Consider the following 451451-nt stretch of genomic DNA (forward strand, 5'->3'; position numbering starts at 1 on the left):
TGGCTCCGGCGGTAGGGATCGAACCTACGACCAATTGATTAACAGTCAACTGCTCTACCGCTGAGCTACGCCGGAACTGAGGGGCGTATAACAACCCGTTTTTTGCCCGTCCAGAGGGGAACTGCATCAAACGGAAAAAAAGTTCTGCCTGTTCATGCTGACCTTGAAAACATGGCATCGACTGAAAGTGCGTCGGAGGTGTAAACTTGAGATTTTCCATAAAGATCAACTAGATGTGCGAACACGTTGCGTTCAGCCGCGGGCAAAAGTGCGGATGGCGTGTCGGTATAGACGCGTTCGGCAAGTTGGCGGGCATTTCCGGGCTGCTCCTCCAGTGCCGCCAGTATCTGCGCCTCGCGGGACAGCCGGTGAGTGATCAGCCAATCCAACCGATCAGAAGGGTTGGTGATCTCTGCACCGTGACCCGCGTGAAACACGGCCCAATCTCGCGCACGCAACCTGTGGCACGCCTGCATAAAGTCTGTCAGGTCCCCATCCGGTGGAGAAACCAGCGAGCTGGCCCATCCCATGACATGATCGGCAGTAAAGCAAACATCACCCCAGCCCAGCGCGATATGATTGCCCAAGTGACCAGGCGTATGGATGACCTCAAGCTGCCAGTCATCGCCCGCAATAATCTCACCATCTGCCACCTCGATATCCGGGCGGAACGCGGTGTCGATTCCTTCGCCACCTCCGGCCAGACCCTGCCGCGCCAGTTGCGCCATCACTTCGCTGCGTCCGGCCTGCGGTCCGCCAAAGGCCAGAATCGGCGCGCCGGTGCGTGCTGCCAATGGTGCCGCAAGCGGCGAGTGGTCCAGATGGCTGTGCGTGACAATAATATGGCTGATCCGCTGTCCGGGGCGCACCGCATCCAGAATCGCTTCAAGATGAGCATCGCTCAAAGGACCGGGATCAATGACCGCCAAATTACGTTCTCCCAAAAGGTACGTGTTCGTACCGCGATAGGTCATCGCGGACGGATTCGAGGCTAGTATCCGCCGCAGCCCGGGTTGTAAGTCGATCGCCAGACCGGGGGGCGGGTTGAAATCGTCAGGCGCCTGCATTCTGAGCTCTTTCTCTTGGCGGATCAGCCCGTTAGGTTTAGCGCATGTTCAGTCAATGGCTCAAACAATATATGCCACGCAGCCTGTATGCCCGGGCCGCACTAATTCTGGTTCTTCCAGTTGTCGTGCTGCTGTTGGTGGTGGGGATTGCCTTTTTGCAAAAGCATCTCGAAGACGTCACCGCGCAGATGACCAAGACCGCCACGCGCGAAGTGACGTTGGTGCTGGAAACCATGAAAAAGGCCGAGACCCAGCAGCAGGCGCTGGCAGCGATACGCCTGGATTTGTCGGTGCTTGATATGAAAGCCCGTTTTGTTGACGGCGACGAAAACCTGATGACGGACAGGCGTCGATGGTACGATTTTATCGCACCACAGGTCGAATATCATTTGCGAGCGGGGCTGCCCGATCTGGTCGCCGTCGCTTTGCCTTCGGGTGATGAAGCTCGGTTGTATCTTGAAACCGATCTGGGGCTGCTTCAGCTGACGATAGATCGCCGCCGCCTGTCGCCCACGGCGCCGCATCAGTTGATTGTGACCATGATGTTCTTTGCCGTTGTGATGACGACGATCTCATTCCTCTATATGCGCAATCAGCTGCGGCCTATTACCCGCCTTTCTGACGCTGCACAGGCCTTTGGTCGGGGCAGGGTAGTGCCATATACGCCGGGGGGCGCAATAGAAGTGCGCGCTGCTGGCAGTGCATTTCTGGAAATGAGGGCTAGAATCGAGCGACAGATGGAACAGCGTACTATGATGCTGTCGGGTGTAAGCCACGACCTGAGAACACCGCTGACGCGCCTGAAGCTGGGACTTTCCATGTTGCCCGAGGATGAGGCGGCACCGCTGAAACAGGACGTGGACGAAATGCAATTGCTGCTGGATGCGTTCCTTGATTTCTCACGTGGTGTCGCCGAGGGGCCAGCCGAGGCGATCGAACCCGCAGTGTTGTTGCGTCAGATCGTCGAAGACGCGCGACGGGCAGGTCATCAGGCTGAATTGGTCTCAGTCGAAGGTGACGGCACGGCGATGCTGCGCCCCATGGCCATGCGCCGCGCGGTCGAGAACCTGATTGGCAATGCGGTGCGATACGGCAACCGCGCCGAGGTCAGCTTGTCCCTGACGCCCAAAACCACGCGCATCCGGGTCGAAGATGACGGACCAGGCATTCCGGTAGAGCAGCGCACTGAGGCTGTAAAACCGTTCTCGCGTCTTGACCCTGCACGCAACCAGAATCAGGGCAGTGGCGTTGGTCTTGGGTTGGCGATTGTTGCGGATATTGCCCGCGCACATGGCGGTGTTCTGCGGCTTGGTAAAAGTGAAAGGCTGGGCGGTCTTTGCGCAGATATCATTGTTGGGCGATGATTTTGGTAGGACCGGAATTCATGATTTATGTCGCAGCCACAAGCCGCGCGCATAATTTTTCTTTGGTCTAAAGCACCGATCACCCCGTACAACCTTTAGAATGGGAGGAAGTCATGACCAATAGTTTCGACGTGAAATCATCGTGGGTATCGGTAATGGATGAAACGAAAAACCCACTAAAAAAATACTCTCTATCCACAGCACACATGCTGATGCAGATGTTGGCATGGATGTGGAGCGCAATCTTCTCGCTGATGGTTGGTAGCTATTTTGTTTTCGGTGTAACCGCATTGGGCCATTTGCTGCTGATCGGAGGGTTGTTTGTCACCTTGGCAGTTTTCCAAAAGGCTGAAGCGACAGATCCTGAAGCGTAAAGTTACCTCCTCATATTAGACCGAACGGCTTTACCCGGGGTTTTTTGGTCCAATTCTTGACCCGCTCCGTATCGCCTTCACTACCCCAACTGCCTCCCGCGTTGTTTGTAACGGTTTCCCTCCGAACAACGCGGGTTTTTTGGAGCGGGAACGAGTGGCTACCCTGGTGTTTAATGGGGTGTAACTCCCCCATTAGACTTGAGGCGCATTTCTATCGTAACGTTACAGAACGTCTTTTGCGGCATAGGTTTAGGTATGGACAACACTGTATTGTATTTCTTGGTTGGTATATTTGTCGTCGGGCTCGTGACGCTTGGATATTACTCAAAAAGCAGTGGCGCATTGATCTCGATTGTCATCGTAGTTGGCGTATTGGGTGCGATGGTCGGATACTTTGGTGGATACTTCGGAGAACCTCCAAAGTAGGTAGGGACTTCAATTGGAGGTTTGCCGGTGCGCTTTGTCTTTGAAAGCTCTTTACAATCAAAAAACGGCACAAAAAAACCAGCTTCGCGGTCCGAGTGAGCGGAGGGGTCGCGAAGCCGGTCAATTTCCTCCTACTGGGTGCTGGTCGGAGGCTGGGATGCACATGTATGGGACGTGCAAGATCATAAAAACATGAATTTACAAGTTTCACTGAATGGAAATGGGATAGCCAAAAACCCATTCGAATAGGTGATGTATCCAAAAGTATAGTATGCGGATGTGTCATTTCTCTTGAATGTACCAAATGGCACTTCCGCTTGAGCGGGGACTCCGAACTCTAGGGGTTTGAATAAGGTTCAGAGTTACTGGGCAATCCTGCAGATTTAGAAGAATGCATCTTATGTTTGAGCAGGACAGTAGAAACACCATGCATTGCTGGTCTGGCAAGCATCTGTAACTGATAACAATGAACAAGTAGACGGTGGTAGGCCCGGCAGGACTTGAACCCGCAACCAAAGCGTTATGAGCGCTCTGCTCTAACCAATTGAGCTACAGGCCCGCCTGAGCGCTTTGAGTACCATGGTGAACGGCCGCGTCAAGCCTGACCGTTGCAACAAGTCGCACAATCGAATAACCCGCGCGGGAACCATTCATAAGGGGCTGGCCATGACCACGGGCAAGAACGGAATCACCTATGCCGATGCAGGCGTTGATATTGATGCGGGGAATGCCCTAGTCGACCGGATCAAGCCGGCCGCAAAACGAACCAACCGCTCGGGTGTGATGAGCGGGCTGGGCGGCTTTGGCGCTCTGTTCGATCTAAAGGATGCCGGATATCAGGACCCGATTCTGGTTGGGGCCACCGATGGGGTGGGCACCAAGCTGCGCATTGCCATTGATACCGGTGTTGTCGACGGTGTGGGCATCGACCTTGTGGCCATGTGCGTCAATGACCTGATCTGTCAGGGTGCTGAGCCGCTGTTTTTCCTGGATTACTTTGCGACCGGCAAACTGGATACCGACACAGCCGCGCGGATCATCGAAGGCATTGCTGAAGGCTGTGTCCAATCCGGATGCGCTTTGATCGGCGGTGAAACTGCTGAAATGCCCGGCATGTACCCGGATGGTGATTTCGATTTGGCCGGGTTCTCGGTCGGCGCGATGGAGCGTGGTGCGCATCTGCCGGCCGGCGTTCAGGACGGCGACGTGCTTTTGGGGCTGGCGTCGAACGGTGTGCATTCCAACGGCTACTCGCTGGTTCGGAAACTTGTCGAAATTTCGGGCCTGGACTGGGATGCAGCATCCCCGTTCAGCGACGGTTCTCTGGGTGAGGCGCTGCTGACCCCAACGCGTCTGTATGTGAAACCTGCGTTGCAGGCGATCCGGGCAGGGGGCGTTCATGCACTGGCTCATATCACTGGCGGTGGCCTGACCGAAAACCTGCCGCGCGTGTTGCCCGAGGGGTTGGGCGCCGAGATTGACCTGAATGCATGGGACTTGCCGCCTGTATTTCGCTGGATGGCGGAAACCGGTGGAATCGTCGAGGCCGAGATGCTGAAAACCTTCAACTGCGGCATTGGCATGATCGTCGCATGTGACGCGGATCGCGCGGATGATCTGGCGGGGTTACTGGCCGACGCGGGCGAAACGGTTGCGCGGATCGGCACTGTGACCGGGACAGCGGGCATGGCCTATTCGGGCACCCTGTTGTGAGCCACAAGCGCGTCGCAATTCTGATCTCGGGGGGTGGCTCGAACATGGTGTCGCTGGTCGACAGCATGACCGGCGATCACCCTGCGCGACCTTGTCTGGTTCTGTCCAATGATGCGAACGCGGGTGGGCTGACAAAGGCGGCAGAGCGTGGCATTCCGACCGCGTCGGTGGATCACCGCCCCTTCAAGGGCGACCGCGCCGCGTTTGAGGCCGAGTTGCTGAAACCGCTGGAAGAGGCGCAACCCGATATCGTTTGCCTTGCAGGGTTCATGCGTGTTCTGACCGGTGATTTCGTTTCGCGTTTTCAGCGGCGGATGCTGAATATCCACCCTTCGCTTCTGCCGAAATACAAAGGTCTCAATACCCACGCGCGCGCTATTGAAGCCGGGGATGCCGAACATGGATGTTCGGTCCACGAAGTCACCGCAGCTTTGGATGACGGACCGATCCTTGGGCAGGCGCGGGTGAATATTGAACCGCGTGATACGCCCGAGGGATTGGCCGCCCGGGTGCTGGTATGGGAACACAAACTCTACCCTACAGTGTTGCGCCGTTACGCCAGTGGGGATCGGACTCCGGTGTTGCTGCCCTGAACGTCTCAGGATGATTTACACCCGCGTCAAATTCATCCTATGGTCCGCAATACGGCTGGGTACGGAATGAAACTGATAATCGGCCGCACAGAACAAGAGCAAGAACAGCACCGCGCATGAAAACCCTGACGACGACGCAAGAGCTGGCCGATTTCTGCAAGGCCGCGGCGGAATATGACTATGTCACCGTAGATACCGAGTTTCTGCGCGAACGGACTTACTATTCAAAACTCTGTTTGGTGCAGCTTGCGGTTCCATCTGATGATGAAGGCAGTGCCGTTCTGGTGGACCCATTGGCCGATGGCTTGTCTCTTGACCCGCTATATGAGCTGTTTCGCGATGAAAGCGTGGTCAAAGTGTTTCACGCCGCGCGGCAGGATCTTGAGATTTTCTGGGTCGAGGCGTCCGTGTTCCCGCAACCTCTGTTCGACACCCAGGTCGCCGCGATGGTCTGCGGCTTTGGCGAGCAGGTGGGCTACGAGACTTTGGTGCGTAAAATCTGCAAGGAAGGCGTCGACAAAACCTCGCGTTTTACCGATTGGTCACGTCGGCCGCTGACAGATGCGCAAAAGACCTATGCCTTGGCAGATGTCACGCATTTGCGGCAGATCTACGAATATCTGGCGGCCCAGTTGAACAAGTCGCAGCGCAGCCATTGGGTATCCGAAGAGTTGCGCACACTGACCCAGCCCGGAACCTACGATATCCGTCCCGAAGATGCATGGAAGCGGGTAAAAACCCGGACGAATTCGGCCAAGTTCCTGGCCGTCGTGCGCGAGTTGGCGCAGTTTCGCGAAGCTTATGCGCAAGAGAACAACGTTCCGCGCAGCCGTGTTTTCAAGGATGACGCCCTGATCGAGCTTGCCTCAACCAAGCCGAAAACGCCATCGGATCTTGGCGGTTCGCGTTTGCTGCTGCGCGAGGCACGCAAAGGCGCGATTGCCGATGGTATTCTGGCGGCGGTGAAACGCGGGGTAAACTGCCCTGCCAATCAATTGCCGCAGGTCGATAACAGCCGTGACAAGCTAAAGATCAACCCGGCGCTTGCCGATCTGTTGCGCGTGTTGCTCAAGTCCAAAACCGAAAGCTCGGGCGTGGCGGCCAAGCTGATCGCAACAAGTTCCGAACTGGACCAGTTGGCTGCGGGCGAGCGCAAGCTGCCTTCAATGTCAGGCTGGCGATTTGAGGTGTTTGGTGAGGATGCCCTGAAACTGTGTGACGGCAAGATCGCTCTGGCCGCCAAGGGGCAATCCGTACAAGTCGTGTCGCTTTAGCGACCGTTAACGCCGCCGGGATTCCAATGTATTCTGTTCGCCGCGAACGCGAACCAGACGGATGTTTCGCAGTTCGGCCCGGCCAACCGTAGTGGCATCATTGACCTCACGCGATCTTTCGGAGCCCAGATTGGTTGCGTAGCTTGGGTAGCTGACTTCGAACGTGTATTCCAGAATGCCGTTTTTTTCGTTCTCTTCGCTTTCCACGCGTACAAGGCGCGCATTGTAAGCCCCCTGTCTTGAGGCCGTACCTTTGACATAGATGATCGCCCCAGTTGGTGTGGGGTCGATGCGTAGCTCATCTACCTTGGTTATGGCAAAGCCGATCACTTCCTTTTCAGGTCGCGAAAACAGGCCCGGGCCGTCACGCCCTTCGGGCACCAGAGCATCGGCTTCGTTTACGGATACTTCAGTAGGGGCAGGTGTACTGGACCCGAACCAATTGGTCGGGTTCACGCGCGACTCGCTCCAGCCGCTGCAGGCGGCCAGTGCCAGAGTGCCGACCAATAGAAGAGGTGTTGATTTTTTCATGGTCCCAAAGCCCAGAGAAGTATTTTCAGCAATGGGTTATCGTAAATTCCAAAGATTGAAAACCCACACCGGGGCTGGACAGGTGCCCAACAGAGGCATAGGTCACAAATGTGATCGCAACAAAAAGGACCGCTGCGAAATGGCAACGCCCGCCTTTGAGGAAATCGTCGAGGATTTTGAGTTTCTGGATGACTGGGAAGACCGGTATCGCCACGTCATCGATCAGGGCAAGGCGATGGAGCCGCTGGATGACGCGCTCAAAGTGCCGGCCACCAAGGTGCATGGTTGTGCCAGTCAGGTGTGGCTGCACCCCATGATCGACGGCGGTGTTTTTCGGTTCGACGGCGATAGCGACGCGTTGATCGTGCGCGGGCTGATTGCGGTGCTTCGGTCTTTGTATAATGACCTGCCCGTGGGCGAAGTCCCCAAGGTCGACGCGGGCGGTGAGTTGGCGCGCCTTGGCCTGAATGATCACCTGTCCGCACAACGCTCTAACGGTTTGCGGTCAATGATTGAGCGTATCCGCGAGGTCGCGCAAGAGAACGCCTGACGTTCAGGCCGTCGGCTTGCGGGTGGCCCACTCGGTCAGAGTTGTTTCAAGATCGCCATAGCCGGTGAAGCGCCGTTCAAACGTCAAACCCATGCGCTCGGCGCATTCCTGTGCGCGGGCCGTCAGGTCCGGGTCGTCTGTTTGGGCTTGATAGACAAGCTTGGTATAGTTCCCGAAATACATGTCCCGCAACTGGGGGTGACGATCTAGGCCCAGCGGTTTCCACACAAAGGCGTCAAACTGACGGGCCAGAAAATCTGTCAGATAAAAGGCCGTCGTTTCATCATCGCCATGGTCTTCAAAGGCTTGATTTCCTTCGAAAAAGGAATAGCAGTGCGGGCCTTTGATCATCTCAATGCCCATCTCTTCGCAAGCCTTCTGCAACAACCCTCCGGTGCCACAGTCGGCATAGACGACGAAGATCTGGTCAAAGTTACCGCGGTGCTTGGCAACAGCTTCTTCGACGGCCTGCGTGATCCGTTCAGGGTGGACGTGCAGTATGGCGGGCAGGCAAGTCAGGGTCATATGATCCCAGCCGTTGCGCTTTTTCAGATGCAGGATTTCGCGCGCCAGCGCACCGCATGCCAATAGCAGTATGCCGCCTTGTCGAGTGTCTTCGGTATAGCCTTTTGTCGTCAGGCTTGCGTCATCCGGTGTGGTGTTCTGCTGCATCGTCAATTCCCTGAAGGATTGCAGCATCAAAGAATGAATGCCGGATCAAGGCAAGCCCGCTTCCGACATCCCGTGTCAGGCCACCGACGCACGCGTTTCAAAAGACTGAAGCGATGGGCGGGCAGGGGGGCCATAGGCGGTGATCCCGTGACTGGTGAGTTCCGGAAATAGCGACAGGATCTCTTGCCGTGTTTCATGCTCAAAACTGTTCCACGCCTGGATTCCGGGGTGAAAGCTCTCGCTCAGGCACCCTTCGCCCCAGATCAGTTCGTGCTGATCGAACATTAGGTGATAATAGGTCACAAGACCGCCGGGCTTCATCACGATATCGCGGCCATTCACCAAATGCTTGGCAGGCACCAGCGCCTCAGCGTGGCCCGTATGCAGCTCGACCCGCCAGTCGCTGATCAGCATCCTGTGCTGTTGCGAGACCAAGAGATCGCGATCATTGCCAAGCGCACCCGCCCTGATCAGCACAGGCGTGAACACGCCTGCGGCACGCGCGGTCTGAGAGCCAATCCAACGCAGTGTTTGCAGCCCATGATCCAGCGTCGGAATTTTGTCACCCACGCGCAAATTCTCGACCTCGACCAAACCACGTTCCGTTTTGATCAGAGTGCCGGTTGCGAAACATCTGGCGATGTCCCAGGATTCACGGTCAGCGTTCAAACCCGTAGTTGTGGCGGTGTTTATACTGTTGAGCGTTAGTGACCTGATGCCCGCAAATTCCAATGCGGCCTGATCGCTGTTGGCTGAGAATTCTGGAACCAGAAAAGTGTTCCCGAGCGTGTCTTGCGCGATGACTGCCGTTATGTCTGCCGTTGTGCCGTCGACATACGTAATTGTTGCATTGTAGGCGACAGCTGCATCGAAAGTGGTCGCAGCGCCATCAATTGCAAAAAAATCCACGTCAGAGTTGGCGTTGTTTTCGTAGGTTCCACCAGGGTTTCCTACCGGTGTCCAAACGACAGCGTCGTCAAGTAATGGATCACCCGGACCACCAAAAGTTTGTCCAACCAAAGCGCCCGCGTTTTCAGCGGTGTTATTACCCTCAGTCGGGTCGATGATTGCAAGATTACCAAGAAAAATAGCATTGAATGTCGTCGGCATTCCGTACCCCAAAAACTCTTTAACCAAACCCGCGTAACAAACTGGGCCTTAACTACAGGTTTAATTTGTCCAAATTTCCATGAGTAGCAAGCCCAAAAACCAAAAAAGCCGCCCTTTAAAGGGCGGCCTTGATCATTTCCCTGTGAGCAGGATCAGCCGGCAAGCTGGTTGTGCTTGCGCGAAACAAAGTCTTTGGCCGTTTCCACCGCCACAGCGGCGTCACGGCAATAGGCGTCTGCGCCGATGGCCTTGCCGAATTCCTCGTTCAGAGGGGCACCGCCAACCAGTACGATGTAATCTTCACGCCGTCCCTGTTCGATCAGCGTGTCGATGACCACTTTCATGTAGGGCATCGTTGTGGTCAGCAGGGCCGACATGCCCAGAATGTCTGGCTGTTCGGAATCCAGTGCTTCCAGATAGTTTTCGACCGGGTTGTTGATGCCAATATCCACGACCTCAAAACCGGCCCCTTCCATCATCATCGACACCAGATTTTTGCCGATATCATGGATGTCGCCTTTGACGGTCCCGATCACCATCTTGCCGACACGCGGCGCGCCGGTTTCGGCCAGCAGCGGCTTGAGGATCGTCATGCCACCTTTCATCGCGTTGGCCGCCAGCAAAACCTCGGGCACGAACAGGATGCCGTCGCGGAAATCGTGGCCCACGATGGTCATGCCACCGACCAATGCTTTGGTCAGGATGTCATATGGTGTCCATCCGCGTTCAAGCAGGATGTTCACACCTTCTTCGATCTCTTCTTTCAGGCCGTCATAAAGATCGTCGAACATCTGCTCGACAAGTTCGTCGTCGTTGAGTTCGGACAGGACGATGTCTTCTTCATCGGACATGGGGCATTTCCCTGTGCTGGGCGGGCCATCGGCCCGTGGTGGCATTTTTTCCGTTTTGGCCATTTCGTCGCAGTTAGACTGTTACGATTGCGACCTTGGCGGTTCCGGGACCGACCTATACGTCAAATTGTTTGCGATCACGATGGAATTATCTGCAACAACATCCTGCAATCTGTTCACAACCGGGGAAAAACCGGGCGCCGAGGATCGGGGCGAATAGGGCGGTTCGCGCAGTTTTCCTTGTCGCATGGCGATTCAGGGTTTATTGATTTTTGGATGAGAACGTAACGGGAACAAATATGCCTGCACTCAACATAAAGGCGCGCGGCGTCGCCAGTAATGAATCAGGCAGGTTCGAACGCTTTGCGACCGAGGCTTGTGACGATGGCTGGGAGATGGAAGAGGAACTTCCTCAGCTCAGAACCGAGGTCCGGGAAGAGGTTGCGCGCAGTGTGATCACTTACAACCGATCACCCGATTTGCCGTTCGACCGCTCGATCAACCCGTATCGGGGGTGTGAGCATGGGTGCGTGTACTGTTTTGCCCGCCCGACACATGCCTATCTGGGATTGTCACCGGGATTGGATTTTGAAACCCGGTTGATCGCGCGGCCTAACGCGGCGGAGGTTCTAAGGAAAGAACTGTCCTCGGCCCGGTACAAGGTGGCGACCATTGCGATGGGGACAAACACCGACCCGTATCAGCCGATTGAGAAACACCACCAGATCACACGAGCTTGCCTGCAGGTCTTGCAAGAGTTCCAGCACCCGGTCGCAATCGTGACCAAAGGTGCGATGATCGAGCGGGACTTGGATATCCTTACCCCTATGGCACAACTTGGATTGGTTCGGGTCGGTGTTTCCTTGACCACTTTGGATCCGGTCTTGTCCCGGCGGATGGAACCGCGCGCGCCATCCCCTGTGCGGCGGTTAGCAACGATCCGACGGTTGGTCGATGCGGGTGTGCCAGTACGCGTCATGACATCCCCCTTGATACCGGGTCTGACGGATCACGAATTAGAAACCATGCTGTACGCCGGGGCCGATGCCGGGGCGGATGCCGCAAGCTGGATCATGCTGCGTCTTCCGCGCGAAGTTTCTGAGCTGTGGCAATCCTGGTTGCAGCAGCATGAGCCGGCGCGGGCAGAAAAAGTCATGTCCAAACTGCGCGAAATGCACGGTGGTCGTGACTATGACCCGCGCTGGGGGCACCGCATGCGGGGTGAGGGGGAGTATGCCGGGTTGGTGGCCAAGCGGTTCAGCCTCGCGGTCAAACGTTTGGGGTTGGCCACAAAGACACCGCCACTACGATGTGATCTGTTTTCCAGGCCCGCGCAAGCCGGGGATCAACTGACGTTGTTCTGAAACGAAGAACGCCCCGGACAGGGGTCCGAGGCGTTTCGAAATTGTAACCGGCTATCAGCGGTTTTCGATGTCCACATAATCGCGGGTCGTTTCGCCCAGATACAGCTGACGCGGACGACCGATTTTGTTCTGTGGATCTGCGATCATCTCTTTCCATTGGCTGACCCAGCCAACGGTGCGCGACAGCGCGAAGATCGGCGTGAACATTGAGGTGGGGAAACCCATCGCCTCGAGGATGATGCCCGAGTAAAAGTCCACATTCGGGAACAGTTTCTTCTCGGCGAAATACGGATCTTCCAGTGCTTGCTTTTCTAGTGCCTTGGCAACCTGCAGCTTCGGATTGTTGTCGACGCCAAGCAGTTCCAGCACTTCGTCGGCTGATTGCTTCATTACAGTCGCGCGCGGGTCGAAGTTCTTGTAGACGCGGTGGCCAAAGCCCATCAGGCGGAACGGGTCGTTCTTGTCCTTGGCACGGTCGATGTATTCCGGAATACGATCGACGGAACCGATCTCCTCCAACATCTCCAAACAGGCCTGGTTTGCGCCACCATGGGCAGGGCCCCAAAGGCAAGCCACACCCGCCGCGATACACGCAAACGGGTTTGCGCCCGAGGATGACGCCAGACGCACGGTCGAGGTCGACGCATTCTGCTCGTGATCTGCGTGCAGCGTCAGAATCCGGTCCATCGCGCGGCTGAGGATCGGGTTCACCTCATATTCTTCAGCGGGAACGGCAAAGCACATGCGTAGGAAGTTGGACGCGTAGTCCAGATCGTTGCGCGGATAAACGAAGGGCTGGCCGATGTGATACTTATAGGCCCATGCGGCGATCGTCGGCATCTTGGCGATCAGACGGTGCGAAGCGACCTCGCGCTGATGCGGATCAGATACGTCGGTTGAGTCGTGATAGAACGCCGACATTGCGCCTACGACACCCACCATAATCGCCATCGGATGCGCATCCCGACGGAAGCCGCGATAGAAGTACTGCATCTGTTCGTGCAGCATGGTGTGGCGCGTGATGGTGGTTTCGAACTGCTCTAGATCTTTGGCTTGCGGCAGCTCTCCGTACAGCAGCAGATAGCAAACTTCTAGGAAATGCGATTTTCCGGCCAGCTGGTCGATCGGATAGCCACGGTGCAGCAGCTCGCCTTTTTCGCCGTCAATATAGGTAATGGTGCTGTCACAGCTTGCGGTCGACGTAAAACCGGGGTCGTAGGTGAACACTCCGGCATCGTTGTACAGTTTACGGATGTCGATGACGTCAGGTCCAGCGGTCGGAGAATGAACCGGCAACTCGTACGTTTCACCATGGACTGTCAGAGTGGCTGTTTTATTGCTGTCGGTCATAGTGTCCCTTCCTCATTCTTACGCATGTCGAATCGCTGTCCGACCTTGCGGGCAACGGCTGCGCGCGGGCGCGCAGTCCGGGTGTTAGCGGAGCAGCGTTACCCAAATATGAAGATTGGGTTTACGTCGCTGCGTCAGAAAGCCGGGCCAGGGTTTCTTCCTTCCCCAGCACAAGCATCATGTCAAAAACTGAAGGCGTCACTGCCCGACCTGCCAACACCGCCCGCAACGGGCCCGCCAGTTTGCCGAACTTAACCTCTTTCGCTTCTGCAAACGAATTTAGGGTTTGCTCCAGTTCGTTTCGCGTCCAGCTAGCATTTTGCACGTGCGGCGTCAATTCACTCAGTATACCATCGGATACTGAGGTCAGCGCTTTTGCAGCCTTTTCATCGGGGTCAATTGGCCGAGATGTCAACACAAAGTGAGCTTTTTCAAGAAGTTCCGGGAAGATCCGCGCGCGATCCTTGAGGCAATACATCGCACGTTCCAGATCACCGGATTGTGTTTCCGTGAGGTTAGGTAAATTTGCCGCTGCCAGATAGGCTTCGATCTCTTGCCGCAGCGCAGCATCATCCGCGATGGCGATATGCTGCCCGCACAGGTTTTCCAGTTTTTTCAGGTCGAAACGGGCAGGGCTTTTGCCGATTCCGTCAAGATCGAACCACTCTTTGGCCTGTGCGTCCGTAAAGAATTCATCATCACCGTGGCTCCAACCCAGACGCGCCAAATAGTTGCGCATACCTGCGGCTGGATAGCCCATGGCCTGATATTCCTGCGCGCCCAAAGCACCGTGGCGTTTGGACAGCTTTTTACCATCCGGCCCGTGGATCAGGGGGATATGCGCCCAGACAGGTACGTCCCAGCCCATAGCCTCATAAATCATCATCTGCCGCGCGGCGTTGTTCAGGTGGTCGTCGCCACGGATCACATGGGTCACACCCATGTCGTGGTCATCTACCACGACCGCCAGCATATAGACCGGCGTCCCATCAGACCGCAGCAGGATCATGTCGTCCAACTGATTGTTGCGAATGGCCACGTCACCCTGAACCTGATCGCGGATTACCGTCGTGCCGTCCTGAGGCGCCTTGATGCGGATCGCAAACGGAGCGTCTGGATGGGAGGACGCGTCTGCATCGCGCCAAGGGCTGCGGAACAGGGTCGATTTCCCCTCGGCCCGCGCTTGTTCGCGGAAGGCCGAGACCTCTTCCTGCGTTGAAAAGCACTTGTACGCCTTGCCTTCAGCCAGCAACTGATGCGCCACCTCGGCGTGACGTTCGGCACCCTCGAATTGACTAATTACATCGCCGTCGTGATCAAGACCCAGCCACTCCATCCCTTGCAGGATTGCAGCCGTTGCTTCGGGGGTCGAACGTTCACGGTCGGTGTCTTCGATCCGCAACAGGAACTTGCCGCCGCGGCCGCGGGCATAAAGCCAATTGAACAGCGCCGTACGGGCCCCGCCGATATGCAGGAAACCGGTTGGGGACGGGGCGAAACGAGTGACGACCTGATCGGACATTGTGTGGATTAACCTTTTGGTAACCGTGTCGGGCATAGATTGGCGCCTGTCTAACGAGCCGGAAGGACGGGGGCAACCATGCGTGTTCTGGCACGGGTCGAGGCCGCAATGCTGAACCAGACAGGGTATTTGTTTCAGTGGTCTCCGGTGTGTCTGGCAGTCGGTATTGGTCTGTATTTCAGCCTGCGGTTTGAACCGGGGTGGATGGTCTATGCAGGCCTCGTTGCCGTGATCGCGATTTGCTTAGGCTTGGTGCGCTGGCTTCCGTCTGGCTGGGCTGCGTTGACAACAGGGGGGGCGCTGATCGCTGCCGGGTTTATCCTGGCGGGCGCGCGCGCCCACACGGTGGCAGAGCCGGTCCTGTCCTGGCGTTATTACGGCCCGGTCGAGGGGCGGGTTGTAGCCATGGATCGCTCTGCGTCGGATGCGCTGCGGATTACGCTGGATCGGGTGCGTATAGGGGATGTGCCCGGTGACCGGCGGCCGCGGCGCGTGCGGCTCTCCCTGCACGGCGGCGCACGGTCACTAGCGCCCGGCCAAAGGATCATGACCACTGCCCATTTGTCGCCCCCACAAGGCCCGGTGGAACCGGGAGGGTTCGATTTTCGGCGACACGCGTGGTTTCAACGACTGGGGGCCGTGGGATACACCCGAGTTCCGGTGCTGATCGCTGCGCCCCCGCAGCCCGAAGGCATCCGCATTACAGCACGGCGAATGGCGATTTCCAACCATGTCCGCACGATCCTGCCGGGTGAGATTGGCGGGTTTGCGGCCGCCGTCACAACGGGTGATCGCAGCGGTATGGGGCAAGAAACGCTAAAGTCACTGCGCGCTTCCAACCTGGCGCATCTGTTGGCGATTTCGGGCCTCCACATGGGCCTGCTGACCGGGTTCGTCTACTTGATGTGCAGGCTTTTGTTTTCAACCATTCCTGCGCTGGCTCTCAGATTGCCTGTGCGCAAACTGGCGGCTGTCTGTGCGATGGTCTCGGCCACGATCTACTTGTTACTGTCTGGGGGAAACGTCGCCACGGAACGCGCCTTTGTCATGGCGAGTGTCATGTTGATGGCCATACTGATCGACAGACGCGCTATTTCCCTACGGGCCGTTGCGGTCGCCGCCCTTATTGTACTCATTCTGCGCCCCGAATCCTTGCTTAGCCCGGGGTTTCAAATGTCTTTTGCCGCAACGACAGCGCTTGTGGCGGTGTTCGGAGCGTTGCGTAAATTGGGACCGATGACGGGGCCAAAGTGGCTGAAACCTGTCGCGGGCCTTCTGATTTCCTCGGCTATCGCGGGGTTTGCAACCGCGCCAATTGGTGCGGCGCATTTCAACACATTGTCTCACTATGGCCTTCTGGCCAACATGCTTTCGGTGCCGGTCATGGGCATGATTGTCGTCCCCTCGGCCGTGGTGGCAGCACTGCTGTCGCCATTCGGCTTTGAGATGGTGCCTCTGGCAGTGATGGGGCTGGGTTTAGAGTGGATTCTTGCGGTTTCGCAATGGGTATCGGGATTTGACGGCGCGCAAGGATATGTTGTCAGCCCGCCGACCCCTGTCCTGCCGCTAATTGCGCTTGGCGGCCTGTGGCTTGCGCTGTGGCAAGGACGGGCCAAATGGGTTGGGGTGGCACCAATGGCCGTGGCGTTGATATTATGGGGGCAGGGAAATCGCCCTGAAATACTGGTTGCGGATAGTGGTGGTCTTGTTGGCGTGATGACCGAACAAGGACGCGCCTTGAGTAAGAAAAAGGGAAGCGGGTTTGTCGCAACCGTCTGGCTGGAAAATGATGGGGACGGGGCAGATCAGCTGCATGCGGCCAGCCGTTGGCCGCATGATTCCGGCACCATTCAACGGTATGACTGGCAGGGCAAAGAGGTGTTGCACGTTACAGGCAAACGCGCGGCGCGCGGGTTCAGTGCCTGCAATGCCGATCAGATCGTGATTTCTGCCGTGGCGCTGCAACTGTCCGGCGGCTGTGAAGTCTTCGATCCGAAACGGCTGCTGGCAACGGGAAGCCTGTCCCTGTCGGGCGGCAAGATCACAACGTCTAGAGAAGCGATGGGCGACAGGCTCTGGTCCCCGAACACATCCGGGAACCGGGATACCAAGCAGTTTTAGTAGCTGCGGATCAGTCCAACCAGACGACCCTGCACCTTGACCTTATCTTCTGGCAGAACGCGGGTTTCATAGGCGGGGTTCGCGGCCTCAAGCGCAATCGCCTGCCCGCGGCGGAAGAACCGCTTCAAGGTGGCTTCCTGATCTTCGACAAGGGCAACAACGATATCGCCGTTGTCGGCAACCGAGGTTTCCCGGATCACTACAACGTCACCATCGTTGATTCCGGCGTCGATCATCGAGTCGCCACGCACTTCCAGCGCGTAGTGCTCTCCTTTTCCGGAAACCATTGTTCCGGGTACCGCGACGCGGTGCGAGACGTGGCTGATCGCTTCGATTGGAACACCGGCGGCGATGCGGCCCATCACTGGCAATTCCATCGCATCCACGGTCACCGGCTCAAAGTTCGCGGGGCGGGGGCCGGAAGGCTTGTCGCCTTCGATCACACGCGGCTTGAAGGCCACTGTGGGTTCTCCACCCAGGCTTTCCGGCAGTTTGACGATTTCAATGGCCCGCGCACGGTGCGCCAGACGCCGAATGAACCCGCGTTCCTCTAGTGCCGTAATCAATCTGTGGATGCCGGATTTGGACCTGAGGTCCAACGCGGCCTTCATTTCATCGAAACTGGGCGGAACACCGTCCGCCTGAACGCGTTTGTGAATGAATTCCAACAAATCCAACTGCTTCTTGGTCAACATTGCTCACACCTCATCGGTCATGCGTTTTCTTTTGTTCTACGCATGTTCACGTTTTGTGTCAACGGATTTGAGCGACGCTTAGATCGGCAGGTACTGAACCTCATCTCCGGCAAGCCGGGCAGGATCATCCGGTGGACGAACTAAAAGAGCGTTTGCCTGCGCCAAAACGCTGAGCAGCGAACTGTCCTGATCGGAACATGCGCGAATGCCGGTTTCATCCAGCATAGCCCGCATGTAGTGTTCGCGCGGACCGTTTTCGCCGAGCGGTTCAGCAAGCCTTGCGGTTCGCAATGGGGGCAGAACCTGTTCGACACCCAACATCCGACGCACCATTGGCAACAGGAAGAGATAGCCGCAAACCATTGCACTAACAGGATTTCCGGGCAAGCCGACCATTGCCGTTTGTCCCATTCGGCCCGCCATCAGGGGTTTGCCGGGGCGCATTCGGATCTTGTAGAAAGATTGCTCCATTCCCAGCCCGGTTGAGACATTTGACACCAGATCGTAGTCTCCAACCGATGCGCCGCCGATGGTCACAACCAGATCTGCTCCTTCGGCCAGTCCGAAGGCTGTTTCAAGCGATGAGACCGTATCGCGCGCGACCGGAAGGATGCGGACGTGCGCGCCAACGTCCTCTAACAGTGCTTTCAAGCCAAACGTATTGGATGCGATGATCTGATCGGGGCCGGGGGTTTCACCCGGCATCACCAGCTCATCACCGGTGGAGATCAGAGCGACAACAGGCTTTCGAGTCACTGGAGCGGTCGCAACATTCATCGCCGCCATCAGCGCGATGTCCTCTGCGCGCAAACGACGGGGGGCCGGGATCTTTGTGCCTGCTTTGAAATCGACGCCCGCAGGTCTGATATTCGTTTTTGGGCTTGGCAGGTCCGAGATTGTGATCAGGTCGCCGCGACGTTCGGTATCTTCTTGTATGACAACGAAATCAGCACCTTCGGGGACTGGGGCGCCGGTGAAGATACGCACTGCCTGTCCAGGCCCGACGCGACCGGTATAGCGATTGCCAGCGGCCGACTCGCCGATGACCTTGAACATTGCGTGCAGCTCGACCTCAGTCGCTTTTAGCGCGTAACCATCCATTGAGGACGCCTCAAAAGGCGGCTGGTCGCGAGTGGCCTCGATATCCTGAGCCAGAACACGACTTGCGGCGTCGGACAAAGCAACTGTCTCGGCTGGAAGGGGCGAGACCAGATCAAACAACAGCGCGCGGGCCTCTTCGACGGTGATCATTTTGATTCGTAACGTCCTGATTTACCGCCATCTTTTAGCAATACGCGGATGCCGCCGATTTCCATGGCCTTATCCACGGCCTTGGTCATGTCATAGACCGTTAGCGCAGCCGTGGACACGGCGGTCAGCGCCTCCATCTCGACACCGGTCTGGCCCGATGTTTTGACAGTGGCTTCGACCTGCACACCGGGTAAGTCGGGATCCAGCGTCAGTTCGACAGCTACCTTGGTGACCGGGAGCGGGTGACATAAAGGGATCAGATCAGGTGTTTTCTTCGCGCCCATAATGCCTGCAAGGCGTGCCACGCCGAGAACATCACCTTTCTTGGCGCGGCCTTCGGAAATCAGATCAAAGGTGTCCTGCGCCATTTTGATGTATCCGGCCGCCACGGCGACGCGGTCGGTGACTTCCTTGTCCGAGACATCGACCATATGGGCCTGTCCCTGAGCATCAAAATGGGTCAGCGGCATCACATGACTCCGGGGATTAGAGGGCTTGCCAAAAGGTGGCGGGTGGCTGCTGCCACGTCGTCCTGACGCATCAGGCTTTCACCGATCAGGAAGCTGCGCGCGCCGTAGCGTGCGATATCGGCCAGATCTTCAGGCGTGCTCAGACCACTTTCGCAGACGATCGTCCGGCCCGCTGGCACCAGCTTGGACAGGTGTCGAGTGGTATCAAGAGATGTCTCGAAGGTCTTGAGATTGCGGTTGTTTATTCCAATCAGCGAGCTTTTCAGCTCTGCTGCACGTTCCAGTTCTTCCTGGTCGTGAACTTCGATCAGGACATCCATACCCCAGTCGAATGCAGTTTGTTCCAGTTCGGCGGCTTGGGCGTCTTCTACCGATGCCATAATGACCAGGATGCAATCTGCACCCAGAGCACGCGCTTCGACCACTTGATAGGGGTCGTACATAAAATCCTTGCGCAGCGCCGGAAGCTCGGTCGCAGACCGGGCTTCGGTTAGGTACTCTTTTGCACCCTGAAAACTCGGCGTGTCGGTCAGCACCGATAAACACGCAGCGCCGCCTTCCTCATAGGCTTTGGCCAGAGCGGGTGGATCGAAATCCGGGCGGATCAGACCCTTGGACGGGCTGGCTTTCTTGACCTCGGCAATCAGGCCGTAACCCCGACGCGCCGCTGTTCGAAGCGCATCGGCAAAACCGCGGACCTCTGGTGCGTTGCGGGCCTCGTTTTCCAGTGTTTCCAGCGACTTCTGCGCCTTGTCTGCCGCAACTTCCTCAAGTTTGTAGGCTTTGATCTTGTCCAGAACCGTCTCGGTCATGCGGCCTCCTGCGTAATTCGGGCCAGGGCCGCGATTTTGTCTTTAGCTTTTCCGCTGTCGATGCTTTCCCGCGCCTTGGCAGCGCCGTCTTTCAGGTCATCAGCAGAGCCAGCAACCACAAGGGCTGCGGCAGAGTTCAACAGAACAGCGTCGCGGTAGGCCGATGGCGCGCCGTCCAACAAGGCGCGGAAGGCCACGGCGTTTTCCTCGGGCGTTCCGCCGATGATATCCTCGAACGGGTGGACCGGCAGCCCTGCGTCTTCAGGATGCAGCTCGACCTCTTTCACAACGCCATCTTCCAGCGCGGCGACCCAGCTTACGCCGGTGATCGTCAACTCATCCGTGCCATCTGATCCGTGCACTAACCAGGCGTGATCAGCGCCCAGCAGTCCCAACGTTTCCGCCATTGGGCGGATCAGGTCGCGACTGAACGCACCGGTCAGTTGACGCCGAACACCAGCGGGGTTGGTCAACGGGCCAAGAATGTTGAATATCGTACGCGTCCCAAGCTCTTGCCGGCTGGGCATGACATGCGCAATCGCAGGATGGTGCATGGGTGCCATCATAAAGCCGATGCCGACCTCTTGCAGAGCCTTTTCAACGGTTTGCGGGCCAACCATAACGTTGATGCCCAGCTGTCCCAAGGCGTCCGCGGCACCTGATTTGGAACTCAGGTTTCGATTGCCGTGTTTGGCGACAGTGACACCAGCCCCAGCCACAACAAACGCCGTGGCGGTTGAAATGTTCAGAGTGCCTTTACCGTCGCCGCCCGTCCCAACGATATCCATCGCACCCGCCGGTGCTTTCACCGCATTGCACTTTGCGCGCATCACGGCGGCAGCAGCTGCATATTCGTCTACCGTTTCACCGCGTGTGCGCATCGCCATCAGCAGGCCGCCAATCTGGCTGGGCGTGGCTTCGCCATCAAACAGGATGCTAAAAGCTTGTTCAGCCTCGGCACGCGTTAAGGGACGATCGGCAGCGGCTCCGATCAGTGGCTTCAGAGCGTCGCTCATGCAGGAACTTTCATCTCGGACAGGAAATTCTTGAGCAGAGCGTGGCCATGCTCAGAGGCGATTGATTCCGGGTGGAACTGTACGCCGTGAATGGGCAATTCTTTGTGTTGCAGGCCCATGATGGTGCCGTCTTCCAGTTCTGCTGTGATCTCAAGGCTATCTGGCAACGTGTCCCGATCCACGATAAGCGAATGATAGCGGGTCGCCTCAAACGGGGTGGGCAGGCCAGCGAACACGCCTTTACCGGTGTGGTGCATCATACCCATCTTGCCGTGGACAATCTCGTGGCAGCGGACAACATTGCCGCCAAACACCTGCCCAATCGTCTGATGACCAAGACAGACCCCCAGAAGCGGTGTCTTTGTTTCGGCTGCTGCTTCTGTCAGCGCAAGGCAAATACCGGCCTGATCAGGATCGCACGGGCCAGGGCTGAGGAGAATTCCTGCAGGGTTCATCGCCATGGCTTCTTGTACATCCAGGGCGTCATTCCGCCGAATGACCATTTCGGCGCCAAGTTCGCCTAAATAGTGTACCAGATTGTAGGTAAACGAGTCGTAGTTGTCGATCAGCAGCAGCATTTGGGCACTTGTCTCGGCTTGGGCATTTCGGACTGGCGATACAGCCCTTGGCCACGGTATAATGTCGGGACATACATGCTCAGGCTTGCGGGGCAGCGTCAAGAGGACATCCTGTTCAGGGCGCAATCGCAGGCCAAAGGCGCGGTAAACGGCGTTGAGGCGATCGAAGCAGGATGAAGGCGAGAGGCAGTTAAGATGGGCGGATTTTTAGGCGGGATGATCGCAGGGGCGGTCGTTGTTGGTCTGCTTGGTGTGGTACTATCCCTGAATACCCCTTTGACCCGGAAACCGGTTGTAAACGCCGAGGCCCCCGAGCCGGCACCGGCTGCGACCCCTGAAGTCAGCACCGAAGCGGCTGAGACGGTGGCAGATGCCGATCTGGTAACCGCGGCGCCGGTGACATCCGATGCGTCCGGGGATCAAACGGACAATCTTGCCGGGCTGGCGGACGTGGAGACTGCGCCAGACTCTGAGCCGACGATCAGTGAGGCGGTCACACAGGTCGAAGGGGTCGAAATACCTGAAACGGTTGAGGTAACCACATCAAACGAGGCTCCGGTTGTGCCGCAGCCGCCTGCGCAATTGCAGCCATTGCCCAGCACCGAAGGTGAGCCGATCATTTCGGAAACCGCGCCGGAACCGCCGGTTGCACCCAAGCAAGAAGAGACCATTGCCGAGGTTGAGCCGCAGCCCGCGCCCGAAGTCCTGGAAATACTGCCCGAGCCGGAAGTGGAACAGGTGCAGCCCGAGGTGACAGAGACCCAGCCTGAAATCGCAGAGCCGTTGCCGGAAGTCATCGAAACGGAAATCGAACCAGAACCTCAGCCCGAGCCCGAGGTCGCAGCGGTTCAACCGGAACCCGAGCCGCAGCCTGAACACACGGCAATCGAACCCCTGGAGCCCGAGGTCGATCCGCTTGAGGAAAACCCGATTGCCGTAGAAGGGGAAGAAGACCCACAGCTTAAAAAGCTGCCCCGGATCGCAGCGGTCCCACAGATCGGCGGTGAAGAAACGGATGCCGACGGTCTGATCGTTGGCAAACGAGTCGTCCCGTTGACTGAACGCGATGACGCGCCGGTTTCAGCGGACGAGCAACCCGCGGTACTTCTGCCCGGTAAGCCAATTGATGCCTATGCCGCCAAGTTCGAAAACCCCGAGGCCAAACCGCTTATGTCGATCATTTTGATTGATGATGAAGGGGCCTTTGGAGCCGAGGCGTTGAAGGATTTCCCATACCCACTGAGCTTTGCCGTCAGCCCGTCTGATCCCGATGCGGCCGAAAAAATGGCCCGCCATCGCGCAGCGGGTTTCGAGGTTCTGGCCCTTGCCGACTTGCCCAAGGCGGCCAGCGCACAAGATGCTGAGGTTTCGATGGCTGTCTGGCTGGACACTCTGCCGGAAACCGTTGGTATTCTGGAAGGCGTGGGAACCGGCATTCAGGGCAATCGCAAATTGGCCGATCAGGTGGCCGCAATTGCCGGTGATACCGGGCGCGGGCTAATCACCCAGGATAATGGCCTGAACACTGTCCAGAAACTGGCCGCTCGCAATGGCATCCCTTCCGGGGTCATCTTTCGCGACATCGACGGTGCCCGTCAGGACCCCACGATCATGCGACGTTTCTTGGATCAAGCGGCGTTCCGGGCTGGCCAGCAGGGAACTGTCGTCATGTTGGGACGGCTGCGCCCGGACACTATCTCGGCCCTGTTGCTATGGGGGCTGGAAGATCGCGGTGGCCGCGTGGCCATGGCCCCGATTTCAGCGGTCATGACGCAAGAAGCTCAGTAAGGCTGAAGAGGAAAAACGGCTGACCATGAGGTCAGCCGCTATTCTTTAAGAGTTGCCAGAGCCGGTAAACCGGGCTGCGTCCGCAGCTGCGCGCCGTATGGCATTCGATTTGTGGACGGTTTCCATGAATTCGGCCTCGGGGTCGCTGTCATAGACCACGCCTCCGCCTGCCTGAATATAAAGATTCTGGTCTTTCACGATGGCCGTACGCAGGGCGATACACATATCCATGTCGCCGCCAGCACTGAAATACCCCACACCACCGCCGTAAACGCCGCGCTTTTCGGGCTCGAGCTCGTCGATGATCTCCATTGCACGAACCTTTGGCGCGCCTGAAACGGTGCCTGCAGGCATTCCGGCAAAGAAGGCATCCAGTGCGTCTTTGTCTTCGGCCAACTCACCAACAACGTTGGAGACGATGTGCATCACGTGGCTGTAGCGTTCGATGATGAACTCTTCGGTAGGGCGCACAGTGCCGATCTTTGCGACACGACCGGTGTCGTTGCGGCCCAGATCCAGCAGCATCAGATGTTCTGCCAACTCTTTCTTGTCGGCCAGCAGATCAACCTCGTTGGCCTTATCCTCTTCGGGGGTCGCGCCGCGCGGGCGAGTGCCGGCGATGGGGCGGATCGTGACCTCATCTCCGAAAACGCGGACCAGAATCTCGGGGCTTGCGCCCACGACCTGAAAGCCGCCGAAGTTGAAATAGAACATGAAGGGCGACGGGTTCGTGCGCCGAAGCGAACGATAGAGCGCGAAAGGAGGTTGCGGAAAGTCCTGAGTCCAGCGCTGTGCCGGAACAACCTGAAAGATGTCGCCCGCGCGGATGTATTCCTTGGCCTTTTCGACCGCTTCCAAATACCCGGATTTGGTGAAATTCGACACCGGTGCCGCGACCTCGGACGCATCGCCAAGATCGCGAGTTTCGGCGGGCATGGCGCGTTCCAGATCGCGTACTGCGTCCATAACACGTTCTGCGGCCTGTGCATAAGCAGCCTTGGCCGATTGCCCTTCGCTGACCCATGCGGGCGACACAACCGTGACCTCGCCCTTGACGCCGTCCAGCACAGCAATGACCGAGGGTCTGAGCATGATGGCATCAGGCAGGCCGAGCGGATCAGGGTTCACATCAGGCAGGTATTCCACCAGCCGCACCATGTCATAGCCGAGATAGCCAAACAGCCCGGCTGCGGCTTGGGGTAGGTCGTCCGGCAGGTCGATCTTACTTTCCGCCAGCAGCGCCCGCAGGTTATCCATCGGGTTGCCCGTTTCGGGCGAGAACGCGTCAGGGTCGAACCGGGCCGAACGGTTCAGCGCGGACGTCTCGCCTTGGCAGCGCCAGATCAGGTCCGGCTTCATCCCGATGATCGAATAGCGGCCACGAACCTCACCACCGGTAACCGATTCCAACATGAACGCGTCTTTCTGCGCGCCTGTCAGCTTGAGCATCAAGGAAACCGGCGTGTCCAGATCAGCGGCTAAGCGTGTGTAGACAACCTGATTCTCGCCTGCCTCATAGGCGCGGGCGAAGCGGTCAAAGTCGGGGGTCAGCGCCATATTCAGTCTCTTTTAATAGCTCGCCTGAACAGCATTCAGGGCCTGCTGATCTACGACGGGACGGGCACGGACCTGTGCATCGCGGACAAACGCATCAAAGATGTTCTGTGCCAAAGCCTGATCCAGCTGCGCGGTAAGGGCCGCTTGGACCTGACGCAGCTCATCTGTTTCGGCAGGTGGCAACAGTTCATCCAGACGCACGATAAACGCGGTTCCGGCACCGGGAATGACGCGCAGGTCACCTTGCTCCATTTCAAAGACCTGAGTCATGAAGTCTGCAGGTACATCTTCCAAAAAGGCCGTGCGGGTCAGGGCGTTTTCGACGCGGAACGGCAATCCGGTAGCCGTAAACTCACCATCGGTCTGCACCTGCTCCAGAACAGCATTTGCCTGTTCTTCCAGCGCCTTGTTGGTTTCGGCCTGGGTCCAGGCGGCAACAACGCGGTCACGCGCAGAATCAATCGGTTCCGGCCGGGGTTCGAGAACCTCGTTCAGACGCAGAGCAAAGATCGAGCCGTCCTCGAGGAACGCAACCTCGGGGAAGTCGCCGTCCTGTACGGCTTCGGCCGCGCTGCGGAACCCGTCATAGGCGGCCACGCCTTCACCGGTTTGCGCGCTCCAGTCGATTTGGCCCAACTCCATTTCGGTCTCGGAGGTCAGTTCTTCCAAAGTCGCGCCACCGGCCAGCAGGTCATTGATATCCTCGGCCTGCGCCTCAATCTGGCGGCGGGCGCGATCGGCTGCCAATTCCTCGCGCAGGGCAGGGGCGGCATCTTCAAACGACGTGTTGTTTTCGGCAAGCGAGCCATTGATGCGGAACAGCGCCGGTCCGAAGGTGGAAGGCAGCGGGCCGACAACAGCGTCCAGATCGGCAGCAAAGACACCATCGGCTGCTTCGCCCAGATCCTCGCGGGTGACGTCGCCAAGGTCGATATCGCTGAGCTCAAGTTGGCGATCCCGAACCAGTTGTTCGAAGGTTGCTCCGCCGACCTCTAGCTGAGCCATGGCAGTTTGTGCTGCTTCTTGATCCGGAAAGGTCAGGCGTTCAACTAGGCGACGCTCGGGCTGTTGGAATTCAGTTGCGCGCTGTTCGTACAAACGCTTTACCGAATCCTCGTCGACTTCCACGTCGTCGAGCAGCATTTCGGGTGACAGGATCGCATACGTCAGCTTTTTGGTGCGCGGCAGGGCGAACAGCTCGGTGTTCTCATCATAAAACGTTTGGACCTGCTCGTCGGTCGGGGCGGCAACAGGTGCGGGCAGGGCGTCAGGCGCCAAAGTTGCGACGGTAAAGCTGCGGCGGGCACCAACGTAGTCGGTCAACACCTGCGTGAGGGTTTCGGGCATCTTCACACCGCTAACCACGGCACTCTGCACGATTGTGCGGGATGTTTCCTTGCGCAGGTCCGATTCGAACTCGGTGTCTGACATGCCGACCTGTTCCAGTTGGAACTGATACGCGTCGCGGTCAAATGTGCCGTTGACGCCCTGAAAAGCCGGAATCGCAACAATTTCTTCCTGCAGGTTCTCATCACCGATCGAGATACCCAACAAACCGACCTCATTGTCCAGCGCTGCTAAAGCCGTCAGGCGCGACAAGGCAAGACGATCCAGACCAAATTCAATGGCCTGCGACATTTGCAAAGGCTGGCCTGTCTGTTGTTCAACCGCGCGAATTTCGCGCTGCAGCTCGCGGACATAGTCATCAACCGAGATATCCTCATTCCCGACTTGGGCCACCGAACGCACGGTGCCAGAGAGGCTGGTTGCGCCAAACCCTGCAAGTCCGAGCATCAAAAGGCCCATGAGAATCCAGACAAAGGTCTTTGATAACTTTTTTACGCCTGCGGCCATTGTGCCCTCTTCGTGCTTTTGTCGGCAGGTAACTGCCCTGTCGGTTGCGGCCCTGAATACGACGCGCACCGTCGGGGAGCAAGCTCAGAAGGACAGAGCAGCCAGCCGTTCGAACAATTGCCCCAATCCGGCGCGGTCCAGATTGGCAAATGCGATACGAACCTGACGTTTTCCGGCCGCATCATTTTCGGGCATGAACATTGTGCCGGGCAGCAGCAGGATACCGGCCTCGGGGACCAGTCGTTGGGCCAGTTCGTCCGATGGGATATCGAACGGGTGTTCGAAATAGGCGAAATAAGCGCCCAGACCCAGCAGCCGCCAACCCTTGTCCGTCAGGCTTGGCAACAGCTCGGCAATTGCGGCGCGGCGGTCGAGGATCTCATCCCGTTCTCCTGCCAGCCATTGCGACAGGTTCTGCATTCCCCAAAGGGCTGCGTGCTGGCCGATCTGGCTTGGGCAGATGGCGACTGTGTCCAAAAACTTTTCAATCTCGGATAGCAGGTCAGTGCCGGTCGCAATCGCGCCGACACGGTGGCCGGTCAGCCTGTATGCTTTGGAAAAGGAATAGAGGTGGATCAGGGTTTGATCCCAGTCAGGCTGGGCGAACAGGTCATGCGGTGGGCCGCTGCGGCTGTCGAAGTCCCGATATGTTTCGTCCACGATCAGCCGGATGCCGACCTCTTGCGCAAGATCAAAGAATGCGCGCACCAAAGGGGCAGGGTATTCCACTCCGCCGGGATTGTTCGGGGTCACCAGAACGATAGCGCGGGTTTTGTCAGTGATCAGAGCACGGGCTGCGTCCGGATCGGGCAGCAGAGCGTCATCGGTTGGCAGATCCACGGTTCGGACGCCTGCCATGTCCAGCCACATCTTGTGATTAAAGTACCAGGGCGTTGGAACAATCACCTCGTCATCCTGATCGGTGATCGCTGTGACCGCAGCCGCAAATGCCTGATTGCAGCCCGAGGTGATTGCCACCTGATCGCTGGACACCAGCGCGTCATAATGCGACCCGATCTGAAGGGCGAGTTCAGATCGCAGGGCAGGATTGCCCAGAACCGGCCCGTAAAGATGGGCGCTGTCTTCGGTCACGGCAAAGCTGGCAATCGCTTCGCGCAACGCCAGGGGCGGTGGATCGACCGGGGCCGCCTGGCTGACGTTGATCAGGGGACGGTCATCAGGAAACTCCACCCCCTCCAACCAGCGCCGCGCCTCCATGACCGGAGGGGCAAATGTCGCGGTGGTACGGGACTGGGTCATGACGGGCCTGTCCTTGGTAAGGCTTTGCCTCACTCTTTGTGGGTTGAGAGGGTTCTTTTAGTCGGTCCCGCGGTAGGGCTCGACATATTGCAGGGCCATATCCCAAGGGAAAAAGATCCAGGTGTCCTGGCTGACCTCGGTGATGAACGTGTCCACCATCGGACGACCCTTGGGCTTGGCGTAAACTGTCGCGAAATGCGCCTTGGGGTACATTGCGCGCACCAGCTCCAGCGTTTTGCCGCTGTCGACCAGATCGTCGATGATCAGAATACCTTCGCCGTCGCGCATCAGCTGGGCATCGGGGGCTTTCAACACCTCGGCTTCGCCTTGGTCCTGATGGTGGTACGAGCGCACGCTGACTGTGTCGACGGTGCGAATGTCCAGCTCGCGGCTGACGATCATCGCAGGCGCCATACCGCCACGGGTGATGGCCACAACAGCGCGCCATGCGCCGTCATCCGGGCCTTGCCCGTCCAGACGCCAGGCCAAGGCGCGGGAATCACGGTGGATCTGATCCCAGCTGATGTGAAACCCTTTTTCGTGGGGCAGGCGATCCTTGGCGCTCATGTCATTAACCCTTTTCGACGTCAGGTGCGTCGACGGCTTTCATGCCGACAATGTGATAACCCGAATCCACGTGCAGGTTTTCTCCTGTTACACCGCTGCTGAGGTCCGACAGCAGATACAGTGCCGATTTACCAACATCATCGATAGTCACGTTGCGGCGCAGGGGCGAGTTATACTCGTTCCATTTCATAATGTAGCGGAAGTCGCCAATCCCGCTGGCGGCCAATGTCTTGATCGGACCGGCCGAGATCGAGTTCACGCGGATACCGTCCTTGCCCAAATCCTCGGCCAGATATTTGACCGATGCCTCAAGTGCAGCTTTGGCGACACCCATCACGTTATAATGCGGCATCACCTGCTCAGCACCATAATAGGTCAGAGTAATTGCGCTGCCGCCCTCGGACATCATCTTCTCGGCCCGTTGCATCACGGCGGTGAAGGAATAGACCGACACGTCCATGGTCAGTTTGAAGTTCGCGCGCGACGTGTCGACGTAGCGGCCCCGAAGCTCGTTCTTGTCCGAAAACCCGATGGCGTGAACAACAAAGTCCAGCTTGCCCCATTTCTCTTCCAGAGATGTGAACAGCGTATCAATCGATTCTTCGTCACTGACGTCGCAGGGCAGAACAATTTCGCTGCCAAGCTGTGCGGCCAGTGGGTCAACGCGTTTCTTAAGTGCGTCGCCTTGATATGAAAAAGCCAGCTCTGCTCCGGATTCGGACAAGGCACGGGCTATTCCCCATGCGATTGATTTATCATTGGCCAGTCCCATGATGAGGCCGCGTTTGCCGGCCATCAACTGATTTGACATGTTTGGTTCTCCGCCTGTCTTCGCGTTATGTTGGGATGGTTTATGCCATTGGGTGCGCTGCATCAAGGCCGCGCGCTCTTGCCCGTGGCGGGTTCTCGCCCTAGGGTGGGCTTTATTAGTTTCCAGGGGATGGGAATGAGCGAACGTAGCGGCATATTTGCCGGCACCGATCCGTTTGAAATAGCGGGGCGGTGGCTGGCTGAGGCCAAAGAGAATGAACCGAACGATCCGGACGCTATTGCTTTGGCGACCGTCGATTCGGACGGTATGCCGAATGTGCGAATGGTTCTTCTGAAAGAGATCGAACCGGCAGCTTTTGTGTTCTACACCAACTACGAAAGTGCCAAGGCGGTCGAGTTGGACGGTGCTGGAAAAGCTGCTTTTGTGATGCATTGGAAATCTCTGCGGCGGCAAATCCGAGTTCGTGGTACAATTACCAGAGAAAGCGGGCCGCTGGCGGATGAATATTATGCGTCCCGCTCGCTAAAAAGTCGATTGGGGGCCTGGGCGTCCAAGCAGTCTCAGCCTCTCAGCAGTCGCTCGGTTCTGATGGCCGAGGTGGCCAAGGTGACGGCCAAGTTGGGCCCGAACCCGCCACGCCCGCCGTTTTGGGGCGGCTATCGGCTGGTGCCAACCGAAATCGAATTCTGGGCCGATGGGGCCTTTCGGTTGCACGACAGGTTCCGATGGCAGCGGGATCAAGTGGGTTCCGACTGGCAGATACAGAGGTTAAATCCATGACGTTCGCGTATCGTGAAATGCAAGAAGCCGAAAACAAAGGGTTTTTTCAGCTTGAATTTGCGAGCCATTCCCATACACATCGGACCCTTAACGAAATGACAATTTTCGCGATGGGAACGCCGTGCCAGAAGATCTGAACAACATGTACCGCGTCCGTGGACACGTGAAATGGTTTGACCCTGCAAAGGGCTTCGGATTTGTTGTGTCTGATGAGGGCGGTCCGGATATTTTGTTGCACGTCAATGTGTTGCGCAACTTCGGCCAAAGTTCGGTCGCAGATGGTGCGGGCATAGAAATCATGACCCATCGCACGGACCGTGGTGTTCAGGCGGTCGAGGTCATCAGTGTCGATCCGCCAGCGCGGACGGACACGATGATGCTGGCTGATTTTGCCGAGCTTGATCCGGTTGAGATCGCCGCTGCCCCGCTAGAGGCCGCGCGAGTCAAATGGTTCGACAAAGGCAAAGGTTTTGGGTTCGCCAATGTTTTTGGCCGTGGTGAAGATGTGTTCCTGCATATCGAAGTTCTGCGCCGCTCTGGTCTGTCGGATCTGCAGCCGGGCGAGGCCCTCGCGATGCGTGTCATCAGTGGCAAGCGTGGACGTATGGCGGCTCAGGTACTGGCCTGGGAAGCTGCTTTGGACGACTGAGTGTTTCATGCCTAAGTTTTTTTCGGGTCTTTTAGCGGTTTTGTTGCTTTGGTCCGGGATGACCTGGGCTGCGTGTAAGCCTGATCAGATCGACATCAAGAACGACTCGGCGCAGATCCGTTTCAATATCGAATTGGCGATTAGTCCGCAGGATCGGTCGCGTGGATTGATGTTCCGCGAGTCGCTGCCAAACCGTTCGGGCATGCTGTTCGTTTTTGACCCGCCGCAGCCCGTGGTGTTCTGGATGAAGAACACGCTGATTCCCCTGGACATCATTTTCCTCGATCGGGCCGGTACGGTAACGCATGTCCACCAAGGTGCGATTCCCGGTGATCTGACGCCAATCGAGGGTGGCGATTCCGTCTTTGCGGTTCTCGAAATCAACGCCGGACTGGCCGCGCGCTACTCGATTAAGCCCGGAACCGTCATGCGGCACGAAATTTTTTCGCAAGGTCCTGCAATTTGGTCCTGTTAGGGCTTTTCAAATCAGATTGGCATGGTTAGGAAGGCGCACGGTTCGGGGCGTGGCGCAGTCTGGTAGCGCACCTGTTTTGGGTACAGGGGGTCGTAGGTTCGAATCCTGCCGCCCCGACCACTTCTTTCACTTATGTTGGTGATCCACCCAACGCTTGGTAAAGCGCGCCAAGCGCCTTATCCAGCGTTTCGCTTTCCACTGGTACTTTGACCGACGGGCCGCTTTTGCGTGGGACGTTGAAATACAGCTCGGCATCGACACGGTAGCCCGAGTTGTTCTTGGTCGTTGTCAGCCGCATCACGCTTTTGGGCAGATCCTGAGGGTAACCGTCATAGTTGAGAATCAGAAAAGCGGTCATGTCCGGAGGTAGAAGCTCGGTGCATTCGAAAACCCGATTCCCGGTACTTTCAAAGCGTTCACCCGGGCCGTCGCAGCTTATCTCGAACGTGTCGAACAGCCTTTTGGGGAAATCATCGAACTGGGCGCTGCGTGCCGGAGGGCGCACATCTTGTGGTGTGCAGGCCACGATCAGGGCCAGAATCGGAAGTAAACGTAACAACGACATCTGTCCGCTCCCCTTTGTGTGATCGCGCCTGGCTGTTTACCCAGCGCCGCGGATCAGAATGACCGCTTCGTGATTCTCATCCAACCTAGACATCTTAACGTTAGATTATCAAATTCCGATAACTGTGCCGGGAAACACAGTTAATTTACCTGCGGGTTTTTGAAATCTCTGCGTGTACCCGGTGGATGAACCTGTGGAGGAATCAGAACAGGGTGTCCGGATGCAAGTTGTCAGAAATGGGTCAACACAAAAGATATCAAAAATGACTTAAAAATGGCGTTGACGATCTATGGGTCGATACGCCAAGTTGTATGGGCCGGAAGGGTTGCCACAAAATCTGGTATCAAAACCAGAATAGGGCACAGGGCGAGGGTCGGAAAGCACATCATAGTAACGTGCAACCGTTTGATCGGTTTTGCGCTGCAGAATGCAGCGGCTGGTCTATTGCGCCCAATTTTATACGGCATGGCGATCGGTCCGCGTCTTGAGGACCTGACGCTGAAAGACAAGTTGATTGAATCTAGGGCGTGCGGACATGAAGATTGACAGGAAATTTACGAAACCGGGGCAGGACGCTTATGCGGAACTGGACTTTGTCTCAGCGACGTCTGAGATCCGAAACCCCGATGGCACCATCGTTTTTCGCCTAGACAACATCGAAGTGCCCACGCGGTGGAGCCAAGTTGCCAGCGACGTCATCGCGCAGAAGTATTTCCGTAAGGCGGGCGTGCCGACTAAGCTGAAGAAAGTAAAAGAGAAAGACGTCCCTGAATTTCTGTGGCGCTCGGTCCCGGCCGATGACGCGGAGTTCGATGGTGAGACGTCTTCAAAGCAGGTTTTTGACCGCCTGGCGGGCGCCTGGGCCTATTGGGGCTGGAAGGGTGGTTACTTCTCGACGGAAGAGGATGCGCGCGCCTACTTTGATGAGATGCGCTATATGCTGGCGACCCAACGCGCCGCGCCGAACAGCCCACAGTGGTTCAACACCGGTCTGCACTGGGCATATGGAATCGACGGTCCCGCGCAAGGTCATCACTACGTCGACTACAAGACCGGTAAGCTGACCAAATCGAAATCCGCGTATGAACATCCGCAGCCGCACGCGTGCTTCATACAGTCTGTCGATGATGATCTGGTGAACGAAGGCGGCATCATGGATCTGTGGGTGCGCGAGGCGCGCCTGTTCAAATACGGCTCGGGTACCGGGACCAACTTCAGCCACTTGCGCGCAGAAGGCGAGGCGCTGTCGGGTGGCGGCAAGTCCTCGGGCCTTATGGGCTTTCTCAAGATCGGCGACCGCGCCGCTGGCGCGATCAAATCAGGCGGAACAACCCGTCGAGCAGCAAAGATGGTAATCGTCGATGCTGATCACCCTGACATCGAGAAATTCATCGAGTGGAAGGTGATCGAAGAGCAGAAGGTGGCCTCGATCGTAGCCGGATCGAAGATGCACGAGAAGATGCTGAACGGCATTTTCGAGGCCATCCGCACATGGGACGGCGCGCAAGACGACGCGTATGATCCCAAGAAGAATGACGCCCTGAAGGACGCGGTTCGCGAAGCCAAAAAGGTCGCGATCCCAGAAACTTACATCAAGCGCGTTCTGGACTATGCCAAGCAGGGTCACGACAGCATTGAATTCCCGACTTACGATACGGACTGGGATTCGGAAGCCTATAGCTCGGTCTCGGGTCAGAACTCGAACAACTCGATCCGCGTGACCAATGCATTTCTGACCGCAGTTGAGAAAGATGCCGATTGGGAACTGATCAACCGCACCGATGGCAAAGTTGCCAAGACAGTCAAGGCACGCGACCTTTGGGAAAAAGTCGGCCACGCCGCATGGGCCTGTGCCGATCCCGGCATTCAGTTCCACGACACCGTCAATGAATGGCACACATGCCCCAAAGATGGTGAGATTCGCGGTTCGAACCCGTGCTCGGAATACATGTTCCTTGATGACACGGCTTGTAACCTGGCGTCGATGAACCTGCTGACCTTCCTCAAGGATGGTGAGTTCCAGGCGGAAGACTACATGCACGCCTCGCGCCTGTGGACCCTGACGCTGGAAATCTCAGTCACGATGGCGCAGTTCCCATCCAAAGAAATCGCGCAACTGTCCTATGATTTCCGCACCTTGGGTCTGGGCTATGCCAACATCGGCGGTCTGCTGATGAACATGGGTTACAGCTACGACTCGGATGAGGGTCGGGCGATCTGTGGCGCGCTGACCGCGATCATGACCGGCGTGGCCTATGCGACCTCGGCCGAGATTGCCGGAGAGCTTGGACCCTTCAAGGGCTATGAGCGCAACGCAGACAACATGCTGCGCGTCATCCGTAACCACCGCCGTGCCTCGCAAGGTGTGACCGATGGGTATGAGAAACTGGCCGTCAAACCGGTGCCTCTGGACCATGGCAACTGCCCGGACAAGCGTCTGGTCGATTTAGCGATGTCGGCTTGGGACGAGGCGCTGAGCCTTGGCGAAAAGAACGGCTATCGTAACGCGCAAGCCACGGTGATCGCGCCCACCGGCACCATTGGTCTGGTGATGGATTGTGACACGACCGGGATCGAGCCCGACTTTGCCCTAGTGAAGTTCAAAAAGCTCGCGGGTGGCGGTTACTTCAAGATCATCAACCGCTCGGTGCCGTCGGCGCTGGAAAAGCAGGGCTATTCCTCGTCTCAGATTGAAGAGATCGTGGGTTACGCGGTTGGTCACGGCACCATCGGCAACGCGCCGGGGATCAACCACACCTCGCTGACCGGTCACGGGTTTGGCCCAAATGAGCTGGCCAAGGTGGATGCCGCGCTGGAAAGCGCCTTTGATATCCGGTTCGTCTTCAACCAGTGGACACTGGGCGAGGATTTCTGCACCGGCGTTCTGGGCATCCCGGCGACCAAGCTAAATGATCCGACGTTCGATCTGCTGCGCCATCTGGGCTTTACCAAGGCGGATATCGACGCAGCCAATGACCATGTCTGCGGAACCATGACGCTGGAAGGCGCGCCGCACCTGAAGGAAGAGCACTATTCGATCTTCGACTGCGCCAACCCGTGCGGCAAGAAAGGTAAGCGTTTCCTTGGGGTTGATAGCCACATCACCATGATGGCTGCGGCGCAAAGCTTCATCTCGGGTGCGATCAGCAAAACGATCAACATGCCGAATGACGCGACCATCGAGGATTGCCAGAAAGCCTATGAACTCAGCTGGTCGCTGGGTGTGAAGGCCAACGCGCTGTATCGTGATGGCTCGAAACTGTCGCAGCCGCTGGCGGCCGCATTGGTCGAGGACGATGACGAGGCAGCAGAGGTGCTGGAAAGCGGCACGGCCCATGAAAAAGCCGTCGTTCTCGCCGAAAAGGTCATCGAGAAGGTCGTCGTCAAGGAAATCATCCGCAGCCATCGTGAGAAACTGCCGCATCGCCGCAAGGGTTACACCCAGAAAGCGATCGTCGGTGGCCACAAGGTCTATCTGCGAACAGGTGAGTTCGAAGACGGTAAGCTGGGCGAGATCTTCATCGACATGCATAAGGAAGGCGCTGGCTTCCGGGCGATGATGAACAACTTTGCCATCGCAGTGTCGGTTGGCCTGCAATACGGTGTGCCGCTGGAAGAATTCGTCGACGCCTTTACCTTCACCAAGTTTGAACCGGCGGGAATGGTGCAGGGCAACGACTCGATCAAGAACGCGACCTCGATCCTGGATTACATCTTCCGCGAACTGGCCGTGTCTTATCTGGATCGCACCGATCTGGCCCATGTGAAACCCGAAGGCGCAACCTTCGACGATCTGGGCCGCGGCGAAGAAGACGGACTGTCCAACGTATCAGAAATCAGTGACAGCGCTGCGTCCAAATCCTTGGAAGTGTTGAAACAAATCAGCTCGACCGGATATCTGCGCAAACGTCTGCCGCAGGATCTGGTGGTGTTCAACGGCGGCCAACCGGAAGTGAACGGCATGGCAGAACCGGCTGCGCAATTCGAAGCTCCGGTTGCGGAAACTGCCGTTGCCACGGGCATGGACGCACGGACCAAGGCCAAGATGCAGGGGTACGAGGGCGATCCTTGCGGCGAATGCGGAAATTACACGCTGGTGCGCAATGGCACCTGCATGAAGTGCAACACCTGCGGAGCGACCAGCGGGTGTAGCTAAGGAAAACGCCCCGTCAGGCGGGGTGTAGGGATCAGGGTTTCCCCTCGGATGTCCGATCCCGACGAACACGGAACAAGGCGTTGAGACTTACCAAATACGCCTTGGTCCACTCGGTCGACATGCCCGTGTCGACCGGGAACAGGGTGGGGCGGAATATTTGCTCTTTCCCACTCTCTCACGGGACGGGTGCGCTCGTTCCATGCGACGTCCAGGCCGCAGGCAAACAAAACACCGGGCGGTCAACGAATGGAGCCTGGATGGCGAAACTGACAGGGGGCTTCGGCCCCCTTTCTTTTTGCCCCCCGAGTCGGTGATTTAGGCAGGGCCTTGCCGGAACGGCACAGGCGCATCGGGCAAGAACCGCCGAAACGAGGATTGTACGTTTCGCCCAGCGGTTGATTGCAGACGCGACTCGGACAAACACGCGGAGAATGGCGCGAAACAGCGCGTGTTGCCGGGTTGGGGTGACGACGTTCATCGGTTTGGTGTCTGTGGTGCCTGTCCGGACGAAAACACACACAAATACCACTTAGGAGGCATCACAATGAAACCGCAAAACCTGGCAATCATTTCCGCATTCGTATTGGGCCTGCCGGCGATGGCTGCTGCGCAGTCCTCGGCGGACACCAACGGCGATGGAGTTCTGACCATAGAAGAAGTTCAGGCCGTTCTGCCCGAGGTTGACGCCGATGGTTTCTCGGCGATGGACGCCAACGGCGACGGGTCGCTGGACGCAGATGAAATTGCCATCGCGCAGGAAGCAGGGTTGCTACCGCCCAGCAACGGTTAATCCCGCGAAGGCATCGGCGGCCCGTACCCCCACGGGCCGCCATATTTCAATGGGTTACGCCGGCAAATAAATGTTAAACCTGCCGCGCAGTTCGGCATCCAAAAGCGGATCGAATCTGGCCGGAGACGGCGTCGAGAGAATCTCTTCTTTCCGCTTCACCGCCTTTTCGATCAAATCGGGCTTGCCAATTTCAACCCATTCCTTCGGAGACGACCGGTCGCCAAAAGTCGGGTAGACATAGTCCGCCTGCATGCGGCTCAGCGTTGCAACGGTTCCCAGATAGTGACCGGGTCCTCCGATACAGACTTCGGCCATCTGATCCAGTGCCAGCGTTTCGTCCGTCACTTCGATGCCGCGAACACAGCGTTGCGCTTGCCCGATTAAATCATCGCTGAGGATCAGGCTTTCATGGCAGAATCCCAGCAGCGAGGCATGCATGCCTGCGGACTCATACACCATGTTCAAACCCGAAAGCCCGGCCATGACGTTCGAGCACATCTGCTCCCACCCGGCTTGCATGTCGGGCAGTTTCGCATCCGATGCACCGGCGGCCGCGCCGCCCGGCAGGTCGTAGAAGTGGTGCATTTGGGCGCAGCCCGCTGTCAGGAGTGCTTGTTCGCCAGACCCGATGGACATCGCACCTGTACGCAGATCAAGGCCAAAAGGCCAAGTGCCAAAAATCGCGGGAGCGCCTGGACTTACGGCGTTTACATAAACCAACCCGGCCAGGCATTCGGCGGTGGCCTGCGCAATAGCACCAGCGATTGTCGAAGGCGCGGTGGCGCCGGCCATTCCGGCCGATAGCAGCAGAACGGGCATGCCCGCTTTGATGCATTCCTCCATGACTTCGCAGCTTTCGGTTGCGAATTTCATCGGCGGAACAACAAAGCAGTTCGAGTTCGACATAAAGGGCCGTTCACGCCACTTATCCTCACCACCAGCGATCATGTGCAGCATCTCGATCGCGGGGGCAACATGGCTGGGTTCGGTGAAGGACGTGCCGATATGTTTGAACGTTCCTGACGTGGTGGCGTAGACCGTGTTCAAATCCATCTCGAGGTTGTCGGCGATGTCGCGGCACACCATCGGGCGCTGAACAAAGTGAATGTTTTCAAGTTGTTCACAGATTCGGGACGCGTCGTGCAGGTCTTGAAGTGTCGAATCCCGGTATTCCTGCCCGTGAACATCAACCATGCTGACAGCCGCGCCGGCAGTACCAAAGTGGACGCGGTTGCCCGACAGTTCCAGATCGGAATTGCCATCTCTTGAATGCAATGTGACCGAGCGATTGGCCTTGGCGATTGTGTCTTCGACCAAGGCGCGGGGGAAGCGGATACGCCCGTCGTCACCCAAGATACAGCCAGCGCTGACAAGATAGTCGATCCCGCTCTGTGGGGCGTCCGCCAGACCAATGGTTTCCAGCGCGGTCAGCGCGGCTTGGTGGATACGCTCGATCTGCGCCGGGGTTAGCACCTTCAGCATGCCGCCCTCCATGCCGGGGCGGATCGGGCGCAGATGTTCGGGCAGCGCTGTGGCACGGGCCGCACGGCGCGCGGCACGACCGCCGCTGCGCGATGAATTTCGGGTTTGTTCGTTCATAATTTAAGGTCCGGTCGAAAAAGTACGTTCAGGGTGAGTGTACTCAGACCACAACCGGCCGCCCACGCGCGGCACGCCCGCGATCCGCACCAATGGTACGGCTGATCAGGCGAATCTTCCAAACGTCACTTTGCATGCGGGTCCTCAATTGGTGATGCGAACTCTCTCAATACGAGGGCGCACAATCTGTCCTGTTTGCGACCTGAGGGGCCAAAAACGAAGCGTTGTGCCTTGTCGGCATCACGTTCTTGCCGTGGGGTAAAGTTTTTTCCCGAATATGGGAAAATCTGTTAAGGTTCTATCACTTATTTAAGAGTGGTCCGTGATCTCAATGGATTTTTAACGATTGCAGACCAAGTTTTATGTGATGAAGCCCATCGTTTGGTGGGCGCGCTGCAAGGAATTTTGGAGAGGTTGATGAAAGCCCTGATGGCCCTCATGACCACTTGCCTGACAATCGGCACTGCACCGGTGTATGCAGAGGATTGGACGGGGGCGTATGCGGGCTTCAGCTTTGGTTATGCGGATGTTGATGGCCCAAATAATTCTGGCGGAAACGACACGACTTTTGGCCCGCTTGTCGGTTATGACCATGACTTCGGTAATTTCGTTCTTGGCGGTGAGCTGGAATACAATCGACTTTCTCTGGATCTGGGGCAGGGTGAAGGCAGCGTGGACAGTCTGACCCGCCTTAAGTTGCGCGGGGGTTATGATTTCGGACCGGCCTTGGGTTATGTCGTCGTGGGCGCGGCCCGATTGGATGCGTCACCGGAAAATGACACCGCCGCAGTGTACGGCATCGGAATTGCCTATCCCATCGGCGACAGTTTCGTCATAAGCGGTGAGGCCTTGCGTCAGGATTTTAACGACGTCACACGAAGTCAGGGCGATATTGACGCCAACGTGTTCAACCTGCGTACAACCTTCCGATTTTGAGGCCGTCTATTCTGCCGCGTGACTTTCCGCCAGAACGGCGGCGAAATTGCAAATCGTTCTCAGTGCTGCAGCAAAGCGGTCGTCATCAATTGTCATCGCAACGCGCACGTGTCCTGCCGCCGCAGTGCCAAAACTTTCACCGGGCATGACGGCAATTGCGTGTGTATCCAGCAATGCGTTGGCAAATGCCTCACCGCTTAGCCCCGCTGCGCGGATGTCCAGCATCAGGTACATCGCACCCTGTGCCGGCACGAGGCCAATGGTGTTCTGGGTGGCAAGAATCTCGACCGCCAACGCGCGACGACGCCGGAACGGAGCTGCGATTTCCTCTTCAAGATCATGACCCGCGCTCAAAGCAAAACTGGCGGCATCCTGAATGAACCCGGGCACGCCGTAAGTTGTGTGCGTTGCCAGATTGATGAGATGGGCGATCACCTCCTCGGGGCCGACCACCCAACCGCATCGGGACCCGGTCATTGCGTGTGACTTGGACATCGAACCAACGACCAAAGTACGCTCGGCCATTCCGGGCAGCGTACGTGGTGAGATATGCTCACCTTCCCAGACCTGCGTGTCATAAACCTCATCCGAGATCAGCCACAGGTCGCGGTCACCGCAAACACCTGCGATACCGTTCAGCGTCTCGCGCGAGTACACGACGCCAGTGGGGTTGTTCGGGCTGTTGATCAACAGCGAAACCGCACCATCTGCCGCCGCATCGATCTGTTGCGCGCGCGGCTGGAATGCATCCGCGGCGGTTGTCTGGATCGCTCGGGCTGTCGCACCGGCGCCCCGGATCGTGCCGGGGTAAGTCGCGTAATAGGGATCGAGATACAGACCGACATCACCGGGATTGCACACCGCCACGTGGGCAGCGAAAAGGGCAGATTGGCCGCCCGGGGTGATCAGCACGTTGTTTCGGCTTGTCTTCTGACCAGTGCGGGCCTGAATGCGCGCCGCAACGGTATCGCGCAGCAAATCCGACCCGGGCACCACAGCGTAGCCGGTGTTTCCCTTACGTGCCGATAGATCCATGGCATCCAGAATGGTCGGATGCGTGCGAATGTCATGCTCACCAATGGTGAGTTCAGTAATGACGTGCCCTTCGCTGATCATCCGGCGCGCACGGTAAAATACATCCCACCCATCACTGCCACCTCCGGTCAGATGAGTGATACGCTGCGACAGTTTCATGGCACGCTCCGATCTTGTCTTCAGCGCAGAATGGGCCAGAGGCATTGGAAAATGTCAATCAGCTTCGTGGGGGCAAAGTGGACTGCACTTTTTTCGTCAGGGAAGACCGCACCAGATCGTAGGATGTGGCCAGCCGATGACGCATCTCATCCTCGTCACAGTCAAACGGCAGGCGGATCCAGCTGCGATGAAAATAGGGGGCTTTGGTACCGACGCCTGCTTCGATCAGCATCTGAGCTGTCTCGATATCAGGCGTTTTGACGGACACGCCATCGTTGGCGGTGCCGATGCAGGCAAACATCTTGCTGCCAACCTTCCAGGCATCATGGCCTCCGCCCCAAGGGTCGGAAAGGTCAGCGCCTGGAAACGTGCGGCAGATGGAATTGACAAATTCTCGGCTCATGGTCGAAAGGGTGCGTCACCTTGAGATTGAACTCAAGTCTTGGCTGAACGCGTTGTCCATGCTAGGGGAAGGACATGAACCGTATGACCTGCATCATTATCTGCTGCATTACCTGCTGATTTATCAAGCGGGCCGGTTTCTTTCGTTTTCATCCCTGAGACAAGTTGCTAAGCCCGCGCCAAGCGCAAGCATTTGCTGTCTTTAGGAGCCGACTGATGACGACAATCAAACTGCACAACACACGGACACGGGCGAAAGAAGATTTCGTTCCGATTAGTGCCGATAACGTGCGGATGTATGTCTGCGGACCCACGGTCTATGATCGCGCCCATCTGGGCAATGCGCGGCCCGTGGTGGTGTTTGACGTGCTCTATCGGTTGCTGCGCCATGTCTACGGGTCGGATCACGTGACCTATGTGCGCAATTTCACCGACGTGGATGATAAGATTAACGCAACCGCGCTGGCACGCCAGAAGGCGGGTGCTGAGGGCACGCTGGAGCAGTTGGTGCAGGAGCGGTCGGATGAAACCATCGGCTGGTATCTGCACGACATGGGCGCGTTGGGCGCGCTTGAGCCCGACGAAATGCCGCGTGCGACTCAGTACATCGCGCAAATGGTTGCGATGATTGAAGATTTGATCGCGAAGGGGCACGCCTACGCAGCCGAAGGGCACGTTCTGTTCGCAGTTGACAGCTGGAAGGAACACTACGGCGCTTTGTCTGGTCGATCGGTGGATGACATGATCGCCGGTGCCCGGGTTGAGGTTGCGCCATACAAGCGGAACCCGATGGATTTCGTGCTGTGGAAGCCCTCGACCGATGAATTGCCGGGGTGGGATAGCCCATGGGGTCGTGGTCGTCCGGGGTGGCACATCGAATGTTCGGCCATGAGCTATGAGCTGCTGGGCGAGAGCTTTGATATTCACGGTGGCGGAAACGACCTGATGTTCCCGCACCATGAAAACGAGATCGCCCAGAGCAAATGCGCCCATCCGCATGGTGAGTTCGCGCGCGTCTGGCTGCACAACGAGATGTTGCAGGTGGAAGGCAAGAAGATGTCCAAATCACTGGGCAACTTTTTCACGGTGCATGATCTTCTTGAGCAGGGCGTGCCGGGCGAGGTGATCCGGTTTGTCTTCCTGCAGACGCATTATCGCAAGCCGATGGACTGGACTGAGAAAAAGGCCCGTGAGGCTGAGGCGACGCTGCGCAAGTGGCGGGCGCTGACAGCGGGCATCGAGCCCGCCGCCAGCGCTGCACCCGCAGTCGTTGCTGCGCTAAGCGATGACTTGAACACGGCGGGTGCTTTGGCGGAGTTGCACCGTTTGGCGGCGGATGGTGATGCGGCCTCGTTGCTGGCGGGTGCTCAGCTACTTGGTCTGTTGTCGCAAGAAATGGGTGCTTGGGCTGATACGGCTTCGGTGGATCTTTCAGCTCATGCAGACAGATTGTCTGATGCGCGGGCGAGTGCAATGCAGAGCAAAGATTTCTCGGAAGTCGATCGCCTAAAGGCAGCTTACCTGGCCGCTGGTTTGGAAGTACGAATGAGCAAGAATGGCGTCGAACTGGTTCCGGGCACAGGGTTCGATGCGGCCAAGCTGGAGGGCGTATGATGACTAAAGAACGCCTCTACCTCTACGACACTACTCTGCGCGACGGGCAGCAGACACAGGGTGTGCAGTTCTCGACCGCTGAGAAAGTGCAGATCGCGCAGGCTCTGGATGAGTTGGGCGTAGATTATATCGAGGGCGGCTGGCCGGGTGCGAACCCGACGGATAGTGCGTTTTTCGATGCGGCTCCCAAGACGTCAGCCTGCTTGACAGCCTTTGGGATGACTAAGCGATCGGGCCGGTCGGCTGAGAATGACGATGTTCTAGCGGCGGTGATGAACGCGGGTACGCGGGCGGTCTGTCTGGTGGGTAAGTCGCACGATTACCACGTGACCCATGCGCTTGGCATCTCGCTTGAGGAGAATGTCGAGAACGTCCGTGCCTCTGTTGCACATATCGTAGCGCAGGGGCGCGAGGCGCTGTTTGATGCCGAGCATTTCTTTGATGGCTACAAGGACAATCCAACCTATGCGCTTGAGGTTTGCCGGGCCGCGATGGATGCCGGTGCGCGCTGGGTTGTTCTGTGCGACACCAATGGGGGCGCTTTGCCTGCGGAAGTGTCTCGGATCGTGTCCGAGATGGTCGCGGCGGGCCTGCCGGGGGACCGGCTGGGTATCCATACCCACAACGATACGGAAAACGCGTTGGCCTGTTCTTTGGCAGCTGTCGATGCGGGCGCGCGGCAGGTTCAGGGAACCTTGAACGGATTGGGAGAGCGTTGCGGAAATGCGAACCTGACCTCATTGATCCCGACGCTGCTGCTGAAAGAACCTTATGCATCGAACTTTGACATCGGCGTCAGTGTCGAGGCGCTGGCGGGTCTGACCCGCGTCAGCCGCATGCTGGACGAGATCCTGAACCGGGTGCCCAGCAAACAATCGGCCTATGTCGGGGCGTCCGCATTTGCGCACAAGGCTGGGCTGCATGCCAGCGCGATCCTTAAGGACCCGACGACCTATGAACATGTGGATCCGGCGTCGGTTGGGAACACACGGATCATTCCGATGTCGAACCAGGCGGGACAGTCGAACCTGCGCCAGCGCTTGATCGAGGCCGGTTTGTCGGTCGAATCCGGTGACCCGGCCTTGGGCCGTATCCTCGAGCGGATCAAGCTGCGCGAGGCAGAAGGTTATTCCTACGACACCGCGCAGGCCAGCTTTGAGCTTCTGGCGCGGGAAGAACTGGGTCAACTGCCTGAATTCTTTGAGGTAAAGCGGTACAAGGTCACCGTTGAGCGGCGCAAGAATAAGTACAACAAGATGGTCAGCTTGTCCGAGGCCGTTGTTGTGGTGAAGGTCGACGGCGAAAAGAAGCTGTCGGTCAGCGAGTCTCTGGATGGGTCCGGCGGTGACCGGGGTCCGGTGAATGCGCTGGCCAAGGCGCTGGCCAAGGATCTTGGACAGTATTCGCGGATTCTGGACGATATGCACCTGGTCGACTTTAAGGTGCGTATCACGCAGGGCGGCACCGAGGCTGTGACCCGCGTTATCATCGACAGTGAAGATGGGCAGGGTCGCCGGTGGTCCACCGTTGGCGTCAGCGCGAACATAGTCGATGCCTCGTTCGAGGCGCTGTTGGACGCGATCCAATGGAAACTGGTGCGTGATTGCGGCCCACAGTCGGCAGTCGCCGAGTGAGTGCGCCATTTGACGATGACGTCAAGGCCTGTGCCGCGCTGTTGCATCGGGCGGATCCCGACCGGTTCATGGCAGCCATGGCGGCCCCAGTTTCCGCACGGGCGGTGTTATTTCCGATCTATGCGCTGAACATCGAAGTCGCCCGGGCACCCTGGGTGACGCAAGAACCGATGATTGCCGAGATGCGCCTGCAATGGTGGCGTGATGCGTTGCAAGAAATTGCCGAAGGTCCAACCGTGCGTCGGCATGAGGTCGTCACACCGCTGTCGCGTGTCCTGTCCTCTCATCTTGCGTCGATGATGGACGAATATGTGGCCGTAAGGCGTTGGGATATTTATCGCGACCCGTTCGAGGACGAAGATCATTTCGACGCGTACATAAACCACAGCGCGGGCACGCTCACGGTGGTAGCGGCACAAGCGCTGGGGGCGGCGGATGAGGATGTCGTGCGGGACTTTGGCTATTCCGTTGGGGTAGCCAACTGGTTGCGCGCCATCCCGGACCTTGAAGCGCGCGGGCGAATTCCGCTGCTGGATGGCACGCCTGCGGGTGTTCAGCGTCTGGCCGAAAAAGCGTACGGGCGGTTGAAACGGGCCCGTACTCAGCGGCGCTCGGTTTCGGTAAAAGCCGCCGCTGCGCTGCATGCCGGTTGGCAAACCGAATTGGTTCTGAAGCAGGCCATAGCGCGCCCGGACAGGGTCGCTGCCGGTACACTCGGTCCGGGTGAAATCCGCCGCCGCCTGTCATTGATGGTGCAGGCGGCGACGGGGCGCTGGTAATTACTCCCAGCCGCCGGCGCGCATTTCGGCCGAGATTTTCAGTTGCACCAAGTCCGACGTTCCCGGGGCAAACATCCCGACGCCATACTCGCTGCGCAAAAGTTGGCCAGCGGCTTCGACAGCAACCCAGTCACCTTTGTAATAATCGAAAAATCCGGCCAGAGGGTGTTCGCCCATGAAGGTCAGGTCGATCTCAAGCGTTGCGGGCTTGGTCTGATCCTTGATTGTCAAATCTCCAATCATTTGCAGGGTGCTTGCACCGGTTTGCACCGCCGAGGTCGAGATGAATTTGATGTTTGGGTAAGCTTCGACATCGAAGAAGTCACCGCTTTTGAGGTGATCGTTGAGCGGCCCCCAACCGGTTTCGACACTTGAGGCGTCGATTGTGATATCCGCGCTGGTTGCGGTGACATTTTCGGGGTCAAACTCGACGGTGCCGGATACGGTGGTCCATTCGCCGGATTGTTCGGTCAGTCCCGCGTGGTTGTAGTAGAAACGGATTTCGGTGTGACTTTGATCAAAGTGATAAGTTTCGGCAAGGACTGGTGTGGCCAGTGCCAAGACGAGGGCAGATGCGGTAAACAGCTTCATGACATTTCTCTGATTTGCAGGGTTGATAATTAACATGTAAATGCATCTAAAATGATGAGCAAAGGAAAACCACAATCCTCGCGGAGGCGTGATGAGCGGATTTGAAGAACGAGAGGCGGCTTGGATCGCACTGAACCAGACACGCACCCGGATCTTTTCCCGGGCTGAGCGCGCGCTGGTGGCAGCCGGATATCCACGACTGCACTGGTATGATGTTCTTTGGGAGTTAGAGAGATCGCCGGACGGTCTGCGCCCCAAGCAACTAGAGCAGCAACTTCTGTTTGATCAGTCCAGCTTTTCTCGTCAGGTCGCACGGATGGCGGAAGACGGGTTGCTGACACGCCATGCTGCAGCTGGGGATGGGCGGGGGAAGGTTCTTCGCATTACAGACGAAGGCCGCACCCTGAGGCGGCTGATGTGGGATATCTACCGCAAGCACATTGATGAGGGGATCGCCGAGGCACAGAAATTAGGTGCCTTTGCACCGATACTGAACCTTAACGATTAGGCCGTTCGGGGCCGCATCGTCAGCCACAAAAGCGCGCCGCCCGCCAAAGTCAGAAGGGGGATCATCGCGACGTTCACCGCGGTCCAACCTTCGATTGGAGAACCGCCGGAACAGTTCATCAGCCCGCCGGAAGCCAGCGAGGCAAACGTGACGCCACCAAACACCAGCAGGTCGTTCAGCCCCTGCATGCGTCCGCGCTCGCTGACGTCATGCGATTCAGCCAACATGGTGGTTGCGCCGATAAAGCCAAAGTTCCAGCCGATGCCCAGCAGGATCAGCGCGACAAAGAAATTACCCAGTTCAACGCCCTGCAAAGCCACCACTCCGGCTGCGGCAAGAATGAGTAGGCCCAGTGCCACAATCCGTTCGACCCCAAAGCGTGCTATCAGCTGCCCGGTGAAAAAGCTGGGAATGTACATCGCCAACACGTGGCTGGTGACGACATCCGCCGCGTCATTGGCGCTGAACCCGCAGCCCACGACGGCCAGCGGTGTCGACGTCATCACAAGGTTCATCAGCGCGTAGGACACCATGGCGCAGATGATTGCAACCGCAATACGCGGCGTCTTCAGAAGCTCGATCCGGGACCGGCCTTTGGGGGCATCAGCCGCAGGTTTGGGCGGGGTCGGAATGTCGAGAAAGAAGAACAGGGCCGAGCCAATGACGTTCACCGCGATGACAGCGATATACGTACCGAGAAAAGGGATGACATACGCGGTCGAGGTCAGTTTGACGATCTGAGGCCCGATGATTGCCGCTGCCAGACCGCCCGCCATGACGTAGGAAATCGCTTTGGGACGGAAATCGTCCGATGCGGTGTCAGCGGCGGCAAAGCGGTAGAAACCGTGCGCGCTCATGTAGATGCCGGTCAGCAGGCTGCCAGCAAGAAACACTGGGAATGACCCCAGAAACAAGCCATATGCGCCGACAAGCCCGCCGCAAGCCCCTGCCGTTGCCCCCACCAGAAATCCAGCCCGGCGACCCCAGCGTTGCATAATGGCCGAGATCGGCGTCGCCGCCAGCATTGAGCCAAGGACGATCAATGATATGGGCAGAGTCGCCAGACAGGGATTGGTTGCCAATGACTGCCCGGCCAGCCCACCGACGATAAAGATCATCGGCATCTGTGCGCCAAGCAAGGCCTGCGCGGCCACCAGAACGGCGACATTCCGTTTGGCCTGACTGTTGTCGGAGGGGGTGGCGGTCATCGTCATGAGCACATGCGTAATGGCGAAAACGATTGTGCACAAGCGGGTTGCATCTGCGGCAAAGCAGCCTAACGTGCAGTCGATCATCGAGGCCGGAGAGCACATGTCCGTTGGACGGATCATAGAAACACCCGACTGTGTGGAAGAAGGCGCGACGTGGCTGGCCGAAAGCTGCCCGCGCATGGCCTATGCGATGGAACAGACCGGTCCGTTGCCCTTGCGCCGTCGCCCGGACGGGTTTGCGCAACTGCTTAGCGCCATAGTCAGTCAGCAGGTGAGTGTGGCCTCGGCCAATGCGATCTGGAACCGGTTGAAGGATGCGAAACTGACCGGCCCGCGCAAAATCATGTGGGCCACCGACGATGATCTGCGTGCAGTTGGGTTAAGCCGGCAAAAAATTCGCTACGCCCGCGCTTTGGCTGAGGCGCGCATTGACTACAAAGCCTTGCGGGACGTTTCAAACGATGACGTGGTGGCGATCCTGACCGAGGTGTCGGGTATTGGCGTCTGGACCGCCGAGATCTACGCCATGTTTTCGCTCGGCCGCGCTGACGTGATCGCGCCGGGCGATCTGGCGCTGCAAGAGGCTGCGCGCATCCTCTATGATTTGCCCGATCGACCGACCGACAAACAGCTGCGCCAGATGGCCGAGGCCTGGTCGCCCTGGCGGTCGGTTGCGGCGCGGGTTTTGTGGGCTTATTACCGGGTGGCAAAAGAACGAGAAGGGATCAGATGACACGGGTTTTGAATGCGCTCCGAAAAGAGCCGGTTTCGGGCGATACACGCTCGGTCGTGGTGTTCGTGCACGGCTATGGCGCCAACGGGGCCGATTTGCTGGGGTTGGCCGATCCGCTGGGGGAACATCTGCCCGACACGTTGTTTGTGTCACCCGATGCGCCGGAACAGATTCCCGGAATGCCCAACGGATATCAGTGGTTTCCGATCCCGTGGATTGACGGGTCGTCCGAAGAAGAAGCACGCCGTGGCATGGAAATGGCCGCCGACGATTTCAACGCCTTCCTGGATGCCCTGATGGTGGATGAAGATGTGCTGCCCGAACAGGTGGTTCTGTTTGGGTTCTCGCAAGGTACGATGATGAGCCTATACGTCGCGCCGCGCCGCGAAGACCCGGTGGCTGGGATTGTTGCGTTCTCTGGCCGGTTGTTGGAACCGGACCTGCTGCCCGACGAAACCGTCAGCCGAATGCCGATCCTTTTGGTGCATGGTGATGCCGACGATGTGGTTCCACCGCAATCTCTGCCCGAAGCTGCCGAAGCACTGCAGGCTGCAGATTTCAAAGAAGTATATGCGCATGTCATGAAAGGCACCGGCCACGGGATTGCCCCGGACGGTCTTAGCGTCGCGCTGGCCTTTATGCGCGACAAGCTGAGCCTGTAGCGATGATCGCGGTCCGTCCCATGATGCCTGAGGACGTGGCAGTTGCCTGCCAAATTCTCAACGAAATCATAGCCATCGGCGGGACGACCGCGTTTGAAACACCGTTTTCTGAGGCGCTGTTTGCCCAAGTCTACCTGAATGGTGCAGACAAAATCTGTTGCCACGTTGCCCTTGATGAACAGGGCGAGGTGGCCGGGTTTCAATGGCTTGGCACGAATGAGAACCTGCCGGAAGATTGCGCGGATATAGCGACTTTCACCCGGCGAGAGCCGGTGTTGAAAGGGGCAGGGCGGGCGTTGTTCTCTGAAACCGCGACCTATGCCGCGGCCCTTGGGTTCAGCGCGCTCAACGCGACGATCCGGGCCGACAACCGGCAGGGGCTTAGCTATTACGACAAGATGGGTTTCCGCGACTACTCGGTCACCTATGCTGTTTCACTGCAAGACGGAACGCCAGTCGACAGGATTTCGAAACGGTTTGAATTGAAGAAGGAAACGACATGCTGATTGTCACCGGAACGGTTGAAGTGTCGACAGATGGCGTCGGCCAAGCCATTGAGGCGGCACAGAAAATGGTCACCGAAACCGTGAAAGAGTCCGGCTGCTTGATCTATGAATTCAGCCAGATACTCGGGCAATCCAACAAGTTCCGCGTGTATGAAGAATGGCAGGATCAGGCCGCGCTCGAGGCGCATTTCGCTACCTCGCATATGGCCGAGTTTCAAGCTGTTCTGGGCGAAGTGGGCGTTGTTTCGAGCGACATCTACCGGATTGTCGGGGGAGAAAAGCAACCGCTGCGCTAGGGTCTCAGTTCCACAGGTGACCTTCAGCGAATTCTACCGAGTTGCCGGCGGGGTCCCGAACATACAGCGACCGTGCCCCGCTTGGCCAATCGAACTCGGCGTCTATGGGGATGTTCCACTCCAGCAGATGCTTGCGCATTTCGTCGATCTCTGTCCGCGATAAAGTCATGCAGACGTGACCGGGCCCGCGTGCGCCATGCGGCGGGACGGGAAGGTTCGGATTTTCCGGCGGCTTTGCCGTCTCATCTGCGTTGAACAGCAACAACACCGATCCGCCGACGCGGAAAAATGCATGCCGGTTCGCGACGCGTTGAATACACTCTAACGCCAGTATTTCACCATAGAATCGTTCGGCTGCGTCCAGGTCTCCGACGTAAAGCGCGGCCTCAAGGATCCCCTCTGGGGATGGTGTGCTTCGGGTGACTTTCATGCCTTAACCCTATCACAAAAGGACGTTTTTGTCACCTGCGCGGTCGGCGGTCCCGTTTACGTTGCGGCGCGGAATCCAATGTAGGGGCCGTCAAGCTGTCCCATTGACCGGGCTCCAACCCCTCTAGCGTATAGTCCCCGATCCGGGCGCGGATCAGGCGCAGGGTGGGATGACCGACCGTAGCCGTCATGCGTCGAACCTGCCGGTTGCGGCCTTCGCGCAGGGTCAGCTTAATCCAGTGATCTGGTATAGACTGGCGGACGCGGATAGGTGGGTTTCGTGGCCACAGGCCTTCGGGCTCATCCATCAACCGGGCCTTGGCCGGGCGCGTTTTTCCATCCTTCAGATCGACCCCGTCGCGCAGCGCTTTCAGGGCGGCAGCATCGGGCAAACCTTCCACCTGAACCCAATAGGTCTTGGGCATCTTGTGCTTGGGGTCCGATATTTGCGCCTGCAGCCGGCCGTTGTCAGTCAGCAGCATCAGGCCCTCGCTGTCGCGATCCAGCCGCCCAGCCGGATACACACCGGGCAGGTCGATGAAATCCGACAAAGTGCTGCGCGGCGTCTCTGCATTTGCGCGGTCGGTAAACTGCGGCAACACATCGAAGGGTTTGTTGAATCGTATGAACCAGCTCATGATCCCGCCATAGCCTGCCAGAGGCAGAGAACGCAACCTGTGGATAACTGTCACGTCTTTGTTACGGAGCAGGCATACTCAATACCCGAGATGTTGTGGAAACTCAGGGCTTGTCAGAGTTTTAACACGATATATAGTTGAGTTAAGGCCGGGGCGGGTGTTCCCCGCTCTGGTGTCAATAACGGGCAGAGCAGAGCGAGGAGCGATTCCGATATGGACGGAGAATTCAGGACCGAATTTGTCAGGGAACCGGGTGCCCTAAAGCACCATCCGGCATTGGTTTTGAACGCCGATTATCGCCCCTTATCCTATTACCCACTGTCCCTGTGGCCCTGGCAAGAAGCGATCAAGGCGGCCTGGCTGGACAGGGTGGATATCGTGGCCGAATACGACGAGGTCGTCCGAAGCCCCAGTACCGAGATCCGAATACCGTCGGTCGTTGTCCTCAAAGACTATGTAAAACCCAGAAAGCGCGTGGCCTTCACGCGCTTTAATTTATTTTTAAGGGACGAGTTCCGCTGCCAGTATTGTGGAAGCCGGGACAACCTGACCTTTGACCATGTTGTTCCGCGGGCTGCCGGGGGTGTGACCAGTTGGCAGAACGTTGTGGCGGCGTGCAGCCCCTGCAACCTGAGGAAGGGATCGAAGTCGCTGCGGCAGGCGGGCATGTCGCTGCGCAAACCGCCGCGTCAGCCAGATGCCGAGGCGCTGCGAAACATCGGGCGCAAGTTCCCCCCGAACCACCTGCATGACAGCTGGATCGACTTTCTGTATTGGGATGCCGAACTGGACGCGTAGTAAAGTTTATTTTGCGCGGAACGCGGCCAACCAGACTAAAACCAGACCAGCCGATAACACAGCGTTCCACCCGGCCATCGACAGGCCGAACATCTCCCACGGGATATCATCACAGCGCACAAGCGGCGCGGACATGATCTGATCCATAAGCTCCTCAGCGGACAATCCGCCAATATCGCCCGACGTGCAGCTGGTTGGACCTTCCCACCATTTCTGCTCGACGCCTGCGTGGTACATGCCAATCCCGGCAGTCACCATCGCGGCAACCGCACCCAAAAGCGGCAGGGGGCGAATGCCTGGAAAGGCAAAGGCCAACACGCCAATCAGAACAGCCGCGCCGTGGGGATAGCGTTGCCAGATGCACATTTTGCACGGGGTCATACCGCCCAGGTGTTGAAACGCCCACGCGCCCAGCAAGAGTGCAGCAGAACCGCCAGCCGCTATCAGGATCAACAGTTTTTTGCGTGTCATAAGAACTTCACCGCTAAGAACCCACCGAACAGCAGGATGACAAACAGAGTGAACATAAGCCCCAGACGCTTTTCGATGAAGTTGCGAATGGGTTCACCAAAGCCCCAAAGCAGCCCGGCAACAACAAAGAACCTGAGCGCGCGGGCCAGAATCGACGTGGCGATGAATGTGCCCAGCGGCATGCCCGTCCAACCGGACATGATGGTGATTACCTTATACGGGAATGGGGTAATCCCTGCGCCCAGCACGGCCCAGAATCCGAAGTCGTTGAACTTGGTGTTGAACTCTTCCATGGCATGCGCTTTGCCCATGGATTCGAGGATGGGTTGGCCGATGCTTTCATAGAAGAACGCGCCGATCGCATAACCCAGCATGCCTCCCAGCACCGACGCCACCAGGGCGACCGTCGCGATCAGCCAGGCGCGCGACGGGCGCGCAAGAATCATGGGAATCATCAGAACGTCCGGGGGAATCGGAAAGAACGAGCTTTCGACAAATGCCACAATGGCCAGAGCCCAAAGCGCGTGCGGGTGTTCGGCCAGACGAATGGTCCAGTCATAGAGCGATCGCAACATCAGATGCTAAAATCCCGTTCTCTTGTTGCGTCAGCCAAACCATGCGCCTGATGGGTCGTCAACCGTGCCTGAAGAAAACAAACTGAATATCGGTTGTTTTTTGCCTCTGGACCTTCCCGATTATGAGCGCTAATCCAGTGTTCGTGGCCCAAGTGGCGGAATGGTAGACGCAGGGGATTCAAAATCCCCCGTCCTAACGGACGTGCCGGTTCGAGTCCGGCCTTGGGTACCAAGGTAAAAACAGAGAGTTAGGGGAACCTGCTCTCTGTTTTTTCTTTTTTGGCATTTCGAATGCTCATGTTGCCACTTTTGGTCCGGTACCGAAAATGTCGGGGTTTTGACGGTCGTTGGAAAGCTTGGCGACAATCTAAGTTCCGGATTGCGCGCAGCTTTTTCGGGCAAGTTTTCCGGCAAACTCAGGAAAAAGCGAACAAACTAGGGTTGTTCATGCCGAATCCATTCCCAGTTTCTGCGCTCATTTACTGCGTCGCAGGATCAGCCACGCCAGAAACCCAACATAGGCGAAAACGCTTAGGTTCAGTGCGGTGTCGATCAGTTGGCCACTCATGATCGGTCCTCCTGCGCCAGACGTTTGAACAGACAGACAACAAGAATTGGCACGATAAACACGAAGGCGATGGCTGACAGCGCTATGATGGACCTGACCAGAGAGATATCGCCCACCAGAATCATCGCCATCCCTAACGCGCCAAGGATAATGCCCCAAATCGTACGAATTCGGGGGGAGGGGTTGTCGTCGCCTCCGGTCCCTATCATCGCAAGGGTGAACCCGGCGCTGACGACGCTGGTAACCACGAACAGGAACGCGGCCAGGATTGTTGCTATTCTTGTGATGCCATCTAGCGGGAAGCGCTCAAGCAACGCAAATGTTGTTGCGTCAAGGTTCTCTGCGTTGACGGCTGATAAGGCTCCGTCCTGACGCAAAGCATCGAAAAAACCCAAGCCGCCAAAAACGCCGAACCACAGGATAGAGAAAAGTGTAGGGGTGACGACGACTCCGATCAGAAACTCTCGGATCGTGCGTCCGCGGGAAATCCGGGCGATGAAAATGCCCACGAAGGGTGACCAAGCCAGCCACCAGATCATATAGTTCAGCGTCCATCCGTGGAACCAGTCGACCAACAGGTCGTCGAAGAACTCAGCCGTAGAGAAGCCTGCTGGTAGGACACCGAACAGATAGCGTCCGAATCCCGAAACGATGCCATCCATCAGATAAGATGTGGGACCCAGCACCAGAAGATAGACCATCATCCCGACGGCGATCAGCATTGCTGCGTTGGACAGCAGGGCCATTCCGTCTCCCAGATCGCGACGCAACGGTATGATGAATGCAATACAAAGCGCGGCAAAAACGGGCAGCGTCAGCACGCTTGGGGTTTCTATACCCAATAGGCCTGCCAATCCGGTTTGGATCTGAAATACCCCCATTGCCATTGAGCCCGCCAACCCGACGGCAATTGCGACGATCGAGAGCAAGTCGAAAACCCACCCCAGCGCTTTTGTCCATCCTGTTTCGCCAAGTGCGTCGGTGACTGGGGCACTCAGTAACAAAGTGCGATTTCGGCGATAGGCAAAATAGGCGATGACCAATCCGACGATTCCGTAAATCGCCCAGGCGTGGAACCCCCAGTTCAAGTAGGTCACGAACATCGCATAACTGGCCGCTTCTGCGTCGCTATTGTATTGACGCAGCACTTCGTAGTGGGTCAGCGGCTCGGCTGCGCCATAGAACAGTAGACCGACACCCATTCCTGCGGCGAATAACATCGCGATCCATGCGGTCGTTGAAAACTCTGGTTCGGCTGTGTCAGGGCCAAGGCGGATATCTCCAAATCTTGACAGGGCCAGAAAGAGGACCACAAACAAAAGCCCGCTGACCTCAAGCATGATGAACCAGCCGCGGCTGTTGAATTGCGTCTCAACCGCCGATGCAGCAATGCGACCCAGGCCTTGCGGGTCAACAATGCCCCAGATTGCGATGGCCGCACTAAGGGCTAGGGCGATCACAAGCATCGGACTGGGTGATTTGCCGTCCACTGTCCAGAACCCTTCCGCGTAAATTCATGAAACATCGGGTCGTTTGGCCAAGCCTAGGTTGCGGAATCCAAACTTTCAAAGTGTTTTTGGATATTTAGCTGGCGCGGTTTTTCATGATCCGACCCAGTGATGCCGATCTGTGCGAAACCGCCCCGTTAAAGGGGGAAACTTTCGGAAATCTCCTCACATCTGCGGATCGGGGCCTTCATACCCCGCGCAGGGGTTGACAAGCGGAGTGTCTGAATGAAACGTCAAAGGCGTTGGGAGACTTTTAAATTTCAGATGCTTGACCCGTTGCAAGACGGGTTCGCTTGCCGTACCGGCAAGGTCCCTGGATGGGGGCCGCTGAACTGTCTCTCATCCACAATAAGAGTTGGGAGTTCTCAAAAATGAAAAATAGCAGCAAGCTTAGCCTGGGCGCGGTCGTTACCGCAGCTCTTATGGCTCCGGCCGCTTATGCAGAAGAGTTTATCACCATTGGTACCGGCGGTGTGACCGGCGTGTACTATCCGACTGGTGGCGCGATCTGCCGTCTGGTGAACAAAGGCCGTAAAGAGCACGGCGTGCGTTGCTCGGTCGAGTCGACCGGTGGTTCCGTCTACAACATCAACACCATTCGCGAAGGCGAGTTGGAGTTTGGTGTCGCCCAGTCCGACTGGCAGTACCACGCCTATAACGGCAGCTCGAAATTCGAAGAGGCTGGCCCCTTCGAAAACCTGCGCGCCGTCTTCTCGGTACACCCCGAACCGTTCACCGTTGTTGCACGTGCCGATTCCGGCATCACCAACTTCGAGGACCTGAAGGGCAAGCGCGTCAACATCGGTAACCCCGGTTCCGGTCAGCGCGGCACGATGGAAGTCCTGCTGGGCGAAATGGGTTGGACCACCGACGATTTCGAGCTGGCGACCGAGCTGAAAGCGGCTGAACAGTCGGCGGCTCTGTGTGACAACCAGATCGACGCTATGGTTTACACCGTCGGTCACCCGTCGGGCTCGATCCAGGAAGCGACTACAGCCTGTGACTCGGTTCTGGTGAACGTCAGCGGCGACGCCGTCAGCAAGCTGGTAGACGACAACTCGTTCTACCGTACCGCAACAATCCCCGGTGGCATGTACCGTGGTTCGGATGGCGACACCTCGACCTTTGGTGTGGGCGCGACGTTCGTGACCTCGGCAGACGTGTCAGATGACGCGGTTTATGCGGTTGTCAGCTCGGTCTTCGAGAACTTCGACGATTTCAAAAAGCTGCACCCTGCATTTGCCAACCTCAAGCCCGAAGAGATGATTGCAGATGGCCTGTCGGCTCCACTGCATCCGGGTGCTGAGAAGTACTATAAAGAAAAAGGCTGGGTTCAGTAAGCCAGACCTAAAGCAGGGTGCCCAACGGGCACCCTGCGACCCAAACCCGAACAAATCGGGTGGATCAGAAGGCCAAAAATGGCCGCGACGGGGAGACATTTCATGAGTTCCGACACACAATCCAATCGTCCGCTATCCGAAGAAGAGCTACAGGACCTTGTAGCCTCATCCGATGCGGGTGGACGTAATCCGGTCGGTAATGTCGGGATATTCCTGGCCGTGGTAGCCGCGATCTGGTCGATCTTTCAGGTCGTCCTGGCCTCGCCTCTGGCAAACTATGTACTGCCCGGCAGCGTTGTGAACAACGCGCGGCAGTTTCACCTGGCCTTTGCGTTGTTTCTGGCCTTTGCAGCCTATCCGGCACTGAAATCAAGCCCGCGCAACTATATCCCGGTTCAGGATTGGATTATGGGGCTGCTGGGCGCGTTTGTCGCGCTGTATGGTTATTTCTTTTACAACAAGATCGTCGATGCAGGCGGTCTTGCGGATGACACCGACAAATGGGTCGCCCTGGTTGGTCTGCTGTTGTTGTTCGAGGCCGCGCGTCGTGCGCTTGGCCCCGCAATGGCGATCATTGCGACGATCTTTCTGGTATATGTGTTTTTCGGATCCTCTGATTGGGTTCCCGAGGTTATTCGCTGGAAAGGCGCAAGCCTGAAAAAGGCGATGAGCCATATGTGGATCACGTCCGAGGGCGTGTTTGGCATCGCGCTTGGGGTTTCGACCAAATTCGTTTTCCTGTTCGTTCTGTTCGGGGCCTTGCTGGATAAGGCCGGGGCAGGGAACTACTTTATCAAGATGGCTTTCGGTGCCTTGGGGCACCTGCGTGGTGGTCCTGCCAAGGCGGCCGTCGTGGGTTCGGCCGCGACCGGCCTGATCTCGGGTTCGTCCATCGCCAACGTTGTGACAACGGGTACATTCACCATACCGCTGATGAAGCGTGTTGGGTTCAGCAGCGAACAAGCCGGATCGGTCGAGGTTGCCTCATCCGTGAACGGGCAAATCATGCCCCCGGTGATGGGGGCCGCGGCCTTCCTGATGGTCGAATATGTGGGCATCTCATATGTCGAGGTGATCACCCACGCCTTCCTGCCTGCCGCGATTTCCTACATCGCGCTGGTCTACATCGTGCACCTTGAGGCTGTGAAGCGGAACATGCCCACGCTGGGCGACCGCGACGTAAAGCTGGCGCGCACAGTTGTCGGTATGTTGTCCTTCTTCCTTGTCTTTGCCGGGCTGTGCTACGGTTCTCAATTCCCGGTCGAAGCGGTGACAAACTGGGTGCCGTCATCGGCTGGGCTGGTCCTCAGCCTGATCATCTGTGCCATCTATGTGGCACTGCTGTATCTGGCCGCTCAGGTGCCGGATCTTGAGCCGGACGATCCAAACGCCAAAGAAGTGACCTTGCCGGTCATTGCCGACATCTACAAAGCTGGGCTGCACTACCTGTTGCCGATTATCGTGCTGGTCTACTTCTTGATGATCGAGCAGAAGTCACCGGGTCTGTCGGCTTTCTGGGCCACGACGCTTCTCTTCGTGATCCTGCTGACGCAGAAGCCGCTCAAGGCGATATTCCGCGGGCAAAGCAACGTCTACAACACGTTCATTGATGGTGTCGCTGACCTTTGGCAGGGCATGATCGACGGCGCGCGGAACATGATTGGAATCGCGCTGGCAACGGCAACAGCCGGCGTCATCGTGGGCACTGTGACGCTGACTGGTGTCGGACAAGTGATGGCCGACCTGGTTGAGTTCCTGTCAGGCGGCAACCTGATCCTGATGCTGATTATGGTCGGCCTGCTGAGCCTGATCCTGGGCATGGGCCTGCCGACCACCGCAAACTATATTGTGGTCAGTTCGCTGATGGCTGGTGTGGTTGTTGAGCTGGGTGCGCAAAGCGGACTTATCGTTCCGTTGATCGCAGTGCACCTGTTCGTCTTTTACTTTGGGATCATGGCTGACGTGACCCCGCCGGTTGGATTGGCGAGCTTTGCGGCCGCTGCAGTATCCGGTGGTGACGCAATCAAAACCGGTTTCATTGCGTTCTTTTACAGCCTGCGCACCGTGGCCTTGCCGTTCGTGTTCATCTTCAACACGGACCTGCTGCTGATCGATGTGACGTGGGTCGAAGGCATAACCGTGGCGATATTTGCGACAATCGCCATCCTCGTCTTCACAGCCGGCACAATGGGTTACTTCCTGACCCGCAGCCGCATCTATGAAAGCATCGCGCTGATCCTTGTGGCGTTCGCGCTGTTCAGGCCCGACTTCTTCATGAACCGCATCGCGCCGCCGTTTACCTCGGTCGAGCCTGCTGCGTTTGTGGAGACCATCGGCGAAACACCTCCGGGTACCGAGGTGCGCATGGTCATCAGCGGGCCAGACTTTGACACGCTTGAGATGACGGACACGACGGTTGTTGTTCCCGTTGGCAGCGAAGAGGGCGGGCAAGCGCGTGTCGACGCGATGGGCTTGCTGCTGCTTGAAGAAGACGGGTTGGTCAAACTCGAAGAGCCATTGTTCGGGACACCTGTCGCGGATGACTTGGATATCTTCGACTACTACGGGGATGAGGCAGTGCGCCTGACGTCGGTCAGCTTGCCGGCTAGCCAGCCACCGAAACAGTTGATCTACATTCCGGCAATGCTCTTGCTGGGACTGATCGCTTTCCTTCAGCGCGGCCGCGCCGCCAGACAAGAGGTGACCGCATGACAAACGCTGTTCTCTGTGCCGTCGATATCAGCAACGGCGATCTTGATACGCATGTCCTGAAGAAAGCTGCGAAGCTGGCCGATCAGGAAGGTGCTCAACTGGATGTGGTGACGGTCCTGCCGGATTTCGGAGAAAGTTGGGTGTCTGGCTTTTTCGAAAGTGATTTTCACGACAAGGCGCTGGAAGAGGCACATACCAAACTGGCCGAGATGTGTGTGTCCACACTGGGGGCGGATCGGAATGAAAAGATCCGCCACGTGGTCGCGACGGGTACTGCCTATCAGGAAATCCTGAAAACTGCGGACAGTGCTGGTAGCGATCTGATCGTGATCGGTGCGCACAAACCCGACCTGAAAGATTACCTGCTGGGTCCGAATGCTGCACGGGTCGTGCGGCATTCAGACGTCTCTGTCTACGTGGTGCGCTAAGAAAATTGGGCGGATCAGTATCCTGTCATCTCAAGATACCCCCGTCCGGAATGGCTGCCGCTGATCTGGACGGGACCTTCCCAGTATTCAAACCGGGTGGCCATCCACGCGTCGGGTGTCAGCGCTGATACCTCGACGTCCAGATCCCGGTCAGACAATGTGACGCGCCACCTGACAGGTACGTCGCGGCCAGCAACGGGCGCGGTCGTCAGCGGCTCGAACGCGACCGAACCATCGGGGATCGCAGTCGTCGTACCATCGGCGGCGATCCACGTTGCCGCGGTGAAATCACCTCGGTCGCCGCGTAACCGAAAAGCCATCATCTTGTCGCCTTTGTCAAAGCTGAGCGAGAACCAATCCCAGCCGCTTTGATCTGCGGCCAAAGGTTGTGATGACCATTCGCGGTCCAGCCAGCCTTGCCCGGTGACCGCCACGTCGCCATCTGGCAGCCGCAAAACGCCTTGTACCTCGTAAAACGGCTGGGAATAGTAATAGCTGGCTTGCCCGTCGCCGGATTTCACCGAATATCCGTCCTCGCCGTGAAAAACGAACGGCCCGTTGGCTTCGAGTTTTAGGTCATAGCCGAAATCCGCACCGTTCGCAGAGAGGCTGACCGCGTCTGGGTCTGACCCGCGCATGTGCCATTCGTCGATCCACGCCTCGAATGGCGCTGCCGTAACCCCTGCCTGACCGATGCCGCCGCGCGACAGACGCTCCGCGAAATAGTGTTTGTCGGGCGTGGTCACCGCAGCATGGCCCATCCAGATTTGCGGGCTTTGCCACCCCTCGACCTCATGCGGTTTCAGTGCCGACCGAAACAGGGTCCACTGGATACCATAATCGCGCCCATCCTCACCTTTGAGGTTTGCCGTCAGATACCACCACTCGATCCTGTAGTCCGGGTGGGGGCCATGATCCTGCGGGAATTGAAACGCATACCCCGGCTGGGGCACAGTGAACCCTTCAGCCGAACCGCCCAGGCCTGCGTATCCCTGCGCGCGGGCAATGCCCGGCACGGTCAGCAGCAAGACGATCAGCCAGATCCTAACGTTCATTGGCAAACACCTTCAGTAGATCCGCAGGCGGCAGGCGCAGCAAACGGGCGGCAGGCAGGGCCGCGGCAACGGTTGCCGCAAGCAGGGTCAGACCCAACAGATAGACCCAGTCGACAGGGAACAGGTACATCGGCAGCCTCCAGCCAAACGCTTCGACGTTGATGACCGTCAGCAAGGCCCAAGCCAAAGCTAACCCCAGCGGAAGAGCCAGCAAGGCGGTCAAAGCGGCCAGCAGCACGCTGCGCAAAAGCTCAAGCCGGGCCAGTTCCGCGCGCGTCAACCCAAGGGCCCAGATGGGCGCAATCTGGGGCAAGCGCTGCGTCCACAACGTCAGCAGGCTGGTCAGAATGGCGAACCCTGCAACCCCCAGCGTCAGGATGTTCAAGGCCGAGGTCACAACGAATGTCTTTTCGAACACCTGCATGGATTGCGCCTTCATTGCGGCTTGCTGGACGACTGCTCGGCGGGGCAGGTCGAATTGGTTGCGTAACGCTTGGGCCAGATCCGTGGCCCGATCAGGCGCGACACGAATACCAAACCGGCGCGCCTCAGCGCCGGGCGCGATCTGATCAAGTTGGGCCATGGAAACGATGGCCTGACCGGTTGGGTTGCCATAGTCCGAATAGACACCTGCGATGGTCATCGTGTCGGCGGGTGTGATGGCCAAAGAGTCGCCAGGCCAAAGGTTTTCCCGGCGGGCAAGTTGTTCGTTGATCAGCACAGCGGTTCCGTCGTGGATCCTGTCCCAAACACGTTCCGAAGAACTGATCAGCGGCCATTTCTCACGATAAGTTTGATCGTCGATGATGCCATAGAGAAACAAAGGCCCCGAAGAGTGCGCCAGTTCAACGCTTCGGATCGGCAGGATGGCATCTACCTGCGGATTCAGCCATTCAGCGATGTTCCGACCCTGCTGATCGGTGGTGGCCGTGACGTAGAGCTCGGATGTCAGGCGCTGGTCCAGCCAGCCGGTAAAGGTCAGCCGAAAGCTGGAAACCATCGTGCCTACGCCGATATTCGCGGCAAGCGCCAGCAACAGGGCCATCAGCGCCAAAGATAAGCCCGGCAGTTGGGCGCGCATGTCCGACCAGACCCATTGGGCTATTGGCCCTTTCGCTGAACGCTGAAACAGAATCAGGAGGCGCGACAAGGCATAGGGCAATACCAACGCGGACCCGACCAGCATCCCGGCGACCATGACGAAACCGGCCTCCAACCCTCCGAACAACAGCATGGCTAGAATGCCCCCGACAGTAGCGGCGACACCGGCAAGGGCGACGACCCAGCTACCCGAGGCCGCGCTGCGCCAGGCCTGCAAGCCTGCGCCGCTTAGAATCGGCATTCGCGACAGGCGATACAAGGCGTGTCCGCTGGCCAGAAAAGTGCCGCCCAAGGCCATCGCCAACCCGGACAGTGCCCATTGAGGTTGCAATGAGATCTGGCCGCTGACAGGTGCACCGTAAAGTCCGCGCAAACTTGCAGCCACATCCGGCAACAGCGCGCCTGCGAGGAAAAATCCAAGCACCAAACCGAGTATACCGCCGACAATCGCCAGTACGGAAAGCTCAGCCATGATCAGCCAAACCAGCCGCCGCATCGAAACGCCCAAAGCGCGCAGGGTTCGGATCATGCCGCGCCGCTGGGCAAAGGCCAGGCCCGCGGTTCCGTGCACGATGAACAGACCCACCGCAAAGGACAGCAGGCCAAAGGCGGACAGGTTCAGGTGAAAACTGTCGGTCAGTTGTGCGGTATCCAGTTGTTCCTGTGCCGGGACCCGCTCCAGTTCGGGGGCAATAGTCGACAGCGGTGGAATTGAACTGGGCTGATCCGGCAAAATGATCAGGTGCGAAATCTCTCCCGGCTTCTTCAGTAACGTCTCGGCCACACCGATGTCGGTCAGGATCAGATCGGGCGGTAAGGCATCGCTGATCAGGATCGGAGGCAAACCGGTCTGGCCGGCCAATAGCGGCTCCAAAACCGGGGTCGTCAGCAATCGCCCCGGCGCGGTCAACATATCGGCAGGGTCGGGTGGCGTGACGCTTTGTTCCATCTGCGTGACGGCGGGCAGGGCGGGATAGGCCACCATATCTACGCCAAGGACCCGAAATGTCTGACCCTGAACCCGCAATGGGCCTTCCAGTACCGCAGCGACCTGCCAGCCCGCGCGCCTCAGCTCGACGTATCGCGACAGGGGGATCGGACCGACGGGGTTGTGTAACTCGTCAAACCGACCCAGTGCTAGCTGATCGGCGGCGCGATCATAACTGGCACGAGCCTCGGCATTGATGGCCTGCACCGCTGACCAGAGCCCGGTTGCAAGGGCCAGGCCGATCAGCAGGGTCGCCAGTTGCAGCCGGTGTGCCCGCCAATGAGAGGCCAGCGCCTGAATGACGGTCAGCGTCATGCGATAAGCCCGCCAGACAGATGCACACGCCGATCCAAACGGGCCGCAATCTCGTGCGAATGGGTGACCAAAAGCAGCGCGGCCCCGGTATCCGCAACAAGAGCCAACATGAGGTCAAGAACGGTGGCGCTGGCTGTTTCGTCCAGGTTTCCCGTAGGTTCATCCGCCAGTAGCAATTTGGGCCGGGCGGCCATGGCACGACCGATGGCAACGCGCTGTTGTTGTCCGCCCGACAGGTTCTCGGGATATCGATCAAGCAGATCGGAAAGGCCCAGCCGCTGGGCCAGATGGGCGCACCAATCGGGGTCGTGGCATCCGGCCAACCGGGCATGAAACGACAGGTTTTGACCTGCTGTCAAAGATGGGATCAAGTTAAATTGCTGAAACACCAGCGATAAGGACGTGCGGCGCAGGGCGGCCCGGCCCGGATCATCCAGTTGCGACAGGGCTACGCCGTCCAGTGTGATTTTCCCTCTGTCCACAGTGTCCAATGCAGCAGCAAGGTTCAGCAGGGTGCTTTTACCGCTGCCGCTTTCGCCGGTCAGGGCTAGCGTTTGGCCGCGATCCAGCGACAATGACACGTCGCGCAGGACCGGCCGACCACCGGGATAGGATTTTTGAACCTTGTCAAATTTCACAAGCATGTTCGCCCTCATTTTTACAAGGATTTGCAACAGTTTCGCCAACTGTCCAGCGTTGACGCGCCATAGGTTCCTTTCGCCGCACTATGAACATGGGTGAGCGGGTTGTCTCAGCCGAAAGTGCAGGTCATTGTTAGGCGATCCGTCGTCGGTACAATTCAGGATGCGAAAACATGACCTTGTCACAGCAGATCCTTTGGGGCAGCACGTTTCTCGGGCTTTGCTTTCTGGTCGAAATCTTTCTTCTGACAATGTGCACGCTGGCCATCAACAGGCTGATCGAGCGTTGGGAAGCCAGAGGTGCAATTTTGGCAACGGCCGGTCCAATTGCAACCGCGCTTGCCTTTATTGTCGCGACCCACACCATTCAGGTCTGGATTTGGGCCATCGTCTGGGTTTTCGGCGATGTATTGCCCGACTGGAACACGGCGCTTTATTTCTCGTTGGTCTCATTCACAACACTTGGCTACGGCGACATCGTCTTGGGCGAAGATCTGCGGATTTTCGGTACTTTTGCTGCAGTTACAGGCCTGTTGGCCTTTGGGTTGTCCACGGCCTACATGGTCGCCCTTATGACCCGGGTGTTTCAGGAAAGGTTCATGGCTTAAAGGATGGGTGAGAATAATCGCGCCAGCGGAGCGCCGAGGCGTATGTGCACTGGTTGCTGTTCCAGATAGCGCGTCAGCTCATAGCTTTTGGCAAAGTCTTTTTGCAGCATCGCATCGACTGCGGCTGTGGTCTGGGGATCAAAGAACAGGGCCATTGCCTCGAAATTTAACCGAAATGATCGATTGTCCAGATTGGTCGTGCCTACTGCGGCCAGTGAGTCATCCACAACGAAGACCTTTTGATGCATGAAGCCGTCTGTGTAGCGCAGGACTTGTGCACCGCAGGCGCGAACTTCATCGAAATAGGCAAAAGCCGCCAGCCAGGGCAGGCGGTGATCAATGACATCAGGAACAAGAATGCGCACATCGACACCGCGCAAAGCTGCGTGTTTCAGGGCGGTCATGATATCGATGTCGGGTACGAAATAGGGGGACGCGATCCAGATCCGGTTCCGCGCCTCTGTGATGGCGGCGAAGAACATCATCGACCCGGTTTCGGTTTCATCGCCGGGGCCCGTCGCAACCAGCAGCGCATTGATGTCCTGGTCCGCCTCAGACCCGGCCCAATCCAACTGGTCGATCAGATCTTCTTCATGCGCCCAGTGCCAGTCTTCGATGAAGATCAACTGCAATTGCCGGACAATGTGGCCGGTCAACCTGACATGGGTGTCGCGCCAATGTCCGAAATGCGGGTCCTGGCCCAGATACTCGACCCCGATGTTGTGACCACCGATGAATCCCGTTTCGCCATCGATAACAACGGTTTTGCGGTGGTTGCGGTAGTTCAACTGGAAACGGAATTTTGGTCCGCGTTGTTCACGTGGATCCGAAACGGCGATACCGGCCTCGCGCATCTCTTCGATGTAGTCATTGGACAGGGCGTAACTACCGACGGCATCCATCATGAACCGGACGCTGACACCGCGTTTGGCTGCTTCGATCAGCTTGTCTTTCAGTTTCTGACCCAAGGCATCGGCGCGTACGATGTAGAACTGGATCAGAACGTAAGTTTTGGCAGCATCAATCGCCTCAAAAATCGCATCAAAGGTGGCCTGCCCATCCACCAATAGCTCTGCCCCGTTGCCGCGCGACACGGGCATATGCGCCAGCGCCTCGAACGGTTTGGGGTTGATAAGCAATTTGTCGGCATCGGGCGTTGAGTAGTCGGCGAAGGTCTTGATCCCCTGAACCACGCGCTGGCTTTCCTTGCGTGCGATACGGTAACCCCGAAATCTATGGTGTCCCAAAAACAGGTAAAGCGGCACGCCAAACATCGGGGCCGAGATCAGAAAGACCACCCAACCGACCGCGCCCTGAGGTGTCCGCGCGGTTTGGGCCGCGCGGACAGAAAAGAAAACTGCTGTTGTGTAAAGCGCAAAGACGAAGGCGGAAACAAGCAGTGTCCACATGGGGTTATCGGGCTCCGTGGTGGTTCAGTTCGCCCCAGTGTAGATGCGTGACCAGTCTTGCGCCATATCTACAATCACCCAACCCATGTCTGGCCCTTTGTCCAGTCCATCGACCAGTTTGCCGATTGGGCTTTCCCGGTCATAGGCCCATTCCCGTTCTGCATCGGTATGGTGAATCAAAACACCCAACCGTGGCCCATCGCCTGCGGTGGTCCATTCCAACATGGCAAAATCGCCATCCGAATTTCCCCCGGCCAGAATCGGGCGTCTACCGATCGTCCGCTCAATGTTGATCGGTTTGCCTTCTTTGTCGTCCACAAAAGCGATGCCATCGGCTTTGGTAATGACCGGTCCACCGTCCGCGCTGTCATAAATGGTGTCCATGTATGTACCCAGAATCTGTTCGGGTGGGATGCCATAGGCTTCCTCGGCGAAGACGCGCATAAAGTGCACTCCACCGCCGGAGACAATGTAGGTCTTGAACCCTTCGTCTCGCAAATACCGCAGTAACTCGACCATCGGCTGATAGGTCATCTGGTCATAGGGCAGTTCGGTTTCCGGGTGCCGGGCGGTTTCCAGCCAGTCGGCGACGGCGCTTTGGAACTCGTCGACCGTGACGCCGGAATGAGAGGCATTCAACACCTCGATCAAGGCATCATGACCACCTTCCGCGACCGTCTTCAGATCGCCTGTCGCAGCGGCCTGCAAAACGGGCGTAGTCAGGATCGAAGGGTCATCCTTAGCCATCTGAGCCAGCCGATCCATAGCAAAGATCAATTGAAAATACACAGGTTGTTCGGCCCAAAGCGTGCCGTCATTGTCGAAAACGGCGATCCTTTCTGCTGGCGTCACATATTCAGGGCGCTGCGGGTCGGTCACGGCGGCGACAAATTCGATAATGCGGTCCCGCGAATCCGATTCCGCCCAAGAGGGCAGCGGGTCCGCTGACGCGGTGAAATTTCCGAAACTGTTCAGAGCGACTGCCACAGCAAGAGCAGAGAGTGTTCGTGTCATGGTTCGTTACCTTTGACGCATCTTGCGGCAATAAAAATGCTGCAAACAAATCAAAAAAACCCGCAGTGCCAGATGGGTACTGCGGGTTCTGGTTTTTCGGTTTTACTTCGAGCCAACCTGACTGAAGATCTTGTCCTTGGCATCGCCAATCGTAAAGCTACCGGGCTTCTGCCGCGGTGGGAACTCTTCGAAAGTATCAAGGAACTGGCCTACATATTCAGCCGCTGGCAACAGCAGGTAGACTCGGTCAATGTACCAGTCCCAATAGGTGTTCGAGGTGATATTGGCCCGCTCGTAGGGATCGCGGCGCAGGTTGAACAGCAATGGAATGCGCAGTTCGGTCCAGGGTTCGGCCCAGGCGCGCAGAGTCTGCGGATAGCGGTGCTCGAGGAACACGGCCTTCCAATCGTCATAGCGCAGCGCAGTCAAATCACCATCATCCGAGAAGTAGAAAATCTCGTGCCGTGGGCCTTCTTCGGCCTCACCGGTCAGGTATGGCAGGAAATTGTATCCATCGAGATGCACTTTGTAGTCTCGTCCGCCGCCCACTTCGGCAACGGTGATCCCTTCCAGAAGTTGCTCCTTGATGTCCGGATTTCCGGCGACCGCCAGATAAGTTGGCAACCAATCCATGTGATGCATGATTTCATTGCTGACCGAACCGGCCTCAATGTTACCGGGCCAACGTACCATGGATGGCACGCGCCACCCACCTTCGTAGTTGGTGTTCTTTTCACCCCGGAACGGCGTCATGGCCGCATCTGGCCAAGTGTTCATATGAGGGCCATTGTCGGTGGAATAATGAACGATGGTATTGTCTGCGATTCCCAGTTCATCCAGCAGAGCAAGGAATTGACCGATGTGCATGTCATGCTCGATCATACCCGCTTGGTACTCGTCCATATGCTTGCCGGCAATTTCGTCAGCCTTTGTACGCATTTCGTCTTTGACATGCGTACGGAAATGCATCCGAGTGCCCGACCACCAGACAAACCACGGTACGCCTTCTTCGGTTTTGCGCGTGATGAAGTCGAGCGCGGCCGCAACTGTTTCGTCATCCACGGTTTCCATCCGCTTTTTGGTAAGCGGGCCGGTGTCTTCGATCATGCCATCGGAACTGGATTTGATGACCCCACGCGGACCGAACCGCTCGCGGAATTCAGCGTTTTGGGGATAGTCTTCGTTCTCGGGCTCTTCCTCTGCATTCAAGTGATAGAGATTGCCGAAAAACTCATCGAAACCATGATTGGTCGGAAGCATTTCGTCCCGATCGCCCAGGTGGTTTTTACCAAATTGACCTGTTGCATAGCCGTGAGCTTTCAGGAGACCGGCAATGGTCGGGTCCTCGACCTGCATACCTTCTTTTGCACCCGGCAGACCGACCTTTGACAGGCCCGTGCGGAATACCGATTGGCCCATGATATAAGATGATCGACCGGCGGTGCAGGATTGCTCACCATAATAGTCGGTGAATATCATGCCCTCATTCGCGACGCGGTCGATGTTCGGCGTTTGGTATCCCATCAGGCCCATCGTATAGGCCGAGATATTGGATTGTCCGATGTCGTCGCCCCAGATCACAAGAATATTGGGCTTTTGATCTTGGGCCCAGGCGGGCAGGGCCAGCGCAACCGCGACAGTAGCTACGGCGAATTTGCGCAATGTGCCGCGCCAACTATCTGTAATCAATAGGGGTGGTGACATGGTCTACTCCTGAATTGGCCGGATCTTAATGATCCGTTGATCTAAAAGTAATTGATGGCGGCGATTATCTTTTCCGCCAACAACGTATTGATTCCCGGTAGGAAAAATTCACATTACGTCGAGAATCGAATAGCCTTACCTTAGGCTATGACAATGCTCGGAAACCTATCATATGATGAGATTGATGAATACTAATGTTTGAAAATCCACGTGACCGACAGATGCTGCTTGCCTCAGGGTGGTTCGGGGCGCGAGGCGCAAGCTTTCAATCGGATTTGCTTGCATGTGGGGTCGCAAAATCTTTCGATGAGGGTGAGGCGCTGTATAACTACGGAGATCCCGCCAACGGGGTCTTTGCGGTTCTAGAGGGTTCCGTTCAAATCACTGCACCTGCGGATGATGGACAGGACTTCGTTGTCCACAGACAGGGTGGCGGGTTCTGGATCGGTGATCTTGCGTTGTTAGCTGAGTCCAACCGACTGGTAAGTGTTGTTGCGACACAGAAAACGCGAGCATTGTTTTTTCCGTCTCGGCGCCTGGACCGACTTGTTCGTGACAATCCCGAATATGTTCGAGATTTCTATGCTTTATCGCATGAGAACATGCAAACTGCGCTGCGCATCATGGCAAATCTGGCAGTGACCGGGGCGGAAAAACGGTTGGTTCTCCGCCTTTTGCACCTGGATGAAGGGGCCTCAAAATCCGATGGGTGGATCGTCGTGTCACAGGATGAACTGGCCGAAATGGTGGCAGTGTCGTTGCCTACGCTACACCGTAAATTGCACAACTTGGTAGAGCTGGGATTGATCGAGCTTGGGTATGGCCGCGTACGGCTTAAGGATAGGCGCAAGTTGATCGCCGCCTGCCAGTGCTGACCCTACGGGTTAAGCGGCGGTAGCGGGTTCCGAGCGCGGTGTTCCGCTTGTTTCATAACCTTGAGTTCGGACAATGCCGCAGCCCAAGCCTCCGGTATTGAGCCGGTGCGGGATGAGTATCTTGCGGCCCCGATCCTTGCCAGTTGTTCTTCCAGGCCAATTGCCTTTTCGGGGGTGTCGCTTCGCAGCTTCCACATCTCCAAGGCGGAATAAGACATTGAAATATCATTGGCTTGCAAAGCTGTCCTCAATGCATCCAACGCAAAGTCCGGAGATATTTGATATCTGTCGCGCCGCGCCTGTTTCCAACTTGTGACACGCGGACCAAGAAACCGTACAAATGCCCAAAGAGCTAGTGTCAAACCGGCCGCCAAGGCAAGCAACCTGAAAATCGTATCCGCATCCGGCGGCTGCCACTTCGGTGGAGCAAGCGTTAGATCAACCGCGTCGATATCAATTTTCTCAACCTGATTGGTGTCCAGATTGTACCACCGGATCGTGATAGGCTGCAGTTGGGTCTGGCCACCTTGTTGCGCAAGATAGACGATCTCATCAACGCGCTGGCCAGACAGAACACCCCGGTCTTCACTTTCGGTAATACGTGGCTCTTTCGGATAGGCGCTCAGAAGCGGGTCCTGCATGTCGGGGATCAATTCAGGCACCAGAAGGGGCGTCGTGCCGGCAATTTTGGCAGTCAGGCGTCGAGTGATGGCACCCCCGTTTTCCATTTCGGTTGATCCGTCGATCTGCTGGTCGACCGTGAACCCCGTGGCCAGGATCAGCGGGTCCAGATCGCGAGCGCCCTCTGGTACAACGGCGTTCAAGGCCATTTCGGGCAAGGGAACACTGACCGTCGTTGGAGCATTCGTTTCGGGATCGGCAAAGGTCACCACAACCTCTTGCTTGCCGAATTCAATCGGCCCAGCCTGAAGCGGATACAGACGGTAGCTGCGTTGAACACCGGACCAGGTCTCGCCATCCACAGTTTCGCTGATTGGGCCGGAAGCACGCTCAGGCAGGCGAACAAGCATGTTTTCTTGTTCGAGCGACGGAAAAACCGGCGGGGACGGCATGAAAGTGGGGACAAGTACTTTTATCCGTACGATGGCCGGTTGCCCGACAGTAACCGGATCGGTCGGTGCCTCGGCTGTGACCTGCGGTTGAACACCTGTCTGCGCGCCCAGTTGTAGCGGGAAAAACAGCATGAGGAATATGAGGTATCTCATTGCTGCTGCTCCTGATTTTCCAAGAGGAAGCGATTTCGCAGAAAGTCCTGCATATCTGTGTCGATCGTGCTGATCCACTGATCGGCAGACATAGCCTGCGCACCTTCGGTCGGGGCCTGAATGGTCGTGTCCTCGCCGCGCCCGGCTTCATTGTCAAAGACTGTGTCATCGGCCCCGATGCCCGCTTCTTCGCCTGTGTCCGACTGCTCCCGGGTTGTTTCAACGAAGTCGAGGATGGCTTTGGAAACTTCCAGGTTGTGCTGCGCTTCGGACCAGTCTGGTCGACGCTCCAAAGCTGTTTCAAACGCTGCTATGGCTGGCCTGTACTCGCGGTTTCGAATGCGCGCCATTCCCTCGGAAAAGGCGGCCTCAGGCGTGTCCAGTTCGGCAAAGACTGCCGCGGCTTCGGGGTACTGACCTGCCTTCAGCTGTGCATACCCCTTGTGATATGGGTCTCCAAACAGCTCTGCCGCCTGAACGTAGCGTTTCTGGTTCATCGCAATCTGTCCCTGTTGATCCGGGGTCAGGAACCAATCTCGCCAACCATCGGCTTTTGCGGGTCCTGATGGAGCCGCAAAAATTACTGCCAGCAACAACAAACGGATCACCCAACCGCGCCGGAACCAAAGCAACGACAAAAACGCGGCGGGCCAAGCCAATAACCACCCTCTGTCCTGCCAGTCCAATCGATCATCGTCGTCCAGCGCCGCAGTATAAGCTGATTGAATTTTACGCTCTAAGCGGTTGATATCACGTTCATCGTTAGAGAACGGAACAACCGTTGCGGTCCTCAGGTCGTTTAACTGAGCGATGTTTTGACCGTTCGGCAGCATTGTCAGAAAAAACACGGGCACGGTTGTGTTCTCAAAAGCAGCGAGTTGAGACGGGTCGAGGTCGTCCAGAACGAACAGGACTGCGCCGGGTGTATCACTGACGTTCAGGATCGTTTCGGCAAGGGCCAATGCATCTGCGGCTGAATCCCCTTGTTTTGGCATGACTGCAGGCGCGAGGCCCTCCAAAAGCGGGCGCAGGATGTTGGCATCCTCGGTCAGGGGCGCAACGCGGTGTGGGGTTCCGGCGTAGGCAATCAAAGCGGTCTGCGCTCCGACACGCGCATTGATCAGATCTGTCACTTTGAACTTGGCCCGGTCCAGCCGGGATGGTGGCAGGTCCGGTTCCTCCATACTGTCCGTGACCTTCAGTGCTATTACCAGCGGGGCCGTGTCCGCAACCAAAGGGTTCGGGGCCCGTGACCATGTCGGTCCGGCCGCGGCTAAGGTGACAAAGATTGCTGCGATCATCGCGACGTCTATCGGGTACACACGCTTCTTGTTTTCTGCCCCCAGGGTGAGGGCGGCGGCAAGGTGCGGCGCGATGCCGGTTATGGATTGGGAGTGCGAATTGGGTTTGGGCCGCATCACCCACCAGAGTATCGCAATAGGGATGAGGAACAGCAGCCAAGAGGCTCGCAAGAAATGGAAATCTGCCAACGTGCTGCTCATGCTGCACCTCGGCGCCGCTGGATGACAAGTTGGCCGGTCATGAAGATGAGCATGGTCAGCAATGCCAACGCAAGCGGGTAATGGGCAAGGCTTTCACGTGGTCTATAGCTTTGTGTTTCCACAACGCGGGGATTGAGTTCGTCAATTCGTGCGTATGTGTCAGCCAATGCCTCTTCGTCATCTGCAAAGAAGTATTCGCCGCCCGTACGGTCTGCGATGTCCTTCAAGGCATCCAGATCGACCCGGTCCTCGCCCGAGGCGTCAGGATCACCTACGCCGATCGTGTAGATGACGACGCCTTTCTCGGCCGCGATTGCTGCGGCGTTTACCGGCGTCATGCGGCTGGACGTATCCGCCCCGTCGCTTAGAACGATCATCAAGCGCTGGTCGACCTCGCTGGAGTCAAAGGTGCGTATGCCCAGACCAATTGCATCCCCCAGCGCAGTATTGGGACCGGCCATGCCAACTTGAGTTTGATCCAGGAACCCATTCAAACTGTTCAGATCTTCGGTGAAAGGGGCTTGAACAAAGGCCCGAGTACCAAAGATGATCAAAGCCATCCGGTCGCCTTGGCGTTCGGCAATAAATTGACGCAGCACATCCTTAACCGCGGCCAGCCGTTGTTTCGGAGCGCCATCCGTTGTTGTGAAGTCCCGCTGGTCCATTGATCCTGAAATGTCCAAGGCAAGCACCACGTCGCGCGCCGACTTTTCGATAGCCAATGGTTCACCAAGTTTTTCGGGGCGGGCCATGGCTGCTACCAAAAGAAGCCAGATTAATGCGATTGTGGCGACCTGAAACCGTGCTCGGCGGGGAATGACGGATCCTGTCTTGGGTTCAACTCCAGCGGCCTGTGCGACATGGCGAAAGAATGGGATGCGGATCGAGCTGCTTTTTTCGCGATACGGTGGGGCAAGCCGATACACTAAAAATGGCAACGGGAGCAGGAGGAAAACCCAAGGCGCGGCAAAGGAGAACATCACGCTGTCCTTTCCCGCTTATGGGACTTGATCCAAGTTCGCGCGAGGACTTCCAGATCATGATCGGCTTTTACATCTCTGTATGGTGCTTCTACAAGTTGGCGGCCGGCGCCATCAGTAATGGTAACATTATCAGAGGTTTGGTTTAGGAAGTTGGTCCATTCTTCTCCATGCAGTGCAGCGACTTTCCGACGTGGATACGCGATCAGAGCCGTGCGGCGGAGTATTTCGGCTATCTTTGCGGCGTCGTTGTCTGACGCGGCCAATTCGATCAACGCTTCACGTCGGTATGCATTAAACTGTCGGTGGCGAAGAAAGGCGTAAACGCCAAGGATGATAATCCCAGCAAGGATTAAGGCCAAAACGCCCCATCCCCAGGTCTGCGGCATCATGGAAATAGGCTCGGGCACCGGGGCAGGTTCCAGCATGTCCAGCAGGTCAACCAGTGATTTGCCTTCGACATCGACGCTCATCTTCGGCCTCCGGGATGACCAAATAGCTTGAGCAACTGGTCGAGCGTCGGCTCCGCCGTGGTCAACGGTACTACGGGAAATCCATAGCGGCGCGACCACGTCTGTAGCTGGGCAAGTCGATCTTCCAGCGCTGTTCTTATTCGGTGCGACAAATCGGGGTCCGAGCTGTCGAGTTCAATCTGGCGGTCGCCATCGGACACCGTAAGCCGAAGGTCCGGGGCAATTTCACGCGAACTGGGATCAGAAATATTGAACAATATCAAATCATTCGAGGCAGAAAGTCTGCAAAGTAGTTTCTCTGACACCTCATTCAGCCCATCGAAATCGGAAAAGACGCACACCAAAGTATTGGTATGCGCGATCCGCGCGGCCTGCTTCAGCACATCATTCAACGCCACGGTTGGCTCATCCCGCAACGTTGCGCGTAGGTTTGAATTCAGCGCGCCCACGGATGACAGGAACCGCGTCAGGGCAGCGGGTCGACGTTGGGGTCGGTGTTCGGCCACATCGGAATCGCCAAAGACGATCCCGCCGACCCGGTCGCCTTGCCCCAGCACCCGGTGTGCAGCGATCGCCGCGGCTTCAGCCGCGATGACCGATTTCATGTAGACTTGTGTGCCGAAAAACATCGAAACGCGCTGGTCCACAAGCAAAAGGGCGGGGCGGTCACGTTCCTCAGTATAGACCCTAACATGGGGTTCTCCGGTGCGCGCGGTCACTTTCCAGTCGATGGTACGGATGTCGTCCCCGGGCAGATAATTCCGCAGTTCTTCAAAGTTCAGACCGCGCCCGCGCAAGCGTGAGGCATGCCGGCCGTTTAGGATCGAACGGGCAGGTTGGCGGGGCAGCAGGCTGATCGCGCGGGACTTTGGACCCAGCTTTAAAAGGTGGTCCGCATCAACGTGTATGCGTGGGTCGTCGGGATATGCGGCGGTCTGGGACACGCGGCGTTCCTTTGGTTTCAGGGCAGCGCAACAAGCTGCAGGATTTCCGAAATCACATCATCCGCAGATTTGGCGCTGCCTTGTGCCTCGAAGCTCAGGGTGATGCGGTGGCGGAATACATCATGTGCGATGGCGCGAATATCTGCCGGGTCGACATAATCGCGCTGGTTCATCCAAGCATGCGCGCGACCGCATTTGTCCAAAGCCAACGAGGCGCGTGGGCTGGCACCGATGTCGATCCAGCTGGCCAGCTCATCGCTCAACGCGCCGGGCGTTCGCGTGGCCTGCACCAGATCGGCCATGTAGCGGTCCATTGCGTCGGATACGTGGATCTGGCCGATTTCGGCCCGTGCCGCAAATACAGCGTCCTGAGGGATTGCCGGCGGTGTTTCCTTGGATGCGCTTTTGCCCGCAGCGATTTCTTCGCCTCGGACCAAACGGATCACCTCAACCTCATCCTCGACCGGCGGGTAGGTGATCTGAACATGCATCAGGAACCGGTCCATTTGCGCTTCGGGCAATGGATAGGTGCCTTCCTGTTCAATCGGGTTCTGGGTCGCCATCACAATAAACAGCGGTTCCATTTTATGTGTGGTTCCTGAGACGGTTACCTGCCGTTCTTCCATCGCTTCAAGCAACGCAGCCTGAACTTTGGCGGGGGCGCGGTTGATCTCGTCCGCGAGAACGATATTGGCGAAGATGGGGCCTGGCTCGAACCGGAATGTGCCACCGTCATCGGTCTGCTGAAACACCTCGGTCCCGGTGACGTCCGATGGCAGCAGATCCGGAGTGAACTGAATCCGGCTGAAACGTGCATCCAGGTTGCGGGCCATTGCCTTGACCGCGCGGGTCTTGGCCAAACCGGGAAGCCCTTCGATCAGCAAGTTTCCGTTGGCCAACATCCCGATCAGAAGGCGGTCGATCACGTCAGTCTGTCCGATAATGGATTGTCCCATTCGGGCTTTGAGATCATTTATCTGATTAAGTGCATTCATTTGGTGGGTCCAATCGACGTCAATTTTCCAAACTGACTTTGTGATTTTGTGCGGAAATTAGAAAATGTGTCGTAACAGCGGTATGTTAGCAGCCTTTATTTCGCCGATCTACTGTGAAATCCGCGCGGTCAGTCGGCGCAAATCTTCCTTCAGTTCTGGTCGGATAGGTCCGTGATTTGGCGCGTCGCGCAGCGTTCGAAGCCAGTGAATCGGAGGATTTCGGCCAGCTGCCCGGTTCCAGGTCAATGCGTCGAGGATGGCTTGCGCGTCTGCCTCCAGCACTTCGGGGATGTCGAGGTCGTTCAAGGTGGCCCAAACACCAGTCCACAAGCGGCCAACTGACCACGGGTTATAACCGCCTCCGCCCAGGACCAGAACGCGGGGCGCAAGACCTTTCAGTGCGGCGACGGCTTTCCAGTGAGAATTGTTGGACAGCGCCAGGCGCGACAGCGGGTCCTCGGCAACCGCATCGGCGCCGCATTGCAGGACAAGGGCTTGCGGTTTGAAGGCCTCAGCCGCGGGCAGGATCAGCTGGTCGAGAATGGCGCCAAATTCATCATCGTTGAGGTTTCTGGACACCGGAAGGTTAAACGCCGCGCCGCCTGCATCATCATCAAGCTTGCCGGTGAACGGCCACCGTCGGGCTTCATGAATGGAAATCATCCGAACCGTTTCCAAACCCTGAAAGGCGGCCTCGACCCCGTCGCAGTGATGGGCGTCGATATCGACGTAGACAATCCGGTCCAGGCCCATTCGCAACAGTGTCAGGATCGCCAAAACCGGGTCGTTCAGATAACAAAACCCATTGGCACGGTCGGGCAGGCCGTGATGTGTTCCGCCCGCAGGGTTGTAAACGATGCCGCCATCGCGGATCAGTTCAGCGCCCAACATTGATCCTCCGGCCGCAGTGGCGGGGCGTCTGTACATCTCTGGGAATACCGGGTTGGACAGCGTGCCCAGCGCATAGGTCGAGCGTACATCATCCGAGACGCTTTGAGCTCTTTCCGCGGCCTGCAGCGCATCTATGTAGTCCGGCGTGTGAAAGCGGTGCAGCGCGCCGGGTTTTGCGCGGGGGCTGACACTGTAATTTTCCGAATTGATCCAGCCCAGCGCGCGGCACAGGTCCATGACGGTGGAGACGCGCGGGATAGCCAGCGGGTGTTTTGAACCATAGGTCGAATGGCGATAGATCTCGGACCCTATGAAGATCGGGTTTTGCACAGATTATTGGGTCCGTGCGGGTGCGTTGTCATCACCAAGGCGGCCATCAAGAGACATCAGAATAGCCACTGGCCTAAGGGCAGGAATATGGCTGAAGATGATCAGAATGCAGACAGTCAAAGGAACACTAAGGAATGCACCGATCAGCCCCCAAACGGTTGTCCAGAACGTCAGCGCGAGGATCACCAGAAACGTAGACATGTTCAGCGACCGGCCCAGCAAGGCGGGGTCCACAAAATTGCCGATCAGAAACTGGATGGTGCCGCAGCCAAACACGATGATCAGGAAAGGCCCGATCGTTTCATATTGGACGAGGGCAATCATGGCCGGAAAAATTACGGCAATGATCGAACCGATAGACGGGATGAAGTTCAACGCAAAAGTCAGCACGGCCCATGTTTCGGCGTATTCAAGCCCAAGCGCCTTGAAGACCGAGTAACTGATGCCCGCCGTGACCAGGCTGATGAAGGTTTTTACCCCGACATAGCGCTGCAAGCTGTCGGTGATCGCATCCAGAATTGTGGTGAATTCCGCCCCGGTTTCAGGATTGCCCGCCGCCAGTTGTATCTTTTTGCGAAACGCCAGACGCTCGGCCATCAGGAAGGCCACGTACAGGCTGATCAGGAAAAACTGGTTCAGCAACGATGTTGCACTGCTGAGCAACACACGCGCGACATAGGACATGTCGATACTGACCAGATTGTCACGGATAAACGTGGTGACGTCATTGCCAACCAGCCCCGTGACCCGGTTCACGGCGCCGTCGAACTGGGTTTCATACGTGCTGATGGATCGGGCGAACTGCGTCGCCTGGCTGCCGAGGATGTACATGATCACGAACAAACCAGCCAAAACAACTGTGACTGCGGCGATGTTGGCCAGCCAGACGGGCACCCGGGCCATCGAGATTACCCGGTCGCTCAGCGCGATAATCAAAACGTTGATCAACAAAGCCATGGTTAGCGGGATCAGGAATGCTGAACCCGCGTAAAGTCCCAATACAATCAGTGTGGCGACAATTGTCGCATCCCGAACAACCGACAGCTTCAGCCGCGGACCGCCCGTGTTCTGATCAGGTTCCAAAGTCATCGCTTAGCCCGCCTGTGATGCCGCGTAGCACGTTACAACGATTGGTGGTCGCTCTGGTAGATGATCCTGCACCGCTGGGCGAGATTCTGCAATGTGCCCAAACATTTGGGCGAGATAATTTATGTTCTGAAGGGATTTGCCATTTCAGAGCAAAGCCGAGGCGGGTTAGGCTGAGCGCATGAATGCACGTGTGATTCCCTCAATTGGCCGGCCAGTTCAGGCGCTGTGGCTGGCCGTGGTGCGGTTCAACAACAAAAACGGGTTCGTGATGAGCAGCCACGTCGCTATGTCCCTGATGCTGGCTTTGTTTCCATTTGTGTTGTTCACAGTGGCTTTGGCGGGGTCGTTGTCCCAGGGCTATGTCACCGATGAACTGATCGAGCTTGTGTTCGGGGCGTGGCCCAAAGACGTCGCGGGGCCAATCGTGGCTGAATTGCGGGCCGTCCTGCAGGAATCCGGCTCGGGCGTTATAACGCTGGGTGGTCTTTTGGCGATCTTCTTTGCCTCAAACGGTGTCCTGGCGGTTCGCGCGGCCATGAACCAAGCATATCACGACAGGGACGTCTGGCCGTTCTGGAAAACCCGATTGCTGTGCCTGGGGCTCGTGATCGTTGGTGGCGTTGCCATTCTGGCCATTGCCGCGGTCGAAGTTGTTTTGCCCGCATACACTCAATTGGTAAGCGAAAAGACTGATGTGAACGTTTCGGACTGGTTGTCGGTGGACAGGTTGCGCTGGACCTTCACGGTTGCGGTTCCGGCTGGCACTGTCCTGTTAGCACATCTGATCCTGCCGACGCGGCGGCACAAGCTGATGCAAATTCTGCCGGGCGTTGTTCTGACGTTGGCCTTGTGGGCGGCCGGCGGGTGGGGGTTCTCGATCTACATCGCGCAATTCGCCAGCTACAGCGCCACGTATGCAGGTTTGGCTGGCGTCATGGCGGCGCTGATCTTTTTGTACCTGTGCGCGGCAATTCTGATCCTTGGCGCCGAGTACAACGGCGCTTTGATGGATCTGGAAGACAATCAGGATCGGGGTTCTCAGTGAAATTTCTGGCGTTGTGTGTCGGGCTGTTTGTTCCTGTGGCCGCCTTTGGCCAGGCTCCGGCCTATGTCGGGTCGGATCAATGTGCCGATTGCCACAAGGACGAGGCGGCGGCATGGTCCAATTCCCACCACGCGCTGGCCTGGACCGAGGTTGAAGACGGGGCTGTTGTTGCCGATTTTGACGGAACGCGGTTCGAACATGACGGGATGTCCGTTGAATTCACCGACACCGAAGGCGCGCTGAGCGCAAAAGTCACGGAAAAAGACGGAGTGACCACCGAATACGGCGTACATTCCGTCGTCGGCATTGAGCCATTGCAGCAATACTTGTTCGCAACAGAACCCGGCCGGTTGCAGAGTTTCGATGTTGTTTGGGATACCGAGAACAAGCAGTGGTTTCACCTCTATCCCGATCAGGATTTACCCCCAGATGACGGGTTGCACTGGACCGGACCCTACAAGAACTGGAATGCACGGTGTGCGGAATGTCACGCGACCGGTTTTGAGAAACAGTACAACGCTGAAACCAGAACATACGACTCGGTACAGGCCGAGATCGGCGTAGGGTGCGAAAGCTGCCATGGCCCGGGTTCGGCACATATCGAGTGGGTCGGGGGGCAAAGCCTGCCGCAGGGTCTGGGCGACACCGGGTTCCTGATGGATTGGGGTAAAGGCCAGACCGAGGCCGAGATTCAGCAATGCGCCGGGTGTCATTCCCGTCGTGAGGCGCATGGAGATGGCAACCCGCTGCCCGGAACGCCCTATCATGACGCCTACAATCTGGCGGTCCTTCGTCCGGGGTTGTACCACTCGGACGGTCAGATTTTGGATGAAGTCTATGTGTACGGCTCGTTCCTGCAATCCAAGATGTATGACCGCGGCGTGGGCTGCATGGATTGTCACGAGCCGCACAGCGCGAGTCTGAGGGCGGATGGAAACGGGGTGTGTACGCAGTGTCATTCGCCCGCCGCAAATCCACGGTTTCCGACTCTGGCTGCCAAAGATTACGACGCGCCAGAACATCACAATCACCCAGAGGGCAGTGACGGCGCGCAATGCAAGTCCTGCCACATGATCGAGCGTGTCTATATGGGTGTCGACGGCAGGCGCGATCACAGTTTCCGTGTACCTCGTCCCGATTTGGGGCTTGGGCAGGATGCCTGTACGGATTGCCATTCGGATCAGGATCAGACATGGGCCGCCCAGCAGATCGAAGGCTGGTTTCCGGACAGCGCGCATCGAGAGCCGCATTTTGGACCGGCCTTTCAGGCAGCAACGCTTGGTCGTGCGGATGGGCCAGACGAGCTACTGGACATCGCAACCGACCCTAAGCAACCCGGCATCGTGCGCGCCACGGCTGCCTATCTGCTGCAATCTTTTGGGTCCGCAGATGTGGCGGCCAGAACTGCAGAGCTGTTGGTGGACGAAGACGCTTTGGTTCGGGCAAATGCGGCTCCGCTGCAGCGTCAGGCCAGTTTGCCCGATCAAGTTCAACGGCTTGAGCCGCTGCTGTCCGACCCGTTACGGAATGTCCGCATTTCGGCAGCAAAGGAGTTTCTGAACATTCCGCCGCAGGCCCTGACTGCGGAACAGCAGCAATTGTCGGGGCGGGGCATGTCCGAGTGGCAGTCGGCGATTTCCAACCGTCTGGATTTTCCTGAAACGCATCTCGTGCTTGGCGGGATGGCCCTGACGTTCCGCAACGCGCCAGCTGCCGAGCGGGCGTTTCAAGAGGTGGTTACCCTTGACCCGCAACGCGCCGAAGCCTGGCCAATGCTGGTGCAACTGGCGCAGATCAATCGTGGACCTCAGGCCGCACGCGATGTTCTGGCCCAGGGATTAGAGATCATCCCAGAGGACCCGAACCTATTGCAGTTGAAGCAGCAACTGGGCCGCTGAAACGGCACGGCTTGGCCCGGTTTCCGTCATTTTCCCGGCAAATTTCATAGTTACCGATCAAGCTGAGGCAAGAATTGCCCCAGCTTATAGGTGACACATGTTTCTCAAACCGGTCCACACGTCCAAGCTCAAAAAGCCACTGGCTTTGTCGCAACGGATCGAGGAATTGCGGGCCCGACCACCGGAATACATCAATCACGGCCAAGCGTTGTTGATACAAGGTATTGCCGCCGCTTCACTGCGCGAACAGGTGCTGACAGAGGATCGGATTTCGCTGGACTACTGATCTAGCCCCGGAACCCGGTTGCGACAACGAACTTCTCGGAACTGTCCGAACGCGACGCGGGTGGTTTCACATTCGCAACTTTGTCGAATTTCTGCTTCAGCAGCTTTTGCAGATCGCCTTCGGCGCCACCGGCCAGAACCTTGGCAACAAACGTGCCGCCTTCTTCCAGTACGTCAAAGGCGAAATAGGCCGCCGTTTCGCACAGAGCCATGATGCGCATGTGGTCGGTTTGCTTGTGCCCAGATGACGACGCGGCCATGTCCGACATCACCACGTCAGCCTTGCCGCCCAGCCACTCTTTGACCTTGTCGTCGGCATCGTCTTCCATGAAGTCCAGCACATGTGCCTCGGCACCTGCGACCGGTTCGACCTCTTGCAGGTCGACACCCAGAACTGTGCCTATCCGTTTGCCGGAACGCTCGCCCAGCGCATTCACTCGTTTGACCGCGACTTGCAACCATCCACCCGGCGCACAGCCCAGGTCGACGACACGTGCACCCGGCACGAGGAACCGGTACTTTTCGTCCAGCTCCAATATCTTAAACGCTGCGCGCCCACGGTACCCTTCGACCTGCGCACGTTTCACATAGGGGTCGTTCAGCTGCCGCTCGAGCCAACGGGTCGAGCTGAGCTTACGCCCGCGTGCAGTCTTTACCTTGACCTTCAGGTCACGCTGCCCGCGCCCCGAGTTGTTTTTGCCACTTGGTGTCTTCGCCATCAGAACGGTCCGTCTTCCAGTACGCCGTCCGCGCTCATTTGCGCATAGAGCAGGCCTTCGCGCAGCCCCCGGTCCGCCACGGAAAGGCGGTCGGTGGGCCAGCATCTTAACAGCGCCTGCAAAATGGCCGAGCCGGACATGATCAGGGCCTGCCGGTCATCGCCGATACGCGGATCCCGGCGCCGACCCTGAGGGCCGAGTTCTAGATACCCTCGTATGACTTTGTCAATCTGATCGCTGGTCATGCGCAAACCATCGACCTTGGTCCGGTCATAGCGCTTGAGCCCAAGGTGCGAGGCCGCAACGGTTGTAACCGTGCCACTGGTACCGACGATCTGGAACCCGAGGCGGGCTTGCTCGTCCTTGTAAGGCGCGAAATCGGCAAGGTTTTCTTCGAAAAACCAGCTCATCAGGGCAAAGCGAGCGGAGTCATCTTCGACGTCGTTGAACTGATCGCGCAGGGTTGCAACACCCAGGGGTACGCTGATCCAGTCGACGACTTTTGCCGCAGGGAAGGGGCTGTCAGTCGTGTGAAACCCATGGTGCAACCGCATGATCGCGGCGGGGCGGTCCCGGCGCGGTACGGATGAGATGTCGATCCACACCAGTTCGGTTGATCCGCCACCAATATCCACGACCAGCAATTGATCGGTCTTGGTGGACACCAACGGCGCGCAGGAGATCACGGCCAAGCGCGCCTCTTCCTCGGGCTGGATGATCTCAAGCGTCAGTCCGGTTTCGCGTTTTACCTGCCGGATAAATTCGCGTGAGTTTTTGGCACGCCTGCACGCCTCGGTTGCGACCAGACGCATGCGCCTGACCTTGTTGCGTTTCAGCTTTTGCTGACAGATGCGAAGCGCCTGTATGGTGCGCGCCATAGAAGACCGAGACAACCGTCCGGTCCGTTCCAAACCCGCGCCCAATTGCACGGATTTGGAAAAGCTGTCGACCACATGGAAGCCGCTGCCCTTGGGCTGGGCTATCAACATGCGGCAACTATTGGTTCCCAAATCCAGCGCCGCATACAACGCATCTGGATCGGGTCTTGCCGGCGCGGGGCTTTCGACCGCCTTCGGGAACGCGCCCGCACCTTTGGGACGCTTGGGCGCCATATTAAACGCCCTCCGATTTTCGAGTTACCCCGACCATAGGTCGGGCGATTGCGTCGTGCAAGACGCTCATTAAAGTGATGAGAATTTTGATATGCGCGTTTGGTTCAGTCTTCGTTACAACCGCGGTATCCCATCGCGGGCAAAAACGTCGCTGGAAATGCGCCGTGTGTCGAAAACCGACCGACTTGCCCCCACATAGACGTTTAGAACCGGTCCATCTGGTTAGGAGGAATCAAACGCAATGCCTGACGTCACCATTGTTTACTGGCGCGATATTCCCGCCCAAGTCATCGTCGGCAAAGGCCGTCGTGGCGCAAAGCGGCAATTAGAGGAACGGTTCGAACAAGCCATCGACCGCGCGGCCATGAAGGTGAACGCCAAGGACAGCGATGCCTATCTGGCCGAATGGCGCAAGGCGGCCCCCTTTGCAGTCGACGGCGACCCGTCCGACATTGCCGAGGCCGAAGCCACGCGTTTGGAAACGGAATACGATCAGGACCGCATCAAAGCCCTGATCGCCAATGACGGTTGGGCATGAGCCCGAGACATCTATGGGAGGCCGCAATGGCTTTGCTGAACTTCAAGAAACGTGATGCGGTCGAAAACGGCCCTGTAAACCCGACCGTCGAAGCCTTTTTGCAAGGCTATTCGATCGAGGTGATGCCGCGCACCGCCGAAAAGGTCGAAGATTTCCGCGCGTTGCTGCCCGAAGGCACGCGTGTGTACATTGCCCATATCGAAGGCACTCCGATCGAGGACATGGTCAAGACCGCCAAGCGGATCGCTGACGAAGGTTACCCGGTGATGCCGCACTTCCCTGCGCGGATCATCAAGGATGCGGCGACTTTGGAAAACTGGATCTCGATGTATCAGGGCGAGGCAGGCGTTGATCAGGCGCTGCTGCTAGCCGGTGGTGTCACGACTCCGCATGGTGATTTCGACAGCTCGATGCAGCTGCTGGAAACCGGTCTGTTCGACAAGGCGGGCTTTAAGCGTCTGCACGTCGCGGGCCATCCCGAGGGCAACAAAGACATTGACCCGGATGGCTCGACTAAAAATGTTGACGACGCGCTGCGTTGGAAGCAGAAATTCAACGAAACTACCGATGCCGAAATGGCGCTGGCAACCCAGTTTGCCTTTGACGCCAAGCCGATCATCGCATGGGCCGACAGCCTGAAAGAAGCGGGTATCGACTTGCCGATCCACATCGGTATCGCAGGTCCGGCAAAGCTGCAGACCCTGATCAAATTCGCTATTGCATGCGGCGTTGGCCCATCGCTGAAAGTTCTGCAGAAGCGCGCCATGGATGTCTCCAAGCTGTTGCTGCCTTATGAGCCGACCGATGTTGTGACTGAACTGGCCAACCACAAGGCGGCCAACCCGGATTTCAACATCACCAACGTACACTTCTTCCCTCTTGGCGGCATCAAGACCAACGCCAACTGGGCGATCAATAACGGCGGCGCTTCGGCAAAGCCTGTAAACGCTTAAGGAACGGACATGACCCGTACAGTCGTAGAATCAAAAACAAAAACAGCCGTCCTGGGATTTGACGAACCGTTCTGCGTGATCGGTGAGCGGATCAACCCGACCGGCCGCAAGAAACTGGCCGCGGAACTGGAGGCGGGCGATTTCTCGACCGTTGAGAAAGACGCCATCGCTCAGGTCGCAGCAGGTGCCACCGTTCTGGATATCAACGCGGGCGTTGTCTACAACTCGAACCCCAACCCGAACGAGACCGAACCACCACTGATGCGCAAGATCGTCGAGCTGGTGCAGGGTCTGGTTGACGTTCCGCTATGTGTCGACTCGTCTGTTCCTGGCGCTCTGGAAGCTGGTCTTGAAGCTGCCGAGGGCCGCCCGTTGCTGAACTCGGTCACCGGCGAAGAGGATCGTCTGGAACTTGTTCTGCCACTGGTCAAAAAATACAATGTGCCGGTTGTTGCGATCTCGAACGATGACACCGGTATTTCCGAAGATCCCGATGTGCGCTTCGAAGTGGCCAAGAAGATTGTTGAACGGGCCGCCGATTTCGGTATTCCGGCGCATGACATCGTCGTTGACCCGCTGGTGATGCCCATCGGCGCGATGGCAACCGCTGGTCAGCAGGTCTTTGCGCTGGTCCGTCGCCTGCGCGAAGAACTGGGCGTAAACACCACTTGTGGTGCTTCGAACGTGTCCTTTGGTCTGCCAAACCGCCACGGCATCAACAATGCGTTCCTGCCGATGGCAATGGGCGCAGGCATGACGTCGGCAATCATGAACCCGGTGGCGCTGCCTGTGGGTCCCAAAAAGTTGGCCGAGAAAAAGGCCGAGGTCGAAGCCAAGGGGATCATTCTGCCTGCAAACATGGATGACGAAACTTTCTGTCAGCTGTTCGGTCTGGGTTCGACCAAACCGCGCGCGGGTAAGGAAATGGAAGCCATCCGTGCCGCCAATCTGCTGACCAATAATGACCCGCATGGTGGCGAGTGGATTCGGTTCAACAAATCCCCGGAAGAGGCCGGCGCAGCGGGCGCTGTTGGTGGCCGTCGTGGTGGCGGGCGTCGTCGTCGCGCATGATCCAATCACTTCTAGAGAAAAAAGGCCGGACCATGTGTCCGGCCTTTTTTCGTATTGGTGCTGATCGCCGCCGGAACCTGACAAGATCGCTAGATTAGTGGCGATATCGCGATAGTCGTCACGTACGAAGATGAGCCAACATCATCGCCCAACACAGGCAGACGCTGACTTAAGCAAGCGTTCGGGAAAAAAGAGTATTTCGAGGAGCTGGTCGATCTGCAAGCGCAACTGGCGTTGAGGCAGAAGATATTTCTATTTCACGGAGCCAGGTGCTTTGACCTGTTCGAAGGTTGGGGTGTGTCAGGACGGAACAAGGCGGTGCCGCTTTTCCGATGATGGGTTCTTGAAGTCGATAAGCCTCTGGTGATATCGGTGAAAAACGCGGCGGGTATGATGTAATGGTAGCCTGTCAGCTTCCCAAGCTTAAAATTGAACAAATTAAGGGGGTGTTCGGGGGTGTGTTTCAGCCATATAAATAAGGGGTTTAACCCGGTTTGTCCCGGTTCGGCTTGTGTTTCGTATTAGTTCGTCCTAGATACGTTTTTGAACAAGAAAATGAACAAATCGAACAAATGAGGACGAACGCCGATGGCAAAGATTGACCTAACCGACGCGGCCAAACGCGATGCGCTGCCGGTCCGCACAAGCTATTATTCGCACCCGTTGGGCAGCAAGCGTTATGTGCTGTTGCGCGTGGGTAAGACGGGCACGACGTGGGGCGGTCGTGTTCCCGGTCGACCCGATAAGAAATTTGGCCCGCTGGAAAGCCTGACATTTGATCAGGTGGCGGCAATGGTCCGCGACATGGACGACAGGCCAGAGGCGGAAACACCGGACTCGCTGCGCACATTTGGCGACGCCTTGGACGCCTACGAATCCACCTGCGCGTTGACCAAGGATAAGCGCGGGATGGCCACCATCAAATCACACCTGAAACTGATGGACGCGATCCGCAGCAAGGCGATTGCATCCACGTCGGTGCGACTGCTGACCGATTGGCGCAACAAGCTGGTGACGGATGATCGCGGTGTTGCCACCGTCAACAAGATACGCGGCACCCTACACGCGGCGCTGAATGCCTACGCCATCGACGGCGAATGGCAGAAATTGGGCAAGCTGAAAGAGCCGAGGAAAGGCGCGGGTGATCGGGCCGCTATCCTGACCAAGCCACAGGTGGACGCGATCCTGAACCACCTGCACAACACAGACCCCGACTTTCATGATTTCGTCCGCTGCCTGTGGCTGACCGGTGCGCGTCCGGGTGAACTGCGCCGCTTGCGGTCTGAGGCGCTGACAGGCCGGGCGCTGACCCTGACCGGCAAGACGGGAACCCGCACCATCACGTTGACGCCGGGCGTGGCCAAGGTGCTTGAGGAACGGATCGCCAAGCGCGGCGCGAGCGTGTTCAACTATTCAGCCGATCAGTATTTGAAGCGGTGGGCCAACCTGCCGGACACTCTGGTGGCGGATGGTGTGACGGCCTATGCGCTGCGCCATGGATTTATCACGGTGGCGCTGTATGCCAATGTTCCCATCTTTGCCGTCGCGGCACACTGTGGCACCAGCCCCGAAATGATCCAAAAGACCTATGGTCATGTGATCGCGGATCTACAGGCCGAAGCGTTCACCGCTCTGGAAGGTCAGATACTTTGACCGACCCGAAGGCCGCATTGGCCCGCCTAGCAGAACTGGAAAGCACATTGCCCGCCGCCACGGGCGTTCCCGTGATCACCGACAGGCCGATAACTGAGGCTGATGTTGATACGGAAATGCTGCGGCGCGGTTGGGCCAGGGTCGTGGGCGGGTTTGAAGGTGCGCCGCCACAGGTGGGCAGTAGCGTGCCGGATTACTGGCAACGCCGCGACCAATGCCGCACCGCCCTAGAGAACGCGGCCAAGGCGGCACGGGCAGGGGCACGGCGCTGGACGGGTGAAGCCGAGGCCATAGAGGCCGCAATCCGACAGGCGGCGGCGGATCACGGGCTGCAATTGAAGTCGCGATTGCAAGCGGCGGACACCCTGGGCCAAGCTGTAAACGCCATTTTGCGGGCCAATGGCATCAAGGCACGGTCAAAAAGAACGCTTAGAAAACATATACCTAGCGACCTGCTGTAAAAATCGTTGGCCGTTAGCATTTGGCATCGGCCAATTTTTTGAGACAAATAGATAGGCATCCAAACGAATCAGAGGATGTCTGTAATGATCGACTTAGACGCACTAACCGAAAGTCTGAACGATGCCGTAAAGGTTGCCGTTCAGGCCGAGGCGCACAAGCTGACCGGCCACATGCGCCGTCATGAGGCTATCGCCACAATCCTGAAAAAACCAATCCTGAGTTTTCCCGACGATCTGCGCGTTGTTCTGGGAACCGGTCGGAATGTCACATACGACCTGCCGAAAGAACCGGGCTTTCCGCCCGTGATCCACATTGGCCGCAAACAATTCGTTGAAACCGATGCGTTCCTTGCTTGGATGAAAACCAAAACGCAGGTGGCCGCGTGATGGATAACGAAACCGGAAACGCTTACGACCGCCTTCAATATCACCTGTCCACACAGCCGAAACAGGCTGCGGACTTGGAAACGATGTTTCAGGCCATAGAGGACGCGGAAATCGAACTTTCCGTAGTTGAATCCAACCTGACCGAAGTGGAAAAACAAACCTTGGAAATTGTGCGGGCCTTTATCGCCCACGATGCCGGTTTGCTGGAAAGCATCTTGCGCGACCTGCCCGAACTAACGGTTTTGGAAGTCGACCGGGCCGTTTCGATTATCAAACCCATGGTGACGGCGTGACACTGACCGACCGCGATTGGTTCGCAGAGAACCCCCGCCGCCAATTCCGCATTCGTCCTGCCATCCTGTTGGATGAACCGCCCGGCTATATCGTCATTCGGCAGGTGGAACCCGGCGTCCGCATCCGGCGTCACGCTGCGGTCGGAATGGAAATCAATGTCGAGGCGCTGACCGATTTCGATTTGGTCAAATATTGGGCCGACTAAAAAACCCCCGGCCAGTGCGGGCCGGGGGCGGAACATGAGAAACCGAGAAAAGAAGGCTTCACAGGAATGCCAAATAGTAACACGGATTTTGCGTTGACGATACTAACCAGCGACAAAGGCCCATTGTCCAAATCCATTTTCATCAACGGCGGCGGCAAGCCAAAAAAAGACGGCGGGAAATACACGCTGATTGAAGGCACCGCCCGCACAATCCAAGTCGGATCAATGGACGGTTTGGCAACCATCATCACCAACATGCAACCGAATGAGGCGCTAGCGCTTGGCACCGTGACAAATGATCCGACCGGCCAACGGGTTTGGCCCGTCCGCACAAGCAAGGTGCTTGCGACGATGCCGCCGGGAACAAATTACATCGCGCGGACGCAGGAATATTTCAGCTTTGAACAGGGTGTTGCGGGGTTCATGCTGATCGACTTCGACCGGAACGGAATGAGCGACGCGGTACGTGAACGGATTGGAACACAGAACCCGGCGGATATTATCGTCGCGGCAATCCCCGGCCTGTTGCAAAGCGGATTTGTATTCCGCAACAGCACATCGTCGGGCCTGAGCAACAGCCAAACCGGCGAAACATACGCAGACAGTGGCGGGTTCCACATTTACGCGCCGGTCGCGGACATGCGCGACGTACCACGGGCCATTAAGGCACTACATGAGCGCATGACCCTTATGGGGTATGGATGGCACATGGTGGGGCGTCGTGGGGCGCTGCTGGAACGGTCAATAATCGACGCATCCGTTGGTAAGCCCGAACGGCTGATTTTCGAAGGCGCACCGACCGTGCAGCCGCCGCTTGTGCAGGACGTGGGCAGACGTGGCGCTGTGGTCTATCCAGGAACTGGCCAGCCGATTGACACACGCACCGCGATTCCGGACCTGACGGGCGCAGAACGGGCGCAATATGGCGCCTTGGTGTTGGCGTCGAAACAGGCCACACAGCCCGCCGCCGATGGTGTCAGGGATTTGTTCGCACATGCCGAAGCGGAACGGACGGGCCAATCAGCCGAAGCCATCAAAGAACAAATGGCCCGCGCGGACGGCGGCGAACTCACAACCGATTTCATCCTGCATTTTGACGACCCGGCGATTGGTCAGAAAACAGTGGGTGAAGTGGTCGACAATATCGAATTTTACAGCGGCAAGACATTGGCTGATCCGGTCGACCCGGACGATGGGCGCGGTAAAGCCAAGGTGTACGATAACGGGCCGGGCAAACCACCCATGATCAATTCCATGGCCCATGGTGGCGGCACATGGCGTCTGGCACCAACACAGGCCCGCGTTCAGGCCGTTTTTGAGGCCGCCGGGGGTCCGATGTTCGCAACGGCAGCGCAACCCATTACAGGCGAGCAAATTCAAGGTGCCTACATGCGGCCCGATATGTCGCACGACGGTTTGGCGGTCGAACTCGGAACGATGGGTTGGAACGACGGCGCTAGGTTCCTGACCAATTCAGGAAAGTTCCTATTCTGGAACGGCAGTTTTTGGGCTGTGGATGAACGTAAACAGGCTTTCACCTATGTGCGGCGTTTCCTGCGATCCAAGGCGGAACGGCTGGAAGAATGGGTACTAGATCAACAAGCCTCGATCACGGATCAACAGGGTAGGGACTCGCTGGAAAAGTGGTTGCGGCGGACCCAGAAAGATTTGAAATCATCCGGAATGGTGGCGTCGATTCATTTGCTGATGCAATCGAACGATGGTGTGGCGGTCACAGTGGACGATCTGAACACGGACCCCATGAAAATCGGAACGCCGACCGGCACCGTGGATTTGCGAACCGGGCAGCTATACCAATCAAACCCGGCGGACCTGATCACCAGAACAACCGCCGTTGGTCCAGCGGAACCCGGAACCAAGGCACCGATCTGGTTAGCCTTCCTTGATCGGGCGATGGCGGGCGACGGCGAAATGATCGCCTTTTTGCAACGGCTGTTTGGTTACGCTCTTACCGGCCTGACGATTGAACACAAGTTTGCGTTCCTGCATGGATCAGGCCGCAACGGGAAAGGCGTCTATCTGAACGCCATGATGGGCATTATGGGCGACTATGCGCAAAAGGCGCCAAGCAACACGTTTATCGAAGTCAAAGCCGTGCAGCATTCATCCAACCTGGCCGGGTTGCACGATGCGCGGTTTGTGATGGGTGGTGAGTTGCCGAAAAAGGCCGTCTGGAACGAAACACTGATTAAGGACGTTACCGGCGGCGACACGATCAGTGCGCAATTCATGCGGCAAGACTATTTCAATTTTACGCCCGAATTCCTGTTGGTGATTGCCGGGAACTCTAAACCAGCATTGCGCAGCGTTGATCAGGCGATACGGGATCGCCTGTTGCTGGTGCCGTTTACGGAATACATCGCACCGCATGAGCGCGACCCGTACCTTGGCGAAAAGCTAAAGGCCGAATGGCCCGCAATCTTACGGTGGGCAATCGACGGATGCGTTGCATGGCAACAGTACGGATTGGCCGCCCCGGCGAAAGTCACCGAAGCATCGGCGGAATACATGAACTCTGAGGACTTCTTAGGGCAGTATCTCAAGGACCGATGCACGGTTGATCTGACAGACCGGGCGCTGTTCGCACCGTTGAAAGAATTCGCGGCGGATTATAACCGCTGGCGTGTGGATGAGGGTTTGCGGGTGTTGCCGTCGATCACAATCAAGAAAGACATGCAGGAACGTTTTTTTGATGTTGACCGGTTGCGGATGCCGGATGGATCGCGTCCGCGCGGGTTCATCGGCGTAACGATAAATCCGATAATTTTGCCGGAATAATCGCGTGGACCGTTTGGACCGTTTCATATGTTTAACACGTTCGGGTGTGTGTGCGGACGGGTGCGCGATAAATACACACACACATACACACGAGAACGTCTATAATGTAAAAAACGGTCCAAACGGTCCAAGCCGATCAAATACTAATCATTGACATGTTCAAAAACTGATCGAACAATACCCCCATGCAACCAACCAGCATCAGATCAGGCACAGCTAGTGCAGCTAACCGCGCATCGCGTTCGTTCAATCAGATCGCGATGGACATTCAGAACATTGTCGATGCGCTGGACAGTGCGTCACATCTAAAGCAGATCGGACCGTTGCGTGACGATGCCGCAAAGCTAAGAACAACAGCTTGCGAACTGCGCGACCGTTCGTCCGCAATTGCACGTGGTCGGGTGTAGGGTGGCGGGCTGAGGTCCGGGGGGGACGGGTCGAACTTTTGAACGTTGGGGATTGGCACCGCACAGGGGAATCAACGAGGGATTTTGAAAATGAGTCAGGCTCTTTTACCTACCCCGACCGATCTAATTCCGCCCTATTCCGATCTATTCAACGATCTGGCCGAAATCGTCCAGCGCCAAAGCGGCCTACAGGTTGCGGACGGTTCCCTGATCGACGCAGCGGTGCGCAGCAAGATCCGGGGCGACCTATTCGACCGGATGGCATTAGAAGCCGGATCACGCGGCGATCTGAAAACATCCGCCAATCTATCCGCCGCCGCTGAACGGGCGTTCGCATCTTTCCGGTCGACGTTGACCCTGTTGCGAGCAACACCAACCGTTAGATCATCCAAGAAAATGAAACAGGCCGCCGCCGAACAGGCAAAGTTGATCGGCACCAATGATGGCGTTTGGGCGGAAGTTTTGAACTGATGACAGCGTGTTTGGATTGGCAGCAAAAATTACAGCGCCGCGAGATCCCGGCAAATCTGCCCGCCTTACCGATCAACACCGCCGCCGCTGACCTGATTTCCAAAGCATTTAAGAACCTGCGCCTGTCCGACATGATCGGCAAGCCCGCCTTGGGCCAACTTCCCAACATTGATTGGGTGGACGTTTGCGTTAGGGCCGTGTTCGGCGGAACGACCATTCGCGAAGGTTTTTTTATGGTGCCAAAAAAACAGGGCAAATCGGCGCTGTTCGGCTTGGCATTTTTCGCGGCCTTCCTGATCAACAAACGGCCCAAGGCGTCGTTCACCATCGTGTCGCCAAGCATCGGCATTTCAGATCTTGTTTATTCGCTGCTGACCGGCGCAATCGAGGCGGACCCGACCCTGACCGAAATTTGTCGGGTGCAGGATCATCTAAAAACCATCACCAATTTGCGCACCGGCGCGACCCTGACCGTGAAATCATTCAGCCTTGAAACGATCACCGGCTTGCGCGGCACCGTTTTGCTGGATGAGGTCCATTTGATGGGTGCGAGCAAGGCCGGAACCAAGATCAGGGCGCAGGTACGCGGCGCACTGGCGGTCGATCCGGATTGCAAGGTGATCTATGTCACGACGCAATCGGACGCGCCCCCACGCGGCATTTTCGCGGACATGCTGACCCACGCCCGCGCAATTCGCGACGGCACGGTTACGGACGAAACTTTCCTGCCGGTTATGTGGGAGCCTTGGCAGGACATGCCCGACCCGCTGGACCACCCGGAACTGTGGCCGATGTTGCTGCCGTCGTTCCCGCATGTAGGCGACCAACCATTCTATGAAAGCACCTGCGCCGAGGCGATCCGCCTAGGACCATCGCGGGCCGCTATCACCAGATCGCAGTTTTTCAACGTTGAGGTCGGTGTCGATACCACCGTTGAAAGCTGGTTCTTGGCGCAAGCCTTTACGGATCTGTCAAAGCCGGGCCTAACCATCGCCGAGGTTATCCGCCGATCTGAGCGCGTCGCCATAGGCGTGGATCTTGGCGGTTTGGGCGACTTAACCGGCGTCGGCATCTTGGGCGTAACCGCCGACGATCAATGGTTGGCGACGGCGACGGCGTACTGCACCCAAAAAGCAATTGACGAGAACGAAGAATATCAATCGGCGCTGTTGGATTTCGTGGACGATGGAACCCTTAAGATCGTCCGGCCAGGATCTGACCTGCCGGAAATCGTAAAGCTGTGCGAGCGTGTGCGCGACGCCGGTAAGCTGCATGCAATTGGCGTCGATCCGGCGGGCGCTTTGCAATTGGTGGAAGCCTTGGAAGCCGCCGGGTTCGTGTTGTCGGAAGCCGTGGACGATCAGAAAGAAATATTGGGCATCGGTCAAAGCGCTTTCCGCCTGAACCCTGCCGTGAAAACCCTTGAACGCCGGGCCGAGGAACGCCGCATTGTGATCGACGCAAACCGAATGTTGGCGTGGTCGTTCGGCAATTGCATCGCCATCGAACGCAACAACTGCACCGAAATCGACAAGGTGTCATCTATGGCCAAGATCGACCCGGTTGCCGGGCTGCTGGATGCCGCGTCGACGTTGATCCTGCGACGGCCAAAAACGTTTGACGTGGGTGGGCTGATTGGATGAACCGCCGCATACCGATAGCCAATGGCCGGGTTAAGGCGGCGGGGTTTGCTATCCCCCTTGCCACCGCCAAGGACTCGGATGGTCTGGTAAGTCCCGATGCCCGCGAGCGGCGCGAAATGTATAACACCAAGCGTTGGCGACAGATCCGCGCCCAACACCGGCGCGAACAACCCAATTGCGTGATCTGTCATGCGCCCGGCAATCAGGTCGACCACCTTTGCGGCCACAATGACGACCACGCCAAGTATGTGATCGCCGCTTTGGGATTGCAGACCGTGACGGCAAAGGATTGGCGAACTCGATTTTGGAACGGCCCGTTTGTGACCCTTTGCCACCATCACCACAGCGCCAAGACGCGGGCCGAGATGAAAGGGAAGTTATTCGAATGGATCAAAGCCAACCTGAAAAGCTGATGCCCGACATGATCGCGGATGCGGGCGAGGACTTCCGAATACTGTCCGACCGGCTGGAAAAACTCGGCGGAAAACACATCGCAGAACAGATGAAAGCGGTATTGAAATGGCCAACACCACAAAAAACGACCAAGCAGCCATCGTGAAAATGCGCAGGGAGTACGTAAAACGGGCGGCACAGGCCGCAAACACGTCCATGACGTACCACCCCCGCACAGAACAAGTTTACATCGCTGGTGGAGCGTTTCACGCACCGGCCTGGGTTCACTGGTCGACGTTTTTTGAATCGACCGAGGCAAGCAAGCGATGAATCCGAATGCGCCGCGCCCGACCGTCGACGGCTGGATTGCCCTAGTGAATGCCCGACCAACAGAGGTCGAGTTTATGGATGATCGGGTTTTGGCCGACGTTCTGTTCTGCATCGACGCCCGCAACCGGCCATTTGGGGCCGATCCGATCAACCTGATTGCCGCCGCCTGTTTCCAGATGCGCAAGCACGGCGATCAGGGTTGGGAACAGTGGTTAAAAGAGGTCTGTTGATTACTATTCGATTAGCAGCAATGATAACTCAACGATAGCGCGGCCACATTGGCCGTTTACTCGGAGGAAATCGTTATGCTCGCAACTCGGTCGATCAGACCACCCGTCGTGGAACTTTCCGGCGCAGAACTGGAAATGAACCCCCGCGCACCGCTTACCATCAGCCGGAACATTCTACGCGACGCCAAATCTGTGGTCCGTCATTTGGATAAATCCCCAGATCCTGTGGCGGATGTGGACGAACTGCACAAAGCGCTTGAGACAATCGGCACACTCAAAAAGGCGTGTGACGAACAGGCCGTTGCGTTTCTCAGTATGTCGGATGCGCTCAAAGGCATCCACGTTAACCACGACCGCAGCGATGCCCTAGAAACTTGTTTTGAAATCGAGGCACTGGCCAAGTCGGTGGGCGATATTGACCCGTCGTATGATCTGGGAAACCAACAGGCCGAATTGGCCGATGAACTGGCCGAGGTTGCCGACAGCTACGCCAAGGCGGCAAGTGCGCTTGGTGAACGGTATGTCAAGATGGATGCGTTTTGCATGGAAGCGACCGCCGATGCGATCCTGCATTGCGAAGATCCCGAACAGATTGAATATTTGTATGAGGCATACGAACTGCCCCCGGAAATGCGCGACGACGTTAAGCTGATCGACTACCGGCAGACCAAGGAAACCATCAGGTTTCAACGCGACGTGTCCGGCGAAATCACCAAGACGGTGGAGAAAAATCCGGATTACATAGATCCTGGCCAGGATCTGCAAAGCCAAATCCGCATCGCCAAAATGCGCAGTAAATCCACAGATCTTAAAATCAAGGCGCAAAAGCGCGGGCAGCGTACCGCCGCCATTCGCAAACGTATCTCTGACATTTGGGGGGCCGCACGATGAACGGTTTTGCACTGACCAAAGAACAGGTCACGGCGCAGGTTTGGAACTCTGACCGCAACAGCATCAACACCGCCGGGTTGGTCAATCTGCTGGTGAAACTGGCGGGCGCGGACGATGCGATTTTGAACGCTGCCGGGGAACTGCTACGCGAAGAACGCCAACAGACGCGCGAGGATGTAACCGCCGTTGATAGCCGCATTGATCAGGTATCCGGGGCAAAGATCATCGCCGGGTCGGCGGGCATGCTGCGCGGCGCCAAGATGAACGCCATTCAGACGTTGGTAGATCACCAGCGTTACAAAAAGGCGCGGACCGTAAAGGGGCGTTTGCCTGAGTGGGTGACGCTATGACCGGCCTTGCACAAAAGTTCAGTCGGCACGAGGCGCGGCATGCGCTTGGTGAAGCGGCGGCGGCGGTCGCGTTGGGCCTGACCAAACAGCAATATGAAAGTTCCACCCTGTACGTCTCGGCGGACGGTGAAGGCGGCGAATGTGCGCTGCAAACCCCGCCCGATGTTGAGAGCGATGTGCAGGTGAAAATTGCGCAATTGGCATCGCTGACACCGATTGTGAAAACCGACGGCGATTGGATTAAAGCCATCCGAAAGGGAGACACGGACACGTTGGTGGCGATGGGTGATCTAAGCCCGGCTGATGTGAAACTGTTCACCGCCTTTACCGGGCCGAGTGAAATGCAGATGAAAGTCTGTCTGGCCGCCAAACACCTAGAGGACAGATTGCGCCCTAGCGGGTTCGAAGCCTTTTCTAAGGCGATCCGCGACCACAGCAACGCCCATTGTGACCCGTTGAGCCTTTCCGATTATGTGCCACGCACAGCGGCACAGGCGGCGGTCCGGGTGGCCTCAAAACGTCTAAGCGATCTTATCGACCCGCCCGTTGACGGCAAGATCTTGGACAAAATGCCGGTTGCGGCCCGTATGGGGAAAAAACGCAAATGACTGATGATCTGTTGTTGCTTTTGCACGAACTCGGCCACGCTGTGGGTTATGCGAATGAGGGTGCAGCCCTAGTGCGCATCATGGCAATGCCCGGCGAAGAATGGGCGCAATGCGTGGGCCTGACAATTGAATCGCATGGGCCGGAACAAATGAAATCGGGCCAAGTGCCGATCACGGTTGCGGGCTGTGCCGTCTCATGGGTGTTTGAAATCGACCATAAAAGCGATGCCGAGTGTTTGCGTAACGCGCCGGGCCTGATGTTGGTGTTGGGAACCGGTGGACGGGTTGGCGAATATGATTGGAAGGCGCTAGGCGAAGAACTGACCGGCGACATTGTGCGCGAAAGTATTGTCTGGACCTGCTGGGCAATACGCCACCGCGACAAGCTGTTGGCCTACGCGAAATCCAAGCTGGACGCCTACCGGGACAAAGCGCAAGTGACCATCCAGGGCGGCGAACTGCGCGACCTGTTTTGCACCGATGGGATGGCACAGGACATGGCGCAACTGTTGCCCATGCTGATGAACGATCCGGACAGTTTGGCAAACATGGTCGACAGCCTGACAAATACACCGCTGATCGAGGCCGCGCCCGCCGAAGTGGTGCAGCTATCGGATGCCCGCGATGTGGGCGGATAAGGGCGCCTATCAACTCATGGTTCACGCCGCCGAAGTCGCGGCGCTAAGGGACGACGTTCTGCGACTTATGGCCAAACGCAACAGGGCACCATCGGCCCGGCTTGTGGCGCTGCTGGCGGACGTTGAGGCCGAAATAAACGGTAGCTGTGAATTGATCGGCATTGACCCGGACATGATCAAAGTTGGGGGGAAACCGCAATGAACCTAATCGAAAAACCGTGGTCCGATGCGGTCGCATGCGTGTTCGCTCTGAACGAAAAGCAACCCCCGCCTGGATACACGGTGCCGCCCGGAGATCCGGAACAGGTTTTAGAAAAATCCGTTAATCAGCTATCGGTCCTGACCGGGCAATCAGCGACGCAAGTCAGAACAAAACTGATGCGGACGATCAAACGCGGCCGGAAAATAGCCAATGCTTAAAAAGCTGATCAGCCGCAAGCAACCAACCCGCCACAGGTGGGCGTCTGAACTGGTGCGGTACATGACCGACAGCGACCCGTCCGCCCACGATCTGCACGAGGTTATCACCGCCACTCATGCGTTGATCCACACTTACGAAATGCACGGGCCGGAAGCGGCGAAAAAGGAACTGGAACGCATGCGGAGTGTGAAATGATCCGCGCGTTGGCCCATATCCTGCACCTGTCCCGGCTAGATCGGGTGGTGATCATTTGCCCCGGTGGCGATGCCAGCCGCATTAACGCGGTGCGTCGATCCTTACCGCCTTGGGTCGATTGTTCGGTGCGGTATGCGGACGGCATCCAGAACGACGAGGGCACGGTGACAAACCTAGGGCCAGGTTCTGCGGTCGTGTTCCGATACTACCGCCGCTTATGGCGCAAGCCGCGCATGACGCAGCAATTATTCCAAGGGAAGGAAACATAATGGCCATCACGGATCGCTACACCATTCGCGTCGGCGTCGTGGGCGACGCGGCGCTGCAAAAATTTCAAACATCGGTCGACAAACTGAACCGGAACGCGGAACGCTCGGCACGATCATTGCGGCAAATGAGCGGACAGATGCAGGGCTTGGCCCGCATTGCCCGCACCGCCATGTTCGCCCTAACCACCATTTTCAGCGTTCAACAGGTGAAACAGGCGTTGGACTTCGCCGACGGTATCGCCAAGTCCGCAACGGCGCTTGGTTTGGGAACCGATGCGTTCCAAGCCTACACCTACGGCGCGTCTCTGGCCGGTGTCGAACAAAAGAAATTGGAAACGTCAATCCAGCGGTTTCAACAGGGCGTCGTGCAAGCCGCGTCTGGAAATACCCGGTTCGGGCAAACCCTATCCCGCATGGGCATTTCCCTGAGAACCGCCGGGGGCGATATCCGATCAACAGAGGACTTGCTGGCCGACTTCGCCGACGGGCTGCAAACCATACCGGAAGGGGCGGAACGAACAGCCGCCGCCATGGACGCATTCGGACGATCAGGCGCCGGAATGTTGAATTTCCTAGGCGCCGGGTCCGACGGACTCGCGGAAATGACGAAAGAGGCCGAACGCCTTGGGCTGATCATCAGCCGCAACACGTTACAGGCCGCCGAGGACTTGAACGACAGGCTGACCCGGTTGCAGAACATCGCCCGCGCCCGCTTGCTGCCCGTGATGGTCCAGCTTGCCGACGTGTTCCTGAATTTGGCCGAACGGCTGCAACGCGGTGCCGACAATGTGCGCGACTTTATCGCCGATTTCCAAAAGCTGCCCACGCACGCACAGAACGCCGTCAAGGCGCTAATTCTGGTGCCGCCCGCATTGCTTGCCATCCGGACCGCTATCAGGGCTGTAACGGTCGCCATGGCCACCAATCCGTTTGGGCTGGTGCTGGTAGCCGCAGCGGCGGCGGCCACGGCCATAATTGTGAATTGGGATAAGGTGAAAATCTATTTCCAAACCGCCTTGCCCGCGATGTTGAGCGACGTGGTTGCCCGTTGGCATGCGTTACGTGGCAGCATCTTGGAAGCGTTGGCCCCACTCATTCAGGGCGTGGCCGCGATTTTCGACCAAGTAGCCAATGCGATTATCGACGTGCTGAATTATCTAAGGACCGAATTCGGCACCTTCGCCCGTGAAACCGCCAAGGTGCTTAGTAGTTCATTCCTGACCACCCGCTTGGGCATCGGTCGCGAAGCCTTGGGCGATCTGTTCACGTTTGGGGCAAATCTCAGAACGAACCTGATTGAACCCATGGACACGGCAAGCGGCGCGGCGGACAACATGGCCGACCGGATCAATGGGGCATTTGCCAGCCAATCCGCAGCGGCCATTCGTGCCGCTGATCTGTGGACCGCATACCGCACCGAAATGGAACGGCTACGGGCCGAAGGCGAAGAAACTTCCGAACTGCTAAAACAACTGACCAAAGATTTAGAGGACATGGACGGCGCGTTAGAAGGCAGCACCGGCGGTGGTGGTGGCATCGCCAAGACCATGGAAAAGAACAAAGAGGCCATCGAAGAAACCAAAACGGCGGTGGAGCGTTTCACCGAGGCCGCACACATCGGTTTCGACAACACCCTGCAAGGCGCCATGGATGCCGTGGTCGATAAGACCAAATCCACAAGTGCCGCCTTTAAGTCCATGGCGGCAAGCATCGTGTCCGAATTGGGCAAGGTGGCCGCAAAGCTGATTAGCCTGGCTATTCTGCAAAAGCTATCCCTGCCAACCGGCGGCATCACGTTCGGATCTGGTGGTGTGTTTGATGGCGGCAAGCTGCAAGCCTTCGCCCGTGGCGGTGTGGTCAACACGCCGACCGTGTTCCCATTTGCACAGGGCGCCGGCCTTATGGGTGAAGCCGGTCCGGAGGCCATTGTGCCCCTACGGCGCAACGGCTCGGGCGACTTGGGCATCCAGGCCGTCGCGCCGGTGATCAACATCATAAACAATTCAAGCGCTGTTGTGCGGGCCGAGGAAGGGCCGAACGGCGTCACGAATTTGACGATTGAGGACGTAAGAAACGCACTATCCAGCGACGTGGCCGCCGGGGGCACAAAATTCTCCGCTAGCCTCGAAAGAACCTATGGGATGAGCCGTGGCCGATAACATGCGAGTGCCGCCGACCATGCTTTACCTGACCGCCAGTAGTCAGACGATCAGCGGCCCGAAACTGATGCGCATGGTAGCGCAAGGGTGGCGCGACGACCTGTGCGACCCGGTAGAGGTAAACACCCGGCCTGACGGGCTGTATGCGGTCCGGGATGGCCATCACCGGGCACTGTTGGCCCGCATGCTGAACGTGGCGGATGTGCCGATAACGGGGGGTGAATGAATGGAATGGGACCGTGTACGGGATGAAACCGTTATTCTCAGGGCCAACTTGTCACATATCCAGGGCGGCAACCAATCTATGATCGCCGACGCCATGTGCGTTTTGACAGCAATGGAACGCGACACCGGCGACCCGACTTTCCGCAGCCTGTGCAGCCGCTTGCGCAACCACATCGGAACGCCGGAACGCATGCGTGTAACCCGTGTGATGGTGCTTTTGCAGCGGATGGATGCCCGCGCCGATATGCAAATCCGGTCGAATTCAGGGGGTGTCTAGGGTGACGCCACTATCTGAATGACCGCCGTCACTTACCCCCCCGACTTGATCAATTGATTGACCCGGCTTTGCGAGATGCCGAGGTGGTCGGCAATGTCGCGTTGCGACGGGGCGTCTTTTCCGGTGTCCTGTTTGATCCATTCCACCGCCTTGGCAACGTCCGCATATGTCATGCCCATGACGCGCCGCTTGGGTGTCTGTAGGTCCATGATCATTTGTGCCTGATAACCTACTAAGTTCTGCGAGGTTTCGCGTAGATCCTGCAAGAATTCACGCAAGAGTTCGGAGGGCACATCATCCATTTTTTCCATGATGGCGGTCTGTCCGATGGTCTGCATGTAGGCATCACGAGCGGCGGCAATCTTACGATCTAGGTCAATTCGTTTGTTCATTTTCACACTCTGGCTGTTTGTGATTGATCAACGCTAGATCACTAATCAACCACGTTCAATCCCTGTTCGTCCCTGTTCGTGACAGTTACTTTTGAACAAAAGTTTGAACAAATTTGCGACAGAGCCATAAAAACAAGGGAAATGATAAGCTTTCCGTACAGCTTCCCAAGCTGAACGCGCGGGTTCGATTCCCGCTACCCGCTCCAGAACTCAATTTGTCATCGGAAAAGCTTAGAAATCAGCGCTTTGGGCATGGGTGCGTCTGTGGTCATTTACTCCGGGCGACGCGCCTGAAATAGGTTGATATCAGCCGGGATGTGCACCGCACCATTTTTGGCAAAGGGGTGAAACGCTTCGGCGACGGCGTGTTGGATCGCAGTCACGTCATCGGATTTACCGTCGAAATGGGTAATAACACGGGCGGCGGGGCCAACGCGGGTACACAAGGCGGCGCAATCCAGCAAAGAGCCTTGAAAGTGCAACATCAGATTAAAAGAATCCGCGCGAACATTGCTTAGACCTGCCTTTTTCAGCAACCCGGTAACACGCTCACGATCATGAAACGCCAAGGGGCCCGGTGCATTCCGGTCGACCTTGGGCGGCGTGCCCAGCCGTTCCGAGGCCGCGATATGGGGCATTCTGAACCATGGGTTTCCGGGCAATGGCCCCCAGGCGGCAAAGGTCATCGTGCCGCCGGGCTTTAGCGCGCGGGTCATGTTGGTAAAGGCGGCAACCGTATCCTCAAAAAACATGACCCCAAATCGCGAGATCATGGTGTCTCGGTCCGCTGCTTCAAAGGCGTAGGTCTGGGCGTCGGCGAACTGGAAGGTGATGTTTTGCGATCCGGCATCGGATGCCCGTGCCGATGCGCGGTCCAGAAATGGCTGCGAGACATCTGCAGCCAGAACGTGGCCTTCTGGCCCCACGGAATGTGCGGCGGCGATCGCGCTTGCACCCGTACCACAGCCGATATCCAGAACACGCATGCCGGGTTTTAATCCGGCACGTTCTAGCACCAGATCAAGGACCGGGGCCATCAGTTGATCCAGCTGGTCCTCATAGGTCAGCCATTTTGCTCCAGACGGGGATTTCCCCCAATATTCCGCCTGTTCCTCGTTTGCGATCTGCATGTCGCCTCCCTTATGTCAGGGGTGACTATGACCGCCTGCGCCGTCTGCGACCAGAGCCTTCTTCTCCACCACCGGCATTGAAGGAGGGCGAGGGCAGAGTGACCACTTGCGACAATTCCGGGAACGGATCCGTCTTGTGCGGGATGGCATTGGCGGCAACGAAATGGTCCTGAAATTTCGGCTCAATGGCCGTTTCGACCTTGGTGATCTCACGCACGACACGCTCAATCTCGGACCGGGCACCAATGTTGCACAAGGCAATCCGCGCACCGGTGCCAGCCGCGTTGCCTGCACTTGAGACTTTGTTCAAGGGCGCATCGGGGATCATACCCAGAACCATCGCGTGCTTGGTCGAAATATGCGCGCCGAACGCCCCGGCCAGCACAACGCGATCCACCGTGTCGACGTTCATTTCATCCATCAACAGGCGTGCACCGGCATAGAGCGCGGATTTGGCCAGTTGGATGGCGCGGATATCGCCCTGCGTGACCGTGATGCGCGGACCGCCCTCGGCGCTGGCGTCGTGGATCAGATAGGCGTGGGTGCGACCTTCGGGTACACAACGAGGCGTGCCGGTCTGGTCTGCAGACCCGATCAAGCCGCTTTCGTCCAGCAATCCGGCGACGCGCATTTCGGCGACCGCTTCGATAATGCCCGAGCCGCAGATGCCGGTGATGCCGCTTGTGGCAATCTCCTGATCAAAGCCTTCCTCGTCGGACCATTTTTCGGACCCGATCACGCGAAAGCGCGGTTCCTTGGTGACAGGGTCGATTTCGATGCGCTCAATCGCCCCGGGCGCGGCACGCTGGCCGGAACTGATCTGCGCGCCTTCGAATGCCGGGCCGGTAGGTGAGGAACACGCCAAGACTCGGCTGGTATTGCCCAGCAGGATTTCAGCGTTGGTGCCCACGTCCACGATAAGCACAAGGTCTTCGGACTTTCCCGGTTCCTCCGACAGTGCCACCGCGGCGCAGTCGGCGCCGACGTGGCCCGCAATGCACGGCAAGATGTAGACCTGCGCGCGCGGGTTCATATTTGTCAGGTCCATCTCACGCGCAGGCAGGGACATGCTTTCCGAGGTTGCCAAGGCAAAGGGGGCCTGACCCAACTCAACCGGGTCCAGACCCAGCAGCAGATGGTGCATCACCGGGTTACAGACAAAAACGGTTTCCACGATCAGCTCGGAACTAATCCCGGCTTCCTCAGAAATTGAGGTGGTCAAATCGTTGATCGCCTCACGCACGGCTTTGGTCATCTCCTGATCACCGCCGGGGTTCATCATCGAGTATGAAACGCGGCTCATAAGGTCTTCGCCAAAGCGGATCTGCGGATTCATCAGGCCCGAGGACGCTTTGACCTCGCCGGTCTCCATATCGGTCAGGTGAGCTGCGATTGTGGTCGAGCCAAGGTCGATGGCCAGACCATAAAGCCCATGTTCATGCAATCCGGGCCAGATTTCGACCACGCGCGCCGCTTCATCCTTGTGGCCTTTGTGGAGGGCGACAGTGACCTCCCATTTGCCCTTGCGCAGGACGGGCTGCAGCTTGGACATCAGCGAAAGATCGGCGGTGATGGCGTCAATGTTCCACTGCTCGCGCAGCGCGCGTTCCAGCCGTTCCAGATCGCCTGTTGGCGAATGCATGTCGGGCTCTTCTACCACTACGAAATACAGCCGGGTTGCCGGGTCCATCGTAATGGCCCGCGCGGTGGCGGCCTTGCGAACAACTTGACGGTGAACCTGGCTTTCGGGTGGGACATCGATCACGATGTCGCCCTGAACTGTCGCCTGACAGCCCAGACGACGGCCCGATTTCAAGCCGCGTTTGTCATCGTAACGCTGTTCGACCGCGTTCCATTCGCTCAGCGCGTTCTCGGATGCGGTTACGCCGTGTTTAGGAAACTCGCCATAGCTGGGCGTGATCTGACATTTCGAACATATCCCACGGCCGCCGCAGACCGAATCCAGATCCACACCCAACTGCCGTGCAGCGGTCAGAACCGGGGTACCCACGGGGAAGTGCCCGCGTTTGCCTGACGGAGTAAAGACAACAAGGGGGTCGGTGGTCATTTTTGGCCTGCCTTTTGTATTCGCACGTATGCCCGGCAAGATATGGGTTTGTGCGCAAAGGGAAAGGCCATTCAGCGGCACGTTTTGAACGTCTTGCGTCGTTTTTTGCCGCGGTATCGGCCAGCGAAGGGAAACTAGTTTAGGTCAGGGGCTTTTCCTTAGGTTAAATCCATGTAATAGGGTCACCGCCAAACGGGCTTTTGCATGGGGTTAACAGATGCAGATTCGTGAGGCACTTACCTTTGACGATGTTTTATTGGTTCCGGCGTCCTCGTCGGTGCTGCCGGCGACGGCGGATACGGCCACGCGTGTGACGCGTGAAATCACGATGAACATCCCGCTGCTCAGCTCGGCCATGGACACGGTGACCGAGGCGCGCATGGCCATCGCAATGGCGCAGGCAGGCGGTATCGGTGTTGTTCACAAGAACCTGACGGTCGAAGAGCAAGCCCGAGAGATTCGGCGCGTAAAGCGATTTGAGTCGGGCATCGTGTACAACCCGGTCACGCTGAGCGTGAATCAAACGCTGGCGGACGCGAAGGCGCTGGTGCAGCGCTATAACTTTACCGGCTTCCCGGTCGTCGATGAAAGCGGGCGCGTCGTGGGTATCCTGACCAATCGCGACATGCGCTTTGCGACCTCGGACGAGACGCCAGTTCACGTGATGATGACTTCGGACAATCTGGCGATGCTGCAGGAACCTGCAGATCTGGAGGAGGCCAAGAGCCTTATGAAAGCCCGCCGGATCGAAAAACTGCTGGTGGTCGATGGTGAGGGCAAGCTGACAGGCCTGCTGACCCTGAAAGATACCGAGCAAGCCGTGCTGAACCCGACCGCCTGTAAGGACCGGCTGGGACGCCTGCGAGTCGCTGCGGCGACTTCTGTTGGTGATTCTGGTTTCGAACGGTCCGAGCAGTTGGTGGATTCGGGCGTTGATATCATCGTGGTCGACACTGCTCATGGGCATTCGCAGGGCGTTCTGGACGCGGTGCGGCGGGTCAAGACACTCTCGAACGAGGTCCAGATCATTGCGGGCAATGTAGCGACGAGCGAGGCCACCAAGGCGCTGATCGATGCTGGGGCGGATGCAATCAAGGTTGGCATCGGGCCGGGCTCCATCTGCACAACCCGGATGGTTGCAGGCGTCGGCGTACCCCAATTGACAGCGATCATGGACTGCGCGACGGCTGCCGGAGATGTTCCGGTCATCGCTGATGGTGGCATCAAATTCTCAGGCGATTTCGCCAAGGCCATTGCCGCAGGCGCGTCCTGTGCAATGGTTGGCTCGATGATCGCGGGAACGGATGAAAGCCCGGGTGAGGTGATCCTGTACCAGGGCCGTTCGTTCAAATCCTATCGTGGTATGGGCAGCCTTGGCGCCATGGCACGCGGGTCGGCGGATCGCTATTTCCAGAAAGACGCGGCCAGCGACAAGCTGGTTCCCGAAGGGATCGAAGGGCAGGTGCCCTACAAGGGATCGGCCAGTGCAGTAGTTCACCAGCTGGTCGGCGGCCTGCGCGCGGCGATGGGTTATACCGGCTGTGCAACGGTCGAAGAAATGCGCAAGAACTGTAACTTCGTCAAAATCACCGGCGCTGGCCTGAAAGAAAGCCATGTGCATGACGTTCAGATCACGCGTGAAAGCCCGAACTACCGGGTAATGTGACGCAACAGAGTTTGCAGCACGGCGCTCCAACGCGGGCGCCGTTTTGCGTTTTTTGGGTTTAGCAGAGAAATCGGAAATATCTTATGACCCCAGCAGCGCGTGTTCAGGCTTCGATTGAAATCCTTGATGATATCCTCGCAGGGGCACCGGTTGAAAAGGCTTTGACAGGATGGGCGCGCCGCAGCCGGTTTGCGGGCTCGAAAGACCGGGCCGCCGTGCGCGATCACGTTTTCGAAGCGCTTCGTTGCAAACGGTCCTTCTCGGCCTTGGGCGGGGCAGAAACCGGGCGCGGGTTGATGATCGGTTCGATCCGGTCAACCGGCGGTGATCCAGAGGCGCTGTTTACAGGCGAACGATATACGCCAGAGCCGTTAACCGCCGCCGATGCACCGCGCGCGTTCAGCTCGGATGCCGAGCGGTGCGACATCCCCGAATGGCTCTGGCCGCGCTTTCAAACGTCGCTCGGGGATCAGGCAGAGGCGGCGGCACAGGTATTGCAAACCCGTGCACCTGTTCATTTGCGTGCTAATCTTGCCAAAACCGATCGTGCTGGTGCGATTGCTGCTTTGACCGTTGATGGGATCAGCGCGCAGGACCATCCGGCGTGTGAAACCGCCCTAGAGGTCACTGAAGGGGCCCGGAAAATTGCCCAAAGCCGCGCTTATTCCGAAGGTCTGGTTGAATTGCAGGACGCAGCCAGCCAAGCCGTGGTCGCAGCGCTCGATCTCCAGCCAGGTCTGCGTGTTCTGGATTATTGCGCAGGCGGTGGCGGCAAGTCGCTGGCTCTGGCGGCCCATTCGGGTGTCGAGGTCTTTGCGCATGATGTGAACGCAGGGCGCATGCGCGATCTGCCGACGCGGGCAAAACGGGCTGGTGTGGGTGTAACCTGCCTGCAGCCGGAAGATGTGGCCCGTCAGGCTCCGTTCGATATTGTCCTGACGGATGCGCCATGCTCGGGCAGCGGTTCGTGGCGGCGTGCCCCGGCAGGCAAGTGGGCGCTGTCCGAAGAGGGGTTGAACGCGCTGAATGTACTTCAGTCCGACATCCTGAATTCCGCCGCTCAACTGGTTGGACCGGGTGAAATTCTGGCCTATGCGACCTGTTCCATGTTGGATGATGAAAACGGCGAAATTGTCGACGGATTTCTGAAACTGAATCCTGATTGGACCGAAACGCTGCGAAAGTCGTGGCTTGTGACACACGGTGCAGACGGGTTCTTTACGTCGCACTTGACGCGATAGCGCGTCATTGAATAACAACCTTAGGTAGAAGTTTCTGCTGTCCTTAAGGGGGCGTTAACCAAATTCGGGCTGAGTGTGACAAAGCCTTTTGACCTGAGTTGTTAATGTCCGACATTGCAGAGATCTTTTCTGAGCCGACCTCAAGAAAAACACCGGCCTTCTCGCGCCTTGTGCCACTCGTTGTTTTGGGCGCATTGCTAAGTTTAACACCGTTGACAGACCTTTTGCCGACCGCCTGGAATACGGGTCTTGTTGTTGCGGGTGTGTCGTTGTTGTCCGCCGGCCTTCTGGTTGTTTTTCGGGGGGTCACGGCCGACCGAGCGGCGCGTAATTTGGCAGAAGTGATGGCCGTCTTCACCGAACAGGACTTAAGTCCGACAGTGATCGCCAACGCAAATGGCGATATTCTGAGTGCGAACACACGTGCAAAGGCACAGTTAAACGCTTTTCCAGGTGCGCGATTGCAGCATTGCCTGAAATCCAGATTCGCTAATCCCGCAGCGATCCTGCTGCGCTTGCAATCCATCGCGGAAATCCACGAACGCGCCCGCGAAGATATCGTGACTGTTGGCTCGACAATCCCGATCTCGGTGTTCAGCGTGGGGCAGGATGTGTTCTGCTGGCGGTTCCTTCTGGATGAAGACGGGCAATGGGATGACGCCCCTGTTCCGGTGCTGACAGAGGGTCGGAACGGGACAATTCTGCGGGTGAATGGAATGGCAGAGGCCATTCTGGGTCACAGGCCCGACGATATGGGTAGGATATTTCCCAAAGACATCCCGCAACCGGGTGAAATCTCGCTTGCTGAAACCTTGGACGGGCAGGTGCCCGTGACCGTGTCCGAGCTATCCCGCTCGGGCACTGTGCGTGATCTGCTTTTGTTGCCGATGAAATCTGCGGGCCCATCCGGGGGCGATGCCCCATTCGCTGAACTGCCCGTGCCGGTGATGTGTTTGTCCCCCGAAGGCGAAATTTTGGATGCGAACCGGATGGCGATTAAGCTGATCGGAGAGATCCAGCCGGGAGAGTCGAACGTGGCCGAAATCATGCACGGGCTGGGCTATCCCATTTTGGATTGGTTGACCCGCATCGCGACCGAAGAGAATGCCGTTCCCCGGTCGGAATTTCTGCGCCTGTCACGACAGGATAAAGAGGTTTTCGTGCAGGTCACGCTGAACCGAGTGACGTGCAAGGGACAGATTTGTCTGATCGCTGTCGTGAATGATGCGACCGAGTTGAAGACACTGGAAGCTCAGTTCGTGCAGGGGCAAAAGATGCAGGCCGTCGGGCAATTGGCGGGCGGCGTGGCGCATGATTTTAACAATCTTCTGACTGCGATTTCTGGGCATTGCGATCTATTGCTGCTGCGGCATGATCAGAATGATCCGAACTATGGTGACCTGGTTCAGATCAACCAGAACGCAAACCGGGCCGCGGCGTTGGTCAGTCAACTTCTCGCATTCTCGCGAAAGCAGACCCTGCAGCCCGAGGTTTTGGACCTCCGGGATACGATCTCTGATCTGATCCATCTTTTGAACCGCTTGGTCGGCGAAAAGGTTCGTTTGACGTTAAGCCATGATCCCGTGCTTAAGCCTGTGCGCGCAGACAAAAGGCAGCTCGAACAGGTCTTTATGAACCTGGTCGTGAACGCACGGGACGCGATGCCTGAAGGTGGCGAGGTACGTATCGAGACCGAAGTTGTGTCTCTGACCGAACCGCTCCAGCGGGACCGGGCAACGGTACAACCCGGCGAATACGTCACCGTTAAAGTGATCGACAGTGGCACGGGCATCCCAACAGACAAGCTGCAAAAAGTTTTCGAGCCATTCTATACCACCAAGCGCACCGGTGAGGGGACTGGACTTGGATTGTCGACGGTCTACGGCATCGTCAAGCAGACCGGAGGGTTCATCTTTGTCGATAGCATTCAGGGCAAGGGAACCGAATTTACCGTGTATCTGCCGGTTTCAACCACACCGCAGAAAATCAAGCAGGATATCGCCAGCCTTCCGGAAAACCCGACGTCCCGGCAGGGTGAAGGCGTGGTTCTTCTGGTCGAGGATGAGGCCCCGGTCCGGGCCTTTGCCACGCGTGCATTGCGATTGAAGGGCTACACCGTGCTCGAATCCGGGTCCGCCGAAGAGGCGCTGCACCTGCTGGAGGATGGGTCGGTGCATGTCGATGCTTTCGTGACAGACGTAGTCATGCCCGGCATGGATGGGCCAACCTGGGTGCGCAAAGCGATGGAGACCCGCTCGGATGTGCGGGTGATCTTTATGTCTGGCTATACCGAAGGCGCCTTTGGCGATTCAGGCCCTGAGATTGCGAATTCCACCTTTTTGCCCAAGCCATTCTCTTTGACGCAGTTGACCGAGGCTGTGTTTAACCAACTGAACTGACTAACGCGCCGCGTCGTGGCAGGAAAACTCCTCGGCGTGGTGCTTGCGGAACTTCTTTTCCGTTTCCGGCGACAAGAATAGGTCGCGCTTTGGTGAGACATTCTCGCGCTGCAGGGTGATTTCCATGTTCAACCGGTCCTGAAGAAAGTTCAGTATCTTATCTTGATTTTCGTATTTAAAAACATGCGTCGCACCGAAACCGTTGTTTCGGGTGCGGAAAAACTGGCTCTGACTGCCGACATCTGCGAATTCCGGGCGGGGGTTTTGCATGTAACCCTGAACAAAATCATCAAAGCTCAGGTCGCGGGTTGAATGCGGGTGCCCAATGCGGTCGTCCCGGCTGCGGTATTTGTACCAACTGCCGAGCCAGTCGATAGGTTCGCGCACGACGGCCATGATTTCCGTTTCGGTGTCATACATTTTGCGAAAAATGTTTTGAAAAAACCTGTCATAACGGCGAACAGGCGCATGTTTCAATTCGGGCGGGCCGGTGACGACAAAGTCGGCCCGCGCGCTCAGGGCAGTGTGATAGGCTGTGCTGCCTGTTTTTGGAACTGCCAGAAACGCAAGGCGTTCCTTATAGAAAACAAGCATTTATTCGCCCTTCGCCGCCTAATTTAGTAGTCCAGATTGGCGTAAACGACTCTTTAACACAATTGCTGAACAGTAAGTATTGTAAGTTTTAGTTGAAATGTTCTCTTTTTGGTCCCATAAGGAACAAGAGGCGAACAAAGCAGTGATTGCCGCCCGATCATGGGTGTGACAAAAGAGAAGGCGACAGGACAATGGCGGATCTTCTGACAATGAGCGACAAGAAAAACGCAGACAAGCAAAAGGCGCTTGATAGCGCGCTGGCGCAAATCGAACGGCAGTTCGGCAAAGGCTCGATCATGAAGCTGGGCGAGGATGCCAAGCAGGACATCGATGCAAGCTCGACCGGGTCTTTGGGCCTGGATATCGCGCTGGGTATTGGTGGTCTGCCGATGGGTCGGATTGTTGAGATTTATGGCCCGGAAAGCTCGGGCAAGACCACGCTGACGCTGCATTGCATTGCAGAACAGCAAAAACGTGGCGGTGTGTGCGCATTCGTGGATGCCGAACACGCGCTGGACCCACAATATGCCCGTAAGCTGGGCGTCGATCTTGATGAACTGTTGATCTCGCAGCCTGACACCGGTGAACAAGCGCTTGAGATCACCGATACGCTGGTGCGTTCGGGCGCTGTGAATATGGTTGTCGTCGACTCAGTTGCGGCTTTGACGCCGAAATCGGAACTCGAAGGCGACATGGGCGACAGCAGTGTTGGCGTGCAGGCCCGATTGATGAGCCAGGCGATGCGTAAACTGACAGGCTCAATCAGCCGCTCGAATTGCATGGTGATCTTTATCAACCAGATCCGCATGAAAATCGGCGTTATGTTCGGCAGCCCCGAAACCACGACTGGTGGTAACGCGCTTAAATTCTACAGCTCGGTTCGTTTGGATATTCGCCGCATCGGCGCGATCAAAGATCGTGATGAGGTTGTCGGCAACCAGACGCGCGTCAAGGTGGTCAAGAACAAGGTGGCGCCGCCCTTCAAGCAAGTGGAATTCGACATCATGTATGGCGAAGGCATCAGCAAGATGGGTGAGTTGCTAGATCTCGGTGTCAAGGCTGGAGTGGTCGAGAAATCGGGCTCGTGGTTCAGCTATGGCGACGAACGGATCGGGCAGGGGCGTGAGAATGCCAAGCAATACCTGCGCGACAACAGCCGCATTGCGCTGGATATCGAAGACAAGATTCGGGCCGCGCACGGCTTGGAGTTCGACATGCCACCCGGTTCTGCCGAGGAAGATGACATCCTCGAGGCGTAACAGCCCAATTGGGGGCCGCAAAAATCCCCCGGTTTTGCAAGAATTGAGAATACTCGAAACTAGGCGGTCCGCGTGGCCGCCTTAACTCGTTCTGCATACGGTGATCTTGTACTATTGGTGTGTACGGATCTTGTTGACGGGTTTTCTAGCCCTTCAAATATAAGGCCGGTTTATCTTTGTGGACTATCCATTGGGACGGGGATAAACCATTTCAGAACACTGAGATTGCGCGCCGAGAGAGCCATATGCCCACGCTGAATGATATCCGCTCAACCTTTCTGAATTATTTTGCCAAACAGGGGCATGAAATTGTCGCGTCCAGCCCGCTGGTTCCGCGCAATGACCCGACATTGATGTTCGTGAACTCGGGCATGGTGCAGTTCAAGAACCTGTTTACCGGTGTTGAAACCCGTGATTATCAGCGCGCCACGACGGCACAGAAATGCGTGCGCGCCGGCGGTAAGCACAATGACCTCGATAACGTTGGTTATACCGCGCGGCACCACACCTTCTTTGAAATGCTGGGCAACTTTTCCTTCGGCAATTACTTCAAACACGAGGCGATTCCGTTTGCGTGGGAGTTGATCACCAAGGAATTCGGCATCGACAAGAACCGCCTGTTGGCAACGGTGTATCACACGGATGACGAGGCGTTCGAGATCTGGAAAAAGGTCGGCGTTCCCGAAGACCGGATTATCCGCATCGCCACTAGCGACAATTTCTGGCAGATGGGTCCGACTGGTCCGTGTGGACCGTGTACCGAGATTTTCTACGACCATGGCGATCACATCTGGGGTGGTCCTCCGGGATCGCCCGACGAAGACGGCGACCGGTTCATTGAAATCTGGAACATCGTTTTCATGCAGAACGAGCAATTCGAGGACGGCTCGATGGTCGAACTCGACATGCAGTCGATCGACACCGGCATGGGGCTGGAACGGATTGGCGCGCTGCTGCAGGGCAGCCATGACAACTATGACACCGACCTGTTCAAGACATTGATCGAAGCGTCTGCTCATGCCACCGGGGTTGACCCCTATGGCGACCAGAATGTGCACCACCGGGTAATTGCGGACCACCTGCGCGCGACATCCTTCCTGATCGCTGATGGCGTGATGCCGTCCAATGACGGGCGTGGCTATGTGCTGCGCCGGATCATGCGTCGTGCTATGCGTCATGCGCATCTTCTGGGGGCGAAAGATCCGGTTATGTATCAGCTGGTGCCAAGTCTGGTGCAGCTGATGGGAGCGCAATACACCGAGTTGGGACAGGCGCAGCCGTTGATCGAAGAGACGCTGCTGTTGGAGGAAACGCGGTTTAAGCAAACCCTCGATCGTGGTCTGAAACTCCTGGATGATGAAGTTGCAGGCTTGCCCGAGGGCGCGGCGCTTCCGGGTGATGCGGCATTCAAATTGTACGACACGTATGGATTCCCACTGGACCTGACGCAGGATGCCCTGCGCGAAAAGGGTCGCTCCGTGGACACGGACGGATTCGACGCGGCCATGGCCGAACAAAAAGCCAAGGCCCGTGCGGCATGGGCCGGTTCGGGTGAGGCTGCAGATCAGGCAGTGTGGTTTGATGTGCTGGATACTGCCGGAGCTTCGGATTTTCTGGGCTATGACACGGAAAAGGCCGAAGGGCAGATTGCCGCTTTGGTGGTCGATGGTGCATTGGTCGACACAATTGAAAAGGGCGGATCCGGTTGGGTGATTGTCAACCAGACGCCGTTTTATGGCGAAGCTGGCGGTCAGATCGGTGATACTGGCGAAATCCGTCGTCTTGAAGAACGCGATGACATGGCGCGGGTCGAAGACACCAGAAAATTCGCCGATGGCAAAATCTATGCCCACAAAGTGACCGTTGATCAGGGCGCTTTGTCCAAAGGTGACGCGGTCGAGCTTGAGGTCGACCACGCGCGGCGCACGGCAATTCGCGCAAACCACTCGGCCACGCATCTGCTACACGAGGCGTTGCGTGAAACGCTGGGCGATCATGTTGCACAGCGCGGCTCGCTGAACGCGGCCGACCGGTTGCGCTTTGACTTTAGCCATTCCAAGGCGCTGAGCGGGGATGAGATTCAAAAGGTCGAACGCGATGTGAATGACTTCATCCGTCAGAACTCGACTGTCGAAACGCGGATCATGACCCCCAATGATGCGCGCGAATTGGGCGCACAGGCGCTGTTTGGCGAGAAATACGGCGACGAAGTCCGGGTTGTGTCCATGGGCAAAGCTCCGACCGGCAAGGGTCAGGATGGCGAGACATGGTCGATTGAGCTGTGTGGCGGTACGCATGTTCGCCAGACTGGTGATATTGGGTCGTTTGTCATCTTGGGGGACGCGGCATCCTCTGCGGGGGTAAGACGAATTGAGGCGATTACGGGTGAATCTGCAACGTTATTGCTGCGAGACTACTATTCTAAACTTGCCGAATCTGCATCACTTCTTAAGGCGCAACCTACCGAGGTTCCAACACGATTGTCTTTGCTGTTGGACGAACGCAAATCGCTGCAAAACGAAGTGGCGCAGCTGCGCCGCGATCTGGCCATGGCCGGAGGGGCCGGGCAGGGTGGCAGCGAAGCGCGTAATGTGAACGGGGTCGCCTTCCTTGCGCAAGCGCTGAACGGCGTATCGGGCAAGGACTTGCCGGCGTTGATTGATGAGCACAAAAGCCGTCTGGGGTCTGGTGCCGTTCTGCTGATCGCGGATGCGGGCGGTAAGGCTGCTGTGGCCGCCGGTGTGACGGCCGATCTGATCGACAAAGTCTCGGCCGTTGATCTAGTTCGTGCGGCTGTCGCAGAACTGGGCGGTAAAGGCGGCGGTGGACGCCCCGACATGGCACAGGGCGGTGGCAAGGACGCGTCGAACGCAGATGCGGCGATCAAAGCCGCAGAACAGGTTTTGGGAGGATAAGATGGCTGCACTCTGGATTGCCCACGTCACCGTGACGGATGCGGACGCATATGCGAAATACGCGGAGCTCGCAGGGCCTGCGATTGCCAAGCACGGCGGGGCGTTTATTGCCCGCGCTGCACGTTACGTCCAACTGGAAGGGAAGGAGCGTCCGCGCAATGTGGTCGCCAAGTTTCCGTCCGTCGAGGCCGCGGTCGAGTGCTATAATTCACCGGAATACCAGCAGGCCCTGGACCACGCGCGCGGCGCAAGTGAGCGTGAACTGGTGGTTGTAGAAGTTACCGACTGAAAATGAGCCCGGTCTGGTCGGTGGATTTTCCGCCGATCAGATACATTCATGGGCGGAATTCAGCCGAACTGTTCACAAGTGAAGTGAACGGTATTGTGGCAATTTTGGACGCACACGAAATCTATGTGATTCCAGCATCTTACTTTATTTTGACACGAGTTGCCGGGTATCTTCCCGCCTAGATTGTGGCGCGTTGCCCTCAATTCCAGCGCGAAATGGTCTTAATGAGTGACGAATTTCCGCCTTTTTTCCCCTTCACGTTCGCCCCAGATTGTACAAGCGCTACCGTATACCGTTAGTTGGTTCTAATCGCACGCGGTCCCGTTTGTCGACAATCGTCGAGTGAACAGGGATCGAGGTACAGGCATGAAATCGGAAGATATCGGACTCCAAGCTGCTCTCGGGCGGTTAAAAACATATTCAGGTCGGGCAGTGGGGATTGCCGTATTGGTATGCGGGGCGACGCTTGCCGGGTCCCAAGTGGATGCGAGCGAGGGCAGCTTCATCCGAACCCTCGCGGCGTCCCCTCCGCCTTCGGGCGCGCAGCAATTGTGCCGTCAGTATGCTTGGGCATGTGCCAGTAAGGCGTCGGTGCGCATGACGTCACAGCAGGAAATGCAGATCATTGAGCGGATCAACCGTCAGGTCAACGCAACGACGCGCGCGGTTACGGATCAGACGCAATACCGTACCACCGAGCGGTGGGCTTTGCCGACAACGCGCGGCGGGGATTGCGAAGATTTTGCTCTTTTGAAGAAAAGAGATCTGATCAGGGCAGGTGTTGATCCTAACAAATTGCTGATCGCGACGGTGTTGGATACGCGCCGGAACGCACATGCAGTTCTTGTCTATCGCTCCGCTCGGGGGGATCTGGTGCTGGACAATTTGACCAATCGGATAAAACCATGGTCGGCCACGCGGTATTTGTTCCTTCGGATGCAGGATCCGACTAAGCCAAGCAATTGGGTCGGTGTTTACGGAAGAAGCTAAGGCTTTCAACTCATCTATCAGATTATGCATCGCAAAAGGGGCGACACGATAGTCGCCCCTTTGTTTTTCAGACCGAACGTCGAGACGTATTCGGCATTTTTCATGGCATAGCCTAAGTATTCAGGCTGCTTTGCATTTGGTCGCGTCAGAGGGTACCGCCGCTGCCATCGGCGCCGCCGCCACCGGCACCGCCGCCGCTGCCATCGCTGCCACCGCCGCCGTCACCACCGCCGCTGCCATCGTTGCCGCCGCCGCCGTCACCGCCGCCGCTGCCATCACTGCCACCGCCGTCATTGCCGTCGCCATTGCTGCCACCATTGCCGTCGCCATCATTGGAGTTTCCACCGCCATTGCTGCCGCCGTTGCCGTCGCCGCTGTCGGAGTTTCCACCACCATTGCTGCCGCCGTTGCCGTCACCGCTGCTGGAGTTTCCGCCGCCGTTGCTGCCGCCGTTGCCGTCACCGCTGCCGGAGTTACCGCCACCGTTGCTGCCGCCGCCGCCGCTACCGCTACCGGAGTCCGCGCCGCCATTGCTGCCGCCGCTGCCATTGCTGCCGCCGCCGTTGCTGCCGCCGCCGCCATCGTCGGAACCACCGCCGCCGCCGCCATCGTCGGAACCACCGCCGCCGCCACTGCGGCCGTCGCCGCCATTGTCGCCTTCGCCACCATTTGTCGACGAACCTGAACCGCCCGAGCCGCCACTGCCACCGGTGTTACCTGCGGATGCGCCGCTGCGGCTCACCGAGTTGTTGTCATTGTCATCATTTCGATCGGTTCGAACTGTCGCCGTTGGGATGTCGGTCAAAATGGCCGCGAACAGGGGGCACGTCTGGGACGTGCGGGCTAAGATGTCCTCAAAGTCGGCACGACGCTGAATGTAACGCAGCATCCGCTTGTCGACGACCTTGCAACTACAAAGCGTTTCGGTGGATACAGATTGCCGGGCTGTTTTGACATTACAAACCTCAGCCGCATAAGCCGTGCTTGTTGCCATTAATGGGAATGCCGCGGATAAAAATACAAACGAATATAAACGGGACCTTACGCGCATAGCGCTACTCCTTTAAACTCATTACCAACACCTTTGAATTAAGTAATTGTGCCACAGATTTGACAAAAATACAGCTGTATCTTGCCTCATTTTTTTGACGGGTGTCTGCAAAAAAAGCGGGGAAGTATGCAACCTATTGGTGAAACTATATGAAAAACAACAAAAAAGCCCGTCGCAGGGACGGACTTTTTTTGGGTAGATTTAGCCATCTAGGAAGCAAAAATGTCACAATTGAGGCATTGTAGCCCGCAAAGAAACAATGCTCTGGGTCGGATCAGGCCGATCTTGCCATCCGTTTCCGTTCGTGCGGGTCAAGGTAACGCTTGCGCAACCGAATGGCGTTTGGAGTGACCTCAACCAGTTCGTCATCATCGATATAGGCAATCGCTTCTTCCAGAGAATACTGGATATGAGGTGTCAGGCGAACGGCGTCATCGGAACCGCTGGCACGTACGTTGGTCAGTTTCTTGCCTTTGAGCGGGTTCACCTCAAGGTCGTTATCGCGTGAGTGTTCGCCGATGACCATGCCCTGATACACGTCGGTTTGCGGGGCAACAAACATCCGGCCGCGCTCTTCCAGGTTCCACAGTGCATAAGCCACGGCCTGTCCGTTTTCCATCGAGATCAAAACCCCCGCACGACGACCCGGGATCGGGCCTTTGTGGGCCGCCCAGCCGTGGAACACACGGTTCAGAACACCGGTGCCGCGCGTGTCGGTCAGGAATTCACCATGGTATCCAATCAACCCGCGCGACGGTACATGCGCGATAATACGGGTCTTGCCCGCGCCGGCCGGACGCATTTCGGCCAGTTCACCTTTACGCGCGCCGGTGATCTTTTCGATCACCGAGCCTGAATATTCATCGTCGACGTCAATAGTGACTTCTTCGATGGGCTCCATGCGCTGGCCGTCTTCCTCGCGGAACAGAACCTGCGGACGTGAGATGCTGAGCTCGAACCCTTCACGGCGCATGTTCTCGATCAGAACGCCCATCTGCAATTCGCCACGGCCAGCAACCTCAAAGGCATCGCCGCCAGGTGTGTCGCTGATGCGGATGGCAACGTTTGACTCGGCCTCTTTCATCAGGCGGTCGCGGATAACACGCGACTGAACTTTCTTGCCGTCGCGACCGGCCAGGGGCGAATCGTTGATGCCAAAAGTAACCGTGATGGTCGGCGGGTCGATGGGCTGGGCGGGCAGAGCCGCTTCGACCTGCGGCGAGACCAGTGAATCCGCCACGGTGGCTTTGCTCATGCCTGCGATGGTGACAATGTCACCGGCCTCGGCCACGTCGATGGGCTGTTGTGCCAGTCCACGGAAGGCCAGGATTTTCGACGCGCGGAAGTTTTCGATCAGCGTGCCATCGCGGCTCAGCGCCTTGAGGTTGTCGCCCGCTTTCAAAGTGCCGCTTTCCACACGACCGGTCAGGATGCGACCGATGAACGGATCGCTGCCCAGCGTCGTGGCCAGCATGCGGAAGGGTTCGTCTTTGTTTTCGACCTGCTTTGGGGCAGGGACGTGATCGACAATCAGATCGAACAAGGCGGTCAGGTCCTTGCGCGGCCCGTCCAGCTCCATATCTGCCCAGCCGGAACGGCCTGAGGCATACATGGCAGGAAAATCCAGCTGATCGTCGTCAGCGCCGAGGTTGGCGAACAAGTCAAAGCATTCATCAAGTGCGCGGTCGGGTTCAGCGTCGGGTTTGTCGACCTTGTTCAGCACTACGATGGGACGCAGGCCCAGCGCCAACGCCTTGGACGTCACGAATTTGGTCTGCGGCATCGGGCCTTCGGCGGCGTCCACCAACAGGACAACACCGTCGACCATGCTGAGGATCCGCTCAACCTCGCCACCGAAATCGGCGTGGCCGGGGGTGTCAACGATGTTGACGCGCGTGCCCTTCCATTCGACCGAGGTCGCTTTGGCAAGGATGGTGATGCCGCGTTCGCGCTCCAGATCGTTGCTGTCCATGGCGCGTTCGGCCACCGCCTGGTTTTCCCGGAACGCACCGGATTGTTTAAGCAGCTCATCCACCAGGGTCGTTTTACCGTGGTCCACGTGAGCGATGATTGCGATATTGCGCAGGTCCATGAGAGGTCAGCCTTTGAACGGGAAGTTGCCGCGCGCATAACGCGGATTGACTGAATAGGCCAGCCCTAACCGGTCGTCAGTGGCCCGCTGTGCTGGAAAACAGGTGAATGATCAGGATTCCGGCCAATATCATCGCCAAACCGACCACCGCAGGCCAGTCCAGGCGCTGACCAAAAACAATGAAGCCAATGATGGCGATCAGCACGATCCCCAAGCCGGACCAAATGGCATAGACGATGCCGACCGGCATATACTTTAGGGTGAGGCCCAATAGGTAAAAAGCAATTCCGTAACCCACGACAACCAAAACAGAGGGCCAAAACCGGCTGAACTGCTGGCTGGCCTGCAGCGCCGTTGTGCCAATTGTTTCGGCGAAAACCGCCAGCAAAAGTATAAGATAGGCTTTGGGCACGGCAGGTCTCGATTCAGTTGCAGTTGGGGAGGTTGACCACAAAATCCCGATTCACGACAAGGGGAATTTGGATGGATATCGGGAAAAGTTCGGTGTCGAAAGCACCGGGACTGCCCACCGAAGAGGTCAGGATAACCATACTATTTCAAAGAGAAAAACTCTGATATGAAATGGGTGGTTTTTAGTTTTCTTTTATGAGTTTTTAATGACGAAATTTGCGATATCCGTGATCGTTGCTTCGGCATTCATAGTGGCGCTTGGGTGGCTTGCGGGCGGGGGGTCCGTCGACATAAACGCAGCCAGTGGTGTTGAGCGGTTTCAAAGTTTTCAGGTTTAAGTGCCTGCCGGAACGATTGGAAAAGGGGCCTTTGTGCCCCTTTTTCTATTGGCTCAACCGACGGTGTTTTCTGAAAAATACGTGCTCAGTTTCGGTCGCAACCATGACCACAGCGCTGGTGCACCGCGATTGATCGGGATTCCCACACGGCGTTCGATCTGGGCAAACGTCACGTTGTAATCGACCCAGGACCCGCCACCTGTTTCAAGGTTCCCGATCGGGGTTTGAAACCGATCGATCGCCTTGGCAAATCGCGCGTCTGGCGACTCGGCGGCTTCGAACTCCTCCCATAGCGTCCGGAAGGCGTGCTGCGGTGCCTCGGGCAACAACCCGAACAACCTGTCGGCTGCTGCCTTTTCCTCGGCTTCTTGTGCGGCGTGGTCGACTTGTCCGTGGATGGGATGATCTCCGGCATCAATTTCGACGATGTCATGCAGTAGAAGCATTTTCAGGACTTGGTCCAGCGATACACCGGGCTGCGCGTATTCCGCCAAAACCCAAGCAAACAGCATGATGTGCCAGGAATGTTCGGCCGAGTTCTCAAACCGATCGTCAGACAACAGGCGCGAGGCGCGGTAAACGGACTTCAGGCGGTCTGCCTCAGTCAGAAAAGCCAGCCGTTCAGAAAACGCAGTTTCGGGCGTTGACTGCGCGTGCAGCATGGCGCTGGCCAGAGCGTGTGCTTGGGGGAATTCCCGTGCCAAATACGCGGCGCGACCACTGCAGAGGTTTTCCCGCGCTACTTCAACATGATCCGGGTTGGGGGTTGGCGAACACAAGACTTGAAACAGCGGTTGGCATCGGTCCAGATACTTGGCGAATTTCGCGTCCGGCGTCGTGTCGGCCTCGAACTCTTCCCACAGGGCTTGAAACGCAGACGTCTGATCGTCCGGCAAGAGACTAAACAACTCGTCCGCCGCCGCGTGCTCGGCGCGTTCCACGGCGTTCCAATCGGTTTCCAGGTGAATGGGGTGATCGCCGACGATGATCTCGACAAGATCGTGCAACAGCAGCATGCGTATGACGCGGTTAATGTTAACGTCGTCACCCGCCAACGGCTCCATCGTCAATGCCCATAAGGCCAGGTGCCAGCTGTGTTCTGCAGAGTTTTCAGGGCGGGACCGATCCAGGAGCGCATTGGCGCGATCGACCGACTTCAGCCTGTCCGCGCGTTTCAGGAATTCAAGTTGCGCGGACAGTCTTTCAGTCATTTCTTTTCAATCGCTTTCACCTGGGATCGATGTTTGGTCAGTGCGTCGATGACAAACTTGCGCGCTTTGCGTTCAGCGATGCGTACACGCATTTCGGTCAAAAAGGCCTCTTCCAAGGTCTGGGAGGAGGCGCCCAAAAGCTCTCCCACCTCGACAAAGAAACGATCATTGCCGGTTTCGTCCATCACCTTCATTGTGTCCTCGGCCAGTTTGGCCGCAAGCGTTGTGATGGTATTCGACATTAGCGCGTGTTCTCGGTCAGGCGACGCTTCACATAGTCACTGACATCGGTGATCAGCGTGTCCATGTGACGGTCCTGGAAGAAGTGATCAGCACCCTCAACCTCGTTATGGGTGATGGTGATGCCCTTTTGTTCGTGCAGTTTGTTGACCAGCGACGTAGTGTCGGCGGGTGGGGCCACACGGTCGGACGAGCCGTTGATGATCAGGCCGGACGAAGGGCAGGGGGCCAAGAACGAGAAGTCATACATGTTGGCTGGTGGCGACACGCTAATAAAGCCCGTAATTTCTGGGCGGCGCATCAGCAGCTGCATTCCGATCCAGGCACCGAACGAGAAGCCGGCAACCCAGCAGTGCTTGGAGTTGTTGTTCATCGACTGCAGATAATCCAGCGCTGACGCTGCATCGCTCAGCTCACCGATGCCCTGATCGTATTCGCCCTGGCTGCGGCCCACGCCGCGGAAGTTAAAGCGCAACACGGTGAAGCCCATGTTGTAAAACGCATAGTGCAGATTATAGACCACCTTGTTGTTCATGGTCCCGCCGAATTGTGGATGCGGGTGCAGCACGATGGCAATCGGTGCGTCTTTTTCCTTTTGCGGGTGGTAGCGGCCTTCCAGGCGGCCTTCGGGTCCGGGAAAAATCACCTCGGGCATGTGTGCTTTGGTCCTGTCTTTTTCTTCCTGATGCCATGATATACTTGACGGTAATCGTAAGGCACTTTAGAACGGTTCTAATTATGATGCTTTGCGCAAGGCGCTGCCTGTCGGAGATACGCACTGGCGGCGGCGGCGTCAATGTTTTCGCTTATAACCTGCCATGAGGGAAAGACAATGAAGCTTTCGACAAAGGGTCGTTACGCGATGGTTGCACTGGCTGATATTGCTCTACAGCCCTCGGACCGCTTGGTGACGCTTAGCGAAATCTCCGAACGTCAGGATGTCTCGCTTCCTTATCTTGAACAGCTTTTCGTCAAATTGCGCCGGGCCGAACTGGTTTCATCCGTACGTGGACCGGGCGGCGGGTATCGTCTGGCGCGGCCTGCTTCCGAGATTCGGGTGGTCGAAGTTCTGGCGGCGGTGGATGAAACCGTGGACGCGCTGCAAAAAGGTGCCGGGGCATCCGGGGCATCCTCGGGCAGCCGGGCGCAGTCTTTGACCAACCGTCTTTGGGAAGGTCTCAGTGCGCATGTCTACGTTTTTTTGCACCAGACGCGCCTGTCTGACGTGATCAAGAACGACTTGGCCCCGTGCCCGGCAGTTCCCAGTCTGTTTTCCATCGTTGATGAGTAATCTAATGCTGTTTGCCTCTTGGGTTTCTTCCCCGCTTTGCGACCAGGAAAAGATGTATCCATGAATCGTGTTTATCTGGATCATAACGCAACAACACCGCTGCGCCCCGAGGCCCGCCAGGCCATGGTGGCGGCGATGGAATTGTGCGGGAACCCTTCGTCCGTTCACGCCGAGGGCCGTGCGGCCAAGGCTCTGATCGAGCGGGCAAGGGCGCAGGTTGCAGCCGCATTTGGTGCGGATGGGGCAGACGTTGTGTTCACATCAGGTTCGACCGAAGGGGCAGCGCTGACATTGATCAATCGTGATTTGCACGGGTCCGCGATTGAGCATGACGCGATCAGATCATGGATCACCGAAGACTTGCCCGCGTCGCAATCTGGTCAGGTGGACGTGTCAAACCCCCAGCAGTCGACCCTGCAATTGGCGAATTCCGAGACGGGGATTGTCCAATCGTTGCCAAACGGATTGGCGGTGACAGACGCGACACAGGCCTTTGGCAAATTGCCGGTGGCTTTTAATTGGCTGGGCGTCCAGATGGCGTTGATTTCGGCTCATAAGCTGGGCGGCCCGAAAGGTATTGGCGCGGTGGTGATGAAACGTGGCACTGAACTGCCTGCAATGATCAAAGGCGGTGGGCAAGAGATGGGCCGACGGTCAGGCACCGAAAATGTCATTGGAATCGCGGGGTTCGGGGCGGCAGCTGAAGCTGCGGCGCGGGATCTTTCAAATGGTATCTGGGAACAGGTTCGTGAATTTAGAAATATTCTAGAAAATGCCCTTGAGGCTGGTTCTAAATCTACTATTTTTGTCGGGAAAGGTCAGGACCGCCTTCCGAATACCTCGTGTTTCGCAACCCCCGGCTGGAAGGGCGAAACGCAGGTCATGCAGATGGATCTGGCAGGTTTCGCTATCAGTGCAGGTTCTGCCTGTTCCAGCGGCAAGGTCCGGGCAAGCGCGGTGTTAACCGCGATGGGTTTTGATGAGGTCACAGCAGCAAGCGCGATCCGCGTGTCTCTGGGACCTTTGACCACTGAAGAAGATGTGCTGCGTTTCGCCGAAACGTGGCTTGAAAAAGAAAAGAAGCATCGCGCGCGCGCCGCGTGATCTGACGGAGGTGTCATATGGCCGCTTTGGACCAGACCCAGGTAAAAGAAGGTGTCGATCAGGAAACCGTGGACGCGGTACGCGAGGTCAGTACCTACAAATACGGTTGGGATACCGATATCGAGATGGAATATGCTCCCAAGGGCGTAAACCCGGATATCGTCCGGCTGATCTCGGAAAAGAACGAAGAGCCCGAATGGATGACGGAATGGCGTCTGGCGGCCTTCGAACGCTGGACAAAGATGGACGAGCCGAACTGGGCTATGGTCCACTATCCCAAGATCGACTTTCAGGACCAGTATTACTATGCCCGTCCCAAGTCGATGGAGGAAAAGCCCAAATCGCTGGATGAGGTCGATCCCAAGCTTCTGGCCACATACGAAAAGCTTGGTATCCCACTGAAAGAGCAGATGATTCTGGCCGGTGTCGAAGGCGCCGAGGACATGCCTGCCGAAGGTCGCAAGGTGGCCGTGGATGCGGTGTTCGACTCGGTTTCGGTTGGCACGACCTTTCAAGACGAACTGGCCAAACATGGCGTGATCTTCTGTTCGATCTCAGAGGCGATCAGGGAACACCCTGAGCTGGTCAAAAAATATCTTGGCACCGTTGTGCCTGTTTCTGACAACTTTTACGCCACGCTGAACTCGGCCGTGTTCTCGGATGGCTCGTTTGTCTACATCCCGCCAGGCGTGCGCTGCCCGATGGAGCTGAGCACCTATTTCCGCATCAATGCGGAAAACACGGGTCAGTTCGAACGCACACTGATTATCGCGGACAAGGGTTCTTACGTTTCGTATCTGGAAGGCTGCACCGCGCCGCAGCGCGACACGGCCCAGCTGCACGCGGCCGTTGTTGAGATCATCATCGAAGAAGATGCCGAGGTGAAATACTCGACCGTTCAGAACTGGTTCCCCGGGGATGAAAACGGCAAGGGCGGTATCTACAACTTTGTGACCAAGCGCGCCGATTGCCGGGGTGATCGGTCCAAGGTGATGTGGACCCAAGTGGAAACCGGATCCGCCGTGACCTGGAAGTACCCGTCCTGCATCCTGCGCGGTGATGAAAGCCAGGGTGAGTTTTACTCGATCGCCATTACCAACAACATGCAGCAAGCTGATACCGGCACCAAAATGGTGCATCTGGGCAAGAACACCAAGTCGCGCATCGTGTCCAAGGGGATCAGCGCGGGTAAAGCACAGAACACCTATCGCGGTCTGGTTTCGATGCACCCCAAGGCGAAGGACAGCCGCAACTATACACAGTGCGACAGCTTGCTGATCGGCGATAAATGCGGGGCTCATACGGTACCGTATATCGAGGTTCGCAACAATTCATCGCGCGTGGAGCATGAGGCGACGACCTCCAAAGTGGATGACGATCAACTGTTCTACTGCCGTCAGCGCGGCATGGACGAGGAAGAGGCCGTGGCGCTGGTCGTCAACGGGTTCTGCAAGGACGTCCTGCAGGCGTTGCCGATGGAGTTTGCCATGGAAGCGCAGCAGCTGGTGGCCATCAGCCTCGAAGGATCAGTGGGTTAACCCCGCATTCCTCTGAATTTAGAACATATCGGGGCCGGATGGCCCCTTGCGGTACGCAAAAGGACAAAAAATGCTGGAAATCAAAAACCTGCACGTGAAACTCGAGGAAGAAGAAAAGCAAATCCTCAAAGGTGTCGATCTGACGGTTGAGGCCGGAAAAGTACATGCGATCATGGGGCCAAACGGCTCGGGCAAGTCGACGCTCAGCTATGTGCTGTCGGGCCGCGATGGGTACGAAGTGACCGAAGGCTCTGCCACGCTGGAAGGTGAGGACCTTTTGGAGATGGAGCCGGAAGAGCGCGCGGCTGCGGGTGTCTTCCTGGCGTTCCAATACCCTGTTGAGATCCCGGGTGTTGGCAACATGACCTTCCTGCGCACGGCCGTGAACGCTCAGCGCAAGGCCCGCGGCGAAGACGAATTGTCAGCTGCTGATTTCCTGAAGGAAGTTCGGGCCAAGGCAAAATCGCTGAAAATCGACGCGGACATGCTCAAGCGTCCGGTAAACGTTGGCTTCTCAGGCGGTGAGAAGAAGCGGAACGAAATCCTGCAGATGGCGATGCTGGAACCCAAGATGTGCATCCTTGACGAAACGGATTCGGGTCTGGACGTCGATGCGATGAAACTGGTGGCCGAAGGCGTGAACGCGCTGCGTGATGAAGGCCGTGGCTTCCTGGTCATCACCCACTATCAGCGCCTGCTGGACCACATCAAACCTGATGTCGTTCACATCATGGCAGACGGTCGCATCGTTAAAACCGGTGGTCCCGAACTGGCGTTGGAAGTTGAAAACAACGGCTATGCCGACATCCTGGCCGAGGTGAACTGATGGCTTTGCCCGAAGTAAAACAAACTGCGACCGAGGCGCGGCTGGCCACGCTGACCATGCCCGATGCCGGGTGCACCCGCGCCGCGCGCGAAGACGCGCTGGCCCGCGTGCTGGAAATGGGTCTGCCGGGGCGGCGCGACGAATATTGGAAGTACACGCGCCCCGACACCCTTATCTCGGCCGAGCAGCCGCATGCCGCTTTGTTCCACTCAGACGAGCCGCTGCTGTTTGGCAATCTCGACCGATTGAAGATCGTTTTCATCGACGGTGTGTTCAGCGCCGAAGAGTCGGATGATCTGGAACTGGAAGGTGTCAATATCGACCGGATCGAGGATATCTGCTGCAAGGATATCCACTGGGCCAAAGAGTTGTACGGCGTTCTGGAATCGCGCGGGCAATCCCCGGTTCAGCGGCCGTTGGCTGCTTTGAATACGGCCTTTGCCGCAGACGGCGTTGCGATCCACGTCACCGGCAAACCGTCCAAGCCGATCAGCCTGATCTATCGCCATGCATCCGAGACCTCGGACGCCATGCTGCACCACATCATCCGTGTCGAAAGTGGCGCTGAGGTGACGGTTCTGGAAAACGGTCCTGCGGCATCGCGGTTCAACAAATGCATCGAGATCGACATCGCCGATGGCGGTACGCTGCATCACGTGCGTGCGCAGGGCAGGGACCATGAACGTCGCGCTGCGACTCACATGTTCACGCGGTTGGGACGGGAATCTGTCTTTAAGTCCTTCACGCTGACGGTGAATGGAGTTTTGACCCGCAACGAACAGGTGATCGAACTGACCGGCGACGACGCTATTGCTCATGTGGCAGGCGCCTGCGTAGGTGATGGTGATTTCCACCATGACGACACGGTTTTCGTCACCCATGACGCGGTGAACTGCGAAAGCCGTCAGGTCTTTAAGAAAGTTCTACGCAACGGCGCGACCGGCGTGTTCCAGGGCAAGATCCTGGTCAAGGAAGGCGCACAGAAGACAGACGGCTATCAGATCAGCCAGTCCTTGCTGCTGGATGATGACAGCCAGTTCCTCGCCAAGCCCGAACTTGAGATCTATGCCGACGATGTTGCGTGTTCGCACGGCTCGACCTCGGGTGCGATTGATGAGACGGCGCTGTTTTACCTGCGTTCGCGTGGGGTTTCGGTTAAGGACGCCACCAATATGCTGACTCTGGCATTTTTGGCCGAAGCCGTCGATGAGATCGAGGATGAGGTATTGGCTGAGGCCATCGTAAACCGCCTTGAAGGCTGGCTGTCGCGACACATCTGATGCCTTTGACCTCGGATATCGTGGCCACCTATCGGGGGCCGGGTCGTGTCGTGCGGCGGCTTCTTGATCTAGGCCCGCGCGAGGACCGGGCGCTGATGTTTGTCATGGCGTTTTGCATTGTGGCATTCATAGCGCAATTGCCCAGCCTTGCGCGACGCGCGCATATCGAAGGGCTTCAGCTGGATATGCTGATGGGCGGTGCCTTGATGGGCACTGTCATTATTCTGCCTCTGTTTTTCTACCTGCTGGCCTTTGTCTCATACGGTGCGGCCCGATTGGTTGGCGGTCAGGGGACGTCTTATGGCGCTAGATTGGCTCTGTTCTGGGCGCTATTGTCCTCAACACCTCTGGTTTTGTTGAATGGTTTGGTCGGCGGTTTCATAGGATCTGGCCCGACCCTGACACTCGTCGGGATCGTCTGGTTCGCAGTGTTCCTGTGGTTCTGGCTGGCAGGTCTCAGTCAAGCACAAAGGCGGCAAGAATGAATCCCACTGGCTTTGTTGATCTTGCGATTTTGACCCTGACACACCCCGCCCAAGCGGCCCGGCGCCTTTTGGACATGCGCCCGGGGCGAGAAATCTTATGGCTTTCTTTCTTTCTGGCCGTGGTGCTCAACGGCCTTGTGCAACTGGGTATTGATCATTTGCTTCCAGTCCCCGGTGATGAATCCGTACCCCCACCTACGCCAGTGTTCCTGGGGCTGGTCCGATCTGCCGGCGCCATGCTGCTAAGCGTCGGGGCATTCCTGTTCGTAGGGAGGTTTCTGGGTGGCCGTGCAACATTCGATGACATCCTGACGCTGACCATCTGGCTGCAGTACCTTCAGATCGCTGCGATGGTGATCACGCTGGTCATCACGATCGTGCTGCCGTTTTTGATGCTGATGTTTTTGCTGGCCACCGCGATTATCAGCCTTTACGTCACGCTCCATTTTCTGAATGAAGCGCACCAGTTCGGTTCGCTTGCTAAATCTTTCGGGGTCATCGTGTTATCTGCTTTGATTGCAGTGCCCTTTGTCCTCGCTTTAACGCCCGGCGGCCCCGTATAGGGAATAGAAGACCATGTATGACGTGCAGAAAATCCGCTCAAACTTTCCAATCCTGTCTCGGGAAGTGAACGGCAAGCCGTTGACCTATCTGGACAATGGCGCATCGGCGCAAAAACCGCAGGTCGTGATTGATGCGGTGACACGGGCATATTCCGAAGAATACGCGAATGTTCACCGCGGCCTGCATTACCTGTCCAATCTGGCGACCGAAAAATACGAATCCGTTCGCGGAACCATCGCCCGTTTTCTGGGCGCGGCGGACGAAGATGAGATTGTCTTGAACTCGGGCACGACCGAGGGGATCAACCTGGTCGCCTATGGCTGGGCCATGCCGCGCATGGAGGCCGGAGATGAGATCGTGCTGAGCGTGATGGAACACCACGCCAATATTGTCCCCTGGCATTTTCTGCGCGAACGTCAGGGCGTCGTCCTGAATTGGGTCGATGTGGACGCAGATGGTGGGCTTGACCCGCAGGCCGTGATCGACGCGATCGGTCCCAAGACCAAGCTGGTTGCAGTGACGCAGTGTTCGAACGTGTTGGGCACAGTGGTTGACGTCAAAGCGATCACAGAAGGCGCACACGCGAAAGGCGTTCCGGTGCTGGTCGATGGCAGCCAGGGCGCTGTGCACATGCCCGTCAATGTCGCCGATATCGGCTGCGATTTCTATGCAATTACTGGCCACAAGCTTTATGGCCCTTCGGGGTCGGGTGCGATTTACATCAAATCCGAACGCATGGCCGAGATGCGCCCCTTTATCGGTGGCGGCGACATGATCAAAGAGGTCAGCAAGGACCAGGTGATCTACAACGACCCGCCAATGAAGTTCGAGGCCGGAACGCCCGGTATTGTTCAAACCATCGGTTTGGGTGTTGCGCTGGATTACATGATGGATCTGGGGATGGAAAATATCGCCGCTCATGAGGCCGGGTTGCGCGAATATGCTATGCAGAGACTGACTGGTCTGAACTGGTTGCAGGTTCAGGGCACACGCCCGGACAAGGCCGCGATCTTCAGCTTTACCATGGACGGGGCAGGGCACGCGCATGATGTCTCGACCATTCTGGATAAGAAAGGCGTGGCTGTTCGTGCCGGGCACCACTGTGCCGGTCCGCTCATGGATTTCTACGGTGTCACGGCGACTTGCCGCGCTAGCTTTGGTCTGTACAACACCACGGAAGAGGTCGACATACTGATCGACGCGCTGGAATTGGCACACGATTTGTTTGCGTGAAACCTGGCCGATCAGGAAAGATTTGCAGTTGCACCCGGATCGGATCAGGGTTAGCTAACGGCCAAGGCACCTGTAGCTCAGCTGGATAGAGCGCTGCCCTCCGAAGGCAGAGGCCAGAGGTTCGAATCCTCTCAGGTGCGCCATTACTTTTATTGGCTGACGGCTAGTTGGGTTATGATTTTGCCCTCTTAAGCCCGCTTTCGCTTCGGCTTTCAATAGATTAGGCCGGGAAATGCACCGGCTCAGACCTTCTGCTATCGTGAAAGACCAAATGCCTTGCGATACTTTGGGATAAAGAGCTCTTTTCCTTTCATCTTGCGGGTGATCCAATCGCCAACAGTCGCAAAGAGCCAACTATTGCCGACATGAGGTCCCAGCGGAACGAGGATCGGTGCCTTCTTCCAAGGCGCATAGGGTTTTTGATCTTCGACCGCTTGTCCCTTCAACACCTGCTTCAATGTCTTGATCAACCATGGGTTTTGCCTAGTGATCGCGACAATCGTCATACCGTCTCCTATGTCGGCGATGTCGCCCGCAATGAAGACATTCGGAAAATTTGACGGGCGCATCCACTTGTCGGTTTTGATCCGGCTGGATGGTACAGCGTTCACCCCAGGCATAGTCTGGATCAAGGTCGTATTTGGTTTTGATCCGACGACCGGAAACACCAGATCAACGGAGACAACCCGACCATCGGTCAGTTTCACCGAACCCGCGTAAGGCATGTCCATGCGCTGTAAATCCTCGACTCTTTGATCAAGCACGACAGATACACCGGCGCGTTCAAGTTTGCGTTTGATCTGGCTGCCAAACCTAGCAGGGTACATCGGGAAAAGGGTATCGTCCGACGAAATCAAAGTGATGTCCTTGTCCGGTCGTGCCGCAGCAATTTCACCCGCCAGTTCTGTGCCAACAGCACCAGCCCCGACGATTGCCACCGATTTCGCGGCTGCCAATTGCGCGCTGACGTCTGCGCTGGTCTGGCGAAAATCATCAATGCTGTCGCCCGATGGTTTGAACGGTGCTGCATAGGACGAACCTGTGGCCACGACGATAAAATCAGCCGGATAGACACTGCCATCTTCCAGGGTCACTTCGGTTTGAGACACCGATACAGCGCGGCCACGCACGGACCCGCCCGTTCTTTAGCAAGCGATCATACGGCAGAACGATCTGATCCAGCAAAGCAGGATCCAAGAGCGCCCGGATTGTCGCCGGCGGCTGCACAAAAGCTTCGCGTTGCTCGATCAGTGTGACATCTGCATGTGCATCCAATTCTTTGGCAACTTCAAAGCCGACATATCCGCCACCAACAATCACTACCTTCTTCTTGCTCATCCCAATCCTCATTGCATTTGGGTGTTCCGGGCAGTAGTTAGAATTACATGATCAAAACGACAAGTACGGTCATTTAGGATACTGTCATGACAACTCTCGAATCGAAAGAGAATTGCCTTATTGAGCCGTTGATCGAAGCGATTTCGGGTAAGTGGAAACTTTTGATTGTCTATTGGCTGGCCCAGGAAACCTCGCGGTTTAATCAGCTTCAGCGAAACCTTGGCAGCATAACGCACCGAACACTGACCCGCCAGCTAAGTGAGTTGCAAGAAGCGGGCTTTGTTTCACGCAAAGACTTCAAAACCATCCCGCCCCATGTGGAATACAGCCTGACGCCTTTAGGGCAAAGCTTGATACCTCTGCTGCAGGCCATGCATGACTGGGCGGCGAGCAACGCAGATCTGCTGCACGATCCGAGATGATGGCACGTAGTAAGCTAAACCGCGATAGCAGGCGTGCTGGCGCCATTGCTCGGAATGAAGCCCGGATGCCGGACAGAAGCAATTATACCAGCACTAAGAGCAGATAGGCGGCAAGGGCCACTACAATGGAAAACAGAACCACCGGCGGCGGTCTATCAGTATCCTTGAGTTCTTGCTGAAACGAACCGGCATAATATGCCAGATAAAGCGCGGCAACCAGCAGGAACAAAGCTATTACTTTGGCGACAATCGAAATCATTAATCTTTCCTCTAACGCCGCAATATGACTCCTTTCTCGTAAAAAATCTCTTCATAAAATCGCGATATTTTTCATCATGTTATATGAAAATTCGCGAGGAGTGCGCGCTGGCTCACCTAAGAATGACGTTTTCAAGTCCGTGAGAACACATATTCGGCAGCCAATTCCGGTCCTGTTAGCGCGGCAATCAGCGATCCCGTATCCGGGCAAAACATGTACGCTGGTAGTCCAAAAAACAAAGAGCGCCCAAGGGCGCTCGTCGTTGAGAAACAGTTTGGGTGTCTTTTAGCCGCCCCAGCTGCGAACCTCGCCGCAATCCATATGGACGAAGTTCGAGCGGTGATACTTGCCAACACCGCCAGCGCGACAGGACATGGCTGCTTTGGCCATCTGGGATACGGAACGGGAGGACAGGCGCAAGTCTGCAGCCTGGCCTTTCATGTGCAGCGAGTTCTTGGCCACACGACGCGAACGAGACCGCAGCATTGCATTGGTTTGGGGGGAGCGGTAGCCGGACAAAAGAGTGTAGGGCTCATTCACGTCCAGAAGATTATGAGAGGCTGCCATAATGTCGATGGTGCGCAGATCCATGGATTTGGCCTGATCAGTACGCCAGTCGCGCATGAAGTGGTTCACTTCTTTGACAGCGTCCTTGATGTATTTTCCGTCAACCCAATATATCATATCAAGCCGTTCGCCCGTGCGGCCCGAATACATACGGATACGGCGAATATCGCCGCCACCGCGCAAAAAACCTGCTGCATTGGAATAAGTCGGTGCTGCTACAACTGCTGTTGCAGCGAATGCGCCCAATAGGGCACGCCGGGTCAAGCCCGATGTACTGCTCGTGGTCATTTCGTTTCGTCCCGTACTGTTCCTGCCTGCACACGATGTTACGCGCGCGATCTTAATTTTTTCCCATCCCAGATGCGGGATTTATGACACAGTACGAAATGCCAGCCAAGAAATCTTTCACATTCATCTTTTCAAGGGGGAATTTTCGGCGATTTTTTGCGCAGGTGATGCAAATCGGTATAGTATTGAGGCAATTAGGCGTTGGCGCAACGCAGCCGATGCAAACGCGCATCAGGCTCGGATGGATGCTTCGGATTGATGTATTTGTGAATGGACAAAACGTCCAGCTGAAAACCATATTCATTCGGAACGCGCCTCAGAACGCGCAAAGTATTGAATAATCAAGGTCATCCCATGCGAGCACTTTATCGGTTGCCTAAAAGTCTTATCTTCGCCGCTTGCATTACGGCGTCTGCCTCTGTGGCAAGTGCCCAGTCTGCACCCGGAACGGCATTTCAAATGGCTGTGGCCGAGTTTGCGCCTGCAGGTTCAGGTCTGGCAGAGTTCTATCGTACCAACGCCTTTGCTCCAATATGGGTGGGCGACACGCCTGAGCATGAAGCGCGCAGAGCGCGGTTGATAAAGGCGTTATCTTCAACAAACCTGCATGGCTTGCCCGAAGGGGGCTTTGACGTTCAGTCGATCGTATCAAAAATGCAGGACGCCAGATCGCTGCGGGATTTGGGTGCGGTTGAAATCGAATTAAGCAAGGCGTTTGTCAGCTATGCAAGTGATCTGTATTCAGGCGCATTGCGTCCTGCGCAGATTGACGATGGGCTGGTCCGCACAGTGTCGCGTCGGTCGGCGAATGACCATTTGCAGGGCCTGCTTACTGCGGAGGGTGACGCGTATTTCGATCTGCTTGCACCGCAATCCACCCAATACCGCGCGTTGATGAAACAGAAGATCGCGCTTGAGGCATTGGTCAACCAAGGCGGTTGGGGTGCTGGTGTGCCTGTGGGTAAGTTGGAATATGGCGATACCGGATCTAATGTAATTAAGCTTCGTAACCGTCTGATTACAATGGGGTATCTAAGCCCGACCGCAAGTCCCGAATTCGATGAGGCAATGCTGGCTGCTGTCAAAGACTTCCAGCAGGCGCACGGTCTGGCCACCGATGGTGTCGCCGGAGAGGGCACGATCACCGAGCTTAACCGCACGGCGTCCGAGCGTTTGAAGGCCGTGTATGTTGCACTGGAACGAGAACGCTGGTTGCCGCGGGAACGGGGTGAGCGGCACATTCTGGTCAACCAAGCCGACTTTTCGGCCAAGATCGTGGACGATGGCCGGGTTACCTTTGAAACCCGCGCCGTGATCGGCAAGAACGTGCATGACCGTCGTAGCCCGGAGTTTTCGGACGAGATGGAGCATATGGTCATCAACCCCAGTTGGTATGTACCGCGCTCGATCATCACCAAGGAATATCTGCCAAAATTGCAGTCAAATCCAAACGCCGTAGGTCACATCCAGATCACAGATCGCAGCGGTCGTCTGGTTAATCGGGGCGCGGTTGATTTCTCCCAGTTCAACACCAGAAACTTCCCGTTTGCTATGCGTCAACCCCCGAGCAAAAGCAACGCGCTTGGGTTGGTGAAGTTCATGTTCCCCAATAAGTACAACATCTATCTGCATGATACGCCTCAGAAATCTCTGTTTGCACGTGAGACGCGGGCGTTCTCGCACGGGTGTATCCGTTTGGCGCAACCTTTTGAGTTTGCCTATGCGCTTTTGGCCAAGCAGGAAGAGGACCCAAAGTCGTTTTTCCACCGTATATTGGCGTCCGGCAAGGAAACGACTGTCCCGCTGGAACAGCATGTTCCGGTTCACCTGATCTATCGCACCGCCTATGTCGGTCCGAAAGGTGAGGTTCAGTACCGCCGCGATGTCTATGACCGGGACCGAAAAATCTGGGACGCTCTGCAGAAAGCAGGGGTAGCCCTGCCGGACGTTCAGGGGTAATCACCGGGGGCAGGTCCTTAATTCGGGAAGCCCGTCATGCAGTACACTATTCAGCAAATCGCCGAAGCTTTGGGCGCGGACTGTCAGGGTGAAGTTGGCCTTGTTATAGAGCGCGCCGCAGAACCGGTCGATGCCGGGCCGTCTGACCTGGCAATGGCGATGTCGCCGAAATACGCGGACGCGCTTAGCACGGGTGCCGCCCGCGCCGCCGTTTTGTGGGAAGGTGCGGATTGGCAGGCTCTGGGGTTGGAGGCCGCGGTTTTTGTGCCGCGTCCACGCATGGCGATGGCAGGTATCACGGCAATGCTGGATCGCGGGCAGGGAGTTCAGCCGGGCATTCACCCCTCTGCCGTGATCGACCCAACGGCGGAGATAGGCGAGGGTGCCTCGATCGGTCCATTGGTAGTTGTTGGTGCCGGTGCGCGTATCGGTAAGAATGCGGTCATCGGGCCACATTGCGTGATCGGTCTGGATGCCGTTCTGGGTGACCACGCCTTTCTGCGCGAGATGGTGAGTATCGGAGCACGTGCTCAGATCGGTGACCGTTTCATTGCCCAACCCGGTGCGCGGATCGGCAGCGACGGTTTCAGCTTTGTTACGCCCGAGGTATCAGGCGTGGAAAACGCCCGCAAATCCATGGGCGATCAGGGTGAAGCCCGGGCGCAGAGCTGGCTCCGCATTCATTCTTTGGGTGCCGTCGAGATTGGCGATGATGTCGAAGTCGGTGCGAATTGTACCATTGACAATGGAACCATCAGGAACACCCGCATCGGCGATGGTTCAAAGCTCGATAACCAGGTTCATATCGGGCACAACACCCGTGTTGGGCAGGATTGCCTGTTATGCGGGCAATCCGGTGTGTCCGGATCAGTTGAAATTGGAAACAACGTTGTTTTGGGCGGACAGACCGGAGTGTCGGACAATATCTTTATCGGCGATGGTGTGATTGCGGGCGGGGGCACAAAAATCCTATCCAACGTTCCCAAAGGGCGCGTGGTTATGGGCTATCCCGCCATCAAAATGGAAACGCATACAGACATTTACAAAGCGCAGCGCCGGCTGCCGAGATTGGCACGTGACGTTGAGGCGCTGAAAAAGGCTGTTTCCAAACAGCCTCCGAGCGATTAAATCAACCTCAACATGATAATTAGAGGATCGACATGAGCATCAGCGACCGCGTCATCGCAATCATTGCAGAGCAGGCCGTGCTGGAGCCGTCGGATGTGACACCCGAAAGCACGCTCGAAGATCTGGGTATCGACAGCCTTGGACTGGTCGAGAGCATTTTTGCCATCGAGGAAGAGTTCGATATCTCAATTCCGTTCAACGCAAACGAGCCGAGCGCCAGCGACTTCGACATCTCGAATGTCGCGGCCATCATCACCGGTATCCAAAAGCTGGTGTCGGAAAAGGTCTGACATAATCCTATGAAACGCGTCGTTATCACCGGGGCCGGTACAATCAATTCACTGGGCCATTCGGTGCCTGATACGTTAGAGGCTATGCGCGAAGGGCGCTGCGGTATCTCTGCGCTTGAATTTCGCGATGTTGAAAGACTGGCCATTCAGATTGGTGGTCAGGTCCGCGGGTTCGAGGCCGAGGGGCGGTTTAACCGCCAGCAAATGACCCTGTATGACCGGTTCACACAATTCACTCTGACAGCGGCCAAAGAAGCAATTGATCAATCCGGGATCGAATTCCACGGTGACCTCGCGGCCCGCTCGGGCGTTGTGTTGGGAACCGCTGGTGGAGGCGTTTCGACCTGGGATGACAACTACCGTTCCGTTTACGAGGATGGCAAAAACCGGGTGCACCCGTTTGTCGTTCCCAAGCTGATGAACAATGCGGCGGCCAGTCACGTCTCGATGGAGCATAACCTTAAGGGCCCCAGCTTTACGGTGTCGACGGCCTGTGCCTCGTCCAACCACGCAATGGCGCTGGCGTTCCAGATGGTACGCAGCGGTGCTGCTCCGGCGATGCTGACCGGTGGGTCAGAGTCGATGTTGTGTTTTGGTGGTGTCAAAGCCTGGGAAGGGCTGCGTGTCATGTCCAAGGACGCCTGCCGCCCGTTCAGCGCGAATCGTAATGGCATGGTGCAAGGCGAAGGCGCAGGTGTCTTCGTGTTCGAAGAATTCGAGCACGCCCGCGCCCGTGGGGCTGATATCCTGTGTGAGGTCGTGGGTTTTGCGATGTCGTCAGATGCGTCGGACATTGTCATGCCCAGCAAACAGGGCGCTGCGCGTGCCATGTCGGGCGCGCTTGCGGATGCAGGGTTAAGCGCGGACAGTGTTGGATATATCAACGCGCATGGAACCGGCACCGCGGCCAATGATAAGACGGAATGCGCTGCCGTGGCCGGCGTCTTTGGTCCTCATGCGGACGAACTGATGATATCTTCGACCAAGTCGATGCACGGCCACCTTATCGGTGGCACCGGCGCGGTCGAACTGCTGGCCTGTATCATGGCACTGCGGGATGGCGTGATCGCTCCGACCATCGGCTATGAAGAGCCGGACCCCGAATGCGCGCTGGATGTCGTGCCAAACGAAGCCCGCGAGGCGAAAGTGGACGTAGCACTGAGTAACGCCTTTGCATTTGGCGGGCTGAATGCGGTAATTGCCTTAAAACGCATATAAATGCTGATTTCAAACAAAGACGCCGCCGGTAAAACCCGGCGGCGGTCTTAGCTTAGCGAAACCTCAGTTCTGCAGAACTTTCAAGCCTTCAAAACCTGCTGTAAAGCCTGACAGCGATACTTCAAGTTGCAGCAGTTGGTTTGGTGCGAGAACTGACACAAGCGACAAGGTCGCTTTGGTTCCGACCTTCATTGCCTCCACGTCGCCCTCGGTAAAGCCCATCTGCGCGACACAGCCAACGGGGTTACAGTGATGGTAGTCATAGCGCTTGCCCGGAGCACCATCGATCGAAAGCGCCAGCTGCGCCTGTAGCATCGTTTCTAGCGGGACAACCACAGTTGCTCCGGCAACCGCGGCCACGCCTTCGGGCAGTTTTTCCAGAGTGATTTCCGCGATCGGCTGGCCTTGCTCGCCAGTCAGGATCTGACGCATCGCGCAGGGATCTTCGTCGGCATCGGTCTTGATGCACAGGATCGCCCAGTCGCCTTTTTCTTCCTTGACGTATTGTTCGCCGTTACGCGGACCGGTTTCACCCAGGTCCAGATCGTTGCCGATCTGAGTTTGCGAGGTCTGGGGTTGCTGTTCGGTTTCCTGCGTCGTTTCCTGAGCGTATGCGACTCCGCACCACAAAGAAGCGGTCACCAGGCTGACTGAAAGGGTGTTCTTGATCATGATTGCCTCGGTCTTATGTTGGACTTTTTCACTCGTCTATCACCCTTGTCCCACACTGTCAGGGGCTAAGGTGGGTCATTTCAACATGTGAACGGTTTTTCGCCGGGTTATCGGAAATCTAGCGCGACGGCAAAAAGAACAAAGGGAGCCGGTGGAGCGGCTCCCTTCTAAAAATTTTCTCCCCGTCGGACTGGCCGACTTATTTATGCGCAGACGTTACGAAAGGCAGGGGCATCGGTCAACTGAAAACCTGAAATTTTAATGTAACGGCCATGATTTGTGAAAAAAACCGCGCCCGAAGGCGCGGTCAGTCGACAGGGAGGAAATATGCCGCCCCGTAACCTTAGTGACGTGGGCAGCAATTAGACTTTCGCAGTTAAAGGTTAACTTTGTATGCTGGCCGCAGATCGGTGGAAATAAGGCCTTACATTCATGGACCAAAACATATTCTTGGGCGGCGGTGGCAACGACTACAGCCAGCCGCAGTCGCTGACGCTGAAGTATGCCAACCGTCACGGCATGATCGCGGGGGCGACGGGAACAGGTAAAACGGTGACACTGCAAATTCTGGCCGAGGGGTTTTCCCAAGCCGGTGTTCCGGTATTCCTGTCTGACGTCAAAGGGGACCTGTCCGGTCTGGCCAAGGCGGGGAGCGAAGGCCACAAGCTTCACCAGGCGTTTCAGGATCGCGCCCAGCGGATCGGCTTTGCCGACTATGCGTATGGCGCGTGCCCGGTTACGTTTTGGGATCTGTTCGGGCAACAGGGACATCCCGTTCGTACGACAGTAACCGAGATGGGACCTCTGCTGCTGTCGCGCCTGATGGATCTGAGCGAAGCACAAGAGGGCATTCTGAACATCGCGTTCCGGGTGGCAGACGAAGAGGGCTTACCGCTATTAGACCTCAAAGACCTTCAGTCCTTGCTGGTCTGGATTGGGGAAAATAGGGCTCAGTTGTCTTTGCGCTATGGCAATGTCTCAACCGCTTCGATCGGGGCCATTCAACGCCGCCTGCTGGTGCTGGAAAACCAGGGTGGCACCAAACTGTTTGGTGAACCCGCGCTGGAATTGGCCGATCTTATGCGCGTGGATGAAAACGGGCAGGGCGTCGTGAACATCCTTGCTGCTGACAAGCTGATGGGGTCACCGCGTCTGTACGCAACATTCCTGCTGTGGCTGCTAAGCGAGCTGTTCGAAGAACTGCCCGAAGTTGGCGACCCGGACAAACCCAAACTGGTGTTCTTCTTCGACGAAGCGCATTTGCTGTTCGATGATGCGCCCAAGGTTCTGGTGGACAAGGTCGAACAGGTCGCCCGCCTCATTCGCTCCAAGGGGGTGGGTGTCTATTTCATCTCGCAGAATCCGGCGGACGTTCCAGAAGACATTCTTGGCCAGCTGGGCAACCGGGTGCAGCATGCCTTGCGCGCATTCACGGCGCGGGATCGCAAGAACCTGAGACTTGCAGCAGAAACCTATCGTGAAAACCCAGCCTTCGACACCGAAGAGGCGATCCGTGAAGTTGGTGTCGGTGAGGCCGTGACCTCGATGTTGCAGAAAAAAGGCGTGCCAGGGATCGTAGAACGCACTTTGATCCGCCCGCCCGGAACGCAACTGGGTCCAATCACCAAGGCCGAGCGGAAAGCGCTTATGGATGCGTCAGCGATGAAAGTGAAATACGGGCAGTTGAAGGACAGGAAATCTGCCTTTGAAATCCTTCAGTCCCGCGCAGATGCAGCAGCGCAAGCAGCGGCCGAAGCCGAAGAACAGTTGGAAACTCAATCCACGGCCGAGCGTGAATTTGCGACAGCAAGACGCTATTCCGGCAGCCGGGTCGGGCGGTCATCCTCTCGCGTGATGCGTAAGAAAGACACGTTCGCAACCGCGATGAGCGAGGCCGTGATCAAGGAACTGAAAGGAACAACCGGACGCCGTATTGTTCGCGGCATTCTGGGCGGTTTGTTCAAAGCCAGATAAGGGTTGTGCCGGGTAGAAACCTTCTACCCGGCGCGCATTCTGTTACTTCAGACGGCGCTGACCTTCTTGGCGGCAGTAGGCATCCGCCTCGGGAACCGACATCTTGGTTGCCGGGAAGTTGATCGCCCGATCCCAGGTCACACGGTCCTGACGATACAGCTGGCAGGTGACTTCGCCCTTGGGCGTCTGCACCTTGACCGGGGTGGATTCCAGATCTTCGGGTGAGGGAATACAACCGGCCAGCGTTACGAACAGCGGGACGATAAGGGCTATTTTAGTGAAGGAAGTATTCATGTGCACTCTTCTTATACTCGTATGTTTCCCGAATGATCGCGGGCCAAGGGGCAATTTAGCGTAAATAGTGGCCAAAAAGACGGCTGCATCAAGGCGGTACTGGGATTCGTCTAATCCGTATACTCCACAAAATCAAGAAACCGCACCAGTCAGTTGGCGCGGTTTCATGAATTGATGGATTGTGATCTTACTTTTCCGGAATCAGACCCCTTGGACTGAACCTGAGAACAATCAGCAGGACTAGGCCCATGGTGAACAGCCGCATATGCGCGGCGCTGTCGATCAAATGAGATTTGAGCGCGCTGCCATCTGGCATACTCGATGTGATCAGGCTCATGAACCACAACCCCATTGGTTCGACCTGAACCCACAGGAACCAGATCAGGAATGCGCCTAGAACAGCGCCGAAATTGTTGCCTGAACCGCCCACAATGACCATCACCCAGACAAGGAACGTAAACCGCAGCGGATTGTATGTGCCCGGCGTAAGTTGCCCGTCCAGAGTTGTCATCATCGCACCGGCGATGCCACAGATTGCCGAGCCGAGCACGAATATCTGCAGGTGGCGGCGGGTGACATCTTTGCCCATAGCCTCTGCCGCGACCTCATTGTCGCGGATGGCGCGCATCATGCGGCCCCACGGGCTTTTCAACGCCATTTGCGCCATCCACAGCAAAGCAAGCAGAACGATCATGAACAGCAGCGAATAGCCCAGTTTGACCGAAAGCGTCGACGCGATGACGGGGTCCAAGCCGAACCAATCGGCGCGCGCGACAAAGCCGGGATCGTTCTGCAGTTCGACCTCGTAGCCTACCACGGGGGCAGGGCGCGGGATGCCGTAGACATTCTTGACGCCCCGGGCCAGCCAGTCTTCGTTCTTCATGATCGCAATGATGATCTCGGCAATGCCAAGCGTTGCAATTGCCAGGTAGTCCGAGCGGAGACCCAGCGCCGTTTTTCCGATCAGCCACGCCGCACCAGCAGCCAACAGACCACCCGCAGGCCAGGCCACAAGGACCGGCAGGTTCAAACCGCCGAGGTTGCCGGCAACTGCCGGATCGATTGCTTCAACACCAGCCACGCTGGGATCGAATACCGCGCGGTAAACAAAGAAGCCTACAATAAGAATGGCGACAATCGTCAAGGTTTGGGTACGGCCCTTCGGCATCCGGGTCGCCACCAGCACCGCCGCCACAACGGTCGCAGCCCCCAAAAGCAAGGAAAGAACGATGCCGTACCCGCCCGAAGACCACGCACCGGGTGTTGGAGCGGTCGATACCAACACAACAGCCAGACCACCCAGCGCCACAAAGCCCATGACGCCGACATTAAAGAGGCCAGCAAATCCCCACTGGAGGTTCACCCCAATCGCCATGATGGCTGAGATCAACCCCATGTTCAGGATCAGGATCGCGGAGTTCCAGCTTTGTGTGAAACCGGTCAGCAGGATCAAGCCGCCAACGACAACAAAAAGCAGCGTGTTTTTGACAGACTCGGTCATACCGCTTTTCCTTTAAACAGGCCGGTAGGCTTGAACAGAAGCACGATCAGCAAGATGGCAAAGCTGACGGCGAATTTGTAATCGGTGGATAGGAATTGCACTAGTCCCGAAGGCGCCAGGCTTTCTGGCGCGACGTAAGTCAGCACTTTTTTCCACGCATAAGTTACGGTGACCTCGGAAAACGCGATAATGAACCCGCCCGCGATGGCGCCCAGCGGGTTGCCAAGACCGCCGACAATGGCCGAAGCGAAGATCGGAAGCAGAAGTTGGAAATAGACAAAAGGCTTAAAGCTCTTGTCCAAACCATAAAGAACACCAGCGGTGGTCGCCAATGCCGCCACGATAATCCAGGTGATCATCACAACGCGCTCGGGGTTAATACCCGAGAGCAGCGCCAGATCCTCGTTATCGGAATAGGCTCGCATCGATTTGCCCGTGCGTGTCTTGTTGAGGAACCAGAACAGCAGCGCCACCGCAATAACGGCAACTACCAGAGTGATGCCCTGAGAGGTCTTGATCGCAAGCCCTTCACGTAATCCGGTCATCGCCTTAAAGTCACGGGCGGATATGATAAATCGCGCGCCGTCTGAAAACCTTTGGTCATCCGGTCCGATGACAAAGCGAACAAGCCCGTTCATGATGAACATGACGCCCATCGAGACGATCACAAGGATCACCGGTTTGGCCTTTTGCTCCCGATAGAACCGATAGACCAACCGATCGGTTATCAGAACAAGTACGATACAGCCCAGGATCGCAAAGGGCAGGGCCAGCAGCGCGGTGGGTAGTGGGCCAAAACTCACTCCGGCGGCTTGCAGGCCCCAGGTGACCAGCACGGCAATCATCGCGCCAAAGGCCATCGTGTCGCCATGGGCAAAATTCGAAAACCGCAGGATGCCGTAGATAAGCGTGACCCCCAGCGCCCCCAGAGCCAACTGGCTGCCGTAAGCAACCGCAGGCACGATCACAAAGTTCGAAAGCGCAACAAGCGCGTTTAGTAAGTCCATCAATTCTTCTCACTGTCCGGGTGCGGCTTTATGGCACGACGCTTATGTCAGACACAACAATTTGCGCTCCCTTTTTTGGGCTGAAAGGGCCGGAATGTGAGAGAGTTATCGCTTTGTCAGCTTACGGGGTCATCGCAAATGCCACGGTCGTTTGCAGTGTGCTGCCCCTTGATGGACATGTCATAGTTTAGGTCGTCGAAATCGACGACAAAAGTGACCACGTCTTTGTCCATGATGTGGAGAAACGTCAGCGAGTTAACACCCGGTAGAATCTTGGCTTCACCCCGAATTGTGTCCGTTATGATGAAGCCGGTATCAGTCGTACCCGAACGGGCCAGAGTAACGCTACTACCATCGGTGTCCGAGACGCAGGTCACGACAAAATCAGCGCCGTCCAGCGGTCCGGAACCAGCAGCCAAACCAAATGAGGGGGCGAGAAGGGCGAGTGTCAGTGCAGTCAGATTTTTCATGGTGTCCCTTGGTGGTTTGCTCTGCCTTCCAGATTGGGGTTTCTGCTGGAATGCGGGTGGTTGAGAATGAAGGGCGAACGGAGATCCGCGACGCCCTCATCTGACCTAGACAATATCATTCGGAAAAAAAGAAGAGTGAGCATGTGCTCACATCCTCTTGATGTTTCTTGAGATTTTAACCTCGAAAGCCCCGATTTGTTTCGGGGCTCTCTGAGAGAGCACTTAGACTTCTTTACATGTCCCGTGATCGGTACCGGCATGTGGGCCTTTGACTGAAAGATCATAAGACATGTCGTCATAGTGGACGACAAAGGTCATGACATCTTCGCCTTCGATATAGACAAACGTCATGTTGCCAACGCCTTTTAGCACCATGGCATCGCCGGAAATGTTCGCAGTCTCGATGTTGCCCTTGTCTCCTTCCGGTGCCCTGTTGAGGCGCACTTCGCTACCGTCGCGGTCTGAGACGCAGACAAAGTGGCGCTCTTCCGCCGTTGCGGCAGTTGCGCACAAGGTGGCGACGGCCACACACATCCATTTTTTCATTTATGGGTCCTGAATAGAGTTTTTCATTCAGAAGGTTCGCGTGATTTCACGGAGCTAACTTTGGTTGACCGGGAAACCGTTTCCTTCACAAAGCCCGGCGCTAAACGCACAATGTGACCGGATTGCAGCCGAGGCGTGGAAATCTTGGGATGGTAGGAGAATTTCGGGAAACTTCGGGTATTGATTTCAGACAATTTCGGGAACAAGGATGACGTTGGAGAGCGCCATAATGGCATTGAGGAACTCCATTAAAACTCCAGTCCGCATTTTCCGGAGAATGCGCGTCTTGCTTGGCCTGCTTGCGCATAATCGACATAGCGCATTGGCAGGGTAAGAAGTGTCACTGCCACTTCGGTGTCTGAGGTCTTCGTCACATACATGTTTATGTGTTTGTCGTCCTGTGTCCGAGATGCGGTCAGCAAGTCGTTTTTCGCGGTGGCGGTCCACTCTTGTCCATTTGATAAACGGATTTTCGAAGTGATTTCGCCTGCCCTTGCTATCTGATCCACAGAAAAGTCACCAAAATTGCTTTGAACAAGCTCTGGTGGAGTACCCAAAAGTTCGTGCGTGAGTTCAGCGCCCTCGCAGTCCTCCACATACGCGCAGGTTTCTTGCAAGGCGCAGGGAGTTGAAAGCGCTGTACTGCCAATTGCGGTAAACGCGAGCGTCGCCACGGCCTTCAACTCACCCACCCAAGAAACTCTTTCGCACCTCAGGATCGGCCAACAGTTCCTTGCCTGTACCGGTATAAGCATTTCGACCTTGAACCAGAACGTAACCCTTGTCGGCAATCTCCAGGGCCTGACGAGCATTCTGCTCCACCATCAGGATTGGCAAACCAGTGCGGGAAACCTCGATGATCCGGTCGAACAGCTCGTCCATCACGATGGGCGATACACCTGCGGTTGGTTCGTCCAGCATCAGCACCTTAGGCTGGGTCATCAGCGCGCGGCCGACGGCGACCTGCTGACGCTGACCGCCCGAAAGCTCTCCAGCCGGCTGGTTGCGTTTGTCACGCAGGATGGGGAAGAGGTCATAGACCTGCTCCATCGTCTGACTGATGTCGTCGCGACGGATGAAAGCGCCCATCTCAAGGTTTTCTTCGACCGTCATCGACGTGAAGATGTTCGACGTCTGTGGAACAAATCCCATACCGCGGATCACACGGTCCTGCGGGGTGAGATTGGTGATATCTTCGCCATCCAGGCGGACAGAGCCCGCCCGCACGTCCAGCATCCCGAACACGGCCTTCATGGCGGTCGACTTTCCGGCACCGTTAGGGCCAACGATGACTGCGATCTCACCCTTGTCGACCGCGATAGTACAGTCGTGCAGGATGTCCGGCCCTTTGCCATAACCGCCGGTCATGGCGTCGCCGATCAGAAAGGGACCGCCTTCAACCTTGGATACGGGACCGCTTTTCGCATGCGCGGGCGTCATGGTGCCAACGCCGCGGGTATTGGTGATCGAGGCGTCTTTGTTGCCGTGATCGTCCTGATAGGGATTATCGCCTGCACCCGCGGTCATGTTTGGGCCTCCAGCTTGTCTTTGTTCTTGAGGCCGGTCCCCAGATAGGCTTCGATCACGTGCTCATTGGCCTTGATCTCGTCCAGAGTACCTTCGGCCAGAACCTTGCCCTCGGCCATACAGATGACCGGGTCGCAGATCTTGCCAATAAAATCCATGTCGTGCTCGATGACGACGAAAGTATAGCCGCGTTCCTTGTTTAGACGCAGGATCGTGTCGGCGATGGTCATCAACAGGGTGCGGTTCACGCCTGCGCCGACCTCGTCCAGAAACACGATTTTGGCGTCGACCATCATGGTGCGGCCGAGTTCCAGCAGCTTCTTCTGACCGCCCGAGACCTGACCCGCCTTGTGGTCGGCCAGATGTTCGATAGTTAGAAACTCAAGCACCTCATCGGCCTTGGCCTTCAGTGCTCGTTCTTCGTCGGCGATGCGCTTGCGACCAAACCAGGTGTTCCACAGGGATTCACCTGATTGCGTGCCGGGCACCATCATCAGATTCTCGCGGCAGGACATCGAAGAGAATTCGTGCGCGATCTGGAAGGTGCGCAGCAGACCCTTGTGAAACAAGTCATGCGGAGGCAGGCCGGTGATCTCTTCGCCGTCCATGAACACTCTGCCGCTTGTCGGAGGCAGAACGCCCGCGATCACGTTGAAAAGGGTGGTCTTTCCCGCCCCGTTCGGCCCGATCAGGCCTGTGATCGAACCTTTTTGGATTTCCAGCGACGCCCCATCCACCGCGTGAAACCCGCCGAAATGCTTGTGCACGTCCTCGACGACGATCATCTCTTCCCCTAGCCACCCTTGTCGGTGTTTCTGCTTCCTCGACCCCAAAAGGTGAGGTGCGGCCTTTTTTCATTGAAACAGCCCGGACACAAGGCCCGGGCTGCTTGATTTTATGACGTTTAAGACCGGTTCAACGGAAGTTGACGGTCTTGTTTTCGCCGTCGGTTACTTCGATCTCGCGATAAGACCCCGCGCTTTCACCGGGGCCGATCAGCTCAACACCCGACGCGCCGACATAGTCGATGTCCTGACCAGCGGCGAGAAGCTCCAGACCTTTGGCCAGTTCACCCGGATAGATCTTCTCACCCGGGGCGTTGGCGACATCCAAGATCTTGGCACCGTATTCAGCCGGGTTAGTGGAACCTGCCGCCTGCATGGCCAGCATGAACAGTGCGGCAGCGTCATAGGATTCAGGCGAATAGGGCGACGAACCGTCAAAGCCTGCGGCCTCGGCCATCGCAAAGTACTTTTCAGCACCTTCACCGCCCGAACCGGCGATCTGACCAAACGAGCCGTTCAGGTCGGGACCGACGTTGGAAGGCAGCGAGTCACCGATCATGCCGCCCGGCAGACCGAATGTTTCGAACGCACCGCTGTCCAGCGAGGACTGGATGATGCCCAGACCGCCCTGGTCCAGATAGCCTGCGACAACCAGAATATCGCCACCAGCCGATGCCAGAGCACCAACTTCAGCCGAGTAGTCAGCCTTGCCGTCTTCGTGCGCGGCAACGATGGTCACTTCACCACCGGCTGCTTCGAACGAGGATTGGATCGCGTCTGCCAGACCCTTGCCGTAGTCGTTGTTGGTGTAGGTCAGGGCGATCGAGTTGATGCCGCGATCCTTCAGGATGTCAGCCATCACTTCGCCTTCACGTGCATCCGACGGGGCGGTGCGGAAGAACAGACCATTGTCTTCCATGGTCGACAGACCCGGTGATGTCGCCGACGGCGAGATCATGACCATGCCGTTCGGGATCGCCACGTTTTGCAGGATCGCACCGGTCACCCCCGAGCAGTCGCCGCCGACAATACCGGCAACGCCGTCCGCGATCATGCGTTCGCCGTTCGATGTCGCCAGACCGTTGTCGATACAGCCGGTGTCAGCGCGCGACGCGGTGACCTTTGAGCCGTCCAGCAGTTTGCCGGATTCGGTGACTTCGGCCATCGCCATTTCGGCACCCGAACCCATCGCTGGTGCCAGCGATTCAATCGGGCCGGTGAACCCAAACAGAACGCCCAAAGTGACGTCTTCGGCCAGTGCCGGACCAGCCAGCAGAGCGGATGCTGCAGTTGCAGTAAGCAGCTTTTTCATATGGTTACTCCCTTATTGGAACGTATTCGTTCTGGGCAAGACCCTAGGCAAGCTGTCTGGAAAAGAAAAGTCCTAACGCAAATGTGTTTTTGTTCCCTATAGTTTTGATTGTTTTGTTGGGTTTGTCTCATTGCCTGGTGGCTGGTATGCCGCAAATGGAGTTGTAATGTTAAGAATATTCACGATTCTATTTTTTTCGATAAAGGCTGGTTTGGTTAGTGCGGACACCCTTCAGACTTTATCCGGTCCTGTGCAGATCGAACCTATGACCCAGAATTTGGATGAACCGTGGGCGATTGGTGTATTGCCTGACAAAGGGTTTCTGGTGACCGAGCGTAACGACGGACTTCTTTATGTGTTGGATGGACAAACCAAACGGGTAAAAGGCGTGCCGAGAGTGTCCGCGAAGGGGCAGGGCGGTCTGTTGGACGTCACTATCGCACGCGACTTTCTGGATACGCGTGAAATTTTCCTGACCTTTACCAAACGCCAATTCCGCAAGTCCGGTAATGCGATTGCGGTTGCCAGACTCTCTGAAAGCGGCGACAGGCTGACCAAAGTGCGTGTTATCTTCGAAGCCGTGCCAGGCGGTAGAACTGGCAAACATTTCGGGTCTCGCGTGGTTGAGGCGCAAGACGGAACCCTGTTGGTGACCATCGGAGATCGCGGAGACCGACCGGCGGCGCAAGATACTTCCAATCACATGGGATCGGTGATCCGTGTCAACCGCAATGGTACTGTACCTGATGACAATCCGTTTGTCGGAAATGAAGATGTACGACCCGAAATCTGGTCCATTGGCCATCGCAACCCACAAGGGGCCGGATTGGACGCGCAGGGTCGCCTTTGGATTTCGGAACACGGGGCCAAAGGAGGGGATGAAGTCAATTTGGTGCAACCAGGTTTGAACTATGGCTGGCCCGTCATTTCTTACGGCGTGCACTATTCTGGTGAGAAAATTGGCGAAGGCACCGCAAAGCCGGGCATGGAGCAGCCTGAGCACTATTGGGACCCGTCAATGGCTCCTTCGGGATTGATGGTGTATTCCGGCAAACTGTGGCCGGATTGGAAGGGGAACATTTTTGTCGGGTCGCTTAAGTTCGACTACATCGCGCGACTGACAGGATCGCCGCTACAAGAGGTCGAGCAGATCAAGGGCCCTGAAACGATACGGGTGCGCGATATTGTTGAGGCCCCGGACGGTTCCATTTGGTTCATTTCGGTTGGTGAGGGGGCCGTTTACAGATTATCACCACAACCTTAAGAAGAAATTGGCGAAATTTAAAGGACACCTTAATGCGCTACCTACTTGTTAGCTTCTACATGATTATTTCCGCGTGCGCTGCTTACGCAGATGAAGCCTTTCAGACATATTCAGACTTTGAACAATATGTAGACAAACGGATTAAGAATAGAGAGTTTTCAACAGTTATAAGTCGATTGGGCGGAGCCGACGAATACACCAAACAACAATTGCAGATGATCCAAAATCAGCTCCGTGATGTCGTTCCGTTCTATTTGACCGACGGTGCAATTGTTAAGCGTATTGAACTCGAAAATGGATTTTCACAAGAAATGAGAGCCTATTGGAACAAGGACAACAGCTACTTGTTTCTTTATGCGTTCCTACAAGAACGAAATGATGGGGTGATTGTGCTTCAATTCTCGATGAACACAAGCCCGGAACCGGTTTTGCAAATGTTCTAAAATATCAGACCGAAAGCCGCCCGCTTTGAGCACCACGCTCGCGGTAAGGCGTGGTGTTGTAATGAGCCCGGTAGCATTTTGAGAAATGGCTGGGCGAGGCAAAACCGCAAGCCAGAGCCACGTTGATCACGCTCATATCTGTCTGCATCAGCAGGTTGCGCGCTTTGTGCAGGCGCAGCTCCATATAGTATCGCTTGGGCGAGCGGCTGAGGTAACGACGGAACAGGCGTTCCAGCTGGCGCGTGGACATGCCGACATCCTTGGCCAGAATCGAGGGTGATATCGGCTCTTCGATGTTCTTTTCCATCATCAGGATGACCTGGCTCAACTTTGGATGACGCACACCAATCCGGGTCGGGGTCGACAGGCGCTGTGTGTCCTGATCGGTACGGATCGAGGAATAGATCATCTGATCCGCTACGGCATTCGCCAGATCCTCACCATAATCATCGGCAATGATCTTGAGCATCAGGTCGATTGAGGACGTGCCGCCCGCGGTCGTCATCCGGTTACCGTCGATCTGAAAAACCGATTTGGTAAGCTCGACCTCGTCGAATTCTTCGATAAAGCTGTCAGAATTCTCCCAGTGGATCGTGGCGCGTTTGCCGTCCAGCAACCCGGCTTTGGCCAACGTATAAGCTGCCGTACACAATCCGCCGATGCGCAAACCGCGCCGGGCCTCGCGTCGGACCCAATTCAGCACTTTCTTGGTTGTCGCCAATTGAACGTCTACGCCACCGCAGATCAGAATCACGTCGTCGCGTTGCAGTTCGACCAAGTCGGTTTCAACGTTAAAGGTAGTCCCGGCAGAACAGCTGACCGTATCACCACCTTCACCGGCCAGGGCCCACGTGTAGAGTTCTTTGTCTGCCATACGGTTGGCAATCCGCAGGCTGTCCAACGCCGAGGCAAAAGACAGCAGGGAAAACTTGTCCAAAAGGACAAACACGAAATGCCGAGGATTGGCCTCAGCGCTTTCCACTGTGACAACTTGGCGTTGCTCTTGCATGGCTTGGTGTCCTTGATTCGGCGCGTTGTTACGTCGCGTCCGGCGTCGTTGTTGCCAGCCACCATGATCAAAGCTTGTTTCCGACGTCAAGAGGCGCAAAAGGGATATGGTCAGTCTTCAATGCATTTTGTATAGAGACGACCTGACTACTTCAGCGGAGATCAAAGCTATGACCGAATGGCAAAAAACGAACTGGCGCAACAAGCCCCGGGTTCAGATGCCAGACTATATCGATGCGGCCGCGTTGGCCAAAGTCGAGGCTCAGCTTTCTCAGTATCCCCCGCTGGTCTTTGCTGGCGAAGCACGGCGTCTCAAGCAACATCTGGGTGCGGCCGGTCGCGGCGAGGCTTTCCTGTTGCAGGGCGGGGATTGTGCTGAAAGCTTTGAACAATTCAGCGCGGATGCAATTCGTGACACCTTTAAGGTGATGCTGCAGATGGCGATGGTACTGACCTATGGTGCCAAGGTGCCCGTGGTCAAAGTGGGCCGCATGGCTGGCCAGTTTGCCAAGCCGCGCAGTGCGCCGACCGAGGTTCTGGACGGTGTTGAGCTGCCCAGCTACCGGGGTGACATCATCAACGAGCTGGCTTTCACACCCGAAGCCCGCATCCCGAATCCCAGCAAGATGCTGCAGGCCTACACGCAGGCTGCCGCTACCTTGAACCTGTTGCGTGCATTCTCGACCGGCGGATTCGCCGATATGAGCATGGTGCATTCGTGGACATTGGGTTTCACAGATGAACAGGATGTTCAGAAATACTCGGAAATTGCAGACCGTATTCAAGACACGATCGACTTCATGGATGCCGCCGGGATCACAGCGGACACTACGCACGAGTTCTCAACCGTGGAGTTTTACACCAGCCATGAAGGCTTGCTGCTGGAATACGAAGAGGCTTTGACCCGTCTCGATTCGACGTCTGGCAACTGGTTGGCAGGGTCCGGTCACATGATCTGGATCGGCGATCGCACGCGTCAGCCAGACGGTGCGCATGTGGAATTCTGCAGCGGTGTTCTGAACCCGATTGGTCTGAAATGCGGCCCGACCACGACAGCCGAGGACCTCAAGGTTCTTATGGCCAAGCTGAACCCGGAAAACGAAGAGGGTCGCCTGACCCTGATTGCACGGTTTGGCGCAGGCAAGGCAGGCGAACACCTGCCGCGTCTGGTCAAGGCGGTTAAGGAAGAGGGCGCCAAGGTGACCTGGGTCTGCGACCCAATGCATGGCAACACGATCAAGTCGGCAACCGGGTATAAAACCCGTCCGTTCGACTCGGTCCTGCGTGAGGTACGCGACTTCTTTGGCGTTCATCAGGCCGAGGGTACGGTTCCCGGCGGTGTGCATTTCGAGATGACCGGTTTAGACGTCACCGAATGCACCGGGGGTGTGCGCGCGGTGACCGAAGAGGACCTGTCGGACCGCTACCACACAGCGTGCGACCCACGCTTGAACGCGTCGCAGTCCTTGGAACTGGCATTCCTGGTTGCAGAAGAACTGACCAACTTGCGCCGCGACCGCAAAAAGCGCGCCGCCGGTTAAGGTTATCAAAAATCAACGAAAAGGCGGGCTGCAAAGGCCCGCCTTTTTTGTTTGTGATTAGTCTTCGCGCGACACAACCAGCCTCAAATGTGAACCGGGACGGTCAATTTTTTGCTGATCTTCGGCGAAGCCTGTCTCGACCGTTTGTGACGGTTTGGGAACCTGCACATGCGACACCGGGCGCAAGTTGGTTTCTGAGATTGTGAACCGACGGGGTGTTGCACCGATTGCGCCGTCGCTGACCAATACGCCGAGAATGCGGCTGACATCACCCAGATCACTTTTCAACGGCAACAGAAGCATGCGGGCCTGCAATTGCACACGCCCCAGCCGGCCCGATGAGTCCAGGGTCAGATTCGCGATAGCTGGCTGTGCGAATACTTGTTCCGACACGGTTTTGATCTGGTCCCGTGCGCCGGGCTCAAAGAAAGAGGTTAGCGGCATACCACGCACTTCCATCCCGGCCAGCTGGTTCAAATGCCTCCCGGCCAGACGGAACCGGGTAAGTCCGGGGGCGATGCGTTCCAGAACGAAAGTGTATTCCAAAATGTTCTCTAGCCCGCGGGGGTCGATTTGCGACCGCATGGGAACCCCGTCACCTGTCAAAAGTGCCGTCCAATACGCCTCGGCCTGCCGGATGGGCGAAAGGCTGCGCCCGCTGTCAAAACGATCCATAGCGACGATCTTTCCAAAACTTGACTCGAAACCGTTCCCGAAAAAGGTTTTCATCATTATCACCCTGGCGCCTATCGACCGTCATTTTCCTAAAATGCGAAATACTGGGGACGTCTATCCGAGACCGGTGTTCGCACGTGTAAGACTGACGCAGGTTGAATCAATTTTGGAGTAAATCTTTAACGAATGGTTAACGACTGGCCGACAAAGGCAGAGTCAGCAAACTCTTGCCCTGTGCGCGCAGTTCGCATTAGGTGCGCCCAGCAAACTGAAAACTGGTAGCTATGGAAAGGGCAGGCATGATTAAATCCATGACGGGTTTCGCCTCGGGCAAAGGGGCGTTTGGGCCGCATAGCTGGACGTGGGAGTTGCGCAGCGTGAACGGCAAGGGGCTGGACATGCGTCTGCGCGTGCCGGACTGGTTGACCGGGCTTGAGGCCGCATTGCGCGCCGCCATGTCGAAACAACTCAGTCGGGGCAATGTGACATTGTCTTTGCGCCTCAGCCGAGATGAGACGCAGGCGGACCTGGTCCTGAACGAGACTGCCATGGGTGCCGTTCTTGAGGCTGTGGCGCGAACGCAGGAAATGGCCATTGCGCGGGACGTGACCCTTAGGCCCTCGACGGCCGCTGATCTGATCTCGCTCAAGGGTATGTTGGATGCGGGTAGTGATGGGGATGACCCGGGCCCATTGGTTGGCCAACTGACGACAGAGTTCACTGGCCTATTGGGCGAATTCATAGAAATGCGCCAGTCTGAGGGGCGGGCGCTGGCAACTGTTCTGGATGATCAACTAAGCCTGGTTGCTTCATTAACGGTCCAGGCGGCAGAGCTGGCAGAGCGGCGCAAGGACAAGATGGCCGAGGCGCTGCGGGATAATCTGGCGCGGGTGATGGACAACGCGCAGGGGGCTGATCCGGACCGCGTTGCACAGGAACTGGCGCTAATCACCGTCAAGGCGGACATCACCGAAGAGATTGATCGCCTGAAAGCGCATGTCGTGGCAGCCCGCGATCTGCTGGCGCAGGACGCGGCGGTCGGGCGCAAGCTGGATTTCCTGATGCAGGAGTTCAACCGCGAGGCCAATACTCTGTGCTCAAAGGCGCAAAGCGCCGATCTGACAGCACTAGGGCTTGAGTTGAAGGCCGTAATAGATCAGATGCGCGAGCAAGTGCAGAACGTAGAATAACCACAGGAGCGCCCAAATGGCGGATCGACGCGGCCTATTAATCATTCTGTCCTCGCCTTCGGGGGCTGGTAAATCGACTCTGGCGAAACGGTTGATGCAGTGGGATTCTGAGCTGGAGTTTTCGGTCTCGGCCACCACCCGCGCGCCACGTTCGGGGGAACATGAAGGGCGCGAGTATTACTTCCTGAGTGAGGATGCGTTTCGGCAGCAGGTGTCTGAGGGGCAAATGCTGGAACATGCGCACGTGTTCGGGAATTTCTACGGCTCACCTGCGGGTCCGGTACGAGAGTCCATAAACAGCGGCAAAGACGTTCTGTTTGACGTGGATTGGCAAGGCGAGGTGCAAATCCGCAATTCGGATCTGGGCAAGCACGCTTTGTCGATCTTTATCCTGCCGCCGTCGATCCCCGAGCTGCGCCGCAGGCTGGAAAGCCGCGGTCAGGACAGTGAAGACGTGATCGCAAAACGTATGCTGAAAAGCTGGGATGAGATTAGCCACTGGGGCTATTATGACTATGTTCTGATCAATGACGATCTGGATGCCACCGAAGAGAAGCTGAAAACCATCGTCAGCGCCGAACGCATGCGCCGCATCCAGCAGCCCAGCCTGCAGAACCATGTCCGCACGTTGCAAAACGAATTTGAGGGCTTGGCATGACCATTTACGCTTTGGGTGACCACGTGCCGCAAATCCATGAAGACACCTGGGTTGCGCCGGACGCAAACCTGATTGGGAAAGTCGTTCTGGAACAGGGTGCGTCGGTCTGGTTCGGTTGCACGATCCGCGCCGACCACGAAGAGATCCGCGTGGGCGAGGGCAGCAACGTCCAGGAAAACTGCGTCATGCATATCGACGCCGGGTATCCGCTGACCATTGGTAAGAACTGCACCATCGGACACAAGGTCATGCTGCATGGCTGCACGATCGGGGAAAACACGCTGATCGGGATGGGCGCGATTGTTCTGAACGGGGCGAAGATCGGAAAAAACTGTCTGATTGGTGCCGGCGCCCTGATTACGGAAGGCAAAGAGATACCCGATAACTCTCTGGTCATGGGGTCGCCGGGCAAAGTTGTGCGGGAACTGGATGAGGCTGCGGCGCAAAAAATCACCTTCAGTGCGCTGCATTATCAACAGAACATGCGCCAGTTTCGCAAAACTTTGAAACCTGTGTCCTAGGTTGATTCCAAACGCATCAAGAGTGACGGAAATGGCAAACGACCTGCTTGCTGAAATTGTGTCAGCCATACCGATGCCCACGCTTATGGTTGATCAGACCGAGCGCATCATAGCGGCCAACACCGAAGCCAAAACCATGCTGGGTCAGAACATCGAAGGCCGTCATTTCGCGACGATCCTTCGGCAGCCACAAGTTATCGACGCGATAGAGCAGAGCCTGCGTAACAAGGGCTCGACCAAAACGCGCCATTTGTCCAACGATGGTGCCCAGGACACCACTTTCGAAGTGCAATGCCGTTACATGAACGGTGTGGGCGCGGTGGAGGGCGGTGCCGTGATGGTTGTTTTCCAGGATGTCACGCATCTGGAACAGGCCGGACAAATGAGACGCGACTTCGTGGCGAATGTCAGCCACGAACTGCGCACGCCTTTGACCGCTCTTATGGGTTTTATTGAAACATTGCGTGGTCCAGCGCGAGACGATGCAGCTGCCCGTGAGCGGTTTCTGCAGATCATGACCGACGAAGCCAATCGAATGAACCGGCTGGTCGGCGATCTGCTATCCCTGAACCGGGTCGAGAGCGAAGAGCGAGTTCGCCCCAAAGAGCAGCTAGATCTGACGGGTCTATTGCAATCTACGCTGACAACGCTGCGTCCCCTGGCCGAGGCTGCAAATGTGGACCTGACACTGGATACGTCTTCGGGACCAATCTCGGTGACCGGAGACAGCGACCAACTGCGCCAAGTGTTTACGAACCTCGTTGAGAACGCCATCAAATATGGTGGCAGCGGCGGCAGTGTTGATGTGCGCATTCATGCATCTGAACGCGACACCGCCATGCGCGGTCCTGCGGTTCGGGTACAGATCGCAGACAAAGGCCCAGGCATTGATGCCGTACATCTGCCGCGCCTTACTGAGCGATTCTATCGCGCCGACAGTCACAGGTCCCGCGAATTGGGCGGTACAGGATTGGGCCTGGCGATTGTAAAGCACATCGTCAACCGCCATAGGGGCCGGTTGCGTGTCGAAAGCACCCTGGGCAAAGGTTCTGTATTTACAGTGATTTTGCCACGCTGATCTCGGACTTCCAGCGCGGGTCCATTTCGAACGCGAACGGTGTTCCGTGGGGTCAAGTTAAGAAAACGTAAGAAAATCGTTACGTGTCATAAAACCGTTACGAACTTGTCACAAAAGGCTTACCGACGCCTCTTAGGGGTTCGCCCCAAGATCATCATGGGGGTGATCAGAATTTACCTTTCTCAAGGAGACTGTAATGTCCTTTGTTAAACTGTCGGCTTCGGCTCTCACCATCGCTGCTGTATCGGCCACCACGGCCGCCGCTCGTGATCAGGTTCAGGTTGCAGGGTCGTCGACCGTTCTGCCTTACGCCTCGATCGTGGCTGAAGCCTTCGGTGAAAACTTTGACTTCCCGACACCGGTTGTTGAATCGGGTGGTTCCTCGGCAGGTCTGAAGCGTTTCTGTGAAGGTGTTGGCGAAAACACCATCGACGTTGCAAACGCATCGCGCCAGATCCGTGAAAAAGAAATCAAAGCCTGTGCCGAAAACGGCGTGACCGACATCATCGAAGTTCAGATCGGTTATGACGGCATCGTTTTCGCATCTGACATCAACGGCAACTCGTTCGAGTTCACGCCGGAAGACTGGTACAAAGCGCTGGCCGCGAAAATCGTTGTAGACGGTGAAGTCGTCGACAACCCGAACAAAACCTGGGCCGACGTGAACCCGGATTTCCCGGCGCAACCGATCGCAACCTTCATTCCGGGCACCAAGCACGGCACACGTGAAGTGTTTGAAGACAAGGTGATCCTGGCAGGTTGTGAGCACCTGGGCGATTTCGAAGTGTTCAAGGCAGCCGCCGGCGACGACAAGAAAGCGGCTGAAAAGCAGTGCATCGCCATCCGCACCGACGGCGTTTCGGTCGACATCGACGGTGACTACACCGAAACTCTGGCCCGTATCGACAGCAACAAAGACGGCATCGGCGTCTTTGGTCTGGCGTTCTACGAGAACAACACCGACAAGCTGCAAGTCGCAACCATGTCTGACGTTGTTCCTTCGACCGAGTCGATCGCAACCGGCGAATACCCGGTTTCGCGCCCGCTGTTCTTCTACGTTAAGAAAGCACATATCGGCGTGATCCCCGGCCTGAAAGAATATGCTGAGTTCTTCGTCGCCGACGAGATCGCAGGGCCCGACGGCCCGCTGGCAGAATACGGCCTGGTATCCGACCCTGAGCTGGTCAAGGTACAGGAAGCTGTTGCCAACGAAACCGTTCTGGGCGGCGGTTCCTAATCACACATACGAGCGGAACCGGGGCGGTTTTTCGCGCCCCGGTTCTTTTTGACTCCATCTCTGCCATCCCCACGGAGTTCTCATGGCGTTATCCTGGCTGTTGCTTATCCTGCTTGCGCTGGCAGTGATCGGATTTTTTGCGGGTCGGTCCCGCGCTCTGGCAAGTGCGGGTGGTAACGTCCGCGATTTGCATTCTTTACCGTCTTACTACGGTTACAACGTTGCGTTGACGGCTCTGGTTCCCGCAGTAGGGGTGCTGATCGTCTGGCTTCTTGCCCAGCCGATGATCGTAAACAGCACGGTATCCAGCCTCATTCCTGATCAGGCAGTGCCCGAAGGGTCGGAGCATGGCCTGATCATGAGTGAAGTGCGCCGCGTCGCATACGGCCTGGACGGCGCTGTCGCCAGCGGCGCGATGACCGAAACTCAAGCCCAGAACGGCAATGCGGATATTGAAGCGCTGACAAAAACGCTGAAAGACGCAGGCCAGGTTCTGACTCAGGACATCACACAGCCGATTTTGGTCGCGGCACAAAAGTTCCGCAGCATGACGTCCACAGGGACAGTTGCGATGCAGGTCGTGGTTTTGGCCTTGGCACTGCTTGGGGCAGCCTTCGCCTATGTACGTACGCACAAGGAATTTAGGGCCCGTAACGTGGTAGAGCAGGGGGTTCTGGCCTTGCTATTGCTGGCCGCGTCAATCGCGATCCTGACAACCATCGGCATTGTTCTTTCGATGCTTTTTGAGACGATGAACTTCTTTCAGCTGCATTCGTGGAAGGACTTCTTTTTTGGCAGCACATGGGCGCCGAACTTCCGCGGTGGCAGTGAGCTGTCGATCCTGCCGCTGTTGTGGGGCACGCTGTACATTTCAGTGATCGCGCTGCTTGTGGCGGTCCCAATTGGACTGTTCGCCGCGATCTATCTGTCCGAGTATGCCTCGGGTGTGACGCGGTCCATTGCCAAACCACTGCTGGAAATCCTCGCCGGTATTCCGACCATCGTTTACGGTCTGTTTGCTCTGCTGACTGTGGGTCCGGCGTTGGTGTCGATGTTCGGCGACGGTGGCATGCTGGGTGTGGGTTGGATGGCCAGCTCAAATGCGGTTCTGACTGCTGGGTTGGTTATGGGGATCATGTTGATCCCGTTTGTCTCGTCACTGTCGGACGACATTATCAACGCGGTGCCACAAACCATGCGCGACGGCTCGCTGGGTCTGGGTGCGACGCATTCGGAAACCGTGCGCAACGTGATTCTACCGGCCGCGCTGCCTGGTATTGTCGGCGCGATCCTTCTGGCCGCAAGCCGCGCCATTGGTGAAACGATGATTGTTGTGATGGCCGCCGGAGCGATTGCCAAATTCTCGGGCAACCCGTTCGAGGCGATGACAACCATCACCACGCGGATTGTCAGCCAGCTAACAGGTGATACCGATTTTGCCAGCCCCGAGACGCTGGTGGCCTTTGCGCTGGGTCTGACCCTGTTCATCATCACGCTGGGGCTGAACATCTTCGCCCTCTACATCGTACGCAAATACCGGGAGCAGTACGAATGACCGATATTTCCCAAACACCTGACGCTGCTCCGACCGCGAAGCCCAAAGGTGGTTCGCTGTTCGAAAAGGACGCACGCACCAAGCGCCGCAATGCGGCTGAAAGCCGGTTCAAAATGTACGGCATCGCCGCCATCGGGATCGGCTTGCTGATGCTAATTGTGCTGGTGGCCAATATTGTCACGGCCGGAACCGGTGCCTTTCAGCAAAGCTTTCTTGAATTGAATGTCGAGCTTAAGGCCGACAAGCTGGACAAGAAGGGCAACCGCAATATCGAGGATATCAAAAAGGTTTCGACCTTTGGTTATGCCCCTCTGATCGCGTCTGCGCTGGAAAGCGAAGTCGAAAAGCTGGGCATCCAGACAGACTTGAAACCCAAGGAGATGGGCAAGATCCTGTCCAAGGCCGCGCAGGCCGAGTTGCGGAACTATGTGATCGCCAACCCTGATGAGATCGGCAAGACCGTCAGCTTCCGCTTTTTGGTCAACAGCCGTGTCGATGGCTACATGAAAGGCCGCGTAACCCGCGAGTCGATTGCCAACGACAAGAGTATCTCGGTCGAACAGTTGGATTTCGTGGATCAACTACGCGATGCGGGTGTGCTGTACAAAGCCTTCAACCTGGATTTCATTTTCGGTGCAGATGCCTCTGACCAGCGGCCCGAAGCGGCTGGGATCGGTGTCTCCATGCTGGGTTCATTGTTCATGATGTTGGTGGTTCTAGCGTTGGCCTTGCCTATCGGTGTGGCGGCTTCGATTTATCTTGAAGAATTCGCGCCACAGAACCGGCTGACTGACATCATCGAGGTCAACATCTCGAATCTGGCCGCTGTGCCGTCGATCGTGTTCGGTATTCTGGGTCTGGCTGTGTTCATCAACTACATGCACCTCCCAACTTCGGCACCGCTGGTGGGTGGTCTGGTGCTGACACTGATGACCTTGCCGACGATCATCATCTCGACCCGCGCATCGTTGAAGGCGGTTCCGCCGTCGATCCGTGATGCGGCGCTTGGGGTAGGGGCCTCGAAAATGCAGGCCGTGTTCCATCACGTTCTGCCGTTGGCCGCGCCCGGTATTCTGACCGGCACCATCATTGGCCTGGCACAGGCGTTGGGGGAAACCGCACCGCTGCTGCTGATCGGTATGGTGGGCTTTATCGCCTCAAACCCGCCCGACGGAATTGTTGCGGGTTTCCTGTCGCCCAACTCGGCCATGCCGGCGCAGATCTATGAATGGTCCAAGCGCGCCGACCCGGCCTTTTATGAACGTGCATGGGGGGGCATCATCATCCTGTTGATCTTCCTCGTTACAATGAACACCATTGCGGTACTTCTGCGCCGCCGCTTTGAACGCCGCTGGTAAATGGGGGCTATTATGAATGATATGACACGAGTGGAGAGAACCGTGGACTCCAAAGCTATCAAGATCGCCGCCAACAACGTTCAGGTTTATTACGGCAACACGCACGCCATCAAAGACGTGGATGTCCAAATCGAGGACAAGACCGTAACGGCCTTTATCGGCCCATCGGGCTGCGGCAAGTCCACTTTTTTGCGCTGCCTCAACCGGATGAACGACACCATCGACATCTGCCGGGTCGAAGGCGATATCCTGCTGGACGGCGAAGACATTTATGACAAGCGCGTCGACCCGGTGCAGCTGCGTGCCAAGGTCGGAATGGTGTTTCAAAAACCCAACCCGTTCCCCAAATCGATCTATGACAACGTGGCCTATGGCCCGCGCATCCATGGCCTTGCAAAGAACAAGGCAGAACTAGATGATATTGTTGAGAAATCTCTGAGTCGCGCTGCGATCTGGGATGAAGTCAAGGACCGCTTGGACGCCCCCGGAACCGGCTTGTCCGGTGGTCAGCAGCAGCGCCTGTGTATTGCCCGCGCCGTAGCAACGGAACCTGAGGTTTTGCTGATGGATGAGCCTTGCTCGGCGTTGGACCCGATTGCCACAGCCCAGGTCGAGGAACTGATTGACGAACTGCGGTCGCGCTATTCGGTGGTGATCGTGACACACTCAATGCAACAGGCTGCGCGGGTCAGCCAGAAAACGGCGTTCTTCCATTTGGGTAATCTGGTTGAATTCGGCGAGACCGGCCAGATCTTTACCAACCCCGAAGACCCCCGCACGGAAAGCTACATCACCGGCCGTATTGGCTGAGGACAGGTATTTGAACATGACCGAACAACATATTGCATCCGCATTCGACCGCGACCTTGAAGCGGTTCAGGCCCATATTATGAAGATGGGTGGTCTGGTCGAGGCCGCGATCATGAACGCTGCGCGCTCGCTTGAAACCCGGGATGTCGAATTGGCCCAAGAGGTGCGTCAGGGCGACAAAGCCATTGATGCGCTTGAGGATCTGATCAACGAAGAAACCGCGCGAGTGATCGCGCTGCGGGCACCCACAGCGAGCGACCTGCGTCTGGTTCTGTCTGTTCTGAAGGTCTCGGCCAACCTGGAACGTATCGGCGACTATTCCAAAAACATTGCCAAACGCACCACGGTTCTTGTCGACGCCGGCGAGATCAACGGCAGTGCCGCAGCCCTGCGCCGTATGGCGCGCGAGGTCGAGCGGATGCTGCGCGACGCGTTGGACGCTTATATTCAACGTGACGCCGAATTGGCCGCTGACGTGATCCAGCGGGATGAAGAAGTAGACCAGATGTATAACGGCCTATTCCGCGAGTTTCTGACCTTCATGGCTGAAGATCCCCGCAACATCTCGTCGTGCATGCACCTGCATTTCATCGCAAAAAACATTGAACGGATGGGCGATCACGTTACAGCCATCGCTGAACAGGTGGTTTATCTGGTGACTGGGGAACGGCCGTCGGAAGCACGTCCCAAAGCTGATACCACCTCGCAAACCGCCTAGGAGGCAACGATTATGTCCGCTGATCAGCCTACGGTACTGGTTGTTGAGGATGAACTGGCCCAGCGTGAAGTGCTGGCTTACAACCTCGAAGCAGAAGGGTTTCGTGTATCCAAGGCAGCCAATGGCGACGAGGCATTGCTGCTAGTTGATGAAGACAGCCCGGACATCATCGTTCTGGACTGGATGATGCCCAACCTCAGCGGGATCGAAGTGTGCCGCCGCCTTAAAACGCGCCCGGATACACGATCGATCCCCATCATCATGCTTTCAGCCCGGTCGGAAGAGGTCGACAAGGTGCGCGGGCTGGAAACCGGGGCGGATGACTATGTGGTCAAGCCGTATTCGGTTGTCGAGCTTATGGCGCGCGTGCGCACACAGTTGCGCCGTGTTCGCCCGGCGACGGTCGGTATCAAGCTTGAATTTGCGGATATCATTCTGGATTCCGAGACACATAAGGTCAGCCGCAACAGCAAGCCGCTGAAACTGGGCCCGACCGAGTTTCGTCTGTTGAGCACGTTCATGGAAAAACCGGGTCGTGTCTGGAGCCGCGAACAGCTGCTGGACCGGGTCTGGGGGCGCGATATCTACGTCGACACTAGAACAGTTGACGTTCACATCGGCCGCTTGCGCAAGGCGCTGACACAGCATGGCGGTGAAGATCCCGTGCGTACGGTTCGCGGCGCAGGGTATGCGCTGGGGTAAAAACACGGGGCAGGGCGCACTGCCCTGTTCTATGCGGTTTACTCATGGTTCGTTGCGAAACTGTAGCTGTTATTTGCGGTTACGGCAGGGTATTTTGCGACAAAGCCGACTAGCGGAGAACCAAAATGAACGCCCCGAACACCAAACCAACTTTGCGCGCCAAAGATGCACCTGACATGGGGGCGTTCTCGTGGGACGATCCATTTCGTCTGGCGGATCAGCTAACAGAAGATGAGCGCATGATCGCCGCGAGTGCGCAGGCATATTGTCAGGAAAAGCTGCAACCACGGGTTCTGGAAGCTTTCCAGAACGAGGAAACGGACCCGGAAATCTTCCGCGAAATGGGTGAAATGGGCCTTTTGGGCACCACGATCCCCGAAGAATACGGCGGTCTTGGTGGCGGTTATTTGTCCTACGGCCTGGTCGCGCGCGAGGTTGAGCGTGTGGATTCTGGCTATCGCTCGATGATGTCGGTGCAAAGCTCATTGGTGATGTACCCGATCTATGCCTATGGCAGCGAAGAACAGCGCCGGAAGTACCTTCCAAAACTGGCCAGCGGCGAATGGATCGGTTGCTTTGGTCTGACAGAACCTGATGCCGGCTCGGACCCGGCGGGCATGAAAACCCGCGCGGAAAAGATCGACAGTGGTTATCGGCTGACCGGCAGCAAGATGTGGATCTCGAATTCACCCATCGCAGACGTCTTTGTGGTGTGGGCTAAATCCGATGCTCATGACGGCAAGATCCGAGGCTTTGTTTTGGACAAGGGTCTCAAAGGTTTGAGCGCGCCCAAAATTCAGAACAAGATGAGCCTGCGGGCATCGATTACGGGTGAGATCGTTCTGGACGGCGTCGAAGTGGACGAGGGCGCCTTGCTGCCGCATGTTCAGGGCCTGAAGGGTCCGTTTGGCTGTCTGAACCGTGCGCGCTACGGGATCAGCTGGGGCGTCATGGGCGCCGCTGAAAGCTGCTGGCACGGTGCGCGTCAGTATGGTCTGGACCGCAAACAGTTCAACAAGCCGCTGGCGCAGACGCAACTGTTCCAACGCAAACTGGCGGATATGCAAACCGAGATCGCCCTCGGCCTGCAAGCCAGCCTGCGCGTTGGCCGTTTGATGGATCAGGCTGAAGCAGCGCCCGAGATGATCTCGATCGTTAAGCGAAACAACTGCGGCAAAGCGTTGGACATCGCACGGAATGCCCGCGACATGCACGGTGGCAATGGCATCTCACTGGAATTCCAGGTTATCCGCCACATGGTCAATCTGGAAACTGTGAACACTTATGAGGGCACGCACGACGTTCATGCGTTGATTTTGGGGCGGGCACAGACCGGACTTCAGGCCTTCTACTAAGATAATCTAAATATCGCATAATCGGTATTATGGTAAAAACGTAGCATTGGCAATTTCCGGTTTTCCCAAAATTGCCAATGCCTTACGATGCCTTTCAAAACGTCCAATTCGGAGCCCCTGATGAACTTGAATGGCAAGACTGTGGTGATCACCGGTGCAGCTAACGGTATCGGTAAAGGTCTGGCAATCCGGTTCGCGCGCGAAGGTGCAACGGTCGTATGCGCAGACATAGACACCGAAGCTGCGCGATCCTTGGCCACAGAAATCAACGGACACGCGGTTACATGCGATGTTTCAGACGAAGCCAGTATCAAAGCGTTGATTGATCACGTCGAAGATGAGATTGGCCCGATTGATCTGTTTTGTGCAAATGCCGGCATCCTGACTCTTGGTGGTCTGGACGTTCCGGATGAAGACTGGGATCGGATCTGGAAGATCAACGTCATGTCGCATGTCTGGACCGCGCGTCATCTCGTTCCGCATATGATCGCGCGCGGCGGTGGCTACATCATGACAACGGCCTCGGCTGCAGGACTTTTGAACCAGCCTGGCGCTGCACCGTACGGCGTTTCTAAACACGCCGCCGTGGGCTTTGCCGAATGGCTGTCGCTGACATACAGCCATAAAGGCTTGCGCGTTTCCGTTCTATGTCCGCAAGCGGTTCGATCCGAAATGACACGTGGCTTTGAGGATTCGGTAGCGTCTATCGACGGTATGCTAGAGCCTGAAGACGTGGCCCAAGCCTGTGTCGAAGCCATTGAGTCCGAACAGTTTCTGGTGCTGCCGCATTCGAAAGTGTTGGACTACATTCGGCACAAATCCAGCAATTACGACAGTTGGCTCAGGGGCATGAACAAGTTAAATCAACAGCTTACGGGCGATGATTAAAGTTTCTTCTGCACTTTGCGCATCAGGCCTTCCTGCGTGACCGAAGCTACCAAAGTGCCGTCTTGTGCATAGATCGATCCTCGGTTGAAGTTGCGCCCTCGCCCGCTCCAGGGCGAATCCATCGAATACAGATGCCAGTTTTCAAAATGGATCGGCGCGTGGAACCACATGGCGTGATCCAGGCTGGCCCCATTGACCTGACCCGTAAACCAGCTGAGGCCATGCGGTCGCATACCTGATCCCATCAGATACATGTCTGACGCGTAAGTTAGCAGCAATTGCTGTGTGGCAGAATCCGCCCCCGCTGCGCCGGGCATGCGGAACCAGACCTGATTTCGATCGTCCGATTTTTCAGGATGGAACGGATCAAGATGGCTGGCCTCACGGACCTCGATCGGCCGTTCGCGTGTCAGCTCACCACGCATGTGGTTGGGTACCAAATCCACGTATTTCTTGCGCAGTTCAGTGCGCGACGGATAACTTTCCGGATCCTCCATCTGGGGCATCTCATGGTGATGATCCCAGCCTTCATCCTGAATGTGAAACGAGGCCGATACGTTCAAGATCTGTTTGCCATGTTGTATCGCGACCACGCGCCGTGTGGTAAATGAACCTCCATCCCGGGCCCTATCAACTTGATAAATAACAGGAATAGATGGATCACCTGGGCGAATAAAATACGCATGCAGCGAATGGCACAGCCGATCATCCACAGTACGGTACGCCGCCGCCAGAGCCTGCGACACCACCTGCCCGCCAAAGATTCGCGTCGGAGTCTCGCCGCCTGACCCGGTGCCTCGGAACAGGTCAACTTCGAGCCTCTCGAGGTTCAAAAGGTCAAGAAGGACACGTTCTGCTTCGGTCATTGGCGACTCTCCGGTTGGCTATGAAAAAGGCGTATCAGCGCCACCCGGGTCAATCAACCAACGCGCCCATTACCAGCGCCTTTAGCTCGGATCGGGACGGGTAAGAACTGGACGGCGACAATTGGGTGAAGAATACGGCCGACAGATCGTTGCTGCGGTCAATCCAGAAGAATGTCGAAGCCATACCGCCCCAACTAAAATCACCTAATGACCCAGGTGTTCGGGTTCTGCCAGGGTTTATGATGACAGACCCGGCCAGACCAAATCCCATGCCTTCCATCGGTTGCTCGGCAAAGCTTTGCGGGCCCATCGAGGCGATATCGCCCGGCAAGTGGTTTTGCAGCATGAAGTCGACTGTCTTTGGACCCAGCAAGCGGTAGCCGTTGCCCTGCCCCCGGTTTCGCATCATCTCGGTGAATTTGACGTAGTCGTCGATCGTGCTAACCAGACCGCCACCGCCCGAAAAGGTCGTCGCCTTTTCAAATGGGGATGCGCCTGTCTCGTCTGTCAATCGCAGGGTGTCGTCGCCGGTCTCGGCTGAATTCAGCGCCATCGCGTCCCCGGCCAACGGCGTATAGAGAGACGCGAACCGATCCCCTGCCCCTTTGGGCACAGAAAATCCGGTCTCGGCCATCTCTAGCGGTTCAAAGATCTCTTGCGCGAAGAACTGATCCAAGGTTTTGCCGGACACAACCTCGACCACGCGGCCCAATACATCAGTGGAAACTGAATATTCCCAACGGGTTCCGGGCTGGAACGCCAATGGCAGTTGTGCCAGTGCGCCGATCCTGTCCTTCAAAGGCCCTTGATTGGGGCTAAAAATCAGCTTCTGTGCATCCATCGCTGCCGGGAGAACACCGGGATTGAACGGATAACTGAATCCGCTTGTGTGGGTCAGTAGCTGATGCAGTGTCGGGGATGGTGCATCTTCGGTTTGATCCAGCCTCTCCGCCTCGGGAACAAGAGCCTGAACGGAAGCAAATTCAGGCAGAAATTCAGAAAGTTGCGCGTCGAGGTGAAACAACCCACGCTCGGCCAGCATCATGACCGCGACCGAGGTGATGGGTTTCGTCATAGAATAGATCCGCACAAGCGTATCGCGCTGAAACGGTAGGTCCTTTTCAACATTTCTAAGGCCACAGGCGTGAAAAAACCCCTCGGACCCGTGGTGGGTCAATAGTAATGAACTGCCCGCGTATTTGCGCTCATCGACATAGCGCTGCATCCAGTCCCGTATGCGGTTCAGGCGGGCGGGATCAAGGGTGGTCTGGCTGCGCATGGGTTTCTCGAACCTCCTCGGCGGTTTGTTTGATCTTGACCGGTGACGCACTGAATTAATAGAGGAATTCCTGATTTCCCACATCGTGACCAACGGCCAGTGCGCGCCAGCCTTCCCGCCTGTACACTAGACGCGTTATAGATTCGTCTGGTGGTTCAGAGTTCATTTCACAGATCGTCGTATCGGAGTTTAGACAATGACGCAGACCATAGATTTCATTTTCGATTTTTGCAGCCCAAACGCATTTCTGGCCCATAAGGTTTTGCCCGAACTGGCGAAACGAAATGGCATGCAGGTAAGCTATGTGCCCGTGTTACTGCCCACAATATTCAAGGCGACGCATAATCAGAACCCGTTCGAGGCATTTTCGGAAAATCGCCAGAAAACGGCCTATTTGACTCATGATCTTCATCGCTTTGCTCGCAGACGCGGATTGAGCTTTCATATGAGTCCGCATTTCCCGGTGAACACAAAATTTGCCACGCGCGGCGCTGTATTCGCCTCGGGAAAATCATGGGAACCCAAATACATAAACGCAATATTTGATGCGATTTGGGTGCATGGCCAGAAAGTTGATGAACTGGGAGTGCTGATGGATATCTTGCAGGAAAACAAACTTCCTGCGCGCAAGATCCGCGAGGCTATGACGGGTGCCGAAATAAAGCAGCGGCTCAAAGAGCAATCCAAAGCCGCCGTAAAGCAAGGTGTATTCGGTGTGCCCACAATGTTTGTGGGCACCGAGATGTTCTTTGGCAAAAACAGCCTTGGCAATATTGAGTTGGAGCTTTCCCGGCCATCAGCCTGACGGAAGATCTACGATTTCAGTGCTTCCAGCCCGTGTTTTGCAAACACCGGAACATAAGCCCCAAATACCTGCGCGCGTTTGGGATCAGACGCGTTGCCATCCAATGCGCGCTTGTACACACCCTGTAGAATTCCGGCCATTCGGAAGAAATTGAACGCCAGATAGAACCCGAAATTTTTGATTCCGGGTAAGCCGCGACGCTGGCAATATCGCCCGATAAACTCTTGATCTGACGGTATTCCCCGGGCTTGACGGTCGATGCCTGCCAACCCGCGCCCCTCGTTTCCGGGGGGTAATTGCCACTGCATGATGACTGCCGCCAGATCTGCGTATGGGTGCCCAATCGTCGACAGCTCCCAATCCAGAACGCCAATGCAGCGCGAACCGTTTTGCTCGAACATCAGATTATCAATGCGGTAGTCACCATGCACCAAAGTTCGCTGACCGTCATCGTTTGGAATGGCCCCCTCAAGCGCGGAAATAAGCGCGTCCATTTCGGGGATGGTCGTTGTCTCGGATGCGCGATACTGCTTGGTCCAACGGGCAATTTGGCGCTCAAAGTAGTTGCCCGGCGGGCCATAATCGGACAGGCCTACCGCGTCCACATCGACGTCATGCAAATCGGCCAGCACGCGGTTCATTTCGTCGAATATACCACTGCGAGTTGGGTTGTCGGCCTCATCCGTCGTAGGTTCAAGGAATACACGCCCCTGCAACCGTTCCATGACATAAAACGCCGAACCGATGATGTCGTCATCCTCGCAAAGCAGCATCATCCGAGGGACCGGAACCGCGCTATCGGCCAGTGCGCTTTGAACGCGAAACTCGCGTTCCACAGCATGGGCTGATTTCAGCAAAACGCCTGGCGGCTTACGGCGCAGCACGTAAGTCTTGGACGGTGTGCGCAGTTCGAAAGTCGGGTTGGATTGTCCAATGGCGAACTTCGTCGCTTCCAGCGGCCCCATGTAACCGTCCAAATTTGCGCTGAGATAGGTGTCTAGCGCCGTCAGGTCGAGTTGTGATTTATCACGCATTTCCAATAACTATTCCCCCGGCCCTATAGTGCTTCGGCGAAGAGATTACCGGCGGTCACCACGTTTAGGCCCCCAGAAACCGGGATGACGGCTCCGGTCACATAGCTTCCGCCACGCCCGCACAGGAACAACATACACCCGGCGATATCTTCGTCGCGACCTACACGGCCCAACGGAACTGTCTTGCCAACCTTTTCGCGCGTCCCCTCGTCTGCCGTCGCAAAGGCGGTCATCCGTGACACAAATGGTCCCGGGGCAAGCGCGTTTACAGTGACGTGATAGGGCGACAATTCCTTGGCCAGAATCTTGGTCAGGTGCAGCACCGCAGCTTTGGATGCAGAATAGCTGTAAGCACCGTCGCCCATCGGTACCTCACCCATTACTGATCCAACGTTGACGACGCGCGCCGGATCATCAGGTGTTCCGGACTTCATCAGCATCGGCAACAGGCGCTGCGTCAGTTCGAACAGACCAGCGACGTTGACGGAATTGACCTTTTCCCACGCGTGATGGGGAAACTGTCCCAGCGGTGAACCCCAAGAGATGCCCGCATTATTCATCAGGATATCAAGGGTATCCGTGCGATTCTTGACCTCATCGACCATGGCCAGAACGCCTTCTTCCGTTCCGACATCTCCGCTGAAACCTTCGGCGCTTCCGGGCGCGTTGAGAGCATTCAGCTCGGCCGCGACGGTTTCACAGGCTTCCCCCTTGCGCGACGCGATCAGCACGCGTGCCCCTGCCCTTACAAGCGATTCCGCAGCCATCCGGCCAATGCCGGTGGCACCACCTGTCACCAGTGCGGTTTTTCCCTGCAGCGAAAATAGGGTTTCAGGGGTCATGGTCTGCTCCTCGGTTTTGAATTGTGGCACAGGTGGCGATTTTCGGCGAGATTTGCACCCTGCGGAATTCTTGACAACATTCACCGCTGCGCCAAAGGTCCTCTCAACCGAATAACAAGGACAAGACAGTCATTATGCAAGCGTTACTCAGCGTCGCGCCGGGCGGACCGGATACTTTGGAACTTACGACCCAGCCCGACCCGGTGCCAGGAAAGGGAGAGTTGCTGGTCGGGGTTAAGGCTGCTGGCGTCAATTTCCCCGATACGTTGATGATCCAAGACCTGTATCAGATTAAACCACCCAGACCATTTGCCCCGGGTGGGGAAATTGCGGGTGAGGTATTGGGCGTTGGCGAAGGCGTGACCGGATTCGAGGTTGGGGACAGGGTTCTGGCGCTGACCGGATATGGCGGTTTTGCTACGCAATTGACGGTCAAGGCGGCCGTAGCCGTGAAATTCCCCACATCGATGTCATTTGATGACGCTGCATGTTTCATTTTCACCTACGGCACGTCCTATCACGCGCTGAAAGACCGTGCCGCATTGCAGCCTGGTGAAACGCTTTTGGTGCTGGGTGCCGCAGGTGGTGTCGGTAGCGCGGCCATTGAGCTGGGCAAGGCGATGGGCGCACGTGTCATAGCGGCCGTATCTTCTCAGGAAAAGGCGGATTTTTGCCGTCAAATCGGCGCGGACGACACAATAGTATATTCCCGCCAGATGGATCGTGATGCCCAAAAGGCATTCTCTGGTGAAATCAAGGCCATAGCGGGCGCAAATGGCGTGGATGTCGTCTATGATGCCGTTGGTGGGGATTATGCCGAACCAGCGCTGCGCAGCATGGCGTGGAATGGCCGGTTCCTTGTTGTCGGGTTTCCGGCCGGTATTCCCAAAGTCCCACTCAATCTACCATTGTTGAAGGGCTGCCAGATCGTTGGCGTGTTCTGGGGGGCTTCGGTCTATCGTGATCCCAAAGGCCATGCCGAAAATGTCAGCGAGTTGTTCGACTTATACACCAATTCACAGATAAAGCCGCAAATCAGTCGGCGGTTTCCTTTAGCGGATGCAAGCGAGGCACTGACATTATTGAACGACCGCACCGTTCTTGGAAAAGTTGTGGTAACGATGCCAGAATCCTGACTGGTTTTCGACACTTGGTTCAAGATCAGATGGTGTTAGATGCGCGACACTCGCCTGATGAGTGCGCAGGTTGGTGGACATCCATGCCTAATCACGTTTATCAACCAGTAAAGGGACGGAGAATGAATGCATAAAGTTCTGATTTTGAACGGTCCGAACCTGAACTTGCTGGGCACACGACAACCCGAGGTTTATGGCCGTACAACGCTGAAAATGGTCGAAGAAACCTGTGTAAGTCACGGCGCGTCGATCGGGTTGGACGTATCACACCTGCAATCCAATCACGAAGGTGTGCTGATCGACGCGATCCACGCGGCCAAGGGCAATCAGGATGGGATCATTCTGAACGCCGGGGCGTATACCCACACCTCGGTCGCTTTGATGGATGCGATCGCTTCTGTAGAGCTGCCAGTTGTTGAGGTTCACCTTTCGAACATACACGCCCGCGAACCCTTCAGGCACAAATCCTATGTGGCGCCGGTTGCGCTGGGACAGATCTGCGGCTTTGGGCTTCAGAGCTATGTGATGGCGTTGGATGCGCTGTCGGCGCATTTGCAAAATGAGGGGCCCGTATGAAGCTGGGTGAGTATCTGAATTTCCTCAGCTACGTCAAAACTCTGGAAGAGCTTTGGGACGCTCATTGCCGCCAGATGGCAATTTTCGGTTTCGACCGTCTGCTATACGGCTATACGCGCTACAGGACCGAAACGTCTTTGGGAGACCCCGAAGACTTCACCATCCTTACAAACCACGGCAAAGAGTACATCGATGGTTTCGTGCGCGATGGGCTGTACTTTCATGCACCCATGCTGAAATGGGCGCTGCACAATGAAGGCGCGGCCAGTTGGAGAATGATTCAGGATATGAATTCCGACGGCACGATGACCGCCCAGGAACGCCAGGTATACGAGTTCAACCGGTCAAAAGGCGTTGTGGCGGGATACACTATCAGTTTCACCTCGGTTTCGATGCGGTCCAAGGGGGCGATCTCTCTTTCGGCTGGTGGTGCCACTAGCCAGGATGAGGTTGACGCAATCTGGGCTGAACATGGCGATGACATCTTGTTGATGAACAATGTCGCGCATCTGAAGATACTTACCCTGCCCTACAACACCCCCAATCGCGCTCTGACGAAGCGGCAGCGCGAGGCGCTGGAATGGGTTGGAGATGGGAAGACGACGCAAGACATAGCGCTTTTGATGGGCCTGACATCGGCGACCGTTGAAAAGCATTTGAGGCTGGCCCGGGAGTCCCTTTCAGTGGAAACAACTGCGCAAGCCGTGCTCAAAGCATCCCTGCAAAATCAGATGTTCATCATGGAAGCATGATGTGTTTTTTTTGACGCTAAATTGCGTCAATTTACGTAGGGTAAGGAAATCATGACTTCCCGAATCTGAGCCCCAGTTGCAAAGTGATATTGTTCCGTGAGTGGTGGCTTTAGCCTGGGAACGTTTTGATCGGATCTTTGCAATACCAAAGCTCTCCGGTCGCTCTGACATAAAGGCGTCTATTTGTCCGCGTCTCTTAGTCGGAATTTTGGGGGGCCTCGACCATCCCCATCTGCGGGGCCCCTCAATCCTTCCGATAGTAGTGTATGATCTGTTGTTCCTAACGCCGGAAGGCGCAAAAAAACCGACTACAGGAAAGTAGCCGGTTTTATTCTGTTCAGTTTGAGGCCCCTTTCAGGGCCTCTTCCAGAATTAGCCCTGTACGGCTTTGGCAACTTCAGCTGCGAAGTCTTCTTTTTCGACCACGATGCCTTCGCCAACTTCCAGACGGACGAAACCAGTGATGGTTGCGCCTGCTTCTTTGGCAGCGGCTTCGACGGTCAGGTCAGGGTTCACAACGAACGACTGGTTCAGCAAAGTTGATTCCGCTACGAATTTCTTCATACGGCCAACGATCATTTTTTCGATCACTTGCTCCGGCTTGCCGGATTCGCGGGCGATGTCCATCTGAACCTGCTTTTCTTTTTCGACAACAGCCGGGTCCATGTCCGCTTCGGACAGGGCCGCCGGGTTCACAGCTGCAATGTGCATCGCAATCTGCTTGCCGATCACTTCGTCACCACCGGACAGAGCAACCAGTACACCGATTTTGCCCATGCCGTTGGTGGCTGCGTTGTGAACGTAGGACACAACAGTGTCGCCTGACAGTTTCGCCATGCGGCGAACCGACATGTTCTCACCAATGGTGGCGATCTTGTCGGTCAGGGTGTCAGCAACGTTCTTGCCGCCCAGATCAGCGGCCAACAGAGCTTCGACATTGTCGACGCCTTCTGCCGCGTAAGCGATCTTGCCAACCATTTCCTGGAATTCGGCGTTCTTTGCGACGAAGTCGGTTTCCGAATTCACTTCGACAGCAACACCGTTGCCACCGTTGACGTGAACTGCAACCAGACCTTCTGCTGCAGTACGGCCGGATTTCTTGGCCGCTTTGGCCAGACCTTTGGTGCGCAGCCAATCAACGGCTTCGTCCATGTTTCCACCGGTTTCGGTCAGCGCTTTTTTTGCGTCCATCATGCCTGCGCCGGTCGAGTCGCGCAGTTCTTTAACCATTGCTGCTGTGATTGCCATCTTTTGGCTCTCCTCAATTCAAACGGAATTGGGGCAGGTCTACCCTGCCCCATATGTCATTTACGTGACGGGCAGCTTACGCTTCGGCTTTGGCTTCCGGCGTGGCTTCTTCTGCAACGGGTGCTTCTTCCGCAACGACTTCTTCAACCGGTGCTTCTTCGAATGCGCCCAGGTCAACGCCTGCAGCACCCATCTGAGCGGTCATACCGTCCAGAGCGGCACGAGCAACCAGATCGCAATACAGAGAGATCGCGCGCGCTGCGTCGTCGTTGCCGGGGATGATGTAATCAACACCATCGGGCGAGCAGTTGGTGTCGACAATTGCCACAACCGGGATACCCAGCTTGTTGGCTTCGGCGATGGCCAGTGCTTCTTTTTTGACGTCGATGACGAACAGCAGATCAGGAACGCCGCCCATTTCGCGGATACCGCCCAGCGATGCCTGCAGTTTGCCCTGGTCACGTTCCATGCCCAGACGCTCTTTCTTGGTCAGGCCTTCGGCGCCTGATTCCATGGCTTCGTCAATCTGGTTCAGACGGTTGATCGACTGGGAAACGGTTTTCCAGTTGGTCAGCGTGCCGCCCAGCCAGCGGTGGTTCATGTAGTACTGAGCCGACTTTTCAGCGGCTTCTGCGATCGGCTGAGCTGCCTGACGCTTGGTACCGACGAACAGAACGCGGCCACCTTTTGCGACGGTGTCACGAACAGCCTGCAAAGCCTGGTCCAGCATTGGAACAGTCTGGGTCAGGTCCATGATGTGGATGCCATTGCGCGAGCCGTAGATGAACGGGCCCATGCGGGGATTCCAACGCTGTGTCTGGTGACCAAAGTGAACGCCAGCTTCCAGCAGCTGACGCATGGTGAACTCGGGAAGAGCCATGCTATTTTCCTTTTCCGGTTTACGCCTGGGCGGGGGTGAAAGAAGCGGATGCTCCAACCGGCGGGCCAGATAAGGATGTCTCCCTCAAATAGCCCAAACCCCGCCTGCGGGTTTTAATGGCGCGCGTATACGGTAGGATTTCGTCCTGTGCAAGTGCCAAATGGCCTTATTTTTCAAGCCGCGCAATTGCATGCGCGTGACGCACTGCCTCTTCGCAATGTGCCGCCAACGCCTTGCGGTCGGCAAAATCGCTGACTTTGGCTGGAACGTGGTAAATCAATTCCACCGTCCCCTGCCGACGCGCGCCCAAGGTCTTGAGAAGATGCGGGGCAAAATCCATATCGCCCCACCAGCCATAGAACCTGCCAGGCTGCCCTTTTGGCGCGTGAAAGACTACGGAAACAGGCTGAACATACATAAAGTCCCGCAATTCATCCGAGAAGAACGCGGCGAAAAGCGTTGTTTTAAAGGGCAAAACACGAAGGCCGTCGGTCGAGGTGCCCTCGGGAAAAAACAACAACTTATGCCCGACTTTCAAGCGCTCTTCAAAGATCAGGGTCTGTTCGCGGGCTTTCTTGCGATCTCGTTCGATAAACACCGTGCCCGTGGCGCGGGCTAGCCAGCCGATACCCGGCCATTTGGCCACCTCGGCCTTGGACACGAAGTACACCCGCTTACGGGCGTTCAGCGCAAAGATGTCGAGCCAAGAAGTGTGGTTCGCGACCACAGCGCCGCGTTCGCGCATCAATTCACCGGAACTGCGAAAGCCGATGCCAAGAAGCCGGAGCGCATTGCGGCAGACAAACTGCGCAATGAACGGTGTGATCGGACGCCGTAAACCGAACAGCGGGCGCTCGAACAGGCGAACGGTCAACAAAACGAGCAGCCCGCCAAAAACCAGCAATGCCAAGGGAAGGCCGCGCAAGATTACCAATGCCCAGCCAAATACGCCCAATTCAATCGGGTCTGGCGCGTCGTCACTGTCCCAAAGCGGATCGTTCACTGGATTAGGCTCCGCTGTAAATACGCCGCTGACGCTCGTTCATGCGCGCCGTGTCGAGGATCAGGCAAACATCTGTTGTGTTGAACGCGTGGTCGATAAACGCCCCCTCGCCCACAAAGCCACCCAACCGCAGGTACGCCTTGATCAGCGCGGGAACCTGTACCATCGCCCCACGGCGATCCAGCGCATCCGGCGCGACAAGGTCCATGCTTTGAAACACATCGGGTTGCGCCCTGACCCGCAGGTCCGGCGGGGCCAGATGATTGTGGTGCAACATCGACAAAGGCTGGGCCAATTCCTGTACATTGATGCCGTGGAAGCTGGCGACCCCGAACAGCACCTCAATCTCGCGCTCAGCCACATATCCCGCTAGACCATTCCAAAGATGGTACATCGCCGTTCCGCCCCGATAGTCCGGGTGAAGGCAGGAACGTCCAAGCTCCAACAATTTGCGGCCGCTCTGTTTCAAAACAGTCAGGTCGTATTCATCCTCGGAATAGAACTGCCCCAATTCGATGGCTCGTTCACCCGGTAACAGCCTGTAAACGCCCACAACCTCGCCAGTGGCGTCATCATAGGCCAGCATGTGATCAAAATAAGGATCGAACTGATCCTGCTCTAACCCTGCCTCGTGGTCCACCATCTTGCCGCCGCCGCCCAATTCGCGGACGAATACGTCATATCGTAGCCTTTGGGCTGCGCGCAGTTCGGCCTCGGATTCGGCGAGTTTTACGGTGAAAGAAGGGCCTGCATCCGGCATCAGTTATTCCGCTTTTGTTTGCGCGCTGATACCGCAGTTTTCGGTCAAATGGCAACCGGCGCGGCGGCGGCCCATCGTTAACCATTCTTAAACCAGTTTCACGGATCAAAGACGGGCGTCAGGGCGATGCGGGTTCCGTCAATCACCACTTTTCCCTGATCGCGGAAATTCACGGTGACTTTGCCGCCGATGTTGGACTGAACTTGTCCGACGCCCCAATCGGGGAAATCGGGGTGGCGGACATACATGCCCGGTGCAAGTATGGCATTGAGGTCTGTCATGATCGGGCTCCGGTCCGGCGGCAGATACAACAGGAGAGGTACGCATGGGCGACACCAACGTCAATCTGGCCGAACTGATCGGGTCTCGAATTTGTCACGATCTGATCAGCCCCATTGGCGCAATAAACAACGGGCTGGAACTGCTTGAGATGGTCGGAACCATGCAGGGCCCCGAGATGGAGCTGATCTCGGGCAGCGTCGGAAGTGCCGGAGCAAAGATCAGGTTCTTTCGCGTCGCTTTTGGGTCGGCCAGCGATCAACCGTTGGGCCGGGCCGAGGTCACTGAGTTGTTGAAAGACGTCGAAAGCGTTGGTCGCGTGCGTGTCAACTGGCACGTGACCGATGCCATGCCCCGCAATCAGGTCAAGCTCGCCTTTCTGGCCCTTATGTGTTGCGAAAGCGCCATGCCGATGGGGGGCGACGTCACCGTGGCAAATAACGGTGGCAGTTGGACGGTGACCGGTGTGGCGGACAAGCTGAATATAGAGGCTGATCTTTGGAAGAACCTACCCAAAGGCCAATTTGCGAACAAGGTGACGCCAGCACAGGTGCAGTTTGCACTGCTGCCCCAGACCGCTGCCTCGATGGGTCGGCGGGTTGTGGCGGAAACCACCTCAACCCGCGTCGCTATCCGGTTTTAGGACCGTACGGTTCCGTTGCCGCGGACAAGGTATTTGAAGCTCGTCAGCTGAGCGGCCCCGACTGGGCCGCGCGCATGCATTTTGCCAGTTGCAATACCGATCTCGGCCCCCATTCCGAACTCGCCACCATCGGCAAACTGGGTTGAGGCATTGTGCATCAGAATCGCACTGTCGAGCCGCTCAAAGAACCGGGCGGCGACATCGGCATCCTCGGTCATGATGCAATCGGTGTGGTTCGAACCGAACTGGCGGATATGCGCGATTGCCTGATCAATATCAGCCACCGGCTTGGCTGCGATGATGCTGTCGAGGAATTCCTTGCCCCAGTCGTCGCCCGTGGCCGCAATGGTGCCGTCCATGGCTAACGCGCCTTCGGCATGGATTTCGACGCCCGCCGCAAGCAAGGCGGATATGATATCCCGGCCGAGTGTTTCAGCCACATCCTGATGGATCAGCAGACATTCGGCCGCACCACAGATTCCGGTACGCCGGGTTTTGGCGTTCAGCACGACGTCCAGCGTTTTCTGGGGGTCTGCAGCCTTGTCGATATAGATGTGCACGATACCTTCTAAGTGCGCAAAGACCGGCACGCGTGCCTCGCTCTGAACCAACCCAACCAGACCTTTTCCCCCGCGCGGAACGATGACGTCCACACAATCGGTCATGGTCAGCAGCTCTTGCACAGCGGCGCGGTCTCGCGTGGGCACAAGTTGAATGGCGTCTTCTGGCAGGTTTGCAGCCTTTAGCCCTTGGACCAGACAGGCGTGAATGGCGGTTGAGGAATGGAAACTTTCAGAGCCACCGCGCAGGATCACTGCATTGCCCGACTTCAGGCACAATGCGCCTGCATCCGCCGTCACATTCGGACGGCTTTCGTAAATCACTCCGATAACGCCCAGAGGCGTGCGAACACGCTGGATGTTCAGGCCCGAGGCCATGTCCCATTCGGTCAGAACCTCGCCCACGGGGTCTGCCTGATCCGCGACCGTGCACAGCCCGTCGACCATGCCCTGAATCCGCGCTTCGTCCAGCATCAGCCGGTCCATCAACGCCGGGCTCAGGCCCTTTTCACGCCCAAACTCTAGGTCTTTCTTGTTGGCCTCAATGATATCCGCGCGGTTGGCCCAAACAGCGTCAGCCGCGGCAATCAGGGCGGCATGTTTCCGCTCGGCGCTTGCATAGGCCAGATCGGCCGAGGCTGCTTTAGCGCGTTTACCAAGATCGGCCATAAGGGCGGGAATGTTGTCGAAATCCTTCATCTCAGGTGCCTTTCGGTCGGTCATTTGGTTCTATCATCGCGCCATTACAGCGCCAAATCATCTCGATGGATCAGGACGGCCCGGCCTGGATAGCCCAGTGTGGCTTCGATCTCTGAGGACTTCCGACCCTTGATCGCATCCGCCTCTTGCGCGGTATACCGGCTGAGGCCCTGCGCCAAACGCCTCGATTGGTGGTCCATGATCGCAACCGGATCACCGCGTCCGAAATCGCCGGTTACTTCAACGATACCAGCAGGCAGCAGGCTTTTGCCATTACCCAACGCTTTGGCCGCGCCTGCGTCCACTATGATTTCACCCCGCGGTTTCATGGCCGAAATCCAGCGCTTGCGCGCGGCATGTGGGTCCAGCGTCGCAGTGAACCAAGTGCAATTCGCGCCATCTTCAAGCGATTTCAGTGGGTTCAAAGTCGAACCTTCGGTGATCGCCATATCACAACCGGCAGCAGTTGCCATCTTGGCGGCCAGCAGCTTGGTCTTCATTCCGCCTTTGGACAGGCCGGAACCGGCATCGCCTGCCATTTCCTCGATCTCGGGCGTGATGGTCTCAACAACATCGAAACGCTTGGCGTTTCCGTCTTTACTCGGGTTCCCGGTGTAGAAACCGTCGACATCCGATAACAGGATCAATTGATCGGCCCCAACCGTCACCGCGATCTGTGCCGCCAACCGGTCATTGTCGCCGTAGCGGATCTCATCTGTAGCCACCGTATCGTTTTCGTTGACGATCGGAACCACGCCCAAACTCAGCAAAGTTTCCAGCGTCGCGCGCGAATTCAGATACCGCCGCCGGTCTTCGCTGTCTTCCAGCGTCACCAAAACCTGCGCAGTTGTGATTCTGTGCGGCGTCAAAGCCTCTTCATAGGCCCGCGCCAGGCGAATTTGGCCAACAGCAGCGGCGGCCTGAGATTGTTCCAACGGCAAATCCGCCATGGGCAGGCCCAAAACACCGCGCCCCAACGCAATCGAGCCGGATGAGACCAAAATGACGTCAGTTCCCTGCCTTTTGAGCCAGGCCACGTCTTGGGCCAGCGAGTGCAACCAATCCGACCTCAGCAACCCGGTATCACGGTCCACCAGCAAGGCAGAGCCGATTTTGACTACCAATCGGCGTGCTGCGGTCAGGGTTGCCAAGACTTGGTCTCCTCAACGGGTTTTTGTCGCAGGCGGTTTTCGTCGATCTGGGCACGCAAGGCGCGCAACACTTCGGTCACGCCCAGATGCGCGACGCCAGACATGGTCATCACAGGGCCACCAACAGCCTCTTCCAGCTCGGCCCGTTGCAGCGCCTGCTCCTCTTCGTCCAGCGCATCGACCTTGTTCAGAACTGTGATCCTGGGCTTTTCAGCCAGTTCACCGCCGTAAGCTTCAAGCTCATGAATGATGGTGCGGTAATCCTCGGCGACGGTTTCCGAGGTGCCATCGACCAGATGCAGCAGAACGGCACAACGTTCCACGTGACCAAGGAACCGATCTCCAATCCCGCGCCCCTCATGGGCGCCTTCGATCAGGCCGGGAATATCCGCGACGACAAATTCCACATTGTCGACACCGACAACACCAAGATTAGGATGCAGGGTCGTGAACGGATAGTCAGCAATCTTGGGTCGCGCGTTCGATGTGGCCGCCAGAAAAGTCGACTTACCAGCATTAGGCATGCCAAGCAGACCCACATCCGCAATCAGCTTCAGCCGCAGCCAGATCGTGCGGTCGATCCCTGCCTGACCGGGGTTAGCCCGGCGCGGAGCCTGATTGGTTGCCGATTTGAAGTGCAGGTTGCCAAAGCCACCATTGCCGCCCTTGGCCAGCAGAACACGCTGCCCAACCTCTGTCAGGTCGCAGATGACGGTCTCTTCGTCCTCGTCCAGAATCTCAGTTCCGACAGGCACGCGCAGGATGATTTCGTCACCATCCTTGCCCGTGCGCTGCTGTCCACGACCGGGTTGACCGTTCTTGGCAAAGAAATGCTGCTGATAGCGGAAGTCGATCAGGGTGTTCAGCCCGTCCACAACCTCGGCCCAAACAGACCCGCCCTTACCGCCGTCCCCGCCATCGGGACCGCCGTATTCAATGTATTTTTCACGCCGAAAGCTGACGCACCCGCCACCGCCGGCCCCGGACCGGATGTAGACCTTTGCAAGATCGAGAAATTTCATAACTGTCCCCTACTGCAAGGGCCCCATCGGCCACAAGTCAGAGTTTTTTACTATATGTCCAGGTGGGCACATTCGCATCGCGCGCCACCGAGTAACTTTCGGCATCACCCAGATACTGGAACCCACAATGGGTCAGAACCCGGGCCGAGGCAGGATTGTCCTGAAACACGCTGGCAAACAAATTCGAGTTTTCAAGCGGGTTAGCTTTCACCAACATCTCGACGGCCAATGAGGCTACGCCTGTATTCCAGTAAACAGGCGCCACCCAATAGCCAACTTCGGACTGATTGCGATCCAGCCGTGTAAGCGAAATCAGACCAATCAGTTCCGGCCCACCATCTTTGGTGGCGTCCATCGCCCAGACGTCCTCATCCCGGTCTTCAGCCATTGAACGCGTCACAAACGCCTCGACCGACCCCGGTGGCAGCGGATGCGGGATCGACGTGGTCATACGTGCCACGCGCTCATCGCCTGCATAATGCTCGATGAGACCCATATCCGACCGGCGCAATGGGCGCAGATCGAACCGCTCGGTTTCGAGGACCGGCTGGTTTATTATTGTCTCAAGTTTCATGAGTGCGTTCCTCCTCCGAACAACACAAAAAATACGGACGCAACAGTGAGACTCGCTAACGTCCACATCAGATATTTTTCCACGGGCCGACCTTCAACCACGTGGGCAATTCTATCTCCGGCAAATGTCCAGATCGGGTGTAAAACCGCCTGGCAAAGCAATAAACAGAGAGCGATCGTGAACGTCGCGTTAAAGCTGGGCGTGCCAACCGCAACGAACCCGGTAAAACCGGCTATGATCATGGCCCATGCCTTTGGGTTAAGGGGATGAACGATCAGCCCCGCCCAAAAACCGGGCACGTCTCCAGTGGTTTCACTGCGCGAAAGACGCAGGTTCGCGATCTTCCAGGCCAGCCAGCAGATATACGCCGCCGAGGCGTATTTCAGGACCGAAAAGACAATCGGTGCCTGATCCGCGAGCTGCAGCAGACCAAAACCAACGGGCCAGATGATCAGCTGTTTGCCCAGGATCACTCCGGCCACAAACGGCAGAGCCGCCCGAAACCCATAGCGTGCACCTGTGCCCAGCAGAACCATATTGGCGGGTCCGGGCGTTCCGACCTGAGAGGCTGCGAAGATCAGGAAACTAGTTGTTGCAACGGTCATTGCAACGCCTCCCAGTCCACACGACGCAGCAAAACGTCCTGAATTATCACATCTTCGTTGGTCGACCGCGCCGTCGCACGATGCTGGCCATTTGGTTTGAACCCAAGTTTTGACAAGACCGCCTTGGACCGTTCGTTGCCGACATGATAACCCGAGGTCAGTTTCTGCTGATCAGCCGCAAAGAACCTCGAAATCATCGCGCGGGAAGCTTCGGTCACATAACCTTGCCCCCAGGACGCTTTGGCAACCCAATACCCCAGCTGGGATCCGGTCGAGATACAGCCGATAAGGTTCCCTTCCCGAGTAATGGCAAAGGCATCATGCTCGGAAGCCATTTCGTCAACAAATTCGGTCGAATGCGCGTTCTCATAGGGGTGCGGTACAACCGTCAACCAGCGCACCACGTCCAGATCGTTCAGAAGAGTGACAAGACGCGACGAGTCCTCACGCCGAAACCGACGCAAGACAAGACGCTCTGTTTTTATCACTTCGGTCATGGGACCGCTCCTGAAAACGAGAAAGGGGACCGGCACTTTCTGCCGGTCCCCCATGAAATTTTCTTAAACCTTCTGGGTTTCGGCTTACTCTGCGGCCTCCGCCACTGGCAGGACCGAAATAAAGGTGCGGTTTTTCAGTCCCTTGTGGAACTTCACGGCGCCATCCACGGTTGCAAAGATGGTGTGATCTTTGCCCATGCCTACGCCTTCGCCCGGCCAGAACTTGGTGCCGCGCTGACGCACGATGATGTTGCCTGAAATGGCGGCCTGGCCACCATACAGTTTCACGCCAAGGCGGCGACCAGCTGAGTCGCGACCGTTACGGGAGGAACCGCCAGCTTTTTTGTGTGCCATTCTGTCTCTCCTTAGCCTTTAGCCAGATCTTTGGCCTGCTCAACCCATTCGGGTTTCACTTTGACCGTTTCGATAGCAGCAATCTGATCGTCCGACAAGGCGGCCAGAGCGGCAAAGCTCTCGATACCGGCTTCGGCCAGCTTCTTGGCAGCGGCGGGGCCGACACCAGTCAACTGGGTCAGATCGTCAGCGGCAGCAGCTGCGGCAGGTGCCTTTGCTTTGGCTTCAGCTTTCTTGGCAGGCTTTTTTGCCACGGGGGCAGCTTCGCCAGCCGGCGCCGAACCGGTTGCAGCTTTGATGCCCGACTTGTCGGCGCCTGACGCCAAAATGTCGGTGATCTTGACCAGAGTCAGCTTCTGACGGTGGCCAACGGTACGCTTCGAGCTGTGCTTACGACGGCGTTTTACGAAGTTGATGACCTTGTCACCTTTGATCTGTTCGATCACTTCGGCCTGAACGCCTGCGCCTGCGACGAACGGTGCACCGACAACCGGAGCGTCGCCGCCCAGCATCAGAACATCGTTGAATTGAACTGTTTCACCTGCGTCGGCAGCCAATTTTTCAACGCGGAGGATATCGCCCGCTTGAACTTTGTACTGCTTGCCGCCAGTCTTGAGGACCGCAAACATGCGTCTTTCCTTTGTCCAATCGCGTTCTATGGTCCCCGACCGGGCGTTTTTGGCTTTCGCCACCTCGAACAGCGCGCCCTTTTCGGGCTGTGTGACGACCCGTGGGACAAGGTCCTAGGGTCAATAATAACGACACCCGGCGCGGAAAACCGGCCGGGATGCGCGCTTATCCATAGATTGATCGGCAAAGTCAACATCAAATACAGGATCAAAGATCCGATGCGCCAAGCGCCCGTGAGACCGCCTGCCCCAGTTGAAAATAGATCTGGTCATACATCTTATCGAAACCATCGAAAAAGGCCTCGTTAACGGCGCGCCCGGTCTCAGTTCGGGAAAAAGCAATGTTCTCCCGCATCTGAGCCTCATCGAGCGGTTGATAGGCCACCAGAAGGAAGGAATACAACCAGATGCGGTTTTCCTCGGTAAGCCTGTCCTTGTCCGACAAAAGCTGCGCCAGAATATCTTCCGAGCTGGTTCCGGCATCCGCGCTGAGGCCGCGAAAAAAGTTATAATCCGAACTAAGCGAGCTTTGTACGTTCTTTTCGATAAGGTCGTTGACTTCGATATACTCGCCGACCAGCCGGTAAAGCTGGGTGCCGCCTGCCCCGTTCAGATAGTTTTCGCGTGCCATGTCCTTGATGGTTTCATCCGCGAAGGCCCTTCTGGCCGAGTTTTCCAGAGTGATAACGGTTTGCCCGACATCACTTTCAAAGAACAGGATGGCGCGATCCACCTGGCTGGCTGTCAGGCTGGTCTCGAAGGTCCCAGAAATCTGTTCCTGCATCCACTGTGGATCATAAATTTCGTCCACCTGATCATCAAAAAACGGCCCGCCGTCACCACCCAGAAATGTGTCGTTCAGGTCTTTCGCCTGTGCCAAACCTTCGTCGCGCAGGATATCGACGACCTGCTCCAATTGAAGTGCCAGCATGAGGCGTTCAACCCGCTCGGACGCTGCCAGTGGCATGGCTGACAGAAACACGGCGAAACAAGCAGCGATCAGGCGCATCAGATATCCTGGGCTGGATGTAGTTCCGCCATCCGCGCGGCCAGATCTTCAAACTTCATGGCCATGATTTCGTATTGAATGGCATTCAGCAGCTCATAGACTTCTTGCATCAAAGGCTGCTCCAAAGCCTCAGCATAGGCGACGACCTCAGAATCCGAGAAGTCCTGATAGGTATAGGCTGCCCCGGCAAGTGCGGACAGCTGCAAAGCCTGACGCATGCCGGTCTCATTGCGCTTCATCATCTGACGCAGCTCATCCGCGCCCAGTTGCAAGTCGATCACCCCCGAGGCGCTGGCAGCGAGCAAAAAGCGCACCTGAATTTCCTGCAGCGCACGCAATGCCGTCCCGCTGGAATCAATTGCATTGTTCATGCGTTTCAGATTTTCGACCCGTTTCGATCCACCCTTGATCAGGTCCGAGACGATTTTCTGCCCTTCAAGTTGCTTGGCATCGTCATCTTCAACCATGTGCGATGCATTCTCGGACTCGACCAGCCGTTGCCCAAGATCGGATGCATAAAACTCGACCGCATGGGTCAGCGCCTCATCGCTCAGCGTCTGTTCCAGAATAGACACGGCTGTTTCGCGCATTTCCTTGGTATCAAAGACTTCTTCGGTCAGGCGTGTCCAGTCGGACCCAAACCCATCAGGATCGATCCCCAACATTTGCGGGGCTGAGGCCGAGGCCAGAGCGATGCTTTCAAGTGCAACGTCGAACCCGGTTGTTGTCAAAAAGGCTTCGATCCGATCCCGTCCGGCAGCAAATGCTTGCTGCGACCCGGAAATCACGAACAGAACGGCGGCGAATAGCGGCAGGATAGTTTGGCGTAAAGGATATGTCATACCTATGAGCCTAGGGGAAATACCGCGTCAGGCAACGGAAAATCCCGCCTTTGTCATTTTCAGGAATTTTCTGCTTGCACCCCCGCGCGTTCCTCACTAAATCCCCCCCTCACAGACCCCCGCGGAGAGGTGCCGGAGTGGTCGAACGGGGCGGTCTCGAAAACCGTTGTGGGTGCAAGCCCACCCAGGGTTCGAATCCCTGTCTCTCCGCCACATACCGCACCCATACGTGACCACGGGTGCCGCAAGTGCCTTATTTTTATGGTGCTTTGACAACATAGCTACCCAACAGATACCAGTGTAACCCAGACGTTCAGGTGGACTACGGGTGGACCATGCGCCAAACAGCATTACACAAACTAACCGCACGACAGGTTCAACACGCCAAACCGGGCAAGCACAGCGACGGTGGTGGTCTGTGGCTGGTCGTATCCGACTCGGGGTCGCGCAAGTGGGTTTTGCGTCACACGGTGGACGGAAAGAGGCGCGAACGGGGTCTGGGTGGATACCCTGCCGTTGGTCTGGCCGACGCCCGTGCCAAGGCCGCTGCGGTGCGTGACGGGGGTTTATTGCAAGTTGCAACCAACCCAACCACCAGCCCAACCTTTGCAGCCGCAATGGACCGATACCTGACGCTGCGCAGCGCTGAGTGGTCAAACACGAAACACGCCCGACAATGGCCAAGCACCCTGCACACCTATGCAGGGTCTTTGATGGACATGCCCGTTGCCGCGATACGCACAGCGGATGTGGTGGCCTGTCTCGCACCGATCTGGCAAAGCAAGCCTGAGACAGCCAGCCGTGTGCGCCAACGGATCGAACGGATACTGTCGGCCAGTATTGCTCTTGGCGAACGCGATGGTCCCAACCCGGCTGCACTGCGGGACAATCTCGAACTGGTGTTGGGCCGACAGGCCCGCACAGTACGGCATCACCCGGCTATACCTGTTGCCGACCTGCCCGACGCCTTTGCGACCGTGTGGCACAAGCGGGACACCGGCGCCGGTGCTATGGGTCTGGTGCTGGTCTTCCTGACCGCCCTGCGATCCGGCGAGGTCAGGCGGCTTGAGTGGGGTGACGTCGATGGTGATGTGGTGACGATACCTGCGTCTCGAATGAAGGCCCGACGCCCGCACAGGACGCCCGTGGTGCCACTGTTGAGGCAAGTGTTGGACGATCTGCCCCGATGGTCTGGAACCAGCCTTGTGGTGCCGGGACAGAGCAACCGGCCCATGAGCGATGCAACGATGGCAGCGGCCCTGCGTCGGGCCGGTATGAGTGCCTATACCCCGCACGGTATTCGCAGCAGTTTTAGCGATTGGGCGCACGAATCAGGATACCCGCACCGGGCCATCGAAGATCAATTGGCGCACCAGATCGGCACGGACGTTGAACGTGCCTACCGTCGCGGGGATTACCTGCAACAGCGCGTGCCGATGATGTGCGATTGGACCAAGTATCTGACATCTAAGTTAAACGTCATATAGCTTTAAAACTATACCCTAACCTATTGTTATATAACAATTCCTAGCGTTGCTATGGTGCGTTCAATGTGGTTCCAATATGGTCAGAAGTTACCAGAAGGAACCAGTTATGGAACGCAAGCAAGGACTTGCCCGCGCTAAGGAAGCGCAGCAGTTTTTCGGCATCGGCCCGACCGCATTCTATCGTGCAATTAAAGCCGGTGTGATCCCGCAACCAAAGATCATCCTAAAGAACACCCGAGGATGGGATTGGGATGAATTGTACGCCGCCAAAGACGCTCTGCCGTCAGCCAATCTGGGTGATGCGGCGTGATCCACTACCCCAACCTGATGGTGCCAGAGGCAAGGGTCGCGTACTCGAAAGAGCGGCAGGAATTTCTGGATCAAAATTTCGTTACGACGGTGATGGGTGAAGCCGGAACCGGCAAGACGCACGAATTGAAGAACAACTTCGACGGTTGGTCCGATGCTCTGATTGTGACGCCGACCCACCGTGCGGCCAATGTGCTGCGCGACCGGATACCGGGTGGCGCGGATCGCATCGGAACCTATCATTCGAAGTTGATCGAATGGATCGAACTAAAGTCGGACGAATACGATGAACGCGATCCCGCTGGTAGCATTCGCCGTGCAATCGACAGGCGCCAGCAACGCGACCCTTATTACAACAAGGGTGGTAACCCGAACACGATCAAAGATCGCCTGTATAGCTATTACCCGCGCCAGCAACGCGACACACAAGGAAACATCGTCGGGTTTATGTTCGGTGTGTGGCTGGATATTGCGGGCATGACTCACAAGGTGTTCGTGGACGAAGCGTCAATGATTGGTGACTTCCAAGTTCGCAAACTGGTCAAACTGGCAAACCCCGGTCAGATCGAATTTTATCTGGACCCCTACCAATTGGGTCCGGTGAAGGCGAAGCCGTTCTGGGTGGACATTGAACCGACGAAGATGTTGACGAAGAACTACCGACAGGACGGGCCGTTGCTGGACGTTATGCGCCGGATACGGGCCGCTGTGGACCTGTACGACGTGCAGCCCAGCCTGCCTTTCATCGGAATGCCTGAGAACATCCACACCCGCATCATGGAAGGTCGGGCGATTGCAATTGGCTGGCGGAATGCCACCGTATCGAATTTCAATGTTTCCGCGCGTACAGCGATGGGATTACCGCCGACAAACCCGGTACCGGGGGAACCGCTGATCTGCGTGGATAACATCCCGAACCTTGGCATCTTCAACAACCAGCCCGTCGTGGTAGAAGAAGTCCTGCCCGATTGGACAATCAAGATTGAAGGCGTGGACGATCCGGTGCTGTGGTCACTGCGTTACGCCAAACCTCATGCGCCTGTGGCATCACCACCGCCGGAAGCGTTTGTACGTGTGGATGGCCCACCGGTCGTGCCGCTTTGCAGTGCCTTCTGCATAACGGCTCACAGCGCACAGGGCGGGGAATGGCGGGAAGTCTACGTTGTGGACGAGTCGACCAGCCTGTTGGCGATGGCCAAGAAACTGGCGTGTGAGGCACCCGAAAACGGATCGCCATTCTATATCCAGACCCCGCAGGAACAAGCATTGTCGTGGCTCTACACGGCTGCAACTCGGGCGAAGATGTTTTTGTCCTTCGCCCGTTAAGCCACAAGACCCGACCGGGGCAGCTTGGCCGCTGCGTACTGACAGTCCGGTCGGTCCATCCTGAAAAGAAAAGACCCGGTTGCACGCGCATGTGCAGACCGGGCCAATGAAAGTGTCAGTGCATATGACCAATAATAACACCCCAAACCGTAACTGGAAAGATGAGGCCATTGCGACAGGTCTGCCCGTGTTCCCGTGCAACATCACGTGGAACGGTCAGAAGTGGGACAAGGTGCCGTTGATCAAAGATTGGGTCAACGCGGCCAGTACGGATCGCGCGGCCATTGATCTGATGCCGTGGGATGGCGCCAATGGATATGGTGTTGCCACCGGTAACGGTATCTACGTGATAGACGATGACGGGTACAAACCCGGCAGTCAGGCGGGCGAATGGTTGGCCGCACGTGGTCTGAATGGCGGCACGCGGACACACAGGACGATCAGCGGGGGCGTCCATCGGATTTACATGTTGCCACCCAATGTGAGGTTACGCAGCCGACAGGGCGTGGTCACTGGTCTGGACACCCGTGGTGATGGTGGCTTTATCGCGTTCGGTGAAGGATACGATGTTATCGACGCCAGCCCGCCCGCACCGCTGGACCCGACCATCATTGCCGAACTGGATCGACCGGCACGGGAAGTGATCGAAGCGAACGATGCCGAGTTTGTTGAAGTGCCGCTTGATCCGTTGTTGATCGCCCGCGTGGAAGACCTGAAGGCCAAGAACCCGACATTTGCTGAGGCCATGACAGAACCGCAGGATGACCGTTCAAAGGCGTTGGGGTTGGTTTCCAGGTACTTGCGCAGTTACGGATTTACCAGCCACGAATACGTCACGGTGGTGATGCATCTGTCCAATGCACCACGGGACCACGTTTTGAAGGAAGCCAAGCGCAGACGTGGCGTGCGGGCGTTGAAACGGTTCTGGTCGATGGGCGGTATTGATGAGGCGGCACACGTGGCCGCTTTGGGGCCGGTGCGGATGCCCGAAGTGCATGTGGAACCCGTGGTGGCCGATCCGCGCGATATTGACGAATGGTTCAATGAACTGGTGGCACTGCCCATCGAAGAACGTCACGCCATCGATCCGGGGGATTTCGAGACGAACATCAGGATGTTCGTGACAGCGTATTTCACCTATGAGGGAATGCCCACGTTGCGCACGTGGCGCGATCAGACGTACCGCTGGATGGTGACACACTGGTCGCCCGTATCGGACGCGTGGATCACCGACATGATGGTTCACTTTTTCGGCAAGGTCGTCTGCTACCTCAAGGAAAAGAAGCAAGACGGTGCGACTATATATGAGCCAAAGAAAGTATCCGCGACCCGGATGTTTCTGGCCAACCACATGACCGCGTTCAAGGCCGTGACGCGGTACCCGGATCGCAAGGAAACCGGATGGCCAACAGCCCGTCCCGGTACGTGGCAGGGGGTACACAACGGCATCCTTGATCTGGACACCGGCAAGTTGGTCGGACACACCCCGGATTTCTTTAATACCACTTGGATTGACGCACCGTGGAACCCCGATGCGGTACTGGACGGATCGGCCTATGAAGGGTTTTTGCGCGACATGCTGGTCTGGGACGATCAGATCGCGGTCATGCAGGAAGGCTTCGGATATGTCCTGTCCGGTGCCACCTACATGCAGAAGTGTTTCAACATCATCGGTCAGCGCCGGTGCGGTAAAGGGACCATGATGCGCCTGTTCAAATCGATGCTTGGCGGGTTGGTCTATTCGATCCGGTCGAACCAGTTGGGTGGCCGTTTCGTTATGGAAGGCGCGATTGATAAATCCCTGATGGTGGTGCCTGACGTTCGACTGTCGAAGGATTCAGACTTTGCCGCGATTACGGAAATGATCCTGACCATCACCGGCGAAGATGACATTGATGTGGAACGCAAAGGTCGAACTGGGTGGTCTGGTCGGACAACGGTGCGCTTGATGCTGTTGTCAAACTCAATACCGATGTTCCGAGACGGTGACGGAGTACTGGCCAGCCGCTTCGTCTACATCATGTGTCCCAATTCGTTCTATGGGCGCGAAGATCACGGACTGCTGGACAAGCTACTGGCCGAACGTGACGTGATCCTGCGTTGGGCTGTGGAAGGCTGGCAACGTCTACGCGCAGCCCAAAAGTTCACACAATCTGCATATAACGTAAAACTTATGGGTGAAAGTGAAGTGCGTATGGACCCGGTTGGCAAGTTCATTGAGACGCATTGTGACGTAACCGGTGACGCCAACGACTTTCTGTCAACCGACACGTTGTTCACATTCTTCCAACCGTGGGCCGATAACTACGACGCTGGTCTTTGGACAAAGAAGGGTTTCTCGCAAACACTGAACAACAAACCGCTCAAAGTACAGTTAACGAACCGTCAAAGCGGCACATCACGTGGTTTCGCTGGCTTGAGATGGAAATCAGTGACTAAAGTATCGTAAATTCGCCGCTCATTCCTTTTATATGGGAATCACCACGTGCGTTCGTATGTACGTGGTGAACACATCACACGTTGTTAATTGTCAATTTTCCTTACGCGTATAGTACCCCCCTTTTATTCATCACTTGCGTCACTATTCTTTATTCAGGGGAATATAGGGGCAATAATATAAAAAATGAGCGTAGCCAATACCTGTAGTCCCGTGGCTATAGGATGCGGACAGAGCAGACCAAGCAACCAACGACCAGACCACCAACCAGCGACACGATGCGTTGCGTGATTGCCTATAGGCGTGACGATATATGTGATGTGTTCCACGAAATTCGTGGATCAATCAGCGAATTTCGCTGAATGGTCGGAAAATATTTCCGACCGCGTGACGCACTGACCACCAGCCACCGTGATCGTCAAACGGTGGGGCCGGGGGTTTGGATCGTGCGAACGGGGTCCAGCACCGCGCCGGGGAGCTTTCTTCGCTACGGCCCTGCAAAAATGAGGTTGGTGGAAAAGTGAAAATTTTTCCTTTTTGGTCACCGAAATTCGGTGACCAACAGCTATCCAATTACGTGCCATTTACGCTGGATTTTGCGGAGTTTCTTCCGATTGGAGGATATTCCGCACTTTCACACCCAAAGTGTCTAGAATCTTCCGTTCGGAGGATATTAGACAAAATCAAACCTTCCAGTGACGGGAACCTTTGCTATAATGCGATGACTCGCACCCGCCGACGCAGGATCACACCGCATGTCCGACAGCACCGCCAGCGACTACCAGAAACGCAAAGCAGTTGAGAACGCCAACGCCGTACACGATTGGCCGACCGAAGCGGGGGAATGCGCTGAGGACAGTTGGGCCATATTCGTCAAAAATCAGGATTACCGTGCGCACGACGATTGGCCCGACAGCGACCTGATCGAACTGGCCCGCATGTCCCGTCTGCAAGCCATCGCCGTGGATTTGCAGAATTTGTTGGACGATCAGGGGTTCATTCTCATGGGTGGAAAATCCGGTCGCACACCTATCGAAAATCCAGCCGGTCGCGCCCTGTCCACGGTGAACGGATCGATCAATTCCATCGCCCGCCGCCTTGGTCTGACCAGTGCCAGCCGTGGTGACCGCGCCAGCCGTTCCAACCGCGCCCAACAGGAACGTGAAGCGGCCCGCGATCTGGCCACCAACACCGACGATCCGCTGGATCGCAGACGGCTGATGTAAATGGCGCGACGGAGGCCACCAAAGCACGCAAGAGGGATCGCCAGCCATGAACCCAGCACCAGCGGGAATGACATACAACGCATTCAGACGGGCAAAAGCGGAACTAAGTCACGCACTGGACAACCGGTGCGAAACCTGCGGCGAAACTCACCTAAGATTACTGGTCACATACACCGGCCCAATGAATGAACCGTTTGATGTCGATTACGCCTTGGCGAGATGCCAGACCTGCCATCGACGTGGGTATACCCAACCAATTACGATTGTGCTGGCCCATGTCCCCGCTTGAACTGATGATGGCCGATGCGGCCCGGTGCAATGCCAGCCTGAAAGAAATCCAGCAGGACAATCGCGGTGTCAGCTACACGGCAACCGGCAAGGTCATGCCGATCCGCGAACGTGAAGTGATCACACAACGTGCTGGCAAGTTGTGTGCCGGATGTGGATGCTTTCTCAAGCAAGACCAGCGATGGAATTACCGGGGCGAAACGTGCTGTTCGGAGCGGTGCCTGATCGACGTTCGCAGATGGAACCGCTGGACCAAAACCAGCGTGGCGTGATCTACCTGTGGATGTGTCACGTGACGTGAGACATCCTGAACCGCAACCCACTGAAATTGTAGAAGAAAACCACGATGAAGCCGTCAAAAAATCGGGAATTAGCTCTAAAATCATTTCGGTCGGGGCAATTATTACTGCGGTGATACCGACTGTCTGGCCGCTCTGAAGCGTTGGAATCGCTGGACCCGGCAAACCAAGATGTGATCTACCTGGAAACCATACCTGTTAAGGTATAGCTTTAATCCTATAGTCTAACATATTGATTTAATTTCGTTTATGTACGACTCAAAATCTAGACAGACACCATATGTGGGGTCCATGCTGTCGGCAACCTAACCGCAGGACCGACAGATGACCGTGACCGTTCGCACCGCACCAACCGCAGCCCGCAAGCTGGTCAAATCTGTCGGCCATATCCGCCAACAACTCGACTCTGCATCCCGCGCCGAACAGGACGGCATCCAAGGTGCGCGCGAAAAGCGGATAACCACCACAGCCAAGTTCACACACGATCAGCACCGCGCCAAGGATGCCATCGCGGATACGGAGTCCGTCGCCGCACGATATGAGCGTGCATCCCATATCCTGCGAACCAGATCAGTACCAACCGGAAACCAAAGCGGTGTCATTGCGCTTGCGTCACGCATGGTCCGTTACGGTGCCACCGATGCACAACTGGATGCCGCTGCGGATCGCGTGATGATGGCGGCAAGAGCGGCACAGACCAGCAGCGAGAAAGCGCAGACCCGGCTGGATGAGGCCGAAGACGATCTGCGGGTGACCGACGCGATGGCGGACTATCTGGCCGCTTTGGCAAAGCACGGTTTCAACAAATCCAACCCGGTCGTCCGCGCCAAGCACCGCGACTTTATGGCTTGGAAAAGTGTTTCGAGGAAACAGCGATGACAAACCCATACCGCAACACCAACGACAACCCTTACAACAGGCCGTTGATCAACGGTCAGTTGGATACCCGTGGCGCGCAACAGAACAACGCCGTGGTCTTCGACCCCACCAACGAAGCTGTGAACCCCGCAGGCGTTGGGTTGATTCAGTCGATCTTGAGGCAGGTCGATCAGCGGACGCTGAACGCTGATGATTTTCTGGAAGTGTTGACCCCGTTGGTCGAACGGGTGGCCGCGCTGGAAAAGGCGCTGGAAGTCGAGGTTGCTAAAGCAGTTGAGGCCATCGACACCGATGTATCGGGGTTCTTGGACGATGACGACCACGACGATGGCCCAACAGCCGCCCAACTGGCCGACATGATGCGCAAACACTTGGCCGACAAGGAGTCTCGCAATGGCAATGCCTAAACGCATCATCCACGACATGCCGCATGCGATCCGCGCCAAGCTGGTCAAAGAAGCGGCACTGTTCCAACTGGCTGGACATGACAGCCAGACCGCAAAGGAATTGGCGCAGACCAAGGTCCGTGCATTTTACACCGAACGCGGCAAGGACTTTGTCCGCGATCATCCGACATGGCGCGATCTGTTCGTCAAAACCGCCAGCAAACAATTGGGAAGGATTGACCTATGAACGCCGGAATGAGCAACACCGCCCGTCGCAGCACTGATGAGCGTGCAAAGCGTGAGATTGACAGGGCCGTAAAAGAGGCCGCGTTTGATGATGCACTGGCCGTGGCCAAAGACGCACCGAAGATCGCCCGCGAACATGCCGCCCTGAAAGCTGAAAACGCAGCGCTGAAATCGCAGGTTGATCGACCTGTTGCGGTCACGGTGCAGGCACCACGGCCCGCAACGGTCAAGGTCGGCATGAAGCGCCCAGACCTTTTGAAGTGTGTCTCAGCGGGCGTCACAGCCGAGTTTATGCGCCGTACCAAGCAAACCCCCGTCGAAGACACGCTGGAAGCCCTGCTGGGTGGCGACACGCACCGCTTGGCCCGTCAGGTCGCCAAGGGAATGATGCGCAATAAGGATGCGACCACCGGCGCAACAACCACAAGTGCCGGTTGGGCCGCAGAACTGGTCATGTCGGATGTGCTGGGGTTCTGGTCGAAGATGGCCCCGATCAGCATCCTTGGTGAACTGATCGACCGCACATTGATCAATGGCCTTGAGTTCGGTGACAACCGTTCGCTGACCATCCCGAGCCGTGCGCATAATAACGAAGGTGCGCTTCGGGCATCGTGGATCACCGAAGGCGCGACCATCCCCGTGGTTCAAGGTGCGCTGTCATCAAAAACCCTTTTCCGGCACAAGCTGGCCGCGATCAGTGCCTTCAGCAATGAGTTGGCAAATACATCAGTTCCGAATATCGCCAGCGTGGCCGAACAGTTCATTTTGGACGATCTGTCGGTGGCACTGGATGAAAAGTTCATGTCCGAAGATGCGGCACTGGCCGGTGTGATGCCGAGTGGTATCCGCAACGGTGTGGCCGCGCTTACAGCCCTTAACGATCCATTGCGCGATCTGGTCGCCCTGATCACCGAAATGGTCAAATACCGCGCGCGTCGTCCTGTGTTGGTCACCGATGTGACGACCGCCATCAAGTTGCAATTTCATATGGTTGACGGTCAGTTTTTGTTCCGCGACGAAATCGAAAGCAAGGGGTCGGTGCTGGGTGTCCCGCTGGTCACCAGCAACAACGCACCCGGATACGTAATGACAATGTTTGACGGTAATTCCGTCTTCGCCCTGCTTGGCATTCCTGAAATCGATCTGTCGTCCACTGTCACGCTGGCCATGGCTGATGCTGGGGTCGCTGCACCGACCATGGATGCCAATCAGGACGGTGCGGTCGATGATGGGGAAGCGATCCACATCAGCGATGCCGCCACGACCACACCGCCCACACAGGTCCGCAGCATGTTCCAGACCAACAGCACCGCGATCCGCACCGTTCTGGACGGCGCAAGCTGGGACAAAATGCACCCGGACGCGGTCGCGTGGGTTTCCACAGCGGGGTACTGATCGCATGTTTGAACCGACCCTTGCCCCGAACCTCTTGCTTGCCATCGACCGTGACGGCCAGCACAGGCTTTGCGCTGCCGTCATGCACCGGACAAGCCGGGAAGTAGTCGCAACGGCCATTGAACGCGATGTGACCTATCACCAGCCCACCACGCCCGATTTCGTGGTGTCTGTGGATACCGCGCTAAAGCCGTTTATGGCGCGGCTGGATAGCGAAGGAATTGCAGCATGAGCAACTTTCCAGACTGTGGTTATCCCGACTGTGGTTATCCCGACTGCGGCTTTCCGAATTGCCAAGGGTTCACACCGGCACCGAAGGAAGGGAAGGAAAAATGAACATCCGTATTTACAACCGAGCGGGCCAATACGTCAGAGACTTGGCGACATCGGCCACCATGCGTCGTGAACCCGATCCGCAGCGGGTCGGAATGTCCAAGGTCTACACCGGCACCCGAATGATCGGCTGGATGAAGGACGGTGACGAACCGCACCCGCATCCTGTCGCGCAGGGCAACCGCGTGATGATGGATTACACAACCCAACTCACACCGGGGAGAACTTACGATGGCCAGAGTTAAACGCACCAGTAAACAAGGCGTACAGCAAGGCGTGACCATCGAAGTCGATGACTATGACATCAACATGCCAGTACCCGGAACACCCGCCGTGCAGCTTGGACTGAGTCACGCGAACGGGCCAGCGGTCTGGTCGAACATTTACGTGCTGGCCGCTGACCTAACCCCATAGGAGAACTGACAGGATGGCTTTCGATATGCCCCGCAAGCGTAAACGCAAAGACGAAGAACCCCGGCGCCTGATGCGCGAAGAATTGATCAAGCGCGCCTCTGAGGTTGTTGGTCGTGATCTGACCGACAACGAATTGGCCATTGTCGACCGTGCGCTGGAAGATTGGGAAGTACCGGAATGAAAAGCGAGCGTGATGCCACACAGGTCAGTCAGATCAACGTGAACAGCCGTGAAGCGCAGCGACTGACCCGCGATCAGCTATTGGCCCGTGCTGCCGAGTGCCGAAAGGCCGGGATGGTCACCGCCGCCAAGGTGATGGAACGGGAAGCAGGTTATGCACGCCGTTGATTGGGATCAGATACACACGCTGACCGGCTTGTCCCTCAAGCTGGCCTTTTCGTGTGAAGACAACACCCAGTTTGCTGCACAGGTCACCGACTTGTGTCGCGTCCTGTGGTCCCAGACCCGGCCCGAACATTTCCCAACCGATCTGCGCGCCCTGACGGAACATCTTGAACCGATCGATCCGAACAAGCCCGATGAACTGGTTCGAAAGATATTGAGTTACCAAATTCCAGGTACTGAAAGGATGGTCCAGTAATGGCACAGGAAGTCGTACTAAAACTCACTGGTGACGCCACCAGCCTGAAGGCTGAGTTGAACAAAGTAGACAAAGAATTGGCCGACGTAGTTCGTCAGGCCGACCGCGCACAGGCCGCGTTGGGTAAACGGATGCAACGGGCCACGGTCGCAACTACCCGGTCGATGGGTCAAATGCGGTCGTCAATGATGAACAGTTCCTTCCAGCTTCAGGACATGATCGTTCAGCTTGAAATGGGAACGCACTGGACGCGCGTTATGGGGCAGCAGCTACCACAGCTTGCCGGTGGTTTCGGTCTTTGGGGTGCCGCCATCGGTACCGCCGTCGCCTTGCTGATTCCTCTGGCCAACCAAATGGGTTTGTTTGCCGATGAAACTATGTCGGCAGACGACGCAACCAAGCAATTGGCAGACGCCACGGAACGGTTGAATGAGATTGAAAAGGCGTTGGCCTATACGATCAACCAACAGGCCAGCGAATACGTCAATATCCTGTCTCTGATGCAGCGTGTCGAACGTCAGCGAGAATCCACCGCTGCGCAAGCCCTGCTGGATGCTGTGGGGCTTGAACAGGCGATGCGGGACTATGTGGCCGCGTCACAGGTCGCCGCCCAGCTACAGGTCCAGATGCAAGAGTTTTCGGCACAAGGTCTGACCAGCCTGAACCAAGCCGTATTCGTCCAGCAGCGGTACACGGAATTGATCGAAGCCGAAGCGGGTGAACGTGCCAAGGTACTGAACCGGATCACCGAAGAACTGCGGTTGCGTGGCGTCCTGACGACCGAAGTCGAACAGACATTGGTCACCCTGTCGGACTCATTGGGTGTCAGTGAACAACTACTCGATTTGGAACGGCAACGGGCCGACGCGCACCGCCAGATCATGACCTACGCTATGGCGGCATATCAGGTCGATCAGGGCAATCTACCACCGCAAGCATTGGGTGATTTCACCGACCCGGCTGAAACGGCATATCAGCAGGCTATGGAAGCCCGACGCCGTGCGGCTGAAGCGGCTGAACGTGCGACTTCGGGTGGTCGTGGTGGCGGGGGCGCAGCCAAACAGATTGACGAACAGACCCGCGCAATCCAGCGACTGTTACCACAGGTCGAAAAGGCGATTGCCGAGTACGACAATTGGGCCGACGTGATGAAAAACGATCTGGAAGGCGCGTTTGTCAGTGTGGCTCAGAACGGTATCAGCACATTCATCGATCAGTTGGCGGAGGGTGAAATTCGTATGAAAGAACTGGTCACCAGCATGGTCAGAGAATTCGCAAAACTCGCCCTGCAAATGGCGATTATGAACAGCCTGAAAATCGCCTTTCCCGGTATCGACTTTGGAGCCGCAGCCGGTGGGGCGTTCGCCAAGGGTGCCGCGTTCGATCAGGGCAACGTCGTACCGTTCGCCAACGGCGGTGTGGTCAACGGCCCGACAGCTTTCCCTATGACGGGCGGTCGCATGGGCCTGATGGGCGAGGCCGGACCCGAAGCCATCGTACCTTTGCAACGGAACAGCAGCGGTCAGCTAGGCGTCTCTGGTCCCAGCATCACCATCAACAACAATGCCGGTGCTGACGTATCGGTCGTGCGTTCCGATGATGAAGTGATCGAAATCGCGGTCAATCGCGCACGCCAAGCGGCCCGCACAGACTTCAGCAGATCGATGCAGACCGGATCGGGTGAGTATGCCCGGTCGATGGAGCAAGGCTATACCAGCCGTCGCCGTGTGACCTGATGCAGCTTTACGCGCTCAATGGTATGACATTTGCACGCATCGACGGCCATCTGTGGCGGTGCGACCGTGACGGCCAGCCAATAGCCAAGATGACCCGGCGCCACGCTTGGCACATCAGACGGCTTGTGCGGCAGGCTATGGGCCGTGTGCGCGCGTCTGGTGACGTGGATGAGATAGCCCGCATGGAACGGGCGATGGACGGTTTCTGATGGATTGTTTTGCTGGTGATATACGGGCCGAGTTGGTCGATGCCCTGTCACCGTTTGAAGACGCAGGCGTCAGTGTAGCCGTTTCGGTACGTGAGTGCCTTCACCGGCCCGAATTGATCGTGTGCGTGCGGATTGGGGACCAGTTTGACGTGTTGGACCAGTACCGGGTGTCGCTGGCCCTGAATGCGTCGGATATGATCGCGGCTGTAATGCGGGCCGGGTGGAATGACTTTGTGCGGCTGCTGTCGATGTCAAATGCAATGCCCATTGCTTACCAGTTCGATGCATCACCGCCACGCCTCACATTGGTTCCGTAATGGTACGACAATAACCGAACCAACCGAGACGACCAAGCAGGCTGTTTATTCCTTTGTGCGTTCCGCATCCGCACATCGGCCTGTAGGTCCAGCCCGCCCCTTTACCTGTCAGTTCCGGGGCGGGCGAACTTACGACTCGGGTGGACTTTCGGGTGGACCATTGCACCCACCTGGTATTTAACCAAAGCGAATCCAATACATTACGCACCCATGATGGCGGACTGTCTCTCCGCCACTATCCCAAGACCGCCACATACCCTGGTCAACGGTGCGAAGCATCACTCACTATCGGTGTTCTTTTCGTCAAACAACAGAGGGGTCTGTGTTCAGAAATACCAAATCAGCTTTTTTCAGTTTCAGCAAATATATCTGCACAGGTGAGCGAGCCTCTTCCTGCAGCCTCTATTCGGCCACACCGGACATTCGATCATTCCTATATTAGGCAGGGCGGCAGCAAATCCTATTTGTCTCTCTATCGACACTTCAAGCAGCTAAACTTTTGAATGGATTACATCCAAGTTTTGGGCTCTTGCTGATATGCTCGCAAGAGTGTTCGGCTCTCACGATCTGTGCTTGTTTTGGCAATAGATACGCTTATCGAACAGAAATAACTATCAAACGCAACATATACGAGACCCTTTCGGATCAAATACTTGATAAAAGAAAATTTGGCTGGTCATTAGTCGATCTATTAGTAACTTGCATACGCATCAGATTGTGATTGTGATTGTAATCGCTTATTGCGGAAAATCTATTGGAGTGCACTCTTGATAATTCCGTTTCATGTTCGGGAAATGCTTCAACGCATCAGGGCACGATTTGACGCTGATCAGATACCGAAACAGATGGCACCCAATAATGCCGAGTTTTCAACACTGCGCCCGTCCCGCAAGCCTACACAAGAGATGGTCGCGCGTTTTTGGGAGCAGCTGAAACCCACGGCCAGCGACGAGGATCAAGCGCAAATCGCTGATCCGGAAACGGTAGAAGCTGCCGAAACCTATGGCACCAATATTGAGAACTTTATCGGCACGGTTAAGCTTCCTGTCGGGGTCATTGGACCCTTACGCTTGAACGGAATGAACGCAAACGGCGATTTTCATATCCCCCTCGCAACAACCGAGGCAGCGCTGGTCGCGTCTTATGCCCGGGGCGCTTATGCCGCCACCCGGTCGGGCGGTGTTAGTACAGCTGTTTTGTACGAAGGTGTTCTACGGACACCGGCGTTTGTTTTCGAGAGCCTTCTTAAGGCCGGGCAATTTGTGGACTGGGTTGTGACAAATGTCGACATGCTCAAATCTGCGGCCGAAGCGACGACCCGTCATGGCAAGCTTGTATCGCTGGAGCCGTTCATTGATACAAACGTCGTTTTTTTGATTTGCCGCTACACCACAGGTGATGCAGCGGGTCAGAATATGGTGACCATCGCCACCGACGCCTTGTGCCACGCAATCGCGGATAGCTGCCCTGTCGCGATTGAGAACTGGTATGTCGAAGGTAATTTTTCGGGGGATAAAAAGGCTTCGGCGCTGGGGCTGGTGACGGGGCGCGGGCGTAAGGTCAGCGCCTCGGTCACGCTCCCGGCTGAGGTTGTTAAAAAGACGCTTGGAACGACGGTCGAAGCGATGCTTGACTATGGCCGTGTCGCCAATCTGGGGGCGCTTTTGTCCGGCCAATTTGGGGCGCAGGCGCACTATGCCAACGGGCTGGCGGCATTCTACATTGCAACCGGACAGGACGCGGCCTGCGTTGCCGAAAGCGCAATGGGAGTCACGCGAATGGAACCTAGGGGCGACGATCTTTTCTGCTCGGTGACGCTTCCTAACATTCTGGTTGGCTCGGTCGGCGGGGGCACTGGATTGCCCAGCCAGGCAGCAGCGCTGAACATACTCGGCTTACGGGGCAGCGGGAGTGGGACAGCTTTAGCTGAAGTGGCCGCGGCCACGTGCCTGTGCGGTGAAATCTCCATCGTCGCCGCGATTGCTGCAGGCCATTTCACCCGCGCCCATGAAAGTCTGGCCCGCCACAGATGAGCATTCAGAACCGATTCTGGATTTATCAATCCGAGCGTTTTCCGCTGAAGAAAACCGTCCCTCTGCTGCTGGTGTTTTCCTCGGCCAGTATCTGCGTGTCCGCCCGTCTGGCAGACCGCCCCCTACCCGAATGGCCCGCCTTTGCCGTCGGCTTTGTACTGGCCATGGCGTTGTTCTTCCAGATGCGGGTCTGTGACGAGTTCAAGGACGCCGAAGACGACCGGCGCTACCGGCCCGAAAGGCCGATCCCACGCGGATTGGTCTCACCGGGCGAAGTTCTGAGCCTGGGTTTGCTGACCATTCCACTGGCTTTTACGGCTGCCTGGTTCTGGCACCCGTCGGTTTTGTGGCTGTTGGGCGCGGTTTGGATCTGGCTCGTGGCGATGACTGTCGAATTCGGTGTCCCGGCCTGGCTGAAGGCGCGGCCGGTTTTGTACCTGCTAAGCCATATGGCGATCATGCCCTTGATTGATCTGTTGCTGACCGGTCTCGAATGGCTGCCAGCAGGCGGTGCGGCACCCTCTCTGTGGCTGTTCCTGGCGTTGTCCTTTGTGAATGGCTGCGTCCTTGAGATCGGGCGCAAACTGTGGGCTCCTGAAAACGAGATTACCGGTGTCGACACCTATTCCGCCCTATGGGGTCCGCGTCCGGCGGGGCGTATCTGGATCGGCTGCGTCCTGCTGTCCTACGCGCTTCTTGTCGCAACGGGCAGCGCCACAGGCGTTGGCTGGCCAAGTGCCCTGATCGGCGCGCTGGCGCTGGTTCCCTGCGGGGCTGCCGTATTCCGCTATAGTCAGTCACCAACTGAGAAAGCCCAGAACAGGATGGACACTGTTTCCGGCCTTTGGGTGTTTTTCTGCTATGCCACGGCTGGTTTCCTGCCCTTCTTGTTCGGAGCCGCTGTATGACTTTCATCGTCGCCCAAACGGATGCCAACGATGTCCCGTTTGTCGGAGGCAAAGCGGCGGCACTGTCGCATCTGACGCAGCACGGTTTTTCCCCACCCGAGTTCTTTGTCATCACTAATGACGCATTTCGCATGGGGCAGTCCGGGCCCATCGCGAAAAAGGGCCTGCGATCGGCTGTGACCTACGCACTTAAAACGCTTGGGCCCGGGCCTTACGCGGTGCGCAGCTCTGGCCGGTCCGAAGATGGCGTGGATCACAGTCACGCGGGACAGTTCGATTCTGTCCTGAACGTTCCGGGCAAAAGTGTTATCGCGGCTGCCAAGCAGGTTTGGCAATCCGGTTTCTCGGCAACGGTCGAAACCTACCGGGCGGTCAAATCCGTCGGCCAAGCCGAGGCTCCTGCGATCATCGTACAATGCATGGTCGATGCAAAGACGGCCGGTGTCGCCTTTTCCGCCGATCCGGTCAGTGGTCGGCGCAATGTGGTCGTGATCTCGGCCATTGAAGGCCTTGCAGACCAGCTTGTGTCAGGTGAAGCGGACGGAGAGGACTGGATCATCGGTGCGGATGGCACACCGGAAAGCGCACCAGACACCCCAACACATTTGAACGTGAACGAGGCGCAATCCATCGCGGCCCTTGCCCAAAAGGCCGAAGCTCTGTTTGGATCACCTCAGGACATCGAATGGGCCATTGATGCGCAAGGGCTACATATTTTGCAGGCCCGACCGATTACCACGCCCTTACGTCCTGAGCCGCTCGAAGACCAGACACTTACTATTTTCGACAACTCCAATATCGTAGAAAGCTATCCGGGCATCGTCAGCCCGCTGACCTATTCTTTTGCTCTGCATGTTTATTCTCAGGTGTATCGCGCTTTCGTCAGGTTGCTGGGCGTTTCCCGGCACACGGTTGCCCGGAACCCAACTGTTTTTGACAATTTGCTGGGGCGGGTGGATGGGCGTGCCTATTACAATCTGATCAACTGGTATCGCGCGCTGGCACTGTTGCCCGGGTTTTCACAGAACCGCGACTATATGGAAACGATGATGGGCGTTTCTGAACCGATGCCGCGTGAGGTCACGGATGCTCTTGCTCCGCCCCCCACCACTGGTTGGACCAGGGTCGTGGAATACGCGAAACTCGCCAAGGTTGCGGGCGGTCTGATCTGGCAGGCTGTCCGGCTGCCGCAGACCCGGCGCAATTTTTATCACAGGCTGAACGACATATTGCAGGCGGGGCTGGATGTGAACACCTCCAACGCTACCGAGCTGGCGGCCGAGTACCGGCGCATCGAAAGCACCTTGCTGGATCGTTGGGACGCCCCGCTGATCAACGACTTTCTATGCATGATTGCCTTTGGCGGCTCGCGCAACCTGCTACAAAAGTGGCTGGGCGAGGACGGGTTGACCCTGCACAATGACCTCATGATCGGGCAAGGCGATATCGTTTCGGCAGAACCCGCTCAGCGCATTGCCCAAATAGGAAAGCTGGTTCGGGAGGCAGGTCTTGCCGCAACTTTGAAGGCCAACGCGCAGCTGTCGGTTTTGTCCGGGCACCGGCAAATCGAAGCCGAGGTTGATGCGTATCTTGAAAAATTCGGCGACCGGTGCACCGAAGAGCTCAAGTTGGAAAGCGTTCCGCTGCGCGACGATCCGACCAGCCTTTTGCTGGCCATTGCAGCCAGCGCGGAGCGTCCCCCGCCCGGGCGTCAGGAAGGAGCCGAGCCGGATTGGCAAGCATTGTTTCCGACAAACGCCCTCAAACGGCAGTCGGCCAAATGGATCCTGGGCTGGACCAAGGCTCGTGTGCGCGACCGCGAAAACCTGCGTTTTGAACGCACGCGAATCTTTGGTTATGCGCGGCGTGTGTTTTTGGGTATCGGCCGGGAATTCGCCGCCCACGATCTGCTTTCATCACCAAAGGATGTGTTTTTCCTGACATCACATGAGGTTCTCGGAGCAGTCGAAGGCTATAGCCTGTCACCTGATCTGAAAGGCATCGTTGCGCGGCGCAAACACGAAGATGAAGCCTCGTCCCGACGCCCCGACCCGCCGGAACGCATCGAAATCCGTGGTCCCGCCATCGCGCCGATCTGGTCCGAATGCGCGGAACTCGAAGTGGACACAGCACGGGTGAAGCACGGCACAGGTTGTTCTGCAGGACAGATCAAGGCGCGTGCGCGTGTGATCCGCGATCCACGCACTGAGGCTCTGGACCCCGGAGACATTCTGGTGGCGCGCCACACCGACCCGGGCTGGATCGCCGTATTCTCAAACGCATCGGCCATCGTCGTCGAGCGGGGGTCTTTGTTGTCACATTCGGCGATTGTAGCCCGCGAACTGGGTATCCCCTGCGTCGTTGGCCTGAAAGGGGCCACCACCTGGATCGAAGATGGAGAGATGATCTCGGTCGACGGGGCAAGCGGCGCTGTGGAGCGGTACGATGGGTAGCAGTGAGATTGAGAATAAGGCGGATTTCGACTATATCCGCTATGCCCAACTGTGGGAGGACGCAGATGTCCTGACTTCTGCATTGGGCGATTGTGCGGGCAAGACATTGGTGTCCATCTGCTCGGCCGGAGACAATGCGCTGGCTATGCTGACACTCGATCCCGCGCGCGTCGTGGTTCTGGACCTGTCACCGGCGCAGATCGCCTGCCTCAAACTCAGAATCGCGGCCTATCAGCGGCTGACTCATTCCGAATTCATCGAGCTTACTGGCTCGCGTCCAAGTACCCGACGGGATGCATTGCTGGGCCGGGTTTTGGATGCCACAGATGCCGACACGCGCGCCTTCTGGGAGGCTCTGACTCCGGAGGTCGAAAAATACGGTATTGGGGGCGTCGGCAAATTTGAACGCTATTTTCGCGTCTTTCGGACCCGGCTTTTGCCGCTGGTGCATTCACGCCGAACCATCGACGAAGTGTTCACTCCACGCAGCCCAGAAGCACGGAAAACCTTTTTCGACACGCGGTTCAACACATTCCGTTGGCGTCTTCTGCTGAACATCTTCTTTTCTCGCTTCGTCATGGGGCGCATGGGTCGGGACAGCGCATTTTTCGATCATGTCGAAGGCAGCCCGGCCCAACATGTCGCCCGCCGCATCCGTCATGCGGGGGTCGCCACCGATCCGTCTCAAAATCCTTATCTGCATTGGATTCTTAAGGGCAACCACGGTAACGCGCTGCCATTAGCATGGCGTTCCGAACATTATGAGACGATCCGATCTCGGCTGGATCGTCTGGACGTTCGCCTCGGATCGCTGGAGGCTTTTGTGTCGGCCGGTGAGAAAGCCAGCGTGTTCAACCTTTCCGACATTTTCGAGTACATGTCGCTCGAAACCTTCCGACAGGTTTACGGTGCCATCCTAACCGCCGCAGAGCCACACGCCCGACTGGTCTATTGGAACATGATGGCACCCCGGCGGGTTCCGCCGGAATACAGGGATCAGATAGACACCCTGACCGACATCGAAACGCAGCAGAAAGCCCGTGACATGGCATTCTTCTATTCGGATTTCGTCGTAGAAGAGGTGCAGCCGTGACCGTTCCTGGTCAAGTTCTGCTGGCGGCGGGGTCCGTATTGGCTCTTGTCGGAGTAATGATGGTCATCCGAAGTCTGGCCAACACGGCGGGCCTAAGCCCCGAAGTGCAGCGCAAGCTGATGCATGTCAGCACGGGCCTCTTTGCGTTGCTGCTGCCCTGGCTCTTTCCCGATCGCTGGCCGGTTTATATGCTGATCGCAGCCACAATGCTGGTGATGCTTGTGCTGCGCCTACCGCGTTTTTCATCGGGTCTTGGCGCGACCCTTCACGGGGTCGAACGCACATCCTACGGAGACTTTCTACTCGCCTTGTCCGTTGGACTTTGCTTCTTGCTGGCGGGCGAAAACATACTGTTCTACTTGCTGCCAATCGCAGTTCTGACACTCGCGGATGCTGCCGCAGCGCTTGCCGGGACCACGTATGGAACCAAACGCTACGTGGTGGAAGATGGTGACAAGAGCTTAGAAGGGTCAGTAGTGTTTTTTGTCGTAACGCTATTGGTTGCGATCATCTGCTTCTTGTTCTTGTCGAAACTCCCGCCATCTAACGTCATGATGTTGTGTCTTATGGTTGCGGCCTTTGGCACATTGGTCGAGGCGCAAAGTTGGCGGGGGTTTGATAACTTGTTCCTGCCGCTTGGCTTGCTAATTTTTCTGAACGGCCACTATCACAGCTCTTTGGCAGAGCTCGCCCTGTTGGCTGCCATGTTTTTTGCCGCCCTTGCCAGTTTCGGCGTGGTGGGAACCAAGCTGGGCCTGACCAAGCATACGACCCGTGTGTATGTTGTCGCGGTTTTTTTGCTGCTTGCGGCCGCTAAACTGCAGAACACAGTACTGCCGATTATGGTTCTTGCCGCACATGGCTGGGCGCGCACCGCTTCTCCTTGTGACAGTAAGTACCCCGATCTGGATATCGTAGCCGCCTTAGGGTTTTTGGGATTCGGTTGGCTTGCGGCAGGAAATGCAACGGGATGGGATGCGATTTCTTTTTTTGGGCTCAGTGCGATGGGGTTGGCTATGGGGCTCACTGCTGTGGCGCTGTGTGCCAATCCTATTGCGATACCGTTTGCTGCGGCTTTCCTGTTCATAATTCGGACTTGGGCTGTTTCCCAGAATTCTGAACAGTCGAACTGGGCTGAGCCGCTGACGGCTCTGACCCTGCTCTCACTGCTGTGCACAGTTGCGGTTCCATTGGCCCGGCCACACTGGTTCGGAAAAGACCGGGTTCTTAGGTTGACGCTGTTGGCCCTCGCTCTGCCCTTGCTCTACTATGTTTGGGTCGTTGCTGGATCGCTTGGAGCGCGGTTCTTTGCCGGAGTGGTTTCATGACCAAAGAGACCATCAAAACGGCCGATGCTAAGCTGACCGTGTATCTGAACGGCCCAAACTGGGACGGCGTTCCCGCCGCAACCTTCGGTGATTTTTCCTGCAAAACCCCCGAGGCCGGCGCCGAAATCCTGCAAAAGGGGGCGCTGCTGGTCACAGACACGGGCCTCGACCGCATCATCGGGCCGATGTCTGGCGATACCTGGCACAGTTACCGGTTTGTCTCGGGCAGCGACGGGTCTGCTCCGTTCCTGATGGAACCCACCAACAAACCTCATGAGCCCAAGATGTTCCGGTCGGCAGGATTTACAGAGATCAGCCGGTACTTCTCGGCCCGAGTCCCACTGCAGGCCGCCGCCCGGTCGGCACCGCCGGAAACCGAAAGGTTCGTGGTGGAAGAGTGGGATGGAACAGATCCCGAGGCCCTGTTCCGCCAGGTATTCGAACTTTCAACCCGAGCATTCTCAAAGAACGCATTCTACAAGCCGATATCCGAGGCGGATTTTCTGGCCATGTATATGCCGGTTGTGCCAATGATGAAGCGCGAGTTGATCCTGTTTGCGCGCCGCCGCGACGGGTCATTGGCCGGGTTTCTGTTCGGCATTCCCAACTATGCCGAAGGCCCCGATCCGACATCCGCAATCCTTAAGACCTATGCAAGTCTCGAACCCGGCGCCGGGCGGCATCTGGCACACAGGTTCCACAAGACGGCATTCAGCATGGGGTACGACACCGCCATTCATGCGCTGATCCATGATGACAATAACTCGGCCGACCGCAGTGCCGCGGAAGGTGCAACGATTTTCCGTCGATATTCCCTGCTTGGGCGGAAGCTGAATGGCTGACCTGCTCGCCCATTTCTCGGCTGCGGTTGAACGGTTTCCGGACAGGACCGCAATAGTGGACGGCAAGGGCCGCCAGATTAGTTTTCAAACACTGCACACGCGGGTTCAGCACTTGGCAGGTAGGTGGCAGGACAAGGGTATCCAACCAGGTGATCGTGTACTTTTGGCCATGCCTGTCGATGCGGACCTTTATGCAAGTCTAGCCGCCCTATGGTCCCTTGGCGCCACTGTTGTCTTGCCGGAACCGGCCATGGGGTTGGCCGGTCTGCGTCATGCCGCCCGGACCACGAATCCAAAAGCGTTCTGTGCAGCGGGCGCGTATTCTTTGCTGAAGTTTCTGATTCCGAACCTTTGGTCCCTACCTCTGCTGAAGCCGGGGGCAAGTCGCTGCGATCCGGTGGTCCATGAGGTTCGACCGGAGGATATCGCCCTTATTTCTTTCACCTCCGGGACGACGGGCCAGCCGAAAGCCATTCCCCGCTCGCATGCATTTCTGATGGCGCAGCACGATGCCATCGCGCCCCTCCTCGCCAGCAACAATGCCGAGCGCGATCTGGTGGCCTTTCCGGTGTTCACACTGATCAATCTGGCGGCTGGGCGCACAAGTGTTCTCCCGAACTGGAAGTTGAGCAAGCTGGACCGCTTGTCGCCGGAACAGTTGGACAGCTGGATCCATGTGCAGCAAATCACCCGAACCCTCATCCCGCCGTCACTTTGTGAAAAACTTGCTCAATCCGGCGACACCGGTCCGTTGCGCACGGTGTTCACGGGCGGTGGCCCGGTATTCCCGGACCTGGTGGAGACGTTGAGAACCCGGCACAGGCTTTCAGTTGTTTGCGTCTACGGATCGACCGAGGCCGAACCGATTGCCCATCTCGACGCCAGGGACATCTCGGAGGAGGATTCCCGTCGGATGTCCGGTGGCCATGGGCTTCTCGTCGGATATCCAGTGCCTGAGATCACGCTCCGTATTTGCGACAATGAAATTCAGGTCGCAGGGGCGCATGTGAACAACGGTTATCTTGATCCGGCCCAATCAGTGGAAAACAAAATTAAAGAAGGCGGCGTCGTTTGGCACCGAACCGGTGACGCTGGCACGTTGGACGAACACGGACGATTGTGGTTATGGGGGCGGACGGGGTCCGAAATTGAGGTAAACTCAGGTTCACTATTTCCCTTCGCAATCGAAGTCGCGGCAAGGCAATGGTCGGGTGTAGAACACTGCGCACTAATAAATACGAATGAAGGCCCGGCTCTTTGCGTTCAAGGGTTACCTGGTCAAGTTGAGGCTTGGAGTAGTTGTGCGCTTGGTTTTGGTGTCCCCAAGGTGATTTCAATTGACAAAATCCCCATGGACAAGCGTCACGCCTCCAAAGTTGATCGCGCGAAACTTGAACGCATCTTGGGTTATTGATGAAAAATGGGCCGAAGCCGCACCGTTTTTAGTTGGTCGGGAAATTCAAGCCTGAGTGTCCGCGCTCGCAATGCGAGAAATAGGGCTTAATTCGCGCGGTGAACGGCAGCTTCCCGCCCATTTTTGAAAATTTCACCGTTCCAAGCTTTCAATCGGCGCCATTAATCCACCCCACTATGTCACTTTACTTTGACACCACCGCTCGCCTTTTGTGCCGAATGTGTCTGCTTCCGGCCCAATTCCGCCTCGGATTTTGGCGAATAATCAAGCTCACCTGCCGTGCTGTCCGCATGACGGCGTGTTATTGCCACCTGGTTCCATCAGATCGGCGCAGGCTGGCTCAAACCCCCGAATTGAAATGAATTTCTGGGAATTCCCCTTTGATCACTGATAATTTACCCTCATCTAAGCGACACATATTTCAAGGAGAACCCCATGTCGCGTACTCTCATATTAGCTGTTATCGTCGCCGGACTTGGCGCCGGAGCTTACTATTACCTCAATCAACCCGAACCCACGCCTGCCGAAAGCCTGCAATCGGCGGCCCAGGACGCAGGTGCGGCCGTAAATGATGCCGTGGATGCCGCCACCGAACAGGCGAGCGAAGCCGCATCTTCCATTGCTGACCAAGCCACCGAAGCGGCCGAACAAGCCGGACAGGCGGCCACCGATCTGGCCGATCAGGCCGGAGATCAGGTCGCGTCCCTGGCCAATCAAGGGCAAGACTTGCTGAATTCCTGGATCGAAGAAGGTACGCTTTCCGTCCAGAATTTTGACTATGACGCCATGGTAGCTTCGGTTCAGGATAGCCAGTTGTCACAGGACCTGAAAACAAAAGCCTTGGGTATCCTGGATGAAATCAAGGCATCCCCTCAGTTGATTGCTCAGAAGATCGAAGAGCTGCGCACGCTTCTGACTGGACAACAATAATTTCTGGGGGCCGTTCTATTTTGAGCGGCCCTTATTCTTTACCGGGCGCGCATTCCCGTTACGTCAGGCGCAACTCTGATTGACGTCTCAGCACCCGTTTGATTGGCTGCCCCTAAATCCAACGCAACACCACTTGCAACAGACCTGTTCTGTGCTGTGTCCGCACAGGAGATAGGAGACATAATGACCACCCTGCCCCCAAACATGTTCGCCGTCATTCAAACCCATGACGGCTATTCCGGATCGGCCACCGGTCCATTTATCGAGGATGCCGCCGATTGGCTGGCCGAGGCCGAGCTTCCCGTACCCGAACCCGGTCCCGGTCAGGTGTTGATCAAATTACGGACGGCGTCGGTGAATCCATCCGATCTCCACTTTATCAAGGGAGAATACGGGCAACCGCGTGTCAAAGGCACGCCCGCCGGGTTCGAAGGCTGTGGCGACGTGATGGCCACCGGCACCGGTGCCGAAGCGTTGCAGGGTCAACGGGTTGCCTTTGTGGCGGCTGGTTCCGGGGCGTGGGCGGAGTATGTCGTGACGCAGGCGCTGATGTGTATCCCACTGCGGCCCGATATCTCGGACGAAGATGGTTCCGCCCAGGTCATCAATCCCATGACAGCGATGGCCATGGTGGACATCGCGCGGGGTGCGGGCGATGCATTTGTCGTTTCGGCGGCCACCAGCCAGTTGGGCAAACTCATGTGCTCATTGGGTCGCGACTTGGGGCTGAAACCCATCGCAATCGTGCGTCGGGCCGAGGCAGTGGAATCCTTGAAGGAACTTGGCGCTCATGAGGTCTTGGTCACGTCCGACCCGGACATGATGCAGAAATTCGCAGCGCTCAGCATGGAACTAAAACCACGTGTCTTTCTGGATGCCGTGACGGATCAGGTTTCCGAGCAGATTTTCTGTTCGATGCCCAACGGTGCGCGGTGGGTCATCTACGGCAAGCTCAGCCCCGAATTGCCAAAGCTGACACAAACCGGTCAGTTGATCTTTATGGGCAAGCGGATCGAGGGGTTCTGGTTGACCAAGTGGATGACGTCAACGCCTCCGGCGGACCAGATGAGAGTCGTTGGTGAGGTACAGGCCCGGTTTGCTGACGGACGCTGGAAAACGGATGTTTCTGAACGGCTTGGCTTGCGTGATGTGGTGGCAAATCTGGCCAATGCTCTGAAAAAGAGTGACGGGAAGGTGATTATCACGCCATAGTAGAACAAAGCCCCGGACGAAGGAGGATGTCCGGGGCGTAAGGAACGCCGGGCCAACCGGCATGGGAGGACAAACTTGGATAACGCGCAGCTGCTGATCAGCGGGCTGGCGAATGGCTGTGTCTACGGCCTGATCGCGCTTGGCTTTGTTCTGATTTACAAGGCCACCGAGGCAGTGAATTTCGCGCAGGGCGACTTCATGATGTTGGGCGCCTTCGTGACGATCGGGCTTACGAATACGGAGTATATGGGGCTGCCCTTCTGGATGGCCTTGCCGATTTCATTGGGGATCATGGGCGCGTTGGGCTACTTGCTTGATCGCCTGACCATCCGGCGTTTGTTTGGAGAAAGCCAAACGGCAGTTGTTATCCTGACCATCGCTTTGGGTTTCGTAATCCGGTTCGCAGCCGGGTTGATCTGGGGGCACGAGCCGCAGACGCTTCAAAACCCGTTGGCCGGCAAGGAAGTCCGCTTTGGCGGACTGGTGCTGGGGATGGAGGACGTCGCGGTCATCGTCGTGACCATCTTGCTGACCTGGGGGCTGTATGTTTTCTTCAGCCGAACCAAGCTGGGTCTTGCGATGCAGGGCGCGTCGCAGAACCAGTTGGCGGCGTATTACATGGGAATACCGGTGAAGCGTGTGCAGGGCTTTATCTGGGCTTTGGCGGGGGTTGTCGCGGGGATTGCAGGCATCTTGTTCGCGGCCAAGGGGTCTGTCGATCCAACCACCGGTTTGCTCGGCATCAAGGCCTTCGCCGCAGCCGTAATCGGTGGCTTTGGAAGCCTGCCGGGAGCATTGGCTGGCGGGCTGATCGTTGGTGTGATCGAGCCCTTTGCCAGCCGCTACATCGCGGCAGGGTACAGCCAGATCGCGCCTTATGCGCTGCTGCTGGCGGTGCTGATCTTTCGCCCGAATGGGCTGTTCAGTCAGGTTCGGGTCAAGAAGGTCTAAATCATGCGGATTGTGTTCAAAACCAACTACATGCAGGATATCCGACCATGGAAGGACGCGTATCAGCTTTGCCTGTACCTGATCTTGCTGACAGTTGTCGCGACCGCTCCGTGGTGGCTGGACGACTTCTACCTGGGTGAGCTGACAAACGTGCTGATCTGGGCCATCGCGGGCCTGGGGTTGATGATCCTGACGGGTCACACAGGGCAAGTCAGCCTAGGTCATGCCGCGTTTTTGGCCTTTGGTTGCTACGCCAACGTCATTCTTCTTGAAGCTGGCGTGCCGTTCCTGATTGCCTTCCCCTTGGCTGGTATTCTGACCGGGTTGGCCGGAGTGACGGTCGCCATCCCTGCCCTGCGACTGCACGGGATATATCTCGCGATCTTCACAATGGCCCTGTCCATCCTGATGGATGACGTCATCGTTCTGGCCGAGCCGATTACGGGCGGTGTCGCGGGCAAATATCTTGGCGGTGTCGAGATCTTCGGGTTCCTGGTCGACCGCTGGGGCACTCCGGTTCAGTTCTTCTGGTTGGTTCTTGGTGTGGCGGTGCTGGTGACGCTTGGCTACATCAACCTGTTGCGCGCGCCTTTGGGGCGTAGCTTTATCGCTGTTCGGGATTCTGAAGTGTCGGCACAGGCCATGGGCGTGGACATTGCACGGACCAAGATGATCTCGTTCGCGCTGTCCTGCGCGGTCAGCGGATGGGCGGGCGCGTTGATGGGTATGTTCTCGGGCGCATTCAACAATGAGACGTTCAGCGTCCTGATCTCAATCCAGCTACTGATGATGATCGTGATCGGTGGTCTGGGATCCGTCCACGGTGCATTCCTTGGAGCGATCGTGATCGGGTTCCTGCCCCAGTTCCTGTCGATATCAAAGGAGTATGTGGGCGCAGTGTTTGGTGGCAATACCGTCGCCATCCCGGGATTGGAATTCGGTATCTTCGGTATGATCCTGATCGCCTTCATCCTGTTTGAACCGATGGGCCTGTACGGGCGCTGGCTGAAAATTCGCACGTGGTTCGAGCTGTTTCCCTTCTATCGCAAAGACATGTTCAAGCGTCAGAAATCCTACCTCAAGACGGAGCGCCTGAGATGAGCCTGCTTGAGTTCGAAAACGTCACCCTGAAATTCGGTGGGTTGACTGCCGTCAATGATCTATCTTTCGAAGTCGAGGAAGGCGAGGTTTTCGCCATCGTTGGCCCTAATGGTGCAGGGAAGTCCACGGTCTTCAACCTAATCTCGCGTTTCTACGACCCCTACGCAGGCAAAATCCGTTACGACGGGCACGACTTGCTTAAGGCCAAACCGTCCGGCGTGGCTGCATATGGTGTGGCGCGGACATTTCAGAACATCGAACTCTTCGAGCATGCCACGGTCTTGCAGAACCTGCTTGTCGGACGGCACCGCCACCGCAAAACCAACATGCTGTCCGAGGTGTTGTTTCTGCCCTCCGCACGAAGACAGGAACTGGAGAACCGCGAAAAGGTCGAAGAGATTATCGACTTCCTCGACCTGCAGGCGTTCCGCGACAAAATGATTTCTGGCCTGCCCTATGGCGTGCGTAAGGTAGTCGAGGTGGCCCGCGCACTGGCCACCGATCCCAAGCTGCTATTGTTGGACGAACCGGCCTCGGGTCTGTCAGTCGAAGAAACAACCGACATGCGCTGGTGGATTGACGATATCCGGCGGCAGATGGGGATCACGGTACTGATGGTCGAGCATGATATGGGGCTGGTGTCTGGCGTTTCAGACCGCGTTCTTGCAATGGCGGACGGCGCGAAACTGGCGCTGGGAACACCTGCTGAGGTTCAGTCGCACCCGGCGGTGGTCGAGGCCTATTTGGGGAAAGCCTCATGAGCGAGCCGATCCTGACAATCCGCAACATCGAAAGTTTTTATGGTCCGATCATGGCGATCCGGGGTGTTTCTCTGGATGTTCATCAGGGCCAAATTGTCTCGATCCTTGGCGCCAATGGCGCGGGCAAGACCACGCTGATGAAAACCGTTTCTGGCGTGATGGATCCGGAAAAGGGCAAGATCACGTTTGACGGCGACGAAATTCAGGGGTCCGAGCCACACAAGGTCGTGCAGCAAGGCATCGTTCATGTGCCCGAAGGGCGTGAAGTGTTTCCATTGCTGACGGTCGACGAGAACCTCAGCCTCGGGGCCTATACCCTGAAGGACAAGGGTCAGATCGATCACGATCGGGATCTGGTGTTCTCATACTTTCCGATCCTCAAGGAACGTCGCAACCAAGAGGCGGGAACATTATCTGGCGGGCAGCAACAGATGTTGGCAATCGGCCGTGGCTTGATGGCCAACCCAAAGATCATGCTGTTGGATGAACCCTCGCTTGGTCTGTCACCGCTGCTGGTTCAGGAAATTTTTGGCATCCTCAAACGACTGAATGACGAGCAAAACATGACCATGATGCTGGTCGAGCAAAACGCCAACGCCGCCCTGGAACTGGCCCACCATGGCTATGTAATGGAGGTCGGACGCATCGTCATGGACGGCGCCGCAGATGTTCTGATGCGGTCAGAGGACATCCAGAATTTCTATCTGGGCGTTCAGGAAGAAGGCGCGCGGGAAAACCGCCGTTGGAAGCGGAAAAAGACGTGGAGGTGAGACAGATGAATATCAGCACCCTGCCCCCTCAGATCACAGTCAACGGCGTTCGCCTGAACGCAACCCCCGGCCAACGCCCGGTTTGTGTCGATGGAAGCACCACGATTTGCGAGCTGTTTCGGAACCGCTGCACTGAGCTTGGTGATCGAACGGCGCACCGCGAAAAGGACCTTGGCATCTGGAGGTCATATTCCTGGACGGACTATTGGCAGCACGCCAAGTGGATTGGGCTGGCCCTGCGTAAATTGGGACTGCAACGGGGTGAGGTTGTCTCGATCCTGTCCGAGGATAGAAAAGAATGGGCCTGGTTCGACATGGGCATTCAGGCCGTCGGAGGCATCGCATCGGGCGTCTACACCACCGATTCTTCCAGCCAATTGAAATATCTCATCAATGACAGTGACAGCCGATTTCTGATCGTCGAAAACGAAGAGCAGTTGGACAAGTTCCTGCAGGTCGAAGATGAGGTTCCCGGCCTTCTGAATGTCATCATTCTTGATGATGAGGGGTTGCACGATCTGGATCACGCGCGCTGCATGATGATCGACGCGCTGTATACGCTGGGCCAACAAGCCGAGGCTGTAGATCCCGACCGTTTCGAGGCCGAAATCGCGCTGGCGTCGCCGCAGGATACCGCGCTGTTGATCTACACCTCGGGCACCACGGGAATGCCGAAAGGCGCGATGCTGAGCCATGAGAACATCCTTGCGGCAATAGAATGTGGGGCACATGCGTTGCCTGCCTTAGAGACGGACGAACAGCTGTGCTTTCTACCGCTGTGCCATATTCTAGAGCGTGACGTATCCATCTACTTCCCACTTGCCGCCAAATGCATCGTAAATTTTGCCGAAAGCCCGGAGACCGTGTTTGCGAACTTGCAAGAGATCTCACCCTCGACCTTCACCGCTGTTCCGCGTGTTTGGGAGAAGATTTATTCCTACGTTCAGATCATGACTCAAGATGCGACGCCCACGGGCCGCGCAGCCTTTGGCATGGCCCTGAAGGCAGGGCTTGCGCGGGCCGAGTACATTCTGGCCGACAAACCCGTCCCAGCCGGCGTCGCCGCGCAATTCTGGGTGTGGGACCGGCTGGTACTGCGCAACTTGCGCCGCATGCTGGGTATGGACAAGATGCGGCGCGGAGGTTCAGGCGCGGCTCCGATTTCAACGGACTTGCTGAAATGGTACTGGGCAATTGGCGTGCCGTTGGTCGAGGGGTTCGGGATGACCGAGACCTCGGGTCTAGCGACGCTAAACACCATTGAAAGCAATAAGGTCGGAACCATCGGACGCGCTGTGCCCGGAAATGATATCCGGATATCCGAAGACGGTGAGATTCAGCTAAAAGGCCTTAATATCTTTCAAGGATATTGGCGCAACAACGCTAAAACGGCCGAGACTTTCACCGCCGATGGGTGGCTGCGAACCGGTGATCTGGGGCATATCGACGACGACGGCTACGTCACCATCTCAGGCCGCATGAAAGACATCATCATCACTGCTGGCGGCAAGAACATCACCCCGGCCGAGATCGAAAGCAGAATGAAATTCAGCCACTATATCGCGGACGCGGTGATAATCGGCGACAAGCGCAAGTATCTGACCGCGCTAATCATGATTGATCAGGAAAACGTTGAGAAATTTGCACAAGACCGGAAGATTCCATTCTCGAATTTTGCGTCCTTATGTGCCGCATCCGAAGTCAAAGATCAGATTCAGGCGGAAATCGATGCCGTGAACAAGGATTTCGCGCGGGTCGAACAGATCAAGGATTTTCGCCTGATTGATGTGCTACTGACAGCGGATGACGACGAACTGACCGCAACGATGAAGTTGAAACGCAGCTTTGTCGAAAAGAAGCACGGCCATCTTATTGAAGACATGTACAATTAATAAAAGAGATAACCTAAAGGGAGGAGAAAGATGAAGAATGTGATCATGCGGCTGGCGGCGGCCACCGCCTTGACGGCTTCGGCGACCCTTGCCAATGCACAGACACAGGGTGTCACGGATGATGAGATCATCATCGGGTCGGTCAACGATCTGAGCGGTATCTTCGCGGCCGTCGGTGTTCCGGCCACCAAAGGTGCGAATGTGGTGTTCGATCGCGTGAACGCCAATGGCGGCGTGCACGGACGTACGATCCGCTATGTGGTCGAGGACAACGGATATCAGATGCCGCGTGCGATGCAGGGCTATAATAAGCTGCTGAACCGCGACAAGGTGTTTGCGATGCTACAGTCGCTGGGAACTCCGATGAATGTCGCGGGCTTCAAGTTGTTGGATCCAAAAGGTATTCCTAATGTCGCCCCACTGTCCGCTGCACGGCAAATGCTGCAGGAACCGATGGACAACAAGTTCACGGCCTTTTCGACCTACTTTGACCAAAGCCGTGTTGGCGTGAAGTATCTGGCGGGAGAGTTCGGCGGGCAGTCTGTGTGTTCGATGTACTTGCCAACCGATTTTGGTGCCGAAATCGTCGAAGGTACCAAGGCCGGTGCCGAAGAAGCCGGGATCGCGTTTGTCGCCGAGACCACGCACAAGCCGGATGAAACTGATTTCGTGGGCTCGCTGAGCAAGCTCAAGGAAGAAGGGTGCGATATCGTCACGATCGCTTTGGGTGTGCGTCAGGCCATTACCGTTGTCGGCACCGCCAAAAAGATGGGCCTGACGGATATGAAGTTTCTCGGTACATCGGCCAGTTTCCTGACTGTTGTTGCGCAAGTGCCGGGCGGAGTGACAGACGGGTTCTACGCCGCCGCGTCGTGGCAGGATCTGTGGTCCCGCGCAGAAGACCCCGCCCCTGCCGCCTTTATCGAAGAATATAAAGCGGCAACCGGTGAAGACCCCGTCGGATTTGCCATGCTGGGATATTCTGCGGCCGAAACGATGGTCAAAGCGCTTGAGGCTGCTGGCCCCGATCTGACGCATGAAAGCTTTATCGCAGCGATGGAAACGCTGGACTATCAGGATGAACTGGTGGGCAACCACATGACTTTTGGACCTGATGACCATCAGGGGGCTGACTCAGTCTATGTGAATGTTGTCGAAAACGGTGCCTGGAAGATGGTGTACGAAGAATAACCCCCAACACGCATCTAAAACGAAAAAAGGGCTCGCAAATGCGAGCCCTTTTGATTTTGTGTACTCGGTGGCGAATTAACGCTTCGAGAACTGGAACGAACGACGCGCTTTACGCTTACCGTATTTCTTACGTTCAACAACACGGCTGTCGCGGGTCAGGAAGCCAGCGGCTTTCAGTGCGCCACGCAGGGACGGATCGTACAGCTGCAGCGCTTTCGAGATGCCGTGCTTGACCGCACCGGCCTGACCGGTCAGGCCACCGCCTTTGACGGTTGCGACAACGTCGAATTCACCTTCAACACCGGCAACCTGGAACGGCTGGCGTAGGATCAGCTGCAGAACGGGACGCGCAAAATACTTGTCCTGATCCTTGCCGTTTACGGTGACCTTGCCGGAACCCGGCTTGATCCAAACGCGGGCAACAGCGTCTTTACGCTTGCCGGTGGCATAAGAGCGACCCAGTTCGTCACGTACGGGTTCGCGCACGATGACTTCTTCGGCCACAACCTCAACGCCTGCAACGGCGCTCAGCTCTTCGAGAGTATTGATCTGATCAGCCATGGTCATTAGCTCCGGGTGTTTTTCTTGTTCATGGATGCAACATCCAGAACTTCGGGCGACTGGGCTTCATGCGGGTGCTCAGCACCGGCATAAACACGCAGGTTGGTCATAACCTGACGCGACAGGCGGTTGCCAGGCAGCATGCGCTTGACCGCTTGGGTCACAACACGCTCGGGGTGCTTGCCTTCAAGGATCTGCTGCTTGGTGCGCGACTTGATGCCGCCCGGGTGGCCAGTGTGCCAGTAGAAGTTTTCTTCGCGCTTCTTGCCGGTCATCTGGATTTTGTCAGCGTTAATCACGATGACATTGTCGCCCATGTCCATGTTCGGGGTGAACGACGCTTTGTGCTTGCCACGCAGACGCATGGCGACGATCGAAGCAAGACGACCCAGAACAACGCCCTCGGCGTCGATCAGGATCCATTTCTTGTCGATGTCTGCAGGTGTTGCAGAAAAGGTTTTCATGGCAGGATAGTCCTGTTTGATGTGAAAGACCGCCCACATACGGAGCGGCCCGAATTCGATGTTGCGTATTTAGATGTACCCTTGTGGCGCGTCAAGAACATGAAATCAAAAATAATCTAGCAATTACAGCGTATTATGAAATAGGTATTATTTTACCCCATGAAATCGCCATCAATTTCCGCAAATATCCCCGACCAGATATACTGTCGTAGACCAGCGAACAAAAAAGGAGTGGCCAGAGAATGGATTGGCAGCAAACCATCGCCGATTACGGGGCGGCCTGGCAACAGGCGGACCAAGGTCAACGCCTTGACCTATTAACCAAGTGTTTCGCCACGGATGGCGTCTATGTAGACCCGACGGCAGAAGTGAACGGGCGGTCAAACCTGTGCGATCATATCGCGGAAGTCCTCCAAAGCTCTGGCGGGCGGGTTGAGCTGACTAGTAACCCCAACAATCATCACGATGTCGTCCACTTTACTTGGCATATGGTTGACCCCGAAGGCACCGTAATGGTGACCGGCCACGATTTCGTTCGATTGGATGAACAAGGCAAGATTTCACATCTGGCCGGGTTCTTTGGCGACCCCGCCCCATTGAGCTAGGGGCCTAAACGCTGATCTGTTCCGGCGGATTATCTAAAAGCGCCCGCAGGCGCTGCATTGCGGCCTCGAACCGCTCCAATGACACGTGCCCGTTCATCGCAATGCGTACGGCATTGGGTGCACGGCCGTCCCGCAGGGCGAACTCGTCGGCAGACCGTAACTGAATGCCTTCGCGTTCAGCAGCACGGCTGAATGCGGCGGCACGCCAACCCGACGGCAAGTTCAACCAGACAAACGGCACGTCCGGTGCCCAGTTCAGATCAAAGCCGCCAAGCGCATTGACCGTCACCCGGACATAATCGCCCATCCGGGCGCGGACGTCCCTGGCGATCTGCCGTGTCCGTGGATCAGACAGCAACAGCCGGGTCAGCTCTGCAAGCGGTTGTGCCAAACCGAAATAGCCGTATTCGGCTGAGCGCCGAAGATCGACGCTGCGTTCGCGCGGGGCGATGGCGAACCCGACCCGCAGGGCTGGCGTCAGGATTTTTGAGATCGACGAAACATGCCAACCCCGTTCAGGTGCTAATGCACGATAGCTGGGCTCGCGTGCGTCCCCCATTCGATAGCAATCGTCTTCAATGATCTGCAAATCATGGCGGCGGGCGACTTCCACAACCTCTTTTCGACGTTCCAGCGGCGTATGTGTACCGGTTGGGTTTTGCACCTCGGGCGAGACGCAAACCGCTTGCGCCTGGGTCTGACGCAAAATGTGATCCATAGCCTGAGGGTCAATGCCCCACTTGTCCATCTTCACGCCGACAACCTCGGCTCGCATCAACTCACCTGCCCGACGGAAACCGGCATATGACAGATCTTCAACCAGAACGACCGGTTTGGGGCCGCGCAGGATCGTCTGAAACACCAGGCAAAGACCATTTTGCCCACCATGCGTCAGAACCACATCATCATGGGTCACTGCGCCAAGCGGCAGATCTGAGAGCCATTCAACGACCGCCTGCCGCATGGGTTGGTACGCATCGCGCGTCGGGTAATTCATCAGCAAACGCGGATCGGCTTGGGACACTTTCTTAAGACATTCCCTGATCAATGCCACCTGCCCCACATCCGGTAATCTGGGGCTGAACAAGCTGACATCGGCGTTGTACTTGTCGTCGCGCAGGTGAAGTTGTCTTGCCCACACATCGTCCAGCAAAGGTGATTTTGGAGGGGCGACAAATGTACCACGTCCGACCTCGGCTTGTAGCAAGCCTTCTTCCGTCAGAATCGTATATGCCCGGGCAACCGTGCCGGGCGTTATTTGTAACCGATACGCAAGCTCCCGGACTGGAGGCAGTTTAGATCCTACCTCCAGCGCTTTGTTCTCAATCGCTTTTCGTATTGTGTCGGCGACCAGTGTGTACTTGGGACCTTTGGATTTTGGTAACGCCTCTGGCCAAATTGTATCCATTACAATTCTTCCTTTGCTTTTGACACAATCCCGAATGTATCACATATATGTACCGAACATTAGTACTTTGTGTCAATACAATTTGAAAGGATACCCAAGATGACACGCCATATGCACAACCCCGCCCTCATGCTGCTGAACGATAGCCCTCGGCTGCCGATGATCGCCGCGCTGGCCGTGCGGTTTGCGGCGACTGTCACACAGTGGGAACGACAGCGCCGCAGCAGAGTTAACCTGTCAAAGCTGGATGATCGCATGCTTAAAGATGTCGGCCTGACCCGCCCCGCGGCCGACCGCGAGATCAAACGCTATTTCTGGCAGTATTAATTATCCCCAGTCCCTATAGGGACCTCTTCCTAGGCCGGGTTTCATACCCGGCCCTTTTTTATCCAAACGCCGATGCTGCAGACCCCGCAGGTGGCAATGAGTAGGTCATCGTAGCCCGCGCGACGGGTTTGTCTGAGCCTTCCGAGAACATCAGAACATCGCCTACCGCAAGCGTCTTGCCTAGTTTTAGCAAGCTGCAGCGCGCGATCATATCGTTGGCCCCATCGGGTTTGCGCATGAAATCCATCGAACACCCCGTCGTCACCGCCAGCGACTGACGTCCTTTCAATGCAAGGATCATTGCATAGACGCTGACATCGGCCAGACCGAACATCGACGGGCCTGAAACTGTCCCCCCTGGCCGCAGATGCCTGTCCCCGACCTTCAGCCGCATGGTGATTGAGTTTTCATCCAGGCTGTCGATGACAAAGTCCTTCTCGACCTGTGGAAAAACCTCGACCAGATAATCTGACAGTTGTTCGCGGTTCAAAACCAACGACATACTTCCCCTCCTCGAATTGCCGCCCTAGAGTTGGCCTGACATCAGATCGGAGAGCAAGATGGGAATTCTGGAACGTAACGACATGAATGGCGTTGCCCGTTTAAAAATGAACGCGCCAGAGCGCCTGAATGCCCTGAGCGAAGAGATGCTGGCAGCACTTCAGGCTGAATTCGACGCCTTAAGTAACGACTCGAGCATTCGCGCCGTGATCCTGTCCGGCGAAGGCAAGGCGTTTTGCGCAGGTCACGATCTGAAACAGATGACTGCCGGACGTCAGAGCGAGGATGGGGGAAAAGCCTACTTCCAGGACTTGTTCGCGCAGTGCGCCAAAATGATGCTGTCGATTCAATCCCTGCCGCAACCCGTGATCGCGCAAGTCCACGGCATCGCCACAGCCGCCGGCTGCCAACTGGTGGCCACTTGTGATCTTGCGATTGCAGCCGAAGGCACGCGCTTTGGTGTAAACGGGGTCAATATCGGGTTGTTTTGCTCGACCCCAATGGTGGCCCTCAGCCGGAATATCCCCCGGAAACAGGCATTTGAGATGTTGACGACAGGCGCGTTCATCTCCGCAGAACGCGCTACAGAGCTGGGCCTGGTCAATCGCGCAGTACCCGAAATGTTGTTGGAACATGAAACGATGGCGCTGGCCGAACAACTGGCGGACAAGCTTGGATCAGCGGTCAAAGTGGGCAAACAGGCCTATTACAAGCAATTGGATATGCCGATCGAACAGGCCTACGCCTATACCGGAGAGGTAATGGCGCAGAATATGATGCATCGGGATACCGAAGAAGGAATATCTGCATTTATCGAAAAAAGACCGCCAAATTGGGAACAATAACGAGATTATTTAAGGTATTTTTCGCGACTGTTCGCAATTTAGTCCTTTTCAAAAGGGCCACACTGTGGCAAAGCTGAGACATGGCTTAGGCCCAAATACGCTTTTGGGTCGCTGTAGGCGGAAGGTCCCTCCAAGCTGGTTTCTCTCACCGGCGCTGACATTCCCGCTGCGGCGACCCCAAGTACCCTCCTTAAATTACTAGCTAATCAACGCGAAATCTTGCGTGTGTTGCGTTGCGCGATGCTGTGCCCTATGTGGCACCTCATGACACAGAAATTGCATATAATTGGCGGCGGCATGGCAGGGTCCGAGGCGGCCTGGCAAGCAGCGGAAATGGGCGTGGACGTTGTAATCCACGAAATGCGGCCCAAAGTGGGCACTTTTGCGCACCAGACCGGCAATCTGGCCGAGATGGTGTGTTCGAACTCCTTCCGCTCGGATGACGACGAACAGAATGCCGTCGGTCTGCTGCATTGGGAAATGCGCGAAGCCAACGGCATCATCATGGGCACCGCCGATACGCATCGCCTGCCCGCCGGTGGCGCATTGGCCGTGGATCGTGATCCGTTTGCCGAAGCAGTGACCGCCAAGCTGCAGGCCCATCCACGGGTCAAGGTGACGTGCGAAGAAGTTACCGCCCTGCCCGACGACGGCCACTGGATCATCGCGACGGGTCCGTTGACGTCCTCGTCACTGGGCGAGTCAATCAGGGCTCAGACAGGTGCTGAGGCTCTGGCGTTCTTCGACGCGATCGCGCCCATTGTCTATGCCGACAGCATCGACATGAGCCAGGCGTGGATGCAGTCACGTTATGACAAGGGCGAAACCGAAGAGGAGCGGACGGCCTATCTGAACTGTCCCATGGACCGCGATCAGTACGAGGCCTTCATTGACGCCCTGCTATCCGCTGACAAAACCGAATTTCACGAAGGTGAAACTGCCGGGTATTTTGACGGCTGCCTGCCCATCGAGGTTATGGCGGAACGGGGCCGCGAGACGCTGCGCCACGGCCCGATGAAACCGGTCGGCCTGACAAATCCGCATCAGCCTGACGTCAAACCTCATGCTGTTGTGCAACTGCGCCGAGACAACGCACTGGGTACGTTGTTCAACATCGTCGGCTTTCAGACCAAAATGAAATATGGTGCACAAACTGACGTATTCCGCATGATCCCCGGTCTTGAGAATGCCAGTTTCGCGCGCCTAGGCGGGATTCATCGCAACACGTTCATCAACTCTCCGACATTGCTGGACGCGCAGATGCGGCTGAAATCAAAGCCGAATATTCGGTTTGCTGGCCAGATCACCGGCGTCGAGGGTTATGTGGAAAGCGCTGCAATGGGCTTGTTGGCTGGGCGGCTGGCTGCTGCCGAGATCCTGGGGCGTTCCCTGCCCGAGATCCCGCAGGACAGTGCAATGGGCGCGTTGATACATCACATCACCGGCGGGGCCGAAGCCAAGACCTTTCAACCCATGAACGTCAACTTTGGTCTGTTTCGCCCGGTTGATGGCCTCAAAGGGGGGCGCCGGGGCCGTAAGGACCGGTACAAGGCCTACACCGACCGGGCCAAGACGGAATGGACAGACTGGCTGGCGCATTGCTGACTGGACGCATTGCACCCTACCGGCCTAACATACGGGTATGAGCGACAAATACCTCAAAGACGCCTACGGGCTTGATACGCCCGAAGCGACCCGTACGCATTATCAGAAGTGGGCCTCGTCATACGACGCCGAAGTGGGGTCACATGGCTACGCTACGCCTGGCCGCGTGGCCGAGGCACTTTGGTCCCAGATGCCCGAACCGCAGACGCCTGTTCTGGATTACGGTTGTGGCACGGGTCTGTCCGGCAAAGCCCTGCACGATACGGGATTTCAGGTAATCGATGGTGTGGATCCCACGCCAAAGATGCTTGAAGGGGCCGCCGCCAAGGAGGTTTACAGAAACCTCACTACGTTTGAGATCACCGATCCGGAACCGCTGGAACAAGATGCCTATAAGGCAATCACAGCGATTGGCGTGATCGGAACCGGCGCCGCACCGCCAGAGACATTCGACCTGTTGATGAAGGCGCTACCCAAAGGTGGCTTACTGGCCTTTTCCTTCAACGATCACACACTTGACGACCCGTCCTTCACCACCCGTTTGAACGATTGGCTGGATATGGGCGCTGCGCGGTTGTTGTTTCGGGAATACGGGCCGCATCTTCCCGGGATGGACCTTAAATCTGACGTATATGTTGTTGAGAAGACGTGACATTCATTACCAGATTTGCCCCATCTCCTACGGGGCCGCTTCATCTTGGCCATGCCTATTCTGCACTTCTTGCCAGTGATATGGCCGCCGCTGCAGGCGGTCAATTTTTGTTGCGGATCGAAGACATCGACCGCTCCCGCTGCCGGGCAAATTGGGAAGAGCAGATTTATGACGATTTGACCTGGCTTGGATTGACCTGGCCAGAACCCGTGATGCGGCAATCGTCTCGTGTGTCGACTTATGAAAAGGCGCTGAAAACGTTGTGGTCCCAAGGTCTATTGTACCCTTGTACCTGCAACCGTCGGGACATTGCCGCCGCCGCGGGGGCACCGCAGGAAGGAGTTCCTCTGCATGGGCCGGATGGGATCATTTATCCGGGCACGTGCAGGCATGTTTCAGAGCGATCGGGGCCGATTCCACAAGATTTGCCCCTTCGACTGGACATTGAAGTGGCTGCACGTGTAGTTCCAGATTTGTTTAGGACTGCCGCTCAACCGTATGCAAAAACGGCAGTTTTCGAAGAAACAGGGGCGGGTCCGGAAGGGGAAACGGGGCCCGTCACTTTCACTGCTGATGAGTTACGGGACACAATCGGAGACGTGGTATTGTCCCGGCGCGATATGGGAACGTCCTATCATCTATCCGTCGTTCTGGATGACGCAGCGCAAGGCGTAACTCATGTCGTGCGCGGTCAGGACCTGTTCGAGGCGACGCGTATCCATGTTCTGTTGCAGGCCCTGCTCGGCTTGCCGACACCTGTTTATCACCATCATAAACTGATCCGAGATGATGCAGGCAAACGCTTGGCCAAACGCGACGATGCGCGAGCAATTTCCAAGTATCGTGCCGACGGGATTTCCGCAGAACAGGTTCGGGCCATGGTCGGGCTGTGACCGACCCTAGTCCAGCGGCCGCATTAGCTCGACCTCTTCACCATCCCGCACTGCGGTGTAGAAACAGGTGCGCCGGTTCGTATGACACGCCGCGCCGGTCTGTCGCACCAGGACCAGCAGGCAGTCGCGATCACAATCGACGCGGAAATCGATCAGTTCCTGAACATGCCCCGAGGTTTCGCCCTTGATCCAGAACGACTGACGTGAACGCGACCAATACGTCACGCGGCGCGTTTCAAGAGTTTTTTCAACCGCTTCTGCGTTCATCCACGCCATCATCAACACCTCGCCAGAGGCTTCATCCTGTGCGATCGCCGGGATCAGACCGGCGTCGTTAAACTTCAGGCTAGACAGATCGAAAGTGACGGTCTCGGACATTGTAAAAACCTTTTGCATCCCGGTGGATGGCCACTATGTATGGGGAACACGCAACGAGGGAAAGCCATGTCTGGCGAGAACGACCTGATAAAGCTGTATTCCGGGCGCATTCTGGCCCTGGCTGCGGATATTCCGCATCTGGAACGACTGGAAAACCCTGATGCGACCGTCAAGAAACGCTCGCCATTGTGCGGATCGACCGTGACCGTGGACGTCAAGGTTGAGGACGGTCACGTGTCCGACTTTGGTCAGGACGTTAAGGCCTGCGCCCTGGGTCAGGCCTCGGCCTCGGTCGTTGGATCCGCTGTAATTGGAACCACGCGCGCGCAAATCGAAACCGCGCGGGATCAACTGTCGGCTATGCTGAAGAAAGACGGCCCTGCTCCGGACGCACCGTTTAACGGGCTGGAAGTTCTTATGCCTGCGCGTGATTACAAGAACCGGCACGCTTCGATTCTGCTGGCGTTGGATGCTACTGCTGAAGCTATGGAAAAAGCCGAACAGGCCAACTGCGCCTGAAGATGGTAATTCAATTCAAACCCATCTAACCTCCGCCAAAGTTTTGGGGAGAATTTGGTTTGAATAGTTTGCTGGAACATTTTGTTACCCTGTGGGTCGTTATTGATCCGATTGGAACAATTCCCGTATTTATCGCCGTTACAGCCGGGCTTGGGGCGGCGGCGCGTCGTAAAACAGCCCTGTTGGCGGCGTTCATAAGTGCCGGGGTTTTGCTGTTCTTCCTTGTCTTTGGACAACTGCTGATCGAGGCGCTGGATATCGGGTTGAACTCGTTCCAAGTGGCCGGAGGGATCATCCTGTTCCTGTTCGCCCTGACGATGATCTTTGGCGAAAGCAAACAAGAGGTTGAACAACGCGCAGCAGAAGACGATCAGGAAGACAAATTCCACAAGCCCAACCCCGCGATCTTTCCGCTGGCGGTACCCTCACTGGCGTCGCCGGGTGCAATGCTGGCCGTGGTTATCCTGACCGACAACAACCGGTTCAGCGTGGCGGATCAAGGCATCACGGCACTGGTTATGTTGTCTGTCGTGGCCATCGCCTTTGTTTTGATGCTGCTGGCCGAACCGATCATTCGACTGATTGGCCATTCCGGTGCTGCCATTATCAGCCGCATCATGGGGATGATCCTGGCATCGGTTGCGGTAAATTCCGTGCTGTCGGCGATGCTGGAAATCTTCAAAACCGGACAGTTGTAAAAAAACCGCCGCTCCTTCCTGGCGGAAAGGGCGGCGGTAGGCAATGCGTGTCTCGCGTGGGATCCGTATTTCCGCGCAGGGCCGAGGCATGGCCCTTTCAAGGGAATTGGGACAGGCAGGTCACCCTTGACAGAAATGGGGACGACGGCGCGGAGTTTTCGGCACGAGATCGCAGGCAGAAAGGGTCAGAACGCTCCGGGAAGGTGAAGGGCAACCACCAGCATCACCACCAATGACACCGCACCTGCCGCATCCTGCAATAGCGTGGAATGCGAACGGCTTATGGCGGTCTTGATCTGGGTCAGCATGGTCTCACCTCCGGTCGGGATTTAATCCTTTGTTGACCTTTTGTTCTCATATTTCGTCGAGTCAGTAAAGAACTTTTTGAGAACATTTGTGAACTCTATAGAACAAAATTGCTAACCCACTGAAATTAAACGGATTGCCTGATCCTGTTTCATAAGCCAAAGTAGAACACGCACCGCCTGCCCACGTTCCGTGGCCAAGGTCGGGTCTTTGCTAAGCAAATTGCGTGCGTCCGTCTGTGCTACAGCCATCAATCCGGCCTGGCGTTCCAGGTCCGCAATCCGGAATTTAGGCAACCCGGATTGGGCCGTACCGATCAGGTCACCTGCGCCGCGCATCTGCAGGTCAGTCTCTGATATCCGGAACCCGTCTTCGGTCTCACGCAGAACTTCCAGCCGTTTGCGCCCACCTTCACTGAGCGGGGGTTGATACATCAACAAGCAGGTCGAGTCCGCCTCACCCCGTCCCACGCGGCCGCGCAGCTGGTGTAGTTGAGCCAACCCGAATATCTCAGCCCGTTCGATCACCATGATCGAGGCGTTCGGAACATTCACGCCAACCTCGATTACAGTCGTGGCAACAAGTACTTTTGTTCGGCCCTCTTGAAACGCGGCCATTGCGGCATCCTTGTCGGACGCGGGCATCTGGCCATGGACCAGGCCGACAATACCCTCGCCCAGTATGGCGCGCAGCCGTTTGAACCGCTCTTCCGCTGCCGTCAGGTCCGAGACTTCGGATTCATCGACCAGCGGACAGACCCAATAGCACTGACGTCCTTCATCGATAGCCCGACGCAAATGCGCCACGACGTCATCCATACGCTCGGTGCTGATAATCGCCGTTTTGATCGGTTTCCGCCCCGGTGGTTTTTCATCCAGAACAGAGACGTCCATGTCCCCATATTGCGCCAAAGCCAGGCTGCGCGGAATCGGTGTCGCGGTCATCACCAGAACATCCGCGCCCTGCCCTTTTTCGGACAGCTCCATCCTTTGTCGGACCCCAAACCGGTGCTGTTCGTCCACAATGGCAAGTCGTAGGGCGTGGAACTCCACATCGCTTTGAAACACCGCGTGGGTGCCGACAAGGATGTGAATATCGCCCTGTTTTAGGGCGGCCAACTTTGCACGCCGTTCGGCGCCCTTGTCCCGTCCCGTCAGGATTTCCAGAACGACTCCGGCCTCTTCGGCAAGCGGGCGCAGGCCTTCCAAATGCTGCCTGGCCAGAATCTCGGTCGGCGCCATCATGACACCCTGTCCACCAGCCTCGACCGCGACCAGAAGTGCCATGAAGGCGACCAAGGTTTTCCCTGCGCCCACATCGCCTTGCAGCAATCGGTTCATCCGTGCGTCCGAGCCCATGTCGGCGGTTATTTCCTTGATCGCCAGCGCCTGGGCCCCGGTGGGTTTGTAAGGCAGATTAGCAAGAACTTTAGCTTGCAGAGCACCAGTGCCGACGCTCACGATGCCCCGGGCCTTTCGCTCGCGTTGTCGCGCCAGAGCCAGCGTCACCTGATGGGCAAAAAGCTCATCATAGGCAAGGCGTTCCCGGGCTGGCGCATGCGCGGCCACATCATCCGCCCCCTGTGGATTGTGCGCCGCGGATACAGCCGTGGCCCAATCCGCCCAGCCCTGTTTTGACACTTGCGCAGGGTCAATCCACTCAGCCAGCTTTGGTGCGCGGGTCAATGCGCTACGTGCCGCCTTGTACGCCGTCTTTTGGGTGATGCCCTGCGTCAGGTGATAAACCGGCTCGAACTCAGGAATGTCATCCGCGCTTTCCACGGGCAGCATGTGATCTGGATGGACCATCTGCGCCATGCCGTCGAACAGTTCGAGCTTGCCAGAGATCACACGACGGCTGCCTTGTGGTAGAACTTTTTTCAAATAGTCGCCACGCGCGTGGAAAAAGACCAACTGAAACTCGGTCTGCGTGTCTTCGACATGAACGCGGTAGGCCCCGCCCTTGCTTCGCGACGGTCGGTGGGTACCGACCGTGACCTCAACCGTCAATGTCGTTGGCAGATCAGCCCCCTGGATTGTATCGCGCCGCCTGCGGTCCACGACAGCGTAGGGCAAGCCGAACAGCACATCACGCGGCGACTCGATCCCCGCCTGCACCATTGTCTGCGCAGTCTTGGGGCCAACGCCCTCCAGAGTCTCGAGCCCCGCGAAAAGGGGAAACAGGATTTCAGGGCGGCCGCTCATGCGGTGCCGATCAGGTGCAGCCATTCATCTTCGTCCAGCGTCTCGATACCAAGTTCTGCTGCCTTCTTGGCCTTGGAGCCCGCACCCGGGCCTGCTACCAGCAAATCGGTCTTCTTGCTGACCGAACCAGAGACCTTGGCCCCCAGTGCCTCGGCCCGGGCCTTGGCTTCGGCGCGGGTCATCTTTTCAAGTGACCCTGTAAAGACAACCGTCTTGCCAGCCACCGGACTGCCCGATGTGTCGGGTCGTTTGGCGTCCTGCACGTCCAATTGCTCGACCAAAGCGTCGATGCTGGCGCGTTCTGCGTCCTGAGCAAATGCAGAAACCAACGCGCGCGCCATGACGTCACCTACGCCATCAATACCCAAAAGCTCGTCCCACTCAGGACCTTCGAAATCAGCGGCTGCGGTGACGGCGCGTTCAAATTCTGGCCAGGAGCCATAGTGGTTCGCGATCAGATTCGATGCGGCCTCTCCGACATGTCGAATGCCCAATGCAAAAAGAAGGCGTCCGAATGGGATTTGGCGTTTTTCATCAATTGCAGCCCAAAGGTTCCCGGCACTTTGCGCACCCCAACCCTTACGGTTGGCGAGCTTGTTGAGATTGGCCGCATCTCTGGTCTGCAGTGTAAAGATGTCCACCGGGGTTTTAATTGGCAAGTCCGGGTCATCGTAGAACATTTCAATCTGCTTGGCGCCCAGCCCTTCGATATCGAACGCTTTTCGAGATACGAAATGTTTCAATTTTTCAACAGCCTGCGCCGGGCAAATAATCCCACCGGTGCAACGTCTAACGGCATCGCCTTCTTCCCGAACCGCATCACTGCCGCATTCCGGACAGGTTGTGGGAAAATCATAAGGTTGCGCGCCATCTGGACGTTTCGAAATATCGACATCCGCCACTTTTGGGATCACGTCGCCCGCGCGATAAACCTGCACCCAGTCGCCGACCCTAATATCTTTCCCATCACGGATCGTACCGCCCTTTGCGTCGCGACCGGCGACATAATCCTCGTTATGCAGCGTGGCATTGGACACTACGACGCCACCAACAGTTACCGGGTGCAGCCGGGCAACCGGGCTGAGCGCACCCGTGCGACCCACTTGAATGTCGATGGCCTCTAACCTTGTCCATGCAAGTTCAGCGGGAAACTTATGCGCAATGGCCCATCTTGGGGTCGTGGACCTGAACCCCAACCGGGCCTGCAGCGCCAAGTCGTTCACCTTGTAGACAACGCCGTCGATGTCATAGCCAAGAGTGGCGCGTTGGGCTTCGATTCTGCGGTAATGTCCGATCAACTGATCTGTTGTTTCGCACAATGCTGTCAGTGGGTTGGTTGAGAAACCGAATTCCGCCAACCGTTCGATGGCACCCATTTGTGTATCGGCCAAAGGGGCCGACAACTCACCCCAGGCATAAGCGAAAAACCGCAGCGGACGGGATCGTGTGATTTTCGCGTCAAGCTGCCTCAACGACCCTGCGGCAGCGTTTCGTGGATTTGAAAATATCTTTTCGCCCAACTCCGTCTGTCGCGCGTTCAGCTTATCGAAGTCTTCATGCGACATGTAAACTTCACCGCGTACTTCCAGAACATCCGGAGCGTTTTGGACGCTGTGCGGAATGTCCGAGATCGTCCGCGCGTTCGAAGTCACGTTTTCACCAATCTCGCCGTCGCCTCGGGTTGCCGCCTGCACGAGCTTCCCCTGTTCATATCTTAGCGATAGGGACAGACCGTCAATCTTGGGTTCAGCAGTAAAACCCAGCTCGGCCGTGTCGCTCAATCCCAGATATTTGCGGATTGACCTGTCAAAATCAGCAACGTCCTCATCGTTGAACGCATTGCCCAACGACATCATTCTGACGGCATGTACGAGTTTTGAAAATCCCTCCGCCGGTCTTGCGCCCACTTGATCTGTGGGGCTGTCGGACCGCTTCAACTCCGGAAAACGCGCCTCGATGTCCGCGTTTCGCCGCTTTAGCGCATCGTAGTCCGCATCCGAGATCTCGGGGGCGTCCTCGGCGTGATACAGCGTGTTGGCCCGCGCAATCAATTCCGCGAGCCGCGCCAGCTCGGCACGTGCTTGATCTTCAGTCAGCTCTGTTACCGCAATTGAATCGCTCATGGCCTCGCCCTGTCACATAGTCTTTGAACCCAGTGATAGGGCGAGGCCATGGCTAGGTCCAGATGTGCTGTTCCATGAGTGAGGGGGTCGCCCTGAACCTACAGCGACCAGATTTCATTTTAAGTCAGGCTCCAACAGCGATCCGACGTTCGTCCAAGCTGTTGCTTTGCGGATCGCGCAACACGTAGCCCCTCCCCCAGACGGTTTCGATATAGTTTTCGCCGCCGGTCGCATTGCTGAGCTTCTTGCGCAGTTTGCAGATGAAAACGTCAATAATTTTCAACTCGGGCTCGTCCATACCGCCATAAAGATGGTTCAGGAACATCTCTTTGGTCAGCGTTGTGCCCTTCCGCAGGCTGAGCAGTTCGAGCATCTGGTATTCCTTGCCAGTCAGATGAACAGCCTTGCCTTCAACCTCAACGGTTTTGGCATCCAGGTTCACCGCGACCCGACCTGTATGAATGATGGATTGGGAATGCCCCTTGGACCGACGGATGATTGCGTGGATGCGGGCAACCAGCTCCTCTCGGTGGAAGGGTTTGGTCATGTAATCGTCTGCGCCAAAACCAAAGCCCTTGATTTTGCTTTCGGTGTCATCAGCGCCCGATAGGATCAGGATGGGTGTTTCAACCCGCGCAATGCGCAACTGCCGCAATACTTCGTGACCGTTCATGTCCGGCAGGTTCAGGTCCAGAAGGATCAGGTCATAGTCGTACAGTTTGGCAAGATCGATGCCTTCCTCGCCCAGATCCGTCGCATAGACGTTGAGGTTGGCGTGCGTCAGCATCAGCTCAATGCTTTTCGACGTGGTTGGATCATCCTCGACAAGAAGTATACGCATTTACTGCTCCAATTTGGGTCAATTTAACAATTCAAATTGAGACTGCTCAAAAATGGTTAACCTGACGTTACCGTTGAATCATTTATTCACTTTCATCTTTAGGTTGTCGATATTTTTTTAATGCCGTCACTTTCAGAGCATCCACGCCGTGTTCAGCGACCGCAGAAACCCAAGAATTGAACTCTTCATCGCTTAGCCCATAGCGTTTTTTGGCGTCCGACAACGAAATCAGCCCGTATAGAACGCCGCGCACCACAATGACCTTGCGCGAAGCGACCCATCTGGTCGTCTCTGCAGGTGGCAGATCGTTTCGCGATAAAACCGTTCCATCCGGCAGGGTTACGGACCTTGGCCCTTCGACTTTGTGCAAATACATCTCTTGACCCTTTTTCAGCTGCGACAAAGCTGACAACAGCCTACTTAATGTCGCGTGAAACCGCCCCTTGAGAGTGTGTAGAATTTTCCTATATTCTGCCGGTCTTTCTTAACCCGCACTGGAATCGTCATGGCCCTCGATACCGAGACACCGCTGAACTCGCTTGGCTTTGCCAAACCCCCGTCAGAGACGCGGGTGGTTGTTGCCATGTCTGGCGGCGTCGACAGTTCAGTTGTTGCCGCTTATCTGGCCGATCAGGGTTATGACGTGGTTGGCGTGACGCTGCAGCTGTATGACCACGGCGCGGCCTTGGCCAAGAAAGGCGCGTGCTGCGCGGGGATTGATATCCATGACGCGCGGCGTGTGGCCGAGGAACGCGGTTTTCCGCATTACGTTCTGGATTACGAGAACATCTTCAAAGATGCCGTGATCGACGAATTCGCCGACAGCTATCTGGCCGGAGCGACTCCGGTCCCGTGTATCCGCTGCAATGAGCGTGTGAAGTTCAAGGACCTTCTGGAAACAGCCAAGGACCTTGAAGCCGACTGCATGGCCACCGGTCACTATATCCAGCGCAAGATGGGCGCGAACGGGCCAGAGCTGCACAGCGCCGAGGACGCGAACCGGGATCAATCCTATTTCCTGTTTTCCACCACGCCTGAGCAGTTGGACTTTCTACGCTTCCCTCTGGGCCACCTGCCCTCGAAGGACGCGACCCGGGAAATGGCCGCGCAGTATGGTCTATCAGTGGCGGACAAGCCCGACAGTCAGGACATCTGCTTTGTTCCCGATGGCAACTATGCCAGCGTGATCGAAAAGTTGCGCCCCGGTGCGGCGGAACCGGGTGAGATCGTACATTCCGACGGTCGGGTGCTGGCGCAGCACAATGGCGTCATCCACTACACCATTGGTCAGCGCCGAGGACTGGGTATCGGCGGGCTGAGCGAGCCTTTGTATGTGGTGAAGCTGGACGTAGACAAAAAACAGGTAGTGGTTGGCCCGAAAGAGCTGCTGGCGACCCGGACCGTTCCGGTGCGCGAGATCAACTGGCTGGGGGATGAACCTTTTACTTCGCGCGACGAATGGCATCTGTCGGTCAAGGTGCGGTCGACCCGCCCGCCGCGTGAGGCGATTATCCGACCACTGTCTGAAACGACCGCCGAAGTCGAATTGCTGACACCCGAGGAAGGCATTTCGCCCGGTCAGGCCTGTGTGTTCTATTCCAATGAAAGCAGCCGCATATACGGCGGCGGCTGGATCTGGCGCGGTTACTGAGGCTTCCGGATCACAAGACGTCGGTCGGGCTGTTCACCAGAATATACAGTCCGACTGCCACCATGATGTAAGGTGCAATCCTGTCCAGCCTGGCGAAACGCGGCCCTAAAACCTGTGCGCGTGGTGCGCCCCAACTTGCAATTCCGATTAGTGTTGCCAGTGCACATCCGGCCCCGATCAAGGCCGTCAACCGAAACGCTGGCGTCGAATCCGCGAACAGCGGAGTCATAGCCGCGAGCGTATCAATCGATAGCGTCAAAAACAGCGCGACGACTGAGGTGATAGCCCCAGTATCGGGCAGTTGACGCCCGCCCGAGCCTTTCCGTTGTTGCCAGATGCCATAAAGGCCCAGAGACAACGGGATAATCCCAAGATAACCGACCCAATTCAGAAACCGGCTGTGATCCAACCCGCTGGCAATCACAAGCGACAGGCTCAGAATTATCATTTGCGCCGCGGCAAAGCCAAAGACGGCCCGGCGCGTTTCCATCACCATGATTAGGCCAAACAGGATGACCAGATTGTCCAAGTTAGTTGATATGGTCACGATCGCAGCGGAAAATGCGAACAGGATGTGTTCAATCATGGCGATTGGGCAGCCTGTTCAAAACCGCTCGGGCGGCGCGCAGACCCGGCGCTTCACCACCTCGCCCCAGACGGTCCATGGTCACGTCCATCGCGCTGCGCTGCGCATCCGGACTGGTGGCCACGTCCGACAATGCCGTGGCAACCTTATTCGGTTCGCAATCATCCAGCAGGCATTCGGGAACCGCGCGTGTTTCAGACACCAGATTGACAAGGGTCGCCGTGTCCAGATTCACCATGCGCTTTGCGATCAGAGTCGTCAGCCAGTTCAGATTGTAGGCTATCACCATTGGCGTGGCCTGTGCCGCCAGTTCCAATGAAACTGTCCCAGACGCCGCCAGCGCAAGGTCGGCCGCAGCAAAAGCCGCCCTTTTCTGCGCCTGAGCCTGATCCGAGGGCAAGTCCCGCGGATCAACCACGACGGGCGACCCTGGCCAGTCCTGAACATGTTCGGTGACCGCATCAACCATATGGGCCACAGCGGGCACGACAACGCGCGTGTCAGGGCGCTGTTTCAAAAACAGGCTTAACGCCTGACCAAAGACCGGAGCCAGACGATCCACCTCACCCCGCCGCGAACCGGGCAAGGCCAGAACGATGGGCGATTGGCCTAGGCCGTACGCCTCGCGAAAGGCCTGAATGTCTTGTTCGGTCGCCACTGGTTCGCTGACGACAGGGTGTCCGACAAAGTCACATTCCATCCCCGCGCGTTGCATGTAGGGCGGCTCGAACGGCAACAGCGCCAGTACATGATCGATGACCTTGGCCATCTTGTCCGCTCGCCCGGGACGCCAGGCCCAGACACTGGGGGCAACATAATGAACTGTGCGAATAGTACTTTGCGCTTTGACCAGCTTGGCAACCCGCAATGAGAAATCGGGACTGTCGATGGTGATCAGAACATCTGGATTGTTATCCAGAACAGCCTGCGCTGTCTCAGAAATCCGACGTTTGAGGTGAAAAAACTTGGGGAGAACCTCGACCAGTCCCATAACCGACAATTCAGACATGGGAAAAAGGCTGTCCAACCCTTGTGCCTGCATCAGCGGGCCGCCAACACCCTGAAATTCAACTCCGGGCACCAGCGCGCGCAGGCCTTCCATCAAAGCCCCGCCAAGCCGGTCTCCCGAAGGTTCACCGGCGACGACGAAAACCCGCATCAGTTCGTCCGCTCGCGGACATACAAAAACAGGCCAAGCCGGTCACATTCCGCAATCACGCGGTCTTTCTCAAGCACAAGGACACCGCCCTTTTCGATCACAATTCCCGACAGCCCCGCCGCAACGGCGCCAGACACGGTATCGGGCCCGATAGCAGGCAGATCTGCACGAACGTCCTGATCTGGTTTCGGGGCTTTGAACAGAATGCCGCCGCCCGCATCGGGGCGCTGAGTCAGAGACTGCAACATCCATGCCGTGCCGAAGATACCTTCAATCGCCAGCGCCTGCCGTTTTGAAACCACACAGGCCTGCCCAACATCCGCAGCACCCATCGCCCGGACGATACCCGATGCACGATCCGCATCCGTCAGATCGGCCTCAGACGGTTGCGCCTGCGTCAGACACCCGAGTTTTGGAAGAAGGTTCGGCGCGATTTCGTGGGCTGCCTTAACCTCCAGACCTGCATCCTCAAAAATGCCGATAACGGCGCGCAGCGCCGCATCATCGCCGGACATGATGGCTTGTTGCAGGATTGGGACCAAAGGCATTGTTGCCGCGTCGATCCTTGCAGGATCAATGGGCGGTCGCCCCACCGCACCTGCCATACAGATTTGGGTCACACCCCGCGCCTTGATGTTGGCGATAAAGCTTCCAACCTGCTCCAATGGAAACTCGACATCCGGGGTCAGAGTATCCGGGCGGAAGCCCTCCATCGCACAGACCACCGGGCGGTCGGGCAATTGCGCGACCACTTCACCCGGCAAAACGCCTGTTCCAGCAATCAGCGCCAGCATTGTTTATTTCCCCGGTGTAAGGAAAGACCGATCCGAATGTCCGGTCACGAAATCGACGATCCGCTGAACGTATTCACTTTCGTTATCCGTGCCGACCCGGTGCGCGCGCTCCATGAACGTACCATCGCCGGTCGACAATTCGCGGAAGGCCGCCCGCAAAGCGGCAATATCCTCACGTGAGACACCGCGCCGTTTGAGGCCGACGAGATTTAGACCATCAAGTTCGCCACGCGGCGCCTGAACCAGGCCATATGGGATCACGTCATTTGGAACCATGGTCAACGCGCCGATGATCGCGCCACGTCCGACGCGGACCCACTGATGCAATCCAGAGATACCACCGACAATCACGTCATCCTCAATGATGCAATGACCCGCTGCGCCGGCATGGTTCACCATGATCACCCGATTGCCAATCTGGACATCGTGGGCCACATGCACGCCCGCCATCAGCAGGCAATCATCCCCAATCCGCGTAACGCCGCCGCCGCCGTCGGTCCCGGTATTCACCGTGACATGTTCGCGAATCCGATTACGTTTGCCGATCTCAAGGCGCGTATTCTCACCACCGAACTTCAAATCCTGTGGGATCTCTCCAATGACCGAAAAGTTGAAGATCACGGTCTCTTCACCAACCGAGGTATCGCCGGTCACCACAACATGCGATTTCAGCTCGACCCGATCCGCAAGCTTGACCTGAGGACCCAAATAGCAAAACGGACCAACCACGCAGCCTTCACCAATCTGCGCGCCGTCTTCGATGATTGCGCTTGGATGGATGCCGCTCATGTGGTCTTTTCCATGTCCCAATCGACATAGGCCGAAAACTCAGCCTCGGCCGCGACCTCTCCTTCGACCGTGGCACGGCCACTGAATTTGAAGATCTTGCCACCCTTTTTACCGCGAACCGTTTCGACATGCATCTCAAGCACGTCACCCGGGATCACTTTGCGACGGAATTTGCATTTGTCGATGTTCATAAAATAGATCAACAGCTCGCTGTCGATCACGTCCATACCCACACCCAGCATGACACCCGCGGTCTGTGCCATCGCCTCGACAATGGTCACGCCCGGCATGATCGGGGTTCCGGGGAAATGCCCTTGGAAATGCGGCTCGTTCATGGTGACATTTTTGATGCCAACCGCCGATTGATAGCCCGAGATTTCAACGACCTTGTCGACCAGCAGAAACGGATAGCGGTGAGGCAATATCCGCTGGATCAGCTGAATGTCTGCGCTTTTGGTTTCCGTAGTCATAGTGCAGTCGTCCCGTTCTGGATTTCTCTTTGTCGCGTGGTTAGCAACACCGCGCCTTAAGGGCAAGCAAACCTATTCTTTGCTTTCTTCTTCAAGTTGGCTGCCATCGCCAATCTGTTCATTGATCCGCGCAATCGCCGTGTCCGTCACATCGGTTCGGTCCGCGCTGAGAAAAACATTGGATCGTTCGATAACGACCGACGCCCCGGACTCGCGCAACAACTCGATCAGGATCGGTTGCACAAGAACCAGAAAAGTCTGCCGCGCTTCTTCGCTTTGGCGCGCAAGGGCGTCCAGTTTCGCGCGCTGACTTTCGCGATGTGTCTGAACCTTGTTGTCGAACGCCTCGGCCAGAGGGCGAAACTCTTCGGTTGGCAATTCTGCGCGCTTTTCGGTCAGGTCTTTTTCTTCCTTGCTAAGCTCAGCGACAATTCGTTCATTCTCATCGGCCAGCAATGCACCTTCGGTTTCGATCTCGCGCAGGACGCGCCGACCGAATTGCGACTCGGAAAACAATCGGTCGCTGGACAGGGTCAGTACATTCGCCTGAGGAACGCCTAATTGCTGCGCCTGAGCGGTCGACATGCAGGCCAGCGCCAGAAAAACGCACAGGGCCCGAATTGGGCCCTGCACTTCATTACATATTCGGTTCAACATCTGGCGATCAGAACCGCGCCTGAACAGTCAGGTCAAAGTTCTGTTCCTTGTCGAAGTCTTCTTTCTTCAAAGCTTTGGAGAAGTTGAACCGCAGAGGCCCAAAAGGCGTTTCCCACAGAACCGACACACCGATCACATGGCGGACAGACCCGTCCGCACCCACGATGTCGGCACCAGCAGTGTTCACGTTGTTGATGTTGTAGACGTTACCAACATCGTAGAACACACCGCCGCGCAGACCCAGTTCTTCGGGCAGGCCAAGCGGGAAGTCTGATTCAAATCGGGCAACCCAGTAGTAGTTACCACCGATCGCATCGTCCTGGCCGTTCGACAGGTCTCGCGGACCCAGGCCCGCAGGTTCAAAGCCACGGAACGTGTTCGGACCAATCAAGAAGCGGTCGAGCACGCGGCTGAAGTCGTCGCCCTGCCAATGCAGTGCACCTACTTCCATCGATGCCCGCAGAACAACTTCCTCGTTCAGGACACGCGTCTGCGCAATGCCGCGCGCTGTGGTCTTGTAGAACTCGTTGTCGCCGCCAAGACCGGCCGCATCAACTCCCACCTCAAACAAAACGCCCGCATTCGGGTTCAGACCACCGCGTCGGCTATCATAGAGGTAAGATACGCCCAGCGTGCTAGATGTCCGTTTACCCTGCTCGATTTCCGAAGCGATAACAGCACCGTTCACTTCGTCATCCTGCTGCGTCATCTCGCTGCGATTCCAACCATAGCGGAGACGGAGCGAAGACAATTCGCTGATCGCGTAGCTCAGCTGCGGCTCGAAGAAGACGCGCTTGGTATCGTAGCTTGCAAAGCTTGAATTCGTCGATGCCAGGCCAAGACCAAGATCGAACTGCAACCGGCGACCCAGCAAATATGGTTCGGTGAAGTTAATGATGTATTGCTCGGAATCCTGCGCCGTCGAAAGGGTCAAGCCAAGGTTTTGACCACGACCCAGGAAGTTGGATTCATTCAGGCCAATTGCAATCCCGAAACCGTCGGAAATCGAGTAACTACCACCGAGGCTCAACGAGCCGGTGGGCTGTTCTTCGACGTCCACATCCACAATCACCTGGCTGGGCGTGGACCCTTCGCGCGGCTCAACATCTGCCACGGCAAAGAACCCAAGGGCACGGATACGTTCAGCACTCTGGCGGATTTCGCGCGGGTTGAACGGATCACCTTCGACCGTATCGAACTGGCGACGGATCACGCGGTCCAATGTCGTTGTGTTGCCTTCGATGTCGATACGTTCAACAAAGATCCGCGGACCTCTGGTCAGAACAAACTGAACGTCCAGAGTCAGATCACGTGGGTTACGAGTGACCCGCGGTTCGACCCGCAGGAAATCAACACCCTGTTTCAAACCCAACCGTTCCTGACGAGCGATCGAGCTTTCGATCAGAGACGGGGAATAGGTCACGCCCGGGCGGATTTTCAACGCCGCTTGATATGCGGCAGGATCAACGCCCGGAATTTCACTGACGGTCGAAATCTTGCCGAACGAGAACTTCTGCCCCTCGGTGATATTCATCACCAGGAAGAACGCGTCACGTTCGCGGGTAAATTCGACATTTGCGCTGTTCACGCGGAAATCCACGTATCCGCGCGACAGATAGAAGTCTCGGATGACTTGTTTATCAAACTCGATCCTGTCAGCGATAAACGTGTCGCCGCGCAGGAACGTGCGCAGAATGTTGGCCTGCTTTGTCTCAAGAATCCGGCGCAAGCGGCGATCCGAGTATGCCCGGTTACCGACGAAACTGACACGCTCGACCTCGATCGTGGTGCCTTCGGCAATTTCAAAGACAAGATCGACGCGGTTGTCGCTGCGGCGAATGATGCGTGGGATGACGGTCGCGGAAACGCGGCCCTGCGCTGAATAGATTTCAGCGATCTGATCCGCGTCCGCTTCGGCAAGCTGTGGTGTGAAAACCCGGCGGGGCTGAGAATTGATGGCCTCAAGCAGAAGATCGTCTTTTACGCGACGATTGCCTTCGATGCTGATCTGGTTGATCGTCGGATATTCTTCGACCTCAATCACCAGAGTGTTCCCGCGCGGCGTCAGCTCAACTGTCTCAAAAACACCACTGTCAAGCAAACGCTGAAACGCATCGTTCAACTGTCCGGCAGTCACAGTCTGGCCTGGTTGAATTCCAGTCCGGGCAATAATTGTCGAACTTTCGATCCGTCTGTTGCCCTCAACATCGAACGAATTGATGGTGTAGCTTTGCGCGCGCGCAACCTCCGGCAAGAAGGTAAAGCTAGCCATAATTACAAAGGAAAAAATACGTAGCGTCTGCCACAAAATCTTGTTTGTTGGCTTCTGCCCCCCGCAGGATGTGCCTGCGCCTCGCCTATCAGTCATTTTTTTCTCTACCCAGAATTTTAGGACTTTATTGTTGAGTAGCGAGATTAAGTTTCCTTGTCAAAAGACGAAAACACAAAGCGGCCCAGTGGGCCGCTGCAAGTTGTATTCAAATTGTGGCGAGAATCACATGCTGACGACGACAGCCCAGCCACCAATCGCCAGCGCCGTCGCGCCGAAAAACAACAGAAAGTCCCAGTTCAGCATGAATAGGAAACTAAAACTCTGAAAAGATTTCCGCAGCGTCTTTGTCATTTGAGCCTCTGACACAAAAATTTAGACGCAGTCAAACTAAGCGCGGATTGGGGCGAAATTGCGGCTTTTGTTGGCGCATATCACCACAATCAGCAGAACAGATCGTTGGACACGGAAAAGATCATCAGGCCAAGGATCAGCGATATCCCTACCCCCATCAGAACCTTCAGTACGCCATCGCTTGGTGGTTTACCTGCCACGGCCTCATAGGCGTAGAACACCAGATGCCCGCCATCCAGTGCCGGGATCGGAAACAGGTTCAACAGCCCGACAGCCGTAGACAACACAGCGATAAAGAAGATGAAGCTTTGCGCACCTTGGCTGGCCATCGCCCCCGAGGTTTCGGCAATTCCGATCGGGCCGGACATGTTGCAGGTGCTGATGGCCCCCGTAACCATGTGCCAGATACCCGACAGCGACCCGTCTATGATGCGCAGGGTTTGACGCGCACCACCCGAAATGGATTCAAGAACTCCGGCCGCCTCGGTCGCGGGTTCCAGCATCATCCCGCCAACGATACCGATGCGCCAATGTGTAACAAAGCCGCCTTCTGACTGCGGTTCGTCCGTACGGCGCGGGGCGAGTGCGAACTCAAGATCTGCCCCGTCGCGCCAGACATTCAGCAACAGAACTTTCCCGTCGGACCCTTCGACATGCTCTTTCAACTGATCAAATGCAAAGATCGGGTCCCCATTGACCGACGTTATGACATCACCACGTTTAAGGTCGATATCCATGGCCGCACTACGAGGCGTAACTTGCTGAATCAGGGGCGGAAACAGCCAAGGACCCGTCACATCCATGGTCTGATCATCGCGGATGACCGTATAATCCAGAACCGGTTCCACCGGCAACACGTCAACAAAGTCAGTCCACGCGCCCGTCTCGTCAAAATCGGGCACCGCGACACCGCCAATAGCGACGATTTCGTCACCGTCCTGCAATTGCTGAACAGTGCCGGGTAAAGGGTGCAAGGTCCCGACGGTCAGTGGGTCCTTAGTCACACCCTGGGTCAGGAAAATCAGACCAAACACCAGGATCGACATGATGAAATTGAAAACCGGACCTGCGGCAACTGTGGCCGACCGGGCCCAAAGAGGTGCCCCATGCATAGTACGGCGCAAATCCTCCGGGCTCTGCTCGGTAATTTCCTCCATCGCGGTTTCGTCTTTGCCCGACGCCGCATTCGCATCGCCCAGGAATTTGACATACCCACCAAAAGGCAGTGCGGCGATCTGCCATCGCGTGCCGCGTTTGTCGATGCGGCTCCAGAGAACCGGGCCAAACCCGACCGAGAACACCTCGGCATGGATACCGGACCAGCGTCCAACGATGTAATGGCCGTACTCGTGCACCGCGACGATCACCGAAAGTGCGATGACAAAGGCAATGATCGTGTACAGCAAATTGCCAAACTGAGGGATCAGAGAAAGTACGTCCAAAATTTTATCCTGCTCGTTGGATGACGATGTCATCTACCCATGTACGTGCCAAATGGTCCGTTTGCAGCACGTTATCAAGAGTTAAAGGGGCATCAATAAGGCCACCTGCGGCCTCGAATCTGTCCAGAACGGCCTCGACTATGTCGGCCATCTGAAGGAAACCTATTTCGCGCGCGACGAACCGATCCAACGCCCGTTCTTTGGCGGCGTTGAACACAGCACCTGACAGGCCGCCGCGTTCCATCACGGCGCGCGCCAAGCGCAGCGCGGGATACCGCGCCTCATCGGGTTCACTGAACCTCAGCTGCCCAAGTTTGCCAAGGTCCAACCGTTCGACCGGCAAACCCTTCCGGTCGGGCCAGTGGAGAGCGTACCCGATGGCATGGCGCATGTCCGGGGCGCCCATATGGGCCATGACAGCGCCGTCCTGGAACCCGACTAAGGCGTGAACGATAGATTCCGGGTGCACCAGCACTTCGATCTGATCCGGAGACACGCCGAAGAATTCTTTGGTTTCAATCAGCTCCAGCGCTTTGTTGAACATTGACGCACTGTCGATTGTGATCCGCTGCCCCATATCCCAGTTCGGATGGCTCGAGGCTTGCTCGACTGTTGCATGCGCTAGCTTGCTCAGTGGCCAATCGCGGAACGCGCCGCCACTTGCTGTGATGATGATACGCTCGACCGCAGACATATCCTCGCCGACAAGCGCCTGAAATACGGCTGAATGTTCGCTGTCGACCGGCAAAAGCCGCGCATTGTTCGCTTTGGCCGTCTCAAGAACCAACGCACCGGCGCAGACAAGCGTTTCCTTATTGGCCAACGCCAACGTGCCGCCCTGCCTGAGCACTTCAAGGCCCGGTTCCAGACCGGCGGCGCCCACAATGGCCGACATAACCCAATCGGCAGGCCGTGCCGCAGCTTCCGTCAGCGCATTTTGACCAGCGGCCACTTTGACGCCCGAGCCCGCAAGGGCCGTGCGCAGATCATCCAACCGGTCTTCATAGGCCGTAACTGCCACATCGGCGTTCAAACGCCGGGCATCTTCCGCCAGCTTTTCGATATTCGCCCCGCCCGTCAGAGCGACGACGTCATAGGACGCGGGGTCGCGATCAATCAGATCAATCGTATTTTGCCCAATTGATCCGGTCGCGCCGAAGATTGAGATTTTGCGCATCACATCGCTCCGGGGGAATAGAGAATCCCGGCTATCAAAACGAACAGGGCCGCGCCCATCATGCCGTCAAAGCGATCCAGAAACCCGCCATGACCTGGTATCAGGTTCGAGCTGTCTTTGACCGCAAATTTGCGCTTTGTTGCGCTTTCGACAATGTCCCCGGCCTGGCTGGCCATCGACGCAAGCACCGAAATTACCACAAACATGACGCCAAAGCCGGCATGAACGGCAAAGATCGTGCCAACCAAAGCTGCTGCTGCCCACCCGCCTGCGGTGCCCGACCATGTTTTCTTTGGGCTGACCTTAGGCCAGAACTTAGGGCCGCCAAAGGTTTTGCCAACAAAGTATCCTGCAACATCCGTTGCCACGACCACCGAGATAAGCCAGACCATCCAGCCGAACCCCATGTTTTCGCGGATTGAGATGAAGCCCAGACCCGATGCAGCAATCCAGAAAGCGAAAAGCGCGTAGATCCCCTTGGATCGACTGATCTGCCCTGCTCCGACCAAGGCCGGCGCAAACAGGAATGGCAGCGTATAAAGCGGCGGAAGATGATAGCTAAGAACGACAGCAACACCGGTGAGGATGCCCAACTGGATCGCCACACCATTGCGGTCCGGATCGATCATCCGCACCAGTTCCCAAGTCATCAATCCGCAGGCGATTGCGATAAAGGCTTCGAACCACAGGCCGCCCAGCCACACTTCGACCGAGCCGATGCACACAAGCACCGCAGCAGACAGAACACGGGCGGTTAGGTCAGACCATCGGCCCTCGCTCATGCCGGAACCGCTCCGAACCGCCGGTCACGGCTTCCAAAGTTTCGGCACAGCCGTTCCAGCTCGGCCGAGGTGAAGTCGGGCCAGAGCGTGTCGATGAATTCGTATTCCGAATAGGCCGATTGCCACAAAAGAAAGTTGGATATACGGGCTTCGCCACTGGTCCGGATCACCAAATCCGGATCGGGAAGAACATGTGTATCCAAATACTTGGGCAGGGTTTCCTCGTCCACATCTTCGGGGCGCAAGCGGCCTTCGGCGACGTCACGCGCCAACCGTTTGGTCGCCCGGGCAACTTCATCCCGCCCGCCATAATTTAACGCAATGGTCAGATGCACCAGATCGTTGTGTTGAGTTGCAGCCTCTAAAGTGTCCATCAGTTCGGTCAGCTTGGAATCCAGCCGAACCCGATCACCAATAAAGCGTACGCGCACACCGGCTTTGGTCAAGTTGCGTGCTTCTTTGATGATGTACCGTCGAAACAGGCTCATCAAGCCGGCGACTTCCACCTGGGTCCGTTTCCAATTCTCGGTCGAGAAGGCAAAGACGGTCAGATACTTGATGCCCAATTCCGGACAGGCCTCAACCACTTCTCGTACCCGCCGGGCACCGGCCTGATGCCCAAACAGCCTGGGCCGGTTGCGCGCCTGCGCCCAACGCCCGTTCCCATCCATTATGATGGCTACGTGGCGTGGCCCGATAGCGGGTGAGGGTTGAGTTGTGTCAGGCATAATGCGGGCTCAGACCTGCATGATCTCGGCCTGCTTGGTTTCAAGCGCGGCGTCTACGTTCTTGATCATCTGGTCGGTCAGGTCCTGGACTTCACTTTCCCAGAACTTCTGATCGTCTTCTGACATGCCGTCAGCCTTGGCTTTCTTGATCTGGTCCATGCCATCGCGACGGACGTTACGGATCGAAACACGGGCGTGCTCGGCATATTGCCCGGCAACCTTGCCCAGCTCGCGGCGGCGTTCTTCGTTCAATTCGGGGATCGGCAGCATGATGATGGTGCCGTTCAGCTGGGGGTTGATGCCCAGACCGCTTTCACGGATCGCTTTTTCAACCTTGCCCACCAGGCCTTTGTCCCAAACATTCACCGTCACCATACGCGGTTCGGGGACGTTTACGGTACCGACCTGATTGATTGGGGTCATCGACCCATAGGCATCAACCATAACTGGTTCCAGCATCGACGCCGACGCACGGCCTGTTCGTAGTGAAGCGAATTCAGTTCTAAGGTTGCCCATGGCGCCATCCATACGGCGCTTCAGATCGTCGGTGTCTAGTTCAAAATCGTCAGACATGCTGCTCACTCCCCGTCTTCAGGTGATGTTTGCAAGGCTCATAGTCCATCGCAATTGGGATGTATAGCAATGATGATCCGGAATTGAGCCAATGACCAGAGGTGTTTCTGGCATTTTCGGGTTCTTTCAATGGCAACTGAACCGGCCAACATTGATGTCAGCCGGTTCGATCATGTGCATAGGAATCAGGCGTTTACATCGACAACAACACGGCCTTTGACCTGCCCTTTTAAGATATCCGCACCCAATTGAGGCAGATCGCTCAGCGTCGCGGGACGAACCATTGCCTCAAGCTTGTCCATCGGCAGGTCGGTTGCGACGCGTTGCCATGCGCGAACCCGGTTGTCATAGGGCTGCATCACACTATCGATGCCCAACAGGTTGACACCGCGCAACAGGAACGGAATGACGCTTGCAGGCAGCCCTGCCCCTCCGGCCAGACCAACGGCTGCGACTGAGGCACCATATTTCATCTGACCCAGCACTCGGGCCAACATCTCGCCCCCCACTGCGTCAATGCACCCGGCCCAGGACTCGCTTTCCAACGGGCGTTTCACGGTTTCATTGAGATCCTCGCGTGGGACAATCGTGGTGGCGCCGAGTGATTTCAGATATTCACCCGCCTCTGGCCGGCCTGTCACGGCAGCCACCTCATAGCCCAAATTGGTCAGAATGGCGGTAGCAACCGAACCAACACCACCAGCGGCCCCGGTAACAAGCACTGGACCATGACCCGGCTGCATGCCTTGATCCTCAAGTGCCATAACCGCCAACATCGCTGTGAAACCGGCCGTGCCCACTGCCATGGCCTGACGTGTGTCCAGACCTTCGGGCAAGGGAACTAGCCAATCCGCCAGGGCGTTGGCTTTTTGGGAATATCCGCCCCAATGCGCTTCACCCACGCGCCAGCCGGTCAGAACGACCTTGTCGCCGGGTTTGTAGCGATCGTCCGAGGACGCCTCGACCGTGCCGCTATAATCAACGCCGGGCACGTGCGGATAGCTGCGCACCAGCCCGCCGCCCTTCGGCGACATACAAAGGCCGTCCTTGTAGTTCACGGTAGAATACTCAACAGCGATTGTCACTTCGCCATGGGGCAGATCCCCAAGGGAAAGCTGTTTGACCGAAGCGCTTGCCAGTCCGCTGTCTTCGTCCTTATCCATTACCAACGCATTGAACATTTCAACTTTCCTTTCTCTTCAACCAGTCACCAGCCTTTGCTGAACTGATAATTCCCATTCATATCCAGAATTTGTCTCGCACGGTTGCGCCACGCATTCCGTCCGGTGATTCAATTTCGATCCGTGTGCCGGGTTCCCAATGGCTCAGCTTGACCATACCGATTGACACATTGGTGTCGAAATCCGGGGACCAAGCGGCCGACGTAATCTGGCCAATCCGCTTGCCTGCAGCCACTACCGGCCAAGGGCGGTCGCATGGCGGCACGGCGTCTCCTTCGATTGCGATCGGACGGATTTGTTGCACCGGGCCCTCTTTGGCCACGCGCAGCAGAGCGTCTCGGCCAATACAACCGATCGCCGTATGGGTGTTACAGAACTTGCCCAAACCGCATTCATGCGGTGTGTTGTCGTCGGTCATGTCGTTGCCGTATGACAGTAACCCACCCTCAATCCGTTCGATTAGATTGGGACAGCCCGCGCGGACGTGCAGGTCTTCACCCGCCGCGAAAAGGGCGCTCCACAAGGGCATACCGATGTCCGAACCCTCGACATAGATTTCGAAACCACCTTGTTTGGAATAACCAGACCGTGCGATTGCGAGTTCACGTCCCTCGAACTCGAACTTGTCGAATTTAAAGAAACGAATGTCGCGCACCCGGTCGCCAAAAACACGAGCCAGCAGGTCATCCGCCTTCGGCCCCTGTATCGCCAGCGGAGACACATCGGGTTCGTCGACCAGCACATCCAGACGGTATCCGTTGGCAATGCCCTTGACCCAAAGCAGCAAGTCACTGTCGGCAATCGAAATCCACCACCGATCTTCCGAGAGCTTCACCGCCACAGGATCATTCAGCATTCCCCCTGTTTCATCGACAATGGGAACGTAAAAGCACTGACCGGGCAGCATCCTCCGCAGATCCCGTGGCGTCAGCATTTGCATCAGCCGCGCGGCATCCGGCCCACGCAGTTCGACCTGCCGTTCACATGAGACATCCCAAACCTGCACATGGCTTTTCAAGTGCCGGTAGTCTGCTTCGACGGATTCAAAAACAGTGGGCAATAACATACGGTTATAGACCGTATATCCTTTAACCCCAGCAGCTTCGACACCATCCGAAAAAGGTGTTCGGCGCAGGCGACGCGAGAGTGAGATCTGAGCCACTTAAGCCTCCTCAGGCAGAAAAACCAGATCGCTCACCGGAGCGGCCGAACCCGTCTCAGTCAGCATCTGATGAAGCTGGCCCCGGTGATGTGTTTGGTGGTTGAAAAAATGAATGACGCATTGCGCATACGGTTTCGTGACATCGGCTTCTTTGGCGGCCGAGAACCATGTGAACGGGCCGCGCAGGTCCTCGTCATTCAAGGACGCAGCCCATTGGGTTGTCCGCTGGTCAATCTGATCGCGCAGCGGCAACCATTCTGCCAGATGGATGCACAGTGACGGGCTTTCCAGGATACCGCCGCCGGGGCCTTGCCCCTTGTCAAACCGCGACATCCATATCCAGTCCCCCCAAAGCAAATGATTTGCCGTGCCCAGGATCGAACCAAAAAACGCTCCGCGCTCGCGGGTCAGTTCCTCATTCGAAAGTGCGGTAAGAAACCCCTTCAACTGGCTGTTTTGCCAGTGATTATATCGGGCCATCTCTTGCGCATAGGCCGCGGTGATCATCACTTTGGCCCGTGCCAGTCGATTGGGCAAATTTCGGCGGACTTGCCGCCAAAGTCCCAAACACGACCGTAATCACGCACCTTGGATTTGGTACCGCGGGCAACGATGATATCCGGACCCATCCAATATTTTGAGTTTGACACCATGACAGGGTGGTCCGGATCTTTGCCGCCCAGCATCTCAATTTCACCCTGTATCTTGCGGCCGATCGCGATGCGGCGCTTGGTGCCGTCGCGCTCAATCTGAACCGGCGCGCGCTCGGCCCCGATAATCTCGCTGACCAGCATGGTAAACAAACCGGTGGTCCCGCCTGCCTGACCGCTGAAGATTTGCAACAGCCCGTTGTAGGCCTTGCCGCTGGCACGCTCATCGACATAAGCGGCCACTTTCCACTGCCCTTCGCCCATTCGGCCCGGAATATCGACCAGCAACCCGACGTTTAGACCGGACAGGTCTTCGCCTTCATAGTGGCCCTCATCAACGATAATACCCATCCACGCGTGGCAATGCCCCTCGGTCGGAGGATGTGCGCCCAATGAAACCACGCAGGGGCAGAACACATCGCAGGAGCAGTTCAGGATCAATTCGCCTTTGATTGCCCAATCTGTCGGGCTCATCTCGCGCCGCTTGGGATTAGGCATACGGCTGTCAATGCGCTGACTGATCGGCAGCTTGTCGGCCTCGGGTTTTCTGTTCTTAGCCATAGGCTTATCCTCCGTAGCTTATTGGATAGACGAGCAGAACAAGACCGCCCGCAATCAATGCAAATCCCATCGGTCGGGTCACTGCGTGCCCGATCTGGGGTAGTTTCTCCAAAACCATGAACAGGGTCGCGAGACCCATCCACAACAGGCTCATGACACCGCCAACAAAACCAAGCGCCATGAAGCCCCAGCAGCAGCCCACACAGAATGCGCCCAGTCCCAACCCCATGCGCAAACCGCCAGTGAACCCGGTTTTCCAGTGCCCCAGAAAATAGGTCATGGGGGCATGGCAGACTCCGTGGCAGACCTCTTTCGCGCGGGAGAACTGAAATGCGCCGACGGCGATCATTAGGCCGCCTGCGAAATACCCGGATTTGACGATGCCCAGCATGTCAACGACCCCACCAAACAATAGCGCCAACTGAACACCGGTGATCAAAGCTGCAAAGACAACCCAGACGACCAGATACCCGGACAGAACACCCAACCAACCTGCGCGCGAGCCATTGGCGCTGCTGATCAGATCGTCATAACTGCGCAACGTCGGCACGAGCGTCGGCAGCATCATCGCCGCCATCATGATAGCCCACATCCAGAACAGCGGGCCAAACTCGGCCATGGGCATATACATGTCCATGCGCGGGTCCATGGCCGCCATGGCCTGACCCATTGGGCCGGGGCGACCAATCCAATCCAGATCCATGTCGCGGCTCATGGTGAACATGACCCACCACGCGGACAGGATCAGGGCATAAAACCCCAGCCAAAATGCAGTGCGTAGAACTGTGCGACTCACGCGCTCCTCCCGACTCAGTCCTTGCTTTTCAAATGTCAGACTTTTAAATGTCAGACAAATAAAAATTCACCAACGGTCCCCAGAATATGAAAATTGACCCCAAGAAGCCTGCTGATCTGTCTGCGCAGATCGCTCAGGCCATTCGTGACGCAATCATCTCGGGCGAATTGATCGTGGATGAACGTTTGCCCTCCGAGGCGGAATTGTCCGAGCAATTCCAGGTATCTCGCCCAACCGTGCGGGAGGCATTGAAGCGTCTTGCAGCGCAATCCCTGATCCGCACGCAACGTGGTGCAAGCGGTGGTGCATTTGTGAACCGGTTAAGTTTCGAGGGCGCGTATTCCCAACAGATCACGACCTCGACCCTGCTACTGTCGATGAATGCAGTCAGTTTCGACACCGCCTGCGAAGCGCGCTTCGCGCTCGAACGCGCCTGCGCCGCCTTGTCCGCACAGCGCCGTACAGCGGATCAGTTGGCCACCATGCGAGCCGAAGTTCACCGCCAATCCCAACCCGGCCTGACGGATGAGGCATTCTGCGCCTCGGACGTGGCGTTTCACCGGGCGCTGGTTGATGGTGCCGACAATCCCGTACTGTCTTATCAACTGGCCGGCGCGGTCGAAGCCATGCAGCCGCTGATGAACATGATCACTTTCACAGCGCGGTCCCGGGAAGCAATTATTGCCTTCCACAATCAGATCGCCGACGCGCTGGAAGATCGCGACCCGACCAAAGTGGACGCGACGCTAGTTGAGCTTGAGAGCTACACAAGACAATTGGCGCAAGACGTGGCGCAGCAAAGACGTAATCCGGCGTAAGGAAATTGAAATGACCACCGCTTTGAACGTGATTGCAGCCCTTATGACCATTGGGTTCGGCCTGTTCGGGTTTCTGGCGCCCAGCTTTACCTTGGGCGCGCTAGATCTAAGCACCACCAACAGCAACATGGGTCTGAGCGAGATGCGTGCTTCGGTCGGCGGGCTTTTCGTCGTCACTGGCGTGGCTGTTTTATTCCTCAACAACCCGATGGCCTACGCCATGCTGGGGGTTGTCTACGCGGGCGCGGCATTGGGCCGGTTTGTTTCAGTTTTTCTGGACAACCCACCGTTGGTTAAGGCGGCTACTTTTGGTGGAATCGAACTGGTCCTTGCACTTTGGCTGATACTGGCCAACATCAATAGGGCCGCCTAACCCACTGTAATTATTTCCAACGCCCGGCAAGATTCCCGGTTTGCATCCGGCCGCTGGCTCACCTATATAGGGTATGTCCTTCGGGACTATGGACATAAACGCGCTCGTAATAAGCGGATCGGACCCGGGGGCGGTACCCGGCGGCTCCACCAACATCCTTCATTTGGGGATCATGGGGCCGAAATAGGATCGACGAACGTCTAAAGGGGTTAGCTTTGTCTCGGCGGGGTGCCACCGTATCGGCCCGAAAAGTACAATTGCAAATGACAATCGTGCTCCGGTTGCAGTTGCTGCGTAAGCAGTAGCAAGACCGAAACTTAAGCCCTTGCGCCTAGCCGCGTAAGGCGGGGTTCGCAGGTACCTGGCAACAGAAACCTGCACCTTCCACTTAAAGTCTGAGTTTTTCGCTGAGCATGTTCATGTTCAGAGTTTTTTCACTATTTGGTCTCATGCTTACCTCAGCAGAATAAGGAGAGCTGGGATGTCGCACGCAGATCTACTCAGAGAGTGGTATTCCGAGGTTTGGGAAAACGGCAATACCGACGCGATTGACCAATATTTCGCCCCCGAAGCCTTGGCTGAAGGGCTTATTCCGGAAATGCAGGTCGGTGCGGATGATTTCCGGGATCTGGTCATGGCCTTTCGCCATATCCTTGGGGACATTCAGGTCGATATGCCCAAAATCATCGAAAACGGCGATTGGGTATCCGCCATCATTCACCTGCGCACAACGCGCGCCGATAATGGTGCCCCGCTTCAAGCCACGGGCAGCGTCATGGGGCGGATTAAAAACGGGCGCATGGTTGAAGCGTATAACCAGTTCGATTTCATCTCACTCTTCGAACAGCTCGGCCAGTTCCCGCAGGACACATTGCCTGTGTGTATGACCGGTCAAAGGCTGGATTGGGCTTGACCATATAAGCAATCTTGACCCCCTCAGCGCTTACGCGGTAGCAAGTGCCATGGGGTAAGATTGCGAACACCCCGTGAGGCGTCAGCCCAAGTTTCGCATGTATCCGACAAAACCAGGAGACATGCTGTGCCCGCACCAAACTCGATCACCCCAAAGCAATTGTTTAGACTGATCGGCACGCCGCAATCCCCCATACTGGTTGACATCTGTATGGATGCGGATTTTGAGGCTGACCCCTATCTTATCCCAGGCTCTATACGCCATCCTGCGAAGGATATCGAAGGGCTGGTCAACCTGATCGGTGACCGACCTGCAGTCGTGATTTGCCAGAAAGGCAAGAAACTCAGCCAGGCCGTCGTTTCTTTGTTGCGGGGCGAAGGTGTGCAGGCCGAGTATCTGGAGGGCGGCATGTTTGCGTGGCGAGACATGCCGGACGCTCCGCGTGTGCCTGCGAAAGCGTTGTCGATGCAGCCCAAAGGTTCCCTTTGGGTGACCCGACACCGACCAAAGATCGATCGTATCGCCTGCCCTTGGCTGATCCGGCGGTTTGTGGACCCAAATGCCCGGTTCCTGTTTGTTGCCCCGTCGGAAGTCGAAGCCACCGCTGCCATATTTGACGCGACCCCTTTTGACATCGAAGGCGCTCATTGGAGCCACCGGCAAGACAAATGCACCTTCGACACCATGCTGGACGAATTCGCACTGCACACGCCCGCGCTGGATCGGCTTGCAACGATCGTTAGGGCCGCAGACACCAATCGCCATGACCTTGCACCAGAAGCTGCCGGGTTGCTTGCGGTCTCTGTCGGGTTGTCCCGGCAATACCGTGACGATCACGAAAACCTTGCTGCAGGAATGCTCTTGTACGATGCGCTGTATCGCTGGGCGCGCGACGGGTTTGAAGAACAACACGACTGGCCAATGGACCGCAAATCATGACCACGACCCTATCGGAGCTGGTCCGTATCTTTGGTCGCATCGGGCTTTTGTCCTTTGGGGGGCCTGCGGCGCAAATCTCACTGATGCATCAGGAATTGGTGGAAAAACGCCCGTGGCTGGACGAACAATCGTATCTGCGGGCGCTGTCTCTTTGCATGCTGTTGCCCGGACCCGAGGCCATGCAACTTGCCACATATGCCGGCTGGCGGCTGCGGGGCGTGACCGGAGGGTTGATCGCCGGCGGCCTGTTCGTCATCCCTGGCGCACTGATCATCGCTGTATTGGTTGGGCTTTACGCAGCTTTCGGGGACCTGCCACTGGTTCAGGCCGCTTTTCTTGGGGTGAAGGCAACGGTAATCATCATTGTCCTTCAGGCGCTTAGAAACCTGTCGCGCAAAGCCCTGACCGATGTGGAGCACCGGGCAATAGCCGGATTGGGCTTTGTCGCAATCTTTGCCTTTAACCTGCCTTTTCCCTTGATCATTCTGGCTGCAGCGCTTTGGGGGTATCTGAGCTTCAAGGGTGAGGCCAACACCGCCCAAACGCCCCCTGCCCCAAGTGCGACGCGCCCGCTGCGCACCTGTGCAATCTGGCTGACCCTATGGCTTGGCCCATTGGTGTTGCTGAGCGTGACTGGTCAGAAATTGCTGAGCGATCTCGGGTGGTTCTTCGCCCGCCTGGCTGTTGTTACGTTCGGCGGCGCCTATGCGGTTCTGGCGTATATGACCCAAACCGTCGTGGACAAATATCAGTGGATCAGCACGGATCAGATGATTGATGCGCTGGGGCTGGCGGAGACGACACCCGGTCCTCTGATCCTGGTCACACAGTTTGTGGCCATGCTGACAGGGCAGATCTCAGGCGGGATCCCTTTAGCACTTGCCGCTGGTGCGGTGGCCCTCTGGGCCACGTTTGTTCCGTGTTTCCTGTGGATCTTCCTTGCCGCACCTTATCTGGACCAACTGGCCGCCCGTCCACGGCTGTCCGCAGCCCTGCACGGGATAACAGCGGCGGTTGTCGGTGTGATTCTCAACCTTTCCGTGTGGTTTGCTCTTAACGTTCTTTTCGGAACAATCCCGGAATTGGCATGGGGACCCCTAACCATCCCATGGCCCGAACTTGCAACACTGAACATAAAAGCGCTGCTTTTAACGTTCATGGCCGGGGTGTTGATATTCAAGCTAAAATTCGGCATGGGAATGACCTTGGCTCTGATGGCCATGGCCGGAGTTGGATTTCATTTTCTTTGAACAATCCACCAACTCCCGGTCTTTCGTTTCCGAACGAATCCCCTATGCTTGAGATAATCACTTTTGAGGATGAAACATGTCGCAGGACATTGACTATGGAACCCTGATGCACACCGCCATGCGCGGCCTCATTCAGAAGGTTCTGACCAACGTTTCTGAAAACGGTCTGCCTGGGGCGCATCATTTCTTCATCACCTTCGACACACGGCAAGACGGAGTTGAACTGGCCGACTGGCTGCGCGAACGCTACCCCGAAGAAATGACGGTCGTCATGCAGCACTGGTTCGAAAACCTTGATGTCGGCGACAACGGTTTCGCGATCACGCTGAATTTCGGTGACGCTCCAGAACCGCTTTATATTCCGTATGATGCGATCAAAACCTTCGTGGATCCGTCGGTTGAATTCGGACTGCGTTTCGAAAGTCCGGAAGACGAAGAAGAGGTTGCGACCCATATCGTCGAAGAATCGATTGAGGTTGAGGAAACGCCGGTCCAGCAAGACGCGGATGTCGTTTCACTGGACAGCTTCAGAAAGTAGGCTCAGACTTACAAACCCCGCCTCTCGCGGGGTTTACTGTTTTTCGAGGAACGTATCGACCGAGCGGGATTTAACCCCGTTACGGAACCGCGAAAAAGACAGGTTAAGCCCACCGTCGGCCAGTGTGCGATCGAACTGCTGCAATTCATAGCCACCGTTTTCATCAATGAACAACGAAAACACCGTCAGAGTCTCGCCCTCGATCCGGCCCCAGACGAACGGTTCACCCTGCATCGGGTCCAAGGGCACCTCGTGACCAAACACATTGCGCTTCATCGCCGCTGAATACACGTCTGACCTGTCAGATTGCTTGAAATCGATCGAGAAGGATTGATCTTTGACCCGGCCATCCGGCTTATAGGTCGTGGTCTTCCAACTGACGTTGAACCCTTCTTTCGTTTCATGGATCGAAACGCTCATATCGCGTGGGGTTTCGGTACCATCATCATCAACTAAATTGGCTGAACCGACGTAATCCCCGATAAAGGGCGTGATGTCCCCGGCCTGGGCCTGAAGATTGGCAAAGACAAGCCAGAATACGGCACCCACCGCGAATGCGATAAGCCGCAGCGGATTAACCCGGTTAAATTGCAGCACCTGACCCTCCAGCGTTTTGATCTTGCCATTCTACCCCAGTCACAGGCGCACACAATGGTCCTAGTACCTGTGTATCAAAGAAAAATGCCCCACCCCAACGCCTATACCTTTGGTCGGCTTATGCTTATGGTGCGCGCAACTGGCCGATTGCGCGATGACGCCGTCACGGGTAAACGGCATACGACTGCATACTAGACGGAGTGACCGATGTCCCAGACCCGCACCGAATCCGACAGCTTTGGCCCGTTGGAAGTTCCCGCCGACAAATATTGGGGTGCACAGACTCAACGCTCGATCATGAACTTTCCGATCGGCTGGGAAAAGCAGCCCGTCGCTATCGTGCGTGCGCTGGGCGTCATCAAAAAGGCCTGTGCGATGGAGAACAAAGCCATCGGCAAGCTGGATGCCAAGATCGCAGACGCCGTTATCCAGGCCGCAAGCGAGGTGATTGAAGGCAAGTTCGATGACAACTTCCCTCTGGTCGTTTGGCAAACCGGTTCGGGTACTCAGTCGAACATGAACTCGAACGAAGTGATCGCCAATCGCGCAATTGAGATCATGGGCGGTGTGATCGGCTCGAAAGAGCCTGTGCACCCGAACGATCACTGCAATATGGGTCAGTCGTCGAACGACACTTTCCCGACGGCAATGCACATCGCCACCGCCATGAGCGTGCGCGACGTATTGCTGCCCGGGCTTGAGAAATTTGCATCCGCGCTGGAAGCGAAAGCCAAAGAGTTTGCCGGTATCATCAAGATCGGCCGCACACACACTCAGGATGCGACCCCTTTGACCCTGGAACAGGAATTCGGCGGCTATGCGCACCAGATCCGTCAGGGTATCGCCCGGGTCGAAGCCGCAATGCCCGGCATCTATGAACTGGCACAAGGCGGCACAGCTGTTGGCACCGGTCTGAACACGCATGATGGCTGGGATGAGGCCGTCGCAAAGAACATGGCTGACATCACCGGCCTGCCCTTCGTTACCGCACCCAACAAATTCGAAGCGCTTGCCGCCCATGATGCTATGGTCTTCCTGTCGGGCGCGCTGGCGACTATTGCTGGCTCTTGCTACAAAATCGCCAACGACATCCGGTTCCTGGGCTCTGGCCCGCGGTCTGGCTTGGGTGAGTTGATCCTGCCGGAGAATGAGCCAGGCTCGTCGATCATGCCCGGCAAGGTGAACCCAACACAGGCCGAGGCACTGACACAGGTGGCCGCGCATATAATAGGCAACGATGCGGCGATGAAATTCGCTGGCTCACAGGGTCATTTTCAGTTGAACGTCTACAATCCGATGATGTCGTACAATCTGCTGCAATCCATTCAGCTGCTGGGTGATGCCACCGACAGCTTTACCGAGCGTATGCTGCTGGGCATCAAGGCCAATGAAGCACGCATCGATAAGCTGATGAAGGAATCCCTGATGCTGGTCACGGCGCTGGCCCCGACCATCGGTTACGACAACGCCACTACTGTCGCCAAAACGGCGCATAAGAACGGCACGACCCTCAAGGAAGAAGCCATTGCGCTGGGCTTTGTTGATGAGGAGACATTCGATGCGGTCGTGCGGCCCGAGCACATGATCGGCCCCAAGTGATCGGGTGGCGTCAGCCTGCCTGCCTGTACCTGCTTATTGCGGGCACAGCGACCTCAGCGCAGGCTGACCTGTTCGACCTGATCGATTCTCGGTTGGAATGGATGCAGGACGTTGCTGCGTTCAAACACGCCAATGACCGCCCGGTCGAAGACCTTGAGCGTGAAAAAGTCGTGATTGAAAAAACCTTGGAACAAGCAGCGCTTGCGGGCGTTGACCCGGACAGCGCTCAGCTGTTTTTTGAAGCGCAGATCGAAGCCGCGAAAGAGATTCAATCCTGTTGGATTGAACGGTGGACCGAAGACCAAACCTCTGTTCCCGAAAGCTATGCGGATCTGACGACCGAGGTGCGCCCCGCTCTGTTGGATTTGGGCGGGCAAATCCTTGACACATTGTCGGATCAACCACCGGTCTCAACTGCGTCGCAGGCTGATTTTCTGGACACCGTGAATGTCGAGTGCCTTTCAGATGACAGCCGTGCGGAATTGTTCGATAGTCTGACCAAAGTGAGACATGCGCAATGACGGAACCGGTCAATCTGAACAAATTTCGAAAAGAAAAAGCGCGGACCGAAAACAAGGCCCGCGCTGATCAAAATGCCGTTGCCTTTGGCCGCACCAAGGCCGAAAAGGATCTGGCAAAAAAGCAGCAACACAAGCTGAACCAAGACCACGAAGGCCGTAAGTTGGACAAATGAGCGGACGCCCGGTCAAACGATCCCTGACGCTGAAAGGCCATCGGACATCCGTATCGCTGGAAGATGAATTCTGGCAGGCGTTCCGGACCATTGCCAAGGAAAAAAACCTACCGATCAACGCTCTGGCGACCGAAATTGATGTCGAGCGTGACCCGGACATCGGACTTGCATCGGCCATAAGGGTTTTCATTCTACACTGGTATCAATCCAAGTAGATCAGTCTTGCTCTGACATCCTGAAACCGCTTACAGTAAAAGGAACAAAAGGAGTACGAAACGGTGGTTGATACAGTTCTAGGTCCAGACGGAAAACCACGCTGTGCGTGGTGTCAGGCCGCGCCCGAATTCTTTGACTACCACGATTCTGAATGGGGGTATCCGGTTGGCAATGACCAGCGTCTGTTCGAAAAGCTATGCCTCGAAAGCTTTCAGTCCGGTCTAAGCTGGCGCACGATTTTGTCCAAGCGCGAGAACTTTCGGAAAGCTTTCAAAGCTTTTGATATCAACGCAGTAGCCGCGTTTGATGATGCAGATACAAAGCGCTTGTTACAAGATGCAGGAATTGTGCGACATCGTGGAAAGATCGAGGCCGTGATTAACAACGCACGCCGCGCGCAAGAGTTAATCGCTGCCGAAGGGTCTCTGGCCGCATATGTGTGGCGGTACGAGGCGGATACACCGCCTGCCCCGCAAACCGCTTCAACGTCGCCGGAATCTGTGGCGATGTCGAAAGACTTGAAGAAACGGGGCTGGAAGTTTGTCGGGCCGACGACCGTGTTTGCCTTTATGCAGGCAATGGGGCTGGTGAATGATCACGCCGAAGTTTGCGTCATGCGTGAAAAAGCGGCGCAGTTGCGCCGCGAATTCACCAAACCCCAATAGTTTAGACTGACGCGCGGAAAATCTTGTCGATGTTTCCGCCCAAGGCCGAGTTGAACTCGGCATCTGATTGCTTTTTTGACAGGCCTTCGGTCAACGCGCGCGAGAAGGACGCGATCATCTTACCGTTCTGGCCCAGCAGATCGCAGGCCTGTTCCGTCGAATAACCGCCCGACAGCGCGACCACGCGCAGAACACGCGGATGATCGGCCAATTCGTCATAGAGGTTAGCTTGGTTAGGGATCGTCAGCTTGAGCATGATGTCCTGTCCGTCAGCCAATTGATCAAGGTTTTTCAGGATTTCAGCCTTCAGGATGTCTTCGGCTTCGGCTTTGGTGGCGGAGTTGATGTTCACCTCGGGCTCAACAATCGGAACCATTCCGGAAGCCACGACTTCGCGCGCAACGTCGAACTGCTGTGCAACAACCGCCGCGATGCCTTCGGCGTTTGCCTCATGAATGACCGAGCGCTCCTTGGTCCCGAAAACACCATCGGCTTTGGCCAATGTTGCGGCCAGACCCGGGATGGGTTTCATCATCTGAACGCCATTCGCTTCGTCTTCCAAACCTTTGTCAATCTTGAGGAAAGGTACAATGCCTTTCACTGACCACAAATAGTCGGCGACCTTCTGACCATCAATTTGCTCGCCCAGAGTGCGTTCGAAAAGGATCGCGCCGATCACTTTGTCCTTGGTGAAATCATCCGCCAGAATGATCCGCGCGCGCATTTTCTGGATTTCACCGAACATTTCTTCGTCCGAGTTGTATTCAGATGCGTCCACGCCATAAAGCGCCAGCGCTTTGGGGGTCGAGCCACCGCTTTGATCCAATGCTGCGATGAATCCTGCGCCGTTGGACATTTGTGCGCGCTGTTCTGCTGATGACATAAGACTTTCCCGTTCAATATGATTCCGCGATTTCAAACCGCATACAGCAAGGCGTGAAAGGATGGTAGTTTGTTAGCGCTCAACCAAGCGCAACCAAATTCCGTCTTTCGATCGGACGGTCAAATGCGCGACCGGAACGGGCGTTTGTCCCGCGACCAACTCGAACCAGTAGTGTCGCAGCAGCATGGATAACAAAAGCGGCCCCTCGATCATGGCGAACCCGGCACCGGGACATACGCGGGACCCTGTCGAGAACGGAATGTACGCGTTGCGCTGACAGGTCTTTCCATTCTCAGTTCCCCACCGGGTCGGATCAAATTCGTCGGGACGTTCCCAGAGCCTTTCCTGCCGATGCAGATGCCACGGACTGATCACGATTTGCGACCCTTCGGGGACATCCCTGTTGCGGAAACGTTCGGGGCATTTCGCTTCACGAACCATCATCGGCACGGGCGGATAAAGCCGCAGCGCTTCGCGGAACACATCCCGGCTAAGCTTTAGCCGCGACATTACAGAAAAATCGGGCGTGTCGAGCGCCGCAGCTTCCTCGGCCAGACTGTCCTGCCATTCCGGATACATGGCCAACAGATACAGCGTCCAGGCCAGAGCGGACGCGCTGGTTTCATGCCCGGCAAGAAAGAAGATCGCCACTTGATCAACCATTTCCTGCGTGTCAAACCCACGCCCAGTTTCGGGATCACGCGTGGTCATGATCTTGGTTGCCAGATCATCCGGCGCGCCACCACGAGCGATCAGTTCAGCCCGATCCGCCGTAAGTCGCTGGATTAGCGCCCTGATATCCTTTGCATTCTTCTTGGTGCGTCTCGAATGCAATCGCGGCAACCATTTTGGCAGAGGGACAAAGGCCGCTATGTTCAGAATGGGTTGTTCGCGCTGATAGCCGCGAAACTTGTCAAAAACCTGAGCGGCAATTTCGTGTTCGATGGGCACCGAATACAAGGTGCGAAAAATGACATCCGCCGCGATATGGCTGGTGACCTCTTCAAACTCAACGACACCACCTGACTGCGGACGCAACCGATCCACCGCTGCTTGACCAGCCGCGTGCATCGCCGGAAAGGTATCTTTCAAACGGCCGCCTTCGAACGCGGGATCAATGATCCTGCGCTGCCTCTTCCAGGTGTTCCCATTAGTCAGGAAGACAGAGTCCCCCAGCAACGGACGCAGCCCCTCACTTATGCGGTTAGATTTGGGAAAGTCATCAGGGCGTTTTTTCAGAACTGTGTCGATCAATTCTGGCTGATTTACCAGGTATGATCGAAAGAACGGCGTGCGAAATTCGGCCATCCAGGCGCGGTACAGCCGTTGGGGCTGGGCTGACAGAATGTCCTTGCGAAACAACCTCAGATACCGCCAAAGCGATACTTTATCAGGGCGCGAAGATGGCTTGGGCGGCGTCATGCCTTCACCGAGATGTATTTTGAGACCGGCTTATCCATCCGCGATTTCGACGGTGCCCGTCCCTCAAACCTCTGACCTAAGGTTTGAGGCCCGGCAGTGATGCGAAAATAGTCATACCGATCGGGCTTGTCGAAGGCGCAGAGATACTGGAAATGCAGGCGGAAGAATTTCCATCGCAAGTTCTTCCAGCGTTCGGGGGACAGGGTCTGTGTAAAGGCGGCAGACAGAACCAGCGGCCATTTCTTTTCGGCGGTGGCGACACCGCTGACAGAAACCGGATCGCACAGCGCAAAAGAACAACCATCGCCGGGGGCCGAGACGTCGACCCAGGTCAGGCCTTCCTGCGTGGACAAGAATTGCAAATCCGCCCTCAAACCCTGCGCCTCGGGTAGAAATGACACCATGGGCACGACCTGCCCCAATGTCAGGAACGAAAACGCGGGGCTATTGTCGCGCTGCCTGCTTTCTCGGATAACATCGGCCAGAACACTGACACCCAGATGGGCCCCTGAGCTATGGCCGACGACCAGCACCTCGTCTGCGTCTGAATTCAGCGCCTCTTGGATCAACGCACTGAATGCACGCAGGCGATTGCGTAATTCAACTGGCGTCGCCCCTTTGAGTTTCGCGGAATAGGCATAATCATGCATCAGGTAATAGGCAAAAAGTTGGCCGTCTTGCTGGCGAAACCAGCGCATCAGACCGTAGCCGGCACCAACTGCAAGTATTACGCCCAACCAATCGATAAACGGCGTCAAAACCCATGTCATGGCCCCGGCTAGCAGGATCGCCAACAGCATTTGAGCCACCAACATTCCAACCGGGTACAGTGCAGCAATCACCGGTCCTTTGCGCAGCTGCATTAGGCGCCACAGCGTTCCTGAGGACATATAGGTCCATGCGGTCTGCACCAATTGCAGATAGGTCGCCGGGATTGAGTTGGACATGCTGTCACGCACCAGATCCGACCAGACCAAAACACACACATCGGCCTGAACTTCATCATCATCCTGCCGGGAAGTGACGTGCCATCCATATGGTCCATCGTCTGACTTGGCGGCCACCGAAATCTCATAACCGGATATCTCCGCCTGCAGCGAGCCTTCGGTACGATAAAGCTCACGATACCGCCGCGGCGGTATCGGGTCATAGCCGGGAATATAGAATACCCGGCGTTTACACACCCGAGGTTGATTATTCTGACTGCTCATGGCCTTACCTTCTGCAGCGCAGGTTAACGCAGGCTAAGCGTCAAGGTAAGTCAGATCAGCAGATCATCCGAAATTCGCCAGCGCCGGGAATGTCTCTAACAGCCACCAGCTGAATTCAGTGAACAGCCCTGTGATCAGCATGATGCCCACGAAGAGCAACAAGCCCCCCATCACCTTTTCGATCGTGCCCATGTAAGGCTTGATCCGGTTCATCACCGACATAGACCGGTTCAGGAACATTGCAGCAAGCAGAAATGGAATACCCAAGCCCGCAGCATAGACGCCCAACAATAGGGTTCCCCGCGCGACCGAGGCCTCGGACGCGGCCAGCGACAGGATTGCGCCCAGCTGCGGCCCAATGCACGGTGTCCAGCCAAACGCAAAGGCCAGACCAAGGATATAAGCGCCAAACACTGATCCACCAGAATCACCAGTCTCAATCCGGGCCTCGCGGTCCAGAAACGGGATGCGGAAGACATTCAGAAAATGCAGGCCAAAGACAATGACCACTGCACCAGAGATCTTTGCGAATAACACCTGGTTCTGCAGGACAAACACCCCGAAGGCAGAAGCCGTGAAGCCCAGCAACAAAAACACCGTAGACAAGCCCAGAACAAAGAACAGGGCGGCCAAGGTTGCCTTGCGGCGTGCTTTCGCCTCATCCTGCATTTCGTTGATCGTCACACCGCTCATATAAGCCAAGTACGGCGGAACGATGGGCAGAACGCAGGGCGACAGAAAGCTGATCAGCCCGCCCAGCATCGCGATGAACATGGCAGGCAGCAGGCCCGCGTCTATGATATCTATTCCGAACATGTTCAAGCACATATGGTATGAGGCGGCCAACGTCACGGGGCCAATCGGTCACATCCTCGTGGTTGCACGCTGGACACCCCGTCAAAGTGGAAATATCTGAACCTTATGTCAAATCCGCCAGAAACACTCGATGCGCTGGGTCTGTTGTGCCCTCTACCCGTCCTCAAAGCGCGCAAGCGTTTGAAATCCATGCCTGCGGGGGCCGTTTTGCGCGTGCTGGCAGATGATCCTGCCGCCATAATTGATGTCCCGCATTTCTGCTCTGAGAGTGGGCACCAATTGCTGTCGCAAGAAGACGCGGACGGTCATCAGATCTATTTGATCCAGAAATCTCACTAAGATCGGGTAAAAGAAAAAGGCGGGCACTTGGCCCGCCTCTTCTTTTTACTGACCCAGTGACCACCAACCACGCCGCTTGGGTTTGGCCGGCTGCTTCGGTTCTTCGGCCACGACCTCCAGAACCGGCTCAGGGGCTTCTTCAACCATTACGTCCGCTGGTTCTTGCGGGTCTTCTGCGGCCACTTCGGCCACAGGTTCGGGTTGTTCGGCCTCTGCAGGTTCAACCTTTTCTTCAACGACGCTTTCCGCTTCGGGCGTGGGCAGTTCTGCCACCGCTTCGGCCTGTTCAACCTTCTCGGCGGTTTCGACAGGAGCTTCAACAGGTGCATCTGTCACACCAGTTTCCTCGGCCGGTGCTTCAGGGCTTGCGGCCTGGGCATCCTTGCTCACAACAGCTTCAGCAGCGACTTCTTCCGTAGCTTCAACAGGTTCCGCGTCCTTCTTCTTGCGGCGCGGTGCACGGCGGCGCTTGGGCTTGGCTGCTTTTTCCTCTTCGGCAGGCTCAGATGCTTCACCCTCGGGTTTTGCGTCATCTGCCGCTTCAGTTTTGGCTTCATCCGATTCCTCGGCCGCCACCACGTCACCCTCTTCAGCGTTCACCTCAGGAGTTTCGTCAGAACCATTGCTCTTTTTCCGACGGCGGCGACGACGCTTGCGCTTGGGCTTGGCCTCCTCTTCGGCCTGAACGGTGGTTTCCTCTTCGACCGGCTCTTCCTCGCTGGCGTCGACAAGATCCATCAGGGACGCATCCACGGAAACAACGGGCGCGCTGGCTTCGGGAACGATCCGGCTTGCCGTCTTGAATTTCTCCATCGAGAAATCCGGGCTGACCAGATGTACGTCGCCTTCAACACGTACAGACAGGCCATAACGGGCCTCAATCTGTGCGATATGCTCGCGTTTCTGGTTCATCAGGAAGTTTGCGATGCTAACAGGGCAACGAACAAGCACCTCGCGTGAGCGGCGGCGTGTACCCTCTTCCTCGATCTGCCGCAGGATCGACAGCGCCATGTTGTCGTCCGACCGGATCAGACCTGTTCCGTGGCAAGCCGGGCATGGCTGAGTCGTGGCCTCCAACATTCCGGGACGCAGACGCTGGCGGCTCATCTCCATAAGGCCAAAGCCCGATATACGACCGACCTGTATGCGCGCACGGTCTGTTTTCAGCCGTTCTTTCATACGCTTTTCGACAGCGAGGTTGTTCTTGCGCTCGTCCATGTCGATAAAGTCGATGACGATCAGACCGGCCAAGTCGCGCAAACGCAGCTGGCGGGCCACCTCTTCCGCGGCCTCAAGGTTGGTCTTGAGTGCGGTTTCCTCGATCGAGCCCTCTTTGGTCGCCCGACCCGAGTTCACGTCAATCGCGACCAGCGCTTCGGTCACGCCGATCACAATGTAACCACCCGATTTCAGCTGAACGGTCGGGTTGAACATCCCCGCCAGATAGCTTTCGACCTGATAGCGTGCAAACAGCGGCAGCGCATCCTCGTACCGTTTCACGTTCTTCGCGTGTGACGGCATGATCATCTTCATGAAGTCTTTGGCGATGCGATAACCACCTTCGCCTTCGACCAGAACCTCATCAATTTCGCGATTATAGAGATCACGGATCGACCGTTTGATCAGATCGCCTTCTTCATAGATTTTCGCCGGCGCAATCGATTTCAGTGTCAGCTCGCGGATCTGCTCCCACATGCGCTGCAGGTATTCATAGTCTCGCTTGATCTCGGATTTCGTCCGCTTGGCACCGGCTGTCCGGATAATCAGACCCGCACCGGTTGGAACGTCAATTTCCGCAGCAATTTCCTTGAGCTTTTTACGGTCAGGTGCGTTGGTGATTTTGCGGCTGATCCCGCCACCACGAGCCGTGTTCGGCATCAAAACGCAGTATCGTCCTGCCAGAGACAAGTAGGTTGTCAGGGCAGCGCCTTTGTTGCCACGTTCTTCCTTGACGACTTGCACCAGCAAGACCTGGCGGACCTTGATAACCTCTTGAATCTTATAGCGACGTGGCCGCGGTTTGCGCACCGGGCGAATGTCTTCGCTGTCATCCTCGTCGGCGACGGATTCAATCGAATCGTCCTTCGCGGTGGCATCGGCTCGCGCTTCTTCTTCAGACTTGCCCTCGTTTTCTTCGGTCGTGTCCTCCGAAGCTTCGGGTGCATCTTGTGGCTCTGCTTCGCTAACCGCGTCATCGGACTTGTCGGCGGCTTCCTCATCTTTGGATTCTGTCGCCTCGATTGCAGGCGCATCAGCGCTATTCGCTGCCTCGCTACTGTCTTCCGACAACGCACCTTCGGCTGCACCTTCAGCGTCTGCTTCAGACGCCCCCGCATCATCACCAGGCTCTTCTACCGGTGTTTCAGCAACGCGATCTGCCGGGGATGTGCCCTCAAGGTCCGGGCCATCAGCGCCGTCTTCGCTTTCGTCCAGATCAATGGTTTCCATGCCGGTGGGTTCGTTCGATACTTCAATCGACTCAACCGCATCGTCAGACTTAACGTCCGCAGCCCTCGACCGCGACCGTGACCTGCGTTTCTTCGGCTTGGCCTCTTCGGCTTCGTCACGCGCTTTCATTGCCTCAGCATAGGCGCGTTCTTCTTCCATCAGCGCTTCGCGATCGGCCACGGGGATCTGATAGTAATCCGGATGGATTTCCGAAAACGCCAGGAACCCATGCCGGTTCCCGCCATAATCCACAAAGGCCGCCTGAAGTGACGGTTCGACCCGGGTTACTTTTGCAAGATAGATGTTGCCAGCAAGCTGGCGTTTGTTTTCGGATTCAAAATCGAATTCCTCGACCTTGTTTCCGTCAACCACCACGACGCGGGTTTCCTCCGCGTGGGTGGCATCGATAAGCATTTTCTTAGCCATGTGTCCTTGGTGCACCGCGCCAAACGCGTTGTCCTTACCCGTCCGGGGGGACAGGCGCTTTTGGGGTGGTGTCTTGTCAGGGCGATTTCGGACGGCGCGCGGCAGGGTCTGGCGCTGTGGCCCCCTGCCCGTATACTCAATCGTTGCGCGCGCGTCATCGCGGTTCTTCTCCGACAGGCGCAGATCTAACCGCCGCCTGCCCATTTATTCCTTTCGCCCGCTGATGCGGGCTCAGGCGTTCATCTGCCCCTATGGGGCATAATCGGTCTGCTTTGCCTTGCGGGATTGATCACCATCAACGGCAGAGCAGCGAAACTCAAAGATTCGGGACTTTTGGGCGCAAATTAGCCCTGCCCGTCCAGATACAATAAAAGCAGTCCTGTGGAAAACACAATGGGCAAACTGCGAGAAGAACAATACAAAGCCCCGGGATCACTTCATCTGGCCAGAAATATCCCGGGGGTAATTTGAGCCGCAGGCTCAAGAGGGGGCTAGCCCCCTCTCTTTCTCACAAATAGTCCGAGCGCTGCAGCCCGTATTTCGCCATTTTCTCGTTCAAGGTCCGGCGTGGCAGGCAAAGTTCGTCCATCACAGACGCAATCGATCCCTTGTGCCGCCGCATTGTATTGTCGATCAGCATCCGTTCGAACGCCTCGACATACTCCTTAAGCGGTTTGCCTTCGGTCGTCATGACCGGCTGCATTTCTTCGTGATCGGACATCAACAACGACGCAATCGTCCCCGACCCACGCCGCGATTGAAGAACAGCCCGTTCCGCGATGTTGATCAACTGCCGCACATTTCCCGGCCATGGCGCCTGTAACAGCTGCGCTGCCTCTTGGGCACTCACCTGCGGCGCTTCGCAGCCGTACTCTTCAGAAAACTGCTCGCTCAGACGGGTGAACAGCGTCAGGATGTCCTCGCCACGCTGACGCAATGGCGGCATCGTGATCCGCAGCGCCGCCAGGCGATAGAACAGGTCCGGACGCAGAACGTCTTCGCTGGTCTTTCCTGCTTCCTGAAGGTTGGAAATCGCAATGATCCGCGTTTCAGCCGGAGTGCCCTGATCATTCATCACGCTCAACAGGCGGGCCTGCAGCGTATCGCTCAGTGCTTCCACGTCTTCCAGCACAAGTGTACCGCCCCGCGCCTCTTCGATCGCAGGCAACTGCGCATCTTCCGGCATCATTGGGCCAAACAGGCGTTTCGACAGCGCCTCTTCCTCAAGCGCTGCACAGGACACCAGTACAAACTTCTTGCCAGCGCGGCTGCCAACCGCGTGCAACGCGTGAGCCACGAGTGTCTTACCGGTGCCGGTCTCACCATCGATCAGTACATGGCCATCGGCCTGGCCCAGATCGAGGATATCTTCGCGCAGACGCTCCATGACCGGGCTGGCCCCGATCAGTTTGTTCATGATCTGGGTTCCACCTGACAGTTCGCGCCGCAGGGCACGGTTGTCCAAGGTCAGTCGGCGCGCGTTGCTGGCGCGTTTGGCCAGTTCCGACATGCGATCAGGGTTAAAAGGCTTTTCAAGGAAATCAAACGCCCCTACGCGCATCGCTTCCACTGCCATTGGCACATCGCCATGGCCAGTGATCATGATGACCGGCAACGTGCTGTCAGCCCCCATCAGCTTTTTCAGGAGCTGAATGCCGTCCATGCCCGGCATTTTGATATCCGAGATCACGATACCCGGATATTCCGGTCCCAACACTTTCAGCGCGTCCTCTGCGCTGGCGAAGGTTTCCGTGTCATATCCCGACAGTGCCAGCCATTGGCTGATCGACTGGCGCATGTCCTGTTCGTCATCCACAATGGCGATCTTCATGGCCTGTGCCATAGTCATTCCTCGTTATTCCGCGGCCTCAAGGCCGTCGCTTCCCAGTATCGGCAACTGCATCTCGAACACGGCCCCGCCTTGCGGGCTGTTTCGTGCTGTCAGCCGTCCACCATGGTCGTTTACGATCCCGGATGAGATGGCAAGCCCCAGACCGACCCCGTCGCCGGGCTGTTTCGTAGTATAGAACGGTTCGAACAGGTTTTCGATGTTCTCGATTCCATAGCCGTTGTCGCGCACTGTCAGCACCGCCGTATCGCCCGCTGCCAGTATGATTTCGACATCCGGTTCGGATACTGATTTGGTGGCGTCCAGAGCATTGCGCAAGAGGTTCACCATCACCTGCTCGATCCGCATCCGGTCCCCCATCACAGACACCGGTTCATCGGGCAGTATCTGGGTGATCTTGACGTGACGCTGGCGCAGCTGCGGCTCCATCATGGAGAGGGACGCTGCCAGCGCTTCACTAAGGTTTACTGGGGAAAACGTATCCGCACCCTTCCGCGCATAGGATTTGAGCTGACGGGTAATCGCCCCCATCCTTTCGATCAAACCATCGATCCGACCAAAGCTTGCCAGCGCCTCTTCCGGCCGGTTCCGACGCAGCAAAAGACGTGCGCCAGCCAGGTAGGTTTTCATTGCAGCCAGAGGTTGATTTAGCTCATGGCTCACGGCCGCCGACATCTCGCCCAAAGCGGCCAGTTTCGAGCTTTGCGCCAGCGTCTGTTCGGCAACTTCCAGTGTTTTTTCAACCCGTTCCCGCTCAGCAATTTCCCGCTTTAGCCTTGAGTTCAATGCGCGAAGCTCTGCCGACTCGCGTTGGAACAACGCCATGCGGAACGTGGCTCGGCGGCTAAGCGCGTAGAAGGCCAAGGCCAGAAGAATCGCAAAACCCATGATCTCAAGCGCGATAACACTGTTCACTTTTTCCCGAATCGACTCGTAGGTGGTGAACGAGGTCATTTTCCAACCGCGAAACGGGATGCGCGTTTCCATCCGCATCACTGCCTCGCCCTGCAGGTAGGCGTCTGGCGGCAAGGCGGTCCAGTCGGTCGTGGCACGAATTGCACGCTGGATAGCACCTTGCGCCGGCTGGCGCAGCAATGCGGCGTTTTCTTCAAGCCCGCGCCATTGCGGTTCAGTCGACAGAATGATCGTCCCGGTGCTGTCCGTCACCATCACAGCGTCGGAAATACCTGCCCAGGCGCGCTCGAATTTCTGCAGGTCAACTTCGACCACGATAACGCCGAGAACCTCGGCGTTCGCCTCCATTCGTCTTGAATAGACAAAGCTGTAGCCGCCCGAATCTTTTTCAATTACCGTGAATATTGTCGAATTCGCCCGCACCGCATCAATGAAATACGGCGAACTCCGGTGTGGCTCTCCCAAACGCGCGCGATCAGTGGCCGCAACAGTACGGCCATCACCGTCCAGCAACATCAGCGAGGCCGCGCCGATCTCTTCAACAAACGAGATCAAACGCTGGGTGGACAGCGAATAATCACTGGACTGCAGCGCGGAAATCAATGTGGGGTCGCGCGCTAAAAGCTGCGGAACAATTGCATTTCGGCGCAGTTCGCTCAGCAAGTTGCCTGAATACAGCGCCAGTCGCACTTCGGCCCGGTTTCGTGTGGATTCGGTAAACCGGTCCGTCAGTAGACGGTTGGTTACATAAACCGTGGTAACCGTTGCGATCAAAAGAAAGATAACCGCCAAGCGCAGCCGCCAACCCAATGGCGCACCACGAAACGGTTTTGTCAGAAAGGACCAGCCAGAGCGAACTTCGGAACTCATCCCGGAAAGTTACGCGGGCTGGATCGTAAGCTCAAGTCACGCCGGAGCAAGAACGCCAGACAATGCGCGGAACAATGCCGTTCCGTCCGTTCCGCCATGGCCGTCGTCTGCCGCACGTTCAGGGTGTGGCATCATTCCCAGCACCCGACGGTTTTCAGACAGGATACCGGCAATATCTCCGACCGAGCCGTTCGGATTCTCGGTATAGGTGAACGCGACCCGATCCTGATCCTGCAGTTTGGCCAGTGTGGCGTCATCCGCAAAATAGTTACCATCATGGTGCGCGATCGGAATACCGATCACATCGCCCGCATTGTAACCTTCGGTGAAGGCACTGTCGCTGGTTTCCACCTTCAGGCCAACCGTGCGGCAGATGTATTTCAGACCGGCATTTCGCAGCAACGCACCCGGCAGGATGCCGGTTTCTGTCAGGATCTGAAACCCATTGCAAACACCAACGGCATAACCGCCACGTTTTGTATGATCGACCACGGCCTTGCAGATCGGCGACTGTGCGGCGATGGCACCGCAGCGCAGGTAGTCGCCGTAGGAAAAGCCACCCGGAACACCGACGATATCCACACCTTCGGGCAGCGCGGCGTCCTTGTGCCAGACCATATCGACCTGAAAACCAGCCTGTTCGAAAGCGACGGCAAGATCCCGATCACAATTGGACCCTGGGAATACGATGACAGCTGCGCGCATGGCGGGGCCTCCGGGGATAAGGTTCAGACCAGTTCGACTTCGTAGCGTTCGATGACCGTGTTGGCCAACAGCTTTTCGCACATCTCGGTGATGTCCGCCTCGGTCGCGCCTTCGGCCAGCTCAAGGTCGATCACCTTGCCCTGCCGCACACCTTCGACCTGATCAAAGCCCATGGCACCCAATGCGTGACGCACCGCCTCACCCTGCGGGTCGAGGACCCCGTTCTTGAGCATTACATGCACACGTGCTTTCATTCGCGCAACTCCAGCTGAGGGCCGATGTTGTCGGCCCGTTCCGTTGCGCGGGGGATAACGCGCTGGAAGGCGTTCGACAACCCTTCTTGAGGTGGGCAGATGACCGCACTTACACCCGCTACCCGCCACCACCGGAATTCAAACCGGGATAGTGCGCGTCGATTGCATTGAACGTGCCTGTCAAAACCATCTCGATTGCGACCGCCACAAGTATGAGAGCCATGACCCGGGTGATGACATTAATCATCGTCATACCCAATAGGCGCGAGATCGGATCGGCGAACAACAAGCCAAGGCCAACGATCAAACAGGCGATCACGATTGCCGTTCCAAGGGTTACTACTTCGGCACCATCGCTAAGCGTATGAGAGTAAACGATTGTTATCGCAATAGTGCCAGGCCCGATAGTCAACGGAATAGCAAGCGGTACAACGGCGATGTTTTCTTTTTTCCTATGCCCATCCTCTACAGCTTGCTGATCCCCTTGTGACCTGTCCGAAGCGTTCAGCATCGACATACCAATTCCGAAGATGATTAGCCCCCCGGCAATACGGAACGAAGGTATGTCGATCCCGAACACAGCCAGGATCTCTTCTCCGATCACAACCGCTATCAGGCCGACTATGATCACTGTCCCCGTCACGATAAACGCTACCCGCCGGCGTTCGGGGGCCGAATATCCTTTCGTCATGCTAAGAAAAATCGGGATTCCGTAGAGCGGGTTGAAAATAGCCAGAAGGGCTGCAAGGAATTTTAGAAAAACTGCCTGATCAAACAATTCGGCCATGTATAGCGCCACCCTCGTTTTCGTATTTGCCCGACAATGCCGGACAACCGGTAACCCTGTCAAACCGCTAGATACAAAGAAAAAAGCACCGCTTTGGGTAAAGCGGTGCTTTTAACAATATGCGGTTCGCCTGTGTGATCAGTTGATCAGCGTAGGCTTAGCGACGTTACTTTTCGGCAAAACGCCCAGCCGGCGTGCGACTTCGGAATACGCGTCCGTCAGACTGCCCAGATCGCGGCGGAATACGTCTTTGTCCAGTTTTTGACCGGTTTCGATATCCCACAGACGGCAACTGTCGGGGCTGATTTCATCGGCCACGATCAAACGCTGGAAATCCCCGTCATAAACACGGCCAATCTCGATCTTGAAATCGACCAGACGAATGCCGACAGCCAGCATCATGCCGCTCATAAAATCATTGACGCGCAGCGCGAGGCTCAGGATATCGTCCATGTCCTGTTGGCTGGCCCAGCCAAAGGCGGCGATGTGTTCCTCAGTAACCAGCGGATCACCCAACGCGTCGTCTTTATAGCAATATTCGACAATTGGGCGCGGCAGTTGCGTACCTTCGGCAATGCCCAAACGTTTCGACATTGTTCCCGCGGCATAGTTGCGAACTATGATTTCAAGCGGAACAATCTCGCAATTGCGCACCAATTGCTCACGCATGTTCAGGCGACGGATGAAATGGGTCGGAACGCCAATCTGGTTGAGGCCGGTCATGAAGAACTCGCTCAGGCGGTTGTTCAGCACGCCCTTACCGTCGATGACATCTTTCTTTTCCGCATTAAACGCGGTGGCATCATCCTTGAAGTACTGCACAATGGTGCCAGGCTCTGGGCCTTCATACAGAATTTTGGCCTTACCTTCGTAGATCTTTTTGCGACGCGCCATGAGCGACCTTTCCAGTCCGGGGCGAGGGAATGAGTCCCTTCGCGTTGGCGCCCTCATAGTCCAAGCCCCCCTTTCCCGCAAGTTCAGCGGACCGAGAGGCTTTGACGCAGCGCAATTCCCTTGCACAGGCGCTCAGCTATAGTCATATCATCAATTAAGAAGATGTAAGCTATGAGGTCCACAAACAATGACCACTTTTGACGAACGCGAAAACGCTTTTGAAGCAAAATTCGCTCATGACGAAGAAATGCAGTTCAAAGCACAGGCGCGCTGCAACAGATTGCTGGGCCTCTGGGCCGCAGAAAAGATGGGCAAGTCCGGCGAGGACGCCGAAGCCTATGCCAAAACCGTAGTAATCGCCGATTTCGAAGAGGCCGGGCACGAAGATGTCGTGCGCAAAGTCGCCGGTGATTTGGGCGCGCTGTCGTCCGATGAGGAAATCCGCGCAAAAATGGCCGAGCTTTTGCCCCAAGCCAAAGCGCAGGTCCTGAGCGAAACCGAATAAAAAAACACTCGGCTCATGATCTTCATGAGTTTTATGAATTTGATTTGATGCCCCGGTCATGAGACACGGGGCGTCTCTATTTTTAACGGCCCCATTCGGCTATTTGGGAATACCCCCATGACAAATGCGCTCAATAAACTTCTGGAAACAAATGATGCTTTGCTGGCCGATGGTGCCACGGGCACGAACTTGTTCAATATGGGCCTGCAATCAGGTGACGCGCCCGAGCTGTGGAATGTCGAAGCACCGGATAAAATCCGCGCTTTGTACCAAGGTTCGGTTGACGCCGGCAGCGACTTGTTTCTGACCAACACCTTCGGCGGCACATCCGCGCGCCTGAAATTGCACGACGCCCAGAACCGGGTTGGTGAGTTGAATCGGATCGGTGCCGAACTGGGCCGTGAAGTGGCGGACAAATCTGGTCGCACCGTTGTTGTCGCAGGCTCTGTTGGTCCGACCGGTGAGATCATGGAACCTATTGGCAGCCTGTCCCATGCCGGCGCTGTTGAGATGTTTCACGAGCAAGCCGAAGCGCTGAAGGAAGGTGGCGCGGACGTTCTATGGGTCGAAACCATCAGCGCACCCGAAGAATTCAGAGCGGCAGCAGAAGCTTTTGCGCTGGCCGACATGCCCTGGTGTGGCACCATGAGCTTTGACACTGCCGGACGTACTATGATGGGTGTGACCTCCGCAGATCTGGCTCAATTGGTCGAAACCCTGCCCAATCCGCCGATTGCATTCGGTGCCAACTGCGGCACGGGCGCGTCGGACATCCTGCGCACGGTTCTTGGATTTGCGGCTCAGGGAACCGAACGTCCGGTGATTTCCAAAGGCAACGCGGGTATCCCGAAATATGTCGATGGCCATATCCACTATGACGGCACGCCTGAATTGATGGGGCAGTACGCCGCGATGGCACGGGATGCGGGTGCCACGATCATCGGCGGGTGCTGTGGCACCATGCCAGATCACCTGCGCAAAATGCGCGAGGCACTGGATACAACCAGCCGCGGCACGCGCCCGACGCTGGATCAGATCACGGATGCTTTAGGCCCGTTCTCATCAGCTTCGGACGGTACCGGAGACGATGCGGCAGTGCCTGAACGGCGCAATCGCCGCCGCCGCCGCGCTTAAATCTTTCAGCGCCCCTCGAATTTCGGGGGGCGTTTTTCCATGAAGGCAACTACCCCTTCGGCAAAGTCGCGCGAACGGCCACAGTCGCCCTGCAAATGCGCCTCCATCTCCAGTTGCTGCGGCAGAGTGTTGTCGTAAGTTCCGCGGATTGCCCGTTTGATCGCGCCAAACGCGGTGGTCGGTCCGTTTGCCAGATAGGCAGCTCGCTTGCGCCAATGCGCGTCGAAATCGTCGTCAGCCACCGCTTCCCAGATCATTCCCCATTCGTCCGCCTGTCTGGCACTGACCTTGTCGGCAAACAGCGCAGCGCCCATGGCCTTGGCGAACCCCATCTGGCGTGGCAGGAACCATGTGCCGCCCGCGTCCGGCATCAGGCCGATACGGGAAAACGCCTGCAGGAAATACGCGCTTTCAGTCGCAATCACCACATCGGCGCTGAGCGCAATGTTCGCCCCGGCCCCGGCTGCTGGTCCATTGACGGCTGCGATGGTTGGGACCGGACAGTTGTAGATGGATTCCAGCATGGGATCGTATTCGTCGCGCAGTGTGCGTTCCAGATCAATCCGGCCAGTGCTGGAAGAATCGCCGAGGTCCTGACCCGAGCAGAAGGCGCCCCCTGCCCCTGTCAACACGATTGCCCGCGCATGCCGGGCTGCATGTGTCATCGCATGGGTGACCTCGGCCCGCATCTGTGCGGTCAGCGCGTTCATCTTGTCGGGCCGGTTCAGGGTTACCACCGCCAGATTGTCAGTGATATCCAGCAGTATAGCCTCATAGTCCATGTAGTCCTCTCCCCATGCTCACGGCATTAGGGAACCCTGACTCAATTCAAGACGAAGGGAAAGAAATACGGTGGGTCAGTCGTCAAGAATCTGGCGCAGGCGTTCTTTCTCAGCTTCGCTGAGGCCGTCCTTGACTTCCGTGCCCACCGCCTGAGATCGGTTGCGTAAAAAACTCCAGCCTATCACGGCGGCGATCAACAGCATGATCGGACCGGCCAGCCAAAGCATCAGGTTCGCCCCTGTAACCGTAGGCTTTAACAGAACGTATTCACCGTAACGATCCACGATAAAATCGACCGCTTCCTCATCGGTATCGCCCGCGACCAGCCGTTCGCGCAGCAGCAGGCGCAGGTCGCGAGCAAGTTCGGCATTGCTTTCGTCGATGCTTTCATTGCGGCAGACAAGGCAGCGCAGACCGGTGCTTAGGTCACGCGCGCGTTGCTCCAGGACCGGATCCTCCAGTACCTCGTCTGGCTGCACCGCAAACAAGGGCGATGCGATCAGGGCGAAAATCAGGATCAGACGCTTCATTCCGCCGGTACTCCACCCGAGGGTGCTTTGCGCGCACCCGCTGCCACCCGGAACCTGCGGTCAGTCAAGCTCAGAAGCCCGCCCAATGCCATCAGGATACATCCGCCCCAGATCCAGTTGGCCAGAGGTTTGATGTAAGTCCGCATGACCCAACCACCATCGGCTTGCTGGTCCCCTATCACGACATAGAGGTCGCCCCAAAAGCGATAGTCGATCGCCGCCTCGGTAGTAGGCATCCGGGCAACGGGGTAATTGCGTTTCTCGGGATGCAGCGTGCCCATAGACCGACCGCTCTTTTCAACCTGAACATCCGCAGTGGTTGAAAAATAGTTCGGTCCTTGCACGTCGCGGACATTTTCAAGCGTCAGTGTGAACTGCCCAACTTCAAACGGCTGACCGGGCTGCGCAACGCGGATATCTTCAACCTCCCACGCGGTCAGACCGGCAATGGCAAAGATGGTCACGCCAAGACCGGTATGAGCCACCGCTTTACCCCAGTCCGCGCCCGGCAAACGGAACAGACGTTGGATGCTGCCCTTGCGACCAGTGCGGCTCCACAAGTCAACGGCCGCACCTAAAGTGATCCAGGCTCCTAGAAACAGTCCGATTGGCCCAAGGGCGCTGCGTCCGGTCTGCATAACCCAGACCAACAGGGCCAACGCGACCGACAAGATGAACACATAGCGCAGGGAATAGGCCGTCTTGCCCAATTTGCCCCGTTTCCATGGCAACATGGACCCTATCGGCAAAGCAATTCCCAAGGCCACCATGAAGGGCGTGAAGGCCGCGTTGAAGAATGGCGCCCCGACCGAGAGCTTACGGTCGAACGCCATCTCGGCAACCATCGGCCACATCGTTCCGAAGAATACCACGAAACAGCTGACCGCCAGCAGGATGTTGTTTAGAATCAACGCGCTTTCGCGGCTGACCACGCTGAACACACCCTTTGCCTCCATCGCTTGTGCGCGGGCCGCGAACAGGGTCAGTGCCCCACCGATGAAAAGCACCAGAATGATCAGGATAAAGACGCCGCGTTCCGGGTCATTTGCAAAGGCATGTACAGAAGTCAGCAAGCCCGACCGCACGATGAATGTCCCGATCAGCGAAAAGCCAAATGCGATGATGGCCAACAGGATGGTCCAGCTTTTCAACGCTTCGCGTTTTTCAACCACGATGGCGGAATGCAACAGGGCAGCGGCCAAAAGCCATGGCATGAACGAGGCGTTTTCCACCGGGTCCCAGAACCAGAAACCACCCCAACCCAGCTCGTAATAGGCCCACCATGATCCCAGAGCGATGCCAATGGTCAGGAATATCCACGCGGCGAGGGTCCACGGACGCACCCAGCGGCCCCATGCGGCATCAACGCGCCCTTCAATCAGGGCCGCCACAGCAAAACTGAATGCCATGCTCAGCCCCACATAACCCAGATACAGGAACGGCGGATGGAAGGCCAAGCCGGGATCCTGCAACAACGGGTTCAGGTCGCGACCGTCAAACGGGGCGACGATCAGCCGATCAAAGGGGTTCGAGGTAAACAGGATGAACGCAAAAAACGCCACCGCAATCATCGATTGAACCGACAAAACCCGCGCTTTCAATGTCGGTGGCAAGCCACCTCCGAAAAACGCAGCCATCGCTCCGAACAATGACACGATAAGAACCCACAACAGCATCGAGCCCTCGTGGTTTCCCCACGTCCCGCTGATCTTGTACAGCATCGGCTTGGCCGAATGGCTGTTCTCGACGACCACACGCAGGGAAAAGTCCGAAGTCACGAACGCCCAGACCAAGGCTCCGAACGAGAAAGAAACCAGCAAGAACTGGACGATTGCCGCGGGTTCCGCGACCCCCATCCAGCCGACCCAGCGTTTGGCTGCGCCGATCAAGGGGACGATCGACTGCACGATTGCGACGAGGAAGGCGAGGATCAGGGCGAAATGGCCAAGTTCTGTAATCATGCCCCGGATATAATCCTGTTGCGTGACAAGCACCAATCACTTTCGCCCTCTTGCCGCGAACATAGTGTCGCGGGTCAGCCGGCCCTTTTGCGCCGCCATGCCTCTAACGCAGGGTTTTCGTCGGATTTTATTGTGTCTGCTGTTAGTGCCGCGTCCGGGCCGGGTTTGGCCACACCCACGCTGTCGCTACGCATCGCCGCCAGCGCCTTTAGGTTCCCAACCACTTGCGGAGTGCGCATCATAGTGGCGGAAATTTCGCGTTGCAATTCTTGCACCTTGGCCTGATGCCGCGCGCCGAAATAAAAGGACACAATCACCCCCAGCAACCACCACAACGGCTCGGGCACCAGGGCGATCCCCTGCATGCGCGCCGAAAACCAGATCGGATCGACCATGGCCGCAACAAAAAGGCCAAGCGTTCCCAGTGCCATCGCGGGCCTCGGCAGGCGGTTAAGCCCGTCGACAAACCGATCAAACGGAGCTTTTCCAGCGCCATGGAATTCTGCCGCGAACTGGCTGACGGCCTGCTGTCGAACCTGCAAACCCCTCTCGGCGCCGCTTTCGGCATTTTCCCGAAAGACTTCGACAGTTTCGCGTATGATGTTGCGCTCGTTTCCAAACAGAAAAGCCAAAATACCCGAGATCAATCCCATCGTGAAATCCTTTTTTGAAACTCTGTGTCCGTCAGATGATAGGAGGGCGAAACAAACTCTTCCGCTCGTCGGATCCAGCCCCCTTTACCGCCCGCCCTGCTACGCGCGTATTTGCGGGACGCGGGCCTTCGGTCCGCAAGACGGAAATAATAGTTGCGGCGCGCGACCCCATAGGCATCTGCGAACGTTACCGGGTCGGACTTGGCCGCGCTTTGGCATGCCCGTGCTGTCTGTGGCCCGACAACACCGTCAACGACTACGTCGAATCCCATTTCGCGCAACAATCGCTGCAGAATGCGGACTGCCTGCGCACCTGCATTGACGTACATGTCAAACACCGAGGGTTGGACCATCTTGGGCAACAGCCTCAGGCGTGGAAGCTCAAAATAATGTCGGACGAAAATATCAACGGCCTGCGCTTTGCTGAGCCTTCGCACATCCGTTTGGTCCACCACCCCATCACTAGACAAATCCAGACCCAGACGCCGCATGGTATGAACGGTCACACCATAGTTCGTTGCGCCGCCCGGATCATCCGGGTCATCTACGAACCCGCCCTCTCGCCCCACGATCTCAGTCGCAATTTGCCGAACCGTCTGCATCGCACCCTCCGCCTGTGATTGCGCAAAGGCTCGGGTAAATTCGTTAACACGTGGCAATTAAAAAGGGCGCTGAGTGTCATGTGCACGCAACGCCCTTGTTTTCAAACTAGAATTCGGTCCTGGATCAGCCTCCGTCGACCTCCTTATAGACACCCTGTTCCTTCAAGGCATCTACGACCTCTTTCGGCATGTAGGTTTCATCGTGTTTGGCAAGAATTTCAGTGGCTTCGAAAACGCCATTTACGTAAGATCCGGTGCCGATCATTCCCTGATTTTCTGTGAACAGGTCCGGCAGAACGCCGGTAAAGGCTACGGGAACACTATCGCCGCCATCGGTCACGACGAAGCGTACCGTCTTGCCCTGCCCCCGCACGATCGAGCCTTCTTCGACCAGTCCGCCAATCCGAAATACTTCGGTCGGCTTGGGGGGCTCGGCGATCACCTGGCTGGGTGAACGGAAGAAATTGATGCCGTCCCGCATGGCATACCCAATCAACGCCGTCGACAGCGCCAAAGCGACAGCTGCCAGCACAATAACCTGAATTCGACGACGTTTCTTGAGCGTTTTCATACCGTCCTCACGGGAACAAGGGGGCCATCATCAGGCCCCGGGTTTCATCCTCACCTAACATCAGGTTAGCGTTCTGCAAGGCTTGCCCACTGCTACCTTTTGTCAGGTTATCCAACGCGCCAATCACAATGGCCCGGCGTTCTATCCGATCTGCCACCACACCGACATGGCAGAAGTTCGATCCCCGCACATGGTGGGTCGAAGGTGCCTCGCCAAAGGGCAGCATCTGGATAAAGGGTTCGTCTACGTAAGCCTTTGCCAGCGCCTCATATACGCTGCTCGGATCACCCTTGACATAAGTCGTTGCCAGAATACCCCGGTTGGCCGGGATCAGGTGTGGTGTGAATTGCACATGAACGGTCCGCCCGGCCAGAGCCGAGAATTCCTGATCAAACTCACCCAGATGTCGATGCGTGCCACCAACCGCATAGGCGTTGTAACCTTCGCTAAGCTCTGCATGCAGCAGGTTTTCCTTCAGCGACCGCCCTGCCCCGGACACAGCGCATTTCAGATCCAACACAATATCGTCCAGATCAATGACGCCGGCCGAAATCAGCGGGCGCAGCACGTACTGACCAGTCGCCGCATTGCAGCCGGTTCCGGCCACAAGGCGCGCATTGCGGATTTCCTCCCGATAGAACTCGGTCAGGCCATAGACCGCCTCTTCCTGCTGCTCCATTGCCACGTGCGGGTTTCCGTACCACTTCTCGTACTCTTCGGGGTCGCGCAGCCTGAAATCCGCAGACAGATCGACGATCTTCAGGGTCTTGGGCAAGTCCCGAATGACCTCTTGGCTGGTTTTATGCGGCAGCGCGCAAAAACACAGGTCGACTTGCGAAAAGTCGATCTCGGAGATTTTGCACAGATCCGGCAAGTCCATGTGCCGCAGATGCGGAAAGACCTGCGCCATCGACTGACCAGCCTTACGCTCGGCTGCCAGCGCGACGATGTCCATATTCGGGTGCTCAGCGATCAGCCGCACCAGTTCAGCGCCGGTATAACCAGATGCGCCCAAAATTGCGATTCTATGGGGCATGTGAGACCTCTTGTTTCAGTGTGTCACAGGATACGATCGCCGGTGTGACGGTCGTTGAACTACGGGATCAAACAGGCTGCGTCCTTGACCTAAGTCAGGCAGCCTCGAAGGTGATTTGTCGTCGGAGGAATTGCGTCGCCCTGTCACTGACAAACGCGGGCTTGCCGGTGGTTAAAAATCCACCCTCGCCGTTTCCTTGCATTTTCGGGTGCCGTTGCAGGTAGTCCGCAAGGCTTTCGGCCACCAGATCACCCTGACTGTAAACCTGTACATTCGACCCCAGCGCCTTTTGGAAGGTCTCAGCCATCAACGGGTAGTGGGTACAGCCTAGAATCGCGGCTTGCGGTTCCGGCATCTTGCGCCTTAGCGCGTCCACATGGGACCGAACCAGCGCTTCTGCCAGGATCATGTCGCCGTCTTCAATCGCGTCTACGACGCCTCCACAGGCCTGCGCTTCAACATCCACGCCGATGGCCCGAAACGCCAGTTCCCGCTGAAAGGCCCGACTGGACACTGTGGCAGGCGTTGCAAACAGGGCCACGTGCTTGACCGCAACCTCGCGTGGCGGGCTATTGTCGCCCCACTGCCGTTCCGTCAGTGCTTCGATCAGCGGCACAAAGACGCCGAGCACGCGTTTGCCTTCTGGCACCCCCTCTTCCTGCATCCGGCGTAACGCCGCAGCACTAGCAGTATTGCAGGCGAGAATCACAAGATCACAGCCCCGGTTCCACAGATCGTTTACCGCCCTGCGTGTCAGGTCGTAAATGTTTTCAGCGTCCCGCACGCCGTAGGGCGCGTGTTCGCTGTCCGCGAAATACAGAAAATCCACGTCCGGCAGACGTTTCTGCGCGGCGTTCAGGACGGTCAAGCCGCCCAACCCGGAATCAAAGATGCCTACTGCCATTTGCCCCTTCAGGCGCGATGCCGTCCCTCAAATTCATAGCCATAGTCATAAGACTTCAGCGGCTTCGGGGACAGCTCATACGTGGCTTTGCGCAAGAAATCCATCATCTTGCGTTTGTCAGTGGATAACGGGTCCAAAACGACGCGGGAAATCGGCTCTCCGATGACCACTTTAACCGGCGTATCGACGCGTTTCTTGAACTCTTTGATTAGCAATCCCATACGCAAAGTGTTGTGCAGATGGCTGGCAATCTGGAACAAGCGCGAGGTGTGTCCGTCAAAGAAAACCGGCACGACAGTCGCGTTGGATTTAGCCACCATTCTTGCGGTAAACCCGCGCCAGCCCGGATCCATCGGATGAGAGAACGGTTTTAAGCCAGTGCTGACCGTTCCACCCGGGAATATCCCAATGGCACCGCCATCACCAAGATAGTTCAGCGCGGTTTTGCGCGTTTCAATATTCTGCTTCATCGCCTCTTTCGTTTCTTCAAACGATATCGGCAAGACAATGTTGTCCAAGTCTTCAGCCTTGCGAAACACATGGTTTGCCAGAATGCGAAAATCGCCGCGCGTTTCGGACAAAATGTGACCCATCATCATTCCGTCCAAAATGCCATAGGGATGGTTGGCAATCAGGATCAGTGGCCCGGTTCGGGGGATGTTCGACAACGACCCGCCGACCACGTCCAGCGAAAGCCCGTACCTCTCAACCATGACCGCCCAGAAATCACGCCCGTCGGCAACTTCTTTTTCATACCCGTCTGCACGCTTAATCAGGCGCATGCGACCCGTTGTATTCTCCATCAACTTAATGACCATACGCCCGCCTTTGGTTTCCGCGGAATAGGCATAAGAGATGTCACGAGCAACATGGCGGCGCGAGGGCATTTCGAACTCCGATACTTGGCACCTGCTAGATAGTGCCAAGTAACAATTTTGCCTAGCTATCGTGACAGGCTTGTGACGGATTATTCAGCAGCGGCTTGCATTTCAGGACCGCCATTTCGAATGGTCGCCAACAGTTCTTCGCGCCTTTTTGCGGCCTTAGCCTCGTTTTCAAGCAGAACCGGGCCAAAGCCCTTAATCTCAAGCGGCAGCTTGGCCAAAGCGACAACCGCATCGTGAGTTTGTGGTGTAACCAAGGGCGCTATCTCTTTGAGATCGTGTTCATATTGCCGGATCAAGGCGCGCTCCATCCGTCGCTCGGTGCTGTAGCCAAAGATGTCCAGAGGAGTACCACGCAGGCCTTTCAACCTGGAAAGCAGCTTCAACGGACCCAACATCCACTCTCCGAATGCCCGCTTGCGTGGCCGACCCTCTGCGTCCTTGCCACCCAAAATCGGTGGCGCAAGGTGCAGGGTCATTTTGAAGTCGCCGTCAAACTCGGCCGCAGCCTGTTCCCGACTACGCAGCAACAGACGCGCAACTTCGTATTCGTCCTTGTAGGACAACAGCTTATGATACCCTCTTGCGACGGCATCTTTGACGGATTCATCCTCGAAGCTATCGACAAGCTTACGATAACGTTTTGCCAGACGGGCGCCTTGGTAGTCGGTCAGGTGCTGCGCACGGAAATCAATCAGCTGTTCTAAAGTTTTTGGCAGCTCAGTCACCTGAGGGCTCAAAATCGCGGTGACGTCCTGCGGATGCAGAACGGCCCAACGGCCAATATTAAAGGCGCGTTTGTTGCGCTCAACCGCGGTCCCGTTCAACTCGATCGCCTGTAACATCGCTTCATGGCTAATCGGTAATAGACCACGTTGCCAGGCCGCTCCCAAGACCATCATGTTCGAATAGATCGAGTCGCCCATAACCGCGCGCGCCAGATCAGTGGCGTCAAATAGCGACAGGCCCTCTTTCAGCCGTGCTTGCAGCGCAAGCTCTAGTCGATCACCGGGGATCTGAAAGTTTGTGTCGCGGGTAAAGTCGCCCGTGACGGTTTCATGGCTGTTAACCACGGCACCGGTTTGACCCATGCGGGTCAGACCCAGGGTTTTGGCCCCAGCGGACACAACAAGGTCGCCCCCGATCAGCGCATGCGCCTCGCCGGTAGCCACACGAATGGCGCTGATATCTTCGGGTCGGTTGGCCAGACGGCAGTGGATGTGCACTGCGCCACCTTTTTGGGCCAGACCCGCCATCTCCATCATCCCGGCGCCCTTGCCGTCGATCTGAGCCGCTTGCGCCATCACAGCGCCCAGAGTGACCACTCCGGTCCCGCCAATACCGGTAATGACCACGTTATGTGTACCGTTGATCGTCGGCAGAACGGGCATCGGCAAGTCCGGCAAATCGATCTCGGTCGTGGCTTCTTTGCGGATCTTTGCCCCTTCCAAAGTCACGAAAGACGGGCAAAACCCTTTCAGACAAGAGAAATCCTTGTTGCAGCTAGATTGGTCGATAGCGCGCTTACGCCCAAGTTCAGTCTCTTTCGGAACGATCGAGACGCAGTTCGACTGAACCCCGCAATCGCCGCATCCTTCGCAAATGTCCGAGTTGATGAACACGCGCTTGTCTGGATCCGGGAACGTACCCCGCTTGCGTCGGCGACGCTTTTCTGCCGCACAGGTCTGAACATAGACGATGACCGAAACGCCTTCGATCTCGCGGAATTTCTTCTGCACGTTCATCAGTTCGGCGCGCTCAAAGGTTTCCACGCCGGACGGCATCGCCTTGAAGTTCACATCTTCTTTTTCGTCGTAAACCACGGCCACATGCTGAACGCCCATCGCCTTGACCTCGGCCACGATCCGCTCTGCGCTTAGGTCTCCTTCGTTGTCCTGTCCGCCCGTCATGGCGACGGCATCATTGAACAGGATTTTGAAGGTGATGTTGGTGCCTGCCGACAGCGCCGCTCGGATCGATTGAACGCCCGAGTGGTTGTATGTCCCGTCGCCCAGGTTCTGAAACACGTGATTGGTCGTCGAGAACGGCGCTTCGCCGATCCAGTTTGCACCTTCTCCGCCCATCTGGGTGAACCCGGTGGTTTCCCGATCCATCCACTGCACCATGTAGTGACAGCCGATCCCCGCATAAGCCCGGCTGCCGTCGGGCAGTTTGGTCGAACTGTTATGTGGGCAGCCTGAACAGAAATACGGCAGACGCGTTGCAATTTCTTCCGCGTTATCCGCCCGGCGCGCTTCCGAGAGTTTGGCCATCCCCGCGCGCACCCCATCTGTATCGCGCCCTTCCTCGATCAGGATATCGCCCAGCTTTTCGGCGATCATGATTGGGTCCAGTGCGCCGCGTGTCGGGAACAGTTCTTCCCGATGCAAGGTCCCGGCCCCGCCCTTGTACCAGCCGTAGACGCGACGCCCGCGGCGGTCGTCAAAGATGGCCTCTTTAACCTGAACCTCGATCAGCTTTCGTTTTTCTTCAACGATTACAATCAGGTCCAAACCCTCGGCCCAGTCATGGAAGCCTGCCATATCCAGCGGGAATGTCTGACCAATCTTGTAAGTCGTAATGCCCAGGCGCCCGGCCTCGGCCTCATCGATATTCAGCAGTGACATGGCGTGCGTCAGGTCCAGCCAGTTCTTGCCGGCCGCTACAAACCCGATTTTCGCACCCGGCTTGCCCCAGACACGCTTGTCCATCTTGTTCGCACGCGAGAACGTCTCGGCCGCGAAGCGCTTATAGTCGATGACCCGTGCTTCCTGAAGGTGCGGTGTATCACCCAACCGAATGTTCAAACCGCCTTCGGGCATGTCGAATTCGGGAACTACCACATTCATGCGATCCGGACTGCCATCCACAACCGAAGTAACCTCAATCGTGTCTTTCATCGTCTTCAGGCCGACCCAGACGCCTGCAAACCGGCTGAGTGCGAACCCGTAGATGCCATAGTCCAAGATTTCCTGCACACCAGCGGGGCTAACCACAGGCATGTACATGTCGACCAAAGACCATTCGGATTGATGCAAAACGGTCGAGCTTTCGCCGGTATGGTCATCGCCCATTGCCATCAGAACGCCGCCATGCTTGGCGGTTCCAGCCATGTTCGCGTGACGCATCACGTCGCCGGAACGGTCCACACCCGGCCCCTTGCCGTACCAAAGACCAAAAACGCCGTCGAACTTGCCGTCGCCGCGCAGGCCGGCCTGCTGACTGCCCCACAATGCCGTGGCCGCCAGATCTTCGTTCAGCCCGAACTGAAAGGTCACATCGCTTTCAGTCAGATGTTTCTGGGCTCGTATCATCTGTTGATCTACAGCCCCAAGGGGCGAGCCGCGGTATCCGGTCACAAGACCTGCGGTATTCAGGCCCGCCTCATTGTCCCGTGCCTTCTGCATCAGCATAAGACGCACCAGCGCCTGTGTGCCGTTCAAAAGAACGGGGTTTTTCTCAAGATCGAACCGGTCGTTTAGCGATATTTGTGGCTGACTCATCGGACGCCTCCCCTCGTCAGATCAGTGTGCTTCATTCATACGCATTTTAGGTCAAAAAAGCTGACCTGTATAGGACCTACCAGTCTGTTATTGTAACGTTTCAACAGTTTGAATGTAGAACTTGTTACCTATTTCATATAGGGCTTCGGAAGGATAACGAAAGTTGCGGCGATGGATTGGGACAAGTTAAGGATATTTCACGCGGTTGCGGATGCGGGCAGCCTGACTCATGCAGGGGACAAGCTGAATCTGTCCCAATCCGCGGTCAGCCGGCAGATCCGCGCGCTTGAAGAATCGCTTGATTCGACACTTTTTCACCGCCACGCCCGCGGCCTGATTCTAACCGAACAGGGTGAGTTGCTGTTTGACGCGACATCGGCCATGTCGAAACGCCTGGATGCTGCCGCTGCCCGCATTCGCGACAGCGAAGAAGAAGTGTTCGGAGTTCTGCGCGTCACCACCACGTTTGGCTTCGGTACACTGTGGCTGGCGCCGCGCCTACCAAAACTGTACGAGCAATACCCCGATCTGAACATCGACTTGATGCTGGAGGAGCGTGTTCTCGACCTGCCGATGCGCGAGGCTGATGTTGCCATCCGCATGAAAGAGCCCAGCCAGGCCGATCTGGTGCGAAAACGCCTGATGACCGTGCAAATGCAGCTTTACGCTACGCCGGAATACCTGGAAGAACGCGGCAGCCCGGAAAGTCCCGAAGACATCTCGAAACACAGGTTGATCTGCCAGACACCCTCGGCCCCGCAGGTCGGCGCAAGCGCTATGATGGTCCGGCACCTGATGACCTACAATCCGACCTCTCTGTTGACGGTGAACAACTATTTCGGCGTTTTGCAGGGTGTTTTACACAACCTCGGCATCGGCGTGTTGCCGGATTACGTGACCCATGACTTTCCGCATCTGCAGTCGATCCTGTCGGATATCGAAACCGCCGATGTCCCGGTTTATCTCGCCTACCCCGAGGAACTGCGCCATTCCAAACGCGTCGCGGCATTCCGCGATTTTGTTCAGGATGAGATCATTGCGCAGCGCAAGCAGTTGAAGCAGATGGGAAAACTGTAGCTATGCACCAGTAGCATAGCGGCAATGATCTGCGATCAGTCTATAAAACCTTGATAGTACACAAACCGCCCCCTAAATGAGCAATCGAAGGCGGTGATGCTGTAACGCTCATCATCTTCACCTCCCTGTTGGACTACGGCCGAGCTTAGTGCTCGGCCTTTTTTTTGCCCGCAACACTAAATTCATATCTGAAATGGGTGAAACATCTGGGAAAATCCTGCACTTAAGCCTATGATCACGAAAAAATCATCAAGACTTATGGTCGAGGACAGATTCGATGTTTCACCTCACTCGCCTGTTAATGGCGTTCTTCTCCATTGCGCTATTATCTGGGCCAACACTTGCCCAGGTCACTAGTACCCCTAGTGCACCAACTAACGTCACAATTCCCGAGGATCTGACGCCCGAACAAGTCGATGACATGGTCGCACGTATGTCCGACGACCAGGTTCGCGCGATTTTGCTGGAGCGTCTGGACGCGGTCGCGGAAAAAAACGCCGCCGAAGCGGAAGAGCGCGAAGACCCAATCACGGAAATCAATGAGATCTGGGCCGAGATGGTGGCGTCGTGGACTCAGGTTATCGTCACGGTCCCGAACATCTTCAGCGCGCAAGCCGACGCTTTCAAAAACTTTTCGGCAACCTTTGGTACAACCGGCGCGTTTACCCTGTTGGGCCTAATCCTCAGCGTACTTGTCGTCGGCTTCCTCGCAGAAAAGCTGTTCGAATTCCTTACTCGGCGGTGGCACGAACATGCTGAGGTTGGGGATGAAAATGACCTTTGGGGCGCCGTCAGGTACCTGTTTCGCCGTTTTTGCCGCGAGATCGCAGGATTGGTCGTGTTCTATGTCGTCATCCGCGCGGTCGGGCGCGGGCTTCTGACTCCGGAACAAATCACCTACGCGGCACCGTTCGTTTTCTACCTGATCTGGATTCCGCGCTTGGGCGCAGCGGCCTCGCGGTTCGTACTTGCACCAAGCAAACCACACTACCGGCTGGTAAACATTGATGATCACTGGGCGAAATACCTACACCGCAACCTGATCGGTCTGCTTATTTTGGTCGGTTTCACGCTGTTCCTGCTTCATTTCAACAGGCTGAACGGCATTACCGGCGGCGAAACACGCATTGGTTTCTGGCTGAACGCAGCGATCCATATCTATATCGGCGTCATCGCCTGGACCGCGCGCGAAGGCCTGTCTCAGATGATGTTGGGTACCGACCCTGATCACTCCAAATTTGATGAGGAAGTCGCCCACTACTACCCCTACTTCGCAATCGGCGTGTCGGCGGTAATCTGGCTGCTGGTCGAGTTTATCGTAGCGCAACGCAATCCTTCGTCCTTGGCGCTGCTGGTCAAGGGGGCGCATTTCACCACCATGGCTTGGTTGCTGATCGCACCTGCCTTGGATACGCTGATACGTGGGCTGGTTCGCCATCTTCAACCGCCGATGCTGGGCGGAGGGCCGGTGGCCGAGCGCGCATACAAGTCTACCAAACGCAGCTATATTCGCATCGGTAGGGTTTTGGCTGGTATTCTTGTCATCCTGATGATCGCCCGGGCTTGGGATCTCGACCTCAGTGAAATCGCGGGCGGTGGAGATGAGTCTGGCAGCAAGCTAATACAGTTCTTCATCATTATTGCTGTTGGCTACATCCTGAACGAAGTCGTTTCGCTGTGGATCAACCGGCGGCTGGCCAAGGAACAAACTGCGGCTGAAGAAAGCCCCGATCAGGAAGCGGGCGAAGGCGGCGGTTCTGGCGGATCACGTCTGGCGACGGTTCTGCCCCTGCTGCGCGTGACCGCTCAGGTCGCGATTGCGGTTATCTTTGTCCTGCTCGCGCTTGGCGCGCTGGGTCTGGATATCACGCCGCTTCTGGCTGGTGCCGGTATTCTTGGCCTGGCCATCGGCTTTGGTGCGCAAAAGCTGGTTTCGGACATTGTCGGCGGGATCTTCTTCCTAATCGACGATGCGTTCCGGGTTGGTGAATATGTCGATATCGGCGGCACCATGGGAACGGTAGAAAAGATCTCGATCCGCTCCATGCAACTGCGCCACCACCGCGGCCTGGTTCATACCATCCCATATGGTGAGATTCAGAAGATCACCAACTTCAGCCGCGACTGGGTCATCATGAAGCTGAAATTCACCGTGCCCTTCGATACAGACCCGAACAAGGTGAAGAAAATCTTCAAGAAGATCGGTGCCGAGATGATGGAGGACGAAGTTCACAAGGACGGCTTCTTGCAGCCCTTCAAATCTCAGGGCGTGTTCGACTTTGACGATGTCGGCATGATCATCCGCGGCAAGTTCATGGCCAAACCGGGCAAGCAGTTCACCCTGCGCAAAGAGATCTTCAACCGGGTTAAGGCTGCCTTCAAGGAAAACGGCATCGACTTTGCCCGTCGCGAAGTTCGTGTCGCTATCCCGGGACTGGACGAAGCTGAAAACCTGACCGAAGAACAAAAAGCAGCAGTTGGCGCTGCGGCTGCGGATGCGTCCAGAAAGGCGCAGAACCCAGCTTAACGACATCGGATCATCCGCTGATAAGTCAGCGGATGACACCCGCAAGGTCCAAACAACAGACGGAACCGGCCCAATCGCCGGTTCCGTTTTTTTCTTTCACAATTGGCCTGCGCTGACTTGACCCTTTCCACAAGCGGCACCTTGCCCTAAAAGGCCCGCAATCCCGGCCAACCTGGACAAGGACACACGATGCAAGAGCCCGCCATCACCCCGGATCTGATTGCCGCACACGGGCTGAAGCCCGACGAATATGATATGATCCTCGGGATCATCGGGCGCGAGCCGACTTTTACCGAACTCGGCATCTTTTCGGCCATGTGGAACGAACACTGTTCTTACAAATCGTCCAAGAAATGGCTGCGTACCCTGCCCACCTCTGGGCCTCAGGTGATCTGCGGGCCAGGTGAAAACGCCGGCGTTGTGGATATCGGCGACGGTCAGGCGGTGGTGTTCAAGATGGAAAGCCACAACCACCCCTCGTATATCGAACCCTATCAGGGTGCGGCCACAGGTGTTGGCGGCATTCTGCGTGACGTCTTCACCATGGGCGCGCGTCCCATCGCGTCGATGAACGCGTTGTCGTTTGGTGAGCCCGGCCACCACAAGACCCGCCAGCTGGTCAACGGTGTGGTCGAAGGCATTGGCGGTTACGGCAACTGCTTTGGTGTCCCTTGCGTGGGTGGCGAAGTTCGGTTCCATCCCGCCTACAACGGCAACTGCCTTGTGAACGCCTTTGCTGCAGGTCTGGCCGACAGCGACAAGATTTTCTATTCGGCGGCCTCTGGCGTCGGTATGCCCGTTGTGTATCTGGGTGCAAAAACCGGACGTGACGGCGTTGGCGGCGCAACCATGGCATCGGCCGAGTTCGACGACACCATCGAAGAAAAGCGCCCCACTGTTCAGGTGGGTGACCCGTTCACCGAAAAGCGCCTGATGGAGGCCACGCTTGAGCTGATGCAGACTGGTGCCGTGATTTCGATCCAGGATATGGGTGCAGCGGGTCTGACCTGTTCCGCCGTTGAAATGGGCGACAAGGGTGGTCTGGGTGTGCGTCTGGATCTGGAAAACGTTCCTCAGCGCGAAGAAGATATGACAGCCTATGAGATGATGCTGTCTGAATCACAAGAACGCATGCTGATGGTCCTCAAGCCCGAGCTTGAAGCCGAAGCCCGCGCCGTCTTCGAAAAATGGGACCTGGACTTCGCCATCGTCGGCGAAACCATCGCCGAAGACCGCTTCCTGATCCTTCACAACGGCGAAGTCAAAGCCGATCTGGTCCTGTCCAAGCTGTCCTCGACGGCACCGGAATACGACCGCCCTTGGGAAGCCACGCCAGAAGCCGAAGAACTGGCTGAAGTCCCGCAAATCGACCCGATCGACGGTCTGCGCGCCTTGCTCGCTTCGCCGAACTATGCAGGCAAGCAGTGGGTTTATGAGCAGTACGACACCATGGTCATGGCCGACACCGCCCGCACGCCGGGTCTGGGCGCAGGCATGGTCCGCGTGCACGGCACTAACAAGGCACTTGCCTTCACCAGCGACGTAACCCCACGCTATGTCCGCGCCAACCCTGTTGAGGGCGGCAAGCAGGCTGTGGCCGAGGCCTACCGCAACCTGACCGCCGTTGGAGCCAATCCATTGGCGACCACCGATAACCTGAACTTCGGCAATCCCGAAAAGCCCGAGATCATGGGCCAGTTCGTCGGCGCGATCCAGGGCATCGGCGAAGCCGTAGCCGCGCTGGATATGCCTATCGTATCAGGCAACGTCTCATTGTATAACGAAACCGATGGACAGGCGATCCTGCCGACCCCGACCATTGGCGCCGTAGGCTTGCTGACTCACACGAACGAGATCATCGGTAATGAGGTCCGAGAGGGCCATGTTGCTCTGGTGATCGGCGAAACCAACGGCCATCTTGGGCAGTCCGCTCTGCTTGCTGAAGTGTTCAACCGCGAAGACGGCGACGCGCCGCATGTCGATCTGGATGCCGAAAAACGCAATGGCGAGTTTATCCGTGCCAACCGTGAGATGATCAAGGCCTGCACCGATCTGGGTGACGGTGGTCTGGCGCTGGCAGCATTTGAGCTGGCGGAATCCGCAGGCGTCGGCGTTCACCTCGATGAAGCCACGACCGAGTTCCTGTTCGGCGAAGACCAGGCCCGCTATCTGGTCGCGTGCAACTTTGATCAGGCCGAAGCACTGATGATCGCTGCTGGTCAGGCAGGCGTCCCTCTGGTGTCCGTAGGACGGTTCACTGGCGACAGCATTCGGGTTGGCAACTCTGAGGCCGCGTTAGAGGATTTGGCTACCACGTTCCGCACCAGCTTTGCTGAAGCCGTCGCCTAATACCAAAGCAATCTTTGCAACATGAAACCTGCGCCTGTCCCGGCGCAGGTTTTGTCGTTTCAAGGCCTCTATCCTCCCCTTGCACGCCCCGTCTGGGAGCTCTACATCTTGAGAAAGACCTTCAGGAGAAACCTACATGCCGATGAGCGCCCACGAAATCGAAGCCCTACTGCGCGAAACCTTTCCGGATGCGGAAATTCAGGTTGGCGGCAGCGATGGTGTGCATATGTCCGCAATGGTCGTGGACGAAAGCTTTCGCGGGAAAAACCGGGTGCAACAGCAGCGCGCGGTCTATGCGGCCCTGAAGGGCAAAATGGACGGCGCGGACGGCGAGTTACACGCTCTGGCGCTGACGACGAAAGTACCTGAGTGAGCACGGCTTTTTGGGCATATTCTATTTGGGGCGCCGTGTTTGTCGGCATCGTGGGTATTTACGTCGTCGCCATTTTTAGGCGTAGCCGCTCCGCACGAAAACCTATCACTCGTGGACGCAAAGGCGCGACCCCCAGTCAGAATGCCAGCGTGGTCGCCTCAACGATGGACGGAGGCAGGGGGGGCGCGGTGAGTGCGATAGTTGTTCCGCGTGATCCGCAGCAATACGCAAAGACAATGGCTCCCCAAAAATGAACGGCTGGCTCTTCTGGATAGGCATCATTGCAGCATTGATAGTTGCCGCGGCACTTATCGAAGCCTATGTGAAGCGCAACAGAAAGCGTAAGCTGGCCGACATGCGCCCGGACCCGGACAAGATCAGCAAGGTCGGCGGCATTGAAAGATACGGGCTGGATCCGCTGGCCCTGGCACAGGCCGAGCATCGGCGACTAGAAGAAGAAGGATGGGTCCCGGACCCGCCAAAGGATGAAACGACCGCCCCCGACGCGGGTGAAAAGGACAAGCAAGATGACCGACGTTAAGACTCAGATCAACGAAACCGTCAAAGCCAACGATGTGGTGCTCTACATGAAAGGCACCAAAGAGATGCCCCAATGTGGGTTCTCGTCCCGCGTGGCCGGCGTGCTGAACTACATGGGCGTTGAATATGCCGATGTTAATGTTCTGGCCGACGAAGAGGTTCGTCAGGGCATCAAGGATTATTCTGACTGGCCGACCGTGCCACAGCTGTACGTCAAAGGTGAATTCGTCGGCGGTTGCGACATCATCACCGAGATGACCCTGTCGGGCGAATTGGACACGCTGTTTGACGAAAATGGTGTCGAATTCAACAAAGAAGCAGCTGACAAAATTCGCGAAGCAAACGCCTGATCAGCGACTGCTGCAATTCTCCAGAACAACCTGCTCACTGGTGGCCCCACTGGCCGCCAGAAAGCTGACGGTCGCATCCCACCCTTTTGACCGAAGGATATACGACCCGGTCTCTCCTTTGGATTCATAGCGAATACCTGATCCGCTGGGCACTTGCTGCAAGGCAACCAATTGGTTGTCTACCATCATCGCCGCCGCACCGGAGCCGTCGGACGCATTGAAATACGCAACCTGCAACTCAATGCCATTCTGGCAGGTGAAGCTAACCGGCAGGATATCCATGTCCGCCCAGGCCAAGCCCCCTGGTAGACCGAACAATCCGGCCAACGCTACCGTTTTCAACGCATTCATTTCGCCGTATTCTCCTCAACCACCGAGGCCAAGGCCTCAGCGCGTGCGGCCAGTTCGGCCAGTGTGTCCGTGACCGAAGGCGGGACGACCGCCACTTCAATCCTTTCAGGCTCGGGCTCGGGCCGGTTGCGCAGGCTTTGCAATTCGGCTTCAACTTCGGCCAGCTTGGCCTCTGCCCGTTTGAGCTTGTCATCTGTCGCGGCGGTCTTGTCGGCCAGCATCAGCCCAGCCATCAACAGCATGCGTGCTTCGGGCATCCGACCGATCTGATCAGACAAAACCTGCGCTTCGTCATCCAGCATTTTCGCCGCAGATTGCAGAAATGGCTCTTCACCGTCCTGGCAGGAAACGTCAAAACCACGGCCACCGATATGAATGGTCAATTCGGGCATTACTCTACCTCTCCCTCAGCCAGCTTTGCCTGCGACAGCAACGGCTCCAGCCGGGCCAGTACAGCCTGAGCTTCGGCAGCGTCGGTTGCCTGTGCAGCCTTTGTCGCCTCAAGTTCGGCCACAGTCGCGCGGTTCAACAGCTCGGCATCGGCCAGACCGTCCTTGCTGGCCGCCCGCAATTCATCCACCGAGTTGCGCAGTTGTTCGTTCGCCTTGCGCATACGTTGAAGATCATCATCCAAACGCGACATGGCCGCGCCGTGGCTGGCACGTTCCGCACGCAACATCTCAAGCTCTGCGCTTAACTCCGCAACACGCTCGCTGTCGGCCAATTCGGACCGCAACTTTTTATTCTCATCTTCAAGCGACTGCGTTTTGCTCACAACCGCTTTAAGTTCATCGTTTTCTGTCTTGAGAACAACCAGTTCGTCCTGGTTTTCCAATGCAGCTTTAGCCTCTGCCAACTCGGCCCTGGCCGCTTCGACCGCCGCCAATTTGGCGGTGGCCTCTGTAAGCTGCTGACGCAACGCGCCGTTTTCAGGATCTTCGGCTGTCGTTGCTTTCAGCGCATCCATGTCGGCGCGCATCGCGTCGACTTCCTTCTCGTGCCGTTCCTTGAGGGATTTCAGCCGCTCTTCCAACTGCGCATTGGCGACGCGCTCGTCTTCCAATGCCGTGTGCAAAGCGGTGTCATCACCGCCACTTGCGGGCACCGTGTCACGCAGGGCGTCGACACCGGTTCCAATCCTCTCCATCGCGGCAACGATACGGCGCTGTAATTCTTCGATCTGGCTCATGCCCCTGCCACCTCTTTACCAAGGTTCACTTTTTCGCGGCCCGTCCGAATCAATACAGGCCGGGTATTGGCCTAGTCTAACCGAATGAAACGGAAAATACCCACTGTTTGCTTTCAATCACTTGGACAGCATTCTTGAACCACGAACGCGACGCAACCCCCGGTTCCACTTGCACTTTGGGGGGTGGATGGTATTGAGCGCCCCATCTGCCTGTAATCCAAAGGAACAACGCCCGTGGACCTGACTGCGCTGCGCAATGCCAATCCTGAACACTGGAACAAGGCTGCGGCCATCCGCACCCTGACCCTTGACGCCGTCGCTGCCGCTAATTCCGGCCATTCCGGTATGCCGATGGGCATGGCCGACGTTGCGACCGTGCTGTTTGAAAAGCACCTGAAATTTGACGCCTCGGCCCCGAACTGGCCTGATCGTGACCGGTTCATCCTGTCTGCTGGTCACGGTTCGATGTTGGTCTATTCTCTGTTGTATCTCACTGGTCATGCGGACGTGACACTGGATGAGATCAAGAACTTCCGCCAGCTGGGTGCAAAAACTGCGGGTCACCCGGAAAACTTCCTGGTGAACGGTATCGAAACCACCACCGGACCACTGGGTCAGGGCATTTCCAACGCAGTTGGTTTCGCCATGGCCGAAGAAATCCAGCGTGCGCATTACGGCAAAAAGGTAGTTGATCACTATACTTATGTGATTGCGGGTGACGGTTGCCTGATGGAAGGCGTCAGCCAAGAGGCCATCACACTGGCTGGCCGTCATGAGCTGAGCAAGCTGATTGTTTTCTGGGACAACAACAACATCACCATCGACGGCACCGTGGATATTGCTGATCGCACCGATCAGGTGCGCCGCTTCAAGGCCTCGGGCTGGAACGTGATTGAAATCGATGGCCATGATCCGATCGCGATTGATGCGGCCATTGTGCAAGCCAAATCGTCGAACAAGCCATCCATGATCGCCTGCGAAAGCCATATTGCGCTTGGTCACGCCGCACAAGATACTTCCAAAGGTCACGGCGCACTGACCGATCAGGATCAGCTGAAAGCCGCCAAAAACGGCTATGGTTGGCCCCATGATGCCTTTGTGGTCCCTACTGACGTCAAATCGGCTTGGGAGGCCATCGGTGCCCGTGGCGCGGCTGAACGCGCCGAATGGGAAGAGCGTTTCGCGCAGATTTCCGAACGCAAACAGGCCGAATTCAACCGCGCCTATGCGTTTGATGCACCTAAGAAACTGGCCGGTGCCATCCGTGCGTTCAAAAAGCAGATGTCGGAAGATCAGCCGAAACTCGCCACCCGCGCGTCTTCGGAAAAGGTTCTGAACGTAGTGAACCCGATCATGCCCGAGACCGTTGGCGGTTCCGCCGACCTGACCGGGTCGAACAACACCAAATCTGCGGATATGGGCGTGTTCCTGCCGGAAAACCGCAAGGGTCGCTATATCCACTATGGAATCCGCGAACACGGCATGGCCGCAGCGATGAACGGTATGGCGTTGCACGGCGGTATCCGCCCCTATGGCGGCACGTTCATGGCGTTCACCGACTATGCCCGCCCCTCGATGCGTTTGGCCGCCTTGATGAAGGTGCCTACGGTCTTCGTGATGACCCACGACTCAATCGGTCTGGGCGAAGACGGCCCAACCCACCAGCCGGTTGAGCATCTGGCCATTTCGCGCGCGACGCCGAACACTTATGTGTTCCGTCCCGCCGATGTGGTTGAGACGGCTGAGGCATGGGAACTGGCGCTGACGTTCAAAGACAGCCCTTCGGTTCTGTCGCTGACCCGTCAGGGCGTGCCGACGGTGCGTAAAGAACACAAGGCCAAGAACCTGACCGCGCAAGGCGCATATGTTCTGGCCGATGCCGAGGGCAAGCGTCAGGCCATTCTGATCGCCACCGGGTCCGAAGTGTCGCTGGCGATGGAAGCCAAAGCGATGCTCGAGGCTGAAGGCATCGGCACCCGCGTCGTCTCCATGCCGTCGATGGAGCTGTTTGCGCAGCAGGATGAAGCCTATCGCAAGCGCGTCCTGCCGGGCGGCCCTGTCCGCGTCGGTATCGAGGCCGCCGTTCGCGCCGGTGGCTGGGATCGCTGGTTGCTGGGTGAACGTGGTCGCGAAGCCAAAGCCGGTTTCATCGGCATGTCCAGCTTCGGTGCGTCGGCCCCAGCCGGTGAACTGTACAAGCATTTCGGCATCACCGCCGAGGCGACAGTGGCCAAGGTCAAGGAACTTCTGGGTCAGTAAACACTCTGCTCATCAGCCAGATACAAAAAAGGGCGGTTTTGGCCGCCCTTTCCTATTTTGGCTGCTTTAGCTCGGCCTTCAACGCCGTATAGGCCCGTTTCGCATAATCCAATCGCAATTCATACCGTTCTGCTGGCACAATCCCATCGGGCACGTTCTGCCCTGCAGCAGACAAAACCTGCCTAACATGCGTTCCATATAGCGGAATGAATTGCGCCGACTGGCCGCTGAGCAGGTTAAACAATCGCCCCCCTGCCCACTTGGCGCGTCGGGCCGCAGTCTCCGCCGTGTCGATCCGGAAATGCAGTACCTGGTAAAGCCTGAGCGGTTCAAACGGCATTTGTTCCGCGCCAAGGTTCATGGCCGACAAGGCCGCCGTTTTGCGTTTGGCTGCGCGCCCCTTCAATTGTATGCGGACCCAACTCTGAACCGGTCGATAAGCCGGCAAATGGCTCAGGTCACTCATTTCAGGATTCTCAATTCAATGGGCATCAGTCTTCTTTGAAAACATCCCGATCATCGGCCCGACCACCTTTGTCGCCACCGGGATCAGAACAAACCCCCATGCCAGACCGAACACACCGTCCATCGTCGCCTTGGATCCCCATTCAACAACACCGGTCCACTGCTCAGACACGGAATGACCAATGGCATAGGCCCAGTCGTGGATGTGGTGTCCCAGCCACCCAAAGCCCAGAACCTCCATCCCGTGAATGATGATGGAACCGCCGACCCACAACATCGCGGCTGTGCCGACTATGGACAGGATTTTCATGACAACCGGCATGGCTTTGACCAACCCGCGCCCAAGCCCTCGCCCAATCGGTGTCGGTGCGTTTTGCGCGAGGTACAGCCCGACATCGTCCATCTTCACGATCAGGGCAACTGACCCGTAGACCGCCACGGTGACACCGATCCCCACAACCGCCAAGGTCGCGGCCTGCATCCACAGGTTTGGGGCCTCAATCGCGGCCAGCGCAATCGTCATGATTTCAGCCGAAAGGATAAAATCCGTCTTGATCGCGCCTTTGACCTTCTGCTCTTCCAGGTGGCCGGGGTCGCGAATGGCCATGTCTTCGTCGATAACGTGACTGCCATGAGGGAATAGGACATGAAATATCTTCTCGGCCCCCTCGAAACACAGGTAAGAGCCGCCGATCATCAGCAAAGGCGTGATCAACCAAGGAGCAAAATTCGCCAGTAGCAAAGCAACCGGCAGCAGCAGGATAATCTTGTTGAATATGGAACCACGCGCGATGCGCCAAATGATGGGCAACTCGCGCGCCGGGGCGAATCCTTGAACGTATTTCGGGGTTACGGCGGCATCGTCGATGATCACACCGGCGGTCTTTGCGCCCGCCTTTCCGGCCGCCGCGACCACATCGTCCACGGACGAGGCCGCAACCTTCGCAATACCTGCTACGTCATCCAACAGGGCCAACAGACCGCTCATGGTGTTTCCTTTCACTTCACCTGCCGCAACCGGAGCCTACCCGATCCGACGGCTAGCGCAAGCGTTAGCGCAACCGGCGCAGGTTTGCGCTAACACGTTAAAAATATGTCACTTTTGGTCTTTTGAGAAAGCGCTTTGACAGCTATATGGCGTCCAACGCAAGCGCATTTGGAGACAGCACATGACCATCAAGGTCGGTATCAATGGTTTTGGCCGCATTGGCCGCTGCACGTTGTCGCATATCGCGGCATCCGCCCGCAACGACATCGAAGTGATCAAGGTCAACGCAACCGGCCCGCTGGAAACCACAGCGCACCTGCTAAAGTATGACAGTGTCCACGGACGTTTCCCCCGCGATGTCGCAATCGATGGCAAAACCATGGATCTGGGCCGCGGCCCGATGGAGATGTTCTCGACCTATGACATGAACGAACTGGACTGGGATGGCTGCGATGTCGTTCTGGAATGCACCGGTAAATTCAATGACGGTCTGAAAGCCAAAACACACCTGGATCGCGGTGCACAAAGGGTCCTGCTGTCTGCCCCGGGCAAAAACGTCGATAAGACCATCGTCTATGGTGTAAACCACAACAGCCTTGTGGCCGACGACAAAATGGTCTCGAACGGCTCGTGCACCACGAACTGCCTTGCTCCGCTTGCCAAGGTACTGGACGAGGGTATCGGCATCGAGAACGGCATCATGACCACGATCCACGCCTATACCGGCGACCAGCCGACCCTTGACCGCCGCCATAGTGATCTTTACCGCGCCCGTGCTGCCGCGATGTCGATGATTCCGACATCGACAGGTGCCGCGAAAGCCTTGGGCGAGGTTCTGCCCAATCTGAAAGGTCGCCTGGATGGTTCGGCCATCCGTGTTCCGACCCCGAATGTTTCTGCGGTTGATCTGACATTCCGCGCTGCTCGTGATGTAACGGTAGAAGAAGTGAACGCTATCGTACGCGAAGCCTCGTTGGGTTCGATGCAGCGTGTTCTGGGCTATGAACCCGCACCGCTGGTTTCGACCGATTTCAACAACACCGAGGAAAGCTCGATCTTCGCACCCGATCAGACCCGCGTTGTCGGCGACCGCATGGTTCGCGTTCTGGCTTGGTACGACAACGAATGGGCGTTCTCGGTCCGCATGGCCGACGTGGCAGTTGCTATGGGTCGCCTTAACTAAGGTTGCTTTGAAATCTTGAACCTTTTCGCCCGCTCAGGTTAACTGGGCGGGCGTTTTCGTCCGGGGCTAGCATGACAAATCAAATCGCCATCTGGCTTGCCCTGCTCATTCTGGGCTTGTTTGTTATCAGCTATGCCCTCTTTGGAACCGAACAATTCGTGTTCCTTGGCAAGAAACTCTACACCTTTCTGGACTGGCTCGCCTTCTGGCGGTGACAGAGGTTTTGCTTGACTTTTCCTCTGAACTGGCTTTGTTAGCGCTAACTTCACATTGGCCGCATTTCGGACGGAGCAGGACATGACACTCAAGCTGGCAATCAACGGATTTGGACGGATCGGACGCGGCGTGCTGCGGGCGGTCATGGAATCCGGGCGCACAGACGTTGAAATCGTTGCGATAAACGACTTGGCGAAGCCGGAAATGAACGCGCATCTGTTCGAATTTGACAGCGTCCATGGCCGGTACGGCAAACCTGTCATTTTGACCGAGGCAGGCCTGGATGTTGGAAACGGTCCGATCCGCCTGAGCAGTGAACGCGAGCCGGAAAAACTGGATTGGTCCGATGTGGACGTCGTTCTGGAATGTACTGGCGTATTCCGGACACGCGAGGCCGCATCGCGCCATTTCGCGAACGGATCGAAGAAAGTCTTGATCTCGGCCCCAGCCCGCGGCGATGGCGCTGTGAAAACGATCGTGTTTGGCGTCAACGATCACGAGCTTACGGCCGAAGATAACGTGGTGTCTAATGCGTCTTGTACCACCAACTGCCTGTCACCGGTGGCCGCAGCGCTGGACGCAGGGCTAGGCATTGTCCACGGCAACATGACCACGGTTCACGCCTACACAGCCAGCCAACCTGTCCACGACACTGCCGGCAAAGACCCATACCTGTCCCGCGCGGCAGCATTGTCGATGATCCCGACCACGACAGGCGCGGCCTCTGCCGTTGGCCTCGTCTTACCGCAACTGGCCGGAAAACTGACCGGTCAGGCCATTCGAGTCCCCACACCGAATGTGTCCGTGGTTGATCTGGTCGCTGAAGTCTCTCGCCCGACGACCGAGGACGAAGTCAACGCGCTGTTTACCGAAGCCGCGGCCAGAATCCCCGGGGTTCTGGCGGCTGAGAACCGCCCGCTGATCTCAGTGGATTTCAACCACGACCCACACAGCTCGACCGTTTCGCTGCCGGAAACCAAGGTGACCGACGGCACTCTGGTGCGTGTGCTGGCATGGTATGATAACGAATGGGGGTTCTCGAACCGGATGCTGGATACCGCCGCAGCGATGGGTGCCCTAGCCTAAACGGTCACGTAGCGCGGCATTAACACGGGGCGTGACGAATTTCGACACGTCCCCGTCCAACCGGGCGATTTCCTTAACCAATTTGGAGGCAATGGCCTGATGCCGCGCCTCGGCCATCAGGAAGACCGTCTCGACCGTGTCGTCCAACGCCCGGTTCATTCCGACCATCTGGAATTCATATTCAAAATCCGCAACAGCCCGCAGCCCGCGGACAATGATCTGCGCCCCAACATCACGGGCGCAGTCGATCAGCAGGTTTTCAAAGGGATGCGCAACGATTTCGGTTCCCGTTTGCTCGGTCAGATGAGCACATTCCGCCTCGATCATCGCAACGCGTTCCTCGAGCGAGAACAAAGGCCCCTTATCGCGGTTGATCGCAACGCCAATGACGAGTTTGTCCACCAAAGCAGCCGCACGGCGAATGATATCGATATGACCCAAGGTGATTGGATCGAATGTTCCGGGATATAATCCAACCCTCATCGCGGCCTCCTGCGCAATAAAATTTCTGCGCAAGCAAACATAACTTCGCCGCAGGTGCAAGAGGCAGCTTTGGGGTTCAAGGGCCTCAATGCCCCATGATCATGCCTTGCAGCGCGTCTTTTTCCATAGCCAGTTCTGCCAGCTGCGCCTTTACCACGTCGCCCAGTGTGACGATCCCCACCAGCTTGCCATCTTCGACAACGGGCATGTGGCGAAAGCGCCCTTCGGTCATGCGGGTCATGATATCCTGAACCGTGTCCTGCTGAGTGGCTGTCACAAGGTTACGGGTCATATAGGCGCTGACTGGCTGCGCCAGGCAACCACTGCCGCTTGCGGCCAGCTCCCTTACGATGTCCCGCTCGGAAAGGATGCCTGATGCCGTTTCGCCGCCATCTTCTGATACAACAACCGTCCCGATCCGTTTTTCGGCCAGGATTTTCGAGGCGTCAGCCACAGTGATTGTCGGGCTGACTGTCTCGACCCCTCCGGTGGCCTTGGATTTCAGAATGGCCTGAACGAGCATAAGCGTAACCTCCGAAATAATGTCCTGTTTTCCAAAGCGTTGCCGGAATGCTTAAACCTGTCAAGGTGACACTTGAGCCTCAAGCCGCTCAACCTCTTCCCGAATACCCTGCGTCAAGGCCTGCGCAAACCGGTTCAATCTTTCATTCCGCTGATCGCCCTGATGTCGCACCAGGTGAAAACTCCGGGTCAAACTCACCTGATCCGTCAGGATTTTCTGCAGGTTGGGATGAAACGGCAAGGTGAAGTCATGCGCCACACAAACCCCCGTTCCAAGCGTGGCCTGCCGCAGCTGAACCGACACCGAATTCGATGCAAGCGCGACACGGTCAACACCGATATCCACTAGATAATCCAGCTCGCGGTCAAAGATCATATCCGGAATGTAGCCAATCATGCGATGGCCACTCAGGTCCTGGATCGAACGGATTGCCGGGTAAGAGGCCAGATAGTCGCGCGTCGCAACAAGGTGCAGTTTGTAATCGGTGATTTTCTGGACCAGAAGGCTCCCAGCTGTTGGTGCACTGACGGTCACCGCCATATCAGCCTCGCGCCGGGACAGGTTGATCACGCGCGGCAGGGCCAGAATCTGTATATCCAGATCGGGGTTTGCATCGCTGATTTTCGCGCAGACCTGCGGCAAAAGATAGTTGGCCGACCCGTCCGGCGCGCCAATCCGTATTTGTCCGCTGAGCGTTTTCGACGTGCCCGCCATCGCGCCAGCTGCCGCGCGCATCGCCTCTTCGGCTTTCAGCCCGTGTTCCATCAGGCGTTCGCCCGCAGCGGTCAAAAGGTAGCCTTGTTGCGACTTGGTAAACAGGGGGGCTTCCAATGAGGCTTCCAACCGAGCAATCCGCCGCCCGACGGTGGCTGGGTCTATCTTGAGCTGACGCCCGGCAGCCGAAAGGCTTTCTTCGCGGGCGACGGCCAGAAAGACCCGCATATCATCCCAGTTTGGTGTCACGCCCCGCCCTTTGCATTTTTGCAAGACATCTTTGGGACATTGCCTCTGTTCAAGCAATTTATGCAAGCCTATTGTGCGCACAAACGCATCGGAGGAGATCTGCAATGACCGAGCTGTCCCATTTCATCAACGGCGAGAATGTCGCCGGAACCTCAGGACGATTTGACGACGTCTTTAACCCCGCCACTGGCGAGGTTCAGTACAAGTGCCCGATGGCAAGTGCTGCTGAAACCACGGCGGCAATCGAAAGCGCAGCCGCCGCGCAGCTGGCCTGGGGTGCAACCAATCCACAGAAACGCGCACGTGTCATGATGGCCATGGTTCACCTGATGAACCGCGACATGGACAAACTGGCCGAGGCGCTCAGCCGCGAGCATGGCAAAACCATCCCAGACGCCAAGGGCGACTTGCAGCGCGGTCTGGAAGTGATCGAATACTGCATCGCCGCACCGCAGATGCTGAAGGGTGAGTTCACCGACAGCGCAGGCCCTGGCATCGACATGTATTCCATGCGGCAGCCGCTGGGTGTTGTTGCATCCATTATGCCGTTCAACTTCCCAGCCATGATGCCGCTTTGGCACGTAGGCCCTGCCCTGGCCTGCGGCAACGCAGTGGTTCTGAAACCGTCCGAGCGTGATCCCTCCGTTCCCCTGATGCTAGCAGAGCTGTTTGTCGAAGCCGGCCTGCCCAAGGGCGTCTTCCAGGTCGTCAATGGCGACAAAGAGGCCGTGGACACTCTGCTGGACAGCGATACCATTCAGGGCGTGTCCTTTGTTGGCTCGACCCCGATCGCGCAATACATCTATTCCCGCGCGACTGCGAACGGTAAGCGCGCGCAGTGTTTCGGCGGCGCCAAGAACCACATGATCGTCATGCCTGACGCGGATCTGGATCAGGCGGCCGACGCTTTGGTCGGTGCCGGGTTTGGCGCGGCGGGCGAACGCTGCATGGCCATCTCGGTTGCTGTGCCCGTTGGCGAAGAAACAGCCGACGCACTGATCGAAAAGCTGATTCCACGCGTTGAAAAGCTGAAGGTCGGCCCCTACACCGCCGGCGATGACGTCGACATGGGCCCAGTTGTAACCGGTGCTGCCAAAGAGCGTATTCTTGGTCTGATCAACTCGGGCGTAGAACAAGGCGCGAAGCTGGTTGTTGATAACCGCGACTTCAGCTTGCAGGGCTATGAGGACGGCTTCTTTGTCGGCCCACACCTGTTCGATAACGTGACGCCTGAGATGGACATCTACAAGCAAGAGATCTTTGGCCCGGTTCTGTCGACCGTGCGCGCAGGCTCTTATGAAGAAGCGCTGAAACTGGCGATGGATCACGAGTACGGCAACGGCACTGCAATCTTCACTCGCGATGGTGACACCGCCCGCGACTTTGCCAGCCGTGTGAATATCGGCATGGTCGGGATCAACGTTCCGATCCCTGTTCCGCTGGCCTACCACACCTTTGGCGGCTGGAAAAAATCTATGTTTGGTGACCTGAACCAGCACGGTCCGGACAGCTTCAAGTTCTACACCCGCACGAAAACCGTCACAGCGCGCTGGCCGTCGGGCATCAAAGAAGGTGGCGAATTCAACTTCAAAGCGATGGACTGATTTCCCGCCCAAACAAATTCAAAAGGCCGCCCCGTTGGGCGGCCTTTTTCGTTGCGCGGCGAGGGGTCAGTTCTGTAGAAATTCGCGCAATGTGACTCTGCCATCAAAATCCGCGTCAAACTCGGCCATGACCATCCGAAGCTCATGCGCGGGGATACAAGCTTTGGCGATGCCTTCGATCTTGTCGCTTTCAACCATGGTCAGGCATTCGGCCGACAGCGGCTCATCCATTTCCGGATCGGGGAACTCGATGAGATCCCGCACTTCCATGGCCACAAATTCATCCGGGGACACCACGCCATTTTCGTCGGTGTCATATTCGAGAAACTCCACCGCCCGCTCTGCCAGATAGAAGATTTCGAATTCAGAAAATTCGACGTGACCGTCTGCGTTGGAATCCGCCCGATCGATCTCCTCAGCTGCAATAGCCTCTGGTGTGCAGGATTCTTTTGCCGCATCACAATCATCCCCGACGATGAGGCCCTCTTCTTCCGTCAGGAATTGGTACAATTCCGGTTCAGTAATCACCCCATCCCCGTCGCGATCCAACTCGGCAAAGAAGATCCGCGCCATAGGCGTTGCTTGTGCAGGTGTTTGGGCAGACCCCCAATAAAGACCAGCCAGTAACAAGACCGGCAGCAGATAGAGCGTCTTAGGGGCAAAACGGCTGAGCGTTCGAATGGGCATTTCATCTTCTCCGACAGTGTCTGGTGAAGGCCCTGCCAGCTCGCGGTCGATCACACCACGCACGAGTTCGCTCATCGACGATCCGTGCTGTTCGCTCAGATCTGCCAACTTGCTTTTCAACTCATAAGATACGCGAATTTCCAAGGTTTCCGATTTCTTGGTCATATCGTGCGGTCTCCGAACATCTGTGGGCCTGTCCCCTGGAATTGGAGCAGACATGCCAGAAAAAATACCCCAAGCCGTGTCCCGCAAACAGCAAAAACCTGTCCGGACACCGAGTATTCCCCCGTCCGGACAGGCAATAAACTGCGTCAAATGTGTAAATCTCACGGAAAATTTAAGCCAAGCATCTGGCCCTGAGGGAAAGGAGTTACTAAATTGCCGGAAACCATAGAGCATTCCTTCAGGAGGCATCCGTGTCCAGTTCCCGTATTAATCGTCGTACCGCCTTGCTGGGTGCTGCGTCCGTCTTAGCGACGCCGACGCTTCTGCGCGCCCAAAGCTCAGATGCTTTCCCAACAACAGAAGAGGCGATCAGCACGCAACTGCCGGTGCGCCGCAATGTCTCGTCCTTCTCGCAACAGAACTGGCAGGACCATTTTGACCAGCTGGGCGCTGGGGCTTTGCTGGCCGATATCACAAGCCGCGCGGTGCACTATTGGGGCCCCGATGGCACCTACAAACTGTACCCCAGTTCGGTACCGATGAGCGAAGAGCTGACGAAGCGCGGTTATACCAAGGTTGTGCGCAAGGCTGAAAATCCTAGTTGGACACCAACCGCGTCGATGCGCGAGCGTGATCCGCTTTTGCCAGTGCGTATGGAAGGTGGTGAACCAGGCAACCCGTTGGGCACCCGTGCAATGTATCTGGGCTGGCCAGCCTATCTTGTGCACGGCACCCACGATACGCGAAAAATCGGGCGCCAAAGCTCGTCCGGGTGCATCGGCCTGTACAATCAACATGTCGAGGAATTGTTTCCTCTCGTCCAGGTCGGAACCCAGGTCAGACTGGTCTAACGACAAAGCCCCGGCCATAAGGACCGGGGCTTTTTCATGAAATCAAAGTATCTTATTCCGGCAGGATCACAGCGTCGACAACGTGGATCACACCATTGCTGGTCTCAATATCGGCCTGAATGACTTCGGCACCGTTAACTTTCACGCCGTTCTTTGCATTTACGCTCAGGCGATCGCCTTGCACGGTCAGAACCTTGGCGCGCTTGCCAGCGATGTCACCGGACATCACCTTGGCGGGAACCACGTGATAGGTCAGAATTTCGACCAGTTGGTCTTTGTTCTCCGGCAACAGCAGTGTTTCCACCGTACCTTCGGGCAGTGCCGCAAAAGCGTCATCAGTCGGTGCGAACACTGTGAACGGTCCGTCACTTTTCAACGTGTCGACAAGCCCCGCAGCCTGAACGGCGGCGACCAATGTGTTGAAGGACCCGGCCGATACTGCGGTATCCACGATATCTGCAGCCTGTGCTTTTACAGGCAGTGTCAGTGCAATTGCGGCGGCGGCGCCCATAAACGTACGACGAAACATGGCTGTCATCTCCTCTCCAGCTAGTTATGGAAAGGGGTACGGGCGCTTAGTCGCGCCGGATCACTAACAGATCAATTTTCTTTGACCTGAACCCATATACTTTGAGCACGCCCGTCCTTCAAAAATGGCAAAGATTCCACCGCATCGGGGCGATCCTGTTGAAGGTAGTATCCGGGCCAAAGCATTGAATATGCACCAGATTGCAGGAGTGCATGAAGCATGTACTGCTCACCCCAGCCTGGGCAATCATAGAAGAACCGTTTAGGATATTCGTAGGGCAGAAAAACATCGTGTACATGAATGACCACACCGGGTTTGAGCGCCGGAATGATGCGGCAGAACAGGTGCGCGACGTCATTGCTCATGCGAACAACGTGGCTGGAATCGATGAAAAGGACATCACCGGATTCGAGTTGTTCGAACAGTGCCGGATCGACTTCTTCCAGACGTTTTTGTTCGAACTGATCCACCACATGCGCGATATCTGCCCGTGGGTACGGATCGATTGCGGTGACGTTGGTCTGCAATCCGCCGTCAATTATCGCCTGCCGGGTCACACGGGTCGAGTTGCCGCAACCCACCTCGATCACGCGTTTTGGTTTGAACCGGCGGATCATCAGATACAGCGCATCCGCATCCGGGCTGTCGTAGTACCCATTGTTGATACGATAACCGGTCTTGTTGTGCGCCGGGTCCTTCAATGCTTCCAGAGAAGCAGAGTGTTCTTGGTATTCCGACAACAATTGAGTGATGTCGAACCCTTCCATCCCCGGAGACAGAGCATAGGCAGATCGGGTCAGACCCCCTGCCCGTTCAAACGCCTCAAGGCGCGCGCGTTCGTCCCGCTCGGTCACTTTGTCGATCAGTTTCACACCAAACCGATCAAGCGCGGCGTTCAGCCGGGGGAATTTCCTTGGTTTCACGGGGGGCTCCGGGTTTGGTGGCGGTCTAGACGCCTCCTTACCTGTGCGCATGGGGGCTTCGCAAGAACCCAGCTGGCAAACACTTGGCAAAAAGACAATTTCCGTATTCACTGGTTGGAACACAGTTGCGAGGGCCGGAATGCAGCAGGAATTTACGCTGGGCATCGAAGAAGAGTATCTGTTGGTTGATCGAGACAGTCTGGAACTCGCCGAAGCGCCTGCCGCGTTGATGGAAGCCTGCCAGGCCGATTTTGAAGGACAGGTCAGCCCCGAATTCCTGCAATGCCAGATCGAGGTCGGTACGCGACCGCATGTGACCATCAGCTCTGCCCGCGAGGATCTGAAACGCTTGCGGTCCTGTGTTTCGAAACGCGCCGCCGAGCACAACCTTGCCCCAATCGCTGTATCCTGCCACCCCTTTGCCGACTGGAAAAAACAGCAACATACGCGCAAAGACCGATATGACGCGCTGCAACACGCGTTGGGCGGAGTGGCGCGGCGTATGCTGATCTGTGGCATGCATGTCCATATCGGGGTGGCCGATTCAGCCTTGCGCGCCGACCTGATTCCGCAGCTGTCCTACTTTCTGCCGCATCTCTTGGCCTTGTCGACGTCATCGCCATATTGGAACGGTGAGGACACAGGACTGTCTTCGTACAGATTAACGGTGTTCGACAACTTGCCACGGACCGGTCTGCCTCCGATCTTTTCCGGTTGGTCCGAATATGAACGTACTACGGGCGTTCTGGTCGAACTGGGCGTGATCGAAGATACCACGAAAATCTGGTGGGATTTGCGACCGTCGCACCAATATCCAACGCTGGAGACCCGGATCATGGACGTGCAGCCCCGCATGGAGCATGCACTGTCTCTGGCCGCGATGGTTCAAGCATTGACGCGCATGCTATGTCGCCTGAAAGACCGAAACCTCAGGTGGCGACAATACGATCGGTTCCTCATTGGCGAAAACCGCTGGCGTGCGCAACGCTATGGCGTTGGCGAAGGGATGATTGACTTCGGTGATCGCTCAATCAAACCCATGCCGGAACTTATGGGCGAATTGATGGGTCTGCTGGCCGAAGATGCCGAAGCGCTGGGCACCATGACCGAGTTGGCAAAGCTGCAGCAGATTGCCCAGAACGGCACCTCGGCCACTCGCCAGCGCCGGGTACATGCCGAGGCAGCGGCAAAAGGTGATGACCCCGGCAAGGCTGTGGTTCAACACTTGATTGACGAATTCCATCAAGACCTCTGAACCTTAGCAAGTTTTCCCGCACAAGAATGTGCCAGTGATTGCTGGCCGTGCAAAATTTCTGTAAGGATTGGGAAATAAACACTCGTTCAATTCATCGGGCAGCGTGGGAGGCAATCCATGGATTTCGCAACAACCGAAGAGCAGAACGCAATCTTCGACATGGCCCATGATTTCGGGCAAGAAAACATCGCCCCATTTGCCCGCCAGTGGGAGGCCGACGGCACCATCCCCAAAGACCTTTGGCCGCGCATTGGTGAGCTGGGTTTCGGCGGCCTTTATGTCTCGGAAGACAGCGGCGGTTCTGGCCTGTCTCGTCTGGACGCCACGCTTGTGTTCGAGGCTTTGTCGATGGCCTGCCCCTCGGTTGCGGCCTTTCTATCGATCCACAACATGTGCGCCAAGATGCTGGACAGCTTTGGGAGTGGCGAGCTGAAATCCCGCATCATGCCCGATGTTCTAAGCTTGAACACCGTGCTCAGCTATTGCCTGACCGAGCCCGGCTCAGGTTCTGACGCGGCCGCTTTGAAAACCCGCGCGGAACGAACGAACGAAGGCTATACCCTGAACGGCACCAAGGCTTTCATCTCGGGCGGCGGATACTCGGATGCCTATGTCTGCATGGTGCGCACCGGCCAGGATGGGCCCAAGGGCATTTCGACGGTCTATGTCGAGGATGGCAACCCCGGCCTGAGCTTTGGCGCGCTGGAACAGAAGATGGGGTGGAAAAGCCAGCCTACGGCGCAGGTGCAGTTCGACGATTGCAAGATCCCTTCCGACAACCTTGTAGGTGTCGAGGGCGACGGTTTCAAATACGCGATGAAGGGGTTGGATGGCGGGCGTCTGAACATCGCGTCCTGTTCTCTAGGTGCCGCACAAACCGGGTTGAACATGACACTGCAATACATGTCCGAGCGGAAGGCTTTCGGGCAATCCATCGACCAGTTTCAGGCCCTTCAGTTCCGTCTGGCAGATATGGAGATCGAATTGCAGGCCGCCCGGACATTCCTGCGTCAGGCGGCGTGGAAACTGGATCAAGGCGCGCCGGATGCAACAAAGTTCTGCGCTATGGCCAAGAAATTCGTGACCGAAACGGGATCGAAAGTGGTGGATCAATGCCTGCAATTGCACGGCGGCTATGGTTATCTGGCCGACTATGGCATCGAAAAACTTGTGCGCGATCTGCGCGTGCATCAGATATTGGAAGGCACGAACGAGATCATGAGGGTCATCGTTGCCCGCCAGATGCTCTCTCAGCGCTGAGGACTTTATGTCAGACATCTATATTCGCACAGCAGGCCGTGCCGGTCGTATCACCCTGACCCGGACCAAAGCGCTAAATGCGCTCAGCTATGATATGTGCCTGGCCATCGACACCGCTTTGCGCAACTGGCGTGAGGATGACGCGGTCGATCTGGTCATTCTGGATGCCGAGGGCGACAAGGCCTTTTGCGCGGGCGGTGACATTGCCGAGCTTTATGAGACCGGCACCATGGGCGATTTTGAATACGGCCGAAAGTTCTGGCGCGATGAGTACCGCTTGAATGCTCTGATCTTCGAATACCCAAAACCGGTAGTCAGCTTCCTACAGGGTTTCACGATGGGTGGAGGCGTCGGCATCGGGTGCCATGGCAGCCATCGCATCGTTGGTGAAACGTCGCAAATCGCCCTGCCCGAATGCTCAATCGGTTTGGTTCCGGATGTCGGCAGCACGCTGATGCTGGCACTCGCACCCGGACGGTTAGGTGAATACCTCGGCACAACCGGGCATCGCATGGGGCCAGCCGATGCCATTCTGGCCGGTTTCGCAGATCGTCACATTCCGATCCAGCAATGGTCTGATCTGATCGACATGCTTGAAGCATCCGGCGACGCCAGCATTCTTGAAAGCCATTCCGACACGCCGCCCGAAGGTTCGTTGGTCGCAATGCAAGATGCAATTGAGACGGATTTCGGGGGCGAAACTCTTGGAGATATACAGAACAGCCTGCGCAACTCAAACAATGACGCCGCCGCTGACGCGCTGAAGTTGATCGGGCGTAATTCACCACTCTCCATGGCCTGCACGATCGAGATACTGCACCGTCTACGCACTCCAAACCTGACCATACGCAAGGCGTTGGAGCTGGAGTATCGCTTCACCTATCGCGCGATGGAACACGGGGATTTTCTGGAAGGTATTCGGGCGCAGATCATCGACAAGGATCGCAACCCGAGCTGGCGCCATCAGAACCAAGACGTACCGGCTGTCGCTGTTTCAAAGATGCTACAACCTTTGGGCGCGGACACGCTGACTTTTGAGGAGGATTAAGGAATGAAAATCGGGTTTATCGGTCTGGGCAACATGGGCAATCCGATGGCGGCCAACCTTGCCAAAGCAGGGCATGATGTCAGCGGCTTTGATATGGCGGATGTCACCGTGCCGGGTGTCACTATGGCCAGCTCCGGCCCTGAGGCCGCGACCGATGCCGACATCGTCGTGACCATGCTGCCAAACGGGCAAATCCTGTGGGCGGTGGCAAATGAGATTATACCCGCAATGGCGCCCGGAGCGGTCTGGATCGACTGTTCGACGGTCGATGTAGACAGCGCCCGCGCCGTTGCCGAGCAAGCCAAGGAAGCGGACGTTCTCGCAGTAGACGCACCGGTGTCGGGTGGCATCGGCGGTGCGGCAGCGGGTACGCTGACCTTCATGGCTGGCGGTAGCGACGCGGCGTTTGAAAAAGCATCGCCGCTGTTCGACATTATGGGTCAGAAAGCCGTGCATTGCGGCGAATCCGGTGCTGGTCAAGCGGCTAAGATTTGCAACAATATGATTCTGGGCGTGACCATGATCGCCACCTGCGAGGCCTTTGCATTGGCCGACAAGCTTGGGCTAGACCGGCAAAAGATGTTTGATGTGGTCAGCACGTCCTCGGGCTATAGCTGGACGATGAACGCCTACTGCCCCGCCCCGGGCGTTGGACCAGCCAGCCCCGCGGATAACGACTATCAACCCGGATTTGCGGCCGAGTTGATGTTAAAAGACCTGCGGCTCAGCCAGCAAGCTGCTGAAAGTTCGGACGCAGACACGCCAATGGGACAGGTTGCAACAGCGCTTTATGAGAAATTCGTCGAATCCGAAGACGGGCTGGGCAAGGATTTTTCCGCCATGCTGCCACGTTTTGAAAACCGTACCCGGAGCTAGTCGCCACAGGGTGGCGACTTCCTGCCCATCGGGTTGACCGGCAGACAAACAGCGGCCATCTGTTTCCTAACCGCGCTTTAACGCGAAAGGAAACATGATGTCGCGAATTCTGTCTGTTACTTTGACCATTGTCGCGCTTTCATTGAGTCCGGCTACAGCAATTGCAGGGAACGGAAAGAGTAAGGCGGGTCATTGCCCGCCAGGCTTGGCAAAAAAAGCAGTGCCCTGTGTTCCGCCGGGTCAGGTAAAAAACCAGTACAAAAAGGGCGACTATATCACGCGCGACTACCGCTGGATCAATGATCCCTACCGTTATGGTCTGAATCGCGGCGGATCCTACATTCGCGCGGGCGATTACGTTTATCGTGTCGACCCCGAAACGCAAAAGGTGCTGAACCTGATCGGCGCAGCGGCTGATATTCTTTACTAAAGAACTGCACTATTCCGCAGCAACGCGCGCACCATCCAACATCGGTTTGAGATACCTGCCGGTATGACTGCGATCGACCTCGGCCACATTCTCGGGCGTCCCGGTTGCCACGATTTCGCCACCGCCATCGCCGCCTTCCGGGCCGATATCAATGATGTGGTCGGCGGTTTTGACGACATCCAGATTGTGTTCAATCACAACGACAGTATTGCCCTGATCGACCAGTTCATGCAGCACTTCCAACAACTTGCGCACGTCTTCGAAATGTAGGCCAGTGGTTGGTTCATCCAGAATATACAAAGTCCGCCCGGTCGAGCGTTTGGACAATTCCTTTGAAAGCTTCACGCGCTGCGCCTCGCCACCCGAAAGTGTGGTCGCCTGCTGCCCAACCTTAATATAACCAAGCCCGACCCGCGCCAGTGCGTCCATTTTATCGCGGATCGACGGCACGGCCTTAAAGAACTCCTGCGCGTCTTCGACGGTCATATCAAGGACATCGGCGATAGACTTGCCTTTGAACTTGATCTCCAGCGTTTCGCGGTTGTACCGCGCGCCCTTACAGGTTTCGCAGGTGACGTAAACATCGGGCAGGAAATGCATCTCAATCTTGATGACACCGTCACCCTGACAGGCCTCGCAACGACCACCCTTGACGTTAAAGCTGAACCGTCCGGGCTTATAGCCGCGCGCCTTTGCCTCGGGCAGACCGGCAAACCAATCGCGGATCGGCGTGAAGGCCCCGGTGTAAGTCGCTGGATTTGAACGCGGAGTTCGCCCGATAGGGCGCTGGTCAATGTCGATGACCTTATCCAGATGCTCCAACCCTTTGATGGTTTCGCAGGGCGCCGGCGTTTGCCGTGCGCCGTTCAAACGCATGGAGGCAGTTTTAAATAGCGTCTCAATCGTAAGCGTCGATTTTCCGCCTCCGGAAACGCCGGTGACGCAGACAAACTTGCCGAGCGGAAACTCCGCCGTCACGTTCTTCAGATTGTTCCCGGTCGCTTTGACAACCGTCACCTTCTTTTTGTTCCCTTTGCGTCGCTCAGCCGGGACCGAGATCTCGCGGGTTCCCGACAAGTATTGCCCGGTCATCGAGGCCGCATCAGCCGCGATTTGATCAGGTGTGCCTTTGCTGACAACCTGACCACCATGCACTCCAGCCCCCGGCCCGATGTCAAAAACATAATCCGCCTCGCGGATTGCTTCCTCGTCATGCTCGACGACAATCACTGTGTTACCCTGATCACGCAGGTTCTTTAGCGTCCCAAGCAAGCGATCATTGTCCCGCTGGTGCAGACCAATGGACGGTTCATCCAGAACGTACAAAACCCCTGTCAAACCAGATCCGATCTGGCTGGCCAGACGAATGCGCTGGCTTTCACCACCAGACAAGGTACCACTTGAGCGGGACAGCGTAAGGTATTCCAAACCAACATTATTCAGAAATCCCAGTCGCTCACGGATCTCCTTGAGAATGGCACGCGCGATTTCGTTCTTCTGGACACTTAGATGGTTCGGTGCATCTTCGATCCAGGCCAGGGCCTCGCGGATCGACATCTGCACAACCTGCCCAACATGCGCGCCTGCGATCTTAACCGCCAGCGCCTCGGGCCGTAGGCGATAGCCTTCACAGGCACCACAGGGTCGGTTGTTCTGATACCGCTCAAACTCTTCACGGATCCACGCGCTGTCGGTCTCGCGATAGCGGCGTTGCATATTCGGGATCACGCCCTCAAAGCTGCGGGTGACCTGATAGACCCGCCCGCCTTCATCATAGCGGAATTGGATTTCTTCGTCGCCGGAACCGCGCAGAAACACTTGCTGCACCTTTGGCGGCAGGTCCTTCCACGGCGTGTTCTTGTCGAACTCATAGTGTCGGGCAATCGCTTCAATGGTCTGCAGGAAGTACGGCGACTTTCCCTTGCGCCAGGGCGCCAACGCCCCGTCGTACAGTTTCAGGGTCTGGTCCGGCACCACAAGACGTTCGTCAAAGAACAGCTCGACACCCAGACCATCACAATCCGGGCACGCCCCGAACGGAGCGTTGAACGAAAACAAACGGGGTTCGATTTCAGGAATGGTGAAGCCGCTGACCGGGCAAGCAAAGTTCTCGCTAAACGTGATCCGTTCCGGATCGCCCTCACGCGGCGCGGTTTCGAGAACGGCGATACCGTCGGCCAAGTCCAAAGCAGTACGCAAACTGTCGGCCAGCCGGGTCTCCAGCCCTTCGCGCACGACCAACCGGTCGACGACGACATCAATGTCATGGCGATATTTCTTGTCCAGCGTGGGCGGTTCATCCAGTTCGTAGAATTCTCCGTCGACCTTAACGCGCTGAAAACCCTGCTTGCGCAGTTCGAGGAATTCTTTTTTGTATTCGCCTTTGCGGTCGCGCACGATGGGGGCGAGCAAGTATCCTCGCGTCCCCTCCTCCATCGTCATGATGCGGTCGACCATGTCCTGAACCTGCTGCGCCTCAATTGGCTGCCCCGTGGCGGGGCTGAACGGCGTTCCGGACCGGGCGAACAACAAGCGCATATAGTCATAGATCTCGGTGACCGTTCCGACGGTCGAACGCGGGTTCTTGGACGTTGTCTTCTGTTCAATCGAGATGGCTGGTGACAGGCCGCTGATGTGATCCACATCCGGCTTTTCCATCATGTCCAGAAACTGGCGGGCATAGGCCGACAGGCTTTCAACGTAACGCCGCTGGCCCTCGGCATAGATCGTGTCGAAAGCCAAAGATGACTTACCAGACCCCGACAGCCCGGTGATCACCACAAGCTGATCACGCGGGATGTCCACGTCGATACCTTTGAGGTTATGTTCGCGCGCACCGCGCACTTCGATATTCTTCAGCTCAGCCATTTTTGGCCCCCAACACACAAGTGTCTTAGAAATAGGTGAACGACGCTGGAACTCCAACAGAAAAGTTAGAACAAAGCAAGAACTGTCATCTATTCGCCGATCCGACAAAGCAGCATCGCATTTGACACGCAGAAGCTTGGCACAAATTACGAATTTACCGCTGACTTTAGGGAAAATGGCGCGGTTGACGGGGCTCGAACCCGCGACCCCCGGCGTGACAGGCCGGTACTCTAACCAACTGAGCTACAACCGCGCATCTATTTTCGTGATCCCTTAACCCGGATCCAGGCTGACAGCAGTGGCGCGGTTGACGGGGCTCGAACCCGCGACCCCCGGCGTGACAGGCCGGTACTCTAACCATCTGAGCTACAACCGCCCGCTGTCTGTTCATCGCTGAACGTTTGGGTGTATTATGGCTACGCCCCGACATCGTCAAGCGGCGTTTTGAAGTTTTTTCGAAGAACCTGATTTTTTCCGATTGAGCCACCCACCCCCGAGGCCGGAAAACCAGCATTTCATGAGCTGGATCGAATTCACCACCGGCCATCTTGCCAACCAATCCGAGTCGCTGTAACAGCAGCGCCTACGGGTGATTAGCTCAGTGGTAGAGCGCTTCGTTCACATCGTAGATGTCAGGAGTTCAAATCTCTTATCACCCACCATTCCACTTCCTCAGAATCAACGCCTTCTAAGGCCTTGAAATTACAATACTTGCCAGCTTGCATTTCAGCTGCGTATCGTTCCTGCATCTGCCGTGTGATCAACCGGCGCTGAAGCACGGGGTTTCGCATGGCCAAATTGAAACGGGATATTGGCCTTGTTGGCCTGACCTTCATTTCGGTCGGTGGAATTATCGGTTCCGGCTGGTTGTTCGGTCCCCTCCTCGCAGTTCAACACGCAGGTCCTGCCGCTATCCTTTCGTGGATCATTGGCGCGGTGGCCATGTTCGTTCTTGCGATAACCTTCGCCGAGATCTCGGCCATGCTGCCCATTCCCGGAGGGGTCGCCCGCGTCCCCCAGTTTTCGCATGGGAACATCGTTTCGATGGCAATGGGGTGGACAGCCTGGATTGGGTACAACACCACCGCCCCGATTGAGGTCGAGGCGATGCTGAAATACCTCGGGCCTTATGCTCCCTGGGTGCACACAGCCGATACGGGCGATTTGACCGGCGCGGGTATCGCTGTGGCGTTGTTTTTCATGTTGTTGTTCGTTGTCATTAATGCGTTGGGGGTAAAATTCTTCACGCAAGTCAACGCGACGCTGACATGGGCCAAAATTGCCATTCCTATCGTTCTGTCGATTCTGCTGATCGCAAGTCGATTTGACACTGGAAACTTCACCCAACCGGGTGGTTTTGCGCCGTACGGCTTGCAGGGCATCATGGCGGCTGTTTCAACCGGAGGCGTCATCTTTTCCTTCATCGGTTTCCGCCATGTGGTCGATATGGCTGGTGAGGTTCGAAACCCCAAAGTGGCGATTCCTGCGGCGTTGGTGCTGTCCATTATTTTGTGTGCGGCCATCTATGTCGGATTACAGATCGCGTTTATCGGCGCACTTGACCCGGAGATGCTGAAGAACGGCTGGGCAAGCCTGAATTTTAGCGGTCAGGGGCCATTGGACGGGGTCATCCTATCGGTTGGGATCGTCTGGTTCCTGAGCGTTTTGAACATAGGTTCGGTCATTGGCCCCTTTGGCAACGGTTTGGTGTCCACCGGTTCGAACGCGCGTATCGCGATGGCCTTGTCACAGAACGGGTTCCTGCCAAAGCGTTTGCAAATACTGTCCTCATTTGGGGTGCCCTTGTGGGCCTTGGCGCTGAACTTTCTGATCGGAATTCTGTTCCTTCTTACGGTCCCGTTCACCACCGTTATTGCCCTGAATGGTGCGGCCATAGTCGTATCTTTTGCCGTTGGGCCAATCGCCGTTGTGTGCCTGCGCCGCCTGATGCCGGACCACCCGCGGTCCATTCGCATCCCCTTCGTTAAAGTGGTGGCCATCACGGCCTTCGCTGTCGCCACGCTCATCGTCTATTGGAGCGGATGGGACACCGTTTGGCGGCTTGGCATCGCGTTGATCGTCGGGTTTGTTCTTCTTCTGGCACGGTTTCATAATCGGCTGGACGAAATGGACGTGACCGAGGCCCTGTGGCTGGTTCCCTATTTCGGAGGGATCGGCCTGATCTCGTTCCTGGGACAGTTCGGGGAAGGTGCGCTTAAGCAAATCCCCTTCGGTTGGGATGTTTTGCTGTGCGTCCTGTTTTCAGTCATCATTTTTGGTCTAGCGGTCCGATCCTCCCTATCCGCCAAAAAGTTTCAAACTTACATCGCCGAGGAAGAGGTACTGGACCCGAAGAAGCCTGTTATCGGCTTCTGAAAAGGAAAAAGGCGGGGAAGACCCCGCCTTTTCTTTGTCTATCGCCTATCGCTTAGTGCGTCGTGGCAGACGGGCTTGCGCTTTCAGTGGCCTTCGCAGCGGCTGCGGCAGCCTCTTCGGCGGCCTCATCCCACTCAATCGCTTCCGGCTCACGTACCAGTGCCAGTTTGAGAACTTCGGACACGTGCTCTACCGGAATGATCTTCAGACCTTCTTTCACGTTGTCCGGGATCTCGGCCAGGTCCTTTTCGTTCTCTTCCGGGATCAGAACAGTCTTGATGCCACCGCGCAGGGCCGCCAGCAGTTTCTCTTTCAAACCACCAATCGGCATCGCGTTGCCACGCAACGAAACCTCACCCGTCATCGCGATGTCCTTACGAACCGGAATACCGGTCAGCACGGATACGATCGAGGTCACCATGGCCAGACCAGCCGAAGGCCCGTCTTTCGGAGTCGCACCATCCGGCACGTGCACGTGGATGTCTATCTTGTCGAACTTGGGTGGCTTCACCCCAATCTGAGGCGAAATTGACCGCACATAAGACGACGCCGCATCGATGGATTCCTTCATCACATCACCCAGCTTGCCGGTGGTCTTCATCCGGCCCTTGCCCGGCAGTTTCAGCGCCTCGATATGCAACAGATCACCACCGACCGATGTCCACGCCAGACCGGTGACAACACCTACCTGATCGTCCTGTTCGGCCAGGCCATAGCGGAACTTGGGCACGCCCAGGAACTCATCCAGATTGTCTGGCGTCACCGTTACAGATTCAGCCTCTTTCTTGATGATCTTGGTCAGCGACTTCCGCGCCACCTTGGCGATTTCACGTTCTAAGTTCCGAACGCCAGCTTCCCGCGTGTAAGTGCGGATGATCGAATGCAGCGCGTCATCGGTCAGTTCGAACTCTTTGGCCTTCAGGCCGTGGTTCTTCACCTGCTTGCTGATCAGATGCTGCTTGGCGATCTCACTTTTTTCGTCCTCGGTGTAACCGGCCAGCGGAATGATCTCCATCCGGTCCAGCAAAGGCCCTGGCATATTGTAGCTATTGGACGTGGTCAGGAACATCACGTTCGACAGGTCGTATTCGACCTCAAGATAGTGGTCCATGAACGTGCTGTTCTGTTCCGGATCCAACACCTCGAGCATCGCCGAAGCCGGGTCACCACGGAAGTCCTGCCCCATCTTGTCGATCTCGTCGAGCAGGATGAGCGGGTTTGTGGTCTTCGCCTTTTTCAGCGCCTGGATGATCTTACCAGGCATCGAACCGATATAGGTCCGACGGTGGCCACGGATCTCGGACTCGTCACGCACACCGCCCAGCGAGATGCGGATGAACTCACGCCCCGTCGCACGTGCAACCGACTTACCAAGTGAGGTTTTACCCACACCCGGAGGGCCAACAAGGCACATGATCGGGCCCTTCAGCTTTTTCGACCGCTGCTGAACAGCCAGATATTCGACGATCCGTTCCTTGACCTTCTCAAGGCCATAATGGTCGGCATCCAGAATGTCCTGCGCGCGGCCCAGATCCTTTTTGACGCGGGATTTCGTGCCCCACGGCAAGGCCAGAATCCAGTCCAGATAGTTGCGTACGACGGTGGCCTCAGCCGACATCGGGCTCATGTTACGCAGCTTTTTCAGCTCGCCTTCGGCCTTTTCACGGGCCTCTTTCGACAGCTTGGTTTCTTCGATCTTGGCTTCCAGTTCGGCCACTTCATTGCTGCCATCCTCGCCATCGCCAAGTTCCTTCTGAATGGCTTTCATCTGCTCATTCAGATAGTATTCGCGCTGCGTCTTCTCCATCTGGGTTTTGACGCGGGTCTTGATCTTTTTCTCAACCTGCAGAACCGACATCTCGCCCTGCATCAGGCCATAGACCTTCTCAAGCCGCTCACTGACGCTGAGGGTTTCCAGCAGGTCTTGCTTTTGTTCGACTTCAATCCCCAAATGACCCGACACAAGGTCAGCCAGCTTTGCCGGTTCGGTGGATTCTCCAACTGCGGTCAACGCTTCTTCGGGGATGTTTTTGCGCACTTTCGCGTAACGCTCAAATTCATCCGCAACAGTGCGCTGCAGTGCTTCGGTTGTCGTAACGTCGCCCGGAATTTCGGTCAGATATTCGGCGCGGGCCTCAAAAAATTCTTCGTTTTCAAGGAATTCCGTGATCATCACACGGGCTTGGCCCTCGACCAGCACCTTCACGGTGCCGTCCGGCAATTTCAGCAATTGCAGTACATTGGCCAGCACACCGGAACGGTAGATGCCGTCCTCGGTTGGATCATCGTCGCTCGGGTCGATCTGGCTGGACAACAGAATCTGCTTGTCGTCCTGCATCACTTCTTCCAGCGCCCGGACGGATTTTTCCCGACCGACGAACAGCGGCACGATCATATGCGGGAAAACCACGATATCGCGCAGCGGCAGCACTGGGTATGAGGAGTTCAGGGGCTCTTGCATGCTCTATCCTTATCATTGGCAAGACGGCTCTGGTCCCTCATCGAGGCAACGCCCGGCCGTCTCCTGTCTTGGACGATAAAGGTGGGGCAGTTACCGCCCTATTTCAACCTTACCGCCATCTCTCATGGTGAGAATGACCTGAGGTGTTCGGGACTGCAAGGCACCTGATGGACTATTCGGTGATTTTGATCACCAAAACGCCAAGCGCCTATCAAACAGGCTCAATATCGCCTTGCGCGCGCTGCGCATGGAACTCGACCTGCCACGCATCGAATGTTCCGGCAGCGATGGCGTCACGCATCCCCTGCATGATCTCTTGGAAATAGTGCAGATTATGCCAGGTCAGCAGCATACCCGAGATCATCTCGTTCGAGCGGAACACATGGTGCAGATAGGCGCGGGAGTAGTTTGAACAGGCGGGACACGTGCAGTGTTCATCCAACGGGCGCGGATCGTCTGAATGGCGGGCATTCTTGATGTTCACCACGCCGTAGCGCGTGAAAACCTGCCCTGTGCGCCCCGAACGGGACGGCAACACGCAATCCATCATGTCAATGCCGCGCGCAACGGCGCCGACAATATCATCCGGTTTTCCAACGCCCATCAGATAACGTGGTTTGTCGACCGGCAGCATATCCGGCGCAAAGTCCAGCACGTCGAACATCGCCTGTTGGCCTTCGCCAACGGCAAGACCGCCAACGGCGTAACCTTCGAAACCGATCTCTTTCAGCGCCTCGGCCGATTCCTCGCGGAAATCCTGCTCAAGTCCGCCCTGCTGAATGCCGAACAAAGCGTGACCGGGACGATCCCCGAAAGTGTCACGCGACCGCTCGGCCCACCGCATCGACAGGCGCATCGACTCGGCAATGCGATTCCGGTCAGCGGGCAGCGCCGGGCATTCGTCGAAACACATGACAATGTCAGACCCCAACAGGCGCTGAATCTCCATCGATCGCTCAGGCGTTAATTCGTGGCGCGAGCCGTCGATATGAGATTTGAAGGTCACACCCTTTTCGGTCAGCTTGCGCAACCCGGCCAGCGACATAACCTGAAACCCACCGGAATCCGTCAGTATCGGCCGTTCCCAATTCATGAACTTGTGCAACCCTCCCAAACGATCGATCCGTTCAGCGGTCGGGCGCAGCATCAGGTGATAGGTGTTGCCCAGCAGGATGTCCGCCCCTGTGGCACGTACGCTTTCCGGCATCATCGCTTTGACCGTTGCCGCGGTGCCAACCGGCATAAAGGCCGGCGTGCGCACCTTACCGCGTGGAGTATGGATTACCCCGGTGCGTGCTTTGCCATCCGTGGCTTTCAGGTCAAATGAGAAACGGTCTGTCATGTGAATGCCTCAGTGTCGCTGAACCGGGCAGCAATTGCCCGATCTTCGCTGGTATTGCAAGCCGTCAGGGCAATGACGCAACGCGGTCAGTGAACAGGCTGACAACCCCTGCCCCATCCACATCCCGGCATACGCGCACCATTGGTCTGTTGGCATCCGGTCGGGTTGCCCCGATTTGCGGACCATCTACCTCAACCTGAAGCCCGGTTTCGACTATCTCGAACATGGGTTCGTGGGTGCAGGCAATCACAGCCGTTGAGTCGTGCAGGCCGCACCCTTCCAATCCGCCGATATCCTTGTAGAACTTAAGATAAAATTTCGAGATGTCGCGCAGGAAACCGCCCATGTCAGCGGAACGCGCCGCCAATGCATCAAAATCCGCAGTCTCGTACAGAGTTTTTAGCGTGACATCCAAGCCGACCAGAACGGTATCTGGCGGAGACGCGAACACTGCATCCGCGGCCTGCGCATCGTGATAGATGTTGGCCTCAGCATGCTCTGTGATGTTCCCGGGGCAAAACACGGCACCGCCCATGATCACCAGTCGCTTGATGTTGCCTGCAAACTCTGGGTCCAACCGCATGGCATCGGCGACATTGGTCAGCGGACCAATGGCGCAGACGACCAGCTCACCCTTGTGTTCCCGCGCCTGCTCGACAAGGAATTCGGCCGCCGTCAGGGGGTGATTTTCCCCAATCTGCGGGATGTCAGTCAAATCACCAAATCCTTCGGGGCCGTGCACGTGCTCGGACGGGTCGTATGTGGTCGCACCAACTGGAAGCGGCGCCCCCTCAGCCACTGGCGCGTCCAGTCCCAGTTTATGGAGCAAGAACCGCGCGTTGCGGCTGGATTGGTGCACATGCGTGTTGCCGAAAACCGTGGTCAGGCCGATCAGGTCTATTTCTGGTGCAGCGGCGGCATAGGCAATGGCCATCGCATCGTCGATGCCCGGATCTGTGTCAATTATCAGTTTCATCCCCGCCCGATAGCGCAATCACAACCGGATGCAAAGCAGCCACATTCAAAATATTCCACGCTACATTGTGGTTTTCAGAGATTTGCATCTATCCCCATTCCCGCCATACCAGAGTTGAAAATGGGCGAGTCAATCCCCAAGTGTATACCATAGTACACAATAATACAGAGGACAGATATGACCGAAGAACAGATCATTGGGTTGCTAACATCGAACATCATTTACCTGCTTGCGGCAGTTCTGATTGTCGTCGTTATTTTCAAAGGCATCAAAATTGTGCCTCAGTCCGAAAAATACGTGGTTGAACGCTTTGGCCGCCTGCACTCGGTGCTTGGCCCCGGAATCAACTTTATCGTTCCTTTTCTTGATGTTGCGCGTCACAAGATATCCATTCTTGAACGCCAGCTACCGAATGCGACGCAGGACGCGATCACCAAGGACAACGTTCTGGTTCAGATCGATACCTCGGTGTTTTACCGCATTCTTGAACCGGAAAAGACCGTGTACCGTATCCGTGACGTCGACGGAGCGATTGCAACAACCGTTGCAGGTATCGTCCGTGCCGAAATCGGTAAAATGGATCTGGATGAGGTGCAGTCCAATCGCGCGCAACTGATTGAACGCATTCAGGAAAGCGTCGAAACTGCCGTTGACGACTGGGGGATCGAAGTCACCCGCGCCGAGATTCTGGACGTAAACCTGGATCAGGCCACACGCGATGCGATGTTGCAGCAGTTGAACGCCGAACGCGCCCGCCGCGCGCAGGTGACCGAGGCTGAAGGTCAGAAACGTTCGGTCGAATTGAATGCCGACGCGGAACTTTATGCGGCCGAGCAGACCGCAAAAGCCCGCCGTATTCAGGCCGAGGCCGAAGCTTATGCAACCGGCGTGGTCGCCAAGGCCATTCAGGACAATGGTATCGAGGCTGCCCAGTATCAGGTCGCGTTGAAGCAGGTCGAATCCCTGAACGCGCTGGGTAACGGCACCGGGTCGCAGACCATCGTGGTTCCCGCCAATGCGCTTGAGGCCTTTGGCGATGCCTTCAAGATGTTGAAAGGAGGAAAGTAATGGCTGATCCCTTCTGGCTAACATGGTGGCTCTGGCTGGCCGGAGCGCTAGCTCTGGGCATACTTGAGATCGTCTTGCCGGGGTTCATCTTTCTTGGCTTTGCGATTGGAGCGGCGGTCACAGGGCTTTTGCTTGTGATCCCTGGTTTTGCCCCGAGCCTGGCGGTCTTGCTTTTGATCTTTGCGGGTCTTTCGCTTGTGGCCTGGCTGATTCTGCGGCGCATGTTCGCCCTGCCCCATGGCCAGGTGAAAACCTTCCGCCACGATATCAACGATTGATCCAAATCGACGCAGCGTCCCGGGGGCCACACGGCACCACTGGACGCTGCCCCGGCCTTTCCCTATATAATTTCTCAGGTAACAGCCCCGAGGCACGAATGACCCATCCAAGTGAACAGTTCGAAGGTACGCCGCTGATCGCGCCTTCGACCATCGATCATCCACTCTACGATTCCGTGGTCGAGGCTTGCAGATCCGTCTTCGATCCCGAGATTCCGGTGAATATCTACGATCTGGGTCTGATCTACACGATCGATATCACCAAGGAAAACGCGGTGAAGGTCATAATGACACTGACCGCACCCGGATGCCCGGTCGCCGGTGAAATGCCGGGCTGGATTGTCGAGGCCATCGAACCGGTCGCTGGCGTCAAAGAGGTTGACGTCGAGCTTACATGGGAGCCCCCCTGGGGCATGGAGATGATGTCAGACGAAGCACGTCTTGAACTGGGATTCATGTAGAATTTCGCTTAGCTTTACCGAGTAAAGCATTGAAGGATAACAAAAGGGTTGTCTTTGAACCGAGGCAGCCCTTTTTACGTCATGGGACCCGAGCGGCCTATTCCACGCCGCAGGTCGATTTTATCTCGGCAGCGCGTTGATCCAGCTCTTTGACGTAATCGCCATTCAACATGCTGAGCCTTTTTTGCTCGGTTCCCGTGACCAGTCCCAGCAATGCACCGGCAGGAGTGATCGCAATGATACTTTCTGCCTGCTGGTCTTCTGCGTGCTTCTTTTCGGCGGCGATAGCCCGCAGATCCCCCTCGGCGGTTGCGCAATTCACCGGATGCCGAGCGCCATCCGTTGCTGCATGCGCCAGACCTGCGGTCAGAAACACCGTAGCAATAGCTTGTATAGTGATGATTTTTCTGTGGAAATGCCTGATCTTCACCATCTTCCTTCGCCCTTCGCTCAAATATCTTGTTACAACCGTCAGGCTAAGGCGAAGACCGGGAGTGACGCAAGTTTGCTGTGGTAGTTGGTCGTTTGGCGACATCACCGCCGGTAAAACTTAGGTCAGCAGGTCTGCTATGTCTTGAGCCTGACGCCTCTCGGCCCTAGATTGGGGATAACGTAGCGCAACGGAGACCATCATGTTTGGCATTCCCGGCAAACAGGCCGTGACAATGACGACCAAAGCGGCCGAGCAGATCGCGCGCCTGATGGCGACCGGCGGTCACGCCGGGTTGCGCATTGGCGTCAAGAAAGGCGGCTGCGCTGGCATGGAATACACCATGGACTACGTGGATGAAGCCGATACCAATGACGAAGTGGTCGAACAGGACGGTGCCCGCATCATGATCGCGCCAATGGCGCAGATGTTCTTGTTCGGAACTGAAATCGACTATGAGGTCTCGCTTCTGGAAGCCGGGTTCAAGTTCCGCAACCCGAATGTCGTGGACGCTTGCGGTTGCGGCGAATCCATCAAATTTGACGAGACGCTTTCCACACAAAACTAAGTCGCCTGCAGGTGCAGATAGGTTTCGTTGTAGCGCCGGGTAAGATGGTCACCTGCGCTGATCGTTTTGCCTGAGCTTGGCGGAGCAACATTGGTGTCGTAGGACGGGTTAAAGAAAAGCGGGACCGAAATGCGTTCCTGCGTCCCGCCTATGACGCGATGCTCGGTGGCTTTGACTTTTCCGGCGATCCAGAATTCCAGCATCTCTCCAAAGTTGATGATGAATGTACCAGGCGCCGCAGAGACAGGTTGCCAGCTGTTATCCGGCATGCGGACCTCAAGCCCTGAGACCCCGTCCGTGGCCAGCAATGTCAGGCAACCGTAGTCTGTATGCGCCCCGATGCCGAAATCCCGATCACCTGCCCATACCGGGCGTTCTGGATAGTAGTTCCCGCGCAATAGGGCCATTGGCGTGTCAAAGGCACGGTCAAAGCTGAGTTCATCCCGGCCCAAAGCGACCGCAATGGCCCGAAGAACGCGCATCGCCACATTGCAAGCGTCACTGTAGTAAGATCTGATAATATGCTGGAAATCCACGGGATTATTCGGCCACAGGTTCGGAGCATACACACTGAGCCCTTTTCCGGCATAAGAATTTCCCGCAGGCAATTCGAAACCACAGTCGAACACTTCCTTGAAATCCGGATTGGCCTTTGGGTCGACCTGTTCTGATCGCGGCGCGCCCCACCCTCGGTTTGAACCCGTCATCGCCATATCAACGGTTTTTTTCTGGGCGTCCGGCAAATGGAAGAAGTCGCGATACACCTCGATCACGTTTCCGACTTGGTCCGCGCTCAACCCGGTGTTCGACACCGTTAGAAACCCAACTTCGCCGATGGCATGCAACAGCTTTGCCATCTCCGAAGCCTCGCGTTCATCCAGTTTTCTCAGATCCAGATCGTCGATCATGCCGCCCTCCACAATGACGCGGAACCTGCCGTTGTGGTCCGACCTTTGCAACCGGAATTGTCAGGCCCGGCTGGTGGTGCTATCCGATGAGCAAACAACGACTTATTTGGGGGTACGCGTTATGCGGCGCAAGCTGGCAGCTGGAAACTGGAAAATGAACGGAACCGCGGCTGCATTGCCTGAGCTCCAGTCGCTGGCTAAATCGTATCCTGATGCATCAGTGGACGTCCTGATCTGCCCGCCAGCGACCCTGCTGCATCGCGCGGCTGAGACGGTGAAAGACACTGGAATTACCGTCGGCGGTCAGGATTGCCATGCAGCCGAATCCGGCGCACATACTGGCGATGTCAGTGCTCAGATGCTGTTTGATGCAGGGGCAAGCGCTGTCATTCTTGGGCATTCAGAGCGGCGCGAAGATCACGGCGAGCAGAATGAGGATGTCCGCGCCAAAGCACGTTCCGCGATGGACGCGGGCCTGAAAGCCATCATTTGCGTCGGCGAAAGCCTGGAGCAGCGTGAGGCCGCGAACACGCTGGACATAATCGGCGGACAGTTGTCCGGTTCGATCCCAGACCAGTCAACCGGCGAAAACCTGATCGTCGCTTATGAGCCAATCTGGGCTATTGGCACCGGCAAGGTTCCCACCCTGGACGAGATCGGAGAAGTGCACGACTTCATCCGCGCCCGGCTGGAGCGTCGATTTGGCGAAGGTGTCGGCCGCTCGGTCCGGTTGCTCTATGGCGGTTCGGTCAAACCGGGCAACGCAGCCGAGATCTTTGCAGTGTCCAACGTAGACGGGGCGCTGGTGGGCGGCGCAAGCCTAAAAGCCGAAGACTTTTCTGGCATTATCTACGCCCTGCAAAACGCCTGAGGTCAAGCCAATTTCATCGTCACCAGCCCCGCCACAATCAGGGCCGCCGCGACCAGGCGGGGCGCAGTCAGCGCCTCACCCAGAAACATTGCGCCGACCATAAAGGCCCCGACTGCACCGATGCCGGTCCAGATCGTATAGGCCGTGCCCAAAGGCAGATCGCGCATCGCAAGGGCAAGCAATCCGAACGATCCGATCATCGACACGCCCATCAGGGCCGTAGGCCATAGGCGCGTGAAACCGGCGGATTGCTTCATGGCGACGGCCCAGACAATTTCCAGCAGGCCAGCGAATAGCAATAATATCCAGGGCATTTGGACACCTCATATCTCTTCGGGTCGTCCCGAATGATCAGCCAAATCGGCGAGGTCGTCCTCGGTTGAAAGATATACCCACTGAACCGGGGTTCAAGAGGTCGGACTCTTAATTGAGCACATAGGGACACCCAGGCGGGCAAAAGATCGTCGCCCGATTGATGAGATGAAACTCTAAATGTGGCAAATCAACCGGTGACACGAAACTGATGGGTTCGCGTTTAGGGTGGTATCGAATGGGTTTCCGGTTGTCTGGATCGATTCCGCACGCAAAAAAGGCCGGGTCTGACGAAAGACCCGGCCCTCTATTCTTTCACAGAAACCGCTAGTTCGTAATGATCTCTGGCCCCATGAAGGTATTGGGCAAGAAGGTCGAAATCCACGGTATGTAAGTCACCATGATCAGGAAGACGAAAAGCACGGCCAGGAACGGCAGCGCCGCCTTCACAACGCTCATCATCGGCATACCGGCCACGCCCGAAGTCACGAACAGGTTCAGTCCGACCGGAGGCGTAATCATCCCAATCTCCATATTCACCACCATGATAATGCCCAAATGAATCGGGTCGATGCCCAACTCGATGGCGATCGGGAACACCAGAGGTGCCACGATGACCAACAGTCCCGAAGGTTCCATGAACTGGCCACCGATCAGCAGGATTACGTTGACCACGATCAGGAAGGTGACTGGTCCCAATCCCGCCGATAGCATTGCACTTGCGATGTGCTGAGGCACCTGTTCATCGGTCAGCACGTGCTTGAGGATCAGCGCGTTGGCGATGACGAACAGCAAAGTCACCGTCAGTTTACCGGCTTCAAACAGCGTGTGCTTGGTGTCGGGGTGAAAGAACGCCGTGACCAGAGCATAGGGTTTCTTCAGAAGCGAAATGTTCTGCCCATCCCCATTGGTGCTAAGCGGACCCATGTCCTTGTAGACAAAGCTGGCAATAAAGAAGGCATAGACGGCAGCGACAGCAGCGGCTTCGGTCGGTGTGAAGATACCGCCATAGATGCCACCCAGAATGATGACGATCAGGAACAGACCCCAACCGGCTTCGCGGGCCGAGATAAAGATCTCGCCCCAACCTTTCCATTCACCCTTGGGCAGATTCTTGACTTTGGCCATAACGTAGATCGTGACCATCAGCATCAGACCCGCCATCAGGCCCGGAATGACGCCCGCAAGGAACATCCGCCCGACCGAGACCTCAACGGCGGCGGCATAAACCACCATGACAATGGACGGCGGGATCAGAATGCCCAGGGTACCCGCGTTACAGATCACACCGGCAGCGAATTCCTTGGAATAGCCAACCTGCCGCATACCGGCGATGACGATAGAACCGATGGCCACAACCGTTGCCGGAGACGACCCCGACAGCGCGGCAAACAGCATACAGGCAAAGACACCCGCAATCGCCAGACCGCCAGGCAAGTGTCCGACACAGGCGATGGAAAAGCGGATGATCCGACGCGCCACTCCACCGGTCGTCATAAAGGACGAAGCAAGAATGAAGAACGGGATCGCCAACAGGGTAAAGTGGCCTTCAAAGGCTTCGAACAGGGTTCCCGCGACCGAAGCCAACGAACTGTCGGAATAAATCAGCAGAAACAGGGTCGAGCTGAGACCCAGGGCCACCGCAATCGGCACACCGATCAACAACAGGCCGATGACCATAGAGAATAGAAGTACGACGTCCATTAGTCATGCTCTCCTTGCTGAGCCCGAACTTCTTCGATCTCGTCCTCGACTTCGTGGCTGGCAACAAGACGGTCGGTCTCACCACGCCAGATTTGTACTGCGACCTGAGCAAAGCGGATCACTAGAAGCAGCATCGACACCGGCAACACCAGATACGGCACCACCTTGGGCAATTTTTCATACCCCTCGCCGTAGTTGATCAGATCCTCGAGGAAGCGCAGCGGCGCGACCATCGGAATATCGTCCACTTCGTAAAAACTCTGGCTGCGTGCGTCGAAATTGAACCCGGTCGGGAACCAGCGGCCCGATGTTGGCGGCAGGTCCGCAAACACGGCCCAGTAGTCATACGACCCTTTCAGAAGCAGAAGCGAGAACACCAGACAGCACGCCACCGATATCAGCGCCAGAATGCGGCGCGGCGCCGGGGCCAGCATGTTCAGGATTGCATCAACACCCAGATGCGCGTGTTTCTTGACCGCATAAGAAGCCCCCAGCAAAACCAGCCAGCCAAAGGTGAAAACCGTCAGCTCAAGCGCCCATAAGATATTGGAATTGAACACAAAGCGTGCGATCACGTTGGCGAAAGTTACGACCGTCATCACGCCCAACAGAGCGGCAATCATGGTCTCTTCGATATGGTCGACCAGCCCGCCTTGGCCGGGTTTCGAACCAGACATTTTTCTGTCCCCACATTATTGGTGATGAGAGTTAGGTGTGGCGGGCCAAATTACAGCCCGCCCAGCCTGCGTGTCCGCCACTCCCGAGTCTTTGGACACGCGGCCTCAACCGGGATCAGAACCCGGCGTTGATGGCCTGAGCGGCGTCGATCTTATCCTGACCTACGTCGTCGGAAAACTGGTCCCAAACGGGCTTCATCGCATCGACCCAGGCCTGGCGCTGTTCGGGGTTCAGTTCGCGGATGATTCCGCCGGCATCAGTGATCGAGGCCTTGGCTGCTTCGTTCACCGAGAAGGCTTCCTTGTTCCGTGTCTCGGTCACTTCGCCCAGAATGGTCAGGAACTGATCGCGCACCTCGGGATCAAGGCTGTCCAACCAGTCAACCGATGTCACGACCAGATAGTCGATGATGCCATGGTTGGTCTCGGTGATACCGTCCTGCACTTCGAAGAACTTCTTGCCATAGATGTTCGACCAGGTGTTTTCTTGGCCGTCCACAACGCCCTGCTGCAGCGCACCGTAAACTTCCGAGAACGCCATCTTCTGCGGGCTGCCGCCAATGGCTTCCATTTGGGCAACTAGAACGTCCGAGGATTGAACACGGAATTTCAGGCCCTCGGCATCCGACGGAGCCTCAAGCGGTTTATTAGCCGACATCTGTTTCATGCCATTGTGCCAGAACGCCAGCCCTTGCAGGCCGCGGCGCTGCATGCTGTCTTTCATCGCCTGACCATCCGCCGAGGCCTGGAACGCATCCACGGCGTCAATGTTCTTGAACATGAACGGCAGGTCGAACAGACGGAACTGTTTGGTGAACTTCTCAAACTTCGACAGCGACGGCGCGGCCAGCTGGACGTCGCCTTGAAGCATTGCTTCAAGCACCTTGTCATCATTATAGAGCGTCGAGTTCGGATAGACCTCAACGCACATCACGCCATTCATCTCGTCATTGACGCGCTGCTCCAACAGCGATGCCGCGATGCCCTTGGGGTGTTTGTCCGTGTTCGTCACATGCGCGAACTTGACGACAATCTCGCCGTCATCACACGCGGCCATACCGGCGGTTGCTGTAACACTCAACGCCAGCGCGGTCGCGGCAGTTGTCAGGAATTTCATCTGTCTTTTCCTCCCAGACTTCCATGAAACCTTCAGTCAACGCCAGATCGGCGTCTCATGTGGCGCAGTGAAGCGAATCAAGGGGCACCGCTCAACTTTTTGTTCGAAATTCGGAAAGTTCAAATATTTTTATTTTACTTCATAGTTTTAGAAGGAACTTCCCCGCCATCAAAAGGCAGTGACACTACCCGTTGTGCGAAAATCCGCACATTTATTTCCCCAGCTGTGCGGATTTCCGCACGCACTTCGAATCAGATCGAACGACTCACCCCCTGATTCTCTGGTGACCACCCGCAGCCTGCGAATGCAGGCTGCCCGGCCCAACGCCTTTAAATACATGATAATGCAGTCAAAGGCGGCGGGTGCCCCCGTTAGCGCCGATAGTCTTCTGGGCGAATCTGATAGCGCGCCAGTTTGTCGTAAAAAGTCTTGCGCGGCAGTTTCAACGCACTTGCCGCATCCGAGGCTTTGCCATTGTGCCGACCCAGCGCCGCAATCAACAACGACCGCTCTACGCGCGCCATTTGCTCGTTCAGCCCCAGATCAGCGGCACGTGCAACCTCTTCCGGCATCCCTAACACGAACCGCATCGCCGCCGACATCAGCGATCTTGCGTTACCCGGCCAATCGCTGGCCATCAAGGAAGCAAGTTGCTCCGAGGTAATCTCGGGTTCGGCAATGCCCGCCTGTTCTGCCGCTTGCGCGACATAATGGCGAAAGATCACTGGAATATCTTCGGGTCGTTCCGCCAGCGACGGGATGCGCACACGCATGACATCCAGGCGATAAAACAGGTCGGCATTGAATTGGCCCTGCTCTGACAGCACCGCCAGATCTGCGGTTGTTCCCGCGACAATCCGTGAACCGGTGCCCTGCTCTATCATTTCAAGCGCGGCGTATTGCGTGGCGTCTGGCATGGCCGAAACCTCATCCAAGAACAACGACCCACCGGCCGCATCCTCGCACACGCGTACCAACCCCTCGGGCGTCAGCCCTGAGGCCGGGCGCTTGACGAACGGCCCCTGCCCGACCGGCGACATCAGATGAACGACTTCGGCCACCTTCGATATCCCGCTGCCCGGTGGCCCGGTTACCAGAACTTCTGCCCCGGTGGGGGCGACGGATCGGACTCGTTCACGCAGGGCCTCGGCCTGTGCGGACAGGCCGAACAAAAGCCGCGCTGCTGGATCGCCGCGCTCAAGCTCTGATTTGAGGGCACGCTGTTCGATCACCTGCGCGCGCGCGTCAAAGGCACGTTCCAACACGGGCAGCAGGTCCGTCGCCGCACATGGCTTTTCCAGAAAATCAAAAGCTCCCTGTCCCATGGCCTGCACCGCCATCGGGATGTCGCCCTCACCGGTCAACAGGACAACGGGCAAGTCTGGATCAACCTCACGCGCGTAGTTCAGCAGATGAAAACCATCCCGGCCCGGCATACGGATGTCCGAAACGATCACGCCCAGAAAGTCGGCGCGAATATGGTCTTTTGCTGCCACAAAGGATCCCGCAGTAACCGGATCATAATCTGCCAACTCAAGTGTTTGCGCCAAAGCTTCGCGGACGGCAGCGTCGTCATCAACCAGTAGAATTTTCCGCGTCATGCGACCTCGTGCTCCGTGAAAGGTTCAAGCTCGACGGTAAACAGCGCCCCGGTGTCCAGATTTGCACCCCGGATGTTACCCCCAAAGCTTTGCACCAGACCATACGAGATCGAAAGCCCAAGCCCCATCCCCTCAGAGGTTCCGACAGCCTTGGTCGTATAGAACGGTTCGAACAGTTTTTCCGAGTTTTCGATGCCCGGGCCGATATCGCGGACAGTCACGGCCAGCTTGTCGCCGCGGTCGATCGCAATGCGGATGAGGCGGTCGTCTTGCCCACTCATCGCGTCGGCGGCATTGTTAATCAAGTTGACGAACACCTGAACCAACCGCACCTCGCCGCCCCATGCGTAAACCGGGTTATTGGGCGGGGCCCAATCCATACGGACATCCTCGGTCCGCAACCGCGCCTCGGTCAACTCTACCGCCGTATCGATCACCTGAACCAGGTTAACCTTGCCCATCGGTTCACTTTCGTTGCGCGAAAAGGCGCGCAGGTTCTTGATGATGCGCGCCATGCGCGCCGCCATGGCAGAGATACGCGCCAGGTTCTCCGACGCTTTCTCATCCCGGCCGCGGGATAGAAAAGCCGCGCCATTATCTGCGAATTGCTGAATCGCCATCAGCGGTTGGTTCAGTTCGTGACTGATACCCGCCGACATCTGGCCCAACGCGCTGAGTTTACCGGCCTGGATCAGCTCTTCCTGAGCGTGTTTCAGCGCCGCTTCTGCGTCTTCACGTTCACGCACTTCATGGCGCAGCGCGGTGTTTGCAGCTGTCAACGCATGCGTCCGTTGCGCGACCCGGCTTTCCAGAATCGTGTTGGCCTCGGCCAATGTGCGCCTGCGTTCGGTCGCCAGATACAACAGCGCGCCGAAGGCCAGACAGATTGCAGCAACGGTCGCCGCCTGCAACCCCGCCAAACGCTGCGCGGGGGCCACATCGACCAGAACCTCAGCCGTCATGTCGATCACCGGCAAGTCCAGCATCAGGTGTAAAGCGCGGCTAGGCAGATACCGCCCCCAATTCAGTTGCCAGACCTCGTGCGGACCGACCAGAACCGAGGCAAAATCGACCACCCCGCCGTCTGGGGGTGTCAGGCCCAACTGTCCTTCGTCCCGGTGCCAAAACAACAAATCCGATCGGTTTGAGATAAACACGACGCCGTCCCCGTCAGTGAAGAACACCGCCTCGGTACTGCCGCGCCAGGTTTGTTCCACATCCTGCACATCGGCCACAACGATTAATACACCCTCGACCTGACCAGCATCGCCAAAGGCCGGGGCGGCGTAGGAATAGGTGCGATCCCCGCTGCTTTCCACAACACCGTGCGCGCTGCCCATTGCGCCCTGCAAAGCGCGCCGAAACGCGGGGTGGTTCGCCATGTTTGGCCACTCAACCGGCTGCGCCGAGGCCAGAACCTGCCCGCTCTGATCAAGATACATCATGTTGACGGCCGAGGTTTTGTCGGCGACGTCCAGCAATATCGCGCGCGCTGCCTGTTGTTGCACCGGTGTCTCTAGGGCGCGCAGGACCGGATGCGTGGCCATCAGCACGGCCAGTTCCTGATAGACCTGCATCTGAGTGCTGAGCCGGTCGGCAGCCAGTTCAAGGTCAGCCTCGGCCTTTTCGCTGAGCTGCGACAGCGCTTGACGGTAGCCATAGGACCAGACCCCTGCGGTCAACAGGCCGACAGCAAACAAAAATCCCAGAATGACCCAAACGCGTTGCATGATATAGGGTCTTGCATTCGGCGCGCCGCATGGCAAGTCTGCGCCGCATGAAGACGGTATTTCAATCTCCGGTCGATCCGGAATTCGTGCAGAACCCCTACCCGTTCTATGATCAGGCCCGCGCGTGCGGTGATCTGGTCTATTGGGAAGACTATGGGAAAATTGCGGCTGTATCACACCGGGCGGTCTCGGCGCTTTTGAAAGACCGCCGCTTTGGTCGGGAAGTACCCGAAGAAATGCGAACCCCAGGTCCGGCGCATCTTGCCCCTTGGCTGGCGGTCGAGGCGCATTCGTTGCTGGAAGCCGAACCGCCAAGACACACACGTTTGCGCGCATTGGTGATGCGGGCATTCACGTCGCGTGCCATATCGGCGCTGGAACCTTCGATTCACGACCTAACCCATTCTTTGATTGACGCATTTCCCGACCAACCGTTCGATTTGCTCTCTACCTTTTGCACCCAAGTTCCGGTCATCACGATCTGCCGCCTTCTGGGCGTGCCCGAGGATATGTCACCCAGTCTGCTACGCTGGTCACATGATATGGTGGCGATGTATCAAGCCAGCCGTACGCCCGAGACTGAGACCGCTGCCGCAGCTTCATCTCAAGCATTCACCGACTTTCTGATCGACTACATCGAGCAGCGCCGCAGCGATCCGCAGGACGATCTGATCACACGGTTGATCGTGGCCGAAGAAGATGGCGAAAAGCTCTCACGCGAAGAGCTGGTCGCCACCTGCATCCTGCTTTTGAATGCCGGGCACGAAGCGACCGTGCATTCACTTGGAAACGGCGTGAAGACCGTTTTGCAAAATGGCATCGGACCGCAACACTTTGCGCCGGACAGCATCGATCGCACGGTAGAAGAGATTCTGCGCTTTGACCCGCCGCTGCACATGTTCACCCGCTATGCTTATGAAGACATCGACGCATTTGGGCACAGTTTCAAACGTGGTGATGAGGTCGCGCTACTATTGGGCGCTGCGAACCGGGATCCTGCCGTCTGGAGCAACCCGGACAGGTTTGATCCCACCCGCGCCATCGTCACGAACACCAGTTTCGGTGGCGGCCTGCACTTTTGCGTTGGCGCCCCTCTGGCACGGATGGAAATGCGCATCGCACTGTCCACGCTGTTCGACAGATATCCGAACCTGCGCCTGAGCACCGAGCCCGAGTTTTCGAACACGTACCATTTCCACGGGCTGACCAAACTGATGGTGCAGACCTAGCTTTCGATCAGCGCTTTCAGAGGCAACATGGTGGTGGACTTGATCTCTTCCATCGACAGCAAGGCTGTCACGTTGTGCACGCGCACTTCTGAAATCAGCGCCTGATAGAATTCGTCATAGGCACGCGCGTTCTTGACCCGCACCTTCAAGATATAGTCGATGTCCCCGGCCAGCCGATGCGCTTCTTGCACTTCGGGCCTGTCGCGCAGGGCCTTGAGGAACTTGTGCTGCCAGTCAGCCTCGTGCTCTGAGGTGCGGATCAGAACAAAAAACGTGGCTTCAAATCCCAGCGCTTCGGCGTCCAGCAAAACGGTCTGCTGCCCTATCACACCGGCCCCTTTCAGCTTGCGTATCCGATTCCAGACCGGCGTCTTGGAACTGCCGACACGAGCGGCTATTTCGTCCAGCGATTGACTGGCGTCCCGCTGCAGCTCGACCAGAATTTTCCGATCCGTATCATCAATCCGCACCGACATTCCAAATTTCCCTTCGTTTCGAAACCAATGTCCCGTTTTGCCGCTGGCGTGGAACATTTGTCCTTATTTGTTCGCCTATATGGCGTATTGGCGGGAATATTTCCTATATTGCAACACAAGTCAAACCACACTCGGGACACGAAATGCAGCTTACGCAATCATATGATGGCACAGGACATGTCGACTTTGTCGGCGCGGGTCCGGGCGATCCGGAATTGCTGACGCTCAAGGCACTGAACGCCTTCGAGCGCGCGGATGTCGTTCTGCATGACCGTCTGATCAGTGATGAGGTCCTGGCCTTGGCCGGCAAGACCGCCCAACTGGTCGATGTCGGCAAGGCCGGTTTCGGCCCATCGTGGAAACAGGAAGACATTGACGCCCTGCTGGTTGAGCACGCCTTGAAAGGTCAGCGCGTCGTGCGCCTGAAGTCCGGCGACCCGACCGTATTTGGCCGTCTGGATGAAGAGATCGAGGCGGTTGAGGCTGCTGGTATCTCGTGGCGGATTGTTCCGGGCATCACCGCCGCTTCGGCGGCAGTTGCCGGAATCGGTCAAAGCCTGACACGGCGTGGGCGCAACTCGTCGGTACGCTTTCTCACAGGCCACGACATGAAAGGGTTTGCGGATCACGACTGGACTGCCTTGGCACGCGCCGGTTCGGTTGCCGCGATTTACATGGGCAAAAAGTCCGCTCGTTTCATTCAGGGTCGCCTGATTATGCACGATGCAGATCGCCAGACGCCGGTGACGTTGATCGAAAACGCTACGCGCCCCGATCAGCGCATTCTGGAAACAACGCTGGACCAGTTGCCCACCGATTTGAACGCCGCCGAAATGGATGGCCCTACCCTGACCTTTTTTGGCCTCGCCCCGCGCCAAGCGACCGCGGCCCTGACCGAATTTAAGAAGGAGCACGCCTGATGGCCCGCGCTTTTACCCCCAAAGTGGTGACCGCCAACGACCTGTTGGAAGGTGACGTTATTTATCTGACTGAAGACGACCAGTGGTCTCGGGAGTTGTCCGAGGCCGAGCTGATCACCGATGAAGCGCACGCGCAGGTGCGCTTGCTGGATGCCTCTAGTCAGGCCAGCAAAATCGTTGGTGCTTATCTTGCCGATGCCGTCGCCGGCGACAACGGCCCCGAGCCCACCCATTTCCGGGAAGACTTCCGCCGCACTGGTCCGTCCAACTATGCCCACGGCAAACAGGAATCCTCCCCGCAGCCCCGGGCCTGACCTCTGGCCCTTCTCTCTCCCCTTCTCAAGGCCCCAAGGTTCGGGGCTGCAACTAAGGACAGCTAATCATGTATCGCTACTCCGAGTTCGACACAGCATTTTTGGCAGAACGTAACGCGCAGTTCCGCGCGCAGGTCGAGCGCCGCATTGACGGCTCGTTGACCGAAGATGAATTCAAACCGCTGCGCCTGATGAACGGCCTGTATCTGCAGCTGCACGCCTATATGCTGCGGGTTGCCATTCCATATGGAACGCTCTCTAGCGCTCAGATGCGTCAGCTAGCCCTGCTGGCCGAGAAGTGGGACAAAGGTTATGGCCACTTCACGACCCGTCAGAACATTCAGTATAACTGGCCGAAACTGAACGACGTGCCCGATATGCTGGACGCGCTGGCTGAGGTTGGCATGCACGCCATCCAGACCTCGGGCAACACCATCCGCAACGTGACCGCCGACCATTTCGCTGGTGCCGCCGCGGATGAGGTCGCAGACCCGCGCCCCTATGCCGAACTGTTGCGCCAGTGGTCGACCGACCACCCAGAATTCCAGTTCATGCCGCGTAAGTTTAAGATCGCCATCACCGGATCGGAAAACGACCGCGCCGTGATCAAGGCGCATGACATCGGCCTGCAACTGGTTGAGCGTGACGGCGTTCTGGGTGCCCGCGTTATCGTGGGTGGTGGCCTGGGCCGTACGCCGATGATCGGTAAAGAACTGTCCGAATTCGTCGCTTTTGACGACCTGCTGGCCTATCTTGAAGCCACCGTTTCGGTCTGGAACCAAATCGGGCGCCGTGACAACAAGTACAAAGCCCGCATCAAGATCACCGTGCATGAGCATGGCATCGACGCCATCCGCGCCAAGGTCAACGAGCGTTTCCTGCAGGTCCGCCCGCAGTTCAAAGGCGCGGACATGAACCTGCTGGAAGAGATCAAGGGCCACTTTGCCCCGCCAACCTTCCGAGAAGCCTCGGTCGCGTCGTTCGAAAGCGCCTACACCAACGATCCGGTCTTCCGGTCGTGGGTCGACACCAACATCGCGCCGCACAAGAACGCGGACCATGCAATCGTCACGATCTCGATCAAAAAGCACGGCCAGACACCGGGTGATGCGACTGCTGAGCAGATGCGCGTGATGGCCGATCTGGCCGAAGAGTTCGCTTATGACGAGCTGCGTATCAGCCACGAGCAGAACGTGATCCTGCCGCATGTCCACAAGTCGGACCTGCCCGCGATCCACGCTCGTCTGAAAGAGCATGAGTTGGCCACCGCCAATATCGGCCTGATCAGCGATATCATCGCCTGCCCCGGCATGGATTACTGCGCGCTGGCGACAGCCCGTTCGATCCCGGTTGCACAGGAAATTGCGACCCGTTTCGATGATCTGAAGCTTGAGCATGATATCGGTCACCTGAAGATCAAGATCTCGGGCTGCATCAACGCATGTGGTCATCACCACGTGGGTCACATCGGCATCCTGGGTCTGGATCGCGCAGGCGTCGAGAACTACCAGATCACTCTGGGTGGTGACGCGACTGAAACTGCGGCCGTTGGTGACCGTACCGGTCCGGGCTTTGCCTATGATGAGATCGTGCCTGCCGTCGAACGTATCGTCGAAACCTATCTGGAACAGCGCGACGGCGCCGAAGAGACATTCCTTGAAACCTATCGCCGCGTAGGCATGGCACCGTTCAAGGCAGCCCTCTACCCCGAGGCGCGAGCGAATGCCGCTTGACCTGATCCAGACGGAACTGGGGGTTGACCGCGCAGAGCTGACCGAAAAGGTCGAAGCGCTGAACACCCAGTTCCGCCACCACAGTGCCCATGACGTCATGCATGGCGCGTTGGAGGCAATCGAAGAGCTTGCTTTGGTCTCCAGCTTTGGGGCGGAATCGGTGGTATTGTTGCACATGGCAGCCGTGGTCGACAAAGCTACGCCGGTCCTGTTCGTGGACACGCAGATGCTGTTCACCGAAACGCTGGAATACCAGCAGGACGTATCAGATCGGCTTGGCCTGAAGAACGTCCACATCATCCGCGCAGATGATGAGGATGTTCAGCGCGAAGACCCATACGGCGCCTTGCGCCTGAGCGACACAGATGCCTGCTGCAACCTGCGCAAAACTTTCCCGCTGCAACGTGCTTTGGCGGGCTATGACGGCTGGATCTCGGGTCGGAAGCGGTTCCAGTCTGGCACACGCGCCGCACTTGACTTCTTTGAGGTCGAAGACGGCACCGGTCGGATCAAGGTAAACCCGCTGGCCCATTGGGCGCCCGAAGACGTGCGCGCCTATATGGATGAAAACAACCTGCCCCGGCATCCGCTGGTGGCCAAAGGTTACCCCTCGATCGGTTGTGCGCCCTGCACCTCGCCGGTCAAAGAAGGCGAAGACCCCCGTGCCGGACGCTGGCGCGATCAGAACAAAGAAGAATGCGGCATCCATTTTGTCGACGGCAAGATGGTGCGCGCTGGAGAGAAAACATGAACGTAATCGTAACGGATGAGGGGTTCGCCCCCGACGACTGGACAGATGGCTTTGTCACGCTTGAGGACGCGGCCAATGATGTGGTTGCGCTGGACGTGGCATCGGACACAGACCCCGATGAGCTTGTCGACCGCCTGGGCAGCGCCCGCATGGTTCGTGTGGACTTTCCGTCCTCGGCGGATGGTCGTGGCTTTACCATCGCCCGCGTGTTGCGCCTGAAAGGCTACACCGGTCGTTTGCGGGCCAGAGGCCATGTTCTGGCCGACCAATACGCAATGGCGCGCCGCAGCGGGTTTGATGAGGTCGAAATCGACGACGCGCTTGCCAACCGCCAGCCCGAAGATCAGTGGCTGGCCCGCGCCGATTGGAAAGACCACAACTATCAGGCCCGCCTGCGCGGCTAAGATCGCCAATCGCCAGCTTGTGAATTCATAGGGGCATTTAGCCCCTTTTCCTGACTTGGATCAAAGATTAAACGGAGATGTCGGTTTATCCAGCCGATAGTGAAACGATGACAGAGATGAAACCCGTGACCGAAGTAACCGCCATCAAGGCCCCCGTCCTTCCGGACGCACAGACCGTAACAGACGTCAAACATTGGACCGACAGCCTGTTTTCCTTCAAGGTGTCGCGTCCCGCCTCGCTGCGGTTCCGTTCGGGCGAGTTCGTGATGATCGGCCTGCTGGGCGACAACGGGAAGCCTTTGCTGCGCGCTTATTCCATCGCCTCGCCTTCGTGGGACGAAGAGCTGGAGTTCTACTCGATCAAGGTGCAGGACGGCCCGCTGACCTCGAAGCTGCAGCACATCAAACCGGGCGATCAGATCATCCTGCGCCCCAAGCCTGTTGGCACGCTGGTGCATGACGCTCTGCTGCCAGGCAAGCGCCTGTGGTTCTTTGCCACCGGAACCGGTTTTGCGCCCTTCGCGTCCTTGCTGCGCGAACCGCAGACCTATGAGGATTACGACGAGGTCATCATCACCCATACCTGCCGCGAAGTGGGTGAATTGGAATATGGCCGTCAGCTGATCGAAAGCATCCGCCAGGATGAGATGCTGGCCGAGCTGATGGGCGAAGGCTTTGCCGACAAAATCCGCTATTATCCAACCACTACACGGGAAGAGAGCCCCAAGATGGGCCGCATCACCGAATTGCTGAAAGACGGCACGGTTTTTGCTGATCTGGGCATCGAAGGCGGCATCAAACCGGAAACCGACCGTGCGATGGTCTGTGGGTCGTTGGCCTTCAACCTGGACATCAAAAAGATTCTGGAAGAGTTCGACCTGCGCGAAGGTGCCAATTCCGAACCCAAGGAATTTGTCATCGAAAAAGCCTTTGTTGGCTAACTCGATGCACCGGTTCCGGGGCATTTGGCCCCGGACTGGCGAAAAACCTCTGACAAAACCCGGTTTTTTCGGCCTGGCCTGCACTTATGCCGCTTGAATCGGCGTGCAGGCCAGTCTAAATTCCGGCCTTGAAATTCTGCAATCATCAAAGGAATGAACCCATAGCCCGCAGACCTCACAACGCGCCGCCGCAAAGAGACACCGGCCCCCGCGTCAATGATAAGATCCGTGCCCCCGAAATCCGTCTGATTGGCGCTGAAGGTGAAAATGTCGGGGTGGTTCATCCCGCCAAAGCCATGCAGATGGCAGTTGATGCCGGTCTTGATCTGGTCGAAATTTCGCCCAACGCAAACCCGCCGGTCTGCAAGATCATGGACTTTGGTAAGTTCAAATACGAGACGCAGAAACGCGAAGCCGAAGCCCGCAAAAAACAGAAGATCATTGAGATCAAAGAGGTCAAATTCCGACCCAACACTGACACTCATGATTACGACGTGAAAATGCGGAATGTGTTCAAGTTTCTTGAAAACGGGGACAAGGTCAAAGTGACACTGCGTTTCCGCGGCCGTGAAATGGCGCACCAAAATCTGGGTCGTGAGCTTTTGGAACGTGTTGCGGCCGACACCAAAGAGATCGGCAAGGTTGAAAACATGCCGAAGATGGAAGGCCGTCAGATGATCATGCTGATCGGCCCGTTGCCACAGAAATAAACCCCTGTGCATATCGAATTTGAAACCCTGTCAGATCAGCTCTGACAGGGTTTTTTGTTGGTTCTATCGTACGGGCCAAGCGGCGCTTCAGCCGGGGATCGAGGTCGAGATTGCCCGACTAAGTTTGCCCACAAGCTCGTCTATCTGCGCGTCTTCAATGATGAACGGCGGGGCCAGCAGGACATGATCCCCAACCCGACCATCCCGCGTACCGGACATGGGATAGCAGATCAGCCCCTCGGTCAGCGCGGCTTTCTTGATTTTGCCTGCAACGCCATGAGCCGGATCAAACGGTGTTTTTGTTTCGCGATCAGCCACCAACTCCAGCCCGCGAAACAGCCCCCTGCCGCGGATATCGCCGACATTTGGATGTTGTCCGAATTCGGCCCGCAACGCTTCTTGCAGCTTTTCGCCCATCACGCCGGCGCGCGCGGGCAACGCGCGCACGGTCAGTTCGGTGACAACAGCCAGGGCCGCTGCTGTCGCAACCGGGTGACCAATATAGGTGTGACCATGCTGAAAGAACCCGGACCCGTCGCGGATTGCATTATAGATTTTCCCGGTGCACATCATCGCACCAATCGGTTGGTATCCAGCACCCAACCCTTTCGCGATGCACAGAATGTCCGGCGAAACCCCATCATGATCGCAGGCAAACAAATGCCCGGTCCGCCCCATGCCACACATGACTTCATCAAGAATCAACAAAACGCCATATTGGTCACAGATCTGGCGAATACGCTGGAAATACCCCTCAACGGCAGGAACCGCGCCCAGCGTTGCGCCCACAACGGGTTCCGCCATGAAAGCCATAACCGTTTCAGGACCCAAGCGAAGGATCTCGGCCTCCAACTCATTCGCGACGCGCTGGCCGTAGTCAAAACTGCTCTCGGCATCCGGCTTTTCAGCGTATTCGAAACAGGGCGCGATATGTGTCATCTCGATCAGCATCGGAGCAAACTGCGCGCGCCGCCATTCGTTACCTCCAGCCGACAACGCGCCCAAAGTGTTCCCGTGATAGCTCTGCCGCCGCGCGATCACCCGGCGACGCTCGGGCTGGCCAATTTCAAGAAAGTACTGCCGCGCGAGTTTCATCGCCGCCTCGGTCGCCTCGGATCCGCCTGAGACGAAATACACACGGTCCAGACCATCAGGAGCATGTTCCACCAACAGATCGGCCAGTGCTTCGGCAGGTTCGGATGTCATGAAACCGGTATGTGCAAAAGCGATCTGTTCGACCTGCCGCTGCACGGCTTCGACAACCGCCGGGTTCGAATGCCCGAGGCACGACACCGCAGCGTCACCACAATCCAGATAGCGCTGCCCCTGATCGTCGATCAGGTAACACCCGTCGCCACCAACGGCGACCGGCAGGTTCGATTTGGTATGACGAGGAAAAACGTGGCTCATTGCTGAGGTCCTTTCAAAACCGCGACCAGCGCCGAAACCGACGCTGCGTTGTTCGCCCAGGCACTTCCGTCCTGGTCGGTCAAACTGTTTTCAAATCCAACCCGCACATCCCCGCCACGGTCCGCAGCCGTTTTTAGGCAAGCATGTTCCTGCTTTCCGAATGCACAGACCATCCAACCGGAGTGGGTTTGCCGAAAGTGATCAAGGTCTTCCGGTGCAGTTTCCTGCCCCGTGGTGTAACGCCCCAGAACCAACAGCCGATCAGTTTGCCCGTCGCGGACGATCCCGCGGGCCTGCCAGTCTGCCAGAAACGCAGCATCTGCATCGTCATAGAGAATATGCTGAACGCGCGTTCCCTGCTCGGCACACAGACCGTAAACATTATCCGCGAGGTCCGGCGCGCGCGCGATTTCCCGGACCGAGATCGAAGCCCATTTTGGCTTTACGTGCTGCAAACAGTGCAATTGGGCCGGGACATCAAAGATACCCGCCGCCTCGGTAGTAATCTGAATGTCCATTTCAGGCACGGCACGACGCAACTCGGACATCGTCTCAAGATAACGCCCGGCATCCAGAGAATGCTGCCCCTGTTCATCGCGCACATGCAGGTGAATCCCATCTGCACCGGCCCGAAAACAGCTTTGTGCAGTCGATACGATCTCCTGCACCGACACCGGAAGCTGAACGTGATCCGCATGCCCCCTCCGGGCACCGTTCGGCGCCACCAGAACATAGGGCGAATGCGATTGCGGCAGTGTTTTGGACATAAGAGCACCCTTTTCAACTTTTAACCCAGTTAAGGACCTTAGGCGCGTTTTCAATTTACATCTTTCATAACATTTGTTTTCTTTCGCGGATGACCAAGTCTTTGAGCCAGCTTACCGAAGCTCTGCGACAGCAGATTGACCAGTTGCCTCCCGGATTGCAGATGGCGGCAAAATACATCCTCGACCATCCCGGAGATTTCGGGCTGGACTCAATTCGAGAAACCGCAGCAAAAATCGGCGTGAGCTCGAACGTTCTAGTCCGGCTGGCGGATCGGATGGAATATGACCGCTTCGACGGCCTGCGCGCTCCGTTCCGCGATGCGTTGGTCACAGATGGTGAGGATCATCTGAGCCAAAGTTGGCTTGCCGACATGCAAGACGGTGATTCATTCAGCGCTGCCCAGGCAAAATTTGCCCAGAATGCACAGAACGTCGTCATGCGATCCCTGCGGTTAATGAACCCTGAACGCGTCAAGCGCGCCGTTGAAATTATGACGTCTTCTGACAGGTGCTTTGTCACCGCCACCCGCGCCAGCTATGCCCTGTCATACTATTTTTCTTATGCCGGACGCATGGCACACCCCGGTCTGCAACTTGTTCCGCGCCACATGGGGTCCGCGGCAGATGATCTGTTGGACGCAAGCCCCAACGATTGCCTGATTGCAATCACCGTCCATCCCTATTCCGCCGACACCATCCAATCAATGCGATTGGCGCGACGCATGAATGTGCCGCTCATCCTGATTGCCGACAGCGAAGTGATCGCACCCGGGATCGAGCCTGACGTGGTTTTCCCCATCAGCACGCGATCTCTGCACCACTTCTCAAACTATGCCGGGGCCATGGTGGTTCTGGAATGCCTACTGGGTCACCTGTTTCAATCGGGCGGAGACGTCGCGCGCGATCGCGTGGACAATTACCAAAAGTCCCGAGAAGACACAGGCGCATACTGGCAACCATCCCAGCCGCCCAGAATAAGGCGGACATAGAAAAAGCTCCGGCCATAAGGTCCGGGGCTTTTTTGATAGTTTTGAGCTTACATGCAGGCTTCAATGGCCCGCTTGGTCATGACACTGACCAGATGCGCGCGGTACGCCTTGCTGCCGTGCAAATCGGCAATCATGTTCGCGGGATTGATGCTCAGCCCGGTCAATGCATCCTGCCGAAACTCCTTGTTCAGGGCTTCCTCTGCCTCGGACCAGCGGAACACACCATCCTCACTGGCCCCTGTTACCGAAACGCGAACACCGTCGGCGAAACGTGCCAGATACACTCCGACCAGCGCAAAGCGCGATGCGGGTTGCAGGAACTTCTGATAGCTGGCCGCTTGTGGCACCGGGAAATTGACCGTGGTGATGATCTCACCTTCCTCCAAGGCTGTACTGAACAAACCCTCGAAGAAATCATCCGCTGCGATTTGGCGCGTATTGGTGATGATCGTCGCACCTGATCCCAAAGCGCCCGCCGGATAGCACGCTGCCGGATCATTGTTGGCCAGTGAGCCACCGATTGTTCCTCGATTGCGCACCGCTGGATCGCCGATCTGCCCAGCCAGTGCGGCCAGCGCCGGATAGCTGCCGGCGGCCTCTGACGCCACCGTTGCGTGGGTTGTTGCGCCACCAATGGCCACCGACCCGTCGTCCTCGATGCAGACCCCCTGCATGTCGGGAATCCCACCCAGCGACACCAGCGTAGACGGTGCTGCCAATCGCTGTTTCAGCGTTGGGATCAGCGTCTGGCCGCCCCCTAACGCTTGTGCATCCTCGCCTCCCAGCGCCGAAACGGCGTCAGCAACGGTCGAGGGCTTTTCAAACTCGAAATTGTACATTTCGCTTTCCTTTCCGAAAGGCGCGGATCCGCCCTTCATCTGGCTAAAAATATCCCGAGGGTCTGGGGGCAGAGCCCCCAGGCCACCCGACCAATCAGCTGTTCATCGCCGCCCAGACACGTGACGGGCTCACCGGCATATCGATGTGATCGACCGCCTTGCCGCCCGAGTTCAGCGCATCCAGCACCGCATTGACCACCGCCGGCGGCGAGCCAATTGCACCGGCTTCACCGCAGCCCTTCACACCCAACGGGTTATGCGTACAGGGCGTCTGGCTGGAATGATCGACACCATAGAAAGGCACGTCATCCGCGCGCGGCATCGCATAATCCATGAAAGACGCGCTCAGCAACTGACCGTTTTCATCATAGGCACAATTCTCCAGCAAAGCCTGCCCTATGCCCTGACCAATGCCGCCATGGACCTGACCGTCGACAATCATAGGATTGACGATGTTGCCAAAGTCATCTGCGGCGTTGAAAGCCTCGACGGTCACCTGACCGGTCTCTGGGTCAACCTCGACCTCGCACGCGTATGCACCGGCCGGGTAAGTGAAATTGGCCGGGTCGTAAAACGCGGTCTCCTCCAACCCGGGTTCGACTTCCAACGGGTAGTTGTGTGGTACATAAGCCGTCAGGGTTACATCACCCCAGGCCACCGACTTGTCGGTACCCGCGACGCTGAACTGACCGTCTTTCAGTTCAATATCCGCCTCGGAAGCTTCCAGCAGGTGGGCGGCGATCTTCTTGGCCTTCTCGATTACCTTCTCGGTCGCTTTGACCATGGCCGAACCACAAACGGCCAACGAGCGCGAGCCATAGGTGCCCATGCCAAACGGGATCTTTGAGGTGTCGCCATGCACGATCTCGACCATCGATTCGTCGATACCGATCATGTCGGCCACAACCTGCGGGAAGGCTGTCTCATGCCCCTGCCCGTGGCTATGTGCGCCCACCATGACGCTGATCGAACCCGTGGCGTTCACCCGAACAGTTGCGGCATCATACAGACCCGCGCGGGCCCCCAACATGCCGACGATGTTCGAAGGCGCGATACCGCAGGCCTCGATATAGCAATTGATGCCCAGACCACGCAGCTTGCCGTTGGCTTCGCTTTCGGCCCGACGCGCGGCGAAACCCGCCAGATCGGCAGCGACCTCAAGCTTGTCCATCGTCCCGTTGTAATCCCCGGTGTCATAGGTCAGTGCGACCGGAGTGTCATAGGGGAACTGAGTGATAAAGTTTTGACGGCGCAGGGCAATCGGATCAACACCCAACTCGCGTGCGGCTTTATCCACGACACGCTCCAGCTGATAGGTCGCCTCAGGGCGTCCAGCGCCGCGATAGGCGTCTACCGGCACTGTGTTGGTAAACATCGCCTTCACGTTCACCTGAATGACCGGCGTCTTGTAGTTGCCAGCCATCAGAGTGCCGTGCAGCCAGGTCGGAACCGAGCTGGAGAAAGTCGACAGATACGCACCCAGATTGGCATAGGTGTTCGTGCGCAGACCGATAAAGTTGTTGTCTGCGTCCAGTGCCAATTCGATCTTGCTGACATGGTCGCGACCGTGGGCATCCGACATGAACGCCTCGGACCGGCTGGATGTCCACTTGACCGGACGGTTGCAGGCCTTGGCGGCAAAGGTGCAGAACGCTTCTTCTGCATAGTGGAAGATCTTGGTGCCAAAGCCGCCGCCCACATCCGGCGCCACGACGCGCACTTTATGCTCGGGCAGGCCCAGAACAAAGGCGCACATCAGCAGACGGATCACATGCGGGTTCTGCGACGTGGTGAAGAGCGTGTAGTCGCCCGTGCCAGGCTTGTACTCACCCACCGCCACACGCGGTTCCATCGGGTTTGCGACCAGGCGGTTGTTGACCAGATCCAACGTCGTTACGTGGGCTGCATTGGCAAAGACCTCATCGACCTTGGCGTCGTCCGTCTCACCCAATTGCCAGTCATAGCAGATGTTGTTCTTCAGATCGTCATGAACCAGCGTCGACCCATCCTGAGCAGCAGCTTTCATGTTCATGACAGCCGGCAGTTCTTCGATATCCAGATCGATCGCCTCGGCCGCATCACGGGCCTGTTCGAGGCTGTCGGCCACAACGGCCGCAATCGGGTCGCCCACATGGCGCACCTTACCTTGTGCCAAAATGGGGTGCGGCGGCTCCTGCATCGGCGCGCCGTGCTTGTCGGTCACTTCCCAACCGCAGGGCATCCCGCCCACGCCTTCGAAATCTTTGCCGGTGAAAACCTTGACCACTCCCGGCATAGCTTCGGCGGCTGAGGTGTCGATACTCTTGATCCGTCCATGCGCGATGTCGGACCGCAGGAAATGTACATAAGCCTGGCCATGTACGTTGATGTCGTCGGTATAATTGCCCGCTCCGGTCAGAAAGCGTACGTCTTCGCGCCGCTTGGAACTGGCTCCGATGCCACTGTCTTTGGGCATTGCTTGTTCTCCTCCCATAAACGGATGCTGTGCATCCTATGTCTTCCCACGGGCGCTTCATCGGACGCCCGCAGCGGCATCATTCGGCAGCGATGCTGCTGACGTCCTGACCAGATGCGGCCATGATCGCCTTGACAATGTTGTGGTAGCCGGTGCAACGGCACAGGTTGCCTTCCAGATACTTGCGCACCTCGGCTTCGGTCGGGCGCGGGTTTTCTTTCAGCAGTGCTGCAGCACTCATGACCATTCCCGGTGTGCAGAAACCGCATTGCAGGCCGTGATGGTCCTGAAATGCCTGCTGAATCACGTTCAGCGAGCCATCCTGGTTAGCCTGGCCTTCGATCGTGCCCACATCAGCCCCGTCTGCCTCAAGCGCCAGCATATTGCAGGACTTCACGGCCTCGCCGTTCACATGAACAACACACGCGCCGCATTGCGCTGTATCGCAACCCACATGAGTGCCAGTGAGATTGAGATTCTCGCGTAGAAAACCGGACAACAACGTCCGCCCTTCCACCTCACCGCTCACGGTCTTACCGTTCACGGTCATTGAGACCTTGGTCATAAGATCCTCCCCTATTGGCTTTTATCGCTGTCGCCGAGTTAAACACGGGAAAATTTGTTTGAGAACAAAAATATTTAGCGCCAATATCCGACGTTCGTAGGGGTCGTCTTTTCTTTCATAGCCGCCTAAGAAGAAAAGCTAAAATCTGTCACATCACCTTTTGCGCGACGCGCGTGGTTGCGGCCGCGTCGGGATTTCTTTCAACAACCCGCCAACCCCCATCCCAGCAATGTCCGCGCTGGTTGTTTCGACCCCGCAAGCAACCCGCGACAAGACCCAATCCGCACCGTTCAATGCAGGCGAACGGGCGCATCCGGGCAATCCGATTACTGGCCTTGGGCCGAGTGTTCCAAGAAACAGCAGATTACCGGGATCGACTGGCATGCCGAACCTATCAACCTGACCGCCAGCCGCCCGCACGGCCTGAGGTGCAACATCAAAAACATCAGATGTGGCAGAGCCGGTCAAGATCATCACAATGTCACCGGCAGCCTCTGAAATAGCCTGCGACAGCGGTTCGGCTTTGTGTGGAACGATCCGTACATCGCTGAGGTCCATGCCAAGGGTTTCTACCCGGCCGCGAATGGCTGCGATCCCCTTTTCGTTGGGGGGACCTCCGGGAATATCCGTTACGATCAGCCCTGCCGTTTTATGTACCGGTGCCACCAGACGAATCGAGGCCCTAGCCAGACCAGCGGCCTGCACGACGTCATCCTTTGGAACGGCGTAGGATATCACCTTGATTGTGGCGACCATCCCGCCCGGACCCATCTGTTGATATTGCGGCACGGTCGCTACTGTGATCATCGGGTTGACGCAGTTGAACTCCTGCAGGGCCGCAACGTCCAATTCGACAACACCCGGCCCGTCGGCCAGCAGGTTCACGCGCCCGGTAAACGGCTGCGTTACCCGTAAACCGGCGGCATCTGGATCAGGCGCAAGTGCAGCGGCCAACATTTCAGCAGCCTCGTCCTCGTGGCAATCGCCGGGCTCAAGCTGCGCAACCGTGACCTCATCATATCCAGCTGCACCCAGATGAGCCGCATGTTCGGCAGTCAGCAGCAATCCTTTGCGCAACTTGGCATCCTGAACCTGGACGGAGTGTGCAAGGATCGCGCCGGTGGCCTCGGCGACAGGAACGGGACCGAATTTCACGCCTTGCCCCGCAGCACGGCCGTCATCTGGGCGAGGATGGCCACCGCGATCTCGGACGGATCCGCCGCGCCGATGTCCAATCCAATCGGTCCGTGGATCTGGGCAATCTGTTCGTCCGTAAAACCCGCCTCTTTCATGCGAGCAACCCGCTTGGCATGCGTACGCGTGGACCCCAGAGCGCCGATATAAAACACGCCCGCCTTCAAGGCAGACTCCAAAGCCGGGTCGTCCAATTTGGGGTCATGCGTCAGCAAGACAACAGCGGTTCGCGTATCCATGCCCAGCTTGGCGACCGCCTCGTCCGGCCAATCAGTCAGGATGGTTTCGCCCGGGAATCGGGCACCAGAGGCAAAGGCATCGCGCGGGTCGATGATGGCCGGATCATATCCGGCGATCCGGGCCATCGGAACCAGAGCCTGCGCAATGTGCACTGCCCCCACTATTATCAATCGCAGCGGAGGGTTGTGGACTGCAACAAATGTCTGCCCGTCCTCCTCAAAACCTGATCGGTCCATGCGCATTCGGTTTGAATAGGCTTTGCGGCGTAAAGCCCGATGACCGGTCTCGGTATTAACTTCATAGGCCACCGGTTCCCGCTGTGCGCGGGCTTTGACCAGATCTCGCAACATGGATTCGGGCAGGACCGAACCGACAGGTTCCACTAAAACACGGATCGTTCCTCCGCAGGCCAAACCCACGGCAAATGCATCCTCGTCACTGACACCAAATTCCAACAGACGTGCCTCACCTTCGTCCATCGCCTCAAGCGCTTCGACGATGACCGCGCCTTCGACACAGCCGCCGGATACCGACCCTTCGATCCGCCCGTCTGCGGCGATCACCAACTGTGCACCGACGCGGCGCGGCGCGCTGCCCCAGGTTTCAACCACCGTGGCCAGAGCGGTTGGGTTACCCTCGGAATGCCATTTAAGGGCCGTCTCTGGGCTGTTGTCGAATCTGTCCATTGCACCCTCCCGGCGTGTTCTGAACCAACATAGGCAGGTTTGGCGCAATGAAAAGTAAGCCTTAAGGCGAATACCGGATGTTCGACCTGTCTGTTAAACTCAGAATTGCATCGGCGTATACAAGCCCAGATTGCCAAGCAGCCCACAAATCATTGATTGCACCCTGCCCAGATTCTAGCCTACATGCGTAGCTGCTGCATTCCAGTATGCGCATATTAATTTTTGACAATGGAGACAGAGAGTTGAAACGCATTTTTACACTCGGAATGGCACTTGGCCTGTTCACCGCAAGCGTTGCATCCGCAGACACGTTCCTGCGTTATGGCGAGGTTGAAGGTTGGAAAGTATTTATTGACGAGGACAAGAAATCCTGCCTGATCGAAGCTGTAGACGACGCCGAAAATGTCGTTCAGATGGGTCTGACCGAAGACCGTAGCGTCGGATATGTCGGCGTCTTTACCAAGGCCAAGACCGACATCAAGCGCGGCGAAAAAGAAGCTGTCGCGGTCCTGCTGGGCGACAACATCTATGTTGGTGAAGCAACCGGTATGAAGGGCAACATCACCAAGGGTTACTCAGGTGGTTACGTCCTGTCCGACGATCCCCAATTCGCCGATGATCTCGCCAAGCAAAAGGTCATGGTTGTGTTCCCGGAAAAGGAATTTGCCTTCACCGTTGATCTGACCGGCACTTACAAAGCCATGGAAATGGCCCGCAAGTGCAACGAAGAACAGCTAAGCTGATACTCAGTCGGAAAGCGCGGACAACAGCCGCGCTTTCTCACCCACGTCATCGGGTTTCGAGATGACATTGGCCAGATCTTCCAACGACGCGATCGAGTGACCAGCACGGAAGCTGTCAACATGGGGCAGCATGGCCGCGACGCCCTGCGCTTTGGGCGCGAACCCATCCCACCGTAGCAATGGATTCAACCAAATCAGACGACGCGCAGACAGGTGCAATCGCTCCGTCTCTTTACCCAACGCCTCGGGGTCTCCGCGATCCAGCCCGTCCGAGATCAATAGGACCACAGCACCCTGCCCCATGACCCGCCGCGACCAATCGCGGTTGAACGCGTGCAGACACTCGCCAATCCGCGTTCCCCCTTCCCAATCCTGAGCCTCAGCCCCAGCGGCGGCCAGAGCCGCATCTACATCGCGCTGCTGAAGATGACGGGTGATATTCGTCAGACGCGTCCCAAAGGTAAATGCGTGAACCTTGGCCCAGCCTGCCCCTTTGGCGTTCGACACCGCATGCAGGAAATGCAGGACGATCCGGCTGTACTGGCTCATCGACCCCGAGATATCGCAAAGCACGACAAGATTGGGCCATCGAGGTTTCGGCTTGAGCTTAGCAATATCGCGCAACTCTCCACCCTGACGCATCGCCGCGCGCAATGTCCGCGCCCGGTCGATGCGATGCCCCAGGTGGCTGGCCTGACCGCGCCGGGATTCTATCGGCTTCACCGGCAGAGAAAGCCGCGACAGCATGCGCTTGGCTTGCGCGATCTCGGCGGTACTCATCTGCTCAAAGTCCAGACTGCGCAGGCGTTCCTCGGAGGACGCCGTTTGCGAGGCGTCGATCTCTAACTCAGTCTCCTCTTCCTGCTCAGCCACCTCGGGCAGATCACGTTCAACCCCGTCCAACAACGCCTCGGCCGCGCGCTTTTCGGCCGCGTCAGCCTTGTGTTCTTCCTGTACGCCGCGAATGGCAGGCAGCATCATGGACATCATGTGCTCAAGATATCGGGGGTCACGCCAATAGAGGCGAAAGACCTGCGCAAATACAGTGCGGTGTTCCGGGCGGTTCACAAAACAGGCGTGCAATGTCCAGTAGAAATCCTGTTTTTCCGTGAACCCCGCCGCCTGAACCGCGCGAATAGCATCCACCACTCGACCCGTCCCAATCGGTAGCCCGGCCTTACGCAACGCGCGTGCGAAATGGGTGATGTTTTGCGCCAGCTTGGGGTTTTCCGGAATGTCGATCGGAAGCTGTTCAGCCATCAGGCTGGTTCCAGCGACGCTTTGGCTTGATCCAGTATTCGTTTCGCCTCGGACCCCTGCAATTTCTGGATGTCGTCCTGGTATTTCAAGATCGCACCCAGAGTATCTCCGATGACTTCGGGGCTAAGGTTGATGACGTCCAGCGCAAGCAGGCATTTGGCCCAATCTATCGTCTCAGCCACACCCGGTTTCTTGAACAGGTCTTCGGTGCGTAGATGCTGAACAAAGGCCACGACCTCACGACTAAGCGCTTCGGCAGCTTCCGGCGCGCGCGCGTGCAGGATTTCGATCTCGCGGTCGAAATCGGGGTAGTCGACCCAATGATAGAGGCAGCGTCTTTTTAGTGCATCATGCACCTCACGTGTGCGGTTCGAGGTGACGATAACGATGGGCGGCTCCGGTGCTTTGACCGTGCCCAGTTCAGGAATCGTGACCTGAAAATCGCTGAGCGCCTCAAGCAGGAAAGCCTCGAAAGGTTCATCCGTGCGGTCCAACTCATCGATCAGCAGGACCGGCGCGCCGTTTTCATCCGGGCGCATCGCCTGCAGCAGCGGGCGTTCGATCAGGTACTCGTCCGAGAACAGCTCGGTCTGCAATGTCCCCCGATCCGCCCCGCCCGCGGCTTCGGCCGTGCGGATCGCCACCATCTGCGCCGGAAAGTTCCATTCATAAACGGCGGAAGAGGCATCCAGTCCTTCGTAGCATTGCAACCTGATCAGGCGCCGGTTCAGACCGGAGGCAAGGGCCTTGGCGATCTCGGTCTTGCCCACCCCGGCCTCACCTTCCAGAAACAGTGGTCGGCCCAGTTTCAGGGACAGAAACACCACCGTCGCCAGCGCGCGCCCGCAGACATAGCCCTGTGAACCCAACATGGATTGGACGGCGTCGATGGAATCTGGCTGTGTCATGTTTCGATCTCTCCCTTGGCACAACAGGTCATGACCACCCGCGCGCGTCAAGGCCGTGTTCTTTCCGGGACTTACGACGTTCGGACTGATTGACAAGGTCTGGGACCGAATTGAAGGTCTTTCACCGCCGGGTCCGCTGTGCTAGCGGAAGGCCATGACCGATACCCTCACGATCCGCCGCCCCGACGACTGGCATCTGCACCTGCGCGATGGCGCGATGTTGCAGGCCGTCCTGCCCGAAACCGCGCGTCATTTTGCCCGCGCGATCATCATGCCGAACCTTGTGCCGCCCGTCGTGCGCGGCGATCAGGCCGCCGCCTATCGCGACCGCATATTGGCCGCGCTGCCCGAAGGCATGACGTTCGAGCCGTTGATGACCCTGTACCTGACTGAAGATACGGACCCCGATGATATGGCAGCAGCCCACGCCAGCGGTCTGGTCAAAGCCGTCAAACTGTACCCGGCGGGCGCGACGACCAACTCTGCCTCCGGCGTGCAGGATTTCGACAAAGTGCGTCCGGTGCTGGAAAAGATGGCCGAGATTGGCCTGCCCATGTGTGTGCATGGTGAGGTTACCGACGCCGAGATCGACATCTTTGACCGCGAAGCTGTGTTCATCGACCGTGTTCTGGATCCGATCCGCAAGGCCACTCCCGGACTGCGTGTGGTGATGGAGCACATCACGACCGCGAACGGTGTCGATTACGTCAAATCCAATAACAAGGATCTGGGTGCAACGATCACGGCACACCACCTGATTATCAACCGCAACCATATCCTCGTTGGTGGAATCAAGCCGCATTACTATTGCCTGCCTGTCGCCAAGCGCGAAGAACATCGACTGGCGCTGCTGGCGGCTGCGACCTCGGGCGATGCGCGGTATTTCTTGGGTACTGACAGCGCACCCCACACCGACGCCAACAAGGAAATGGCCTGCGGGTGTGCGGGATGTTTCACGGCGACCAATACAATGTCACTTGTGGCCGAGATGTTTGACCGCGAGGGCGCTTTGGACAAGCTGGAAGGCTTTGTGTCTCTGAACGGCCCGGCCTTCTATCGCCTTCCGGTGAATGAGGAAACCATCACCCTGACCAAAGGCGAACCGGTGGAATACCCGGGCAAGATCGACTGCGACGAAGGTCCGGTCACAGTATTTGAACCGGGTTTCCCGCTACACTGGCGCGTGACTTAAACCGCTAGCAACGCAGACAAATCGCGGGCGCGGCCTCCGGTGCGCAGCATCGACCAGATCACGTCCGCGTCTTCTGTTCCGATCAGCTTGTTGGCCTTGCCGCGCACGCGATCCTCACGGTCTGACAAAGTCATGGGGGCCAACAGGTCATGCGTGGCCTCGCGTCTCGCTCCATCCCGGCGCAACAAGGTCAGTTGCGCCTGCGTTTCCGACAAACTGTCATCCGCTTCGACAGAGACGCGGTCCCGCAAGGATACTAGCCGCGGGTCGGCGCATATCTTGTCCGAATAGCTGATCGGCAAGGCGGTATCATAGCCAAGTGCCTGCATCGCGATCACCGTCCGATATGAGAACTTGGCACCGAGGCCAGTTGTCGGGGAAGTCTGGTTGCAGACGCTCATCCACCTGGGATGCGTCTTGATCTTTATTTCGGCCACCTCCGGTTCGGCGATATCCAGGTCGCGCGCGGCCTCAAGCGCGGCGTGCAATCCGTGGCAACAGGCATGAAACTTGTGACTGACGCTTTCAAAAAGCCATTCCGCACCCAGTCCATCCAATGAGGCTGCAATGTCAGACTGTCCTTTATGTGTCGCGCCAAATCCATAGGACCCTTCCAACGCGTCTGAATTGGGATCGAATCCTGATGCCACCAACAAAGCTGCCTCAACCCCGGCAGAGGCCGCCAGACCCGCGTTATAAGGTTTTCCCATCGTTCCGAATTGCGCCTTTAGACCGGCAGCCCTAGTCGCCGTCAGGCCCAGAACTTTTCGCATCTGTTCGACGTCGAATCCCAGTATGCGCCCTGCAGCGACAGCTGCACCAAACGCGCCAGACGTTGCTGTCTGGTGAAAGCCCGCCTGATAGTGATCGCGCCCCAGCCAGAGGCCGATCCGAATGGACGTCTCCATCCCAACCAAGGCTGCCTCAAGGAAATCGACCAGAATACGGTCGTCCCATTCGCTTAGGGCCAGCGCCGCCGGTAGGACAGCAACCGATGGGTGGCCGATATGGGCGAAATGCGTGTCGTCATAATCCAGGGCATGCGAAACGGTTCCGTTTACCAATGCAGCACCGCGCAGGGGCGCCCCTCCTCCACCAAAAAGGCGCGCTTGTTCCGCCCCCCTTTCGCCAAGAACAAGGTCGCGGACTGTCCGGGAAACAGGCTCATCAACTCCGGCACGCCCGACAGCAACCCAGTCCAAAACAGAAAGAGACGTAACGACCCGCGTCTGCAAAGTCGTCGTGATGGGCCCCGCCGCGAAGGCTGCCAGTGAAGTGGTAAAATCGGTCATGGACGCAGTCTAGCGACCGTCAACCCGGGGTAAAGACCTAGCTGTATAAGTCCTTCGCACGGGTCTCAAAGGCCTGAACGATCCGATGCATGGCCTCGTTGAAGACCACACCGATGATCCCTTGCAGAATGGCGTTCTTGAATTCGAAATCCACGTGGAAAGTGATGTTGCATCCGCCATCATCGGCGTCAGCGAACTGCCAGTCGGATTTCATGTATTTGAATGGGCCGTCCAGATATTCGGTGTCGATTCTTCTCTGATCGGCAAACAATGTCACCCGGCTACCAAACCGTTCGCGGAACACTTTGAACGAGATCACCAGATCCGCTTCCATGACCTGCGCCTCACCCGCCGCATAGGTCCGACGAATGCGGGCGGCTGCGCACCACGGCAGAAACTCGGGATACTTTGCCACGTCCGCGACCAGCTCGTACATCTGCTGAGCAGTGTAAGGAAGGTGACGTGTTTCCGAATGAGTAGGCATGGCGTCCGGTTTTTCAGGTGACAATGGCGCGTCATGTCGTATGTTGCGCGCCAAAGATCAAGGGGGCAGCGATGAGCGACCGCGCATATGTGATAGATACGATGATCTCGGCCAAGGCGATTGCAGCCCGAATCGAGGAATTATGCCGCGAAATCACGGCAGAATTCGGAGATACCGACAAGCTGATCGTGGTCGGCCTACTGCGCGGCAGTTTCGTCTTCATCGCGGATCTGGTGCGCGAGCTGGACCTGCCGATCGAAGTCGATTTCCTCGAAGTATCCTCGTATGGAGACGCGATGGAAAGCAGCCGGGAAGTACGTATTCTTAAAGACTTACGTGGCGCGATTGAAGGGCGCGATGTTTTGGCTGTTGAGGATATTGTCGACACCGGCCACACGCTGAACCACGTCACAAAACTGTTGCGCAGCCGCAAGCCAAGCCGACTTAAGTCCATTGCCTTGCTGGACAAACCCAGCCGGCGCGAGGTCGATTTCCGTTCCGATTGGATCGGCTTTGAAATTCCAGACGAATTCGTTGTGGGTTACGGGATCGACTACGCGCAGCGCAATCGCAACCTGCCGTTTATTGGTAAGGTTCGTTTTGTCGAAGACTGAGAGGGGCAAAAACAAACCCAGATTCCAATAGTCATAGTAGCTGCGCACCCTTTCATTCACTTAATTGAATACCATTGGACAACGCCCTCAACAACAGATTACCCTCCGACCATCTTGGGAGGATTCTGCTTATGAAAGTAATGTCTATTGGGCTTCTGGCGACTTGCGCCGTCGCCGCAACAGTTGGTCTTGCGGACGCAAAAGACAACAAGGGCAAAGGGAAAGGCCCAGACAAGTCGAAAATCGAAAAGTCGATAAAGACCAATAATGGCGTTGGTGTACCGCCCGGACAGATCAAGCGTTATACGCGAGGTCAGAAACTCCCTAACGATCTGAATTTTGATTATCTTGATGACCTGGACGGCTGGAAGTTGAAGCCCCTACCCGCCGGTCAGCGATATATTCGCGTGGATGACGAAATCCTGTCGATATCAGATGACACTAAGACAGTCATTGATGCCGTTGGAATAGTGAGCGATCTCGTAAACTGAAGTTTCAGCCATTAAGTGATCGAATTGCGGCAACAAATACGTCTACTCCTACCGGGATAAGTGCGTCTGGGAAATCATAGTCAGGGTTATGCAATTGCGGATGATCCTGCCCCGACCCCAGCCAGAACATAGCCGTTTTCGCGCCTTTCCCAAATTGCCCGAAATCTTCTGAGAACTTTTGCGGCGTCTCTGTTGAATGGCACGCTACTCCACGCTCGGCGCAGGCCGTTGCGATGATGCTCACCGCGTCGCGGTGATTGACGCAGGCCTCGAAGACATCGTCATAGGTGATCTCAAACTCCAGACTGTCGGCGGATGCGGCGCGGCGCGCCAGCGCCTCGGCCTCGGTGATCAGCGTTTGCATCCGGGCGTCTGAAACGGTGCGCAAGGTCACCCAGATCTCGGCCTGCCCCGGAGCGACGCCGAAAGTCGGCTCTCCCAAACGAGCATGCGTCACAGTTGTCAGCGCAAAATCGGCATCCAACGCGCCGCCTGCGCCTAAACCCGCCAGCTTCGAAACAAGTTCGGACATCGCCTCAGCCGGGGAAATCCCATCCTGAGGCGCAGCCGCATGGGATGTCTTGCCGGTCAGGATAATTTTCATCCCGCGCGAGGCGCAATTGGCCGAACCCTGACACAACTCAACTGCACCAAGTTCCAACCCCGGCAGGTTGTGCAAAGAGAACACATAGTCCAGCGCGATTTGCGCGAATTGGGGGTCCGCGCGAAAGGCGATAGCGCCCTGCCCGGTTTCCTCAGCCGGTTGAAAGATCAATACCACCCGACCCTTTTGGGGGCGGTGGCGTGCCAAGTCTTCGGCAACGCCAAGCACCATCGCCATGTGCCCATCATGGCCACACAGATGCCCTTTGCCCGGAACCTTCGACACATAGGGGTGCGTGCCAAGTTCTTGAATCGGCAGCCCATCCAATTCGCACCGGATACCTACGGTTGGCCCAGCCTGCCCACTGTCAAAAACCGCGGCAACGCCATGCCCCCCCAATCCGGTAAGCACACGGTCCGCACCGAATCCCCGCAAAAGCTCTGTCATACGGGCAGCAGTCTCACGCTCGTCCCCGGAAAGTTCGGGATATTGATGCAGGTCGTGGCGCAGGCGTGTCAGCCGCGCGTGCGCTTCGGGTGTCACCCCTGTTCCAGCTTTTTCTGGCGAGCCTCACGCAACCGGGAAAAGTCATCCCCCGCGTGGTAAGACGACCGGGTCAGAGGCGTCGCGGACACCATCAGGAACCCTTTTCCATAAGCTGCCTTTTCATAGGATGCGAATTCTTCCGGCGTCACGAACCGATCCACACCATGGTGTTTGGGCGTGGGCTGCAGATACTGACCGATGGTTAGAAAGTCGATATCGGCGGCGCGCATGTCATCCATGACCTGCCGAACTTCTTGCTCATTCTCACCCAATCCAACCATGATTCCCGATTTGGTAAAGATTGACGGGTCCAGCTCTTTGACGCGCTGCAACAGCCGCAGCGAGTGGAAATAGCGCGCACCGGGACGCACTTCGAGGTACAGGCCAGGTACGGTTTCCAGATTGTGGTTGAACACGTCCGGCTTGGCCTCGACGACAGTCTCAAGCACGGAAGAGTCACATTTCAGGAAATCAGGTGTCAGGATTTCAATGGTCGTCTTCGGCGACCGGTGCCGCACCGCGCGTATCGTCTGCGCGAAATGATCGGCACCGCCGTCTTTCAGATCGTCGCGGTCAACGGATGTGATCACGACGTGGTTCAAACCCAGCTTTTCGACCGCATGTGCCACACGCCCTGGTTCAAACGCATCCAACGACTCCGGACGTCCCGTTGCAATGTTACAGAAGGTACAGCCGCGCGTGCAGATCTCGCCCATGATCATCATGGTAGCGTGGCCCTGGCTCCAGCATTCGCCAACATTTGGGCATCCGGCCTCTTCACAGACAGTGACCAAATTATTCTCGCGCATGATCTTGTGCGTCTCGGCATAACCCTTTCCGCCGGGGGCCTTGACGCGTATCCACTTGGGCTTTTTGGGCTGCGCATTGTCTGGACGATGCGCTTTTTCGGGATGACGTTGTTCTGGGATCTTCAGATCACGCACGGCTGGCTTTCCTGACTTTGGGTCAATTTGCTTTGCCCTAACATAATACGCCCGCGCAGACTATGCCACCCGGGTATACCCGCCATGCACGTCAGGTTTGCACTCGCAGAATACGGCCCCGCACTTCAAACACTCAAGGCAGATTTAATATCGTTTACTGTCACTTAAAGATATATCGCAATTGCAGCATTTCTGGCGTTGAAGACGGTTTAGAACTGTTTTAGGTCACCATTAATTCTAATGTGAATCACAGGAGCCCGTAGATGAAAACCGGCGCAAAACTGCCTTCCGTTACCTTCCACACCCGTGTCCGCGACGAAGCAATCGAAGGATCCAACCCGTTCCGTTGGGAAGACACAACAACCGCGGATTACTTCGCAGGCAAGCGCGTCATCCTGTTTTCCCTGCCCGGTGCGTTTACGCCCACATGCTCGACCTACCAACTGCCCGGTTTCGAAAACGGCTATGCTGATTTCACTGCCAAGGGCATCGATGAAATCTACTGCATGTCCGTGAATGACAGCTTTGTCATGAACAAATGGGCACAGGATCAGGGCCTGAAAAACGTCAAAGTCATCCCTGACGGTTCGGGCGAATTTACCCGCAAAATGGGCATGCTGGTCGACAAGGAAAACTTGGGCTTTGGCATGCGTTCGTGGCGCTACGCTGCCATCGTAACCGATGGCGTGGTCGAAGCTTGGTTCGAAGAGCCTGGCCTGATGGACAACGGCCCAGAAGATCCCTATGGCGTTTCGTCCCCGGAAACCCTGATGAAGCATCTGGAAGAAGCCAAAGAACCGGCACTGGCATAACAATTGTCAGGCTGACGTATCAAAGGCTCGCCTCTGGCGGGCCTTTTTTAATGGCGGGTCGCGGTTACGATATCATCGCCAACACGCCGGATGACTTCCGCAAGACTGTCGAACCAGTCTTCATGTCCCGTCGAAAGGCGCCGGACCAACCCCACCGTCCGCGCAGGCTGCGGTGCCCCGAACCGCATGAGCTTGAGCCCCGGAACAGCTTCGGTTTCCGAGCGCGCCGCGAGTTCAGGCATGAGTGTCAGACCAAACCCTTCGGCAACCAGTCGCGACAGAGTCGCCAATGAGGACGCCCCCATATTGATCAAACCGCTGCTCCTGTCCTGACCACAGACCTCAAGCGCCTGATCCGTCAGGCAATGCCCGTCATCCAGCAACATCAACTGCGCGGTCTGCAGATCCACCGGGCGCAAGGCATCCGGGTCTGAGTGTACTGTCCCAAGCCGCCCCGCGCTTCCGGCAAGCAGAAAGCGATCCTCGAAAAGCGGCAATTCGAACAATTCGCTTCCACCGGCCGGCAAGGCCATCACACCGGCATCGATTTCCCCGGCCCGCAGCATGGCCAGCAAGCGCTCAGTCCGTGCTTCGCGGATCTGCACCCGCAAGGAGACATCTGCCGTGCGCAGCCCGGCAAGCACACCAGGCAAAAGATAAGGCGCGATCGTCGGAATGATCCCAATTGCCAACGACCGATGCCCAACGGAATGATCCTTTGCGAACTGGTCCAGCCTGTCTGCCGCGCCTAGCACCTGACGGGCGTAGTCCAGCACGTCGCGCCCCAACGGCGTCAGCAGTATGTCGCGGGCCTGACGTTCGAACAGCGGCCCGCCCAAGGTCTCTTCTAACGCTTTGATTTGAACCGACAGCGCGGGTTGTGAGACATGGCAGACCTGCGCCGCACGACCAAAATTACGCTGATCTGCCACCGCATTGAAATACTGAAGCTGTCTGAGGGTAAAATTCATAGGCAATTCCTATCACTACCCCCTGAAACCTCAACTGCGAATTATGGAATTTCTACCCAATCAGGCGAGTTTTCTCTGCTTGATCTTCGTAATGGCGCTTTAGACGTTGCAGGGCGATGCGCAACACGATCTTCCCGGAACGCGCCGACCACCCCATGCGTTTTTCGGCTAATTCGAGCCCCTCAAGGTAACAGCAGCACCGCAGTGCCACGTCGCTTAACCCCGGTCCCAGATCCGACAGGGCACGTTCAACCCGAGCGCGCGCGTCTGACGATCCCTGGCCTGCATACGTTCCATTTGCGAAACTTCCCCGCCCCCCGGCCGTTAGAAAGTGATCCCAGTTTTGGGCAACCTGCGGACCGATCTGCGACAGTTCAAAGTCTTCGCGCAGCCGTTCGCCAGCGCCGACCAGAGTTTCGTCGAGAAAGGGCTTTCCGTCCTTGTCCCGCCTGCGCGCCAACGCAATCAGCGGACTTTCGGCAGCACTGTACCGAATACGTCTGGCGCCGTGCGACGACCTGTCCTGTCTTTGTTCGCCATGCGCCTGAAACGGCGATTGCGCCTCGGCCATGCCGAACTCGTTTCTGGCGCGGGCTTTGTTCTCGGCCTCGGCGATCAGTTGGCTTAAGGCCGACCGCCCGGAGGAAGAGATGCGATACCGGGAAATACGTCCGGGATTTTCGCAGGATATCCAATCATTCAGAGCCAGCGCTTGTGCAATCGTGCAATCGACGACCGCAGTTCTTGCGGTCCCGCTGTCGCCGGTGTCCCGAACGACCACAGCCTTGTCCATCTCTTCCGCCACAGCCAGAACCGCGCCGGTTTCGCAAAGGCGTCGCAGTATTCTAAGAGCTTCGCGGTTAAACTCATCGTCCTTGCTTGCTGCATCGTTAGCCTGAATCCCCAAAGGCTCGTTCAGGGACCCAGCACGCCCCTGTTGATCCGTGAAATGGTCCTCTGCCAGCGCTTGCAGAGCAGCATCCACCAATGGATCGTCCCGGCGCATTTCAATACGTCGGATCTGTCTGAGTATGGTTGACGCATGGCACCCCACGGATCGCGCGATGTCGCGGATCGATTGACCGGTTTCGGTATGCGCCAGGTATCTCTGCGCCCCTTCAGGCACCCACGCCGGAATGGTGAAAGCCATGTTTTCTTGCATAGTTACTTGCCCTCGTCGACAAAACAATCGGTTCTCAATCGCCCCCGGTGAATGTGTTAACCAATTCTAACTAGAGCCGCTTTCGTTACTCGTTCGTTAACCGGGGCAGACAACAACCAGATTTGATTCAAAATCATAAACACTCATGAAGTCAGAGTTCGGAGGGAACCCACACAAGGCAACACTCGCTTAAGTTGTGTGACAAATGGCTATCTTCTGTTCAACCAAGGGATCAACGAAATGCAGGACCTGATGACCATGATTACAACGCTCCGCCGCCCACGCCTGTTGGCTCGGGCCGCAAAAATTGGGGCGCAGGAGTATGATCGGGACCGGCATCTTCAACGTGTTCTGGGATACGGATCACTGCCCGGCACAGGGTCTGCATTGGTTCGTCTGTTGGAATTGGAACGAGAGGTAAACGCCCAAAGACTGGACGAAGACGCCGCCTATTCGCTGGTCCGCCATCTGGACCTGCTGATTGCGCTATTGGGCGAGGCGCAACTGTTCAAAGCCAGTCGCGCCACGCAGTATCAATGATCAGGTGAAGGCATCCGGCATGGATGCTTTCTTTTCCGCCACGTATGCGTTCAATGCTTCGTTGACGGCGGGGTCGAGTTGCGGTTGTTGGTAGTTGGCCAGCAGATGCTCGACCCGCGACGTGGCCAGTTGACGTGTGTCGCGCCCGCCTTCGTCTTCCCAAGTCTCAAAGGGTTTGTAATCCAGAACCTCGGACTTCCAGAACGCTTCTTTAAAATTCGCCTGCGTGTGGGCACAGCCCAGATAGTGACCGCCCGGGCCAACTTCGCGGATCGCATCCATCGCCTGCGCGTTTTCATCATAGGCCACGCCCTTGGCCAGACCGTGCAGAACGCCCAACTGGTCGGCATCCATGACGAACTTTTCGAAGTCTGCAACAAGACCGCCTTCAAGCCAGCCGCAGGAGTGCAGCATGAAGTTCACGCCAGCCATTAGCCCCATGTTCAACGAGTTTGCGGTCTCATAAGCCGCCTGTGCATCAGGCAATTTCGAGCCGCAGAACGACCCGGCCGAGCGGAACGGCAGGTTCAGACGTCGCGCCAGCTGGCCCGCACCGTAGGTAACCATCGAAGCCTCGGGCGTACCAAATGTCGGCGCGCCAGAGTTCATATCGATCGATGACACAAAGGCACCGAAAATCGCTGGCGCACCCGGACGGATGATCTGGCTATACGCGACACCAGCCAGAACTTCGGCCAGAACCTGCGTTAATGTCCCTGCAATCGAAACCGGCGCCATCGCACCACCCACGATAAAGGGCGAGATGATGCAGGCCTGATTGTTCTTCGCATAAACTTCCAGCGCGCCCATCATCACGTCGTCGAAGGTCATCGGCGAGTTGATGTTGGTCAGCGAGGTCATCACTGTGTTTTCCTGAACGAACTCTTTGCCGAACAGAATCTCACACATCTCAACCGAATCCTGCGCACGGCTGGGATCGGTGACCGAGCCCATGAACGGCTTGTCCGACAAGGTCATGTGCGCCATCAGCATGTCCAGGTGACGCTTGTTCACCGGAATATCTGTCGGCTCGCACACGGTCCCGCCCGAATGGTGCAACCACTTGGACATATACGCCAGTTTCACGAACTTGTTGAAATCTTCCATGTTCGCATAGCGACGGCCACCTTGTGCGTCCCGCACAAAGGGTGGGCCGTACACCGGGGCCAGAACCAGATTGCGGCCACCGATGACAACCGATTTCTCGGGGTTACGGGCATGCTGCGTGAATTCGCTGGGCGCGGTTTTGATCAGCTGACGTGCCAGACCACGCGGAATGCGGACGCGTTCACCATCGACATCGGCGCCAACATCTTTCCAGCGCTGCAACGCGGCTGGGTTGTCGACAAAGTTCACGCCGACTTCGGCCAGAATGGTCTCCGCATTGGTTTCGATGATTTCCAACGCTTCTTCGTTGAGAACCTCGAAGTTCGGAATATTCCGTTCGATGTATTTCGCCGTTTCGATGCGAACCGCGGTACGTTCGGCCCGGCGGGCGGCGCCACCGCCACCTCTTGCCCGACGCCGGGTGTTTGCCTCTGCCATGAGAAGATCCCGTCTATTGGTTGGTTTGATCAGTTTGTTACAGCAAGCATTTGGGGCAATGCATCTAATTTACGGCGCTATAGGGGGAAAAGCGACATCTGCATAAACCAAAACCGTCAGGCACTTGCTCTGGTCACTCAAGTTCCTTCTCCATCAGGATGGTCTTTCCGCTCACCTCTTTCTCGTGCCACCCCAAGTAGAGGTACATGGAGACTGTCGCTTGCATCAATTTGTGCGTTCGCAACCTGAGCTTAGTGGCGCCCGTTCCGTTGGCTTCTTGTTCAGCTAATTCGATCAACCGCCTCGCCAACCCTGCCCCTTGTGCCTTGGGCGAGACGGCAAGGTTAAAGATCATCATCGCAGAATCGACCCTGTCGAAAACAATAAACCCGACGATGTCTTCATCCTTCGTGGCAACCCAGGCCTGATGCGCGGCGATGTCGTCGCCAACGCCGTCCGTGACATCGGGCAGATCAGGAATATCGCGCAATGCCTCCGCATAGGCCACCGCAATGCAGGTTGTGACCGCTTCGGTATCAGCAGCACTTGCGCGGCGTAGTACGATCTCGGGCATCTCGCGCTCTTTCTGTTTTATCCTGAGGCTCAATTGCACAAATGACGTCATAGCGCTTGCACATGCAAGCCTTGCGACCTAATAGCCAACCATGACCCAAGACACCCATGACCGCCTTCTGATCATCGACTTCGGCAGCCAGGTTACGCAGCTTATTGCGCGCCGCCTACGCGAGCTGAATGTCTATTGCGAAATCCACCCATATCAAAAAGTCACGATGGACTTTGTGCGGGAAATGGCCCCCAAGGCCGTGATATTCTCGGGCGGTCCTGACAGCGTGACACGTGAGGGTTCGCCCCGTGTACCGCAAGAGATATTTGACTACGGCGTTCCAATCCTTGGTATCTGTTACGGCCAACAGGTGATGATGCACCAGCTGGGCGGCAAAGTTGAAAGCGGACACGGCACGGCCGAGTTCGGGCGTGCGTTTGTCACCCCGCAGGCAAAGCTGGATATTTTGGAAGGCTGGTTTTCGGACGGTGACGAGCAGGTCTGGATGAGCCACGGCGACCATGTCAGCGAAATCGCGCCCGGCTTCACCGTTTACGGCACCTCACCCAACGCGCCTTATGCGATTACAGCGGACAGCGACCGTCATTTCTACGCGGTTCAGTTCCACCCCGAGGTGCACCACACCCCGAAGGGTGCAAAGCTGTATGAAAATTTCGTCAAACTTGCCGGGTTCAAGGGCGATTGGACCATGGGTGCCTATCGCGAACAAATGATCGAAAAGATCCGCGAGCAGGTCGGCGACAAAAAGGTCATTTGCGGTCTGTCCGGTGGTGTCGACAGCTCGGTCGCGGCGATCCTGATCCACGAGGCAATCGGCGATCAGCTGACCTGTGTATTCGTGGACCATGGCTTGCTTCGCAAGAACGAGGCCGAAGAAGTCGTCGGCATGTTCCGCGATAATTACAACATCCAGCTGATCCACGCGAACGAAAGCGATCTGTTCCTTGGTGAACTCGAAGGTCAAAGCGACCCCGAGACCAAGCGCAAGATTATCGGCAAGCTGTTCATCGACGTGTTCCAGAAACACGCTGACACCATCGATGGTGCAGAGTTTCTGGCGCAAGGCACGCTGTATCCGGACGTCATTGAATCGGTGTCCTTCTCGGGCGGCCCCTCGGTCACGATCAAATCGCACCACAACGTTGGCGGACTGCCAGAGAAAATGGGCCTGAAACTGGTCGAACCATTGCGCGAGCTGTTCAAGGACGAGGTTCGCGCCCTAGGCCGCGAACTGGGCCTGCCGCAGAGCTTTATTGGCCGCCACCCCTTCCCCGGTCCCGGTCTGGCGATTCGCTGCCCCGGTGAGATCACCCGCGAAAAGCTGGATATCCTGCGCGAAGCGGATGCGGTCTATATCGACCAGATTCGCAAGCACGGTCTGTACGATGACATCTGGCAAGCCTTTGTTGCCATCCTGCCCGTGCGTACTGTTGGCGTCATGGGCGACGGGCGCACTTATGACTACGCTTGCGCCCTGCGTGCGGTGACATCGGTGGATGGTATGACGGCTGACTATTATCCATTCAGCCACGAATTCCTAGGCGAAACGGCTACGCGGATCATCAACGAAGTCAAGGGCATCAATCGCTGTACCTATGACATCACCTCGAAACCTCCGGGCACGATTGAGTGGGAATAGACGCCAGTTTGTGTCAATTGTGCGCGTTGAGAACACTTAATCCACTTTCATCAGCGAGGGGCCTTCATGACGAACACCCATTTCTGGATATTGCGAAAGGTCCTGAAACGTGCGTCGAAAGCGTCACTGGAACAGGTCAAAACCTACCGGATTCTGGGTGAAACTTATGGCCAATACAATTCCATAGAAAACTGGGACTGCCGCGATGGTGAGGGCCGTGAAATCCCGTGGTACACATATCCGGCCATCGAATACCTGGACAGCTTCGATCTGAACGGCGTTCGCGTTCTGGAATATGGCAGCGGGAACTCTTCGATCTACTATCTGAATGCAGGTGCAGAGGTAACGTCGGTCGAAAACGACAAAGGCTGGTTTGACAAGATTTCTGCTTCTCTCGCCGACAAACCGCATTTCACCTATTTCTTCGAGCGGGAAGAAGCGCAATATGTTGAACGCGATGAAATACGAAATGCCGATATCGTCGTCATCGATGGGCGCTATCGCAACGCCTGCGCCAGATTTGTTCGGGAACAGTTCCAGCAGAAACGGATAGATCCGACAATGATTGTGTTCGACAATTCGGACAGGCACCCGGACTGCATCGCCTTGCTGGACGAGGCCACAGGCTGGAACAGATGCGATTTTAACGGCTTCGGCCCGATAAATTCCTATACATGGACCACATCGGCCTATCTCAATCCATCGCGGCAACTGCCGAGAAAGAAACCTTTGGCCCCTATAGGTGGGCTGGGCATTCTGAGCGCCGACGACAGCTAGGACGCTGCGGATGCGATGCCGCCGACACACGATAGGATGGGCGTTGTGAAAATACTCAACAAGATCAGAAATTCGGTTTCAAAGCATCTCAACCCACAAAATACCAGATATTATGGGCTGAACGCTCTGGATCAGAAGCTTGAGCCCTATCTGGATTTCGACAACGGTTCCTTTGTGGAACTCGGGGCCAATGACGGCGTCACGCAATCCAACACCTACTATTTCGAGAAAGAGCGGGGATGGCAGGGTGTCCTGATCGAACCGGCACCGCATAACTTCCTTAAATGTTTCTCTCTACGCGGAAGTCGGAGCAAGGTTTTTTGCAATGCCTGCGTCGAATTCGGATTTCCCGATCGTCTGATCGAGATGGTTTACGCAAACCTGATGAGCGTCAGTGTCGGACAGGAATTAGCCCTTGCGGATCGAAGCGAGCATTTAAAGAATGCCCAGCTACATATGAAAGAAACCGAGGTCAGTTTCTCTTTCGGCGCGGTCGCGCGCCCGCTCAACGAAATTCTCATCGAGGCTGAAGCCCCCAGCAGAATAAACCTGCTGTCTCTGGATGTCGAAGGGGCGGAACTGAATGTTCTGAAGGGGATTGATCATGACCGGTTTCGCTTTGATTTTATGTTGATCGAGTGCCGGGACCTGGATCGACTGCAGGGATTTCTGGGCTCCGTTGGCTACAAATTGGAAACCGCCCTGAACCAGCAGGACTATCTTTTCCGCAACAACCGATAGGCTCAATCCATGCTCTTACGTCTAACGCGGAATTTGCCCGACCGGAGCCGGCGTCTGGCCATCACGCCCGGTTGTGTTCAGGTATTACCGTTTTGACGCGCTCACCGAGTCATCTAGTCAAAGCCGCACTTTGGATGACAGGGGCAATTGCCTCATTTTCAGCTATGGCAATCGCTGGCCGTGAACTGAGCGTGACCCACGACACGTTCGAAATCATGTTCTACCGCAGCCTCGTCGGCATCTGCGTGGTCGCCCTGATCCTGACTCTGACTCGAAAGTGGCACCAGGTTTCGACCGAACGGATCGGCTTGCACGGCATCCGGAACGTATTGCATTTCACCGGGCAAAACCTCTGGTTCTATGCGGTCAGCGTCATTCCGTTGGCACAGGTGTTTGCGCTGGAGTTTACCCAGCCCATATGGGTCATACTGCTGTCTCCACTTCTATTGAAAGAGCGCCTGACGACCGTGCGCATGTTATCGGCGCTGATCGGATTTGCCGGAATTCTACTGGTCGCCCGGCCGGGCACCGTGCCTCTCAGTGCAGGTGTGATGACCGCTGCTATGTCCGCTATTTTCTTCGCCTTAACAACGATATCGACAAAGTCCCTCACTCGTTTTGCCAGCATCGGATGCATCATGTTCTGGCTGACAGTAATGCAAGCCGTGCTGGGGCTGGTCGCATCGGGTATCGACGGACAAATCACCCTGCCCTCGGCAAGCACAGCTCCGTTTTTGTTACTGGTGGGACTGGCCGGGCTGCTGGCGCACTACTGCATCACAAACGCGCTTGCCATCGCCCCGGCAACCGTGGTGGTGCCGTTTGACTTTGCCCGCCTACCCACAATCGCCGTCGTCGGCATGGTTCTGTATCACGAACCGCTGGACCAATGGACCCTATTAGGCGCTGCGGTAATTTTCGCAGGTATCTTCCTAAACGTTCACGCCGAGAATCGTAACAGTTTGGCAACACCTCTACGCGACACTCAACACAAGTAACGCACGGTCACCAGTTGACGATAAGGTAAAGCTCAAGAAAATAACGAGCACCACAATGCAGGTCAGCCCGCACCACAGTTCAACAGGCGCTGACCTTCAGGAGACCTAGAGGGAGGAACTAATGAAAAAAGCGCTTCTACAGGCGTGTGCGGTATGCGTTGGCGCAACCGGTGCTTACGCAGGCGGTCTTGATCGCAGCGGCCAAGGCGTCAACATTCTATTTGAGGAGGGTTCTGTCGTGCAGTTCCGTTTGGGTTATGCAAACCCCGACGTGAGCGGCGAACAGAACGGTGTTGATTCCGGAAACATCGCCAAAAGCTTTTGGACACCACACCTGGCATACAAACATTCGTTTACCGATCGGTTGGACTTTGCGCTCATCTACGACGAGCCGTACGGTGCCGATGTTGAGTATCCATCGAACTATCCGCTCTCGCAGAACCCCGCAGCCGCTGCCGGCGGTCGCACCGACGTTCTGCGCGCAAAGGCAGATGTTGACGCGATCACTGCTCTGGTGCGTTACAAGTTTGACGGCGGCTTCAGCGCCATCGGCGGCATTCGCGCCCAGCGGGCCAAGGCAAACGTCGCTGTTCCGGTTGTTGCCGGATATGAATTTGAATCCGGTTCTGAGATCGACTTCGGCTATGTTGTCGGTGTCGCCTGGGAACGCCCTGACATCGCCGCGCGCGTTGCTTTGACCTACAACTCAAAAATCACGCACGATTTCGACTCGACAGAATCCATCAATCGCGTCCCCCCCATCCCGGCGGCGCTTGTGACTGCACAGACCGAAACCGAAGTTGTGACGCCTCAATCGGTGAATCTGGACTTCCAGACCGGTGTGGCACCAAAAACGCTGCTGTTCGGCTCGATCCGCTGGGTTGACTGGCCACAGACAGTTCTGGCACCGCCGGTTTATACTGCCGCTGCGCAACAGAACCTGGTTGATTACGCGGACGACACCTTCACCTACACACTGGGTCTTGGCTACAAGTTCACCGAAGAGTTTTCTGGCGCGATCTCTGCGGGCTATGAAACGTCCTCGGGTTCTGCTGTTTCGAACCTCGGCCCCACCGACGGTTTCTGGAGCCTTGGCGTAGGTGGTACATACTCCTTCGAGCAGGCTCAGATTTCTGGCGGCATCCGCTATACCGACATCGGAGACGCGACCACCACAACAGGTGGCGAATTCTCGGGCAACTCGGCATGGAGCGTCGGCCTTCAGCTCACTTACACGCTGAACTGATCCCGCCGACCGAACCAACTACAAAAACCCCGCCACTTTCGGCGGGGTTTTTCTTTGCGCAAGTTTCGGGTCGAACATCGCCTTGGGGAATGCGAGAACGGGCTATGGAACCTCAAAAACACCTGTCTCCAAGGGCTTGGGCCGAACTGTTGCTTCTGGGCGTGATCTGGGGCGCATCCTTTATCTCGATCCGCGTCGCATTGGACACGATCCCCGTCATGACCTCGGTTCTGCACCGCGTATTCTGGGCGATGCTGGCGTTGTGGATCGTTGTCTGGGTTAAAAAGCTGAGTGTTCCTACCAGTCCGCGCATCTGGGGCGCATTCCTGATGATGGGGTTGTTGAACAATGCCATCCCATTCTCGCTTATGGCTTGGGGGCAGCTTTACATCGAAACTGGCCTGACCTCGATCCTGAATGCAGCAACCGCCGTCTTCGGCGTCCTGATCGCCGCTATGTTTTTCAAGGACGAGAGGTTGACCCTTGCTCGTGGTGTGGGCGTCGGTCTGGGGTTTCTGGGTGTAGCAATTGCAATTGGCCTCAAGAATTTCGCGACTTTCAACCTTCAAAGCGTTGCCCAACTGGCAATCATCGCAGGAACAGTTTCTTACGCGTTGGCCAGCGCCTGGGCCAGAATCAAGTTGTCTGGCTTGTCTCCCATAGTTGCCGCAGCTGGCATGCTGACCGGCTCAACCATTCTAATTTTGCCTGTTTCCCTCGTGGTCGACGGGCTTCCCGTTTTGAACTTGCCGGCGATCTCGTGGGCGGCCATTGCCTATTACGCCCTGATCGCAACAGCCGGAGCGTACTTGCTGTACTACCGCGTTCTTGCCATGGCCGGGGCCGGAAACCTGATGTTAGTAACGCTTGTCATACCGCCAGTCGCCATCGTTTTAGGCACACTGGTGCGCGACGAAACCTTACCGCCGCAGGCCTTTTTGGGCTTTGCCGTGCTGGCGATCGGGTTGTTGATTCTGAACTGGTCCCGCTCACGTGATTGACGCCGCCCCCTGCCCGTTTTAGCTAGGTCAGAAAAAGGGACAGCGGACAATGATCTACAGCTCGGCAAAGGACTGGCGCGAAGCGGCCCGGAAAAAAGTGCTGTTCTTCGGCATGTCTGGGCTGGGTAAGACCTATGTGTCGAACGTGCTGCGCGATTCCGGGGACTGGTTCCACTACTCGATCGACTACCGCATCGGCACCCGGTACATGGGCGAATACATCATCGACAACGCCAAGGCCGAGGCGATGAAAGTTCCATTCCTGCGCGACCTGTTGCTGTCGGATTCGATCTATATCGGCTCAAATATCTCGTTCGAAAACCTGACACCGGTTGCGACCTATCTGGGCAAACCGGGCAACCCGGCGCACGGCGGGCTTGAGCTTACTGAATATCGTCGTAGGCAGGAACAGTTCCGCCTTGCTGAGATCCACGCCCTGTTGGACACCGAGTATTTCATCGACCGCGCCAAGCGTTTGTATCAATACCCGAACTTCATCTGTGATACCGGCGGGTCAATTTGCGAATGGGTCGATCCTGAGGACCCGGCTGATCATGTCTTGTCCGAGCTGTCCCGCCAAACCTTGATGATCTGGATTAAGGGCGATGAGGATCACACTGCAGAACTGATCCGCCGTTTCGATAAGGCCCCCAAGCCGATGTCCTATCAGGCAGAGTTTCTGACCCGGGTCTGGGACGAATACCTCACCGAACATGGTTACGCACCCGAGGACGTCGACCCGGACGCCTTTATCCGCTGGACCTATGCCCGTGCCTTGGCCCACCGCCAACCGCGCTATCAGGCCATGGCGGACAATTGGGGTGTCACAGTCACCGCTGATGACATGCACAAGGTCCGCGATGCGGGTGATTTCGATGAGTTGATCGAACGCACCCTTGAGACCCGGACAAACCGGGCTTAATTACCGCCTCTACACAGTAACTCCAAAGGCTTGCACCTAATGCCGATCAAGATCCCTTCCGACCTGCCCGCTTACGACGTTCTCACCAAAGAGGGCGTCATGGTCATGGCTGCGGATCAGGCAATGCGTCAGGACATCCGCCCCTTGCGGATCGGATTGCTGAATCTGATGCCCAAGAAGATTCAGACCGAAAACCAGTTCGCGCGTCTGATTGGTGCCACGCCTCTGCAGATCGACCTGTCGCTGATCCGCATGACCGAACATCGCACCAGGAACACCGCCGCCGATCACATGGCCGAGTTCTACCAACCGTTCCAAGAGGTAAAGGATCAGAAATTCGACGGCCTGATCATCACGGGCGCGCCGATCGAGCATCTGGAGTTCGATGACGTCACCTATTGGGACGAGATGACCGAAGTATTCGAATGGACTCAGACGAACGTCCATTCCACCTTTGGCGTTTGCTGGGGTGGAATGGCGATGATCAACCATTTCCACGGCATCGACAAACAGGCGCTCGATGCCAAGGCGTTTGGTTGCTATCGGCACCAGAATCTGGCTCCTTCTTCCCCGTTTTTACGCGGTTTTTCTGATGATTGCGTGATCCCTGTCAGCCGCTGGACCACAATGAACCAATCTGAGATCAACAGCGCGCCTGGCCTGACGACATTGTTGGGCAGCGATGAGGTCGGCCCCTGTCTGGTCGAGGACCCCTCGCATCGTGCGATCTATATCTTTAACCATTTCGAATATGACAGTGATACGTTGAAGCAGGAATATGATCGCGATGTCTCGAACGGGACCCCCATCAACGTGCCGATGAACTACTATCCAGACGACGATCCATCACAACCGCCGCAAAACCGATGGCGCAGCCATGCGCATCTGCTGTACGGCAACTGGATCAATGAGATTTACCAGTCCACACCGTTCAACATGGAAGACGTTGGTCATTAAAGTTTTGATATTCCTTGGCCTCGTTTTATCGGGTCTGATCCTGCTGACCGTCTGGCGCGCAGCACAGAACGAAGCTGCGGCTGAGGCTCGTTTCCCTCCTGAGGGTGAAATGGTGATGGTCGACGGTATCGCCGTCCATGCGGTGGTCATGGGCGACGGCCCCAATGTGGTTCTGATCCACGGGTCCAGCGGTAACACCCGTGACATGACTTTTTCTCTTGCACCGATCTTGGCCGAGAACTTCCGTGTGATCGTATTCGACCGACCCGGTCTGGGCTATAGCGACAGCTTCAATTCGGACGGCGAAACCATTGAAGAACAAGCGTTAATCCTGCAAAAGGCTGCAGCCCAATTAGGGGCCGAAAAACCTATTGTTGCGGGGCAAAGCTATGGCGGGTCCGTATCGCTGGCTTGGGCGGTCACCCGGCCCGACAACATTTCTGCCCTTGTTTTGATCGCACCGGCTGCGATCCCGTGGGAGACGCCTCTGGATAGCTTCAACAAGCTAGCGTCGACTGAGGCAGGCAATACGCTGGCCCTGCCCCTGATCACCGCATTTGTCCCTGAATGGTACGTGGAACAAGCGCTGGACGAGGTCTTTGCCCCGCAGACGGCACCCGAAGGATATTCACAGCATTTCGGCCCCGGCCTGACAATGCGGCGTGCCTCGATGCATGCCAATGCCAAGCAGCGGGCCAATCTGTTGGACGAGGTCCGCGCCCTGCAACCCCGCTATGGCGAAATTTCCGTACCGACAGAGGTCGTCCACGGAACGGCTGACACCACTGTCAAATTTGCATGGCATGCAGAACAACTGGTCGACCAAATCCCTGACGCGGAACTGATCGAGCTTCCGGATATTGGTCACATGCCGCAGGTTGTGGCCGCCCCCGAGGTTGCTTCAGCAATCGATCGCGCCGCCGAGCGAGCGGGTTTGCGTTAAACTGCCAGCTAATCCATAGTAGGATATGGATTTTATGGCGAGGTAGCTAATGGCCCGTTCGGACAAAGGTTCCATTGAAATGTATTTCCGCAAGGACGCCCCGAAAGAGGTGCGATCAGCCATTGAAAACGCCAAGAAAGACGACATCCTGAACCTGACCTATCCTTACGAAGAAAGAATGAAGCGTAAGGATTACGAAAAAGAAATGGATTTGCTGCAGATCGAGTTGGTCAAAATGCAATCCTGGGTCAGGGAAACGGGCAACCGCGTCGCGATCATTTTCGAAGGCCGCGATGCCGCCGGAAAAGGCGGTACAATCAAGCGCTTTCGCGAGAACCTAAATCCGCGCGGCGCCCGCAACGTGGCGCTGAGCAAACCCTCCGACACCGAACGCAGCCAATGGTACTTCCAACGTTACGTTCAACACCTGCCTGCGGCAGGCGAAATCGTGTTCTTTGACCGCAGCTGGTACAACCGCGGTGTGGTCGAAAACGTCTTTGGTTTTTGCGAACCCGAAGAACGCGAACGTTTTTTCAGGCAAGTTCTGCCGCTTGAAACCGGACTGGTGAATGACGGGATCAAACTGTTCAAATTCTGGCTTAACGTCGGGCGCGCGGAACAACTCAACCGCTTTCTGGCACGTGAGACAGATCCGCTAAAGCAATGGAAACTCAGCCCAATCGACATTGCGGGGCTTGGTAAGTGGGACGAGTACACGCAATCGATCTCGGAAACTCTGACCCGCAGTCACTCAGACCTTTGCCCTTGGACCATCATTCGCTCAGACGACAAAAAACGCGCCCGCATCGCGGCAATACGAACTGTTTTGCACGCGCTGGAATATGATGAAAAAGACAAGAAGGCTATTGGCAAGATCGATCCACTGATTTGCGGCGGACCCGAGGTGTTGGAAGCGTGATGACATTTTCGCGCTCCATTGATGCCAGGGGTTGGACGAACCGGCAGACGTGGATTATGTCTTGGTTCCCCAGAACTTAAACAAAAAGGCTCATGACACAGGCATGGCGAAACGCGGGTATCACCACGGCAATCTCAAGCAAGCCCTGATCGAGGCCGCCCTGTCGCTGATCGAAGAAAAAGGTCCAACAGGCTTTACCCTTTCCGAGGCCGCAAAGACCGCGGGTGTAACGCCTGCAGCGGTATACAGGCACTTTCAGGGACGCGAGGACCTGATTGCCGAGGCTGCCCGGCAGGGTTTCGAGATGTTTGCCGACTTGATGCAGTATGCCTACGACACGGGCCAACCCTCGGCCCTTGCTGCATTTGAGGCAACCGGTCGGGCTTATCTAGCTTTTGCCCGCAAGCACCCTGGTCACTACATCGCCATGTTCGAAAGCGGGATTTCCGTTAACCGAACGCCTGAATTGGCGCTGGCCGCGAACCGGGCCAAGAGCGTCCTGGAGAAAGCGGCTGCAGACCTTTCTCAGCATATCCCCCCCGAAAAACGCCCGCCCGCGTCAATGTTCAGTGCTCATATCTGGGCCATGAGCCATGGCGTTGTTGAGCTTTATGCCCGAAACACAGGTGCCAGCTCTCCATTCCCGCCAGAGGATCTGTTGGAAAGTGGCATTGGAATATATTTGCGGGGTTTAGGTCTGGTTCCGCAGGACGATTGAGGTTCGAGCTAGAACCTGGGCCTTGGTGCCGGAACACTAAGGCCCGAGGTGACGTTAATCAGATCCATCTGCCCCATGCCCTTGATATCCACCGGCCCAATATCCGAGACCTGGAACTCGTCAATCAACGCGTATTTCATCTCTTCCGGGGCGACAATATTCATTGGGTTTGCAAAGACTTGCAGGCGTGAAGCAATGTTCACGGCTGGACCAAACACATCGTAGACGTATTTCTGAATACCCACGACCGAGCCGACAGCCGGCCCCATTCCCAGACCGATCCGAGCCTGCCATTTATGCGGATGGCTTTCGTTGCGCCGTTCGAGATATCGCAAGAACCGGACCGCACAATGGGCCACGGCCGTCGCATGATCCGGCGTTGCGTCCGGCATACCGGAAACCGCCAGATAAGCGTCCCCGATAGTCTTGATCCGTTCGCACCCATATTGTTCGACGATCCTGTCGAAGGCAGTGAAAACATCGTTCAACTCGCTGAGTGTCACAGTCGGGTCGGTCTTTGCCGCAAAATCCGTAAAGCCCACAAAATCCAGCATCACGACCGAGACCTGATCGTAGAGCTGCGGCGTAACGACACCAAAAGTCTTGAACTCTTCGTACACAGCGCGTGGCATGAGGTTCAACAGCAGCCGTTCGACCCGCTCTTTCTCGCGTTCCAATTCGCGCGTATTACGCTCGACCATGGTCGAATAACTGTCGATCATGCTCTCAAGCTCGCGAATGCGGGTGATGTTCTGAAATTCGACCACCAGCACCTGTTCGGAAAGGCCGTTGGCCAAGGACACTGCGACTGCGAATATCAGCGTCCGGCGCTTGGGCTTGACCTGCAGCTCGGCCGAATAGCGCAGGCCGGATTGCTTGACGTCTTCAAGCTCTTTTGGATCAAGGTCGGGGAAGTAATCCAAGAGGGTCTGACCTTCAGTCGGTGCCCCAAACCACTCGGTAAATGGGCCGTTGTGAAACACGAAACCCAAATCCGAAGCCCGCACAACAGCGACGCCGACACCGATCGCGCGGAGCAGCTGTTCGTTTATGGCCAGAATACTCATGCGGCGTCGCGTGCCACGATGATGGCTCGTTTTGACTCGATGGCATCAAGGGCAATTTTTATATGCGCGTCTTCCATTCCATGCATCGACAGAGCCTCGCTAAAAAGCGCGGCCATCTCGTCAAAATCTGCGTGAGAGATGTTCAGGTGACGATGAACCGCCTCGATCCTGTCATCGCTAAAGGATGCAGGTCCACCAACCAGGGACGAAACAAACTTGGTCTGATGATCAATTAACCGGGGCATATCAATGTCTTCGAAATGACCGCCGATCTGATCGGACTCCAACGCCATTTCGTAAAAGGTCATCACGATCCGCGAGATCGTTTTGAAGCCACCGTATCTTTCGTAAATAGTTTGCCCCACGACACATAACCCAAACGTTATTCACCACTAACGTCACGAGGTTATATCATATTGACAGTTTTGTTAACGCTTATGACGCGGATGCACTGCGGGTCGACCATTTTGGTGGCGTGGTGAGACTTGAATTCACACGCTCAGATCGTCGGCGCAGGGGATGAACCCGACGTATCCCCCCTGTTCCAGCAATCGCGTCTGGCCCCCCACGCGCCAATACAACTTGCGCCGCGCCGCGACCAATTCCCGCCGAAGGCGGAACCAAAGCGGCCCCTTATCCAGCCCGCTGTTGGTTTTCTGGTCTAGGGATCGTTCGCTGACCTTCACCTCTTCGACCGTGTGATTTTGCTGTTTCGACCAGATCATCTGCACCCCAACAGCCGGAAAGCACTGATACATCCGCCAATCCGACCGTGGGATGGAGACGAAATCATCCAGGTGATCCGAATACTTTTCGGACCAATTCAGCAGTTTCTGGCAGGCCCGCTGAGAAAGCACATAGGCGGCCGCACTCGGGGCCATCTCCAACATGGGCCGGACGGTAACCCCTGCGATATGCGTCTCTGGCCCAAAACGAAGAGATTTGGGGGAATAGTCCAGCTTCACCATGTCAAAGGCATCTGGGTCCGCCATCAGTGTTGAAATCACAGATCCTGCCTGGATGGACATTTCGACGTCATCTTCGAAAATGGCCACCGCTTGCAGGTTTTGATCCACGACCGCCTGCCATACCGCGCGATGGCTTTCGAAACAGGCGATTTCGCTTTGCGTCAATCCCCAGCGACTGCCCGATCCGGCAACATAGCCGCTGGTGTCCACAACTCCGGGTTTCTGGGCATCCGTCGCGCCAAACCGGGTGGCACCCACCAAGCCTGCATGATTGAACTGCGCTTCCATGAAGTCACGGCGCACTGGGACCCGATCCAGATTGATAAAAAAGGCACCCGTCTCTGGTGGCAGTTCGTGACGTCCCACGGTGTTTCCTTTCAAGCGGTTACGCCAGATACACACTGGCAAGGCGGACAATCAAGTCCGCGCTTGAGCAATATGTATCCGGTTTCGCCTATCCTGAATTAGAAGTCCCGATTAAGCTGCGCTGGGAAAACAATAAACAGGATTCTTGCAATGACGTCTCATGGATATTCCGGCGGTCGCCTGAACCTGCCGTTTGTGGGCATATCGACCTTTGGCAAAGCTCCGTACGTTGCGGATTGGGATCAAATCGATGCTGACGTCGCCGTCATGGGTGCGCCTTTTGATTTCGGAACTCAGTGGCGATCCGGCGCTCGGTTTGGACCGCGTGCGGTGCGCGAAGCGTCAACTCTGTTCAGCTTCGGCCATGCCGGCGCATATGACCACGAGGATGATGCCACTTACTTGGATGGCTCGGTCCGGATGGTCGATATCGGCGACGCGGATATCATCCACACCAAAACCGAGGAAAGCCACGCCAACATCCAGTTCGGTGTTGAAAAGATGCTGCACGCAGGCGCCCTGCCCGTCACCATCGGCGGCGATCACTCGGTCAATATTCCCTGCATCAACGCCTTCGAAAACGATTGCGAGAAAAACGGGCCTATCCACGTCGTGCAAATTGATGCGCATCTGGATTTCGTGGACGAACGGCATGGCGTGACCGCCGGACACGGCAACCCCATGCGGCGCGCAATTGAAAAGCCATACGTTTCGGGCATGACGCAACTGGGCATACGGAACGTGTCGTCAACCGCCAAAGAAGGATATGAGGACGCCCGCGCCCGCGGGTCGGACATTTTGTCCGTACGGCAGGTGCGCGAGCTTGGTACAGTTGGTGTGTTGGCGCGCATCCCGGAAGGCGCCCGGTATTATGTCACGATTGATATCGACGCATTCTGCCCGTCCATCGCCTCTGGCACTGGCACGCCCAGCCACGGCGGGTTCCAGTACTATGATGTCTTGGAGATAATTCAGGGGCTTGCAAAACGCGGAGACGTAGTCGGGATCGACCTTGTCGAAGTGGCTCCGAATTACGACCCGACCGAAAGCACGCAGATATTGGCGGCTCAGGTTCTGCTGAACTTCATCGGGTTCATCTTTCACGAACGTGGCAAGAAGGGCTGATCGCCCTTCCTGCCAAATCAATTAAGCACTGATCGTGTTGTGTTCAGGGCCATAGGGGAAGCCGGTAATGTTTTCGGCACCGGTTTCCTCGACCACCAGAATGTCGTGTTCCCGGTATCCGCCTGCACCCTTCTGACCTTCTGGAATCCACAGCATCGGCTCAATTGAAACGACCATGCCCGGTTCCAGAACCGTATCGATATCCTCGCGCAGTTCCAGCCCCGCCTCGCGCCCATAGTAATGGCTAAGGATACCGAAAGAGTGCCCGTACCCGAAGGACCGGTACTGCAGCAGGCCTTCGTCAGCGAAGAAGCGGTTGATTTCTTCGCAGATCCCCGAGCAGGTCGCGCCGGGTTTAATCAGGCTCAGACCCAGTTCGTGCGCGGCAACGTTCGCTTTCCAGATGCGCAGACTTTCGGCGTCGGGTTCGCCCAGGAACAGAGTGCGCTCCAGCGCTGTGTAATAACCTGAAATCATCGGGAAAGTGTTCAGGGATAGGATATCGCCCTTTTCCAACGCACGCTTGGTGACCGGGTTATGTGCACCATCCGTGTTCAGGCCTGACTGAAACCAAACCCATGTGTCGCGGTATTCGGCATCCGGATAGGCGCGGGCAATCTCAGCCTCCATCGCGTCACGTCCGGCCATGGCGATCTCGATCTCGGTCGCGCCTTCACGGATCGCGGCGTGGATAGCCGCGCCACCAACATCCGCAGTACGCGCGCCGCCTTTGATCAATTCGATCTCTTCGGCTGATTTCACCATCCGTGCAGCCATCGTATCAGGCGCGATATCGACCAGTTCCGGCCCACCCAACATGTCCAGCGCAGTGTCGCGCATTGCCAGGGTCATGTGGTCACCCTCGATACCGACCCGGCGCGCGGAGCCGATCAGGCTAGCTACAGCGCGCCAGTAATTGTTCCGCTTCCAATCGGTGTAGATCACGTTCTCTTCGACCGACCGGCGCCAGGGCTGCCCGGCGTCGATATTGGCCGAAACCGTGGTACAGGCATCCTGCGTTACAACACAGCCATAGGGGCGACCAAACGAGCAGTACAGGAAGCCCGAGTAGTAAGCGATGTTCTGCATCGACGTCAGCAGAACTGCGGGAATGTCCCGTGCCGCCATGGTCGCGCGCAGGCTGGCAAGGCGGCGGTCGTATTCAGCCCGGCTGAATGGCAACGGCGCTTTGTCACCGTTGTGGCAGGTGAAAAACTCGGGGCGGTTGTTCAGATCTTTCATCTTTGACTCTCCTCAACGCCGGACTGGCATCGCCCGGCCACAAGTCCCGGCGTTCAGGACGAGCGGCCTCGGGATCCGAGAGCCATGCACCCCGCGTTGCGTCACGACGCCATCGTGACCGGGGTACATGGTGAAATCGCTAAATCAGCTTTTGAGTCGCGTCAAGCCGGGGTGAGACCCCGCAGGCGTTCAGACCGCCGCCGCAGCAGTTCGACCGTGGTCAGCAGCGCGATCGAGATCACGACAAGGATGGTCGCAACGGCCAGAATGGTCGGGCTGATCTGTTCACGCAGGCCTGTGAACATCTGCCAAGGCAATGTCTTTTGGCTGGCTGATCCGACAAAGAGAACCACCACAACTTCGTCAAACGAAGTGATGAAGGCAAACAATCCGCCCGAGATTACACCCGGCAAAATCAGCGGCATCTGGATCTTGAAGAACGTCCGCACCGGACCTGCACCCATATTCGCAGCAGCCCGCGTCAGGGATTGGTCAAACCCGACCAGCGTTGCGGTCACCGTGATGATGACGAAGGGAATCCCCAGAACCGCGTGGGCCAGCACGACTTTCACATAGCCGACGAAGTTCTTGTTCATGCCCAGCGTACCTTCCAAAAAACGGCCGATGTCGCTGTAGAAAAAGAACATACCCGTGGCCGAGATGATCAGCGGAACGATCATTGGCGAGATCAGAATGCCCATGATGGCCCGACGCCCCGGAACATGCGACTGGCTGAGGCCTATCGCCGCCAGAGTGCCCAGCGATACCGAAATGATGGTCGCAATTGGTGCGATGATCAGCGAGTTCTTGAAGCTACGCTGCCATTCATTGTTGGTGAAAAAGTCGCGGTAGTGCTTCAGCGAATACCCTTCAGGGTCCAGACGCAGCATTTCGGGCGTAAAGGTGAAAAAGTCCTGCGCATTGAAAGACAGCGGCAGTACCACAAGGATCGGCGTGATCAGGAACACGAAGATTGCCCCGCAGATCACCCGGAAAGTAAAATGCCACAACACCTGACCAGCCGTCATGTAAGGCAGCAATTTTTGCCGATAGCGCCCCTCGTAGAGCCAGAAGATGAAGAAGGCAAAGAACCACCCCGCCAGCAGCCCGACGATCAAGCCCGTAATGCCTGCGAAGAAAAATCCAATTGCAGCAAGACCCAGTATCGTAATCCAGCGCGCAACGCGTTCGTTGTCCAGCACGTTGATATACAGCCATGCCAGCCCTGCCATCAAAGCAGCGCCGATCAGAATGCCCAGCAGAACGTTGTCCTGCCCGGCTCCGACGAACATGCCCAGAAATCCTCCGGCGATTGCGACAGCCGGCAGAACCACGGACAACGGTTTGCGGGATATTGGTGTAAGTGCAGCCATATTCTTTATCCCAGCTTGACGTTATCAATGCCGACGATCTTGTCGTAGCACCAGTAGAGTAGAAGAACGACCGCCAGCAGGATCGTCCCCAGCGCCGCAGCCAGTCCCCAGTTCAGAGAGGATGAGATGTGGTACGCAATCCGGTTCGAAATGAAGACACCTTTGGTGCCGCCAACGATCTCGGGCGTGATGTAGTACCCGATGGCAAGAATGAATACGAGGATCGAACCCGCGCCGATACCCGGTATCGATTGCGGGAAGTAAATCCGCCAGAAAGTCGTCCAGTTGGTGGCGCCCATGGATTTGGCCGCACGGGTATAGTACGGCGGAATCGTCTGCATGACCGAATACATCGGCAGGATCATGAACGGCAGCAGGATATGCGTCATCGCAATGATCGTGCCGAATTGATTGTTGATGATCACCAGCCTCGCATCATCGGCAACAAAGCCCAGCCAGACCAGCGTTTCGTTGATCACACCCTGCTGCTGCAACATCACTTTCCAGGCGGAGGTGCGCACAAGCAGCGAGGTCCAGAATGGCAACAGCACCAAAATCATCAGCATGTTTGAAGCCCGCATCGGCAGATTGGCGAGCAGGTAAGAAACTGGATAGGCCAGCAGAATACAGGCCCCGGTAATGATCAGCGACATGAACAATGTCCGGCCGAACAGCTTGATGAGGATGCGCTTATCTTCGGGTTGCGCTTGCGCCCCTTCGGGTGTGCGCTGCATATCAATAGCGTTCAGAAAGTATCCATTGGTGATCGGCACCGCGTGCGTCTTGATCACGCGCCACGTGTCCACGTCCCCCCAGCCATCGTGAATTTCGATCAATTTTTCCTTGAACGGGGCGTCAGCTTCCGGATCCAACCGCTTGATTTGGCGTCCAGATTTTCGGAACATCGACGACATTCCCGTCTGTTCGTAATTCAAGCGGGTACCTAGTCTTGTGTGTTGCTTGGCGTCAACGGCAACAACCATGTCGCGAATAAATGCTTCATACAAAGCTTCGTCCGGCAATTCCCCGCTCTCGGCGTCCCATTGCTGTAACTCAACGACTGTCAAAGGAAGTGTCTCTGAGACAATCCCGTTTTCGACCGATCGGAATAGCATGGAAATGATAGGTATGACGAATGATAGCAGTACAAATAGCAAAAGTGGCGCAACCAGAGCCAACGCCCGCAATTTACGCCGACGCAATGAACGCGCCAGTGATTTCTTCAGCGGCGTACCATCTGCCGCCAACATCGGACCTGATTGAGTTGCGTCGCTCATCTGCGTTCCCTGATTTTTTGACGCCGGGGCCTAACTTGGCCCCGGCTGGTTTTTTGGTTCAATCAGCGATTACTTCGCCAGCCAAGCCTGGAACTTTGCTTCGATATCATCACGATAGTCAGCCCAGAACTCGTAGTTGTACAGGAACGTGTTCTTGGCGTTCTCGGGATCGGTCGGCATGTGAGGTGCCATGTCGATGCCCAGGTCCGCGTGCTGACCCACCAGCGGCGCCGAAGATGCACGTGCCGGACCGTACGAGATGTACTTGGCCTGATCCGCCAGGCGCTGCGTATCGGTTGCGAACATGATGTAGTCCAGCGCGCGCTTCTGACGCTCTTCGCTCAGACCAGCAGGAATAATCCAGCCGTCCAGATCAAATATCTGAGCATCCCACAGCATTGCAACGGGTTGCTTCTGCTCTTCGATCACGCTGAACAGGCGACCGTTATAGGTCGAACCCATGATGATCTCGCCGTCCGCCAGCAACTGCGGCGTGTCCGCGCCTGCAGACCACCAGACAACGTTGTCTTTGATGGTGCCTAGCTTGGCCAGGGCCTGATCCTGCCCTTCCGGAGTCGCCAGCACGTCATAGACGTCGTCTTTTGCCACGCCGTCACAAATCAGAGCCCATTCCATGTTGTTGATGGCACGCTTTTCAAGTGAACGCTTGCCTGGATAGGCTTCCAGATCGAAGACTGCGCAAACATCCGACGGCGGTGTGTCACCCACCAGATCCGTACGATACCCGAATGTAGTCGAGTAAACGATTTGCGGAATGAAACACTCGCTGACAAGCAAGTCACCGAAATCATCAGCAGCCGAGGTTCCGTCGGGTGCCGGTGCCAACATGGTGTCCGGATCGATTTCCAGCGCCAGGCCTTCGTCACACAGACGAATTGCGTCTGCCGCCACAACGTCGACCACGTCCCAGGTGATGTTGCCTGCTTCGTTCATCGCACGCAGTTTAGCAACCGCCTCAGCCGAGCTGTCGTCGTTCAGGATCGTGACGCCGCTCTTCTCGGAATAGGGCTCATGATATGCTTTCAGCTGCGACTTGGAGTAAGCTCCGCCCCAAGAGACAATAGTCATTTCCTCTGCGGATGCAGCGCCGGCAACTGCCGCGATAGCACCTGCCATAATAGTGGTTTTTGTTACTTTCATCGTTAACTCCCTGTTATTCCCGTTAATTTTGATCTTTTTGGTTGGGCCACGGGGTAACCCACCCATGCCTTTCCCCGCGCACTTTCGTGTCGTGAACGGGCTGTTCCCTGATCAGGCGTCCAATGCCCGGCAGTCGCGCGCAAGCCAGCCGATTTCGACTTCCTGGCCCGGTGACAGTCTGATAGCGTCCGGGGCGTTTCGCGTCTTGATGATGAAGTCGTCATTCCCGGCAACCGACAGACGGAAGCGGAAGACATCGCCCATGTAGATGAACTCTTTCACCGTCGCTTTCAGAGTATGCGCATCGGCGTGCAGGCGATCCTTGTTGAACTCCACCCGCTCAGGCCGGATTGACACTTTTGTCCGATCACCTGCCGCGTGGACATTGACCGGCTTGGCGTCAATTTCAGATCCGTCATCCAGCGCCACAACACATTCGTCGCCGTTGATTGACTTAATAACGCCTTCCAATGTGTTGTTTTCACCAATGAACTGGGCAACAAAACTGTTTTCAGGCTCTTCGTACAGAAGATCCGGCGGCGCAAGCTGTTGAATGCGCCCATCGTCGAATACCGCAACGCGATCTGACATTGTCAGGGCTTCGGTCTGGTCGTGGGTCACGTAGACGGTCGTAATCCCAAGTTCATGGGCCAGGCGCGTGATTTCAAACTGCATATGTTCGCGCAGCTGTTTGTCGAGCGCACCCAGCGGTTCATCCATCAGAACCAGCTCGGGTTCGAACACCAAAGCGCGCGCAAGGGCGATCCGCTGTTGCTGCCCCCCGGACAATTGCGCCGGTCGACGGCTGCCAAAGGCCCCCATCTGGACCATATCAAGCGCCCGGCGGACCTTTTCTTCTCGCGCATCCTTGCCAATTTTCCGCACTTCCAGAGGGAACGACAGATTTTCTGCCACCGTCATATGCGGAAAAAGAGCGTAGTTTTGGAAAACCATGCCGATACCGCGCTTGTGCGGTGGGATGTTGTTGATCGGCCGTCCGTCCAACATAATCTCGCCATGGGTGGCTGTTTCAAAACCTGCCAGCATCATCAGGCAAGTTGTCTTGCCGGAACCCGAGGGCCCAAGCATTGTAAGAAACTCACCCTTCGGCATGGAAAGGTTAAGGTCTTTTACAACAAGGATCTCGCCATCATAAGATTTTTGGACATGCTGAAACTCGACGAACGCTGCGTCATTAGACATTTACCGATTAGTCTCCCCTGTGCAGTCCTTGCCTGCCCGGTTCATCCGGATCTCAAAGACCTGTCGAGGCCATTTAAGGACATGCAGGGTGCGGCACGCAACCAAAATATGACACGTGGGTAACTATTAGAAAGGAAGCAGCCGAGTTTTCAGGCGGAATTCAACTTGCGCATGTGCCACGCGAGGCTTTGATTGCTGGAAAGCACCGGTTTCTTCAGGTGTTCCTGTACAATCGGAATAACATCAAAAGTTCTTAGATTCGTGCAGCTTAGAAAAACAGCTTCAACTGAATCATCCTGCCCAAGACTCACTGCAGCCTCAATCAGAGACTTCCGTGAAATCCGCGCGACTTTGGCCTCTTCGGCTTCGCCGAATGTGCCAAAAACATCCATCGAAATGCCATTTTGCGCAAATGCACTGCGTAAGGGATCGTTCACTTCTTCGATATATGGCGACAAAAGTGCGAACTTTGCTACACCAAGTTCGTGGGCGCAGGCCGAGGCCGCGCGCAATGGGTTTGTAACGACCTCTGCCTCGCAAGTTTTTTGAACCATTTGTTCGACCTGATCCGAGCCGATAACCGAGCTGGCAGAGGTGCAGCCATAACCAACCACACGATATGGTCGGGTCTTGGGCAACAGATCAGCAGCGGCAGGTAACGCGGTTTCCATTTCCGCCAGAGTATCTGTCGTCACCTCTTTGCCGCTGGGAATTCTAGAGACGTAAATGGGGCAGCTACGGTCGGAAAAATACGCGTTGAACTCTGGCTCAAGGGTCTCGTCTGTCTGCAAGACGATCAGACCCATTGGGGGCGTGGCGGGATCATCTGCATCAACGGTATAAGGTAAACGGGTCATATCTCGGGCAACTCCATACCAGCGCGCGGGCTAAGAAAGCGGGGCTCGTCTTCGGTTATGACGATGTTCTCTTCGTGAACAAGGATCTTTCCGCCCACGGCAATGCCCGGCTCAAGCGTCAGGACCATGCCTGGTTTCAAAACTGTGTGGTCGGTTGGAATGAGAGATGGCCATTCCGTCAGAGACATACCCAAACCATGCCCCAAACGCCCTGCCCCCGTATCGGCATCGTGGCGCGACAGCACAGAGTTCATCGCCTGAAATAAGTTAGCCGCCGTGGCGCCCGGGCGCGCAATCTCGAACGCCGCATCCGATGCTTCAATCAATGCATTGTAGGCTGACTTAACCTGCGCGTTCGCGGATCCTATCGACCAGTTGCGGTCGTAATCACTGAAATACCCATCCCAAACCAGGCCGGTGTCCAGCATCAGGACATCGCCTTGTTGCAGATGCGTATCAGATGCCGGGGAAATCACATCGGTGTAGCCACCCTGTTCCGCACCGCCGGCAAGGTAGGGAACCCAATCGGCCCCCTCGTCCAGGCAAAGCATTTGAAACCCGCGGAACACAGCATCCAGCGCCACGCCTTCTTTGGCGATTTCGGGCACCCGCTGAAAGGCGCGCCCGGCGATGGCGCATGCCGTTTCGATCTTTGCAATCTCCGCTGATGATTTCACCATCCGCAGCGCGCGTACGATCCCTTCGTCGCCGCAAAGGTCTCGCTGACCGACTGCCTGTTGCAAACGTCGAAGGTCTGCCAACGGCATCCTGACATGCGTTTCATGCCCATCTGGTAGTCCGATCTTTGCGTCGTCGGGCGTCACCTCGCGAAGTGTATCAGCCAAAAGGCTAATGCCATCGTCGGCCAGATCCGGCGCAGCCCAGGTTCGGATATCGTCGAGCCATGTCTCGGCCATAAGTGCAGCCCCGATCGAAGGGATCACCGCAATCGGCTTGCCACTGGCAGGCACAATCAGAAACCAGGGCCGCGTCGGACTTTCCCAAAACCGTGTCAGGTAGCCGGTAAAATATCGGACCTCAGGTTCCGTCGTCAGCAACAGCGCCGACAGGCCAGAGGCTTGCATCTTGTTTTGCGCACGTTCCGTTCGTGCTGCGAACTCAGATGTGTCAAACCCCCTCATTTCGTGACCTCAGAGAAAAAGCACAGAACCTGCGCGTCCGCGTCAATTCTCAAGCAAGCGCCATTGATCTTCATTTGGCCGCCGCGATGGGGGGTAGGTGAGATTCTCAATTTGGTGTCTTTCCCGTGATGCCCATTGACGTGATCGCATTCGTCAAGTTCTGTCAACAAAACTCGCCCAAGGCAGGAGCCTAAAAATGCCCCATTCAGATCCGGCCTTCAGCCGCGCCGAGTACGACCGCAGATTGGCAAAGACCCGCGCCGCCATGGCAGCCGCCGGGTTGGATGCTTTGTTTGTCGAAGATCCTTCAAACATGGCATGGCTGACGGGCTATGAGGGCTGGTCGTTCTATGTGCATCAAGGGGTACTTGTGCTTCAGGATGCCGACCCGATCTGGTGGGGCCGAAATCAGGATGCCAACGGCGCGCGTAAAACTGTTTGGATGTCCAATGACCGGATCCATGGCTATGCGGACGAATACGTACAATCCACCGTGCGTCACCCCATGCAGGATCTGGCAGCGCTGATTGCGGATACTGGTATCGCGAAGGGGCGGATCGGTGTCGAGTTGGACAATTATTATTATTCAGCCAAAGCGCACCTGACTTTGCTGGCGGAGTTGCCCGACGCAGAGCTGGTCGACGCAAACACATTGGTGAACTGGCAGCGTGCCGTGAAATCCGATGAGGAAATTGCGCTAATGCAAAAAGCTGCCCGGATATCCGAGCATGTGACCGACGGCGTATTGGAGCGCATCGAACCGGGTATGCGCAAGAACGACCTCGTCGCGCAAATCTACCATGACGCAGTCACCGGAGTTGGCGAGGATTGGGGCGATTACGCAGCCATTGTGCCGCTGCTCCCGTCCGGCCCGGATGCCGCTGCACCGCACCTGACTTGGGATGGTGAACCATTCAAATCCGGAGAATGTACATTTTTCGAACTGTCAGGCTGCTATCGCCGTTACCACGCGCCCTTCTGCCGCTCGGTCTTTTTGGGTAAGCCACCCGACTATTTGCTTCGTGCTGAAGCCGCGCTGGTAGAAGGGCTTGAAGCGGGACTAAAGGCCGCGCGGGCTGGCAATCAGGCGCGTGATATCGCGTTGGCTCTGGCTGCCCCGCTGGAACGGGCGGGTATCGAGCGCGGCGCGCGATGCGGGTATCCGATTGGCCTGAGTTATCCGCCGGACTGGGGTGAACGCACGATTTCCCTGCGCCCCGAGGATGAGACCGTATTGGAACCTGGCATGACCTTTCACTTCATGCCAGGCCTCTGGATGGATGATTGGGGGTTGGAGATCACTGAGCCGATCCTCATCACAGATTCCGGACCTGCCGAATGTTTCTGCGACCGCCCCAGAAAGCTGTTTGTGAAGCCATGACTTTACCCAGAACCATGGAAATACTAGCCGACCTGATCGCTTTTGAGACGGTGTCAGCGGACTCGAATCTGGAAATGATCAGCTATCTGACCGAACGGCTCGAGGCATTGGGTGCACGGTGTATTGTCACGCGGGACAAGACCGGTGCAAAGGCGAACGTGTTTGCCACCCTCGGCCCCGATCAACCCGGCGGCATCCTTTTGTCAGGCCATACGGACGTGGTGCCAGTGGCCGATCAGGATTGGACAACCGATCCGTTCCAGATGGCTGAAAATGACGGCAAGCTCTACGGTCGCGGCACATGCGACATGAAGGGCTTCATCGCAGCGGCGTTGGCTTTCGGCGAAACGCTGGATGTGGACAAGCTGACCCAGCCGCTGCACTTTGCCTTTACTTACGACGAGGAAGTCGGCTGCCTTGGTGCGCAAACCCTAGTCGACGACCTGTCTGAACGTGGCATCGTTCCGGACATCGCCATCATCGGCGAGCCGACCGAGATGCGCGTGATAGAGGGGCACAAGGGCTGCTTTGAATATACCACCCGCTTCTCGGGTCTAGAGGGACACAGCTCTGCCCCCGATGACGGGGTGAATGCTGCGGAATATGCCGCGCGCTATATCGGCAAACTGCTGGAGTTGCGCCATATCCTCAAGTCCCGCGCACCCGCCGACAGCCGGTTCGAGCCGCCTTGGACGACGGTCAATATCGGCCAAATTTCGGGCGGCGTTGCCCACAACGTCATAGCCAGCAAGGCCGAGGTCTTGTGGGAGATGCGCCCAGTGCAGGCAAGTGACGCCGACCTCGTCAAAAAGACCCTTTCGGACTACGTAGAGCATTCTTTGCTGCCGGAGATGCAAGCGGTCCACAGCGACTCGAGTATCACGCAAGAGGCTATCGCCGAGGTCGAAGGCCTTGAACCCATGGAAGAAAACGCGGCCCGTGATCTGGTGGCCGAACTGACCGGCGCGAATGGCAGTGGCGTTGTCGCCTTTGCGACCGAGGCCGGGCTGTTCCAGAAACTGGGCGTTCACGCAATTGTCTGCGGGCCGGGTTCAATCGCACAGGCCCACAAGGCAGACGAGTTCCTTGAAATCGAACAGCTGGACCTGTGCTGCAGAATGCTGACCCGATTGGGTCAGCGCCTGACCCGTTAACCGGTACCGTGCGTGCGGTCGTATCTTGACCGACCCGGTTGCACATGTGCAGCCCGCGCTTCTTCGCCGGGATCGTAAACTTCCATCAGCAACGGATAGGAGGCCGCCGCGTCTGACGAGTGTTCCGAGGAACAATCCCCTCCGGGGCACGCAGACAGGCCGACGATCAGATCGATTTCAGCGTAGAACTCAAGGTAATCGCCAGGGCGAACCGGGCTGGCTTTCATAAAATACTGGCCGGTATCGCGGGTAAATCCAGTGCACATGAACACGTTCAGAACGTCATGCACCAGCATCTCGGCCTCATGCAGCGGCAGGTCGCAATGGCTGGCCAGCGCGCGGGTCAGGTTCGAGTGGCAGCAATAGTGATAGTCGTCCCCCGAAAGCAAACGCCCGGTATACGGGTCACACCGCGTGCCGATCACATCATGGACCGAGCCGCCAAAGGCATCGAACCCGTACCAATCCAGCGTATCGGCAACGATCGTAGCCATCGGTCGCATGTTGGGAAAGCTCGACCACATCCGGTCTCCGGTCGACAGGTGCGTGCCGTGCAGCGCGCGGGTTTTGCCGGAATAGAACCGCTCAGTCAGGTCATGCTTATTCCACATGTTCAGGTCGCCAACCTGCGGGCCGTCGACCGAAACCACCCTGACGAAAGCGCCAGCCGGAACATCAATGCATGCCGCATCGCGTGGTGCCGCAGTGACCTCAGCCACCTTTACCGCATCCTCGCGAAGCTTGCTCAAACCGTTCAGATCAGGCTGCTTCAGCGCATCCGGCGGATAGCATATTACAGGGGCAATGGCCTTGCGCTCGGCGCCATCGGCCGGTGGTGGGAAGTTCGGTTTTGTCAGTTTCATGCGCCCCTCACTTCCCTGCAGAAATCTCTGCCTTTCCGAATCCTTAGCGCATTATGAAGGGGTTCGCCATCGGCTCTTGCGCGGTGCTGATCCAGGTTGTCTTGGTTCTGGTGTAATCCAGTATTGCCTCAACACCCGCCTCGCGACCATATCCCGACTGATTGAACCCGCCGAACGGCGCAATGGGTGAGATCGCGCGATAGGTGTTCACCCAGCAGATACCCGCCTTGATCCGTTTCGACACACGGTGCGCGCGCGCAAGGTTCTGCGTGAACACGCCCGAGCCCAACCCGTAAGGGGTGCTGTTTGCCAGCGCGATAGCCTCTTCTTCGGTATCGAATGGCAGCAAGGACATCACCGGCCCGAACATTTCGATTTTCAACGTTTCGGTTGCGGGTGACGCGCATTCTACCAAGGTGGGGTTCATGTAGTTGCCGGGACGGTCGGCAGCATTTCCCCCGAAGTGGATCGTCGCGCCCTGCCCTCGCGCTTTACTCAAGGTCTCTTCGATCTTGCGCACCTGTGCCGCCGTGCAAAGCGGACCAACATGCGTTTCCGGCTGCAAAGGATCACCCAACCGGATGGCGCTGGCTTTTTCGGCGATCCGCTCGACCAGAGGCCCAAGGATTGACCGATGCACCAGTCCGCGCGTTCCCGCCACACAACTCTGACCGGATGCGCCGAAGTTACCTGCGATCAGACCGTTTGCTGCACCGTCCATATCGGCGTCCTCAAACACGAGGATCGGGGACTTCCCACCCAATTCCAATGACGTGACCGCAAAGTTCTCAGCCGAGTTTCGCACCACATGGCGGGCGGTCTCTGGCCCGCCGGTAAAAGCAATTCGGTCGACATCAGGATGGCGGGTCAGTGGAATTGCACAGTTTTCGGCGTCACCGGTGATGACCGACACAACGCCGGACGGGAACCCAGCCTGTTCAATCAGCTTGGCGAATTCCAGCATGGGTGCGGGCGCGATTTCCGATGCTTTCAGCACCACGGAACACCCGGCAGCCAACGCCGGGCCCAGCTTGGTCGCGGTCAGGAACATCTGGGCATTCCACGGCACGATCGCGGCCACGACTCCAATCGGTTCTCGTGAGGTAAAGACATGCATGTCAGGCTTGTCGATGGGCAGGACCGTGCCTTCGATCTTGTCTGCCAGACCCGCATAGTAGCGGTAGTAATCGGCAACATATCCGGTTTGCGCCGAGGTTTCCGCCAACAGCTTTCCGCTGTCGGTCGTCTCCAACTCACCCAGGCGCTTGGCGTTTTCTGCCACCAGATCGGCAAGACGATACAGCAGCTTGCCCCGCTGCGTCTGTGTCATATCCCGCCATTCCGGGTCATCCAGAACCCGTTTGGCGGCGGCGATGGCGAGTTCAACATCACTGGGCGCGGCGCACGCGAATGTGGCCCACCCCTGGCCCGTGGCCGGGTTCTGTGACGTCATCACCTGCGTGGCTGATCCTTCGGTCCAGACGCCGTCAATGAACAGCTGAAAATGCGGTAGGTTTCCCATGGTGGTCCTCACTGAAATGCCGGCATCACGTCGTCGATGAATCGCGCCAAAGAGGCACGCTTACGTTCGTTGGTCATGCCGCTGTCGACCCAGAACGAAAACTCGTCATAACCCAGATCTTCATAGCGCTTGATCCGGTCGATCACCTGTTGGGCAGTCCCAACTGTCAGATCACGGCCCAAATTTTCTTTGGTATACATCGGGTTCGCGTCCATCTCGGCTTCGGTAATCGGCTTGATCAAGCCCTGTTCAACTGGCCGTTTGTTCATGAACCATGCACCAAAGTAATTGTAGTACCGGCGCAGATTTTGCACGCCCTGCGCAACATCGTCGTCATCTTTACCGACATAGGTGTGGTGCAACAGCATGATCTTGGGGCGCGGCCCCGCGTAGCTGTCACAGGCATCGTTGAACCGACCCATCAGGGTCTCGATCTCTTCCATGCCCTGCCACAGCGGGGTGACCTGAATATTGAATCCGTTGTGAACGCCGAATTCGTGGCTGTTAGGATCCCGCGCTGCGATCCAGATTGGCGGGCCGTCCTCCTGATATGGCTTCGGTGCCGAAGTTGCCGCCGGAAACTCATAGAACTCGCCTTCATGGGCACAATCGCCCTTCCAGATCTGAGGCAACAGCGGGGTGGACTCGCGCATGCGCTGCCCCGCCTCCCAAGCGTCCATTCCCGGCATCAGACGTTCGTATTCATAGGAATACGCACCGCGCGCGATCCCCAACTCGATACGCCCTTTCGTCATCTGATCCGCTGCGGCGGCCTCACCTGCCAGTTTGATCGGATGCCAGAACGGCGCAATTACCGTTCCGGTGCCCAACCGCACATTGCGCGTGTGATGCGCCAGATCGACCAGCGACAGAAACGGGTTGGGGGCAATGGTGAACTCCATCCCATGATGTTCACCTGTCCAAACTGCCCGCATGCCCCCGTCATCAGCCATCTTCACCAGGCTCACGAATTCATCATACAGAACATCGTGAGGCTGATCCGGGGTCAGACGTTCCACGTGGGCAAACAGTGAAAACTCCATCAAATGGCTCCTTTACCGAAACTGTGAATTTCGCCGCGTTCGGCGTCACCGAGATACAGCCCGAAAACGCCTTCGCGGGCTTCAAGGGCGTAGCGGGTCATCATGTGGTGCAAGCTATTGCTGGCGTAAGTCAGATCAGCCAGATCGCCGATATCTACCCATTCGGCATTTTCCACCGGGATGTTCTGAACGCAAGACGCCAGAAAGAACGTGTAGTGCAGGTTCGTTTCGGCATCGTTGAACGAAGAATAGACCTGTTCGATCTGCGCCTGAATGCCCCGATCGGAAAGGCCCTGTGCCAGCCTGTTGCGTTGCCCCCCGGGTTCCGCACCGGCGATTTGAACCGGGCGAAATGCGCCTTCGTGGCGTTCCAGAAGAACTTTGCCACTCGATGCGACAATCGCGCCGCAGATTGTTGGAACCTGCGCGTCCATCTCACGCTCGAGCTCAAGACTGAAGTACGATCCGTTCACGTAACCCAAACCGTTTCCGCCAATATGGGTGAACTCTGTGACACGGCCAATCAGAACCGTGTGGTCGCCTGCGGGCAGCGCCTGATGCGTTTCACAGCTAAACTGTGCCAGCGCCCCGTCGATCAGCGGCAAGCCATGGGCTCCGTCGCGATGCACCACCCGACCAAATCGGTCGCCCTTGAAACTTGCGAAGGTATTCGAGACGCCCTGCTGCCCATCTGCCAGAACATTCACCGCAAAATGCGAGCATCCGGCGAAGGTATCGTGGCTGGACAGAAACTTGCCGGGGCAGACCAACAGCAAAGGCGGATCAAGCGACACGGACGTGAACGAATTCGCCGTGAACCCGACCGGATTGCCGGAAAAATCCCGGGTAGTCACAACCGTCACGCCAGTCATGAAGTTGCCGAATGCATCACGCAGGGCGCGGGTATCAACCTCGGTCATGGCAGGCACCTCCGAATGAACTCAAGCAATTTGGCGTTAACAGCAGCCGGGTGCGTCATGGGCATCATGTGGGCGGCGTTCGGAACAATTTCGACACGCCCATTTGTCACCTTCTGCGCCATGCCCTGTGACATACCTGGTGTAGAATTCGGCTCATCCCCGCCCGTCATAAACAGTGTGGGGCATTTGATTTGCCCCAGTTGTGCGTCAGTCGGCCCATCGCTTTCGGCGAAGACGGTATAGGCCGCTTTGTATGCGCCCGGGTGGACATCTTTCAGCCAACGCGAACAGGCTTCGCATTCTTCGGAAACCTGATCGCCGAACCAACGCTGCAAGGTCACGGTAGGATCGTTCATGGCCGCAGCATCCAGTGCCACCGCGCGGGTCGTGACAGCCGCACGCGCTTCGGGGGTTCGGCGGTAAATTGCGTTCAACGCGGCAACGCCTCTCACCTGATCATGCCCCGATGCCGCAATGTCCAAAGCGATCAAAGCTCCCATGGAATGCCCAATCAGAACGGCAGGCTCGGTCAATCGGGCCGCGATCGGGTTGGCGTACCCATCCAGCCCCATAGCACCTTGAAACTGGGTTTTTCCGTGCCCGGGCATATCCGGACACAGAACACGATACCCGGCGGCAGACAGCGCATCGATTTGCGCGCCCCAGGCTTCGGCCCGCAAGCCAACGCCATGGAGCAGAACCACAAGCGGGCCTTCGCCTTCGTCTATCGCGGCGAGCCCGCCGATGTCAGACCGAGGCCGGGTTGTCCACGTCATGGCCCAGATCCTTCAAGTCCTGATAACGGTCGCCGATGCGATGATGCGGACGGCCCGAGGTTGCTCCGCCCAAAACCACGACGATCTCATCCGCACGGGGCGCGTCGGGGATGGCGAATTGCAGCGTCAGATAGTGTGACCGGCGGCCCGCATCATTCTTGTCCATCAGTGGCACCATGATCGGCGAGTTTGCCGGGCCCCGAGTGTTGGTGAATGAAAGATAGGACTTGGCGTCAACCGCCTGCCGGAAGATGTTCCCGAAATGCAGAGTGTGGATCAGGCCCGAGGCATGCTCGACCTCTCCGTCCAGCCCCACAACCGCAGCCTTGCCATAAGCCTCAATCGCCTCACCGCTTCCGGCCAGCGCGATCATCCTGTCGGTCAGTTCTTGACCCAGGATTGGGCCATAGGCCAAAATTTCCGGCCGTAGATCTTCGACGAAACGTCCAGCCCAAGGGTTGGTAACAACCGCTGCTACAGCAAACATGCGCCACGGCCGTTCGGCTTTGCGATATCCTTCGATCAGAACTTCTTCGTCGAAGGTCACTATTTTACGAATTTCCGGCTGCACGTTATCCCCCAATCTTGAGTACGAGAAATATCTTTGATTGGCCGGCACTTTGACAAACGAAAGAAGTTGGGTCTTAGGTATTAACAAAGCTACTAGGTCGGTTGCACATGCCCAAAACACTGCCCCCCCTTACATGGTTCAGGTCTTTCGAGGCCGCGGCCCGAAGGTTGAGCTCAACAGCTGCGGCGGATGAAATCGGATTGACCCAATCCGCCGTAAGCCAGCAAATCAGGTCGCTGGAATCTCGGCTGGGCGTCGTACTGTTTCATCGGCATCCGCGCGGTCTTTCCTTGACGGATGAAGGCCGAAAGCTGCTGCCGCAGGTCGAAGCCGCACTGCAATTGCTGCAATCCGCCGCCTCTCCGTATTTGGCAGAGGAACGGGCCAGACACGTCACTGTGGCGGCGTCGATCAGCATCATCGAATGGTTGATTTCCCCTGCCCTGCCCCAGTTTCGCGACCAAAACCCAGATACGTCCATTCGCTTTGTCAGCACGATCTGGCCGGATGAATACTCGGCCCTGCGCGCCGATGTTGAAATCCGGTTCGGGTCAGAAAAACAAGTCGGGCGGGATGCAAAACCGTTACTGCCGAATGACCTGATCGCAGTAAAAGCGCCTGGCTTGGTTGGCGCTTTTCAGGACTTGCCCCTGATCGAGGCCGTGGGAACGTCAGACAACTGGTCCACATGGGCGGAAGTCACCGGTCATAAAATCCATACCCCGGCCTATTATGTCGATTCTTACGGGCTCGCCTTGCAATTGGCGGCTTCCGGGAACGGCGTGGCCTTGGTGAATGCACTTATCGCCGATCACGCTCTGCAGACCGGACAGGTCGCGCGTGCCTTCGATGTGACTGCTCCAGCGGCCGAAGGGTACTTTCTGGCCGTGCAGCGCGCATCACCCGAGGTTGACGCCTTTGTATCATGGTTTTCACAATTGGTTCCCGGCTCGTCACACCAAAGGGTCTGATTCAGACACACCAATGTCGCATCTGAGGATATCGCTGAGCAGGAAAATAGTGAATTCTGGCAAAAAAGGTCCGATTCATGCGATATTCAGGCTTTCGAGTCATCAAAGAGGCGCTTACCGGCCACAAAGGGTGGAAACCGGTCTGGCGTGACCCCGAACCCAAAGCCCATTACGACATCATCGTCATAGGCGGTGGTGGTCATGGGCTGGCGACGGCCCATTATCTGTCCAAGGTCTACGGTCATCGCAATGTCGCGGTTGTCGAAAAGGGCTGGATCGGCGGAGGCAATGTCGGGCGGAACACAACGATCGTTCGCTCAAACTACATGCTGGACGGGAATGAGCCGTTCTATGAATTCTCGATGAAACTGTGGGAAGGGCTTGAACAAGACCTGAACTACAACGCCATGATGAGCCAGCGCGGAATACTCAACCTGTTCCACACGGATGGTCAGCGCGACGCTTATACGCGGCGCGGCAATGCGATGATCCTGCACGGTGCAGATGCCGAATTGCTGGATGCCGATCAGGTACGCAAAGAACACCCCTATCTGAATTTCGACGACGCGCGTTTCCCGATCAAAGGCGGTTTGGCCCAGCGGCGGGGCGGCACCGCGCGCCACGATGCCGTGGCCTGGGGCTTTGCCCGATCCGCGGACAGCCACGGTGTCGACATCATCCAGAATTGCGAAGTCACTGGTCTGCGTATCGAGAACGGCAAATGCCTGGGCGTCGAGACCTCAAAGGGCTTTATCGGGGCTAACAAAGTCGGCTGCGCTGTTGCCGGAAACTCGGGCCGGGTGATGGGCATGGCGGGCATGCGCCTACCGATCGAAAGCCACGTGTTGCAGGCGTTTGTGTCCGAGGGTCTGAAGCCGGTTCTGCCCAGCGTCATCACCTATGGGGCCGGACATTTCTATGTCAGCCAATCCGACAAAGGCGGGCTCGTCTTTGGCGGCGACATCGACGGTTACAACACCTATGCGCAACGCGGGAATCTGCCGGTGGTCGAGGATGTCTGCGAAGGCGGCGTCTCATTGATGCCGATGATCGGGCGCGCCCGCCTGCTGCGTATGTGGGGCGGTGTTATGGACATGTCGATGGATGGCTCACCCATCATCGACCGCACTCCGGTTGAGGGTCTCTATTTCAATGGTGGCTGGTGCTATGGCGGGTTCAAGGCGACCCCGGCATCCGGTTACTGTTTTGCGCATCTGTTGGCGAAGGACGAACCGCACTCTACCGCCACGGCCTATCGCTTCGACCGGTTCCGCACGGGCCGGATGATCGACGAAAAGGGCGTGGGCAACCAGCCCAACCTGCATTGAGGGGAGCACGAGAATGATTATCAACCATCCCCTTCTGGGTCCGCGTGACGCATCTGAATTCACCTATCTGGGTGACGCGTCACTGATCAACCGCCCGGACTGGCAGGCCGAAGACGCGGCGGACGCGTTTTATGAATACGGCTATCTGCGCGACAATCCCGCAGGCGAGCATCAAGAACTGTGGTATCATGAGGCTGGCGACCGGTCGTGGCTGGTCGTGACCCGCGACACCACCACACATGAGATTTCCAAGGTAGAACTGGCCCGCGATGTGGCCCGCGCGCGGGGGCGATCCAAATGACGCAATCCAACAGGCTGAGCGGTGGCCAGATCGATCGCAACACCACAGTGAACTTCCGGTTCGACAACCGCAACTATACCGCCCATCCCGGCGATACGCTGGCTTCGGCTTTGCTGGCCAATGACGTGCGGTTGGTCGGACGCTCGTTCAAGTATCACCGCCCGCGCGGCCTGCTGACCGCCGGATCCGAGGAACCCAATGGCATTGTCGAGCTGCGCTCCGGCAACCGGCAGGAACCCAACACACGTGCCACCACGACGGAGATGTTTGACGGGCTTGAGGCGCAATCGCAGAACCGTTGGCCCAGCCTGAAATTCGATGCGCTTGGCGTAAACGACCTGTTCTCGAATTTCCTGTCCGCCGGGTTCTACTACAAGACCTTCATGTGGCCCGCCGCTTTTTGGGAAAAAATCTATGAGCCGATCATTCGCCGCGCCGCTGGCCTTGGCTCTTTGTCGATGGAGGCTGACCCCGACGAATATGACAAAGGGTTCCGCCACTGTGATCTGCTGATCATCGGCGCCGGTCCATCGGGCTTGATGGCAGCCCTGACCGCAGGGCGTGCGGGTGCCGACGTTATTCTGGCTGATGAGGATTTTCGGTTCGGCGGACGTCTGAACAGCGAGACATTCTCAGTCGGAGATCAAAGCGGCAGCGATTGGGCGGCGCAGGCCGTCGCGGAACTGTCATCAATGCCCAACGTCCGGCTGATGGCCAGAACCACTGTCATCGGCGCCTTCGACCACGGCATCTACGGCGCTGTAGAACGGACCGGAGATCATGTGGCCACCCTGCCCGCCGGTAAGCCGCGCCAAATCCTCTGGCGCATTTACACCAAGAAGGCGTTGCTGTGTGCGGGGTCGACTGAACGGCCCATCGCGTTCGAAAACAACGACCGCCCCGGCATAATGATGGCCAGCGCCTTGCGAACCTATGCCAATCGGTTCGCGGCCACAGCCTCTCAGCGCGTGGCGATCTTCACCAACAACGACGACGGTCATCGCACCGCCGCCGACCTGCATGCCAAGGGCGTTCACATTTGCGCCATTGTCGACGTACGTGAGGATGCTCCGGTCAACTACGATTACGAAGTCCTGAGCGGCGCTCAGGTTGTGAATACCAAGGGGCGTCTTGGTCTGACCTTTGTCGAAGTTGCCCTGCCCGACGGCTCGACCCGCACGCTGGATTGCGGCGCGCTGGGCGTTTCGGGGGGGTGGAATCCGAATGTGCACCTGACCTGCCATCAGCGCGGGCGTCCGGTCTGGAACGACGATCTGGCCGCCTTTGTGCCCGGTTCAAATCTGCCCGTCGGATTGACTGTCGCGGGCGCAGCGAACGGAGTGATGTCTACGCAAGGTGCATTGCAATCCGGTGCCGAGGCTGCCGCTGCAGCGCTGGAGCTGAGCGTTGCTCAGCCTGTCTTGCCCGAGGCCGAGGATACTCCGATCGCGCAGAAACCGTTCTGGTATGTCGAAGGCTGCAAACGCGCTTGGCTGGACCAGCAAAATGACGTGACCGTCAAGGACGTCAAACTCAGCTATCAGGAAGGGTTCCGGTCAGTTGAACACCTGAAACGCTATACCACGCTTGGCATGGCGACCGATCAGGGCAAGACATCGAACATCAGCGCTTTGGCGATCATGGCCGAGGTGGCCGGAAAGACGATCCCCGAAACAGGGACAACCATTTTCCGCCCGCCTTACACGCCTGTTCCGATCAGCACCTTCGCGGGTCGGATGAAGGGACAAGAGTTTCACCCCACCCGCCTGACACCTTCACACTACTGGGCCAAGGAACGGGGCGCTGTATTTGTCGAGGTCGGCAACTGGCTGCGCGCGCAGTGGTTTCCCCTGCCCGGTGAGGTTCATTGGCGTGAATCAGTGGACCGTGAAGTGCGCCAGACCCGCGCGTCCGTCGGGGTGTGCGACTGTACGACACTTGGAAAAATCGACGTGCAGGGCGCGGACGCGGCTGATTTCCTGAACCGCGTCTACGCGAACGGTTTCGCCAAGCTTCCCGTGGGAAAAACCCGCTATGGCCTGATGCTTCGCGAAGACGGCATGGTGATGGATGATGGCACAGCCGCGCGTCTGGCCGAGGATCATTTTGTCGTCACAACGACCACGGCCAACGCGGTAAATGTCTATCGTCACATGGAATTTGTGCGCCAATGCCTGTTCCCGGATATGGATGTGCAGCTGATCTCGACCACCGAATCCTGGGCGCAATATGCTGTCGCTGGTCCCAATTCGCGCAAGCTGCTGCAAAAGATCGTCGACCCTGAATTCGACATTTCAAACGAGGCATTTCCGTTCATGGGCTGTGGCAACATTACGGTCTGCGGCGGGTTGCGCGCGCGGCTGTTCCGGATCTCATTCTCGGGAGAGTTGGCGTTCGAAATCGCGGTACCCTCACGCTATGGCGATGCGCTGATGCGGCGTCTGATGACCGAGGGTGAAGAATTTGAGGTTGTCCCTTACGGCACCGAAGCGCTGGGCGTCATGCGGATCGAAAAGGGCCACGCGGCCGGCAACGAGCTGAACGGCACCACAACGGCATTGAATCTTGGATTGGGTAAGATGGTGTCGAAAAAGAAAGACAGTATCGGATCGACCCTGTCCGAACGAGAGGCCTTGGTAGAACCGGATGTCCTGCGGCTGGTCGGGATCAAACCGGTATCGCCCGAAGAGAAAGTCACCGCTGGCGGCCATTTGATGAACACGACCGGCCCGGTGGATGCCGCGCACGATCAGGGCTATGTCACTTCGGCTGCGTATTCGCCTATTCTGAACAGCAATATCGGGCTGGGTCTTTTGAAGGATGGCGCAAACCGGATGGGCGAGAAAATGCGCCTCGTGTCCCCATTGACCGATCTGACCGTCGAGGTCGAAATCGTATCGGCCCATTTCGTTGACCCCGAAGGAGAGCGTCTGCGTGCATGATCTAGTTGCAATAACCGCATTGGGCGGGTCCGAACCGCAGGTCGACACTGTTGGCGGGGTTACGTGCCGGGAAGTTCCGGGCGTCGCGCTGGCATCCGTCGCCGCGCGGATGGGACAGGAATCCAAAGCCAGCAAAGCCCTGGCAAAACTGATCGGTGCCCCTGCACCTGGCATCGGCCAACATGCCGGTGACACTGTCACTGCCTTTTGGGCCGGTCCGGATCAGTGGATGATCGAGGCGCCTTTTGACACGCACGAAGAGCTTACTGATCAAGTGAAGTCCGCTTTGGGCGATACCGCGTCGGTGACAGAACAGACCGACGGTTGGACACGGTTCGACCTGAATGGGGGTCAAATACCAGCAGTGCTGGAGCTGTTGTGCATGCTGGATCTCCGTAAAATGGACGCGGGCAGCGTCGCCCGTTGCTCAATTCACCACGTTGGCTGCTTTGTTCTCTGTCGGTCAGACGAGGCGTTCAGCATTTATGGCCCTCGTTCATCCGCCGGATCGTTGCACCATGCCATCGTCACTGCAATGCGTTCGGCGCTGTAAAGCAGTGTCAGACTGACGGCAGCGGCGCATTACCTTCAACGCGGAAGCGGTTGATCCTACGGCGATCTTCACTGGGGCTTAGCCCAAAGGCCGACCGGTAATGCGTCACAAGCGGCGCCACTGAACCATACCCGATCGCAGCCGCGATGTCTGCGATTGGGTCTTTGGTATAGACCACCATCTGGCGCGCCGCCTTCATGCGCATTGTGCGATAATAGTGGCTGGGGCTTTGGCCTGTCGCCTGTTTAAAGGCACGTTCCACCTGGCGCGGCGTAACCCCCATCTGCTGTGCGGCCTCTGCGATGGAAATCGGTTCGCTCATGTGGCCCGAGAATAGGTCGACACAGCGCGACACCAGCGGCGGCAGGCTGTCGCCAGTTTCCGGCGCGGTCGTGGTAGGAACCTGCTGCCGCACACCTGCCCCGCGCATCATCGGATGTTGGAACCAACAGGCAACCTCGTGCGCGACTTCGCCACCCAGCCGATCCTCGATCAGATGCAGGGCCAGATCGAACCCGGCAGCGGCACCGGCTGCGGTGTAGCGTGTCGCCGTTTTCACGATCACCTCGCTACGCGAGTCGACTTCGGGAAACTCAGCCAGAAATGCGGCCTCATAGCACCAATGGACGGAAACAGGTTGCCCCCCCATCACCCCGGACCGGACCAATGGGAAAACCCCACCGCTAATCCCGCCCAAAACGGTGCCATGCCGTCCGAGACTGCGCAGAGCACCGTTGCCAACGGTTGTGTTGTCAAAGCCGGACGTTGGGCTGCTGAGAAGGAACAAAATGTCGATATCCTTGCAGTCGGCCAAAGACCTCTCGGCCTCGAACCGGACACCTGCGCTGGATTGTACTTTCTGTTGACGCTCGGACAGCAGGGACCAGCAGAACGCCTCTTGCCCGGCGATTTCATTGGCCGCCCGCAACGGCTCGATCACCGAGGTCAGGCAAGCCATGGGAAAGCCGTCGAACAGCAAAAAGCCGATTTTGATTCTGTCTTCATTGCGCATAAGGCTGTTCTAACAAGATTTCCGCAACTGCCCTATGCGAAGTTCATGCCCACCGGATCAAGCCGATGATCGCCGAGGCCGCATAGAACCCCTGCAACAACAGGAACGTCCAGCGGCGATCAATCACGGCCCAGGCCGCAAACAGGCCCGAGGACAGTAACAACAGGGCAAACCCGAACAGCTCGGCCCCTGTATTAGACGCGATCAACAAAGCATAGGCCATGGCCAACACCGATCCGGTGATTTCGAATACTGTCGTCAGACCGCGCCGGTCACGGGTTTTGATTTGATCCGTCATAGCTCAGCCCTTTCGCTTCAGGAGATTGATCAGCGGCGTGGGTGTCTGTTCGGGCTGATCTCTAATCTGGAAATGACTGCAGTTTTTCGGCAACTTGTGAACGACGGGAACTTGATCGGTAACCGACCCATTAAGCGCCGGATTCCAAGGTCGTTCAGACTGACCAAGACCCGCCAGATCGAACAAATGTACCCTGTTGCCCGCCGCTGCCATTTCAGGCAGCACGTCGCGCCGGATGTAAGATAATGTGCCGCGAGTAAGAACCGCCGGATAGCCCACCCCATGGATTCCGGGGGCCATCCGCGGGGTTTTGATCACTGTGTGGTCCGGGACGAGATGCGGCATGCGAATGCTCCTGAGCTTTGGATTTCCTGACCAGTAGTTCAATACTGGTGCGTGACACAAATGAATGATATTCATGGTGTGATCTAAAACTGTCATGGTTTCACAAATGACCGACCGATTGGAAATTGACGCTCTGCGCGCCCTTCTAGCCATCGCATCCCATGGCGGCGTGACGCGCGCGGCCGAGCATCTGGCGCTGTCGCAATCGGCAGTCAGCCACAAAATCCGACGGTTAGAGCAAGCCCTGGACTGCGATCTGCTGGCGCGCCGACCCGGTGGCCCTCTGTTCACAAATACCGGTCTGCGCCTGTGCGACTATGCCAGTCGAATATGTGCCCTGCACGATGAGGCGTTGGCCAGTTTGGGCAAGAAACCCTTGGCGGGCGCACTCCGGCTGGGCATGACCGAAGACACGGCAACCAGCGACATCGCCCGCATATTGGGTCGTTTCACACGGCTTTACCCGAACGTTCAGGTCCGAACACGCACCAGTCAAAGTCTGAACGTGCAAGAGTGGTTGAAGGCCGGAGAGTTGGATGTCGCCGTCATGCAAATCTTTCGGCACGATACGCGGCCAGATGACCTGATCTTGTTCGAGGACACTCTGCACTGGGTAAAATCACCGGATTTCCAACTGGATACGACAGCACCTGTTCCCTTTCTGTCCTTCGACAGCCAATGTTTCTATCGCAAATGGGGCTTCGGAGATGGGCAGCTGCAAGGGCACCGCTTCGACAACGTATTAGAATGCCCAAGCGCCACTGGCATTCAGTCGGCCGTGCGGTCCGGTTTGGGCGTCGCCCTGTTGAATGGAATGCATGTCACACCGGACATAGAGGTGATCAAAGGCGTGTTCCCCGATCCCCCGGCCATCGTTTTTGTCGCGCGTATGCATGTTAAGCGCCGAAACCCTGCCGCGATGGCGCTGGTACAAGAAGTTAGCCGCGAGGTTGAAGGCGCCAACCCTTTGAAAGTGGTCAGCTGAGTGTTTGTACCGGAAGAGCCTAAACAACGACCTCCACGATAGTCGGGTTTTTCGTCGACTTCTGCGGATGGGAGGAGTGGTTTGGTGAAGGAACCAAAGACCGAGAGTTAGGACAATCAGCTCCTCAGGTCAGGCCTGATCAATTGCGCGGTCCCGTTTCTGCAACGCGCGGATACGCATCCGCTGGGCCGCATGAACATGGGCGCGCATCGCCAGCTCGGCTGCGTCGCCGTCGCGAGCCTGCAAGGCTTCCATCACACGGCGATGTTCACCCGCGGCATCGTCTGCGCGCTGACCATCCAGCATTTGGGATGGACCCAATATCAACAGCGCCTTTTGCAGCGATAGCATCGACTTTGTGAGAAAGCGGTTTTTGGCGGCATCCAATAGCGTGGCGTGGAAAATACGGTTCAACTGGGCGGCCACCGGACCGGTGCCAGCCTCGGCAAGGCGATCGTTCAGGACATTCAGTTCGTCCAGTTCCACATCCGAAGCCGCGCGTGCCGCCAACCGTGCCGCCGTGCCTTCAAGTACGGCGCGCATTTCATACAGTTCCATAACTTCCGAATAGCTCAGGCTGCGAACCGTTGCGCCCAACCTAGGGACATGCGTCACCAACCCATCCGTTTCGAGTTGCCGTATCGCTTCACGCACAGGTGTTCGGCTGACACCCAGTCTTTCGGACAGCTCGATCTCTCTCAGACGTTCACCAGGCAACAAAACGCCCTCGCGAATTTCATCCAGCAAGCGCTGATAAGCGGAATTCCCCTGTGGGCCGGTCTGATTAGGATCTTCTTGAGTTTTCATCATTCTCAATCTTGCATATTGCGCCTCTTTGTATACATTTGGATACATGTCTTAGTCAACGAAATCGGACACTATCCTTGACCGCCTCAAGCCTTCATTTGTCGCCGCTGATGCAACGGTCAGTCACGCTGATATTGGCTATGTTGGGAACTGCAGTTTTTTGGGCGTTGAACCTGCCGCTGCCCTTTCTGTTCGGGCCGATGTCAGCGTGTTTGATTGCAGCTTTGGCACAAGCACCCATGCGGGATTTCGGGCAAATCTCGGTCGGGTCTAGAACCATCCTTGGCGTCGCGGTCGGGGCGTCGATCACACCCAGCCTGTTCGCAGAACTTCCAAAGATGGCGGCGTCCCTTTTGCTGATACCGGTATTTATCCTGCTGATTGCAATGGTTGGCGTGCCGTTCTTTCGAAAATTCTGGGGCTTTGACGAAAAAACTGCGTTTTTTGCGGCCATGCCGGGCGGGTTTCAGGACATGGTTATCTTTGGGGCCGAGGCCGGTGCCAATCCGCGAACCCTGTCTCTGATCCATGGGACGCGCGTATTGATTATCGTCACCCTTGCCCCTTTGTTCCTGACTTTGTTTTACGGTGCCGAACTGACCAACCCGTTGGGCGAACCTGCCTCGGCCCTACCCTTGCATGAACTGATACTCATGGCGGTCGCAGCTTTTGTCGGCTGGAAAGGTGGAGAGAAGATCGGGCTTTTCGGTGCCTCGATTCTTGGACCATTAATCCTGACAGCGGCCTTATCGCTTGGGGATTTCATCCATACCCGCCCCCCGCGCGAGGCGATCCTGTTCGCCCAGTTCTTCATCGGCTGTGGGATCGGCGTCAAGTTCGTCGGTGTCACTTGGTCGGAACTTAGACGCGTCGTGGCGGCTGGCTTCACCTATGTGATCTTGCTGGCCGTTCTGGCCGCTGCTTTCACGGCAGTGGTCACGGCGCTTGGACTTGGTCAGCCGGTCGAAGCCTTTCTGGCCTTTGCACCCGGAGGACAGGCAGAGATGACGGTGCTGGCCATCGTATCGGGGGCGGATCTGGGATATGTGGTCACGCACCACCTGGCGCGCATTGTCGTCGTTATTATCGGCGCGCCAATCGCGGCCAACCTGCTTCTGCGGTGGTCGAAATCCAGGGATTGACGGATTTGCCTGCAAACGCGGCTGGATGAATGTTGATAGAGGATTGTGGCGGAGAGACAGGGATTCGAACCCTGGAGACGGTCTCCCGCCTACACACTTTCCAGGCGTGCGCCTTCGACCACTCGGCCACCTCTCCGTGCCGGCGTTATTTGAACTATCGCCGGGGGATTTGCAAGGCCCCATTGTGGTGAAATTTCACCTGAAATCGAAAGCCTTGCAAAGGCGTTTAAATCTCGTCGCCGTCACCATCAGCCAAATCGCCCTCGGTCATCTCGACAGGCGCTGAGGATGGCTTTACCGCCGGTGTTTCGTCGGATTCCTTGGCGGGTTGGGCTGCGCCGCCCTGCAACGTCTCGGGATTACGCAACCAGACGTCTCGTTGTGCAAACGGGATCTCGATCCCTTCAGCGACAAAGCGCTGGTTGATCTCGTGGTTCATGTCGGATTTGACTGACAGCACCCAGTTCACATCGCGCAGGATGGCCCGGATTTCAAAGTCCAGCGAATCTGCGCCAAACCCCTGGAACACCACACTTGGGGCTGGATTCGCCAGAACCATCGGGTGTGAATTCGCGATTTCGCCCAGAATCTTCTCCACCATTCGGGTATCAGTCCCATAGGCGACACCGACCGGTACAATCACCCGCCCGATCGTATTGCCGCGTGTATAGTTCGTGACAACGCCGCTGATCAGATCCGAGTTCGGAACGATCACATCCGTGCGGTCAAACGTCTCGATCCGCGTGGACCGGACGGAAATATCACGGACGTACCCCATCATCCCATTCACGTCGATCCAATCCCCTTTCGAGATTGGGCGTTCGACCAAAAGGATAATGCCCGACACAAAATTCGACACGATGGTCTGCAGACCAAAGCCGATCCCGACTGACAACGCGCCGGCAACAATAGCCAGCGATGACAGGTTGAACCCGGCAATCGTAATCGCAACCAGCGCGGCCAGGAAAATACCGACATACCCGGTGCCTGAAACAATCGCGTTTTGCCCGCCTGGATCAATACTGGTCTTTGGCAGCAGCGAATTGCGCAGCCCACTTTGCAGCATCCGGGTAAGGCCATAGCCGACGGCAAATATGACAAGGAAGGTAAAGAAGTTGCTGGGCGCGATCGTTACGCCGCCGATATCGAACCCCTGCAGCAGGCGCGACCAGACCTCTAGCAGGTCGGTTTTACGGGCGCCCCAATAAAGCGCGAGGACCGGCATAGCCAGAATGGCCATTGCAAAGCCGATGAGAACCGAAAACAGCGAGTCCTTGGCCTTATCGCCCTGCCCGCCGAGCCATCCGTAAACAGACGTCAGGAACCGTTGGACGATGACCAGTGCGGCAATAAGAACCAACGACCGCACGGCCGGGAAAACGATTGCCTCAGCCGCATTCGTATACCCCAGCATTGCCAATATCGGGCTGGCGATTCCCAGGAAGAACAAAGCGCGTCGAATGAACTCGACCAGCTGGCTGAACCCGGCAGCGCGGGCCGTTTCGGACGGCTCACCTGCATCGACCGGGACATCAACACTGCGGACGCGACGGACGCGAAGAAGAACCAAAGCTGTTGCGACGATGACCGGAAAGGCGACGACGGCGCGCGTCGCATCCGAGATATTTTCGATCTGATCGAACAGGTTCACCAGTTCATGCAGGATCAGGAGCCCGGCAAGAAAATCGAGGTAGACGCGTAACTCAGTGACTTTCTGGCGGGACAGTTTTTTGAACCCCTGCGCCGCTTGCAGCACGTAAACCTGTCGGCCAATCCAGTCATAATAAAGGATGATCGCCGCCCAATAGGGCACGTTTTCCATCAACAGCGTCCCGCGCAGCCCCAGGACACCTGTCATCACAACCGCCTGAACCAGAAGCCAGACGCCGAACCAGGGGAGGATAATACGCAGCAACGAGGTCAGGAACGTCCATACGCCACTTCCCTGCCCCCCAAGTGCTCGCAGACGCGCACCTGCGGCTTCCGACCAGCGCTTACCGTAAAACAGCAGCACGCCGGCGACGAAAACCAAGGCCAGAATTCCCAGCCCACGTGCACGCAAACGTTCATGTACTACGTCAGTACTCAGGTTCCGCCGCGCTTCGTTGAACAACGCTTGCGCAGCCTCATTCACATCAACCCAGGCCGGCCGCCAGTGGGTGGGGTTCAGGGGCGACGGTCCGCGCTCCAAAAGTTCTTTCGCCTGACGGTCCCGCAATAGTTTGTCTATCTCAGATATCAGACCATTGGCCCGGCTGAATGCCTCTTCTGAGATGATCTGCGGGACGCGCAAACTGTTCAACTGCTCGTCTAGATGCGTTCGTAGTGTGGCAATATCTTCCGGTTCAGTCGCGTCGCCTTCGGGCGCAGCACCAAGAGCCTTGATCTGATTTTCCAGCGTCTGGATGCGTTCGGTGTTTGCACCGCGTGCCCGATTGAAATCATCTCTATAGCCGTTGATCTCTGAGCGCAGGTTTTCGAGCGAAGCGTTCGACGCACGATCGGCCTCGATTACCGTCTCGGCACGGTCCGCCGTTTTGACCCAGCCTTGATAGTATTCGCTTTGACGATCTGTAAGCTGCGCGGCAGCGGGGCCGCAAACTATCGCAAAACAAACCGCAACAAGGGTCAGGAACAGGCGAACACGCCGCAGCATCACACGTCCTCAAAAACGCCGGGGATACTGCGTGGAGCTTCGGTCATCCAGTCCGGGACAGGCAATTCCTTTTCACGCAGAAAGTCCGGGTTGAACAGCTTGGACTGATAGCGAGTTCCGTAGTCACACAGGATGGTCACGATGGTGTGGCCCGGTCCCAGATCTTTGGCCAGACGTACCGCACCAGCCATGTTAATGGCGGTTGAACCGCCCATGACCAGGCCTTCATCGCGCAGCAGATCAAAGATGTAAGGCAGCGCCTCGTTATCCGTCATCTGATACGCAAAGTCAGGTTTGAACCCCTCAAGGTTCTTGGTGATACGCACCTGACCGATGCCTTCGGCGATCGAGCCGCCCTCCATCGCGATTTCGCCGGTGGTGTAATACGAATACAGCCCAGCCCCCATCGGATCGACCAGACCGATCTTGACGCCTTTGGGCTGCAACGCGTCCGCTACGCCCGCCAATGTACCGCCCGAGCCCACGGCACAGACGAACCCGTCAACTTTGCCATCGGTCTGTTCCCAGATTTCGGGACCGGTCGTTTCCACATGCGCCTGACGGTTCGCAACATTGTCGAACTGGTTGGCCCAGATCGCGCCGTTGGGCTCGGTCTGCGCCAGTTCTTCGGCCAAACGACGGGAATAGTGTACGAAATTGTTGGGGTTGCGATACGGTGCGGCCGGAACCTGAACCAGCTGAGCCCCAGCTAGTCGCAGCATGTCCTTTTTCTCTTCGGACTGCGTTTCCGGGATGACAATGACGGTCTTGAACCCCATCGACGCACCAACAAGCGCCAAACCGATCCCGGTGTTACCCGCCGTACCTTCGACAATGGTGCCGCCCGGTTTCAGGTCACCACGCGCAATGGCATCGCGGATGATGTAGAGCGCCGCACGATCCTTGACCGACTGGCCGGGGTTCATGAATTCGGCCTTGCCGAGAATCTCGCACCCGGTCTCTTCGCTGATGCGACGCAGGCGGATCAGCGGGGTTTTTCCGACTGCGTCGGCAAGGTCTCGTGCAATGCGCATGGCGCCCTCATTTCATTTCGGATCAACGCAGATTTACCTGTGGTGCGCGACGACCACAAGCGGCGAAAATCACCCGCGCAGGCGCTCACGGTGACGTGCAAGCCAATGGGCCACCGCCAAAAGCGGCAAATCCTTGAACCCATGACTGTCAACCCTGTCCATGAATTCACTGAAAGGCAGAATCTGGGTTCGGATATCCTCACCCTCCGTTGCCAACCCACCATCTTCGATGGTCATGGTCAGATCAGCCAGCCCGACAAAAAGGTATAGATACTCAGTCGATGACCCGCTGGAGGAATACGCGCCGCCTGCATATTCCAGCCGGTTCAGCGCAATCTGGGCTTCTTCTTCGGCCTCGCGCAGGGCCGCCTGTTCCGGCGTTTCGCTTGGGTCGATCATCCCGGCGACCGGCTCCCACATCCAGGGTTCAGGATCTTCAGCCAGAAAGATCGGTGCCCTAAATTGTTCGACTAACAAAACCGTGTCGCGCACGGGATCATATGGCAGGACGATCACGGCGCTGCCCTGCATCAGGCTGCTGCGGTTCAGCACTTTGCCCATCGAGCCATCGTATTGGCGATGCTGCAATGCGACTTCTTCCATCCCGAAATAATTGACATAGGCCGGTTTACGACCGTGCACGATGACGTCTTTGGCAGTGTCTCGTGCATCACCTGTCGCACGTTGACGGGCAGCCAGCTTTGCCCATGCTCGCGTGCGGATCGGCGGAAAGCTTCGCGCAATTTGTTCCGCATCAACCTTGCCGTAAAAACCCATAACCTCTTGCGCGGCGAGCATCGTCATCGCGCCCCACTCATCCAACCAGCCCTGCAGCGACCAGAGACCGCCGCGGTTCCAAAGCCCCGGCTCAGGGTAGAACACAAGGGCTTGCGATATCGACCCGTCGGCCAGATCAACTGTCTGCTCCCGCAGGTCGTAATCAAAGCCACCCTCGTAGAAGACCAAACGGTTCTGATCTTCCTCACTCAATCCCCGGAGCAATAACCCTTTGGCCAGACTGCCTTCCTCATGAACAATCATAGGAAAGGCCTGATCCTGCACGCTATGGACTGCATGATCTTTCAGAGTGGCTTGGGCAAATTCAAGTTCGGACGCTGGACGTCCCAAGACAAGCTCCAGCAATGGCAAGTGCCGCAGCGTGCCATAAAAGAACAGATCTGACACTGTTGGGTTCTTTCGTACTTTAAGTTGTTAGCTCACCGCCACCGGCGGGCTGCTTCCTCGGTGACCAGCCCAGTGATCAGAGCCCCAATGATCAAAGTCCACAAGATTTCGGGCACCACAAGTTGCTGACCATATTCAACACCGATTTTAAAGATGGAGATCAGCGCCTCGAACGGGCCGTCATACCGATGGCGCATTGCCAAGCGGAGCATTTCGTTTACACCCTGAACAAACAGGCCCCAGAACACCAGCGCCGCCATTCCGGTCAAGCCATTGTTGATTGCGGCAGTCCAGCCCCGGCCAGCACGCTTGCCCATGATCCACCAACCGCAAATCACGCCCAACGCCATGTTTACGTAGGTAAACATACCGTAGTTCTTACCTTCATCACCGTTTTCGATGACCATACTCGAAACCAAGAACGCCACGATCAAAAGGCATAAGCCAGAAACAAGCTTGGGTGCAGTGGGCATTTCTGAAGTCCGTTCCTTAACTCGGTTTCGCTATAGTGATCTGTGTCACATCGCAATTACCGGTGTCAAAGGCTGCTCCGCAGGCGGTCAAATAATAATTCCACATGCGGCGAAAACGCTCATCAAAGCCCATTTCCGAGATTTCGTCCCACTTGCCGTTGAACGTGTCATACCAGCGGCGCAGGGTCAGGTCATAGCTTTTACCGAATTCTTTCGATTTGACGACTTTCAAACCCGCCAGAGCAACTTGTTCCTTCAAAATGGAAGGCGCCGGAAGCATGCCGCCCGGGAAAATATATTTCTGAATGAAATCAATGCCGTTACGATAAACATCCCATCGATGATCCGCGACAGTGATAATTTGCAACGTCGCTTGCGCCCCGGGTTTTAATCGCTCACGCACAGTGTCGAAATACACAGGCCAGTACTTTTGACCTACCGCTTCGAACATCTCGATCGATGCGATTCCGTCGTACTGGCCACGCTCATCCCGGTAATCCTGCAATTTGAATTCAACCAAATTTGAAAGACCAGCATTTTCAATACGCTGCCTGGCAAACTTCAACTGCTCTTGACTGATCGTCAGACCTGTGACCCGCAGGCCACGCTCTTTTGCAGCGTATTCAGCAAAGCCGCCCCAGCCACAGCCAATCTCAAGAATGTGATCTCCGGGTTTTGCACCCATTTCATCGACCATGCTGGCGTATTTTGCGGTTTGCGCCTTTTCCAGACTTTCCTGCCCTGTTTCGAACAGTGCGCTGGAATAGGTCATCGTGTCATCAAGCCACAAACCATAGAAATCATTGCCCAGATCATAATGGTACGAGATGTTCTTTTTGGCCTGTGCCCGGTTATTGCGGTGCAACCAGAACCGCAGCCGCTCATACATCTGCACAAGGACTTTTCCGGTGAAATCGTCGTAGACCGTTTCATTACCCATATGCACCAGGTCCATAAAGGATCGCAGGTCCGGCGTGCTCCAGTCACCTTCCAGGTATGCGTCGGAAAAACCAAGTTCACCTTCACGGACCAATCGGGCAAAAACGTCTGGATTGTGGATATCCACACGCGCAACTGGCCCGGGTTTCGTGCCTTCGGTTCGGAAGACACGACCATCCGGCAGTCCGATATCCAATCGGCCAGACTGCATCCGGCTAACCATTTTGAATACTTGCACAAAGTATCTGGGCAGGTCTTTCTGCCCCTCGGTGGTCATCAAAGTCATCCGCTCTCCTCTGTGCGGCCGCGCAAACAGGCTAGGCCGAGTTTGTGTTTGTGGCAAGTTTTCAATTCGTTACTGGTTTTTTCGGCCCTCATAGGCCGCCAATGCACGCGTCCGACCGGCTGCCAAAGTGACAACGGGTTGCGGGTATGGGTCCTGTGGGCTGAGGTTCCATGACTTCGGAACCGCATCAAAATACGCCAGTGCTGTTGCTGGTGGATTGCTCTGCCCCTCGGCAATCCAATGCCGAACAAAGTCCGATTCCGGATCGAATTTTTCCTGCTGGGTTTGCGGATTGAAGATGCGAAAGAATGGCGAGGCATCCGGCCCCGACCCTGCAACCCATTGCCAGCCCATCGCGTTTGCCGCCGGATCCCAGTCGACCAGACAATCCGCGAACCAGTCCATGCCAATTTTCCAATGCGTCATCAGATGCTTGGTCAGGTAGCTCGCCACGATCATCCGGGCCCGATTGTGCATCCGCCCTGTCACATACATCTGCCGTAACCCCGCATCGACGCCCGGAACGCCGGTTTTCGCCTGCTTCCACGCGAGAACTTCGGGCTGCTCCGCATCAGTATTCCAGGGAAATCTATCCCACTCCGGCTTCCAATTACCGCTGAGCAAGGATGGAGTGTGATACATCAGGTGATAAGCAAACTCGCGCCAGACCAATTGGCGCAAATAGGGTTCGCCCCCCTGAACTCCCGTCATCCCGGCCCGCTGAACTGCGTGCCAGACACTGCGCGGGCCTATTTCACCTAAAGACAGATACTCGGACAGGTTAGATGTTCCGTCCAAGTCCATACGATCCCGGTGATCTGAATAGTCGGGGATGCGGTCCAGAAATTGATGCAACGCCTCAAAAGCTGCGGTTTCGCCCGGTCGGACATGGGGTGTGACCACGGATGCTCCGCGGCGCATCTGCGCGCCCAGATGCCAATCCTCAAGGTTTTCAGAAACGGGCCACATCGCGGGCGGTATGAGATGAGACACAGCGTTGTTTGGGGCCGGAACATCCCGGCTGCGCACTGAACGCCACATTGGAGTGAACACACGGAACGGCTGCCCTGTTTTCGTCGCCACTGTCCAAGGTTCGAACAAAAGATGGCCGGCGAAGGATTTAACCGTGATACTCTGGTCGGTCAGAGCCGTCTTGACTTTCGTATCTCTGGCAATGGCGTCTGGGTCATAGGCCCGAGACCAAAACACATCGCTTGCACCAGTTTCGACGACAAGCTGCTGCAAAACGGTCAGCGCATCCCCATGCCGCAGGATCAGGCGGCCGCCAGCCTGTTCTAGCGCCTGGGCAAAAGCCTTTAGGCCCAATCCAAGACGCCATTTCGGCGCTGCGCCCAAAGCCTGGACCGTGTGGTCCAGAATGAAAACTGGTATGATCGGTCGCCCGCTCTCAACCGCGGCGCTCAGTGCAGGGTGATCCGACAGGCGCAAATCCCGTCGGAACCACATTATGATCGGTGACTGCTGCTGTTCCATGTCCGCCCTGCTCTTTTCTTCTTTCTTCGGTTACGAAGCAGAGGCGGAATTGGATCACAAAACGTCGTCTAGTGCATTCAAAAGCTGATCAATTTCCTGTTGAGACGTATAGTGCGTGAAACTGACCCGCAGCACGCCCTGATCCGGATCAACCCCCATCGCGGTCAACGGGCGCACGGCATAGAAATCACCTCCGCCGGCCATGATTCCATATCCAGTCAGATCGGCGGCAACCGCTTCGGCATTGCGGTTCAGCGCCAGGGCCACAGTCGGCGCGCGGTGGCTGGCATCGGATGTTCCGATCAGGCGAACGGCGTTGCGGTCTTTGACCGCATCCAGAACTGGTTGCAGCAATGCGACCTCGTGCGAGCGCATCAGATCATGGGCGAATGAACCACGCTCGGCCGCTTCGCCGGTTGGCCCGCTATGATGGTCGCACAGCAGATCAATATAATCCGCCATGCCCGCGCTGGCCGCAATCTGGGCATGGTCCGGTCCCGCCGGAGTAAACCGTTGGTACAGCACGTCGCCGTTGAAATAGTGCCCCTGGTTCGGCAGCATCTCGCCCAGCGTACGCCGGATGACCATACAACCCTGATGCGGCCCATATGTTTTGTAGGCCGAAAACAGATAGATATCCGGCCCCAGATCACCAACATTCGGAAACCCGTGTGGTGCATAGGATACGCCGTCAACGCATACAAATGCCCCCGCCGCATGGGCAATCGCGGTAATCTCGGTAACCGGGTTGATCTCTCCGATCACGTTCGAGCAATGGGGAAAACACACCAGACGCACGTTTTCGTCCAACAAGTTTTCCAAGTCCATCGGATTCAACGACCCGCTTTCGGGATCAATCTGCCATTCGCGGATGTCGATCCCCTCGCCCGCTAGCCGCCGCCACGGACCTGAATTTGCCTCATGATCCTGATTGGTGACAATGATGGCCTCACCCGGTTGCATCCATTGGCGGAAAGCTTGCGCCAGGACATAGGTGTTCTGCGTAGTCGACGGGCCAAAGCTCAGCTCATCCGTCTCGACGCCCAATATGGCTGCCATGCGTGCCCGGGCTTCGTCCATTTCCTCGCCGGCAAGACGGCTGGCCTCATAGGGTGCATAGGGTTGCACTTTGCGCTGGGTATAATACCGCGTCAGGCGGTCGAGAACCGGCTTGCAAGTGTATGACCCACCAGCGTTTTCGAAGAATGCCTGCCCTTGCAGGCTGGGCTCGGAAAAGGCCGGAAACTGTGACCGGACAAAATTGATATCCAGAGTGCTCATGGCACGTCTCTCCTTGATCATGCGCGTTCATTCAAGAGGTGTCCGAGCATGATTTCGAAACCCTCAGAAATCATGGCAGGTCTTCCAGCCCAGTCCGCGCGATAGGCGCAGACAGCCCCCGCTACCGGTCCGGCGCGGGAACGCGGTCAAATTGCAAGGACTGAGATGGTTCGTCAAGCGTTCAGGTTTGCTAAACGCGCACAAAAAAGCCGGGCATCCAAACCCGGCTTTTAAGCAAACTGTAAAGCGGTTTAGCCCTGAACTTTGGTGTAGGTCCCCTCACCGGCCAAAATGCCCCGGAACCCGCCCGGTTCGTCCAGCCCGAAGACAATCAACGGCAGATTGTTGTCGCGCGCCAGTGCAATGGCCGACGCGTCCATGACCCGCAGGCGTTTGGCCAGAACATCATCATAGCTGACGGTGTCGTACCGCACGGCATCCGCGTGTTCCTTGGGGTCCTTATCATAAACACCATCGACGCCATTTTTACCCATGAAGATCGCCTGACACGCCATTTCGTTGGCGCGCAGGGTCGCGGCGGTGTCGGTGGTGAAATACGGGTTTCCGGTTCCGGCAGCAAAGATGCAGACCCGTTTTTTCTCAAGGTGGCGCACGGCGCGACGGCGAATGTAGGGCTCGCACACCTCATCCATGCGGATGGCTGAGATTACCCGGGTGAAAACGCCGATTTCTTCCAACGCGGACTGCATCCCCAGCGCGTTCATGACCGTTGCCAGCATGCCCATGTAATCAGCCGTAGTCCGTTCCATCCCCTGTGCCGATCCGCTGAGACCGCGGAAGATATTGCCGCCGCCAATCACCATGCAGATCTCGACACCCAAATCGTGCACCGATTTGATCTCTTGCGCGATGCGCTGAACTGTGGGCGGATGCAGGCCGAACCCCTGATCGCCCATAAGCGCCTCGCCCGAGATTTTCAGCATTACGCGATCATACCTTGCCTTTGTGATTTCGGCGGTGTCGGTGGTCGGGGAAATGGTCATGTTGCGCTCCGGGCTGGCACGGGTTTATTTTCAGGCGCAAAATGAAGCAAAACCGCCGCAGGTTCAATGCGATTGGTAAGGAATGAGGCAGTCCGAGATGACCGAACCCGCAAGATCGCAGATATTGGACCGCCTGCCCCCCATTCCTGATGGGAAACCTGTGTTGATTGCAGGCCCCACTGCATCTGGAAAGTCCGCCCTTGCCCTGTTGATCGCCGAGCAGTTCGGTGGCGTCATCGTGAACGCCGATGCCAGCCAGGTCTACGATTGCTGGCGCGTGATTTCCGCCCGCCCGTCGGCTGAGGAGGAAGCCCGCGCACCGCATCTTCTGTACGGACATATCTCATGTGACCAAGACTACTCCACCGGCCATTGGTTGCGCGAGGTGAAACCACTGCTGACCGGCGGCGCACGCCCCATCATTGTAGGGGGCACCGGCCTATATTTTTCTGCGCTGACCGAAGGTATGGCCGATATTCCACCTACACCGTCCGAAATCCGGGCCGAGGCGGACAGCCTGACCTTGCAGACTCTGATCGCGGGTGTGGATGCGCATACTCTAGCCCGGATCGACACACAAAACCGCGCCCGTGTTCAGCGGGCATGGGAAGTGTACAATGCCACCGGTCGAAACCTCAGTGACTGGCAAGACGCCACACCACCCCCGGTTTTGGACGTGAAGAACACAGTGCCCATCGTTTTCGACGTGGATAAACAATGGCTTTTGGACCGCATCACGCGCCGCTTTGACCTGATGTTGGACACCGGTGCATTGAACGAGGTTGAAAGGATGCGGGACCGCTATGATCCGTCGCTTCCGGCATTCAAGGCCATCGGAGTACCCGAGTTGATGGCCTATATCGACGGCACCATGACGTTGGATGAAACCCGCGAACGGGCCACGATCTCGACCCGCCAATTCGCCAAACGACAGCGCACCTGGTTTCGCGCCCGCATGAAAAGTTGGAATCGGGTCGACTTATCAAAGTGATACCTGATGCGGTTGAAGTCGCACTGATCGCGAACACACATGCAGAGAATTCGCGGCGAATCCACTGCCGCGAAACTGAACCTGCCAAGGGATTCCCCTGGGGCAAAAAAAGCTGGTAGCGGTAAACACCGCCCCTCAATGTCGTTTTTGTACCTCGAATGACGATTTCGAACATTGACCTCACCAAAATTCTGGTGCCGAATGTCGGTCATGGGGATGTCCGAAATCCGAGATCAGAAGACTAATGAACCTGCCGGCCGGAGCATTCCGGCCTGAGCGGTTCGCCACTTCATCCAAAAAAATACTGTCTCACAGGGAGTAACGTTAATGAATAATCAAACGATGACCGGAGCACCGATGCACTGGGCGGCAGAAATGCACGCACAGGAATATCGGGACGGCAAACTGAACCGACGCGAGTTTTTGACCCGCACCACGGGTCTTGGGGTCACCGCCGCCGCAGCCTATGGCATGATCGGACTGGCCGCCCCAGCGCGTGCGGCCGGAGAAGATGCAAAGAAAGAAGGCGGCACCCTTCGCGTTCAGCAGGAAGTGCGCGCCCTGAAGGACCCACGCACCTATGACTGGTCGCAGATCGCGAACGTCACCCGCGGCACGCTCGAGTATCTGGTCGAGTACAACTCGGACGGTACGTTCCGCGGCATGTTGCTGGAGGGCTGGGAAGTCAACGACGACGCAACCGTTTACACTCTGAAAGTCCGTCCGGGCGTCAAATGGAACAACGGTGACGACTTCACCGCGGAAGATGTGGCCCGCAACATCGGGCGCTGGTGTGACAAAAGCTCGGAAACCAACTCGATGGCAGGTCGCTTTGCGACACTGATCGATCCGGAATCTGGTCAGGCCATTGACGGCGCAATCGAAGTCGTCGATGCCAACACCGTCAAACTGAACCTGCCAGCCTCTGACATCTCGCTGATTGCTGGCATGGCAGATTATCCGGCGGCTATTGTACACAGCTCGTTCAGTGAAACCGATCTGCTCAACAATGTGGGCACCGGCGCATATCTGGTGCAGGAATTAGAAGTCGGCGTGAAAGCCACCCTCGTTCGCAACGAGAACCACACCTGGTGGGGCGAAGAGATCTTTGGTCGCCCGGCGCTGGACAGCATTGTCTACATTGACTACGGCACCGACCCGTCCGCTTGGCTGGCCGCGCTGGAATCCGATGAAGTCGACATGTTGTATGAATCGGTTGGTGAATTCATCGACGTGATGGATAGCCTCGGCTATGTGAAGTCCGAAGTTGTGACCATGAACACCATCGTCGTCCGCCCGAACCAGTTGGCCGAGATTGACGGGAAGAAGCCTTACGAAGACAAGCGGGTGCGTCAGGCTCTGCAAATGGCGGTTGATAACTCGATCTGTCTGGAACTGGGTTACGGCGGTCGTGGTTCGCCTGCGGAAAACCACCATGTTGGTCCGATCCACCCGGACTATTACGAACTGCCGCCGCAGAAGGTCGACCCGGAAGGTGCACGTGCGCTGATGGAAGAAGCCGGAATGATCGATTTCGAGCACGAGCTGATCTCGATCGACGATGACTGGCGCCGGAACACCACCGACGCGGTTGCAGCGCAGCTGCGTGACGCGGGTATCAAGGTCAAGCGGACCGTTCTGCCGGGCAACACGTTCTGGAACGACTGGGCGAAATACCCCTACAGCTCGACCAACTGGAACCACCGTCCACTGGGCGTGCAAATCTGGGCTCTGGCCTATCGTACCGGTGAAGCCTGGAACGAATTCGGCTGGGCAAATGCCGAGTTTGACGCGCTTCTGACCGAAGCGCTGGCCATCGCAGATGCCGACAAGCGCCGCGAAGTGGTCGCCAAGGGTGAGGCGATGATCCAGGAAGAAGGCGTGACCATTCAGCCATACTGGCGTTCGCTGTATCGCCACATGAAGGACGGGCTTGTCGGCACCGACATGCACGTTTCCTTCGAGCATCACCACTATAAGTGGGGCTGGGCGGCCTAAAACCTGCCAGACGTTAATGGGGGCGCCTGAACAGGGCGCCCCTTTCCAGCCGCAGACAGGCCGACACGGGGTCGGATGTCCGAGGCCAGACAATGGTCCAATGATCTGCGGAACACCCGAACAACAGGGGCCATCATGGGACTATTCATCCTCCGACGGTTCGGCGTCATGCTTCTTACTGCATTGTGCCTGACTTTCGTGGTCTTCTTTCTGACCAACCTCTACCCGAACCTGGAAAAGCTTGCGAAAACGCAGGGCAACCAGCGGATGTCCGACGAACAGGTTGAGACCTGGTTGGACAATCGCGGCTATCTGCAACCGACGCTAGTCAAATACGGTCAATGGCTGGGGGTTTTGCCAGGCTATACCAAGACACTTGATGACGGCACGTTCCTTGGAACGTGTACCCGACCGGGGTCAACCGAGGAAACGACCTCCAGATATTGCGGTGTTTTGCAGGGCGACTGGGGCTATTCCAGCGTGTTCAAAGACGAGGTCGGCACCATTGTTGGCAAACGCCTGGGCAACACCGGCTATCTGATGTTTTGGGTTTTGGTCCTGATGGTGCCATCCGCGCTACTGGTCGGAGTATTGGCCGGGATGCGCGAAGGATCAGCACTGGACCGGTCCCTCTCTACCTTCTCAATCATCACGACGGCGACGCCAGAATACGTATCAGGCGTGATCTTCATCGCTATCTTCACCTCGTCCACCGTGGGCCTGAAATGGTTCAAGGGCACTGCGACGCAAGCGATGGACAATCCGACCTTTGAGAACTTCTTTCTGCCGGTTCTGACCATTGCGCTTTACGGGATGGGCTATATCGCCCGGATGACCCGCGCTTCGATGACCGAGGTGATGACCGCACAATATATCCGTACCGCGCGTCTCAAGGGTGTTTCCTTTGGCAACATCGTTATGAAGCACGCGCTGCGCAACGCTCTGATCGCCCCCTTTACCGTCATCATGCTGCAGTTCCCATGGCTGCTGAATGGCGTGGTGATTGTTGAAACCCTGTTTAACTACAAGGGTTTCGGCTGGGCGCTGGTGCAGGCGGCGGGCAACAACGACATTCAGCTCTTGCTGGCGATTTCGGTCGTGTCGGTCTTTGTGGTGCTGGTGACGCAGCTGATATCCGATATCGGCTATGTCTACCTCAACCCGCGCATCCGAATTTCGTAAGGGAGATAGATCATGGAACCTCTTAGCTGGACCGGCTCTATCGCCATTCTAAACCCAATCTTGATGATCGCGCTGGCTGCGTTGGTCGTATCAATCGTCGTCTGGATCATCGGCAGCATCGTCCTACCCGAAGCCCCGTTGAGCTTGAATGCGGACGGAACGCTCAGCTCGGGCACAGGACTGCGGGGATTGACCCAATCAGCCTTGAGATACAGTTTTTTCGCCTGTGTCGTCCTTGCGCTGGCGTATATCGTGCTTGGCATCCTCATGGGTACCAGTGCCGGGATCGTCGGCGCGATCTCACAGCAATTTCTGCCTGTGTGGTTGTCGCTGATCATCCTGTTTGCAATGTCGATCGCATTCAAACGACGCCTCGGGCTGTACGGCAAACTGTTCGACAGCCCCATTGGCATGATCGGCTTCGGCCTAGTGATGTTTTGGGTCTTCACCGGGATCTTCGGTGCGCTGGATCTGATCATCACACATGACCCGCTGAGTCAGGTCTCTGGCATGAAGAACAAAGTGCCCGGAACGCCCCTGCAAAACCCTGAAGACGGCGAGTATGCCTGGTACCTTCTGGGCGGCGACAACCTTGCCCGCGACGTCTTTAGTCGCATGGTCAAAGGCGCATGGATCGTGGTGCAGATCGCACCGCTTGCGACCATGTTCGCATTTATGGTCGGGATCACTCTGGGTCTTCCAGCAGGGTACTACGGAGGACGTCTGGACACGTTCCTGTCCTTCCTTGCCAACCTGATCCTGGCTTTCCCGGTAATCCTGTTGTTCTACCTGCTGGTAACACCCGAAATCGTGGCGACAGGCGTGCCTAACTACATGGCAGCCGTTTTGTTCATATTCCCGATCTTGTTCATCGGCGTTCTGCTGAACTCGCGGTATTACACCCGCCCGAATTTCCGCACTCCGCTGTTGATCGGGGTTCTAGGTATCGCGCTGTGGCTTTATCTGTCACTGATTTCGACCGATGGCTACATCATCAACACCGATGATTACGGCATTTGGGGCTTGCCGACTTATCTGGACCTGTTCGATATCCCTGGCGGTATCCTCGTGGTGTTTGTTTCGGTTGTCTTCGTGAACTCACCCACCGTGTTCCGCATCGTGCGCGGTCTCGCGCTGGACATCAAAACACGGGATTACGTGGCTGCGGCACAGACCCGTGGCGAAGGCCCGTGGTACATCATGCTGTGGGAAATCCTGCCCAATGCACGAGGTCCGCTGATCGTCGATTTCTGTCTGCGTATCGGCTATACCACGATCCTGTTGGGAACCTTGGGTTTCTTCGGATTGGGGCTGCCGCCGGAAAGCCCGGATTGGGGCTCTACGATCAACGAAGGGCGCAAGCTGTTGTCGATCTATCTGCACCCTGCCCTTCCGCCTGCCTTTGCCTTGCTGTCGCTGGTTCTTGGTCTGAACCTGCTGGCAGATGGCCTGCGCGAAGAAAGCCTGAAGGACTGATGTGAGAGCGACCGGGGGCTTTGCCCCCGGACCCCCAGGATATTTTTAGCCAGATGAAGGGGATCCCCGGACTCTCGCGAGGAGATACAAGATGAACAAATTGGCGGAATATGACGGCCCAATTCTTGAGATCGACAAACTTTCGATTTCTTTCTTCACCCGCCTTCGGGAAATTCCCGCCGTGATGGATTTTTCGGTCAGCGTACAACCCGGCGAGGCTGTTGGACTGGTCGGAGAATCCGGTTGCGGCAAGTCCACTGTGGCACTTGGGGTCATGCAGGACCTTGGCAAGAACGGGCGGATTGTAGGCGGTTCGATCAAGTTCAAAGGGCGCGATCTGGCCGAGATGAGCGCGGATGAATTGCGCGATATTCGCGGCAATGAGATCGCGATGATCTATCAGGAACCGATGGCCTCGCTGAACCCGGCGATGAAGATCGGCAAGCAATTGATGGAAGTGCCGATGATCCACGAGGGAGTCGGCAAGGAAGAGGCCTATGCCCGCGCATTGGAAGTGGTAACGGACGTACGCCTGCCCGACCCCGAGCGGATGCTGAATTCGTTCCCCCATCAGCTGTCAGGGGGGCAGCAGCAGCGTATCGTGATCGCGATGGCGCTGATGTCGAAGCCGGCGCTGTTGATTCTGGATGAACCGACAACCGCACTGGATGTGACGGTTGAGGCCGCCGTAGTCGAGCTGGTCAGGGATTTGGGTAAGAAATACGGCACCTCGATGCTGTTCATCTCGCACAACCTTGGTCTGGTTCTGGAAACTTGTGACCGGCTTTGTGTGATGTATTCGGGTGAGGCAGTCGAGCGCGGCTCGATACACGATGTATTCGACGAGATGCAGCACCCCTATACGCAGGCGCTGTTCCGCTCGATCCCGTTGCCGGGGGCAGACAAGAACGCCCGCCCACTAGTGGCCATTCCCGGGAACTTTCCCCTGCCCCACGAACGCCCGTCAGGCTGTAACTTTGGCCCACGCTGCGACTATTTCGAAGAAGGCCGCTGCGACGCGCAGAATATTCTGATGGAGCCTGTACCCGGCAATGACCGGCACCACACACGCTGCTTGAAGTACAAGGAGATTGACTGGAACGCCCCGATCACTTTGGCCGACAAGAAAGAAAAAGGTGAAATCGGCCGCGTTGTCCTGAAAATGGACAACCTCAAGAAATACTATGAAGTAGCCGCCAATGCGTTGTTCGGGGGCGGTGAGAAGAAGGTGGTCAAGGCCAACGAAACACTTAGCTTTGAGGCACATGAATCTGAGACGCTGGCGATTGTGGGCGAATCCGGTTGCGGTAAATCCACCTTTGCCAAAGTTCTAATGGGGCTTGAAACGGCCACGGATGGACAAATCCTGCTAGACAACCGCAACATCGAAGATGTGCCGATCGAAGAGCGGGATGCCAAAACCGTGGGCGAAGTTCAAATGGTGTTCCAGAACCCGTTTGACACTCTGAACCCCTCGATGACCGTTGGGCGGCAGATCATCCGCGCGCTGGAAATTTTTGGCATCGGCAATTCCGAGGCTGAGCGAAAACAACGCATGCTGGAATTGTTGGACCTGGTGAAGCTACCGCGCGCCTTTGCCGATCGGATGCCGCGTCAGTTGTCCGGTGGACAGAAACAGCGCGTCGGTATCGCGCGCGCCTTTGCAGGCGATGCGCGGATCGTAGTTGCGGACGAACCTGTGTCGGCTTTGGATGTGTCTGTACAAGCGGCGGTGACCGACCTGTTGATGGAGATTCAGCGCGAACACAAGACAACCTTACTGTTCATCAGTCACGACCTGTCGATTGTGCGCTATCTCAGCGACCGGGTGATGGTGATGTATCTGGGCCATGTGGTCGAACTGGGGACCACCGACCAGGTGTTCTCGCCGCCCTATCACCCCTACACCGAGGCTCTGCTGAGTGCTGTTCCCATCGCGGATACGTCGGTTGAAAAAGCGCATATCGTTCTGGATGGTGATATCCCCTCGGCCATGAACCCGCCCCCGGGGTGCCCTTTCCAGACGCGCTGTCGCTGGAAATCCGAAGTGCCGGGCGGGCTGTGCGAGAAAGATGTGCCGCCGGTAAAAACCCTGGCGGACGGACATCAGGTCAAATGCCATCTGTCCGAAGAAGTTTTGGCTCGCATGGAGCCGGTCATCAAAATCGCGGCCGAGTAACGGCCCAAACGCAAAGAACCGGCCACAGCGCCGGTTCTTTTCTGATTTGGGTTGGTAGTTTATCAGCCGCCCCAGATCACTTTCACATAGTTCTGAGTTTCTTTGTAAGGTGGCACGCCACCGTGCTTTTCCACGGCTTTCGGACCGGCGTTATAAGCCGCCAGCGCCAGCCGCCAGGATTTGAACTTGCGATACTGCCACGACAAATAACGGGCCCCACCTTCCAGATTTTGCTTCGGATCATGCGGGTTCACACCTAAAAGGCGCGCGGTTCCAGGCATCAGCTGCGCCAAACCCAGTGCCCCTTTGTGAGACACCGCGTGCGGGTTCCATCCGCTTTCCTGTTGAACCAGTCGCAGGAATAGTTCTTCCGGAACACTGTGTTTCCGGGCTGCTTGCCGGGCCAGCGCCAGGTATTGGCCGCGATATTTACCATTATATCGCTTGATGACTTGAGTTGGCTGCGCTGTTTTGGGCTTCAGCCGTTCAGAGCCGCGGTATTGGGTGGCAGCGCGCGAGTCTAAAATCTTGGATTGTTTGAGGAAAATATCCTTACGGTTTTTGGTGGACAGGGTTTCTGCCGCAGCCGGAACCGAAACCAGCGCAAGGCACAGAACAGAAAAATAACCAACTAGAAAACGCATTTATGCCAATCCCGCTCGCTCTCGAACCCTAACGAGTATAGGTATTTCAGGCAAAAATGAAAGCATGGTAAATAGAACCTTCGGGATTTCTTGCCGACCGTTGCACAGATCAACTGTGTTTTAACCACGACGTAGGCCGTATAGGGTCGCCTAGAAACTTTGCGCCAGATTCGGGCGCTCTCGACACAGACAAGAACGGGGAAATATATGGCAGGTTCAGTCAACAAGGTCATTCTTATCGGCAATCTTGGCCGCGATCCTGAAGTTAGGAATTTCCAAAACGGGGGCAAAGTATGCAACCTGCGCATCGCCACATCCGAAACCTGGAAAGACCGCAATACTGGCGAGCGTCGTGAGCGCACCGAGTGGCACTCGGTCGCGATCTTCAACGAAGGGCTTGTCCGCGTAGCGGAGCAATATCTGCGCAAAGGCTCGAAGGTCTATCTCGAAGGGCAATTGCAGACCCGCAAATGGCAGGACCAATCTGGTCAGGACCGTTATTCGACTGAGGTTGTTCTTCAGGGGTTCGGCTCGACCCTTGTGATGCTGGATGCACGCGGCGAAGGCGGCGGAGGAGGCGGTTATGGCGGCGGGCAGTCAGGCAGCTATGGCGGTGGTCAGGCGGGCGGTGGCTATGGCGACCCCTATGGCGGACAGTCCAGCACCCCTGCCCCTGCACCTGCATCCGGCGGAATCGACGACGACGAGATTCCGTTCTAAGGCAAACGGAGACGAAACATGACATGGTCCTTCTCACTCGGCCGGGTACTGGGGTCGGAACTGAGGGTCCATGTCACCTTTTTTCTGTTACTGGGCTGGGTCGCCTTTGCGGCCTATTCCCAAGGCGGGGTGCCTGCCGCGATCGACAACCTGATCTTTGTTCTGGCGCTGTTTGCATGCGTTGTCGCGCATGAGTTCGGCCACGCGCTGATGGCGCGGCGCTACGGCATCAAAACCCCTGACATCACCTTGCTGCCTATCGGCGGGCTTGCCCGGCTCGAACGGATGCCCGAGAAGCCTATGGAAGAAGTCTGGGTCGCTCTAGCCGGGCCGGCAGTGAATATTGTAATCTGGATCGTTTTGATGGCCATGGGGGCCGGAATGACGCTAGACTCTCTAACCCGGATCGATTCGACCAGTGCCGGACTGTTGAACCGGCTGGCCTATGTGAATTTGTTGCTGGCCGTATTTAACATGATACCGGCCTTCCCCATGGATGGCGGCCGGGTATTCCGCGCGCTTTTGTGTCTGAAGATGGACCGGGTAAAAGCCACACGTATCGCCGCCCTTGCGGGTCAGGTCGTGGCGGTGGCGTTTGGCTTTCTTGGGTTGAACACTGGTAACCCCCTGCTGGTTTTGATTGCCGTCTTCGTGTTCGTCGCGGCCAATGCGGAAAGCCACGATGTGGCCATGCGCTCAGTCGCGCGGCGGGTGCTGGCCCGCGACGCGATGATTACCGAGTTTCACGCCCTATCGCCCACCGACACGCTTGCAACCGCCGCACAGGCCGTCATTCACACCACGCAACACGAATTCCCCGTGTTGGGTCCGAATGGAGACCTGCTGGGCTTTATAGCACGCGGCACGCTGTTCACTGCCATGGCGCAAGAGGCACCTCGGTCAGATCTGGCAACTTCGATCATGGAAACCGAGATCCCGCGCGTTGAATTGACCACCGGCCTGGAAACCGTGCTGGAGAAACTACACAAGGGTGCTCCCGCCGTCGCAGTTTGCACCCAGGCCGGGACAATGGTCGGCTACATCACCCGCGAAAACATCGGTGAACTGATGGTGATCCGCGGACGGTGATCAGATCGTCGCCAATGCGTCTTCAAGCACGGACAACACAGCGTCCCTTGGGGCGTCCGAAGTGACGAACGCCTGCCCGATTCCGCGCGCCAGTATAAACCGCAACTGACCGTCGATGACCTTTTTGTCCTGCGCCATGAGATCAACCAGTGCCTCGGCACCCGGCAGATCTCCGGGAATGTCGGCCAGATCGGTTTTCATTCCCATTGCACGTAGGTGCGCCCGAACACGGCTCGGTTCCTCCTGTGAGCACAGCCCAAGACGAGAGGACAGCTCAAACGCCAGTGCACAGCCGATAGCGACACCCTCGCCGTGCAACAGGCGATCAGAATAGCCGGTGGCCGCTTCAAGCGCGTGACAGAAAGTGTGCCCAAGGTTCAGCAGCGCACGGTCGCCTTGCTCAGTCTCGTCGCGGGCTACGATGTCGGCCTTCATCTGAACCGAGCGTGTCACCGCCCGCACGCGCGCGGCCATATCGCCACCCGAAACGTCGGGACCGTTTCTTTCGAGCCATTCAAAGAACTCTGCATCGCCCAGCAGGCCGTACTTGACCACCTCGCCATAGCCCGACAGGAAATCCCTTTGGGTCATGGTGCCTAGAACCGAGGTGTCCGCCAGAACCAGAGACGGCTGATGGAATGCCCCAATCAGGTTCTTACCCTGTGGTGCGTTTATTCCGGTTTTTCCGCCAACAGAACTGTCCACCTGCGCCAGCAACGAGGTCGGTATCTGGACAAAACGGACACCGCGTCGCAAAACGGCCGCAGCAAATCCCGCAAGATCACCGATGACCCCGCCACCCAAGGCAATCACCACATCGCGGCGTTCTACCTTTTCCGACAAAAGCCATTCAACCGCGCGCTCGAAATACGGCCAGCTTTTGGTGGATTCTCCTGCGGGCAAGGCCAGCGAGGTCATCTTGATTCCAGCTGTTGCCAGGCCATCCCGCAACGCATTCAGATGTAACCCGGCCACGTTCTCATCCGTCAGAACGGCGACCTTGGGCCGGTGCAACAAGGGTGCAATCATCGTGCCGGATTGTGCCAGCAGGTCGGGCCCGATTTCCACGTCATACGAGCGTTCGCCCAGCTCTACATGTACGGTTTGGTGCATTTACTTCCGTTCCAATACGTCGGGGCGCGTCAACATCGACTCCACCACCCGGTCCACCATATTTTCAATCGAGGTTTCGCCATCGGACTCAACTGTCAGCCCTGCCTGCGCATAAACCGGGACGCGGGCCTCATACAAGGCGCGCAAGGTCGCATAAGGGTCGGCCGTGCGTAGCAACGGTCGTGTGTCCTTATGTTTGACCCTGTTCCACAACACCTTCAAGTCAGCCCGCAGCCAGACCGAAACCCCGCGTTCAGTGATCATCTGGCGGTTCTGATCGGAAAGAAAAGCGCCGCCGCCGGTGGACAAGATGCCTTTTTCCTCGTCCAGCAGGCGTCCGATGACCTGACTTTCCTTGGCGCGAAAGAACGGTTCACCATCACGCTCAAATATCTCGGGGATGGTCATATTGGCAGCCGATTCGATCTCGGCGTCGCTGTCGAGGAAGGGAACACCCAGCCTTGCGGCCAAAGCACGGCCCACAGCCGTCTTTCCGGCCCCCATCATGCCAACAAGAACGACGGTTTTGTGCAGTTCAAAGACCGCATCAGTACCTTCTGTGTGGGCGTTATGCTTAATTTCGCTCATTTCAACGTGAATGACGTGATCTTACGAAAAATGCCAGCTATAACTATGGCAAAAGACAAAATTGGGGCAGCGTTGAGCAATGGGCCGTCTGATCAAGTTCCTGATATATATTGTTTGCCTGTGTTTTGTCGGGCTGGTGGGATATGCGTATTTGGGTCCGATATTCGGGGTGGATTTCTCGGCCCCGCAAGACGAGATCCGAGAGCCGGTAATCCTGAATGTTGAATAAAGCCGCACTGGCTGCCTTATTGCTGGCTGGATCAGCGCAGGCGCAGCAGGCTCCTCTTTCTGTCATCGATTGGCTGACGGACCCTCCGGAAAACCTGCCAGGGACTGTCCTGTTGGAACCACCGGTCACGGAGACGGGCATTCAGCCGGATATCCAAGTCTCTCCGCTTGAGGCGCTGTCACAGCCGTTGGGGCTTGTGTCGTCGTCGGTGACCGGCCTGCCGGTGCACCTTTGGCAGAATAGTGATGCCGACCGGCTGGCTGAGCTGATCACCGATGTGCCGGTTCGCTATAACCCCGCGATGCAGCGATTACTGTTTACTCTGATCCTGTCAGAGGCTCGCGCACCAGCTGGTTCGGGTGCTGAAGAAACCCTGCTGCTCGCCCGCATCGACCGGTTGATGCAACTTGGTGCAGCCGACCCGGCGCAATCGCTGGTCCAATTGGCCGGTCCGACCGACACACGCGAAAGGTTCCAGCGCTGGTTTGACGCCACCCTGCTCACCGGGGACGAGGATCGCAGCTGTACGTCGCTGATCGCGAAGCCACACCTGTCGCAGGACTACGCCGCACAGATTTTCTGCAAGGCCCGACGCGGAGACTGGCCATCAGCCGCCCTAACGCTGGAAGCGGCGCACGCATTGCAGATATTGCCACCAGATGAGCTGGATGTGCTGGATCGCTTTCTCAGCCCCGAGTTGTTTGAAGAAGCCGAATACCTTCCGCAACCAGATGATCCCAGCCCACTGACCTTTCGCCTGTTTGAGGCGATCGGGGAACGCCTGCCATCGGCCCCTCTGCCCCGTGCCTTTGCGAATGCCGACCTGCGGGACGTAGCCGGGTGGAAAGCGCAGATCGAAGCGGCTGAGCGGCTGACCCGCATTGGCGCGCTGACCCCCAACCAGTTGCTGGGTCTGTATACCGAGCGCTCTCCGGCCGCGTCCGGCGCAGTTTGGGACAGGGTCTCGTCCGTGCAACGGTTCGAGTCTGCACTGGATTCGCGCAATCCCGACAAAATCGCCCGAGCTTTAAATACTGTGTGGACGCAAATGCGCCTGATCGGATTAGAGGTACCCTTTGCAGAATTGTTCGCAGAACGCCTGTCGCAGATAGAGCTGACGGATCCGTCGGCGGAACAGCTGCGCTGGCGTATCCTGCTGTTGTCCGAACTGTATGAAACAGCGGCCCTTTCTGTGCCCGGTCAATCCGACGAAAATCACTTTCTGGCGGCGTTAGCGCAAGGAGATCCGGGGCGCGCGCGCTCTCCTTCGCCTCTGGCGGATGCGGTTGCGCAAGGGTTTGCATGGGCTGCTCCGGTCCCGCCGAATATCGAAACGATGCTAAACAACGATCAGCTAGGTGAAGCGATCTTAGAGACCATGCAACGGTTCGCGCACGGGTCGCGCGGCAACCTAGTCGATCTGACAGCAGCCATTGCGACGCTGCGCCGGGTGGGCCTTGAGGACACCGCCCGCCGCGCCGCACTGAACTTGCTGATCCTGCAGGACCGCTGATCGTGGCGGCCCCGGCGACGCAGGACTTGTGGATTTCCACCTTTTTGCAAGCTCAGGCCGCCGAATTGGGGGCCGCGACCAATACGCTGCTAGCCTATGGCCGCGATCTGAAAGAATTCTCGGCCTGGCTGGAACGTCGAAAGACGGGTTTTCCCGACACACAAAGAGAACAAATCGAACATTACCTGATAGACTGCGACGTACAGGGCCTGTCCCGTTCCACGCGCGCACGTCGGTTGTCAGCGATCAAGCAACTGTTTCGGTTCGCCTTTGAAGAAGGTTGGCTTGAAGCTAACCCCGCCATTCAGATCAAAGGCCCCGGTCGGCAAAAACGGCTGCCCAAAACATTGGATGTCGCCGAAGTCGATCGTTTGCTTGAGGCCGCGCGCCGCACCGGTCGCAAGGATGCAGAACGGGTGCGCAACACCTGCCTGATGGAGGTTCTGTACGCCACGGGAATGCGGGTAACTGAATTGGTTTCGCTGCCGGTCTCCTCGGCCAGAGGTGACCCCCGGATGCTGCTTGTGCTGGGCAAAGGTGGCAAGGAACGGATGGTGCCTCTGTCCCCTCCGGCGCGCGATGCGTTGGCGGCGTGGTTGCTTGTCAGGGACGAGACCGAGGACAAGCAGGTTGCAGACGGTGCTCAGCGTTCCAAGTTCCTGTTTCCGTCTCGCGGCAAATCCGGCTTTCTGACCCGGCACAGGTTTTTCCTGCTGGTCAAGGAACTGGCCGTAGAAGGTGGCGTTTCGCCGGAAAAAGTGACACCACACACCCTGCGCCATGCCTTTGCCACGCATCTTCTTGCCAATGGCGCTGATCTGAGGTCGATCCAGACCCTGCTGGGCCATGCCGACGTGGCGACCACGGAAATCTACACCCATGTCTTGGACGAACGCCTGTCAGAGCTTGTGTTGCAGCATCACCCGCTGGCGAAAGACGGCGATGACGACGGCTAACCCCTTGATCCACAGCATACGCACCCCCATAACGGATGCAGTATCACGAACAACCAAGGACCGATGGAACCCTCTTCTGCTTCTCTGATCGACGGCGCATTCTGGTTTACCACAGGCGCCATCCTGCTTTTGCTTATCCTGTCGGGCTTTTTCTCGGGTTCTGAAACGGCATTGACCGCATCATCGCGCGGAAAGCTGCGTGTACAGGCTGACAAGGGTTCACGCGGCGCGCAAAAGGCGCTGGAAATCACGGACGACAACGAACGGCTGATCGGCTCGGTCCTGTTGGGCAACAACCTTGTCAACATCCTTGCCGCGTCGCTGGCGACTGCGTTGTTCACCCGGCTGTTCGGTGAAAGCGGCGTTGCGCTGGCAACGCTGGTGATGACCCTACTGGTCCTGATCTTTGCCGAGGTTCTTCCCAAGACCTACGCGATCACCAATTCGGAAAAGGCGGCCGCTGCCGTGGCACCGATCATCGGTGTCGTCGTGACGGTGTTTTCACCCATCGTTGCAGCCGTGCGCCTGCTGGTACGCGGTGTTCTGCGCCTGTTCGGCGTCCAGATCGACCCGGACAGCAACATTCTGGCCGTGCGCGAGGAAATCGCCGGAGCGTTGCAGCTTGGACATTCCGAAGGCGTGGTCGAAAAGGAAGACCGCGACCGTATCCTTGGCGCGCTGGATCTGGGCGATCGTACGGTTGAAGAGATCATGTTGCACCGCTCGAATATCGAGATGATCGATGCAGACGCCTCGCCCGAGGCCATCCTTCAGCAATGTCTGAAAAGCAGCCACACCCGCCTGCCCGTGTTTCGCGACGAACAGGAAAACATCGTTGGTGTCGTCCACGCCAAGGACCTGTTCCGTGCGATGTACGCCCATGCCGACGGCAGTGAGAACGCTGATAACCGACTGAAAGAATTCGACATCCTCAAGGTCGCGAACGACCCCTATTTTGTTCCGGAAACCACCACTCTGGACGATCAGATGCGCGAATTCCTGCGGATGCACAGCCACTTTGCGCTGGTGGTGGATGAATACGGTTCGCTGCGCGGGCTGATCACGCTTGAGGATATCCTCGAGGAAATCGTGGGCGAGATCGCGGACGAGTTCGACATCGACGAAGACGTATCCGTGACCCGAACCGAAGATGGGCAGTTTCTGGTCGAAGGGGCCACCACGATCCGCGACGCCAACCGCGCGATGGATTGGTCCCTGCCCGACGTTGAGGCAAATACCATTGCCGGTCTGGTCATTCACGAAGCGCAGATGATCCCAACCGTCGGTCAGGTCTTTTCCTTTCACGGCTTCCGCTTTGAGGTGACAAAACGTCAAGGCAACCGGATCACCGAATTGAAGGTTCGACCTCTCTGAGAACAACCCAAAAAACTGCAAGAATCCACCGGCGTTCTGATCCGAACGCCGGTTTTCTTTTGGACAACCACCGTACCCTTCCTGTTTGGGGTCGCCAGAAAGCGCTGAACCCGGATCGCCTTCCGCGACACTTTCCGTCGCTGAAGCTATTGCAAAGGCAGCTTTCCTATTGAGACTGACGGCATAGGCATCAGGAGACGTGCATGAAACTCACAACCCAAGTTGCAGTCATCGGCGGCGGAGTCGTTGGATGCTCCGTACTCTATCACCTGACCAAGCTGGGGTGGACGGACGTGATGCTGTTGGAACGCTCCGAGCTGACCAGCGGGTCGACCTGGCACGCGGCGGGCGGGTTTCACACCCTGAACGGCGACACCAACATGGCGGCGCTGCAGGGATATACGATCCGGCTGTATAAAGAGCTGGAAGAGATTACCGGCATGTCCTGCGGTCTGCATCATGTGGGCGGAGTGACGCTGGCAGATAATCAGGATCGGTTCGACATGTTGCTGGCGGAACGCGCCAAGCATCGGTTCATGGGGTTGGAGACGGAAATCGTTGGTCCGGAGGAGATCAAAAAGATCGCTCCTATCACAAACACCGACGGGATCATCGGCGCGCTTTATGATCCGCTGGACGGTCATCTTGATCCGTCGGGGACCACCCATGCCTACGCCAAAGCGGCCCGGATGGGAGGCGCTACGATCGAAACGCACTGCATGGTGCGCGAAACCATCCATCGCACCGATGGGACATGGGATGTGGTTACCGACAAGGGTACGATCCATGCCGAACACATCGTCAATGCCGGTGGCCTTTGGGCGCGCGAGGTTGGCGCGATGGCGGGCCTCTATTTCCCCCTACATCCGATGGAACACCAGTACCTGGTGACAGACTCAATCCCTCAGATCGAGGCGATCATCGACGCTGGCGGCGAGCATCCGCATGTGATGGATCCCGCCGGAGAAAGCTATCTGCGGCAGGAAGGGCGCGGGCTGTGTATTGGGTTCTATGAACAACCCTGCAAACCTTGGGCCGTCGATGGCACACCGTGGGAGTTTGGTCACGAACTGCTGCCCGACGATTATGACAAGATCACCGACAGCATCGAATTTGCCTACAAACGCTTCCCCGTTCTGGCCGAGGCTGGCGTCAAATCGGTGATCCATGGACCGTTTACCTTTGCGCCCGATGGCAACCCGCTCGTCGGGCCGGTGCCGGGCATGCGCAACTACTGGTCCGCCTGTGGCGTGATGGCCGGGTTCAGTCAGGGTGGCGGTGTTGGCCTGACGCTGGCGCAATGGATGATCGAAGGAGAGCCCGAACGCGATGTGTTCGCCATGGATGTCGCCCGCTTCGGCGACTGGATCGGGCCTGGCTATACGCGCCCGAAGGTGATCGAGAACTATCAGAAACGCTTTAGTGTCGCCTACCCCAACGAAGAACTGCCGGCCGCGCGTCCGAACCGGACCACCCCGATGTACGACATATTCAGCGATCTGGGCGCGGTTTGGGGTCAGCAATACGGGCTGGAGGTTGCGAACTATTTTGCGCAGGGTGACGAACCGGGCTTTGAGACGCCCTCATTCCGACGCTCGGATGCCTTCGAGGCGACTGGGCGCGAGGTGCGCGCTGTGCGCAATGGTGTCGGCATCAACGAGGTCCACAATTTCGGCAAGTATCGCATCACCGGCCCGGGTGCGCGCGACTGGCTGGACCGCATCATGGCTGGGCGCATCCCAAAGCCGGGGCGGCTATCGCTGACGCCGATGCTGTCTCCCAAAGGCAAGTTGATCGGGGATTTCACCGTTTCCTGTCTGGCCGAAACCGAATTCCAACTAACGGCGTCATATGGCAGCCAGGCCTTCCATATGCGGTGGTTCCTGCAGCATCAGGACGACGGCGTTACAATTGAAAACGTCAGCGATCGTCTAAACGGTTTTCAGATCGCAGGCCCAAAGGCGACTGAGGTTCTGGCCGCCTGTACCCCTACGGACATCTCGGACCTCAGGTTCCTTGATGTTCGTCGCATGACCATCGGTATGACCGACTGCACCGTTCAAAGGGTCAGCTACACGGGCGATCTGGGGTACGAAATCTACTGTGATCCGATGGCCCAACGGCAATTGTGGTGGACCCTTTGGCAGGCTGGCCAGCCCCACGGCATGGTGCCCTTTGGCATGCGCGCGATGATGAGCCTGCGGTTGGACAAGTTCTTTGGGTCTTGGATGAACGAGTTCTCACCCGACTACTCTGCCGCGGAAACCGGGCTGGATCGCTTTATCGCCTTCACCAAGAACACGAACTTCATCGGTCGGACTGCGGCTGAACTGGAACGGACCGAAGGAACGGCGCGCAAGCTGGTCTCGTTCGAAGTGGATGCTGACGACGCTGACGTGAATGCCTATGAGCCGATCTGGCTGGATGGTGCGGTCGTCGGATTCTGCACCTCGGGCGGGTATTCCCATTACGCTGGCAAATCCATCGCTATGGGTTTCCTTCCCTCGGACCGTATACGTGACGGTTTGGAGGTCGAGATTGAGATACTGGGCCAGATGCGCAAGGCGCGCGTGATCTCAACCCCACTGTTCGACGGGGACGGTGAACGTATGCGGGGATGACAAAAGACGGCTACGGCGGCTATGTGAAGGTATGACAGACATTCCCATTATCCTTCTGGCCGCCGGGCAATCCCGCCGCATGGCTGGCACGGACAAGCTGATGCAAAGCGTCGATGGCATGCCACTGCTACGGCGATCCGCACAAACAGCGTTGCAGGTAGGCCCGGTGATAGTTGCGCTTCCGCCTGCTCCGCATCCTCGCCAGGACGCCTTGAAAGGTATGGATGTTGTTGCAGTTGAAATACCCGACGCTGATGAGGGCATGAACGCCAGTTTGCGCGGTGCTCTTGCGCATGTGCCCGCCGATGCCGGGGCTGTCATGGTTTTACTGGCAGATTTGCCGGAAATCACAGTTGGTGACCTGAAGCAGGTCGCAGATTCTGTCCAAGAATATCCAAATTTCTTGATCTGGCGTGGGGCGACAGCCACAGGAAAGCCCGGCCATCCGGTTGTGTTTGCTCGTCCGCTGTTCAAAGAGCTCAGGCAACTTACAGGCGATGAGGGCGCGCAGTCCGTTGTGCAGGCGCATAAGAATGCAGTGCATCTTCAACCACTACCCGGTCAAAACGCCCTGTTGGATCTGGACACTCCCGAGGATTGGGCACGCTGGCGGGCCGGGAAGGCCACATAACCGGCCTGCCAATATAGAAACGGCCCGGTCGATACCGACCAGGCCGCTTGCCCAAAACAGGACTACCACTTTTCACCAATCCTGAAAACGCTGCCAAAAATGCCTATGGCACCCTGGCTATTCCGCCGCTGAACCTAAACAAGACCCCCTCGTTAACATGCCGCTCAGCGTTTCCAGTGACTGTGACAAGCCGTTGGCACCCCCTAGTGCCTTCGGCTCCCCCTTCGCTTGGGCAAGTTCATCGTCACCCAAACGGTGCGCCCAAACAATGTAAAATTGGAAAGAACGGTTAATTTTTGGCGTCTCGGAATGGTTTTTGCGCAACATCCCGCCGAAGCGGGATCTACCTATAGATGATCAATCAACTGCACGCCTTAGGTCACATCGGACGTTATGTATATTCTTTATTGAGCATATATACAGCTTATCGGTAGCATACGCTTTTGATCTGTTCAGGTTGTAAAAACGAGCCACAACCAAGAGATGAGCGGTTTTTCGCCAAGGCCCTTCAGTGACCCTTTGTTACCAAAACTGATTCAATTCAGGATTATTCAGGATTTGACTTTCAAATTGGCAACAATGGCCGATTCGCGGCTAGCGATTCGCTACGCTTCCCTGCGAACCGTCGATATACAACGACCTGTTTGTGGCTAAATTAAGATATCTTAATCCTGAGCACAGGAAACTCACAGACTGATGCCTCATCTCCTCGGTTAACGCGCGCCTGCAATCGCGCGATATAAACAGGAGACTAAAATGAGCATCCGTAAATCCTCACTGCTTTTGCCACGCGCTACTGGCTTGGTTGGCGCATCCGCCCTTGGTGCAGCGCTGCTGGCCACGACTGCCTTGCCCTCGCTGGCCGACGAAGCCCTGGCCGATCTGGTCGAAGGCGTGTCGCCGTCGGTGGTGACCATCATCGCTGAACAGGACATCGTACCCGTACAAGCGCCGGGACAAGGCCAGAATTTTGATTTAGAAGACCACCCCTTTGGTGAGTTCTTCAAGCGCTTCGGCGCGCCTGAGGGCTTTCAGGCACCGCAGCGTGGACCATCGCAAGGCTTGGGATCGGGGTTTGTACTCGACGAAGCCGGGTACATCATCACCAACCACCATGTTGTCGACAATGCCTCGACCGTGACCGTCCGTCTGAGCGACGATCGTAGTTTCGAGGCCGAGATCGTGGGCACCGACCCGCTGACCGATATCGCCGTTCTGAAGATCGACGCTGGCGAAGCGTTGCAGGCCGTCGAGATCGGTGACAGCGACGTTATCCGCGTGGGTGAAGATGTCGTGGCGATCGGCAATCCGTTTGGCCTGCATTCGACCGTGACCACGGGCATCGTTTCGGCCAAGGGCCGCAACATCTCGGCCGGACCTTACGCTGAATTCATTCAAACCGATGCAGCCATCAACAAAGGCAATTCGGGCGGTCCGCTGTTCAACATGGAAGGCGAAGTGATTGGCGTTAACTCGGCCATTTACTCTCCTACCGGCGGTTCGGTTGGTCTTGGCTTCGCCGTGACCTCGAACATCGTTGAACATATCGCGGCCGATCTGCGCGATGACGGCCAGGTCAGCCGCGGCTGGCTGGGTGTTTCGATCCAGAATGTCAGCCCCGAGATCGCAGCAGCGATGGGTATCGACACCTCAACCGGCGCGCTGGTGTCGGATGTCGTCGCAGGCAGCCCGGCCGAGGGCGTGTTGGAACAGGGCGACGTTATCCTGACCTTCAACGACGAAGCCGTCGACTCCAGCAGTGAATTGCCGATCCTTGTGGGCACAACCAAAGTTGGTACCGACAGTGTCATGACCGTTCTGCGCGATGGCAAGGAACAGCAGATTGAACTGACAATCGGTCAGCATCAAAGCGCCTCGGCTGAGATCGACAAATCCGTGGACGAAGGTATCTCGGGCACTGCATTGGGCGTGACCGTCGCACCGCTGACCGACAGCAACCGTGCTCAGATGGGCGTTGCTGAGAATGTCGACGGCGTGGTCGTCACTGATCTGAAGCCAGACAGCCCTGCTGCCAAGGCCGGCCTGCTACGCGGCGACGTGATCGTGAAACTGGGCAGCCAGGAAACCGCATCACCTGACGCGCTAAAAGCCGCGCTGGACAGCGAAAAGACGGACCCTGCACTGGTGCTGATCAACCGAGGCGGAAACCAGATCTTCGTGGCGGTGGAAATCGCCTGACCCGAAGTCCGCGTACGCCATTTGATGGGGATTTCTGGCGTGCGCCTCCCTGGCGGATTGAATTGTCCGCATTCCGCCGGGACTGCCGGGTGCGCTGCAACGCACCCGGCACGTAATTTAAGCAAATCATGTGCTTTGCCGGATTTCTGTGTTTAAATCCCGCTAGAAAGGAACGCAAAATATGAGCCGTCGCCTGCTGATCGTCGAAGATGACGAGGACACTCGTGAGTTCATCGCCAAGGGCTTTGGCGAGGAAGGTTATGTGGTCGAGCAGGCCGCAGACGGACGCGAGGGTCTGTACCACGCCACGGATGGTGGGTTTGACGCCATTGTGCTGGACCGGATGCTTCCAGGTCTTGATGGCCTTTCGCTAATCCGATCTTTGCGGGCGGCCGGGGTCAAGACCCCTACCCTGATGCTGACCGCGATGAGTGCGGTTGACGAACGGGTCAAGGGCTTACGTTCGGGTGCGGATGACTATCTGGTCAAACCGTTTTCGTTCCAGGAACTGCATGCCCGGATCGAAGCCCTTTTGCGACGCCCGCAGGAATCTGAGGAAACCGCGACGCTGACCTGCCGCGATCTTGAGATGGACTTGCTGACTCGCAAAGTCACTCGCGACGGGCAAGAGATTTCCCTGACCCCGCGTGAGTTCCAGATCCTTGAATTCTTTCTGCGCCGCAAGAACCGCGTTGTATCGCGGACAATGCTGCTGGAAGGTGTCTGGGATTATCATTTCGACCCGAATACCAACGTGGTCGACGTCCATATATCAAAGCTGCGCCGCCAGTTGGATGAAGGCGGCAGGCCGCCATTGATTGAAACGGTTCGAGGTGCGGGTTACATGATATCCGATGGATAACTTGCGACTTTCGTTCAATAATTCCCGCACCCGCCTCGTCCTTGCCAGCATGGTCCTCAGCACGTTTCTAACGGCAATTGTGCTGGGGCTTGTATACTTCACCGCCAATCGCAGTATCGAGGGCGAGACGCGTTCAGTGGTATCCGCCGAACTGACCGGTCTGGCCGATGAATATGAACGGCGCGGCCTATTCGGGCTGTTGCAAGCCATTGAACGCAGGATTCCAACCGCGTCCGAGCGGGATGCGCTGTATCTTTTGACCGACCGGTTCGGTGTGAAGCTGGCCGGTAACCTCAAGCACTGGCCTGCGGATGTCACGGCGGGCAGCGGTTGGGTCGATCTGGATCTTCGCCGCGCCGATAACGACCAGTTGGTGCCGATCTCGGCCGCCTCAGTTCGCCTGCCCGGTGGCGAACGCCTGTTGGTAGGTCGGGATGCCCTTGCACGGCAGCAATTCGACCGTGCACTGTTGCGCGCGGTTGGCTTGGCCCTAGCCATTGCACTGGCGCTAAGCCTTTTGACCGGTTGGCTTTTCACCCGGCTGGTGTTCACTCGCCTGTCGGAATTTGCGGGCACGGCAGAAAACATCGTGTCAGGTGATCTGTCCCGCCGCATGCCCTTGCGCGGAACCGGGGATGAGCTGGATCAAGTGGCCGGAACCTTGAACAGCATGTTGGACCGGATTGAGGAACTGATCAGCAATCTGCGCACAACCTCGAATTCAATCGCGCATGACTTGCGATCCCCCCTGTCCCGTCTGCGCCAAAGGGTCGAGTCGCTGTCTGACCCGTCCAAAAGTGATCTGGACCGCGAAGTCGACGTGGCCCGCGCTACGGCCGAGATCGACCACGTGCTGCGTGTTCTGGGGCAATTGACTGAAATCTCACGCGCCGAAGCCGGTGTCGGGCGTGAACAATTCGAACCCGTGGATCTGCAGCAACTGATTAGCGACGTCGTCGAGCTGTACGAACCAGTTGCCGCCGATCAGGGCATCTCGCTGGAGGTCGTCGGCACCGCCCACACTGTTCAGGGGCACCGCCCGCTTCTGTCTCAAGCGCTGTCAAATCTTCTGGAAAATGCCATGCGTTATGCCCCGGAAAAGACGGCAATCACGATCACCCTGTCAGAAAGCGGCCCCTACACCTGCCTGAGCGTGCGTGACCGGGGCCCTGGTGTCCCAGAAGAGGATTTACCACGCCTGCAGGTGCCGTTTGTGACGCTCGATCCCGCAAGGACCGAGCGCAACTCAGGCTTGGGTCTGGCGCTAGTGGCAGCGATTTCACACATGCATCAGGGCGCATTCGAGGCCCGCAATTGCGACCCGGGTCTTGAGGCAACAATCAAACTGGCGCGTAAGCCCTAGATTGGCACACCCTTGATCGCCATCATCTTGTTTTTATAGCGTTTATCTGCCGTCACATCTGTTCCGAACCAGTCGGGCGGCGTGTATGCCTGCGCCTCGGCCTCTGTGTCGAACTCCACCTCGACCAGCCGCAGCGGCGCGAGGTTTCCCAGAAAGATGTCCAGCTCAAACACCCGACCGTCTGGCATTTTTCCGGTATAGCGTTCTTTCTCAACCCGACGTCCTTCGGTTTCCGGCCAGAAGGTTTCGAATTGCTCGGCCGTGATCTTGGCCTCGCGTTCCACCCGCACCAAGGAGCCCGCCCCTTTGAGCGTCAAGAAGTACCCGTCATTCTTCTGCCGCAGACGCAGTTCCGTGGAATCGCTCGGTGCAGTCAGATAACCTTGGCGGACGACGACCTTATCCGCGCCGCTCAGGTCGGGCAGTTCCGCCACCAGAAACTTGCGTTCAATTTCAGTGCTCATCGCTTTGAAATAACTCCGTTTTCCATCTCATCGTACAGCTTTTGATATGCCAAGCTGGCGGCGCTGCGCGGGGCGAATTCACTGACTGGCGCACGGTTTTGCCCCATGCGTTCGATATCCGCCGCAAACGGGATTGAGCTGCGCAGGAAACGCTTGCGATAAAGGTTTCGCATCGCATCCATTGTCTCAAGGTGTAGGGTCTTGCGCTGTTGCACCATGGAAAAGAATGCCGTCAGCTTTTTCTTCGACAACTTGTTGGCATCAAAAAACCCGACCAACTGATCGAAAGACCGTTCAGACAGGGTCGTCGGGATGACCGGAACCACAATCTGATCGGCCGCTTTGAAGATGTTTTCCGACAGGGTCGAAAAGTTGGGCGGGCAATCCAGAATGATCACCTCATAATCGCTGCCCGCCGAGATCAGCGCTTTTTTCAGCCGCGACCGTGTGTTCCGCATCCGTGACAGGAAGACGTCAAAATCCCGAAAGGTCATGTTTGCTGGCAGCACGTCCAGCCCCTCGAAGTCACTGGCGCGAATGGACTTGGTAAACCGCGCGAAATCCTCAAAGAACCTTGCATCTGTCAGCTTTTTGGATGGTTTGACGCGCAGATAAAACCCGGATGCCCCTTGCGGGTCCAGATCGCACAGCAGAACTTTGTGCCCCGCTGCTGCGTAAGCACGGGCCAGATTTACCGAGGTCGCGGTTTTACCCACACCGCCCTTGTTACTGTAACAGGCAATGATCTTCACTCCTCAGCCCTCCTTTTGATGAAACAAACCGCGGAACAAGTGCCGGATGTCCGGGCTGTCGAAATGCATGAAACTTGCGATGACACGGTCACGTTCCGCCATTTGGCGCTGATCTAGAACAGAAATCACCCCGCCCACGGACAAGGCCAACTGCGCATCAGCGCGGCCTTGCTTATTGGTGTGCTGTTTCACAAAACTCAGAAGCGCCTCTTGTTGGACTGAGAAATCATTGAACAGGCCTAGATTATCCTGCAGCTTTTTCAATGGCTTGATGATCGTTTTGAATGCCTTTGCGTCGAACAAAGGCGCAAAGAACTCCATAAGATAACGCAGTTTTTTGCAGTCGATCCGCAGATTATGCACAGCTTCGTCAGGCGTGTTTGGCGTAATGCCGCGCGCCAGTATACAGGCTTTGCGATATCGCTTCCAGATCAGGGCGCGCGCGTATTCATAGGCAGGCAGATCTGCATTTGGGCCAGGCTGCAGGTTTGTCGGATCAGCGAAAAGCTCGGTCAACTTTTTCATCTGACTGTCATAGCTCTGCGTCCGAAAGCGCCGAGACAGACGTCCAAGTGCCTGGCTGCGTTCCTTTTCGAATTGCGCAAACATGGCCATGGCACCTTCATGAAGGTTCGGCGGTATCAGATTGAAGTAACTGTCTTTTTCCAACAGATAGACGTCCAAATCCCGCGCTCGGCCAGTGGGTTCCATCAGACCGGAAAACTCGCGCTTTAATGCAGCGGTTTGTTCAGGCGAGAGCACCCCCTTGAACAGGCTGATCACAGATCGCACGCGGCGCAGGGAAACGCGGTAGTCATGCAAAAATTCAGTATCGATATCATCGATCACGCCCGCTTCATTCTGGCGCGCGACCGCCAGATAGGTGCGAATGATGTCGGTGGCGACCTCGATTGATGGCTCTTGTTTACTAACGCGGATTTCGGGCTTGGCCTTGTATATGGTCGCGTCGGGAAACAACCAGTCGAACAATGGCTTAGCCTTGCTTTTGCCACCCTCCAATTTCGTCAACTTTTCACAAACAGTCTTATACGCCCGGTCATATCCGCGCATGTGTTGAACGGTTACAACTGTTACCTGCCCCTGATCCGAGGACATCAACATCATCGTGCCACGCACTTGTGTCTTTTGCAGGTCACCCAGAATGGCAAACGATCGGTGCTTGGCCCTGCCCGCCCCGACGCTCATCAACGCGCGCAACTTGGTAAAGCCCGCTAGACCCGCTTTGACGGATCCGTCAGGCAAATCCTGCACGAACTTGCCCTTACCCTTGCACTGCTGGGTTTTGGCTGTTCCGCCGCGCAACAAAAACAATGACCCATCGGTTTGGATCAATACCTTGCTAGATGCCCTGAGGGATTGGTCATGACAATCCAGAATATCAAAATTTCCAGCAGGTTCAGCGGCCTCGAACCGCAATGCCAATTCTTTCAAAGATTTAGTAAAACCCGCCTCATCGAATGTGCCCGGGATAACAAAACAGTTTTTGACCCGAGCCATTAAGAGCGTCCCTTTCACCGAGGATCCAGTACGTGATCATGAATTCATATTCCTGCGATCCGATCAACGACTAACTCCGTTGATCAACAGCAATGACCAAAACATCTGATTTTGCTCGAACAACCGAATGACTCTGTCCGGGCATTTGGCTAAGACGGGGGTATGTCTGATCCTGTTTCATCGATCCGCAATCTCGGCCCGGCATTTGAACAATCCTGCGCACGCGCAGGCATTCATTCTGCGCAGGAATTGCGCGATTTGGGAGCGGATGAAGCCTATGCGCGGCTATTGCAGGCGGGCACCCGACCGCATTTCATCGGATACTACGTGCTGGTGATGGGATTGCAGGGGCGCCCCTGGAACGACTGCAAGGGCGAGGAAAAGAAGGCGCTGCGCGAAAAGTTCGACGCGATAAAATCCAGCGTCAGCACCGCCCCCGAAACCCAGATGATTTCTGATCTGGATGCAATTGGCATACGCGTTGCACCGAAAGATCTTAAACAGGTCTGAAACGAAAAAGGCCGCACCCCCAATGGGATACGGCCCTGAACTTCGTCTGACGGCGGATTAGCCGACCAGTTCGATGCCCGAGAAGAAGTATGCGATTTCAACCGCAGCAGTTTCAGGCGCGTCCGAACCGTGGACCGAGTTTTCGCCAACCGATTCAGCGAACTCCGCGCGGATGGTGCCGGGTGCTGCGTCTGCGGGGTTGGTTGCGCCCATGACTTCGCGGTTCTTGGCAATGGCGCCTTCGCCTTCCAGAACCTGAACGATAACCGGCTCGGAGGACATGAATTCGCACAGTTCGTCATAGAACGGACGCTCGGCGTGTACGTCGTAGAACTTGCCAGCCTGAGCTTTGGTCATGTGAATGCGCTTTTGCGCAACGATGCGCAGGCCAGCGTCTTCGAACTTGGCGTTGATCTTGCCAGTCAGGTTGCGACGGGTTGCATCAGGTTTGATGATCGAGAATGTGCGTTCCAGTGCCATATCGGCCTCTCCTTACTATATGGCGCGAGGTCCGCGCCGAAATCCATCGCGCGCCGCCTAACACGGTATGTGCCTCATGAAAAGTGGAATGATTGCGCCAGTGGGTCTCGGCGATCAGATTGTGTCCGGCAAGGGCTCTGACGCGTCGATCCGGCGAACGTAAAGCACCGCAAGCAATCCGACAAAGCTGCTGGCGAACATCATGCCCAACACCAGAAAGGGCCCATTTTCAGGGCTAACAAACGCGCCGGTCATCAAGGTCAGAACTGCGCCCAACGCCACGATTAGTGCCCCGGAAAGCCCCGCGGCGCTGCCCGCCAGATTGGGTCGCACGGACATTACCCCGGCCGAGGCGTTCGCATTCGTCAGCCCGTTACCGAAGCCCACGCAAATGGCCGATCCGAAGAATACCCAGACTGAACCCAAACCTGCTGTGAACAGCAGCAACCCGCAGAAAGGGCCAATAGATGCAACGACCCGACCGATCAGGATCATCGTCGTCAGCTTCGTGTGTGCTGCGATACGCCCCGTGATGAAATTGCCCACCATGAAGCCGCCGGTAATAATTCCGATCCCCAGACCCAGCATGGCCGGGCTCAGGTCGAACCAGACCGCGGCGACCAGTGGGGCACCGGTGATAAAGCTGAAGAACCCGCCGATCGAGAATGCCGCGCACAGCGCGTAACCCCAGAACCGACGCGCGCGAAACAGGTGCGGGTATTCCTTTAACTGAGCCGAGAATGTTGCGGATCGGTTCGTATTCGTCTCACCCATATCCGCCCACAACAGCACTAGCATCCCCGCCCCCAGAACCGAGTACAAAATGAATCCTGCCCGCCAGCCGAACAGCATATCCAGTGCACCGCCCAGCATCGGGCCAAGCATCGGTGCCAAAGCCATTGCCATCGCAACATAACCCAGTTTGCTGGCGGCCTCGTTCGGGGTATAGAGATCCCGGATCGAGGCGCTGGACAGCACGGGCCCGGCCACCACCGCTGCTTGAAGCAGACGGAAGCCGAGGAATATCCAGATCGACTCGGCCAATACGCAGCCAACCGATGCCACTGTGAAAACTGCCATGCAAATCAAAAGGATCGGTCTACGGCCATATCGGTCGGACAACGGCCCCATTATCAATTGCAACACGGCGGATACCGCCAAATACCCGGCGACTGACAGGTTAATCAGGCCGTAGTCGACCTGAAACCCCTCGGCCATTCGCGCAAGCGACGGCAGGAACATGTTCAACGACAAAACCGACAACGCCGTGGCGAAGATCAAAGTGACCAAAGAAGGAGGCGTCTGAGCCGCGCGCATGATGAAAACCGTCGAGTAATGCCAACCGGATCAGCGCTAACACATTGCCTGGATATTGAACATATCAAGCTGCTGGCGGCGGCAACAAGGCTCTGCTAAGAGCGCGTCATGCTACGGATTCAAGACATAACCTACGCGGTTGAAGGCCGCCCCCTATTCGATGGGGCCAGTGCAACCATTCCCGATGGGCACAAGGTAGGCCTTGTGGGGCGGAACGGCACGGGGAAGACAACCCTGTTCCGACTGATCCGGGGCGAATTGGCGTTGGAGTCAGGCAATATCAATGTCCCGAAGCGCGCCCGGATTGGCGGAGTGGCGCAAGAGGTGCCCTCCTCGGATGTGTCGCTGATCAACACGGTTCTGGCCGCCGATACCGAGCGCAGCGCGCTGATGGACGAGGCCGACACCGCGACCGATCCCACACGTATCGCTGAAATCCAGACCCGCTTGGTAGATATCGACGCCTGGTCCGCCGAAGCGCGCGCCGCCTCGATCCTCAAAGGTCTTGGGTTTGATGATGACGACCAGTTGCGGCCCTGCTCCGATTTCTCGGGCGGCTGGCGGATGCGCGTGGCATTGGCGGCGGTGCTGTTTTCTCAGCCCGATCTGCTGTTGCTGGACGAACCGACTAACTATCTGGACCTCGAAGGTGCGCTGTGGCTGGAGAGCTATTTGGCCAAATATCCGCACACCGTCATCATCATCAGCCACGACCGCGGGTTGCTGAACCGCGCGGTGGGGTCGATCCTTCATTTGGAAGACCGCAAGCTGACCTATTACGCGGTTCCTTATGACAAATTCGCCGAACGCCGCGCTGAACGACTGGCACAGGCGGAATCCGAAAACGTGAAAGCCAAGGCCCGGATCGCCCATCTGCAGAGTTTCGTGGATCGCTTCCGTTACAAGGCATCCAAAGCAGTTCAGGCCCAGTCACGCTTGAAAATGATCGAGCGCATTCAGCTGGTTTCAACCCCTCAAGAGGCCGCTCTGCGCGCATTCTCCTTCCCAGAGCCAGAAGAGCTGTCCCCGCCGATCATTCAGATTGAAGGCGGCGTGACGGGCTATGGTGACACCGAGGTGCTGCGCCGCTTGAACCTGCGTATTGACCAGGATGACCGGATCGCGCTGCTGGGCAAGAACGGTCAGGGCAAGTCGACCCTGTCCAAGCTGCTGTCCGACCGCCTGCCTTTGATGGCTGGCAAGATGACCCGCAGCAACAAGCTGCGGATTGGTTATTTTGCGCAGCATCAGGTGGATGAGCTTTATGTGGACGAAACGCCGCTGGACCATCTGCGACGCCTGCGCCCGAACGAGGCGCCGGGCAAGTGGCGGTCACGTCTGGCGGGGTTCGGGCTGAACGCGGATCAGGCTGAAACCAAAGTTGGTCGTCTATCGGGCGGCCAGAAGGCACGCCTTTCGCTGCTGATCGCCACCATTGACGCGCCGCATATGTTGATCCTGGACGAGCCGACCAACCACCTGGATATCGAAAGCCGTGAGGCGCTGGTCGAAGCGTTGACCGCCTATTCCGGTGCGGTGGTTCTGGTCAGCCACGATATGCACTTATTGTCGCTGGTCGCGGACCATCTGTGGCTGGTCTCGGACGGAACGGTCAAACCCTTCGAGGGAGATCTCGAGACCTATCGCACCATGCTGCTGGGACGCGACAAACCGGCCAAAGAGAAACCGCAAGTGATCAAGCCCAAGCGCCCCTCGCGCGAGGCAGTGCTGAACCTGCGGGCGGACCTTCGCAAATGCGAGGACCGGATCGAGAAGCTAACGGATATGCATGATAAACTGTCGGCCAAACTGGCAGATCCTGCGCTTTACGAGGACGACAGGAAAAACGATCTTGCAACGTGGAACCGGAAATTTGCCGAAGTGGTCGAAGCCATGCAAAAAGCCGAGGCTCTTTGGGTCGTCGCCGCCGAACGCCTGGAAAAGGCCGAAACAACATGACGAAACCGGTAATCGAAACGACAGCCATGATCGCAGGCATGCGCCCTGAACTTCAGGACGCAGAATTTGCCTTTGTTGTATGGCCGCATGACAAAGCTTGGCCCGAAGGAACGCGGGCCAGTTGCATGGAGGCCGAAGGTCTGTCCCTCATCGTGCCCATCGACGCGGCACCCGCTGGCGCCATCAGTATGAAGTGCATCACCCTGCGGGTTCATTCCTCACTAGAAGGCGTTGGCTTGACTGCCGCTGTGTCCGATGCTCTTGCACAAAGTGACATTCCGGCAAACATGGTCGCGGGGTATCACCACGACCACGTCTATGTTCCAAGCAATCTGGCGGAAAAAGCTGTGGCCGTTCTGTTAGACCTCCAACAAGGTGCCGGCAAATGATCGACCTCGCCTTTTTCATCACTGCCTTCACCACCCTGTTCGTGGTGATTGACCCCTTTGGCACCGCGCCGATTTTTGTGGCTTTAACTCAGGACATGGACGCCCGCGCCCGTCGCCGGACGGCCTATCGCACCTGTGCCGTGGCCTCTGGCATACTCATTGCCTTTGCCGCCTTTGGCGAAGCGGTGCTGGGTTTTGTCGGCATCTCGATGGAGGCCTTCAAGGTCGCCGGGGGCGCGTTGTTGTTCCTTACAGCATTGGACATGCTGTTCGAACGACGCACCAAACGCCGTGAAGACCGGGTCGAGGAAGAAGAGGAACACCACGACCCGTCCGTGTTCCCGCTGGCCATTCCGCTGGTCGCCGGTCCCGGATCAATTGCGACGATTATCCTGCTGGCCGGACAGCACCCGGGCATTCTTGGCATTGTCGAGGCCTGTATCGTCATGCTGGCCGTCATGGCTGTGGTTTTGACCTTCTTCCTGTCCGGCGGCTTGATTGCGCGTTTGCTGGGCAAAACCGGCCTGAACGTATTGACGCGGCTGTTGGGGATGCTGCTGGCGGCGTTGTCGGTTCAATTCATCCTGGACGGCCTCAAGGCCTTTGGTTTTGCGTCGTAAAACCCCATATATCTTTCAGAGAATATGGTGAGGAGCGCTATGGACGGCGACAACATTGGACGTTTGGTATATCTGGCCGTGCTTGGTACGGCCGTTGTGGCGTGGTTTGTCGCACAAAACCGCCAGTCTCTGAACAAAACGCTGCAGCAGGCTTTGGCGTGGGTCTTTATCTTTATCGGTGTCATTGCCGTTGTCGGCCTGTGGGAAGACATCCGCACCACTGTTGGCCCTGCCCCGCAAATGACTGTCACCGGCCAGACCATAGAGGTTCCGCGCGCCTCCGACGGGCACTATTATCTGCCCATTGATGTGAACGGAGAACCGATCACCTTTCTGGTGGACACCGGCGCAAGCCAGATTGTCTTAAGCTCGCGGGACGCCGAACGTGTTGGCATTGATCCCGATCAGTTGAATTATTTCGGCCGGGCAAACACGGCCAATGGCGTTGTGCGGACCGCGCCTGTGCGCCTGGACACGCTGGCATTGGGGCCAATCACGGACCAGAATATCTCGGCCTGGGTAAACGAAGGGGAATTGGACAAATCCTTGCTAGGTATGGATTACCTGCATCGGTTCTCGAATATCCAGTTCGCCAATGGCCGCCTGCTTTTGTCGCGTTAAGGCATCCGTTGCCGCAATTCCACAATTGAGAACAAAGTGAGAACATGCTAGCCTGACAGCATGTCTACACATCTTCTTGGCCGCAAACCCGCACGTGAGGTGCCGGGGATAGATCTTCATCCGCAGATCAGACTGCAACTGGCCCGCGTACACGAGGCCTGCGGCCCCGCCCGGCGCAGCTTTGCCATGTGGCTGGCGGGACAGATGCAGGGGCCGGTGCTGTGGATCGCGCCCGCATGGGAGCCCGGCCAGCTTAACCCCGATGGCATGATGGCCTTTGCCGATCCCGCCCGGTTCATCTTTGTGCGCCCGACCCGGTCCGAAGACCTGCTGTGGTGCGTAGAAGAGGCCCTGCGCAGCGCGGCCATGCCTTTGGTTGTCGGTGATCTGCCGGGCGCGCCGGGGCTGACGCCAGTGCGGCGCATGCATCTGGCCGCAGAACAGGGTGGTGCGATGGGGCGGGCTCCGCTTGGGGTGCTGCTGACCCCCGGTGACGGTGGTGCACAGGGGGTGGAGACGCGCTGGCACATGGCCGCAAACCATCAGGGGGAGGCCCGGCGCTGGACCCTGACCCGCCGCCGCGCCCGCGCCCTGCCCCCGGTCAGCTGGCATGCCACGCAGACCAAACCGCGCGCCGGTCTGCACCTGCAACAGATCGCCACAGAAGACACACCCGTGTGATCACGCGCCCCTCACGGGGTTTGTGACTGGCCAAAGCACAGGCCGAGCCCTAGCGTTTCAGGATGAGCCACGCGATCCACGATAGCCGATACTCCTGGCTGCGACTTGCGATCACTTTGATCATCGCAACCGTGGCCAATGTGGGAATGTGGGCCGTCATCGTTGTGATGCCCGCCATCGAAACCCAATTCAACGCCGGACGCGCCGAGGCCGCGATGCCTTACACATTGGCCATGATCGGGTTCGCCCTTGGCAATTTTTGGATGGGGCAATTGGTGGATCGGCTGGGCGTGACCAAAGCCCTGATCGGGGCCGCAATCCTCAGCGCGACCAGCTATCTTCTGGCGACACTGGCGCCAAACATTGTGATGTTGTCCGTCGCACATCTTCTGTTGGGCCTCGGGGCATCCATCGGCTTTGGACCATTGATCGCCGACATCTCGCACTGGTTCATGAAACGGCGCGGGATCGCTGTGGGTCTGGTGGCAAGCGGAAACTACCTGTCTGGGGCTATCTGGCCGACATTGCTGTCCGGCATACTCGCGCGCGACGGTTGGCAGCAGGTCTACCTGACGCTGGCTGTCATAACGCTGCTTGTCGTCATTCCCCTATCCCTACTGTTGCGTCGACAGGTCCCGGCCGAGGCGCACAGCACCGCAGCGTCTGCCGCACAAATCAAGGCGCGCAGCGTCGGCATTTCCCCTTGGGCACTTCAATACATCCTCGGTCTGGCCGGTATATCGTGCTGTGTCGCGATGTCGATGCCTCAGGTGCATATCGTGTCCTATTGCGTCGGGCTGGGTTACGGACCCACAGTCGGCGCCGAGATGTTGTCCCTGATGCTGTTCGGAGGTGTGATCAGCCGAGTAATATCAGGCATGGTCGCCGATCAACTTGGCGGCGTCTTGACGGTTCTGATCGGCTCGGTCCTGCAATGCCTCGCGTTGTTTCTGTTCCTTCCCTATGACGGGATGGTCTCACTCTACCTGATCAGCCTGCTTTTTGGCCTGTCACAAGGCGGCATCGTTCCCGGCTATGCCCTTGTCGTGCGCGAATATATGCCCCCGCGAGAGGCCGGCGCGCGCGTGGGGTTTGTCATGATGATGACGATCATGGGCATGGCGCTGGGGGGATGGATGTCCGGCTGGATTTACGACGTGACCGGTAATTACCAACTGGCTTTCGTAAACGGCATTCTATGGAACGGCCTGAACATCGGAATTCTGCTGTTTCTGCTCAGCCGCTCGCGCGCCCACAGACAAGAGGTTTTGGCATGAGATCATTGACGCGGCGCTTTCTGATTGCGGGTCTGGCGAGCATTCCGTTGGTACGGCCAACTTATGCTGCGTTGGTCCAATATGAATTGTCTCGAGCCGGGACGTCCGTCGGGTTTTCCTTCATGCTTTCGGGGGTTGCGCAGTCAGGCACGATGCCGATCCAATCGGCAGATATTCGGGTCGACACGGATCAGTTGCAAAACAGCCGTGTCACCGTCGTGCTGAATGTAGCCGCGGCCCGCACCCGGTTGCCCTTTGCCCGCGGCCCGATGCTAAGCAAAAGCGTGCTAAACGCGCAGGAATTTCCGAGCATTACGTTCAAATCCACCCGGATACAGCTTGGCCCCACCGGCCGCATTTCCGAAGGCGCAACTATCACCGGAGACCTGACGGTGCGTGGGGTCACACGCCCGGTGACCCTGCAAGCCAATCTGTACCGCGAACCCGGAACCGAGGCTGATGACCTGAACGCATTGTCAATTCGACTGTCGGGCGCGTTGAACCGCCATAACTTCGGCGCCTCTGGCTATCCCGATCTGGTCGCCGATACCGTGTCTTTGAACATCCGGGCCGAGTTGACCCGCAAGGCCTGACACCCAAAGGACAAAAAACGACGCGCAGAGGTCGAATTATCACGCGCAACGCCCGCTGATGCGGTAATGCTGGGCGCACTATGCGCACGATCATTTCTTTTGCCGCCCTGTTTCTTTCTGTCATTCTTCTGCAGCTCTCGACGGGCGGCGTTGGTCCTTTGGATGCGATCTCGGGCATCACGCTTGGGTTCACGACCGGACAAATCGGTATGTTGGGTTCGGCGCACTTTCTTGGCTTCTTCATTGGCTGCTGGTGGGCCCCGCGCCTAATGGGCAGCGTCGGTCATTCGCGGGCCTTCGCAGTCTGCACCGCCTTGGGCGCAATGGGTCTTATTGGCCATACCTTGACCGAAAACCCGTACGTCTGGGCAGCCCTTCGGGTCGCATCTGGAACCTGTGTCGCCGGGGCCTATACGGTGATCGAAGCATGGCTGAACGCAAAAGTTACCAACGAAACGCGCGGCCGCGCCATGGGAACTTATCGCATCGCGGATATGGGCGCGTCTTTGTGCGCGCAGTTGATCATCGCGGTTCTGCCGCCTGCGTCTTACGTGTCCTACAACTTGCTGGCGATCCTTTGCTGTGCGTCCCTGTTACCGTTGACGTTGACACGCGCAAGCCAGCCAAAAACACCCGACGCCCCTCGGTTGAGACCCAAACTGGCCTGGCGCAGCTCGCCTCTGGCTGTTGCAGGAGTGATCGTTGCGGCGCTCAGCTCTGCGTCGTTT

Annotated in this window: 458 protein-coding genes, 10 tRNA genes and 1 other RNA gene (1 of these 469 running past the window's edge); 247 read left to right on the plus strand and 222 right to left on the minus strand. The window is 57.0% G+C overall.

Annotated features, from left to right (window positions below; genetic code table 11):
- Both AC2FJE_RS00005 and AC2FJE_RS00010 read right to left on the minus strand, forming a co-directional pair.
- Positions 1-75, minus strand: a tRNA-Asn gene (locus AC2FJE_RS00005).
- A 77-nt stretch (positions 76-152) separates the two neighbouring features.
- Complete coding sequence (locus tag AC2FJE_RS00010; protein WP_496754197.1) at positions 153-1067, minus strand: MBL fold metallo-hydrolase; 915 nt, start codon at positions 1065-1067, stop codon at positions 153-155.
- Positions 1068-1111: 44 nt separating this feature from the next.
- Here AC2FJE_RS00010 and AC2FJE_RS00015 point away from each other — a divergent pair, with 44 nt between their 5' ends.
- From AC2FJE_RS00015 to AC2FJE_RS00025, 3 genes are all read left to right on the plus strand, one after another.
- Positions 1112-2431 (plus strand): ATP-binding protein, encoded by a 1320-nt coding sequence (locus AC2FJE_RS00015; protein ID WP_496754195.1) that lies wholly within the window; start codon positions 1112-1114, stop codon positions 2429-2431.
- 113 nt (positions 2432-2544) lie between these two features.
- Positions 2545-2805, plus strand: a complete 261-nt coding sequence (locus tag AC2FJE_RS00020) for a hypothetical protein (RefSeq protein WP_058271760.1) — start codon at positions 2545-2547, stop codon at positions 2803-2805.
- A 255-nt stretch (positions 2806-3060) separates the two neighbouring features.
- Positions 3061-3231, plus strand: coding sequence for a hypothetical protein (locus AC2FJE_RS00025; protein ID WP_158507028.1), 171 nt, complete (start codon positions 3061-3063; stop codon positions 3229-3231).
- 482 nt (positions 3232-3713) lie between these two features.
- On the opposite strand, the gene AC2FJE_RS00030 is transcribed toward AC2FJE_RS00025, so the two are convergent.
- A tRNA-Ile gene (locus AC2FJE_RS00030) sits at positions 3714-3790 on the minus strand.
- Between the two features lie 107 nt (positions 3791-3897).
- Between AC2FJE_RS00030 and purM the strand changes: the two genes are divergently transcribed.
- From purM to rnd, 3 genes are all read left to right on the plus strand, one after another.
- The gene (gene purM / locus AC2FJE_RS00035; protein ID WP_282118344.1) at positions 3898-4944 is read left to right on the plus strand and encodes a phosphoribosylformylglycinamidine cyclo-ligase; all 1047 of its coding nucleotides are present in this window, start codon (positions 3898-3900) and stop codon (positions 4942-4944) included.
- Positions 4941-5537 carry a phosphoribosylglycinamide formyltransferase gene (purN, locus tag AC2FJE_RS00040; RefSeq protein ID WP_496754191.1) on the plus strand — a complete coding sequence of 199 codons (597 nt, stop codon included), beginning with the start codon at positions 4941-4943 and terminating at the stop codon, positions 5535-5537. The genes purM and purN overlap by 4 nt, the downstream gene beginning before the upstream one ends.
- 116 nt (positions 5538-5653) lie before the next feature.
- On the plus strand, positions 5654-6811 hold the full coding sequence (gene rnd / locus AC2FJE_RS00045; RefSeq protein WP_496754189.1) for a ribonuclease D: 1158 nt from the start codon (positions 5654-5656) through the stop codon (positions 6809-6811).
- A gap of 6 nt (positions 6812-6817) precedes the next feature.
- On the opposite strand, the gene AC2FJE_RS00050 is transcribed toward rnd, so the two are convergent.
- Positions 6818-7342, minus strand: coding sequence for a hypothetical protein (locus AC2FJE_RS00050; protein ID WP_058278047.1), 525 nt, complete (start codon positions 7340-7342; stop codon positions 6818-6820).
- 139 nt (positions 7343-7481) lie between these two features.
- Between AC2FJE_RS00050 and AC2FJE_RS00055 the strand changes: the two genes are divergently transcribed.
- On the plus strand, positions 7482-7892 hold the full coding sequence (locus tag AC2FJE_RS00055) for a SufE family protein (RefSeq protein WP_496733383.1): 411 nt from the start codon (positions 7482-7484) through the stop codon (positions 7890-7892).
- Between the two features lie 3 nt (positions 7893-7895).
- On the opposite strand, the gene AC2FJE_RS00060 is transcribed toward AC2FJE_RS00055, so the two are convergent.
- From AC2FJE_RS00060 to AC2FJE_RS00070, 3 genes are all read right to left on the minus strand, one after another.
- A complete protein-coding gene (locus AC2FJE_RS00060; protein WP_058278208.1) occupies positions 7896-8564 on the minus strand; it encodes a DUF1638 domain-containing protein in 669 nt (222 codons plus the stop codon).
- A gap of 75 nt (positions 8565-8639) precedes the next feature.
- Positions 8640-9674: a Hint domain-containing protein gene (locus AC2FJE_RS00065; protein ID WP_496695620.1), complete on the minus strand. Its 1035-nt coding sequence runs from the start codon at positions 9672-9674 to the stop codon at positions 8640-8642.
- 152 nt (positions 9675-9826) lie between these two features.
- Positions 9827-10525, minus strand: coding sequence for a corrinoid protein (locus tag AC2FJE_RS00070; protein ID WP_058271755.1), 699 nt, complete (start codon positions 10523-10525; stop codon positions 9827-9829).
- A gap of 299 nt (positions 10526-10824) precedes the next feature.
- On the opposite strand from AC2FJE_RS00070, the gene AC2FJE_RS00075 reads away from it, so the two are divergent.
- On the plus strand, positions 10825-11889 hold the full coding sequence (locus AC2FJE_RS00075; RefSeq protein WP_496754186.1) for a PA0069 family radical SAM protein: 1065 nt from the start codon (positions 10825-10827) through the stop codon (positions 11887-11889).
- A 54-nt stretch (positions 11890-11943) separates the two neighbouring features.
- Here AC2FJE_RS00075 and gltA read toward each other — a convergent pair whose 3' ends face one another.
- Entirely contained in the window at positions 11944-13239 is a 1296-nt protein-coding gene (gene gltA, locus AC2FJE_RS00080) for a citrate synthase (RefSeq protein WP_496754182.1), read from the minus strand.
- 121 nt (positions 13240-13360) lie between these two features.
- Positions 13361-14761 (minus strand): glutamate--tRNA ligase, encoded by a 1401-nt coding sequence (gene gltX, locus AC2FJE_RS00085; RefSeq protein ID WP_496760656.1) that lies wholly within the window; start codon positions 14759-14761, stop codon positions 13361-13363.
- 78 nt (positions 14762-14839) lie between these two features.
- Between gltX and AC2FJE_RS00090 the strand changes: the two genes are divergently transcribed.
- Positions 14840-16882, plus strand: a complete 2043-nt coding sequence (locus tag AC2FJE_RS00090; protein WP_496760319.1) for a ComEC/Rec2 family competence protein — start codon at positions 14840-14842, stop codon at positions 16880-16882.
- Here the strand turns inward: AC2FJE_RS00090 and lexA are convergent.
- From lexA to AC2FJE_RS00120, 6 genes are all read right to left on the minus strand, one after another.
- Positions 16879-17577 (minus strand): transcriptional repressor LexA, encoded by a 699-nt coding sequence (lexA, locus tag AC2FJE_RS00095; RefSeq protein ID WP_058271750.1) that lies wholly within the window; start codon positions 17575-17577, stop codon positions 16879-16881. The genes AC2FJE_RS00090 and lexA overlap by 4 nt on opposite strands.
- Positions 17578-17655: 78 nt before the next feature.
- Positions 17656-18828, minus strand: coding sequence for a molybdopterin molybdotransferase MoeA (locus AC2FJE_RS00100; protein ID WP_282118352.1), 1173 nt, complete (start codon positions 18826-18828; stop codon positions 17656-17658).
- A complete protein-coding gene (gene moaC / locus AC2FJE_RS00105) occupies positions 18825-19298 on the minus strand; it encodes a cyclic pyranopterin monophosphate synthase MoaC (protein ID WP_282118353.1) in 474 nt (157 codons plus the stop codon). The genes AC2FJE_RS00100 and moaC overlap by 4 nt, the downstream gene beginning before the upstream one ends.
- The gene (trpC, locus tag AC2FJE_RS00110) at positions 19298-20110 is read right to left on the minus strand and encodes an indole-3-glycerol phosphate synthase TrpC (RefSeq protein ID WP_496760321.1); all 813 of its coding nucleotides are present in this window, start codon (positions 20108-20110) and stop codon (positions 19298-19300) included. Before trpC ends, moaC begins: the two co-directional genes overlap by 1 nt.
- Positions 20107-21126 (minus strand): anthranilate phosphoribosyltransferase, encoded by a 1020-nt coding sequence (gene trpD, locus AC2FJE_RS00115; RefSeq protein ID WP_282168231.1) that lies wholly within the window; start codon positions 21124-21126, stop codon positions 20107-20109. Before trpD ends, trpC begins: the two co-directional genes overlap by 4 nt.
- On the minus strand, positions 21123-21704 hold the full coding sequence (locus AC2FJE_RS00120; protein WP_058271745.1) for an anthranilate synthase component II: 582 nt from the start codon (positions 21702-21704) through the stop codon (positions 21123-21125). The genes trpD and AC2FJE_RS00120 overlap by 4 nt, the downstream gene beginning before the upstream one ends.
- 195 nt (positions 21705-21899) lie before the next feature.
- On the opposite strand from AC2FJE_RS00120, the gene AC2FJE_RS00125 reads away from it, so the two are divergent.
- A complete protein-coding gene (locus AC2FJE_RS00125; RefSeq protein WP_496760324.1) occupies positions 21900-23492 on the plus strand; it encodes a divergent polysaccharide deacetylase family protein in 1593 nt (530 codons plus the stop codon).
- A gap of 45 nt (positions 23493-23537) precedes the next feature.
- On the opposite strand, the gene trpE is transcribed toward AC2FJE_RS00125, so the two are convergent.
- The 5 genes from trpE to fabI form a co-directional block, all read right to left on the minus strand.
- On the minus strand, positions 23538-25049 hold the full coding sequence (gene trpE / locus AC2FJE_RS00130; protein ID WP_496754173.1) for an anthranilate synthase component I: 1512 nt from the start codon (positions 25047-25049) through the stop codon (positions 23538-23540).
- Between the two features lie 12 nt (positions 25050-25061).
- Complete coding sequence (locus AC2FJE_RS00135; RefSeq protein WP_282118357.1) at positions 25062-26903, minus strand: peptidyl-prolyl cis-trans isomerase; 1842 nt, start codon at positions 26901-26903, stop codon at positions 25062-25064.
- 84 nt (positions 26904-26987) lie between these two features.
- Positions 26988-28163: an aminotransferase gene (locus tag AC2FJE_RS00140; RefSeq protein ID WP_282168235.1), complete on the minus strand. Its 1176-nt coding sequence runs from the start codon at positions 28161-28163 to the stop codon at positions 26988-26990.
- Positions 28164-28220: 57 nt separating this feature from the next.
- On the minus strand, positions 28221-28730 hold the full coding sequence (gene gpt, locus AC2FJE_RS00145) for a xanthine phosphoribosyltransferase (protein ID WP_058271741.1): 510 nt from the start codon (positions 28728-28730) through the stop codon (positions 28221-28223).
- A gap of 4 nt (positions 28731-28734) precedes the next feature.
- Entirely contained in the window at positions 28735-29541 is an 807-nt protein-coding gene (gene fabI, locus AC2FJE_RS00150) for an enoyl-ACP reductase FabI (protein ID WP_282168236.1), read from the minus strand.
- A gap of 135 nt (positions 29542-29676) precedes the next feature.
- Between fabI and pdxH the strand changes: the two genes are divergently transcribed.
- From pdxH to AC2FJE_RS00170, 4 genes are all read left to right on the plus strand, one after another.
- A complete protein-coding gene (gene pdxH, locus AC2FJE_RS00155; RefSeq protein WP_282168237.1) occupies positions 29677-30282 on the plus strand; it encodes a pyridoxamine 5'-phosphate oxidase in 606 nt (201 codons plus the stop codon).
- 142 nt (positions 30283-30424) lie between these two features.
- Positions 30425-30931, plus strand: coding sequence for a cold-shock protein (locus AC2FJE_RS00160; RefSeq protein ID WP_369934646.1), 507 nt, complete (start codon positions 30425-30427; stop codon positions 30929-30931).
- A gap of 7 nt (positions 30932-30938) precedes the next feature.
- On the plus strand, positions 30939-31406 hold the full coding sequence (locus AC2FJE_RS00165; RefSeq protein ID WP_472723842.1) for a DUF192 domain-containing protein: 468 nt from the start codon (positions 30939-30941) through the stop codon (positions 31404-31406).
- Positions 31407-31449: 43 nt separating this feature from the next.
- Positions 31450-31526, plus strand: a tRNA-Pro gene (locus AC2FJE_RS00170).
- Between the two features lie 10 nt (positions 31527-31536).
- Here the strand turns inward: AC2FJE_RS00170 and AC2FJE_RS00175 are convergent.
- Complete coding sequence (locus tag AC2FJE_RS00175) at positions 31537-31971, minus strand: hypothetical protein (RefSeq protein WP_109311824.1); 435 nt, start codon at positions 31969-31971, stop codon at positions 31537-31539.
- A gap of 535 nt (positions 31972-32506) precedes the next feature.
- Between AC2FJE_RS00175 and AC2FJE_RS00180 the strand changes: the two genes are divergently transcribed.
- Together AC2FJE_RS00180 and AC2FJE_RS00185 are read left to right on the plus strand one after the other, a co-directional pair.
- On the plus strand, positions 32507-36127 hold the full coding sequence (locus AC2FJE_RS00180; RefSeq protein ID WP_496695597.1) for a vitamin B12-dependent ribonucleotide reductase: 3621 nt from the start codon (positions 32507-32509) through the stop codon (positions 36125-36127).
- A gap of 544 nt (positions 36128-36671) precedes the next feature.
- A complete protein-coding gene (locus tag AC2FJE_RS00185; RefSeq protein WP_108859061.1) occupies positions 36672-36917 on the plus strand; it encodes an EF-hand domain-containing protein in 246 nt (81 codons plus the stop codon).
- A 54-nt stretch (positions 36918-36971) separates the two neighbouring features.
- Here AC2FJE_RS00185 and AC2FJE_RS00190 read toward each other — a convergent pair whose 3' ends face one another.
- On the minus strand, positions 36972-38516 hold the full coding sequence (locus AC2FJE_RS00190; protein WP_496760326.1) for a trimethylamine methyltransferase family protein: 1545 nt from the start codon (positions 38514-38516) through the stop codon (positions 36972-36974).
- Between the two features lie 417 nt (positions 38517-38933).
- On the opposite strand from AC2FJE_RS00190, the gene AC2FJE_RS00195 reads away from it, so the two are divergent.
- Positions 38934-39452: an outer membrane protein gene (locus AC2FJE_RS00195; protein ID WP_282118362.1), complete on the plus strand. Its 519-nt coding sequence runs from the start codon at positions 38934-38936 to the stop codon at positions 39450-39452.
- Positions 39453-39458: 6 nt separating this feature from the next.
- On the opposite strand, the gene AC2FJE_RS00200 is transcribed toward AC2FJE_RS00195, so the two are convergent.
- Together AC2FJE_RS00200 and AC2FJE_RS00205 are read right to left on the minus strand one after the other, a co-directional pair.
- Entirely contained in the window at positions 39459-40646 is a 1188-nt protein-coding gene (locus AC2FJE_RS00200; RefSeq protein ID WP_496754161.1) for a pyridoxal phosphate-dependent aminotransferase, read from the minus strand.
- Positions 40647-40704: 58 nt separating this feature from the next.
- Positions 40705-41049, minus strand: a complete 345-nt coding sequence (locus AC2FJE_RS00205) for an MmcQ/YjbR family DNA-binding protein (protein ID WP_496754159.1) — start codon at positions 41047-41049, stop codon at positions 40705-40707.
- 215 nt (positions 41050-41264) lie between these two features.
- On the opposite strand from AC2FJE_RS00205, the gene cysS reads away from it, so the two are divergent.
- The 3 genes from cysS to AC2FJE_RS00220 are packed head-to-tail and all read left to right on the plus strand — an operon-like array spanning position 41265 to position 45075.
- The gene (gene cysS, locus AC2FJE_RS00210) at positions 41265-42662 is read left to right on the plus strand and encodes a cysteine--tRNA ligase (protein WP_496754157.1); all 1398 of its coding nucleotides are present in this window, start codon (positions 41265-41267) and stop codon (positions 42660-42662) included.
- Positions 42662-44296, plus strand: a complete 1635-nt coding sequence (gene cimA / locus AC2FJE_RS00215) for a citramalate synthase (protein ID WP_496754155.1) — start codon at positions 42662-42664, stop codon at positions 44294-44296. Before cysS ends, cimA begins: the two co-directional genes overlap by 1 nt.
- Positions 44293-45075 carry a squalene/phytoene synthase family protein gene (locus tag AC2FJE_RS00220; protein WP_496754153.1) on the plus strand — a complete coding sequence of 261 codons (783 nt, stop codon included), beginning with the start codon at positions 44293-44295 and terminating at the stop codon, positions 45073-45075. The genes cimA and AC2FJE_RS00220 overlap by 4 nt, the downstream gene beginning before the upstream one ends.
- On the opposite strand, the gene AC2FJE_RS00225 is transcribed toward AC2FJE_RS00220, so the two are convergent.
- On the minus strand, positions 45076-45666 hold the full coding sequence (locus AC2FJE_RS00225) for a YceI family protein (RefSeq protein WP_496754151.1): 591 nt from the start codon (positions 45664-45666) through the stop codon (positions 45076-45078).
- Between the two features lie 91 nt (positions 45667-45757).
- On the opposite strand from AC2FJE_RS00225, the gene AC2FJE_RS00230 reads away from it, so the two are divergent.
- Entirely contained in the window at positions 45758-46174 is a 417-nt protein-coding gene (locus AC2FJE_RS00230; protein WP_496754149.1) for a MarR family winged helix-turn-helix transcriptional regulator, read from the plus strand.
- Here the strand turns inward: AC2FJE_RS00230 and AC2FJE_RS00235 are convergent.
- A complete protein-coding gene (locus AC2FJE_RS00235) occupies positions 46171-47388 on the minus strand; it encodes an MFS transporter (RefSeq protein WP_058278017.1) in 1218 nt (405 codons plus the stop codon). The two genes, AC2FJE_RS00230 and AC2FJE_RS00235, sit on opposite strands and share 4 nt — an antisense overlap.
- A gap of 97 nt (positions 47389-47485) precedes the next feature.
- On the opposite strand from AC2FJE_RS00235, the gene AC2FJE_RS00240 reads away from it, so the two are divergent.
- From AC2FJE_RS00240 to AC2FJE_RS00255, 4 genes are read left to right on the plus strand one after another with little or no spacing between them, the layout of a single operon-like run.
- Entirely contained in the window at positions 47486-48118 is a 633-nt protein-coding gene (locus AC2FJE_RS00240; RefSeq protein ID WP_282151577.1) for a DNA-3-methyladenine glycosylase family protein, read from the plus strand.
- Complete coding sequence (locus tag AC2FJE_RS00245) at positions 48115-48780, plus strand: alpha/beta hydrolase (RefSeq protein WP_058271726.1); 666 nt, start codon at positions 48115-48117, stop codon at positions 48778-48780. Before AC2FJE_RS00240 ends, AC2FJE_RS00245 begins: the two co-directional genes overlap by 4 nt.
- A 2-nt stretch (positions 48781-48782) precedes the next feature.
- A complete protein-coding gene (locus AC2FJE_RS00250; RefSeq protein WP_496754146.1) occupies positions 48783-49286 on the plus strand; it encodes a GNAT family N-acetyltransferase in 504 nt (167 codons plus the stop codon).
- A complete protein-coding gene (locus AC2FJE_RS00255; RefSeq protein ID WP_496760329.1) occupies positions 49280-49582 on the plus strand; it encodes a putative quinol monooxygenase in 303 nt (100 codons plus the stop codon). Before AC2FJE_RS00250 ends, AC2FJE_RS00255 begins: the two co-directional genes overlap by 7 nt.
- Before the next feature lie 4 nt (positions 49583-49586).
- Here the strand turns inward: AC2FJE_RS00255 and AC2FJE_RS00260 are convergent, their stop codons facing one another.
- Both AC2FJE_RS00260 and AC2FJE_RS00265 read right to left on the minus strand, forming a co-directional pair.
- Positions 49587-50012 carry a VOC family protein gene (locus AC2FJE_RS00260; protein WP_496754142.1) on the minus strand — a complete coding sequence of 142 codons (426 nt, stop codon included), beginning with the start codon at positions 50010-50012 and terminating at the stop codon, positions 49587-49589.
- Between the two features lie 31 nt (positions 50013-50043).
- Positions 50044-50649: a pseudouridine synthase gene (locus tag AC2FJE_RS00265; RefSeq protein ID WP_496760332.1), complete on the minus strand. Its 606-nt coding sequence runs from the start codon at positions 50647-50649 to the stop codon at positions 50044-50046.
- Positions 50650-50862: 213 nt separating this feature from the next.
- Here AC2FJE_RS00265 and AC2FJE_RS00270 point away from each other — a divergent pair, with 213 nt between their 5' ends.
- Complete coding sequence (locus AC2FJE_RS00270; RefSeq protein ID WP_058278012.1) at positions 50863-51447, plus strand: HNH endonuclease; 585 nt, start codon at positions 50863-50865, stop codon at positions 51445-51447.
- A 6-nt stretch (positions 51448-51453) separates the two neighbouring features.
- Here AC2FJE_RS00270 and AC2FJE_RS00275 read toward each other — a convergent pair whose 3' ends face one another.
- Positions 51454-51918 (minus strand): disulfide bond formation protein B, encoded by a 465-nt coding sequence (locus AC2FJE_RS00275; RefSeq protein WP_496760334.1) that lies wholly within the window; start codon positions 51916-51918, stop codon positions 51454-51456.
- Complete coding sequence (locus AC2FJE_RS00280) at positions 51915-52493, minus strand: YqaA family protein (protein ID WP_058278010.1); 579 nt, start codon at positions 52491-52493, stop codon at positions 51915-51917. The genes AC2FJE_RS00275 and AC2FJE_RS00280 overlap by 4 nt, the downstream gene beginning before the upstream one ends.
- 146 nt (positions 52494-52639) lie before the next feature.
- Between AC2FJE_RS00280 and AC2FJE_RS00285 the strand changes: the two genes are divergently transcribed.
- Positions 52640-52725 (plus strand) — tRNA-Leu (locus tag AC2FJE_RS00285).
- A gap of 332 nt (positions 52726-53057) precedes the next feature.
- On the opposite strand, the gene AC2FJE_RS00290 is transcribed toward AC2FJE_RS00285, so the two are convergent.
- A complete protein-coding gene (locus AC2FJE_RS00290) occupies positions 53058-54551 on the minus strand; it encodes a BCCT family transporter (RefSeq protein ID WP_496760336.1) in 1494 nt (497 codons plus the stop codon).
- Positions 54552-54940: 389 nt separating this feature from the next.
- Here AC2FJE_RS00290 and AC2FJE_RS00295 point away from each other — a divergent pair, with 389 nt between their 5' ends.
- From AC2FJE_RS00295 to AC2FJE_RS00305, 3 genes are all read left to right on the plus strand, one after another.
- Positions 54941-55909, plus strand: a complete 969-nt coding sequence (locus tag AC2FJE_RS00295; RefSeq protein WP_058271718.1) for a TAXI family TRAP transporter solute-binding subunit — start codon at positions 54941-54943, stop codon at positions 55907-55909.
- Between the two features lie 102 nt (positions 55910-56011).
- On the plus strand, positions 56012-58621 hold the full coding sequence (locus AC2FJE_RS00300) for a TRAP transporter permease (RefSeq protein WP_472723826.1): 2610 nt from the start codon (positions 56012-56014) through the stop codon (positions 58619-58621).
- Entirely contained in the window at positions 58618-59049 is a 432-nt protein-coding gene (locus AC2FJE_RS00305) for a universal stress protein (RefSeq protein ID WP_058271716.1), read from the plus strand. The genes AC2FJE_RS00300 and AC2FJE_RS00305 overlap by 4 nt, the downstream gene beginning before the upstream one ends.
- A 14-nt stretch (positions 59050-59063) precedes the next feature.
- Here AC2FJE_RS00305 and AC2FJE_RS00310 read toward each other — a convergent pair whose 3' ends face one another.
- Genes AC2FJE_RS00310 through AC2FJE_RS00320 form a run of 3 tightly spaced genes read right to left on the minus strand, consistent with a single transcriptional unit; the run spans position 59064 to position 63152 of the window.
- On the minus strand, positions 59064-60104 hold the full coding sequence (locus AC2FJE_RS00310; RefSeq protein WP_496754135.1) for a lipocalin-like domain-containing protein: 1041 nt from the start codon (positions 60102-60104) through the stop codon (positions 59064-59066).
- Entirely contained in the window at positions 60094-62508 is a 2415-nt protein-coding gene (locus AC2FJE_RS00315; RefSeq protein ID WP_496760338.1) for an ABC transporter permease, read from the minus strand. The genes AC2FJE_RS00310 and AC2FJE_RS00315 overlap by 11 nt, the downstream gene beginning before the upstream one ends.
- Entirely contained in the window at positions 62505-63152 is a 648-nt protein-coding gene (locus AC2FJE_RS00320; protein WP_282168259.1) for an ABC transporter ATP-binding protein, read from the minus strand. Before AC2FJE_RS00320 ends, AC2FJE_RS00315 begins: the two co-directional genes overlap by 4 nt.
- 170 nt (positions 63153-63322) lie before the next feature.
- Here AC2FJE_RS00320 and AC2FJE_RS00325 point away from each other — a divergent pair, with 170 nt between their 5' ends.
- Positions 63323-63757 carry an ion channel gene (locus AC2FJE_RS00325; protein ID WP_109311846.1) on the plus strand — a complete coding sequence of 145 codons (435 nt, stop codon included), beginning with the start codon at positions 63323-63325 and terminating at the stop codon, positions 63755-63757.
- Here the strand turns inward: AC2FJE_RS00325 and cls are convergent.
- From cls to AC2FJE_RS00340, 3 genes are all read right to left on the minus strand, one after another.
- Positions 63754-65166, minus strand: a complete 1413-nt coding sequence (gene cls / locus AC2FJE_RS00330; RefSeq protein ID WP_496760340.1) for a cardiolipin synthase — start codon at positions 65164-65166, stop codon at positions 63754-63756. The genes AC2FJE_RS00325 and cls overlap by 4 nt on opposite strands.
- Positions 65167-65190: 24 nt before the next feature.
- A complete protein-coding gene (locus tag AC2FJE_RS00335; protein WP_496754127.1) occupies positions 65191-66180 on the minus strand; it encodes an HAD family hydrolase in 990 nt (329 codons plus the stop codon).
- Positions 66181-66282: 102 nt separating this feature from the next.
- Positions 66283-67884 carry an arylsulfatase gene (locus AC2FJE_RS00340; RefSeq protein ID WP_496754125.1) on the minus strand — a complete coding sequence of 534 codons (1602 nt, stop codon included), beginning with the start codon at positions 67882-67884 and terminating at the stop codon, positions 66283-66285.
- Between the two features lie 194 nt (positions 67885-68078).
- On the opposite strand from AC2FJE_RS00340, the gene AC2FJE_RS00345 reads away from it, so the two are divergent.
- Positions 68079-68759, plus strand: coding sequence for a Crp/Fnr family transcriptional regulator (locus AC2FJE_RS00345; RefSeq protein ID WP_058271709.1), 681 nt, complete (start codon positions 68079-68081; stop codon positions 68757-68759).
- 2 nt (positions 68760-68761) lie between these two features.
- Here the strand turns inward: AC2FJE_RS00345 and AC2FJE_RS00350 are convergent, their stop codons facing one another.
- From AC2FJE_RS00350 to AC2FJE_RS00385, 8 genes are all read right to left on the minus strand, one after another.
- Positions 68762-69985 carry a hypothetical protein gene (locus AC2FJE_RS00350; RefSeq protein ID WP_496754123.1) on the minus strand — a complete coding sequence of 408 codons (1224 nt, stop codon included), beginning with the start codon at positions 69983-69985 and terminating at the stop codon, positions 68762-68764.
- On the minus strand, positions 69982-71487 hold the full coding sequence (locus tag AC2FJE_RS00355) for a VWA domain-containing protein (protein ID WP_496760343.1): 1506 nt from the start codon (positions 71485-71487) through the stop codon (positions 69982-69984). Before AC2FJE_RS00355 ends, AC2FJE_RS00350 begins: the two co-directional genes overlap by 4 nt.
- Complete coding sequence (locus tag AC2FJE_RS00360) at positions 71484-72467, minus strand: VWA domain-containing protein (protein ID WP_282168266.1); 984 nt, start codon at positions 72465-72467, stop codon at positions 71484-71486. Before AC2FJE_RS00360 ends, AC2FJE_RS00355 begins: the two co-directional genes overlap by 4 nt.
- Positions 72467-72940 (minus strand): DUF4381 domain-containing protein, encoded by a 474-nt coding sequence (locus AC2FJE_RS00365; protein ID WP_496760346.1) that lies wholly within the window; start codon positions 72938-72940, stop codon positions 72467-72469. The genes AC2FJE_RS00360 and AC2FJE_RS00365 overlap by 1 nt, the downstream gene beginning before the upstream one ends.
- The gene (locus tag AC2FJE_RS00370) at positions 72937-73884 is read right to left on the minus strand and encodes a DUF58 domain-containing protein (protein ID WP_496760348.1); all 948 of its coding nucleotides are present in this window, start codon (positions 73882-73884) and stop codon (positions 72937-72939) included. Before AC2FJE_RS00370 ends, AC2FJE_RS00365 begins: the two co-directional genes overlap by 4 nt.
- 17 nt (positions 73885-73901) lie before the next feature.
- Positions 73902-74879, minus strand: a complete 978-nt coding sequence (locus tag AC2FJE_RS00375; protein WP_496760350.1) for an AAA family ATPase — start codon at positions 74877-74879, stop codon at positions 73902-73904.
- Between the two features lie 108 nt (positions 74880-74987).
- Entirely contained in the window at positions 74988-76100 is a 1113-nt protein-coding gene (locus AC2FJE_RS00380; RefSeq protein ID WP_496760351.1) for an acetoin utilization protein AcuC, read from the minus strand.
- 3 nt (positions 76101-76103) lie between these two features.
- Entirely contained in the window at positions 76104-77189 is a 1086-nt protein-coding gene (locus AC2FJE_RS00385) for an AI-2E family transporter (RefSeq protein ID WP_282118390.1), read from the minus strand.
- A gap of 178 nt (positions 77190-77367) precedes the next feature.
- On the opposite strand from AC2FJE_RS00385, the gene AC2FJE_RS00390 reads away from it, so the two are divergent.
- The 3 genes from AC2FJE_RS00390 to AC2FJE_RS00400 all read left to right on the plus strand — a co-directional run bounded on the left by AC2FJE_RS00390 (position 77368) and on the right by AC2FJE_RS00400 (position 80418).
- Positions 77368-78234: a YihY/virulence factor BrkB family protein gene (locus tag AC2FJE_RS00390; RefSeq protein WP_496760354.1), complete on the plus strand. Its 867-nt coding sequence runs from the start codon at positions 77368-77370 to the stop codon at positions 78232-78234.
- Positions 78231-80132: a multiheme c-type cytochrome gene (locus AC2FJE_RS00395; RefSeq protein ID WP_496760356.1), complete on the plus strand. Its 1902-nt coding sequence runs from the start codon at positions 78231-78233 to the stop codon at positions 80130-80132. The genes AC2FJE_RS00390 and AC2FJE_RS00395 overlap by 4 nt, the downstream gene beginning before the upstream one ends.
- A gap of 97 nt (positions 80133-80229) precedes the next feature.
- Positions 80230-80418, plus strand: a complete 189-nt coding sequence (locus tag AC2FJE_RS00400) for a hypothetical protein (protein WP_496760358.1) — start codon at positions 80230-80232, stop codon at positions 80416-80418.
- Between the two features lies 1 nt (position 80419).
- Here AC2FJE_RS00400 and AC2FJE_RS00405 read toward each other — a convergent pair whose 3' ends face one another.
- Together AC2FJE_RS00405 and AC2FJE_RS00410 are read right to left on the minus strand one after the other, a co-directional pair.
- Positions 80420-81136, minus strand: coding sequence for an RlmE family RNA methyltransferase (locus AC2FJE_RS00405; protein ID WP_058271698.1), 717 nt, complete (start codon positions 81134-81136; stop codon positions 80420-80422).
- The gene (locus AC2FJE_RS00410) at positions 81136-82248 is read right to left on the minus strand and encodes a Ppx/GppA phosphatase family protein (protein ID WP_109311858.1); all 1113 of its coding nucleotides are present in this window, start codon (positions 82246-82248) and stop codon (positions 81136-81138) included. The genes AC2FJE_RS00405 and AC2FJE_RS00410 overlap by 1 nt, the downstream gene beginning before the upstream one ends.
- A gap of 241 nt (positions 82249-82489) precedes the next feature.
- On the opposite strand from AC2FJE_RS00410, the gene AC2FJE_RS00415 reads away from it, so the two are divergent.
- From AC2FJE_RS00415 to AC2FJE_RS00540, 26 genes are all read left to right on the plus strand, one after another.
- A complete protein-coding gene (locus AC2FJE_RS00415; RefSeq protein WP_472723809.1) occupies positions 82490-82786 on the plus strand; it encodes a virulence factor in 297 nt (98 codons plus the stop codon).
- 26 nt (positions 82787-82812) lie between these two features.
- Entirely contained in the window at positions 82813-83739 is a 927-nt protein-coding gene (locus tag AC2FJE_RS00420) for a methylenetetrahydrofolate reductase (RefSeq protein WP_058271695.1), read from the plus strand.
- Positions 83740-83748: 9 nt separating this feature from the next.
- The gene (locus tag AC2FJE_RS00425; protein WP_496760360.1) at positions 83749-84810 is read left to right on the plus strand and encodes a methyltetrahydrofolate cobalamin methyltransferase; all 1062 of its coding nucleotides are present in this window, start codon (positions 83749-83751) and stop codon (positions 84808-84810) included.
- A 588-nt stretch (positions 84811-85398) separates the two neighbouring features.
- The gene (locus AC2FJE_RS00430) at positions 85399-86463 is read left to right on the plus strand and encodes a tyrosine-type recombinase/integrase (protein WP_496760362.1); all 1065 of its coding nucleotides are present in this window, start codon (positions 85399-85401) and stop codon (positions 86461-86463) included.
- A complete protein-coding gene (locus AC2FJE_RS00435; RefSeq protein ID WP_496760364.1) occupies positions 86460-86924 on the plus strand; it encodes a hypothetical protein in 465 nt (154 codons plus the stop codon). Before AC2FJE_RS00430 ends, AC2FJE_RS00435 begins: the two co-directional genes overlap by 4 nt.
- Before the next feature lie 84 nt (positions 86925-87008).
- Complete coding sequence (locus AC2FJE_RS00440; RefSeq protein WP_496760367.1) at positions 87009-87311, plus strand: hypothetical protein; 303 nt, start codon at positions 87009-87011, stop codon at positions 87309-87311.
- Positions 87311-87604, plus strand: a complete 294-nt coding sequence (locus AC2FJE_RS00445; RefSeq protein ID WP_496760369.1) for a hypothetical protein — start codon at positions 87311-87313, stop codon at positions 87602-87604. The genes AC2FJE_RS00440 and AC2FJE_RS00445 overlap by 1 nt, the downstream gene beginning before the upstream one ends.
- A complete protein-coding gene (locus AC2FJE_RS00450; RefSeq protein WP_496760371.1) occupies positions 87601-87810 on the plus strand; it encodes a hypothetical protein in 210 nt (69 codons plus the stop codon). The genes AC2FJE_RS00445 and AC2FJE_RS00450 overlap by 4 nt, the downstream gene beginning before the upstream one ends.
- Before the next feature lie 66 nt (positions 87811-87876).
- Positions 87877-90609, plus strand: coding sequence for a phage/plasmid primase, P4 family (locus AC2FJE_RS00455; RefSeq protein WP_496760373.1), 2733 nt, complete (start codon positions 87877-87879; stop codon positions 90607-90609).
- Between the two features lie 185 nt (positions 90610-90794).
- Positions 90795-91016: a hypothetical protein gene (locus tag AC2FJE_RS00460; RefSeq protein WP_496760375.1), complete on the plus strand. Its 222-nt coding sequence runs from the start codon at positions 90795-90797 to the stop codon at positions 91014-91016.
- 90 nt (positions 91017-91106) lie between these two features.
- Positions 91107-91487 carry a hypothetical protein gene (locus AC2FJE_RS00465; protein WP_496760377.1) on the plus strand — a complete coding sequence of 127 codons (381 nt, stop codon included), beginning with the start codon at positions 91107-91109 and terminating at the stop codon, positions 91485-91487.
- The gene (locus AC2FJE_RS00470; protein WP_496760379.1) at positions 91487-93130 is read left to right on the plus strand and encodes a terminase TerL endonuclease subunit; all 1644 of its coding nucleotides are present in this window, start codon (positions 91487-91489) and stop codon (positions 93128-93130) included. The genes AC2FJE_RS00465 and AC2FJE_RS00470 overlap by 1 nt, the downstream gene beginning before the upstream one ends.
- Entirely contained in the window at positions 93127-93543 is a 417-nt protein-coding gene (locus AC2FJE_RS00475; RefSeq protein WP_496760381.1) for a hypothetical protein, read from the plus strand. Before AC2FJE_RS00470 ends, AC2FJE_RS00475 begins: the two co-directional genes overlap by 4 nt.
- Positions 93543-93689, plus strand: a complete 147-nt coding sequence (locus AC2FJE_RS00480; protein ID WP_496760383.1) for a hypothetical protein — start codon at positions 93543-93545, stop codon at positions 93687-93689. The genes AC2FJE_RS00475 and AC2FJE_RS00480 overlap by 1 nt, the downstream gene beginning before the upstream one ends.
- A 160-nt stretch (positions 93690-93849) precedes the next feature.
- Positions 93850-94083 carry a hypothetical protein gene (locus tag AC2FJE_RS00485; RefSeq protein ID WP_496760387.1) on the plus strand — a complete coding sequence of 78 codons (234 nt, stop codon included), beginning with the start codon at positions 93850-93852 and terminating at the stop codon, positions 94081-94083.
- A 75-nt stretch (positions 94084-94158) separates the two neighbouring features.
- Positions 94159-94974: a hypothetical protein gene (locus AC2FJE_RS00490; RefSeq protein WP_496760389.1), complete on the plus strand. Its 816-nt coding sequence runs from the start codon at positions 94159-94161 to the stop codon at positions 94972-94974.
- Positions 94971-95324, plus strand: coding sequence for a hypothetical protein (locus AC2FJE_RS00495; protein WP_496760391.1), 354 nt, complete (start codon positions 94971-94973; stop codon positions 95322-95324). The genes AC2FJE_RS00490 and AC2FJE_RS00495 overlap by 4 nt, the downstream gene beginning before the upstream one ends.
- Positions 95321-95932 (plus strand): hypothetical protein, encoded by a 612-nt coding sequence (locus AC2FJE_RS00500; RefSeq protein ID WP_496760393.1) that lies wholly within the window; start codon positions 95321-95323, stop codon positions 95930-95932. Before AC2FJE_RS00495 ends, AC2FJE_RS00500 begins: the two co-directional genes overlap by 4 nt.
- Complete coding sequence (locus AC2FJE_RS00505) at positions 95929-96570, plus strand: hypothetical protein (protein ID WP_496760395.1); 642 nt, start codon at positions 95929-95931, stop codon at positions 96568-96570. The genes AC2FJE_RS00500 and AC2FJE_RS00505 overlap by 4 nt, the downstream gene beginning before the upstream one ends.
- Positions 96557-96772 carry a hypothetical protein gene (locus tag AC2FJE_RS00510; RefSeq protein WP_496760397.1) on the plus strand — a complete coding sequence of 72 codons (216 nt, stop codon included), beginning with the start codon at positions 96557-96559 and terminating at the stop codon, positions 96770-96772. Before AC2FJE_RS00505 ends, AC2FJE_RS00510 begins: the two co-directional genes overlap by 14 nt.
- Positions 96769-96990 (plus strand): hypothetical protein, encoded by a 222-nt coding sequence (locus AC2FJE_RS00515; protein ID WP_496760399.1) that lies wholly within the window; start codon positions 96769-96771, stop codon positions 96988-96990. The genes AC2FJE_RS00510 and AC2FJE_RS00515 overlap by 4 nt, the downstream gene beginning before the upstream one ends.
- Positions 96983-97186 carry a hypothetical protein gene (locus AC2FJE_RS00520; protein ID WP_496760401.1) on the plus strand — a complete coding sequence of 68 codons (204 nt, stop codon included), beginning with the start codon at positions 96983-96985 and terminating at the stop codon, positions 97184-97186. Before AC2FJE_RS00515 ends, AC2FJE_RS00520 begins: the two co-directional genes overlap by 8 nt.
- Positions 97183-97455 carry a hypothetical protein gene (locus tag AC2FJE_RS00525; protein WP_496760403.1) on the plus strand — a complete coding sequence of 91 codons (273 nt, stop codon included), beginning with the start codon at positions 97183-97185 and terminating at the stop codon, positions 97453-97455. The genes AC2FJE_RS00520 and AC2FJE_RS00525 overlap by 4 nt, the downstream gene beginning before the upstream one ends.
- Positions 97455-99614 (plus strand): phage tail tape measure protein, encoded by a 2160-nt coding sequence (locus tag AC2FJE_RS00530; protein WP_496760405.1) that lies wholly within the window; start codon positions 97455-97457, stop codon positions 99612-99614. The genes AC2FJE_RS00525 and AC2FJE_RS00530 overlap by 1 nt, the downstream gene beginning before the upstream one ends.
- Entirely contained in the window at positions 99604-99840 is a 237-nt protein-coding gene (locus AC2FJE_RS00535; RefSeq protein WP_496760406.1) for a ParB/Srx family N-terminal domain-containing protein, read from the plus strand. The genes AC2FJE_RS00530 and AC2FJE_RS00535 overlap by 11 nt, the downstream gene beginning before the upstream one ends.
- The gene (locus AC2FJE_RS00540; RefSeq protein ID WP_496760410.1) at positions 99841-100116 is read left to right on the plus strand and encodes a hypothetical protein; all 276 of its coding nucleotides are present in this window, start codon (positions 99841-99843) and stop codon (positions 100114-100116) included. It abuts the gene before it with no gap.
- Positions 100117-100148: 32 nt separating this feature from the next.
- Here the strand turns inward: AC2FJE_RS00540 and AC2FJE_RS00545 are convergent, their stop codons facing one another.
- From AC2FJE_RS00545 to AC2FJE_RS00555, 3 genes are all read right to left on the minus strand, one after another.
- Positions 100149-100508: a hypothetical protein gene (locus AC2FJE_RS00545; protein ID WP_496760413.1), complete on the minus strand. Its 360-nt coding sequence runs from the start codon at positions 100506-100508 to the stop codon at positions 100149-100151.
- 272 nt (positions 100509-100780) lie between these two features.
- Positions 100781-101638 carry a class I SAM-dependent methyltransferase gene (locus AC2FJE_RS00550; RefSeq protein WP_496760415.1) on the minus strand — a complete coding sequence of 286 codons (858 nt, stop codon included), beginning with the start codon at positions 101636-101638 and terminating at the stop codon, positions 100781-100783.
- 25 nt (positions 101639-101663) lie between these two features.
- On the minus strand, positions 101664-103706 hold the full coding sequence (locus AC2FJE_RS00555) for an ASKHA domain-containing protein (RefSeq protein WP_496754104.1): 2043 nt from the start codon (positions 103704-103706) through the stop codon (positions 101664-101666).
- Between the two features lie 217 nt (positions 103707-103923).
- Between AC2FJE_RS00555 and guaB the strand changes: the two genes are divergently transcribed.
- From guaB to AC2FJE_RS00570, 3 genes are all read left to right on the plus strand, one after another.
- Positions 103924-105372: an IMP dehydrogenase gene (gene guaB / locus AC2FJE_RS00560; protein ID WP_058271691.1), complete on the plus strand. Its 1449-nt coding sequence runs from the start codon at positions 103924-103926 to the stop codon at positions 105370-105372.
- A gap of 83 nt (positions 105373-105455) precedes the next feature.
- Complete coding sequence (locus AC2FJE_RS00565) at positions 105456-106613, plus strand: RsmB/NOP family class I SAM-dependent RNA methyltransferase (protein ID WP_496754102.1); 1158 nt, start codon at positions 105456-105458, stop codon at positions 106611-106613.
- Positions 106614-106717: 104 nt separating this feature from the next.
- Positions 106718-109012: an ATP-binding protein gene (locus tag AC2FJE_RS00570; RefSeq protein ID WP_496760417.1), complete on the plus strand. Its 2295-nt coding sequence runs from the start codon at positions 106718-106720 to the stop codon at positions 109010-109012.
- Here AC2FJE_RS00570 and AC2FJE_RS00575 read toward each other — a convergent pair whose 3' ends face one another.
- Positions 109013-109606: a sulfotransferase family 2 domain-containing protein gene (locus tag AC2FJE_RS00575; RefSeq protein ID WP_496754097.1), complete on the minus strand. Its 594-nt coding sequence runs from the start codon at positions 109604-109606 to the stop codon at positions 109013-109015.
- A gap of 191 nt (positions 109607-109797) precedes the next feature.
- Between AC2FJE_RS00575 and recA the strand changes: the two genes are divergently transcribed.
- The 4 genes from recA to AC2FJE_RS00595 all read left to right on the plus strand — a co-directional run bounded on the left by recA (position 109798) and on the right by AC2FJE_RS00595 (position 115059).
- The gene (recA, locus tag AC2FJE_RS00580) at positions 109798-110865 is read left to right on the plus strand and encodes a recombinase RecA (RefSeq protein ID WP_108858591.1); all 1068 of its coding nucleotides are present in this window, start codon (positions 109798-109800) and stop codon (positions 110863-110865) included.
- A 245-nt stretch (positions 110866-111110) separates the two neighbouring features.
- The gene (alaS, locus tag AC2FJE_RS00585) at positions 111111-113780 is read left to right on the plus strand and encodes an alanine--tRNA ligase (protein ID WP_496754095.1); all 2670 of its coding nucleotides are present in this window, start codon (positions 111111-111113) and stop codon (positions 113778-113780) included.
- A gap of 1 nt (position 113781) precedes the next feature.
- A complete protein-coding gene (locus tag AC2FJE_RS00590; RefSeq protein ID WP_113790250.1) occupies positions 113782-114069 on the plus strand; it encodes a DUF1330 domain-containing protein in 288 nt (95 codons plus the stop codon).
- A gap of 366 nt (positions 114070-114435) precedes the next feature.
- A complete protein-coding gene (locus AC2FJE_RS00595) occupies positions 114436-115059 on the plus strand; it encodes a transglutaminase-like cysteine peptidase (RefSeq protein ID WP_282168282.1) in 624 nt (207 codons plus the stop codon).
- Between the two features lie 145 nt (positions 115060-115204).
- Here AC2FJE_RS00595 and AC2FJE_RS00600 read toward each other — a convergent pair whose 3' ends face one another.
- The 6 genes from AC2FJE_RS00600 to AC2FJE_RS00625 form a co-directional block, all read right to left on the minus strand.
- Complete coding sequence (locus AC2FJE_RS00600) at positions 115205-116110, minus strand: hypothetical protein (protein WP_282168283.1); 906 nt, start codon at positions 116108-116110, stop codon at positions 115205-115207.
- A 274-nt stretch (positions 116111-116384) separates the two neighbouring features.
- Positions 116385-118202: a translational GTPase TypA gene (gene typA / locus AC2FJE_RS00605; RefSeq protein ID WP_496754091.1), complete on the minus strand. Its 1818-nt coding sequence runs from the start codon at positions 118200-118202 to the stop codon at positions 116385-116387.
- Between the two features lie 76 nt (positions 118203-118278).
- Positions 118279-118614, minus strand: coding sequence for a DMT family transporter (locus AC2FJE_RS00610; RefSeq protein WP_496760419.1), 336 nt, complete (start codon positions 118612-118614; stop codon positions 118279-118281).
- A gap of 390 nt (positions 118615-119004) precedes the next feature.
- On the minus strand, positions 119005-120162 hold the full coding sequence (locus AC2FJE_RS00615; RefSeq protein ID WP_496760421.1) for an HD domain-containing protein: 1158 nt from the start codon (positions 120160-120162) through the stop codon (positions 119005-119007).
- Positions 120159-120404, minus strand: coding sequence for a hypothetical protein (locus AC2FJE_RS00620; protein WP_058271680.1), 246 nt, complete (start codon positions 120402-120404; stop codon positions 120159-120161). Before AC2FJE_RS00620 ends, AC2FJE_RS00615 begins: the two co-directional genes overlap by 4 nt.
- Positions 120404-121057 (minus strand): alpha/beta hydrolase, encoded by a 654-nt coding sequence (locus tag AC2FJE_RS00625; protein WP_058271679.1) that lies wholly within the window; start codon positions 121055-121057, stop codon positions 120404-120406. The genes AC2FJE_RS00620 and AC2FJE_RS00625 overlap by 1 nt, the downstream gene beginning before the upstream one ends.
- A 177-nt stretch (positions 121058-121234) precedes the next feature.
- Here AC2FJE_RS00625 and iscR point away from each other — a divergent pair, with 177 nt between their 5' ends.
- From iscR to AC2FJE_RS00670, 9 genes are all read left to right on the plus strand, one after another.
- Complete coding sequence (gene iscR / locus AC2FJE_RS00630; RefSeq protein WP_058271678.1) at positions 121235-121693, plus strand: Fe-S cluster assembly transcriptional regulator IscR; 459 nt, start codon at positions 121235-121237, stop codon at positions 121691-121693.
- A 60-nt stretch (positions 121694-121753) separates the two neighbouring features.
- Positions 121754-122797: a cysteine desulfurase family protein gene (locus tag AC2FJE_RS00635; protein WP_496704208.1), complete on the plus strand. Its 1044-nt coding sequence runs from the start codon at positions 121754-121756 to the stop codon at positions 122795-122797.
- Between the two features lie 17 nt (positions 122798-122814).
- Complete coding sequence (gene sufB / locus AC2FJE_RS00640) at positions 122815-124335, plus strand: Fe-S cluster assembly protein SufB (protein ID WP_058271676.1); 1521 nt, start codon at positions 122815-122817, stop codon at positions 124333-124335.
- Positions 124336-124405: 70 nt separating this feature from the next.
- The gene (gene sufC, locus AC2FJE_RS00645) at positions 124406-125161 is read left to right on the plus strand and encodes a Fe-S cluster assembly ATPase SufC (protein WP_058271675.1); all 756 of its coding nucleotides are present in this window, start codon (positions 124406-124408) and stop codon (positions 125159-125161) included.
- A complete protein-coding gene (locus tag AC2FJE_RS00650; RefSeq protein ID WP_496760423.1) occupies positions 125161-126441 on the plus strand; it encodes a SufB/SufD family protein in 1281 nt (426 codons plus the stop codon). Before sufC ends, AC2FJE_RS00650 begins: the two co-directional genes overlap by 1 nt.
- On the plus strand, positions 126441-126926 hold the full coding sequence (locus tag AC2FJE_RS00655) for a YIP1 family protein (protein WP_496760427.1): 486 nt from the start codon (positions 126441-126443) through the stop codon (positions 126924-126926). The genes AC2FJE_RS00650 and AC2FJE_RS00655 overlap by 1 nt, the downstream gene beginning before the upstream one ends.
- Positions 126923-127489, plus strand: coding sequence for a Yip1 family protein (locus AC2FJE_RS00660; RefSeq protein ID WP_109311875.1), 567 nt, complete (start codon positions 126923-126925; stop codon positions 127487-127489). The genes AC2FJE_RS00655 and AC2FJE_RS00660 overlap by 4 nt, the downstream gene beginning before the upstream one ends.
- 13 nt (positions 127490-127502) lie before the next feature.
- The gene (locus tag AC2FJE_RS00665) at positions 127503-128723 is read left to right on the plus strand and encodes a cysteine desulfurase (RefSeq protein WP_496760429.1); all 1221 of its coding nucleotides are present in this window, start codon (positions 127503-127505) and stop codon (positions 128721-128723) included.
- Positions 128724-128789: 66 nt separating this feature from the next.
- Positions 128790-128866: transfer RNA gene (locus tag AC2FJE_RS00670), tRNA-Arg, on the plus strand.
- 111 nt (positions 128867-128977) lie between these two features.
- On the opposite strand, the gene AC2FJE_RS00675 is transcribed toward AC2FJE_RS00670, so the two are convergent.
- Together AC2FJE_RS00675 and AC2FJE_RS00680 are read right to left on the minus strand one after the other, a co-directional pair.
- On the minus strand, positions 128978-129817 hold the full coding sequence (locus tag AC2FJE_RS00675; protein WP_496760431.1) for an FAD-dependent oxidoreductase: 840 nt from the start codon (positions 129815-129817) through the stop codon (positions 128978-128980).
- Complete coding sequence (locus AC2FJE_RS00680; protein ID WP_496760433.1) at positions 129783-130061, minus strand: NAD-binding protein; 279 nt, start codon at positions 130059-130061, stop codon at positions 129783-129785. Before AC2FJE_RS00680 ends, AC2FJE_RS00675 begins: the two co-directional genes overlap by 35 nt.
- Before the next feature lie 86 nt (positions 130062-130147).
- On the opposite strand from AC2FJE_RS00680, the gene AC2FJE_RS00685 reads away from it, so the two are divergent.
- Positions 130148-130483 (plus strand): winged helix-turn-helix transcriptional regulator, encoded by a 336-nt coding sequence (locus tag AC2FJE_RS00685; RefSeq protein WP_282118412.1) that lies wholly within the window; start codon positions 130148-130150, stop codon positions 130481-130483.
- A gap of 82 nt (positions 130484-130565) precedes the next feature.
- On the opposite strand, the gene AC2FJE_RS00690 is transcribed toward AC2FJE_RS00685, so the two are convergent.
- Both AC2FJE_RS00690 and mepK read right to left on the minus strand, forming a co-directional pair.
- Complete coding sequence (locus tag AC2FJE_RS00690) at positions 130566-130742, minus strand: hypothetical protein (protein WP_282118413.1); 177 nt, start codon at positions 130740-130742, stop codon at positions 130566-130568.
- 285 nt (positions 130743-131027) lie between these two features.
- Positions 131028-131597: a peptidoglycan L,D-endopeptidase MepK gene (gene mepK, locus AC2FJE_RS00695; protein ID WP_113790634.1), complete on the minus strand. Its 570-nt coding sequence runs from the start codon at positions 131595-131597 to the stop codon at positions 131028-131030.
- A gap of 354 nt (positions 131598-131951) precedes the next feature.
- Here mepK and AC2FJE_RS00700 point away from each other — a divergent pair, with 354 nt between their 5' ends.
- The 4 genes from AC2FJE_RS00700 to AC2FJE_RS00715 are packed head-to-tail and all read left to right on the plus strand — an operon-like array spanning position 131952 to position 136192.
- Positions 131952-133556 carry a L,D-transpeptidase family protein gene (locus tag AC2FJE_RS00700; RefSeq protein WP_496754079.1) on the plus strand — a complete coding sequence of 535 codons (1605 nt, stop codon included), beginning with the start codon at positions 131952-131954 and terminating at the stop codon, positions 133554-133556.
- 36 nt (positions 133557-133592) lie between these two features.
- Positions 133593-134684: a UDP-3-O-(3-hydroxymyristoyl)glucosamine N-acyltransferase gene (gene lpxD, locus AC2FJE_RS00705; protein WP_496754077.1), complete on the plus strand. Its 1092-nt coding sequence runs from the start codon at positions 133593-133595 to the stop codon at positions 134682-134684.
- A 32-nt stretch (positions 134685-134716) separates the two neighbouring features.
- Positions 134717-134974: an acyl carrier protein gene (locus tag AC2FJE_RS00710; protein ID WP_058271604.1), complete on the plus strand. Its 258-nt coding sequence runs from the start codon at positions 134717-134719 to the stop codon at positions 134972-134974.
- A 9-nt stretch (positions 134975-134983) separates the two neighbouring features.
- Complete coding sequence (locus AC2FJE_RS00715; protein ID WP_282168295.1) at positions 134984-136192, plus strand: beta-ketoacyl-[acyl-carrier-protein] synthase family protein; 1209 nt, start codon at positions 134984-134986, stop codon at positions 136190-136192.
- 63 nt (positions 136193-136255) lie between these two features.
- Here AC2FJE_RS00715 and AC2FJE_RS00720 read toward each other — a convergent pair whose 3' ends face one another.
- On the minus strand, positions 136256-136864 hold the full coding sequence (locus AC2FJE_RS00720; protein ID WP_109311523.1) for an invasion associated locus B family protein: 609 nt from the start codon (positions 136862-136864) through the stop codon (positions 136256-136258).
- 432 nt (positions 136865-137296) lie between these two features.
- On the opposite strand from AC2FJE_RS00720, the gene AC2FJE_RS00725 reads away from it, so the two are divergent.
- A complete protein-coding gene (locus tag AC2FJE_RS00725; RefSeq protein WP_472723783.1) occupies positions 137297-138838 on the plus strand; it encodes a helicase HerA-like domain-containing protein in 1542 nt (513 codons plus the stop codon).
- A 42-nt stretch (positions 138839-138880) separates the two neighbouring features.
- Here AC2FJE_RS00725 and AC2FJE_RS00730 read toward each other — a convergent pair whose 3' ends face one another.
- From AC2FJE_RS00730 to AC2FJE_RS00770, 9 genes are all read right to left on the minus strand, one after another.
- The gene (locus AC2FJE_RS00730; protein ID WP_282118418.1) at positions 138881-139132 is read right to left on the minus strand and encodes a hypothetical protein; all 252 of its coding nucleotides are present in this window, start codon (positions 139130-139132) and stop codon (positions 138881-138883) included.
- A gap of 187 nt (positions 139133-139319) precedes the next feature.
- A complete protein-coding gene (locus AC2FJE_RS00735) occupies positions 139320-140633 on the minus strand; it encodes a branched-chain amino acid ABC transporter permease (RefSeq protein WP_282118419.1) in 1314 nt (437 codons plus the stop codon).
- Entirely contained in the window at positions 140630-141640 is a 1011-nt protein-coding gene (locus AC2FJE_RS00740) for a branched-chain amino acid ABC transporter permease (protein ID WP_282118420.1), read from the minus strand. The genes AC2FJE_RS00735 and AC2FJE_RS00740 overlap by 4 nt, the downstream gene beginning before the upstream one ends.
- Before the next feature lie 116 nt (positions 141641-141756).
- Positions 141757-142110: a hypothetical protein gene (locus AC2FJE_RS00745; protein WP_496754072.1), complete on the minus strand. Its 354-nt coding sequence runs from the start codon at positions 142108-142110 to the stop codon at positions 141757-141759.
- Between the two features lie 222 nt (positions 142111-142332).
- Entirely contained in the window at positions 142333-142656 is a 324-nt protein-coding gene (locus AC2FJE_RS00750; protein WP_058271611.1) for a hypothetical protein, read from the minus strand.
- A 248-nt stretch (positions 142657-142904) separates the two neighbouring features.
- Positions 142905-143348: a hypothetical protein gene (locus AC2FJE_RS00755; protein ID WP_496754070.1), complete on the minus strand. Its 444-nt coding sequence runs from the start codon at positions 143346-143348 to the stop codon at positions 142905-142907.
- A complete protein-coding gene (locus tag AC2FJE_RS00760; RefSeq protein ID WP_496754066.1) occupies positions 143341-144183 on the minus strand; it encodes an ABC transporter ATP-binding protein in 843 nt (280 codons plus the stop codon). The genes AC2FJE_RS00755 and AC2FJE_RS00760 overlap by 8 nt, the downstream gene beginning before the upstream one ends.
- Entirely contained in the window at positions 144180-144968 is a 789-nt protein-coding gene (locus AC2FJE_RS00765; protein WP_282118423.1) for an ABC transporter ATP-binding protein, read from the minus strand. Before AC2FJE_RS00765 ends, AC2FJE_RS00760 begins: the two co-directional genes overlap by 4 nt.
- Positions 144969-145098: 130 nt before the next feature.
- Positions 145099-146280, minus strand: a complete 1182-nt coding sequence (locus AC2FJE_RS00770) for an ABC transporter substrate-binding protein (RefSeq protein WP_282168299.1) — start codon at positions 146278-146280, stop codon at positions 145099-145101.
- 265 nt (positions 146281-146545) lie between these two features.
- Here AC2FJE_RS00770 and AC2FJE_RS00775 point away from each other — a divergent pair, with 265 nt between their 5' ends.
- Together AC2FJE_RS00775 and AC2FJE_RS00780 are read left to right on the plus strand one after the other, a co-directional pair.
- Positions 146546-147544, plus strand: a complete 999-nt coding sequence (locus AC2FJE_RS00775) for a PQQ-dependent sugar dehydrogenase (protein WP_496760436.1) — start codon at positions 146546-146548, stop codon at positions 147542-147544.
- A gap of 32 nt (positions 147545-147576) precedes the next feature.
- The gene (locus AC2FJE_RS00780) at positions 147577-147987 is read left to right on the plus strand and encodes a hypothetical protein (protein WP_282168301.1); all 411 of its coding nucleotides are present in this window, start codon (positions 147577-147579) and stop codon (positions 147985-147987) included.
- A gap of 4 nt (positions 147988-147991) precedes the next feature.
- Here the strand turns inward: AC2FJE_RS00780 and AC2FJE_RS00785 are convergent, their stop codons facing one another.
- Complete coding sequence (locus AC2FJE_RS00785; protein ID WP_282118425.1) at positions 147992-148996, minus strand: GlxA family transcriptional regulator; 1005 nt, start codon at positions 148994-148996, stop codon at positions 147992-147994.
- A gap of 169 nt (positions 148997-149165) precedes the next feature.
- Between AC2FJE_RS00785 and AC2FJE_RS00790 the strand changes: the two genes are divergently transcribed.
- The gene (locus AC2FJE_RS00790; protein WP_113790616.1) at positions 149166-150536 is read left to right on the plus strand and encodes a class II 3-deoxy-7-phosphoheptulonate synthase; all 1371 of its coding nucleotides are present in this window, start codon (positions 149166-149168) and stop codon (positions 150534-150536) included.
- 57 nt (positions 150537-150593) lie between these two features.
- Here the strand turns inward: AC2FJE_RS00790 and AC2FJE_RS00795 are convergent, their stop codons facing one another.
- Positions 150594-151211: a PAS domain-containing protein gene (locus AC2FJE_RS00795; protein WP_496754054.1), complete on the minus strand. Its 618-nt coding sequence runs from the start codon at positions 151209-151211 to the stop codon at positions 150594-150596.
- A gap of 299 nt (positions 151212-151510) precedes the next feature.
- Between AC2FJE_RS00795 and AC2FJE_RS00800 the strand changes: the two genes are divergently transcribed.
- The 12 genes from AC2FJE_RS00800 to AC2FJE_RS00855 all read left to right on the plus strand — a co-directional run bounded on the left by AC2FJE_RS00800 (position 151511) and on the right by AC2FJE_RS00855 (position 163281).
- On the plus strand, positions 151511-152401 hold the full coding sequence (locus AC2FJE_RS00800) for a YicC/YloC family endoribonuclease (RefSeq protein WP_496754050.1): 891 nt from the start codon (positions 151511-151513) through the stop codon (positions 152399-152401).
- A 16-nt stretch (positions 152402-152417) separates the two neighbouring features.
- On the plus strand, positions 152418-153059 hold the full coding sequence (gene gmk, locus AC2FJE_RS00805) for a guanylate kinase (RefSeq protein WP_058277945.1): 642 nt from the start codon (positions 152418-152420) through the stop codon (positions 153057-153059).
- Entirely contained in the window at positions 153056-153580 is a 525-nt protein-coding gene (locus AC2FJE_RS00810; protein WP_496754046.1) for a gamma carbonic anhydrase family protein, read from the plus strand. The genes gmk and AC2FJE_RS00810 overlap by 4 nt, the downstream gene beginning before the upstream one ends.
- Positions 153581-153611: 31 nt before the next feature.
- Positions 153612-154658: an ATP-binding protein gene (locus AC2FJE_RS00815; protein ID WP_496760439.1), complete on the plus strand. Its 1047-nt coding sequence runs from the start codon at positions 153612-153614 to the stop codon at positions 154656-154658.
- Between the two features lie 196 nt (positions 154659-154854).
- A complete protein-coding gene (locus tag AC2FJE_RS00820; RefSeq protein ID WP_472723771.1) occupies positions 154855-155895 on the plus strand; it encodes a substrate-binding domain-containing protein in 1041 nt (346 codons plus the stop codon).
- An 82-nt stretch (positions 155896-155977) separates the two neighbouring features.
- Entirely contained in the window at positions 155978-157450 is a 1473-nt protein-coding gene (pstC, locus tag AC2FJE_RS00825) for a phosphate ABC transporter permease subunit PstC (RefSeq protein WP_496760442.1), read from the plus strand.
- A complete protein-coding gene (gene pstA / locus AC2FJE_RS00830; RefSeq protein ID WP_496760444.1) occupies positions 157447-158808 on the plus strand; it encodes a phosphate ABC transporter permease PstA in 1362 nt (453 codons plus the stop codon). The genes pstC and pstA overlap by 4 nt, the downstream gene beginning before the upstream one ends.
- Positions 158809-158820: 12 nt before the next feature.
- Positions 158821-159618, plus strand: coding sequence for a phosphate ABC transporter ATP-binding protein PstB (pstB, locus tag AC2FJE_RS00835; protein ID WP_496754039.1), 798 nt, complete (start codon positions 158821-158823; stop codon positions 159616-159618).
- A 16-nt stretch (positions 159619-159634) separates the two neighbouring features.
- On the plus strand, positions 159635-160336 hold the full coding sequence (gene phoU, locus AC2FJE_RS00840; RefSeq protein ID WP_058271623.1) for a phosphate signaling complex protein PhoU: 702 nt from the start codon (positions 159635-159637) through the stop codon (positions 160334-160336).
- A gap of 12 nt (positions 160337-160348) precedes the next feature.
- Complete coding sequence (gene phoB, locus AC2FJE_RS00845; protein WP_109311502.1) at positions 160349-161038, plus strand: phosphate regulon transcriptional regulator PhoB; 690 nt, start codon at positions 160349-160351, stop codon at positions 161036-161038.
- A 125-nt stretch (positions 161039-161163) separates the two neighbouring features.
- Entirely contained in the window at positions 161164-162393 is a 1230-nt protein-coding gene (locus tag AC2FJE_RS00850; protein WP_496760446.1) for an acyl-CoA dehydrogenase, read from the plus strand.
- 120 nt (positions 162394-162513) lie between these two features.
- Positions 162514-163281 (plus strand): SDR family oxidoreductase, encoded by a 768-nt coding sequence (locus AC2FJE_RS00855; protein ID WP_496754034.1) that lies wholly within the window; start codon positions 162514-162516, stop codon positions 163279-163281.
- On the opposite strand, the gene AC2FJE_RS00860 is transcribed toward AC2FJE_RS00855, so the two are convergent.
- Both AC2FJE_RS00860 and AC2FJE_RS00865 read right to left on the minus strand, forming a co-directional pair.
- Positions 163278-164147 carry an acyl-CoA thioesterase gene (locus AC2FJE_RS00860; RefSeq protein ID WP_496754032.1) on the minus strand — a complete coding sequence of 290 codons (870 nt, stop codon included), beginning with the start codon at positions 164145-164147 and terminating at the stop codon, positions 163278-163280. The genes AC2FJE_RS00855 and AC2FJE_RS00860 overlap by 4 nt on opposite strands.
- A 49-nt stretch (positions 164148-164196) precedes the next feature.
- Positions 164197-165426, minus strand: a complete 1230-nt coding sequence (locus AC2FJE_RS00865; RefSeq protein ID WP_496754030.1) for a serine hydrolase domain-containing protein — start codon at positions 165424-165426, stop codon at positions 164197-164199.
- Between the two features lie 196 nt (positions 165427-165622).
- On the opposite strand from AC2FJE_RS00865, the gene AC2FJE_RS00870 reads away from it, so the two are divergent.
- Complete coding sequence (locus AC2FJE_RS00870) at positions 165623-166231, plus strand: 2-hydroxychromene-2-carboxylate isomerase (protein WP_282168315.1); 609 nt, start codon at positions 165623-165625, stop codon at positions 166229-166231.
- An 8-nt stretch (positions 166232-166239) separates the two neighbouring features.
- Here the strand turns inward: AC2FJE_RS00870 and AC2FJE_RS00875 are convergent, their stop codons facing one another.
- Positions 166240-167265: a phosphotransferase family protein gene (locus AC2FJE_RS00875; protein WP_496754028.1), complete on the minus strand. Its 1026-nt coding sequence runs from the start codon at positions 167263-167265 to the stop codon at positions 166240-166242.
- Between the two features lie 23 nt (positions 167266-167288).
- The gene (locus tag AC2FJE_RS00880; RefSeq protein ID WP_496754026.1) at positions 167289-168107 is read right to left on the minus strand and encodes an SDR family oxidoreductase; all 819 of its coding nucleotides are present in this window, start codon (positions 168105-168107) and stop codon (positions 167289-167291) included.
- Between the two features lie 134 nt (positions 168108-168241).
- Between AC2FJE_RS00880 and AC2FJE_RS00885 the strand changes: the two genes are divergently transcribed.
- The 3 genes from AC2FJE_RS00885 (at position 168242) to AC2FJE_RS00895 (ending at position 170571) form a co-directional block, all read left to right on the plus strand.
- The gene (locus tag AC2FJE_RS00885) at positions 168242-169243 is read left to right on the plus strand and encodes an NADPH:quinone oxidoreductase family protein (protein ID WP_496754024.1); all 1002 of its coding nucleotides are present in this window, start codon (positions 168242-168244) and stop codon (positions 169241-169243) included.
- Positions 169244-169369: 126 nt separating this feature from the next.
- Positions 169370-169819, plus strand: coding sequence for a type II 3-dehydroquinate dehydratase (aroQ, locus tag AC2FJE_RS00890; RefSeq protein ID WP_496760448.1), 450 nt, complete (start codon positions 169370-169372; stop codon positions 169817-169819).
- Positions 169816-170571, plus strand: a complete 756-nt coding sequence (locus AC2FJE_RS00895) for a helix-turn-helix transcriptional regulator (protein ID WP_058271634.1) — start codon at positions 169816-169818, stop codon at positions 170569-170571. The genes aroQ (AC2FJE_RS00890) and AC2FJE_RS00895 overlap by 4 nt, the downstream gene beginning before the upstream one ends.
- Before the next feature lie 372 nt (positions 170572-170943).
- Here AC2FJE_RS00895 and tsf read toward each other — a convergent pair whose 3' ends face one another.
- From tsf to AC2FJE_RS00920, 5 genes are all read right to left on the minus strand, one after another.
- Positions 170944-171819, minus strand: coding sequence for a translation elongation factor Ts (tsf, locus tag AC2FJE_RS00900; RefSeq protein ID WP_108858613.1), 876 nt, complete (start codon positions 171817-171819; stop codon positions 170944-170946).
- 76 nt (positions 171820-171895) lie between these two features.
- On the minus strand, positions 171896-172699 hold the full coding sequence (gene rpsB / locus AC2FJE_RS00905) for a 30S ribosomal protein S2 (protein WP_058271914.1): 804 nt from the start codon (positions 172697-172699) through the stop codon (positions 171896-171898).
- 166 nt (positions 172700-172865) lie between these two features.
- Entirely contained in the window at positions 172866-173702 is an 837-nt protein-coding gene (gene olsA, locus AC2FJE_RS00910) for a lyso-ornithine lipid O-acyltransferase (RefSeq protein ID WP_496754020.1), read from the minus strand.
- 4 nt (positions 173703-173706) lie between these two features.
- A complete protein-coding gene (gene olsB / locus AC2FJE_RS00915; protein WP_496754018.1) occupies positions 173707-174462 on the minus strand; it encodes an L-ornithine N(alpha)-acyltransferase in 756 nt (251 codons plus the stop codon).
- A gap of 98 nt (positions 174463-174560) precedes the next feature.
- Entirely contained in the window at positions 174561-174743 is a 183-nt protein-coding gene (locus tag AC2FJE_RS00920) for a DUF3553 domain-containing protein (protein WP_282118443.1), read from the minus strand.
- 44 nt (positions 174744-174787) lie between these two features.
- Here AC2FJE_RS00920 and AC2FJE_RS00925 point away from each other — a divergent pair, with 44 nt between their 5' ends.
- Complete coding sequence (locus tag AC2FJE_RS00925) at positions 174788-175384, plus strand: histidine phosphotransferase family protein (protein WP_496754016.1); 597 nt, start codon at positions 174788-174790, stop codon at positions 175382-175384.
- Here AC2FJE_RS00925 and AC2FJE_RS00930 read toward each other — a convergent pair.
- From AC2FJE_RS00930 to AC2FJE_RS00975, 10 genes are all read right to left on the minus strand, one after another.
- Positions 175381-176643: a glutamate-5-semialdehyde dehydrogenase gene (locus tag AC2FJE_RS00930; protein ID WP_496760657.1), complete on the minus strand. Its 1263-nt coding sequence runs from the start codon at positions 176641-176643 to the stop codon at positions 175381-175383. The genes AC2FJE_RS00925 and AC2FJE_RS00930 overlap by 4 nt on opposite strands.
- A 44-nt stretch (positions 176644-176687) precedes the next feature.
- Positions 176688-177794, minus strand: coding sequence for a glutamate 5-kinase (gene proB, locus AC2FJE_RS00935; RefSeq protein ID WP_496754014.1), 1107 nt, complete (start codon positions 177792-177794; stop codon positions 176688-176690).
- Complete coding sequence (obgE, locus tag AC2FJE_RS00940) at positions 177782-178816, minus strand: GTPase ObgE (RefSeq protein ID WP_108858609.1); 1035 nt, start codon at positions 178814-178816, stop codon at positions 177782-177784. The genes proB and obgE overlap by 13 nt, the downstream gene beginning before the upstream one ends.
- A gap of 37 nt (positions 178817-178853) precedes the next feature.
- On the minus strand, positions 178854-179390 hold the full coding sequence (locus tag AC2FJE_RS00945) for a GNAT family N-acetyltransferase (RefSeq protein ID WP_058277925.1): 537 nt from the start codon (positions 179388-179390) through the stop codon (positions 178854-178856).
- Entirely contained in the window at positions 179387-179995 is a 609-nt protein-coding gene (locus tag AC2FJE_RS00950; RefSeq protein ID WP_058271642.1) for a LysE family translocator, read from the minus strand. The genes AC2FJE_RS00945 and AC2FJE_RS00950 overlap by 4 nt, the downstream gene beginning before the upstream one ends.
- Complete coding sequence (locus AC2FJE_RS00955; protein ID WP_496754012.1) at positions 179992-180492, minus strand: GNAT family N-acetyltransferase; 501 nt, start codon at positions 180490-180492, stop codon at positions 179992-179994. Before AC2FJE_RS00955 ends, AC2FJE_RS00950 begins: the two co-directional genes overlap by 4 nt.
- Before the next feature lie 84 nt (positions 180493-180576).
- Positions 180577-180846, minus strand: coding sequence for a 50S ribosomal protein L27 (rpmA, locus tag AC2FJE_RS00960; protein ID WP_058271644.1), 270 nt, complete (start codon positions 180844-180846; stop codon positions 180577-180579).
- Positions 180847-180857: 11 nt separating this feature from the next.
- Complete coding sequence (locus AC2FJE_RS00965; protein ID WP_058271645.1) at positions 180858-181475, minus strand: 50S ribosomal protein L21; 618 nt, start codon at positions 181473-181475, stop codon at positions 180858-180860.
- A gap of 208 nt (positions 181476-181683) precedes the next feature.
- A complete protein-coding gene (locus tag AC2FJE_RS00970; RefSeq protein ID WP_496754010.1) occupies positions 181684-182484 on the minus strand; it encodes a DUF2059 domain-containing protein in 801 nt (266 codons plus the stop codon).
- A complete protein-coding gene (locus AC2FJE_RS00975; protein WP_282168326.1) occupies positions 182484-183326 on the minus strand; it encodes a DUF2059 domain-containing protein in 843 nt (280 codons plus the stop codon). Before AC2FJE_RS00975 ends, AC2FJE_RS00970 begins: the two co-directional genes overlap by 1 nt.
- Positions 183327-183449: 123 nt before the next feature.
- On the opposite strand from AC2FJE_RS00975, the gene AC2FJE_RS00980 reads away from it, so the two are divergent.
- The 35 genes from AC2FJE_RS00980 to AC2FJE_RS01150 all read left to right on the plus strand — a co-directional run bounded on the left by AC2FJE_RS00980 (position 183450) and on the right by AC2FJE_RS01150 (position 216093).
- Positions 183450-183539 (plus strand) — tRNA-Ser (locus AC2FJE_RS00980).
- Between the two features lie 122 nt (positions 183540-183661).
- A complete protein-coding gene (locus AC2FJE_RS00985) occupies positions 183662-184813 on the plus strand; it encodes a tyrosine-type recombinase/integrase (RefSeq protein ID WP_496760451.1) in 1152 nt (383 codons plus the stop codon).
- Positions 184814-184919: 106 nt separating this feature from the next.
- Positions 184920-185123, plus strand: a complete 204-nt coding sequence (locus AC2FJE_RS00990; RefSeq protein ID WP_496760453.1) for a helix-turn-helix transcriptional regulator — start codon at positions 184920-184922, stop codon at positions 185121-185123.
- Entirely contained in the window at positions 185120-186448 is a 1329-nt protein-coding gene (locus tag AC2FJE_RS00995) for an AAA family ATPase (protein ID WP_496760455.1), read from the plus strand. Before AC2FJE_RS00990 ends, AC2FJE_RS00995 begins: the two co-directional genes overlap by 4 nt.
- Before the next feature lie 124 nt (positions 186449-186572).
- A complete protein-coding gene (locus tag AC2FJE_RS01000) occupies positions 186573-188897 on the plus strand; it encodes a phage/plasmid primase, P4 family (protein WP_496760457.1) in 2325 nt (774 codons plus the stop codon).
- Between the two features lie 743 nt (positions 188898-189640).
- On the plus strand, positions 189641-190111 hold the full coding sequence (locus AC2FJE_RS01005) for a hypothetical protein (protein WP_496760459.1): 471 nt from the start codon (positions 189641-189643) through the stop codon (positions 190109-190111).
- A 185-nt stretch (positions 190112-190296) separates the two neighbouring features.
- Positions 190297-190671, plus strand: coding sequence for a hypothetical protein (locus tag AC2FJE_RS01010; protein ID WP_496760461.1), 375 nt, complete (start codon positions 190297-190299; stop codon positions 190669-190671).
- A gap of 351 nt (positions 190672-191022) precedes the next feature.
- The gene (locus AC2FJE_RS01015; protein WP_496760463.1) at positions 191023-191577 is read left to right on the plus strand and encodes a hypothetical protein; all 555 of its coding nucleotides are present in this window, start codon (positions 191023-191025) and stop codon (positions 191575-191577) included.
- The gene (locus tag AC2FJE_RS01020) at positions 191574-191984 is read left to right on the plus strand and encodes a hypothetical protein (protein WP_496760465.1); all 411 of its coding nucleotides are present in this window, start codon (positions 191574-191576) and stop codon (positions 191982-191984) included. Before AC2FJE_RS01015 ends, AC2FJE_RS01020 begins: the two co-directional genes overlap by 4 nt.
- Complete coding sequence (locus AC2FJE_RS01025; protein ID WP_496760467.1) at positions 191971-192210, plus strand: hypothetical protein; 240 nt, start codon at positions 191971-191973, stop codon at positions 192208-192210. The genes AC2FJE_RS01020 and AC2FJE_RS01025 overlap by 14 nt, the downstream gene beginning before the upstream one ends.
- A gap of 8 nt (positions 192211-192218) precedes the next feature.
- Complete coding sequence (locus AC2FJE_RS01030) at positions 192219-193604, plus strand: phage major capsid protein (RefSeq protein ID WP_496760469.1); 1386 nt, start codon at positions 192219-192221, stop codon at positions 193602-193604.
- A gap of 4 nt (positions 193605-193608) precedes the next feature.
- Positions 193609-193836 carry a hypothetical protein gene (locus AC2FJE_RS01035; protein ID WP_496760470.1) on the plus strand — a complete coding sequence of 76 codons (228 nt, stop codon included), beginning with the start codon at positions 193609-193611 and terminating at the stop codon, positions 193834-193836.
- 100 nt (positions 193837-193936) lie between these two features.
- A complete protein-coding gene (locus tag AC2FJE_RS01040; protein ID WP_496760472.1) occupies positions 193937-194182 on the plus strand; it encodes a hypothetical protein in 246 nt (81 codons plus the stop codon).
- The gene (locus tag AC2FJE_RS01045) at positions 194169-194351 is read left to right on the plus strand and encodes a hypothetical protein (protein WP_496760474.1); all 183 of its coding nucleotides are present in this window, start codon (positions 194169-194171) and stop codon (positions 194349-194351) included. The genes AC2FJE_RS01040 and AC2FJE_RS01045 overlap by 14 nt, the downstream gene beginning before the upstream one ends.
- A gap of 13 nt (positions 194352-194364) precedes the next feature.
- A complete protein-coding gene (locus tag AC2FJE_RS01050; RefSeq protein ID WP_496760476.1) occupies positions 194365-194532 on the plus strand; it encodes a hypothetical protein in 168 nt (55 codons plus the stop codon).
- Positions 194529-194699 (plus strand): hypothetical protein, encoded by a 171-nt coding sequence (locus AC2FJE_RS01055; RefSeq protein WP_496760478.1) that lies wholly within the window; start codon positions 194529-194531, stop codon positions 194697-194699. The genes AC2FJE_RS01050 and AC2FJE_RS01055 overlap by 4 nt, the downstream gene beginning before the upstream one ends.
- Positions 194686-194952 carry a hypothetical protein gene (locus AC2FJE_RS01060; protein ID WP_496760481.1) on the plus strand — a complete coding sequence of 89 codons (267 nt, stop codon included), beginning with the start codon at positions 194686-194688 and terminating at the stop codon, positions 194950-194952. The genes AC2FJE_RS01055 and AC2FJE_RS01060 overlap by 14 nt, the downstream gene beginning before the upstream one ends.
- A complete protein-coding gene (locus AC2FJE_RS01065) occupies positions 194952-196688 on the plus strand; it encodes a phage tail tape measure protein (RefSeq protein ID WP_496760483.1) in 1737 nt (578 codons plus the stop codon). The genes AC2FJE_RS01060 and AC2FJE_RS01065 overlap by 1 nt, the downstream gene beginning before the upstream one ends.
- 23 nt (positions 196689-196711) lie before the next feature.
- Entirely contained in the window at positions 196712-196897 is a 186-nt protein-coding gene (locus AC2FJE_RS01070) for a hypothetical protein (RefSeq protein WP_496760485.1), read from the plus strand.
- Positions 196897-197214, plus strand: coding sequence for a hypothetical protein (locus AC2FJE_RS01075; protein ID WP_496760487.1), 318 nt, complete (start codon positions 196897-196899; stop codon positions 197212-197214). The genes AC2FJE_RS01070 and AC2FJE_RS01075 overlap by 1 nt, the downstream gene beginning before the upstream one ends.
- 845 nt (positions 197215-198059) lie before the next feature.
- Positions 198060-199247 carry a hydroxymethylglutaryl-CoA reductase gene (locus tag AC2FJE_RS01080; protein ID WP_496754008.1) on the plus strand — a complete coding sequence of 396 codons (1188 nt, stop codon included), beginning with the start codon at positions 198060-198062 and terminating at the stop codon, positions 199245-199247.
- The gene (locus AC2FJE_RS01085) at positions 199244-200155 is read left to right on the plus strand and encodes a UbiA family prenyltransferase (protein ID WP_496754006.1); all 912 of its coding nucleotides are present in this window, start codon (positions 199244-199246) and stop codon (positions 200153-200155) included. Before AC2FJE_RS01080 ends, AC2FJE_RS01085 begins: the two co-directional genes overlap by 4 nt.
- On the plus strand, positions 200152-202608 hold the full coding sequence (locus AC2FJE_RS01090) for a PEP/pyruvate-binding domain-containing protein (RefSeq protein WP_496754004.1): 2457 nt from the start codon (positions 200152-200154) through the stop codon (positions 202606-202608). Before AC2FJE_RS01085 ends, AC2FJE_RS01090 begins: the two co-directional genes overlap by 4 nt.
- Entirely contained in the window at positions 202601-203701 is a 1101-nt protein-coding gene (locus tag AC2FJE_RS01095; RefSeq protein WP_496754002.1) for a BtaA family protein, read from the plus strand. Before AC2FJE_RS01090 ends, AC2FJE_RS01095 begins: the two co-directional genes overlap by 8 nt.
- On the plus strand, positions 203698-205029 hold the full coding sequence (locus tag AC2FJE_RS01100; RefSeq protein ID WP_496754000.1) for a hypothetical protein: 1332 nt from the start codon (positions 203698-203700) through the stop codon (positions 205027-205029). Before AC2FJE_RS01095 ends, AC2FJE_RS01100 begins: the two co-directional genes overlap by 4 nt.
- Positions 205026-205871: a hypothetical protein gene (locus AC2FJE_RS01105; protein WP_496760489.1), complete on the plus strand. Its 846-nt coding sequence runs from the start codon at positions 205026-205028 to the stop codon at positions 205869-205871. The genes AC2FJE_RS01100 and AC2FJE_RS01105 overlap by 4 nt, the downstream gene beginning before the upstream one ends.
- Positions 205864-207285: an AMP-binding protein gene (locus AC2FJE_RS01110; protein WP_496753996.1), complete on the plus strand. Its 1422-nt coding sequence runs from the start codon at positions 205864-205866 to the stop codon at positions 207283-207285. Before AC2FJE_RS01105 ends, AC2FJE_RS01110 begins: the two co-directional genes overlap by 8 nt.
- A 435-nt stretch (positions 207286-207720) precedes the next feature.
- Positions 207721-208215, plus strand: a complete 495-nt coding sequence (locus AC2FJE_RS01115) for a hypothetical protein (protein ID WP_109311528.1) — start codon at positions 207721-207723, stop codon at positions 208213-208215.
- Positions 208216-208398: 183 nt separating this feature from the next.
- A complete protein-coding gene (locus tag AC2FJE_RS01120; RefSeq protein WP_496753994.1) occupies positions 208399-209427 on the plus strand; it encodes an alcohol dehydrogenase catalytic domain-containing protein in 1029 nt (342 codons plus the stop codon).
- A 75-nt stretch (positions 209428-209502) separates the two neighbouring features.
- The gene (locus tag AC2FJE_RS01125) at positions 209503-210378 is read left to right on the plus strand and encodes a branched-chain amino acid ABC transporter permease (protein WP_496760491.1); all 876 of its coding nucleotides are present in this window, start codon (positions 209503-209505) and stop codon (positions 210376-210378) included.
- A gap of 3 nt (positions 210379-210381) precedes the next feature.
- Entirely contained in the window at positions 210382-211479 is a 1098-nt protein-coding gene (locus AC2FJE_RS01130; protein ID WP_282151186.1) for a branched-chain amino acid ABC transporter permease, read from the plus strand.
- Positions 211476-212240 (plus strand): ABC transporter ATP-binding protein, encoded by a 765-nt coding sequence (locus AC2FJE_RS01135; RefSeq protein ID WP_282151185.1) that lies wholly within the window; start codon positions 211476-211478, stop codon positions 212238-212240. Before AC2FJE_RS01130 ends, AC2FJE_RS01135 begins: the two co-directional genes overlap by 4 nt.
- On the plus strand, positions 212237-213010 hold the full coding sequence (locus AC2FJE_RS01140) for an ABC transporter ATP-binding protein (protein ID WP_282151184.1): 774 nt from the start codon (positions 212237-212239) through the stop codon (positions 213008-213010). The genes AC2FJE_RS01135 and AC2FJE_RS01140 overlap by 4 nt, the downstream gene beginning before the upstream one ends.
- 5 nt (positions 213011-213015) lie before the next feature.
- On the plus strand, positions 213016-214902 hold the full coding sequence (locus AC2FJE_RS01145) for an AMP-dependent synthetase/ligase (protein ID WP_496760493.1): 1887 nt from the start codon (positions 213016-213018) through the stop codon (positions 214900-214902).
- A gap of 30 nt (positions 214903-214932) precedes the next feature.
- Complete coding sequence (locus tag AC2FJE_RS01150) at positions 214933-216093, plus strand: ABC transporter substrate-binding protein (RefSeq protein WP_496753988.1); 1161 nt, start codon at positions 214933-214935, stop codon at positions 216091-216093.
- 75 nt (positions 216094-216168) lie between these two features.
- On the opposite strand, the gene rpsI is transcribed toward AC2FJE_RS01150, so the two are convergent.
- Both rpsI and rplM read right to left on the minus strand, forming a co-directional pair.
- Positions 216169-216654 (minus strand): 30S ribosomal protein S9, encoded by a 486-nt coding sequence (rpsI, locus tag AC2FJE_RS01155; protein ID WP_058271904.1) that lies wholly within the window; start codon positions 216652-216654, stop codon positions 216169-216171.
- Between the two features lie 5 nt (positions 216655-216659).
- Complete coding sequence (gene rplM / locus AC2FJE_RS01160; protein ID WP_058271592.1) at positions 216660-217118, minus strand: 50S ribosomal protein L13; 459 nt, start codon at positions 217116-217118, stop codon at positions 216660-216662.
- 242 nt (positions 217119-217360) lie between these two features.
- Between rplM and AC2FJE_RS01165 the strand changes: the two genes are divergently transcribed.
- A complete protein-coding gene (locus AC2FJE_RS01165) occupies positions 217361-217723 on the plus strand; it encodes a nuclear transport factor 2 family protein (protein ID WP_496753986.1) in 363 nt (120 codons plus the stop codon).
- 4 nt (positions 217724-217727) lie between these two features.
- Here AC2FJE_RS01165 and AC2FJE_RS01170 read toward each other — a convergent pair whose 3' ends face one another.
- Positions 217728-219131, minus strand: a complete 1404-nt coding sequence (locus AC2FJE_RS01170; RefSeq protein ID WP_282168334.1) for an aminotransferase-like domain-containing protein — start codon at positions 219129-219131, stop codon at positions 217728-217730.
- A 99-nt stretch (positions 219132-219230) separates the two neighbouring features.
- On the opposite strand from AC2FJE_RS01170, the gene AC2FJE_RS01175 reads away from it, so the two are divergent.
- Entirely contained in the window at positions 219231-219458 is a 228-nt protein-coding gene (locus AC2FJE_RS01175) for a DUF1127 domain-containing protein (RefSeq protein WP_108858650.1), read from the plus strand.
- 58 nt (positions 219459-219516) lie between these two features.
- Here the strand turns inward: AC2FJE_RS01175 and AC2FJE_RS01180 are convergent, their stop codons facing one another.
- The gene (locus tag AC2FJE_RS01180; RefSeq protein ID WP_282118460.1) at positions 219517-219960 is read right to left on the minus strand and encodes a PaaI family thioesterase; all 444 of its coding nucleotides are present in this window, start codon (positions 219958-219960) and stop codon (positions 219517-219519) included.
- A 58-nt stretch (positions 219961-220018) separates the two neighbouring features.
- On the opposite strand from AC2FJE_RS01180, the gene AC2FJE_RS01185 reads away from it, so the two are divergent.
- From AC2FJE_RS01185 to gluQRS, 4 genes are all read left to right on the plus strand, one after another.
- The gene (locus AC2FJE_RS01185; RefSeq protein ID WP_282168336.1) at positions 220019-220804 is read left to right on the plus strand and encodes an enoyl-CoA hydratase; all 786 of its coding nucleotides are present in this window, start codon (positions 220019-220021) and stop codon (positions 220802-220804) included.
- Between the two features lie 264 nt (positions 220805-221068).
- A complete protein-coding gene (trmFO, locus tag AC2FJE_RS01190) occupies positions 221069-222409 on the plus strand; it encodes a methylenetetrahydrofolate--tRNA-(uracil(54)-C(5))-methyltransferase (FADH(2)-oxidizing) TrmFO (protein ID WP_496753978.1) in 1341 nt (446 codons plus the stop codon).
- A 37-nt stretch (positions 222410-222446) separates the two neighbouring features.
- Positions 222447-223061 carry a class I SAM-dependent DNA methyltransferase gene (locus AC2FJE_RS01195; RefSeq protein WP_108858654.1) on the plus strand — a complete coding sequence of 205 codons (615 nt, stop codon included), beginning with the start codon at positions 222447-222449 and terminating at the stop codon, positions 223059-223061.
- Positions 223058-223954 (plus strand): tRNA glutamyl-Q(34) synthetase GluQRS, encoded by an 897-nt coding sequence (gluQRS, locus tag AC2FJE_RS01200; protein WP_496753976.1) that lies wholly within the window; start codon positions 223058-223060, stop codon positions 223952-223954. The genes AC2FJE_RS01195 and gluQRS overlap by 4 nt, the downstream gene beginning before the upstream one ends.
- A 6-nt stretch (positions 223955-223960) precedes the next feature.
- Here the strand turns inward: gluQRS and hisI are convergent, their stop codons facing one another.
- Positions 223961-224350 carry a phosphoribosyl-AMP cyclohydrolase gene (hisI, locus tag AC2FJE_RS01205; protein WP_496753974.1) on the minus strand — a complete coding sequence of 130 codons (390 nt, stop codon included), beginning with the start codon at positions 224348-224350 and terminating at the stop codon, positions 223961-223963.
- 48 nt (positions 224351-224398) lie between these two features.
- Between hisI and AC2FJE_RS01210 the strand changes: the two genes are divergently transcribed.
- Both AC2FJE_RS01210 and AC2FJE_RS01215 read left to right on the plus strand, forming a co-directional pair.
- Entirely contained in the window at positions 224399-224851 is a 453-nt protein-coding gene (locus AC2FJE_RS01210; RefSeq protein ID WP_282118465.1) for an iron-sulfur cluster assembly scaffold protein, read from the plus strand.
- 59 nt (positions 224852-224910) lie between these two features.
- On the plus strand, positions 224911-225549 hold the full coding sequence (locus AC2FJE_RS01215) for a MarC family protein (RefSeq protein WP_058277905.1): 639 nt from the start codon (positions 224911-224913) through the stop codon (positions 225547-225549).
- Between the two features lie 185 nt (positions 225550-225734).
- Here the strand turns inward: AC2FJE_RS01215 and AC2FJE_RS01220 are convergent, their stop codons facing one another.
- From AC2FJE_RS01220 to sciP, 5 genes are all read right to left on the minus strand, one after another.
- Positions 225735-225857 (minus strand): hypothetical protein, encoded by a 123-nt coding sequence (locus tag AC2FJE_RS01220; RefSeq protein ID WP_255414864.1) that lies wholly within the window; start codon positions 225855-225857, stop codon positions 225735-225737.
- A 111-nt stretch (positions 225858-225968) separates the two neighbouring features.
- Positions 225969-228059 (minus strand): ATP-dependent DNA helicase RecG, encoded by a 2091-nt coding sequence (gene recG / locus AC2FJE_RS01225; RefSeq protein WP_496754765.1) that lies wholly within the window; start codon positions 228057-228059, stop codon positions 225969-225971.
- Positions 228056-230182: an NAD-dependent DNA ligase LigA gene (gene ligA / locus AC2FJE_RS01230; protein WP_496753970.1), complete on the minus strand. Its 2127-nt coding sequence runs from the start codon at positions 230180-230182 to the stop codon at positions 228056-228058. Before ligA ends, recG begins: the two co-directional genes overlap by 4 nt.
- A gap of 124 nt (positions 230183-230306) precedes the next feature.
- On the minus strand, positions 230307-231023 hold the full coding sequence (ctrA, locus tag AC2FJE_RS01235) for a response regulator transcription factor CtrA (RefSeq protein ID WP_113790658.1): 717 nt from the start codon (positions 231021-231023) through the stop codon (positions 230307-230309).
- A gap of 82 nt (positions 231024-231105) precedes the next feature.
- A complete protein-coding gene (gene sciP, locus AC2FJE_RS01240) occupies positions 231106-231399 on the minus strand; it encodes a CtrA inhibitor SciP (protein ID WP_496753968.1) in 294 nt (97 codons plus the stop codon).
- A gap of 129 nt (positions 231400-231528) precedes the next feature.
- On the opposite strand from sciP, the gene mnmA reads away from it, so the two are divergent.
- Positions 231529-232674, plus strand: coding sequence for a tRNA 2-thiouridine(34) synthase MnmA (gene mnmA, locus AC2FJE_RS01245; protein WP_496695423.1), 1146 nt, complete (start codon positions 231529-231531; stop codon positions 232672-232674).
- A 10-nt stretch (positions 232675-232684) separates the two neighbouring features.
- Here the strand turns inward: mnmA and AC2FJE_RS01250 are convergent, their stop codons facing one another.
- The 18 genes from AC2FJE_RS01250 to AC2FJE_RS01335 form a co-directional block, all read right to left on the minus strand.
- On the minus strand, positions 232685-233260 hold the full coding sequence (locus AC2FJE_RS01250; protein WP_496704259.1) for a hypothetical protein: 576 nt from the start codon (positions 233258-233260) through the stop codon (positions 232685-232687).
- Positions 233253-234419 carry a lipid-A-disaccharide synthase gene (gene lpxB / locus AC2FJE_RS01255; RefSeq protein ID WP_282168345.1) on the minus strand — a complete coding sequence of 389 codons (1167 nt, stop codon included), beginning with the start codon at positions 234417-234419 and terminating at the stop codon, positions 233253-233255. The genes AC2FJE_RS01250 and lpxB overlap by 8 nt, the downstream gene beginning before the upstream one ends.
- The gene (locus tag AC2FJE_RS01260) at positions 234419-235213 is read right to left on the minus strand and encodes an LpxI family protein (protein ID WP_496760496.1); all 795 of its coding nucleotides are present in this window, start codon (positions 235211-235213) and stop codon (positions 234419-234421) included. Before AC2FJE_RS01260 ends, lpxB begins: the two co-directional genes overlap by 1 nt.
- 3 nt (positions 235214-235216) lie before the next feature.
- Positions 235217-236002: an acyl-ACP--UDP-N-acetylglucosamine O-acyltransferase gene (gene lpxA / locus AC2FJE_RS01265; RefSeq protein WP_496753960.1), complete on the minus strand. Its 786-nt coding sequence runs from the start codon at positions 236000-236002 to the stop codon at positions 235217-235219.
- Complete coding sequence (gene fabZ, locus AC2FJE_RS01270) at positions 235999-236472, minus strand: 3-hydroxyacyl-ACP dehydratase FabZ (RefSeq protein WP_282118473.1); 474 nt, start codon at positions 236470-236472, stop codon at positions 235999-236001. Before fabZ ends, lpxA begins: the two co-directional genes overlap by 4 nt.
- A 72-nt stretch (positions 236473-236544) precedes the next feature.
- Entirely contained in the window at positions 236545-237057 is a 513-nt protein-coding gene (locus AC2FJE_RS01275; RefSeq protein ID WP_282118474.1) for an OmpH family outer membrane protein, read from the minus strand.
- A 79-nt stretch (positions 237058-237136) separates the two neighbouring features.
- Positions 237137-239497, minus strand: a complete 2361-nt coding sequence (gene bamA / locus AC2FJE_RS01280; protein WP_282118475.1) for an outer membrane protein assembly factor BamA — start codon at positions 239495-239497, stop codon at positions 237137-237139.
- Between the two features lie 126 nt (positions 239498-239623).
- Positions 239624-239752, minus strand: a complete 129-nt coding sequence (locus AC2FJE_RS01285; protein ID WP_282118476.1) for a hypothetical protein — start codon at positions 239750-239752, stop codon at positions 239624-239626.
- An 89-nt stretch (positions 239753-239841) separates the two neighbouring features.
- On the minus strand, positions 239842-241194 hold the full coding sequence (gene rseP / locus AC2FJE_RS01290; RefSeq protein WP_496753954.1) for an RIP metalloprotease RseP: 1353 nt from the start codon (positions 241192-241194) through the stop codon (positions 239842-239844).
- Positions 241195-241198: 4 nt separating this feature from the next.
- On the minus strand, positions 241199-242371 hold the full coding sequence (dxr, locus tag AC2FJE_RS01295; RefSeq protein WP_496753952.1) for a 1-deoxy-D-xylulose-5-phosphate reductoisomerase: 1173 nt from the start codon (positions 242369-242371) through the stop codon (positions 241199-241201).
- Positions 242371-243153: a phosphatidate cytidylyltransferase gene (locus tag AC2FJE_RS01300; protein ID WP_282168350.1), complete on the minus strand. Its 783-nt coding sequence runs from the start codon at positions 243151-243153 to the stop codon at positions 242371-242373. The genes dxr and AC2FJE_RS01300 overlap by 1 nt, the downstream gene beginning before the upstream one ends.
- A complete protein-coding gene (uppS, locus tag AC2FJE_RS01305; RefSeq protein WP_282118480.1) occupies positions 243150-243881 on the minus strand; it encodes an undecaprenyl pyrophosphate synthase in 732 nt (243 codons plus the stop codon). The genes AC2FJE_RS01300 and uppS overlap by 4 nt, the downstream gene beginning before the upstream one ends.
- A 9-nt stretch (positions 243882-243890) precedes the next feature.
- Entirely contained in the window at positions 243891-244454 is a 564-nt protein-coding gene (frr, locus tag AC2FJE_RS01310; RefSeq protein ID WP_058271567.1) for a ribosome recycling factor, read from the minus strand.
- Positions 244455-244639: 185 nt separating this feature from the next.
- On the minus strand, positions 244640-245635 hold the full coding sequence (gene acuI / locus AC2FJE_RS01315; protein WP_496753950.1) for an acryloyl-CoA reductase: 996 nt from the start codon (positions 245633-245635) through the stop codon (positions 244640-244642).
- 58 nt (positions 245636-245693) lie between these two features.
- A complete protein-coding gene (locus AC2FJE_RS01320; protein WP_496760499.1) occupies positions 245694-246797 on the minus strand; it encodes a dimethylsulfoniopropionate demethylase in 1104 nt (367 codons plus the stop codon).
- Complete coding sequence (locus tag AC2FJE_RS01325) at positions 246798-247304, minus strand: DinB family protein (protein WP_496760501.1); 507 nt, start codon at positions 247302-247304, stop codon at positions 246798-246800. It lies immediately after the preceding gene.
- Positions 247304-248008 (minus strand): DUF1326 domain-containing protein, encoded by a 705-nt coding sequence (locus tag AC2FJE_RS01330; RefSeq protein ID WP_058277886.1) that lies wholly within the window; start codon positions 248006-248008, stop codon positions 247304-247306. The genes AC2FJE_RS01325 and AC2FJE_RS01330 overlap by 1 nt, the downstream gene beginning before the upstream one ends.
- 4 nt (positions 248009-248012) lie before the next feature.
- Positions 248013-248804, minus strand: coding sequence for a DUF2182 domain-containing protein (locus tag AC2FJE_RS01335; RefSeq protein WP_496760504.1), 792 nt, complete (start codon positions 248802-248804; stop codon positions 248013-248015).
- An 86-nt stretch (positions 248805-248890) separates the two neighbouring features.
- Between AC2FJE_RS01335 and AC2FJE_RS01340 the strand changes: the two genes are divergently transcribed.
- The 7 genes from AC2FJE_RS01340 (at position 248891) to AC2FJE_RS01370 (ending at position 253635) form a co-directional block, all read left to right on the plus strand.
- Positions 248891-249622: a FadR/GntR family transcriptional regulator gene (locus tag AC2FJE_RS01340; RefSeq protein ID WP_496760506.1), complete on the plus strand. Its 732-nt coding sequence runs from the start codon at positions 248891-248893 to the stop codon at positions 249620-249622.
- Positions 249623-249632: 10 nt separating this feature from the next.
- The gene (locus AC2FJE_RS01345; protein ID WP_058277883.1) at positions 249633-249995 is read left to right on the plus strand and encodes a DUF4345 family protein; all 363 of its coding nucleotides are present in this window, start codon (positions 249633-249635) and stop codon (positions 249993-249995) included.
- Positions 249996-250031: 36 nt separating this feature from the next.
- Positions 250032-250377, plus strand: a transfer-messenger RNA (tmRNA) gene (ssrA, locus tag AC2FJE_RS01350).
- A 99-nt stretch (positions 250378-250476) separates the two neighbouring features.
- Positions 250477-250908 (plus strand): ester cyclase, encoded by a 432-nt coding sequence (locus AC2FJE_RS01355; protein ID WP_496760508.1) that lies wholly within the window; start codon positions 250477-250479, stop codon positions 250906-250908.
- Between the two features lie 126 nt (positions 250909-251034).
- Positions 251035-251847, plus strand: coding sequence for a chromate resistance protein ChrB domain-containing protein (locus tag AC2FJE_RS01360; protein WP_496753944.1), 813 nt, complete (start codon positions 251035-251037; stop codon positions 251845-251847).
- On the plus strand, positions 251844-253097 hold the full coding sequence (gene chrA, locus AC2FJE_RS01365) for a chromate efflux transporter (protein WP_496753942.1): 1254 nt from the start codon (positions 251844-251846) through the stop codon (positions 253095-253097). Before AC2FJE_RS01360 ends, chrA begins: the two co-directional genes overlap by 4 nt.
- 76 nt (positions 253098-253173) lie before the next feature.
- Entirely contained in the window at positions 253174-253635 is a 462-nt protein-coding gene (locus tag AC2FJE_RS01370; protein ID WP_058271556.1) for an SspB family protein, read from the plus strand.
- Positions 253636-253668: 33 nt separating this feature from the next.
- On the opposite strand, the gene AC2FJE_RS01375 is transcribed toward AC2FJE_RS01370, so the two are convergent.
- Positions 253669-254232, minus strand: coding sequence for a hypothetical protein (locus tag AC2FJE_RS01375; RefSeq protein ID WP_348774488.1), 564 nt, complete (start codon positions 254230-254232; stop codon positions 253669-253671).
- 207 nt (positions 254233-254439) lie between these two features.
- Here AC2FJE_RS01375 and fumC point away from each other — a divergent pair, with 207 nt between their 5' ends.
- From fumC to AC2FJE_RS01400, 5 genes are all read left to right on the plus strand, one after another.
- Positions 254440-255831 carry a class II fumarate hydratase gene (fumC, locus tag AC2FJE_RS01380; RefSeq protein ID WP_496760510.1) on the plus strand — a complete coding sequence of 464 codons (1392 nt, stop codon included), beginning with the start codon at positions 254440-254442 and terminating at the stop codon, positions 255829-255831.
- Positions 255828-256352: a gamma subclass chorismate mutase AroQ gene (gene aroQ / locus AC2FJE_RS01385; protein ID WP_496760512.1), complete on the plus strand. Its 525-nt coding sequence runs from the start codon at positions 255828-255830 to the stop codon at positions 256350-256352. The genes fumC and aroQ (AC2FJE_RS01385) overlap by 4 nt, the downstream gene beginning before the upstream one ends.
- The gene (locus AC2FJE_RS01390) at positions 256349-256525 is read left to right on the plus strand and encodes a DUF4169 family protein (RefSeq protein WP_058277875.1); all 177 of its coding nucleotides are present in this window, start codon (positions 256349-256351) and stop codon (positions 256523-256525) included. The genes aroQ (AC2FJE_RS01385) and AC2FJE_RS01390 overlap by 4 nt, the downstream gene beginning before the upstream one ends.
- Positions 256522-256740: a ribbon-helix-helix domain-containing protein gene (locus tag AC2FJE_RS01395; protein ID WP_496760514.1), complete on the plus strand. Its 219-nt coding sequence runs from the start codon at positions 256522-256524 to the stop codon at positions 256738-256740. The genes AC2FJE_RS01390 and AC2FJE_RS01395 overlap by 4 nt, the downstream gene beginning before the upstream one ends.
- Positions 256741-256803: 63 nt before the next feature.
- Positions 256804-257406, plus strand: coding sequence for a DNA-3-methyladenine glycosylase I (locus AC2FJE_RS01400; protein WP_472723716.1), 603 nt, complete (start codon positions 256804-256806; stop codon positions 257404-257406).
- A 1-nt stretch (position 257407) separates the two neighbouring features.
- On the opposite strand, the gene AC2FJE_RS01405 is transcribed toward AC2FJE_RS01400, so the two are convergent.
- From AC2FJE_RS01405 to AC2FJE_RS01420, 4 genes are all read right to left on the minus strand, one after another.
- Positions 257408-258289 carry a fructose bisphosphate aldolase gene (locus AC2FJE_RS01405; RefSeq protein ID WP_472723715.1) on the minus strand — a complete coding sequence of 294 codons (882 nt, stop codon included), beginning with the start codon at positions 258287-258289 and terminating at the stop codon, positions 257408-257410.
- A gap of 72 nt (positions 258290-258361) precedes the next feature.
- Complete coding sequence (locus AC2FJE_RS01410; RefSeq protein ID WP_496753936.1) at positions 258362-259711, minus strand: cytochrome P450; 1350 nt, start codon at positions 259709-259711, stop codon at positions 258362-258364.
- On the minus strand, positions 259708-260922 hold the full coding sequence (locus AC2FJE_RS01415; protein WP_496753934.1) for a hypothetical protein: 1215 nt from the start codon (positions 260920-260922) through the stop codon (positions 259708-259710). The genes AC2FJE_RS01410 and AC2FJE_RS01415 overlap by 4 nt, the downstream gene beginning before the upstream one ends.
- A gap of 63 nt (positions 260923-260985) precedes the next feature.
- The gene (locus tag AC2FJE_RS01420; protein WP_058271899.1) at positions 260986-261738 is read right to left on the minus strand and encodes a cytochrome c biogenesis CcdA family protein; all 753 of its coding nucleotides are present in this window, start codon (positions 261736-261738) and stop codon (positions 260986-260988) included.
- Between the two features lie 105 nt (positions 261739-261843).
- On the opposite strand from AC2FJE_RS01420, the gene AC2FJE_RS01425 reads away from it, so the two are divergent.
- Positions 261844-262077, plus strand: a complete 234-nt coding sequence (locus AC2FJE_RS01425; protein ID WP_058271547.1) for a sulfurtransferase TusA family protein — start codon at positions 261844-261846, stop codon at positions 262075-262077.
- 45 nt (positions 262078-262122) lie between these two features.
- On the opposite strand, the gene AC2FJE_RS01430 is transcribed toward AC2FJE_RS01425, so the two are convergent.
- The 7 genes from AC2FJE_RS01430 to purC form a co-directional block, all read right to left on the minus strand.
- Complete coding sequence (locus AC2FJE_RS01430) at positions 262123-264951, minus strand: Rne/Rng family ribonuclease (RefSeq protein WP_496760658.1); 2829 nt, start codon at positions 264949-264951, stop codon at positions 262123-262125.
- A 508-nt stretch (positions 264952-265459) separates the two neighbouring features.
- Positions 265460-266794, minus strand: a complete 1335-nt coding sequence (locus AC2FJE_RS01435) for a sigma-54-dependent transcriptional regulator (protein WP_108858689.1) — start codon at positions 266792-266794, stop codon at positions 265460-265462.
- Positions 266795-266806: 12 nt separating this feature from the next.
- Positions 266807-268585: a sensor histidine kinase gene (locus AC2FJE_RS01440; RefSeq protein WP_109311570.1), complete on the minus strand. Its 1779-nt coding sequence runs from the start codon at positions 268583-268585 to the stop codon at positions 266807-266809.
- A gap of 36 nt (positions 268586-268621) precedes the next feature.
- Positions 268622-269290 (minus strand): phosphoribosylformylglycinamidine synthase subunit PurQ, encoded by a 669-nt coding sequence (gene purQ / locus AC2FJE_RS01445; protein WP_113790693.1) that lies wholly within the window; start codon positions 269288-269290, stop codon positions 268622-268624.
- Between the two features lie 23 nt (positions 269291-269313).
- The gene (gene purS / locus AC2FJE_RS01450; protein ID WP_058271544.1) at positions 269314-269544 is read right to left on the minus strand and encodes a phosphoribosylformylglycinamidine synthase subunit PurS; all 231 of its coding nucleotides are present in this window, start codon (positions 269542-269544) and stop codon (positions 269314-269316) included.
- A 118-nt stretch (positions 269545-269662) separates the two neighbouring features.
- Entirely contained in the window at positions 269663-270331 is a 669-nt protein-coding gene (locus tag AC2FJE_RS01455; protein WP_282168365.1) for a MarC family protein, read from the minus strand.
- Positions 270332-270469: 138 nt separating this feature from the next.
- On the minus strand, positions 270470-271225 hold the full coding sequence (purC, locus tag AC2FJE_RS01460) for a phosphoribosylaminoimidazolesuccinocarboxamide synthase (protein ID WP_058271542.1): 756 nt from the start codon (positions 271223-271225) through the stop codon (positions 270470-270472).
- A gap of 187 nt (positions 271226-271412) precedes the next feature.
- Between purC and AC2FJE_RS01465 the strand changes: the two genes are divergently transcribed.
- Both AC2FJE_RS01465 and bmt read left to right on the plus strand, forming a co-directional pair.
- Complete coding sequence (locus tag AC2FJE_RS01465; RefSeq protein ID WP_058271541.1) at positions 271413-271730, plus strand: DUF1476 domain-containing protein; 318 nt, start codon at positions 271413-271415, stop codon at positions 271728-271730.
- Between the two features lie 117 nt (positions 271731-271847).
- Positions 271848-272864 carry a betaine--homocysteine S-methyltransferase gene (gene bmt, locus AC2FJE_RS01470; RefSeq protein WP_282118503.1) on the plus strand — a complete coding sequence of 339 codons (1017 nt, stop codon included), beginning with the start codon at positions 271848-271850 and terminating at the stop codon, positions 272862-272864.
- Between the two features lie 5 nt (positions 272865-272869).
- On the opposite strand, the gene AC2FJE_RS01475 is transcribed toward bmt, so the two are convergent.
- The 10 genes from AC2FJE_RS01475 to AC2FJE_RS01520 form a co-directional block, all read right to left on the minus strand.
- Positions 272870-273646, minus strand: a complete 777-nt coding sequence (locus tag AC2FJE_RS01475; protein ID WP_282118504.1) for an enoyl-CoA hydratase-related protein — start codon at positions 273644-273646, stop codon at positions 272870-272872.
- Positions 273647-273721: 75 nt separating this feature from the next.
- On the minus strand, positions 273722-274177 hold the full coding sequence (locus AC2FJE_RS01480; RefSeq protein ID WP_058271538.1) for a cytochrome c-type biogenesis protein: 456 nt from the start codon (positions 274175-274177) through the stop codon (positions 273722-273724).
- The gene (locus tag AC2FJE_RS01485) at positions 274174-276138 is read right to left on the minus strand and encodes a heme lyase CcmF/NrfE family subunit (RefSeq protein WP_108859081.1); all 1965 of its coding nucleotides are present in this window, start codon (positions 276136-276138) and stop codon (positions 274174-274176) included. The genes AC2FJE_RS01480 and AC2FJE_RS01485 overlap by 4 nt, the downstream gene beginning before the upstream one ends.
- Positions 276139-276212: 74 nt before the next feature.
- Positions 276213-276791 (minus strand): holin family protein, encoded by a 579-nt coding sequence (locus AC2FJE_RS01490; protein ID WP_496760516.1) that lies wholly within the window; start codon positions 276789-276791, stop codon positions 276213-276215.
- A complete protein-coding gene (locus AC2FJE_RS01495) occupies positions 276782-277393 on the minus strand; it encodes a holin-associated N-acetylmuramidase (protein ID WP_496760518.1) in 612 nt (203 codons plus the stop codon). The genes AC2FJE_RS01490 and AC2FJE_RS01495 overlap by 10 nt, the downstream gene beginning before the upstream one ends.
- A 124-nt stretch (positions 277394-277517) precedes the next feature.
- Positions 277518-277964, minus strand: a complete 447-nt coding sequence (gene ccmE, locus AC2FJE_RS01500; protein WP_108858699.1) for a cytochrome c maturation protein CcmE — start codon at positions 277962-277964, stop codon at positions 277518-277520.
- A gap of 7 nt (positions 277965-277971) precedes the next feature.
- Positions 277972-279000: an N-acetyl-gamma-glutamyl-phosphate reductase gene (argC, locus tag AC2FJE_RS01505; RefSeq protein ID WP_496760520.1), complete on the minus strand. Its 1029-nt coding sequence runs from the start codon at positions 278998-279000 to the stop codon at positions 277972-277974.
- A gap of 94 nt (positions 279001-279094) precedes the next feature.
- Positions 279095-279904, minus strand: coding sequence for a glutamate racemase (gene murI / locus AC2FJE_RS01510; RefSeq protein WP_496704275.1), 810 nt, complete (start codon positions 279902-279904; stop codon positions 279095-279097).
- Between the two features lie 8 nt (positions 279905-279912).
- On the minus strand, positions 279913-280791 hold the full coding sequence (locus AC2FJE_RS01515) for a lysophospholipid acyltransferase family protein (RefSeq protein ID WP_496760522.1): 879 nt from the start codon (positions 280789-280791) through the stop codon (positions 279913-279915).
- An 80-nt stretch (positions 280792-280871) separates the two neighbouring features.
- Positions 280872-284291 carry an indolepyruvate ferredoxin oxidoreductase family protein gene (locus AC2FJE_RS01520; protein WP_496760524.1) on the minus strand — a complete coding sequence of 1140 codons (3420 nt, stop codon included), beginning with the start codon at positions 284289-284291 and terminating at the stop codon, positions 280872-280874.
- Between the two features lie 171 nt (positions 284292-284462).
- Between AC2FJE_RS01520 and AC2FJE_RS01525 the strand changes: the two genes are divergently transcribed.
- From AC2FJE_RS01525 to grxD, 6 genes are all read left to right on the plus strand, one after another.
- Positions 284463-285368: a LysR family transcriptional regulator gene (locus tag AC2FJE_RS01525; protein ID WP_058271530.1), complete on the plus strand. Its 906-nt coding sequence runs from the start codon at positions 284463-284465 to the stop codon at positions 285366-285368.
- Positions 285369-285645: 277 nt separating this feature from the next.
- Positions 285646-287895: a mechanosensitive ion channel family protein gene (locus AC2FJE_RS01530; RefSeq protein ID WP_496760526.1), complete on the plus strand. Its 2250-nt coding sequence runs from the start codon at positions 285646-285648 to the stop codon at positions 287893-287895.
- Between the two features lie 189 nt (positions 287896-288084).
- Positions 288085-290244, plus strand: a complete 2160-nt coding sequence (gene purL / locus AC2FJE_RS01535; RefSeq protein ID WP_496753915.1) for a phosphoribosylformylglycinamidine synthase subunit PurL — start codon at positions 288085-288087, stop codon at positions 290242-290244.
- Positions 290245-290380: 136 nt separating this feature from the next.
- Complete coding sequence (locus tag AC2FJE_RS01540; protein ID WP_058277851.1) at positions 290381-290617, plus strand: BolA family protein; 237 nt, start codon at positions 290381-290383, stop codon at positions 290615-290617.
- Positions 290618-290867: 250 nt separating this feature from the next.
- A complete protein-coding gene (locus AC2FJE_RS01545; RefSeq protein WP_496695369.1) occupies positions 290868-291158 on the plus strand; it encodes a hypothetical protein in 291 nt (96 codons plus the stop codon).
- On the plus strand, positions 291145-291507 hold the full coding sequence (gene grxD, locus AC2FJE_RS01550) for a Grx4 family monothiol glutaredoxin (RefSeq protein ID WP_108858708.1): 363 nt from the start codon (positions 291145-291147) through the stop codon (positions 291505-291507). Before AC2FJE_RS01545 ends, grxD begins: the two co-directional genes overlap by 14 nt.
- Here grxD and AC2FJE_RS01555 read toward each other — a convergent pair whose 3' ends face one another.
- The 3 genes from AC2FJE_RS01555 to AC2FJE_RS01565 are packed head-to-tail and all read right to left on the minus strand — an operon-like array spanning position 291508 to position 293047.
- On the minus strand, positions 291508-291858 hold the full coding sequence (locus AC2FJE_RS01555; protein ID WP_109311584.1) for an MliC family protein: 351 nt from the start codon (positions 291856-291858) through the stop codon (positions 291508-291510).
- Positions 291855-292250, minus strand: coding sequence for a cell division protein ZapA (locus AC2FJE_RS01560; RefSeq protein ID WP_058277846.1), 396 nt, complete (start codon positions 292248-292250; stop codon positions 291855-291857). The genes AC2FJE_RS01555 and AC2FJE_RS01560 overlap by 4 nt, the downstream gene beginning before the upstream one ends.
- Complete coding sequence (locus tag AC2FJE_RS01565; protein ID WP_496695367.1) at positions 292250-293047, minus strand: hypothetical protein; 798 nt, start codon at positions 293045-293047, stop codon at positions 292250-292252. Before AC2FJE_RS01565 ends, AC2FJE_RS01560 begins: the two co-directional genes overlap by 1 nt.
- Positions 293048-293281: 234 nt before the next feature.
- Here AC2FJE_RS01565 and tkt point away from each other — a divergent pair, with 234 nt between their 5' ends.
- Positions 293282-295306: a transketolase gene (tkt, locus tag AC2FJE_RS01570; protein WP_496753913.1), complete on the plus strand. Its 2025-nt coding sequence runs from the start codon at positions 293282-293284 to the stop codon at positions 295304-295306.
- Positions 295307-295358: 52 nt separating this feature from the next.
- Here the strand turns inward: tkt and AC2FJE_RS01575 are convergent, their stop codons facing one another.
- Together AC2FJE_RS01575 and AC2FJE_RS01580 are read right to left on the minus strand one after the other, a co-directional pair.
- The gene (locus AC2FJE_RS01575) at positions 295359-295772 is read right to left on the minus strand and encodes a hypothetical protein (RefSeq protein ID WP_496753911.1); all 414 of its coding nucleotides are present in this window, start codon (positions 295770-295772) and stop codon (positions 295359-295361) included.
- 15 nt (positions 295773-295787) lie between these two features.
- Positions 295788-296759 carry a DUF808 domain-containing protein gene (locus AC2FJE_RS01580; RefSeq protein WP_496753909.1) on the minus strand — a complete coding sequence of 324 codons (972 nt, stop codon included), beginning with the start codon at positions 296757-296759 and terminating at the stop codon, positions 295788-295790.
- Between the two features lie 181 nt (positions 296760-296940).
- Between AC2FJE_RS01580 and gap (AC2FJE_RS01585) the strand changes: the two genes are divergently transcribed.
- The 3 genes from gap (AC2FJE_RS01585) (at position 296941) to gap (AC2FJE_RS01595) (ending at position 299244) form a co-directional block, all read left to right on the plus strand.
- Entirely contained in the window at positions 296941-297942 is a 1002-nt protein-coding gene (gene gap, locus AC2FJE_RS01585; RefSeq protein WP_058277839.1) for a type I glyceraldehyde-3-phosphate dehydrogenase, read from the plus strand.
- Positions 297943-298013: 71 nt separating this feature from the next.
- Positions 298014-298157, plus strand: coding sequence for a hypothetical protein (locus tag AC2FJE_RS01590; protein WP_058271517.1), 144 nt, complete (start codon positions 298014-298016; stop codon positions 298155-298157).
- Positions 298158-298239: 82 nt separating this feature from the next.
- Positions 298240-299244 (plus strand): type I glyceraldehyde-3-phosphate dehydrogenase, encoded by a 1005-nt coding sequence (gap, locus tag AC2FJE_RS01595; RefSeq protein WP_496753907.1) that lies wholly within the window; start codon positions 298240-298242, stop codon positions 299242-299244.
- Here the strand turns inward: gap (AC2FJE_RS01595) and coaD are convergent.
- From coaD to AC2FJE_RS01610, 3 genes are all read right to left on the minus strand, one after another.
- Positions 299236-299727, minus strand: coding sequence for a pantetheine-phosphate adenylyltransferase (gene coaD / locus AC2FJE_RS01600; protein WP_058271515.1), 492 nt, complete (start codon positions 299725-299727; stop codon positions 299236-299238). The two genes, gap (AC2FJE_RS01595) and coaD, sit on opposite strands and share 9 nt — an antisense overlap.
- Positions 299728-299812: 85 nt before the next feature.
- Complete coding sequence (locus tag AC2FJE_RS01605; RefSeq protein WP_058271514.1) at positions 299813-300250, minus strand: CBS domain-containing protein; 438 nt, start codon at positions 300248-300250, stop codon at positions 299813-299815.
- Positions 300251-300310: 60 nt separating this feature from the next.
- The gene (locus tag AC2FJE_RS01610; protein ID WP_058271896.1) at positions 300311-301213 is read right to left on the minus strand and encodes a LysR family transcriptional regulator; all 903 of its coding nucleotides are present in this window, start codon (positions 301211-301213) and stop codon (positions 300311-300313) included.
- A 104-nt stretch (positions 301214-301317) separates the two neighbouring features.
- Here AC2FJE_RS01610 and AC2FJE_RS01615 point away from each other — a divergent pair, with 104 nt between their 5' ends.
- A complete protein-coding gene (locus AC2FJE_RS01615; protein WP_058271513.1) occupies positions 301318-302817 on the plus strand; it encodes a CoA-acylating methylmalonate-semialdehyde dehydrogenase in 1500 nt (499 codons plus the stop codon).
- Between the two features lie 66 nt (positions 302818-302883).
- Here the strand turns inward: AC2FJE_RS01615 and AC2FJE_RS01620 are convergent, their stop codons facing one another.
- A complete protein-coding gene (locus tag AC2FJE_RS01620; protein ID WP_496753904.1) occupies positions 302884-303669 on the minus strand; it encodes an EF-hand domain-containing protein in 786 nt (261 codons plus the stop codon).
- Between the two features lie 251 nt (positions 303670-303920).
- Here AC2FJE_RS01620 and AC2FJE_RS01625 point away from each other — a divergent pair, with 251 nt between their 5' ends.
- Positions 303921-304520, plus strand: a complete 600-nt coding sequence (locus AC2FJE_RS01625; protein ID WP_108858717.1) for a L,D-transpeptidase — start codon at positions 303921-303923, stop codon at positions 304518-304520.
- A gap of 52 nt (positions 304521-304572) precedes the next feature.
- On the opposite strand, the gene AC2FJE_RS01630 is transcribed toward AC2FJE_RS01625, so the two are convergent.
- Positions 304573-305049, minus strand: a complete 477-nt coding sequence (locus AC2FJE_RS01630) for a fasciclin domain-containing protein (RefSeq protein ID WP_108859083.1) — start codon at positions 305047-305049, stop codon at positions 304573-304575.
- 71 nt (positions 305050-305120) lie between these two features.
- Entirely contained in the window at positions 305121-305972 is an 852-nt protein-coding gene (locus tag AC2FJE_RS01635) for a class I SAM-dependent methyltransferase (RefSeq protein WP_496753903.1), read from the minus strand.
- A gap of 139 nt (positions 305973-306111) precedes the next feature.
- Here AC2FJE_RS01635 and AC2FJE_RS01640 point away from each other — a divergent pair, with 139 nt between their 5' ends.
- The 5 genes from AC2FJE_RS01640 (at position 306112) to AC2FJE_RS01660 (ending at position 310841) form a co-directional block, all read left to right on the plus strand.
- Positions 306112-307227 (plus strand): carboxylate-amine ligase, encoded by a 1116-nt coding sequence (locus AC2FJE_RS01640; RefSeq protein ID WP_282118526.1) that lies wholly within the window; start codon positions 306112-306114, stop codon positions 307225-307227.
- Positions 307228-307344: 117 nt separating this feature from the next.
- Positions 307345-308487: an acyl-CoA dehydrogenase family protein gene (locus tag AC2FJE_RS01645; RefSeq protein WP_496753901.1), complete on the plus strand. Its 1143-nt coding sequence runs from the start codon at positions 307345-307347 to the stop codon at positions 308485-308487.
- 7 nt (positions 308488-308494) lie between these two features.
- A complete protein-coding gene (locus tag AC2FJE_RS01650; protein WP_496753899.1) occupies positions 308495-309535 on the plus strand; it encodes an enoyl-CoA hydratase/isomerase family protein in 1041 nt (346 codons plus the stop codon).
- 3 nt (positions 309536-309538) lie between these two features.
- Complete coding sequence (gene mmsB, locus AC2FJE_RS01655) at positions 309539-310411, plus strand: 3-hydroxyisobutyrate dehydrogenase (protein ID WP_496753897.1); 873 nt, start codon at positions 309539-309541, stop codon at positions 310409-310411.
- Between the two features lie 97 nt (positions 310412-310508).
- Positions 310509-310841, plus strand: a complete 333-nt coding sequence (locus tag AC2FJE_RS01660; RefSeq protein WP_282168386.1) for a hypothetical protein — start codon at positions 310509-310511, stop codon at positions 310839-310841.
- Positions 310842-310850: 9 nt separating this feature from the next.
- Here AC2FJE_RS01660 and uvrA read toward each other — a convergent pair whose 3' ends face one another.
- From uvrA to AC2FJE_RS01675, 3 genes are all read right to left on the minus strand, one after another.
- Positions 310851-313709, minus strand: coding sequence for an excinuclease ABC subunit UvrA (uvrA, locus tag AC2FJE_RS01665; protein WP_496753893.1), 2859 nt, complete (start codon positions 313707-313709; stop codon positions 310851-310853).
- A gap of 176 nt (positions 313710-313885) precedes the next feature.
- Positions 313886-313962 (minus strand) — tRNA-Asp (locus AC2FJE_RS01670).
- A gap of 46 nt (positions 313963-314008) precedes the next feature.
- A tRNA-Asp gene (locus AC2FJE_RS01675) sits at positions 314009-314085 on the minus strand.
- Between the two features lie 211 nt (positions 314086-314296).
- On the opposite strand from AC2FJE_RS01675, the gene AC2FJE_RS01680 reads away from it, so the two are divergent.
- Positions 314297-314371 (plus strand) — tRNA-Val (locus AC2FJE_RS01680).
- A 127-nt stretch (positions 314372-314498) separates the two neighbouring features.
- Positions 314499-316085, plus strand: coding sequence for an APC family permease (locus tag AC2FJE_RS01685; RefSeq protein ID WP_496760530.1), 1587 nt, complete (start codon positions 314499-314501; stop codon positions 316083-316085).
- Positions 316086-316137: 52 nt separating this feature from the next.
- On the opposite strand, the gene lon is transcribed toward AC2FJE_RS01685, so the two are convergent.
- The 3 genes from lon to AC2FJE_RS01700 form a co-directional block, all read right to left on the minus strand.
- Positions 316138-318546, minus strand: coding sequence for an endopeptidase La (gene lon, locus AC2FJE_RS01690; RefSeq protein ID WP_058277828.1), 2409 nt, complete (start codon positions 318544-318546; stop codon positions 316138-316140).
- A 211-nt stretch (positions 318547-318757) separates the two neighbouring features.
- Positions 318758-319888, minus strand: a complete 1131-nt coding sequence (gene tgt, locus AC2FJE_RS01695; protein ID WP_496760532.1) for a tRNA guanosine(34) transglycosylase Tgt — start codon at positions 319886-319888, stop codon at positions 318758-318760.
- 64 nt (positions 319889-319952) lie between these two features.
- On the minus strand, positions 319953-320864 hold the full coding sequence (locus tag AC2FJE_RS01700; protein WP_282118546.1) for a nucleoside hydrolase: 912 nt from the start codon (positions 320862-320864) through the stop codon (positions 319953-319955).
- A gap of 177 nt (positions 320865-321041) precedes the next feature.
- On the opposite strand from AC2FJE_RS01700, the gene AC2FJE_RS01705 reads away from it, so the two are divergent.
- The 3 genes from AC2FJE_RS01705 to AC2FJE_RS01715 all read left to right on the plus strand — a co-directional run bounded on the left by AC2FJE_RS01705 (position 321042) and on the right by AC2FJE_RS01715 (position 322671).
- Positions 321042-321932 (plus strand): SPFH domain-containing protein, encoded by an 891-nt coding sequence (locus AC2FJE_RS01705; protein ID WP_058277825.1) that lies wholly within the window; start codon positions 321042-321044, stop codon positions 321930-321932.
- Positions 321932-322210: an NfeD family protein gene (locus AC2FJE_RS01710; RefSeq protein WP_108858729.1), complete on the plus strand. Its 279-nt coding sequence runs from the start codon at positions 321932-321934 to the stop codon at positions 322208-322210. The genes AC2FJE_RS01705 and AC2FJE_RS01710 overlap by 1 nt, the downstream gene beginning before the upstream one ends.
- Before the next feature lie 98 nt (positions 322211-322308).
- Complete coding sequence (locus AC2FJE_RS01715) at positions 322309-322671, plus strand: SUF system Fe-S cluster assembly protein (RefSeq protein ID WP_058271500.1); 363 nt, start codon at positions 322309-322311, stop codon at positions 322669-322671.
- Between the two features lie 97 nt (positions 322672-322768).
- Here AC2FJE_RS01715 and AC2FJE_RS01720 read toward each other — a convergent pair whose 3' ends face one another.
- Positions 322769-323104, minus strand: a complete 336-nt coding sequence (locus AC2FJE_RS01720; RefSeq protein WP_058271499.1) for a hypothetical protein — start codon at positions 323102-323104, stop codon at positions 322769-322771.
- A 199-nt stretch (positions 323105-323303) separates the two neighbouring features.
- Between AC2FJE_RS01720 and AC2FJE_RS01725 the strand changes: the two genes are divergently transcribed.
- Complete coding sequence (locus tag AC2FJE_RS01725) at positions 323304-323669, plus strand: HesB/IscA family protein (RefSeq protein ID WP_058271498.1); 366 nt, start codon at positions 323304-323306, stop codon at positions 323667-323669.
- On the opposite strand, the gene AC2FJE_RS01730 is transcribed toward AC2FJE_RS01725, so the two are convergent.
- Complete coding sequence (locus AC2FJE_RS01730) at positions 323666-324577, minus strand: isopenicillin N synthase family dioxygenase (RefSeq protein WP_496753884.1); 912 nt, start codon at positions 324575-324577, stop codon at positions 323666-323668. The genes AC2FJE_RS01725 and AC2FJE_RS01730 overlap by 4 nt on opposite strands.
- A gap of 121 nt (positions 324578-324698) precedes the next feature.
- On the opposite strand from AC2FJE_RS01730, the gene tpiA reads away from it, so the two are divergent.
- The gene (gene tpiA / locus AC2FJE_RS01735; RefSeq protein WP_496754763.1) at positions 324699-325448 is read left to right on the plus strand and encodes a triose-phosphate isomerase; all 750 of its coding nucleotides are present in this window, start codon (positions 324699-324701) and stop codon (positions 325446-325448) included.
- A 2-nt stretch (positions 325449-325450) separates the two neighbouring features.
- Here tpiA and AC2FJE_RS01740 read toward each other — a convergent pair whose 3' ends face one another.
- The 6 genes from AC2FJE_RS01740 to AC2FJE_RS01765 form a co-directional block, all read right to left on the minus strand.
- Positions 325451-325762, minus strand: a complete 312-nt coding sequence (locus tag AC2FJE_RS01740) for a DMT family transporter (RefSeq protein WP_496753881.1) — start codon at positions 325760-325762, stop codon at positions 325451-325453.
- 325 nt (positions 325763-326087) lie between these two features.
- A complete protein-coding gene (locus AC2FJE_RS01745; protein ID WP_109311601.1) occupies positions 326088-327464 on the minus strand; it encodes a TRAP transporter large permease in 1377 nt (458 codons plus the stop codon).
- Complete coding sequence (locus AC2FJE_RS01750; RefSeq protein ID WP_058271493.1) at positions 327464-328141, minus strand: TRAP transporter small permease; 678 nt, start codon at positions 328139-328141, stop codon at positions 327464-327466. The genes AC2FJE_RS01745 and AC2FJE_RS01750 overlap by 1 nt, the downstream gene beginning before the upstream one ends.
- 115 nt (positions 328142-328256) lie before the next feature.
- On the minus strand, positions 328257-329258 hold the full coding sequence (locus tag AC2FJE_RS01755) for a DctP family TRAP transporter solute-binding subunit (RefSeq protein WP_109311602.1): 1002 nt from the start codon (positions 329256-329258) through the stop codon (positions 328257-328259).
- A 371-nt stretch (positions 329259-329629) separates the two neighbouring features.
- Positions 329630-330859, minus strand: a complete 1230-nt coding sequence (locus AC2FJE_RS01760) for a sigma-54-dependent transcriptional regulator (RefSeq protein ID WP_109311603.1) — start codon at positions 330857-330859, stop codon at positions 329630-329632.
- Positions 330856-332589: a sensor histidine kinase gene (locus AC2FJE_RS01765; protein ID WP_496753879.1), complete on the minus strand. Its 1734-nt coding sequence runs from the start codon at positions 332587-332589 to the stop codon at positions 330856-330858. The genes AC2FJE_RS01760 and AC2FJE_RS01765 overlap by 4 nt, the downstream gene beginning before the upstream one ends.
- A 47-nt stretch (positions 332590-332636) precedes the next feature.
- Between AC2FJE_RS01765 and AC2FJE_RS01770 the strand changes: the two genes are divergently transcribed.
- Entirely contained in the window at positions 332637-333818 is a 1182-nt protein-coding gene (locus tag AC2FJE_RS01770) for a cytochrome P450 (protein WP_496754761.1), read from the plus strand.
- Here AC2FJE_RS01770 and AC2FJE_RS01775 read toward each other — a convergent pair.
- On the minus strand, positions 333815-334294 hold the full coding sequence (locus tag AC2FJE_RS01775; RefSeq protein WP_058271489.1) for an Lrp/AsnC family transcriptional regulator: 480 nt from the start codon (positions 334292-334294) through the stop codon (positions 333815-333817). The two genes, AC2FJE_RS01770 and AC2FJE_RS01775, sit on opposite strands and share 4 nt — an antisense overlap.
- Positions 334295-334437: 143 nt before the next feature.
- Between AC2FJE_RS01775 and cobA the strand changes: the two genes are divergently transcribed.
- The 7 genes from cobA to infC all read left to right on the plus strand — a co-directional run bounded on the left by cobA (position 334438) and on the right by infC (position 340067).
- On the plus strand, positions 334438-335214 hold the full coding sequence (gene cobA, locus AC2FJE_RS01780) for a uroporphyrinogen-III C-methyltransferase (RefSeq protein ID WP_496760534.1): 777 nt from the start codon (positions 334438-334440) through the stop codon (positions 335212-335214).
- Positions 335214-335528 carry a DUF2849 domain-containing protein gene (locus AC2FJE_RS01785; protein WP_058271487.1) on the plus strand — a complete coding sequence of 105 codons (315 nt, stop codon included), beginning with the start codon at positions 335214-335216 and terminating at the stop codon, positions 335526-335528. The genes cobA and AC2FJE_RS01785 overlap by 1 nt, the downstream gene beginning before the upstream one ends.
- Positions 335529-335596: 68 nt before the next feature.
- Positions 335597-337261 (plus strand): nitrite/sulfite reductase, encoded by a 1665-nt coding sequence (locus AC2FJE_RS01790; RefSeq protein WP_282168400.1) that lies wholly within the window; start codon positions 335597-335599, stop codon positions 337259-337261.
- On the plus strand, positions 337251-338012 hold the full coding sequence (locus AC2FJE_RS01795; RefSeq protein WP_282168401.1) for a phosphoadenylyl-sulfate reductase: 762 nt from the start codon (positions 337251-337253) through the stop codon (positions 338010-338012). Before AC2FJE_RS01790 ends, AC2FJE_RS01795 begins: the two co-directional genes overlap by 11 nt.
- On the plus strand, positions 338009-338416 hold the full coding sequence (locus AC2FJE_RS01800; RefSeq protein ID WP_170557552.1) for a DUF934 domain-containing protein: 408 nt from the start codon (positions 338009-338011) through the stop codon (positions 338414-338416). Before AC2FJE_RS01795 ends, AC2FJE_RS01800 begins: the two co-directional genes overlap by 4 nt.
- Positions 338417-338523: 107 nt before the next feature.
- Entirely contained in the window at positions 338524-339357 is an 834-nt protein-coding gene (locus AC2FJE_RS01805) for a ferredoxin--NADP reductase (protein WP_496754759.1), read from the plus strand.
- Positions 339358-339485: 128 nt separating this feature from the next.
- Positions 339486-340067 (plus strand): translation initiation factor IF-3, encoded by a 582-nt coding sequence (gene infC / locus AC2FJE_RS01810; protein ID WP_496753874.1) that lies wholly within the window; start codon positions 339486-339488, stop codon positions 340065-340067.
- Positions 340068-340154: 87 nt separating this feature from the next.
- Here the strand turns inward: infC and AC2FJE_RS01815 are convergent, their stop codons facing one another.
- Together AC2FJE_RS01815 and AC2FJE_RS01820 are read right to left on the minus strand one after the other, a co-directional pair.
- The gene (locus tag AC2FJE_RS01815) at positions 340155-341477 is read right to left on the minus strand and encodes an aspartate aminotransferase family protein (protein WP_496753872.1); all 1323 of its coding nucleotides are present in this window, start codon (positions 341475-341477) and stop codon (positions 340155-340157) included.
- Positions 341474-342244 (minus strand): beta-keto acid cleavage family enzyme, encoded by a 771-nt coding sequence (locus AC2FJE_RS01820; protein WP_496753870.1) that lies wholly within the window; start codon positions 342242-342244, stop codon positions 341474-341476. Before AC2FJE_RS01820 ends, AC2FJE_RS01815 begins: the two co-directional genes overlap by 4 nt.
- A 101-nt stretch (positions 342245-342345) precedes the next feature.
- On the opposite strand from AC2FJE_RS01820, the gene AC2FJE_RS01825 reads away from it, so the two are divergent.
- Complete coding sequence (locus AC2FJE_RS01825; RefSeq protein WP_496704291.1) at positions 342346-343233, plus strand: MurR/RpiR family transcriptional regulator; 888 nt, start codon at positions 342346-342348, stop codon at positions 343231-343233.
- Positions 343234-343280: 47 nt separating this feature from the next.
- Here the strand turns inward: AC2FJE_RS01825 and AC2FJE_RS01830 are convergent, their stop codons facing one another.
- The 5 genes from AC2FJE_RS01830 to AC2FJE_RS01850 form a co-directional block, all read right to left on the minus strand.
- Positions 343281-344072 (minus strand): FAD binding domain-containing protein, encoded by a 792-nt coding sequence (locus AC2FJE_RS01830; RefSeq protein WP_496695323.1) that lies wholly within the window; start codon positions 344070-344072, stop codon positions 343281-343283.
- Positions 344073-344166: 94 nt separating this feature from the next.
- A complete protein-coding gene (locus tag AC2FJE_RS01835) occupies positions 344167-346527 on the minus strand; it encodes a xanthine dehydrogenase family protein molybdopterin-binding subunit (protein ID WP_496753868.1) in 2361 nt (786 codons plus the stop codon).
- A 79-nt stretch (positions 346528-346606) separates the two neighbouring features.
- Complete coding sequence (locus tag AC2FJE_RS01840) at positions 346607-347092, minus strand: (2Fe-2S)-binding protein (protein WP_109311614.1); 486 nt, start codon at positions 347090-347092, stop codon at positions 346607-346609.
- A 153-nt stretch (positions 347093-347245) separates the two neighbouring features.
- Entirely contained in the window at positions 347246-348247 is a 1002-nt protein-coding gene (locus AC2FJE_RS01845) for a molybdopterin-binding protein (protein WP_496753866.1), read from the minus strand.
- Positions 348244-349212 (minus strand): XdhC family protein, encoded by a 969-nt coding sequence (locus tag AC2FJE_RS01850; RefSeq protein ID WP_282168408.1) that lies wholly within the window; start codon positions 349210-349212, stop codon positions 348244-348246. Before AC2FJE_RS01850 ends, AC2FJE_RS01845 begins: the two co-directional genes overlap by 4 nt.
- 242 nt (positions 349213-349454) lie before the next feature.
- On the opposite strand from AC2FJE_RS01850, the gene AC2FJE_RS01855 reads away from it, so the two are divergent.
- Positions 349455-349955 (plus strand): hypothetical protein, encoded by a 501-nt coding sequence (locus tag AC2FJE_RS01855; RefSeq protein ID WP_082649166.1) that lies wholly within the window; start codon positions 349455-349457, stop codon positions 349953-349955.
- 3 nt (positions 349956-349958) lie between these two features.
- Here the strand turns inward: AC2FJE_RS01855 and AC2FJE_RS01860 are convergent, their stop codons facing one another.
- Together AC2FJE_RS01860 and AC2FJE_RS01865 are read right to left on the minus strand one after the other, a co-directional pair.
- Complete coding sequence (locus tag AC2FJE_RS01860; protein WP_496753863.1) at positions 349959-351215, minus strand: vWA domain-containing protein; 1257 nt, start codon at positions 351213-351215, stop codon at positions 349959-349961.
- Positions 351215-352123, minus strand: coding sequence for an AAA family ATPase (locus AC2FJE_RS01865; protein ID WP_496753861.1), 909 nt, complete (start codon positions 352121-352123; stop codon positions 351215-351217). Before AC2FJE_RS01865 ends, AC2FJE_RS01860 begins: the two co-directional genes overlap by 1 nt.
- Positions 352124-352277: 154 nt before the next feature.
- Between AC2FJE_RS01865 and pyrC the strand changes: the two genes are divergently transcribed.
- Positions 352278-353315, plus strand: a complete 1038-nt coding sequence (gene pyrC / locus AC2FJE_RS01870; protein WP_496753859.1) for a dihydroorotase — start codon at positions 352278-352280, stop codon at positions 353313-353315.
- Here pyrC and AC2FJE_RS01875 read toward each other — a convergent pair.
- Positions 353312-354607, minus strand: coding sequence for an MmgE/PrpD family protein (locus AC2FJE_RS01875; protein WP_496760537.1), 1296 nt, complete (start codon positions 354605-354607; stop codon positions 353312-353314). The two genes, pyrC and AC2FJE_RS01875, sit on opposite strands and share 4 nt — an antisense overlap.
- A 37-nt stretch (positions 354608-354644) precedes the next feature.
- Positions 354645-355091, minus strand: a complete 447-nt coding sequence (locus AC2FJE_RS01880) for a type II toxin-antitoxin system RatA family toxin (protein WP_282118567.1) — start codon at positions 355089-355091, stop codon at positions 354645-354647.
- A gap of 71 nt (positions 355092-355162) precedes the next feature.
- Between AC2FJE_RS01880 and hpt the strand changes: the two genes are divergently transcribed.
- Together hpt and AC2FJE_RS01890 are read left to right on the plus strand one after the other, a co-directional pair.
- Entirely contained in the window at positions 355163-355705 is a 543-nt protein-coding gene (hpt, locus tag AC2FJE_RS01885; RefSeq protein ID WP_058271886.1) for a hypoxanthine phosphoribosyltransferase, read from the plus strand.
- Positions 355706-355836: 131 nt separating this feature from the next.
- Positions 355837-356196: a hypothetical protein gene (locus tag AC2FJE_RS01890; RefSeq protein ID WP_282118568.1), complete on the plus strand. Its 360-nt coding sequence runs from the start codon at positions 355837-355839 to the stop codon at positions 356194-356196.
- Positions 356197-356200: 4 nt separating this feature from the next.
- On the opposite strand, the gene AC2FJE_RS01895 is transcribed toward AC2FJE_RS01890, so the two are convergent.
- Together AC2FJE_RS01895 and lipA are read right to left on the minus strand one after the other, a co-directional pair.
- A complete protein-coding gene (locus AC2FJE_RS01895) occupies positions 356201-357343 on the minus strand; it encodes an amidohydrolase (RefSeq protein WP_496760539.1) in 1143 nt (380 codons plus the stop codon).
- Positions 357340-358290, minus strand: coding sequence for a lipoyl synthase (gene lipA / locus AC2FJE_RS01900; protein ID WP_496760541.1), 951 nt, complete (start codon positions 358288-358290; stop codon positions 357340-357342). Before lipA ends, AC2FJE_RS01895 begins: the two co-directional genes overlap by 4 nt.
- A 263-nt stretch (positions 358291-358553) precedes the next feature.
- Between lipA and AC2FJE_RS01905 the strand changes: the two genes are divergently transcribed.
- Positions 358554-359102 carry a peroxiredoxin gene (locus tag AC2FJE_RS01905; protein WP_496760543.1) on the plus strand — a complete coding sequence of 183 codons (549 nt, stop codon included), beginning with the start codon at positions 358554-358556 and terminating at the stop codon, positions 359100-359102.
- Positions 359103-359149: 47 nt separating this feature from the next.
- Here AC2FJE_RS01905 and AC2FJE_RS01910 read toward each other — a convergent pair whose 3' ends face one another.
- Positions 359150-360073: a hydrogen peroxide-inducible genes activator gene (locus tag AC2FJE_RS01910; protein ID WP_282168414.1), complete on the minus strand. Its 924-nt coding sequence runs from the start codon at positions 360071-360073 to the stop codon at positions 359150-359152.
- 52 nt (positions 360074-360125) lie between these two features.
- A complete protein-coding gene (locus AC2FJE_RS01915; protein ID WP_496760545.1) occupies positions 360126-361235 on the minus strand; it encodes a DUF6456 domain-containing protein in 1110 nt (369 codons plus the stop codon).
- A gap of 240 nt (positions 361236-361475) precedes the next feature.
- On the opposite strand from AC2FJE_RS01915, the gene AC2FJE_RS01920 reads away from it, so the two are divergent.
- A complete protein-coding gene (locus AC2FJE_RS01920; protein WP_496760547.1) occupies positions 361476-361775 on the plus strand; it encodes a DUF6477 family protein in 300 nt (99 codons plus the stop codon).
- Here AC2FJE_RS01920 and AC2FJE_RS01925 read toward each other — a convergent pair whose 3' ends face one another.
- Positions 361776-363320 (minus strand): trimethylamine methyltransferase family protein, encoded by a 1545-nt coding sequence (locus AC2FJE_RS01925; protein WP_058271464.1) that lies wholly within the window; start codon positions 363318-363320, stop codon positions 361776-361778.
- 133 nt (positions 363321-363453) lie between these two features.
- Positions 363454-363894: a GNAT family N-acetyltransferase gene (locus AC2FJE_RS01930; RefSeq protein WP_496760549.1), complete on the minus strand. Its 441-nt coding sequence runs from the start codon at positions 363892-363894 to the stop codon at positions 363454-363456.
- A gap of 91 nt (positions 363895-363985) precedes the next feature.
- On the opposite strand from AC2FJE_RS01930, the gene guaA reads away from it, so the two are divergent.
- The 11 genes from guaA (at position 363986) to AC2FJE_RS01985 (ending at position 374767) form a co-directional block, all read left to right on the plus strand.
- Positions 363986-365545: a glutamine-hydrolyzing GMP synthase gene (gene guaA / locus AC2FJE_RS01935; RefSeq protein ID WP_058277790.1), complete on the plus strand. Its 1560-nt coding sequence runs from the start codon at positions 363986-363988 to the stop codon at positions 365543-365545.
- 66 nt (positions 365546-365611) lie between these two features.
- Positions 365612-366322, plus strand: coding sequence for a hypothetical protein (locus AC2FJE_RS01940; RefSeq protein ID WP_496695299.1), 711 nt, complete (start codon positions 365612-365614; stop codon positions 366320-366322).
- A 45-nt stretch (positions 366323-366367) separates the two neighbouring features.
- The gene (locus AC2FJE_RS01945) at positions 366368-367063 is read left to right on the plus strand and encodes an FkbM family methyltransferase (RefSeq protein ID WP_496760552.1); all 696 of its coding nucleotides are present in this window, start codon (positions 366368-366370) and stop codon (positions 367061-367063) included.
- A gap of 92 nt (positions 367064-367155) precedes the next feature.
- Positions 367156-368061 carry a DMT family transporter gene (locus tag AC2FJE_RS01950; protein WP_496760555.1) on the plus strand — a complete coding sequence of 302 codons (906 nt, stop codon included), beginning with the start codon at positions 367156-367158 and terminating at the stop codon, positions 368059-368061.
- A gap of 121 nt (positions 368062-368182) precedes the next feature.
- Positions 368183-369307 carry an OmpP1/FadL family transporter gene (locus AC2FJE_RS01955; protein WP_282168419.1) on the plus strand — a complete coding sequence of 375 codons (1125 nt, stop codon included), beginning with the start codon at positions 368183-368185 and terminating at the stop codon, positions 369305-369307.
- 104 nt (positions 369308-369411) lie between these two features.
- On the plus strand, positions 369412-370308 hold the full coding sequence (locus AC2FJE_RS01960) for a DMT family transporter (RefSeq protein ID WP_496754756.1): 897 nt from the start codon (positions 369412-369414) through the stop codon (positions 370306-370308).
- A 49-nt stretch (positions 370309-370357) separates the two neighbouring features.
- On the plus strand, positions 370358-371230 hold the full coding sequence (locus AC2FJE_RS01965; RefSeq protein WP_496722546.1) for an ATPase: 873 nt from the start codon (positions 370358-370360) through the stop codon (positions 371228-371230).
- Between the two features lie 39 nt (positions 371231-371269).
- The gene (metA, locus tag AC2FJE_RS01970; RefSeq protein ID WP_058271457.1) at positions 371270-372187 is read left to right on the plus strand and encodes a homoserine O-acetyltransferase MetA; all 918 of its coding nucleotides are present in this window, start codon (positions 371270-371272) and stop codon (positions 372185-372187) included.
- On the plus strand, positions 372138-373130 hold the full coding sequence (locus tag AC2FJE_RS01975; RefSeq protein WP_496753844.1) for an alpha/beta fold hydrolase: 993 nt from the start codon (positions 372138-372140) through the stop codon (positions 373128-373130). The genes metA and AC2FJE_RS01975 overlap by 50 nt, the downstream gene beginning before the upstream one ends.
- Positions 373131-373179: 49 nt before the next feature.
- Positions 373180-374049: a polyphosphate kinase 2 gene (gene ppk2 / locus AC2FJE_RS01980; RefSeq protein ID WP_496753842.1), complete on the plus strand. Its 870-nt coding sequence runs from the start codon at positions 373180-373182 to the stop codon at positions 374047-374049.
- 103 nt (positions 374050-374152) lie between these two features.
- Complete coding sequence (locus tag AC2FJE_RS01985) at positions 374153-374767, plus strand: TetR/AcrR family transcriptional regulator (RefSeq protein ID WP_058271885.1); 615 nt, start codon at positions 374153-374155, stop codon at positions 374765-374767.
- Positions 374768-374775: 8 nt separating this feature from the next.
- Here AC2FJE_RS01985 and AC2FJE_RS01990 read toward each other — a convergent pair whose 3' ends face one another.
- The 3 genes from AC2FJE_RS01990 to AC2FJE_RS02000 form a co-directional block, all read right to left on the minus strand.
- Entirely contained in the window at positions 374776-375834 is a 1059-nt protein-coding gene (locus AC2FJE_RS01990) for an adenylate/guanylate cyclase domain-containing protein (RefSeq protein WP_496753839.1), read from the minus strand.
- The gene (locus AC2FJE_RS01995) at positions 375831-376199 is read right to left on the minus strand and encodes a group I truncated hemoglobin (RefSeq protein WP_199913459.1); all 369 of its coding nucleotides are present in this window, start codon (positions 376197-376199) and stop codon (positions 375831-375833) included. The genes AC2FJE_RS01990 and AC2FJE_RS01995 overlap by 4 nt, the downstream gene beginning before the upstream one ends.
- Positions 376200-376325: 126 nt before the next feature.
- On the minus strand, positions 376326-377168 hold the full coding sequence (locus AC2FJE_RS02000; RefSeq protein ID WP_496760558.1) for a glycosyltransferase family 25 protein: 843 nt from the start codon (positions 377166-377168) through the stop codon (positions 376326-376328).
- Between the two features lie 150 nt (positions 377169-377318).
- On the opposite strand from AC2FJE_RS02000, the gene speB reads away from it, so the two are divergent.
- On the plus strand, positions 377319-378293 hold the full coding sequence (gene speB / locus AC2FJE_RS02005; protein WP_496753833.1) for an agmatinase: 975 nt from the start codon (positions 377319-377321) through the stop codon (positions 378291-378293).
- A gap of 21 nt (positions 378294-378314) precedes the next feature.
- Here speB and AC2FJE_RS02010 read toward each other — a convergent pair whose 3' ends face one another.
- The 7 genes from AC2FJE_RS02010 to AC2FJE_RS02040 form a co-directional block, all read right to left on the minus strand.
- Positions 378315-379535 carry an aminopeptidase P family protein gene (locus AC2FJE_RS02010; RefSeq protein ID WP_108858769.1) on the minus strand — a complete coding sequence of 407 codons (1221 nt, stop codon included), beginning with the start codon at positions 379533-379535 and terminating at the stop codon, positions 378315-378317.
- Between the two features lie 161 nt (positions 379536-379696).
- Positions 379697-380908, minus strand: coding sequence for an ABC transporter permease (locus tag AC2FJE_RS02015; protein WP_108858770.1), 1212 nt, complete (start codon positions 380906-380908; stop codon positions 379697-379699).
- 5 nt (positions 380909-380913) lie between these two features.
- Positions 380914-382185 carry an ABC transporter permease gene (locus AC2FJE_RS02020; protein ID WP_282118587.1) on the minus strand — a complete coding sequence of 424 codons (1272 nt, stop codon included), beginning with the start codon at positions 382183-382185 and terminating at the stop codon, positions 380914-380916.
- Positions 382186-382254: 69 nt separating this feature from the next.
- Complete coding sequence (locus AC2FJE_RS02025; RefSeq protein ID WP_282118588.1) at positions 382255-383346, minus strand: extracellular solute-binding protein; 1092 nt, start codon at positions 383344-383346, stop codon at positions 382255-382257.
- A gap of 111 nt (positions 383347-383457) precedes the next feature.
- Positions 383458-384549 (minus strand): ABC transporter ATP-binding protein, encoded by a 1092-nt coding sequence (locus tag AC2FJE_RS02030; protein WP_109311640.1) that lies wholly within the window; start codon positions 384547-384549, stop codon positions 383458-383460.
- A gap of 149 nt (positions 384550-384698) precedes the next feature.
- Positions 384699-385406 carry a maleate cis-trans isomerase family protein gene (locus tag AC2FJE_RS02035; protein ID WP_496753828.1) on the minus strand — a complete coding sequence of 236 codons (708 nt, stop codon included), beginning with the start codon at positions 385404-385406 and terminating at the stop codon, positions 384699-384701.
- On the minus strand, positions 385403-386548 hold the full coding sequence (locus AC2FJE_RS02040; RefSeq protein WP_496753826.1) for a M24 family metallopeptidase: 1146 nt from the start codon (positions 386546-386548) through the stop codon (positions 385403-385405). Before AC2FJE_RS02040 ends, AC2FJE_RS02035 begins: the two co-directional genes overlap by 4 nt.
- Before the next feature lie 196 nt (positions 386549-386744).
- On the opposite strand from AC2FJE_RS02040, the gene AC2FJE_RS02045 reads away from it, so the two are divergent.
- Together AC2FJE_RS02045 and argE are read left to right on the plus strand one after the other, a co-directional pair.
- Positions 386745-387929 carry a M24 family metallopeptidase gene (locus AC2FJE_RS02045; RefSeq protein WP_496695266.1) on the plus strand — a complete coding sequence of 395 codons (1185 nt, stop codon included), beginning with the start codon at positions 386745-386747 and terminating at the stop codon, positions 387927-387929.
- A complete protein-coding gene (gene argE / locus AC2FJE_RS02050; RefSeq protein WP_496753824.1) occupies positions 387926-389083 on the plus strand; it encodes an acetylornithine deacetylase in 1158 nt (385 codons plus the stop codon). Before AC2FJE_RS02045 ends, argE begins: the two co-directional genes overlap by 4 nt.
- On the opposite strand, the gene AC2FJE_RS02055 is transcribed toward argE, so the two are convergent.
- From AC2FJE_RS02055 to AC2FJE_RS02080, 6 genes are read right to left on the minus strand one after another with little or no spacing between them, the layout of a single operon-like run.
- Positions 389080-389946 carry an urea carboxylase-associated family protein gene (locus AC2FJE_RS02055; RefSeq protein ID WP_496753821.1) on the minus strand — a complete coding sequence of 289 codons (867 nt, stop codon included), beginning with the start codon at positions 389944-389946 and terminating at the stop codon, positions 389080-389082. The genes argE and AC2FJE_RS02055 overlap by 4 nt on opposite strands.
- Positions 389947-389989: 43 nt before the next feature.
- Positions 389990-391468 carry an aldehyde dehydrogenase gene (locus tag AC2FJE_RS02060; protein WP_496753819.1) on the minus strand — a complete coding sequence of 493 codons (1479 nt, stop codon included), beginning with the start codon at positions 391466-391468 and terminating at the stop codon, positions 389990-389992.
- Between the two features lie 8 nt (positions 391469-391476).
- Positions 391477-392511 (minus strand): LLM class flavin-dependent oxidoreductase, encoded by a 1035-nt coding sequence (locus tag AC2FJE_RS02065; protein WP_282118595.1) that lies wholly within the window; start codon positions 392509-392511, stop codon positions 391477-391479.
- Positions 392511-393431 carry a flavin reductase family protein gene (locus tag AC2FJE_RS02070; RefSeq protein WP_496753817.1) on the minus strand — a complete coding sequence of 307 codons (921 nt, stop codon included), beginning with the start codon at positions 393429-393431 and terminating at the stop codon, positions 392511-392513. The genes AC2FJE_RS02065 and AC2FJE_RS02070 overlap by 1 nt, the downstream gene beginning before the upstream one ends.
- Positions 393428-394207, minus strand: a complete 780-nt coding sequence (locus tag AC2FJE_RS02075) for an alpha/beta fold hydrolase (protein ID WP_496760560.1) — start codon at positions 394205-394207, stop codon at positions 393428-393430. Before AC2FJE_RS02075 ends, AC2FJE_RS02070 begins: the two co-directional genes overlap by 4 nt.
- On the minus strand, positions 394179-394778 hold the full coding sequence (locus AC2FJE_RS02080; protein WP_472723643.1) for an amino acid synthesis family protein: 600 nt from the start codon (positions 394776-394778) through the stop codon (positions 394179-394181). The genes AC2FJE_RS02075 and AC2FJE_RS02080 overlap by 29 nt, the downstream gene beginning before the upstream one ends.
- A gap of 107 nt (positions 394779-394885) precedes the next feature.
- On the opposite strand from AC2FJE_RS02080, the gene AC2FJE_RS02085 reads away from it, so the two are divergent.
- The 5 genes from AC2FJE_RS02085 to AC2FJE_RS02105 all read left to right on the plus strand — a co-directional run bounded on the left by AC2FJE_RS02085 (position 394886) and on the right by AC2FJE_RS02105 (position 400873).
- The gene (locus AC2FJE_RS02085) at positions 394886-395749 is read left to right on the plus strand and encodes a LysR family transcriptional regulator (RefSeq protein ID WP_496753812.1); all 864 of its coding nucleotides are present in this window, start codon (positions 394886-394888) and stop codon (positions 395747-395749) included.
- Positions 395750-395826: 77 nt separating this feature from the next.
- Positions 395827-397077, plus strand: a complete 1251-nt coding sequence (locus tag AC2FJE_RS02090) for a sarcosine oxidase subunit beta family protein (RefSeq protein ID WP_109311650.1) — start codon at positions 395827-395829, stop codon at positions 397075-397077.
- A 13-nt stretch (positions 397078-397090) separates the two neighbouring features.
- Positions 397091-397378 (plus strand): sarcosine oxidase subunit delta, encoded by a 288-nt coding sequence (locus AC2FJE_RS02095; protein ID WP_058277765.1) that lies wholly within the window; start codon positions 397091-397093, stop codon positions 397376-397378.
- On the plus strand, positions 397375-400320 hold the full coding sequence (locus AC2FJE_RS02100; protein ID WP_496753810.1) for a sarcosine oxidase subunit alpha family protein: 2946 nt from the start codon (positions 397375-397377) through the stop codon (positions 400318-400320). Before AC2FJE_RS02095 ends, AC2FJE_RS02100 begins: the two co-directional genes overlap by 4 nt.
- Positions 400313-400873: a sarcosine oxidase subunit gamma gene (locus tag AC2FJE_RS02105; RefSeq protein ID WP_282118601.1), complete on the plus strand. Its 561-nt coding sequence runs from the start codon at positions 400313-400315 to the stop codon at positions 400871-400873. Before AC2FJE_RS02100 ends, AC2FJE_RS02105 begins: the two co-directional genes overlap by 8 nt.
- Before the next feature lie 7 nt (positions 400874-400880).
- Here the strand turns inward: AC2FJE_RS02105 and AC2FJE_RS02110 are convergent, their stop codons facing one another.
- Genes AC2FJE_RS02110 through AC2FJE_RS02120 form a run of 3 tightly spaced genes read right to left on the minus strand, consistent with a single transcriptional unit; the run spans position 400881 to position 402528 of the window.
- The gene (locus tag AC2FJE_RS02110; protein WP_496695246.1) at positions 400881-401885 is read right to left on the minus strand and encodes a GlxA family transcriptional regulator; all 1005 of its coding nucleotides are present in this window, start codon (positions 401883-401885) and stop codon (positions 400881-400883) included.
- A 43-nt stretch (positions 401886-401928) separates the two neighbouring features.
- The gene (locus AC2FJE_RS02115) at positions 401929-402183 is read right to left on the minus strand and encodes a hypothetical protein (RefSeq protein ID WP_108858788.1); all 255 of its coding nucleotides are present in this window, start codon (positions 402181-402183) and stop codon (positions 401929-401931) included.
- Between the two features lie 3 nt (positions 402184-402186).
- Complete coding sequence (locus AC2FJE_RS02120) at positions 402187-402528, minus strand: hypothetical protein (RefSeq protein ID WP_496760562.1); 342 nt, start codon at positions 402526-402528, stop codon at positions 402187-402189.
- A 106-nt stretch (positions 402529-402634) separates the two neighbouring features.
- Here AC2FJE_RS02120 and AC2FJE_RS02125 point away from each other — a divergent pair, with 106 nt between their 5' ends.
- Positions 402635-403513, plus strand: coding sequence for a LysR family transcriptional regulator (locus tag AC2FJE_RS02125; protein ID WP_496753806.1), 879 nt, complete (start codon positions 402635-402637; stop codon positions 403511-403513).
- Between the two features lie 129 nt (positions 403514-403642).
- Here AC2FJE_RS02125 and AC2FJE_RS02130 read toward each other — a convergent pair whose 3' ends face one another.
- Entirely contained in the window at positions 403643-404323 is a 681-nt protein-coding gene (locus tag AC2FJE_RS02130) for a GntR family transcriptional regulator (protein ID WP_496760564.1), read from the minus strand.
- 107 nt (positions 404324-404430) lie between these two features.
- On the opposite strand from AC2FJE_RS02130, the gene AC2FJE_RS02135 reads away from it, so the two are divergent.
- Positions 404431-405462 carry an AbrB family transcriptional regulator gene (locus tag AC2FJE_RS02135; RefSeq protein WP_496760659.1) on the plus strand — a complete coding sequence of 344 codons (1032 nt, stop codon included), beginning with the start codon at positions 404431-404433 and terminating at the stop codon, positions 405460-405462.
- 46 nt (positions 405463-405508) lie between these two features.
- On the opposite strand, the gene AC2FJE_RS02140 is transcribed toward AC2FJE_RS02135, so the two are convergent.
- The 9 genes from AC2FJE_RS02140 to pyrH all read right to left on the minus strand — a co-directional run bounded on the left by AC2FJE_RS02140 (position 405509) and on the right by pyrH (position 415814).
- Positions 405509-405598, minus strand: a tRNA-Ser gene (locus tag AC2FJE_RS02140).
- A 90-nt stretch (positions 405599-405688) separates the two neighbouring features.
- Positions 405689-408118, minus strand: coding sequence for a DUF3772 domain-containing protein (locus tag AC2FJE_RS02145; RefSeq protein ID WP_496760566.1), 2430 nt, complete (start codon positions 408116-408118; stop codon positions 405689-405691).
- Positions 408118-409152 (minus strand): cysteine synthase A, encoded by a 1035-nt coding sequence (locus AC2FJE_RS02150; protein WP_108858796.1) that lies wholly within the window; start codon positions 409150-409152, stop codon positions 408118-408120. Before AC2FJE_RS02150 ends, AC2FJE_RS02145 begins: the two co-directional genes overlap by 1 nt.
- Positions 409153-409221: 69 nt before the next feature.
- Positions 409222-410337, minus strand: coding sequence for an NUDIX domain-containing protein (locus AC2FJE_RS02155; protein ID WP_496760567.1), 1116 nt, complete (start codon positions 410335-410337; stop codon positions 409222-409224).
- A 32-nt stretch (positions 410338-410369) separates the two neighbouring features.
- A complete protein-coding gene (locus tag AC2FJE_RS02160; RefSeq protein ID WP_058273774.1) occupies positions 410370-410810 on the minus strand; it encodes a TrgA family protein in 441 nt (146 codons plus the stop codon).
- A gap of 16 nt (positions 410811-410826) precedes the next feature.
- Positions 410827-412035, minus strand: a complete 1209-nt coding sequence (locus AC2FJE_RS02165) for a class I SAM-dependent methyltransferase (RefSeq protein WP_472723630.1) — start codon at positions 412033-412035, stop codon at positions 410827-410829.
- 69 nt (positions 412036-412104) lie between these two features.
- The gene (locus tag AC2FJE_RS02170; protein ID WP_496753796.1) at positions 412105-413529 is read right to left on the minus strand and encodes a cryptochrome/photolyase family protein; all 1425 of its coding nucleotides are present in this window, start codon (positions 413527-413529) and stop codon (positions 412105-412107) included.
- Between the two features lie 54 nt (positions 413530-413583).
- Positions 413584-414810 carry an aminotransferase class V-fold PLP-dependent enzyme gene (locus AC2FJE_RS02175; RefSeq protein WP_496753794.1) on the minus strand — a complete coding sequence of 409 codons (1227 nt, stop codon included), beginning with the start codon at positions 414808-414810 and terminating at the stop codon, positions 413584-413586.
- A gap of 251 nt (positions 414811-415061) precedes the next feature.
- Entirely contained in the window at positions 415062-415814 is a 753-nt protein-coding gene (gene pyrH / locus AC2FJE_RS02180) for a UMP kinase (protein ID WP_109312162.1), read from the minus strand.
- A 97-nt stretch (positions 415815-415911) separates the two neighbouring features.
- Here pyrH and miaA point away from each other — a divergent pair, with 97 nt between their 5' ends.
- The 5 genes from miaA (at position 415912) to AC2FJE_RS02205 (ending at position 423640) form a co-directional block, all read left to right on the plus strand.
- Positions 415912-416805, plus strand: coding sequence for a tRNA (adenosine(37)-N6)-dimethylallyltransferase MiaA (gene miaA, locus AC2FJE_RS02185; RefSeq protein WP_496753792.1), 894 nt, complete (start codon positions 415912-415914; stop codon positions 416803-416805).
- Positions 416806-417132: 327 nt separating this feature from the next.
- A complete protein-coding gene (locus tag AC2FJE_RS02190) occupies positions 417133-418803 on the plus strand; it encodes an ABC transporter substrate-binding protein (RefSeq protein WP_282151047.1) in 1671 nt (556 codons plus the stop codon).
- A 135-nt stretch (positions 418804-418938) separates the two neighbouring features.
- A complete protein-coding gene (locus AC2FJE_RS02195) occupies positions 418939-419985 on the plus strand; it encodes an ABC transporter permease (protein WP_058274233.1) in 1047 nt (348 codons plus the stop codon).
- 12 nt (positions 419986-419997) lie between these two features.
- Positions 419998-421461: an ABC transporter permease gene (locus tag AC2FJE_RS02200; RefSeq protein WP_058273779.1), complete on the plus strand. Its 1464-nt coding sequence runs from the start codon at positions 419998-420000 to the stop codon at positions 421459-421461.
- Between the two features lie 91 nt (positions 421462-421552).
- Positions 421553-423640, plus strand: a complete 2088-nt coding sequence (locus tag AC2FJE_RS02205; RefSeq protein WP_496753790.1) for a dipeptide ABC transporter ATP-binding protein — start codon at positions 421553-421555, stop codon at positions 423638-423640.
- A gap of 62 nt (positions 423641-423702) precedes the next feature.
- On the opposite strand, the gene AC2FJE_RS02210 is transcribed toward AC2FJE_RS02205, so the two are convergent.
- The gene (locus AC2FJE_RS02210; RefSeq protein ID WP_282118616.1) at positions 423703-424284 is read right to left on the minus strand and encodes a lytic transglycosylase domain-containing protein; all 582 of its coding nucleotides are present in this window, start codon (positions 424282-424284) and stop codon (positions 423703-423705) included.
- Positions 424285-424491: 207 nt separating this feature from the next.
- Between AC2FJE_RS02210 and ssb the strand changes: the two genes are divergently transcribed.
- Positions 424492-425004 carry a single-stranded DNA-binding protein gene (gene ssb / locus AC2FJE_RS02215; RefSeq protein ID WP_496753788.1) on the plus strand — a complete coding sequence of 171 codons (513 nt, stop codon included), beginning with the start codon at positions 424492-424494 and terminating at the stop codon, positions 425002-425004.
- Between the two features lie 18 nt (positions 425005-425022).
- Complete coding sequence (locus tag AC2FJE_RS02220; RefSeq protein ID WP_496753784.1) at positions 425023-426093, plus strand: site-2 protease family protein; 1071 nt, start codon at positions 425023-425025, stop codon at positions 426091-426093.
- On the opposite strand, the gene aroB is transcribed toward AC2FJE_RS02220, so the two are convergent.
- A complete protein-coding gene (gene aroB, locus AC2FJE_RS02225) occupies positions 426094-427206 on the minus strand; it encodes a 3-dehydroquinate synthase (RefSeq protein ID WP_496753782.1) in 1113 nt (370 codons plus the stop codon).
- Positions 427207-427794, minus strand: a complete 588-nt coding sequence (locus tag AC2FJE_RS02230) for a shikimate kinase (RefSeq protein WP_058277741.1) — start codon at positions 427792-427794, stop codon at positions 427207-427209.
- Positions 427795-427873: 79 nt separating this feature from the next.
- Here AC2FJE_RS02230 and AC2FJE_RS02235 point away from each other — a divergent pair, with 79 nt between their 5' ends.
- From AC2FJE_RS02235 to AC2FJE_RS02275, 9 genes are all read left to right on the plus strand, one after another.
- A complete protein-coding gene (locus tag AC2FJE_RS02235) occupies positions 427874-428023 on the plus strand; it encodes a hypothetical protein (RefSeq protein WP_170557697.1) in 150 nt (49 codons plus the stop codon).
- On the plus strand, positions 428013-429536 hold the full coding sequence (locus AC2FJE_RS02240) for a hypothetical protein (RefSeq protein WP_496695213.1): 1524 nt from the start codon (positions 428013-428015) through the stop codon (positions 429534-429536). The genes AC2FJE_RS02235 and AC2FJE_RS02240 overlap by 11 nt, the downstream gene beginning before the upstream one ends.
- A gap of 2 nt (positions 429537-429538) precedes the next feature.
- Positions 429539-430492, plus strand: a complete 954-nt coding sequence (locus tag AC2FJE_RS02245) for a tyrosine recombinase (RefSeq protein WP_496695211.1) — start codon at positions 429539-429541, stop codon at positions 430490-430492.
- A 63-nt stretch (positions 430493-430555) separates the two neighbouring features.
- Positions 430556-431866, plus strand: a complete 1311-nt coding sequence (locus tag AC2FJE_RS02250; RefSeq protein ID WP_058273787.1) for an HlyC/CorC family transporter — start codon at positions 430556-430558, stop codon at positions 431864-431866.
- Positions 431867-432069: 203 nt separating this feature from the next.
- Positions 432070-434487 carry a GcvT family protein gene (locus AC2FJE_RS02255; protein WP_496753780.1) on the plus strand — a complete coding sequence of 806 codons (2418 nt, stop codon included), beginning with the start codon at positions 432070-432072 and terminating at the stop codon, positions 434485-434487.
- A 31-nt stretch (positions 434488-434518) separates the two neighbouring features.
- Positions 434519-435118, plus strand: coding sequence for a nucleotidyltransferase family protein (locus tag AC2FJE_RS02260; RefSeq protein ID WP_496695207.1), 600 nt, complete (start codon positions 434519-434521; stop codon positions 435116-435118).
- 756 nt (positions 435119-435874) lie between these two features.
- Positions 435875-437317 (plus strand): Do family serine endopeptidase, encoded by a 1443-nt coding sequence (locus AC2FJE_RS02265; protein ID WP_282118625.1) that lies wholly within the window; start codon positions 435875-435877, stop codon positions 437315-437317.
- A gap of 181 nt (positions 437318-437498) precedes the next feature.
- Positions 437499-438179 carry a response regulator transcription factor gene (locus AC2FJE_RS02270; protein WP_282118626.1) on the plus strand — a complete coding sequence of 227 codons (681 nt, stop codon included), beginning with the start codon at positions 437499-437501 and terminating at the stop codon, positions 438177-438179.
- On the plus strand, positions 438172-439542 hold the full coding sequence (locus tag AC2FJE_RS02275; protein WP_496753775.1) for a sensor histidine kinase: 1371 nt from the start codon (positions 438172-438174) through the stop codon (positions 439540-439542). The genes AC2FJE_RS02270 and AC2FJE_RS02275 overlap by 8 nt, the downstream gene beginning before the upstream one ends.
- On the opposite strand, the gene AC2FJE_RS02280 is transcribed toward AC2FJE_RS02275, so the two are convergent.
- From AC2FJE_RS02280 to AC2FJE_RS02290, 3 genes are read right to left on the minus strand one after another with little or no spacing between them, the layout of a single operon-like run.
- Complete coding sequence (locus tag AC2FJE_RS02280; protein ID WP_496753772.1) at positions 439539-440006, minus strand: CYTH domain-containing protein; 468 nt, start codon at positions 440004-440006, stop codon at positions 439539-439541. The genes AC2FJE_RS02275 and AC2FJE_RS02280 overlap by 4 nt on opposite strands.
- Positions 440003-440758, minus strand: a complete 756-nt coding sequence (locus AC2FJE_RS02285; RefSeq protein ID WP_496753770.1) for a ParA family protein — start codon at positions 440756-440758, stop codon at positions 440003-440005. Before AC2FJE_RS02285 ends, AC2FJE_RS02280 begins: the two co-directional genes overlap by 4 nt.
- Positions 440759-440761: 3 nt before the next feature.
- A complete protein-coding gene (locus AC2FJE_RS02290) occupies positions 440762-442276 on the minus strand; it encodes a CHAD domain-containing protein (protein WP_496760570.1) in 1515 nt (504 codons plus the stop codon).
- 162 nt (positions 442277-442438) lie between these two features.
- Here AC2FJE_RS02290 and AC2FJE_RS02295 point away from each other — a divergent pair, with 162 nt between their 5' ends.
- Positions 442439-442786: a TfoX/Sxy family protein gene (locus AC2FJE_RS02295; RefSeq protein WP_496753766.1), complete on the plus strand. Its 348-nt coding sequence runs from the start codon at positions 442439-442441 to the stop codon at positions 442784-442786.
- Positions 442787-442843: 57 nt separating this feature from the next.
- Here AC2FJE_RS02295 and ndk read toward each other — a convergent pair whose 3' ends face one another.
- The gene (ndk, locus tag AC2FJE_RS02300) at positions 442844-443266 is read right to left on the minus strand and encodes a nucleoside-diphosphate kinase (protein WP_058273797.1); all 423 of its coding nucleotides are present in this window, start codon (positions 443264-443266) and stop codon (positions 442844-442846) included.
- A gap of 114 nt (positions 443267-443380) precedes the next feature.
- Complete coding sequence (locus AC2FJE_RS02305; RefSeq protein WP_496753764.1) at positions 443381-444583, minus strand: multidrug effflux MFS transporter; 1203 nt, start codon at positions 444581-444583, stop codon at positions 443381-443383.
- A gap of 108 nt (positions 444584-444691) precedes the next feature.
- On the opposite strand from AC2FJE_RS02305, the gene AC2FJE_RS02310 reads away from it, so the two are divergent.
- From AC2FJE_RS02310 to AC2FJE_RS02345, 8 genes are all read left to right on the plus strand, one after another.
- Positions 444692-446542: an ABC-F family ATP-binding cassette domain-containing protein gene (locus tag AC2FJE_RS02310; RefSeq protein ID WP_496753762.1), complete on the plus strand. Its 1851-nt coding sequence runs from the start codon at positions 444692-444694 to the stop codon at positions 446540-446542.
- On the plus strand, positions 446539-446931 hold the full coding sequence (locus tag AC2FJE_RS02315) for an ACT domain-containing protein (RefSeq protein WP_058273800.1): 393 nt from the start codon (positions 446539-446541) through the stop codon (positions 446929-446931). The genes AC2FJE_RS02310 and AC2FJE_RS02315 overlap by 4 nt, the downstream gene beginning before the upstream one ends.
- Entirely contained in the window at positions 446928-447551 is a 624-nt protein-coding gene (locus AC2FJE_RS02320; RefSeq protein WP_058273801.1) for a MarC family protein, read from the plus strand. The genes AC2FJE_RS02315 and AC2FJE_RS02320 overlap by 4 nt, the downstream gene beginning before the upstream one ends.
- 39 nt (positions 447552-447590) lie before the next feature.
- Positions 447591-448172, plus strand: coding sequence for a retropepsin-like aspartic protease family protein (locus AC2FJE_RS02325; protein WP_058273802.1), 582 nt, complete (start codon positions 447591-447593; stop codon positions 448170-448172).
- A 60-nt stretch (positions 448173-448232) separates the two neighbouring features.
- Positions 448233-448853 carry an ImuA family protein gene (locus tag AC2FJE_RS02330; protein ID WP_496753760.1) on the plus strand — a complete coding sequence of 207 codons (621 nt, stop codon included), beginning with the start codon at positions 448233-448235 and terminating at the stop codon, positions 448851-448853.
- A gap of 62 nt (positions 448854-448915) precedes the next feature.
- Complete coding sequence (locus tag AC2FJE_RS02335) at positions 448916-450130, plus strand: MFS transporter (RefSeq protein ID WP_496753758.1); 1215 nt, start codon at positions 448916-448918, stop codon at positions 450128-450130.
- Complete coding sequence (locus AC2FJE_RS02340; RefSeq protein ID WP_496753756.1) at positions 450127-450723, plus strand: YceI family protein; 597 nt, start codon at positions 450127-450129, stop codon at positions 450721-450723. The genes AC2FJE_RS02335 and AC2FJE_RS02340 overlap by 4 nt, the downstream gene beginning before the upstream one ends.
- 80 nt (positions 450724-450803) lie before the next feature.
- Positions 450804-451451 carry the 5' portion of an MFS transporter gene (locus tag AC2FJE_RS02345; RefSeq protein WP_496753754.1) on the plus strand. Its footprint extends 576 nt past the window's final position, so 648 of the gene's 1224 nt are visible here — the first part of the coding sequence; its start codon is at positions 450804-450806; its stop codon lies off the right edge, out of view.

It is taken from the genome of Ruegeria sp. CDSC002 (assembly GCF_059610905.1).

Bases quoted from the DNA above. Each gene is read 5' to 3' on its own strand.
- frr (WP_058271567.1), bottom strand. From the start codon at position 244,454: ATGTCTGACGATTTTGAACTAGACACCGACGATCTGAAGCGCCGTATG.
- AC2FJE_RS01725 (WP_058271498.1), top strand. From the start codon at position 323,304: ATGTTTGGCATTCCCGGCAAACAGGCCGTGACAATGACGACCAAAGCG.
- fabZ (WP_282118473.1), bottom strand. From the start codon at position 236,472: ATGACTACGGAAACCAAAAGCGCAGACATTCAGCTGATCCAGCGGATA.
- ligA (WP_496753970.1), bottom strand. From the start codon at position 230,182: ATGAGCGATTCAATTGCGGTAACAGAGCTGACTGAAGATCAAGCACGT.
- AC2FJE_RS00015 (WP_496754195.1), top strand. From the start codon at position 1,112: ATGTTCAGTCAATGGCTCAAACAATATATGCCACGCAGCCTGTATGCC.
- AC2FJE_RS02085 (WP_496753812.1), top strand. From the start codon at position 394,886: ATGCCCAAAACACTGCCCCCCCTTACATGGTTCAGGTCTTTCGAGGCC.
- lon (WP_058277828.1), bottom strand. From the start codon at position 318,546: ATGCAAGAGCCCCTGAACTCCTCATACCCAGTGCTGCCGCTGCGCGAT.
- pyrC (WP_496753859.1), top strand. From the start codon at position 352,278: ATGACCGATACCCTCACGATCCGCCGCCCCGACGACTGGCATCTGCAC.
- AC2FJE_RS01485 (WP_108859081.1), bottom strand. From the start codon at position 276,138: ATGATTACAGAACTTGGCCATTTCGCCCTGATCCTCGCCTTCCTCGTC.
- AC2FJE_RS00920 (WP_282118443.1), bottom strand. From the start codon at position 174,743: ATGACAGACCTCAATGCCATACTTGCACCGGGCATGTATGTCCGCCAC.
- AC2FJE_RS02190 (WP_282151047.1), top strand. From the start codon at position 417,133: ATGAATAATCAAACGATGACCGGAGCACCGATGCACTGGGCGGCAGAA.
- AC2FJE_RS00365 (WP_496760346.1), bottom strand. From the start codon at position 72,940: ATGAGCGTCGATGTCGAAGGCAAATCACTGGTTGACCTGCTGGACATG.
- AC2FJE_RS00930 (WP_496760657.1), bottom strand. From the start codon at position 176,643: ATGAAGGATTTCGACAACATTCCCGCCCTTATGGCCGATCTTGGTAAA.
- AC2FJE_RS00745 (WP_496754072.1), bottom strand. From the start codon at position 142,110: ATGAAAAATCTGACTGCACTGACACTCGCCCTTCTCGCCCCCTCATTT.
- AC2FJE_RS01955 (WP_282168419.1), top strand. From the start codon at position 368,183: ATGAAAAAAGCGCTTCTACAGGCGTGTGCGGTATGCGTTGGCGCAACC.
- AC2FJE_RS00490 (WP_496760389.1), top strand. From the start codon at position 94,159: ATGCTCGCAACTCGGTCGATCAGACCACCCGTCGTGGAACTTTCCGGC.
- AC2FJE_RS02090 (WP_109311650.1), top strand. From the start codon at position 395,827: ATGCGATATTCAGGCTTTCGAGTCATCAAAGAGGCGCTTACCGGCCAC.
- AC2FJE_RS01840 (WP_109311614.1), bottom strand. From the start codon at position 347,092: ATGACCAAGGTCTCAATGACCGTGAACGGTAAGACCGTGAGCGGTGAG.
- AC2FJE_RS01275 (WP_282118474.1), bottom strand. From the start codon at position 237,057: ATGTCGACCGCTCAGGCGCAGCAATTAGGCGTTCCTCAGGCGAATGTA.
- AC2FJE_RS01880 (WP_282118567.1), bottom strand. From the start codon at position 355,091: ATGCCTACTCATTCGGAAACACGTCACCTTCCTTACACTGCTCAGCAG.
- tsf (WP_108858613.1), bottom strand. From the start codon at position 171,819: ATGGCAATCACAGCAGCAATGGTTAAAGAACTGCGCGACTCGACCGGC.
- AC2FJE_RS01575 (WP_496753911.1), bottom strand. From the start codon at position 295,772: ATGAGTGACCTGAGCCATTTGCCGGCTTATCGACCGGTTCAGAGTTGG.
- purC (WP_058271542.1), bottom strand. From the start codon at position 271,225: ATGGCGCGTCGCAAAAAGATCTACGAAGGTAAGGCCAAAATTCTGTAT.
- AC2FJE_RS01080 (WP_496754008.1), top strand. From the start codon at position 198,060: ATGGCACCCAATAATGCCGAGTTTTCAACACTGCGCCCGTCCCGCAAG.
- lpxD (WP_496754077.1), top strand. From the start codon at position 133,593: ATGCAGTACACTATTCAGCAAATCGCCGAAGCTTTGGGCGCGGACTGT.
- AC2FJE_RS01405 (WP_472723715.1), bottom strand. From the start codon at position 258,289: ATGTCATCAGCAGAACAGCGCGCACAAATGTCCAACGGCGCAGGATTC.
- AC2FJE_RS00205 (WP_496754159.1), bottom strand. From the start codon at position 41,049: ATGAGCCGAGAATTTGTCAATTCCATCTGCCGCACGTTTCCAGGCGCT.
- AC2FJE_RS00310 (WP_496754135.1), bottom strand. From the start codon at position 60,104: ATGAACGTTAGGATCTGGCTGATCGTCTTGCTGCTGACCGTGCCGGGC.
- AC2FJE_RS01490 (WP_496760516.1), bottom strand. From the start codon at position 276,791: ATGGGATTGATCTCGGGTATTTTGGCTTTTCTGTTTGGAAACGAGCGC.
- AC2FJE_RS02265 (WP_282118625.1), top strand. From the start codon at position 435,875: ATGAGCATCCGTAAATCCTCACTGCTTTTGCCACGCGCTACTGGCTTG.
- AC2FJE_RS02040 (WP_496753826.1), bottom strand. From the start codon at position 386,548: ATGAGGGGGTTTGACACATCTGAGTTCGCAGCACGAACGGAACGTGCG.
- AC2FJE_RS00360 (WP_282168266.1), bottom strand. From the start codon at position 72,467: ATGTTCTCCTTTGCCGCGCCTTGGGTTTTCCTCCTGCTCCCGTTGCCA.
- AC2FJE_RS02320 (WP_058273801.1), top strand. From the start codon at position 446,928: ATGATCGACCTCGCCTTTTTCATCACTGCCTTCACCACCCTGTTCGTG.
- AC2FJE_RS00135 (WP_282118357.1), bottom strand. From the start codon at position 26,903: ATGGCCGCAGGCGTAAAAAAGTTATCAAAGACCTTTGTCTGGATTCTC.
- AC2FJE_RS00765 (WP_282118423.1), bottom strand. From the start codon at position 144,968: ATGATCGTCGTCGAGGACGTGCACAAGCATTTCGGCGGGTTTCACGCG.
- AC2FJE_RS02340 (WP_496753756.1), top strand. From the start codon at position 450,127: ATGAGATCATTGACGCGGCGCTTTCTGATTGCGGGTCTGGCGAGCATT.
- AC2FJE_RS01260 (WP_496760496.1), bottom strand. From the start codon at position 235,213: ATGCTGGCGCTGATTGCTGGAACAGGCGTTTTGCCGGGTGAAGTGGTC.
- AC2FJE_RS01250 (WP_496704259.1), bottom strand. From the start codon at position 233,260: ATGATTGAACACATCCTGTTCGCATTTTCCGCTGCGATCGTGACCATA.
- AC2FJE_RS00770 (WP_282168299.1), bottom strand. From the start codon at position 146,280: ATGAAAAAGCTGCTTACTGCAACTGCAGCATCCGCTCTGCTGGCTGGT.
- tgt (WP_496760532.1), bottom strand. From the start codon at position 319,888: ATGACAGACCGTTTCTCATTTGACCTGAAAGCCACGGATGGCAAAGCA.
- phoU (WP_058271623.1), top strand. From the start codon at position 159,635: ATGACCGAACAACATATTGCATCCGCATTCGACCGCGACCTTGAAGCG.
- argC (WP_496760520.1), bottom strand. From the start codon at position 279,000: ATGCCCCATAGAATCGCAATTTTGGGCGCATCTGGTTATACCGGCGCT.
- aroB (WP_496753782.1), bottom strand. From the start codon at position 427,206: ATGCACCAAACCGTACATGTAGAGCTGGGCGAACGCTCGTATGACGTG.
- AC2FJE_RS02220 (WP_496753784.1), top strand. From the start codon at position 425,023: ATGACATGGTCCTTCTCACTCGGCCGGGTACTGGGGTCGGAACTGAGG.
- AC2FJE_RS02295 (WP_496753766.1), top strand. From the start codon at position 442,439: ATGTCTGATCCTGTTTCATCGATCCGCAATCTCGGCCCGGCATTTGAA.
- AC2FJE_RS00505 (WP_496760395.1), top strand. From the start codon at position 95,929: ATGACTGATGATCTGTTGTTGCTTTTGCACGAACTCGGCCACGCTGTG.
- AC2FJE_RS00945 (WP_058277925.1), bottom strand. From the start codon at position 179,390: ATGAAACTTGAGACAATAATAAACCAGCCGGTCCTCGAAACCGAGCGG.
- AC2FJE_RS01015 (WP_496760463.1), top strand. From the start codon at position 191,023: ATGACCGTGACCGTTCGCACCGCACCAACCGCAGCCCGCAAGCTGGTC.
- AC2FJE_RS00250 (WP_496754146.1), top strand. From the start codon at position 48,783: ATGATCGCGGTCCGTCCCATGATGCCTGAGGACGTGGCAGTTGCCTGC.
- ppk2 (WP_496753842.1), top strand. From the start codon at position 373,180: ATGGCCCGTTCGGACAAAGGTTCCATTGAAATGTATTTCCGCAAGGAC.
- AC2FJE_RS00895 (WP_058271634.1), top strand. From the start codon at position 169,816: ATGAAGCTGGGTGAGTATCTGAATTTCCTCAGCTACGTCAAAACTCTG.
- mnmA (WP_496695423.1), top strand. From the start codon at position 231,529: ATGGCCCTCGATACCGAGACACCGCTGAACTCGCTTGGCTTTGCCAAA.
- AC2FJE_RS01830 (WP_496695323.1), bottom strand. From the start codon at position 344,072: ATGTACAATTTCGAGTTTGAAAAGCCCTCGACCGTTGCTGACGCCGTT.
- AC2FJE_RS02230 (WP_058277741.1), bottom strand. From the start codon at position 427,794: ATGAGCGAAATTAAGCATAACGCCCACACAGAAGGTACTGATGCGGTC.
- AC2FJE_RS01530 (WP_496760526.1), top strand. From the start codon at position 285,646: ATGTTTCACCTCACTCGCCTGTTAATGGCGTTCTTCTCCATTGCGCTA.
- AC2FJE_RS00885 (WP_496754024.1), top strand. From the start codon at position 168,242: ATGCAAGCGTTACTCAGCGTCGCGCCGGGCGGACCGGATACTTTGGAA.
- AC2FJE_RS01175 (WP_108858650.1), top strand. From the start codon at position 219,231: ATGACACGCCATATGCACAACCCCGCCCTCATGCTGCTGAACGATAGC.
- AC2FJE_RS00495 (WP_496760391.1), top strand. From the start codon at position 94,971: ATGAACGGTTTTGCACTGACCAAAGAACAGGTCACGGCGCAGGTTTGG.
- AC2FJE_RS01085 (WP_496754006.1), top strand. From the start codon at position 199,244: ATGAGCATTCAGAACCGATTCTGGATTTATCAATCCGAGCGTTTTCCG.
- sufC (WP_058271675.1), top strand. From the start codon at position 124,406: ATGCTGGAAATCAAAAACCTGCACGTGAAACTCGAGGAAGAAGAAAAG.
- AC2FJE_RS01760 (WP_109311603.1), bottom strand. From the start codon at position 330,859: ATGACGCGGAAAATTCTACTGGTTGATGACGACGCTGCCGTCCGCGAA.
- AC2FJE_RS01775 (WP_058271489.1), bottom strand. From the start codon at position 334,294: ATGTCGGTGCGGATTGATGATACGGATCGGAAAATTCTGGTCGAGCTG.
- AC2FJE_RS00615 (WP_496760421.1), bottom strand. From the start codon at position 120,162: ATGACTGAAAGACTGTCCGCGCAACTTGAATTCCTGAAACGCGCGGAC.
- AC2FJE_RS00750 (WP_058271611.1), bottom strand. From the start codon at position 142,656: ATGAAAAAATGGATGTGTGTGGCCGTCGCCACCTTGTGCGCAACTGCC.
- AC2FJE_RS01435 (WP_108858689.1), bottom strand. From the start codon at position 266,794: ATGGCACAGGCCATGAAGATCGCCATTGTGGATGACGAACAGGACATG.
- AC2FJE_RS02305 (WP_496753764.1), bottom strand. From the start codon at position 444,583: ATGCGCGCGGCTCAGACGCCTCCTTCTTTGGTCACTTTGATCTTCGCC.
- AC2FJE_RS01395 (WP_496760514.1), top strand. From the start codon at position 256,522: ATGAGCGGACGCCCGGTCAAACGATCCCTGACGCTGAAAGGCCATCGG.
- AC2FJE_RS00025 (WP_158507028.1), top strand. From the start codon at position 3,061: ATGGACAACACTGTATTGTATTTCTTGGTTGGTATATTTGTCGTCGGG.
- AC2FJE_RS01480 (WP_058271538.1), bottom strand. From the start codon at position 274,177: ATGAAGCGTCTGATCCTGATTTTCGCCCTGATCGCATCGCCCTTGTTT.
- AC2FJE_RS02060 (WP_496753819.1), bottom strand. From the start codon at position 391,468: ATGGGAAACCTACCGCATTTTCAGCTGTTCATTGACGGCGTCTGGACC.
- AC2FJE_RS00730 (WP_282118418.1), bottom strand. From the start codon at position 139,132: ATGAATACTTCCTTCACTAAAATAGCCCTTATCGTCCCGCTGTTCGTA.
- murI (WP_496704275.1), bottom strand. From the start codon at position 279,904: ATGGCAGTAGGCATCTTTGATTCCGGGTTGGGCGGCTTGACCGTCCTG.
- AC2FJE_RS02160 (WP_058273774.1), bottom strand. From the start codon at position 410,810: ATGCCCACTGCACCCAAGCTTGTTTCTGGCTTATGCCTTTTGATCGTG.
- AC2FJE_RS01300 (WP_282168350.1), bottom strand. From the start codon at position 243,153: ATGAGCGAGGGCCGATGGTCTGACCTAACCGCCCGTGTTCTGTCTGCT.
- AC2FJE_RS00480 (WP_496760383.1), top strand. From the start codon at position 93,543: ATGCCCGACATGATCGCGGATGCGGGCGAGGACTTCCGAATACTGTCC.
- AC2FJE_RS01590 (WP_058271517.1), top strand. From the start codon at position 298,014: ATGACAAATCAAATCGCCATCTGGCTTGCCCTGCTCATTCTGGGCTTG.
- pdxH (WP_282168237.1), top strand. From the start codon at position 29,677: ATGAGCGAACGTAGCGGCATATTTGCCGGCACCGATCCGTTTGAAATA.
- recG (WP_496754765.1), bottom strand. From the start codon at position 228,059: ATGAGCGGCCGCCCTGAAATCCTGTTTCCCCTTTTCGCGGGGCTCGAG.
- lpxB (WP_282168345.1), bottom strand. From the start codon at position 234,419: ATGCGGGTTTTCGTCGTCGCCGGTGAACCTTCGGGAGACCGGCTTGGC.
- AC2FJE_RS01430 (WP_496760658.1), bottom strand. From the start codon at position 264,951: ATGGCTAAGAAAATGCTTATCGATGCCACCCACGCGGAGGAAACCCGC.
- AC2FJE_RS02020 (WP_282118587.1), bottom strand. From the start codon at position 382,185: ATGAGCGACGCAACTCAATCAGGTCCGATGTTGGCGGCAGATGGTACG.
- AC2FJE_RS00180 (WP_496695597.1), top strand. From the start codon at position 32,507: ATGAAGATTGACAGGAAATTTACGAAACCGGGGCAGGACGCTTATGCG.
- AC2FJE_RS01890 (WP_282118568.1), top strand. From the start codon at position 355,837: ATGAAAGTAATGTCTATTGGGCTTCTGGCGACTTGCGCCGTCGCCGCA.
- AC2FJE_RS00160 (WP_369934646.1), top strand. From the start codon at position 30,425: ATGTACCGCGTCCGTGGACACGTGAAATGGTTTGACCCTGCAAAGGGC.
- AC2FJE_RS00990 (WP_496760453.1), top strand. From the start codon at position 184,920: ATGGAACGCAAGCAAGGACTTGCCCGCGCTAAGGAAGCGCAGCAGTTT.
- AC2FJE_RS02170 (WP_496753796.1), bottom strand. From the start codon at position 413,529: ATGGAACAGCAGCAGTCACCGATCATAATGTGGTTCCGACGGGATTTG.
- AC2FJE_RS02065 (WP_282118595.1), bottom strand. From the start codon at position 392,511: ATGGAGTTTTCACTGTTTGCCCACGTGGAACGTCTGACCCCGGATCAG.
- AC2FJE_RS01170 (WP_282168334.1), bottom strand. From the start codon at position 219,131: ATGGATACAATTTGGCCAGAGGCGTTACCAAAATCCAAAGGTCCCAAG.
- AC2FJE_RS01925 (WP_058271464.1), bottom strand. From the start codon at position 363,320: ATGGCAGAGGCAAACACCCGGCGTCGGGCAAGAGGTGGCGGTGGCGCC.
- AC2FJE_RS00510 (WP_496760397.1), top strand. From the start codon at position 96,557: ATGTGGGCGGATAAGGGCGCCTATCAACTCATGGTTCACGCCGCCGAA.
- AC2FJE_RS00635 (WP_496704208.1), top strand. From the start codon at position 121,754: ATGAATCGTGTTTATCTGGATCATAACGCAACAACACCGCTGCGCCCC.
- dxr (WP_496753952.1), bottom strand. From the start codon at position 242,371: ATGCGCAAAATCTCAATCTTCGGCGCGACCGGATCAATTGGGCAAAAT.
- AC2FJE_RS00355 (WP_496760343.1), bottom strand. From the start codon at position 71,487: ATGAGCAGCACGTTGGCAGATTTCCATTTCTTGCGAGCCTCTTGGCTG.
- lpxA (WP_496753960.1), bottom strand. From the start codon at position 236,002: ATGAGCGGCATCCATCCAAGCGCAATCATCGAAGACGGCGCGCAGATT.
- rpsB (WP_058271914.1), bottom strand. From the start codon at position 172,699: ATGGCTCTTCCCGAGTTCACCATGCGTCAGCTGCTGGAAGCTGGCGTT.
- AC2FJE_RS02125 (WP_496753806.1), top strand. From the start codon at position 402,635: ATGACCGACCGATTGGAAATTGACGCTCTGCGCGCCCTTCTAGCCATC.
- AC2FJE_RS01095 (WP_496754002.1), top strand. From the start codon at position 202,601: ATGGGTAGCAGTGAGATTGAGAATAAGGCGGATTTCGACTATATCCGC.
- AC2FJE_RS01920 (WP_496760547.1), top strand. From the start codon at position 361,476: ATGCAGGACCTGATGACCATGATTACAACGCTCCGCCGCCCACGCCTG.
- bmt (WP_282118503.1), top strand. From the start codon at position 271,848: ATGACAAATGCGCTCAATAAACTTCTGGAAACAAATGATGCTTTGCTG.
- AC2FJE_RS01440 (WP_109311570.1), bottom strand. From the start codon at position 268,585: ATGAGTTCCGAAGTTCGCTCTGGCTGGTCCTTTCTGACAAAACCGTTT.
- AC2FJE_RS00225 (WP_496754151.1), bottom strand. From the start codon at position 45,666: ATGAAGCTGTTTACCGCATCTGCCCTCGTCTTGGCACTGGCCACACCA.
- AC2FJE_RS01110 (WP_496753996.1), top strand. From the start codon at position 205,864: ATGGCTGACCTGCTCGCCCATTTCTCGGCTGCGGTTGAACGGTTTCCG.
- AC2FJE_RS02280 (WP_496753772.1), bottom strand. From the start codon at position 440,006: ATGAGCACTGAAATTGAACGCAAGTTTCTGGTGGCGGAACTGCCCGAC.
- AC2FJE_RS00090 (WP_496760319.1), top strand. From the start codon at position 14,840: ATGCGTGTTCTGGCACGGGTCGAGGCCGCAATGCTGAACCAGACAGGG.
- AC2FJE_RS00925 (WP_496754016.1), top strand. From the start codon at position 174,788: ATGGGCGACACCAACGTCAATCTGGCCGAACTGATCGGGTCTCGAATT.
- cobA (WP_496760534.1), top strand. From the start codon at position 334,438: ATGCAGCTTACGCAATCATATGATGGCACAGGACATGTCGACTTTGTC.
- AC2FJE_RS02335 (WP_496753758.1), top strand. From the start codon at position 448,916: ATGAGCCACGCGATCCACGATAGCCGATACTCCTGGCTGCGACTTGCG.
- AC2FJE_RS02270 (WP_282118626.1), top strand. From the start codon at position 437,499: ATGAGCCGTCGCCTGCTGATCGTCGAAGATGACGAGGACACTCGTGAG.
- AC2FJE_RS00860 (WP_496754032.1), bottom strand. From the start codon at position 164,147: ATGACCGAAGCAGAACGTGTCCTTCTTGACCTTTTGAACCTCGAGAGG.
- trpC (WP_496760321.1), bottom strand. From the start codon at position 20,110: ATGACCGAGACGGTTCTGGACAAGATCAAAGCCTACAAACTTGAGGAA.
- AC2FJE_RS01905 (WP_496760543.1), top strand. From the start codon at position 358,554: ATGAAAACCGGCGCAAAACTGCCTTCCGTTACCTTCCACACCCGTGTC.
- AC2FJE_RS01355 (WP_496760508.1), top strand. From the start codon at position 250,477: ATGTCGCACGCAGATCTACTCAGAGAGTGGTATTCCGAGGTTTGGGAA.
- AC2FJE_RS00690 (WP_282118413.1), bottom strand. From the start codon at position 130,742: ATGATTTCGATTGTCGCCAAAGTAATAGCTTTGTTCCTGCTGGTTGCC.
- argE (WP_496753824.1), top strand. From the start codon at position 387,926: ATGACTTTACCCAGAACCATGGAAATACTAGCCGACCTGATCGCTTTT.
- AC2FJE_RS00010 (WP_496754197.1), bottom strand. From the start codon at position 1,067: ATGCAGGCGCCTGACGATTTCAACCCGCCCCCCGGTCTGGCGATCGAC.
- AC2FJE_RS02250 (WP_058273787.1), top strand. From the start codon at position 430,556: ATGGAACCCTCTTCTGCTTCTCTGATCGACGGCGCATTCTGGTTTACC.
- AC2FJE_RS01770 (WP_496754761.1), top strand. From the start codon at position 332,637: ATGAAGACGGTATTTCAATCTCCGGTCGATCCGGAATTCGTGCAGAAC.
- AC2FJE_RS00955 (WP_496754012.1), bottom strand. From the start codon at position 180,492: ATGACCGAAGTGATAAAAACAGAGCGTCTTGTCTTGCGTCGGTTTCGG.
- AC2FJE_RS00410 (WP_109311858.1), bottom strand. From the start codon at position 82,248: ATGGCGCCCAAGCGTCCCAAAGGTGCGGGCGCGTTCCCGAAGGCGGTC.
- AC2FJE_RS01740 (WP_496753881.1), bottom strand. From the start codon at position 325,762: ATGCCCTGGATATTATTGCTATTCGCTGGCCTGCTGGAAATTGTCTGG.
- AC2FJE_RS00600 (WP_282168283.1), bottom strand. From the start codon at position 116,110: ATGCGCGTAAGGTCCCGTTTATATTCGTTTGTATTTTTATCCGCGGCA.
- AC2FJE_RS00725 (WP_472723783.1), top strand. From the start codon at position 137,297: ATGGACCAAAACATATTCTTGGGCGGCGGTGGCAACGACTACAGCCAG.
- AC2FJE_RS00470 (WP_496760379.1), top strand. From the start codon at position 91,487: ATGACAGCGTGTTTGGATTGGCAGCAAAAATTACAGCGCCGCGAGATC.
- pstA (WP_496760444.1), top strand. From the start codon at position 157,447: ATGACCGATATTTCCCAAACACCTGACGCTGCTCCGACCGCGAAGCCC.
- cysS (WP_496754157.1), top strand. From the start codon at position 41,265: ATGACGACAATCAAACTGCACAACACACGGACACGGGCGAAAGAAGAT.
- AC2FJE_RS01815 (WP_496753872.1), bottom strand. From the start codon at position 341,477: ATGAGCCACGTTTTTCCTCGTCATACCAAATCGAACCTGCCGGTCGCC.
- AC2FJE_RS01660 (WP_282168386.1), top strand. From the start codon at position 310,509: ATGTCGCGAATTCTGTCTGTTACTTTGACCATTGTCGCGCTTTCATTG.
- AC2FJE_RS01990 (WP_496753839.1), bottom strand. From the start codon at position 375,834: ATGAGTATTCTGGCCATAAACGAACAGCTGCTCCGCGCGATCGGTGTC.
- AC2FJE_RS01565 (WP_496695367.1), bottom strand. From the start codon at position 293,047: ATGAGCCAGATCGAAGAATTACAGCGCCGTATCGTTGCCGCGATGGAG.
- AC2FJE_RS02120 (WP_496760562.1), bottom strand. From the start codon at position 402,528: ATGCCGCATCTCGTCCCGGACCACACAGTGATCAAAACCCCGCGGATG.
- gltX (WP_496760656.1), bottom strand. From the start codon at position 14,761: ATGTCCGATCAGGTCGTCACTCGTTTCGCCCCGTCCCCAACCGGTTTC.
- AC2FJE_RS01050 (WP_496760476.1), top strand. From the start codon at position 194,365: ATGGCTTTCGATATGCCCCGCAAGCGTAAACGCAAAGACGAAGAACCC.
- AC2FJE_RS01000 (WP_496760457.1), top strand. From the start codon at position 186,573: ATGACCAATAATAACACCCCAAACCGTAACTGGAAAGATGAGGCCATT.
- AC2FJE_RS00595 (WP_282168282.1), top strand. From the start codon at position 114,436: ATGAAATCGGAAGATATCGGACTCCAAGCTGCTCTCGGGCGGTTAAAA.
- AC2FJE_RS01750 (WP_058271493.1), bottom strand. From the start codon at position 328,141: ATGTCTGGTTCGAAACCCGGCCAAGGCGGGCTGGTCGACCATATCGAA.
- uvrA (WP_496753893.1), bottom strand. From the start codon at position 313,709: ATGGCTGAGCTGAAGAATATCGAAGTGCGCGGTGCGCGCGAACATAAC.
- mepK (WP_113790634.1), bottom strand. From the start codon at position 131,597: ATGACCACGAGCAGTACATCGGGCTTGACCCGGCGTGCCCTATTGGGC.
- AC2FJE_RS01965 (WP_496722546.1), top strand. From the start codon at position 370,358: ATGATCTACAGCTCGGCAAAGGACTGGCGCGAAGCGGCCCGGAAAAAA.
- AC2FJE_RS02290 (WP_496760570.1), bottom strand. From the start codon at position 442,276: ATGGCTCGGGTCAAAAACTGTTTTGTTATCCCGGGCACATTCGATGAG.
- trmFO (WP_496753978.1), top strand. From the start codon at position 221,069: ATGACACAGAAATTGCATATAATTGGCGGCGGCATGGCAGGGTCCGAG.
- AC2FJE_RS00465 (WP_496760377.1), top strand. From the start codon at position 91,107: ATGAGTCAGGCTCTTTTACCTACCCCGACCGATCTAATTCCGCCCTAT.
- AC2FJE_RS00325 (WP_109311846.1), top strand. From the start codon at position 63,323: ATGACCTTGTCACAGCAGATCCTTTGGGGCAGCACGTTTCTCGGGCTT.
- AC2FJE_RS00165 (WP_472723842.1), top strand. From the start codon at position 30,939: ATGCCTAAGTTTTTTTCGGGTCTTTTAGCGGTTTTGTTGCTTTGGTCC.
- AC2FJE_RS00650 (WP_496760423.1), top strand. From the start codon at position 125,161: ATGGCTTTGCCCGAAGTAAAACAAACTGCGACCGAGGCGCGGCTGGCC.
- AC2FJE_RS00390 (WP_496760354.1), top strand. From the start codon at position 77,368: ATGAATGCACGTGTGATTCCCTCAATTGGCCGGCCAGTTCAGGCGCTG.
- AC2FJE_RS01785 (WP_058271487.1), top strand. From the start codon at position 335,214: ATGGCCCGCGCTTTTACCCCCAAAGTGGTGACCGCCAACGACCTGTTG.
- AC2FJE_RS00440 (WP_496760367.1), top strand. From the start codon at position 87,009: ATGATCGACTTAGACGCACTAACCGAAAGTCTGAACGATGCCGTAAAG.
- AC2FJE_RS00315 (WP_496760338.1), bottom strand. From the start codon at position 62,508: ATGACGCTGACCGTCATTCAGGCGCTGGCCTCTCATTGGCGGGCACAC.
- AC2FJE_RS00240 (WP_282151577.1), top strand. From the start codon at position 47,486: ATGTCCGTTGGACGGATCATAGAAACACCCGACTGTGTGGAAGAAGGC.
- AC2FJE_RS01580 (WP_496753909.1), bottom strand. From the start codon at position 296,759: ATGAGCGGTCTGTTGGCCCTGTTGGATGACGTAGCAGGTATTGCGAAG.
- AC2FJE_RS01865 (WP_496753861.1), bottom strand. From the start codon at position 352,123: ATGACACAGCCAGATTCCATCGACGCCGTCCAATCCATGTTGGGTTCA.
- AC2FJE_RS00075 (WP_496754186.1), top strand. From the start codon at position 10,825: ATGCCTGCACTCAACATAAAGGCGCGCGGCGTCGCCAGTAATGAATCA.
- rplM (WP_058271592.1), bottom strand. From the start codon at position 217,118: ATGAAAACCTTTTCTGCAACACCTGCAGACATCGACAAGAAATGGATC.
- AC2FJE_RS01795 (WP_282168401.1), top strand. From the start codon at position 337,251: ATGCCGCTTGACCTGATCCAGACGGAACTGGGGGTTGACCGCGCAGAG.
- AC2FJE_RS00525 (WP_496760403.1), top strand. From the start codon at position 97,183: ATGATCCGCGCGTTGGCCCATATCCTGCACCTGTCCCGGCTAGATCGG.
- guaA (WP_058277790.1), top strand. From the start codon at position 363,986: ATGACCCAAGACACCCATGACCGCCTTCTGATCATCGACTTCGGCAGC.
- AC2FJE_RS01640 (WP_282118526.1), top strand. From the start codon at position 306,112: ATGCAGCAGGAATTTACGCTGGGCATCGAAGAAGAGTATCTGTTGGTT.
- AC2FJE_RS00565 (WP_496754102.1), top strand. From the start codon at position 105,456: ATGACCCCAGCAGCGCGTGTTCAGGCTTCGATTGAAATCCTTGATGAT.
- hisI (WP_496753974.1), bottom strand. From the start codon at position 224,350: ATGCAAAAGGTTTTTACAATGTCCGAGACCGTCACTTTCGATCTGTCT.
- AC2FJE_RS00800 (WP_496754050.1), top strand. From the start codon at position 151,511: ATGATTAAATCCATGACGGGTTTCGCCTCGGGCAAAGGGGCGTTTGGG.
- AC2FJE_RS00420 (WP_058271695.1), top strand. From the start codon at position 82,813: ATGGCTTTGCTGAACTTCAAGAAACGTGATGCGGTCGAAAACGGCCCT.
- AC2FJE_RS02315 (WP_058273800.1), top strand. From the start codon at position 446,539: ATGACGAAACCGGTAATCGAAACGACAGCCATGATCGCAGGCATGCGC.
- AC2FJE_RS02025 (WP_282118588.1), bottom strand. From the start codon at position 383,346: ATGAAAGTAACAAAAACCACTATTATGGCAGGTGCTATCGCGGCAGTT.
- AC2FJE_RS01185 (WP_282168336.1), top strand. From the start codon at position 220,019: ATGGGAATTCTGGAACGTAACGACATGAATGGCGTTGCCCGTTTAAAA.
- AC2FJE_RS01345 (WP_058277883.1), top strand. From the start codon at position 249,633: ATGACCACCGCTTTGAACGTGATTGCAGCCCTTATGACCATTGGGTTC.
- AC2FJE_RS01985 (WP_058271885.1), top strand. From the start codon at position 374,153: ATGGCGAAACGCGGGTATCACCACGGCAATCTCAAGCAAGCCCTGATC.
- AC2FJE_RS02235 (WP_170557697.1), top strand. From the start codon at position 427,874: ATGGGCCGTCTGATCAAGTTCCTGATATATATTGTTTGCCTGTGTTTT.
- AC2FJE_RS01495 (WP_496760518.1), bottom strand. From the start codon at position 277,393: ATGCAGACGGTTCGGCAAATTGCGACTGAGATCGTGGGGCGAGAGGGC.
- AC2FJE_RS00415 (WP_472723809.1), top strand. From the start codon at position 82,490: ATGCCTGACGTCACCATTGTTTACTGGCGCGATATTCCCGCCCAAGTC.
- AC2FJE_RS01745 (WP_109311601.1), bottom strand. From the start codon at position 327,464: ATGGACGTCGTACTTCTATTCTCTATGGTCATCGGCCTGTTGTTGATC.
- AC2FJE_RS01520 (WP_496760524.1), bottom strand. From the start codon at position 284,291: ATGAGTCAGCCACAAATATCGCTAAACGACCGGTTCGATCTTGAGAAA.
- AC2FJE_RS00255 (WP_496760329.1), top strand. From the start codon at position 49,280: ATGCTGATTGTCACCGGAACGGTTGAAGTGTCGACAGATGGCGTCGGC.
- pyrH (WP_109312162.1), bottom strand. From the start codon at position 415,814: ATGACCATTTCCCCGACCACCGACACCGCCGAAATCACAAAGGCAAGG.
- AC2FJE_RS01195 (WP_108858654.1), top strand. From the start codon at position 222,447: ATGAGCGACAAATACCTCAAAGACGCCTACGGGCTTGATACGCCCGAA.
- alaS (WP_496754095.1), top strand. From the start codon at position 111,111: ATGCCCACGCTGAATGATATCCGCTCAACCTTTCTGAATTATTTTGCC.
- AC2FJE_RS01915 (WP_496760545.1), bottom strand. From the start codon at position 361,235: ATGCAAGAAAACATGGCTTTCACCATTCCGGCGTGGGTGCCTGAAGGG.
- AC2FJE_RS02210 (WP_282118616.1), bottom strand. From the start codon at position 424,284: ATGCGTTTTCTAGTTGGTTATTTTTCTGTTCTGTGCCTTGCGCTGGTT.
- rnd (WP_496754189.1), top strand. From the start codon at position 5,654: ATGAAAACCCTGACGACGACGCAAGAGCTGGCCGATTTCTGCAAGGCC.
- AC2FJE_RS02195 (WP_058274233.1), top strand. From the start codon at position 418,939: ATGGGACTATTCATCCTCCGACGGTTCGGCGTCATGCTTCTTACTGCA.
- AC2FJE_RS00430 (WP_496760362.1), top strand. From the start codon at position 85,399: ATGGCAAAGATTGACCTAACCGACGCGGCCAAACGCGATGCGCTGCCG.
- AC2FJE_RS00345 (WP_058271709.1), top strand. From the start codon at position 68,079: ATGTTTGAAAATCCACGTGACCGACAGATGCTGCTTGCCTCAGGGTGG.
- purL (WP_496753915.1), top strand. From the start codon at position 288,085: ATGCAAGAGCCCGCCATCACCCCGGATCTGATTGCCGCACACGGGCTG.
- typA (WP_496754091.1), bottom strand. From the start codon at position 118,202: ATGGACCTGCGCAATATCGCAATCATCGCTCACGTGGACCACGGTAAA.
- AC2FJE_RS00855 (WP_496754034.1), top strand. From the start codon at position 162,514: ATGAACTTGAATGGCAAGACTGTGGTGATCACCGGTGCAGCTAACGGT.
- AC2FJE_RS00350 (WP_496754123.1), bottom strand. From the start codon at position 69,985: ATGAGATACCTCATATTCCTCATGCTGTTTTTCCCGCTACAACTGGGC.
- ccmE (WP_108858699.1), bottom strand. From the start codon at position 277,964: ATGAAAACGCTCAAGAAACGTCGTCGAATTCAGGTTATTGTGCTGGCA.
- AC2FJE_RS02325 (WP_058273802.1), top strand. From the start codon at position 447,591: ATGGACGGCGACAACATTGGACGTTTGGTATATCTGGCCGTGCTTGGT.
- AC2FJE_RS01800 (WP_170557552.1), top strand. From the start codon at position 338,009: ATGAACGTAATCGTAACGGATGAGGGGTTCGCCCCCGACGACTGGACA.
- AC2FJE_RS02010 (WP_108858769.1), bottom strand. From the start codon at position 379,535: ATGAAAGATCTGAACAACCGCCCCGAGTTTTTCACCTGCCACAACGGT.
- AC2FJE_RS01465 (WP_058271541.1), top strand. From the start codon at position 271,413: ATGACCACTTTTGACGAACGCGAAAACGCTTTTGAAGCAAAATTCGCT.
- AC2FJE_RS01060 (WP_496760481.1), top strand. From the start codon at position 194,686: ATGCACGCCGTTGATTGGGATCAGATACACACGCTGACCGGCTTGTCC.
- AC2FJE_RS01045 (WP_496760474.1), top strand. From the start codon at position 194,169: ATGGCCAGAGTTAAACGCACCAGTAAACAAGGCGTACAGCAAGGCGTG.
- AC2FJE_RS01150 (WP_496753988.1), top strand. From the start codon at position 214,933: ATGAAGAATGTGATCATGCGGCTGGCGGCGGCCACCGCCTTGACGGCT.
- purQ (WP_113790693.1), bottom strand. From the start codon at position 269,290: ATGCGCGCAGCTGTCATCGTATTCCCAGGGTCCAATTGTGATCGGGAT.
- rpmA (WP_058271644.1), bottom strand. From the start codon at position 180,846: ATGGCACACAAAAAAGCTGGCGGTTCCTCCCGTAACGGTCGCGACTCA.
- AC2FJE_RS00710 (WP_058271604.1), top strand. From the start codon at position 134,717: ATGAGCATCAGCGACCGCGTCATCGCAATCATTGCAGAGCAGGCCGTG.
- gap (WP_496753907.1), top strand. From the start codon at position 298,240: ATGACACTCAAGCTGGCAATCAACGGATTTGGACGGATCGGACGCGGC.
- acuI (WP_496753950.1), bottom strand. From the start codon at position 245,635: ATGTTCAATGCGTTGGTAATGGATAAGGACGAAGACAGCGGACTGGCA.
- AC2FJE_RS01820 (WP_496753870.1), bottom strand. From the start codon at position 342,244: ATGTCCAAAACACTGCCGCAATCGCATTCGCCCTATGTTCTGGTGGCG.
- hpt (WP_058271886.1), top strand. From the start codon at position 355,163: ATGAGCGACCGCGCATATGTGATAGATACGATGATCTCGGCCAAGGCG.
- AC2FJE_RS01370 (WP_058271556.1), top strand. From the start codon at position 253,174: ATGTCGCAGGACATTGACTATGGAACCCTGATGCACACCGCCATGCGC.
- AC2FJE_RS02095 (WP_058277765.1), top strand. From the start codon at position 397,091: ATGATTATCAACCATCCCCTTCTGGGTCCGCGTGACGCATCTGAATTC.
- AC2FJE_RS00475 (WP_496760381.1), top strand. From the start codon at position 93,127: ATGAACCGCCGCATACCGATAGCCAATGGCCGGGTTAAGGCGGCGGGG.
- AC2FJE_RS01710 (WP_108858729.1), top strand. From the start codon at position 321,932: ATGGCTGATCCCTTCTGGCTAACATGGTGGCTCTGGCTGGCCGGAGCG.
- AC2FJE_RS01330 (WP_058277886.1), bottom strand. From the start codon at position 248,008: ATGGCTAAGAACAGAAAACCCGAGGCCGACAAGCTGCCGATCAGTCAG.
- speB (WP_496753833.1), top strand. From the start codon at position 377,319: ATGACGTCTCATGGATATTCCGGCGGTCGCCTGAACCTGCCGTTTGTG.
- AC2FJE_RS00175 (WP_109311824.1), bottom strand. From the start codon at position 31,971: ATGTCGTTGTTACGTTTACTTCCGATTCTGGCCCTGATCGTGGCCTGC.
- AC2FJE_RS00970 (WP_496754010.1), bottom strand. From the start codon at position 182,484: ATGCGCCTGATCGCTGCTTGTTTCGCCGTGTTTCTGTCAGCCATGCCA.
- AC2FJE_RS00875 (WP_496754028.1), bottom strand. From the start codon at position 167,265: ATGCGTGATAAATCACAACTCGACCTGACGGCGCTAGACACCTATCTC.
- AC2FJE_RS00570 (WP_496760417.1), top strand. From the start codon at position 106,718: ATGTCCGACATTGCAGAGATCTTTTCTGAGCCGACCTCAAGAAAAACA.
- AC2FJE_RS01540 (WP_058277851.1), top strand. From the start codon at position 290,381: ATGCCGATGAGCGCCCACGAAATCGAAGCCCTACTGCGCGAAACCTTT.
- AC2FJE_RS01875 (WP_496760537.1), bottom strand. From the start codon at position 354,607: ATGACCGATTTTACCACTTCACTGGCAGCCTTCGCGGCGGGGCCCATC.
- ctrA (WP_113790658.1), bottom strand. From the start codon at position 231,023: ATGCGTATACTTCTTGTCGAGGATGATCCAACCACGTCGAAAAGCATT.
- AC2FJE_RS00120 (WP_058271745.1), bottom strand. From the start codon at position 21,704: ATGCTGCTGCTGATCGACAACTACGACTCGTTTACCTACAATCTGGTA.
- AC2FJE_RS00055 (WP_496733383.1), top strand. From the start codon at position 7,482: ATGGCAACGCCCGCCTTTGAGGAAATCGTCGAGGATTTTGAGTTTCTG.
- AC2FJE_RS00685 (WP_282118412.1), top strand. From the start codon at position 130,148: ATGACAACTCTCGAATCGAAAGAGAATTGCCTTATTGAGCCGTTGATC.
- AC2FJE_RS01025 (WP_496760467.1), top strand. From the start codon at position 191,971: ATGGCAATGCCTAAACGCATCATCCACGACATGCCGCATGCGATCCGC.
- AC2FJE_RS01145 (WP_496760493.1), top strand. From the start codon at position 213,016: ATGAATATCAGCACCCTGCCCCCTCAGATCACAGTCAACGGCGTTCGC.
- obgE (WP_108858609.1), bottom strand. From the start codon at position 178,816: ATGAAATTTCTCGATCTTGCAAAGGTCTACATCCGGTCCGGGGCCGGC.
- AC2FJE_RS00665 (WP_496760429.1), top strand. From the start codon at position 127,503: ATGTATGACGTGCAGAAAATCCGCTCAAACTTTCCAATCCTGTCTCGG.
- AC2FJE_RS00775 (WP_496760436.1), top strand. From the start codon at position 146,546: ATGACCCAGAATTTGGATGAACCGTGGGCGATTGGTGTATTGCCTGAC.
- miaA (WP_496753792.1), top strand. From the start codon at position 415,912: ATGACCGAACCCGCAAGATCGCAGATATTGGACCGCCTGCCCCCCATT.
- AC2FJE_RS00460 (WP_496760375.1), top strand. From the start codon at position 90,795: ATGCAACCAACCAGCATCAGATCAGGCACAGCTAGTGCAGCTAACCGC.
- AC2FJE_RS00550 (WP_496760415.1), bottom strand. From the start codon at position 101,638: ATGCAGATCGCAAACGAGGAACAGGCGGAATATTGGGGGAAATCCCCG.
- AC2FJE_RS02145 (WP_496760566.1), bottom strand. From the start codon at position 408,118: ATGCTGCGGCGTGTTCGCCTGTTCCTGACCCTTGTTGCGGTTTGTTTT.
- AC2FJE_RS00680 (WP_496760433.1), bottom strand. From the start codon at position 130,061: ATGAGCAAGAAGAAGGTAGTGATTGTTGGTGGCGGATATGTCGGCTTT.
- AC2FJE_RS00445 (WP_496760369.1), top strand. From the start codon at position 87,311: ATGGATAACGAAACCGGAAACGCTTACGACCGCCTTCAATATCACCTG.
- AC2FJE_RS00060 (WP_058278208.1), bottom strand. From the start codon at position 8,564: ATGCAGCAGAACACCACACCGGATGACGCAAGCCTGACGACAAAAGGC.
- AC2FJE_RS00785 (WP_282118425.1), bottom strand. From the start codon at position 148,996: ATGCAAGAGCAACGCCAAGTTGTCACAGTGGAAAGCGCTGAGGCCAAT.
- AC2FJE_RS02205 (WP_496753790.1), top strand. From the start codon at position 421,553: ATGAACAAATTGGCGGAATATGACGGCCCAATTCTTGAGATCGACAAA.
- AC2FJE_RS01975 (WP_496753844.1), top strand. From the start codon at position 372,138: ATGAGATTTACCAGTCCACACCGTTCAACATGGAAGACGTTGGTCATT.
- AC2FJE_RS01615 (WP_058271513.1), top strand. From the start codon at position 301,318: ATGACCGAGCTGTCCCATTTCATCAACGGCGAGAATGTCGCCGGAACC.
- AC2FJE_RS00125 (WP_496760324.1), top strand. From the start codon at position 21,900: ATGGGCGGATTTTTAGGCGGGATGATCGCAGGGGCGGTCGTTGTTGGT.
- cimA (WP_496754155.1), top strand. From the start codon at position 42,662: ATGACTAAAGAACGCCTCTACCTCTACGACACTACTCTGCGCGACGGG.
- AC2FJE_RS02130 (WP_496760564.1), bottom strand. From the start codon at position 404,323: ATGATGAAAACTCAAGAAGATCCTAATCAGACCGGCCCACAGGGGAAT.
- AC2FJE_RS01410 (WP_496753936.1), bottom strand. From the start codon at position 259,711: ATGACGCCGCCCAAGCCATCTTCGCGCCCTGATAAAGTATCGCTTTGG.
- AC2FJE_RS00385 (WP_282118390.1), bottom strand. From the start codon at position 77,189: ATGACTTTGGAACCTGATCAGAACACGGGCGGTCCGCGGCTGAAGCTG.
- AC2FJE_RS00700 (WP_496754079.1), top strand. From the start codon at position 131,952: ATGCGAGCACTTTATCGGTTGCCTAAAAGTCTTATCTTCGCCGCTTGC.
- AC2FJE_RS00405 (WP_058271698.1), bottom strand. From the start codon at position 81,136: ATGGCGAAGACACCAAGTGGCAAAAACAACTCGGGGCGCGGGCAGCGT.
- AC2FJE_RS01705 (WP_058277825.1), top strand. From the start codon at position 321,042: ATGACCGAAGAACAGATCATTGGGTTGCTAACATCGAACATCATTTAC.
- AC2FJE_RS01940 (WP_496695299.1), top strand. From the start codon at position 365,612: ATGACGAACACCCATTTCTGGATATTGCGAAAGGTCCTGAAACGTGCG.
- AC2FJE_RS01030 (WP_496760469.1), top strand. From the start codon at position 192,219: ATGAGCAACACCGCCCGTCGCAGCACTGATGAGCGTGCAAAGCGTGAG.
- AC2FJE_RS01425 (WP_058271547.1), top strand. From the start codon at position 261,844: ATGTCAAATCCGCCAGAAACACTCGATGCGCTGGGTCTGTTGTGCCCT.
- AC2FJE_RS00280 (WP_058278010.1), bottom strand. From the start codon at position 52,493: ATGTTGCGATCGCTCTATGACTGGACCATTCGTCTGGCCGAACACCCG.
- AC2FJE_RS01115 (WP_109311528.1), top strand. From the start codon at position 207,721: ATGTCGCGTACTCTCATATTAGCTGTTATCGTCGCCGGACTTGGCGCC.
- AC2FJE_RS00620 (WP_058271680.1), bottom strand. From the start codon at position 120,404: ATGTCGAATACCATCACAACGCTTGCGGCCAAACTGGCCGAGGACACA.
- AC2FJE_RS02240 (WP_496695213.1), top strand. From the start codon at position 428,013: ATGTTGAATAAAGCCGCACTGGCTGCCTTATTGCTGGCTGGATCAGCG.
- AC2FJE_RS00200 (WP_496754161.1), bottom strand. From the start codon at position 40,646: ATGAAACTGTCGCAGCGTATCACTCATCTGACCGGAGGTGGCAGTGAT.
- recA (WP_108858591.1), top strand. From the start codon at position 109,798: ATGGCGGATCTTCTGACAATGAGCGACAAGAAAAACGCAGACAAGCAA.
- AC2FJE_RS01475 (WP_282118504.1), bottom strand. From the start codon at position 273,646: ATGGACTATGAGGCTATACTGCTGGATATCACTGACAATCTGGCGGTG.
- AC2FJE_RS00295 (WP_058271718.1), top strand. From the start codon at position 54,941: ATGAAAAATAGCAGCAAGCTTAGCCTGGGCGCGGTCGTTACCGCAGCT.
- AC2FJE_RS00245 (WP_058271726.1), top strand. From the start codon at position 48,115: ATGACACGGGTTTTGAATGCGCTCCGAAAAGAGCCGGTTTCGGGCGAT.
- trpE (WP_496754173.1), bottom strand. From the start codon at position 25,049: ATGGCGCTGACCCCCGACTTTGACCGCTTCGCCCGCGCCTATGAGGCA.
- AC2FJE_RS02175 (WP_496753794.1), bottom strand. From the start codon at position 414,810: ATGAGCACTCTGGATATCAATTTTGTCCGGTCACAGTTTCCGGCCTTT.
- AC2FJE_RS02310 (WP_496753762.1), top strand. From the start codon at position 444,692: ATGCTACGGATTCAAGACATAACCTACGCGGTTGAAGGCCGCCCCCTA.
- AC2FJE_RS02135 (WP_496760659.1), top strand. From the start codon at position 404,431: ATGCAACGGTCAGTCACGCTGATATTGGCTATGTTGGGAACTGCAGTT.
- AC2FJE_RS02260 (WP_496695207.1), top strand. From the start codon at position 434,519: ATGACAGACATTCCCATTATCCTTCTGGCCGCCGGGCAATCCCGCCGC.
- AC2FJE_RS01390 (WP_058277875.1), top strand. From the start codon at position 256,349: ATGACGGAACCGGTCAATCTGAACAAATTTCGAAAAGAAAAAGCGCGG.
- AC2FJE_RS01715 (WP_058271500.1), top strand. From the start codon at position 322,309: ATGACCCATCCAAGTGAACAGTTCGAAGGTACGCCGCTGATCGCGCCT.
- AC2FJE_RS00185 (WP_108859061.1), top strand. From the start codon at position 36,672: ATGAAACCGCAAAACCTGGCAATCATTTCCGCATTCGTATTGGGCCTG.
- AC2FJE_RS01010 (WP_496760461.1), top strand. From the start codon at position 190,297: ATGAACCGTTTGATGTCGATTACGCCTTGGCGAGATGCCAGACCTGCC.
- gmk (WP_058277945.1), top strand. From the start codon at position 152,418: ATGGCGGATCGACGCGGCCTATTAATCATTCTGTCCTCGCCTTCGGGG.
- AC2FJE_RS01650 (WP_496753899.1), top strand. From the start codon at position 308,495: ATGTCAGACATCTATATTCGCACAGCAGGCCGTGCCGGTCGTATCACC.
- AC2FJE_RS00660 (WP_109311875.1), top strand. From the start codon at position 126,923: ATGAATCCCACTGGCTTTGTTGATCTTGCGATTTTGACCCTGACACAC.
- AC2FJE_RS01020 (WP_496760465.1), top strand. From the start codon at position 191,574: ATGACAAACCCATACCGCAACACCAACGACAACCCTTACAACAGGCCG.
- AC2FJE_RS00335 (WP_496754127.1), bottom strand. From the start codon at position 66,180: ATGACACGAACACTCTCTGCTCTTGCTGTGGCAGTCGCTCTGAACAGT.
- AC2FJE_RS01340 (WP_496760506.1), top strand. From the start codon at position 248,891: ATGAAAATTGACCCCAAGAAGCCTGCTGATCTGTCTGCGCAGATCGCT.
- bamA (WP_282118475.1), bottom strand. From the start codon at position 239,497: ATGACTGATAGGCGAGGCGCAGGCACATCCTGCGGGGGGCAGAAGCCA.
- phoB (WP_109311502.1), top strand. From the start codon at position 160,349: ATGTCCGCTGATCAGCCTACGGTACTGGTTGTTGAGGATGAACTGGCC.
- AC2FJE_RS01700 (WP_282118546.1), bottom strand. From the start codon at position 320,864: ATGAAACTGATAATTGACACAGATCCGGGCATCGACGATGCGATGGCC.
- AC2FJE_RS02115 (WP_108858788.1), bottom strand. From the start codon at position 402,183: ATGACGGATCAAATCAAAACCCGTGACCGGCGCGGTCTGACGACAGTA.
- AC2FJE_RS01120 (WP_496753994.1), top strand. From the start codon at position 208,399: ATGACCACCCTGCCCCCAAACATGTTCGCCGTCATTCAAACCCATGAC.
- AC2FJE_RS00300 (WP_472723826.1), top strand. From the start codon at position 56,012: ATGAGTTCCGACACACAATCCAATCGTCCGCTATCCGAAGAAGAGCTA.
- AC2FJE_RS02015 (WP_108858770.1), bottom strand. From the start codon at position 380,908: ATGGCTGCACTTACACCAATATCCCGCAAACCGTTGTCCGTGGTTCTG.
- AC2FJE_RS01515 (WP_496760522.1), bottom strand. From the start codon at position 280,791: ATGCCCTCGCGCCGCCATGTTGCTCGTGACATCTCTTATGCCTATTCC.
- AC2FJE_RS01075 (WP_496760487.1), top strand. From the start codon at position 196,897: ATGGATTGTTTTGCTGGTGATATACGGGCCGAGTTGGTCGATGCCCTG.
- AC2FJE_RS00520 (WP_496760401.1), top strand. From the start codon at position 96,983: ATGCTTAAAAAGCTGATCAGCCGCAAGCAACCAACCCGCCACAGGTGG.
- AC2FJE_RS01560 (WP_058277846.1), bottom strand. From the start codon at position 292,250: ATGCCCGAATTGACCATTCATATCGGTGGCCGTGGTTTTGACGTTTCC.
- AC2FJE_RS01415 (WP_496753934.1), bottom strand. From the start codon at position 260,922: ATGAGCAGTCAGAATAATCAACCTCGGGTGTGTAAACGCCGGGTATTC.
- sciP (WP_496753968.1), bottom strand. From the start codon at position 231,399: ATGTATTTGCACAAAGTCGAAGGGCCAAGGTCCGTAACCCTGCCGGAT.
- ndk (WP_058273797.1), bottom strand. From the start codon at position 443,266: ATGGCACTGGAACGCACATTCTCGATCATCAAACCTGATGCAACCCGT.
- guaB (WP_058271691.1), top strand. From the start codon at position 103,924: ATGCAGATTCGTGAGGCACTTACCTTTGACGATGTTTTATTGGTTCCG.
- AC2FJE_RS01065 (WP_496760483.1), top strand. From the start codon at position 194,952: ATGGCACAGGAAGTCGTACTAAAACTCACTGGTGACGCCACCAGCCTG.
- AC2FJE_RS01930 (WP_496760549.1), bottom strand. From the start codon at position 363,894: ATGCCCGAGATCGTACTACGCCGCGCAAGTGCTGCTGATACCGAAGCG.
- AC2FJE_RS01055 (WP_496760478.1), top strand. From the start codon at position 194,529: ATGAAAAGCGAGCGTGATGCCACACAGGTCAGTCAGATCAACGTGAAC.
- AC2FJE_RS00500 (WP_496760393.1), top strand. From the start codon at position 95,321: ATGACCGGCCTTGCACAAAAGTTCAGTCGGCACGAGGCGCGGCATGCG.
- pstC (WP_496760442.1), top strand. From the start codon at position 155,978: ATGGCGTTATCCTGGCTGTTGCTTATCCTGCTTGCGCTGGCAGTGATC.
- gap (WP_058277839.1), top strand. From the start codon at position 296,941: ATGACCATCAAGGTCGGTATCAATGGTTTTGGCCGCATTGGCCGCTGC.
- fumC (WP_496760510.1), top strand. From the start codon at position 254,440: ATGTCCCAGACCCGCACCGAATCCGACAGCTTTGGCCCGTTGGAAGTT.
- AC2FJE_RS01765 (WP_496753879.1), bottom strand. From the start codon at position 332,589: ATGCAACGCGTTTGGGTCATTCTGGGATTTTTGTTTGCTGTCGGCCTG.
- AC2FJE_RS01165 (WP_496753986.1), top strand. From the start codon at position 217,361: ATGGATTGGCAGCAAACCATCGCCGATTACGGGGCGGCCTGGCAACAG.
- AC2FJE_RS00270 (WP_058278012.1), top strand. From the start codon at position 50,863: ATGGACGGAGAATTCAGGACCGAATTTGTCAGGGAACCGGGTGCCCTA.
- AC2FJE_RS02055 (WP_496753821.1), bottom strand. From the start codon at position 389,946: ATGAAACTGACAAAACCGAACTTCCCACCACCGGCCGATGGCGCCGAG.
- AC2FJE_RS00320 (WP_282168259.1), bottom strand. From the start codon at position 63,152: ATGCTTGTGAAATTTGACAAGGTTCAAAAATCCTATCCCGGTGGTCGG.
- AC2FJE_RS01835 (WP_496753868.1), bottom strand. From the start codon at position 346,527: ATGCCCAAAGACAGTGGCATCGGAGCCAGTTCCAAGCGGCGCGAAGAC.
- chrA (WP_496753942.1), top strand. From the start codon at position 251,844: ATGACCACGACCCTATCGGAGCTGGTCCGTATCTTTGGTCGCATCGGG.
- AC2FJE_RS01525 (WP_058271530.1), top strand. From the start codon at position 284,463: ATGGATTGGGACAAGTTAAGGATATTTCACGCGGTTGCGGATGCGGGC.
- AC2FJE_RS01730 (WP_496753884.1), bottom strand. From the start codon at position 324,577: ATGATCGACGATCTGGATCTGAGAAAACTGGATGAACGCGAGGCTTCG.
- AC2FJE_RS00850 (WP_496760446.1), top strand. From the start codon at position 161,164: ATGAACGCCCCGAACACCAAACCAACTTTGCGCGCCAAAGATGCACCT.
- rpsI (WP_058271904.1), bottom strand. From the start codon at position 216,654: ATGGCTGATCAGATCAATACTCTCGAAGAGCTGAGCGCCGTTGCAGGC.
- coaD (WP_058271515.1), bottom strand. From the start codon at position 299,727: ATGAGGGTTGGATTATATCCCGGAACATTCGATCCAATCACCTTGGGT.
- AC2FJE_RS02075 (WP_496760560.1), bottom strand. From the start codon at position 394,207: ATGACGTGGACAACCCGGCCTCGGTCTGACATCGGCGGGCTCGCCGCG.
- AC2FJE_RS01645 (WP_496753901.1), top strand. From the start codon at position 307,345: ATGGATTTCGCAACAACCGAAGAGCAGAACGCAATCTTCGACATGGCC.
- tpiA (WP_496754763.1), top strand. From the start codon at position 324,699: ATGCGGCGCAAGCTGGCAGCTGGAAACTGGAAAATGAACGGAACCGCG.
- metA (WP_058271457.1), top strand. From the start codon at position 371,270: ATGCCGATCAAGATCCCTTCCGACCTGCCCGCTTACGACGTTCTCACC.
- AC2FJE_RS00555 (WP_496754104.1), bottom strand. From the start codon at position 103,706: ATGACCACCGACCCCCTTGTTGTCTTTACTCCGTCAGGCAAACGCGGG.
- AC2FJE_RS00780 (WP_282168301.1), top strand. From the start codon at position 147,577: ATGCGCTACCTACTTGTTAGCTTCTACATGATTATTTCCGCGTGCGCT.
- AC2FJE_RS02030 (WP_109311640.1), bottom strand. From the start codon at position 384,549: ATGTCTAATGACGCAGCGTTCGTCGAGTTTCAGCATGTCCAAAAATCT.
- AC2FJE_RS00455 (WP_496760373.1), top strand. From the start codon at position 87,877: ATGCCAAATAGTAACACGGATTTTGCGTTGACGATACTAACCAGCGAC.
- AC2FJE_RS00540 (WP_496760410.1), top strand. From the start codon at position 99,841: ATGGAATGGGACCGTGTACGGGATGAAACCGTTATTCTCAGGGCCAAC.
- AC2FJE_RS00975 (WP_282168326.1), bottom strand. From the start codon at position 183,326: ATGACATATCCTTTACGCCAAACTATCCTGCCGCTATTCGCCGCCGTT.
- AC2FJE_RS01545 (WP_496695369.1), top strand. From the start codon at position 290,868: ATGAACGGCTGGCTCTTCTGGATAGGCATCATTGCAGCATTGATAGTT.
- AC2FJE_RS01135 (WP_282151185.1), top strand. From the start codon at position 211,476: ATGAGCCTGCTTGAGTTCGAAAACGTCACCCTGAAATTCGGTGGGTTG.
- AC2FJE_RS01180 (WP_282118460.1), bottom strand. From the start codon at position 219,960: ATGTCGTTGGTTTTGAACCGCGAACAACTGTCAGATTATCTGGTCGAG.
- AC2FJE_RS02100 (WP_496753810.1), top strand. From the start codon at position 397,375: ATGACGCAATCCAACAGGCTGAGCGGTGGCCAGATCGATCGCAACACC.
- AC2FJE_RS01035 (WP_496760470.1), top strand. From the start codon at position 193,609: ATGTTTGAACCGACCCTTGCCCCGAACCTCTTGCTTGCCATCGACCGT.
- AC2FJE_RS00020 (WP_058271760.1), top strand. From the start codon at position 2,545: ATGACCAATAGTTTCGACGTGAAATCATCGTGGGTATCGGTAATGGAT.
- AC2FJE_RS02200 (WP_058273779.1), top strand. From the start codon at position 419,998: ATGGAACCTCTTAGCTGGACCGGCTCTATCGCCATTCTAAACCCAATC.
- AC2FJE_RS00100 (WP_282118352.1), bottom strand. From the start codon at position 18,828: ATGATCACCGTCGAAGAGGCCCGCGCGCTGTTGTTTGATCTGGTCTCG.
- AC2FJE_RS00425 (WP_496760360.1), top strand. From the start codon at position 83,749: ATGACCCGTACAGTCGTAGAATCAAAAACAAAAACAGCCGTCCTGGGA.
- AC2FJE_RS00275 (WP_496760334.1), bottom strand. From the start codon at position 51,918: ATGACACGCAAAAAACTGTTGATCCTGATAGCGGCTGGCGGTTCTGCT.
- lexA (WP_058271750.1), bottom strand. From the start codon at position 17,577: ATGTTGACCAAGAAGCAGTTGGATTTGTTGGAATTCATTCACAAACGC.
- AC2FJE_RS00340 (WP_496754125.1), bottom strand. From the start codon at position 67,884: ATGTCACCACCCCTATTGATTACAGATAGTTGGCGCGGCACATTGCGC.
- gltA (WP_496754182.1), bottom strand. From the start codon at position 13,239: ATGACCGACAGCAATAAAACAGCCACTCTGACAGTCCATGGTGAAACG.
- AC2FJE_RS01090 (WP_496754004.1), top strand. From the start codon at position 200,152: ATGACTTTCATCGTCGCCCAAACGGATGCCAACGATGTCCCGTTTGTC.
- AC2FJE_RS02035 (WP_496753828.1), bottom strand. From the start codon at position 385,406: ATGACCCGTTTACCTTATACCGTTGATGCAGATGATCCCGCCACGCCC.
- AC2FJE_RS00625 (WP_058271679.1), bottom strand. From the start codon at position 121,057: ATGCCCGAGGTGATTTTTCCCGGACCCGAAGGCCGCCTGGAAGGCCGC.
- AC2FJE_RS01790 (WP_282168400.1), top strand. From the start codon at position 335,597: ATGTATCGCTACTCCGAGTTCGACACAGCATTTTTGGCAGAACGTAAC.
- AC2FJE_RS01040 (WP_496760472.1), top strand. From the start codon at position 193,937: ATGAACATCCGTATTTACAACCGAGCGGGCCAATACGTCAGAGACTTG.
- AC2FJE_RS00140 (WP_282168235.1), bottom strand. From the start codon at position 28,163: ATGACCCAGTCCCGTACCACCGCGACATTTGCCCCTCCGGTCATGGAG.
- AC2FJE_RS01910 (WP_282168414.1), bottom strand. From the start codon at position 360,073: ATGAATTTTACCCTCAGACAGCTTCAGTATTTCAATGCGGTGGCAGAT.
- AC2FJE_RS01555 (WP_109311584.1), bottom strand. From the start codon at position 291,858: ATGAATGCGTTGAAAACGGTAGCGTTGGCCGGATTGTTCGGTCTACCA.
- AC2FJE_RS01720 (WP_058271499.1), bottom strand. From the start codon at position 323,104: ATGGTGAAGATCAGGCATTTCCACAGAAAAATCATCACTATACAAGCT.
- AC2FJE_RS00305 (WP_058271716.1), top strand. From the start codon at position 58,618: ATGACAAACGCTGTTCTCTGTGCCGTCGATATCAGCAACGGCGATCTT.
- AC2FJE_RS00865 (WP_496754030.1), bottom strand. From the start codon at position 165,426: ATGCGCAGCCAGACCACCCTTGATCCCGCCCGCCTGAACCGCATACGG.
- AC2FJE_RS00790 (WP_113790616.1), top strand. From the start codon at position 149,166: ATGACCGAATGGCAAAAAACGAACTGGCGCAACAAGCCCCGGGTTCAG.
- AC2FJE_RS00485 (WP_496760387.1), top strand. From the start codon at position 93,850: ATGAATCCGAATGCGCCGCGCCCGACCGTCGACGGCTGGATTGCCCTA.
- AC2FJE_RS02330 (WP_496753760.1), top strand. From the start codon at position 448,233: ATGTCTACACATCTTCTTGGCCGCAAACCCGCACGTGAGGTGCCGGGG.
- AC2FJE_RS01960 (WP_496754756.1), top strand. From the start codon at position 369,412: ATGGAACCTCAAAAACACCTGTCTCCAAGGGCTTGGGCCGAACTGTTG.
- AC2FJE_RS01130 (WP_282151186.1), top strand. From the start codon at position 210,382: ATGCGGATTGTGTTCAAAACCAACTACATGCAGGATATCCGACCATGG.
- mmsB (WP_496753897.1), top strand. From the start codon at position 309,539: ATGAAAATCGGGTTTATCGGTCTGGGCAACATGGGCAATCCGATGGCG.
- AC2FJE_RS02165 (WP_472723630.1), bottom strand. From the start codon at position 412,035: ATGACTTTGATGACCACCGAGGGGCAGAAAGACCTGCCCAGATACTTT.
- AC2FJE_RS00190 (WP_496760326.1), bottom strand. From the start codon at position 38,516: ATGAACGAACAAACCCGAAATTCATCGCGCAGCGGCGGTCGTGCCGCG.
- purS (WP_058271544.1), bottom strand. From the start codon at position 269,544: ATGAAAGCACGTGTGCATGTAATGCTCAAGAACGGGGTCCTCGACCCG.
- AC2FJE_RS00515 (WP_496760399.1), top strand. From the start codon at position 96,769: ATGAACCTAATCGAAAAACCGTGGTCCGATGCGGTCGCATGCGTGTTC.
- AC2FJE_RS01455 (WP_282168365.1), bottom strand. From the start codon at position 270,331: ATGGCCGAATTGTTTGATCAGGCAGTTTTTCTAAAATTCCTTGCAGCC.
- AC2FJE_RS01105 (WP_496760489.1), top strand. From the start codon at position 205,026: ATGACCAAAGAGACCATCAAAACGGCCGATGCTAAGCTGACCGTGTAT.
- AC2FJE_RS00950 (WP_058271642.1), bottom strand. From the start codon at position 179,995: ATGACCGTTGCAACAACTAGTTTCCTGATCTTCGCAGCCTCTCAGGTC.
- AC2FJE_RS01805 (WP_496754759.1), top strand. From the start codon at position 338,524: ATGACAGAGATGAAACCCGTGACCGAAGTAACCGCCATCAAGGCCCCC.
- AC2FJE_RS01220 (WP_255414864.1), bottom strand. From the start codon at position 225,857: ATGCTGACCCAGATCAAGACCGCCATAAGCCGTTCGCATTCCACGCTA.
- AC2FJE_RS00735 (WP_282118419.1), bottom strand. From the start codon at position 140,633: ATGACCGAGTCTGTCAAAAACACGCTGCTTTTTGTTGTCGTTGGCGGC.
- sufB (WP_058271676.1), top strand. From the start codon at position 122,815: ATGGCCGCTTTGGACCAGACCCAGGTAAAAGAAGGTGTCGATCAGGAA.
- AC2FJE_RS01140 (WP_282151184.1), top strand. From the start codon at position 212,237: ATGAGCGAGCCGATCCTGACAATCCGCAACATCGAAAGTTTTTATGGT.
- purM (WP_282118344.1), top strand. From the start codon at position 3,898: ATGACCACGGGCAAGAACGGAATCACCTATGCCGATGCAGGCGTTGAT.
- fabI (WP_282168236.1), bottom strand. From the start codon at position 29,541: ATGTCAAATCAGTTGATGGCCGGCAAACGCGGCCTCATCATGGGACTG.
- pstB (WP_496754039.1), top strand. From the start codon at position 158,821: ATGAATGATATGACACGAGTGGAGAGAACCGTGGACTCCAAAGCTATC.
- AC2FJE_RS01860 (WP_496753863.1), bottom strand. From the start codon at position 351,215: ATGGCTGAACAGCTTCCGATCGACATTCCGGAAAACCCCAAGCTGGCG.
- AC2FJE_RS00590 (WP_113790250.1), top strand. From the start codon at position 113,782: ATGGCTGCACTCTGGATTGCCCACGTCACCGTGACGGATGCGGACGCA.
- AC2FJE_RS02275 (WP_496753775.1), top strand. From the start codon at position 438,172: ATGGATAACTTGCGACTTTCGTTCAATAATTCCCGCACCCGCCTCGTC.
- AC2FJE_RS01070 (WP_496760485.1), top strand. From the start codon at position 196,712: ATGACATTTGCACGCATCGACGGCCATCTGTGGCGGTGCGACCGTGAC.
- AC2FJE_RS00815 (WP_496760439.1), top strand. From the start codon at position 153,612: ATGGCAAACGACCTGCTTGCTGAAATTGTGTCAGCCATACCGATGCCC.
- aroQ (WP_496760448.1), top strand. From the start codon at position 169,370: ATGCATAAAGTTCTGATTTTGAACGGTCCGAACCTGAACTTGCTGGGC.
- uppS (WP_282118480.1), bottom strand. From the start codon at position 243,881: ATGCCTGACACAACTCAACCCTCACCCGCTATCGGGCCACGCCACGTA.
- AC2FJE_RS00265 (WP_496760332.1), bottom strand. From the start codon at position 50,649: ATGAGCTGGTTCATACGATTCAACAAACCCTTCGATGTGTTGCCGCAG.
- AC2FJE_RS02070 (WP_496753817.1), bottom strand. From the start codon at position 393,431: ATGACCGAGGTTGATACCCGCGCCCTGCGTGATGCATTCGGCAACTTC.
- AC2FJE_RS00575 (WP_496754097.1), bottom strand. From the start codon at position 109,606: ATGCTTGTTTTCTATAAGGAACGCCTTGCGTTTCTGGCAGTTCCAAAA.
- AC2FJE_RS01755 (WP_109311602.1), bottom strand. From the start codon at position 329,258: ATGAAATTCCTGACAACTGCCGCGACCGCGCTGGCGTTGAGTGTTACA.
- AC2FJE_RS00965 (WP_058271645.1), bottom strand. From the start codon at position 181,475: ATGTTTGCGGTCCTCAAGACTGGCGGCAAGCAGTACAAAGTTCAAGCG.
- AC2FJE_RS01210 (WP_282118465.1), top strand. From the start codon at position 224,399: ATGTCTGGCGAGAACGACCTGATAAAGCTGTATTCCGGGCGCATTCTG.
- AC2FJE_RS01850 (WP_282168408.1), bottom strand. From the start codon at position 349,212: ATGGACAGATTCGACAACAGCCCAGAGACGGCCCTTAAATGGCATTCC.
- AC2FJE_RS00760 (WP_496754066.1), bottom strand. From the start codon at position 144,183: ATGACCGCGGGTGCAGGCGATAATCCCTATCAGGACGATCACGGCAAC.
- AC2FJE_RS01325 (WP_496760501.1), bottom strand. From the start codon at position 247,304: ATGATCACCGCGGCCTATGCGCAAGAGATGGCCCGATATAATCACTGG.
- AC2FJE_RS01420 (WP_058271899.1), bottom strand. From the start codon at position 261,738: ATGTTCGGAATAGATATCATAGACGCGGGCCTGCTGCCTGCCATGTTC.
- AC2FJE_RS00530 (WP_496760405.1), top strand. From the start codon at position 97,455: ATGGCCATCACGGATCGCTACACCATTCGCGTCGGCGTCGTGGGCGAC.
- olsB (WP_496754018.1), bottom strand. From the start codon at position 174,462: ATGCCGGATGCAGGCCCTTCTTTCACCGTAAAACTCGCCGAATCCGAG.
- trpD (WP_282168231.1), bottom strand. From the start codon at position 21,126: ATGAGCGACGCTCTGAAGCCACTGATCGGAGCCGCTGCCGATCGTCCC.
- moaC (WP_282118353.1), bottom strand. From the start codon at position 19,298: ATGCCGCTGACCCATTTTGATGCTCAGGGACAGGCCCATATGGTCGAT.
- AC2FJE_RS00230 (WP_496754149.1), top strand. From the start codon at position 45,758: ATGAGCGGATTTGAAGAACGAGAGGCGGCTTGGATCGCACTGAACCAG.
- cls (WP_496760340.1), bottom strand. From the start codon at position 65,166: ATGTGGACACTGCTTGTTTCCGCCTTCGTCTTTGCGCTTTACACAACA.
- AC2FJE_RS01005 (WP_496760459.1), top strand. From the start codon at position 189,641: ATGTCCGACAGCACCGCCAGCGACTACCAGAAACGCAAAGCAGTTGAG.
- AC2FJE_RS01285 (WP_282118476.1), bottom strand. From the start codon at position 239,752: ATGACAAAGACGCTGCGGAAATCTTTTCAGAGTTTTAGTTTCCTATTC.
- AC2FJE_RS00795 (WP_496754054.1), bottom strand. From the start codon at position 151,211: ATGGATCGTTTTGACAGCGGGCGCAGCCTTTCGCCCATCCGGCAGGCC.
- AC2FJE_RS02045 (WP_496695266.1), top strand. From the start codon at position 386,745: ATGCCCCATTCAGATCCGGCCTTCAGCCGCGCCGAGTACGACCGCAGA.
- AC2FJE_RS01620 (WP_496753904.1), bottom strand. From the start codon at position 303,669: ATGACCAAGAAATCGGAAACCTTGGAAATTCGCGTATCTTATGAGTTG.
- AC2FJE_RS00720 (WP_109311523.1), bottom strand. From the start codon at position 136,864: ATGATCAAGAACACCCTTTCAGTCAGCCTGGTGACCGCTTCTTTGTGG.
- AC2FJE_RS00715 (WP_282168295.1), top strand. From the start codon at position 134,984: ATGAAACGCGTCGTTATCACCGGGGCCGGTACAATCAATTCACTGGGC.
- grxD (WP_108858708.1), top strand. From the start codon at position 291,145: ATGACCGACGTTAAGACTCAGATCAACGAAACCGTCAAAGCCAACGAT.
- AC2FJE_RS00870 (WP_282168315.1), top strand. From the start codon at position 165,623: ATGACGCAGACCATAGATTTCATTTTCGATTTTTGCAGCCCAAACGCA.
- AC2FJE_RS00260 (WP_496754142.1), bottom strand. From the start codon at position 50,012: ATGAAAGTCACCCGAAGCACACCATCCCCAGAGGGGATCCTTGAGGCC.
- AC2FJE_RS00740 (WP_282118420.1), bottom strand. From the start codon at position 141,640: ATGGACTTACTAAACGCGCTTGTTGCGCTTTCGAACTTTGTGATCGTG.
- AC2FJE_RS01605 (WP_058271514.1), bottom strand. From the start codon at position 300,250: ATGCTCGTTCAGGCCATTCTGAAATCCAAGGCCACCGGAGGGGTCGAG.
- AC2FJE_RS02150 (WP_108858796.1), bottom strand. From the start codon at position 409,152: ATGCGCATTGCACGAGACCTTGCCGACGCAGTCGGAAAAACCCCGCTG.
- AC2FJE_RS02110 (WP_496695246.1), bottom strand. From the start codon at position 401,885: ATGCGCAATGAAGACAGAATCAAAATCGGCTTTTTGCTGTTCGACGGC.
- AC2FJE_RS00810 (WP_496754046.1), top strand. From the start codon at position 153,056: ATGACCATTTACGCTTTGGGTGACCACGTGCCGCAAATCCATGAAGAC.
- AC2FJE_RS01685 (WP_496760530.1), top strand. From the start codon at position 314,499: ATGGCCAAATTGAAACGGGATATTGGCCTTGTTGGCCTGACCTTCATT.
- AC2FJE_RS00820 (WP_472723771.1), top strand. From the start codon at position 154,855: ATGTCCTTTGTTAAACTGTCGGCTTCGGCTCTCACCATCGCTGCTGTA.
- AC2FJE_RS00400 (WP_496760358.1), top strand. From the start codon at position 80,230: ATGTTTCTCAAACCGGTCCACACGTCCAAGCTCAAAAAGCCACTGGCT.
- AC2FJE_RS00655 (WP_496760427.1), top strand. From the start codon at position 126,441: ATGCCTTTGACCTCGGATATCGTGGCCACCTATCGGGGGCCGGGTCGT.
- iscR (WP_058271678.1), top strand. From the start codon at position 121,235: ATGAAGCTTTCGACAAAGGGTCGTTACGCGATGGTTGCACTGGCTGAT.
- gpt (WP_058271741.1), bottom strand. From the start codon at position 28,730: ATGAGCGCCAAGGATCGCCTGCCCCACGAAAAAGGGTTTCACATCAGC.
- AC2FJE_RS00880 (WP_496754026.1), bottom strand. From the start codon at position 168,107: ATGACCCCTGAAACCCTATTTTCGCTGCAGGGAAAAACCGCACTGGTG.
- AC2FJE_RS00070 (WP_058271755.1), bottom strand. From the start codon at position 10,525: ATGTCCGATGAAGAAGACATCGTCCTGTCCGAACTCAACGACGACGAA.
- AC2FJE_RS00375 (WP_496760350.1), bottom strand. From the start codon at position 74,879: ATGAATGCACTTAATCAGATAAATGATCTCAAAGCCCGAATGGGACAA.
- AC2FJE_RS00985 (WP_496760451.1), top strand. From the start codon at position 183,662: ATGCGCCAAACAGCATTACACAAACTAACCGCACGACAGGTTCAACAC.
- AC2FJE_RS00235 (WP_058278017.1), bottom strand. From the start codon at position 47,388: ATGACGATGACCGCCACCCCCTCCGACAACAGTCAGGCCAAACGGAAT.
- AC2FJE_RS00065 (WP_496695620.1), bottom strand. From the start codon at position 9,674: ATGCCGACGACATTCAATGCTATTTTTCTTGGTAATCTTGCAATCATC.
- AC2FJE_RS00545 (WP_496760413.1), bottom strand. From the start codon at position 100,508: ATGAACAAACGAATTGACCTAGATCGTAAGATTGCCGCCGCTCGTGAT.
- AC2FJE_RS02255 (WP_496753780.1), top strand. From the start codon at position 432,070: ATGAAACTCACAACCCAAGTTGCAGTCATCGGCGGCGGAGTCGTTGGA.
- AC2FJE_RS00050 (WP_058278047.1), bottom strand. From the start codon at position 7,342: ATGAAAAAATCAACACCTCTTCTATTGGTCGGCACTCTGGCACTGGCC.
- ssb (WP_496753788.1), top strand. From the start codon at position 424,492: ATGGCAGGTTCAGTCAACAAGGTCATTCTTATCGGCAATCTTGGCCGC.
- AC2FJE_RS00195 (WP_282118362.1), top strand. From the start codon at position 38,934: ATGAAAGCCCTGATGGCCCTCATGACCACTTGCCTGACAATCGGCACT.
- AC2FJE_RS01630 (WP_108859083.1), bottom strand. From the start codon at position 305,049: ATGTTTCGTCGTACGTTTATGGGCGCCGCCGCCGCAATTGCACTGACA.